We start from the raw sequence: 456883 nt of genomic DNA, 5'->3' as shown, positions 1-456883 counted from the left end.
TCTGCTGACATGCAGACGGCCGTAACGTAAAAAATAAGCCCCGTACCAATCGGTACGGGGCTTTTGCATGCACGAACTTGTGCTTATTTTGCGTATTCAACAGCGCGGGTTTCGCGAATCATATTGATCTTGATCTGACCCGGATATTCCAGCTCATCCTCAATCTTCTTCGCAATCTCACGGGAGAGCAGAATCATCTGAGAATCATTGACCTGCTCCGGATTGACAATGATGCGAATCTCACGGCCTGCCTGAATGGCATACGAGCTGGAGACACCCGGCGTAGTATTTGCGATCTCTTCCAGTTTTTCCAATCTCTTGATGTATGCTTCCAGATTCTCGCGGCGTGCGCCAGGGCGCGCTGCGGAAATGGCGTCTGCGGCCTGTACAAGACAAGCAACCAGCGTTTTCGCTTCGATATCACCGTGATGTGCCTGTACGGCGTGGACGATGTCTGCGTGCTCGTGATAGCGCTTGCAAAGATCTACGCCGATATCGACATGAGAGCCTTCCATCTCGCGGTCAACCGCCTTGCCGATATCATGCAGCAAGCCGGCGCGCTTTGCCTGTGTGGCATTGATGCCCAGCTCTCCGGCGAGAATGCCGGCGATATGAGAAACCTCAATGGAGTGCTGCAGCACATTCTGACCATAGCTTGTGCGGTAACGCATGCGTCCGAGCAGCTTGACCAGCTCTGGATGCAGACCGTGCACGCCGGTTTCGAGAACTGCGCGTTCGCCTTCCTGCTTGATGATCTGATCCACTTCGCGGCGGCTCTTTTCGACCATTTCTTCGATGCGCGCCGGATGGATGCGGCCGTCAATGATGAGCTTCTCCAGCGTCAGACGGGCAACTTCGCGGCGAACAGGGTCGAAACAGGACAGAGTAATCGCCTCCGGCGTATCGTCGATGATGAGATCGACACCGGTCAGGGTCTCCAGTGTGCGGATGTTGCGTCCCTCACGGCCGATGATGCGGCCCTTCATTTCGTCATTCGGCAGCGGAACAACCGATACGGTTGCCTCTGCTACGTGGTCGGCAGCGCAGCGCTGAATGGCGGAGGAGATAACTTCTCTCGCATACTTTTCAGCATCATCCTTGGTCTGCTGCTGAATCTCGCGCAGCTTGATGGCTGCATCGTGCTGTGCCTCCTGCTCGATGGAATCGACAAGATACTGCTTGGCTTCATCGCGGGTTAGACCGGAAATGCTTTCCAGACGCTCCAGCTGCTGCTGCTTGTACTGCTCCGCTTCCTCGCGGCTTTTCTGGACATTTGCCAGACGGCGGGTCAGTTCCTCGTTTTTCTTGTCCGCTGCATCCGTCTTACGATCCAGCGTTTCTTCCTTCTGTGTCAGTCGACGTTCGGTCTTGGACATTTCACCGCGGCGTTCTTTGATTTCTCGCTCGAGATCGGCGCGGTTCTTGTGAATTTCTTCTTTTGCTTCTAATAAAGCTTCGCGTTTCTTTCGCGCAGCGCTTTCTTCCGCCTCGTTTTTGATGCTCTCGGCTTCGCGCTTGGCATCATTCACCGTCTGCTTGGAAATATTGCAGTAGATGAACATGAGCACAACGCCGATGACGAGGCCGACGATGGCTGCGCCAATGATATAACCAATCATTCTTCTGATACACACCTCCGTTTTTTGTGATTTTTTCTAAAAAAAGCTTGATTTTTAAGGATTACCTGTGCGGTTAAACGATAGATCGCGTACGTTTGATACAAAGGCATCATAGACCATTTTAATCTGAAAACCAAGTCTTGTCAACAGGCAGGGAAACAGGAACCGGCGGCAGGAATGGCAGAAAAATACAAAAGGGATAATGGGAGGGAAAAAACGACAGATTCTGCCGATTTTTCGTAAAGTTTGTGTATGGAATTTCCCACTATATTTTTTTGGAAAAGCATAGTATAATACATACAGCATAAGAGGAGGATTACCATGCAGCAAAGGATACACAGACAGCAGGAAGGCAGTCTGATTTACTATACCAGTGATAATATTACAACAAAACATCTGTTTACCACCAAGTTCGGCGGTGTGAGCAAGGGATATCTTGCCTCGCTCAACCTTGGATTTAATCGCGGGGATGAGCGGAGCAATGTTTTGCAAAATTATCAGATTCTTGCGGATCACTTTCGAGTGCCGCGTGCGCGCATGACCATGACCAAACAAATTCACAGCGACATTGTTCGCGTCGTGGATGAGAACACAATGGGCATGGGATTGGGACAGCCGATGAGCTGGAAGGCGGATGCCATCATTACCAACCTGCCGCACGTTCCGCTGTGCGGATACTATGCGGACTGTGTGGTGACGCTGCTGCATGATCCGGTGAGCAAGAGCATCGGTGTCTGTCATTCCGGCTGGCGCGGTACGGCGAGCGGCATTCTCGGCAAAACCGTACAGCGCATGCAGGAGCAGTACGGCGCAAAGCCGGAGAATATAGAAGCGGCCATTGGCCCGTCTATTCGGCAATGCTGCTTTGAAACCGATGCGGATGTGCCGGACGCCATGACGGAAACCATGGGCGAATCCGTCACGCCGTTTATTCAGCCGCGCGGCAAGAAATTTTTCCTCGATTTGCAGGGAATCAACAGAGAACAGCTGGAGCGCTGCGGGGTGCGAAATATCGTAGACAGCGGTATGTGCACCAAGTGTATGCATGATACGTTTTGGTCGCACCGTGCGACGCATGGAAATCGCGGCGTACAGGCGGGCGTCATCATGCTGGAGGGATAAGAAATAGATATGAAAACCAGACAAAAAATCACTGCTTGGCTGGCGGGAGCCTGCCTGATGGGCGCGCTGCTTACCGGCTGCGCAGGCACAGACGCGCAGCAGGATGCGGGTAGCGGAACCGTGAACACAGGCTCCGGAGAACCGGTGGCACAGGCGGATAAAAATGTACAGGCTGTAGCCTCGTTTTCGCTGGCATATAACGAGAACGATGGACTGGATCCGCTGGCGTGTACGTCCGAGGAAAATAAGCTGCTCAGTCAGCTGTGCTTTGAACGGTTGTTCTTGTTAAATGAGAACTTTGAACCACAGATGGAACTGTGCGCGAGCGTGCAGCGAAACAGTGCCAAATCATATACCTTGACCATTCGCGATGGGGTGAAGTTCCACTCCGGTGAGCAGCTCAAGCCGTCCGATGTTGTGTATTCCCTCAACAATGCGCGTCTGCGCGATGACTCGACCTATCAGGAACAGCTGTCGTGCATTTCGTCCGTGAAATACTCCGGCAGCGAGATTTATATTCGCTTAAAGACGGCAAAGTCGGAAAAGGCGCTGGAAGCACTGCTCGATGTGCCGATTTTCTGCAAGGGCTCAGAGGACGATGAGATTCCGGACGGTTCCGGTCCGTATAAAATTACAAAATCCGATGACGGCGGCATACATGCCGTTCCGTTTGAACAGTGGAGCGGCGGTGTGATTCAGTTCTGTGACAGCATCACGCTGCAGCCAATTGCCAACAGTGCAGGTGCAGTCAATCTGCTGGGTACCGGTCAGCTCTCTATGCTGGTGCAGCGGGATGCGGAGGAAACGGCGGCATCCGGTGCCAAGTACACCAAGACGGTAGGCACAAGCCGCATGCATTATCTCGGCATCAATTGCAATGATACGCCGCTGGACAACAAAAATGTCCGCACGGCGCTGTCCATGCTGATGGATCGAGACACCATTGCACAGACCTGCTTTGCGGGGCGGGCAGATGCGGCGGCGCTGCCAGCGAAAAAGATTCCGGACGGCGTAAAGGCACCCTCCTTCAATCAGGAGGCAGCAGTCAAGCTGCTCAAAAAAGCGGGCATCTATGACAGAGACAACGACGGATATTTGGAAATCCGCGGCGGCAGCGATTTCAAGCTGCAGATTATCTATAATAAGCAGTACGGCACCAAGGGCGCTGTGCTGGAGCAGTACGCAAAGACACTCAATGAAATGGGCATTCAAACCAAGGTCATCCCGTTGGAATTTGAGGAATGTCAGTCCCGCCTGTCGCGCGGCAGATATCAGATGTATTATGGAGAATATGAGATGACGACGGATCTCGATTTGTCCTCGATTATTTCCCGAAATGGTGACCGCAATTTTGGCGATTACCGCAGCACAACGATGACAAGCGCGCTCAGTGACCTCAACAATGCAACGGAAGATGAGTATGACACGGCGTATCAGACATATCTGACGTGCTTTGCACAGGAAACACCGATTATTCCCATTGTGTTTGAGCGCCGGCTTATTTCTGCGGTTGAGGATTTCCCAAAGGGCTTTGACCCGTGGCCGGATCAGATTTTCCACGGTCTGGGCAGCTGGTCGGCAACGTCATAAAGGAGAGACATATGCAGGTATTCTTGTTTCATGTGCCGCTCAAGACAGAAAAACAGGTGGCGCAGCTTTTGCGGCCGTATGGCATCTCTGTGCGCACAATTTCCCGCGAACAGTATACCGTGCCGCTTGGCGTGCTGCTCGGTCTGCGCAAAGCAGGGCGCATGCTGCCATCGCTGGGATTGGAATTTGCAGAGCCGATGCTGCTCATGCACGGCTTGCCGGATGACATGGTAGATGCTGTGCTGGCACAGCTGAAAGCGGCGAAAATTTCCATTGATTTAAAGGCGATTACCACGCCGACAAATTTGGAATGGAACGCCATGCAGATGTATGCGGAACTGCGGCGAGAGCGGAAAAAATTTTTTGCCAATCGAAAATAAGCAAAATGCCAGCGGAATACCCGCTGGCATTTGTTTGCATAAAACAACTAGAAAAGTTTGTAAAATCTGTAAAAACGATGTGAGTTACCATCTTATAACCTGAAAAAATCCTCTTGACGTTTGCTGCATACCCTGCTATAATCACAAGCAATACAAACGGAGCATACAATACAACAACTGAGCAGGTACGGCGAAAACGCCGCAGCCGGGTCGTTATGACAGTGGACACATTCCGCGGGACAGAAAGCAACTGTTCCGCGTTTTTTATATCAAAGGGGGCTTTTCTATGAAGCGAGAACAACAAATACAAACAGCAGAGCAAACGGCTATGCGCGTGTCTGCGGTGAGCATTGTCGGAAATATAATCCTGTCGCTGTTTAAGCTGATGGCAGGTATCTTGGCGCATTCCGGCGCCATGATTAGTGATGCGGTGCATTCCGCATCCGATGTATTCAGCAGCATTGTCGTGATTATCGGCGTCAAGCTGTCGGCAAAGGCGTCGGACAAAGAACATCCATATGGACATGAACGCATGGAATGTGTTGCCGCTGTTATTCTGGCGGGCATTTTGCTTGCGACCGGTCTCGGCATCGGCTTGGAAGCGGTCAAAAATATTGTGTCCCGCGATTATCAATCGCTGGCGGTTCCGGGTATTTTGGCAGAGATTGCAGCCATTGTTTCGATTGTATCCAAAGAGGCGATGTATCAGTACACGCGCTGGAATGCAAAGAAGATTGATTCTTCGGCACTGATGGCGGATGCATGGCATCATCGTTCGGATGCGCTGTCCTCTGTCGGCGCCCTGCTCGGCATCTTTGGTGCACGCATGGGCTATCCGGTGCTGGATCCGGTTGCCAGCCTGATCATTTGTGTGTTTATCGCAAAGGCAGCCACGCAGATTTTTCTGGATGCCACCAATAAGATGGTGGATCATGCCTGCGAGCCGGAATTGGAACAGAAAATGCGCGCCTGCATTGAGCAGCAGCCGGGCGTGCTGCGTTTGGATGTGCTGCGCACGCGCGAATTTGGCAATAAAATCTATGTCGATGTGGAAATTGCCGCCGATGCGCAGGAAACGCTGGAAAAGGCACACGAAACAGCACAAATCGTGCACAATGCCATTGAAACAAACTTCCCGAAGGTCAAGCACATTATGGTGCATGTCAATCCGATGAAGGAATGAGAAAAGCCAAAAGAACCAGTCATGCGACTGGTTCTTTTCAGTTAAAGCTCCCTTCTCCGTGCTGCTCAAATAGGCGCACAATGCGCTGGCGCAGCAGGGGAGCGGTTTTCAATTGCGGGTCGCGTGCCATGAGCGCATCGGCTGCCTGCTGCGCCTGCTCCAACAGGCGCGCATCACCAGCCAAATCCGCCAGCTTCAGCGGCGGTAGGCCGTGCTGCCGCGTGCCGAAGAAATCGCCTGCGCCGCGCATTTCAAGATCTTTTTGTGCAATGGCAAAGCCGTCGCCGGTATGCACCAGCGTGCGCAGTCGCTCCCGTGCATCGGCACCCTTGTCCGCGCCGTAAAAGATACAAAATGACTGTCTGCTTCCGCGTCCGACGCGTCCGCGCAGCTGATGCAGCTGAGACATGCCGAAGCAATCGGCATTTTCCACGACCATCAGTGTTGCGTTCGGCACGTTGACACCGACTTCAATCACCGTGGTAGAAACCAGAATATCTAGGTTTCCGTCCGCAAAATCGCGCATGATTTGCTCTTTTTCTGCGGTTTTCGTGCGCCCGTGTACTAACCCGATGCGCCGATGCGGCAAAACCGTTTTGAGCCGCTGCGCGGTCTGTTCGGCACTGTGCCGCTGCGTATCCGTCGCTTCGCTGTCCTCGACAAGCGGGCACACAACGTAAGCCTGTCCGCCTGCGGCGCATTGGTTGTCGATAAACCGGTCGATGCGCGGGCGTGTTTGTTCTCCGACGGCATACGTCTTGATTTTTTGTCGTCCCGGCGGGAGCTCATCTATAATAGAAACGTCCAAATCGCCGTAAATCAGCAGTGCCAACGTGCGCGGAATCGGGGTTGCGGACATGACGAGCAGATGAACATTTTCGCCTTTTTCTGTCAAGGCGGCGCGCTGGTTTACACCAAACCGGTGCTGCTCATCGACAACGGCAAGCGCCAAATCACAAAACTGCACGTGTTCACTGAGGACGGCGTGCGTGCCGATAATCACGGATAGTTTGCCGGAAGAAATCTCATCTACAATTTCTCGTTTTTCCTTGGCGCGCATCGCGCTGACCAATAAGCCGCAGGAAATACCCAGCTTGTGCAGAATCGGCTGCAAAGTTTCCATGTGCTGGCGGGCGAGCAGCTCTGTCGGCGCCATCATCACGGCCTGCTTACCGTTTTTTGCAGCCAGATAACACAGGGCAGCAGCTACCATGGTCTTGCCGGAGCCGACGTCGCCCTGTATCAAGCGGCTGAGCGGCTTTCCCTCTGCAATATCCATCGTGCACGCTTCAATGGCTCGCTGCTGTGCACCGGTCAGAGAGAACGGCAGAACACGGTAAAATTCCCGCAGGCTCAAATCGCGCAGATGTGCCCCTTTTTTGTCGGCTCGGCCGGTACGCAAAAACTTCATGCCGCAGGCAAGCAGAAACAATTCTTCAAAAGCCATGCGCTTGCGCGCCTGCTGCGCCTGTTCGAGGGTTTGCGGGCGGTGCATGCTGTGCAGGGCTTGCCCCAGTGGAGGGAACTGCTGCTGCTTTCGAATTGCCTCCGGAAGAAAGTCCGGATAGTTTTCCGGCAAAGCAGCCAAAGCCGCATCTGTGATTTTATAAAAATCCGTTTGATGCAGGCCTGCCGTTAGCGGATACAGCGGTAAAATGCGTCCGGTTTTTTCTTTTGCTTGCACAGGCTCAAATTCCGGCGCAATCATGACGAATTGTCTGCCTTCCGCCTGTACTTTTCCGTAAAATGCATATTCCTTTCCGACTTCCAGTACAGACGCTGCGTATTTGTTATTAAAAAAACGCAGGGATAGCAAGCCGGTCTTGTCATACACGCGGCAGTTTGTGACGTCCATCCCCTTTCGGATATGTGCTGTTTTCGGCTGCGCTCCGACAATCGCATGGACACAGAATTTTTCTCCGTCCAGCAGTTCAAAAATCGGTACAACAGCGGTGCGGTCCTCATATCCGCGCGGATAGCACTGGACGGCATCAGCCAGCGTGTCAATGCCGAGCTTGTGCAGCAGTTCCGCCTTTTTTGGGCCGATGCCTCGCACAAACCGAACGTCATCCGTCAGCTTCATACGTCGTAATCCCGCACGACTTTGACAACCACGCCGAGAATGCGTGCGTCATCACCGGGAATCGGCGCATAGGCTTCATTTTCCGGCATCAGCCAGACGTGACCGTCTTGTTTCTCCAATCGCTTGCACGTCGCTTCCTCTTCGATGAGAGCAACGACAATCTGTCCTTGCTGGGCGTAGGATTGCTTGCGCACGATGATCGTGTCGCCGCTGAGAATGCCCGCGTTTACCATGGAATCGCCGCGAACGTGCAGGGCGAAATACGAACCGGATTTTCCGTGCAAATCAATGTACAGCATCGCTTGCTGTTCCTCGACCGCCAATATCGGCTGTCCGGCGGCCACACGGCCGAGCAGGGGAACAGCCGTCGTTCCGGTCTGGCCGGTTATTTTGACGGTTCGCGTTTTTCCGGCGCACTGCTCCAGATAGCCTAGTTCGCGCAAATGCTTGACGTGCGCATGAACAGAGGAGGGAGAGCGCAGCCCCACAGCTGCCGCAATTTCCCGCACGGCTGGCGGGTATCCTTCGGACGCGGTATATTCTTGAATGAATTGCAGGATCTGTTTCTGTTTTTCAGAAATCGGACGCATAAGCAAATCTTCCCTTCATGTATTTTCTATTTCTATTGTACCGAAGAGCGAGATAAAAAGCAAACGGATGTTTGGTTTTTTGCCATACGCACAAAAGTTTTTGAACGTTCTATTGGAAAGTGATGGATAGTCCGTAATATTGCAGGGACAATTGCAAAATCCTCTTGTCCCGGACGTAAAAATAATATAAAATAAGATTGAGTAATTTTGCAAGAAAACAGGAATCTGCAAAAAAATGGAGACCTTACATTAGATTGGTTAGAGGAGGAATAGTGATGACGATCAAAGCCGATCTCGGATTTATCAACATCGCGCCAGAGGTTCTGGCTGATATAGCTGGTTACGCAGCAATGAGCTGCTTCGGCGTCAAGGGAATGACCATTCGTTCTGTTTCGGACGGTATTGCTCACCTGCTGCGCCGAGAGAACATGTCACGCGGCGTGCGCATCACGGAGGCAGAGGACGGCGGCGTAAACATTGACCTGCATCTTGCTGTGGAACATGGCGTCAACATTGCGACCATCTGCCGTTCGATTATTAGCGAAGTCCGCTACAATGTAGAGAAAATGACTGGCGTTGACGTAAAGAATGTCGATATTTACGTGGACGCAATCCGTGCGGACTAAATAAGGAGGCAAAACGAATTGTCAAAACTGATAGACGGACAGTTGTTCTGTGCCATGGTCATCGAGGGCGCGCTGTCCATTGAAGAGAAAAAAGACGAAGCAAACGAACTGAACGTTTTTCCGGTGCCGGACGGTGATACCGGCACCAATATGTCGCTGACGATGGCATCCGCAAAGAACGAGATGTCCAAGCAGCTGGACAAGGACATTGATTTAGCAACTGCAAGCAAGATGACCGCTTCGGCTCTGCTGCGCGGTGCGCGCGGAAACTCCGGCGTCATTTTGTCCCTGCTGTTCCGCGGCATGTCCAAGCAGCTCAAAACCTGCAAGGAAGCCAATGGTCAGGATTTGGCACTTGCGCTGCAGGAAGGCGTGCAGGCCGCATATAAGGCAGTCATGAAGCCGGCAGAGGGCACGATTTTGACCGTGTCCCGCGTGGCAGCACAGCACGTGGTTGAGCTGTGCCAGTCCAATCCGGATGCAGGCTGCGGAGATGTGCTGCGTGCTGCACTGGAAAAGGGTCACGAAGCACTGGCTGAAACCACGCATCAGAATCCGGTGCTGGAAAAGGCAGGCGTTGTCGATGCCGGCGGCTTTGGTTTTCTGGCAGTACTGGAAGGCATGAGCGACGCATACAACGGCATTCACAAGCAGCGCAAAATCGCAGAGCCGGAGCCGGAAGCAAAGAGCGGCGCGACCTTCAGCGATATTAAGGATGAAGATATTACCTTTACCTACTGCACCGAGTTTATCGCAGAGCGCCGCGACAAGTCGCGCAATGTACAGCGCCTGCGCACGTTCCTCAACAGCATTGGCGATAGTCTGGTTGTCGTGGAAGATGATGACATCATCAAGGTGCATGTGCACACCGACCAGCCGAACGAGGCACTGGAAGCCGGACTGAAATTCGGTCAGCTGCTCACCGTAAAAATCGAGAACATGCGTCAGCAGCATTCCGCAAAGATTGTAGAGGAAGCTGCCGGACTGGAAAGCACCGCGCGGAAGATCGCAGAACCGGAAAAGAAATATGGTTTTGTATCCGTTGCAGCCGGTGACGGTTTGGTCAACGTATTCAAAGATCTCGGCGTAGATGAAATGGTACAGGGCGGTCAGACCATGAACCCGTCCACAGATGATATTCTGCACGCGATTGACGCCGTTCCGGCTGAAATTGTATACGTTCTGCCCAATAATAAAAACATCATCATGGCAGCGGAGCAGGCTGTTCCGCTGTGCGAGAAAAAGACGGTTGTTATCATCCCGACCAAGAACATCCCGCAGGGCATTTCTGCATTGCTGTCGTTTGACGAGGGCGCGGAGATGGACGAGAACCGTGAGGCAATGCTGGATGCAGCTGCCAATGTTCGTTCGGGTCAGATTACTTATGCTGCCCGCAACTCGGATTTTGACGGCAAGAAAATCAAGGAAGGCGAATACCTTGCTCTGGTTGAGTCCAAGCTGTGCGCAAACAGCCGCAAGCTGGATGACGCCGTCAAAAAGATGCTGCGTGAAATGTGCAAAAAGGATACCGCGTTTGTCAACATCATTTACGGTGCGGACATGACCGAGGAGGACGCAGCCCGCGTCGAAAAGATGGTACACCGCGACTCTCCGGAGGCGGAAGTTACCATCATCAACGGCGGTCAGCCGGTATACTATTTTATTGTTTCAGCAGAAGGTTAATTCATGTCTATTTTTGATATTTTTGCAAAGCTGGAGCAGGAGCAGAAAAACAAGCCTGCCGCCCAGCCCATCGACTGGTTGGTTGTCGGTCTCGGCAACCCCGGAAAAAAGTACGAAAACAACCGCCATAACACCGGCTTTCGCGTGATGGATGCGCTTTGCAGCAAGCACAGTGTGCGCTGTGACCGCTCCAAGTTTCATGCGCTGACCGGTGAAGCGGTTCTCGGCGGGCATCGCTGCCTGCTGATGAAGCCGCAGACCTTCATGAATGCATCGGGAGATGCCGTGGCGGAAGCGGCGGATTTTTATAAGATTCCGCCGGAGCATGTCCTCGTCATTTTTGATGATATTTCACTTCCTGTCGGCGCCCTGCGCATTCGTCCGAAAGGCTCTGCCGGCGGACAAAACGGCGTCAAGAGCATCATCGCCATGATGGGCTCGGAGCAGTTCCCGCGCATCAAGGTCGGTGTCGGCGCCAAGCCGCATCCGGATTATGATTTGGCGGATTGGGTGCTGTCCAACGTCACGGAGGAAGAGCTGCCTGCGATGAACGACGCGGTGGAACGCGCTGTACTCGCAGTGTCTGAACTGATTGCAAACGGTGTGCCTGCCGCAACGCAGAAGTACAACGGCAAGCAGAAGCAGCCGGACACGCACAAGTAAACAAACGCAAAGAATCCGTGTGCCCGCGCGCATACGGATTCTTTTTTTGCGCGCAGGTGCATTTCTTAAGAATTCTTAAGTTGTGTGTACATTTATTGACGTCTCTGTGTCTTTCTGCTATAGTGGGAGCATACAAAACTTTCAGTGGCGGTATCGAGAGCGATAAGTTCGGATATTCCCAAAAAAGAAACTGCTCTGCGGCAGTTTCTTTTTTATTTGACAGAATATAACTCCTCCTGTATAATCTTTGTTACAAAACTTATCAGGAGGATATTATGAACGAACACGACATGGTAGAGGACACCGAGCAGGAAGAGGTGTCCGAACTGGATTATCCGCCGGAGGGTGAGCTGTCCAGTCTGATGCTCATGGGATTTCCAAGTGACCGCATTTATATGGTATATGACTGCGGTGAGGTGTATTACTTCCGCTATCTCGGCAACGAGACATTCGGCATTGATACAGAACTGCTTCTCGCGCAGACGCCGGATGCTGACCACATAGAGGTAGCCAAAAAAGACAAGCTGTATCGCAAACAGGACATCTCCAGCTGTCGGCTGTCACGCAAGCTCAGCGCATCGACACAGCTGGAAAACTGTGGTTCCTTCCACTTTACATATGAAGGAAAGGTACAGCGGTTTATTGTGCTGGAAAAGCCAGCGGAACAGCAGGTGATGGACTTCTTGTCCGATGTTTCTGCTGTTTATCCGCCAAAATCCGATAAGGAATTGGCAAAAGAACAGCAGGAATCCCAAAATACAGAACGAGAACAGGCTCTTTCTGCGGAGCAGAACCCAGAAACCCTGCGCAAGTGTAAAATCATCGGCGGTATCTGTACGGTCTTGGGTGCTTTGCTCATGATCGGAACGTTTGTCATCTGCGATCCATATGATGTTTGGGTCGGCGCCTGCTTCGTGTTTGCACTGATTTGTTTTCTTCTCTGCGTGTGCAAGCCGCTGTATTTTACGCCATGGTTTACCACATCGGAAAACAGCGGCTTATCTATGGTGTCTATGCAGATTGCCTTTGGATCTCCGGTCATTGCTTTGTGTTTCCGAGCACTGTTTGACGTCAACTATTTGTCGTATACCAAGCTGATTGTCTTTTCTGCCATTTTCGGCATCATTCTATCAATCATTTTTCTTATCCGTGACCGTACAAAGACCAATAACGTCAGGATTGCGGCTGTAATTTACTGCCTGATTTTTGCGTTTGGCAGTGTTGGCGAGGCGAATTATCTGCTGGATAGCTGTGAGCCTTACGAAAAATACGTGTGCAACGTGACCCATAAGTACGACGAAAGCGAAAATGATTATACCATCACAGTAGATGCTCACGGAAAGGAGCTGGATTTGGCGGTCTCGGAAGAGGACTTCCAGTCTCTGTCCGTTGGCGACCGCATTCCAGTGTACTTCTATTCCGGTGGTCTTGGCATTCCGTTCGTAGATACTATTAAGTATTGAGTATCAGCCTCGGCTCTCCCTTCGGGAGAGCTGGCATTTGCGTAGCAAATGACTGAGAGGGTGAGCAATCTAACAAGTCTGCATCAGGCGAATCTGAGAGAGTTGATAGTGTATACAAGCTCTCTCTGTCGCTGATATTGCCGGGCATTAAAAACAGGCTGCAATAGATGTTCCCTGCGGAAAAGGAACGTCTGCTGCAGCCTTATTATTTTATTGGAAAAGAAAAAGTCCACTGTAATTTCGAAATTACAGTGGACTTATGGTGGAGACGAGGGGAGTCGAACCCCTGTCCGAAGGTACTTCCTCAAGGACTTCTCCGGGCGCAGTCATTTTATTGGAATTCCCGCTGCTGCACGCCAAATGACAGGCTTACAGGGTTGGTAGCTTCATCATGCATGGGCGGGGCAAAGCTTACCCGCCGCACGTTCACCGCTAAATGACGCTCTGTCCCGAGCCGCGATACTCTCAGGCAGAACGGGCACGCCTAATTAGGCTGCCTGTAAAGAATAATTGTTGTCAGTTAAATTTAGACATTTGAGACTTTTAACGCAGATTCTCACTGCGGCCCGCTATCCCAGATTCCACGCCCCCGTCGAAACCGGTACGTCCCCGGATAGTTCGTGCTGAACGAAAAGAGAGGATTATCTGCGCGCCTTCATCGCGCGTTCGATTTCGCGCTTGGCGTCGCGCTGTGCAGCGGCTTCGCGCTTATCGTACAGCTTTTTGCCCTTGCACAAGCCCAGCTCGACCTTGACGCGCGCGTTCTTAAAGTACAAAGACAGCGGAATCAGAGAATATCCCTGCTGCTTGGTCTTGCCGAACAGCGTCATGATTTCCTTTTTGTGCATCAGCAGCTTGCGCTCGCGCAGCGGGTCTTTGTTGAAGATGTTTCCCATCTCATACGGGCTGACGTGCATGCCCTTGACAAAGATTTCGCCGTCGCGGAAGATGCAGTACGAATCCTTCAGGCTTACCGTGCCCTGACGAATCGACTTGACCTCTGTGCCGAACAGCTCAATGCCGCATTCATAAGCCTCCTCAACGAAATAATCGTGTCTGGCTTTTTTGTTGGCAGTTATTTGCTTTGTGCCTTTTTTTTGTACAGCCATGGCTCCGATCATCCTTTCGTTTCAGTATTCTTTATCATATCGTTTTATGTCTGGAAAGTCAAGAATATTTGCTTAAAATATTGAAAAATCTGTCGCAGATTTTTGCAAAATTCGCCGTGATGAAAATATCCGAAGGAAAACGATGCGGAAACTCTTGTGCTTCACTTAGAAACATCTTATAATATTAGTAAACTGCATCCACATGCTGTACAGCATGATACAATTGAAAAAATGGAGGGCGGATAACAATGAAAATATTGGTTTTGGGTTCTATCAATATTGATTATAACTATTATGTTGGACATATTACGACCCCGAAGGAAACACAGGGCGCTTCTCACATGGAAGTGTTCCCGGGCGGCAAGGGATTGAATCAGGCTGTCACGCTGGCTCGCGCCGGTCTGGAGGTACAGCTCGCCGGTCAGATTGGATCGGATGGACAGGAAATGTTGGACAAGCTCAAGGAGCAGCTGTGCATTGATATCTCTCCGGTACGTGTGGTGGAAGGCCGCACCGGTCATGCCATTATTCAGGTAGATGAAATCGGTCAGAATGCCATCATGATTTATGGCGGCGCCAATCGAACCATTGATAAAGCATACATTGATGATGTGCTGGCGCAGTACGGCGAAGGCGATGTGCTCGTTTTGCAGAATGAGATTTCCTGCCTGCAGTACGCTATCGATGCGGCATATGAGAAAAAGATGTTTATCGTTCTCAATCCGTCGCCATGTACACGCGAATTGCTGCGCAGCGATTTGACCAAAATCTCAATGTTCTGCCTCAATGAGATTGAAGGCCGCTCGATGACGAGCTATGTACAGCCGGGAGATATTCTGATTCGGCTTGCAGAGATGTATCCGAATTCGCAGTTTCTGTTTACGCTTGGTTCGCAGGGCGCATTTTACAAGAACGGTACACGCCAGATATATCAGGCTTCACTGAAGGTTCCTGTCGTAGATTCCACAGCTGCCGGCGATGTGTTCGAGGGCTATTTCCTGGCGGCGTATCTGTACGGGAAAGATGCGGAGGTTGCACTGGAATATGCAACGTATGCTTCGGCATTGTCTGTTACCAAGCGCGGCGCGGCATATTTTTCTGCACCGACAATGGACAAGGTAGAGGAATATCTGATGAATCCAAAGCATCGTCCGGACTTCAATCCGGCGCCACTGGTTTTGGAAAATGCATAATGAAATGTGAAAAATTTCAAAAAGTGTCCGTGCAAGGCGGGGAACTGCCTTGCAGGATGCATTTCAGTATGGTATACTGAAGTGTAAAAAGTTTGTGCGGTGCAGACCGCATGTCAATAGGGAGAAAACTGGAAATGAAACATCTGACGGAGCACATGGCCGTGCTCACGAATATCGAAAGAAAGTAAGGGGGAGCGAAACATGGAAACCGCTGACATTTTGGTTGTCGGTACCGGTGCTGCCGGATTGTTTAACGCATTGCAGCTGCCCGAAAAATACAAGGTTCTGGTCATCACCAAGTCTGAGGCTGATCAGGCAGACTCGTTCCTCGCACAGGGCGGCATGTGCATGCTGCTGGATGACGATGATTATGACAGCTATTTCGAAGATACGATGAAGGCTGGTCATTACGAGAACAACAAAGAATCCGTGGACATCATGATTCGTTCTTCGCAGCATATTGCGCAGGAACTGGTTGATTACGGCGTGGACTTTCAGCGCGATGAGAACGGAAATTTCGAATTCACCCGTGAGGGCGCACATTCCGAGAACCGCATTCTGTTCCACGAGGATCTGACCGGACAGGAAATCACCAGCAAGCTGCTGGCTCGCGCAAGAGAACGCAAAAACATTACCATCCGTGAAAATACCACGCTGGTAGATATCATCTGTGATGAGAAGGCAAATGTCTGCAAGGGCGGCATTATCCGAAACGCAGACGGTACACTGGAAGAAGTCCGCACACAGGCGGTTGTTTTGGCAACCGGCGGTATCGGCGGTCTGTTCCAGTTCTCTACAAACTATCGTCATATTACCGGCGATGCTCTGGCGATCGCTATGCGCCATCACATTGAAGTGGAGCATATCAATTATATTCAGATTCATCCGACCACGCTGTATACCACCAAGCCGGGAAGAAGCTTCCTGATTTCCGAGTCTGTGCGCGGTGAGGGTGCATATCTGTACAACAAGGACGGCGAGCGCTTTGTCAATGAGCTGCTGCCGCGTGACGTTGTATCGCAGGCAATCTGCAAGCAGATGGAGAAGGACGGTCGCCCGTATGTAGAGCTGTCTGTCACCCATCTGGATCCGGACTTTGTCCGCAACCGCTTCCCGAACATCTATCGTCAGTGTTTGAAGGAAGGCTACGACATGACCAAGGAGCCGATTCCGGTTACACCTGGCCAGCACTATTTCATGGGCGGCATCAAGGTAAATTCGGACAGCGAGACCTCGATGGACGGCCTGTATGCAGCCGGTGAAACCAGCTGCAACGGCGTACACGGCAGAAACCGTCTGGCAAGCAATTCCTTGCTGGAGAGCTTGGTGTTTGCAGAGCGTGCAGCCAATCACATTGCAGAGACGGTAGAGGCTGGCAAGCCGATGCCGACAGATGAAATTCCATTTGATCCGGCATTTTATGCGGATATCGACGAGAAGAACCGCACAGAGGTTCTGAAAGCTATTAAGAGAAAGGATGAAGCATTCTATGATCAGTGGCTCGACCATGATGCTTAATATGGACCCGGCCATCATCAACGCCCTGCGCGAGGATGTAACCAGCGAGGATGTCAGCACCAACGCCATTATGCGCCAGCCGCAGCTGGGCAAGGCGGAGCTGATTTGCAAGCAGGATGGTATTATTTGCGGTCTGGATGTATTTGCACGTGTATTTGAGATTCTGGAAGAAGAAGCTCATTTTGAAACAACCTATGCTGACGGCGATGAAGTCAAGAAGGGTCAGCTGATTGGTGTCATTTATGCGGACATTCGCACGCTGCTGACCGGTGAGCGCACCGCGCTCAACTTCCTGCAGCGCATGAGCGGTATCGCGACCAACACCAACAAGATGGTGAAGATTCTGGAAGGCAAGCACACCACGCTGCTCGACACCAGAAAGACAACACCGGGTCTGCGTATCTTTGAAAAGTACGCAGTACGCTGCGGCGGCGCAACCAACCACCGCTACAATTTGTCCGATTGTGTCATGATGAAGGACAATCACATTTGCGCAGCAGGTTCGATCACCAAGGCAGTGCAGATGGCACGAGAGTATGTATCGTTTGTCACGCAGATTGAAGTAGAGTGCGAGACGCTGGAACAGGTAACCGAAGCTGCTGCATGCGGCGCAGACGTTATCATGCTGGATAACATGGACAACGAGACCATGCGCAAGGCGGTCAAGATTATTGACGGTCGCGCAAAGACCGAGTGCTCTGGCAACGTTACCGCAGAGCGCCTGCTGGAAATTGCAGATATCGGCGTGGATTTCGTATCCTCCGGTGCGCTGACCTACGCTTCTCCGGCGATGGATATTTCGCTGAAGAACCTGACAGCACTGTAAGCTGAACAAATAGCAGAAAAGAAAAAGAGCCGCGCGAGCGGCTCTTTTTCATTGACTTTCTAACAATCCAATGCTATGATAATAAAAAAGAGGCACACCGATAGACGGCGCGTCCTCTCATCTAGTGTTTATATGAAAATAATCGCCAAATGTGTAGGAAGCATGGCGGTTATTTTCTTTTTCTGATGTATTCGAGCAGTGCTACGATAAATAAACCCAATGTACCAATTGCAGTCATGCACTGGAATAGTCCTTCATAGGTTACATACACAATATCACCCTCCCTTCTTTAAGAGAGGGCAAGAAAAAGAATCTTTAACTTCCTCTCTGAATAAAATCGGAGAGGACGCGAACCGCCTACCGCTTTATGGTGTGCTCATAGAATAGTATACATAGCTTGTCAGAACCAGTCAATATGATATTTGGAGGAATTTCTCTGATGCTGGAAGCGTTGGAACAAACAGAATAAAAGAGCCGCGCGAGCGGCTCTTTTTTATCGAAACTGAAGAATAATCGCAAAGCCGGTGGTGCCGCCGGAGTGCTGATAATCCTGCGTCACGGTCAGCGTTCCCTGTTTTCTGCCGAGCAGAACCCAGAGCGGTGTCCTGCTGTCGTTGCCGATGGCGGCTTTGCAGTCGGAAAGCTCGAATTGCCCGATGACCCTGCATTCGGACAGCGCGTCAAGATACTCCGGTGCGATGGAGGATGTGATATGTACGACGCGGGTATAGTCCGCATTGCTGCACAGATAAATATCAATAATCGTGCCGACGCGGCGGATAATCAGGCGGTATTTGCCGGATTCCAAATCCGTAAAATCAGCGAGAGACACCGGCTCCGCCCACTTGCGGTTGGTGCAGGTGTGGAGAGCGACCGTAACCTGTGCGGCATCTTCCTTCACGCGAAAGTCAAACGATTTGGTGTCATCTGCAAACAGCTTGAGAATCGAGGCGGAGTCCTGTGCGGTGATATTGCTTTTTCCGACGCGGATTTTTGGTGGTCTGCGTGTGTAAAAAACAATGCCAATCAGCACAGCGGCAACGGCAATTATGAGTAAAATATCAATACCGGGCAATTGTGATTGGTTCATAAAATCATCCCCATTTTGCAAGAATAATTTCAGTATAGCATGCATGCGTGAAAAATGCTACTGTTTGGGCGTGCGCGAAAACAACTCACGAAAGCCGAGGATAAGCAGCAAGATGCCAAATCCGCGGCGCAGCCAATGCATGGGGAGCAGACCTGCGAGCAGAGAAGCTGCCGGCGAGGCGAGGCATCCCGCCAGAATACACCACAGCGCAATTTTTTTCTCAATCAAATGGTGACGGATATGAGAAACCAGTGCTGCGGGCGCACAGCACAGAAAATATAATAAATTGATGCCTGCGGCGGTGTACTGTGGCAGCTGCTGCACCATGGTCAGCCATAAAATGAGCAGCGAACCGCCGCCGATGCCAAAACCCGATAAAATACCGGTTGCCGCACCGATGAAAACCGCCGTCATAACAGCAGCACGGCGCGCACGCCGCCCCAGAGAAGCAGCAAAGCAAAGGCTTTGCGCAGCAGCGGCACGGATACGCGGGAAAACAACAGACCGGAAAACATTCCGCCAAGCACGCCGCCGAGCAGATAGGGCGCAGAAAATCGCAGAGGGAGATTTCCGCTGCGCAGATAAATCAAGACACTGACCGCAGACAGCGGAAAAATGACGGCGACAGAGGTGGCAAACGCTTGTTTCTGCTCCATGCCGAGCCAAGCGGTGAACAGAGGAACGAGAAACAGCCCGCCGCCAGCGCCGAAAAAGCCGTTTGCCGCTCCGGCGCATGTGCCGATAATCAGACATTTGGTGCGTTCCTGCATAGGCATCTCCTTTCTGCGGGGATAACAAAAGGCACATCAGCCATGGACTGATGTGCCTGTATTGTTTGCAAAACAATTGCGTTTTATACGCGCTTATACCATCGGGCAGGAGCAGGAGAACATGCGGGTCTTGCCGGTCTCTACATCTCCGGCGCAAACGGAAACTTCCTCAGCCGGCAGGTTGGTTACGATGCAGGAAAAATCTACATAGCCGCCCTGTGCCTTGATGGCAGCAACGTCGCAGGAAAACAGCTCGGTGCCGGTGGTTACCGTCTGACCAGCCTTGACGTGCAGCTGAAAATCATGGTGCTGTGCCTCCATGTCAGCGGTGAGCAGCAGCTCAATGTCATGCTCGCTGTCGAACAGGGTGACAGCATGGTCGGAAACGCGGGTGATAACGCCGTTGCACGGAGCGACAACCGTGTTGTTGTTCGGGAAAATGGCGATGCCTTCGCCGAGGGTGCGGTCGCTCAGGCTGTGGTGAACAGCTTCAATCGGAACGCATTTGCCGGTGGCCGGAGCCATAAAATCAAACGTAGCAGTAGTCATTATGAATCTTCTCCTTTAGAAGAAATGTGAAATATCATTGAGATATGGAATTGTCCTTCCATACACCCCTTTTTTGGTGCACGAATAGTTTCGCACATTTCTTCTGCAGATGCAATAGGCGGTTTTGACAAAGAAAAACGCTTTGGTAGAATTGTCTGTTGTTATCCTGAACAACTTGGTAAAACGTTACAAAATGGCAGTGAAATTATGATTGATATACACAAAATAACAGTGGGAAAATTGTGCAGAAACACAAATCCCCTTCTCCGTTCAGAGAAGGGGAAAATCATTACGGCTGTGCTGTTAAAATAGAGCGCAAACTGTCTCCTGAAAAAGAATCCAGAACAGTTTCCAACTGTTTTGCGCTGTCAGGAAGCGTGATGTCAGAGTTCTTCGACAAAACAGTGATGCCCGCTTTGACTTCGTCAAAAGCAGATACCGCATCCGGCAGCATGTCAATGAGCGCGTCGCGCAGGTCGGTATCCGTCGTAGAAGCATCGCTCAGCATGTCGTTGAGCGTATCCGCCATGGTGTGATAGGATGAAGCCGCTTTTTTGAAGTGCGCCTGCGCATCGGCAAGCTCGTCCGGTGCTTGGACATGAGCGAGCGCGTCGATGGGTGCGGTCGCAGCATCGAGCATAGACTGCAAAATGGTGCGGTTGTCGATGCCGCTTGCCTGCTGCTTGGCAATGTCCTGAAACAAATCGGTTTCTATGCGATACAGCTCGTTCAGGGCGTCGGTCAAATCCTCGGTATATTGCGCAAGCTGCTGCTGACGCTTTACTTCCGCTTGATATGCACGCCACTTGCTGATGCCCGCCATACAGCAGATGCCGATGATGGCGGCGCAGACAAAACACAGGGCAATGCTTACAATCTGTCTTTTTTTCACGGTTACTTGGCTTTGAGCTCGCCGGTAGCCTGTGCAGTCAGATATGCTGTGATAAAGCCGTCAATATCGCCGTCCATGACTGCGTCGATGTTGCTGTTTTCAAATCCGGTGCGGGTGTCCTTGGCCAGCGTGTACGGCATAAAGACATAGGAGCGAATCTGGCTGCCCCATTCGATCTTCTTCTGATCGCCCTTGATGTCGGAGATTTTGTCCAAGTGCTCACGCTCCTTGATTTCCACCAGCTTTGCGCGCAGCATCTTCATACAGTTGTCGCGGTTCTGGAACTGGCTTCGTTCGGTCTGGCAGCTGACAACGATGCCGGTCGGCTTATGCGTCAGACGAACGGCGGACGAGGTCTTGTTGATGTGCTGACCGCCTGCACCGGAGGAACGGAACACCTGCATGTCGATTTCTTCCGGACGGATATCAACTTCCGTGTCATCGTCGATTTCCGGCATAACCTCAACTGCGGAGAACGAGGTGTGGCGGCGGCCGGACGAGTCAAACGGAGAGATGCGAACCAGACGGTGTACGCCGGATTCACTCTTGAGGAAGCCGTATGCGTTTTCGCCTTCGATCAGAATAGAAGCGGACTTCAGGCCGGCGTCATCGCCTTCCAGATAGTCCAGAATCTTATAGCTGAAGCCGTGGCGCTCCGCCCAGCGGGTGTACATGCGATACAGCATGTCGCACCAGTCCTGTGCTTCGGTTCCGCCTGCACCGGCATGGAACGAAAGAATCGCATTGTTTGCATCGTACTCGCCGAGCAGCAGCGTAGCCAGCTTGCGGCGCTCCAGCTCATCGTTCAGCGCGTCAAAGCCCTCGCGCAGCTCGTCGATCATGGAGTCGTCATCCATCTCGATGGCGAGGTCGCACAGCGTCAGCAGATCTTCCTGCTGGCCGCACAGGTTATGATAACCTTCAATCTTGTCCTTGAGCGCCTTGGTGCGCTGCAGGATTTTCTGAGATTTTTCCGTGTCGTCCCAGAAGCCCGGCTCGGAGGCGCGGTTTTCCAGTTCTTCTACCTCTTCCGCAGCGTGCTCGAGGTTGTACGCCTGACCAAGCTCCTCGATGGCAGGCTTGAGATCGTGCAGCTTCTGGCGGTATTCTTCAAATTCAATGAGTGCCAAAGTAAATTCTCCTCACAAATAAAAAATCATATGTTCTTAACTCTATATTATAGTGAAAGCGGGGAGAGAAGTAAAGAATTTTTTGTGTTATGAAACAAAATACGGTTTATTCACAAAAATTTAGTTTTTCTTACAATGGATTTGTGTTATAATGCAAAGTGAATGGCTGAACGAGTGCGCAAGGGCAAACTTTTTCGGTCTGATTTTAGAGAGGAACTTGATTCATGGGGTTTTTAGACAAGATTTTTGGCACACACAGTGACCATGAGCTCAAGCGCATCCGTCCGATTGCGGACAAAGTCGATGCGCTGGAGGAGGAATACAAGAAGCTGACAGACGCGCAGCTGCGCGGAAAGACCGACGAATTCAGAAAGCGCTATCAGGAAGGTGAGACGCTGGATGATCTGCTGCCGGAAGCATTTGCCACCATGCGAGAGGCTGCTTGGCGCGTGCTCGGCATGCGCCATTACCGCGTACAGGTCATCGGCGGCATTGTGCTGCATCAGGGCCGTATTGCGGAAATGAAAACCGGTGAAGGCAAAACGCTCGTGGCAACGCTGCCGGCATATCTGAATGCCATTGCGGGAAAGGGCGTGCACATCGTCACCGTCAACGACTATCTGGCAAAACGAGACAGCGAGTGGATGGGCAAGGTTTACCGCTTCCTCGGCTTGACGGTTGGATTGGTTGTTCATGCCGTTCCGCCGGATCAGCGCAAGCCGATGTACGATGCGGACATTACCTATGGTACAAACAACGAATTTGGTTTTGACTATCTGCGTGATAACATGGCGATTTACAAAAATCGCATGGTACAGCGCGGACATTTCTTCGCCATCGTCGATGAGGTGGACTCCATCCTGATTGATGAGGCGCGCACACCGCTGATTATCTCCGGTCAGGGAGATAAGTCTACCGATATGTATGAGCGCGCAGAGAGCTTTGTCAATCGTCTCAAGTGCTACCGCATCAAGGAGACCGATGACAAGCTGGATTTGGAAGCAGAGGGCGAGCGTCTGCGCTTGGAAGAAGAGGAACGCAAGGAAAATCCGGAAAAGGCAAAGCCAATGACGGACGAGGATCGTCAGATTCTCGAACAGCTGCGCGCAGACTATGTCGTTGATGAAAAGGCAAAGACCGCTGTGCTGACGCCGATGGGTCAGAAAAAGGCGGAGCAGTACTTTGGCGTGGAAAATCTGGCGGATCCGGAAAACTCGACGCTGGCGCATCACATCAATCAGGCGCTGCGTGCGCACGGCATTATGAAGCTGGACGTTGACTATGTCATCCGTGACGGCGAGATTATCATTGTCGATGAAAACACCGGCCGTCTGATGTTCGGCAGACGCTACAACGAGGGTCTGCATCAGGCGATTGAGGCAAAGGAGCATGTCAAGGTACAGCGCGAGAGCAAGACGCTGGCAACGATTACGTTCCAGAACTACTTCCGCATGTACGGCAAGCTGTCGGGTATGACCGGTACGGCACTGACCGAGGAAGATGAGTTCCGCGAGATTTATAAGCTGGACGTCATCGAGATTCCGACCAACAAGCCGATTGCACGAAAAGACAATTCCGATGCCGTATACCGCACCGAAGCGGGCAAATTCCGTGCAGCCATTGCAAAGATTCAGGAGTGCCACGCCAAGGGTCAGCCGATTCTGGTCGGCACGGTATCCATTGAAAAGAGTGAATTGCTGTCCAAGCTGCTCAAGAAGGAGGGCATTGCACACAATGTCCTGAACGCAAAGTTCCATGAACAGGAGGCGGAGATTGTCGCACAGGCGGGTCGTCTGGGTGCAGTTACGATTGCCACCAACATGGCTGGCCGTGGTACGGATATCGTGCTCGGCGGCAATGCGGAAAATATGGCGGTTGCTGCCCTGCGCAAGGCAGGCTTTGACGAACCGGTTATCACGGAAGCTACCGGCTATGCAGAGACCGAGGACGAGGAAATTCTGCGTGCGCGCGAAGAATATCAGCGTCATTTGGCAGAATTTAAGAAGCAGACCGATGAAGAGGGCGAGCGCGTGCGCGCTGCCGGCGGTTTGTATATTCTGGGCACAGAGCGACATGAATCCCGCCGCATTGACAACCAGCTGCGCGGCCGTGCCGGCCGTCAGGGTGACCCAGGTGAATCCAGCTTCTATATTTCCATGGAAGATGATTTGATGCGTCTGTTTGGTTCTGAGCGCGTCATGGGTATGCTGGATAAGATGGGCATGGACGATGACACGCCGATTGACCAGAAAATGCTGTCCGGTGCCATCGAGAGCGCACAGAAGAAGGTTGAGTCGAGAAACTTCCAGATTCGTAAAAACGTTCTGCAGTATGATGACGTGCTCAATACCCAGCGCGAAGTGATTTACAAGCAGCGTCAGGATGTTCTGGACGGCGCCGACCTGAAGGAATCCATTTTGAGCATGATTGACAGCGTCATCGAGACAACCGTGCACGGCGTACTCGGGGAAAAGACGTATCTGGAGCCGAGCGATGTGGAGGACATCCGCAAGCATTTCTTGGGACTGTTCCTGACGCCGGAGGATTTGAAGTTTACCAATGAAGAGCTGGATGATATGGCGCCGGAGGCTCTCATCGAAGAAATTCGCGAGATTGCCCATGCGGTATATCAGGCGAAGGAAGAAGATGTCACGCCGAATATCATGCGTGAGCTGGAGCGCGTCATTCTGCTGCGCAATGTAGATGAAAAGTGGATGGAACACATCGACGCGATGACAGAGCTGAGAAACGGTGTCCGCCTGCGTGCATATGCGCAGCGCGATCCGGTTGTTGAATACAAGCGCGAAGGCTCGGATATGTACGATCAGATGATTGCGCTCATCCGAGAAGATACCGTTCGCATGATGTATACGGCACGCGTCCGCGTACACGGCGAAGAGCCGAAGCGCGAACAGGTTGCCCGCGAGACCGGTGCATCCGGTGCGGAGGGTGAAGAAAGCGTGTCCAACACGCCGCGCAAGGCAATCAAAAAGCCGGGCAGAAATGATCCGTGCCCGTGCGGCAGCGGCAAGAAGTACAAGAAGTGCTGCGGCCGCAATGAGTAAAAATAAAAGGGTAGGCGAAACGCTGCATGAAACAACATAAGAGTTATCTGTTTCTTGTACTGATTGCGGGCGTGTGCGGCGCAGTGCTGCGCGGCATGAGCCTGCTGTATGGCTATGAGGGTGAATCAGGGCTTCCGGTTGCCGGCTATGTGCCGGCAACCGCCCTGCTGGTGCTGACGGTTGGATTTGTTATCGTGTCCGCTGTGCTGTGCCGCACATGGTATGGCGGACAGGAGTATGCCTATGAACAGCTGTTTTCCCATTGCTCCGGTGTCAGCCGCGCGCTGTGCATGCTGTTTGGCATCGGCATGGCAGTGGTATCGGTTTTGGGGCTGGTGTATTTGCCGGCGCAGCTGTTGGAAGAATCGACTATTATGGGCGATCAGCTGATTGCGCCGAGCATGGTCATTGTCTGCGCAACCGGTATCACATGGGCACTTGGATTGCTCACCGGCATCGGCCTGCTGCTGCTCGCAGCGGGAAATAACAAAGCGGTGTCCAAAAAGACCGGCTGCTATACCATTATCCCGATGTTCTGGGGATGCTTGGATCTCATTATGGTGTATCATGACAACAGCGCCAATCCGGTGCTGTCCGATTACACCTATCAGTTGGTTTTGATTGTCGCTGTCATGCTGGCATTCTACAGCATGAGCGGATTCCTGTTTTCCACGGGATGCGCACCGCGGTTTTTTGTTTCCGCAGGTGCCGCTGTTTATCTGGCGCTGACCAACGCGGGCGGTCTGCTGGTGTGGGAGCTGCGTGCCAATTCCGATCTGGGCATTCTGCGCTACTTCGGCGTCTCGACGACATTCCGCGCGGGAATGTACTTGCTCGCCGGTGTGTATCTGCTGGTGCTTTTGGCTCGTGCGCTGCGCATTGCGCCGCTTCCGCCGAAGCAGGAACAGCCGGAGCAGCCGGAACAACCACAAGAAGCATAAAGAAAAAAGGCTGTTTTTCAAACGAAAAAACAGCCTTTTTGTGTGTAAAACATGTTATCTTTCGGGGATTCCCATGTAATTGAGTGCAAATGCCTGTTTGGGCAGCGGCTTGCCGGTTTGTACGGCGTCATAGCAGGATTCCATGAGATGGGCGGCCGGACGCTGCGCACTGTTGAGAATCTGGAAGTAATCCGTGTAGCGGCGCAGATGCGGTGTCGAAGCATCAATCCAAGGCTGGTGGCTGTGGTTGGTGCAATCTGCATCCAGCGGCGTCAGCGGGCGGATTAAGCTGGAGAAATCTCCGGAAATATGGAGACGGTGTTCCAGCCATGACAAAACCGAGTGTCTGCGTCCGGAACGGTCGCGCAGCATGTGCTGTACATGAATCATCGAACGCATCGACGCTTTGACTGCGGAAACCGGCACGCGTGTGCCGTATACGCTCCAAATGGCGCGTGATAAGATGGTTCCGATGATGGTCGCCGTCTTGTTGTCATATGACAGAAGCATATGCGCCGGATAATCCGCCGGATTTCCGCCGTGTGCGGCTGCAATCAGGGCGCGGTCAAGCTCCGCCTCGCACAGATTGTGCTGAGCGGACAGCGACAGCTGCGGATACAGCGGGTCGATGCGGTAATTGGCGATGTACGTCACAAACGGATGGACGGTGCGGTCGAGAATATAGTGACAGCAATAGCCGAGCAGATACGCCGTTGCTTCCGGCGTGCGGCTGCGCGCACATTCGTCGGTCAGCGCCTGAAACATGCGGCCGATGCGCTCCTCGTGCATCCGGTGACCGATGCGGTTGATATTGTTTTCCGCCAGTGGACGGTGAAAAAATAAGATGTCCGGCCCTTGCGCGCCCCAGCGAAAAGCGAGCGGAGCCGCTTGAATGGCTTTGACAAGATAGGGCTGGGCGTCGTGCAGGGCAGAGTCTGCAAATATAAAATGAGAGACAAGCGCAGGCATTGCGATTCCTCCAAAATCAATGGGTATATAAAGAATGTGTAACGGAATTGTAATCTTTGTTCCTGTTTATTATAGAATGCTTTTCACAAAAAGTACACACAGACATATTCCAAAATTCGGCGGAAAATCAGGGGGGAATTCCGTTACACTGACTACACAAGGATGCTTGTCAGAAGATGTAAACAGGTGTATACTATAAAAGTATGTAAAAATAACCGGGGTGACCAAATCATCCCGCAGGATAGATTAAAGGAGCGTAACACATGAAAATTGGTATTGTCGGATTGCCGAACGTGGGAAAAAGCACCCTGTTCAATGCCATCACGAATGCCGGCGCGGAGTCGGCGAATTATCCGTTCTGCACCATCGACCCGAATGTCGGCATGGTAAGCGTGCCGGATGAACGTCTGGATAAGCTGAGCGAAATGTATCAGCCGCCCAAGACCATTCCGGCTGTTGTAGAATTTGTTGACATTGCCGGTCTGGTGCGCGGTGCATCCAAGGGCGAAGGCTTGGGCAACAAGTTCCTGTCTCATATCCGAGAAGTGGATGCCATCGTGCATGTTGTTCGCTGCTTTGACAACCCGAACATCATTCATGTTGAGGGCAGCATTGACCCGCAGCGCGACATTGAGACCATCAATCTGGAGCTGATTATGTCGGATATGGAGCTGCTGGAGCGCCGCATTGAGCGTTCCAAGAAGCTCGCAAAGGGCGACAAAAAGTACAATGCGGAAATCGAAGTGTTCCAGCGCCTGTACGATCATCTGGAGGGCGGCAACACCGCACGCACCTTCTCGGAATTTGAGGAACAAAAGGAACTGATTGACACCGTCGATCTGCTGACCTCCAAGCCGGTTATCTATGCGGCAAACGTGGACGAGAACGGCTTCACCGGCGATGAGACCGAGAATGCGCGTCTGGCAGCGGTTCGCAAGATTGCGGAGGACGAAGGCTCGATGGTACTGCCGATCTGTGCGCAGATGGAACAGGACATTGCCAGCCTGGAGGACGACGAGAAGGAACTGTTCCTGTCCGAGCTGGGTCTGGAGGAATCGGGTCTGGATCGTCTGATTCGCGTCTGCTATGACCTGCTCGGTCTGATGAGCTTCCTGACTGCAGGCCCGAAGGAAGTGCGTGCATGGACCATCAAGAAGGGCACGAAGGCACCGCAGGCTGCCGGTAAAATTCATACCGACTTTGAGCGCGGCTTTATCCGCGCAGAGGTTGTTTCCTTTGATGATTTGATGGCTTGCGGCTCGCTCGTTGCAGCAAAGGAAAAGGGTCTCGTTCGCTCGGAAGGCAAGGAATATGTCATGCGTGACGGCGATATCGTAGAGTTCCGTTTCAACGTATAACGCATAAAGATTCTCGCCGCTATCCAAAAGTAATCAAAACGACATGGAATTGTTTCGGAATTGTAATTGCATTTTGCTGTGCAATGCACTATGATAGGTTCATAGTCCGGCCGTGCGCCGGAAACGGAAATGATTTCGTATGCGGGAAAGATTGATTGAAAAGATAGGCAGGAGGTTATAAAACTGCATGGATGATAAGAAGCAGTCTGGGGCAACTCCAGAACAGAACGGTGTAGGAGAAAGCACCAAGGGTTTTCCCATCGTCAGCAAAGAGGACGCAGACAATGCAGCGGCCTTTGAGATGAAGAAAAAGACAAAGGACGGCAATTGGGAAACGGCAATTCCGGTCAATGTAACCGGCGGCGATGTTGTAGAGCCGGAAACAGCCGCACCGGAGGAGCCGGAAGCTGCAGCAGATGCATCGGACGACAAAACGATGAAGATTGCAGCAGTAAAAATTGATGACGAGGCAGAGCAGCCGAAGGAACCCCCGCGCCGTGCAGCGCAGGAGGAAACCCAGCCGTTCGAGCCGATTGCACAGACCGACGGCGGCTCCGGAAACGGCAAAAAGCCGCGCGCGGAGAGAAAATCCGGCGGCGGCATGGGCAAGCGCATTGCCGCTGTCATCGCGGGTGTTGTTGTCGTTGCAGTCGTTGCGCTGAGCGTATATACCTATACATACGGCAAGATTTTTCCGGGCGTAAAGGTCGCAGACGAATACAAGCTCAGCGGCATGACGCAGGAACAAGCTGCAAGCTATATTTCCAGCGATGTACAGAACGGCGTGCTGGAGCAGAGCATCGAGCTGAGCGGCAAGGATACCGTCAGCGGAGAGGAAAAGACCTACGAGATCAAGCTGTCTGACGTTGCGAAATCCGTTGATGCGCAGACCTCGGCACAGCAGGCATATCAGATGGGCCGTGAGGGCGGATATTTCCAGCGCGTTTCTACCGTACTGGGCTGCCTGTTTGGCGGACGGGATATTTCACTGAACGCTACGCTGAAGGACGGCGCAGTGGAGAAGCAGGTAGATAAAATCGCGGAAGATCTGGCGTATGAACCGACCCAGCCGAGCTGGAAGGTGGACAAGGACGCGAAGAAGCTGATTGTGGACACCGGCAAGCAGGGCAATGAGTTTGACAAGAGCAAGGTGGTCAAGGACATTTCGGCACAGGCGCAAAGCGTAGAGCTTGAGCCGTACACCATTGAAACCTATGAGAAGGATCAGGATAAGCCGGATGCGGCTGCCATTGCCAAGGATGTCAACACAGAGGCAAAGAACGCAACCGTCAACAAGAAAGACGGCAAGACCATTGAAGAAGCGGTTGACGGCGTAAAGGTAGAAGAAAGTGCCATTTCTTCCGCTATCGGCGATGCGAGCCAGCAGAGCTACAGCATTCCGGTTGAACTGACCAAGGCAGAGGTCACCAAGGCAGATCTGGAGCCGTTGCTGTTCCGAGATGTACTGGGCTCGACCACGACGTATTACAACGGCGGTCAGGCAGGCCGTACCACCAACGTTCGTCTGGCGTGCAATTCGATTGACGGAACCATTTTGAATCCGGGCGAAGAATTCTCGTACAACGATATTGTCGGTGAGAGAACCGCATCGAGAGGATACCGCTCCGCGATTATCTTCTCCAACGGCTCGGAGGTAGACGGACTGGGCGGCGGTGTTTGTCAGGTATCGTCGACGGTGTACATGGCTGTGCTGCGCGCCGATCTCAAGGTAACCGAGCGCTACAACCATCAGTTCCAGATTTCGTACACGCCGATTTCGCAGGATGCTGCGGTATATTGGGGCAGCAAGGACTTTAAGTTTGTCAATGATACCCCGTATCCGATTAAGGTCGTTGCAAGCTCCGGCGGAGGTACGCTGACGGTCAAGCTGTATGGCACTAAGACATCGGACAAGACCATTTCTTTCTCCAGCAAGAGCTATACCAGCGGCAAGTATAAGTACGCTTCGCTGTATAAGACCGTGACGGAGAACGGAAAGACCACAACCACAAAGGTAAACAGCAGTGCATATCTGCTGAACAAGAAATAAAGACGACGAAGAAACGCCGCACAGGGAGAATGACATGGGCAGCAAAAAACAGCGTTTGAACAATGTATATGGCAGCAAGGTCGCTGCCAGACAGGATTTGATGCAAATGCTGCTGCCCACACTCGGTGCGGCGTTTCTGTTTTTGGCACCGGCGTTTTTGATTTCTGTCGCGCTGCGCATTGTGTGCTTTGATCCGTCAAGCATGGAGATCCGCGCCGCCCTGACCTATGGGCAGCTTGCCGAGGCGCTGGCGGCGTATGGCGCGGCGCAGCTGTTTATCACGATGCCGCTGTATTACGGCATGACGCAGTTTTGTGCATGGCGGCGCGCGGGCGCGCGGGTGCAGGCGTCCGTGATTTTGCTGTGCTTTACGTCCATACGGCTGTATGTGCGGTCGATTTGGATGGCACTGATTCAGCTGCTGTACGCAGTTTTGTGGTTGATTCCATGCGCGGCAATTTGTCTGGCGGGCGCGGCGCTGTATCAGTATGTCCTGCCCACAACGACGGGTTATTTGATTTTTATGGAGCTTGTCATTGTTGCGAGCATTTGGTATGCGGCGATGCTGCTGCCGTATCAGTGCGGCTATTCTCTGATGGCAGAGCGGCAGAACATGAGCTGCTGGCGTGCTGTGCGCACGGCTGCCAAGAGCTGCCACGGACATCGGTTCGAGTTTTTTTATCTGATGCTCAGCTTTCTGTTCTGGATGATTCTTTCGGTTGTCTTTGGCGGACTGCTGCTCATCGTTGTGTGTCCGTATTTTTTGCTCGCTCTGTATCATTTGTTTGACCGCATTCGCGGCGTGGAAATCCGCGTTTCGCGCAGATCGCAGGAGAACAGCACAGACGATACAACCTAAAGCACGGCAGAGCACGGCTCTGCCGTGTCTTTTTTTGCGTGCGCGGTGAATTTTTTTTCGTAAAACACAGGAAATTTATCAAAATAACTTGATGATACGCCCTGTTTTGGTATATGATAATAAGTAATAGTATGAAGTGAAGGAGCGATTTCGTTGGAGAAAAAACCGTTTTATATAACTACTCCGATTTACTACCCGTCTGATAACCTGCACATCGGTCATTGCTACTGTACCGTGGCAACCGATACCATGGCTCGCTTTAAGCGCCTGAAGGGCTATGATGTCATGTTCCTGACCGGTACGGATGAACACGGTCAGAAGATTGAGGACAAGGCAAAGGAAGCCGGTGTGACGCCGAAGGAATTTGTCGATAAGATTGTAAGCGGCGTCAAGGATCTGTGGAAGCTGATGAACATTTCCAATGACCGCTTTATCCGCACGACCGATCCGTATCATGAAGAAGCCGTACAGAAGATTTTCGAGCGCCTGAAGAATCAGGGCGATATTTACAAGTCTGTATACAAGGGCAAGTACTGCAAGCCGTGTGAGTCGTTCTGGACCGAGACACAGCTGGTAGACGGCAAGTGTCCGGACTGCGGCCGCGAGGTTGTAGACGCAGAGGAAGAAGCATATTTCTTCCGTCTTTCCAAGTATCAGGATCGCATCATCAAGCTGTACGAGGAGCATCCGGATTGGCTGGAGCCGTCCTCTCGTGCGCATGAGATGCTCAACAACTTCATCAAGCCGGGTCTGGCAGATACCTGTGTATCCCGTACCAGCTTTAACTGGGGTGTTCCAGTGCTGTCTGATCCGAAGCACGTCGTATACGTATGGATTGACGCGCTGACCAACTACATCACGGCGCTGGGCTATGAGAACGAACAGTACAACGACTTTGAGAAGTTCTGGCCGGCTGACGTTCATTTCATCGGCAAGGAAATTGTGCGTTTCCACTCGATTCTGTGGCCGGCAATTCTGATGGCGCTGGATCTGCCGCTGCCGAAGAAGATTTACGGCCATGGCTGGCTGCTGCTGGACGGCGGCAAGATGTCCAAGTCCAAGGGCAACGTTGTCGATCCGGTCTTTCTGTGTGAGCGCTACGGCGTAGATACCCTGCGTTACTTCCTGATGCGCGAGTTCCCGTTCGGTTCTGACGGTGCGTTCTCCAATGAGGCACTGATTAACCGCATCAACTCGGATCTGGCGAACGATTTGGGCAATCTGGTTTCCCGTACCGTTTCCATGGTCGAGAAATATTTTGACGGCACGCTGCCGGCTGAGCAGACTGCCGATGCACTGGATGACGAGCTGGTTTCGATGGCTTCCGCGCTGCGTGATAAGTATGACGACATCATGGAGTCTTACGCATTCCAGGACGGTCTGATTGAGATCTTCAAGGTTGTCTCTCGTGCAAACAAGTACATTGATGAGACCGCTCCGTGGGTACTGGCAAAGGATGAGTCAAACAAGCCGCGTCTGGCTCGCGTCATGTACAACCTGCTGGAAACCATCCGCATTTGCGGCATCCTGCTGACCCCGTACATGCCGGATTCTGCCGAGAAGATTCGTGAGCAGATCGGTGCAGATACGGATGTATACAACTGGGAGACCGCCGGCGTATATGGTTCTCTGCCGCAGACGGTTACCGTACACAAGGGTGCTGCTCTGTTCCCGCGCATTGACATGAACAAGGAACTGGCATTCCTGGAAGACCGCATGGCAAAGCAGAAGAAGGCAGCAGAAAAGGCTGCCAAGAAGGCGGAAAAGGCTGCGAAGAAGGACGAGAAAAAGCTGGAAGGCGTTATGATCGGCATTGACGATTTTGCCAAGGTTGAACTCAAGACCGCAAAGATTCTGTCCTGTGAGCCGGTGAAGAAGTCGGACAAGCTGCTGTGCCTGCAGGTTGAGCTGGGTGAGGAAAAGCGCCAGATTGTCTCCGGCATTGCCGAGTATTACAAGCCGGAAGACATGGTCGGCAAGACCGTGATTGTTGTCTCGAACCTCAAGCCGGCAAAGCTGCGCGGCGTAGAGAGTCAGGGCATGATTCTGGCAGCAGATACGCCGGATGGCGTACAGGTTGTCTTTGCAGACGGCATTCCGTCCGGCTGCAAGATCAGATAAACAAAACATTCCTTCGGATGGAAGGATGAAAGGAAGGCTCGATGATTCCGCAACGGGATTTTCGAGCCTTCTGTATCTGCAATTTTTTTCTCTTTTTTTCAACAATCTCTTGACCTTCCACCTTGTGGAAGCTGTATAACTAAGAAAACAGAGAACACAGGGAGGATTTTCGATGAAGATCAAGCAGGTGGAGGAGCTGGTCGGCATCACCCGCAAAAATATCCGGTTCTATGAGGAACAGGGATTGCTGCAGGTGGCGCGGGCGGATAATGGATACCGCGAATATCATATGCAGGACGTCCGCAGGCTGCAGCAGATTCGGCTGCTGCGCAAGCTGTCGGTTCCGCTGGAAGATATTCGGGCATTGTTTGCCGGAACGCTTCGGCTGGATACCTGCCTCTCACGGCAGACCATGCAGTACGAGAGGCAAAAGCGCGACCTTGACCAGATGACGAAATTTTGCGAGATGCTGATGCAGGAAAATGCTTCGCTGGAATCTCTGGATGCGGAGCTCTGTCTGGAACGGATGGAGCGTCTGGAAAAGGAGGGAACCAGTTTTATGGATGTCAACAAAACCGATGTACAAAAGAAGCGCAGAAACGGTGCCGTGCTTGGCGCGGCGTTTATGATCTGCGTGATGCTCGCGGTGATTGCGCTTGTTTTGTGGGCGAACACACAGGAGGAAATCCCAATGCCTGTTTTGGGCATTGGAATTGGGATTCCCGTCGTCATGATCGTTGGCGTGCTGGCTGCCCTGCGCAGCAGACTCAGAGAAATCAAAGGAGGAGAAGAAGATGAAGCTGCTAAGTATTGAGTACATCCCGGGTGCAGAAATCGAGGCACTGGGAATGGTAAAAGGAACCATCGTTCAGACCAAAAATGTCGGAAAAGACTTTATGGCAGGCATGAAAACATTGGTCGGCGGAGAGATTGTCGGCTACACGCAGATGCTGGAAGAGGCACGGCAGATTGCCGTCAAACGCATGGTGGATGAGGCAAAGGCACTGGGTGCGGATGCCATCATCGGCGTGCGGTATGGCTCTTCACAGCTCATGGCAGGTGCTGCGGAAGTGATTGCGTATGGTACGGCGGTGCGTATTCTGAACAAGTAAGAAAGGAAACAGATATGCTGTTTGATACCCATGCACACTATGATGACAGTTGGTTTGATGCGGATCGGGATACGCTGCTCCGGTCCATGCAGGAACACAACGTCGGGTTGATTCTCAATCCGGGCTGTGATGTGGAGACGTCCAAAACGGCGGTGCGGCTGGCGCATACCTATGATTTCATGTATGCGGCGGTCGGCATTCATCCGGAGTACAGCGTCGGCGTCACGGACGCAGACATTGACATTATTCGCACCTTGGCGGCAGAACCGAAGGTCAAGGCGATTGGTGAAATCGGCTTGGATTATTATTGGGAGAAGCGTTCGCCGGAGACCACGCCGCCGCGCGAGCAGCAGAAAATCCTGCTGCGCAAACAGCTGGAGCTGGCGCGGGAGCTGCACATGCCGGTCATCATTCATGACCGAGAGGCGCACGAGGACTGTTTTGATATTGTCAAAGAGTTTTCCGACCTCAAAGGCGTGTATCACTGCTATTCCGGCAGCTTGGAAATGGCGAAGGAAATCGTCAAGCTGGGGTGGAATCTGTCGTTTACCGGCGTCATCACCTACGGCAAGGCAAAAAAAGCCCGCCGCGTCATCGAAGGTCTACCCATGGACCGCATCATGATTGAGACAGACAGCCCGTATCTCACGCCGGAGCCGGAACGGCTTGCGGAAGGCCGCGTTCGCAACAGCTCGCTGTTTGTGCATCGGGTGGCGGAGCAAATCGCCAGCTTTAAGGGCTTGACCGTGCAGGAAGTAGAAGATATAACGACACAAAACGGAAAAGCGTTTTTTGGAATTGCATAACGAACAAACAATGACCGATAAGTGGCACATGCGTGCTGCTTGTCGGTTTTTGTACAGAAAAAGTTGAAAAATACTAGAAAAACATGTGCAAAAATGTCGTTTGTATGGCAGGGAAAACGTTGTATATATTTCAGGGTATTGATTGACAAACGGAGATTGATTTTGTATAATATAAATAAATATAGAAGCGTATGTGAAACGCTGAAAGGAGTAGCTAATATGAAAAAGAGATTGATTAGTCTGCTGTTAGCGGGATGTATGACAGCAATGCTTTCGGTTGCTGCATTTGCAGCGGATACGACGGGGGCTGATGCAAAGGATGACGAAGCTTCCCTGAAGCCGCCTGTATCTGTGGTATTTAAGGATGTACCGGCAGATGCTTGGTACACACCGAGTGTGCAGTACGTATATAACCATGATATTATGATCGGTGTTTCTGCCGACAGATTTGCACCGGAAGTTGGTTTTAACCGCGCAATGGTTGTGCAGACCATGTACAACCGCTCCAGCGACAAGACCTTTAACAAGAATGCTGCACCGGCATTTACCGATGTCACCAACAAGAATCTTTGGTTCTATGATGCAGTCCAGTGGGCAGCACAGAGAGGCGTTATCGCTGGTTACGGCGACGGCACCTTCCGCCCGTATCAGAATGTTACCCGTCAGGAGTTCGCAAAGATCCTGTACTACGCTGCCGGCAGCCCGTCCATTGTAAACGGTGCTGTACTGCCGCATCCGGACTTTAAGGATGTTGGTGCTTGGGCAAAGAACGCAATGATTTGGTGCAATGCACGTAAGATCATTCAGGGCGTTCCGGTGAACGGTGTTCTGTATCTCCAGCCGCAGGGCGTTGCCAACCGTGCACAGGCAGCTCGTATGCTGTCTCAGTATCTGGGAATTACCGGCTGATTGACCACGAAAAAGCAATAAGACAACAAAAAATGCCATCCGGTTTCGGATGGCATTTTCTTTTGCTGTGTTATTGCGCGATAGCGGCAAATGCCTGCTTGAGATCGTCAAGGATGTCGTCGACATGCTCCAGACCAACAGACAGACGCACAAGACCCGGCGTGATGCCGCAGGCAACCAGCTGCTCATCACTGAGCTGGCGATGGGTTGCCGTTGCCGGATGCAGGATGCAGCTGTGAATGTCTGCGACATGAACCTCCAGAGAAATCATCTTCAGGCTGTCGATAAACTTGGCGGCGCGCGCACGGCCGCCCTTGATCGAGAACGAAATGACACCGGCGGTGCCTTCCGGCAGATATTTCCGTGCCAGCGCATGATACTTGTCAGACGGCAGATTCGGATAGTTGATAAATTCTACATCCGGCTGCTGCTCCAAGAACTGCGCAACTTTCAGCGCGTTGCTGCTGTGCTGACGGATGCGAAGCGGCAGCGTCTGTAAGCCGAGGTCGAGCAGGAATGCACCCATCGGCGTCTGGCAGGTGCCCATGTCGCGCATAAGCTGCACGCGCGCCTTGGTGATGTAAGCGGCAGCGCCGAAAGATTCGGTGTAGCGCAGACCGTGATACGACTCGTCCGGTTCGGTCAGTCCCGGGAACTTGCCCGAAGCGCCCCAGTCGAATTTGCCGCTGTCGACAATGACGCCGCCCATCTGTACGGCGTGACCGTCCATGTATTTGGTCGTGGAATGAACAATAATGTCAGCACCAAATTCAAACGGACGGCACAGAATCGGCGTGGCGAATGTGTTGTCTACGATGAGCGGAATGCCGTTGTTGTGAGCCAGAGCGGCAAACTTTTCGATGTCGAGCACATGAAGTGCCGGATTGGCGATGGTTTCGCCGAAAACAGCCTTGGTGTTCGGACGAATTTCCTTCTGTAATTGCTCCAGTGGTGCGTCGCCGTCAACAAACGTGACGTCAACACCAAATTTTTTGAGTGTCACGCCGAGCAGATTGAATGTACCGCCGTAAATGGCAGAAGCTGCAATGATATGGTCGCCTGCCTCCGCAATGTTCATCACAGCGAGCATGGATGCCGCCTGTCCGGAGCTGGTGCACAGCGCGCCGACGCCGCCTTCCAGCGCGGCAATTTTCTTCTCTACGCAGTCCGTGGTCGGATTGCCCAGTCGGGTGTAGAACGCATCGCCTGCGGTCAGGTCGAACAGGGCACCGACATGCTCTGTGGAGTCGAACGTAAATGTCGTAGACTGATAAATTGGCAGGGCACGCGGGCTGCCGTTTTTCGGCTCGTAGCCTGCCTGAATACACATGGTTTCCGGTCTCATTATACAAAACCTACCTTTCTAGTGGGAAAAACTTGAGCGTTTTCAACAAAATATACTAATACCGTACCATATGAGGGAATTGCTGTCAAGCAGTCTGAAAATATAAAAGCCAACGAAGAAATCAAATTCTTCGTTGGCTGATAAGGGTTATGGTATAGTGCCGGTAACAGTTCTGGATACAGTTCCCCCAGATACCTTGCCGGTAGCCTCAATATTTAGATTGAAGTCAGCTCGAATTTTTTTTCCAGAAGAAAAAGTTTTGCCAGTATATTTTATACACGTTAGAGTATATTTGGGAATACCAAATGAATCCTTATAGTTAATATAGATTTTATTAGCTTTTGAATATCCCTTAGATGTTTGGTACTTCCAAGTAATAGAACCGGTTATTTTGGTCAATAGGGTTTTACTACAGTGAGCAGTAATAGAAAAATATAATTGACGCACATAATGAATATTAGTCGTAACATTGACCCTAACAATAGCACGGCTTCCTTGAACTGAATAAGGCGTATTATATTTATCGAGTTCAGGTTTTATTTCATTAAATTCGGATAGGCTTAACGAAATAGGAACCTCGACAGTTTCTGATGCAATTAAATTCTCATTTGATAAAGAATCCAAATTTTCATCAGTGGTTTTGTCCTCTTCAGTTAGAACAATGTTTTGGGGATTCTCGTTGGTATCAACCGCATAAGATTTTGCAGGAAGAAGAGTTATTAGCAACGAACACAGAACGATTAGAGAAAAAATCTTTTTTTTCATTTTAGATTACCACCTCTTGAATTAGTATTAATTTGTTTAGAAATATATTTTAACCTCCATTCTATGTATTTAGAATTTAGACTGATATGGTATTCACTACGTAGTCGTGATTGGATGGACAATAGCATATCAGAATTTGCTTTGCATTGCAGGACGTTTTGAATATCTGAATCGAAATAGTCATCCGGTGCACTGACAAGAGTATTTGATTTCCAAAGTCGTAAATTCCTATTTTCTTCTAATAACTGTCTCCAAGTATCGCATATGTCTCGTTTTCTAGCGTTGGATAATCGTTTTTTATTAGATACTTGAGAGAGAATTTCGTTAGGAGGATAATCACTGTAACTAATGAAATTCGCATTGGATTTTTTGTCGGGTGATGTGATATATATGGGAAGATTGTAGTCTTTCAGATGGAATATCGTTGCGTACAGTCCACATATTTCTAAAGGACAATAACTATATAGAATCGTTAAAGGCGTGCGATAGAAGCTGTTTTTCATGTCAACGGAGTCAGAATATGGAGGAAATTCGAGAAGAGATAGAAAGTTATCAGCTTTGTCTTTTAGATGAAAGATAGAATAATCTGTACTATTACAGCAGATATTTGATATGCCAATGGATATGAATGCGTTCTGAATATTTGGATCGAAAGTTAAGTAATTCATATGGATACCTGATACATGTGTTATACAATTTTGATTGCATGATAGCACAATCGAAGTTAGATTGCAATAATTTAAATATAAAGAAATCTTAAGTAAATATAAAGAAACCTTAAGATTTCATTGATACAAAAAATGAAGAGATACTTGCACTTGCCACACCTGCGCGAAGTTAGTATAATAAAAAGATAAAGGAATTTGGAATAGATGGAGGCAGAACGATGGAAAAACAGAAAATTGCGCGCATCAATGCGCTGGCGAAGAAGGCAAAGGCAGAGGGCTTGACCGACGCGGAAAAGGTCGAGCAGAAGCAGCTGCGCGATGAATATATTGCAGAGTACCGTGCCAATCTCAAGGCACAGTTGGACAACACGACAATTGTAGAACCGGACGGCACCAAGCACCCGCTGCAGCGAAAGCCGTATAACGGTTTGCGGCGTCATTAACACGACCAATTTCTATGTGCCGAAGCAGATTCATAGCATCATGGAGCGGCTGGAACAGGCGGGATTTGCCTGCTATATTGTCGGCGGCGCAGTGCGCGACTGGCTGGCAGGCGGAAAGCCGCATGACTATGATTTGTGCACGGCAGCTACACCGGAACAAACAGAACGGATTTTTTCCGATTTGCATGTCATTGAAACCGGTCTCAAGCATGGAACAGTAACCATTGTCATGGACGGAGAACCGATAGAAATCACGACATTCCGCACGGAAGGCGCGTATTCCGACGGGCGCAGACCGGATTCCGTGGCGTTTGTAACGGATATTACACAGGATTTGGCACGGCGGGATTTTACGGTCAATGCCATGGCGTGGAGTCCGCGGCGCGGACTGTGTGACCCGTTTGGCGGAAAAGAGGATTTGGCACGGAAACACATTCGCTGTGTCGGCGATGCGGAGACGCGGTTTCAAGAGGATGCCCTGCGCATTCTGCGGGCACTTCGATTTGCATCGACCAGAGGATATGAAATAGAGGCGCAAACGGCGCAGGCTCTGCGCGACAACAGACATCGCTTGACACATGTTTCCGCAGAGCGAATCACGGCGGAGCTGCTGCAAATCGTCAGCGGCGCATATGCCGGTGCTGTGTGCATGGAGTTTGCGGAGATTTTTGCGGAAATTTTGCCGGAAATTGCGCCGATGATGGGGTTTCAACAGTGTAATCCGCATCATAAATATGATGTGTGGGAGCATTCTGTCCGCGCGATGGAGAGCATTCGGCCGGAACCGCTGCTGCGGCTGACCATGCTGTTTCACGACTGCGGAAAGCCGGATACATTTACTGTGGATGCACAGGGCATCGGACATTTTTACGGCCATCCGGCGCAATCGTATATCGTGGCAAAGCGGGCAGTGCAGCATTTGCGTCTGCCGACGCAGATGGAACAGCAATTGCTGTATCTGGTGCGGCATCATGACACGCCGCTGGGACAGACCAAGCGCAGTGTGCGGCGCAAGCTGGCGGTGCATGGCGAAGCAACTTTTCGGCAGCTGCTGGCAATCAAAAAAGCAGACTGCATTGGGCAGGGAACAACGCCGCACAATCAGACAGAGCTGCTGGAGACCGAACAGCTGTTGGAAGAAGTGCTGGCAGAGCATGATTGTCTGACGCGACGGGATTTGGCAGTCAATGGCCATGACCTGCAGGCGTGGGGCGTTTCCGGTCGGGAAATCGGTTTTTTCTTGTCCGAAATGCTGAACCGTGTGCTGGACGAACCGGAAAATAACACACGCGAGCGGCTCAGAGAAATCTTTGAAGAACTGCAAGACGGGCAGAATCAGATTGAACTGACGGTCAGCGGCATGAGCGCAGGCTGCTGTGCGCGCGAAGTGCGCCGCCTGATGGAACGCATTCCGGAGGTGCAAAAGACAGAAGTTGTGCTCGACAGCGGACAAATTGTACTATATGGACAAAAAATACCGCTGGAGCAGGTGCGAAACGCCCTGACAGCGGCAGGATTTGAGGTGGTCATATGAGTTTGGATTATAAACAGATTTTTGTCGATCAGTATACACAGCACATCAAGCGCCGCGGTGCAGACCGCCTGCTGGAATGGCTGATTGGCTCGGACTTTTTTACAGCGCCGGCATCTACGCGTTTTCATGCAGCTTATGAGGGCGGTTTGGTGGAACACAGCCTGAACGTCTATAAGGTCTTTATGAAAAAGCATTTCGTAGAAGGCGAGGACGATCCGGAGAGCGTGGCAATTTGTACGCTGCTGCATGACATCTGCAAAGCCGGATTTTATGAGGTTTCGTACCGGAATCGCAAAAACGAGGATGGTCAATGGGAGAAAGTGCCGTATTATACCATCAATGACCGATTTCCCTATGGACACGGCGAAAAGTCCGTGTTTCTCATCGAACGATTTATGCGCCTGAAAAATGACGAGGCGGTTGCCATTCGCTGGCACATGGGCGGCTTTGACGATACGGCAAAGGCGGGCTCGTTTGCCATCGCGCATGCGTATGAACAGTATCCGCTCGCCGTAAAGGTACATTTGTCGGATTTGGAGGCAACGTATCTGTGCGAAAGCCGGAATGAGGAAGAATAATCACGAAAAATTCTCCCGCGTATAGAAAAAGAAATACTGCTGATACACGCCCGCATAGGGGCTGTTGATGAATTGTTTCATGTCGCCGCTGTAATATGCGGCGGCTTTTTTCATCCATGTATCTACGGGGAAGGCGTCCAGCTTGTGCAGACCGAACAGCAAAAAGCAATCCGCGACTTTTCTTCCCACGCCGCGCAGCTGCATGATTTCGCGGCGGGCGGCGTCCGTGTCCATGCGGGACAGGGCGGAAAAATCAACTGTGCCGGAGCAGACGGCCTGTGCGGCGGCGATGAGATACGGCGTGCGGTAGCCTGCGCGCAGAGATGCCAAATCCTCCGGTGTACAGATGGCGAGCTGTTCCGGACTGGGAAACGCATACAGCGTTTGCTGTTCAAAAGAAATCGGTTCGCCCAGCAGCGTGCACAGACGGTTTACAATGCCCGTGATGCGCGGGATGTTGTTGCATTGCGAGAGGATAAAGGTGCATAGAGCTTCCCAAGGCTCCTGCCGCAAAATGCGGATGCCGCGGCCAAAATCGGCAGCGGCAGCGGTAAATGCATCTACAGCAAAGCTGTCGCAGATGGCGGCATAGTCTGTGTCGCAGTCAAAATAATCGCGCCAGAGCTGTGAAAACTGCTGCTCGTCAGAGGAAAGCACCAGCGCGCCGTCTTGATCGGAAACGCGAGCGGGTAAGCCGCGAACGATACCGAGATAGCTGCCGTCCGGTTGTTCCGTCCAGCGAAAGCACTGGCCGCATGTGAATGTTTGGCGGGCGGAAAACCGACTGGAGCCGGTGACAAAGAGTTGGTTGTCTTGTATGGTGATTTGCATGGGAATCCCTCCTGATTTCGATATTTTATCACGAATTCGCAGGCGGAGACAATATCTTAAGAATTTTTTATAGATTTATCCATAGGAGCGGCAAAAAAGATGTGGTATAATAAAACGAATTTTGTAACATGGAGGAGGAAATACACCTTTGGGCGTCAAAAATTATGCAGGACAGTCCGGATGGAAGGTTGTTGAGGAAGAACGCGTCAAGAATCCCAAACAAGCCAAGCGCAGAGCGCGGCGGGCAACCAAGCGCCGCAGACGCAAAAAACGGGGGCTGGCGCAGTTGGTGACGAGATGGTTTGTTGCGGCGGTGCTGCTCGCGGCAGTGTATTGCGTGCTGGTGTTTTCCAATATTCCGTTCATTGAAAAATGGAGAACCATTTATATTGAAACCGCAATGGGAACCATGAATCATCAGTGGCTGGCAACGCGCTTTCTCCCGCAGACCGTCATTGACGATGTTATGAAGGGACGTATGGCAATTGAACTGCAGCAAGAGGAGTATAATTCTGCTTGGGGCGCAGAGGAGACGGCGTTTCCAAGCCATGCTGATGCCGTTGGCTCGTGGAAAACCGTAAAAAAGCATTTTTCGGAACAGTATCCGGAAATTGATCAGGCTTCGCTGAAAAAATATCTGGAAAAACATAAAAACAAAAAGCTGCTGGACAAAGACGGCTGCCTGCTCATTGACCGCGCAGCGTATGATGAGGAAAAAACCGGAATCAAAACCATTTACGGCGATGATGTCTGTGCCATTGACACGCATAACGGCATTGTCATTGTCAGCTTAGACGGTGACGGCTATGCCGGCCGCATGGCGATTGTCAAAAATTCCGAACAGGTGCGGCTTGCAACTGCGCCGAATCTCGGTTCTGCCGGCAGTTATTTGGATCGCATTTGCGAAAGAAATGATGCCGTGCTCGGCATCAATGCCAGCGGATTTTCCGATCCGGAGGGTACAGGCAACGGCGGAGAGGCATTCGGCATGATTCTGTCCAAGGAAAACCTGTATCGAAAGTCCTTGGATACTACCATGAAGGTCATTGGGCTGAACAAAAAGAATCACCTCGAAATATCCAACACGCTGCCGGACGGCGCGCGCGATGCCATGCAGTTTTCTCCGGCACTGGTCGTCAATGGAGAACAGCTGATCAGCGGTTCCTCCGGCTGGGGCTTGCAGCCGCGCTCTGTTATCGGACAGACTAAGGACGGCGAGATGTTGCTGGCGATTGTAGACGGCAGACAGCCGGGCTATTCCGTCGGCATCACGCTTGGCGATTTGGCGGACATTTTGTATCAGTACGGCGCGTATCAGGCGTGCAATTTGGACGGCGGTTCGTCTGCGGTCATGTACTATCGCGGCCGCATCATCACGCATTCCTCCGCGGCAAATTCCGAGCGCGGACGGCATATTCCGGACGGCTGGATTGTCACAGAGCCGAATAGCTAATTATAGAACAAAAGGCTTTTGCGCTCAACGTAGATTTGGACTTTAGACTGTTTGTAAAAGAGAGCATGAAAACAGCCCCGTATTTGATTTTGATGCCAAATACGGAGCTGTTGCTTTATATGGTTTTGATATTGTGTTTAGAACTTGCTGTTTAAATCCGTAAGTAGATACTGGAAGATAGTAAATGACAGAGAAGAAAATAAAAAATAAGATTTGTTCATAGCTTTTTCATAATGACGATTGAGATTTTTATTTACTTACTGTATAATAAATCATAGAATTTTATAAGAAAGAATCTATGATAAATAGTGGAGATAGGACAAAATATGGATCAATATATAAGAGAAGACTTGCTTAATAAATACGAATTTCAAAATTATGGTCATGCTTTGGAGATATTATCTGAAGCGTTTCCGGATGAATGGAATGATATTCAGGATTGTCTTGAAACATTAAAAATCACAACAGATGACCTAATGACTGCAGGAGGTAATGAAACAGCTATACCGAAAAAATTTGACGATGTCCTTTATCCTCGTGGATGGCGTGAAATACGAATAACGGGTGACTTATTGGTTAAGATGTTCCCTCGAGGCAAATCGCGTGGACGTTTTTTAAATCAACCTTTTGAAGAAAAGACTATTGTTGGCTACATAGATGGTCATAATATTGATTTTATAAAAGGTAAGGTTGCGTTTGACTTGGAATGGAACAGCAAAGATCAGACTTTTGATCGTGATTTATTGGCGATGAGAACATATTTTGATTGTGGGTTAATTGAGGTCGGAATAATCATAACTCGAGCCGAAGAACTCAATGATATTTTTTCGGAATTGGGCATAAAATCAAAGTATGGTGCAAGTACTACATGGATAGGAAAGCTTGAATATAGGCTGAAATCACGTAGAAATGGTGGTTGCCCCATATTAGCAGTTGGAATAAAGAAGCCATGTGTAGAAGGGTATGAGTAATTATGAATGATAACTATACTATTGAAGATACGGTAAAAAATTTTCAGGATTTTACCAACGGAAAAAAGTATCAGACAATCTATGCAGATCCGCCGTGGCAATTTGCAAATAGAACAGGAAAGATGGCACCTGAGCATAAGCGGTTGACTCGCTATTCTACAATGAAACTTGAAGATATAAAGAAACTTCCTGTTTCCGATGTGGCTGCCGATAAAAGCCACTTGTATTTATGGGTTCCGAATGCACTTTTACCGGAAGGATTAGAAGTGATGAAAGCATGGGGGTTTAAATACAAAACTAATATTATTTGGGAAAAAGTTAGGAAAGATGGAATGCCAGATGGTAGAGGAGTGGGATTTTATTTTAGAAATGTAACTGAAATTTTGCTTTTTGGCATTAGAGGAACAAACAACCGAACTTTACAGCCGGGACGCTCACAGGTCAACTTACTTCGCTCAATGAAGCGTGAACATAGTCGTAAACCGGATGAATTTGTTTCTTTGATAGAAAGCTGTTCACCTGGTCCATATTTGGAATTGTTTGCGCGGGGTGATAGACCTAACTGGGATATGTGGGGAAATCAGGCAAGTGCCGATTATGAACCAACTTGGGACACCTATTCTAATCACACCGTTAGTGAACAAAATGAAACTTGCGCGGCAAACGAATAACCGTTTGTTAATAATTTAATAGGTTTTTCAGTCGTTAGATGCGTAAACCCACGTCATATGGCACAATCCACCATGCCATATAACGTGGGTTGTTTTTGCATATACTCAATAACTGATTTAAAATCGTCTTTTTTCATTCTTTGCGGAATAATTTTTTCCGTTCTGCTCAATTCGCGCTGCATCGCGGGCAATTCATGGCATGCTGAAAAGGGCAGCTGCTTGAAAATATTTGCTGCCGAGGAGGTGAAAAATACGAAGAATACTGTTATACTGGTATCAGCCGGAAGCATCTCCGGCGCGAAAAGCCGACAGACTGCGCAGAGCGAACTGTATGCGCGGACGCTGGCGCGATTGGGCTGCACGGCGGTGCATGATGCGGGCTATGGGAATGCCGCGCTTCTCGCAGAGCGTATGGATGCACTGGTGTTGTCCGGCGGCGGGGATATTCATCCGCTGTATTATGGAAAGCATTTGACCGGACTGGATACCAGTGTCGATCCGCACAGAGATGAGAGAGAATGGGAACTCATGCGCTGGTTTTGTGCGAAGAAAAAGCCGATTTTGGGCATTTGCCGCGGGATGCAGGTTGTCGATGTGTTTTTTGGCGGCACGCTGTTTCGGCATTTGGGCACGGCGCATGTGCATGACAACACCCTGCACACAATTATCACCGCGGAGAGCGGACGGCTGCGCCCGCTTTTGGGAGAAAAGCTCGCTGTCAACAGCTATCATCATCAGGCGATTCGCACGCTGGGTGCAGGTTTGCATGTGACAGCAGTCAGCGATGCCGACGGCGTCATTGAAGCCATCGAGCACGATACGCTGCCGATTATGGCGGTGCAGTGGCATCCGGAACGCATGATTGACGGATTGTGTCAGGATGCGGCGTGCGATATGCTTCCGCTGTTTGCGGCGTTTCTAGCCCTGCCGGCGAAGAAAGGAACGACATAATTCATGGAACAAATACGTCTCATCAATCTGGAGGACGAAAAACCGACTGTGAAACAGGCGATGGATCGGCTGGAGCTGGAACTTCGACTGGCGAAAAAACAGAATGTCTGTGTTTTGAAAATCATTCACGGGTTTGGCTCGACGGGAAACGGAGGAAAAATCCGCGTGGCACTGCGCCGGGCAATGCCGGAATATCAGAAACGCGGAAAAATCCGGTTCTTCGTTCCCGGAGAAAGACTGACGATATTTGAAGAGGAGACGCGGAAACTGCTGCAGCTGTGTCCGGATTTCCGAAAAGATCACGACATCAATCGGCACAACAACGGTATTACTGTTGTTGTGCTGCGAGACAGGAAAGGATGAAATGTATGCTGAATCGAAACAAGGAACAGAAAACAGATCGCATCGAACATATGCGTGACGGTGACGGACACGTTCTCCGCCGCACACTGATTGCACCGGAAGATTCCTGCGGGAAATTTAAGATGTGCGCGAAAATTACACTGGAGCCGGGATGTTCCATCGGTGAGCACCCGCATCAGCCGGACGCGGAGTTCTGCTATATGCTGGAAGGAGAGCTGACCATTCTGGACAACGGCGAAGAACATACCGTATATCCGGGAGACGCGTGGATCTGCGGGGACGGCGCCGTGCATTACAGCAAGAACACCTCGGATAAGCCGGCTGTGTTCCTTGCTGTGGTGGTAAAATAACAGAAAAAAGACCGATGCGATTCATTGCATCGGTCTTTTGCTGTCTGATTGGCTGTTTACTTTACGATGTAAACGTTTGCGTACTTGACACCGTTCTTTCTCGCGATGGAGTTGTTTGCTACGAAGATGTCGATGCGCTTGCCCTTGATGGCGCCGCCGCGATCCTCTACGGTGTAGGTGCCCCAGCCTTCAATGTAAACCTTGGTGTACATCGGCAGGACGGAAGTGTCAGCTGCGATGGTGTGGTTGACGCGCGGGGTTCTGCCGGAAGCAGTGGTGCTGTCGCCAGCGTAGAAGGTCAGCTTGAAGTTGCCTACCAGCTGCTTGCTGCCGCTGTTGCTCGGCTGGCTGGTAGTCGGCTGGGAAGTAGACGGCTTAGAAGTGGTCAGGTACTTGGAAGATACATAACCGGTCTTGCCGTTTACGGAAATCTTTGCCCAGTTGCCGGAAACGCCGGTCTTGGTAGCAATCTGTCCCTTGCTCATGGAGGTGATTACCTTGTAGCTGGTGCTCGGACCAGAGCGGACATTGACTGCGGAGGTCGCATATACCGTGGTGCTTGCCGTGTTTGTGGTGGTAGAAGTAGATGCCGTGGTGCCGGTGGAAGCGGAACCGGAGGTCAGGTACTTGCTGTGTACGTAACCGGTCTTGCCGCCTGCGGTGACCTTGGTCCAGTTGCCGGACTTGCCGTTGGTGGTAACGGTCTGACCCTTTGCGACAACGGAAACAACGCGGTAGCTGTTGCCTGCGCCTGCACGCATGTTTACGTGCGTGGTAGCGGTAGCGGATGCAGCGAATGCGCCAGCGGTCAGGGATGCGGTAACGAAAATGCCGGTAGCGGCAACAATAAGATTTCTCTTTAATTTCTGAAACATAAGTAACTCCTTTATTACGCGGGGCTGCCGAAGCAGCGTGGGTATCAATTTGTTACGTTCATGTAACCGTTTGTTACGGTTGTGTAACTGAACTGTAACCTATCTTACAGGAAGACGCCGCGTTTGTCAAACAAATCTTGGACATTTTTTAAAATTCAGACATTTTATACAAGAACAAACGGCTGAAATTGGTGAAATTGGCAATAAAAACGGCGAAAATTCGGAAAAATAACAAGGTTACAACGATGACAAACGGTTACAGAAATCCGGAGATGGTTACAAAGCGGCTGGCATCTGGTCGAAAAAATTCAGAGGGTATATGAATCTGAAAACCGGCAAATGGGTGTACATCCAGAAAAAACTGTGCTATACTAATAATAGTTTTTGACGTTTGGCTGTCGTGTGTGGACCACGGCGGTTTCAGGATAAAGTAATAGCAAATACGAAAAATCAAATCTCATTCCGCGCTGCGGGATGCCGAATACAGCGGAACCGGAAGTGCCGGTGCGCTGTTTTGCTGTGCCTGTATCAGAGGCCATGCATCCCGCGTGTGCGTTCATGTAAAGGAAAGTGGTACGCATTTATGAAAGAAAAACTGAAGATTATACCGTTGGGCGGACTCAATGAGATCGGCAAGAACATGACGGTCGTGGAGTACGGACAGGACATTTTTGTCATTGACTGCGGCATGGCGTTTCCGGACAATGATTTGCTGGGCGTCGATCTGGTCATTCCGGATGTCACGTATCTGCGCCGGCACAAGAACAAGGTGCGCGGCATTGTCATCACGCACGGCCACGAGGATCACATCGGTGCACTGCCGTATGTGCTCAAAGAGCTGAATGTTCCGGTCTATTGCACGCGTCTGGTGGCAGGTATCCTGAGTTCCAAGTTTGAGGAGCACCGCATGACCAAGCAGGTCAAGATCAACTGCGTCAAGGCAGGCGATCACATCAAGCTGGGCTGCTTTGACATTGAGCTGATTCATACCAATCATTCGATTGCAGATGCAGTCGCTTTGGCGATTCGCACCCCGCTGGGCACCATCATTCACACCGGTGACTTTAAGATTGATCCGACGCCGGTATCCGGTGAGATGATTGACCTGACCCGCTTTGGTGAGCTGGGCAAGAAGGGCGTGCTGGCGCTGATGAGCGATTCGACCAATGTTGAGCGTCCGGGCTATACACCGAGTGAGATGGAGGTCGGCAAGACGTTTGAGGCACAGTTTAAGGGCTGTGACCAGCGCATTGTTGTTGCGACGTTTGCCTCCAACATTTATCGTGTACAGCAGGTTGTAGACGCCGCACATCACAACGGCAGAAAGGTAGCCATCTGCGGCCGAAGCATGGAGAACATCTCCAATGTGGCAATGGAGCTGGGATACCTCAATGTGCCGAAAAATGTGCTCATTGATATTTCCGAGGTCAATCGCTACCCGAAGAGCAAGGTTGTCGTTGTGTGCACCGGCTCGCAGGGTGAGGCAATGAGTGCCCTGTACCGGATGGCATTTTCCAGCCACAAGCAGGTAGACATTGGCTCGGGAGATAAGGTCATTATTTCCGCGTCTGCGATTCCGGGCAACGAGAAGTCGGTGACCAAGATGATTAACGAGCTGAGCAAAAAGGGCGCGGAAGTCATCTATGATCGCTCCGCGATTATTCACGTTTCCGGTCATGCTTGTCAGGAAGAACTCAAGCTGATGCTGTCGCTGATCAAGCCGAAGTACTTCATTCCGGTGCACGGTGAGTATCGCATGCTGCGCCGTCACGGAGAGCTTGCTGTACAGACCGGTGTGCACCCGCGCCGCGTCATCATCACGGACATTGGACGTCCGGTAGAAATCACCGCGAAATCTGCGCGCCTTGCCAATCCGGTTCCGTCCGGCAAGGTATTGGTTGACGGTCTTGGCATCGGTGATGTCGGCACGGCTGTTCTGCGCGACAGAAAGCATTTGTCCGAAGACGGTCTGCTGGTTGTCGTTGTGACGCTGGACAGCGAGAGCGGCATTGTCATCGCGGGTCCGGACATTGTTTCCCGCGGCTTTATTTACGTCAAGGAAGCAGAAGACCTCATGGAGGAGCTGCGCCGCATTTCTCAGCGTGCGCTGGATCGCTGCTTGGATGATCACGTCCGCGATTGGACGACCATCAAGGCAAATGTCAAAAACGATCTGTCTGAGTTCCTCTACCGCAAGACCAAGAGAAGCCCGATGATCCTTCCGGTCATCATGGAAATTTAACTTTCGCTAGCTTTATCCGAAGAAAAACGATGCGCCGATGCTGTCCGCTGCGGACGGTATCGGCGCTTTTATGTTTGAAAGAAACAGCGGCAGAGGATGCATCATCCTCTGCCGCTTTGGTTGTTATGCCTGAGAATCTTCCTTTTGCGGTGCGTTTCGCAAAAACTCACTGATGTTGAGTCCGGCGATGGCGCCGTCTGCCACAGCCTTGGCAATTTGCAGGACACCGCCGACACAGTCACCGGCTGCGAACAGACCCGGTACATTGGTCTGATAGCTGCGGTCGATCTTGACGTCGCCGTCGTCCATGATGACGCCCATGCGGCGGGCGAAATCCGCCGCGGAAGCGATGCCTTGTGCTAAGAACAGACCCTCTGTCGGATACAGCTGCTTTTCCGTCTGGATGCCGGACAGCATGCCGAAATCATCCGTGCGCAGCTCGGTAATCGGCTCGGTCACAATCGGAATATCCGACGGAATGTTGTGGGTGGTGATGGTTGCGCCGTTTGTAAACAGGCGAAGATGTTCCGTCAGCGGGCGCAGATGGTTGAGCTCTGCGACGGCGTGGTCGCCGCTGCCGACAACGGCGAGCGAACGGCCGCGCATCAGGAAACCGTCACACTGCGCGCAGTGGCTGACGCCGTAACCAATCAGATGATCGGCGTCCAGATTGGAAGAAATACGCTGTTTTCCGGTTGCCAGCAAAATCGTGCGCGCCGTGTAGCTGTTGCCAGAGGATGTGTTTACGATAAAACCGTTGGATTCGCGAATGGATACGACTTCATCGCTGATCACTTCAATGCCAAGACGTTCGACCTGTACCAAACCGCGGCGGAACAATTCGTCACCGCTGACCGGTTCTGCCAGACCGAAATAATTTTCGATGCGATGGCTCTGGCCGAGAGCACCGGAATCGCGCCCGATGACAAGCGGCGTATAGCCTGCGCGTCGAACATACAATGCAGCAGACAGTCCTGCCGGACCCTTTCCGATGATGACACAATCTTTCATTTGAAATAAAACTCCTTACTATGGGGAGACAGATGCTCAGCGCGTCTGTTCCGGAAGCCGGATGCTGATTTCTCCGGCGACCAGTGTGCTGCGCTGGCCGTTCTGCTCAATGATGAGATGACCGTTGGAATCAATGCCAACCGCCGTTGCCGGTTCCCGTTTGTCAAAACGGATGACAGTAATCGGTTGTCCGAGAAAATGAATGAACGAGCGGTAGCGGTTAATCAAAGCATCGGTCTGACCAGCCGCGATGAGATCGCAGCAAGACTCCATGTGATTGAAAAAAGATGCTGCCAGCGCGTTGCGGCGGACGGCGTGCGGGGCGAAGTCCTCCAAACAGCCTGCAATATCTGCGATTTCCGGCGCAAGACCGCCGGCCGGTGTGCGGACATTGAGACCAATGCCGACAATGACATAGGACAGTTGACCAGTTTCCGCCTCGATGGAAGCCTCGGTCAAAATACCGCACAGCTTTTTGCCGTGCATGAGTACGTCATTGACCCATTTGATGTCCGGCGTAAAACCGGCAGTTTCTTGAATTGCCTCGCAGGCGGCGATGGCGGCGCCGACCGTCATCAGATGCATGCGTTCCAGCGGGATGTTGGGGCGCAGCAGCAGACTGATATAGATGCCGCTGCCGGAAGGAGATACAAAGCTCCGTCCCAGTCTGCCGCGGCCGGCGGTCTGGCAGTCTGCGACGACGGCATATCCATGGGGCAGGTCTGCGGCGCGCTGCTTGAGATAATTGTTGGTAGAATCCACCGTGGACAGCACACACAGATGCTGTGCGGCGTACCGAGTTGTCAGATTCATAGAAATGCCAGCTTCAGACAAGGCATCACTCGATTCATCCAAGCAATAGCCTCCGCCGGCTGCTGAGGTGATGGGAAATCCCATCTCGCGCAGAGAGGAAACCGCCTTCCATATTGCTGTGCGGGACACGCCCAATTTCCGTGCCAGTGTGCCGCCGGAGATTTGCTCTCCGCGGTGCTCTTCCAGTGTGCGCAGCACATCATCTCGAACCATCCAATCATCCTTTCGGGTCTTTTTAACCTTTCCTTATTGTAATACAGATATTGACGCAGTACAATAGATTTTACTTGGAAACGAGGAAAATTCACAAATGCAGTCGAAAGAAAGAGGACATAGATACATGGCGAGTACAAACGATATCATCAGCGGCATTGCGCGCACACAGGAAGAACGAATTTTGCTCACGCAGCTCGCGCAGAAGGCGGAGACCTGCCGTGAAAAGTGCTATCTGACGCACACAAAATTTTTGGATATGCACGAGGCGGCGCTGGCAGATCGGCTGCTGCGCGGTCTGGGAGAACGCGGTATTTTCTGGGGCGGATATGAGCAGGCGGAACGCCGCATGGTCTTTTTTCTGCCGGAATGGATGGATGCCGTGCCGACAGAGGGAGAGGACTGCCCGATTGTTGTCATTCGCTGTTTGCGCAGCAAAAATGACGCGCTGACGCATCGGGATTATCTCGGTTCGCTGATGGGCTTGGGACTGCGCCGCGACGGCATCGGAGATATTTTGGTCAGCGAACACGGCGCAGATATTCTTGTGCTCAAAGACATTGCGCCGTATCTGTTCATGCATTACAGCCAAGCGGGACGCAAGCATTTGCAGACGGAAGAAATTCCGCTCACGCAATTGATTGTTCCCGAAGAAAAAGTGACCATGCTGCGCGATACGGTCGCATCTATGCGGCTGGATGCCGTGACGGCATCGCTGTTCCGCATGTCGCGCGCCAAGGCGGCGGACGCCATCCGTGCAGGAAAAGTGTTTGTCAATCAGCAGGAATGTATCCATACAGACAAGGAAATTGCGGTGCATGACCGCATTACGCTGCGCGGCACCGGACGCGGAGAGATTGCGGAAATTTTAGGCGAGAGCAAAAAGGGGCGTGTCGTGCTGTCGCTCAAGCGATTTGGATGATTCTTAAAAATCTGTCATTTCAAATTTTTGTTATTGCAGGAATACGAAAGCCGTGTTATACTAATAGTAACAATTGTGAGGGAGGCAGAAAAATGGGAAGACAGCCAAACACAACGGATGTGCCGGAGCGCAGCGGCTCGGTGCAGGGATTGGAAGAAAATCTCAAAAAAGCAGTGTCGGAGATGCTCGTGTTGTTTTTGCTCAACGAGAGAGAAATGTATATCGGCGAAATTCCGGACGAGCTGGAACGGCGCAGCGATGGAAAGTTTCGCATCGTGTTCCCGTATTCGGTGATTTACCGCATGGTTAAGTTTGAGTACATTGACGAGCTGAAAAAACGCGTGGCACCGGATGGCAGAAAGCGCCAGTATTACGGCATCACGCCAAAAGGCAGAGAGTATCTGGTGCGGCTGACCGACACTTTTGGGCAGTTTATGCAGTGCATCGGACTGATTTTGCAGTCGGAAGGCGCAAAAGAAGCGGAATAACGTTGATACAAAAAAATGATCTGATTACATTTAATTTAGCGCATTATGGTGCTGACGTACAGAGAGGGGAGAATGCCATGAGATTATGGAGAAAAAATCTGCTGATGGTTGGTTTTGTCTTTGTGGCGGCGGCTGTTATCACTGCGGTTGTATTTAGCCAATTTGACATTCTAAACTACACGGCAGAGGGCGTGATTCCGATTGTATTGGAAGTCATTGCGGCTATTTGCTTTGCTGTCTTTGCCATTACTCGACCGTATACGGAAAATTGGTTTCCAAGAACCTTGGCGGCGATTGTAGCGGCGGGCATTCCGGCATTTGTTTGGTATGCGATTTGGTTTGTCGATTGATTGGGGAGAATATGGCAGAAATTTTCACGCAGATCTTGAATGTTGTTGTTCTTGGCTTGATTGTAGTTATTGTTGTGTATGCGGCACGGGCACTGGACAAATACACGAAAAGAAAAAAATAAAAATTTTTGCAGCTGTTTTTTGGTTTATAAGATAACAGGTGGAGAATTTCCCGATTCCAGCGAGTCGGGGAATTTTTTTTGCAATTTTGCAAAACGGTGTTGCACCGTGCGGTGTCAAGCTGTCTTATGGTATAGAAAGACAACAGTGGACAATACATGAAATATAGAAACATAAGGAGTGGTTTCATATGAAAACTGGTTTTAAGTTTGGCATTGCGGCAGTCGTGCTGACCGCTTGCATCGCTGGCAGTACACTGTGGAAAAACGCACATTCCGAGGATGAGGCAATCAAGGAAGCGTTTATCGGCTCACAGAATATCTCTCAGCGGATTGGATATTTTGAGTCGGACAACGGAAAGACCGACCAACTGAGCGAAGAACAGATTCAGAGATATATTGATGATTTTAACGCAGAGATGGACAAATACTATTCTGCGGATAATGTTTGCAGACAGACATATAAGGAAATCAACGAACAGCGTCTGAGAAAAGACGCAAAAGATGTCGTTTATTACAAGGTAGATGGCGGCGTTTTGGATTGTACATGCAGACATATCAAACTAAGTGCGGATGGGACATCTGCCACGATGGATGTTGTATGCGTAAGTTGGGGCAATTGGGTAGAGCAAAATGAATACGGACAGATTGAAGTGACTGCACCAACGGGACAAGACACCATGTCCGTAACCATGGTGAAAGAGGATGGACAGTGGAAATTGCAAGCAATTAACGACATGGTTGCTTGGTTTGGAGGGGATGCGATTTCTGATTTGCAGGATGCGGAGCAGAACGCCAATGCAAACGGGAAATCTATATTTAATGAAGAACAGAAAAAACAGATGCAGGTATTCGAGGAATACGAACAAAAGACGCTGTTCACAGAGTATGACAGCTTTTCTGAGGCACTCCAAGTCGCGGAAAGCATTGATCCGCATGAGATTAACCCGTTCCCGCTGTGGAATGAAAAGGGCGGTTCTTCGTTAGAAAAATATGCAGGAACTGCGAGCTGGGAAGAATAGCATGAGCAGACAAGATAAAGTATTGACGGACAGAAAAATATTTCATGCAGTAGGGTATGTATGCATGGCTGCGGCGGTTGTGCTGGCTGTCCGATTTGCGCAGGGAAATTTTGCATTGAGCCGCACGGCGCAAGGCATGATTCCGATTGCCCTGCAGGAACTGGCGGCGGTGTGCTTGGGGGAATATACGGCAACCAGACCGGATACGGATGCTTGGATTGGACGAACGCTGAAAACCGTGCTTGTCGCCAGTGTTCCGTCTTTGATATGGGCTGTTTTTTGGTTTATAAGATGATAGGAGGATTTCATATGAAAACTGGTTTTAAGTTTGGCATTGCTGCCATTGCATTAACCGCTTGTATCGCTGGCAGCACACTGTGGGCTAACGCAGATTCCGAAGATGAAGCAATCAAGGAAGCGTTTATCGGCTCGCAGAATATGTTCCAGCAAATTGGACATTTCGAGTCGGATAACGGAAAAACCGACCAATTGAGCGATGAGCAGATTCAAGGTTATATTGATCGGTTTAATACGGGAGTAGATTCGTATTATTCATTGGATAATCCGTCTCGAGAAAACTATAAGGAACTGAATGAGCGTGTATTGAGAGAATGTGCAAAGGACGTCGTGGACTGTAAGGTGGATGGTGGCGTTTTATCCTGTACAGCAGAAAATATCAAACTGAATGAAGATAGAACATCTGCTACAATGCACGTGGTATTTGTAGAATGGGGCAATTGGGTAGAGGAAAATGAAGAGGGTCAAATTGAAGTGACGGCACCGACAGGACAAATTTCCGCAGATGTGACAATGGTCAAAGAAGATGGACAGTGGAAGTTGCGGTCGATGGAACAAGCGGATCTTTTCTTTGGATCGGATGCGATTTCTGATTTGCAGGAAGCAGAGCAGAATGCCGATGCAAAAGGACGGGCTGTGGCGTACAGCACAGAACAGCAGGAGCAGATGCAGGCATTCAACGAATACCAACAAAAGACCTATACAGAATATGACAACTTTTCTGAGGCACTCAAAGCCGCGGAAAGCATTGATCCGAATGAGATCAACCCGTTCCCGCTCTGGAATGAGATGGGCGGTTCTTCGCTAGAGGAGTAAACGAGATACTATCTGGGAAAATATAAAATCAATCCCCACTTCTCGCACGAGAGGTGGGGAATTGATTTGATGAGGGAAGAACAAATCATGAACAGACAAGATAAAATATTAACGAACAGAAAAATATTTCATGCAATAGGATATTTGTGCATGGTCGCAGCGGTTGTGCTGGCTGTTCGATTTGCGCAGGGGAATTTTGCACTGAGCCGCACGGCGCAAGGCGTGCTTCCGATTGCCTTGCAGGAACTGGCGGCGGTGTGCTTGGGCGAATATGCGGCAACCAGACCCGACACGGATGCTTGGATTGGAAGAACCCTGAAAACGGTGCTTGCCGCGAGTGTTCCGTCTTTGATATGGGCTGTTTTTTGGTTTATAAGATAACAGGTGGAGAATTTCCTGATTCTGTTGGAGTCAGAAAGACTTTTTTGAAAATTTGTGAAAAATGTGTTGCATTATGTAGTGCTAAACTGTCTTATGGTATAGAAAGACAACAGTGGACAATACATGAAATATAGAAACATAAGGAGGAATTTCATATGAAAATTGGCTTTAAGTTTGGCGTTGCGGCAGTTGCGCTGACCGCTTGCATCGCTGGCAGCACGATGTGGGCAAATGCATATTCCGAGGATGAAGCAATCAAGGAGGCGTTTATCGGCTCGCGGAATACCGCTCTGCAGATTGGATATTTTGAATCGGACAACGGCAAGACCGACCAATTGAGTGAAGAACAAATTCAGGGATATATTGATGATTTCAACGCAAAGATGGACAAATATTACTCTTCGGATAATGTTTGCAGGGAAATGTATAAGGAAATCAATGAACAGTATCTGAGAAAAGATGCAAAGGACACCATTGCATACACTGTAGATGGAGGTGTTGTAGATTGTACCTACAGTAATATTAAAGTGAGTGCGGATGGGACATCTGCCACGATGGATGTTATATTGATAGATTGGGAAAATTTGGTAGAGCAAAATGAAGAGGGCCAAATTGAAGTAACTGCGCCAATAGAACAAGATTCTATGAATGTAACCATGGTGAAAGAAGACGGTCAGTGGAAATTGCAAGCAGTTAACGACATGACAGCATTTTTCGGCACGGACGCGATTTCTGATTTGCAGGAAACAGAGCAGAAAGCCAGTGCGAAAGGACGGGCTGTGGCGTACAGTGCAGAACAGCAGGAGCAAATGCGAGTATTTGACGAGTACGAGCAGAAAACTCTCGGTACAGAATATGACAGCTTTTCTGAGGCACTCCAAGCCGCGGAAAGCATTGATCCGAATGAGATCAACCCGTTCCCGCTGTGGAATGAGATGGGCGGTTCTTCGTTAGAAAAGTAAAGAAACATCATCTGAGAAATATCTCCGCTTTTCTTGTGAGGGCGGAGATATTTTTTTTTGAAAAAGTGTTGCAAATACGCGAGTTTCTTGTCTTAATAATAAAGAGATGAAATATGACGAAAGGAGAAACCAATGATTACATGGATTTGTTCGGCTGTATCAGATCCGGACGATCAAGAATTTCTCATCGAACTGTATGAAGAATTTCATGCGTTGATGTTTTCTGTCGCCAGACGGTATAATAATAACTGGATGAGCTGCGAGGATATTGTGCAGGAGAGTATTTTGCGCATTATGGACAAATTGGATGTTTTGCGCAGCAAAAAACGCTGTGTGCAGGCGGGATATATTGCTATGGTCGTGCGAAATGTCGCCATCAATACCTTGAAGCATGAAGATATCGTCAAAGCTCACGCAAGAGAGGTTGCGGAGGAAGAACTGACCGCGCCGACGATGGATGAAATTTTGATTGCACGAGAAAATGCAGAGCTTCTGATGCAGGTATTACAGCAGATGCCGGAAGCAGAAGCGTTGCTCCTGCGCGGAAAATATATGCTGGGATATTCCGACGAATATCTTGCCAAACAGATTGGCTGTCAGCCCAAGAGCGTGCGCATGAAGCTGACCCGTGCGCGGAGACATGCGCTCCAAGCCATGCAGGAAGCAAAGAAAGGAGAGGAACAGCTTTGACCAGACAGGAGCAATTACAGGAACAGATGGAAGATACCGTCTTTGCTCTGCTGATGAATGAGGTCATGCAGCGCGAAAGTGCACACATTTGGACGGAGTATCAAGCAGAAAAAGAGGCGGGGCATGATCTGTCCGTTCCCGAAGATACCGACCGGCGCATGAGGGCGTTTATTCGCAGGCAGTTCCGCAGAAAACGGCATCGGAACGCACGAAAGACCATCCTGCACGTGATGCAGGTTTCTGCGGCAGTGTTCTGCGTGCTGACCATTGTGTCCGCAACAGCATTTGCGTCCTCTCCAACTTTTCGAGAGAATGTGCTGCATTTGGTGGAAAAAAGCACCAAAACAGGCACTGCGTATTCCTTTTCGGACGGATACAATCAAACCATGCCGTCTGAGTACACGGATACCGTTGTGCAGAGCTTTTCTGTCCGTTGGCTGCCGGATGGCCTGACGTTTCAAAAAGAAGAACGCACACAGAGCACCATTATAGATACCTTTGCCGCGGCGGATGGGCGGTATTTGACGATTCAAAAGGCAACCGGTGCGGCGATGACGGCGTCGATTGACACAGAGGGCGCACAGACTTCTCAGACGAAGATTCATGGAAATACGGCACAGGTGGCGGAAAAAGACGGTATGGTCACGGTGACTTGGACGGATGCCCTGCGCGTGTCGATTTATTGTGTGACGGCGCAGAACATTGACACACAGGATGTACTCAAAACCGCTGAACAGATACAATAAGGAGGCTATATGAGACGAATCATAAAACAAGGCTTGGTTGTTGCATTGGCTCTGGGGACATTGGGCAGTACCGCATGGGCGAGTGACAAGACGAGCCGATGGGAAGATTTTTGCTACGCGATGCAGGCGGATGTGAATGCGGAAACAATCAAACAAGCACCGCCGCCGGATGTCACGCCGTTTCAGGAGGCGCAGCCCATTGCACCCATGACGCAGATATTTTGCGGGATTCGGATTGTTGATTCGGCAATTTATTGCAATGCCATGATTGGCTTGCCGACGGGGTACACCGGCATATTGCGCGTACAGCTGCAAAACAGCAAGGATGGAGAAAACTGGGAGACACAACATACATGGCTTTGTTCTGACAGCACGGTATCGTATGTGGACTGGATAGCGGGACGGGATCTGCAATACCGTGTGCGGGTTGTGGCAGACGTTTCTAACGCCGCGGGAGAGAAGGTCAAACGGATAGAAAAAGTTTCGTCCTGCGTGTGGGGATAAAACGCAGGACGAAACTGCCAATGACAGGAAAATAATTTTTTTCTGCGGACAAAGACCGCCGCTTTCCGCGCAAGATACCATCTATAATAGCAGATACACGGAGGTGGCTGAGGGGATGCGCGTGGTGTATCTGGATGTGCTGTTCGCGTTGAACTTTGCAATGGATTACTGTATCCTGCGATGTGTCTCGGCGTTGAGCGGCAGACCGGCAGCGGTTTGGCGGTTGAGCCTCGCGGCGGGGCTTGGTGCGTTGTATGCCGGCGGGTGCATCGTGATTCCGGTTCTATCCACACTGCCGGTGCGCATGGCGGCGGGGGCTGTCATGGCGGGAACTGCCTTTTCCATTCGGCAGGTACGCTTGCTGGTGCGGCAGACCTTGCTTCTCCTGCTTGTGGCCTTTGTGTTTGGCGGAGCAGTGACGGCACTGGAACAGATGAGCGGAACGCGCCTGATGCAGGGCGGTGTGCTTGTCGCACAGGTGTCACGGCGGGTGTTGTTCGCTTCAGCGCTGCTGGCATATGGCTTGAGCTGTTTTGTTTTTCGCAATCAGGCGAAAAGCAATCGGCCGCGCGGAGAACGCGTTTCCATCTGCTGCGAGGGAAAACAAGCACAGATTTTTTTGTTGGTGGACAGCGGAAACACGCTGTGTGATCCGATGACGGGAAAACCTGTGCTGCTGCTGACACGGGACGCCGCGATTCGGATTTTACCGGAACAGCAGCGGTTTGTGCCGCGAGAACTTAAACAGGACAATGCTGCCGAGCTGGTGCAGCAAGCACAGCGCAGCGGGCTGACGGGATGGCGGCTCGTGTCATTTCACAGCGTTGGTGGCGGGGGATTGCTGCCATGCTTTCATCCGGATGCCGTCAGACGGGCGAACGGCACGGCATATGACTGCATGACGGCGATTTCTGCGGCGGATATCTGCTCCGGAGAATTTGACGGACTCATTGAACCGTGAAAGGAGAAGGGTATGCGAATTTGGGAAAAGCTGCGGGGAATTTTGTGCCGGCTGGGATTGCTTCCGTCGGAAACAGGTATCTTTTACATTGGAAGCTCGATTGTTTTGCCGCCGCCGCTCACGGCACAACAGGAAGCGGAAGCGGTGCGGGGATTTCAGCAGGGAGATCGAGCCTGCCGAGATCGGCTCATCGAACACAATTTGCGGCTCGTTGTGTACATTGCGCGGAAGTTTGAAAATACCGGCATTCACATGGAAGATTTGATTTCCATTGGAACAATTGGGTTAATCAAAGCGATTGAGACATACAATTTGGAGAAAAAGACCAAATTGGCAACCTATGCTTCGCGGTGCATCGAAAATGAGATTTTGATGCACCTGCGCAAGGTTTCCGGACAGAAAACCGAGGTGTCCTTTGATGAACCGCTGAGCACGGACTGGGATGGAAACGAATTGCTGTTGTCGGACATTCTCGGCACAGAACCCGACTGCGTCATTCGGCCGGTAGAAGACGATGTGGATCGGCAGTTGCTGCATCGGGCACTCAACCGCCTGCCGGAGCGCGAGAAAACCATCATCTGTATGCGGTTCGGCCTGACAGATGGAGAAGAACATACGCAAAAAGAGGTGGCGGATCTGCTCGGCATCTCGCAATCGTATATTTCTCGACTGGAAAAGCGCATTATGAAACGGATGAAAAAGGATATGATGCGGTGGGTGTAAAAATACGCCTTGAGCTTTTGCCTTCTCTGTCTAAATATGTTATCATTATAAACAACACAATCGGTGTTGTGTGATGCATGGGCAGGATAGCTGGAACAGATTAAATGCTCTGCTATGTATATGGCAGAGCATTTTTGGTCTATCCGTATGGGAGGGAAGCATATATGACGGAACTTGAAAAAATTAAACGCGCCAAAATGTATATGGATAAGTTGGCGAACGGAATCAATCCCCTTGATGACACCGTGGTGCCGGATGAAGATATTGTCAATCAAGTTCGCCTATCAAGATGCTTCTTTTTTGTATCTGATGTGCTGCGACAAGTGATTGAAAACGGTGGAACGAAGCCGAACACAGTTGGTAAGAACTATCCCAAACTGCCGTTGAAAGTTTCGTTAGAGCAAAGAAATCGGTTTGTTTATTCGGAAATACCGATTACAGCCAGTGAAATTGCAAAGCGAGTGAACGCTCTGGTGAATGAGGAAAATAGGCAAAAGCTCACATACGATGATATTTCTGCGTGGCTTATTGAAATTGGAATGCTGGAATTTACGTCTGCACTGGACGGAGAGCGCACAAGGCGACCGACAGAAAGCGGCATAAAAAATGGAATTTCCATAGAAGAACGAACGGGTAATGCCGGCATCTATCATGTAGTTGTTTACAATACAGCGGCACAACATTTTATGATAGACAATCTGGACGCCATTCTGGCTGTCAAACATGAGCGAGCAGAAATGCGGGGAGCTCCGTGGACAAAGGAACAAGATGATTGTTTGATTGCTCTGTATGAAAAGTCACTGCCAATGAGTGAAATTGCTATGGCACTAAAGCGGAGCATATCAGCTGTGCGGAGCAGATTAAAAAGATTGGGCGCTCTTGACGCACAGTGAAGGCTAGAAATAAAATATTTTATACATATAAAAATCTCCCGCACACCGGAAATCCAGTGTGCGGGAGATTCTGCTTTATCAGAGAAGTTTACTCCTCCATCAGTTGTTCCATTTCGGTAATCAGCTCATCAAACAGCTGCAGGGCATCATGAATCGGTGCAGTCGATGCCATATCAACACCGGCGCCGCGCAGCAGAGAAATCGGGTCGGTTGAGCAGCCGCCGGACAGAAAATGAATATAGTCCTTGACTGCCGGAGCACCTTCTTTGAGAATGCGGCGGGACAGCGCGATAGCGGCAGAGTAACCGGTCGCATACTGATACACATAATAATCGTAGTAGAAATGCGGAATGCGTGCCCATTCCAGATCAATTTCCTTGTCGATGACAATATCATCTCCAAAGTACTGATGATTCAGCTCGTGATACAGGGCATTGAGGGATTCCGCTGTCAGGCTTTCACCGCGCTCGTTGCGGCGGTTGATTTCCAGTTCGAACTCTGCAAACATGGTCTGACGATACAGCGTTGTGCGGAACTGCTCCAAGAAGTAGTTGATGAGATACGCACGGCGCTTTTTGTCCTCGGTTGTCTTGAGTAAGTGCTGCATGAGCAGAGCTTCGTTGCAGGTCGAGGCAACTTCAGCGACAAAGATGCTGTAATTGGAATAGGCAATCGGCTGATGCTTGTTGGACAGATACGAATGAATCGCATGACCCATTTCGTGTGCCAGCGTAAACATGCTGTCCAGTGTGCCCGAATAATTGAGCAGGACATACGGATGCTTGCGCAGACCGGCAGAATATGCGCCGGAGCATTTGCCGACGTTCTCATAAACATCAATCCAGCGATTGTCAAAGCCTTCCTTGAGAATCGCACGATAGTCATCACCCATACAAGCGAGGGCGTCATATACCGTCTGTTTGGCTTCTTCATAAGGAATATTGACATCCACATCGCTGACAATCGGCGTGTACAGATCATACATGTGCAGTTCATCGACACCAAGCAGCTTACGGCGCAAATCGACATAGCGATACATCGGCGCCATGTTTTCGTGTACCGCAGAAATCAGATTGGTGTATACTTCGGTCGGCACATAGTTTCCGTCCAACGATGCCTGCAGCGTAGAATCATACTTGCGGGCATCGGCATAGAACTTTAATTGCTTGACCTGTGCGGAGAGCAGCGCAGCGGCTGTGTTGCGGAACTGACCGTACACGCTGTACAGCGATGCAAACGCAGATTTGCGCAAAACACGGTCAGCGCTGTGCATGAGCGGAATATAAGTGCCGTGCGTGACCGGATGAGAATTGCCGTCCTTGTCGGTTGCTGACGGAAATTTCAAATCGGCATCGGCAAAGACAGAATAGACGCTGTCCGGTGCTTGTGACATCTCTCCGGCGGCAGCGAGCAGCTTTTCCTCGGCATCCGAGAGAATATGTGCGCGCTTGCTGCGGATGCGGGTCAGAGCCAGACGGTAGGTTTCCAATGCCGGTTCTTCTTGATAAAACTGCTCCAGCTTGTCATCTGGAATGGCAAGCAGTTCCGGTGTTTCAAAAGAGCTTGCCGCATCGACAGCGACCATGGCGCTCATTGCCTGCGAAGTCATGCCCTGATACAGAGAATTGGCAGTGTCCTCATCGCTTCTGCGCTGGGCATAGCCGTACAGGGCATCAAATAACACGCTAATGTCATCGCCGAGCTGCAAAAATTCCAATAATTTCTGTGCGCTGTCGCCCAGATGGCCTTTGTAGGCTGCGAGCTGTGCCGGCAGGGCACGGGCTTTTTCCAAATCTGCTTTCCATACATCGTTGTTTGCATAGACATCTTCCAATGCCCAAGTATATTTCGGGTCCGCTTCGCTGCGGACAGGAATTTTCTTTTCCATCGCGTTTTTGCCTCCTGTGAGAAATTTACTTTCAAACAACTTTAGTATAGCATGGTTGCCGGAAATTTAACAGGAAAATATGAGATTATTCATCCTCATCCTCATCCTCATCCTCTTCGCACGCTTCGTCTAAGCGCGCATTGCGTTTGTTGCATATGTGAGCGGTGACAGACAACAAAGCAAAAGTCAGAATAAACGTAAAGAAGGCGGCAATCAGGGCGCATAAGTACATCAGCGCAGGAGAATTGACAAAATAGCCGTTTTTTGTGTAAACGAGCAGCGTAAAGACAAAGATACAGACAGCGCCAATCATGCTCATCAAGGCATTACTTTTCGGGTTGGGCTTGAGACGCCAATCCCACAAGCCGCGGCGAATACAGCAACATTCCATATATATGCTGAGGGCAAGCAGCAGAATCGTGGTGCAGCCGATCAATATACCGGAGGCGTTGGTGAGAATTTCCAACAGCAGCAAGGCTAAAATGCCAAAGTATGCAAGCCAAAAACCACGGTGTTCAATTTGGTACATCTGCTGTCTCTGACGCTCGTCAAGAGCAATCGGGGGGAGTAAACGGATATTTTTTCTTTTCATAGGTTATACCTCCCAAAATAAATCGTCCAAAGTTTTATCCAATGCTTTGCAAATGGCAATGCACAAACGAATGGTTGGATTGTAGTCGCCTTTTTCAATGGCGTTGATTGTCTGGCGGGAGACGCCGACCAGCTCTGCCAGCGCCTGCTGAGACAGATCTTTTCCGGCACGCGCTGCCTTCAGCCGCAGATTTTTCATGGACTGCCCTCCTTCTGTCTTTCTGTACTTGCAGTATATGCTATACACGATAAAATGTCAAGTATATTTTACATGACATGCAAAAGAAAAGCCGTCCTGCGAACAGGACAGCTTTTCGGACATAGCAGAATTTGATTAGAATTCGCACTTCTTTGCGATGTAATCCTTGACCTCCGCGATCGGCAGACGAATCTGCTCCATGGTGTCGCGGTCACGGATGGTTACACAGCCGTCGGTTTCGGTCTCGAAGTCAACGGTGATGCACAGCGGCGTGCCAATCTCATCTTCACGGCGATAGCGCTTGCCGATGGAACCAGCTTCATCGTAATCAATCATGAAGTGCTTGGACAGCTCTTCATATACCGGCATAGCCTGATCATGCAGCTTCTTGGACAGCGGCAGAACAGCAGCCTTGTACGGAGCCAGAGCCGGATGCAGACGCAGAACCACGCGGACATCATCCTTGCCCTTCTTGTCCTGACCGACAACTTCCTCGTCGTATGCGTCGCACAGGAATGCCAGAGCAACACGGTCAGCACCCAGAGACGGCTCGATAACATATGGGATGTACTTCTCGCCGGCTTCCTGATCGAAGTATTCCATAGAAACACCGGAGGTGTTCTGATGCTGGGTCAGGTCGAAGTCGGTACGGTCAGCGATGCCCCACAGCTCGCCCCAGCCAAACGGGAACAGGAACTCAATGTCCGTGGTAGCATTGGAGTAATGAGACAGCTCTTCCTGCTCATGGTCACGCAGACGCATGTTTTCTTCCTTGATGCCGAGGCTGAGCAGGAAGTTCTTGCAGGTGTCCTTCCAGTACTTGAACCATTCCAGATCGGTGCCCGGCTTGCAGAAGAATTCCAGCTCCATCTGCTCAAACTCACGGGTACGGAAGGTGAAGTTGCCCGGGGTAATCTCGTTACGGAAGGACTTGCCAACCTGTGCCACGCCAAACGGAATCTTGCGGCGGGTGGTGCGCTGTACATTCTGGAAGTTTACGAAGATACCCTGTGCGGTCTCCGGACGCAGGTACAGCTCGTTCTTTGCGTTCTCAGTAACACCCTGGAAGGTCTTGAACATCAGGTTGAACTGACGAATATCGGTAAAGTTATGACCACCGCAGTTCGGGCAGGCGATCTGCTTTTCGTCGATGTAATCGCGCATCTGCTGGTTGCTCCAGCCAGCCGGATTTTCGCCGGTAGCGTCCTCGATCAGCTGGTCAGCGCGGTGACGGGTGTGACAGTCCTTGCAGTCCATCAGCGGGTCAGAGAAGCCGCCGACATGGCCGGAAGCAACCCAAGTCATCGGGTTCATCAGGATAGCGGAATCCAGACCGACATTGTACGGGGACTCCTGTACGAACTTCTTTCTCCAAGCGTTCTTGACGTTATTCTTGAATTCGACACCAAGCGGACCGTAATCCCAGGTGTTAGCAAGACCGCCGTAGATCTCGGAGCCGCTGTAAACGAAGCCGCGGCCCTTGCACAGGGCAACGATCTTGTCCATTGTCTTTTCGGTGTTGTTCATAATTTCTACTCCTTATAGGCGCATATGGCTTATGCACACAAAAAATTTAGTCAAAAAATCTTGACTATGCTCTTATTATAGCGTATACTAATTAAATGTCAAGACATTGTATTGACGAGACAACTTGAATATCCGGGTGTAGCGCAGATGGTAGCGCGCCTGCTTTGGGAGCAGGATGCCGCAGGTTCGACTCCTGTCACTCGGACCAAATGACCTCTTGTATGAAATGGCGTGCAAGAGGTTTTCTTTTTACGATAAGTTAGTTGAAGACAATTTGCAAAATGGCGGTAAAATTTCTCCGTGGGGGATTGTTGAGATAAAAAATAACTTTATGGGCAGAAAAATGAAGATATCTTCATTTTTTAAGCAGAATATGCCGATATGGCGCGAGAGAAAGGGCAGACATGTGCGCATATGACTATTGACATTTTCCGTCTGCATTTCTATAATGATAATGTGTTTATAGATGGAATCGCGCGTGTGTTTCAAGAAAAAACGATAAATTTTGTGATTTTGAAATGAAATAGCGCGAAAAAGGGAGACGTGTTGAAAATTCCCGGCATACAGCTATCAAACGGTTGTTTCCGGTTTATTGAATATAAAACACCTATTAAGGAGGTAGACGAATGAAAAAGATCAAGCGTGCCTTATCGCTTGTCCTTGTGTTCTGCATGCTGTGCACCATGACGGTCACGGGCTTTGCGGCGGACACAACGAGCGGAGGGCAGACGGACTTCATGAAGGTCGTCCATCTTGATGCCGGCAGAAAGTATTTCAGCGTTGACAGTATCAAGAAGATCATTGACAACGCTTCTGCAGATGGATATAACTATCTGGAATTGGGCGTGGGCAATGACGGACTGCGCTTCCTGCTGGAGGATATGTCTGTAACAGTAGAAGACGAGACCTATTCCAGCGATGACGTCAAGTCTGGCATTCAGCAAGGCAACAAGAACTATTATGATGCAGGTACCAATGAGCTGACGCAGAACGAGATGGACGAGATTATCTCTTATGCTAAGGATCAGGGCATCTCGATTATTCCGCTCATCAACTCCCCAGGTCATATGGATGCCATCATTGATTGCATGGAGTCTCTGGGCATGAAAGATGTCGCGTATAATCATTCTGCACGCACCATTGATGTCACAAAGACAACTGCGGTTTCCTTTACACAGGCACTCATTCAGAAGTATGTAAAGTATTTTGCCGATAATGGCTGTGAGTACTTTAATATGGGCGCAGATGAGTATGCGAATGACATATACGAGAAGTTTGACGGCATGGGCTTTGGTTACCTGCAGTCTAATGGACAATATGGTAGCTTTGTTACCTATGTAAATCAGATGGCAACCATGATTAAGAACGCAGGCATGACGCCGATGGCATTCAACGATGGTATCTATTATGATAAGGATACATCGAATGGTACATTTAACAAAGATATCTTGGTTTCCTATTGGTCAAAAGGTTGGGGTAGCTATTCTCTGGCAAGTGCATCGTTTTTGGCTGGCAAGGGATTCAAAATTCTGAACACCAATGACGCTTGGTATTATGTACTGGGACGTCAGGCTGGAAACCGCAGTGGATACACCATTGCAACTGCGAAAAATGGTGTGCAGAACACCAAGTATAATGATGTGCCGGGCGACAATGACCCAACACCGGTTGGCTCGATGATTTGTGTTTGGTGCGATACGCCGAGTGCATCGTACAATTCCACGGAAGAAGCGAACATTGCGGATTTGATGAAGACATTTGCCACCAACAATCCGGAGGTATTTGCGTCTTCCAATTCCGACAGCTCCAAGCCGAACAAGGCACCAGCTGCTCCTGTTGATAAGACCATTACTGTTCCGGTTGGCGGAACGGTAACAGAAACCGTAAGCGGCAATTATTCGGACGTAAAGACTGCGGACGAAGGCATTGCAACGGTAGAGGCTAAGTATACAAAGACCGAGGCATCCAGTGTTTCGTATAACGCAAAGGCAAGCGTATCGGAAGCTAACGGATATAAAGATGGATATACAGAAGGCAATCAATCCTATCCGTCAAGTAATCTTATTGATAACGATTCAAGCACATTTTGTTGGTATCCTACCGCACAGTCTGCGGGCGCGTACATGCAGGTTGACCTTGGTACAGCAATCCCGTTTGATGCGGTTCGCTTGACAACTCCTTCGAAGGCAGGAAGCGATGTTTGTACGAACGCTGATGTAAAGGTTTCTGCAGATGGAAGCACTTGGACAACGATTGGCTCTTACACTGGTGTAGCAGGAAAACAGGAAATCTTTACGAACACAGTTGATACTGTGCGTTATATTAAGGTTGAACTGACCCAAAGTGCGAAAAGTTGGTGGAAGTTGGCTGAAATCGAGTGGGGCAATGTCGATGCATCCAACAACTTTACCCGCATGGCATCCAGCGGCACTGTGACGCAGGAAGCATCCGGACAGACCACGCTCACCTTCAACGGTGTAGCGGCTGGCAAAACCACCGCTCAGGTCGGCGATGCAACGTATACTGTAAATGTTGTGGGAGATGCACCGAGCAACGCACCGGATGCAAATCCCATCTATCTGGAATACTGGATTACGAACCGTCAAGTTTATGAGAATAGCAATAACAAAAATTCCTACTACCAAGCAATCACGACAAAAACAAATAATGTAACTACCGAAGCTGGCGTAGATGTTTCTAAACTTGCTCCGACTGAGGGATATGCTCAGGAGACTGGCTGGAACACGAAATTATACTACTGGCAGACCATGCGTCTGGATAGTAATCATAAACAGACTACAGATGAAAAAGTTGATCAAACTGCTAACGGCACAACGCTGACGCATATCCGCTATTGGCACAACGCTTGGCAGTATCAGACCTCGGACGGCACATGGTATTCCTTAGAGAGTGGTGACCAGCTGGTAGCGTATTATCTGCAAAAGACAAATGTTACCAAGGAGATTACTACCTATGCCAAGGACTGGGGCTATTCTACAAGTAAAACAACTGACAATTCATCTGGTGGTAAGGGACAGGTAGCTCTGACGGTTGCCGTTGTTTATCCGGACGGCACAGTTTCTCCGGCAGAGAGTGGCATGTATTCGAAGTCCACGACTATCTTTAACTATTGGGGTGATCGAGACATCGGCATTGTCGCACCGATCAATAACAGTGACTATGATATTTCAAAAATCACGGTGACAGATGGTAAACGTGATGAAAATACAGACCAAAACGTATGGTATAGCAGCGATTCCATCACATGGAATAAGACGACCAATGACGCAGGTTCTAAGTGGTATGATGAAAAAACCGTTTGGGACGAAACCACGAATGCAGGAACAACGCCAATGGTAAACGGTGCAAAAGGAGCAAGCACTGAAAAGGGTATTATATGGTCTGCAAAAAACACGGCAAAGCTGGTTCTGATTTATCTGAAGCCGGTTCAGAAGGAAACCAATCTGAACGTTGTTTATTGGGATGACAGCATTGACGCGCAGATCAATAAGAATGATATTCAGATCGTTATGCCGGGCGAGAATGCTACCTATACAAACGAGCTGAAAAACGGTAACGGACAGGTTATCGGCAATAAGACAGAATGGAACAGCAACGACAAGAACAGTGCGGATTACTTGCCGGATGATGCATACGTTACAAACAGCTCGAATAAACAACAGACCTTTAACAAGGATATTACGCTGCTGCCGAACGTAGATACCAAGTATCAAACCGGTCTGTATGAGTATCAAAAGGCGGATATTTCTAAAGATGGTAAGACACTGACCCTGCATTACGCAGTTGACAACAGCAAGGTTCAAGCGAAATATGTTGTTGACTTTGGCAAGCCGGTCAACGTGCCGATTGGAGATATTCTCACCGGCGATGCTGCTCAAAAGACCATTGATAAAATGACGTTTAAAGCTGAGTATGGCGATGCAACAGTTACACCCGGACAGGATAACTCGATTACCTTTACGCCTACCAGCATTATGAAAATGCCGATTATCGTAACTGCGACGATTACGTTTAAGGATGGTTCTCAGGTTTCTCCGAAGATTGCCTTCATTCCGGCTTCCAACGTCATGTACGAAGAAAGCTTCGTAAAGCTGGGAGACAATTCCGACTGGAAGGCAACCGGCAAGGCTGAAAACGAAACGCAGGCAACCGAGAAACTCGAAACGGAAGGCATCCACGGCTATGATAAATCCTACAAAGCGGATTCCAAGTTCAGCAACGGCTCGGCTTATCGGGCAAAGCTCACACTGAGCAAAAACGATGGCGGAATTGTCACAACACAGGATAAGGCAACATTTACCTTTACCGGAACAGGCTTTGATCTGATTTCTGAGTGCGGTGCGGATACGGGTATGCTTTGGACTGTCATCAAAAACAGCGAAGGCAACACTGTTAAGACCTATCTGGTAGATACCTACTTTACCGGTGATAACGCCGGTGATGACGAAGGAATTATTTCCGGTATAGGTATTCTGGATTATCAGGTTCCGGTTGTACGCTGCACAGATTTAACACGCGATACGTACACGGTTGAAGTTTATGGTTGGTTGACTGATGGTTCGGGTGTTGTAGCAAAGACTGCCGAAGAAACGACCGAAAACGGCGAAGTCAGCGAACAGACCATTGCTGAAGTGCTGGACGATATGAGCGTCAAAAATGTAGATGCTTCCGAAGTAGAAGCAACCTGCATGGATGACAACAGCGTTCTGCTGGGCGGCACCGGCGTAGAAGAGACCGCAGCAAAGAGCAGAAGTGCTCGCGCAACTGCAGCAACAAGTGCAAACGTTTACATTGACGGCGTTCGCGTATACAATACGCTGAGTGAGAACAATGGCGCAAATAAATACACGAAATCCGAACAGAACGTCAAGTACGAATCGGTTTACGACTTCGTAAAGAATAGCGTAGATGTAAGCGGCAATGAAGCTGCAGCTGTATATGTTGAATATGACGGCGGACAGGATATTTGGAATATTGCGGATTACAAGCAGCAGGGACCGGAAAACGAAGTATATCTGATGCCTAATTCGGCGATTGCTTTTGCACTCAACGACTATACGGAAGGCGATACGGTTCAGATTGCAGCAAAGGCTATCAATGGTAATGTGGCTTGTGCAGGCTTAGGAAAAACAGATACACTTTCTACATCGACAGAAATGTATTATAATGTCGATGTAATCACGGATGACAATGGTTCGTATGTGCAGATTTCAAATGATTCAAGCACTGGTATTTTAGCTCTCAGCGAAATCAAGGTTTCCAAGAATATTACGGCAATTGCAGATCCTGAGTTACAGACAACGGTTCTTGATAAATTGAACCATAAGGCAGACTTTGTGCCGGAAACATTGACCGCTTCTGCACCGAAGACATTTACGCAGGATACAGTTGCAACGCTTTCGGTCAAGGCGTCTGCGTCCGATGTTGATAAGGTTTACTATTATCTTGATGATAAGAAAGACGAACCTAATGAATTGACAGCGAACAATAAGAGAGCTGTAAGTCGCGGAAAATCGAAGGTATACACGTACAGAGAACTGATCAATGCAGATGATGAAGCATTGTCACTTGGAGAGCATACGTATTCTGTCTACGCGGTAAGCAAGGACGGAAAGCAGAGCGATCCGGTTGTGGTAACAGTTAGGATTACGAAGTAAGAAAGGAGGAGAAGCATGAAGCAGACATATGAAGCGCCAAAGCTGGAAGTGATTGCGTATTCCCTCCACGAGGCAATTGCGGCAAATTGCAGTGATAAGGTGTATAACCATGCGGATGGAAGTTCGTGCACGCCTACGAAACTTGGAGACATAATTATTTCCTCAGGCGTCAACTTTGCCGAAGATAACAACTGCTCCGTTCCGATGGCAGGTTATTGCTACTTTACGTCCAGCAGTGTGCTGTTCAATTCCTAACTGAATAGTCAATCGCTTAGGAACAAAGAGATGCGCCTGCGTCGCAAGATGCAGGCGCATTTCCAATAGGAGCTGCCATGTATCAAAAAGATTACTGTTTCGCCGGACTGGGCGTCCGAATGCTTTCGGATGTCCCGCCGGCGGAGGACGAAAATACGGTTGCGTTTCGGCAAACGGGAGAAAAAATCAATAGTACCTGCCGGATTGCCTGCGTTCAGCAGCTGCCGCAGGTGCACGGCACACAGCTTATGCAGACCAATGAACTGCGGCTGTTTCGCAGCGGAGACACGCTGTATCAGCAGCTGCTCAGCCCACTGGACGGGCATCCGCTGACTATATCCGTGTATGACGCGGTGAAACAGGGTGAGGTGTCGTTGTATCTGTCGCAGGCAGATATGCCGTATATCGCGCGCTCCGTGCATCTATGGGCGGGAATGGATATCAACCATCAGTTGCTGCTGCATCGCCGTGTCGTCATGCACAGCGCGTCTGTGCGCACGGAACAGGGCGTTATTTTGTTCGCGGCGCCCTCCGGTGTGGGAAAGTCCACGCAGGCAAAGCTGTGGCACGCGCATCGACGGGCAGAAATTCTCAATGGAGATAAAAATGCCGTGGGAATCGAGCAGGGAACGGCAATGGCGTATGGCTTGCCGTTTTGCGGCACGAGCGGTATTTGTCAGCCGTATCAGCTGCCTCTGCGGGCGATTGTACTGCTGGAACAGGCACAGCAAAATGAAACGACACGATTGCAGGGCGTAGAAGCGGTGATTCGCGTTCTGCGCAATTGCATGGGACATCAGGCGGTGCAGGAGGTGGCTGGTATGATGCTGGAACAAATCGCTGCACTGCTGGAAACTGTACCTGTGTATCATCTTGCCTGCACACCGGATATCCGCGCAGTACAAGTTTTGGAAAATGCTTTGGGGGAATAACTAGTATGTCGACATCTTATTCGCGATTTGTGGATTATTTGACGTATAAAGCAATCCAGACCGGCACGCCGCTCTCCGGCACATTTGAGCTGACGGCACGCTGTAATTTGGACTGCAAAATGTGCTATATCCATAAACGAGCCAATGACCCTGCCGCAAAACGGGAGGAACTGACAACAGAGCAGTGGATTGCGCTTGCGAAAGCAGCACAGGAGCAGGGAATGCTGCTGTTGTTGCTGACCGGCGGCGAACCGTTTGTCCGCCGCGATTTCTTTGATATTTACGATGCCTGCACGGCATTGGGGCTGTCGGTTTCTATCAATACGAACGGAACGTGCATCACACCGGAAATCATCAAACGATTGAAGCGAAATGCTCCGGCGCGTATCAACATTACATTATACGGCGCAAGTCCGGAAACATATGAAAAATTATGCGGAGATGCATCGGCATATGAGAGAGCATATCAGGCTGTTTTGGGCTTGCAGAAAACTGGAATTCCTGTGAAATTAAATTACAGCGTAACACCGTACAATCGCGATGACTTGCTGGAGGTTTGCAAATTTGCCGAGGAACAGCACTTGCCGATTCAGCCTGCAACATATATGTTCCCGCCGATACGTGCTTGTGAACATGGCTGTTGTTCCAATGAACGGCTGTCTGCACAACAAGCTGCACAGGCGAGCTTTGCGTATGACTGCTTCCGTTTTTCCAGAGATGTGATGATGAAAAGATGCAAAGAATTGCTCAAAGGCGGCATTGTAGATGACCCGATGACGGAATGTCAGGAATTGCCGACCGAGCGCATTCGCTGCCGCGCAGGCGCGTCCGCTTTCTGGGTAACATATCATGGACAAATGCGTCCGTGCGGCATGATGCAGGTGCCGTCCTTTTCTGTTTCGGAATATGGATTTTCCGGCGCTTGGGAAAAAATTCGTGATGCCAGAGAAAAAATTCTGCTTCCGGCAGCTTGCACAGAATGCGCGATGAAAAATGCGTGTGAATTTTGTCCGGCTACCTGCTATGCGGAAAATCAAAATTTTGAAACTGTGCCGACGTATAATTGTCAAAAGACCATTGCATATTTGCGGCTGGCACAGAAATTTATCAGACAATAAGAAACTAGGGGGAAAATATGAAACTGAAATCAACGATAATTTTACGAAAAATTGCGGGAGAAACAATTCTGATTCCGGTTGGAGAAGATGCGGTTCGAGTAAATGGACTGATCACTGTGAATGAAGTCGGGGCGCTTATTTGCGAACAATTAAAAGAGGAACGAACGGTGGACGCACTTGTAGCGGCTGTGACGGCGCAGTTTGATGTTGACGCACAGACTGCTCGGACGGATATTGCATCGTTTATTCATACATTAGAAGAAAATGATTTATTGGCATAACAGACAGAGGGCACATCATACTTGATGTGCCCTCTGTCTGTTATGAATTCTTTTCTATGCCATCGACAACAATATCAATGGCCTTGGTGACAAAATTTATTTTCTTTTCGCTGAATACCGTGCCGCCGTGTGAGAGGGAAATATCCGCGATTGCCAGTTCATCGTCTTGGGTAGCTTCTGTGCTGCCCATAAGCGTTGTCCATCGGATGGATACATCGGCTTTTGTCAGTACTTGATCGAAATCAACGGTATACTGTGTTTTCTCAAACAATTTGAAGTTGGAATCCGCTTGCACGAGGATGGTATTGTCTTTGTCCTGATACACTTCAACGGTGTAATAGACACGGTCCTCTTTGTCTGCGGTGTCCTGCGGGTTGGGATACACCGTTTGGGAATCAATCAGCTGCATGTTGTCTGTTGACACAAGAGCAGAAGCGACGTCAGACGAGCCGGAAAAACAGCCTGACAGCAACAGCGTCGCCAAGAGTGTGATAAATAGAGAAATGACATGGCTGTGTTTCATGAATTATTCCATCTCCTTCAAATGACCTGCGAATTTCTGCGCGATTTCCGGAATTTCACCGAGTCCCATAAGGACGGTTCGCGTTTCAAAACCAAGTGCTTCGAGCTGACTTTTCCAGCTGTCCGGAGCATCTCCGGACAGGTCGTTGCGGGCGTGATCTCCGGCGACGATGAGAAACGGCATGAGCACAATCCTTTTGATTTTGGCAGCTTGAAGCTGAGGAATGATGCTGTCCAGCTGAGGATAGCCCTCTACGGTGCCGACATAGACGTTGGCATAGCCCTCTGTACGGAATTTGTGCTCCAATTCACAATACGCTGCGTTGGCAAAGTGTTCGGTTCCATGCCCCATGAGAAGCAGTGCTTCGTTTTCTCGGCGCGCAGGAATGTTGTGCATGACGGCGTGGACACAAGCATCGTAATCGGATTCCGACCATAACAGCGGGCGTGCCATATGGACTTGCGGAAATTGTGCGGCGTCAGCGCACAGCTGCTCGTATTCGATGCCGGCGATGACGTGCGTGGTCAGACAATGAATGCTGTCATATCCTTGCGCGATTAAGTGTTCGAACAGCGTATGCGGGTCGGGAATGTCGATGCCGTCGCGTTCGCGCAATTTTTTGCGGATGATCCGCGAGGTGAAGGCGCGATATACCGGCTGTCCGCAGACCTGCTCGGCAGTGCGTTCGATGTTTTCAATCGCTTTCATGGCCTCCGGCACAGAGGTTCCAAAGCTGACGACAACCATTGCTTGCTTCATAAAATAAGTATCCTCCGATTCCTGCAACAATCTATGTTCAGGATAGCGGAGGGAAAATCATTTGTCAAGGACGAAACGGACAGGATTTAGATTTGTTTTCGCATGTGGGCGAGAGCGCTTTTTTCCAAGCGCGATACCTGCGCCTGTGAAATATGGATTTCATCGGCAACTTCCATCTGTGTGCGCCCTTCGAAAAAACGCATGCGCAGAATGTTTTGTTCTCGGCTGGACAGCTGCCGCATGGCTTCTTTGAGCGCGATTTGCTCCAGCCAGTGCTCATCGGTATTTTTGGTGTCACCGACCTGATCCATGACGTAGACCGCATCACCGCCGTTTTCAAATACCGGCTCATATAAAGATACCGGATCGAGAATGGCGTCCAGCGCAAAGACAATATCTTCTCGCGGAATTTGCATGGCGCGGGATAATTCTTCTATCGTGGGTTCGCGCTGGTTGGCGTTGACAAATGCTTCTTTCGCCTGCAGGGCGCGATAGGCGGTGTCTCTCATGGAGCGGGAGACACGAATCGAGCTGTTGTCGCGCAGATAGCGGCGGATTTCACCGATAATCATTGGGACGGCATAGGTGGAAAATCGAACGTTTAGCTCCACATTGAAATTGTCGATGGATTTCATCAGACCGATGCAGCCGACCTGAAACAAATCATCCATGCTTTCTCCGCGTCCGGAAAAGCGCTGGATGACGCGGAGCACCAGACGCAGGTTACAGGAAATCAGCCGTTCGCGGGCGGCTCGGTCACCGCTGACGCTGCGGCGCAGCAGGGCATCGGTTTCCTCGGCGGACAATACCTCCAGCCGTGAGGTGTTGATTCCGCAGATCTCTACTTTATTCGGCATGGCTTCGCCTCCTGGATTTGAGAAATCTTTGTATCCATCAGTATCCCCGCGAAAACAGCAAATCATACCACGAGAAAATGTCATGGAAAAAAACAAAAAATAATTTAAAAAAATTCCTTGACATTTTCGGATTCCTACGGTATACTAAACAAGCACTTGAGAGTGCGGTGTTTGATACGAGAAACACCTAAAAAAGCGTTTTGAATACTCTTTTTGTTGCGACAGCGTGACAGAAAGACGATTCGCCTCTGTAGCTCAGTCGGTAGAGCAGGGGACTGAAAATCCCCGTGTCGGTGGTTCGATTCCGCCCGGAGGCACCACATATGCGGATGTAGCTCATCTGGTAGAGCGCCACCTTGCCAAGGTGGAGGTAGCGAGTTCGAGCCTCGTCATCCGCTCCAAATTTTTTGAGACAGTCGAGAAATCGGCTGTCTTTTTTTGCGTTTTGCTGGTATACTAAAAGCTCAGGATCAATGCATGGGGAGGAGAACGGCATGAAGCTGATGATAGGGCGTGCGGGAACCGGAAAGACCACAGAGATTCTGCGGCGCATTGCCGCACGGGAAACGAGCGGGAAACGACAAATTTTGATTGTACCGGAGCTGGCGTCGCACGAATATGAACGTCTGCTCGCGCAGGCGACAAATAATCGCGGTGCACGCTTTGCGGAAGTGCTGACATTTCGGCGCATTGCAAATCGTGTGTTTTCGGAAGCGGGCGGATTGGCAGAAGTGCAGCTGACACCGGCAGGACGCTTGCTTGTATTATATGAAGCGGTGCGCGCGTCTGCGGATGCGTTGGATGTATACAGCGGTGCGATTCGCAGACCGGATGTTTTGCGTGATTTGCTGCAAATCATAGATGAGATGAAAACCAACGGCATAACACCGGAACAAATGCTGCAGGCTTCGGCGGAAGCGGAAGGACATCTGGCGGAAAAACTGCGCGATCTCGGTCAAATCGGTGCGGTATATGAGACCCTGACACAGGAGGATCTGCCGGATCCGCGCGATCAGATGACAAAAATCGCGCAGAGACTGCCGGATTGTACGATTTTTGACGGAGCAGAGCTGTACTTAGATCGGTTCGATCAGTTTAACAAGCAGGAATTGGAAATTCTTGCGGCGCTGCTGCGGCGTCATGTGCCGATGACAATAGCCCTCACAGGGGATCTCCATCAACCGGAACTGTTTCCGGAAACCATGCATGCAGTATCGCGCCTCAAGCGTCTGGCGGGGGCGCACGGCGAATCGCTGGACATCGAACGCATGGAGCAAATGGTGATGCCGCGTCCGCATGACTTGAAAATAGCGGAGGCATACGGATTGTCTGCCGGTACACAGCAATTTGACAGCGATCAGACCAGTATCCATCTTCACGCTGCCGGCAACTTGTTTTCCGAGTGTGAATTTGCGGCGGCATATATCCGAAAATTGCTGCGTGAAACCGATGCGCGGCGGCGGGATATTGTCGTGACAGCGCGAAATTTTGACGCCTATGCACCGGTGCTGGAATTGGTGTTTGAACGCTATCAAATTCCGATTTTTTTGAGTGAAAAACATGACATTTTGCAAAAGCCAGTGCTGGCGCTTGTCGGTTCGGCACTGCACACGGTCACAAACGGCTGGCGGTATGAGGATATGTTCGCGTATCTCAAAACCGGATTTGCGGGACTGACGGCGGAGGAATGCGATTTGCTGGAAAATTATGTGCTGTTCCGGCGCATCCGCGGCAGCAAGTGGCTGCAGCCGTTTGCGGGACATCCAGACAGCTTTGGCGGCGAATTGGATGATAAAGCGCGGGAAAAGCTCGCAGCACTCAATGTACTGCGCGAAAAAGCAGTGCAGCCGCTGCTGGCATTGCAGCAGGACTTGGAACAGGCGCAGACCGCAGCACAGTATGCACAGGCTTTGTATGCCTTTTTGGAGCGCATCGGCGCACCGGACAGCATTGCTGCGCGTGCGCAGCTGCATGAGGACGCCGGACGGCTGCAAACAGCGGAAGAATATCGCCAGCTGTGGGAGATTCTCATGCAGGCGATGGAGCAGTTTGCCTGGGTACAGGGTGATACAGAGATGGAAACCGATGCGTTTGTCACGATGCTCGGCTTGGTGCTCACAGAATATGATGTCGGAACCATTCCGGTTTCTCTGGATCGTGTGACCTGCGGTTCGATTGACCGCGTGTGCAAGACCGGCATTCCGCATTTGCTGGTGCTCGGCGTCAATGACGGCGTTCTGCCGTCCGCCGGTGAAGGCGGCGGCATCCTGTCTGACAGCGACCGCGCGCAGCTGCTCGGCTTGGAAGTGGAATTGGAGACCAGCGAGGAGCGCATGGAGCAGGAGCAGGCGGCGTTATACCGCGTGCTGGCATCCGCTTCGCAGGATTTGCTGCTGTCGTGGAGCACAGCAGGCGCGGATGGAGAAAAACGACCTTCGTTTTTGGTTGGCGCACTGCGGCAATTGCTCAGCGGTCTGCCGGAGACGAGAGAAAATGAACTGGAGCAGAGCTATCGGCTGGAAGCAGAGCGTCCTCGTTTTGATTTGGCGTGCTGCGGCGCATCGAGAGACAGCTCACCGGCGGCACAGGCGGCGCTCCGTGCGCAGCCGACACCGATTCAGCCGATGGAACAATCTGTGCGCGGTCCGCTGCGCAATCCGGATGTCGTCCATCAGCTGTATGGAAAAAAACTGCGCATGACGGCGTCGCGTGTCGATGCGTTTTATCGCTGCCAGTACGCATATTTTCTGCGCTATGGTTTGCGGGCAAAGGAACGCCGCCGCGCGTCCTTTGATGCACCGGAAACCGGCACGTTTTTGCATTTTGTGCTGGAACATACACTCAAGCAAGTGCGGGAGCAATATCCGGACAGGTTGCCGGAGACAGAGACGGTACACAAGCTGGCGCGGCGCTGGACGACGATTTATGTCGAGACACAGCTCGGCGGATTGGAACAGTATTCGGCGCGATTCCGACATTTGTTCCGCCGGCTGCTGCATATGACCGATAGCGTATTGGATAATTTGCTGGAGGAGATGGCGCGTTCGGACTTTGAGCCGATTGACTTTGAATTGGATTTTTCGTGGCAGGGAGATCTGCCGCCGATTCTCATCAACAGCGCGGGCGAAACGTTGGAACTGAATGGCAAGGTTGACCGCGTGGACGGATATGTGCAGGACGGTACATTATATATTCGCGTGCTCGACTACAAGAGCGGCGCGAAGAAATTCGAGCTGGCTGACCTGTGGTACGGGCTGAATGTCCAGCTGCTGCTGTATTTGTTTGCGATTGAAAAGCAGGGGTTGCAGCGGTATCAAGACAAGCTCGCCCAGCGCATTGACCGCATTGTTCCGGCGGGCGCGCTGTATGTTCCGGCGAAGCAGGTTGTCGTGGACGCCAAGCGCGATGCGGCGGAGGAAGAACTGGACGCCATGCGCAAAAAACAGCTGCGCCGTTCGGGCTTGCTGCTGGATGAGAAGGCGATTCTTGACGCGATGGAACACGATGTCAAAAAGGACGCGGCATTTTTGCCGCTTGGCTACTTGGCATCCGGAGATAAACCAAATAAAAGCAGCTTGTCCAATTTGGCAAGCATAGAAAAGCTGGGCAAGCTGAGCGGGCACATCCGCCGCGTGCTCGGAGAGATGGGACACGAGCTGATGCACGGCAGCATGGATGCCAAACCGGTGCGCCGCGGACCGGCGGAGGACACCTGTGCATGGTGCCCGTATCGCGCGATTTGCCGGTTTGACACACGATTGGGAGACAAGCCGCATACCATCAAAAAGATTCCGGCAGAAGAATTTTGGCAGGGCATTGCAGAAGAAGAGAAGGGAGAGCACAAGCATGGGCGTTTCATGGACCGATGAGCAGAGACAGGCAATTGACAATCGAGGCGGCACGCTGTTGGTATCGGCGGCCGCAGGCTCCGGCAAGACGGCTGTGCTGGTACAGCGCGTGCTCGACCGCGTGACGGACTCCGAAAATCCCTGCGATGTAGATTCCTTTCTCATTGTGACGTTTACCAAGGCGGCGGCGAGCGAGATGCGCGGAAAAATCGCAGATGCCCTCACGGAACTGGCGGCAAAACAGCCGCAGAATTTGCGTCTGCGCCGACAGCTGATGCTCGTGCACCGCGCAAAAATCACAACGGTGCATGCGTTTTGCATGAGTCTGGTCAAGGAGCACTTTCATGAACTGGGACTGCCGCCGGAATTTCGCACGGCGGATGACAGCGAACAGACGGCCATGCAGCAGGAAGTGCTGGAGGAAGTGCTCGAAGCACAGTACGCAGTAGATGGTGCGGGCTTTTCCGCGCTGGTTGAAGCGGTCAGCGGCGGGCGCGATGACAGACAGCTGGCCAATCTTGTGCTGGAGACCTTTCGCAATTTGCAGTCCTCGCCGAAGCCGAAAAAAGAGCTGGAGCAATACCGGCAGAAATTTGTGCAGGAGTTTGACCGCATTGCGAATACCGATTGGGGCATGGCACTGTTACAGGAGGCGGACAGCCGCATACAGTACAGCATTGCCGCATTGGAGGATGCGCTGGATGAGATGAATGGCGCGGATGTCGTGCAGGATAAGTATGAGCCGGTCTTTGTGCACGACAAGCGGCAGGCGGAAAATTTGCTGGCGCTGGTGCGTGACGGCGCATGGGATGCCGCAGTCCAGCTGTGCGCACAGCTTCGCGGCAGCTTCAAGCGCATACCCGCGATTCGAGGCTATGAGGACAAAGATTTTCTTGAGCAGCTCAAGAACCGCCGCAATATCTGGAAGGACATGGTCAAAGAGATGGCGGATAAAGTCCTGTGTGTGACCGAACAAGAGGTGCGCGAGGATATGCACATGATGGCGCCGGCGGTTTGTGCGCTGTGCGATACGGTACAGCTGTTTATGGACGCCTATCAGGCGGAAAAACTGCGGCGCGGTGTGGTGGACTTTAACGATTTGGAACACTTTGCGGTGCAGCTGCTCGTAGATGAGAACGATGCCCCGACACAGCTTGCGCGTGAGATGCATTTTTCCGAAATCATGGTGGATGAGTATCAGGATACCAATGCCGTGCAGGACGCCATTTTCCGCGCGGTCAGCGATGACGAAAAAAATATTTTTATGGTCGGTGACGTCAAACAGAGTATTTATCGGTTCCGGCTTGCCAATCCGGATATTTTCCTGCATAAATACCAGTCCTATCGGGACGCAGAAGCCGTATCCAATGATGCGCCGCGGCGCGTGGTGCTTTCCAAAAATTTCCGTTCCCGCCCTGCGGTGCTGGACAGCGTCAATTATCTGTTTTCTGCCCTGATGAGCGAGGATTTGGGAGATTTGGAATACACGGACAGAGAGGCACTGCATGCGGGCGCGTCATTCCCGCAGGGAACAGACGATTATAAGACGGAGTTTTGTGTGCTGGAAACCAAATCGGAGGATGAAGATGCGCCGGAATCCATTCGGCAGGAGGCGGCGTATTGCGCAAACCGCGTGCGCAGCATGCTGGACGAAGGCTTTCGCGTGACCGACAAACAGACCGGACAGCTGCGCCCGTGCAGAGCGGGAGATTTTGTCGTATTGCTGCGTTCCGCGAAAAATAAAGCGTCCGTCTTTCAGCAGGAACTGATTGCGCGCGGCATTCCGGCGGGCGCGGACGCCGCGGAGGATATGTTCGGCACACCGGAAATTTTGACGCTGGTGTCATGGCTGGAAATTGTGGACAATCCGCGGCAGGATGTTCCGCTGCTGGCGGCACTCAATTCTCCGATTGGCGGATTTACAGAGGAAGATCTGGCGGAAATTCGCCTGTGTGATATGGACAACGAGTATTATTGTGCGCTGGCGACCGCCGCACAGACCATGCCGAAAGCGCAGGCATTTCTCGACCAGCTCGCGGAGCTGCGCGTGCTGGCGTCCGACTTGCCGGTGCATCAGCTGCTGTGGCACATTGTCGATAAGACCGGTGCGATGGGCGTGTTCGGCGCGATGCCGAACGGCAAGGCGCGGCAAAATCATATTACGGCGCTCATCGAATTGGCGGGCAGTTTTGAGCGCGGCGGCAGCCGCGGCCTGTTCGCGTTTGTGCGCTATATCCGAGAGCTGCGGGAAGCGGGCAGCGAAGTTGCCGCGCCGGAGACGGAGAGCACGGGAGATATGGTGCGCATCATGACCATTCATAAATCCAAGGGTCTGGAATTTCCTATTGTGCTGCTCGCCAATTGTGCCAAGCGGTTCAATGAAATGGATTTGCGCAAGCCTGTGCTGCTGCATCCGCGCATGGGCATCAGCATGCGCTGCCGCGACATGCAGCGCGGTCTGCAATATGACGGGCTGGATCGGCTGGCGATGGCGAGTGTGCTGCGCCGGGAAATGGTCAGCGAGGAGCTGCGTGTGCTATATGTTGCGATGACGCGTGCGAAAGAAAAGCTCATCTGCACGGCGGCGCTGCGCGATGCAGGCGGCAAGCTGGAAAAATGGGCAGCTATTTCTGCCCTGCGTCCGATTCCGCCGTATGCGCTGTCCGGTGCCAATCAATATGCACTGTGGATGGCGGTGCCGCTGCTCAGACATCCCGATGCGCTGCCGCTGCGGGAGCAGCTGAGCCGCCTGCCGGAGCTGGACAACGATGCGCCGCGGTGCTTTACGGTTCGCATGGTTGCGTATCAGGGACAGGACGCGCAACAAGCCGAGACGTCAGTTGGACAGTTTGTGGAGCGGGAGCCGCTGCAGGCGCCAGAGCTCAAGTCGTATGCGGCGGACGCGCTGCGTGATTTACCGTCCAAGCTGACCGCTACGGCGATTACCGAATCGTTTCAGGCGCAGGAGGCGAGCGAGCAGACGCCGCCGCCCAAGCAGCAGGCAGAGCTGCGCCGTCCGTTCTTTGAGCGGGAAGCACGCGGCTTGACTCCGTCGGAAATCGGCACGGCGCATCATTTGTTCCTACAGTTCTGCGACTTTGCGCGGTGTGAAACCGCGGAGGGCAGACAACAGGAGCTTGCGCGGCTGCGCGACAAACGCATTCTCAGCGCGCAGCAGGCGGATGCCATAGAGCTCGAACAGATTGCGGCGTTTTTTGCATCGGATTTGTATGCGCGGTTTGGGCAAGCGACCGTCCGTCGGGAGTTTAAGTTTTCTATCTTGGTTCCCGCGCGCGATTATTATCAAGAAGCCGAGGGATTTGACGAGCAATTGCTCATGCAGGGCGTCATTGACTGCCTGTTGGAGACGGAACAGGGCTTGACGGTCATTGACTTCAAGACCGACCGCGTGTCCCGAAATTTTGCCGCACAGCGGGCGGAAAAATACCGCGCCCAGCTGTCCGCCTATAAACGGGCGGCGGAGACCGTGTTCGCCAAGCCGGTCACGGGTTGCGCGCTGTACTTTCTCGGCAGTCGTCAGACAATTTGGCTGGAACTGTGAGAAATCACTTGCATTGTGCGGGAGTCTATGGTATAATCCTTGAGGAAATACGGACGGAACCGTGTTTCAAGCGTGATTTTAATAAAAATACACCGCGAAATAAAAAAAGTGCTTGCATTTGTTAGGTCGTTGTGATATTATGATTTTATGACTGTAAGGCTTTGGCGGAAAGAGGTGAATCAAAAATGAAGGAAGGAATCCATCCGAAGTACGTACCGACAACCATTCGTTGCGCTTGTGGTGCTGTATATGAGACCGCTTCCACTAAGGAGAATATCTCGGTAGAAATCTGCTCCAAGTGCCACCCGTTCTTTACCGGCAAGCAGAAGCTCGTTGATACCGGCGGACGTGTTGACCGCTTCAAGAGAAGATTCAATCTTGACAAGTAATTTTTCAAGAAGTGATTATAAACCCGTCCATTTTGGACGGGTTTTTGCTTTATCTGAAAGGAGGGACAGGCAGTGGAAGACTGGATGCTGGACGATATGGAGACAGAACGCGCCGTGCTTGTTGGCCTGCACGCGTCGGTCTTTAAAGAGGACGAGGACGCGAGCTGGGAGACACTGGACGAGCTGGAAGCTCTGCTGGAGACGGCAGGCGGCGAATGTGTCGGCAAAATGTTGCAGACGAGAAATGCGCCGGACGCACACACCTTTATCGGCGAGGGCAAGCTGCAGGAGCTTGTCACGCTGGCGCGCGACAACGATGCAACACTGATTGTGTTTGACAACGAACTTTCTCCGTCGCAGATGCGCGTATTGGAGGAGGCAACCGGCCGAACGGTGCTGGATCGAAGCGCGTTGATTTTGGATATTTTCGCACAGCGCGCGCGCACCGGCGAGGGCAAGCTGCAGGTCGAGCTGGCGCAGTATCAGTATATCCTGCCGCGCCTGTCCGGTATGGGTAAGAGCATGTCGCGGTTGGGCGGCGGCATCGGCACAAGAGGCCCGGGCGAAACCAAGCTGGAAACCGATCGCCGGCACATCCGGCAGCGCATTGACAAGCTGCGCCGCGACCTCAAGGATGTGCGCCGTGTCCGCGCCGTGCAGCGCAGACAGAGACAAAAGGCGGAACTGCCGCTGGTTGCGATTGTCGGCTATACCAACGCCGGAAAATCGACGCTGCTCAATGCATTAACGGATGCAGGCATTGAGGCAAACAACAGACTGTTTGATACGCTTGACCCGACCACGCGCAAGCTGCGCATTTCCGAGACACAGGAAGTGCTGCTGTCGGATACCGTTGGTTTTATCCGCAAGCTGCCGCATCATCTGGTGTCTGCATTTAAGGCAACGTTGGAAGAACTGGAATATGCGGATTTGCTGCTGCACGTTGTGGATGTGTCGCGCGAGGATTGGCGCGAGCAGGCGGCAACGGTAGAAAAAGTAATTTCTCAGCTCGGTGCGCAGCAAATTCCGCAGCTGCTCGTGTGCAACAAGGCGGATTTGTGCGAAAATCCCGATTTGATTCCGTCCGGAGAGCATGTCGTTGCGATTTCGGCAAAACGCAAACGCGGCTTGGATGAGCTGCTGACAGCGATGGAAAAGGCACTCGGCAAGGGAAAGCACCGTGTCAAGCTGTGCATTCCGTATGCAGACGGCTATCTGCTCGATGTCATTCACAAGGAGGCAGCTGTGTTCTCGACGGATTACGATGCGGACGGCACGGTTGTCGACATCGAATGTGATGATAAGCTGTACGGTCAGCTCAAGGAATACGAGGTGCAGGATGGCTGAGAGCTATCTGGTACCGGCAGGTTACGGCGAAGGTCGGTATGAGGACAGAAAGTCCAAATTCATCGGAGATTTGTACTTTGTGGAGTCGCAGGAACAGGCGATTGAACTCCTCAACGAGGTCAAAGCGAAGTACCGCGATGCGCGGCATCATTGCTATGCGTATATCATCCGTGAGGGAAATTATATGCGCTATTCCGATGACGGCGAGCCGCAGGGCACGGCGGGCATGCCGATGCTGGATGTTCTGCGCAGAGAGAATCTGACCAATGTTCTGTGTGTGGTGACGCGCTATTTCGGCGGTGTTTTGTTGGGAACCGGCGGACTGGTGCGCGCCTACACCAAGAGCACCCAGCTCGCGCTGGAAAATGCGGGCATCAATGAGGTCAATCGCTATGCCGTGGTGCTCATCACCTGCCCGTATTCTCTGTTGGGCACGGTACAGAATCTTTTGCCGGAGCACAACTGCATGGTGGAAGAAACAGATTATGCCGCAGATGTCACACTGACAGCGACGCTGCCGGAGGACGGCACGGCGGCGCTGGAACAAGCGCTGCGCGATGCCACCAGTGCAAATGCAGACATGGAAATCATGGATATGCAGTTCATGGGCAGACGAATCAGATGAGAAACAAAAAATTTGAAAAAACATAAATTTTTTTCAGAAAAAAAGAGGATTTTCATACAGTCACTTGGTATTTATTTATGTACACAATTTGCCGGACGCAGAATGTGTGCATGCAATACATTTTGATGTGGAAAGGCGGCAGTTGATTGGCAATTGATGAACGATTTCTCGATGAACTGAATGCCAGATGCGATATCGTGGATATTGTGTCACGCTATGTCTCTTTGAAAAAGAAAGGCAGCAACTATTTTGGACTGTGCCCGTTTCACAATGAGAAAACGCCGTCGTTTTCTGTTGCACCGGATAAGCAGATTTTCTACTGCTTCGGCTGCGGCAAGGGCGGCGGTCCGATTCGATTTATTATGGACGCAGAAGGACTGGATTTTCCGGACGCCGTTCGGTTTCTTGCCAAGGAATACAACATGGAAGTGCCGGAGACCGGAAGCAGTCCGCAGACGCGGCATGTGCGCGAACGGGCGCTGGAAGCACTGACCGAAGCAGCTCGTTTTTTCTATGCGCAGCTGCATGGACCGCAGGGCGCGCAGGCACTGGCGTATTTCCAGCGGCGCAGATTGAGCAAAAAGACCCTGAATAATTTCGGGCTGGGATATGCGCCGGATTCCTTTCACGCACTGCTCGATGCGATGACGCAAAAGGGTTTTACCAAAGAAGAACTGGAAGCCGCGGGTCTCATCGTGCGCAGCGACCGAGGTACATATTACGACAAATTCAGAAATCGTGTCATGTTTCCGATTATTGATATGCGCGGAGATGTCATCGCGTTTGGCGGCCGCGTCATGGATGACAGCAAACCCAAGTACCTCAATTCGCCGGAAACCATTGTATTTAACAAACGGCGCAATTTGTTTGCGATGAATCGGGCGAAAAAAACAAAAAGTGAGTATTTCTTGCTCGCAGAGGGCTATATGGACGTCATTGCCCTGCATCAGGCAGGCTTTGACAGTGCAGTGGCTTCTCTGGGAACTTCCCTGACGGAAGAACAGGCGCGGCTGCTGTCGCGCCACACCAAAACCGTGATTGTCTGCTACGATGCGGACACCGCCGGTCAGTCGGCGGCACAGCGGGCCATTGACATTTTGAAAAAGACAGGCATTCGCGTCAAAATCTTAAAAATTCCGGGCGCAAAGGATCCGGATGAGTTTATAAAGACCAAAGGCGCCGATGCCTTTCGCAAGCTAATTGAGCGGTCGGACAACGATGTGCGCTATCGCATCGAAGCGGCAAAGGACAAGTATGACTTTACCGAGGATGACCAGCGTATTTTGTTTTTGCGGGAAGCGGCAGGCATCATTGCGCTGCTCGACAGTGAAGTGGAACAGGACGTGTATACGACGTCGACGGCAAAGCTGGCGGGCGTGACGCCAGAGGCGTTTCGGCAGGAGGTCAAACAGGCGAAAATTCGTCTGCGCTCCCAGGCAAAGCGGAAGATGCATCGGGAAGTGCGCGCGCCTGCGCAGGCGGCGCAGCCGAGAGACCGCTCGATACATTTTGACAACGTGCGTTCTGCGCGCGCAGAGGAAGGAATTTTGTCGCTTTTGTTCGCAGATACCTCGCTGATGGAACAAATGCGGCGGGTTGTATCGCCGGATGATTTTTCTTCTCCGGAGCTGGGCAAAATATACGGTCTTTGTTCAGCGCTGTACAACAGCGGCCGCACGATTTCGATTCCTGCTCTGGAAGGAAGACTGGAGCCGCGGGAGATGGATTTGCTGGCGTCGGCGCTGCGTGTGGACATTCCCATTGACCGCAGGCAGCAGGCACTGGAGGATTACACCCAAATTATTCAGGAACAGAAGCTGATGCGCACAGCACAGACCGATGCGGAGCAAGATCCGCTGCTTCAAAAGGCGCAGATGCAGCGCAAGAATAAGGGCTTTGCGGAATGATGCCGCGGTGCCGTTTTCATAATATAAGATCAGAAGCAATACATGATAAATTTATTTGGAGGCTTAAAGAATGACACAGGACATGGATGTAAAAAAGCAGACAGCCATCAAAGAGCTTATCGCTTTGGGCAAGAAGAAGGGCAAGCTCACGCTGAAGGAAATGTCTGATGCGCTGGAGTCCATCGACATGGAGTCGGATGAGCTGGATAGACTATATGAGGAGCTGGAGAAGGCAGGCATTGAGCTGCAGGGCGCTGAGGTTCTGGCCGCTCCGGCAGAGTCCGAAGAAGAATTTTCTGAGGACGCCGTAGAGGAAGTAACCAAGGAAGAACTGGAAGATACCGAGTCTCTCGCAGAAGGCTTCGCGATTGATGATCCGGTGCGCATGTACTTAAAGGAGATCGGTAAGGTCGATCTGCTGACGCCGGACGAAGAAGTTGAGCTGGCGAAGAAGATGCAGGCGGGCATGGAAGCCAAGGAAAAAATCAAGGAGCTGGACGAACGCCAGCGCAACGGCGAGCAGATTGACGAGAAGGAATATCAGGCACTGCGCAAGGCAATTCGCGGCGGCGAAAATGCAAAGAAGCGTCTGTCGGAGGCAAACCTGCGACTGGTTGTTTCCATTGCAAAGCGTTATGTCGGCCGCGGCATGCTGTTCCTTGACCTGATTCAGGAAGGCAATTTGGGTCTGCTCAAGGCAGTAGAAAAGTTTGACTGCACCAAGGGATTTAAGTTCTCGACGTATGCAACCTGGTGGATTCGTCAGGCAATCACCCGCGCCATTGCAGATCAGGCACGTACCATTCGTATTCCGGTGCACATGGTAGAAACCATCAACAAGGTCATTCGTGTATCCCGTCAGCTGCTGCAGGAGCTGGGTCACGACCCGCAGCCGGAGGAAATCGCAGAAGAAATGAACATGCCGGTAGAGCGCGTGCGTGAAATTCTCAAAATCGCACAGGAACCGGTATCTCTGGAAACGCCAATCGGCGAAGAAGAGGACAGCCATCTGGGCGATTTCATTCCGGATGATGACGCACTGGAGCCGGCAGAGGCCGCTTCGTTTACGCTGCTCAAGGAGCAGCTGGTAGAGGTGCTCAAGACGCTGACACCGCGCGAAGAAAAGGTTCTGCGCCTGCGTTTCGGCATTGAGGACGGCCGTACCCGCACGCTGGAGGAAGTGGGCAAGGAATTCAACGTAACCCGTGAGCGTATTCGTCAGATTGAGGCGAAGGCACTGCGCAAGCTGCGTCACCCGAGCCGTTCCAAGAAGCTGAAGGATTTTCTGAACTAAACGGGAGGCGGACACAATGGTTCGGCGCGATAAACAGAATTATTATCTTGATATGGCACAGGTTGCGCTGGAGCGCAGCACCTGTCTGCGCCGCAGCTTTGGCGCTGTCATTGTAAAAAATGACGTGATTATCTCGACAGGCTACAACGGCGCACCGCGCGGACGCGCCAATTGCATTGACCTGAATTACTGCATTCGGCAGCAGCGCAATGTGCCGCGCGGCACGCAGTATGAACTGTGCCGTGCTATTCACGCGGAGGCAAATGCCATCATCGCGGCATCGCGGGAAGAAATGATTGGCTCGACCCTGTATCTCGTTGGACGCGATACGCAGACCGGAGAAATCATGCGCGATGCGGATTCCTGCCCGATGTGCAAGCGGCAGATTATCAATGCCGGCATCAGCCAAGTTGTCATCCGGCGCGACAATGACAATTATGATGTCATTGATGTTGCGGACTGGGTGAAGAACGACGAGCTGCTGGGCGGAAAAATCGGATACTAATACAGGCGAATATCAGAACAGAAGCAGAAAAAACTGCTTCTGTTCTTTTTTTTTGGCTAAAAATGATAAACATAAAATAAAATATAAAGAATAAATTGTGTTGATTGACGGAAAGACGCCGCTCTGATATAATGAAATTTACAGAATGAAACATTTGGCTGAAAGAAGGAGGGAACATTATGAAGTGGTCAAAGAGAGCAGCAGCCGCAATTCTCGCGGGCGCCATGGCAGTATCTATGATGCCGCAGGTTTGGGCGGCGGAGGAAGAAAACAGCCTGCCGGAGCAGGAGACAACGGCACAGCAGCCGGTGCAGGCGGAGGAACAGACTGTACAGCCGGAAACACCGGAAACACCAGAAACACCGGAACAGCCGAAAACACCAGAAACACCGGAACAGCCGAAAACACCGGAACAGCCGGAAACACCGGAACAGCCGGAAACACCGGAGACACCAGAGACACCAGAGACACCGGACAAGCCGCAGCAGGAGCCGGTTGCACTGCGCACGGATCACAGCGCGTTTATGTCCGGCTATCCAAACGGCAAATTTGGCGTCAATGATTCCCTCACTTGGGCGCAGACCAGCGTGGTTTTGTACCAGCTGCTGGCAGATCAGTCGATGGGTGATTTGCCGTGCACCTATACCGATGTGAAGGAGACGGACTGGTTTTATCAGGCTGTCACAACGCTGGCATCGCGCGGCATTTTGACGGATGCGGGCGGCGCATTCCATCCGAATGACACCATCACACGCGGAGACTTTGTCTGCCTGATGGTGCGGCTGGTCGGCGTCGATGAAAACGCGGTCAGCTCGTTCAGCGATGTGGCACAAAGCGACCCGATCTACCCGTCGGTATCGACAGCGGCACAGCGCGGCTGGATCAGCGGATACAGCGACGGTACGTTTCGCCCCAATGCTGCATTGACGCGCGCAGAGTCGGTTGTTGTGTTCGGCCGCGTGCTTGACAGAAAAATGGACACGAAGGTCTTGCAGCAGGCGCAGGATCTGCGTGAGTTTGTCGATGTGCCGGCGAGTCATTGGGCATACGGTGCTGTTTTGGAAGCGTCCATTGACCATGACGGCGCTGCAAATGAAGATGGCACGGAGACATGGAATAGCTACACGCCATCATATCCGATTTCGCTGACGTATTCGGGAAAGACCGTGACACGGAACATCTACCAAGGCACCAAACCTTATCATGTGCCGGAGAAGGATGACGGCGGAAAGGATATAACGCATTGGATGACGCCGAACGGCGTGGTTGCTGACCCGCTTGACCGTCCGGTATCCGCCGCGGCGGCATATGTCGCGTGGTACGCGCCCAAGCTGATGACGGCGCACAACCAGTACATTTCGGGTTATGGAAAGAATCAGTTTGGCCCGCAGGATTCTCTGACGCGCGCACAGGCATGTGCAATTCTGTATGGTTTGCTGACAGACCAATCGTATGGCTCATATCCGTGTGATTTTCCGGATGTTCCGGCAGGCGCGTGGTATGAAAAGGCGGTAAAGACGCTGGCATCGCGCGGATTCGTGGCGACCGGTGAAGCATTTGAACCGAACCAGCCGATGACACGCGCAGAGTTTGTGGAAATGGTTTCGCGCTTGGTTGCATATACCGACAGAGACAGCCAGTTTACCGATGTCGGTGCAGACGACCCGTATTATCATGCCATTGTGACGGCGGCGGCACAGGGCTGGATTGGCGGATTTGGAGACGGAACATTCCGGCCGAATGAGCCGCTGACACGCACGCAGGCCGTGACGGTGTACAACAAGATTTTGGGACGCACCGGAGATAAAACGACCGAACAGCAGATGGATGAGCGCTATACCTTTGGTGATGTGTCCAAGGGCTTCTGGGGATATCAGGCGATTATGGAAGCGGCGACGACGCACACGTACAAGAAAAACGGAGATGCCGAGGCGTGGTCCGAATACACGCACAAGTATACCGAATCGGTTTCGTGGGAGAGCTCGACCAGCGTTGTGGCGGCGTCCAAGATTACCAATAAAATCACGAGCACATACAGCGGAGATTACACGCAAAAATACAATATGGATTATTCTACCGGTCTCAAGGAATCCTATATCAACGGAAAGGGCTATTCCAGCAAAACCAAATATTTGGTTTGGGTGAGCAGACAGAACCAGAAGGTATATGTATTCTCGGGCTCCAAGCAGAATTGGAAGCTCACCAAAACCTTTATTTGCGGAACCGGAAAGGACTCCACACCAACGCCGACGGGCGTGACGTACATCACCTATCGGGAAAAGGGCTGGAATCACGACACGTATTCCTGCAAGCCGGTGGTGCGGTTCTATCCGAATACCGGATACGCCTTCCATTCGCGCCTGTACTATCCGAATTACAACGGACTCAAGGACAAGCGCATTGGTTTCCCGATTTCCGCCGGATGTGTCCGCATGCTGGATACCGATATTACCTATCTGTACAAAAACATTCCAAACAACAGTACGGTGGTCATCTACTGACAACAGAACATTGCAAAATATCAGTAACAACAAAAAAACGCAGTCCGTTATGGACTGCGTTTTTGCTGTATGTACGGAGAAATTAGTCTGCGTAAGAGAGCAAGGTTTCTACATCCTTGCGGCGCGGTGCCTTCGGCTCCTCGTCCGGATAACCGAGGGCAATCAGCGCGGCGATTTCCTGATCCTCCGGAATGTTCAGGTACTTCTCCAGCTCGCGGCGGTGGAAGATACCCATGATGACGGTGCCAAGGCCGTGGTCATGTGCGGACAGGCACAGCGTCTGTGCGGCAATGCCTGCGTCATACATCTGCCAGCCCTCGCCGCGGTCGGTGGTAAACGAACCGTCGCGCTCGTAGCCGGAGCGGTTTTTGATAAAGGTCTGCACGATGAGCATCGGTGCGGTGGAAACCGTCTTTGCGTTGAACGGCGCGTACTCTGCCGCCAGCTTGTCGATGGCTTCTCTGCCCTCTACGACAACGTAGCGGGAAATCTGTGTATTCTTCCAAGACGGCGCATAGGCTGCGTCTGCGATGATTTCTTCGAGAACCTCGTGCGGTACCGGCGTGTCCTTGTAGTGACGGATGCTGCGGCGGCCGCGGATGCATTCTTTTGCGTTCATGGGAAAATCCTCCTTTGATCTCGTTGTGTCATATCCGACTAAATTCAGTATACGACAAAAAGAGAGACCTTGTCAACGCAATTGCGACAGCCTGCGGTACATCACGAGATGTACGACGCTGAGCACCGCGCTGATGATGAGCGAAGCGCCGTGGACGTATAACCAGATGGGATACGCGCTGCCGGTCAGACGCGCGAGCGTGACCTGAAAAAACAGACCGGCGCCGAGAGCAATCAAAAGCAAACCGTGCGTGATAATATCCGGAACGATGTTCGGCGCGCCCTTGGTGAGACCCAAACGGGCGATGCTGCAAAGAACGATTGCCGGAGCGACAAAGGCGAACGCCGACGCATAGCCGAAATACTGCATGAGTTGTGTGAGTGTGTTCATGATACAATGTCCTTTCTGTAAACAAGAGTATCATAAAACAAATCGGGGCAATTGTCAAAACGTGGCGTTATTTTGTCGGCGGCGTTTTGCTCATGTCAACCACGGTGTAGACTTGGGCAGCGGAGCGCGCCTCCGGTGCATGATTTGCGTCGTCCATGTCGGAGACATTTTTGTATTTTTCCACCGTGCCGTCGCAGACCAACTGAACGGTCTGTTCTCCGGTAATCGCAGCGTTCAGTGCAGCTGCGTTAAACTTGTAATTTTCCGGAGAATCGTCCATTTTTCCATATGGCTTGGATACATACTGGAAGGTGGAATTCTCGCCTCGGGTTGTCACGGCGATAAAACCGAAGGCTACCCATGTTTCCGGCAAATCCTCCGGAATCACATAGCAGGTGTACTGCACAAGCTGCTGCGTGGAGCTGTCGTAGTTGTCGCGCAGGGACTGTACGGCATCTTCATCCGTGCCGGCGTCCGTGAGAATCGCTTCTGCGACCTTCGGGCTGACAACCTCCAGCGTGGGATCTTTCAGCTTGAAGTTCTTGGGCTGTCCGCAGCCTGCGAGAAGCACGGCGCAAAACGCCAGACAGATCATCATGGATATACGATTCTTTTTCATAAAAAACACCTCGCTTTGATGCGCTAGAATGCGCTAAAAAATAAAATATTGCAGCATCATCAAAATAAAGGCAATGATAAAGGATGGCAGAAACGGGTCTATGCCTTTGGGGACGAGTTTTTTGCGCAAAATGCGGGAGCTTCCTGTTATAATCAGAGAAAATATCAGTATGCACAATATCTGTTTCCAAGTAAACATAGAAAAACCTCCTTTATGTTACATATATTGTAACAAAATTGGCGCGGGAAGAAAAGACCTTTTTGGGAATCTTTAGAATTGTTAAGAGACAGGCATCCCCAGACACCGGAGTATCTGGGGATAGAGAGATATAGTAGAGATTATTTGTCAAAATCACTGACGGAAAATGTGCATACGGTTTTTCCATCTTCGTCGGTAACGGTGATCTTGTCTCCATCTTCGGTAACGGTATAATTGGTAATTTCTCCGTTATCGGTTTTGAAGGTGATGGCAGTTGGACCCTCTGCCAACTGACTGATTGATGGGACAGAATCCTGGATGGCGGATTTGATTTCTTCTGTAGAAATTTTGTCTCCACAAGCAGTGAGTAGGGTTGCAGAAAGTAGAACACACATTAATACATATGATTTTTTCATATAAAATCCTTTCGCTAATCCTATAGAATAGATAACTGCATATGTTTAAAGTGTAACTGTTGTATATGCGCTAGGTATAGAAATTGCGCCCTGCGCCTGAGATGTTACGGTTACCCAAGACCAACCTACTTTTACTTTTTTTACGCTACTTGGAATAGAGAAAGAGTCGGACATTCCCTGAGCATAACTGGCACCAGTTTTGCTGGAGAAAGAAATAGATGTTCCTTGATATTGGGTATTTCCGGAAGTTGCTTTGCAGATAATATATCCGCCGATACGTGTGATTTTAGATCCGTTTGCGACCCAGTGCATATATTTTTTTCCCTTAGAATCTGTTTTTAAACCAACATGAAAGGAGGAAACAGCGGTAGCCTGTGGAAGAGGTGTGTTTTCTGCAACACGTACGAATACAGGATCGTTGTTTTCGTCCAAATATACTGCTACAGTTATTCCGCCATTTTCCAGATCATCAACAGAAACTTCTGCTTCAGCATAGTGGGAATCTACTACAGGAGTAGTAGGAAAGGAAATATCAGAGTTGGTATCTGAAGAAGATACAGAATCGGATGCAAATGCAACTGTTGAGGCGAGTGTTAAACACGCTAAAATAAAACTTGTGACATTACGAAAAATTCTTTTCATTTTACGCTCCTTTCGATGTAAAGTGTGGGTAGAAATAAATTGCATAAAACAAGTTAAAACGCAGAAATACTAACTAGTATATGTATTTAAGATGGTTTACTTGCTTTCTGTGACTATAGTATTACATATCTTAAAAGAAAAATCAATATATACAATGAATAACAATTTGTATTAAAAATTGTATAATATTAACAAAATTATTTGATGGTACATGTATTTGAATAAACCGTGTTGGATTCAGAAGAATTTCTGTTCCAAACTTTTACAGTGGCGACTGCACGATACGTTCCTTTAGAAGAATTTCTCTTTTGAGAAAGAGTATACGAATTGGAATTTTTACTTCCCGACCATTCTGCGACCTGTGTCCAAGAAGTTCCAGACTTTTTCTGGAGAACCAATTTAATGGAGCATTTGTTCACAGAAGTGTTAGCATTGACCATTCCGTATGCAGTAAGGGTATTGCCAGATACCTTCAACGAACAAGCTGAATAAGATATATACGTGTTGCAAGGAGCAATGGGAGAATCTGCGTCAGAAGTTGTTTCGCTTGCTAGAGCGATTGGTGCTGCGCAGGTCAGCAGGCAGGTGGATAAACAGATGGATGCGAAGATTCGTTTTGCTTTTTGGTTTTTCATAGAAAAACACCTCCTAATTGTTTCTAATCATAGTAACGAATCAGGAGGTGTAAAAGGGACACTTCATATGAAATTTTTAAAAAATTATTTTGAATGGATATTCAGTGCAATTTGCTTTGCATCTTCAGGGGAAAGATGATAAGTAATCAGTGTATAAATAATACTTTCGTGAGTCCAAGAAATAACTGTGGTATGGTCTTTATATGATGAAATAGCTTCTTCTCCATCGATAATAAAATGACTAACGGTAGCATTCTCAGTATCGATGTTATGCGTACCGCCGTTAGAGAACGTTATTAGTTCCTCGTAAAGCGTGAAAGAAGATTCATCTTGTGGATTTTTATAAGCAGTTATTTTCATGAACTCATCTTTCATACACTCATCTTCATTCCGTACCATACCCTCCGGAATGTAGCCGAAGGTGCTTTTCGGAAATTCTGCATCCTCGGCGGCGGTCTCGGAAGAATACGTGATGGACGTGTATTCGCGGAACACCTGAACAATCGTATCAATTACGCCGATGCGGTAGGCGTAGGCGGTGCCGCCGATACACAGGACAACCGCTGCGCAAGCGGCGACATAGCGCAGAATATGTACGACACGATTCATGCGCGGGGAGCGGCGCTGTTCCGCGCGCAGCCGCCGCATTTTGCGCTCAAACCGGCGCGAAAACTTGTGCGGCGGGACTTCCTCCTGCTGCGGCAGCGTGGACAGCCAGAGATCGCGGGCTTCCGCAGCGTGCTGTTCGAGCAGCTCATCTGTCAGCTTCATACGTCCGCCTCCATTTCGTCCAAAAGGGTTTGCAGCTTGGCTTTTGCGCGTTGGATGGTCTTTTTTACGTTGGCTTCTGTCATGCCGAGCAGCTGGGCGATTTCCTTTTCGGAATACCCCGTGTCGTACTTGAGCAGAAGCAGCTCGCGGTATCGGTCGGGCAGGGACGCGATGGCGTGCGCAATGGCAGAGCCTTCGGTCAGCGCGTCGGGTTCCGGCATCGGGTGCGTGTGCGGGATGTCCTCGCACAGCGGAATAAACGGCTTGCGCTTGCGCGAACGGTACAGGTCAATCGCCGTCCTTCTAACTATAGTAACGACGAGCGCCCGCGTTTGGGGACACCGCGGCTGGGAAATTTTGTCCAAAATCCCGATAATCTTCAAAAAAGACTGGTGCACGACGTCCTCGGAATCCTGCGTGTCACCCAAAATCTCGTTGGCAAGGTAAAACATCAAATTGCGGTATGCGTCGTATAAAATCTCGAATTTTTCTCTCTCGGCATCTTCTTCTATCAGCGAAAGATAAATCAGCATGGCATGTCTCCTTCTTTGGTATCAGTATACTACAAATTGGGTGATTTTCCTAGCAAAAGCGCCAAAATACGTGCGGCAGGCGGTTTGTCATATGACGGAAAATATGGTATGCTATACTTCTAGGAAAAAACGGACGGGAGAGAATGCTATGCTTGCGCTGATCGCCGCATTTGCACAAAATAGAATCATCGGACGGGATGGGCGCATCCCTTGGGATATTCCGGAGGAAAAGCATCGGTTTCGGGATCTCACGATGGGTCATGTCATCGTCATGGGCAGACGGACGTATGAGGAAATCGGCGTTCCGCTGCCGGGCAGAGAGACCATCGTGGTTTCCAAGACCAAGAATTTCGATGCGCCGCACTGTGTCACCGTGCCCAGCCTTGGCGCGGCGCTGGAACACGCCGCCGGACGCGATGTGTTTATCTGCGGCGGCGCGCGGCTGTATCAGGAAGCCCTGCCGCTGGCGGATGTCCTGTACCTGACGGAGATTCACAGCGCATATGCGGGCGATACGCAGTTCCCGCAATGGGACGAAAAAGCCTATTCCTGTGTGGAATCGCAGGAGGTACACGGCGCAATTCCGTATACGTTTGTGACCCTGCGCCGCCGTGCCATGCCGTATCAGCAGGCACGGGAGTATATCGCAGGTCTGACCGCGCAAAAGGGCATTATACTGGGTCTGGAGCCTATGAAGCATCTGCTTGCAAGGCTGGGCAATCCGCAAAATCGCTATCCGATTGTGCATCTTGCGGGCACCAACGGCAAAGGCTCTACGCTGACCTGCATCGCATCAATTCTGCGGGCGGCAGGGTATCGCGTCGGTACATATGCTTCTCCGGCTGTGTTTGAGCCGCGTGAGTGCTGGCGCGTAAACGAAACGATGATTTCCGAGACGGATTATGCGCTGTGGATGACAAAGCTCATCGCGTGCTGCGATGACATGCGGAAAAACGGCGAGCCGGTTCCGACCGCATTTGAAATGGAAACCGTGCTCGCGTTCGCGTGGATGGCACAGCAAAACTGCGACATTGCCGTCGTAGAATGCGGCATGGGCGGCAGAGAGGACGCGACCAATATCATTTCGACAACGGCGGTCAGTGTGCTGACATCCATTGGCATGGATCATATGAAATTTTTGGGCGATACCATACAGGATATCGCCCGCGCCAAGGGCGGCATCATCAAGCCGCAGACACCGGCGGTTTTGCAGGGACAAGCGCCGGAAGTGGAACGGGAAATTCGAACCATTTGTCAGCAGCAAAACAGTCCGCTGACCGTTGTACAGGGCGTTTCTGTCACACGGGCAGATGAAAAATCTGTGACATTTGACTATGGAGAAATGCAAGATGTCACGGTGCGGCTGTCCGGCGCCGTACAGGCAAAAAATGCGGCAACGGCCATTGCAGCCGTTCAAAGCCTTGCGCAGTTTCCGGTTACACAGCAGCAAATCCGAGAGGGCTTGCTGCATACCAGCTGGAAAGGCAGAATGGAACAGATTTGTGATACGCCGGTTTTGGTTATCGACGGCGCACACAATCCCAACGCCGCCAAGCAGCTGCGCGAAGAAGCGCTGCGCCGCTGGAAGGCAGGCGGCATTGTGGAAATTGTCGGCGTGCTGGCGGATAAAGACTTCACGGAAGTCGGACGGTTATTGGCGCCGCTGGCAAAGAAAATTTTCACGGTCACACCGAACAATCCGCGCGCGCTGTCCGCACAGGACTTGGCGCAATGCTTCCGGCAGTTTTGTGACGATGTCACACCGGCTGACAGTCCGGCGCAGGCATGGCAACGCGCCAAGCAGGAGCAGCTGCCGGTGCTGGCGTTCGGTTCGCTCTCGTGGCTGCGTGAGCTGCGCGATGCCGTGGAGGAACAGACATGATACACAACATGCAGCGCATACAGGCGATTCTCTCGCACCCGCTGTTTTGCGAGAGCCTGCACAAAATCCAAGAGCTGGAACGGGACCGCATATATTGCAAGCATGGCTTGCCGCATCTGCTGGATGTGGCGCGCATTGCGTCCCTGATGGCAGCTGACCGGCAATTAGATTTGCCGCGCGATGTTATTTATGCGGCGGCGCTGCTGCACGATATTGGGCGCTTGCAGCAGTATCTGACCGGAGAGGATCATGCGGCGGCAGGCATGCGCACGGCGCAGGAGATTTTGCGCGATACGGCGTTTTCTGCATCGGAACAACAGGCTATTTTGCAGGCAGTCAGCAAGCACCGCCGAGGAGATACCGTGCAGCTGCTGGGACGCATTTTGTGTGAAGCGGATGACGCGAGCCGGATGTGCTTTGCCTGTGCGGCGCAGGATACCTGCTATTGGCCGGAACACAGGAAAAATAACACGATTTTGTTATAAAAGAGGGTCAAACATATGATTATTGGAGGAAAGTCGTTTGAAACGACCGGTCACACCTATGTGATGGGCATTTTGAACGTGACACCGGATTCCTTTTCCGACGGCGGAAAATGGGATTCCGTGGATGCGGCACTCAAGCACGCAGAGGATATGATACGGGACGGCGCGGACATTTTGGATATCGGCGGCGAATCGACGCGGCCGGGCTATACGCTGCTGCCGGACGAGAAGGAAATCTCCCGCGTTGTACCGGTGATTGAAGCGGTCAAGAAAAACTTTGATATTCCGGTATCCGTCGATACCTATAAGAGTGCGGTCGCAGAGGCAGCATTGCAGGCGGGCGCCGATCTCGTCAATGATATTTGGGGTTTAAAGTATGATGCCAAGATGGCGGGCGTCATTGCCAAGGCGGGCGTGCCGTGCTGTCTGATGCACAACCGAAAAGAAGCGGTTTATGACGACTATCTGCCGGATGTTTTGGACGATCTGCGTGCGTGTGTCAAACTTGCCAAGCAGGCGGGCATTGCGGACGAACATATCATTCTGGATCCGGGCATTGGTTTCGGCAAAACATTGGAGCACAATCTGATTCTGACCAATCATGTAGAAATTCTGCACGAGCTGGGCTATCCGATTTTGCTCGGCACCTCGCGCAAGTCGATGATTGGACTGACCTTGGATTTGCCAAAGGATCAGCGCGAAGAAGGTACGCTGGCGACAACGGTATTGGGCGTGATGAAGGGATGTATGTTTGTGCGCGTCCACAATGTGCTGGCAAACCGCCGCGCGGTAGATATGACACAGGCAATTTTGCAGTCCGGAGGAAACGGGAATGGATGAAATCCGCATCAAACAGCTGGAGGTATTCGCGCATCACGGCGTCTTTCCGGAGGAAAACCGGCTGGGACAGAAATTTGTCATCAGCGCGGCACTGCGCACCCATCTGCGCACAGCAGGACTGACGGATGATTTGACGCAGTCTATGGACTACGGTGCCGTCTGTGCGGAAATCCAGACATTTTTGACACAGCATACGTTCCAACTGCTGGAAACGGCGGCGGAAAAGCTGTGCGAACATCTGCTGCAAACGCTGCCGCTGCTCGACAGCATTCAATTGGAAATTGAAAAGCCGTGGGCGCCGATTGGTCTGCCGCTCAAGACCGCCGCTGTCTGCATCGAACGCGGCTGGCACATGGCATATATCGCGCTTGGTTCCAACATCGGAGACAGCAAGGGATATCTGGATGGTGCGGTACAGGCGCTGGAGCAGGATGAAACCATGCGCGTGGAACGCGTGTCGGATTACATCGTGACCAAGCCGTATGGCGGCGTGGAACAGGACGATTTTCTCAATGCGGTGCTGTGCGTCAAGACGCTGCGGACGCCGCATGAGCTGCTCGACCGCCTGCACGAAATCGAACAGACGGCGCACCGCACCCGTGAAATTCATTGGGGGCCGCGCACACTGGATTTGGATATTTTGTTCTATGATGAAGAACTGTTCTCGGATGACGTGTTGACAATTCCGCATCCGGAGATTCCCAAGCGGGACTTTGTTCTTCGGCCAATGGCGCAGATTGCGCCGTACTTTGTCCATCCGGTTTATCACAAGACCATAATGCAGCTGTGGGAACAGCTGCAGGCATAAAAAAGGCTGAGAAGCACACGCTTCTCAGCCTTTTTTTGTATCGGTATGGTGTGGACGGTTATTCCGGATCGCGGCCTTCCAGCGCGGCGAGTGCGTATTCCAGTGCCAGCGACAGCTTGGCATAGGTCTGTTCGTCGTGGCTGTTTTCCGAAATCCGGTGCATGAAATCGCGGGTCACTGTGCCGCGCAGACCGTCCTCGTCCTTGTAACGATAGGGATCCTGCATGGCGGCGGATTCATCGAATACCTGCGCGTGCAGAAACGTTTTTCGCAGAGAACGCGACAGCGCTTCCAAATTCGGCTCATACATGCGCGTGCCGGTCAGATGGACAGTTAAGCAGATATGCTCTGTAGGCGTCGGTAGCAGCGGAAAAAGTGCTTCTGCGAGCGCTGTGTCATCGGACAGTCCGGAGATAGACAGCGAGACGTCCTCAAACTGTGCCGTGCCGGACGGATGCAGCGTCAATGCGGCGATGCCCTTGTCAATTTTGCCGGACAGATAGCCCTTGACGCCGGTTTCATTGCTTGCCGTTGCAGAAAAGCAGCCCGGACAGCTCAGTGCAGTTTCACCGATGCGGAACACGCCGCTGAATCGGTGATTGTGACCCAGTGCGATGTAGTCAAAATGGCTGCTGATGACAGCACTCTCGGAAATTGCGTTGTAGCCGCTGTTTCCGCCCAATTCGCCGTGAAGCAGGCAGATGTTCAGCTTAAACGGATCCAGACGCACATCCAGCGGAATGGACGCCTTGTTGTCCTGAAAGGCTGCGCCCCAGATGACGGTGCTGCCGTCTGCCAGCGCAACAGGGGTCAGCGTGCGCGAAGTAAAGACGTGCAGGTTGGACGGCAGCGGCTGTGTCGCATACGGAGAAGCCGCGTGATAATAGTCGTGGTTGCCCGGAGACAGGAAAATCGGGCACGGGCACTTGGATAAAATAGAAAATACCACAGAAGAAATCTGCGGGCGCACCTCCGGCGTGTCAAATAAGTCGCCGGCAATGAGCAGGGCGTCCGCTGCGCTGGAAGCTGCGTGCTCAACCAGTGCTTTGAGTGCAGTCAGCTGTAGGCGGATTGCCTGTGCGGCGCTCTCCGGCGGAAGAAATTCAAATTTTGCGCCGATGTGAAGATCTGCGGCGTGGATAATATTCGGCATGGAAAAACCTCCCAAATTCACAAACCAAACAATAGACTGGTTCTATCTCGTATTATATCAGGTTTCCGCGGCATTGCAAACAAAAACGCAAAACAAAACAGCCATCCGTTTTGGATGGCTGCCTCGTTTTCGCATACGTTTCACAAAATAAAAAGGGGGTAAGAGAAATTCAAAGATACCGGCATATCTTTTGTATGGAGCGAGCGTTTCGTTCCCTCGTTCCATGCTCATAGTATAGCGTATTCGGCAGCGGAAGTTGTGAACAAATAGTAAAACCATTGTTACGATTCTGTGTGTAATTTGCAAAAATTCACAATGGCCGCGTTACAGCCGCTGCTGCTTGCGGATGCGGCGAATATCGCTTCCGATAAAGCGCAGCTGCGTGAACTCGCCCAGAATACGCGATGCAATCGCCTGAGAATAGCGGTTTTCCAGCTCGGCGGGCAGGAGATTGGTGCTTAAGATGGTCGGCTTTCGGCTCATGAGACGTCTGCTGATGAGATCATAGAGGCAGGACGTATGAAAGGAGCTGGGCATCTCGGTTCCCAAATCATCGACAATCAAAAGATCTGCGCTGCGGAATCGCTCGACGGCATGCGCCGCGGCGGCGGGATCGCCGGTGCGGAATTTGACCGCGTTGTATTGATCGAAAATGGAAATGGCGGTGTCGTAGGTCACAGAGAATCCGCGCTCTGTGACCGTGCGGGCGATGCATGAGGACAAAAAGGTTTTGCCAAGACCGGCAGAGCCGTACAGCAGCAGATTTTCGTAGGAGGAACCGAAATGTTCCGCGAAGCTGCGGCAGCGCTGGAGATTCGCCTGCGCCATTTGACGCGGAGAGAGACCGAAGCGGCTGTCCGGCTGCGAGCTGTAGTAGTCCAGCCGGAAGGTCGAGAAGGTTTCTTTGTCAACGGGCAGCAGGGTGGATAAATCCTGTTTTTGAATCTCTGCGGCGCGGCGCTTGACGCAGGCGCACAGCCGGCTGCCGTCGTAGCCGGTGTCGCGGCAGATGGGACAGCTGACGGTCACGGTGAGATAATCTGCCGGATAGCCGTTGTCCAACAATAATTTCCGCTTTTCCGCCTGCAAGGCGAGATTGCGCTGCTTTAACTGCTCGATGGCGGCATCGGTGTTGTTTGATTCAAAGGCGATGCGCATCGCCTTCGCCGCCGTGCCGCGCAGTTCCCGGTCAATTTCTGCTAGACGCGGGATGTCTGCGGACAGCTGATAGCGGCGGCTCTCCGCCTCCGCTTCATAGCGGTCGTGCTGCTGCTCCAGCTGCCGAAGAATGGAAGAAATCAATGCTTTATCATACGCCATGCGGGTCATCCTCCTTTGTCATTGCGTGGAATTCTGCCAGCCATTCACGCTCCCAATCCGCAAGACCGCCGTTCTCGGCTGCCTGCGGCGGTGCAGATGGATTCTGTACCTGTTTGGCGGAAACAGGCTGGCGCAAATCCGGTTCCACAGCGGTAATTTCCGCCGCCGTGTGCAGGCCTTTTTTGTGCCAGCTTTCGAGAATTCCGTTGAGATATTTCCAGCTGAATTTGCCAAGACGGTCGTACATGCGCGTCTTGGCGATGCGGACGGCTTCTGCGTCAAAGCCCTGCCGGATAAACTGCGATAAATAACGGTACTCGTCCGGTGCGGGGTCGCGGCCTGCCATGTCTAAGACGCGAAGCATTTCGTCCATCAAGGGCTTTTCACGCTCGCGCTGCGCGAGAAAAGCGGCGGCGGCATCCGCAGAGAAAATACCCATATCCGCCCAGAGATGCGCCTGTTCATCGATGTCGCGGCGGGAAACGGTTCCCTTGCTGCGGTGCAGATAGGTGAGCAGATCAATGAGAACATCGGCGGGCAGGCCGAGATATTCATATGCGTTCATCAGGGTGCGCGTCTGTGAGTCGGTCAGCGGCCGGCCGAGTACAATCTCTGCGGTTTGGCAGACGGATGCGAAACGGTGATCGTCCTCCCGCTGCGCGCGCATTTCCGAGACCGAATAGCGCGGCGGCACAGCGGAGCGCTCTTGTACAGGCTGTTCGTTGGGCGTGTGGACGAGCCGCAGATTGGTCAGCGTGTGTACGGCGCGGTCGTAGCGGTCGCGCGTCAAATGTAAATCTCGCAGCGCTTCACGCTCGTCAAATGCCTGCCCCTTGCGGACAAGATAGAGATATACCAGCGCACTGTCGCCGTCGCGGCAGGTTAAAAGCGTATCGACAACATCGGCGCGTAAAACACAAAAGTCCCCGCCGGCGGGGATTAGAGATGAAAGAGACATGGGTTCCTCCGGAAAAAAAGTGCCTGCTCCCATTGCACAAATGCGGTGTATTTGTGGAAAAATGTGCAGTTCTGATTCAGTAATTGTCACTGAATGATAATATCTCTATTATATCGTGACAAATGTAATAGTGCAAGGGGAAAGAATTCCGCGAAATTTTGTATATTTTATGATGTTTTTTTTTCAAGAACATAGTATAATAAGATTAAGTATTTTCGTGGGGGTTGTCTGCCCTTTTGACAGCCTCGATTGAAGAAAGGATAGCCTATTCATGTCTTGTGAGAAATTGAATACAATTTTGCTGGGCGGCAGACGGAGCAGGGACGGAAAGTACCCTGTGCAGAGAGAAATTCTGTTTTCCCCGGTCGGACGAATCGTGGCGGACGCATTGCCGGATGCATGCGAGCTGGTCTACGTTCGTCAGGAGAGTGAGACCGAGCTGGAAGGCATTCCGTCCATTGTGTGCCCGGATGACGCAGATTTTACCGAGATGCTGCGCGCCGCTGTGGAAAAGCTCGACGGAGACGTTATGGTTTTGTCCACGCCAATGCCGGACGCAGAGCAGGAGGAGTACGAACGCGTCATTCGCATGCATCGGCAGTCGAAAAACGCCGTCAGCATGCTGACCTGCGGCGCCATGGCGGATACATGGCACTGCGCGGTGTTCCAGATGCACGTGCTCAAGAAAATTTTGGACAGCCATCCGATGTCTCTGACGGAGTCCATCCGCATTGCAGAGAGCATCAGTGCAAAGACGGAGTCCTGCCGCACGGAGGCGCATGTCGCTGTGTACACGGCGTATGATGCGTATTGTGCACAGAAGATTCTTCAGCGCCGCATCAATGCCGAGCTGATGGGCAAGGGCATCAGCATGCTGGATCCGGAATACACCTACGTTTCCCCGTATGCACAGATCGGATACGGCACGACCATTCTGCCGGGCACGATGATTAAGCCGGGCAGCTGGATCGGTTGCGGCTGTACGATTGGCCCGAACACGATTCTCGATTGTGCGTCGATTGGCGATGAAACCAGCGTCAATTCGTCGCAGGTTTACGAGAGCAAGGTCGGCGCCCATGCAACGGTGGGGCCGTTTGCATATATCCGTCCGGGCTGTGAGGTTGGTAACCACACCCGCATCGGTGACTTTGTGGAGCTGAAGAAGGCACATATTGGCGACAACACCAAGGTTTCGCACCTGACCTATATCGGCGATGCCGAAGTCGGTGAGCGCGTAAACTTCGGTTGCGGCACGGTTATCGTCAACTACGACGGATATACCAAGAGCAAGACTGTCATCGGTGATGACTGCTTCATCGGCTGCAACACCAATCTGGTGGCGCCGGTTGAGCTTGGCGACCGCGTATTGACCGCCGCAGGCACAACGGTTACCAAGAACGTGCCGGACGGTGCGATGGCAGTTGCCCGTGCACGGCAGGAAAACAAAGAAGGCTGGAATGACCGCCGCCGTCGCATGCACGGACAGAAAGATTAACGATAAAAATATAGAGCAATAGATACCTGGTTCGATTGAGTTCAGAAGCTGGAACCGAAACGCCACGTGCGTTCGGTAAATTTTTCAGGATGCAGGAGGATAATCCATCATGATATCTCACGGAAAAAACATTAAGATTCTTGCGGGCAATTCGCATCCCGCACTGGCTATGCAGATTGCATCTGCACTGGGACTGCCGCTGGCAAAGTGTACCGTCGGTCACTTCGCAGACGGCGAGGTTTCTGTTTCCATCTCGGAGACGGTTCGCGGTTCGGATGTATTCCTCATCCAGTCTACCTGCAACCCGGTCAATGACAATCTGATGGAACTGCTCGTTATGATTGATGCATGCAAGCGTGCGTCCGCAGGCCGTATTACCGCCGTTATCCCGTATTTCGGCTATGCACGTCAGGACAGAAAGTCCAAGGCTCGTGATCCGATCTCTGCAAAGCTGGTCGCTGACATCATCACTGCCGCTGGCGCAGACCGCGTGCTGACCATGGATCTGCACGCACAGCAGCTGCAGGGCTTCTTTGATATCCCGGTGGACAACCTGATGGGCGCTTCCGTCCTGATTCCGTACATTGCCGGCAAGTTTGGCCGCGGCCGTGATGACGTGATGATTATCTCTCCGGATCTCGGCTCCGTAACCCGCTGCCGCAAGTTCTGCGAGAAGCTGGATTATCGTCTGGCGATTATCGACAAGCGTCGTCCGCGTGCGAACGTATCCGAGGTTATGAACATCATCGGTGATGTAAAGGGCAAGACCTGCATCCTGAGTGATGACCTGATTGACACCGCCGGCACGCTGTGCCACGCAGCTGAGGCGCTGATTAAAATTGGCGGCGCAAAGGAAGTATATGCTTGTGCATCGCACGGCGTTCTGTCCGGTCCGGCTATCCAGCGTCTGGAGGAGAGCCCGATCAAGAAGCTGACCCTGCTCGACACCATTCCGCTGCCGGCAGAAAAGCGCAGCGATAAGATTGAGCTGCTACAGGTTGCTCCGGTATTTACCGAGGCAATCGCACGCATCTACGAGGAATCTTCTGTTTCCCCGCTGTTTGACTAAGTAGGAATTAAAAATGGGCGGCATAGAGAAATTCTGTGCCGCTCTTTTGTTTAGAGGGAGAGAATTATGAAAATACTGACGGTAGGAGATGTGGTATCTCAGCCGGGGCTGCAAACCGTAGAGCATGTGCTGCGCCGCGTCAAAAAACAAGTCGGCGCGGACTTTACGATTGTCAACGGAGAAAATGCCAGCGGTGTCGGCATTACGCCCAAGCAGGCGGATGCGATTTTTGATGCCGGTGCAGACGTTATCACATTGGGCAATCACACGTACCGCAAACAGAACATCGTCACCTATTTGGAGGATAACCGGTATATCATCCGTCCCGCCAATCTTGCGCCGCAGTCCCCCGGTGAGGGCTTTGGCATTTACGAGAGCAGCAGCGGCTGGCGGGTGCTGGTGTTTGAGCTGATTGGACGCTGTGATATGCAGTATGGTCCGGACAACCCGTTTTTGCGCGCAGACCGGATTTTGCGCGAGCAGGAAGGACGCTATGATGTTGCTGTGTGTGAGATACATGCATCTGCGACGTCGGAAAAGCTGGCGATGGGATTTTATCTGGACGGACGCGTTTCCGCTGTCTATGGCACGCATACGCATGTGCCGACGGCGGATGCGCGCGTCAATCCGGAGGGAACCGGCTATATCACGGATCTCGGCATGACCGGCCCAAAATGGTCGGTGCTCGGTGTGCGGAAAGAGCAGTCTATTGCCATGTTCCGCGGCGACCTCACCAGCCGATTTGAACCGGCGGAGGGCGTCTGCGTGCTGCAGGGCGCCGTGTTCGACATTGACGAGAGCACGGGAAAATGCCGCGGCGTGCAGAGAATAGAAGAGGAATATGTGCCGGGAAAATAAGGAGGCTGCGCGGGAGGCAAAAGCTAACCAATTCGTATCAGGGCAAACCGGAGAAAGAATATAACTAGCATCAGCCCTCTCTGTCGCTGCGCGACATCGCTCCCGGAGGGAGAGACAAGTTTGGATTGTGCGTAAGAGCAAAAAGTCTGCACCGGCTTCTTGGCTCTCCCCTTGGGAGAGCTGGCATTTGCAAAGCAAATGACTGAGAGGGGAAGCACGCAAACAAGTCTGCTCAGGGCAAATCTTATGCGTATCTTGTCAATCTGACAAAACTCCCTCAGTCTTTGCCTGCGGCAAATCCAGCTCCCTCAAAGAAGGAGCCCAGCCCTCTCTGTCGCTGCGCGACATCTCTCCCAGAGGGAGAGACGAGTTTGGATTGTGCGTAAGAACAAAAAAGTCTGCACCGGCTTCTTGGCTCTCCCCTTGGGAGAGCTGGCATTTGCAAAGCAAATGACTGAGAGGGGAAGCACGCAAACAAGTCTGTTCAGGGCAAATCTTATGCGTATCTTGTCAATCTGACAAAACTCCCTCAGTCTTTGCCTGCGGCAAATCCAGCTCCCTCAAAGAAGGAGCCCAGCCCTCTCTGTCGCTGCGCGACATCGCTCCCGGAGAGAGAGACGAGTTTGGATTGTGCGTAAGAGCAAAAAAGTCTGCACCGGCTTCTTGGCTCTCCCCTTGGGAGAGCTGGCATTTGCAAAGCAAATGACTGAGAGGGGAAGCACGCAAACAAGTCTGCTCAGGGCAAATCTTATGCGTATCTTGTCAATCTGACAAAACTCCCTCAGTCTTTGCCTGCGGCAAATCCAGCTCCCTCAAAGAAGGAGCCCAGCCCTCTCTATCGCTGCGCGACATCTCTCCCGGAGGGAGAGACGAGTTTGGATTGTGCGACAGGTGTGCGTATCAACAAAAAATCGCTCGTACTTCGTGTGAAGTACGGGCGATTTTTTTATGCGGTTATGTGGATTGCTCCGCCGGAACAGCGGACGGATCGCCGACCTGCTTGGAGCGAACGCCGCCTTTGGTCATCGTGTTGGTCTTGTATGTATCGCAGTCGTAGTAGTCGAACGAATACAGCTGCGCGGCATCTTGAGGCACAAACAGAATCATTTCGATATAATGCTCATCGTCATCGTCGGAATCGTCAGTTCCCCAACAGGTCAAATCGTAATAGGTATATTGACTGAGCGGGTACTTTTCCTGCAAATCCTCCGAAAGATAATCCAAAATATTGTCTTCCGTCAAATGGAGTTGATACAGCGTTGGGGAATCCGTTGTAAAGCTGCCGTCTGCATTTTTCCATGCAACCACACCGTTGTCAATGGTGAGCGAAAGCGAGGCATCGCTGTTTTTCCAGATGCCGTTCAGGATGGACGGCATGTCTACCGCCTGATACGTGTCATCCGTGTGCGAACCGTCGGTTTCCTCAAGTACAGAATCAATCACATTTTCCAGCTCCTCCTGTGTGTTGGATGCAAAATCGAAAGAAAGCGAACCGAGTATGCTGATGACAATAAAAACAATCACAGCAATCAGGCAGCCTATGCCGCAGCCGTTTTTCTTCTTGGGTTCGAGCGGATTGCCGTGGGAATGTTCGCCGCGGGCGGCACGCTGCCAAGCGGACTCTGCATCCGGTTTCTCTTTCTGTTCGCGTTTGGGGATGTCCTGAAACGCATCGGACGAATCTCGATAGGTTTGCTTTCGTTCAGTGGATTTGGCTGTATAGTTCGCTTCCTTGGATTCGCGAGAAATGCCGAAATCAATCGTTTTCTTTTTCTTTGGGGCATTGAGCGGGGCACGTTTGCCGCAAATCGGGCACTGGCGCTCTCCGTCTGTATAATTGACACCGCAATAGGGGCATCGCATAGCCGTTCCCTCCCTTGTCACTTTGTACAATCTATTCTACCATACTTGGGGTGGATTTGTACAGAGAAAACGACAGCCTGACAATCAAAGGAGATGGTCAGGCTGCCGCAAGGATAGAAGGATGTTGGATTACTGTAAATTGAGATGACGCTTGAGAATATAATTGGTGATGAGGAAATTCACAAGCAGGCAAAGTATGGTGACGATGATCCAGCCAATCAGGAACAGATACGCGCCGCCCATGCCGTTGAGGATAGTCTGCATCGGGTCATAGAAGGCCGCGGCATCCAGATGCAGCATATTTGCAAGGTTTCCACCCCAATACAGCAGCAGGGAGGAAATGATATTCCATACAATGGCGAATGCAATATAAGCGCCGATTGCTGCGCCGAGGCGATGCTTGTTGAACAGTCCGCCGATGGACAAGCAGGCGTAAATGTGCATACAGCTGTTGGCGATATACACAATGCCAAGAATGACGAACAGGATGGGGAAAGTAATCGCATGAATGCCGCAGGTCTGCGCGATGTACTGAAATCCCAAGTGGATGGTCTGCCAGAAGCTGGCATCAGCGGTGGAAATTGTTCCGAGCATCAGCGGAATGAGTAAGATGCCGAGCGTGACGATGCACAAAATGCTAGAAACAACCATCCAGATGGTAGAGACAAGGCATTTCGACCAAACAAGCTGTGCCGGTGTCGCCGGAAGCGTAAACATCAGATAGCCTTCGTCTCCGAGCAGATTTTTGTAAAACCGAACAATCATGTAGACGAACGACAAAACGCCGACGGCAAACAGAGACAGGACATAGGCGAGCAAGAGGAGCGCCAGCGGAACTGCCAGACGCTGCAGGTTGTTGGATAAAATCATAAATACGGAGCTGATAACAGCGAGGGCGAGCATGATGCCGTAAGCCGGAAAGAAAACCCGGCGCGTCGCCTTAAATTCATGATACATGAGTTTGCTTAACATGCGAACACCTCCCGAAACAGTGCATCGACGGATTTGCCGTATTCTGCCCGAATGTCATCAACGGTCTTTTGCAGAACCAACTGTCCCTTGTTGAGAAACAGAACTTCGTCGAGAACCTTTTCGATGTCGGAAATTAAGTGGGTAGAAATCAGCACGGTGCTGTTTTCGTTGTAATTGGTCAGAATGGTATTGAGAATGTAATCGCGCGCCGCCGGATCGACGCCGCCAATCGGCTCGTCCAGCAAATACAAATCGGCTTCGCGGCTCATGACAACAACGAGCTGAATCTTTTCTTTTGTGCCCTTGGACATGGTCTTGAGCGTGTCGCGCGGCTGGATGCCGAGATGGGTCAGCATGTCTGCGGCTTTGTTGATGTTAAAATCGGAATAAAAATCTTGAAAGAAGTTGAGCAGATCGTCCGCTGTCATCCAATCGCTGAAATAGGTGCGCTCCGGCAAATAGGAGACAATGGCATGTGTTTCGATGCCTGGCACATTGCCCGCAATGCGAATTTCTCCGGATGACGGCGTGAGCAGTCCGTTTGCCAGCTTCATCAGCGTGGATTTGCCGCTGCCGTTCGGGCCGAGCAGGCCGATGATGCGGCCGCGCTGCAGAGAAAATGTTACGTTGTCTAAAGCGGTCTTTTGACCGTAATTCTTGCACAGTCCGGTGCATTGTAAGATGGGTTCACTCATGAATGTTCCTCCTTTACGGCTTGCTGGATGAGGTTCAGTGTCTGTTCGGACGTGTAGCCCATTTCTTTCATGGACGACAGGAAAATACGAATCTGTTGCATAGCCAGTTCCTTTCGTTTTTGCGTGATGCGGTCGCTCTGATCGGTGACAAAGCGGCCGGCGGTTCGCTGCGAATACAGCAGCCCATCCCGTTCCAGCTCTGCCAAAGCGCGCTGCATGGTATTGGGATTGACGCCGGCTTGTGCCGCCATCTCCCGCACCGAGGGAAGGCGGCTGCCGGCAGCCAGTGTGCCAGAGGCGATTGCCGCCGTGATCGTTTCCATCAGCTGTACGTAGATCGGGCGGTCATCGGATAACTTCCACTGCATAAGATGCCTCCTTTATGAGAATTGAATTATTGTACTAATTCGTTAATACAAATATACAACTACTTCCTGCGTTTGTCAACAGAAAAAGAAAATTTTTTGATTTTTTTTGAAAAAGCGACAAAAAGCCCGCGATTTTGTTCAGTTATCCACAGGCTTGCAAGAAATTGATGTGTACAACAGCGGCACGGATTGTATTATATAGCTCGTGAACTGCAACAAAACCAAAACAAAGGAGGAATGCCTATGGCGCAGAGCACCAGTCGCCGCAGACGAAAAAAGACACACAGCGATCAGGTGCGTGAGATTCTGTGTGAACACTCTCCGGAGGCGGCGCAATGCCTGTGCAGTATGCTGGAGGATGAAACGCTCAGCGGTACGGCGCGCGCAGGTGTTGCAAAAGAAATTCTGGAACGGGCTGTCGGCAAGGGACAATTGCTGACGCCGGAGCAGATGGAAAAGCCGGAGGAAACATTTGAGCTGACGCTGCGGGTGGTGGAATAAATGGAGCTTTCCGTCACACGCAGACAGCTGGAATTTATTCGCTCGACGGCGCGGGAAACGCTGTTTGGCGGCGCGGCGGGCGGAGGAAAAAGCTATGCGCAGCTCATTGACGCGCTGCTCTTTGCCATGAAATATCCGGCATCGCGCCAGCTCATCCTGCGCCGCACGTTTCCGGAGCTGAAGCGCTCACTGATTCAGGTTTCGCTGACACTGTATCCTAAAGAATGGGGAACATATGGCGAGAGCAATCATTTGTGGACGTTTCGCAACAAATCGTTGATTGAATTCGGATTTTGCGACAGCGAAAACGATGTGACAAAATACCAGAGTGCGGAATACGATGTCATTCGATTTGATGAGCTGACGCACTTTACCGAATTTCAGTTTACCTATTTGCTGTCGCGCATTCGCGGCACCAACGGGTACCCCAAGCAGGTCAAGGCGTCGACCAATCCGGGCGGCGTCGGACACAGCTGGGTCAAAAGCCGCTATATTGATGTGCTGACGCCGGGCGAAGAAAAGGACGGAAAGCTGTTTCTCCCCGCAAAGGTTCAGGACAACACGTTTTTGATGCGCAGCGATCCGGAATATGTGGAGCGCCTGCAGCTGCTCGATGCGCGCAGCAAAAAAGCACTGCTGTACGGCAGGTGGGACTTGTTTGAGGGACAGTATTTTGAAGAATTTTCTCCGGACATTCACATTTGCCGTCCGCCGGATATGCCGGACTGGTGGCGGCGGTATCTGGCGATTGATTACGGCTTGGATATGCTTGCGGCGCTGTGGATTGCGCTGGCGCCGGACGGCACGGCTTGGGTGTACCGAGAGGTGTATCAATCCGGATTGATTATTTCCGAAGCGGCTGAGGCAATTTGTCAGGCGGAAACCGGCGAAGAAACCATCTTTCAGCGGCTGGCGCCGCCGGATTTATTCAACCGCAGGCAGGAAACCGGACGGTCTGCGGTGGATATTTTTGCCGAGCATGGCTTGTTTTTTGACAAGGCGATGGGAGAACGGATTCCGGGCTGGTACGCCGTAAAAGAGTATCTGCATCCGTATTTTGACGAGCAGGGCATTCGAACTGCGCGGCTCAAAATCAGTCCGGCGTGCAAAAATCTGATTCGCACGCTGCCGATGCTCGCGGCAGATGCCAAGAACCCCAATGACACAGCCAATACACCGCACGAGCTGACGCATGCGCCGGACGCGCTGCGGTATTTTGCCGGAACCATTCGGCCGGAGGGCACGCCGTGGAATCCGGATGCATACGACAAAGAAGTTGGTGCATTTTTATCCTACCAAAGATGAGGAGGAATCCCGATGGAGTATATTGTTTGCTGCCTGTGCAGTTTGCTGTGCTTTGTGTGCGGCGTATGGGCAGCGCGCGGCGCAAAATTGCCGCGTTGGAAACGAAAAAAGCCGGAAGATGCGGCGGCACGCACAACTGTCGATGACGCGCTGAGCCGCGACATTGCAGCGCTGCTCGCCTATACCGGTCCGGCGGAGAAGGAGAGAACCGATGCTGATTCCTGAGCAGGTTTGGCGGGAGTACCAGCGCGGTGTGGATTATAACAACCGCATCGACTTGTACGACCGCGTAAAAACCAATGAAAATTTCTTTATTGGCAGACAATGGGAGGGTCTCAATGTCACAACGCTCGACCCGCTGATTTTCAATGTGCTGCGCCGCGTGGTAAATCTGTTTATCTCTATGCTGGTGTCCGATGATATTTCTGTGACGGCACAGCCGTTTCAGGCAGTGCCGAACGGAGAACAGATGCAGAAGGTCATTGACCGTTCGGTTGCATCCGTTATCGAACGCGCCGGTGTCAAGAGCAAGAATCGATATATGCTGCGCAATGCCTGTGTGGACGGCGATGGATGCTTCTACATTCGCTTCGATCCGGACAAGGAGAGCGGGCAGGGCGTTGCCGGAGATATTGCGGTGGATCTCATTGAGAACACGGATGTCTTTTTCGGCAATCCCGCTGTGGATGATGTCCAGCGACAGCCGTATATTATTTTGTCTATGCGCCGTTCGGTGGACAGCGTGCGGCAGGAAGCCATGCGGCGCGGCCTGAGCAAGAGTGAGGCGGAGGGCATCCGGCCGGACAGCTTGCTGGAACCGCAGTACGATGCGCAGACGGACGACTGCGACAACATGGTGACGGTGCTGCTGCGCATGCAGCGCACCGAGCATGGCATTTCGTTTTATAAATGCACGCAGAATACGGTTGTCATGGAAGAAACGCTCACACCGTATCGTATGTATCCGCTGGCGTATATGTCCTGGATGAAGGTCAAAAATTGCTATCACGGCGAATCACCGATTACCGAAGCAATCCCCAATCAAATTGCGATTAACAAGCTGTATTCCATGTATGTGCAGTGCATCAAGCACGTGGCGTTTCCCAAGATTATTTACGATGTGACGCGGTTTCCGTCCGGCTATTCCTCGGATGTCGGCAAGGCGATCGGCATGCGCGGCAATCCGAATGAGGCGATTGTCACCGCATTTCAAGCACCGGACATTTCCGAACAGGTGATGACCCTGCTGGAGCAGATGAAGCGGGATACCATGGAGCTGATGGGCGCGTCAGACACGGCGCTCGGCAACGTCAAGCCGGAAAATACATCCGCCATTGTGACGGTGCAGCAGGCGACCATTGCGCCGCTCGAATTGGTAAAGATGGAATTTTATCGTTTCGTCGAGGACTGTGTGCGCATTTTCGTGGATCTCATGCGGGTGCATTACGGGGTTCGCACGGTGTGCCTGACCGATGACGCCGGAGAAGAAACGGCACAGCAGATAGATTTCGGCAAGCTGGATACGCTGTCGCTGGAGCTCAATGTAGAGGTCGGCTCGTCTGCATATTGGTCGGAGACCATGCAGACCGTGACCAACGACAATCTGCTCGCGCAGGGCATCATTACCGATCCGGTACTGTACGTGGAAAACATTCCGGATAATCAGATTCGCGGCAAATCCCGCCTGCTTCGGGCGCTCAAAGAGCAAAAGGACAGTGGACAGCTGCCGGACATTCATCCATCTTCTAAGACAAAACAAGCTGCAGATGCACAGACATCGCAGCAGTGAAAGGAGTTTTTATGCAGATGAACAACACACAGATGCCGCAGGCTGCGAAAAATCAGCAGCCGCAGGACACGGAACAGACCTATGCCGTCACCGTGGACGGTCAGACGCTGGAGCTGACACTGGAGCAGCTCATTGCAGCCGCTGAACAGGGGCTTTCCCGCGCCAACGATGCGGCAAAGCGCAGCCAGAACGGTGGACAGGGCGGACAGTCCAACGTCTATCAGTCGTTTCTCAGCGCGTATCCAGACATCAATGCGCAGGATATCCCGCCGGAAGTGTGGGATGATGCCAATCGCTCCGGTGATTTGCTGGGCGCATATCGGGCGTTTGAAATTCGCAAGTTGCGCGAAGAATTGGAGCAGCTGCGCAAAAATGCGGACAACCGCCGCATGGATGTCGGCTCGGCGCGTTCGGACGGAGAAAACACAATCACAGATCCCATCATTCTCGCACTGATGGGAAAGGGCTAAGGAGGTAACATCATATGGCTGTCAATCTCGCGACAAAATATTCCAGTCAAATTGCAGAGGTATTCACCGCAGGTTCGTTCGTCAAGGGAAAGACCTCGACGACCTTTGACCTCACCGGCGTCAAGACGCTGAAGGTGTACACACCGGTAACCGTACCGGAGGTGGATTACACGCGCGAAGGCATGGCGCGTTACGGCACGGTGACGGAAATGCAGGACATTGTGCAGGAACTCAAGATGACGCAGGACAAGGCGTTTACGCTGACCATTGATAAGGGCAACTATCTGGATCAGAACATGAGCAAGAAGGCCGCCGATATGCTGCGCCTGCAGATCAATGAGCAGTCCACACCGGCGGCGGATAAGTATGCGCTCAAGCGCTTTGCGATGATGGCGGGAACCATTGCCACAACGGAAACCGCGCCGACCAAGGAGACCATTGTGGAGATGATTTCCACCGGTGCGCAGACGCTGGATGACAATCTGGTGCCGGACGGCGACCGCTATCTCTACGTGACGGCGGAGGGATATAAAATGATTCGCCTGTCTCCGGAGTTTACCGGTTTGGAGGGTCTCGGCGTGAAGGCCATCGGCAAGGGCGTCTGCGGAGAGATCGCCGGTCTCAACATTGTCCGCGTGCCGAAAAGCTATATGCCGGCGGGCTGCTACTTTATCATCACGCACAAGAACTCCGTGCTGATGCCGTACAAAATCTCGGACGCCAAGGTGCACAACGATCCGGTCGGTGTATCCGGCGCGCTGATTGAAGGCAGGCACTATTACGATGCCTTTGTGCTCGGCGCAAAGAGCAATGGCGTGTATGCGCTGGTGCAGAAGAGCAGCAAGCTGACCGCGCCGATTCTCGCGTTCAGTTCGCAGACCGTGACGGCGACCAAGCCAAGCGGCGCAGAGGAAATGCGATATACGGTAGACGGCACTGACCCGCGCTATTCGGATAGCGCAAAGGTATACACGGCGGGTGTGGCGATGACTTCCGGCGCCACCTTCCGCGTGGCGGCGTTTGCAGAGGGAAAATTCACCTCGGATGTCGTGGACAGAACGTGTTAATGTAGCGAAATCATGCACAGGCGGGCGCAGCAATGCGCCCGCCGCGCAAAAAAATAGAGAGGAGGCTCGTACTTACATGACAGGCATTGATTTGTTTGAACAGGCGATGATGCTGAGCGGTCTGGAGCTGGAGGATGCAGAAGCCCTCAAGCCGTTTGCACTGGGGTGTATCAATCAGCTGCTGCGCGACCGCGCCTATGAGCAGCAGCGCTTGACGGCGCATGCGGAACAGTGGAGTGCCCTGCGTCCGGCTGCCGCATTGAACGGCTTGGAAGATGAGATTCCGTATGAAGAATGCTTTGTGCAGGAATGCTTTCCGTATGGACTGGCGGCGATGCTCATGGAAGAAGATGACCACAGCAAATGCAATTGGCTGATGGAGGAGTATGAACGCCGAGCGGCGTATTATGCGCCGTGTGTGCAGATGCCGATTTTGGAGACCGACGCATGAGCAGGGCGTATCAATTTTCTGAAGCGGCACAGATGCAGGAGCTGACAATAGAACGATTTGCCGGTGTGGATTTTGCCAATCATCCGACCAAGACCGACGTGTCACGCTCGCCGGATGCCTGCAACATGATTGCCGATGAAACCTATTTTCCGGTCAAACGCACAGGGTATCAGACAAAAGCGCGGTTTGATGGTCAGATTTACGGTCTGCATCGGCTGGGACAAGAGATACTGTGCCATGCGGGAACCAAGCTGTGGTGCCTGAAACCGGACGGCACCACAGCATTGGTATATGATGATATGCACACAGAACGGTCGGTATCCTTTTTGATGAACGGCAGCCTGTGGATGCTGGACGGCAAGACCTATCTTGTCTATGACGGGACGCGCGTGCAGCCGGTCAGCAAGCAGGCGTTTGTTCCGACAACAACCATCGGCAGCCCGCCCGCCGGCGGCGGCACCAGCTTGGAAGCTGTGAATTTATTGACGCCAAAACGCATCAATACCTTTGTCGGAGACGGAAAAAGCACGGAATTTCAGCTGGACTGCAAAAACATTGATGTGGATTCCGCAGCGTGTGCAGACTACCCCATCAAATGGGTGGATGCCTATGCCGGAAAGGTCACATTTGCGCAGGCGCCGCCGGATGCCGGCGGACTCGCCAATGTCGTCATTACGTTTTCCAAGACAGTGAAAGACCAACCGGATATCAATAAATGCCGAATTTGCGGATTGTTCGGAGGACAAAACGACACGCGCGTGTTTGTGTCCGGAAATCCTGATCAGCCCAACTGCGACTGGCAGTCGGGACTATATGACCCAAGCTATTTTCCGGATACCGGATATACGCGCATCGGATCGGATGCCTCTGCGATTATGGGATATGCCCGCCAGTATGACACGCAAATTGTACTCAAAGAGGATGGACAAGATGCCAAGCAGTATCTGCGCACGTTTGCACTGGATGACAACGCAAAGCCTGCCTATTCCTTGCGGCAGGGCGCGGAGGCGGCGGGTGCGGTCAGCCCGCACGCCATTGACGTTTTGAACGGCACGCCGTACTATCTTTCTCCGCAGGGCGTGATGGGCATTTATGGCACCTATGTCACGGAGTACCGAACCATTTCCGGCGTGTCACAGCGCATCAACCCCAAGCTGTGCCGAGAAAATTTGTCGCAGGCGGCCGCCTGTGTATGGGATGGAAAATACTATCTTGCGGTCGGCACGCATTGCTATGTGGCGGACAGCAGACAGATGACAGACGGCATACCGGAATGGTATTATTGGGAAAATATTCCGGCGCAATGCTTTTTGCCGGATGCCGACACCGGCGGATACTTGTGGTTCGGCACGAAGGACGGGCGTGTTTGCCGGTTTTGCCATACCGACGATGCACATGCGTATTCCGATGACGGTGCAGCCATTGCCGCGCACTGGGCAACGCCGCTGCTGTCGCTGGGCGACGGCAGCAGAACAAAAAATGTCGTGTACAGTCAGCCGAAGCTCATGCCATACGGCTGTTCCGGCGCGGAGATTTGGTACCGCACCGACCGCATGACACGGTGTGTGCAGCGCGTGGCATTTTCCCAATTTTGTTTTGCGCAGGTGGATTTTTCGCGGTTTTCCTTTCGGTCAGCGCCGACCGCCGTGCCGGTCGATGTGCGCAGACGTGTGCGGCACGCGTGGCAGTTTCAGCTGCTTGCCAAAAACGAAAAAGAGGAAGAACCGTTCGGTCTGCTGGGACTGACCATTCGATTTGCCGTGCGTCATACGGCGAGAAGCATTTGAGGGAGGTGAAGAATCATGGCATTGGATATTGACGGATTGTATCGCGCGGCAGAGGACGGCAGACGCAGCGCGTTTGAAACCGCACAGGCGGACAGCCAGCGCAGACTGCGGGCAACCTTGAGTCAGATTCAGTCCACATACCGAGACAGCGTGACACAGGCGCAAACCGCTGCGCGCATTTCGGCGCTGGGACAGGAAGAAAAATTGGCGGCGGTGGGTCTGAACAGCGGCGGCGCATACGCTGCACCGACGAGCGGATACACCGAATCTTCACGCATTGCGATGGACAATGCGCTGCGCAGCAATCTCAACACGCTGTCTGCGCGGCGGCTCAAGCAGGAGCAGGAGGCGCGCAGCACAAGCAGTTCGGAGATTGCACAGGCATCGCAGAGCTATTGGAACGGCATTGCAGATCTGCGTACCAACTTGGCGCAGACAAAAATCAATCAGTACAATGCGGACAGAAATTATGAGCTGTCCATGAAAAAATATCAGGCGTCGCAGGCGCAAGCGGCGTATAGTCAGGCGATGCAGCGCTGGCAGACCTACGGATATGTCCTTCCGGCGGATGCGGCGATTTTGGGTGTCAAGGCGGGCACTCAGACCGCAGATAAGGCGTATAAGGACGCACAGCTGGCACTCAGCCGATGGAAAGCACTGCTGCCGTAATGCAGAAAACAGGACAAAAAGCACCCCCGCAGACAAAACTTGTCTGCGGGGGTGTGTGGGTTTCGCAGGAATTATGCGGGCTTTCGTCCCATGACCAGCTTGAGCAGAATCGGGGTAATCAGTGTCGTGACGATAACGACGAGGATGACCGGTCCGAACAGAGAATCCGGAACCAGACCGAACGCCGCGCCCTTCTGGGCAACGATCAGAGCGACTTCACCGCGCGATACCATGCCGATGCCGACGGAGAGCGCTTCGTGATTGCTGAAGTGGAACAGCTTGGCGCTGAGACCACAGCCGATAATTTTGGACAAAATTGCAATCAGGAGCAGCAGAATAGCAAAGACGAGCAGAGACAGCGACAAGCCGCGCAGATCGGTTTTCAGACCGACACTCGCGAAGAATACCGGAGAAAACAGCATGTAGGCGCAAATTTCGATTTTGCGGCTCACGTAAGCGCGCACGCTCGGTAGGTTGCACAGCAGCAGGCCGGCGAAATATGCGCCGGTGATGTCTGCGACACCGAAAAACTGCTCAGAAGCAAACGACAGCAGCAGGCAGAACGCCAGACCGTAAATCGCAACGCGGCGGTGCATTTTTTCGTTGAATGCGTTGTTGAGATGTGAGAAATACTTGTACACAAAGAAGCCGACAACGGCAATAAAAACGAAAAACAGAACGATTTTAATGAGAACCGTGTGAATCTGAATATCCGGATTGGTAAAGCTGGATACGACAGTCAGAGCAATGATGCCGAGAATATCGTCGATGACGGCGGCGCCGAGGATCGCTGTGCCGACGCGTCCTTTGAGCTTGCCCATTTCCTTGAGCGTCTCGACAGTGATGGAAACAGAGGTAGCTGTCAGAATAACGCCGACGAAGATTGCCTTGAGCACTGCCTGCGGATCGCCTTCTCCGCGGAACCAGAACAGATAGAGTCCGGCACCGCATACGAGCGGCAGAACAACACCGGCGAGCGCAATGACGAACGAGGCGAGACCTGTTTTCTTTAGCTCAGCCAGATCGGTTTCCAGACCGGCGGAAAACATCAGCATGATGACACCGAGCTCTGAAATGACGGAAATCGTGTTGTCTACCGACACGATATTGAGGATAGATGGACCGAGGATCAGACCGGCAAGCAAAGCACCGACGACCTGCGGCATGTTGACTTTGCCGGACGCGAGACCCAGAATCTTTGTTGATAGCAGAATGACTGCCAGAACCAGCAGGAATGTATAAGACAAACCAGCCACCTTCTTTCTTTTATGATACATTCTCGGACAAAAATGTCTAAAAAACAGACCGACACCTGTCTTGTTTTTCATCGTTGCCATTATACATGCTTTGCCGGGTAAAATCAAGGCAGAGAATTGCTCAGAAAAAACATCAAAACTAAAAAAATAAACGCAGGCGGGCGGACTACAAACGAGAAAAGATGCGAGAAAGCACAAAAAAGAAAAAAGAAACAGACCTGCCAAAAAAAGACAGGTCTGCAAAAAAGACGGTATTGTTGGATTACAGCGGTTTAGAATTGTCAATCAGCGCGTCGACGTAATCACATTCGTTTTGGATGCAGTGATTAAAGTTTGTCAGCAGCTTGCCGTCTACGTTGTTGTTGAGGAATAGTTCCTCCAGCTTGGCGGTCAGGGTGTTCATCAGACTTGCTGTTTCGATGAACGTGTGGAAGTTGCTGCTGCGCTGTGCCTGACGGAATTTGGCGATGTCCTCCGAGATAAACGCAACGATGGACTCGGCGTCCGCCATTTTGCCGTGTGCCAGTGCGTACGGACGCATGCGCTGCAAGAAATACTTGTTGTTCTTGGTGATGTTAAAGACGTAAGCCACCTCAAATCCGTTTTCCAGCTGGAAGCGCACAATGTGCATGATGCTGTTGATTTCGCGGATGGACGTTGCGCCCAGCTGCCGGAGGCGGAAGTTAATCATATCACCGGAGATGGAATTGGCGTTCATGAAATACACTCCATTCTGCCGCAGGGTGCGGCGGGATACCATCGGGATTTCCGACTCTTAATACCGGATGAGCAGGAAGCCGGTGGAAATAATGATAGAAAGGATCATGAGCGGGAAGCCGACCTTCAAATAGCTCATAAACGTGATCGGGTAGCCGTTCTTGTTGCTGATGCCGGACAAAACAACGTTGGCAGAAGCACCGATCAGAGAACCATTGCCGCCCAAGCATGCGCCGAGCGAGATTGCCCACCACAGCGGGGCGATGTCCGTGCCGCTCTGTCCCATGGTCAGAATCATCGGAATCAGCGTTGCAACGAACGGAATGTTGTCCAAGAAGGCAGAGAAGATGGCGGACAGCCACAGCAGCAGCAGCATGGTGATGAATACATCGCCGTGGGTGACATCCATCAGAGCCTGTGCCAGCATGTTGATGACGCCGGTTTCCTGCATACCGCCGACGACGATAAACAGACCGATGAAGAACACAATGGTAGACCATTCGACGTTGGCAATGATGTCCTCTGCGTCCTGCTTGCCGATAATCAGCATGACAGCAGCGGCGGTCAGCGCAACAACACAGGACTCAATACCCAGCGTGCTGTGCATGACGAAACCGACGACAACCAGAGCGATGAGCACGAGGCTCTTTGCCATCAGCGCATGATCCTTGATGGTCTTGCTTTCGTCCAACTCCATGATGAGCTTGGTCTTTTCTGCGTCTACAACCAGCTGCTTGCCATACATCAGACGGAAGCATACGAGCATGACAACGAGAATCAGAATGACAACCAGACCGGTGTTCTCAATAAAGTCTACGAAGGAGAGACCTGCCGCAGAACCGATCATGATGTTCGGAGGGTCACCGATCAGGGTGGCAGTACCGCCGATGTTGGACGCCATGATCTGGGTCATCAGGAACGGAACTGGATTGATCTCCAAAATCTGCGTGATGGCAATGGTCATCGGGCCGATCAGCAGGACGGTGGTGACGTTGTCCAAGAAGGCGGAAAGAACCGCAGTGATGATGACAAACAGCACCATGATGCGCCAAGGATCACCCTTCGCGATTTTGGCGGATTTGATTGCAATGAATTCAAAGATGCCGGAATTTTTTACCACTGCAACGAACAGCATCATACCGATCAGGACACCGACCGTGTTAAAGTCGATATAGCTGACGGCGGAGTTTACGTCCAAAATGCCGATCAGGAGCAGGAGGACGGCGCCAGCGGTTGCAGCGACTGCACGATGAATCTTTTCGGTCATGATGGCGATGATGACAGCGAGAAAGATGACAACGGCAGCAATTTGTGGTGTAGTCACAAGAAAACCTCCTTATTATTTGCCTTTTGCATTATCTGGAAAATGGAATTTTATTCATTTTCCTTTTGTCAAAACGCATTATACGCGCCTGTTCGCAGAATAGCAACTGCATTATGCAAAAAATGCGTTAAAATTCGCGTTAAAAAGTTGTTCACATTGACGCAGCGCGCACAATTCGCACAAAAAAACAGCGTGATAAAAACAAACAAAAAGTCAGTTTTGCCAAGGAATGGAAAATCCGATTTCTATCATATGTCCTCTTTAGTATAGCATATATTGATGCAGAGTGACACGGGGTAACAGAAAAAATCTGCCCGCGGCGTCTAAAATTGGAACAAACGGGCAAAGCTGAGAAAAGAGACTGTGGAAAGCGAGGGAAGAGCATGAAATTTCAGGGGCCTTTTGACAAGAATGCCAGACGAGCGCTGGCGGCGTCCGTACACCGCGCGGGCATGCTGGGACGGGAGACCGTCGGAACAGAACATCTGCTGCTGGGACTCAGCGCATCTGCGGGCGGAACCGCGTCCAAGCTGCTGGCAGATGCCGGTGCGGGCGGCTGGCGCAGCCTATACTACACCGCGCGGCTGACGGGAAGCCGGTTTCCGATGCGGCGGCCGCGGTGCATCAGCCCCGAACTGCGTTTGGTTTTGCATCAGGCGGCGAGCGCGGCGGGCGGCGGACAGGCGGATGAACGGCACTTGCTGTGTGCGCTGGTTCGCTTTCGCGGGTGCATGGCGCACCGCGTCCTAGAACACATGCGGGCGGATATTCCGGCGCTGGAACGGCAGACTGGCATGTCTCTCACGCAGGAGCTGCACGCCAGACGGGCATCTGCGCGTCCCGCGGCGACGGCAACGTTGGATCGGTATGCGACGGATCTCACGGAGCTGGCGCGGGCAGGACGATTGGACCCTGTCATCGGCAGAGAAAAAGAGCTGTTTCGCCTCATGACCATTTTGCAGCGCCGCACGAAAAATAATCCAGTGCTGCTGGGAGATCCCGGTGTCGGAAAGACTGCCGTGGCGGAGGCACTGGCACAGGCGATTGCAGACGGCAGAGTGCCGGACGAGCTGCGGCATGCGCGGCTGGTTTCCCTGGATATGGCGAGCCTGATTTCCGGCACGAAATATCGCGGAGAATTTGAGGAACGGCTCAAAAACATCGTGCGGGAGCTGAGCGCATCCAAAGATGTCATCGCCTTTATTGATGAGGTGCATACGCTGGTCGGTGCAGGGTCGGCGGAAGGGGCGATTGATGCCTCCAATCTGCTCAAGCCGGCACTGGCGCGTGGAGAAATTCGGCTGATTGGCACGACGACATCGGAGGAATATCACAAGACCATTGAAAAAGATGCGGCGCTGGAACGCCGGTTTCAAAAAATTCGCGTCTCGGAACCGGATGAGCAGGAGACGGAAGCCATTTTGCGCGGCATAGCAGGGAAATACGAGCAGCATCATCGGGTGCGCATTGCACCGGACGCCCTGCGTGCCGCGGTGACCATTTCCGTGCGCACCCATCCGGAGCGGCATTTGCCGGACAAAGCGATTGACTTGCTGGATGAGGCGTGCGCCGCCGTGCATCTGGAGGGCGGCACACAGCTGCGTGCGCAGGACATTGCGCAAATTGCCCGACGGTTTGACGGCTTCCGCGCGGCAGAGGAGGGAGAAGCCGCCGGCAGGCTCATGCAGCTGGAGCAGGAGCTGGGACGAACCGTCATCGGACAGCAGCAGGCCATTGCCAAAATCTGCCGTGCCGTGCGGCGCGGCAGTGCGGGCTTGCGCGATACGGCGCGTCCGGTTGCAGCGCTGCTGCTGACCGGACCGACCGGTGTGGGAAAAACCTCCGTCAGTCTTGCTCTGTCGCGCGCGCTGTTCGGGCGGGAGGGACTGATTCGCATTGATTTGTCAGAGTATCAGCAGGCGCACGATGTTTCGCGGCTCATCGGCGCACCGCCCGGCTACAAAGGATATGGAGAAGGCGGACAGCTGACCGAGAAAATTCGCAGACATCCGCGCTCGGTCGTGCTGTTTGACGAGGTGGAAAAAGCACATCCGGATGTGCTGCGTCTGTTGCTGCGCCTGCTGGAGGACGGCAGATTAACCGATTCCGAGGGCAAAAGTGCGGATTTTCGCCATGCTGTCATTTTGCTGACCTCCAATCTGGGCAGCGGGCAGCAGGGGCGTGCGGTCGGCTTCGGCGCAAAGGACGCAAGACAGCAGCAGGCAGAGGAACAGGCGCGCCGCATGTTACAGCCGGAGCTGGCGGCTCGGCTGGACGATTTGATTGTGTTTTCCGACTTGACGCCGCGCGATTGTGCGGCCATAGCGGCGCAGGAGCTGCACAAACTTGCGCAGCGCTGTGAAGCGCGCGGCACACGGCTCACGTGGTCGGCAGAGGCTGAACGGCGGCTCGGCGTGGTCGATGGCAAGCGCGGCGCGCGGGCTGTCCGCGATGAGGTCGCCAAATGTGTGACGGACCCGCTGGCGGGTCTGCTGCTGACCGGACAGGCAGGGCAGTGCGTTGCCATCCAAATACAGGAAAACCGCGTGCAGCTGCTGGTGTCCGACGGGGAAACTATGCTGTCCGGCGCATAACAGAATACGGCTTTTGTACAAACTGTTGGTTGACAAGCGTTCCGGTGCGTTGTAAAATAAGGACAAATCAAAAAACAAGCAGAGAAGGGAACGCAGGAATCCCGACAACCGCGCACCAGAGAGCGGGCATTATAAGCTGAAAGTGCCCGCAGCGCCTTGGATTCGTGTCACCGTCCCAGAGCTCCGCAGGGGAACCAATTAGTATCCTGCGGCGTCTTATCCGCGTTATCAGATAACCGAGCGGCATTTTTGGCGTTTTGTCATAAGTGCAAGCAGGGTGGAACCGTGGGAACCGTTAGCTCTCACCCCTGACAACATTTTGGGGGCGGGAGTTGTTTTTTTGCCCCAAAGAAAGGATTGGATTGTTATGATTAACATTACCCTGAAAGACGGAACCATCATGCAGGTCGAGAATGGTGCAACCTGTCTGGATGTTGCCAAGCAGATTTCTGCCGGTCTGGCACGCGCCGCACTGGCAGCAGAGGTAGACGGACAGACCGTCGATCTGAAAACACCGCTGGAGAAGGACTGCACGATGAGCGTCCTGACCTTTGATGATGATATGGGCAAGTGGACCCTGCGTCACACCGCTTCGCACGTTCTGGCACAGGCAGTCAAGCACCTGTATCCGGATGTCAAGCTGGCAATCGGACCGGCCATCGACAACGGCTTCTATTACGATATTGATTCCGAACACAATTTCACGCCGGAGGATCTGGAAAAGATCGAGGCGGAGATGAAAAAAATCGTCAAGCAGGGCATTCCGATGATTCGCGAGGAGGTTTCCCGCGAGGATGCGCTCAACCTGTTCCGCGAGAAGAATGAGCCGTATAAGGTAGAGCTGATTGAGGATCTGCCGGAAGGCGAGCTGATTACGCTGTACCATCAGGGCGACTTTACCGACCTGTGCGCAGGCCCGCACTGCACCGATACATCCAAGGTCAAGGCATTCAAGCTGACCTCCTGCACCGGCGCATACTGGCGCGGCGATGAGCACAACAAGATGCTCCAGCGCATTTACGGCACGGCGTTCCCGAAAAAGACTATGCTGGACGAGTATCTGGCAGCAGTAGAAGAAGCAAAGAAGCGCGACCACAACAAGCTGGGTCGTGAGCTGGAATATTTCACCACGGTAGAGACACTGGGCCAGGGTCTGCCGGTTATGCTGCCGAAGGGCGCGCGCGTCATTCAGCTGCTGCAGCGCTGGGTAGAAGATGTCGAGCAGGAGCACGGCTATCTGCTGACCAAGACCCCGCTGATGGCAAAGCGCGAATTCTTCCGCATTTCCGGTCACTGGGATCATTATCTGGACGGCATGTTCATCATCGGCGATCCGTATGATGAAGAAAAGGAGTGTCTGGCTCTGCGCCCGATGACCTGTCCGTTCCAGTATCAGGTATATCTCAACCGCGCGCGTTCCTACCGCGATCTGCCGATGCGCTTGGGCGAGACCTCGACGCTGTTCCGCAACGAGGATTCCGGCGAAATGCACGGCCTGATTCGTGTTCGTCAGTTTACCATTTCTGAGGGTCACAACGTCGTTCGTCCGGATCAGCTGGAGGAAGAATTTAAGGACTGTCTGGATCTGGCACATTATATGCTGGATACCGTGGGTCTGTGGGAGGACTGCTCGTTCCGCTTCTCGCAGTGGGATCCGGCAAACCCGAACAACAAGTATGAGGGCACCGCAGAGCAGTGGGAAGAAGCACAGGCGACCATGGCACAGATTCTGGATGATCTGGGCGTGCCGTATGAAATTGGCATTGATGAAGCTGCTTTCTACGGCCCGAAGCTGGATATTCAGTACCACAACGTACACGGCAAGGAAGATACGCTGGTTACCATCCAGATTGATATGCTGCTGGCACAGCGTTTCGGCATGCATTACACGGATGCGGACGGTCAGAAAAAGCTGCCGTACATCATTCACAGAACCTCTCTGGGCTGCTATGAGCGCACGCTGGCATACCTCATTGAGAAGTATGCAGGCTCTCTGCCGACTTGGATGGCACCGGAGCAGGTGCGCGTTCTGCCGGTAACCGACCGTGCCGCAGATTATGCGGATGAAATTGGCAAGAAGCTGCTCAAGAAGGGCTATCGCGCAACCGTAGACCATCGCTCGGAGAAGCTGGGCTACAAGATTCGCGAGGGCCGCAACGAGCGTATTCCGTATCTGCTGATTGTCGGCGATAAGGACTTGGAGAACAATACGGTATCTCCGCGTCAGCGCGTAGACGGCGATCTGGGTGCAATGAGCTTCGAGGAGTTCGAGGCACAGCTGGCAGAAATCGTTTCTACCAAGGCAAAGAAGTAAAAAAAGATTTTATTCTTCGGGCTGCTCGAGCACGCGGCGCGGACGCGTGTCTGCCTGTATGCGGACTTCATACAGCACGCCTGCCTCCAGCGGTCCGAAGAAAAATCGTCCCTGCGCATCGGTGCAGCTGATGCCGGCAACGGTGTCCGGCTGTACGCCGCCGGACGCATATAAGACGGCAAGCGCATGGGAGACCGGTTTGCCGCTGTCATCCGTGACTGTGCCGAGAAGCACGGGCGGATCCGGCTCGCGCAGCGTCACGGCGGTCTCTACGATTTCCTGCGCAGAGGGACGAACATAAAAAATAGACTGCATAACAGCACCTCCGGTATACCTGATGCTTCAGCGTATGCGGGGCGTGCAAAAAGGTGCACACAGAAAGGAAAGATATTCATATGAAGATGAGCAGCATGCTCGGCGCCCGCTTTAAGGAGACTCCGGCGGATTGCCAGTTAGACAGTCACAAGCTCATGATTCGCGGCGGCTATATGAAGCAGCTGACCACCGGTATTTATTCCCTGTTTATGCCGGCAAAGCGTATCTGCAAGAAGATTGAGAACATCATCCGCGATGAAATGGACAAGATCGACGGACAGGAAGTGATGTTTCCGGTTGTTATGCCGGCATCCCTGTGGCAGGAATCCGGCCGCTATGAATCCATCGGCAGCGAAATGGCTCGTTTCAAGGACAGAAGCGGTCAGCCGGTTGTTCTGGGCATGACGCATGAGGAGGCGGCTGTCCATCTGGCACGCGGTACGGCACAGTCGTATTCGCAGTATCCGTTTATGATCTATCAGATCCAGACCAAGTTCCGCGATGAGCCGCGCGCCCGCGGCGGTCTGATTCGTGTGCGTGAGTTCACGATGAAGGATGCGTATTCGTTCCATACGTCGCAGGAAGATCTGGAAGCATACTATGAAAAGTGCTATCAGGCATATGTCAATATCTACCGCCGTGCCGGTGTGCCGGAAGTTATCGCGGTAAAGTCCGACTCCGGTATGATGGGCGGCAGCGTATCGCATGAATTCATGCTGCTGACCGATTGCGGCGAGGACACCATTGTTCTGTGTGACGAGTGCGGATACAGCTCCAACATGGAAGCTGCGGACTGCATCGTAGACGCACCGGAGACCACAGAAGCTCCGCTGGAAAAGGTGCACACACCGGGCACCAAGACTATTGAGGCGGTCTGTGAATTCCTGCATGCACCGGCCAATGCATCGTGCAAGGCGGTCGTATACCAGAAGAATCTGACCGACGAGTATGTCATTGCATTTATCCGCGGCGATTTGGAGGTCAACGAGACCAAGCTGCGCAACTTCCTCGGCGAGGAAATCCATCCGGCTGAAATTACCGCTGAGAGCGGCATTGTTGCCGGCTTTATCGGTCCGGTTGGTCTGCCGGAGGGCGTTTCTTTCGTCATTGATCAGTCTCTGGCTGCGCTGAACAATTCCGTTTGCGGCGCAAACGAAGAAGATTATCATTATACCGGCTACAACGTCAAGCGCGACACGCCGGATGCACCGATTGCTGATTTTGCAAAGACCTACGAGGGCGCAATCTGTCCGTGCTGCGGCAAGAAGTCCATCCGCATCAGCCGCGGCATTGAGGTCGGCAATATCTTCCAGCTCGGCACCAAGTACACCAAGTCCATGGATATGACTTATATCGGTCAGGACGGCAAGCCGCATAACCCGATTATGGGCTGCTACGGCATCGGTGTCGGCCGTTTGTGTGCATCGGTATGCGAGGCAAAGCACGACGATTACGGCCCGATTTGGCCGATGAGCATTGCTCCGTGGCAGGTGCACATCTGTGCCATCAAGGCGAACGATCCGCAGGTACGCGAGACCGCAGACGCCCTGTACAATAATTTACAGGCAGCTGGTGTAGAGGTACTGTATGATGACCGCAAGGTCAGCGCAGGCAACATGTTCTCGGATGCCGACCTGCTCGGCGTGCCGGTACGCGTGATTGTCAGCCCGAAGACCATGAAGCGCGGCTGTGTTGAGGTATCCAAGCGTGATAAGTCCCTGCGTGAGGACGTTGCGCCGGAAGCTGCACAGGCATACATTGAAAATCTGGTTCAGTCCATGCTGGATGAGCTGAAGTAAAATCGAACAAAAGCAAAACGGCAGGCAGCGGCTATCACTGCCCTGCCGTTTTTTGTTTGCGGAAAGGAGATTGTTTATGCTTTTTCAGGCGATGAAAACAGCGGCTGGTTCCGGCACCATCACGACGGACAGCGCGATGGAAGCGACCAATGATGCAACGAACGATGTCATTCGCAATGTGCAGTCGATTACGTCCATGCTGCACCTGCCGTCTTGGTTCGGGCGACTGCTGTTTATCGTCATTACTATTTTGGTCATGCTGTGGCTGGTTCGCATCGTCAATCATGCGTTTCGGCGCACCAAGGACGCCATGCTGGCGTCGGGAAATACTGACGTCACGCTGTTGTCGTTTGCGCGGTATGTGGTCGTTGTCGGCATTTACTTTATCGGCAGTGTGGTCGTTGTGTCGAGCATTCCGGGCGCCTCGGACTCTCTGACAGCCCTGCTGGCATCCGGAAGCATAGTCGCTGTCGTTGTCGGCTTTGCGGCGCAGGATACGCTGGGCAATGTCGCGGGCGGCGTGATGATTTTGTTTTTCAAGCCGTTTATCATCGGAGACTTTGTGCGGTATGTCGATTCCAACGTGTCCGGCGTGATTGAGGAAATTACGCTGCGGCACACGGCGATTCGCACACCAGAGAACAAACGCATTATCATTCCGAACGGCACGATTAACAGCGCGGTCATCGAGAACGCGAATTACGCTGACAAACGTATTTGTGAATTGTTTAACGTAGGCATTACCTATGAGAGTGACATGGAGAAAGCAATCCAGCTGCTGCGTGACGAAGTGATGCGGCAGCCCCTGCATTTGGACGTCAGAACACCGGAGGAAAAGTTGACGCAGCCGGAAGTGAAGGTTGAAGTTGTTGAACTTGCAGATTCGGCGGTTATTTTGCGCGCATGGCTGTGGGCGGCGGATCAAACGGACGCAACGGCGTTGAAATTTGCACTGAATCGGTCGGTTAAAAACCGATTTGATGCGGAAAACATCGAATTTGCGTATCCACACATCACAATTACAAAGTGACGGAAAAGCCGTCATCCCTGCTTTGGAAAGCTCCGAAGCAGGGATTTTTTGTCAAATTTGATATTTGTATCGCATGTTTGCGATTGCTTGACATGAAAGATCTTGGGTTAAAACGCACAAAAACAAAGAGGGCAAATTGTGTGAATTAAATAACGAAAAAAAGCGCTTCTGGAAAAAGTGCACAAAACAAAGTATAAAAAATTGTATAGTTTGTTGAGAATTAAGATTGCGCGATTGCGAGAAAGTGTGTATGATATAGGCAAGCTAAAGGAAAGACATCCGGAAGCCAAAACAGACAAAGGTCTGAAGAGTAAATTGAAAGCTCAAAAGAAACAAGCGTCATTTTAAAAGACGCGCATGAAATTATGAATTTTTGGAGGTGAGTCAATCATGAAACGTTCGTTCAATCAGATGGCAAACGCTTATGTTAAGGAGCTTCGCAAGAGTAAGATTGACCAAGCCGTCATTCATATGTTTGGTAAGTAAGAGAAAACACATCGCATACGATATACTATGGGAGGAATAAATTATGGGATTTTTTGGTGAACTGACAAGAGCAAGAATGATGGAGCTGTCCGGCGAGAAGATCGCATACGCAGCACGCGCTAAGAAGAACCACTAAGTCAAAAGACGACTGAGATATAAGAAATACGAGGAGGAACGAATCATGGGATTTTTTGGAGAACTGACAAGAGCAAGAATGATGGAACTGTCCGGCGAGAAGATCGCATACGCAGCACGCGCAAAGAAGAACCACTAAGTCGAAAGACGTTACGATATACGGAATATATAAGGAGAAACAAATCATGGGATTTTTTGGTGAACTGACAAGAGCAAGAATGATGGAGCTGTCCGGCGAGAAGATCGCATACGCAGCACGCGCTAAGAAGAACCACTAAGTCAAAAGACGACTGAGATATAAGAAATACGAGGAGGAACGAATCATGGGATTTTTTGGAGAACTGACAAGAGCAAGAATGATGGAACTGTCCGGCGAGAAGATCGCATACGCAGCACGTGCAAAGAAGAACCACTAATTGCGTACAAAACATCCTGCTAAAAACCGAAACCGAAATACAACAATACGAATCAAGGAGGAATGAATCATGGGATTCTTTGGAGAACTGACAAGAGCAAGAATGGTAGCACTGTCCGGCGAGAAGATTGAGTGTGTAGCACGCGCTAAGAAGCGTCACTAAGCACTGACGAGCTATCTATATAAAATATGCAGCATCTCGACAATACCCGACGTACGGGCGGGCTGAGATGCTGCTTTTTTTCGTCAATTTTGGTGAAAACCATGACAGAATATCCGGTTTGTGGTATGATGAAGGCACGTGAATGAGAAGGAGGCGGTGCGTATCAATTGGAATCAATCGGAAACATGGCGTGTTCGCCGCAGTGTGGATATCATTGCATTGACGATTCTCGCAGAAATGGGAATCAATTGCCTGCTGTATCCCATCATGCCGCTGTTTCCGCACGCTGCGCAAGGTTCTTTTTTCTATGAACTGGAGGATATGCTGACGTACCTTCTCATCTTTGTCATTCCGTTCGCTGTCGGCGCAAGGCTGTCCGGTATGTCCTTCCGCGATTTGATGGGAAGGGGGAAGCCGAGCGCAGAGGTGTACGTGATGACGCTGGGATTGACGCTTGGCTGGTCGATTGCTGCTGGCTGGCTGGGAGCCGGCATCGAAGGCATTCTCAATCAGTATGGGCTGACGGAAGCGGCGGATACCTATGTGCTGCCCGACAGCGGCTCCGCGCTGCTCATACAATTTCTTGCCACGGCGATCATTCCGCCGATTGTAGAGGAGCTGTGTTATCGCGGATTCTTTTTGAACACCGCGGTGCGCTCGATGGGCACATGGGGAGCGATTGCGTTCACCGCTGTGTGCTTCTGGCTTGCGCACGACAGCTTGGAGATATTTCCGCTGGCGTGCGGATTCGGCATCATCGGCGGGTACATTCGGCGGAGATACGGCTCGCTGCTGCCGTCTATGGTGGCGCATTTCGCCGTCAATACGGTGTATATCATCGTCAATGCGAGCTATGCGTACAACCATACGGTGGGCGCCGTGGTTTCGATGCCGGTCAGTCTGTTGGAACTGCTGATCGGCGCGGCGGGCGTGATGCTGTTCCTGCGGCGCAAAGAGTGGAAGCCGATTTGGGACGGTACGTTTGGCATCCGCAGTTCGCTGACACCGCAGCGCATGACTTTTGCGGCGCTGACCAGCGTTCCGGCACTGGTGGTGCTGGTGCTGACGATTTATTTTATATCCGGCAATTTGGAGGTGCTGTAAATGCAAACAGAACAGGAAAAGTTTATGAAAGCAGCCCTCAAGCTGGCGCAGAAATCGGCGGAAGAAGGAGAAGTGCCGGTGGGCTGCGTCATTGTATGTGACGGAAAAATTGTCGGGCGCGGCAGAAATCGGCGCGAGACAAAAAAGACCGCCCTTTCTCATGCAGAGATTGAAGCAATTGGCAAAGCGTGTAAAAAATTGGGCGGCTGGCGGCTGCACAAATGCGATTTGTATGTGACGCTGGAGCCGTGCCCGATGTGCGCGGGTGCTATTATCAATGCGCGCATTCGAACGGTGTATTACGGCGCGGACGACAGCAAGGCGGGTTCCTGCGGCAGTCTCATCAACCTGTTTGATGTCGCGTATAATCATAAACCGGAAATCGTCAAAGGTCTGATGAAAGAGCAGTGCTCCGGAATTTTGACGGATTTCTTTCGGGATTTGCGCAAAAAACGCAAGGAACAGCGAAAACTACAGCGTCTGTCGCAGCAGGAAAATCAACAGGAATAACAAAAGAGCTTTCCGGTGCGGAAAGCTCTTTTTCTCACCTCTGCATCAACGCGCCGCAGACAATGGCGGCCGCCAGACAGATGACAGCCAAGATAGAAAACGTCAGCTGGCGGCGGAACTTTTGGTCTGCCTTTTTCTCGGCCTGTGCCGCGTCGATGTCCAGACCCTTGCCCAGCTGCATGGCGCGGCCGTCGCGCTTGGCAGTGGAGTTTTCGTCCAGCTTGTCGGTCTCGGCGGCGAGCTTGTTCCAGTCGTGCGTCAGACGGAAATACAAGCCGATTGCGCCAAAAAGCAAAAAGCCGATTAAGAAAATAATCATGAGTGTTTTCATGCAGATTCCTCCCAAAATTTCATGAGAAAATACAGAAAAGCGGATGGAGAACCTTCCCCATCCGCTTTGGTGCCTGTGTGAAAGACTTATCCCAGCAGGACAAGAATCAGAGAGATAATGACAAAGACAACGCCAAAAATCTTGGTCAGGTTTGCCAAAACCGCCTCAATGCCGGTTGCCTTGTTGGAACCGAAGAAGGTCTCCTGCTGACCGGACAGTGCGCCGGACATGCCGCGGCTCGGTGCCTTCTGCAGAAGAATGGTAACGATGAGAAACAGGCAAGCGATTACCTGAATCACAGACAGGACAGTAACAACCATGAAAATTCAACCTCCGAAATGATTGCAAAAGCGACGGCGGCTGTGCGCACCGCGCCAGATATTTTTAGACAGTAAACTAATCATAGCACATGTCTGATGGATTTTCAAGAAAATTTCGCTTGGGAAGGAAAAATCATCGGTTTGCCACGCGCTGTGTGGTCAGCTTGACGCGGTTGGCGAGCGCGCTGCCGTGCCGGTTAGTATAGCAGACGCCGGTGTTGACATCGACCACGCACAGGCGGTTGCTGCACCAGCCATAGCCGTCCTCCGCCTTTTTTCGCTTTTCTTCGTGCTTATACTTCTTTAGCTGCTTGAGGACGTCTTTGTCCGGTACGCCGTCCGTCAGCACAACCATGCTCAGCATGGAATAGCTGTGGCTGCGTTCGCTCCACGGGACATACCGAGCGGCCATGTCCTCCAGAATGCCGCAGTAATAGGCAAGCTGCGCGGCGTCAAAGGTGTCACACGCATCGAAATAGCAGAACTCGTAAGAAATGGCGGATTTGCCGTTGCGGAACAGCAGCGTAGACGTTTCCTCTATCTGCAAGACCGCATACAACGGAAAAGTTCTGTCCTGATATTCCGCCTGCGGAACCAGATGGAAATGCGGCTGCATGTCCTCTTGAAATGCAGCGAGATATGCTTGTGCTTTGAGGGATGCCGGCATGGAAAACCGCCTCCTTTTTTTATTCTGCCGGATACAAACCGGCTTCTGTCATGCGGCGCAGGGCGTCCACAACGACAGGCTTGTCCTCTTTGTATGTAACGCCGTACCACTGTGCAGAGGTTTGCAGAACCTTTGCGGTGGCCTGTCCGTTCTGAATCAGATGATCGACGGCGAACGGCAGATAGTACTCGCCCTTTGCCGGATTTTTCGGCAGCTCATCCGTCATGAAGGTGCGCAGACCGGTTTCCAGCTCATCGAGGAAGGACGGCGTAAAGCCCCACATGTTCATGGACACCAGCGTGCCCTCTGCGATTTCGCCGGCCTCCGGATCCGAAATCACGCCGTTTGCATCGCGGGAAATGGCGGTGCGCTCTACGATGTCTGCCAGATAGCCGTTTTCATCTGCCTCGCAGATGCCGCGCGATACCGTGCCGTTTTCCGTCAGTGTGTTTTCTACGCGGTAGCCGACCATGCAGTACCGATACTTGTCATCGTCCTGTGCGTCCTTCAGATAGTCATATAAGCACTGGAATGCCTGTGCGCCGTAGAAATCATCGGCATTGATGACGGCAAACGGCTCGCTGACAACACCGCGCACGCAGTAAATGGCGTGGCCGGTGCCGAGCGGCTTGGTGCGGCCTTCCGGCATGGTGCAGCCCTCCGGCAGCTTGTCCGGAGACTGGAATACATAATCTACCTGCATGAGCTTTTCGGCGGCGTTGCCGATGCGCTCGCGGAATGCGTCGAGCAGTTCCTCTTTTATAATAAATACCACGCGGCGGAAGCCAGCCTTCCACGCATCGTAGATGGAATAGTGCATGATGATCTGTCCGTTCGGGCCGACCGGATCGATTTGCTTCAAACCGCCGTAGCGGGAGCCCATGCCGGCAGCCATAACGACAAGAACCGGATTTGCCATGATAAAAATTCCTCCTTTAATTCCTGCTTTGCGCAGGAAGTCTGTATCTATTATACGTTATTTTTTGTATGTTTACAATAGCGGGGGATTGAGAATAAATTCTAAAATTTATCTTAAAATAGCGGCGGGAAGGTTGATTCCGGCGCATGATGCGTGTATCATATTTTCATAAGAAAAAACCCCGTTTGGGAGGAAGTATCTGTGAGTCAAAATAGAAAATACAAATATTATGATGAATATGGACAACCGGTGGATGAATATGGCAGAGCCATCAACCCCAAAACCGGCCGTACATATGAGGAAGAAGCAAACGAGGAGGATTCTCCGCGCAGACCATCCGGTCAGTACCGCAAGCGCGCACATACGTCGAATTGGGAGCCGCAGGAGATAGAGGAACGCCCGCGGGAGCCGAGACAGCATCGCACGCCGCCACGCAAAAAAAAGCGGAAAAAACGCGGCTCTGTGATAAAAAAGATTTTGGTTGTCCTTGTGCTGATTGTCGCGCTTGTCATCGCGGACATTTGCCATCTGTTAACGCTGTATACATATGACGATACCGATGAGAGCAGTCTGGCGGCCAATACGCAGAACGGCATTATGACAATCGCGCTGTTTGGCGTGGATACGCGCGAAAATGATGCGTCAAGCGGCACACGTGCCGATGCCATCATGCTGATGAGTGTCGATCCCAAGCGCAAATCCATCAAGCTGACATCGCTGATGCGTGACAGTCTGGTAGATGTTCCGGGACACGGACAGACCAAGCTGTGCCATGCGTATGGATACGGCGGTCCGCAGATGATGATGCAGACGATTAACGAGGACTTTGACATGAACGTCAAAGAATACATGGTGGTGGATTTCGCGGAAATGGCGTCCATCATTGATGCGGTCGGCGGCGTGACGGTGACCTTGACCGATGATGAGGTCAAGGAAACCAACAAGTACATTGATGAGTACTGCTGGAAAACGCTGGGCATTCCGACACAGCGCATTGAAGGCTCCGGTGAACAAAAGCTCAATGGCATTCAGGCGATGACGTATGGCCGCATTCGAAAGGGCAATACGGGCGGTGACTGGAAGCGCGCAGAGCGTCAGTCGGTCGTGCTCAATCAGGTATTCTCCAAGGCGACGAGCAATCCGATTACTTTGCTGAAGTTCCTCAACGGATTGATGCCGAATGTGACGTCCTCGATGAGCAAAATGGACTTTGTATATATGGGGCTGACAACCATTGTACACGGCATGCCGAAGATGAGCCACATTCGTTTGCCGCTGGACAACGAATGGCAGTACGGCACGACGAGCGGCGGCGCATCCGTCATTCGGTTTAATGACAGTGTGCTGGCATCGCATCTGCACAGCTATATTTATGATGATATAGACCCGACGAAAAACAGCGATTGATAAAAAACGAACGGCAGGCGAAAAGCCTGCCGTTCGTTGCATATGGAAAAACTTATCCAACGGAATCCTCATCCGGTGTAAAGATGAAATCAATCAAGCCGGTGGTGCCGGACGCATTGACCAGCGTGACATTGACGCGCATGCCGAGATGATAATTTTGTCCGGTGTGCTTGCCGAACAGCGTCATTTTGTCCGGGTCGTATTCAAACCAGTCGTTGTGCATCGTGTCCAATCGCACCATGCCTTCCACCAGATTGTCGAGCTGGACGTAAACGCCGAAGCTGGTGATGCCGCTGATAAAGCCGTCAAACGGATGTCCGATAAACTGGGACATGTAATCCGCCATGTACAGCTTTTCAATGTCGCGTTCCGCCTCTGCGGCGGCCTGTTCGCGGACGGTAGACTGGATCGATGCATCTTCGCAAAATTCGGTCAGTTCGCGCGTGCCCTGCTCCCCGTCAAGCATACGGGTGAGCATGCGATGTACAACGAGATCCGGATAACGGCGAATCGGGGAGGTGAAGTGCAGATAGAATTTGGCAGCCAGACCGTAATGGCCGAGGCATTCCGGTGCATAACGGGCGCGTGCGAGCGAGCGCAGCAAAAGCGTAGGCAGTGCCTGCTGCTCGGGATCGTCCGCTGTCTGGTCGAGAACGCGTTGCAGCTGATGCGTGTCGGCGAGATCCTTGTCGCTCAGGCGATAGCCGAACAGGCGCGCCTGCTTGGCAAAGATGCGCAGCTTTTCCGGATCCGGATCTTCGTGCACGCGGTATACTGTTGGCATGCGGTGCCGATACAGTGTCTCGGCAACCGCCTCGTTGGCAATCAGCATAAATTCTTCAATCAAACGTTCGGAATCACCGCGTTCGCGCTTTTCCACGCCGCATGCCTTGCCGTCTCGATCACACAGCACGACGGCTTCCGGAATATTCAGCTCCAGTGCACCGCGCCGCATACGCACTTCGTGCAGCGTCTTGGCAAGCGCGTTCATTTCCTTGAGAACGGGCACCAAATCCGGATGCAGATTGCATTCCTGCCAGTCATCGGTGAGCATTTTGTTTACCTGATTGTAGGTCAGGCGGGCATAGGAACAGATGACGGAGTGATGGAACTCGGCGGAATAGCGCGTGCCGTCCTTTCCCAGCTCGATAAATGCGGAAAACGCAAGACGATTGACGCCCGGATTCAGCGAGCAAATGCCGTTGGACAGCGGGAGCGGCAGCATCGGAACGACCTGATCGGCGTAGTATACCGAGGTGCCGCGGTTGTATGCCTCCTGATCCAGCGGCGAACCCGGCTTGACGTAATACGAAACGTCTGCAATGTGGACGCCGAGCCGATAGTGTCCGTTTGGCAGGGTTTCCAGAGAGACGGCGTCATCGAAATCCTTGGCGGAATCGCCGTCAATGGTAAACAGCATTTTGCTGCGCAAATCCAGTCTGTCCTTCCAATCCTCCTCGCGGACGAACATGGGCAGGGAATTGGTCTCATCCAGCACGGCCTGCGGGAACGGAACGGTGATGCCGTGCTCGTACAAAATGGCATCGGCAGAGGACTGAACGGTCAGACCGGAGCCGAAAATTTTCATAACCGTGCCCTGCGGGAGATATTTCTCATTGCCGCGGAACAGCACCTTGAGTGCAACACGGTCGCCCGGGTGGGCGTCCATCAGATGCTTTTTGCTGACGACGATTTCCGGCAGCTTGCCGCTGTCATCGTGAAATACCGTCATTTTGCCGCGCATGACAATGCGGCCGGTAATCTCATCGCGGGTCTCATTGAGAATGCGGAGCACTTCGCCCTCTTGGCGGCTCTTTGCAGCGGATTTTGTCTGCTTGCCGCGTCTGCGCGGTGGCTGCTCCTGCCGGATGCGGATTAAAACGCGGTCTCCATGCCATGCATGCAGATCTTTGTGTGGCGGAATAAAGATGTCCGGCCCTTCGCCATTTTCCGGACGGACAAAGGCATAGCCGCGTCCGGTGGCGCAAAAGGTACCTGCGGCGCAGCCGAACGCCTCCGGTTTGCCATAGCGATTGCTGCGGGCGCGCATCAGATATCCCTCGTCCACGAGCTGAGCGAGTACGCGGACAATTTCCGTGTGCTTGGCGTGCGTGCCGCTTTTATTCAATGCGCGGATGATGTCATCCGGCGTGCAGATGGTCTGCGTGGATTGCAGAATCAATTCGCGCAGAACTGCCTCTTTTGTTTTTGCTTTCATAAAATAGCCTCCTTTGCTGAGAAGCATTTCAGTATAGTTATTATACCAGATTTCCAGCAAAGAACATACCGTCTATTTGGAAAAAACACGAAAGAAATTCGGGCACACAAAAACGGCTCCGTCAATACGAAGCCGTAACTCTTACGAAATATATTCTTTTTATATAAAAATCATCTTGTGATTCATATGGAACACAGGATCACAGCAGAATGACATATACTCTCTGACTGAAAATCATTTCAAATGGATGAAATAGATTTGATACCTTTCCGCATTGCACGCTTCCAGTGCCTTCTCTCACTTTACATCTGGAAAGAATATCTCATATCAGATTTTTATGTATCCTCCTGCAAAGCTAAAAGTGAATCATATACAATCCATTGATTCTCGGTTCATCTGCATATACGACACTGGGGTCAAAAAGATTTCGGACTGCGGCCCGTGCGTTAACCCGGTTTGTCTGTTGGACAAGTGAAAGGAATCGAAATGGAAATCCGGAAGGGGGATATCCTGCCTTTGCTGTTGCAATACAGGCACCCAACAGGATTGCAATACATGATACAGAATCAAATCCGTCAAAATGAAGAATTGCTCTCATGCGACAATCTGGAGATTTTACGATGAAACAGAAGGTACAAAGAATAAATTGATATTTCTGTATCCTTCCGATGCGCTTCAACGCTCACATGGGATTCTCAAATTGATAGAAGCGTAAGCCTTGCGTGGGTTGCTGTTCTAGAGGGCAATACGCCGGAGGCTGGAGAGAACGAGCACTCAACCAGTCTGCTGCGAGTCCTGCTGCTCCAAGAACTGTTCGTCTGCTACCATGGGACTCACCTCTTTCTGATAGCGTTTTTTTGAACGCTCGGCTGGAAAGGAAGATGTTGCTTTCAGCAGTCTTGCTCACCGAGGATCGTTGCCGGAAACGAGAACGCGTGTGACTAACCCATTGGATTCACTACTTTCTTAAGGAATAGGAAATCGTTTGTATGACCGGAGTAGACATTCCGATCAACCGGAACAGTTTGTTATCTGCCCATTGGAGACACCACTTTCGAAAGGTTTTTTGTCATTTGGAACAAATGATTCATTTGCCCATCGGAAACACCACTTTCTAAAAAAGATGCTAAGAACAAATACTTACCTGCCCATTGGATTCACCACTTTCTCGCGGATGGAAGATTGCGTGACCGATGGAATCGGTCGCTTTCGGCTGTGCGTCAACTACTGGCATCGGCATCACCGCTTTCCATTTGGTTTATAAAGACCAGCCATCAGGATGTCTGATATGTCTTGGCTGTTCTTTATCGTGGTTATATAATAGCACGGGAATGAAGATTTGTCAACATGTTTTGCAACTTTTTTTAATATAAATGGATAAAATCTTGAAAAAGAAAAGAATTTTTGAATTTTTTCAAATAGTATTGATTTTTTGTAACAACCGTGCTATACTATAAGCACTGAGGGCACGAAAATGTGTATACTCGTTGTGATTGATTTGAAAATTATAACAAGTTGTATATAGGAATGACAGGCAGACTTGGCTGTGCGGCGGAGCGAAAACGCTCGGTAGCGGCACGGCCTGTTTTTGTGTCCGCCGCAATATCAGCAAGTTGTGGAAAACAACTCGCGGAATTGGCGTAAATTTGTTTCCTTTTCTTCTCGCATATGCGGCGCATTTGACGTATAATAGAACAGAATACAATCATGGGCAGATGCCCAATGACTTTACGATACAGAGGTTCTTGATTTTATGAATAAAATGAACGTCATGGTAGTGTTCGGCGGCGTGTCCTCCGAGCACCCGATTTCCTGTATTTCGGCAGCATCCATTCTGCGGAATATAGACAAGGAAAAATACACAATTTATCCGGTAGGCATCACCCGCGACGGCGCTTGGCGTCTGATTGAGTCCGAGGACTTTGACAGCATCGAGCACGACACGTGGGAACAGAACGACAAAACGGTTCCGGCGGTTTTGTCTCCGGACAGAAAGACCCACGGTCTCATCGTCATGCGTGAAACCGGCACGGAGATCATTCATGTAGACTGCGTGTTCCCGGTGATGCACGGCATCGGCGGCGAGGACGGCACCATTCAGGGTCTGTTGGAGATGGCGCATATTCCGTATGTCGGCCCGGGTGTTGCGGCATCCGCCTGCTCGATGGACAAGAGCCTGACCAAGGTGGTTGTTGAGCAGGAGGGCGTGCGGCAGGCTGCGTTCTATCTGGCGCGCAGACATGCCTTTGCAAAGGACGCAGAGGCGGAGTGCGCACAGGCAGAGCAGAAGCTGGGCTCGTATCCGGTATTTGTCAAGCCGTGCAGCGAGGGTTCTTCCGTCGGCGTATCCAAGGCGACGGATCGCGCATCGCTCAAGGCAGGCCTTGCTGAGGCATTCAAGTACGATTCGAAGGTACTGGTCGAAGAATTTATCGACGGCCATGAAATCGAGGTTGCCGTGCTCGGCAACGAGGAGCCGACAGCAACCTTTGCCGGCGAAATTGCACCGAGTCAGGAGTTTTACACCTTTGAAGCCAAGTATGTAGACGGCACATCCGGTCTGTATATTCCGGCGCACATCAGCGAAAAGGCCATGCAGACGGTGCGGGAGGACGCTGTGCGCGTGTACCGCGCGCTGGGCTGCAAGGGTCTGTCCCGCGTAGATTTCTTCTGCACCTATGCAGAGGACGAAATCGTGTTCAACGAGATCAACACCATTCCGGGCTTTACAAACATCAGCATGTATCCGAAGCTGCAGGAGCACATGGGTCTTGCCTATGCCGATCTCATTGACAAGCTGATTGGCTTTGCAATGGAGCGGTATGATGGATAACAGAGCGATTGGCGTTTTTGATTCCGGCTTAGGCGGTCTGACGGCGGTTCGTCAGCTGCACCGCGTCATGCCGAACGAAGACATTATTTATTTTGGCGATACCGGCCGCGTGCCGTACGGCTCGCGCGGACGCCAGACCATCATCAATTATACCCGTCAGGACACCGCATTTTTGACCAAGCACGACATCAAGGCAATTGTTGTTGCCTGCGGCACCGTCAGCTCGGTGGCGCTGGATGTGGTCAAGGGAGAAAATACGCTGCCGATGGTCGGTGTTGTCAAGCCGGCATGTCATGCGGCACTCAGGTGCACCAAAAATGACCGCGTGGGCATCATCGGCACGCGCGGCACCATCCAGAGCGGCTCATATGAGGCGCGTCTGCACACACAGCGTCCGGGCATTGAGACCATTGCCCGCGCCTGCCCGCTGTTCGTTCCGCTGGTAGAAAACGGACGCTTTTCTCCGGACGACAAAGTGGTGCAGCTGATTGTAGAGGAATATCTCGCAGACATCAAGGACTTTGGTGTGGACACGCTGATTCTCGGCTGTACCCATTTCCCGCTGCTGCGCGAAGCCATCCACCAATTTATGGGGGACAAGGTGACACTCGTTGATGTCGGCGCAGAGGCGGCGGATTACGTCAAGACGTTTATCGACCGCGCAGAGGATCGCACCGGAAATACAGAGTATTATGTTTCAGACGATATTGACAGTTTCGATGAGCATGCAGAGATGTTCTTGGGAGAACCGGCAGGCGTGCACGCGCAGCTCGTTGACATCACGGCGTATGGAAAGTGAGGCGATGGCATGGGAACCAAAACGGATACATCCATGAAAAAAGACGTCATCATTACCATTGCGAGCAAGCAGAACTTTGAGGGCTGCGAGCCGGATCATATCAATCTGATTACGGCGGGACGGCTGTACCGCCGCAACGGCAAGTACTTTATTTCGTATGAGGAGAGCGAGCTGACGGGCATGGAAGGCACGCGCACGACGCTCAAGCTGGAGGACAGACAGGTGACCATGACGCGCACCGGCACGCATCCGGCACAGATGCTGTTTGCGGAGCACAAGCGGCACGTCGGCCTGTACCAAACCGACGTCGGTTCGCTGGCTGTCTCGACGCACACGTCACAGCTGATTAACGACATCGGCGAGAACGGCGGCAAGTTGTCTATTGACTACACAGTAGAAATTGATTCGAATCTTGCCGGCACGCACCGCTTTGAAATGGCGGTCACACCGGCCGGTAAGATGCAGTAAAAAACGAGCAACGGGCGGAAATTTTGCATTTTCGCCCGTTTCGGGCGCTTTTTAGGCGCCTTGAATAGGATAGAAACCAAACAAGAAAGGCACGATGATATGAATTTAATCGAACAGGCAAAGAAGCAGGCAGCACAGGCTGTCCTGAACGCATATCACGCAGCAGTGCAGGCTGGCGAGCTTCCGGAAGCAGAGGTTCCGGCTGTTGCTGTTGAGATTCCGAAGGACACCAAAAACGGCGACTATGCATCCTCTTTTGCCATGCAGTGCGCGCGTCCGCTGCACATGGCTCCGCGCAAGATCGCAGAGAGCATCACCGCACACATCTCACTGGATGACAGCTACTTTGAAGAAATTTCCATCGCAGGCCCGGGATTTTTGAATTTCCGCCTCGGCAAGAAGTGGTATGCAGATGCCATTGCGCTGGTTGCACAGATGGGCAAGGACTACGGCAAGACCAAGGCTGAGCATCCGGAAAAGATCATGGTAGAGTTCGTTTCCGCCAATCCGACCGGTCCGATGCACATGGGCAACGCCCGCGGCGGCGTACTCGGCGACTGTCTGGCAGAGGTTCTGACTTGGGCGGGCAACGATGTCACCCGTGAGTTCTATATCAACGACGCAGGCAATCAGGTGGATAAGTTCGCGCACTCCGTAGAGGGCCGCTATATTCAGCAGCTCAAGGGAGAGGACGCCATCGAATTTGATGCGAGCTGGTATCAGGGCGCGGACATCAAGGAGCTGGCTGCCGATCTGATTCAGATGCACGGCGACAAGCTGCTGGAGATGTCTGGCGAGGAGCGCCGCAAGGTCATCGTAGAATATGGCCTGCCGACCAACATCGCGCGGATGCAGCGCGATTTGGAGCGATATAAGATTCATTATGACGTATGGTTCCGAGAGAGCGGCCTGCATTCCTCTGGTTATGTCGAAGAGACCGTCAAGATGCTGGCTGACAAGGGCGCAACTTACGAAAAGGAAGGCGCTCTGTGGCTGCGTTCCACCGATTTCGGTTGCGAAAAGGATGACGTGCTGCGCCGTGCAAATGGTTTCTATACCTATTTTGCGGCAGACATCGCATATCATAGAAATAAGTTCGAGAAGCGCGGCTTTGACCGTGTCATCAATATCTGGGGCGCAGACCATCACGGTCATGTACACCGTCTCCAGAGCGCGCTGGATGCGCTGGGTCTGGACGGCAGCCACCGTCTGGAAATCGTGCTCATGCAGCTGGTTCGCATGATGCAGGGCGGCGAAGTGGTTCGTATGTCCAAGCGTACCGGCAAGAGCCTGACGCTGAGCGACCTGCTGGATGAGATTCCGGTAGATGCAGCGCGCTACTTCTTCAACTCCCGTGCCGCAGAGACTCAGATGGAATTTGATCTGGATTTGGCTGTCAAGCAGGACAGTGACAACCCGCTGTACTACTGCCAGTATGCGCATGCGCGTATTTGCAGCCTGCTGCGCAAGATGGAGGAAGAAGGCGTGACAGTGCCGGAACAGGCAGACATGACGGTTCTGAGCGAAGAAGAAGAGCTGGCACTGGTCAAGCAGATCAGCCTGCTGCCGGAGGAAATTATCGGCGCAGCAGCCGACCGCGATCCGTCCCGCCTGAACAAGTACGCAGTTGCCCTGTGTGCGCAGTTCCATCGCTTCTACAATGCGTGCCGCATCAAGGAAGCGGAGGACGAAGTGCGTGACGCACGTTTGGTTCTGTGCCGCGCAGCGCGCCAGACCATCTATAATGTACTGACAATGATTGGTGTAGAAGCACCGGAGCATATGTAAATCGCCTGATACGGGCAGAAGGAGAGAACATGGAACCCGTTCCTTTATGTAGTGGGGAAGTTATCGTAACAGTAGAACATCCGGCACAGATGATGTCTGTGGACTGGAACACCTGCCGCGCCAACGCGATTGTCGTGCCGGATGCGATGAGCATTCCGGCGGTCAAGAGCCACGCGGGCGGCAGACCCGTCGGCATGCTCATCAATGCGGACGGCTGGAATCCGGAGGAGGACATCGGCGCAGAATGGCCGTCGGAACGTCTGATCGGACGATTCAAAAACATCGTCAGCCGCGCGACACACGAAGAAGCCGATTTTATCTATCTGCGCATGCGGCAGAATCTGCATGTCTTGCGCGCCGCTGTGCTGGCGGTGACAGACCAGTGCGGTCTGGGCATTCTGGCAGAGATTCCGGTCGATGAGGACAGGCGCACCGCGGACGATTCCTCGGCACTCGCCGTGATGGGCATTTTGCAGCGCATCGGCGTGGCGGGCATCATTCTCGCCGGAGAACCGGCGGACGTCGACGACGTCATTGAAGAGCTGGCGCCGTATGCGAATATCGCACTCGGCGTGTCTGTTGAGCCGCACGAGCTGGATCAGATGCAGCATCTGGAAAGCGTGGAATTTTATCACACGAGCGAGGAAGATGACATCGAGCGCATTTTGCGCCGCGTGCCGACCTGCGACGGCGCCAATGAGCCGGCGGCAGATGAGGATTATATCCTCGCGCCGGTGGGAGAACACGTGCATTTTGTCGATGCGACCATTGACATTTCCGACCCGATTGATTTGGAAGATCATTTTGGGGAGACGCTGCTGGATCTCGAAGATCAGTGGTCCGGCGCGCTCAAGCTGGAAATCAGCACGTCGTATGATGTGCATTTGCTCGCCGAAAATCAGGTGATGCTCAATCGTCCGGTCTGTCTGGAGGCGGAAGATCCGGAGCTGCTGGAAGAAGCCCTGCGCGTGTTTGACGGTATCGCGCTGTATGATGGAACGTGGGAGCTGGACGAAAATACGTTGGAGTATTTTTGCCGGCATTATGGCATGGTATCTTTGTAAGATATGTGAAAGCGCAGATGGGGGCTTTCCCTGTCTGCGCTTTTTAGAAATCAGGAGGAATCATATGAATAACTGGACAGAAGTGACGATCTGGACATCGACGGCAGGCATCGACGCCGTGACCGGCATGCTGATGGATCTGGGCATAGATGGCTTTGTCATTGAGGATTCGCAGGATTTTGAGGATTTTCTGCATGACACCGAGATATACTGGGACTATGTGGATGAAAAGCTGTCGCAGGAGAAAAAAGACGCGGAGACCAACGTAAAGATTTACGTGGAGGACAGTCCGGCGGGCGCAGAGATGCTCGCGCAGGTCAATGCCGGTCTGGCTGAGCTGCGTGCCCGCGACACGGAGAAGGCATTCGGCCGCTGTGTGACGGAACTGGCTTCTATCCGTCAGGAGGACTGGGAAAACAACTGGAAGCAGTATTTCAAGCCGTTCCGCGTCGGCGAGACCTTCCTCATCAAGCCGTCTTGGGAGCAGTGCGAGCCGGAAGAGGGACGCAGAATTTTGGAGATTGACCCGTCATCCAGCTTTGGCACGGGCACGCACAACACGACACAGCTGTGCATCTGCGAGCTGGAGCGTCTGGTAAAGTCGGGAGACCGCCTGCTGGATATGGGCTGCGGCAGCGGCATTTTGTCCGTGGCGGCGCATATGCTCGGCGCGGAGGATGTGACCGCTGTGGATATTGACCCGAATGCCGTGCGCATTGCGGCGGAAAACGCAGAGAAGAATGGTTTTGCGCTGCATACCGGTGTCGGCGATGTCATTGGCGATGCAGAGCTGTCTGCGCGCATTGGCGGAGACTATGATATTATCGTTGCAAATATCGTGGCGGACGTCATCATGGGCATGCAGGACATTCTCAAGAGCAAGCTCAAGCGCGAAGGCACGCTGATTGTATCCGGTATCATCGCGCCGCGCGCAGATGAGGTACAGGCGTCGCTGCTCGGCGCAGGCTTTGTGCTGGATCGCCGCGATCAGTCCGGCGATTGGGTTGCGATGACGCTGCATCAGGCGTAATATATTCATAGATAAAATCGGGAGGGCAGAGACGATGCGAAAGAAACTCATCAAATGGAGTGTGGTGGTGTGCATGGTCGCTGCCCTTCTGCTGTTTTTGCGCTGGAAGCTGCCGGCAAAGCAGGATGTTTCCCTCGCGGAAACCAGCTTGGCGGCGGCGGATGACCTCGCGGTGTCGTATCGGGATGGGCAAAACAGCCTGATGTTCCGCAGCAAGGACATTTCTGAACAGGAGGTCTATCATCTGCTGCAGGCGGGAGAGCCGTATTTGTCCAATTTGGAGACAGAGACCTATCAAAACGGCGCACTGCGGCTGACATGGAACATTCCGAGCAGGCAGGAGCAGGATGACGGACTCGAAGCCGCACGCAAGCTGGGCGCGCAGGCCGTACAGGGACAGATTACCATTACCGGCAAATTGCAGGCGATACACGATGCCTTGATTCGCGGGTGTGTGTACACGGAAAACGGCGAGCTGCGCACGCAGATGGCGGCGGGAGCCGTGCAGGACAAAAAAGCCGTGTGCGCGGGCTATGCGCGCGCCTTTCAGGCGATGTGCGACGGCGCCGGTCTGGATGTGTATTATGTGGAGGACGATGACATGACGCACGCGTGGAACGCGGTGCGCCTGTACGGGACGACGTATTTTATCGACTGCACCTATGACGATCCGGTGCCGGACGGCGGGGAAAAGGTCTGTCAAAGCTACTTTATGCTGACCGCAGATGAGATGAAGCAGACACACACTTGGAATGCGGAATTGTATGAGGATTATCTGGACAGCCGTTATCCGGAAAATTTTGCGTATATCCAGCGGATGCAGGATTTGCAGCTGGCGGATGCTGGACTGCGCGCCGGTGATTGTGATAAAAATGCATCATCTGGGGAGATCACGCAGCTCAACAAGCTGCTGGACACAACTGTTGCGGACAGCGAAGAAAAAATTTCCCGCGGCGAGCTGTATAAAAAGGGATATCAGGCGCTCAGCGAGGAAGTGGATGGAGAAAAACGCATTGAACGGCTCATTAACAATTACACCGTTCCAATGCTTGTGGCGCGTAAAATGGGCTTTTAGGGCGAAAAAATGCAACTTTTTTGTAGTATAAAAAAGATACAAGAAAAAACATAAAATTTTTTAAAAAAAGTGTTGACATTTGGCGCTCCAGGCTATATAATAAACATCGTCATCTGGCAAGAGCAACGACGAAAGAGAAACAACAAGCCAGAGTACAAAATATAGTATGGCGGTATAGCTTAGTTGGCTAGAGCGTCCGGTTCATACCCGGAAGGTCATTGGTTCAAGTCCAATTACCGCTACCACTATGGCCCGTTGGTCAAGCGGTTAAGACACCGCCCTTTCACGGCGGTAACACGAGTTCGATTCTCGTACGGGTCACCAATGGAAGTTTAGCTCAGCTGGGAGAGCATCTGCCTTACAAGCAGAGGGTCACAGGTTCGAGCCCTGTAACTTCCACCAAGTAAAAAAGCACTCCAGATTTGGAGTGCTTTTTTGTTTTTTCTGAGAAAAAACAAAAGGAGGACGGCATGAAGGAAAGTTCGACAAGAAAGCGGCGGTTTGCGATTGCAGCCGTGCTGGTGCTTGTCCTGTTTGCACTGGGACGGTTTTTGCAGCACCCGCCGTCTGCGATGGATGTTTTGTCCGGTGCAACCAAAAGGACGCAGACCGCGGAGCTTGCGGATGCCTATGCGCTGGGCATGCCGCAGGATATGGAGCGCGGGGAGCAGGAGGCGGTAGCTGCGCTTGCTGCCGGTCAGGAGACACAGGACAGCTTGCCGGATTCGGTGCTGCTCACGGTGTCTGAGCAGGATGAGGCGGCACAGAAATACGCGCGCAAGCTGGCGCGCGCGCTGGAACGCAACGGTACGGATTGCCGCGTACAGACGCAATCGGATGCGATGCTGCGCGCATTTGCCAAAGAGGGAAAATTGCAGCTGTTTTTGATTGCACGCGATCAAATTGGACGCAAGCAGACACAGGCATATACCGTACGGGAACTGACACGGGAAGAAATGGAGGCGGTTCGGTGAGAAAGCTCAATACGATTGTGTCGGTCTTGCTGATAGTCGTGTTTTTGCTGCATGGCGTGCTGAGTAGCTTTATGCTACTGGGCGTGGGCCAGACCGGCGGAAAGATGCTCGCGCATATCGGCATGCTGCTGCTTTTTCTGCATCTGTGCATCGGGGTTCGTCTGACGATTCAGACGGTTCGGACCAAACAGGGCTTCGCGTACAGCAAACAAAACGCGCTGTTCTGGACGCGCAGAGCCAGCGGCTTGGCGATTTTGATTCTTGTTTTCTTTCACATGGGCGCGTTTGGCAGCGTGGAGGACGGACTGTATATTCTGACGCCGTTTACAACCGTGAAGCTGCTCACGCAGCTGCTGCTGATTGCGGCGCTGTTTGTACATATCTTCGTCAATGTGCGTCCGCTGCTGGTTTCTCTGGGCGTCATTACATATAAAGAGCGGCGCGGCGATTTGTTTTTGATGTTATCCATCCTGCTGTTGTTTATGGCGGGATCTGTCGTAGTGTACTATATTAGGTGGCATGTATGAAAAAGACATTGTTGATTGTTGGCGCGGGGCTTGCCGGGCTGTCTGCGGCTTGGACGGCGGCGGAGCAGGGACAGCAGGCGATTTTGGTGTCTGCGCAGCCGTCGGAACGGGCGCAGTCGGTCATGGCGGAGGGCGGCATCAATGCGGCGCTGGACACCAAGGGAGAAGGCGACACGCCGCAGCAGCATGAGGCGGATACCCTGCGCGCTGCGTGCGGTTTGGCAAATCCGCAGGCGGTGCATGGACTGACGCAGGCGGCGCCGTCGCTCGTCCGGCAGCTGGATGCGCTCGGCGTGCAGTTTAACCGCACCGAACAGAATGACATAGACGTGCGCGCGTTTGGCGGACAGAAAAACAAGCGCACGGCATTTGCACAGAGCGATACCGGCAAACAACTGGTTACCGCGATGATTGACGCGGTGCGCCGCTGGGAAGTCAAAAAAAGCGTTGCGCGGCTGGATCACCATGTCTTTGAAACCCTGCTGCTGGATGGAAACACCTGCGGCGGCTGCGTGGTGCGCGATACCTATACCGGCGAACACATGCCGATTCAGGTGGATGCCGTCATCATGGCGTGCGGCGGCATGCACGGATTGTTTGGCGATACGACGGGTTCTCTTGCCAATACCGGCGAGGCGGTCGCGGAGTTGTTTCGATTGGGCGTACCGCTTGCCAACGCCGAGATGATACAGTATCATCCGACGACGGCGAAGCGCGGCGGCAGACGGCTGCTCATCAGTGAGGCGGCGCGCGGCGAGGGCGGCAGATTATACGCGCTGCGCGACGGAAAACCGTGGTATTTTATGGAAGAACGCTATCCGGAGCTGGGCAATCTGATGCCGCGCGATGTGACTGCGCGGGAAATTTGGCGCGTGCGGCAGCAGATGCTGGTTTATTTGGATATGACGCAACTGTCCGGCGAGGTGTTTGCACACAGACTGTCCGGTCTGCGCGAGGATTGCATCACGTATTTGGGATTGGATCCGAAAAAACAGCCGATTCCGGTCGAGCCAGGCATTCATTATTTTATGGGCGGCTTGCGCGTCGATGCACAGCACCGCACGAGCGTGCGCAATTTGTATGCGGCGGGAGAGTGCTGTGCGCAGTATCACGGAGCCAATCGCTTGGGCGGCAATTCACTGCTCGGCGCGATTTACGGCGGAAAAATTGCCGCCCAGACGGCGCTGGCAGAGGCGGACGGCAGTGCGCATACCTGTCAAATCACACAGGCAGGAACACAGACGCCGCTGCAGGAACAGCAGGTTCTGCACCGTGCGCTGCTGGATGGGCTGGGTGTTGTGCGCACGCAGGAGAGCATGGAACGAGCCCTGCACACGGTACAATCGCTGTCCGGCAATCTGGCGCTGCTGGGACAGGCGGTTCTGCGCAGTGCACTTGCACGCAGAGAGAGCCGCGGGGCACAGTTCCGCGCGGATTATCCCGAGACAGAACACAAATACTGTGCGGCGGCGGTGGCGCACTATCAGCAGGGAAATCTTTCTATCACGTGGGGTGATGTGACGATATGACGTATGAAATTCAAATCAGACGGCAGAACAGCGCACAGGACGCGGTGTACTGGCAGACATTTTGCTGTGAGAGCGACGGCAATGCCTCGGTTGCGGATGCCCTGCGCGCGCTGAATGCGCGGACGCCGCTGCTGGATGCAGCAGGGACACCGGCGCAGCCGATTGGCTGGGAATGCAGCTGTCTGGTGCGCAAATGCGGTGCCTGCGCGATGCGCATCAACGGGGTGCCGCGTCTGGCGTGTTCCGTGTTTTTGCGCGACATCAAAAGCGGCAGGCTGCTGCTTGAACCGCTGCGCAAATTCCCGCTTGTGCGCGACTTGATTGTGGATCGGCGCGTGATGTTTGACCGGCTCAAAGAGATGCAGGTGTGGCTGGACGGCGAGGCGGATAAGCATCCGCGCACGCACGCCGCGCGGTATCAGTCGGCGCGGTGCTTGCAGTGCGGCTGCTGCTTGGAGATTTGCCCGAACTTTTGTGCCGAGCAGCCGTTCGGCGGGGCGGCAGCGGCGGTAAATGCGTTTCGTGTGCTGGATCAGGAAACAAATGCGGCGCATAAGCGGGAGCTGATGCAACAGTATCGCGCGAGCTATTATGAGGGCTGCGGCAAGTCGCTGGCGTGTCAGGATATTTGTCCGGCAGGCATTCCGGTAGAGGAGCTGCTGGTGCGCTCGAATGCCGCGGCGGTTTGGAGACGATAACAGCATAGAAAACAGCGGCATGCGTGCCGCTGTTTTTTTGTGCCGGAAAGCGTATTTGTGCCCGCAGCTTCGACGGACTTTTTGGCTGCGCTTGGATATACTGGGAACATGAAACAGGAGGCGCGAATACATATGCTCGAAAAACAGAAACAACAAAAACGAACAGGAAGTATGCAGACCCGAAAGCGCGGCGTGTCCGCGCTGTATGTCATCGGGGCGGCGCTGCTGTCCTGCGCACATATTACAGGTGTCGGCGCGCCGTTTGGCGTGGCATTTGCCGCGGCGGCGTGTCGGGCAGGATATGGATTTGGCGCCGTGCTCGGCACGTTTGCGGGCTATCTGCTGTCTATGCAGGGCGCAGAGGGCGTACCGTATGCGGGCGCGGCGCTCATGACGCTGGCGGCGGCGACGATTTTTTTTGGCACACGCCTTCTGTCGGCGCGGTGGTTCTTTCCGATCATGGCTGCGGTATCCGTCGCGGCAACAGGGGCGGTATTTGCCTTTGCGGACGGTGTGGAGTGGCACAAAGCGCTGTTGTTTGCGTGCCGCGTTGTGCTGGCAGGCGGCACGGCGTATTTTTATGAGGCTGCCTTGGACACCACGCGCGGACGGCCGCAGGTGGTGCGGTTTGGCGGCATGCTGATTTTGACGGCGACGCTGCTCATGGCGGCGTATCCGTTTACCGTGGCAGATCTCGTTTGTCCGGCGCGCATCGCGGGCATTTTTGTGGTGATGGCAATTGGTTATATGGGCGGATTTTCGTACGGCGCCGCCAGCGGCGTCGGCATTGGCGTGGCGATGGACGCGGCGGGCGGTGTCGGGCTGTATTATGCGGGCGTCTATGCAGTCGCCGGTATGGCTGCGGGATTTTTCTCGCGCGGCGGACGCGTGGTGTTTGCGGCGGCGTTTGTCCTGACGCATGCGGCGGTGCATCTGCTGGGCGGTCAGGCGGCGTATTTGTCGGGCATATATGAATGCTTTGTCGCATCCGTGTGCTTTGTCCTGCTGCCGGAGAGCGTGTGGGAGGAATGGAAAGACCGCCTGCTGCCGATGGATCCCAAGCCGACGGATTATGCGGCGCGCGTCAGCCGGTTGGCGAATCACTATGCGTCGGTGGCATCAGACGCCTTTTCAGAGATGTATCAGGCGATGGCAAACAGCGGCAAGGTGCGCAAAGAAGAAAATGACCTCGGCGCGGTGTTTGACCGGACGGCGGATCGGGTGTGCCGCCGCTGCTCGGCACGGGAAAATTGCTGGGAGCGGGACAAGCTGGCGACGCTGCGCACGCTGGATTCCATCTCCGGACCGCTTTTGCGAACCGGACACATCAGCAGCGGCGATTTTCCGGGGCATTTTGCGGCGCAATGCCTGCGATTTTCGGATTTTGTGCTTGCGCTCAATGAGGGCATGGACGCGCTGTTTCAGCGCAGACAGACGCAGAAGAAAAATGAGGCGGGAAGAAAGCTGATTGCACAGCAGTATGCCGGTGTGACTGGGATTCTCAAACAGGTGGGAGAGAGCATGCGCAGTGGCACGGAGATTCTTCCGGCGCAGGAAAAGGAGCTGCGGACATACGCAGAGGCATTTGGCCGCGTGCGGACGGTCGCCGCGTGGAAGGATCGGCGCGGCCGGCTGCATCTGGAGCTGACGGGCGAGTGTGTGCAGCGCATTTTGCGCAGTCAGGAGGGCTTTACGTCCGGTTTGGGCGCGCTCATGCATGTCACGCTGACAAAACCCGAAACGCAGTATGATTCCGGAGGCATGCGGCTGATGTTCCGCGAGCAGGAGCCGTATTATATCACGGTTGGCATCGGGACGCGCACGCGGGAGGGACAGCAGATTTCCGGTGACTGCGTGCGCTATTTTACGACGGAGGAGGGCATGGCATGTGTGATTTTGTCGGACGGCATGGGCTCCGGAGAACAGGCGCGGGAGGAATCCGAGAGCACCGTGCGCATGGCGGAGCGATTTTTGCGCGCGGGAATTTCGGCGGCGGACTGTGTGCGCACCATCGGACCGGCGCTCAAGCTGCGCACGCAGGGAAAGAAGTTTGTGACGCTGGACATCAGCACGATTGATTTGTTTACCGGTGAGGCGGTGTCCGTCAAATGCGGCGCGGCGCCCAGCTTTGTGCGCGCCGCAGACGGCGATGACAGTGTGCGCGTGCGGCGCATTTTGTCCAGCACGCTTCCGGCGGGGCTGGAAGAAGCCGGAGATATGGACGTGACACAGTTCCGGATGGGCAGTCAGGACGCGCTGGTGCTGCTCAGCGACGGCATTGTAGATGCGGACGGCAGCAATGCGGGCTGGGTAGAGGAATTGCTGGCGGACAGCGTGAAGCTGTCTGCGCGGGAGCTGGCGGCGCGCCTTGTGCTCGAAGGCTCTGCGCGCGGCGCACCGGATGACATGAGCGCAGTGGTTGTGTATCTCGGCAAGAGAGCACAGCGGGAGATGCAAGAAGCAGGGGGATGATTCCGCCTGCTTTTTTGCGTGTGTGAATAGAATGTAAAACTGTCGGCGAGCGCTTGCATCTGTCGGAAAAAGAGACTATGATAATTCCAGAAGAGAACGGAAAGGAGTATGCAATGCTGATGCACATTGCGCCGCTGTTGGCGCTGACACCGGAAATCAAACAGGAACTATATCCCATTCTGCTGTTCTTGGGCATGTTTGCCGTTGTGTTCGGACTGGGCGGCACGCTGGTTCGCCGCCTGCCGCGCAAGCCGGGCTCTATGCTGGATGAAATTCTCAGCGAGAAATGGGAGGACGAGCAAGAGGACGAGCGAGAAAACGCAGACGAGCAGCATACACAAGAGAAAGAATAAGATACCGCGAAACCCGCATCGAAAGTGAGGTCAGGGGAACCGTGGATGTCAATATGATTATGGACTGGATCGCCAAATACGGCGCCGTTGTTTTTTTGGTCATTACCTGCCTGGAGGCGATGAACTGCCCCGGCATGCCGGCGGGCGTTGTGCTGCCTGCGGCGGGAATCTATGCCGCGAGCGGAAAGATATCCCTGCTTTTTGTCATTTTTCTGACGGTAATCGGCGGTATGGCGGGAACTGCGGCGATGTATTATATCGGCCGGCTGGGCGGACATTCGCTCATGCACTGGCTCAAGGCGCGCGGTCCGAAAATCAAAAACGGCTGTGAGCGGTGTGAGGAATATTTACAGCACAGAAGCTTTGTGAAAATTTTTATCGGGCGGATGCTGCCGGTGGTGCGGACGCTGCTGCCGCTTCCCGCCGGTGTCTGTGAGGTAGAGCCTGTCTCATTTCTCAGCGCCAGCGCGCTGGGCATTCTGTGCTATAACGCGGCGTTCGTCAGCGCGGGCTATTTTCTGGGACACGCCCTGATATGACTGACAATGAATCCGAGGTCTTCCGGTTTGCGGGAGACCTTTTTGCTTGTCAAATTTGCGAAACAATGCTACACTGATACTAAATATATCTGATAGAACAAATAGCAGGAGAAATTATATGACAGGGTTTTGTATTGGACAGGTGAACATTGACGGACGGTTTATCATGGCGCCGATGGCAGGTGTGACGGATCGGGCGTTTCGGCAGATTTGTCGGGAGTGCGGCGCGGCGGCAACCATCAGTGAGATGATCTCCACACAGGCCCTGCTGTTTCAGGACAAAAAGACGCGGGAGCTGCTGTCGCTGGCACCGGCGGAAAAGCCGGGCTGGGTGCAGATTTTCGGCAGCAATCCGGCGTATATGGCGGACGGTGCCAAAAAAGCACTGGACATTTCCGGTGCGCAGCTGCTTGACATCAATATGGGCTGTCCGGCACCGAAGATTGTCAAGGGCGGTGACGGCAGTGCGCTGATGTGCCAGCCTAAGCTGGCGGAAGAAATTATCCGCGCTGTGGTGCAGGCCGTCGATGTGCCGGTGACCGTCAAATTCCGCAAGGGCTGGGATGCAGACAGCCAGAATTATTTGGATTTCGCCAAGATGGCGGAGGCGGCGGGCGCGGCAGCCATCACGCTGCACGGGCGCACGCGGGCGCAGATGTATGCCGGCAAAGCGGATTGGGATGCCATTGCACAGGTCAAGCGCGCTGTGTCGATTCCGGTCATTGCCAACGGTGATGTGGACAGCGCACAAAAGGCAATGGATATTTTGCAGGCAACCGGCGCGGATGCCGTCATGATTGGCCGCGGCGCGCTGGGCAATCCGTGGCTGTTCGGTCAGTGCAATGCGCTGCTGGCGGGCGAAGACATTCCGCCGCTGCCGCCGCTGCGCGAGCGGCTGGAAACCGCACGCAGACAAATTGTTCTGGCGGCGGAACAAAAGGGAGAACACATTGCCATGTTGCAGGCGCGCAAGCACATCGCGTGGTATCTCAAGGGCGTGCGCGGAACCAAAAAGCTCAAGGCGGGCATTTCCGAGCTGAACTCGTTTGAAGAACTGGATGCCATGCTGACAGAGGCGGCAAAACTGGAGGGGTAAAGCATGTTTGACGAAAATAGTCTGGTAGAACGCGTGCTCAGCGGGGATGAGGATGCGTTCGCTCGGCTGGTTGCTCGGTTGGAACCTCGCGTCTATCAGTATGCGCTGCGCTATTTGGGAGAAGAACAGGAGGCGCGGCAGGCAACCATTGAGACGTTTAATCAGGTGTACCGCAAGCTGCATCGCAACATGGAGCTGCGCCTGTCTATCTGGACGCTGCGCCTTGCGGCGGATGTCTGTGCGGACATTCAAAAGCGCAAGCGCGGCGGCAAAAGCTCCATGGCGGTCTTTCGTCTGCGCGAGATTCCGCACGGAAAGCGCGGGAAAAAACAGGCGGCGATGGATTTGGACGCTGCCATTCAGAGCCAGCTGCTGCGCCTGACCCGTCAGCAGCGCGAGGTGCTGCTGCTGCGCGATTTGATCGGATTGAGCGATGCGGAAACCGGACAGGTGCTCAAGCTGGATGTCAGCGGCGTGCGCCTGCGCATTTCGCGCGCGCGCCGCAATCTGCGCGAACTGCTTGTGCGGCAGGGCGCCCTGCCGCAGCCGGAAAAGCACGGAGAGGGCAAGGACTGCCCGCATTTCCAGGAGCTGTGCAGCCAATATGTGGACGAGTGCATTGAAGATGCAGACAAGGCGGCGCTGCTCGACCACATTCAGGAGTGCTCGCGCTGTGCGGCATATCTCAACGACCTGACGCTGATCGGCAGAGAGCTGCTGCATATGGAAGAAGAACAGGCGCCGGAAGGGCTGCGCGACGAGGTTGTCAAAAGTGCCGTTCGGCAGCAGAGAGAACGAGCAGGTCTGCGCGCGCTGGGTCTGCGCATTCCGATTGTGGCGCTGGCGTGCTTCGCGGCGATTTTTGCCGTACTGGTGTGCTCGGGCGTGCTGGGCGGTCTGTTTGTCAACACGACCAGACAAGAAACCAAGATGCAGAGCAGCGGCGCGCACGATACAAGTGTGCTGTCGGAGGATTTGAGATTGCCGGACGCCGTAACCGACATGAGCTATTCCTATGTGATTGCGGCGGCGGGCAATGCCGGTCTGCCGGAGCTTTCCGCCTCCGCGGAGCTCATCGCGGCGGAGGACGGTATGGAGTACTACCGCGTGGACGGCGGATTGGAAATCATGCAGAAGCTCGCCGAGGGCATGGAATCGGTCGGATATGAACTGGAATCCGTCAGCAATGACCAGCTGGTGATTACGCCGACGGCGTCGCAGGGGCTGTTTATCGTCATTCGGCAGGCGAAAGAGGACGAATAATGGGCGAAAATCCGGCATTTGCCGGATGATTCGGCTCGCTTTGGAAGAAAAGCACAAGCGCCTGCGCAAAAAGCGCAAAAAATCCGTCAAAAAGACGTGGATTTTCGTGGGATATTTTCTTGACTTTGCGGGCAAAATGTTATAACATATAAAAGCACTCGCAAGAAGGCGAGTGAGCGATGATGCTGGAGATTGCTGCTCAGGCAGGTAACTTCAGCGGAGTAAGTCCGACAATCGGGCGGTTGAGACAACTGCGAACTACCACCGGTATGTTCCTGTGTAAGCTCGGGACTGCCAGCGCACGCGCTGACAAGCCGACAGCCGGAACCACTGCGGTGAAATCCAAAGCCGGATTGCATAACTACACGACTGTTTTGCCCGGTTTTTCTTATGCCCAAACGTGATACACACGGAAGGGTTGCAGTTTCTCTCCGAACGCGAGGACACATTTTTATAATGTAGTGTTCGAGGAGGAAAACACACAATGGCTAACGCAGAGAAAATCAGAATCAGACTGAAAGCTTATGACCACTCGCTGATCGATCAGGCATCTGAGAAGATCGTAGAAGCTGCAAAGCGTACCAACGCTAAGGTTTCTGGCCCGATCCCGCTGCCGACCGAGCGCGAAGTCGTTACCATTCTTCGTGCAGTGCACAAGTACAAAGACAGCCGTGAGCAGTTCGAGCGCCGCACCCACAAGAGACTGATCGACATCACCGGCGCAGGCAAGAACACCGTAGAGACTCTCATGACTCTGGACCTGCCGGCTGGCGTAGAGATCGAAATCAAGCTTTAAGGAAACCACTGGACAGCCATCCAATGTGGGCTGATTCAGAAATTCCAACCATCGCCTAAGCCGCACATAGAGCGGCAAGGTCAAGTTGGTGGGCGGAAACCGCGCATCAACCAATAACCTACAAGGAGGAAACAAACATGCAAAAGGCAATCATCGGCAAGAAAATTGGCATGACCCAGATTTTCGATGCTGACGGCAAGGTAATTCCGGTTACCGTAATCGAAGCTGGCCCGTGCTCTGTCACTCAGATCAAGACTGAGGAGAAGGAAGGCTACAACGCAGTACAGCTCGGTTTTGCCGACGTAGCAGAGCGCAAGCTCAACAAGCCGCAGCTCGGCCACCTGAAGAAGGCTGGCGAGGCTGTAAAGAAGTACCTGAAGGAATTCCGCTTTGACGATATGTCTTCCTACAACCTGGGTGACGTACTCAAGGCTGACGTATTCGCCGAGGGCGACAGCGTAGACATCACCGGCATCAGCAAGGGTAAGGGCTACGCAGGCACCATCAAGCGTTTTGGTGCACATCGCTCCCCGATGAGCCACGGTGCTGGCCCGATGCACAGACATCAGGGTTCCATGGGCTCCTGCTCCGATCCGTCCCGTGTATTCAAGGGCAAGATCATGCCGGGCCACATGGGCGCAGAGCAGGTAACCGTACAGAATCTGGACGTTGTTAAGGTAGATCCTGAGATGAATATGATCGCAGTTCGCGGCGCCGTTCCGGGCCCGAAGGGCGGAATCGTATTCCTCAAGAACACCGTTAAGAACGCCTGAGGAAAGGGAAAGGAGGATACATCATGCCTATCGCATCCGTATTTGATATGACCGGCGCTAAGACCGGTGAGATGGAGCTGAACGCTGCAGTATTCGGTATCGAGCCGAACGAAGTAGTGCTTCACGCTGCTGTCAAGAATTATCTCGCAAACCAGAGACAGGGCACTCAGTCCACCCTGACCCGTACCGAGGTTCGCGGCGGCGGCATCAAGCCGTGGCGCCAGAAGGGCACCGGCCGTGCTCGCCAGGGTTCCATCCGCGCTCCGCAGTGGGTTCACGGCGGCGTAGCTCTGGGCCCGAAGCCGAGATCCTACAACTACTCGCTGAACAAGAAGACCAAGCGTCTGGCTCTGCTCTCCGCACTGTCCGCTAAGGCAGCTGCAGGCGAGATCATCGTAGTAGACGGCCTGGACATGGGCGAGATCAAGACCAAGACCTTCGCTGCATTCCTGAAGAATGTAGAGTCCACTGGCAAGAGCCTCGTAGTTACTCCGGAGACTCGCGTCAACGTGGTAAAGTCTGCTGCTAACATCCCGGGCGTACGCACGACCCCGGTAAGCACACTGAACGTATACGACATCCTGAATGCTGACAAGTTCATCATCGACAAGGCAGCAGTTGCAAAGCTTGAGGAGGTGTACGCATAATGAAGTCGGCTTACGATATCATTAAGAAGCCTGTCATCACAGAGCGTTCCATGTCCGGTATCGCTGAAAACAAGTACGTTTTCGAAGTACAGGGCGACGCAAACAAGGTAGAGATCAAGAAGGCAATCGAAGAAATCTTCGGTGTCAAGGTCGCTTCCGTTAACACCATCAAGCTTCCGGGCAAGTGGAAGAGAATGGGCGTTCACACCGGCAAGACCCCGGCTAAGAAGAAGGCAGTCGTAACCCTGACCGCTGACTCCAAGCAGCTGGAGATCTTCGAGGGTATGCTTTAATCCACACGAGGGAATGAAACGTGCCGAAGGGCACACGTTTGAAATCATCTAAAGGAGTTGAAAAACATGCCGATAAAGACCTATACTGCGTCCACCCCGTCTCGACGCAACATGACCGTAGTTGACTACAGCGGTCTTTCCAAGGTCAAGCCGGAAAAGAGCCTTCTGGAAAAGAAGAAGAAGCATTCCGGCCGTAACAGCTATGGCAGAATCACCGTACGTCACCAGGGCGGCGGTAACAAGCAGAAGTACAGAATCATTGACTTCAAGCGCAACAAGATGGACATCAAGGCTACCGTCCTGACCATCGAATACGACCCGAACCGTTCCGCAAACATCGCGCTGGTTCAGTACGAGGATGGCGAGAAGCGCTACATCATCGCACCGCAGGGTCTGTCTGTTGGCGACACTGTCATTTCTTCCACCGGCGCTGACATCAAGCCGGGCAACGCACTGCCGATCGAGAACATTCCGGTTGGTACCGTAATCCACAACATCGAGCTGTACCCGGGCAAGGGCGCTCAGCTGGTTCGTTCCGCTGGCGGCGCAGCTCAGCTGATGGCTAAGGAGAACGGCGTAGCTCAGGTACGTCTGCCGTCTGGCGAGTACCGTTATATCCGCCTGAACTGCATGGCTACCATCGGTGCCGTAGGCAATCAGGATTACAGCAACCAGAAGCTTGGTAAGGCTGGCAAGACCCGTCATCGCGGTGTCCGCCCGACCGTTCGTGGTTCTGTCATGAACCCGTGTGACCATCCGCACGGCGGCGGCGAGGGCAAGAGCCCTGTCGGACGTCCGGGCCCGGTTACCCCGTGGGGCAAGCCGGCTCTGGGTTACAAGACCAGAAAGACGAAGAATCGCACTGACAAGCAGATTGTCAGAAGACGCAACGGTAAGTAAGGGAGGACATGAAATATGGGCAGAAGCATTAAGAAGGGCCCTTTTGTGGCTCCTGAACTCATTAAGAGAGTAATTGCACTCAACGAAGCTGGCGAAAAGAAGGTTCTCAAGACCTGGTCTCGTGCATCGACTATTTTCCCGGAATTCGTTGGTCATACAATTGCTGTTCACGACGGCCGCAAGCACGTTCCGGTATACATCACCGAGGACATGGTTGGTCATAAGCTGGGCGAGTTCGTTCCGACCCGCACCTACAAGGGTCACGCTGGCAGCAAGACCTCCAACAACGGCAAGTAAGGCTGAAGGAGGATCATTATAAAATGGAAGCAAAAGCAATTTTGAGAAATGTTCGCATCGCTCCGCGCAAGGTAAAGGTTGTTTGTGACCTGATCCGCGGCAAGAACGCAGCGGAAGCAAATGCGATCTTACTGAACACTCCCAAGGCTGCATCTGAGCACTTATCCAAGCTCCTGAAGAGCGCTATGGCGAATGCTGAGAACAATCACAACATGGATCCGGAGAAGCTGTACGTAGATCAGGTCTTCGTATGCCCGGGCCCGATCATGAAGCGCATCCGTCCGATGTCTCATGGCCGCGCATTCCGCATCCTGAAGAGAACATCTCACATCACGCTGGTACTCAAAGAGAAGGAATAAGGAGGAGGTAGACTATGGGTCAGAAAGTTAATCCGCACGGTATTCGTGTCGGCGTAATTAAAGATTGGGATTCCCGTTGGTTTGCCAAGGACAATGAGTTTGGCGACCTCCTCGTGGAAGACTACAACATTCGTAAGTATCTGAAGAAGACCCTGTATGCTGCAGGCGTTCCGACCATCGAGATCGAGCGCAGCAACGGCAGAGTAAAGATCTTCATTTCCTGCGCTCGCCCGGGTATCGTTATCGGCAAGGGCGGCGAGGATATCGAGAAGCTCCGCAAGGAGATGGAGAAGATGCTGGGCAAGCCGGTATCTCTCAACATTATCGAGATCAAGAACCCGGACACCAACGCTCAGCTGGTAGCTGAGAACATTGCAAACCAGCTGGAGAAGCGTATCGCTTTCCGCCGTGCAATGAAGCAGTGCATGGGTCGCGCAATGCGCATGGGCGCAAAGGGCATCAAGATCAAGTGCGGCGGCCGTCTGAACGGCGCCGAGATCGCTCGCAGCGAGTCCTATCATGAGGGCACCATCCCGCTGCAGACCCTGCGTGCAGACATTGATTATGGTTTTGCTGAGGCAAACACCACCTACGGTAAGATCGGCGTTAAGGTTTGGATCTACAAGGGCGAAGTCCTGCAGGGCGGCCCGCGTCTGAACCGCAACATTGAGGCTCCGAAGCCGGCATTCGATCGCCGTGACCGCAGAGACCGCCGTGACCGCCGCGATCGCCGTGGTGGCTACCGCCGTCAGAGACAGGACAGACAGGAAGGAGGCAACCGCTAATGCTTCTCCCGAAGAGAGTAAAGTACCGCAGAGTACACAGAGGCCGCATGAAGGGCAAGGCTCTTCGCGGCAATAAGGTATCCCATGGCGAGTTTGGCCTGCAGGCAACTGAGCCGTGCTGGATCACCTCCAACCAGATCGAGGCAGCCCGTGTTGCCATGACCCGTTACACCAAGCGTGGCGGTCAGGTTTGGATTAAGATTTTCCCGGACAAGCCGGTTTCCAAGAAGCCGCTTGGCAGTCGAATGGGTTCCGGTAAGGGCGCTCCGGAGTACTGGGTAGCAGTTGTTAAGCCGGGTCGCGTAATGTTCGAGATCGCAGGCGTTTCCGAGGAAGTAGCTCGTGAGGCACTGCGTCTGGCATCCCATAAGCTGCCGATCAAGACCAAGTTCGTCAAGCGTGAAGAGAAGGCTGGTGAAGAATAATGAAGGCTAAAGAGATCAGAGAGCTGAGTGTTGAAGAGCTGGAAGTTAAGCTCACCGACCTGAAGAAGGACCTCTTCAACCTGCGTCTGCAGAATGCGACCAACCAGCTCGACAACCCGACGAGAATCGCAGAAGTTAAGCGCGATATTGCCAGAGTCAACACTATTCTCCGTGAGCATCAGCTGACGGAAAAGGCGTAAGGGAGGTAACTACAAATGGCTGATAGAACTTTCCGCAAGACAAGAGTCGGCAAGGTCGTTTCTGACAAGATGGACAAGACGATTGTCGTTGCTATCGCGGACAGCGTACAGCATCCGCTTTATAAGAAGATTATCAAGAGAACCTACAAGCTGAAGGCTCATGACGAGAACAACGAGTGCCGCGTAGGCGACACCGTTGAGGTTATGGAGACTCGCCCGCTGTCCAAGGACAAGCGTTGGAGACTTGTAGAGATCATCGAAAAGGCTAAGTAAGGAGGAGCGCACATGATTCAGCAGGAAACATTTCTCCGTGCTGCTGACAACAGCGGTGCCAAGGAACTGAAGTGCATCCGTGTTCTGGGCGGCTCCGCACGTAAGTATGGCAACATCGGTGACATCATCGTATGCTCGGTTCGCAAGTGCACACCGGGCGGCGGCGTAAAGAAGGGCCAGGTCGTTAAGGCCGTTATCGTCCGTTCCCGCAAGGGCCTGCGCCGTGCAGATGGCAGCTACATCCGTTTCGACGAGAATGCAGCAGTCATCATTCGTGAAGACAAAAACCCGCAGGGCACCCGTATCTTTGGGCCTGTGGCAAGAGAGCTGCGTGACAAGGACTTCATGAAGATCCTGTCTCTGGCTCCGGAAGTACTGTAAGGAGGTCGTCCGTTAATGAATACTCTGCATGTAAAGAAGGGCGACACCGCAGTCGTTCTTTCCGGTAAGGAAAAGGGCAAGAGTGGCAAGATCATCTCTGTAAACCCGAAGAAGGGTCAGGTAGTGATCGAGGGCGTTAACATGCTCACCACCCATGTCAAGCCGCGCCGTCAGGGCGAGACCGGCGGTATCGTTAAGCGCGAAGGCGCAATCCGTGCCTGCAAGGTAATGGCTGTTTGCCCGAAGTGCAACAAGAAGACCCGTCCGGCTCACAAGTTCCTGGAGGATGGCTCCAAGGTTCGCGTGTGCAAGCATTGCGGCGAAGCATACTAATTGAGGAGGTTGTAACAAATGCCAGTATTAAAGGATAAATATCAGGCAGAGGTTGCTCCTGCTCTGATGAAGAAGTTTGAGTACAAGAGCGTTATGCAGATCCCGAAGCTCGACAAGATCGTTATCAACGTCGGCTGCGGTGCAGAAGCAAACGGCAACTCCAAGGTACTTGACGCAATCGTTCGTGACATCACCATGATCACCGGTCAGCACGCCGTTGTAACCCGCGCAAAGAAGTCCATCGCAAACTTCCGTCTGCGTGAGGGCATGCCGGTAGGCGTTCGCGTAACGCTGCGCGGCGACCGTATGTGGGAGTTCCTGGATCGTTTCTTCAACATCGCTCTCCCGCGTGTACGTGACTTCCGTGGTATCAACCCGAACTCCTTCGACGGTCGCGGCAACTACGCAATCGGCCTGAAGGAACAGCTGATCTTCCCGGAAATCGAGTACGATCAGATCGATAAGATTCGCGGCATGGACATTGCAATTGTAACCACTGCAAACACCGACGAAGAGGCTCGTGAGCTGCTGTCTGCTCTGGGCGCTCCGTTCGCAAAGTAAGGAGGAGTAGAAAATGGCTAAGAAGTCTATGGTTCTCAAGCAGCAGGCAAAGCCGAAGTTCTCTACTCGTGCTTACAACCGCTGCAAGATTTGCGGTCGTCCGCACGCTTACCTGCGCAACTATGGCATCTGCCGTATTTGCTTCCGTGAGCTGGCTTACAAGGGCCAGATCCCGGGCGTAAAGAAGGCATCCTGGTAATTCATTTTTGTGAAAAACAGCTAACGGAGATCACAGGATCTACCGTTAACTGTTTCTCTATATCATTTCTGTAAACCCGCCCGCGGCTGAATTTATCTGTTTCAGCCCGGAAAAGTGGAGAGAATCACTCTCTAACTTCTGTAAGGAGGACAAAGTAATGCAGATCACAGATCCGATCGCGGATATGCTTACCCGCATCAGAAATGCGGGCACTGCACGCCACGCTACTGTTGATGTCCCGGCTTCCGGCATGAAGAAGGCTATTGCACAGATTCTTCTGGACGAAGGCTATATCAAGGACTTCAAGGTAATCGAGGGCGGTCAGGGCACCATCCACATCACACTGAAGTACAACAACAATGAGAAGGCAATCACCGGCCTGAAGCGCGTTTCCAAGCCGGGCCTGCGTGTATACGCAGGTGCTCAGGAGCTGCCGCAGGTACTGCGCGGCCTGGGTATTGCCATCATTTCCACATCTAAGGGCGTTATGACCGACAAGAAGGCTCGCGAGCTGAATGTCGGCGGCGAAGTCCTTGCATTTGTATGGTAAGGGGAGGTACTGAGAATGTCTAGAATTGGTAGAGCACCGATCACAGTACCGGAAGGCGTTGAGGTAAAGCTCGACGGCAACACCATCACCGTCAAGGGCAAGAACGGCACCCTGACCCGTGAGATCCATCCGGCAATGCATGTTGCTGTAGAAGGCAACACCATCACCGTATCTCGTTCGAATGACGAGAAGCAGAACCGTGCACTGCATGGTCTGTCCCGTTCCCTGATCAACAACATGGTTATTGGTGTAACCGAGGGCTTCCAGAAGGTTCTCGAGGTTAACGGCGTTGGCTACCGTGTATCCAAGTCCGGCAAGACCCTGACCATGAACCTGGGTTATTCCCATCCGGTAACGTTTGATGAGATTGACGGCATCACCATCACTGTTGAGGGTACCAACAAGATCATCATCTCTGGTCCGGATAAGCAGAAGGTCGGCCAGTTTGCAGCTGAAGTTCGTGAGAAGAGACCGCCGGAGCCGTACAAGGGCAAGGGCATCAAGTATGCTGACGAACATATCCGCCGCAAGGAAGGCAAGACCGGCGCAAAGAAGAAGTAAAGGAAGGTGTGCCTAAATGGTTTCAAAGAAAGACTCTAACAAGCAGCGTCTCAGACGCCATAAGAGAGTACGCGGCGCAGTTTCCGGTACTGCTCAGCGTCCGCGTCTCAACGTATTCAGAAGCTCTAAGAACATTTTTGCTCAGGTCATCGATGATGTCCAGGGCGTAACGCTTGCAGCTGCATCCACCACCGAGAAGGACTTCAGCGAGTATGGCGGCAACAAGGAAGCTGCACGCAAGGTCGGCAAGCTGATTGCTGAGCGTGCACTGGCTAAGGGTGTCGAGACTGTCGTATTTGACCGCGGCGGTTACGTATACCATGGCCGTGTCAAGGAACTCGCAGAAGGTGCCCGTGAGGGCGGCCTGAAGTTTTAATCGGAAGGAGGGAAACAAATGGCTGGAAAGTATGAACGCGGCGCCTCTGAGTACGAAGAAAGAGTAGTCGCTTTAAATCGAGTATCTAAGACCGTCAAGGGCGGTCGTGTTATGAAGTTCGCTGCACTGGTTGTCATTGGTGACCAGAAGGGTACCATCGGCGTAGGCCAGGGTAAGGCTGCCGAAGTTCCGGATGCAATCCGCAAGGCAATCGAGGACGCAAAGAAGAACCTGGTAACTATTAGCCTGAAGGGCAGCTCCATCCCGCACGAGACTATCGGCGAGTTCGGCGCTGGCCGTGTCCTCCTGAAGCCGGCTGCTCCTGGTACCGGCGTTATCGCTGGCGGCGCAGTTCGTGCAGTGGTAGAAGTTGCTGGTATCAAGGACATCCGTACCAAGTGCCTGCGCTCCCGCAACCCGCAGAACGTTGTAAACGCAACGATCGAAGGTCTGAAGAGCCTGCGCACCGCAGAGCAGGTTGCTGCAGTTCGCGGCAAGTCTGCTGAAGAACTTTAATAGGAGGGGTAGTTTCAATGGAAAACCTGAAGATTACCCTGGTTAAGAGCTTGTCTGGCAGAAACAAGAAGCACATTGCCACAGCTCATTCCTTGGGTCTTAAGACGATCAACGACGTAACCATTCAGCCCGACAATGCCCAGACCCGTGGCAAGATCGCTCAGATCAGCTACCTGGTCAAGGTCGAGGCTAACGCATAAGGAGGTGTAGAACATGAAGTTACAGGATCTGAAGCCGGCTGAAGGTTCTACTCAGCCTGCATTCCGCAAGGGCCGTGGTGCTGGTTCCGGCAACGGCAAGACCGCAGGCCGCGGCCACAAGGGCCAGTGGGCTCGTTCTGGCGGCGGTGTACGTCCGGGCTTTGAAGGCGGTCAGATGCCGCTGGCTCGTCGTCTGCCGAAGCGCGGTTTCCACAACATTTTCGGTACCGAGAATGCAGTGGTAAATGTATCCGATCTCAACCGTTTCGAGGACGGCGCAGTTGTTACTGCTGCTGATCTGGTAGAAGCTGGTCTGGTAAAGAAGACACTGGACGGTGTCAAGGTACTGGGCAACGGTGAGATCACCAAGAAGCTGACCGTACAGGCAGCTGCTTTCTCTGCTTCCGCAAAGGAGAAAATCGAGGCAGCAGGAGGAAAGGCCGAGGTGGTATAAGGTGTTCGAGACCTTAAAAGCCGCATGGCAAGTTCCGGAGCTGAAGAAAAAGCTGCTGTACACAGCGTTTATCATCCTTCTGTTCCGGTTGGGCTCCTCTATCCCTGTACCGTATATTGACATTGCACAGCTGTCCACATACTTTGATTCGATGTCCGGCACCGCGCTGGGTCTGATGAATGTATTTTCCGGCGGCGGTCTGTCCAGAGCGACGATTTTTGCAATGTCGGTCACCCCGTATATTAACGCCTCCATCATCATCCAGCTGCTCACGGTTGCCATTCCGGCACTCGAGCGCATGGTTCGTGAGGAAGGCGAGGAAGGCCAGAAGAAGATTTCAGCCATCACCCGTTATCTGGGTGTTGCGCTGGGTCTTCTCCAGGGCTACTCCTATTATGTCCTGCTCAGAAGCAACAATCTGATTGCTCAGACAGACTTCTGGCATGGATTCGTCATTGTTCTGACCTTTACCGCAGGTACCGCGCTCATCATGTACATGGGTGAGCAGATCAGCAAGAACGGTGTCGGCAACGGCATCAGCATTCTGCTTTTCGCAGGTATCGTTTCCAGAGGTCCGGCAATGGCATCTACGCTGGTAGAGCTGGTTCGCGACGGCGGCGTAAGCTACTTCGTAGCTGCACTGACTATCATCGTGGCACTCGCTATCGTAGTATTTGTTGTATTCATCTCCGATGCAGAGCGCAGAATCCCGATTCAGTATGCAAAGCGCGTTGTTGGTCGAAAGATGTACGGCGGCCAGTCCACCCATCTGCCGATCAAGGTCAATGCATCCGGCGTTATGCCGATCATCTTTGCAGCTTCTATCATGTCTCTGCCGTCTACGATCAAGATGATGACAAATGTGAAGGCGGGCGGCGTTGCCTCCTTCATCTTCAATCTGTTTGAAACCACCAATCCGTTTTACATCATTGTGTACATCGCACTGATCTTCATGTTCAGCTATTTCTACGCTGCGATTCAGTTCAATCCGATTGAAATTGCGAACAACCTGAAGAAAAACGGCGGCTTCATTCCGGGCTTCCGTCCGGGTCGGCCGACATCGGATTTCATCAGCAAGGCTCTCGGAAAGGTTACCTTCCTCGGTGCCATCTTCCTGAGCATTGTAGCCGGCGTTCCGCTGGTCGTAGGCGCACTCAATTCCAGCCTGAACAATGTGGCACTGGGCGGTACTTCGGTACTCATCGTTGTCGGCGTTGCTCTTGAGACGGTTCGTCAGCTGGAGAGTCAGCTCATGATGAGAAATTATAAGGGATTCCTTGAGTAAAATTTAGTGAAAATTTTGCTTGCAATTTAAGGAATCAGCGGTTATAATAGAGGAGATCGAAACATGAAACTCGTTTTACTCGGCGCACCGGGCGCTGGTAAGGGTACTCTGGCAGCATATCTCATCGAAAAGATGGGTATTCCGTCTGTATCCACCGGCAATATGCTCCGTGAAGCCATCAAGAATCAGACTGAGCTCGGTATGAGCGCAAAGAAGTACATGGATGCCGGCGAACTGGTACCGGATGAAGTCGTTATCGGCCTCATCAAGGATCGCCTTGCACAGGACGACTGCGCAAACGGCTGCATTCTGGACGGATTCCCGCGCAACATTCCGCAGGCTGAGGCTTTGGAAAAGGTCGTACCGATGGACTGTGCACTCTCTCTGGAAATTCCGGACGAGACCATTGTCAACCGCATGAGCGGCAGACGTGTATGCCTGTCTTGCGGCGCTACCTATAATGTCAACAGTGAAGCTATGGCTCCGAAGAAGGAAGGCATCTGCGACAACTGCGGCGACCAGATCGTTATCCGCAAGGACGACGCACCGGAAACCGTGCTTGCTCGTCTGAAGACCTACCATGAACAGACCGAGCCGGTAAAGGGCTTCTATGCGAACCTGGGCAAGCTCAAGAGCATCGAGATCGACAACGATTTCGAAAAGACCAAGAAGCTGGCCTGCGAAGCACTGGAGATTTAAACGAGATGATTAGACTTAAATCCAATAAAGAATTGGAATTAATGCGTCAGGCAGGACGAATCACCGCAGCGGCACGCGCCGCTGCGGCTCGTGCTGTCCGGCCGGGGGTCACCACAGGTGAAATCGATAAGATTGTTCGGAAAACGATAGAAAAAGCCGGGGCAAAACCGTCTTTTCTTGGCTATGGCGGATTTCCGGGCAGTGCCTGTGTTTCGATCAACGATGAAGTAATCCATGGCATCCCCTCGCGTTCCCGTGTCATTCACGAGGGTGATATTGTCAAAGTGGACGTTGGTGCGTACATCAACGGCTTCCATGGCGACTGTGCCTGCACCATCCCGTGCGGAGAGGTGTCGGAAGAGGCAAGAAAGCTCATCGCAGTGACCCGACAGAGTTTCTATGAGGGCATCAAGTTTGCCCGCAAGGGTAATCGTATATCAGACATTTCCAACGCCATCCAGACGTATGTCGAGGCGCAGGGCTTTTCCCTCGTGCGCGATTATGTAGGACACGGCGTAGGCGCGAATCTGCATGAAGATCCGGAGGTTCCGAATTTCGGCCGTCCGGGGCACGGCGTGCGGCTTCAGCCGGGAATGACCTTAGCCATTGAGCCTATGGTAAACGTAGGAACGTATGCAGTAAAGGTACTGCCGGACGGTTGGACCGTCAAGACGGCAGACGGCAAGCTGTCTGCGCACTACGAGAATTCCATCGCAATCACCGAGGGAGATCCGGTCATTCTGACCTTCCCTACCGACGGAGAAAATTGGTGAGCGCGGGGATTCTGCACGCAAACCCCATGATTTGATTTTATCCCGCTGCGGCTGCGGAGAAGCGATGCTGCGCTGCTCCATCAGAGCGGGGGCCTGGCAAAACATGCAGGGCCGTAGACTTTCTGACAATTGGAGGAAATTAAGATGCCAAAAGAGGACTTGATTGAACTGGAAGGTACCGTCATAGAGGCGCTGCCAAACGCTACCTTTAAGGTAGAACTGAACAATCCGGCGAAGCCGGTCATTCAGGCTCACATCTCCGGTAAGCTTAGAATGAATTATATTCGCATCCTGCCCGGCGATAAAGTAACGGTACAGGTCTCTCCGTATGACCTGACCAAGGGCAGAATCACCTGGAGATCCAAGTAATCCAGATTCACACCCCGGAATGAGGCATTACAGGCTGCCATTCCGGTTCGACACAACCTTATGGAGGTTATTTCAATGAAAGTAAGACCGTCTGTAAAACCGATTTGCGAGAAGTGCAAGATCATTCGTCGCAAGGGTCGTGTCATGGTAATCTGCACGAACCCGAAGCACAAGCAGAAGCAGGGCTGATTCCCCACTGAACCACACAGGAGGTGCGTTAATAAATGGCAAGAATTGCCGGTGTAGACCTTCCGAGAGAAAAGCGCGTAGAAATTGGTCTGACCTATGTCTACGGCATCGGACGGAAGCTGTCCAATGAGATTTTGAAGAAGGCGGGTATCAATCCGGATACTCGTGTTAAGGATCTGACTGAAGCAGAAGAAATCAAGCTGCGCGAAGTGATCCATGATTATACTGTAGAAGGCGACCTGCGCCGTGAAGTTGCGCTGAACATCAAGCGCCTGGTAGAAATCGGCTCCTATCGTGGCGTTCGCCACAGAAGAGGCCTGCCGGTTCGCGGTCAGCGTACCAAGACCAACGCTCGTACTCGCAAGGGCCCGAAGAAGACCATTGCGAACAAGAAGAAGTAAGGAGGCGTACTGAAAAATGGCTAAGGCACAGAAGAAGGGCGCCGTTTCTCGTAAGCGCCGCGTAAGCAAGAACATCGAAAAGGGTGCGGCTCATATCCGTTCCTCCTTTAACAATACCATCGTAACCATCAGCGACCTGAACGGCAATGCTATTTCTTGGGCATCCGCAGGTGAGATGGGTTTCCGTGGCTCCCGTAAGTCCACGCCGTTCGCTGCACAGACCGCTGCAGAGACCGCTGCAAAGGCTGCTATGGAGCATGGCCTGAAGACTGTTGAAGTCTACGTAAAGGGCCCGGGTTCCGGCCGTGAGGCTGCTATCCGCGCACTGCAGGCTACCGGCCTGGAAGTAACCATGATCAAGGACGTTACCCCGATCCCGCACAATGGCTGCCGTCCGCCGAAGAGAAGAAGAGTTTAAGGAGGATACAGACTTATGGCAAAGAACACACAGCCGATCCTTAAGCGCTGCAAGACTCTGGGTATTTCTCCGGCAGTTCTGGGCGTTAACAAGGAAACCAATAGAAACCCGAAGCAGTCCAGAAGAAAGCAGTCTGAGTACGCTATGCAGCTGACTGAGAAGCAGAAGGTCAAGTTTATCTATGGCGTTCTGGAGAAGCAGTTCAGAACATACTACAAGAAGGCTGAAAAGATGGAAGGCAAGGCTGGTGAGAACCTGCTGATCCTCCTGGAGACTCGTCTGGATAACGTTGTATACCGTCTTGGCTTTGCTAAGACCCGTCGTGAAGCTCGTCAGCTGACCTCCCACGGTCACTTCACCGTAAACGGCCAGAAGGTTGACATCGCATCCTACCGCGTAAAGCCGGGCGATGTTATCGCTGTTCGTGAGAAGAGCCGTTCCAGCGCGAAGTTCAAGGCTCTGGTTGAAGAGCTGGGCGCTACTGCTACTCCGAAGTGGCTGGAGAAGGAAAAGGACAGCTTTGAAGGCAAGGTAATCGCAATGCCGCAGCGCGATGATATCGACTACGAAGTTGCTGAGCACCTCATCGTCGAGTTGTACTCCAAGTAAGATTTGCCCTCATTTGTTTGTTTTATTATTTCGCCGACTGATAAGGAGGGTATCATTTAAATGATCGAAATTGAAAAGCCCCGTATAGACTGCGAAAACCTTGCAGAAGATGGTTCCTACGGCAAGTTCGTCGTAGAGCCGCTGGAGCGCGGATACGGAACCACCCTCGGAAACTCTCTTCGCCGCATTCTGCTGTCGAGCCTGCCGGGCACGGCTGCAAGCAGCATCAAGATCAATGGTGTGCAGCACGAGTTCTCTACCATTCCTGGTGTAAAGGAAGACGTAACCGAAATCGTGCTCAACGTAAAGGGCATCATTGCGAAGCTGTACTGCGATGGACCGAAGACGGTTTACATCGAGGCAAGTGGGGAAGGCACTGTAACCGCTGGTGACATTCACACCGACGGCGAGGTAGAGATCCTCAATCCGGAGCTGCACATTGCCACTCTGATGAGCGATGCGCATCTGTCCATGGAAATCACCCTGACCAATGGCCGCGGTTACGTTTCCGCAGAGCGCAACAAGCAGTATCAGACTGCAATCGGCGTCATTCCGGTAGACTCGATCTACACGCCTGTCTATAAGGTAAACTACACAGTTGAAAATACTCGTGTCGGCAATATGACCGATTACGACAAACTGACTCTGGAAGTGTGGACTGACCGCACGATCACAGCAAAGGACGCTGTATCGCTGGGCGCGAAGGTCCTGACTGACCATCTGTCCCTGTTTGTTGACCTCTCTGAGGAAATCGGTTCTCATTCCACCGTTGTTGAGAAGGCTGAGACACAGCATGATAAGGTTCTTGAGATGACGATTGAGGAACTGGATCTGTCCGTTCGCTCCTTCAACTGCCTCAAGCGTGCCGGTATCAATACGGTAGAAGACCTCATCAACACTTCCGAAGATGACATGATGAAGGTTCGTAACCTCGGCAAGAAGTCTCTGGAAGAAGTTATTTACAAGTTGGAGGCAATGGGTCTGTCCCTTGCCAAGAACGAAGACTAAACAACCCGAACCATACCGCGGAACCCGGCTTTTGCCGGGGGCTCCGCCAGGATAGATAGACCTGTACCAAAGGAGGTAATTTTCTCATGGCTGGAAACCGTAAACTCGGCAGAACCACTGACCATAGAATGGCAATGCTCAGAGCAATGGTAACCTTCCTGCTGGAAAACGGCAGAATTGAGACCACTGTTGCAAGAGCCAGAGAAGTTCGTCCTCTCGCAGAGAAGATGATCACACTCGGTAAGAAGAACACCCTCGCAACCCGCCGCCAGGCAGCTGCTTTCATCACCAAGAAGGAAGTAGAAGCAAAGGTATTCGGCGAGCTGGCAGAGAAGTACGCTGACCGCAACGGCGGCTACACTCGCATCGTAAAGATCGGCCCGCGCCGCGGCGATGCAGCTGAGATGGCTATTATCGAGCTGGTTTAATTGATCGATAATCAATGAATCCGAAAGGAGATTGTTTCGAGCGCATGCTATCGGAACAATCTCTTTTTTTGCGTTTTGATGTAGCCTGTGATATAATCATACTATTCTAAACACAAATCGAGTAAGGAAGTATTCTATGGCACAAAACAGATACAAAAAGCTGATGGGCAATACCTTGATTTTTGCCATCGGCACATTTTCCTCCAAGGTGCTCGTGTTCCTCATGCTGCCGTACTATACCAACATCCTGTCTACGGGTGAGTATGGTACCGTCGATGCGCTCATCAATGTCGGTCAGCTGATGATTCCGATTGCCTCGGTGGGCATCAACAACGCGGTCATCCGCTTCGGCTTGGAAAAGGGAACCGATAAGAGCAGCGTATTCAGCAGCGGTCTTTATACGATACTAGCGGGATTTGTCTGCCTAGCTGTCGTTTCTCCGATTCTGACGCTGTTTATGGACTTCATGTCCGGCTATACGATTGCGGTTTTGGCGTTTGTTCTTGCATCCAGCCTGCGCACGCTGTGTGTTCAGTTTGCCCTTAGCATGGGCTATAACAAAATGTATGCAGCCAATGGCATCGCCAATACCTTTCTCAATGTCATTCTGAACATTCTTTTGCTGCCGCATTTCCGCATCATGGGTTACTTGCTGGCGAATATCCTTGCCGATGTTGCCACAGGTCTCCTGATGTTTGTTCTGGCAAAGGAGCATCGGTATCTGATCTCCCCAATGAGCCGGAAAATGGATCGTGGTTTGTCCAAGCGGATGCGCAAATACGCGCTGCCGCTGGTTCCGCAGACGGTTTGCCAGTGGATTATCAATATGTCTGACCGATATATGATTATCTTTTTCATCAACACACAGGCCAATGGTCTGTATGCTGCGGCGACAAAAATTCCGAATATTTTGCTTGTTGTTGCCAATCTTTTTGCGGATGCATGGCAGATTTCTGCTGTCAAGGAGAGCGATCCCAAAGAACAGGTGGCCTTTTTCAGTAAAGTGCTCGGTGCCTATTCGTCTATTGCGTTTATCGGAAGCTCCGGCTTGATTATGATTTCTAAAGTCGTCATGACTTTTATGGTTGGCAAGGACTTCTTTATCTCGTGGCGGTATATTCCGGTTTTGACCTTGGGTACAACGTTTGGTCTGCTGGCAACCTTCCTCGCAAGCGTATACATGCTGCGCCTGAAGAGCAGAAATTCTATGGTCACGACAATGATTTGTGCGGTTGTCAACATTGTCCTCAACTGCATCTTGATTCCGGTTCTGGGCAACAATTTTGGCGCATTCTGGGGTGCTATGGGTGCAGGCATTGCGACCTTTATCAGCTATTTTGTTCTGTTCCTCATCCGTGCATTTGACACGCAGAAGTATCTCAAGATTCAGTGGAACATCAAGAAAACGCTCGTCAGCGTTGTCATTTTGTTTGTACAGGCTTTGATTATGACGGCGGAGGTTCCGTTCTGGTTTGTACTGGTACCGGCGCTGTTCGTGCTGCTCGCTGCGATAAACGCGCGGGAAATTCTGCTGTCCGTCAACAAGCTGCTGCGCCGCGGTTGAGCCGGCTGCGAAAGTTTTTCTTGCATTGCATGTGAATTGGTGCTATAATTACCAATAGTGTAAGAATTATGATCCAAGGAGAGTGGGGAAACCCACTCTTTCTTATTGTTATTGTTGCGGAGGGAATCATGACAGCAAGAGAAGTATGCCAGCGCGTCTGGGATATTAGTGCACCATGTGCCGCAGAAATGGGCATCCATCTGTGGGACGTCACCTTCGAAAAGGAAGGCGGTCAGTATATGCTGACCATTACGATTGACCGCGAAGGTCATACCGATATTGATGACTGCGAGAAGCTGTCCCGTTATGTGGACCCGTTTATGGATGAAAAGGAATTTGCATCGCTTCCGCCGTATACGCTGTGTGTCTCTTCGGCAGGCCTGACGCGCCGCCTGAGACGTCCGGAGCATTTTGCATCCTGCATGGGACAGGAGGTAGAGCTGCGCTTCTATCGCCCGATCAACGGCAGCAGAACCGCCGTTGGCATCCTGAAGGATTACGACAGCGAGACCGGCTCAGTCACGCTGGAGGAGGACGGCACCGTCACCGTTTATGAGCCAAAGGATATTGCAGCGGTTCGTCTGTACGTATCCATCTAATTCGAAATGTCTTCTCATTTAGGTATGGCGCTAAGCCATGCCGCACACAATAAGGAGTGAATATCAAACATGAACGCAGAATTTTTTGCAGCACTGGAGCAGCTGGAAAAAGAAAAAGGAATTCCGGTCGATTATATGCTCGATCGCGTATGTCAGGCACTGCTGACCGCGTATAAAAAGGACAACGACGGTCTCAAGTGCGACAACGTATATGTTGAGCCGGATATGGACGAAAAGACCATCCACATGTACGCATCCAAGGAAGTTGTCGACGAGGCAGAGGATCCGCTGACCGAGATTTCTCTGGAAGACGCAAAGAAGATCAGCCCGCGTGTATCGCTGGGTGACTTTGTCCGCGTTGGCATCGAGACCAAGAAGTTCGGCCGCATTGCAGCACAGGCTGCCAAGCAGGTCATCATTCAGGGCATCCGCGAGTCCGAGCGCGGCATGGCTTACAATGAGTACAGCTCCCGCGAGCACGAAATCCTCAACGCAACCGTATTCCGTGTGGATCCGGAAAGCGGCACGATTATTGTTGAGGTTGTCAGCGAGGGCGAAAAGATTGAAACCGCACTGGCCAAGGGCGAGCAGGTACCGGGCGAGGTTCTGACCGAGGGGCAGCGCATCAAGGTCTATGTCGTAGAGGTTCGCAAGGGCATGCACGGCCCGCAGATTCTGCTGTCCCGCACCCATCCGGGTCTGGTCAAGCGTCTGTTTGAGCTGGAAGTACCGGAAATTCATGACGGCGTTGTGGAAATCAAGTCGATTGCCCGCGAGGCAGGCAACCGCACCAAGATTGCCGTTATGACCCATGATGAAAAGGTTGATCCGATCGGTGCTTGTGTCGGCCCGCGCGGCTCTCGTGTAGGCAGCATTGTCAACGAGCTGTCCGGCGAAAAAATCGACATCATCAAGTATTCCGAGAACATGGCAGACTTTGTTTCCGCAGCACTCAGCCCGGCTGACGTCATCAGCGCGGCTATGCTGCCGGACGGCAAGAGCTGCCGCGTCACCGTACCGGACGATCAGCTGTCTCTGGCAATCGGCAAGGAAGGTCAGAACGCACGTCTGGCTGCAAAGCTGACTGGCTGCAAGATTGATATTGGTTCGGAGAGCGCTGCCAAGGAACAGGCAGAGCAGGCTGACGAAGACCTGCTGGTCGAAGAATAAAGGAGGGCTTTTTCGGTGCAGAAAAAGAAAATACCAATGCGTCAATGTGTCGGCTGCCGAGAAATGAAGCCCAAACGGGAGCTGATCCGCGTGGTGCGTTCGCCCGAAGGGGAAATTGCGCTGGACTTCCGCGGCAAAAATCCGGGACGCGGTGCTTATATCTGCCCGGATGCCAAGTGCCTTGCCAAAGCAAGAAAGAAAAATGCGCTGGGAAATGCGTTCGGCTGTCAAATTCCGGACGAGGTATATGACCAGCTGACGGAACAGATGGAGCAGAATATCAATGCATGAGATATTGCGATTGCTCGGCCTGTGCTTCCGCGCGGGAAAGCTGGTCAGTGGTGACGATGCTGTTGCCGATACCGTTTTCGCAGGGGAAGCGCGTCTGCTGCTGCTGGCAGCAGATGCCGGAGCAAATATTACGCGGCGTGCCGAGCGTCACGCCGAACAAAAAAACGTACCGGTCATTCGTCTGACGGATGACGCGCAGGAGCTGGGCTGGGCGCTGGGACGCACGGCAACGTCTATCTGCTGCATTACCGACGCCGGATTTGCGGCGGCGGCAGCACAAAAGGCGGCAAACGCCGATGCACAGTATACGCCGATTGCACAGCAGCTGGCGCAGAAAAAGCAGCGCATCGAGGCGCGCCGCGGTACGAAAAAAACGCACAGCAAGACTGCCGGCAAGCATACTGCCGGCGGCAAGAGAAAGTCAACCTATACGAAACGTGGAGGTGAACGCGCATGAGTATTGAAAATAAATACCGTGTACATGAAGTCGCTAAGGATTTTGGCGTAGATACCAAGGACATCACCGATGTGATGGCAGAATATTTCACCGCGCCGAAGAATCACATGCAGGTTCTGGAGAACGATGAACTGAATCTGATTTTTGATTATATGACCAAGCAGCATCCGGTGGATAACATGGAGGAAGTCCTGAATAAGCAGGCTGCTCAGAGAAAGGCGCCGACGACACAGGTTGTTCGTCAGCAGCCGATGGGCAGAACCCAGAAGCAGGATCGCCGCGATTCCCGCCGTCCGGAGCAGAAGCGCGACGCAAAGCCGGAAGCTAAGAAGCAGGAAGGCAAGAAGCCGGAGCAGCACACTGCCGCTGCAGAGGAAAAGAAGTTCAACAACGACAAGAAGAAGAACCATCGTCAGGCAAAGCCGCATGAGCAGCGCCAGATTCTGCGTCCGCAGGGCTCCGGCGAGGCGGCGACGTCTACCGTTACGACCGAGGAGCACAAGCAGCCGAAGGGCAAGCAGATTCACCGCGTCGATACCCGCGGCGCAGGCAATGTCAATCTGGATCGTTACGACGACCGCATTGACGCGCTGGTTCCGCAGAAGGCTGACCGCATGAAGTCGGGCAAGCAGAAAATCACCCGCAAGGCGGATGCACGCAGACCGTTCTCCAACAAGCGCCGTCAGGAGGAGCAGGAGAAGATGAAGCGCCTGCAGCGTCAGCAGGAGCTCAAGAAGATTCAGCTCAAGGTTATGATTCCGGATGAAATCAATGTCGGCGAGCTGGCTTCCCGTCTGAAGCGCACTGCAGCAGACGTCATCAAGGAGCTGCTCAAGCTGGGCGTTATGGCAAATATTTCTCAGACCATCGACTTTGACACGGCGGCAATCGTTGCAGAGGAAATGGGCGCAAAGGTTGAGAAGGAAGTACACGTTACCATCGAAGAAAAGCTGTTTGATGAGAGCGAGGACAAGGAAGAAAATCTGGAGCCGAGAAGCCCGGTTATCGTTGTCATGGGTCACGTTGACCATGGTAAGACGTCCCTGCTCGACCGCATCCGCAAGACCGATGTTGCAGCAGGCGAGGCCGGCGGCATCACCCAGCACATCGGCGCATACCGCGTCAAGGTAAACGGCCGTCCGATTACCTTCCTGGATACCCCGGGTCATGCGGCATTTACTTCCATGCGTGCGCGCGGCGCAAAGATTACGGATATTGCCATTCTGGTTGTCGCAGCAGATGACGGCATCATGCCGCAGACCATCGAGGCAATCAACCACGCAAAGGCAGCAGAGATTCCGATTATCGTCGCTGTCAATAAGATTGATAAGGAAAACGCAGATCCGGATCGCGTGCTGCAGCAGCTGACCGAGCACGGTCTGGTACCGGAAGAATGGGGCGGCGAAACCATCGTCTGCAAGATTTCCGCAAAGCAGGGCATCGGCATCGAAAACCTGCTTGAAATGGTTCTGCTGACCGCAGATATGCAGGAGCTGAAGGCAAACCCGAACCGTCAGGCAAAGGGCGCTGTCATCGAGGCAAAGCTGGATCGCGGCCGCGGTCCGGTTGCTACCGTCCTCGTGCAGAACGGTACCCTGCATGCCGGTGATACTGTCATCGCGGGCAAGGCAGTCGGCCGTGTTCGTGTCATGACCGACGAGCGCGGACGCAAGCTGGAAAATGCCGGTCCGTCTGTTCCGGTTGAGATTATCGGTCTGGGCGAAGTGCCGGATGCCGGTGACATCTTCTACGCTGTTGACAACGAGCGCATGGCTCGTGAGCTGGTTGAGCAGCGCAAGGAGAAGGAGAAGGAAGAGCGCAACAAGGCCATGCAGAAGGTTACGCTGGAGAATCTGTTTGACACCATCCAGCAGGGCAACATGAAGGAGCTCAACATCATCATCAAGGCTGACGTGATGGGCTCTGTCGAGGCGGTTCGCAGCTCCCTGCTCAAGCTGAGCAACGAGGAAGTGCGCGTCAATGTCATTCATGGTGCTGTTGGTGCCATCAATGAATCCGACGTAATGCTGGCAGCGGCATCCAATGCCATTATTGTCGGCTTTAACGTGCGTCCGGAGCGTGTAGCAGCGGATTCCGCACACGATCAGGATGTAGAAATCCGTCTGTACCGCGTCATTTACGACTGCATCGAGGAGATGGAGCAGGCAATGAAGGGCATGCTCGATCCGAAGTTCAAGGAAGTTGTTGTCGGCCACGCCGAGATTCGTCAGACCTTTAAGGTCTCCGGTATCGGCACGATTGCCGGTGCATACGTACAGGACGGCAAGATTGTCCGTTCCTGCGAGGTTCGCATTGTGCGTGACGGCATCGTCATTCATGAGGGCCACCTGAACTCCCTGAAGCGCTTCAAGGACGATGCGAAGGAAGTTACCGCAGGCTATGAGTGCGGCATGGGCATTGAGAACTACAACGATCTGAAGGAAGGCGACATCATCGAGTCCTTCGTTATGGAGCAGATCAAGCCGTAAGGTGTTCTCGTCCCGTTGACAAAAGAAATTCCCGCGGGTGGGGTGCGTCCGAACGCCACCCACCCGCGGTTTGTTTTTGAATGAGGATTTGATACAAAGGAGGAACGTTTATGTCTCAGAGAAGCGAACGCATCAGCGATGAGTTTCAGAAGGCGCTGTCCGAAGCCATTCGAACCCTGAAAGACCCGCGCGTGCACGAAGCGATGGTTTCTGTGACGCGCTGCGAAGTGACCGGTGATTTGCGCTATGCCAAGGCATATATCAGCGTGTTCGGCGATGAGCAGCAGAAAAAAGACGTCATGCGCGGTCTGAAGTCTGCGGGCGGCTATCTGCGCAGAGAGTGCGCGTCTAAGATTCGCATGCGCTATGCGCCGGAAATTGTGTTCACACTGGATGACTCCATCACGCACGGCGCACACATCAACGATGTGCTGCATGAGCTGGAGCGGGAGGGCAAGCTGTGATTGGCTCGGTATCCCGCACCGCACAGCTGCTCAAGCAGGCAGATCACGTTTTGATTTTGACGCATCGCCGTCCGGACGGTGACACGACGGGCAGCGCCGGTGCGCTGTGTCAGGCACTGCGCAAGCTGGGCAAGACCGCGTATCTTGCGGAAAATCAGGGCGTGACGCGCCGGTACGCGCATCTGGTGGAGCCGTACTATGCGCCGGAGGGCTTTCAGGCGCAGATCATTGTTGCTGTCGATGTGGCGGCACAAGACATGCTGCCGCCGGAAATGCAGCAGTATGCGGACTGTGTGGACGTTGTCATTGACCATCATAAGTTTAACCCGTGTTTTGGTAAGAAAGACAATTTAATCGGCGGAGAATTCGGCGCCTGCGCAGAGATTATCTGGGATTTGCTTGCGGAATTGGGCGTTGCGCTGGATGAGGGCATCGCGCAGAGCCTGTACATCGGCACGGCGACGGACACCGGCTGTTTTAAGTTTACCAATACCACCGTGCACACCCATCAGGTTGCCATTGCCTGCCTGCAGGCGGGCGTGGACTGCGGAGACATCAACACGGTGCTGTTTGACACCAAGTCCCGTTCCCGCTTTGAGATGGAAAAAATTCTGTATGATACCATGCAGTTTCATCACAACGGAAAAATTGCGGCGGTTCTGGTTCGGCTGCAGGACCGTGAGCGCACGGGCGCGGATTGGGATGACTTGGACTCGATTGCCGGTCTGCCGCGCCAGATTGAAGGCGTAGAAGTCGGTCTGACGTTTTCTGAGCTGGAAAACGGTTCGACCAAGGTTTCCATCCGCACGACCAAGCAAGTAGATGCAGCGGCAATCTGCCGAGAGTTTGGCGGCGGCGGACATGTCCGCGCTGCCGGTGCAACGCTGCCGTATCCTGCACAGGAGGCAATGCGGCGGGTACTGGATGTGACAGAAAAGGTGTATCGTGACAAAGAAGCATGAATCGCGCTATAACGGCGTTTTAATCGTTGACAAACCGCAGGATTTTACCTCGTTTGACGTTGTGGCAAAGCTGCGCGGCATCCTGCATGAGCGGCGCATCGGCCACGGCGGCACGCTCGACCCGATGGCGACCGGCGTGCTGCCGGTGTTTGTCGGCGGCGCGACCAAGGCGGCGGATATGGCTGCCGCACAGTCCAAAGAATACATCGCAGCGTTTGCGCTGGGCTGGGCGTCTGACACCCAAGACAGCACGGGAACCGAGACGGCGCGTTCGGATGTTCGCGTGACGGAGCAGCAGCTGCGCGAGGCGGTGGACAATATGCACGGCGAGCAGGAGCAGATTCCGCCGATGTATTCCGCCGTGAAGGTGAACGGACAGCGGCTGTATGACCTCGCGCGCAAGGGCGTGGAGGTCGAGCGCAAGGCACGCCCGATTGCCGTGCACGAAGCGTCCCTGCTGGCGTTTGACGAGCAGACACAGCAGGGACGCATTCGTTTTCTGTGCTCCAAGGGCACGTATGTGCGCACGCTCGTGCATGACCTTGGCGTGACGCTGGGCACGTATGCCGTCATGACCGGCTTGCAGCGCACCAAGAGCGGCTGCTATACGCTGGAGCAAAGCTACAGCTTGGAGCAGATTGAGCAGGCGGCACAGCAGGATGCGATAGAGTCACTGCTGCTGCAGACCGACAGCTTGTTTCAGATGTATCCGGCCGTCAGCATAGACGAATACGGCTATCAGCGGGCGATGCACGGCGCGTTTATCACGCCGGAGCATGTGACAGACATGCCGCAGCAGCAGGGCGCTGTGTGCCGTGTGTATTATCAGGGCGAATTCTGGATGCTCGGCCGCGTGGATGCGCTGGATCGGGGCGGACTCGCGCTGTTTTATGAGAAAAGATTCCGGTAAGCATACAGACCGGAGAGAAGAGGACCAACCATCATGATAGAGAAAGACGCAAAACGCGCCATTGCGCTGGGATATTTTGACGGCGTGCACCGCGGTCATCAGGCGCTCATGGAGCTGGCAGTCAAGCGTGCCAAGGAGAACGGGGCGATTTCGTCCGTGTTCACGTTTGACGCCCATCCGGATACCGTCATCACCGGTCAGCGCGTGCCGCTGATTGTTTCGGAGAGCCGCCGCGGCGAAGAAATCCGCGAGCGCGGCGGGGTAGACGAAGTGATTTTTGCGCATTTCAATGACGAGATGCGCAACATGGAATGGCAGAAGTTCGTGGATGATGTTCTGGTGGGACAGTTTCACGCCTGCTGGATTATCACAGGGGAGAACAATCACTTTGGATACCGCGGACAGGGCAATCCGGAGCGGCTCAAGGCGGAGTGCGAGCGCTTGGGCATCGGCTGTGACATTGTCAAAAATGTTTCCATTGACGGCGTTGTCGTCAGCTCGACGTATATCCGGCAGCAGATTGCGATGAGCAATATGGAGCAGGCAGCCAAGTTTTTGGGACATCCGTATGCCCTGACCGGCGTGGTGCAGCACGGCAGACAGGTCGGCAGAACCATCGGGTACCGCACCGTCAATTTGGAGCTGCCGCCGGAGATGCAGGCGCCGCCGTTCGGCGTGTACGTGTCCCGCGTTGTGGCGAACAAAGAGGCGCACATTGCCGTGACCAACATCGGCGTGCATCCGACGTTCGGCTTGGGTGATAAGGCGTGCGTAGAGCCGCATATTTTGGACTTCGACGGAGATTTGTATGGCAAATTGATCGAAGTCGAGCTGCTGCACTTTCTGCGTCCGGAACAGCAGTTCTCGGACACGGAGCAGCTCAAACGCGCCATTGCGCAGGACATTGCGCAGACAAGAGCGTATTTTGCTCAGGAACACAAGTAAAGCACAGAGATTCTGCGTCAGCTATGACGCGGAATCTCTTTTTTTATACAGCCGGCGCGCGAATGTTGATAATTTGCTTGAAATTTTGCGGTTTGCGCAAAACTTTCTTGAAATGCCGGACAAAATATCATATGATAAATGTACACGGCAGTTTTTGCGCTGCCGATAGAGGAAAAAGGAGATAATCTATGCTTGGCATCGTTTTGGTGGAACCGGAAATTCCACAGAATACAGGAAACATTGCGCGTACTTGCGCGGTGACCGGCTGCACGCTGCATCTGGTCGGACCGCTGGGCTTTTCGATTGATGACAAAAAGCTCAAGCGGGCGGGACTGGATTATTGGCATCTGCTCGATGTGCGCTATTATGATTCGCTGGATGAATTTTGGGAAAAGAACCCGAACGGCACATATTTTTACGCGACCAGCAAGGGACAGCAGCGCCACACGGATGTGACCTATCCGCCGGATGCCTATCTGCTGTTTGGAAAGGAGACCGCAGGCCTGCCGGAGCACCTGCTCGCACAGCATCCGGAGCGCTGCATCCGCATTCCGATGCGGGAGGGCGCGCGCTGCCTCAACCTGTCCAACAGTGTTGCCGTTGTCACCTATGAGGCGCTGCGGCAAAACGACTTCGCGGACCTGTGCAGTGCAGGACCGTTTCCGGAGGTAAGAGATGACGGATAAGAAAACAGAAAAGATTTGCATTTTTACCGATTCTGCATCGGATATCACCCATGAGGAGGCGGAGCGCTGGGACGTCAAGGTGGCGCCGCTGCACGTGACCGTGGATGATCAGACGTATTTGGAATATTACGAAATCAGCCCGCAGGAGTATTGGAAGATGCTGGAGGAGAGCGAGACCTTCCCGCAGACCGCACAGGTCGGCATGGAGTGGTTCTTGAATCTCTACAAGCAGGCGCACGAGGACGGCTGCACGCACTGCATCGGCGTGCTCATCAATGGCTCTGGATCCGGCACCTATCAGGCGGCGTGCATCACGCGCGACATGTTTTACGACGAGTACGGCGAGGCTATGACGATTGAGCTGATTGATTCGCGCTGCTATTCGTATACATACGGCAAGGTCGCCGTGACCGGCGCAAAGATGCGCGAGGAGGGCAAGTCCTTCGCGGAGATCTCTGCGGAGATGAACAGCCTCGTCAAGGGCATGAAGGCGTATGTCGGCATTTATAATTTGCGCATTCTGCGCAAGAGCGGCCGCATCTCCGGCGGCGCGGCCTTTGTCGGCGATGCGCTGGGTCTGCGCCCGATTGCGGTGGTGTTTGACGGCTCCGTCGATGTCATGTGCAAGGTGCGCGGAGACAAGGCGGTTGCCAATAAGCTCGCGGATTTGGCGGCGAAGGACGCCGTGGACAAGGAGCACCAGACCGTGCGCATCATGTACGGCGACGTGCCGGAGGCGCAGATTCAGACGCTGGAGGACAAGCTACGGGAAAAGGGCTTCCGCGACGTCGAACGCAGTCCGCTGGGCATTATGGTCACCTCGAACACCGGTCCGAACGCGCTGGGTGTCATTTTTAGGGGCGCACCGCGGGCGTAAAAGAAAGATTTTGCTGAAAAATTCGTAAAATCACGTACTTTTTGACAAAATCATCTTGAAAAGCACGCGGGAAAACGGTATAATTTTTCAATGGAAACGCAATATTACTTGTGATTTCCCTCTCTATCGAACGTTGTTCCAGTTAAAATAAGGAGTGTTATCATGGACTACAATAAGAAGAATGTCACTGACATCGACGTAACAGGCAAGAAGGTTCTGCTGCGCTGCGATTTTAACGTCCCGATGGCAAAGGACGGAAGCGGTGTAATTACGGACGACAAGCGCATTCGTGCGGCTCTGCCGACCATCCAGTATCTGCTGGAGCATGATGCTGCTGTTATCGCATGCTCCCATATGGGCAAGCCGAAGGGCGAGTGGAAGCCGGAGCTGTCTATGGCACCGGTTGCAAAGCGCCTGAGCGAGCTGCTGGGTAAAGATGTTATTTTGGCAAAGGACATTGTAGGCGAGGATGCAAAGGCAAAGGCTGCTGCTCTGAAGCCGGGTCAGATTCTGCTGCTGGAGAATCTGCGCTATGACAATGGTGAGACCAAGAACGATCCGGCATTTGCAAAGGCACTGGCAGATCTGGCCGGTGCAGACGGCATCTACGTATCCGATGCATTCGGTACGGTACACCGCGCACATGCTTCCACCGCAGGCGTTGCCGCTTATCTGCCGGCAGTTTCCGGTTTCCTGATTCAGAAGGAGCTGGAGGTTATCGGCGGCGCACTGGCAGCTCCGAAGCGTCCGCTGGTTGCTATTCTGGGCGGCTCCAAGGTATCTTCCAAGATCGGCGTCATCAACAACTTGCTGGAAATCGCTGACACCATCATCATCGGCGGCGGCATGGCTTACACCTTCTCCGCAGCACAGGGCGGCAAGATTGGCGACTCCCTGCTTGAGGAGGACTGGAAGGGCTACGCGCTGGAGATGATCGACAAGGCAAAGGCAAAGGGCGTCAAGCTGCTGCTGCCGGTTGACACGGTTATCGCTGACAAGTTCGCAGCAGATGCAAACGCTGACGTTGTAGAAGCTGGCCAGATTCCGGACGGCTGGCAGGGTCTGGACATCGGCCCGAAGACCGTTGAGCTGTACTGCGACGCCGTAAAGGACGCAGGCACTGTTATCTGGAACGGCCCGATGGGCGTGTTCGAGTTCGAGAAGTTTGCAGTAGGCACCAAGGCTGTCGCTGAAGCACTGAGCAAGACCGATGCTATCACCATCATCGGCGGCGGCGACTCCGCAGCAGCTGTACAGCAGCTGGGCTACGCAGACAAGATGACCCATATCTCCACCGGCGGCGGCGCTTCTCTGGAGTTCATGGAAGGTAAGGTTCTGCCGGGCATTGCCTGCCTGCAGGACAAGTAATTTTTTCGTTCAGACCGTTCCCCTGCACGGCGGGGGAACGCTGAAATATATTTAATTAGGATTTTCAGGAAGGGGAAAACCAATATGAATCGCAGATATCGCAAGACTATTATCGCTGGTAACTGGAAGATGAACATGACCCCGAGCCAGGCAAAGGCTCTGATTGAAGAGCTGAAGCCGATGGTAAGCAAGGTCAAGTGGTGTGAGATGGTACTGTGCGTACCGTACGTAGACATCCCGACTGCTGTAAAGGCTGCTAAGGGCTCCAAGATTGCTATCGGTGCAGAGAACATGCACTTTGAGCCGAAGGGCGCTTACACCGGCGAGGTTTCCGCTGATATGCTCAAGGAGTGCGGCGTAAAGTACGTAATCATCGGCCATTCCGAGCGCCGTCAGTACTTCAATGAGACCGACGAGAACGTAAACAAGAAGGTAAAGGTTGCTCTGGAAGCAGGCTTCCGCCCGATCGTTTGCGTTGGCGAGTCTCTGACCGAGCGCGAGCAGGACGTATGGTACGAAGTAATCCGCAAGCAGGTTAAGATCGCTGTTCAGGGCGTATCCGTTGACGACATCAAGAAGGTTGTCATCGCTTACGAGCCGATCTGGGCTATCGGCACCGGCAAGACCGCTACCGCTGACCAGGCAAACGAGGTTTGCTCCGCAATCCGTGACTGCCTGCGCGAGCTGTACGGCGCACGCGCTGCACGTGCAATTACCATCCAGTACGGTGGTTCCATGAACGCAAAGAACGCAGCTGAGCTGCTGAGCAAGCCGGACGTAGACGGCGGCCTCATCGGCGGCGCTTCTCTGAAGGCTCCGGACTTCTTTGCAATCATCGAAGCTGCACAGGATCCGGTTCCGGCAGCAGAATAAGAAAAAAGAACGATGCGAATCGGCGGGCTGCTTCTCGAATTGGTGGTCCGCCGTTCTGCTGTTTTTTGACCAATTGTCACATGCTGCTGTATTTTTGGTGTCCTGTTGGGTAACAGTACGGACGCCGTCCCTTTCCGCGGCAGCGTGAAAACAAAGATTTTGAAATGAGGTTCCACATGAAAAAACCGTTAATTCTGATTATCATGGACGGCTTTGGCCTGCGCGACAGCGACATGGGCAATGCCATCCATGCCGCAAAGCATCCGAATCTGACCCGTCTGTTTAATGAATATCCGACCACTCAGCTGGGGGCATCCGGCATGGATGTCGGCCTGCCGGACGGTCAGATGGGCAACAGTGAGGTTGGCCACACCAACATCGGCGCCGGCCGCGTGGTATATCAGGAGCTGACCCGCATCACCAAGAGCATTCAGGACGGCCCGTTCTTCGACAACGAAGCATTCCTCGGCGCAGTGGAGAACTGCAAGAAGAATGACAGCGCGCTGCACCTGTTCGGCCTGCTCAGCGACGGCGGCGTGCACTCTCACATCGAGCACATCTTTGGCCTGCTGGATCTGGCAAAGAAGAACGGTCTGACCAAGGTGTTTGTACACTGCTTCATGGACGGCCGTGACGTTCCGCCGACCTCCGGCATCGACTTTGTCAAGCAGCTGCAGGCAAAGCTGGACGAAATCGGCATCGGCAAGATTGCGACCATCAACGGCAGATATTATGCCATGGATCGTGACAACCGCTTCGAGCGTCTGGTCAAGGCGTATTCCGCGATGGTATACGGCGAGGGCGCGTATTTTGACGATCCGGTTGCCGCTGTACAGGCGTCTTATGATGCAGAGGTTACCGACGAGTTCATCGTTCCGGTAGTCACCGCAAAGGACGGTCAGATCAAGGCAAACGATTCCATCATCTTTGCAAACTTCCGTCCGGATCGCGCGCGCGAAATCACCCGTACCTTCGTCGATCCGGAATTCACCGGCTTCGAGCGCAAGAACGGCTTTTTCCCGGTATACTTTGTGTGCATGACCCAGTACGATGCAACCATGCCGAATGTACACGTGGCATTCAAGCCGCAGCAGCTCGTCAACACCTTTGGCGAGTATATCGCTGACAACGGCCTGACTCAGCTGCGCATCGCAGAAACCGAGAAGTACGCACACGTTACCTTCTTCTTCAACGGCGGCGTAGAAGCTCCGTACAACAACGAGTCGCGTGACCTGATCGCGTCCCCGAAGGTTGCCACCTATGACATGCAGCCGGAGATGAGCGCATACAAGGTTTGCGACAAGGTTGTTGAGGAAATCAAGAGCGGCAAGTTTGACGTCATCATTCTCAACTACGCAAACTGCGACATGGTAGGTCACACCGGCGTGTTTGACGCAGCGGTTGAGGCTGTTCAGGCAGTGGATACCTGCGTTGGCAAGACCGTAGACGCTATTCTGGAAATGGGCGGCGTGGCTATGATTACCGCTGACCACGGCAATGCAGATCAGATGCTGGAGGACGACGGCGTATCTCCGTTCACCGCACATTCCTGCAATCCGGTTCCGTTCTGCGTTGTCGGCTATCCGGCATGCAAGAAGCTGAATCCGGGCCGTCTGGCAGACATCGCACCGACCATGCTGCAGGTTCTCGGTCTCGAGAAGCCGGCTGAGATGGACGGCGAGTCCCTGATGGAGCTGTAAGTAAAAAATAAAGAAATCGCGGCAGACTGCAAGTTTCTCCTGTGGAAACAGCGGTCTGCCGCTTTTTGTATCGTTACATGTGAATGAGTTCGTTGAGATACTCGTTGGAGTCGAGAAAAATGTCCAGATAATAGTTGAATACCGTGGTATCCTCCGCGCGGCAGATGCCGGTGAGGATGTTTTCCGTCTGCTCCTCGGGGTCAGATGTCAGCCCGATTTGCTTCATGCGGGCGAGATTTTCCTGAGACGGGCTTGGCGTGGTATCAATGCTGCAAATACTGATGAGGGCATCGCGCATTTTCCACAGCAGCTGCTGGCAGCCGCGCAGATAGGCAACCTGCGACTTCTTGAGCGAAATATTCATGCGCTCATCGAGCAGAATGTTGATGGAGCTGTCCAGCTGGTTGATGTGCTTGCGCAAATCGCGCAGGTCGGGGATTCTGCCGAGCAGCACGCGCTCCTTGAGCAGCGGCAGCATGGCTTGCTGGGCACTGAGAATGCCTTTTCTCGTGCGTTCAGCGCCGTTGTACGGGCGAATGAGCATGTTGACGGCAAGAGCAATGACTGTGCCGATAACCGTTTCACGGAAGCGCAGAAGGCCGTAAATGATGGTGCCGGATGCGGGAATGTCTTTGAGACAGCAGCAGAACACGACGCACGCCAAATTGGTGATGGTCGGCTTCATGTGCAGAAAATTGCACACGGAAATCATAATGATGACGCCGATGAAGCAGGTGATTTCAAAATAGCCGGTAAAATTCATGACGAAAATCATCGCGAGCAGCGCACCGACCAGATTGCCGATAATCATATCGCGGGCGGAGCGCAGAGATGTCGTGATGGAGGACTCCATACAGCCCAGCGCGCCGATGGCAAGAAACGGGGGATACGGGCTGTTGATGACGTAGCCTATCGAGACGGCGAGGGCGCAGGCCAAAGCCGTTTTGAATGTACGCATGCCGATGAGAAACGGCATGTGCTTTTGCATGTGCTTCATAACAGCCTCCTTAAAACGCAAATGATAGAAAAATCATATTATTTGTTATTATAGCACGGGTGAAAATAAAATGCCAAGGACTTCACCCAAAATGTGTAGATTCCCCCGGCAGTTGGTGTATTTGCTGTAAAACACAGGGAGATGCACGGAAAAATTGGGGATATTTTCGCACAGAGATTGACAGATGGGATTTCTGTGTGGTACTATATAGCTGATTCAAAATGCGTTTTTGCTCTGCATGGTGCGCGTGCGGTTTCGCGGCTTGCCATACAGACACCCGCGCAGCAACGAGAGGAAGATTTGATTATGTGCGCAAAGAAAAAGAACAGCAGCCTCAAGAAGAAAATTGGTATCGGCGTGGCAGTTGCCGGCGCTGCTGCTGGTGCTGTTGCCGCAGGTGTAGCAGCATATAGACACAGCAAGAGCGAACAGGTTTACCACGAAGCAGAGCTCAAGGCCATGAGCGAGCTGGACGATCTCAATGCGGAAAACGCAGCATGTGAGGGCTGCGAAGAAGCAGAGGAGACCGGCGCAGTATCCGAGGAGCAGATGAGCATGGAAGATGCCGAGCCGGAAGTTCCGGTAGAAGAAGCACCGGAAGCCGATGAGCAGCCGGAGCAAGCGCCGGAAGAAGAAGCAGAAAAGCCGGAGCAGGCGGAACAGCCGCAGGAAGCAGCAGAAGAAGAGGAATAAGTTCCCAAACAGGCGGGCGGTACACGGGTACCGCCCGTTTTTGCGTCTGGAAAAGCGCAGGGAAATATGCTATACTATACCAATACCCCGGAAAGGAGTCTTACACGATGAGATATGAAGGCAGAGTTTTTCGTCCGCCGTCTGAGGCCTACAGCCTGATCGTACAGGTTACGGTGGGCTGCAGCCATAATAAATGCACGTTCTGTGATATGTACAAGGAAAAGCGCTTCCATCTGCGCAAGCTGGAGGATGTTTTGGAGGATTTCAACATCGCCCGCAGACAGTACCGCTATATTGAGCGCGTCTTTCTCGCAGACGGCGATGCGCTGATTCGCAAAACGGAGGATCTCGCTGTGATTCTCAAGCACATTCGGAAAATCATTCCGGAGTGCCGGCGCGTGACCAGCTACGGCTCTCCAAAGAGCATTTTGACCAAGTCGCCGGAGGACTTGGCGCTGCTGCATTCGCTGGGTCTGGAAATGATTTATCTGGGTCTGGAATCCGGCAACGAACAGGTGCTCAAGCACATCAATAAGGGCGTGACGGTGGAGGACATTGTCCGCGCCGGTCAAATGGTCAAGGACGCCGGTATGAAGCTGTCTGTGACGGCAATCAGCGGCTTGGGCGGCACAGAGATGTGGAAAGAGCATGCGATTGACACGGCAAAGGCGTTTTCTCGCATGAAGCCGGACTATATCGGTCTGCTCACGCTGATGTTTGAGGGCGATGTTCCGCTGCGCCGCGAGTGCGAGGAGGGCAAATTCCATCTGCTCACTGCGCCGCAGGTGGCCAAGGAAACGCTGCTGCTGCTGGAGCACATAGACAGTGAGGGCAGCGTGTTCCGCTCCAATCACGCGTCCAATTACCTGACGCTCAAGGGCACGCTCAACCGAGACCGCGAGGCCATGTGCGAGCAGATTCGCACAGCGCTGGAGCGCGGCGGCTACAAAAAAGAATATTTCCGCGCCCTGTGATGAAATAAGAAGAAATCCGAAGCTCCCTGATTCCTGCTGTGGCAACAGACGGAAATCAGGGATTCTTTGTGTCGTGTTTGTGTCTATAACAATTTGTTAACAAAAACTTCTTCAAAATACCTCTTTTTCTTTGGAGGGGAACGTGCTACAATGTACACAACACAAAGAAGGAGTTGATGCCGATGGATTCTGTGTCCCATACCACGGTCGCACATTACCTGCTGGACTATGTGGAAACTACAAATGGTGTTTCGTTTAACCGCAAGGCGTTTATGTTCGGAAATCTGAAGCCGGATCTCAAGGGCGAATACTTGACCAAGCGGCATTATCCGTCGCTGATGTTTGAAGAAGTGATGCAGCGCATCCGCGATTTTATCGCGCACGTGCGACTGAACGCAAGCAACGGCCCGAAGATCAGCGAGGATCTGGGCGTTATCTGTCATTATATTACGGATTTCTTCAGCTTCCCGCACAATGATGATATTTATGGGCATTGCCTGCTCGTGCATTATATCTATGAAAAACAGACCAGCTTGACCATCCGCCGCCGAATCAATGAAGCAAAGTTCAATGGCTGGGCACATAACGCACCGGCGAAGCTTCCGGCAACACCGGATGCCCTGATTGCGTACATTTCCGAGCAGCATCGGAGCTATGTCGCACAGGAAACGCATACCATCAATGATGATATTTCCCATATCTGCTGTGTTTTGACGGCTGTTGTGCTTTCCATCATCGGAATGACCTGCACAGCTATCGAGAGACTGCCGCATATCGGCGAGCAGGAAATGGTGCAGACCGCGTAAAAACAACCGTACCGGAGAGACCATCGCGAGATGGTCTCTTTTTTTGCCTGCGTTGCAAAATGCGCCTGTTTGCGATACAATAAGACCAACGATTTATGATAAGGAGAACGTGCGATGAAGATTGCGGCGGCATATGACAACGGCACGGTCTGTCAGGATTTTGCACAGACCAAGCAGTTTAAGCTGTATACGATAGAGGATGACCACATCAGCCAGATGGAAATCGTGGATGTGGCGGGAGATCCTGCGCAGTGTCTCAAGCAGCACGGCGCGGGGCTGCTCGTGTGCGGCAAGCTGGACATGATGCAGCAGATGGCACTGATACAGGCGGGCATTGCGCCGTTTCCGGGCGCATACGGCGAGGCGGATATGCAGGTCGGTGCGCTGTTCGTGCGCATGCTGGAAAGCGAAAAGCAGGAAAAACAACAGCAGGATGCCTGTCCGACACCGGAGGAAGGCGGCTGCGCCTCATGCGCGCATCGGGATGCGTGCCAAGAATACGGCAAGTAAACGAAAACCGCTCTGTCCATCGAGACAGAGCGGTTTTGCTTTATTTCCATCGCTCCTGTACCGTTTGGAACAGCGTGTCATTGCCGCGCAGATTTTGATAGCTGAACAGGGCGCAGCCGTCGATGTCTTGGATACCGGCGGCGAGATCCAGCTGGCGGCCGATTTCGCCGCAGCCGTCATTTGCCCAGACGTCACCGTACTGGCTGTCGCCGATTTTATAGGCGGCGAGACCGAGCACCAGTTGGACATCCGTGCCGCGGACCTGATGGCTCCACCAGTTGGCGAGCGTCTGGAAATCCGCCGCCGTATCGCCGATCTGCCAGTAAATTTGCGGGCAGATGTAATCAATCCAGCCGTTTTTAATCCACGTCACAGAATCCGCATACGACGAGGAATAGTGCTCAAAGCCGTGTGTGGCACTGCCGGTGAACGCATTGGCGCCCCGATTGCGCCAAATGCCCGACGGGCTGATGCCAAAGCGGCAGCCCGCCTGCATGGCGTTTTGGTGCACCGCGGTGTTTACCGCCTGCACAAGCTGATTGACATTGTCGCGCCGCCAGTCCGCGAGCGGCAAACTGCTGCCGGACGCCTGATAGGTCGCGGCATCGTCAAACTGTGTGGACGGATAAAAATAATCATCGAATTGGATGCCGTCCACGGCGTATTTGCTGACAATTTCCGACACGCCGTTACAGATGAGTTGGCGAACCTCTGCGATGCCGGGGTTGAAATAATAGCCGCCGTCACATGAGACCACCCAGTCCGGATGCTGCTTGGCGGGAGAGGAATCCGGCAGGGCATCAAAATCGCTCTGCGCGTTGGCACCGGCACAGATGCGGTACGGATTGACCCACGCCTCCAGCCGCAGATTGCGGGCATGTGCCTGTTCTACCCAATACGCGAGCGGGTCGAACGAATCGGACGGCGCCGTGCCGCACGTGCCGGTCAAATACCGGCTCCACGGAAAAAGCTGGGAGCGGTACAGCGCATCGCAGGACGGGCGCACCTGAAAATACACGGTGTTGGCGCCGCTCGCCGCGATGCGGTCGAGTGCGGTGCGGCATTCGGCGCGCAGCGTGTCTGCATCAGTGGTCGGCTGCGCGGGATAATCAATGGAATATGCCGTTGCCACCCAGACGCCGCGTGTCTGCGTCTGCATGGACGGGGCGGCAGATGACGGGGAATCCGAAGCGCGTGCGGCATCCTGCGGCGCCGTAGCGGCGAGCGCAGAGCTGCGCAGGGCAGAGAAAAAGGTCAGCGGGGTGACGCCTGCGGAGCAGCACACAATCGCGCAGGTGAGCGCGAGAAAGAGCACGGTCAGCATACACAGCTTTTTCATAAACAGTCCTCCGTTTCTATTGCATTCTATGTTCGGAATGTAAAATTTAGTGTAGCATATTCTACGCATTGGAGCAATGCATTGCTTTCTTTTTGCGCCGGTCTGCGGTATAATAGAGATGAGAAATCATAGGGCAAATCCATAGGAGGAAACAGTATATGCCGGAGTGTCAGCTATCCAGAGAATATGTCGTTGATATTGGACAGACCGATTGCCGCGGACTGGCGCGACCGTCCGCCATCGTTGATTTTATGCAGGATATCGCCACACGTCACGCGGAAATCATGGGAATCGGCGGCGAGGCGCTCAAGCGGCACCACGGATTTTGGGTGCTGTCACGGCTAAAATATCAGCTGGAGCGGCCGCTGCAGCCGTATGAGACCGTTCGGCTGACAACGCTGCCGCGCAAGCTGCGCGGTGCATCGTGGTATCGCGATTTTGTATTTGAGGATGCGGGCGGCGTGATTGGTCATGCCGTCACGGTTTGGGCGATTGTCGATTTGGAATCGCGGCATCTGCTGCTGCCAAAGAAAGTCGGCATCAGCTTTCCGTCACAGGACACCGGCTTTACGGAACAGCTGCGCGCGATTGTGCCGGAGGATATGCAGCCGTGCTTTGCGCGCACGGTGCGCTATAGTGATACCGATGTCAATCGGCATCTCAACAATGTCAAGGCAGTGGATATTCTGTCGGATGCGTTCGGCTTGGAGCCGGACGAAAACCGCTGGGTATCCGGACTGCAGGTCAATTATCTGGCGGAAAACCGCTGCGGAACCGAGTTGACCATTTCACAGGGACATACCAAAAACGGAACGTTTTGCGTGTGCGCCTGCGAGGGAGAGCAGGAGAAAGTGCAGGCTGAGGTGACGTTCTCCGAACGGTAAACGCAAAGGAGGAAGAGCGCATGAAACGCGAAGAGCTTCTCAAAAGGGTATTGGATTGCTGTCGGCCGCGCCGTGTCATCTTGTACGGCGAAAAATTTGTGGTTGACGGCCATGACGTAAAATCAGCAGATTTGTGTATTATTCTGGATCACTGCAATAAGACAGAGCTGCTGCGCAAGCTGTATTTGAAAATCAATATGCCGATTCCGGTACAGTTTTTGCTGTACCAAACCGATGAATGGCTGGAGCTGCTCAGAGACAGCGGCAGCTATGCATCCGCGATTGAGAAGAAGGGAACGGTGCTTTATGGCGAGACGTCGGAAGGGTAACACAGACAGCCAGTATTATTACAAGTGGCTGGAAAAAGCGCTCAGCGACCTGCAAAGTGCCCGCATCCTGCTGACCTGGGGCGGAGATGAAATGGCAGTGGCGTTTCACTGTCAGCAGGCGATTGAAAAGGCACTCAAGGGATACCTGCTGTTCAAGCTGGGCAGACATTTTGACGGGCACAACCTCACCTTCCTCTGCCGGCAGGCGGCGATGGTGGACGACCGGTTTGTCCGCTATCTCGGCGAGAGCGCCGCACTCAACAACTATTACATTGAAACGCGCTATCCGACCGACCTGCCGTTTGAAATCACGGAAGCACAGATTCACAATATTATCATTATGGCAGAAGACCTGTTCGGCGTAATTCGGCAGGAACTGTATGCGTCAGAGGAAGAACCTCACGCCATTCAGCCCCGAACGGAAACAGAGGAAAGTCAAATACAACAAAAAGAACATCGAATTTTGTGCTAAAAATTTGCGGCAGAAATGCAAAATCTTTTGGATTTTTCATTTACAATGGAAAATAAATTTTGTACAATAATGGTAGCACTCAAAACAAAGAGACAAGTTGGATTTTGAGTAGGAGCAGGAGGGTTTTATCCAATGATTATTACCATAACGCTGAATCCGGCGATTGACCGCACCCTGGTGCTGGAAGCACCGGTGGAGCTGAGCGCGGTGAACAGCGTTGTCAAGAGCTATGTAGAAGTTGGCGGCCGCGGCATCAACGTTTCCAGAGCGATCCGCGCCATCGGCGGCGAATGCGTAGCGCTTGGCTTTACGGCGGGAAATAACGGCAGATCTCTGAAAAACGCATTGACTGCGCTCGGAATCACGCACGATTTCACCGACGTGACGGGCGAGACCCGTACCAATACACAGATTGTCCATCCGGGCGGTGAGCACACCGACTTCAACGAACCGGGCACTGCAGTAGAGGAAGAAGATTATCTGCGCTTTATCGAAAAGCTCAAGACCTATCTCGATCCGAATAATCTGTTCGTTCTGTGCGGCCGTATCCCGCCAGGAATGAAGGAAAAGCAGTACCTGAAAATCATCCGCATCATCAAAAAGGCCGGCTGTTCGCTGCTCATCGACAGTGACGGCGATACCATGCGCAGCACGCTGCCATTCAAACCGGACTTCATCAAGCCGAACTCCACCGAGTTGGCAAAGCTGACCGGCAAGCCGCGCACGCATGATCCGGAGGAGGCGTATGAGTACGTCAAGCCGCTGCTGGCAGAGGGAGCGCAGACGATTTGCGCATCGCTGGGACACAACGGCGCGATTTTCGTCAACCACACGGACAAGCCGCTGTACATCATCGCCAATGCAGGCGCGGCGGCACAGAGTGCGGTCGGCTCGGGCGACGCGATGGTGGGCGCTATCGCACACGCGTACAGTCAGGGCATGTCGTATGAGGAGACGGCAAAGTTTGCTGTGGCAATGGGCACGGCGAGTGCAAAGCTTCCGGGCACGCAGATGGCGACCATGAAGGAAGCATATGAGGTATACGAAACACTGAAGGTCTATACCCTGTAACAACAAAACAAACACAGCGCTGCATCGGGTATGGATTGGAAATAGGCATGCTTGGTGCGGCGCTGTCTTGGTTGATACAACAGAAATGAGGTGGCAGATATGAAAAAGATTTTCGCCGGATTGATTTTTATTCTGTTCAATGTCCATGTGACGCTTGGCGGGTACATGATTGGACTGCTTCCGGACTTCGTTGGGTATCTGCTCGTTGCAGCCGGTCTCAAAGAAGTGTGGCAGGAGGAAGGGGTCTTTGAAAATCTCGTTCCGCTGGCGCTGGAGCTTGCCGTATTTACCGGCGTGATTTACCTGATTCGGCTGCTGCCGATGACGCGCCGCGAGGGGCTTTTGGCTGTGCTCGACGTTCTCGCAACGCTTTGCTTCCTCGTCATGGTATATAAAATTGTCGGCGGCGTGAAAGCGCTGGAGAAAAAGCACCTGTGCACGCTGAGCACAAGAAGGCTGATGCCGCTTGCGATTGGCTACGCCGTGTGCAATGCGGGCGCCCTGCTCATTGCCCTGACCGGCAGCGTGCTGGCGGCGGTGGTTGGCATCGTCGGACTGGCGGTGGCGTTTGTCTTTGTCGTTACGTTTTATGACACGACAAACAAGTATCGTTACTTACAGCATATTTGATTCCATCATAGGCATAAATAAAATCCCCGGCGGAAGTTCCGCCGGGGATTCTCGTTTCTATACAAATCTATAACAAAAGTTTCGGATGTCCTATTAGATGTCCTTGCCGTACATCTCCTGCAGGTTGAGCAGGTGCTTGTAGCGCAGAGCAGCCTTGTCCTCAGACTTCGCAAACAGCTCCTTCGCGCGCTCCGGGAAGGAACGGGTCAGAGCGGAGAAGCGAGCCTCGCCCATCAGGAATGCCTGATAGCCGTCTTCCTTCGGCTCCTTGGAGTCGATGATGAACGGGTTCTTGCCTTCAGCCTTCAGGGACGGGTTGAAGCGGAACATGTTCCAGTAGCCGCACTCAACAGCCTTCTTCATCTCGGACTGGCAGTTCTTCATGCCGCCCTTGATGGAGTGCATCTCACACGGAGCGTAGCCGATAACCAGAGACGGTCCCGGATATGCTTCAGCTTCTGCAATAGCCTTCAGGGTCTGCTGCGGGTTAGCACCCATAGCAACCTGAGCAACATAAATGTAGCCGTAGGACATTGCGATCTCAGCCAGAGACTTCTTCTGGATAGCCTTACCAGCAGCAGCGAACTGAGCAACAGCGCCGATGTTGGTAGCCTTGGAAGCCTGTCCGCCGGTGTTGGAGTAAACTTCGGTATCGAATACCATGACGTTGACGTCCTCGCCGGAAGCCAGAACGTGATCCAGACCGCCGAAGCCAATGTCGTAAGCCCAACCGTCGCCGCCGAAGATCCATACGGACTTCTTGGACAGGTAATCCTTCTTAGCAAGGATGTCGGATGCCAGCGTGCAAGCCTCGCAGTCGCAGTTCGGCTCAACGTTGCTCTCCAGGGCAGCGATGTAAGCTTCGGTTGCAGCCTGGTTTGCTACGCCGTCAGCGTAGGTATCCAGCCACTTCTGAGCAGCGTCCTTCAGAGCCTGCTGTGCGTACGGTACAGCGATCAGAGCCTCGGTCTTAGCCTTCAGGTTCTCACGCAGTGCCTTCTGGCCATGATACATGCCCAGACCGTGCTCAGCGTTGTCCTCGAACAGGGAGTTAGCCCATGCCGGACCACGGCCGTCCTTGTTGACGGTGTACGGGGAAGTAGCTGCCGGACCGCCCCAGATAGAGGAACAACCGGTAGCGTTGGAGATGTACATACGATCGCCGCATACCTGGGTAATCAGACGAGCGTAGGAGGTCTCAGCACAGCCAGCACAGGAACCGGAGAACTCAAGCAGCGGCTGCTTGAACTGGGAACCCTTGACGGTCTTGATGTCTTCCATCTCCGGCTTGCGGGAAACCTTGTTTACGGTGTAATCAAATACCTCAGCCTGTGCAGCTTCCTCATGCTGCGGAACCATGGTCAGAGCCTTGGTCGGGCAAACGCCGATGCAGACACCACAGCCCATGCAGTCGAGCGGGGAAACAGACATGGTGAAGGAGTAAACGCCCTTGCCAGCGCCAACCTTGATCGGAGCGGTCTTGATAGCTGCCGGAGCTGCTGCAACCTCTTCTGCGGTCAGAGCGAACGGGCGGATGGTAGCGTGCGGGCAGACATATGCACACTGGTTACACTGAACACACTTCTCAGCGTCCCAGGTCGGTACGGTAACAGCGGTGCCGCGCTTCTCGTAAGCAGCTGCGCCATGCTCGTAGGTACCGTCTACGTAATCGGTAAATGCGGATACCGGCAGGGAGTCGCCGTCCATGCGGTCGATCGGCTCCATCAGGTTGGTAACCATCTTTACGGTCTTTTCGCGGCCTTCCGGAGCTTCTGCCGGAGCTGCGTCAACTGCGTCAGCCCAATCAGCCGGAACGTCGATCTTCTCGTAAGCGGTAGCGCCCAGCTCGATTGCCTTGTGGTTCATGTCAACGATGTCCTGACCCTTCTTCAGGTAAGAATGGGTAGCAGCGTCCTTCATCAGCTGGATTGCGGTCTCTTCCGGCATAACCTTAGCCAGAGAGAAGAATGCAGACTGCAGAATGGTGTTGGTGCGCTTGCCCATGCCAATCTTGATAGCCAGATCAATTGCGTTGATGGTGTACAGCTGAATGTTGTTCTTTGCGATGTAACGCTTTGCCTCAGCCGGCATGTACTCGTTCAGCTCTTCCGGCGTCCACTGGCAGTTAATCAGGAATACGCCGCCCGGCTTTACGTCGTTGACCATCTTGTAGCCCTTGACAACGTAGGACGGGTTGTGGCATGCAACGAAGTCAGCCTTGTTGATATAGTAAGGGGACTTGATCGGCTTAGCACCGAAGCGCAGATGCGATACGGTTACGCCGCCAGTCTTCTTGGAGTCGTACTGGAAGTAAGCCTGTACGTAGTTATCGGTGTTGTCGCCGATAATCTTGATGGAGTTCTTGTTTGCACCAACGGTACCGTCGCCGCCCAGACCCCAGAACTTACATTCGATGGTGCCTTCTGCTGCGGTGTTCGGGGATGCGTGCTCTGCCAGAGACAGGTTGGTGACGTCATCCACGATGCCGAGGGTGAACTGCTTCTTCGGCTCGTCCTTAGCCAGCTCTTCGTATACAGCGAATACGGAAGACGGAGGCGTATCCTTGGAGCCCAGACCGTAACGGCCGCCGCAGGTGAATACAGACTTGCCTGCATTTGCCAGAGCAAATACAACGTCCTGATACAGCGGCTCGCCCTGGGAGCCCGGCTCCTTGGTGCGGTCGAGAACAGCAATCTTCTTTGCGGTCTCCGGAATAGCTTCCAGCAGCTTGTCAGCGCGGAACGGACGGTACAGGCGAACCTTTACCAGACCAACCTTCTCGCCCTGTGCGGTCAGGTAGTCGATAACTTCCTCTGCTACGTCGCAGATGGAGCCCATAGCGATGATAACGCGCTCAGCGTCCGGTGCACCGTAGTAGTTGAACAGCTTGTAATCGGTGCCCAGCTTCTCGTTTACCTTGCCCATGTACTTCTCAACGATTTCCGGAACTGCTTCGTAGTAAACGTTGGAAGCCTCGCGGTGCTGGAAGAAGATGTCGCCGTTTTCGTGGGAACCACGCATAACCGGATGCTCCGGATTCAGTGCGCGGGCACGGAACTCCTCAACAGCCTTCATGTCGCACATATCAGCCAGATCGTCGTAATCCCATACAGCGATCTTCTGGATCTCGTGAGAGGTGCGGAAGCCGTCGAAGAAGTTGATGAACGGAACGCGGCCCTCGATTGCTGCACAGTGTGCAACAGCGGACAGGTCCATAACTTCCTGCGGGTTGGTCTCGCACAGCATAGCGAAACCGGTCTGGCGACATGCCATAACGTCGGAATGGTCGCCAAAGATATTCAGTGCGTGCGAAGCAACGGTACGTGCGGATACGTGGAATACGCACGGCAGCAGCTCGCCTGCAATCTTATACATGTTCGGGATCATCAGCAGAAGACCCTGAGATGCAGTATAGGTAGTGGTCAGAGCACCTGCTGCCAGAGAGCCGTGTACGGTGCCGGAAGCGCCTGCCTCAGACTCCATTTCTACGACCTTGACGGTGGTGCCAAAGATGTTCTTTCTACCGGCAGCTGCCCACTGGTCAACGTTGTCGGCCATCGGGCTGGACGGGGTAATCGGATAAATACCAGCAACTTCGGTAAACGCATAGGATACGTGAGCCGCAGCGGTATTGCCGTCCATGGATTTCATTTTTCTTGCCATGTTTATCGTTCCTCCTATATAATGTAGGTAACCGCGCACGGATACCAAGCCGTATGCGGCAGGTGCTGCCTCGGAGCGATCAGGAGTGGGCTGATACCGGGGAACAGCATCTGTGCGAACAGCGCAGAGGTGCTATTCGTAACCATGCTTATTTTAGCAAAAAAACCGTGCGATGTAAACACAAAACCGAAAGAATTTGAGCAAAAGGCATAAAAAAGCCGAGAGAAGGACAAAAAACCTCATTTATTGTGCTATTCAGGTGAAGTTTTTAACAAATTCCGGAGATTTTTGCACAAAAAAATGAAAGCGCTTACAGTTGCGCGGTGATATTGCCAAGAAATTTTAGCTGCGTTACAATGTAGAAAACGAAAACAGGGGGCGTATGCGCATGATAGCAACTGTATTTTCCGCGGGCATTTACGGCATAGAAGGATATCTTGTGACCGTCGAATGCGGACTGGTCAACGGCCTGCCGTCGTTTGAGCTGGTCGGCCTGCCGGGCGCGGCGGTCAAGGAATCCAAGGAACGCGTCACGACGGCGGCGCGCAGCATCGGAATGGCGCTGCTGCCTGCGCGCAAGACGGTAAATCTGGCGCCGGCGGACATTCGCAAGGAAGGCGCGGTGTATGACCTGCCGATTTTGCTGGGTCTGCTGGCGGCGCAGGGAAACATCGAGCAGCAGCTGCCGGATGACAGCGTATTTATCGGAGAAATCGGCCTGCGCGGCGAGCTGCGCCCCGTCAAGGGCGCGCTCTCAATGGCAATGGCGGTGCAGCAGGCGGGAAAGAGCAAGCTGTTCCTGCCGGAGGGAAATGCAGAGGAAGCGTCCCTGATTGGAAACGATTTGATAATTTACGCAGTGCACCACGTCGAGCAGATTCTCGATCATCTGACGGGAAAGCATCCGCTCGAAGCCTATGTGCCGGAGCATCTGGTGCAGGACACGCCGGATGCTGCGCTGGACTTCTGCGACGTCATGGGACAGGAAAACGTCAAGCGGGCGATGGAGATTGCGGCGGCAGGCGGGCACAATATGCTCATGTCGGGCAGTCCCGGCTCGGGCAAGAGCATGATGGCAAAGCGGATTGGAACCATTTTGCCGCCCATGACGCCGGAAGAAAAAATGGATGTCGTGCGCATCTATTCTATTATCGGCGAGGGCAGCCGCGCGGCGCGGTCACAGATGCGTCCGGTGCGTGCGCCGCATCACACGACGAGCGCGGCGGGCATCGCGGGCGGCGGGAAGGGCATCCCGATGCCCGGCGAATTGAGCTTGGCGCACAACGGCGTGCTGTTTCTCGATGAGCTGCCGGAGTTTCGCGTGGACGCCTTGGAGGTTTTGCGCCAGCCGATAGAAAACGGCACGGTTTCCATTGTGCGCACGGCGGGACGCGTGACGTATCCGGCGAGGTTCATGCTAATTTGTGCGATGAATCCGTGCAAATGCGGCTGGTATGGGCATCCGTCCGGCAGATGCCGGTGCACACCGGCGGAAGTGAAAAAGTACCGGAGAAAAATCTCCGGTCCGCTGCTCGACCGCATAGATATTCAAGTGCATGTGCGTCCGGTGCCGCTCAAGGACTTGTCCGAGCGCAAGCCCGCAGAGAGCTCAGCGGACATTCGCGCGCGGGTCATCGCGGCGCGCGAACGGCAGCAGGCGCGGTACGCAGGTACCAAGACGCGGTGTAACGCGGACATGCAGCCGGCGCAGCTGGCGGAATTTTGCCGTCCGGATGCCGCCGGACAGGCGCTGCTGGATGCCGCGTTCAAAAAGCTCGGCATGACGGCGCGCAGCTATGACCGCATTCTGCGCCTTGCCCGCACGATTGCGGATCTGGCGGGAGAAGAACGCATTTCCGCCGGACACATCGCGGAGGCGATTCAGTACCGCAGCATGGATCGGGACGGTGCGTGATGCCGTGCAGGGAACGGGAAGAAACGAAAAAAAAGCCGCACCCATGACGGGTGCGGCGCGATCTCGACAAATGCCGGCAGTTTTTGCGATCTATCTATATGATAAGCGGAACGGAAAAGCCTTCCTGTTCTGCTGAGGGTACAAAAAAACCACGCCAATCTGCGTGGATTTCAAGATGCTTCTCAAGTATTTGCTTACTTTTCAGAAACACGATGCTCATCACCGTAGATCAGGTCGTCAATATCGGGTCTGTCGGGCTGCGGATCATAACTGCGAATCTTACGAATGGTCTCCATAACTCAAAACTCCTTTCTATTTGTTTATTTTACACATTATACACCGAGAAGTTGCAAATGTAAAGAGTGAAAATGATGAATATTTTGTAAAAAAAGCGAGAAAAGCAGCAACGTGCAAAAAAGATTGCTGTTTTCCTTTGCAACACAAAAGTGCAAAAGAAACCCCGCGCAACCGATGTCACCAGATTAGTAACCTGCACATCTCCTGCAGGTGGGTCTCCTGTCACATACATCTGTGCTTCCAACTTCCGCCGAGGCGGGAGGCCTGCAACTCCGTATGGGAACATCCGGAATCCCGAAAACTAATTGTGGGTTAAAAAAAGGTGACTGTCAAATCGCGCAGGGGCCTTAGCGATTGAATTGTTTACTCCTCGTCGTCCTCCGGCGCGTCGTACAGCGCCTCCAGACGGGACATAAACAGATTGTACAGGCGGAGGCTTTCTTCCTCGTCATCCACCGATGCGAGCAGCTCTTCGCCGTCCTCATCGACAATCTTCAGGATGACAACTTCTGCCTCTTCTTCCAGATTCAGTTCAGCCGGAATGAAAGCCATATAGACGGTGCCGTTGTCCTCCAGCGTGTCGATGTGCTCAAATTCTTTCTCATTGCCTTCCTCGTCGGTCAGGATGACATAGTTGCTCTTGTTTTCTTCACTCATATACATATCCTCCGGCTGCTTCAAGGTTGTTTACCTTGCACCATTATCATAGCCTATTCTCTCGGAAATTTCAACTGTTTTGCCTAAAAAAACGTTGGAAAAATTACCCGAGCGGGAAGGCTCCTCGGTTTGCTCATGGAAGAATACCACAAAAGCGTGCCCGCTGTCAAGCGAAAACTGTCGATTTCGTGAAAAACGCGCCCGATTTCAAATTTACGGGGATTTTTCCTTGACAACGCCGGAGGGAGATGCTATACTAATTGAGCAAAAGAAAGAAGGACACACCGTTCTCACCTTGCGCTTCGGCAGAGAGGTTCAGATGTTCAGCTGTTTCGCGTAAGCAGCTGTGATCGGACGGTGTCTTTCCGTCCGTTTTTTATTTTTCGTTTAACCGTTTGGAGGTGCTTAACAATTAGCAGTATGGAACACCAGATCAATGAAGAGATCCGCGACAAGGAAGTAAGACTGATCGACGCAGAGGGCAATCAGGCCGGCATCGTACCGATTGCGAAGGCACTGGAGGCAGCTGCCGCAAAGAATCTTGACCTCGTGAAGATCGCACCGAACGCTGTTCCGCCGGTATGCCGCGTCATGGACTACGGCAAGTTCCGTTTCGAGCAGGCAAAGCGCGAGAAGGAAGCAAGAAAGAATCAGCATGTCGTGGAGATTAAGGAGATTCGCCTTAGCCCCGGCATTGATGTCAACGACCTCAACGTAAAGGTCAATCATGCAAAGCGTTTCCTGAAGGCTGGAAACAAGGTTAAGGTATCGGTTCGTTTCCGCGGCCGTGAAGTAACCCACTCTTCGATCGGTCTCGATCTGCTGCGCCGTTTCGCGGATGAATGCGCGGAAATCGGCAGTATGGATAAAGCCCCTAAACTGGAAGGCCGTCAGATGATTATGTTTCTCGGCCCGAAGAAGGATGGTCCGAAGAAGGATGCCGGCAAGAAGAGCCGCAAGGGTAAGTCCGGCAAGCCGCAGCAGGCTCCGAAAGCGGATTCGTCTGAATCATAAATGTATCACACTGCGCTCCAGCGGCGCAGTCCCATCAGAGAGGAGAACACACTATGCCTAAGATTAAGACTCACAGCGGCGCGTCCAAGCGCTTTAAGATGACAAAGACCGGCAAGATCAAGCGCGCTCATGTTGGTCGCCGCCACATCCTGAACAAGAAGTCCACCAAGCGTCTGAGACATCTGCGTAAGGAAGGCTTTGCTGATTCCACCAACGTAGCACAGGTAAAGCGCCTGCTGCCGTACAAGTAATCTCAGGATTATCACAAAAACACTTACGATTTGAATTTGGAGGCAATGTTTAAATATGGCAAGAGTTAAGGGCGCAATGATGACGCGCAAGAGAAGAAAGAAGATTCTGAAGCTTTCTAAGGGTTACTTTGGTGCAAAGTCCAAGCTGTTCCGCACTGCAAACGAAGCAGTGATGAAGTCCCTGCGTTACGCATACATCGGCCGTAAGCACAAGAAGAGAGATTTCCGCAGACTGTGGATCACCCGTATCTCCGCTGCTACCCAGGCTAACGGCATGAACTACAGCACTTTCATGAACGGTCTGAAGAAGGCTGGTGTTGACATCAACCGTAAGATGCTGGCAGATCTGGCTGTAAACGACAAGCCGGCTTTCGAGGCTCTGGTTGCTACCGCTAAGGCTGCTCTGTAATTTTTTCAGAATGCACATTCCCTGTTTCCGATACGGAAACGGGGAATTTTTTTGCGTATATCTGTGGCAATTGGATAAAAAATAGTTAGCTTTCGCTCAAAAACTGGAACAGCCTCCATTGACTTTGTTTTTTGCGTGTGATATGCTTTTCTTTGAATTAGTGCAAACTAATCATTTAAGAGGATTTCGACAGCAAAAGGAGGAACAAACATGGAGCTGACCGGTACACACCTGCGGTATCTGCTGCACATGTACGAAATGTCTCAGCGGGAGGGCGAAATGCGGCTGACGGAGATTGCCAAGGCGCTGCATGTGAAAAAAGCATCCGTTGCGCGGATTGTCAGCGTTTTTCGGGAAAAACAGCTTGTGGATCAGCAGCGATATGGGAAACTTCACCTGACAGCGTATGGAAACGAGGTGGCGGCGCGGTATGCCGACCGCGTGTACCATGTGGCGGACTGCCTGATGCAGACGGGGCTGTTTGTGACGCGCCAGCAGGCGACGGATGCGGCGTGCATCTTATTGCCGGAGCTACCGGAGTCCTGTGCCGATGCTGACGCGGTTGCGGTAAGCTAATGAGAACAAGCAAATCAGACGCGTACTGTTTGAGAACATCTCTCGAACAGTACGCGTTTTTCTTCTGTTGATTTCTCTGGGCTAACGCATATGCGGCGGAAATACGCGGAAAAGAGGCGCGGAAGGCGGAAATTTTTTTGGGCGCGTGTTATGTTTGCGTTTAGAAATAAAGTTATCCTAGGCATTTTCTCGCAATTCACCGAGAAAATGCGAAAACAGGAGCGCTCTGTTTGGATAAAGTACATGAAAAATTCGCGAAATAATTTGCACATGTGCAAAAAACTGTCACAAAAAGTTAATGAAACAAAAATTCTGTATTTTTTGAAATAATGGAGGAATATCTGCAATTTACCTTGCAAATATACATATTTATCTGGGGAGTGTCCTGAGAAAAGAACAATATTTCCCAATATGTGTTGTTGACAACTAACCAAAAATTTTCTATAATCGTACTATCGAATTTTGAAGTGAAGATTGTATCAAAAATACAGGTAATACAGTCAAAAATTCAAGAAAAGTTAGTACGTACTGACAAAATCTGATTTGTTTTAGAAAGGGCGTAACATGAACAACAACGCGAAAAAGACGCTGCGTGTCCTGAGTGTGGCTACGGCAGCAACCATGATGGTAGGCGGTGCGGCATTTGCAGTCAATGCAGATGACATTCACGGCCACTGGGCAGAAAAGACCCTGCAGCAGTTCATTGACAACGGCTGGATTCAGGGCGACGAGGGCGGCATTCGTCCGGACAGCACCATCACCCGTGCAGAGATGGCAACCGTCGTTGACGCTGTCGAGGAATACACCGAGGAAGCGGACGTCTCCGGCTACAAGGACGTTGCAAAGACCGACTGGTTCTACAAGCAGGTGGCAAAGATCGTCAAGGCCAATGTCATGGTCGGCGTAGGCGACAACAAGTGGGCGCCGCAGGGCGATGTGACGCGCGAGCAGGCTGCCGTTATCATGTGCAAGCTGAACGATGTCTCGGTTGACACCAAGGCGAATGCGGCAGACATCCGCGCACAGCTGACCAAGCTGGGCTACACAGATGCGAACGCTGTTTCCGATTGGGCTGCACCGTACATTCTGGCAGCGGTTCAGAACGGCTACATGTCCGGTTATCCGGATCACACGCTGCGCTCCGGCAACAACATCACGCGCGCAGAAGCCATCGTGATGCTGGACAAGGCAGGCGCGACAGAGCAGTTCGCTTACGTTACCATGAACGTGCCGTATGATGATTTCTACAAGGCTGAGGGCGTAACCGCTGTTGACGGCGTTGACGCAGTTACTTCTGCAACCATGCGAAAGTCCCGCATGAACACGGCAGACGGACTGACCGCCGGCACGTACTACAAGACGGCAGAGGACGAAAAGTCTGACGCCATTCGCGGCGTTGTTTGCACGGTTCGTGTGGTAAAGTCTGATCTGGCAAAGCTGAACGCTTCTCTGACCGAGCATGATGATTACTACTACACCGCGCTGGATTCCGTTCCGGAAAACTATAAGGAACTGACCGTCAACAAGGACGGCTCCTATAGCTTTGGCAAGACCACGGCTGCTGTGGACACCGAGACACTGAAGGACACCACCGTTACGTTCAAGACGTCCTCCAAGTACGGCGACTATCAGATGAAGTTCTCGACGAATGTTTTGGAAAAGATTGGCCGTGCATACGGCGCAACCGTAACGACCACAGACGGCACGTCTTATGCGATGCGTTCTCTGGAGAACGTGTGGAACGGCAAGAGTCTGGAACTGGCATGGTCTGTCGGCTTTACAACGACTTCACACGGCAACCCGCTGGTATCCGATGACTACGTTTCCATGATGGGCAAGACCATCAAGAGCGTGGCATTCTACACGGTAGACGGCAAGATTTACAGCTTGGATTGCGAGCAGTATGTTCCGGTGAAATTTGCAACCGAGAATTTCGCAGTAGAGAATGCACTGGCTGACAGCGGTTCCACCTCTGTAGAACTGAAGGACTTCCCGAAGGATTATGAGGTGGAGTATCAGGTAACCGACGCACAGGGCAATGCAGCCGAAGGCCTTTCCGTCAAGGACGGCAAGATTTCCTGGAAGGGCACAGCGGCAACCGGCAAGTACACGCTGACGGTTTCGGATAAGTCCGGCAAGTATGCAAGCTACTCCACCACCTTTGAGCTGCAGACCGATGCTGTCGTTGCGGCATATGACGCAGAGAACAGCAAGCTGGTAAAGACCAAGGACGCAACCGACGAGCAGTTTGCAGACTATCTGTCCAACATTTCCAGCGTAACGGTCGGTGACACCACTTACAATGCAACCGGCAAGGGCGCTGCAAAGATTATCAAGGATGACGGCTCCATTGACTTCGATGCGACATACGGCAAGGACAAGACGCCGATCTTCGAAGCAGGCAAGGAGTACAATCTGGAAGTAGCTGCTACCGGCTACAAGAACAACATTTCCTTCAAGGCAACTGCTCCGGAAGCAAAGATTTATGTCAAGATGAACATCCCGTATGCGGATTTCTACGCTGCTGAAATCAACAACGAGGACGCTGTGGACGCTGTAACCTCCGCAACCAACAACAAGTCCATCAAGAACGGCGATGGCGAGCTGGTCGGCGGCACCTACAACGACTACAATGCAGACGCTTGGGCAGCAGGCACCCAGAAGAAAGTGAACATCAAGGGCGTTAGCTATCCGGTAGCCATCACGCCGTCTGAATTGGCACAGCTGACCAAGACCGATGACAAGCAGGCGGATTACTACTACACCGAGCTGGAGTCTGCACCGGCTGCTTACAAGACGGCAACCGTCAAGGACGGCAAGATTTCCTTTGGCGAGGCACAGGGCAAGACCACCAAGCTGGAGGCAAAAACGGAACTGTCCACTTCCACTGCTTGGGGCGACTATCTGCTCGATGTGGATACCGATGCGTTCGGCACGAACAACGTATACGGCGTTGTGATTTCTGCCGAAAAGGACGGCAAGACCACGACCTACGGCATGCGTCAGGAAGAAAACATCTGGAGAAGAACCGAAATCGCTTGGTCCTCCGGCATCAAAAAGACCGAGCCGCACGGCAACGTGCTCAACTATGAGCACTATGTTGGTCTGATGGGCAGCACCATCAAGAGCGTGACCTACTACACGGCTGACGGCGAATATACCATTGACGCGGATCTGTATGTACCGGTCAAGTTCACAACCGACAATTTCAAGGTAGAAAATGCGCTGGCAGACAGCGGTTCCACTTCTGTTGAGATGAAGGACTTCCCGTCCGATTATCAGGCGGAGTACAAGGTAACCGACGCCAAGGGCAATGAGCTGGAAGGCGCTTCCGTCAAGGACGGCAAGATTTCCTGGACCGGCACACCGGCTAATGGCAAGTATACGCTGACGGTTTCGGATAAGTCCGGCAAGTACGCAAGCTGCTCCACCACTTTTGAGCTGCAGATCAGCGCAATGCCGGCTGCATATCAGGCAAGCAATCTGCGCGTAGCAGGCGCTGACGGCGCAAGCGCAGAGGAGCTGAGCGGCTTCCTGTCCAATGTATCTACTGTTACGATTAACGGTAAGAATTATGCAGCATCCGGTCGTGGTTCTGTAGCGGTTATCAACAGCAAGGGCTTTATTGATCTGACAACCTCTCCGTTTACCGGCATGAAGGCAGGCGACATCTACAAGATTTCCGTCAAGGCTACCGGCTATGCAAAGACCCTCGACTTTGAACTGACCGTTCCGGATAAGATTTACGCGTATGCAAATCTGACCTACAACGAGTACTGGGCAAACGAAGGCGTATACGCAGCTGGCAACGATTCCAGCTCCGAAGAAGCGGACGCAAAGGGTGAGCTGGACAAGGGCGGCTTTGATGCGGTATCCCGTGCAACCACCAACCACGGCCTGCATCGCGGCAGCTTCCAGCAGACCGCTGTGATTGAAGCAACAACCGCTGACGGACAGACCGTAAGCATGGGTGTTGACCATTGGTCTGAAGATAACACCAAGTTCTATGATGCAAATGGCACAGAGTATACGGTTGACCGCACGGCTAAGCCGATGAGCATTTCGTATAAGACCCGTCAGGGACGAGAAACTGTTACGGTAACAGCTTCCTTCAAGGACTATAAAATCACCGGCATCAAGTATGTTCCGGTTGCTGTTGACGCCGCAGACTATCAGGACTTCTGCAAGAAGTACACGGTAGTCAAGAACGGCCAGTCGGTACAGGGCGGCTACGGCGAGCAGAACCTGAAGGCATACACCGGCGTTGCCGCTGTGGATGCAGCGACCAACGGTCTCAAGACGGTTTCCAAGTCCGGCGATGCCTATACCTTCAGCGCACGCCAGACGGGCACCGGCTCCGGTCTGCTGGATCAGGAACAGGCAAACGACGGCACCGGCGTTACCACGGAAGTTAAGAAATACAGCGGCAACTACGGCGAGTTCCTGCGCGTTGACCTGAACGGCACATACGGCGCACTGGGCGCTGCTATGCAGACGGTCAAGTGGACATACTACGGCAGCGACAGCACCTACACCACACCGGCTGCAACCTACGGCACCAAATTCGCAGCGGATAACTGGATGCACAAGTCTATGGGCATTCAGCTGGGTCTGACCGATTCTGTTCGCTGCCAGCTGCCGGAAGGCACCGACGGCACCGGCTACTGGGCACTGACCGTTTACGGTCTGGGCACCTCGGATTACACCACCCAGTTCCAGGTAACCGCAGAAAACCTGCCGTCCACTGTAGCAGGCATCACGGACGAGCAGAAAACCGAGCTGACCAACCTGATTGCTACGGCACAGGAGCTGTCCGCGAAGAACCCGTCCAACAAGGCTGCTCTGGATGAGCACATTGCAGAGGCTCAGGCTATGCTGAACAATGCGGATGCAACCCAGCCGGAAGCTGCCGAGCTGATTGCAGACCTGCAGGGTCTCATCAAGACGGCACAGGACGAGCTGGCAGCACAGCCGACGGAAAAGACCGTAGCAAAGACAGTTACCGTAAATCCAGATGCAGACGAAGACTTTAATGCGTACAGCCTGATTGTTGATGTCACCGTCAAGGATGGCAAGGTTCAGTCTGTTGCATTGAACAAGGACTGCACCATCAAGAAGAGCAACAAGCCGTACTCTGAGGATGCGTTCAATGGTATGAACACCAAGCTGGCTGGCAAGTCTGCTGCTGAGATTGACGGTGCAGACATCGTTTCCGGTGCAACCTGCTCTTCCAATGCAATCAAGGAAGCTGCCAAGGCTGCTCTTAGCGAATAAGATTACATCGGAATCTTTTTCATACGTTCCTTTCACAGTCCCTCCGGATATTTGTCCGGAGGGACTGCTTTGTGTCTGTTGAGCAAATATGCTGAAAAACAGCGAAAGCATACACTAATTTTTTACGCGGGAAGCATTGACGGAAGGCGGGGGATATGTTATCCTATCTATAGATTAGTTCATTCTAACAATAAAAACGAAATATAGGAATTATCCGGCGTTTGCCACACGGCAAACGGCTTTTTCCTGCCCACGGCTTCGTTTGACAACCGAGTATCTATGCGGTATACTGAGGTAATTTGGAGCGAGGATAACCAATTTGTGTGGGAGACATCTCCTGCGCAATTTCTTTTTCTGTTCCTATTAGTTTCTACTAACCGTATGAGAAGTTGGGAGTTGTACCATGAAGCTGAAAAAACAGGACATTCTATTGCTGGCGGCACTGCTGGCGGGCGTGCTCCTACTCGGCGCATTTCTGATGCTGACGCGAAAGAGCGGCGCGGAAGTCGTTGTGAAGGTGGCGGGCAAACAGGTGACATCAATGCCTCTGGATAAAGACACGAAATATACCATTCATGGTGTCAATGGCGGCACAAATGAGCTGGTTATTGCGGACAGTCAGGTTTGGCTGGAACAAGCGAGCTGTCCGGACAAGCTGTGTGTGCATCAGGGCAAGATTCAGTACGCCGGACAGAGCATCATCTGCCTGCCGAATAAGGTGAGCGTCACCATTGAGGACGAACAGGACAAAAACGGCGTGGACGCTGTGGCACAGTGAGGGACGAGCGATGAAACAGACAAAACGATTGGCACTGTATGGCATGCTTGCCGCACTGGCATTGGTGCTCAGCTACATCGAAGCGATGGTTCCGGCGTTTTTCGCCGTGCCGGGCATGAAGCTCGGCTTGACCAATTTGGTCGTTCTCGTGGCACTGTACCGCATGGGCGCGAAACAGGCAGTTGTCATTAACTTTGTGCGCATCGGCCTGACGGCAATGCTGTTTGGAACGGTGGTTAGCCTGTGGTATTCTCTGGCGGGCGGACTTTTATCCGGAGCAGTGATGATTGCGCTCAAGAAAACAGGGAAATTTCAGCCGGTGACCGTCAGCGTGGCGGGCGGCGTCATGCACAATGTGGGTCAGATTCTGGTTGCCATGGCAATCATGCAGACCAGCGCCATTGCATGGTATTTGCTGGTGCTGTGGGTTTCCGGCATTGCTGCCGGTGCTGCGGTCGGTCTGCTGGGCAGCTGGATGCTCCGGCGCCTGCCAGAGCTGCGGTAAGATTGCGTTTTTGTTGTGAGAAAGGAATATTATGAGATATAAAGTACGATTGATTCTGGCATCCGCCGTAGTGGCGAGTATGCTGCTGACAGGATGCGGCACGGCATCCGATACAAAACATACAGGCAGTGCATCGGAAACACAGACGACCAACAGCACAACGGCCAGCTCAGCGCAGCCGGTTAGCCAAGAAATCTTTGCGATGGATACCTATATGACGGTTACGGCGTATGGTGACAACGCACAAAAGGGCGTGACCGATGCGGTTGCGGAAATTCAGCGCTTGGACAATCTGCTGTCCATCGGCAAGGAGGACAGCGAAATTTCCAAGCTCAACAAGAGCGGCTCCGCGGCGCTGTCCGATGACACAGCGGTTATGGTCGCAAAGGCGTTGGATTTGTACAAGAGCACGGGCGGCGCGTTTGACATTACGGTTCTGCCGCTCATGGAGCTGTGGGGCTTTACGACACAGGAGTATTACGTCCCGACAGAGGATGAAATTCAGTCCACGTTACAGCGCGTCGGCGCAGATAAGCTGACATGGGACGAAAGCACCAAGACGCTGACGCTGGGAGACAAGCAGGAAATTGACTTGGGCGGCATTGCCAAGGGCTTTACGTCCAGCCGCATCATGGAAATCTTCAAAAAAGACGGCGTGACCTGCGGCATGGTGTCGCTGGGCGGCAACGTGCATCTGCTGGGCACCAAGCAGGACGGCAGTGCGTGGCGCGTAGGCATTCAGGACCCGAACAACACCGATGATATGCTCGGTGTACTGGAAGCAAACGACTGCGCGGTGATTACATCCGGCGCGTATGAGCGCAACTTTGAAAAGGACGGCGTGACCTATCATCACATCATTGATCCGGCAACCGGTAAGCCGTCCAACAGCGGTCTGACCTCGGTTACCATTGTCAGCAAGGACGGCACACTGGCTGACGGTCTGTCCACCTCACTGTTCGTCATGGGCAAGGACAAGGCGATTGCGTACTGGAAACAGCACGCGGACGAGTTTGATACCATTCTGGTGGATAAAGACAGAAATGTATACATCACGGAGGGCATTGCCGGCAATTTCTCGCCGGACAGCGTTTCCGCCAATCAGGTGCATACCATCGAAAAATAATATCCCATTGTAACAACCAATCGTTTCACCACGCAAGGAGGCAAAACATGCGTATCTTTTACAATCAATCTGTGGATGCCATTGCCCGCCGACTGATACCGGGCATTGCTGTCGCGGCGCTGGCGGCATGGGGCGTTGCCTCCGGCGGCGCGGTGCTGGAAGACATTCCGGAGCTGACATCCAAGGCACAGGCGGCCAATCTTGGCTCCGGTTCTGCCGGTGCGGCGGCGGATGCCGGCTCTTGGCAGGACGGCACGTGGACGGGCACGGCACAGGGCTACGGCGGTGACGTCACCGTCAGCGTGACCATTGCGAACAAGAAAATCACCGCGATTGAAGTGGTGTCCGCCTCGGCAGAGACACCGTCCTTCTTCTCGCGCGCAAAGGCAATTATTCCAAAGATTATTGAGGCGCAGAATCCGGATGTCGATGTGGTGTCCGGTGCGACCTATTCCTCCAACGGCATCATCAATGCCGTGAAAAACGCGCTGACCAAAGCGTCCGGCGGCACAGTGACCGAGACATCCAATGGCGGTGCGGCGAGCAATGCGGCGGGAAGCACCTCCTCCGATGCGTTTCAGGACGGCACGTACAAGGACGGCACGTATACCGGTTCGGCGGCAGGATTCCGCGGCAATATCACGGTCAGCGTGACGATTTCCGGCGGCAAGATTGCGAGCATCAATGTCGTTTCCGCACCGGGCAACGATGAGCCGTATCTGAGCAAGGCGAAAACGCTCATCGCCAAGGTTCTTGCCAAGCAGAGCCCGAACGGTGTGGACACGGTGTCCGGCGCAACCTATTCGTCCAACGGCATTTTGAATGCCATCAAGAACGCGCTGACCAAGGCGGCGGGCGGCACGGTGTCCGAGACGCCGAGCAGCGGCGGAACAACCGGCGGCGACACTTCTCCGAGCAAGCTGGATAAGGACACGTATACGGGCACGTACAAAGACGGCACGTACACCGGCACCGGAAAGGGATATAAGGGCACCGTGACGGCGAAAGTCACCATTTCCGGCGGAAAAATCAAAACCATTGACGTTTCCGGCAGCGATGACGCGGCATATTTTGGCAAGGCGAAAAACGGCATTGTCAATAAAATTATTTCCGGTCAGACCACCAATGTGGATACGGTATCCGGCGCGACCTACTCGTCCAATGGTATTATCTCTGCGGTGAGAAATGCGCTCAAAAAGGCGCAGACCACCGGCGGCACAACCACCGATGACGAGGACAAGAAGGACGAAAAGACCTACACCGACACCAAGACCGAGTTCTACGGCATCGGATACGGCTATCGCAGCGGCCGCATTGTGCTCAAGGTCACGGCGTCCGGCGGCGCGTTAAAGGGCGTTGACGTCATCGAAAAGAACGATCAGGACGATGACTATTTTAACGATGCCATGGAAATCGTGGAAAAGGTCAAGAACGGCAAAAATATCAACGTGGTGGACACTGTGTCCGGTGCGACGTATTCGTCAAAGGGCATTTTGACCGCACTGACGGAGGCGCTGAACAAGGCGGTGATTGCGGGACAGTACACCCCGCCGAAGGAGACGCCGGATACGCCGGACACACCGGAGCTGACACCGGAAGGAAAGACGTACACGGAAACGGTTGCGGTCAATCCGGATGCAGATAAAGATTTTGAAGCCTATGAGCTGCTTGTCGATGTCACGGTACAGGACGGAAAAGTGACGAGCGTATCGCTCAACGCATCCAATGGATATGGTTCTAACTCCGAGGAACAGGCAACCAATAAAAAGCGTTCGGAGAAAGCGGTAAATATGAATCTGATTGGAAAGTCCACATCAGAAATAGACGGTGCAGATGTAATCAGTAAGGCAACCTGTTCGTCCATTTCCATCAAGCAGGCGGTCAAGCAGGCACTGGCAAAGGCGGAGGGCTGATTTGTTGAAACATCTGGATTTTTGGTCAAGACTGGGCAGTCTTGTGCTGGCGGTCGTGGCGCTGTGTGTCTATCAGGCACATGCGCTGCAATGGCAGGCGGCAGAGGACGAAAATAAACAGCAAATTGCCGAGGCACAGGCAAAAAACGCCGCCGCAGAGGGCGGGGCAGTCAGCTACGCGGACGGCACATACACTGGCAGCGGTGACGGCTTCGGCGGCACAGTGTCCGTGGAGGTCACGGTGTCCGGCGGAAAAATCACCGCGATTGACGTTGTCAATGCGGCGAATGAGGACGCGGCGTATTTGGATAAGGCAAAGGGTATCATCGACAGCATGATTTCTGCCAATTCGCCGGAGGTCGATACCATCAGCGGAGCGACATTCTCCTCGACAGGCATTAAGACGGCGGTACAACAGGCATTGGAGGGCGCAACAGCATGACAAACACGCAAACAGCATCAAAAGCGGCGGCAAAGAAAAAGCCGATGAATCCGATGCAGCGTGTCAAGCTGCGCCGCCGCGTGCGTGCCGTGATTCAGCTGGCGTTTTTTCTGCTCGCACCGTCCGTGTACACCTCGTGCTTTTCCGGCATCAAGGAAATGGCGGCGGCGGTCGGCGCAAAGGACCCGATTTCGTACGGTTCGTTTTTCACGACACTCGTGGTGGTATGTCTGTACACCATCGTCTGCGGCCGGTTTTTCTGCGGCTATGCCTGCGCCTTCGGCGCGTTTGGCGATGCGGTATATGAGCTGTCTCAGTTTATTCAGAAAAAGACAAAAAAGAAGCTGCCGCACATGCCGGACAAGCTGACCGGATACCTGCAAAAGGTCAAGTATCTGGTTTTGCTCGCCATTGTCGTTTTGTGTGCGACAGGTGTGTATGATAAGCTGCCGGGCTGGAGCCCGTGGGATGTATTCTCAATGCTGACTGCGCCGCGCGGCATTCCGGCGGGCTATACGATTGCGATTGTGCTTTTGATTGCCATTGTTGTAGGCATGGCGGTAAAAGAACGCTTTTTCTGTCAGTTCCTGTGCCCGATGGGCGCGATTTTCGCGCTGCTTCCGGTGATTGGACGATATACGCGCAATCGCTCCAACTGCATCAACCGCTGCTCGGCGTGCGCAAAAAATTGTCCGGTCTCGGTAGAGACCGACGAGGGCAATATCCGCATGGGAGAATGTATCTCCTGCGGCAAGTGCAGCGATGTGTGCCCGCGCCGCAACATCAGCTATGCGAATGGCCGCGTGCAGGATGGCAATGCGCCGTTTCCGGTTGCGGTCAAGGCGGTGCTGCTGTTCGCAATTTGTCTGGCACTCGGCTTGATTCGCAGTTTTGGATAACAAAAAAGCTCCCGCGGGGGAGCTTTTTTTGTCGCGTCAATCGCTGTTTTGGGGCGTCTGCGGCGCCAAACAGCGCAGAATGCCGGAGTTTCGGACGAATTGGCTGTCCACAGCCAGATATCCGGTGACATTGGGGCGGAAACCGGAGGCTGTCAGGCGATCCTCGTAGCGCCAGATTGTGGCGAGCGGGATTTGAATTTGCTCGGCGGGATTGTTGTCATCGTATTGGAAGAATACGTTTTCATTGTCCGCGCTGACGAACAGCAGGCGGGTGATGGTCTTGTTCGGGAACTGGCGGGTGAGCTGCGCCGTCACAAGATATTTGACCATCTCGATGGTCACATCATCCAGTTCGGCCTCCAAGATGCGGATGCGCTCCAAAAAGCCCGCCAAGGTGCGTTCCAGACGCAGCTTGTATTGCGGCATGAGCGGTGTGACAGCGGGTTTCTCCATGCTCGGCTGGAAAGAGACGAGGAATTTCTTTTCGTCGTTGCTGTACACGCAGGTGTACGCGGCGTGCATGTGCGTGCCGCAGCGCGGGCAGGTCTGCAAAAACATCGAACCGTTGAGCAGCTTTTCGCGCAGCTCCGGTTGCGTCTGTGCGTTGATGACGTTGTATTGCTCGATGTCAAAGGTGGTGCTGCACTTGGGGCAGGTCATTTGCGTGGTGTTCGGCGTGGACATGAGACAATCCCTCCTGTACAGAAAAAATAAGTTGGTTCTAGTATACCACAAAATATCGTGCGTTGGGTAAAACTGTGGTATAATTGCAGCAAAAATAAAAAAGGAGACAGGACATGAATACCTTGAGCTTGGTACACGCGCATTTGCAGTCGTGGATTCATTCGGGAGATTTCGTCATTGACGCGACGGCGGGCAACGGAAAGGACACGGAATTTTTGTGCGGCTTGGTCGGACGAGAGGGAAAAGTCCTCGCGTTCGACATTCAGGAGCAGGCGGTGGAAAACACCAAAAAGCGGCTGGCGGAACACGGCTGGTCGGAGGTTGGAGAGGTGGTGCTGGACAGCCACGCCAACATGGGCGCGTATGCGCAGGAAAACAGCGTGGACTGCATCGTGTTCAACCTCGGCTGGCTGCCCGGCGGAGACCACACGGTATTTACCCACGCGGACAGCACGATTGCAGCCATCGAAGCGGGGCTCAGGCTGCTGCGCAAAGACGGTGTGATGTGCGTGAGCATTTACTACGGCGGCGCGAGCGGCTATGAGGAGCGGGATGCGCTGCTGGAATACGTCAGGACGATAGATCCGGCACAGTATACGGTTCTCGTCACGCAGTTCGCCAATCGGGCGGGAGACCCGCCGATTCCGGTGTTTATTCACAAGGCAACATGAAAACGGAAAGCAGAGGAGTAAGCCTCTGCTTTTCTTGTTTTATACGGCGAAAATGCGGAGATATTCGGACGATTTGCAAAAGAAAATGAGAAAAATAAAAAATACGCAGAAAAATCAGTATATGTTAACAATGGATAAAACGAAACCTTAGCATACCCTAACGACTGAACAAATGCAACAAAAATGCGAAAGTACCGGAAAAATACCACGTAATTCATTGACAACGGCATAGAAAAAAGATATTATACTAATTGATTAGCGAGAACTAATTAGCTTTCGCATGCGAAAAGTATAAGACTATGCTAAAAAACAGAAACAAAGGAGGAACGGATCATGATGCCATTGACATTTGCAGCAGTTGGCGAGGAAAATACCATTGTGAAAATCGGCGGCAAGCCGGAGGTCAAGAAACATCTGGAAAATCTGGGCTTTGTTGTGGGAGGAACCGTAAAGGTTGTTTCTGCGATGGGCGGAAACCTGATCGTGAACGTAAAGGAAGCGAGAGTCGGTATCAGTCAGGAGATGGCGCAGAAAATCATGATTTGATGCCTTCACGAAAATGAAGGGAAGGAGAACGCAAAGATGACATTAAAAGAAGCAAAAGTTGGCAGCACGTACACCGTGGCAAAGATTACGGGTGCCGGTGCAATCAAGCGCCGCATCATGGACATGGGCATTACCAAGGGCATTGAAGTGTACATCCGCAAGGTTGCTCCGCTCGGCGATCCGGTAGAGATTACCGTTCGCGGCTATGAGCTGTCTCTCCGCAAGGAAGACGCTGAGATGATCGAAGTCAAGTAATCCGAAGGATTGTTTGAAAAAAGAGGTTAATTTTGAAACGCGTGCAAGCGGTCTCACCGGCATGCGTAGAAAGGAAATGAACGATGAGTTTGACAATCGCCTTAGCCGGCAATCCGAACTGCGGTAAAACAACCCTGTTCAACGGTTTGACCGGTTCCAATCAGTTCGTCGGCAACTGGCCGGGCGTAACGGTTGAGAAAAAAGAGGGCAAGCTGAAGCAGCACAGTGATGTCGTCATCACGGACCTTCCGGGCATCTACTCGCTGTCTCCGTACACACTGGAGGAAGTGGTAGCGAGAAATTACCTGCTCGGTGAACGTCCGGATGCCATTCTGAACATCATTGACGGCACCAACTTGGAGCGCAACCTGTACCTGACCACGCAGCTGACCGAGCTGGGCATTCCGGTCGTTGTCGCAGTAAACATGATGGATATTGTCGAGAAGAACGGCGATAAAATCAACATCGAGGAGCTTGGCAGAGAGCTGGGCTGTAAGGTGGTAGAAATCTCCGCGCTCAAGGGCAGAGGCATCATGGAGGCTGCCGAGGCGGCCATTCACGCGGCAAAGAACGAAAAGACCATTCCGCAGCACACGTTCTGCGGTTCGGTAGAGCACGCACTGGCACACATTGAGGAGCTGGTTCTGCACGATATGCCGGAGGAACAGCAGCGCTGGTATGCCATCAAGATTTTCGAGCGCGACAGCAAGGTTCTGGAACAGCTGAACCTGTCCGAGGAGACGCGCGCGCACATCGAGAAGGACATTGAGGCTGCCGAAACCGAGGAGGATGATGACTCCGAGTCCATCATCACCAACGAGCGATACCTGTATATTGCATCCATCATCAAGGGCTGCTATAAAAAGGTATCCGCCGGCAAGCTGACCATTTCCGATAAGATTGATAGAATTGTCACCAACCGTATTCTGGCGCTGCCGATTTTCGCGGTTATCATGTTTATCGTGTACTATGTATCGGTTACCACCGTCGGCACGGTAGCAACGGACTGGGCAAATGACGGCGTGTTCGGCGACGGCTGGCACCTGTTCGGCATCGGTTCCTCTGCGTATTCCGATGTAGCGGACGAATACAACGAGGCACTGACCGTTGCAAACGGCTTTGTCACCTATGAGTCCGAGCAGGGCGTGGACACCTCCGCTGTAGAAGCAGCGATGGATGCGGAGTCTGAGGATTACGATCCGGAAGCTGCAAAGGCTGCTCTGACGCAGTTCGCTGCCACGATTCCGGCAGGCACCGAAGCTACCTATGAGGTAGAGGACGAAGAAACACTGGCAACCGAGGATGAGACCGCTACCGTTGACGATCTGACCGCTGCTATGGCAGTTCTGGATCAGGACGGCTATGAGGCACCGGATCCGGCAAACTACGGCGTTTGGATTCCGGGCATTCCGGTATTTGTAGAAAAGGCTCTGACCAGCATCGGCTGTGCAGACTGGCTGTCCGGTCTGATTCTGGACGGTATCGTTGCCGGTGTCGGCGCGGTTCTCGGCTTTGTGCCGCAGATGCTCGTTTTGTTCATCTTCCTGGCATTTTTGGAGGCCTGCGGCTACATGGCGCGTGTTGCCTTCATCATGGACCGTATTTTCCGCCGCTTTGGTCTGTCCGGCAAGTCCTTCATTCCGATTCTGATCGGTACCGGCTGCGGCGTTCCGGGCATCATGGCTTCTCGTACCATCGAGAACGAAAAAGACCGTCGTATGACGATCATGACCACAACCTTTATTCCGTGCGGCGCAAAGACCCCGTTCATCGCCATGGTTGCAGGCGCCATCTTCGGCGGTGCTGCATGGGTAGCAACCTCTGCTTATTTCCTTGGCATCGCAGCAATCATTTGCTCCGGCGTCATTTTGAAGAAAACCAAGATTTTTGAGGGCGATCCGGCTCCGTTCGTTATGGAGCTGCCGGCATATCATATGCCGACCGTAGGCACCGTGCTGCGCAGTATGTGGGAGCGCGGCTGGTCCTTCATCAAGAAGGCAGGCACCATCATCCTGCTGTCCACCATTCTCGTTTGGTTCCTGTCCTACTTCGGATGGGTAGACGGCAGCTTCGGTATGCTGGCAGAGGATCAGATCGACTGCTCGATTCTGGCTAAGATCGGCAACGCTATCTGCTGGATCTTCGCACCGCTCGGCTTCGGCAACTGGCAGGCAACTGTCGCTTCCATCACCGGCTTGATTGCAAAGGAAAACATCGTAGGCACCATGGGTATCCTGTACTCCAGCGGCGCCGGCACCGTATATCAGAACATGGCAGCTACCTTCTCGCTGGCAAGCGGCTATGCGTTCCTCGCATTCAACCTGCTGTGCGCACCGTGCTTCGCGGCAATGGGCGCAATCCGCCGCGAGATGAACAGCACCAAGTGGTTCCTCGGTGCGATTGGCTACCAGTGCGGTCTGGCATATCTGGTTGGTCTGGTTATCTATCAGATTTCCAGCCTGCTCAGCGGCGGCGGCTTCGGCATCGGCACCGTTGCAGCCATTGTGGTTATCGTGCTGTTCTTCTTCCTGCTGCTCCGCCCGAGCAAGAAGGCTGAGATCAGAAGAAACACATTGGCGGTTGACGCAAGATAAATTTCGTGCGAAAATAATAGATCAAAGGAGGAAGAATCATGACCTGGCTCATAGAAAACATGGGTACAATTATTGTATTGCTTGTACTTGTTATCATTGTAGCAGCTATTGTCCGCAAGCTGTATTCGGACAAGAAAAAAGGCATTCATTCCTGCGGCGGTCACTGCGGAGGAGGCTGCCCGGGGTGCTCATCCTGCGGCGGAAGCTGTTCCTCTTGCTCTGCGCACAAGAAATAAACAGTGCTGACACAGCGCAAAACCAAAGGCGGCATGGGAGAAATCCCGTGCCGCCTTTTTTCGATACTTGTATGAAAATGGTATATTTTGGGGGAAAGACGCGAAAAAACGTCCAGAATCAGACAAGAATGCTGTTTCTGGACGTATCGTACAAAAATATTCGGATAAACCTTGCCATTGTTGGTGAAAAATGATATAATTAAGCCTGCGAGGAGCCGAAAGACGGCGCAACCGAGCCGCGCGCCTTCTCGGCGAGCTGCTGCGCGGTGCGCGGCGGCGTGTGGGCGCGGGTGAGCGTGTCCTCATCGCGGCGGCTGGCCTCCAGACGATAGATGCGGAATCCTTCCTTGGAGAACTTTTCTTCGTATTCCGTCATAATGTTGTCCTGCTCGCTGTTGTGCAGATCCAGACAAATGTTCTGAATCAGCCAGCCGTAGCCGCACATTTCCTCCAGCGTAAACTCAAACAGATGCTGGTTGTCGGTCTTAAAATGCACCTGTCCGTTTTTCGCGAGCACGCAGTCGTACAGTGCCAAAAAGTTGGAATGGGTCAGACGGCGCTTGCGCTGGCGGTTCGGCGGCCAGGGATCGGAGAAATTGAGATAGATGCGGTCGATCTCTCCGTCGGCAAAAATGTCGGTCAGACCGGCGGCGTCAAAGTCCAAAAACTGAAGGTTGGGGAGGCTGAGCTCCATCGCCTTTTCGGTTGCCATAATCAGGGCGCCTTCCTCGCGCTCAATGGCGAGATAATTGATGTCCGGATTCCGGCGGGCGGTCTCGATGATGAAACGGCCCTTGCCGCAGCCGATCTCCAAATGGAGCGGGTTGGTGTTGCCGAACAGCGCGCGCCACTGTCCCTTGTGCTGCTCCGGATCCGAGACCAGCACCGGCGCACAATTTGCCAGACGGGTATCCAGATTCTTTTTCTTTCTCATCCGCATAGGGATACTCTCCTTTTGTTTTTTATAATCGTGTCAAAAATACGGTTTTTCTGTAATGATTATAGCGGAATTATCGTAAAAATGCAATTCATTTGCAAAATAAATAGAGATAGGGTGTTATCATGTTTCAGAGATCTAGTGGTGTAGTTTTGCATATTTCCTCGCTGCCGTCTCCGTATGGTATCGGAACGCTGGGCAAGGATGCATATCAGTTTGTTGATTTCCTGCGCGACGGCGGACAGACCTATTGGCAGGTTTTGCCGCTCGGACAGACCGGCTTCGGCGACAGCCCATATCAGTGCTTTTCCGCAGCCGCAGGCAATCCGTATTTTATTGATTTGGATACCCTCAAGGAGATGGGGCTGCTCAGCGAACAGGATTTGCGCGACGCCGATGTCGGACACAATCCGGATCGCGTAGATTATGAGATGCTGGCACAGACGCGCCTGCCGATTTTGCATCGCGCCTTTGTCCGCGCGCAGGAATCCATGATTCAGATGGGCAAGATGGACGCGTTCCGCCGCGAAAACAAAGACTGGGTGGAAGACTACGCCATGTTCATGACGCTCAAAAAGCACTTTGACCAGAAGGCGCTGTGGGATTGGGATGACGAAGCCATCAAGCACAGAGAGCCGGAGGCGATGCGCAAGTATGCGTTTGATCTCAAGCATGAGATTGATTTCTATGTGTTCATGCAGTATCTGTTCTTTGCGCAGTGGGAGAAGCTGCGCGCCTATGCGAACAAGCAGGGCATTCAGATTATCGGTGACATTCCGATTTATGTCTCGCCGGACAGCTGCGACGTGTGGGCACATCCGGAAATGTTCCAGATAGACGGCGATTTGAAGCCGCACGGCGTTGCCGGTGTGCCGCCGGATTACTATTCCGCAACCGGTCAGCTGTGGGGCAATCCGACCTACAATTGGAAGGTCATCGAGGATGACGGATTCCGGTGGTGGATTTGGCGCGTGCGCCGCAATCTGGCGCTGTTTGATGTCACGCGCATTGACCACTTCCGCGGCTTCCAAGCGTACTGGGAGATTCCGGAGGGCGAGGAGACCGCCATCAACGGCAAGTGGAAGAAGGGCCCGCGCATGAAGCTGTTCAAGGCGATTCGCGAGGCGCTGGGCGAGGTGCCGATTATCGCGGAGGATCTCGGCGATATTGATGACGCGGTGCGCAAGTTCCTCAAAAAGAGTGGCTATCCGGGCATGCGCGTCATGATTTTCGGTATGCGCGCAGACGAGAACAACGACCACATCCCGTTCAACTGGCCGAAAAACTGCGTCGGTTACACCTCGACGCACGACTCCGAGACGGTTGTGGAACAGTTCACGGACAAGTGCAGCGATGCAGACCGCGACGTGATGCGCGAATATCTGCGCGTTTCGGACAGAGAGCCGCTGGGCTGGAGCGCGATTCGCACCGCTTTCGCCGCTCCGTGCGATATTGCCATGACAACCATGCAGGATCTGCTGTCGCTGGGCGCAGATGCGCGCATGAATACTCCGTCTACGCTGGGCGGAAACTGGAGCTGGCGTGTGCGCCGCGATGCCATCAACAAGGATGTATCCGGCTTCCTGCGCCGCGCGACGTATGGCGGCAAGCGTCTGAATCCGCTGGCGCAGAGATAAACGAAAGAAGGACGTAATTTTTGAAACATGCAGTGATTTTTGATCTGGATGGTACATTGCTCAATACGTTGGGCGATTTGCGGGCGGCGACCAATCACGCACTGGAGGTGCGCGGTCTGCCGCCGCACTCGATGGAAGAAATTCGACAGTTTATCGGCAATGGCATTCGCCTGCTCATTTGCCGAGCGATGCCGGAGGGAACGCCGGAGGCGGAGATTGATGCCGTGCTGGACGATTTCAAGGCGTACTATGCGGCGCATATCCACGACCGCACCGTACCGTATGACGGCATTCCGCAGCTGCTGACGGCGCTGAGAAAGCGCGGCATCCAGGTGGCTGTGCTGTCCAATAAGATCGATTCTGCTTCACAGCAGCTGATTGAATATTTCTTTCCGGGAAAAACAGATGTTGTCTTTGGCGAGCATGTCGGTGTGCCGCGCAAGCCGGATCCGACCTCCTGCCGGATGGTGATGCAGCAGCTTGGCGTGCAGCCGGAGCAGGTGCTCTACGTCGGAGACTCCGGAACCGACATGCAGACGGCGAAAAACGCCGGTCTGTATGCGGTGGGCGTGACATGGGGATTCCGCAGCAAAGAGGTGCTATTGAAATATGGCGCGGATGTCCTCGTGCATCGGCCGGAGCAAATCCTACAGATTTTAGATTCCGACGAATAAACAAGGCGCAGCTTCGGAGTGGGGAGCTGCGCCATTTTCCGGCTCAAAAAGTTTTTTAAAAAAACTTTCAAAATATTGTTGACAAAAGGGGAATTCTCGCGTATAATAAACACCGTCGTCAGGGAACAGACGAAAACGAAAAACAAAATATGCGGATGTAGCTCATCTGGTAGAGCGCCACCTTGCCAAGGTGGAGGTAGCGAGTTCGAGCCTCGTCATCCGCTCCAAGTTTTGAGACAGTCGAGAAATCGACTGTCTTTTTTGCTGTGTTTGCAAAAATGGAATAGAAAACCCTCGGAGATTGCGCCTCTGAGGGTTTTCGTTTGTCCTCACGGAGCAAACTTACATCTTTAAATGTGAGCAACACACTCACATGCGTATTGCAACTTTTAATGTCTATCTTATCTACTGTAGACACAACTGGCAACCCGCACTCACATGCGTATTGCAACGCTGCTGTGCGAGGACAACTACTCTCCGGATTGCTTCTGGCAACCCGCACTCACATGCGTATTGCAACAACCTTAGAGTCAATTACCAAAAAAGGTTTGGTGACTGGCAACCCGCACTCACATGCGTATTGCAACACGGCATTGAAACATGCGGTAGAGAGCAACGTGCTGGCAACCCGCACTCACATGCGTATTGCAACGCCTACGTCTTTTATATCGTCCATTAGGACATTCTGGCAACCCGCACTCACATGCGTATTGCAACGTACTGATTCACCTTCCAATACCAAAACAGTGTCGCTGGCAACCCGCACTCACATGCGTATTGCAACTTTTGTTCATATTCTTTAATCCACCATCCTTCCGCTGGCAACCCGCACTCACATGCGTATTGCAACGATGTAGTCATCATAAGAGCGGGAATTGAAACCTACCTGGCAACCCGCACTCACATGCGTATTGCAACGTTATGATATTAGAGAGGGGATTTACCATGACAACTGGCAACCCGCACTCACATGCGTATTGCAACGATGTAGTCATCATAAGAGCGGGAATTGAAACCTACCTGGCAACCCGCACTCACATGCGTATTGCAACGGTCAGTCTTTCAGTGCCGCTTTTATCATCTTGGCCTGGCAACCCGCACTCACATGCGTATTGCAACCTTGCGCCCTACGTTTATCTTACCTACAAAGAGCTGGCAACCCGCACTCACATGCGTATTGCAACATTACCGTCAAGTCCAAAGCGTTCTGCACAATGTCCTGGCAACCCGCACTCACATGCGTATTGCAACTTGATTGGTGCAGGCTTGGCACTCTGGGCTGGACTCCTGGCAACCCGCACTCACATGCGTATTGCAACTTGGACTGGACTCTTGCAACGATGCCAGAGGGTGCTGGCAACCCGCACTCACATGCGTATTGCAACACATAACACTCGTTGAGGTACACGCCATACGTGATGCTGGCAACCCGCACTCACATGCGTATTGCAACCTGCTGATGACTGTGGATGGTATTAAGTCGGTTCTGGCAACCCGCACTCACATGCGTATTGCAACGGCAAAAATGCACAATACTACAACACGCAGAGTTCGTAAATGCAGGGCTTTTCGTACATGGATACCTTCTCTCACTCGGTTTGAAAAAATCAAGGCGAGTGAGCACTGAATATCGTTCCGAAAAGCATTTCTTATTACGTATTTTGTCAGCCAAAATACGTGTATGCATAAGTTAGGACATGCCCTGTCCTTCTGAAGTTTGTGCGAATATTCTATTGTGTTTATGTGTGATTGGCGTTCGCACTTACGCGATGCCAAAACTGCTTAAATGTCTTTCGGGAGTTTGCTGGAGACGATAAATCTCTTGGTCGTGCAATGATTTGAATTGAGAATAGGTTTTGCTGCATCGCTCTCGGTCGGTTGACTGGAGAGATGGCTGGCTGTTCATCAGGAGAAAAGCGGAATATAGATCGCGCTGTATCCGGTCTCCGTTTCCTAATTCAGCCCAACGCTGACGCAGTAACTTTTTTGTATACGTATCTGTGATGTGGTCGTATTGACTCGCACGATACGACCATGTGTTGACTTTATGAAGCTCTGTGCCTGCATAGCTTTTTAACTTGGTTTCCAATATGGTAACTAACATAGCAGGCGCTCTGTTGGCAATGGATTTTCCAAATCGCTTTTTTCGGTTTGCTCTGCCGTTTTTATTATAAGTTGTCTCTTTGGCTCGTGCCTGCAAGCCTTTAAAATTCATCTGCTCGATGTACACCTCTGTGCCGAGAGATAAAATATAATTGGCAAGACAGGTATGTTGATATTTCCGGATGTCAGCGTTTTTGCGCTCTAACTCACGGACTTGACCGCGTAATTTTTGATAGTGCTTGGAATAGTGCCAAGAGAGCTTTACACCGCGCCGAATGGTTTTGTTTTCATTGAAATTATCTGGATTGGTTGCGCGGCGGCTGCGATCCATTTTTTGCTGCAATGCCACCTTGCGCAGGTGGTTTTGGTTGATTTTATCGGCAAGCTCCATCAAACGAACTTCCTGAGAAGAAGCAATTGCAATAGAACTTGGTCCGATGTCAATGCCAACGCGACCAGTTCCCGTCTTTCGCGGTTTGGGAACGGCGTTACCATCCAATGTGAATTGCACGTAGTATTTATATCGCGTTTTTACCCATTTTCGGATGATACGCTCGAACTTGATCTTTTTCTCAAGCATAGCGCATTCATATGGCGTTTTTGGACAAGCTACGCGCAATTCTAATTTCACTTTATTTTTGCATTGTCCGCCATTCCAATGTAACATTCCGTTGCGAAAACGCATGCCATTTCCATCTTTTTTGCAAGCGATGCTACTAAGAGAACCGCGTCGAATAAAATGAATCTTTCTTCCAGTGTTGAACAATACCTTTTCAAAAGAATTCCATACATCGGATGCGGATTTATGCGCGATTTGAGTGGCAATATGCTCAACAAAATGTTTCTGCATATTGGTCATATCATCAATGAATGCAAATTCACTAAAACCGGCGTTCTTTAACAGCTCATTTCTTTTTTTATAAAGAGTTTTTCGATTTTCTTTGGGAGCATTAGAAATTTCTGCCTCTAGCTGCCGGTATTGCTTGGTTCGCTGTATATTTTTCAGCTTACGCAGTTCTAAGGCAATCAGAGAATTTTTTAAATGCTCCATAATTCGAAATCGCTTTTCGATGATGTGCTCCTGCCAAGGCTCTGTTAAGAGCGGTAAAGTCAAGACACAACACGCTTTATCAGATTTTCCTGCCATTCGCACACCTCCTTTTATGTATGAAGTATATCATGCATAAAAGGTGTCTGTCAAACAGTCTATGGGTTTGACACACTCCCGCAAACATGCTACAATATCCGCATAAAACCGTACCGCGCTTATACGGGGAGTGGATTTTTCTAGCATCGTCTATTTTCGCCACACAGTTGTTTTGCAGCTGTGTGGCTTTTTTTTATTGCTTTGGGAGGTGGTTTGTTTGAATCAAACGTTTATGAAAGAGCGGCGCATTTTACCGCTGGTGCTGTCTATGTCGCTGCCGATGGTCATTTCGATGGCGGTCAATTCGCTGTACAATATCGTGGACAGCTTCTTTGTGGCGAAAATCAGCGAGGACGCCATGACGGCGCTGTCGCTGGTGTTTCCGATTCAGAATTTGGTCAATGCTGTGACGATTGGCTTTGCCATTGGCATCAATGCCGTGATTGCGTATTTTCTCGGCGCAAAGCAGGAGCACAAGGCAAATGAAGCGGCGACGCAGGGCATTGTGTGCAATTTTTTGCACGGTATCCTGCTGACTGTCGGCTGTATTGCGGGAATGCCGATGTTTTTGCGCATGTTTACCGAAAATCAGACGGTACTTGATATGGGATTGCGCTACGCGCGGATTGTTCTGCTGTTTTCCGTTGTCATTTCCATGGCGGTGTCCTTCGAAAAGATTTTCCAGTCGGTCGGAAAAATGAAGGTGTCCATGTTCAGCATGATGGTGGGATGTGTCAGCAACATTCTCTTAGATCCGGTTTTGATTTTTGGACTGGGACCCGCGCCTCGACTGGGAATAGAAGGCGCTGCCATTGCCACCGGTCTGGGTCAGATTTTTTCACTGGCGGTTTATCTACTGATTTATATGTTCCGTCCGATGGGGGTTCGGATTCAGCTGCGCGGGTTTGCCATGAATAAAGGGCTGCTGCTGCGGCTGTATTCGATTGGCATTCCGGCGGCGCTCAATATGGCGCTGCCGTCTGTGCTGATTTCTGCGCTCAATGGCATTCTGGCGGCATACGGACAGGTGTATGTGCTGGTTCTCGGCGTATATTATAAGCTGCAGACCTTTTTGTATCTGTCCGCCAACGGCATTATTCAGGGCATTCGCCCGCTGGTCAGCTACAATTACGGCGCAGGGGAATACCGCCGCGTGCGCCGCATCTATACAACCTCTCTGACGCTCATCATGGCGATTATGGCGGTCGGTACGGTGCTGTGCCTGCTGTTCCCGCAAAGCCTGATGGGACTGTTTACGGACAACCGCGAAACGCTTGCGATTGGTGCGGCGGCGCTTCGCATTATCAGCTTGGGCTTTGTCGTCTCTGCCGTCTCCGTCACGGCCTCCGGCACGCTGGAAGGATTGTCGCAGGGCGTGCCGTCGCTGGTCATTTCTCTGTGCCGGTATATCCTTGTCATTATTCCGGCGGCGTTTGTGCTCAGCCGTGTGTGCGGCGCGCGCGGCGTGTGGTATGCGTTTGTCATCAGCGAGATGTTGACCGCTGCTGCGGCAGGGCTGATTTACCGCCGCGTATCGCACAGAACCATGAAAATTTAGACAGAAAAAGACGTTGAGCCGGATGTTCCTGCATCCGGCTCAACTGGGTATTTGCGGTAGAAAGGGTGAATGAAAGAATTAAAAAAAGGGGTGGAAAGTTCAAAATAAAAAGGTAGGTACAAATAATATATAGAGACTGCATGTATCATGCAGATGCTTTTAGTCTGCCCGCTGTGGAGCGATGGACAATGTGAACGGGCAGTGAATACATTGTCTTCTGTGCTTTTGATGATTTTATTTTACCGGAAATTTATGAAGGATTCCACACCGCGGCGTAAAGAAACTATGAAAGACCTGTGAATAAATTGTAACAGAACCGACGGTGTGACGAATATCTGAGAAAAAAATAGCGTTTGTGTTTCCTTGTGCGGAGTGGTACAATAAAAGAATCAGAAAATATCGATCAGTGGAGGTCATTATGGATCAGAAAGAAAGAGCATTACAGGCTCATCGTGATTGGAAGGGCAAGATCGAAGTTATTTCTCGCTGCAAGGTAGAAAATGCGGATGATCTGTCGATTGCATACACGCCGGGCGTTGCACAGCCGTGTCTGGAAATCCAGAAGGATGTAGATTTGAGCTATGTGTATACCCGCCGTCATAATCTGGTGGCAGTTATCACCGACGGTTCTGCTGTGCTTGGTCTGGGCGATATTGGTCCGGAAGCAGGCATGCCGGTTATGGAAGGCAAGTGCGCGCTGTTCAAGGAGTTCGGCGGCGTCGATGCATTCCCGCTTTGCGTCAAGACCAAGGATGTCGATGAATTTGTCAACACCGTGGCACTGATTTCCGGTTCCTTTGGCGGCATCAATTTGGAGGACATTGCGGCACCGCGCTGCTTTGAAATCGAGCGCAAGCTGAAAGAGCGCTGTGACATTCCGGTATTCCATGATGACCAGCACGGCACGGCCATTTGCTGTGCGGCAGCGATGATTAACGCTTGCCGTCTGACCGGCCGCAAGCTGTCCGAAATTAAGATGGTTGTCAACGGCGCCGGTGCTGCCGCGATCGCCGTGACCAAGCTGCTTGTCAGCATGGGGCTGAAAAACGTCATTATGTGCGACAAGTTCGGCGCGCTGTATGAGGGCTGTGAGCAGATGAATGCAGAGCAGGCATACATGGCGACCATTACCAATCCGGAAAACAAGCGCGGCACGCTGGCGGATGTTCTGCCGGGCGCTGATATTTTCTTCGGCATGTCCGCGCCGAATGTCCTGACCAAGGATATGGTTCGCACGATGGCAAAGGACCCGATGGTATTCCCGATGGCGAATCCGACGCCGGAAATCATGCCGGAGGATGCGCTGGAGGCCGGCGCGGCGGTTGTCGGCTGCGGCCGTTCGGACTATCCGAACCAGATTAACAACGTGCTGGCATTCCCGGGCGTGTTCCGCGGTGCACTGGACGTGCGCGCTTCCGATATCAACGAGGAAATGAAGATTGCGGCGGCATATGCGATTGCGAACGTTGTCAGCAATGAAGAGCTCAACGCGCAGTACATCATGCCGAAGGCATTTGACCCGCGCGTGCGCGACGCGGTTGCGGCAGCGGTTGCACAGGCAGCGCGCGACAGCGGCGTGGCAAGAATCTAATAGATTTGCTTGCAAAAGCAGGACGAACAAGAACCCTCGGAGGCGAAAGCTCCGAGGGTTCCTTTCATACGTTTAGACGGTGTTGTTGCATGGAGGTGGTGAGAAAATGCAGTATGAAGAACGATTTTCCAAGAGACTGATACAGCTTCGGATGCAGAAGGGCGTGTCTGCGCGGGAGATGAGTTTGTCTATTGGACAGAACGCCAGCTATATCAATAATATTGAGACTGGAAAAGCATTGCCTTCTATGAACGGCTTTTTCTATATCTGCGAATACTTGAATATTTCTCCGCAAGAATTTTTCAATGAAACCGCGGAAGCGCCCCAAAAAGTGAGAGAATTGGCGGAAAAAGCGAGTGCACTGCCGCAGCAGCAGATTGAGCACCTAGCCGCTTTAGCCAATGATTTGCTTGAAAACCTCAAATAACCAAAACCCCTCGGGCACTCCGAGGGGTTTTCTGCTGCACTTTTCGGTTTACAGAAGCGGGGCGAACAGGGAGACCAGCGAGCCCCAGATGGACTTGATCCAAGGGTACGACCTGATCCAATGGCTGTCGATTTCGCGCGATTTTTTGATGGTGTCCAAAATATCATCGCGGATTTTGTCCACGACAGAGGATTTGTAAAACAGACAGCCGCACTCAAACTGCAAATAGAAGCTGCGGAAATCCATGTTGATGGTTCCGACAACGGCGATGTCGTGATCCGCGACAATCATCTTTTCGTGCAGAAAGCCCGGCGTGTATTCGTAAATCTTGACGCCCGCCTCGACAAGCTGGGGATAAAACGAGCGGGTCACAGCGTAGACGAGCTTTTTGTCCGGAATGCCCGGCGTCAAAATGCGCACATCAATGCCGGATTTGGCGGCGTAGCACAGCGCGGTTGTCATCTCGTTGTCCAAGCTGAGATACGGCGTTGTGATGTATACGCTGCGTGTAGCACTGTTGATGATGTCCAGAAAGACGTTTTCACTGACGTTTTCGTTGTCCAGCGGGGAATCCGCAAACGGCTGCACAAAGCCGTCGCTGGGGAAAATTTTTGTCGGCTGATAGTCGGACAGATTTTTCGTCTCCTGTTTGACGGAGAAATCCCACAGCTGCAAAAACATGGCGGTCAGATTGGCGACGCCGCTGCCGGACAGCTTGACGCCGGTGTCCTTCCAGTGCCCAAATCGGTCTACCTCGTTGATGTATTCGTCAGCGAGGTTGATGCCGCCGGTATAGCCGATGTTTCCGTCAATGACGCAGATTTTTCGGTGGTCACGATAGTTCAAATACGTGGAGATGAGCGGGAACAGGCGGTTGAAGCGAACGACCTGCATGCCCATCGCCCGAAGCTTTTTGTCGTAGTGATGCGGGAGCGTGGAAATACATCCCACATCGTCATACATCAAGAGGATTTCGACGCCCTCCGCGGCCTTTTGCCGCAGAACCTCCAAGATGGAATCCCACATGATGCCGCGCTCGATGATGAAAAACTCGATGAAAATAAAGCGCTTGGCTTTTTTCAAATCCATCAGCATCGAATCGTACAGGTAGTCGCCGAGCGGGAAATATTCCGCAGCGGTGTTTTTCCATGCGGGCATCTCCACAATGTCATAGAGATATTCGCAGGTTCGCCGGTGCTGCGGAATCGTCTTGCACAGCGTGCGCGTGTCTGAGACGCGAAACTGCTCGATGACATCAGTGCGAATCGGCTTGACGCGAACCAGCCGCGCGCGATTGAGCGGCGTATTTCCCATAAATAAATAGAACAGTGCGCCGAACGGGGCGAAGAACAGGATAATGATAATCCATGGGATTTTATATGAGGGATTGTCCGACTTGCGCACGAGCCAGATGAGAACGATGGGACTGACAATCTTGAGGCATTGATACGCGATGACCCAGCGGCCGCGCAGAAACAGCAGGGCGTAGATAATCGCATAGAATTGCAGACACAGCAGCACCGCGGTGATGGTCAGTCGGCTGAACAAAAACCGAAAGACGGACTTTTTGACCTTTCTTCCGGTTTTCAGTGCGAAGTCGTGCGTGGAAAATTCTGGTTTGTTCAAGAAATCCTCCTTTTCCGGTGAAAATCAATCTGTATGTATCATACGCATTTTTTCGAAAAAAGTCAATGAATCGGGCAAATCATACCAAAACTGTATCAAATCTGGAAAAAAGACGGAATTGCAACATAACGGTGAATATCCTGCAAAAAAACTGTTTGGTTAAAGTAAACAGATGGGCACATTCTGGGAGGAAGAAGGAAAATTCTCGCATTATCTACTTAAAAAGCAGTATAAAACAGAAATGCAGGAAATTATTCAATTTGGATTTTTGGAACATAAATACATGCAAACACGGAATAAAACGAGAAATGCTGTTGTTTTTACCCTAAATAAGGAAGGAATACACAAAAATAAGAAGGTCGGGAATGCAAAAAATAGAAATTTAGAAAAAAATTATGAATTTTGCAATTTTTGTGTTTTCAAATTGCCATTCTTGTGGTATGATGATAACCGAAGATGTGATTAAACCATAATGTATGGAGGAAAACAAAAATGGCTATTACGAACACCTATCTGAAGGGTGTCTATGACACTGTAGTAAAGCGTAACCAGAACGAGCCGGAGTTCCAGCAGGCAGTATATGAAGTACTCGAGTCCCTGCAGCCGGTAGCTGAGCGCCGTCCGGACCTCGTTGAGGCTGGCGTGTTTGAGCGCATCGTTGAGCCGGAGCGCGGCATCCAGTTCCGCGTTGCTTGGGTTGACGACAACGGCAAGGTTCAGGTAAACCGCGGCTTCCGCTATCAGTTTAACTCCGCAATCGGACCGTACAAGGGCGGCATCCGTCTGCATCCGTCTGTTTGCGCTTCCATCATCAAGTTCCTGGGCTTTGAGCAGATCTTTAAGAACAGCCTGACCGGCCTGCCGATCGGCGGCGGCAAGGGCGGTTCCGACTTCGATCCGAAGGGCAAGTCCGACGGCGAAGTTATGCGTTTCTGCCAGGCATTCATGACGGAGCTGAGCCGTCACATCGGTGCTGACACCGACGTTCCGGCTGGTGATATCGGTACTGGTGCTCGTGAAATTGGTTATATGTTCGGTCAGTACAAGCGCATCCGCAACGAGTACGTTGGCGTTCTGACCGGTAAGGGTCTGCAGTGGGGCGGCTCCCTGGCTCGTACCGAGGCTACCGGTTACGGCCTGTGCTACCTCGTTGATGCAATGCTGAAGGATCACGGTACTTCCTTCGAGGGCAAGAAGGTTGTTATCTCCGGTTCCGGCAACGTAGCAATCTACGCTACCCAGAAGGCTACCGAGCTGGGCGCAAAGGTTATCGCGCTGTCCGACTCCAACGGCTACGTTGTTGACGAGAACGGCATCAACCTGGACGTTGTCAAGGAAATCAAGGAAGTTCGCCGCGGCCGCATCAAGGAGTACGTAGAAGCAGTTCCGTCTGCAAAGTACTTCGAGGGCAAGGGCATCTGGAATGTTAAGTGCGACATCGCTCTGCCGTGCGCTACCCAGAACGAAATCAACGAAGAGGACGCAAAGGCACTGGTTGCTAACGGCGTACAGGCAGTCGGCGAAGGCGCAAACATGCCGTCTACCCCGGAAGCTATCGCTGTATTCCAGGGCAGCAACATTCTGTTTGCTCCGGCAAAGGCTGCAAATGCAGGCGGCGTAGCTACTTCCGCTCTGGAGATGAGCCAGAACTCTCAGCGTCTGTCTTGGACCTTTGAAGAGGTTGACAGCAAGCTGCATCAGATCATGGTTAACATCTACCACAACATTTCCAGCGCTGCTAAGGAATATGGCTGCGAGGGCAACCTGGTTGCAGGTGCAAACATCGCAGGCTTCCTGAAGGTTGCTGAGGCAATGAAGGCACAGGGTGTTATGTAATTCGGATTTGACTCCGCAAAATAGCTAACTTTATACATGAAAATCCCTCGGTTTCGTGAGAAGCCGAGGGATTTTTTGAACTTATCTTGACGCTGATAAGCGTTCATGATATGCTTTTTAAAGCCGTATGGCTTTTTGAACCGGAAAATCGGATGCAAAAAAACGTTTTTGCGTGAATGGAGGTGCGCCTATGCTGCGCAATACAGGAATCAAACCGCAGGTGCAGGACGAAATTTGTCACCTTGCTGAAAAATATCATCTGGACAGAGTGATTCTGTTTGGTTCTCGTGCACGGGGGGATTATTGGCGAGCCAGCGACATTGATCTGGCGGTTTCCGGCGGCGACATCACGCGCTTTTCTCTGGATTTGGAAGAGGAGACCTCCACGCTGCTGACGTATGATGTTGTCAATTTGGACGAGAAGGTAGCTCCGGAGCTGCTGGCGAGCATTCAAAAGGAAGGGGTTATTTTGTATGAAAAAGTTTGAAAATTATTGCTCGAATCTCGATGTCCTGTCACGCGCCGGACAAGAAGATTTGACGAATGAATTTATTATCGGCGGAATTATTGATAAATTTCATATTCAGTTTGAGCTTGGCTGGAAGGTGCTCAAAGAGCTTTTGAAATATGAGGGCAGACAGGAAGGAAATACCGGCTCACCCAGAGAGGTTCTCAAAGCGGCGTATTCCATTTATGGATTTTTGGATGAAGAAATTTGGCTTGCTATGCTGAAAGACCGCAACAGCATGACGCATATCTATGACGGGGCAGAGGCGCAAAGACTGGTGCATGTGATTTTGAACCGATATATCCCAGAGTTTCTTCGGCTGAGAGACAACCTCCAACAGCAATATCCATCCCTGCTGAACATGCTTTAATGGAAAACAAATCGCCGCGTGCAGGCGCATAAATGTGCAGATTTTGCCGGAAACCATTGCGCCCGCGCGAAATTGCACGTATAATAGAAACAGACGTAAAACAATCAAAATCAGGAGGAACTTATCATGCAGTTTCGCTTTGCACATAATAATTTTAACGTAAAAAATCTGGAGGAGTCGCTCGCGTTTTACGACAAGGCACTGGGCTTGAAGGAGACCGGACGCATCGCGCCGAAAAGCGGAGACTTTATCATTGTATATCTGGGTGACGGCGTGACGCCGCACCGCTTGGAGCTGACTTGGCTCAAGGAGCACCCGCAGGCGTATAACCTCGGAGAAAACGAATTCCATCTCGCGCTGGAGGTTGACGATTTTGAGGCGGCGCACGCCAAGCACAAGGAAATGGGATGCATTTGCTTTGAAAATCCGGCAATGGGCATCTATTTTATCAACGATCCGGACAATTATTGGATTGAGATTGTTCCGGCAAAGTAAATCGGAGGGAAATACATGGGATATGTCATTGTTACGGATTCCGTTTTGGACATCGAAGAACGTTTTCTGCACCAAAACGGGATTTGTACTGTTCCGTTGAGCTTTACGATAGACGGATATGATACCGTGGAGGACGATTTCGGCAAGACGGTTCCGTTTTCCGATTTTTATCGGCAGCTGCGCGACGGAGCTGCCGTTACGACGGCGCAGGCGCCGATTTCCGCGTTTACCAGTGTGTTTGAAGGGATTTTGAAGTCCAAACGCGATGTCGTGTACTTGGGCTTTTCGTCCGCACTGAGCGGAAATTATCAGACCGGCTGTATCGCCAAAAATGAACTGGACGGAAAGTACAGCAATCAAATCTACTGCGTGGATACGCTGGCGGCGGCAGGCGGTCAGACCCTCGTGATTCGGGAGGCCGCCAAACGCAAGGCAAAGGGCTATACCGCCGAGCAGCTGGTCGAGTGGGCGCAGGAATTCCGCAAGCATGTCGTGCATTGGTTCACCGTGGATGACCTGCTGTATCTGCACCGCGGCGGCCGCGTGCCGAAAAGCGCTGCGGTCATGGGAAGTCTGCTCAGCGTCAAGCCGATTTTGTATGTGTCGGATGAGGGCAAGCTGCTCGTGTGGAAAAAGGCGCGCGGCAGAAAACGCGCACTGGAAATGCTGGCAAAACAGATGAACAAGCACATTCGAGAAATCGGAACGTATCCGGTGACCATCAGCCACGGCGATTGTCAGGAGGACGCAGAGTATCTCAAGGAATATATTCTGTCGCATACAGCGGTGGAGCAGGTGGAGATTCACATGCTGGATACCGTCATCGGCGCGCACGCCGGTCCGGGAACCGTTGCGCTGTTCTGCTATGGAGATAAGCGGGGAGAATAAAACCAGATGAACGTATACGATTTTGACCAGACCATCTATCACGGTGACAGCACGGTGGATTTTTATTTATACTGCGTCCGGCACAGACCGCTGATGATATACAGCTGGCCGGGAACGGCGGCAGCATTTGTGCTGTATCAGGCGAAAATTATCAATAAAACGCAGTTTAAGCGGCAGATGTATCAGTTCCTGCGCGCGGTCGGCGACACCGAACAGCTCGTGGAGAAATTCTGGGACAGCCACATCAAAAAAATCAAGTCGTGGTATCGCAACGACACCCAGCGCGCGGACGATGTCATTATTTCCGCGTCGCCGGAATTTCTGCTGCGCCCTGCCTGCAGGCGGCTGGGCATTGCGCATTTGATGGCGTCGCGCGTGGATGCGCACACCGGCGCCTATACCGGCGTCAACTGCTGGGGCGAGGAAAAAGTTCGCCGCTTCCGTGAGAAATTCGGAGACGCACAGATTGAGACCTTTTATTCCGACTCGCTGTCGGATTCGCCGCTCGCGGAAATCGCGCAAAAAGCGTGGATTGTTCGCGGCGACGAGCGCATTGATTGGGATGAATGGGCGCGCAAAAAGAAGAAAAAATAAGCACACACAAACATGCCTTTTGCCGGATGGAGAGGGCATGTTTTGCTATATCCTTGCGCATAACGGGTTGACAACGCACAAAATATCTGGTATTCTACATAGAGGTTAGCAAAGACTAATACCTGCGCTGGCATATGCCGGCGCTTGTTTTTGACGAGCGGTTAGCGATAACTAATGTATACCGTCCGCCGCGCGCGGAGATACTGGACAGGGAGGACATGGCTATGAAACAACAACTGGAGCAGGAGCTGATTGATTGGTGCGCGCCAACGCTTGCCGGCCTCAAGCCCGCCAATTTGTTCCGCTGTCCGGCGTCACCGGCATTGTTTCACTCCATTCGGGAGTGGAACGAGAAGCTCAAGCCGTTTGGGCTGCGCATCCGCGTGATGAAGTGGTGCCGACGCACAAAAAGCTGCCTGATTTATGTGTGCCGCTGGGATTGGATTTGTCGGGAGGTGCAGCGCAAAGACGTCCGCGTGTTTTTGCGGCAGTGCGGCTATGACCTGTCCGGCGGCATGGAGTCGGTTATTTGCCAGCTGGCGCGGAGATTGTGCCTGCAGGCGGATTTCCCGCACGAAATCGGCATTTTTCTCGGCTATCCGCTGCGCGATGTGGTGGGATTTATCTGCAACAAGGGACAGAATTACTCGTGCTGCGGACACTGGAAAAGCTATGGAGATGCCGAACAGGCGCAGCAGACATTTGACGCATACAAAAAATGCACCGCGTGCTATCAGCACCTGTATGAGAAGGGCGTGCCCCTGCTCGAGCTCATCGCGGCGGCATAACCGCATCCATCCTCTGCACGGCGTGCAGAGGATTTGTTTCCGCCCGGCAGCGGAGATAAAAAATCGGTTACAAAACGTTTACAAAACGGATAAAGTGTGATACGATACAGACATTCGGAGAAATGAATATAGATTCATTTCTCCGAATGTCCAAATGAAAGGCAATGGAAAAGGAGAAAAACAAATGGAACAGGTAAAACGGTTCGGCGCCGGAGTGCTGGCGTCTGTTTTGGCGGTGAGCATGCTGCAAACGATGGTATTTGCAGTGGATACCGCGCCGGACAAACAGAAAATCGCGGGCTTTGTACAGGCGGGACAGGAGATTGGAGAGGTATCCTTCACGCTTGGTCAGGAGGAGAGCGAACTGACGGCGCAGATGCCGCAGACCATTTCGGTATCTGCGGAGGACGGCTCGGAGCAGCAGCTGCCGGTCACCTGGATGACACAGGCGGACTACGCGAACAGCGATGATTTCTACTATGCGTTTGTCCCGCAGTGGGATGCCGATACATACGACGTGGCACCGGACGCAGAGGTGCCGTATATTCTGGCACAGCGCACGGACGCAACCGTCATGGAGCAGGACGGCGTTCGCTCCATGAATGTCGAGGCCTCCGGTGCGAATGCAACGGCGATTTTCAAGTTCTTCGTCAATACCATGAACTATTCCTCTGCGGCTGCCTGCGGCGTGCTCGCGAACATCAAGGCAGAATCCAACTTTAATCCGCATTGCTATGGCGACAACGGCACGAGCTACGGCATTTGCCAGTGGCACAATTCCCGTTTTACGGCGCTGAAAAATTGGTGCAGCCAGAACGGCTATGACTACACCACGCTGAACGGTCAGCTGTATTACCTGAAAAAGGAGCTTTCCGCCAACACGAATACCTACCTGTACAACGGCAAGACCATCAACAACAAGATGCTGACGTACACGGCATCTGCGGACAACGCATACAACGCAGGCTATTACTGGTGCTGTTACTATGAAGTGCCGGCGAACAAGGAGAGCGTGGCAAAGGCGCGCGGCAATGTGGCAAAGAACACGTACTGGCCGGAATTTGGCACGGGTGCGAGCAGCTCCACCTCCGTCAGCTCGATTTTCTCGGATGTCAGCAGCTCGGCATGGTACAAGGATTCCGTGCAGTTTGTCTATGATCACAAGCTGATGACCGGCACCAAGAAAAACACGTTTGCGCCGAACAGCGCACTGACGCGCGCGATGATTGCACAGATTCTGTACGCAAACGCAGGCAGCCCGTCGGTCTCCGGCACGGTTCCGTTTAAGGATGTCTCCTCCTCCGCGTGGTATTACAACGCGGTGCGCTGGGCATACAAAACCAAGCTCATGTCCGGCATGAGCAGCACCAAATTTGCACCGAATGACAATCTGACCCATGAGCAGCTGGCGGTTGTCCTGCACAATCATGCGGGCAAGCCGAGCGGCGGAAGCATGCCGAATTATTCCGACGCGAAGAATGTCAGCTCTTGGGCGAAGAACGCCGTGAAGTGGGCAAACGGCAAGGGTCTGCTCGGCTACGTCTCCCTCGAGGGCGCAAAGAGCTACGGCCCGCAGAAGGCAGCCCTGCGCAGCGAAACCGCATACAACATGTATAAATACCTTGGCTGACAGCCGATTCTGTGGTATAATATAAGTTGATGTGAATGCTACCGTGAAAAGGGAGGGATTTGTATGAATATTTGGCATGATATGCATCCGGATCTGATCCGAAAGGAAGAGTATACCGTTTTCACGGCGAACAGCATGGGTTCCACCGCTGTGCTTGCCTTTGACGGCAGCACGGGGCTGCTGCAGCTGGAGCACCTGAGCGATCCGTATGTCGCGGCGCCGAACAACACCGGCTATCTGCCGCGCACCTATACAGAAAATGGTATGCCGGTTGAAACCGTGATTTTGTGCTCGCGCCCGCTGCCGCCGATGACGCTGGTGCGCTGCCGTCCGGTCGGACTGATTACCCTGCATTTGGACGGGGGAGAACAGCGAAAGATGCTGCTGTCCGCCGCCTGTGCGGATGCGTTTTGGAGCGCCTGCCTGACCGTGGAGGAAATTCCGACGGCAGACCGCAAGGCTTTGGTGCGCTATCTGCGCTATGACCAGCAGGTTGTCGGCAAACCGGCGACTTCCGTCACCTTTGACAATCTGGACGCGGCGGAAGCGTATATGGAGAACTGCCAGCAGCAGTATTTGATGCGCTATTGCGGCGCGGTGACAATTCAAGACAACGACTGATACAAAGACCGGAGAGAGACAATCTCTCCGGTTTTTTTGTGTCAGCTGTCAAAGTCCTCCAGAAAGGACGTCAGATCCTGCTCGGAGTACAGCGGGAATCCGCGCTGCATGAGGGCTTGGTCGTATTCACGCAGGGAGGACAGGCGGATATCGGTTACGATGGCGGCGGTGTCGGAGCCATACGGATACACGGCGAGCACGCCGTTTTTTTGTGCACGAACCAGATACAGCGGCTGGTCGCTTTGTTGCTGTGATGAAATAGCACTTGACGTGTCTGGAGTGGGTGCTTTGACGATCTGCCACAGCAGCAGCCCGAACAGGACGGCACAGCTTACAGACAGCACGGCGATGATTCGTTTCATGAGAGCGTTCCCCCTATTTCTTCTCCTGAAAAACAGAAGAATTCACCAAAAATCTTGTTCCGTTTCTCACAGTTTTTCCGAAAATTTAAGGAATATACTGGCAAAATCGAACTTTGGGTAGATTTCTAGGTAAATTGTGGTATAATATGAACAACTATGTTTTGAATGGTCGAGAGCAGCAGCACAGGAGGAGTAAACTTGGCAAACAAACGCAGGAAAAAACGCAAGGCTGGCAAAGTCGGCTTTGTACTACTGACGTTGTTTTTAATCGGCATGACAACAGCGGCAATGTGCCTTGGCGCATTTGTCCTGTATTTAAATTTTGTCATCAAACCGGAAGCGGATCTGGACATCAACGGTCTGTCGATGAAATTTAACAGCGTTATTTATTACAACGATGACGATGGGCAGCAGCAGACCCTGCAAAAGCTCGCCAGTCAGGAAAATCGCGAATGGGTCGGCAAGGATGACATTCCGGAGTATCTTTCCAAGGCATTCGTGTCCATTGAGGATCAGCGGTTTTATGAGCACAAGGGTGTGGACTGGAAGCGAACCTTCGGTGCCGCCGTGCACTGGATTTTGCCGGGCGGCAACAGCTACGGCGGTTCGACCATCACCCAGCAGCTGGTGAAAAACATGACCGAGGACAATGATTACTCCGTCAAGCGCAAGGTCACGGAGATTATGCGCGCGCTGACGCTGGAAAAAAAGGTCGACGACAAGGAGACGATTCTTGAGCTGTATATGAACATCATTTACTTCGGCAAGAACGCATACGGCGTACAGACGGCGTCCAAGACCTATTTCAACAAGCCGGTAGACCAGCTGGATCTCGCGGAGTGTGCTCTGATTGCGGGTCTGACGCAGAATCCGGCGGCATACAATCCGTTTAAGTATCCGGACGCCGCCAAGGAGCGGCAGAAGGCCGTGCTGTATAAGATGTACGAGCAGGGCTATATTTCCAAGAGCGAATACGACCAAGCCGTTAACGAGCAGCTGCAGTATCACGAAAATACGGAGGCACAGCAGCAGAAAAAGGCGTACTCGTACTTTACCGACATGGTTATTACGGACGTTGTCAACGATTTGCAGAGCCAGCTCGGCTACTCCGAGACCTATGCGCGGTCTCTCGTGACGAGCGGCGGACTGTCCATCTATGCGACTGTGGATAAGGACGTACAGGACACGATGGAAAGCGTATTTGAAAACAGCAGCAACTTCCCGAGCATTTCTGAGGATGGCGTCAAGCCGCAGGCGGCGATGATGGTTGTCGACCCGAAAACCGGACATATTCTCGGCGTTGTGGGCGGCCGCGGTGAAAAGACCGAGAGTCTGGTGCTCAACCGCGCAACGCAGTCCAAGCGTTCGCCGGGTTCCTCGCTCAAGCCGCTGGCGACCTATGCGCCGGCGCTGGATCAGGGACTGATTACCCCGTATTCCGTGCTGACGGATATGCCGGTGTTCAACAACAACGGCAAGGCGTGGCCGCGCAACGAAAACCGCACCTACGCCGGTCAGACGACAATTATGCAGGCGGTTGCGGATTCCACCAACACCATTGCGGTCAGTGTCATGGATAAGCTGACGCCGCAGTCCGCGTATAATTTCCTGACACAGAAGCTGGGCTTCACCTCGCTGAGCAAGAGCGATATTGACTATGCGCCGATGGCGCTGGGCGGCTTGACCGACGGCGTAACCGTGCGCGAAATGGCACAGGGCTATACGGCTCTGGCAAATTATGGAGAGTATTCCAGCGCCGTCAGCTACACCAAGGTCGTGGACGCAAACGGCGAGACGATTCTGTCCAATGAGGACAATCAGCCGACACAGATTTTCGAGCATCCGGAGTTCACCCCGTACTATGTCAACGATTTGCTGACCAATGTTGTGGAAAACGGCACCGGCAAGCTCGCCGCCATTGACGGCATGGATGTCGCAGGCAAGACCGGTACGACAACCGACAACAAGGACCGCTGGTTTGCGGGTTACACGCCATACTATGTCGGCGTGTGCTGGTTTGGTTACGATGAGGGCTATGGCCTGCCGACGCTCAAGCCGAATCCGGCGCTGGCGCTCTGGTCGGACGTCATGGACGAGCTGCACGAGGACAAGGAAAACAAACGCTTTGACGAGCCGAATGAAGATGACTTTGTCGAGGCAGAATATTGTCTGGACAGCGGCATGGCGCCGAGCAAGGCGTGCTATTCCGATGTGCGCGGCAGCCGTGTGGCAACCGGCAAGTTCTATAAGGACGATGTGCCGGAGGAAGAATGCACGATGCACAAGTGGCGCACGAACAGCCAGTCGCTGCTGGATTTGACGCGCAAATTCCCGATTGGCGTCACGGTGACCGATGAGTATTACTGCTTCAGCGGAAGCAACGACCCGATCGGTGAGGGTCAGCGCGTATCCAGCCCGAATGGACATTACAGCTTCCGGAGAACCGGTTCGACCAACAACCGCACGGACAGCTCCAATTCGAGCAGGCGGCGCAGGCGCACCACCACCGGTGACACGACAACACGCACGGACACCGGCACGGATACGGATACCGACACCGACACAGGCACCGACACCGGAACAACGACGGATCCGACCGAAACGACCGAGCATGTCCGCAGACAAATCCAAGAGTGGTGGGAAAATCAAGCCGGATAAAAAGATTCGCGCAATCACGCAATAAATACATTGCATTGACAACGAGAATATAGTATAATAATTTTGCATTGGGAAAACGATGTTCCGCATGGCTGCGCTAGCCGGGACGGTAGCGGTGTCCTGTACCTGCAATCCGCTATAGCAGGGGTGAATGCCTCCTATGCGGGCTGTGCGCGTATTGTTTGACCTGTGCTGAAGGATGATGAAGATTCGGTCCTTCGCAACAGTGGACTGTGAACCATGTCAGGCGGGGAACCGAGCAGCATTAAGCAGAACCCATTGTGTGCCGCAGGAATGCCGAGTCCGAGTCCAACAGTACAGGTACCAGATATGGCACGCAGTTCAACGGGAGGGCGCGGTCATGCGGAGCATCGTTCCATGCAAGATGCAAGGAATGTAAACGGGCAATTTCGATTGCCCGTTTTTCCAACTTTGGGAGGGAAATGCATGTATCAGGCATTGTACCGCAAATGGCGGCCGACGAAATTTGCCGATGTGGTCGGACAGCGGCACATCACAGATACGCTTCGCGCGCAGCTGGAAAGCGGACGCCTGTCCCATGCCTATCTGTTCACCGGCACGCGCGGCACCGGCAAGACGACCTGTGCGAAAATTCTGGCGCGCGCGGTCAACTGCACCAACTTGCAGGCGGGTGACCCGTGCGGCACCTGTCCGGCGTGCCGCGGCATCATGGACGGCAGCATTCTGGACGTTGTCGAGATTGACGCAGCGTCCAACAACGGCGTAGACAACATCCGCGACATTCGCGACGAAGTGCGGTATGCACCGGCGTCCGTCAAAAAGCGCGTGTACATCATCGACGAGGTACATATGCTGTCGCAGGGCGCGTTCAATGCGCTGCTCAAGACGCTGGAAGAGCCGCCGGAGCATGTGCTGTTTATTCTGGCAACAACGGAAATCAATAAAGTACCGGCAACGATTCTCTCGCGCTGTCAGCGGTTTGACTTCCGCCGCATTGCGCCGCATGACATTGCGGTGCGGCTCAAGGAAATCGCGGAGGAAGAAGCGATTCCGCTGACCGACAGCGGCGCGCGCATGATTGCGCGGCTGGCGGACGGCGCGATGCGCGATGCGCTGTCCATTCTCGACCGCGCGGCAGCAGGCAGCGGCGAGCCGATTGACGAGGAACGCGTGGCTGCCGGTGTCGGCATTCTGGCGGGCGATACCGCCGTCGATTTGATGCGGCATATTCTGGCGGGCGATTTGACCGCCGCGATGCAGCAGCTCGGAGAGAGCTACACCGCAGGCAGAGAGCTGGGCGCTGTGCTCGACCAGTTGCTCGGACTCATTCGGGATATGCTGCTGGTCAAGACGAGCAGGCAGGATGTTTCCGCTCTGCTGTCTCCGGCGTATTCGTACCAGACCGTACAGCAGCTGTGCGGGCAGATACCGGCTTCGCGCCTGCTCGCGTACACAAAAATTTTGCAGGAATCGCTGCTGCGCATTCCGCACGCGGCAAACCGCCGCATTGAAGCGGAGCTGTGTGTGGTTCGGCTGTGTGAGCTGACGGCAGACGATTATGACACGCTGAGCGGCCGCGTGGATGCGCTGGAAGAAAAGCTGGCGCATGGCATCGTGGCAGCGGCACCGGCGGCTCGGCAGCAGGCGGAACCGGAGGACGGATTCCCGTCCGATGCAGATGCGCCGCCGCCCGCAGAGGACGAGCTGCCGCCGATGGCACAGCAAAAGCCGTCTGCACCGCCCAAAAAGCTGGAGAGCAGCCCGCAGTGGAATGACATCACGATGGCAACAAAGAGCTTGCTGCCGATGAGCAAATTCGCCCAGCTGACGATGGCGAAGGGTGTCATTTCCGGAAAAGAATTGTATGTGCTGTGTGATGACCCGTTTACCTGCGACTTGTGCAATGAAACCATCGTCAAGCAGGCACTGGCAAAGGCGGCGCAGCAGGTAACCGGAAAAAATTTGCGCATCAAAGTATTGGAAGAAAGCAGCATCGGCACGCTTTCCACGAAAGCGAACCCTGTGGATGAGGTCATTCGCAGAGCCGGTGAACTGAATATAAATGTTGAGATCAACGATTGAAACAGGAGGAACAACAATGGCTAGAAAGTTTAACGGATATGGCAGAGGCGGCGCCGGCATGGGCGGCGGCATGAACATGAGCGCGATGATTAAAAAGGCGCAGAAGATGCAGGAAGAAATGGTCAAGGCACAGGAGGAGCTGGGCAACAAGGAATACACCGCGACCGCAGGCGGCGGCGCAGTGACCGCTGTTGTCAAGGGCTCCAACAATCTGGTCAGCCTCAAGCTGGATCCGGAAGCAGTGGATCCGGATGATGTAGAAATGCTGCAGGATCTCATCGTCACTGCGGTCAATCAGGCACTTAAGCAGGCAGACGAGGAGAGCGCAGCCATCATGAAGCAGGCAACCGGCGGCGGTATGCCGGGACTGTTTTAATTGTCCATGAATTATTTTGCACCATCTGTCGAAACGCTGATTGATGAGTTTTCCAAGCTCCCCGGCATCGGGCGCAAGACGGCGCAGCGGTTGGCGTTTCACATTTTAAATCTGCCCAAAGAGGACGCGGACAAGCTCGCGCAGGCGATTACCGCCGCGAAAAACACAATTCATCTGTGTCCTGTGTGTCAGAACCTGACGGATGAAGAGCTGTGCCCGATTTGCGCGGATCCGGCACGGGATCACAAGACGATTTGCGTCGTGGCAGACCCGAAGGACGTGCTGGCGTTTGAAAAGACGCGCGAATATCAGGGGCTGTATCATGTGCTGCACGGCACGATTTCTCCGCTCAACCATGTCGGACCGGATGATTTGAGCATTCGGGAGCTGCTGCATCGCGTGGCAGAGGAGGACATCGAAGAAGTGATTCTGGCGACCAATCCGGACACGGAGGGCGAAGCGACGGCGATGTATTTGGCACGGCTGCTCAAGCCGTTTCACATTCGCGTCAGCCGCCTTGCATACGGCATTCCGGTTGGCGGACAGCTGGAGTATATCGACGAAGTGACGCTGATGCGCGCACTGGACGGCAGACACAATATCGAGTAAACCAAAAAGCGGACTTCTCGGGAAGTCCGCTTTTTTTGTGCAAGAATTTGGCGTGATAAGGCATAGCCGAACACGTGCATCCCGTGGTATAATCCAGATATCACTGGTAAAGAAACGGGAGGAAAATTTATGGGAAAACCATCTGTCATGCGGGAGATGCCGAGGGCACACCGCTATTTGATGCAGGACATTTTTCTGGCGTATCTGGCGATGGGTATTTATCTGACGCTGATCGGCTCGGCACTGCCGTCCATCAAAGCGGAATACCACATCAGCTATCAGGTCGGCGGCTGGATGATGTCCGCGCAGCAAATCGGGTATCTGGCGATGGGCATTGGGGTCAGTCTGGCGGCAAGACGCTTGGGCGCCAAGTGCACGTATCTGTTTTTTGGCGCGCTGGCGTTTGTCGGTCTGGCAATCATGATGGTGTCCGGCAATCCGGTGCTGTTAATTTTTGCCATGCTGCTGACCGGCATTTGCAAGGGCAGCACCGCGAACATCGGCAATCAAATCACCAGCATGGTGTCCAACAATGACAGCAGCCTGCTCAATCTGGCACAGGCGTTTTTTGCCGTTGGCGCCTGCGCGGCACCGCTCATCATGATGGTGTGCGGCACGTCTTGGCGCATGGCGTTCGGCATCACGATTGCGATCGGCATCATCTCGCTGCTGCACGGCGTGCGCACGCAGATTGGACCGGATGCGTTTTGCGTGCAGGAACCGACAGGAAAAATCGACTGGGGATTTTTGAAGCAGGGCATTTTTTGGATTTGCAGTGTGCTGCTGCTGTGCTATCTCGCATTTGAAGCGTCGGTTATCGGCTGGCTCGTGACCTTTTTCATCGACTCCGGTGCAGCGGATGCGCAGACCGCGCAGCTGCTTGCCACGGCGCTGTGGGGCGCGCTGCTCATCGGGCGGTTCGCCAGCGCATGGTTCGCCACACGCTTTTCGCCGCAGCACATGATTTGCGTCATGACAATCGGAACCGCCGTCTGCTTTTCCGTCATGATGTGCAGCCACTCGCTGGTTCCGATGGCGATTGGCACGTTCGGCATCGGTCTGTTCATCGCGGGCATGTACGGCACAACGCTGGGCGGCAGTGACAACCTGATTGGGCGGTATCCGATGTGCATGGGCATGTTTATCGTCATTCCCGGCGTCGGCGCCGCTGTCACGCAAAGCGTCATCGGCGTCATTGCCGATCAAATCGGCATCCGCGGCGGCATGTACGTGCTGTATGTGCTCATCGCGCTCATGCTGCTTTCGACCGTGCTGTTTGTCGCGCACGGCAGGAAAAAATCATAAACAAAAAGGTACGCAGCTCATCGCTGCGTACCTTTTTTCATGAATGATATGGAAAAGAGAAGGCTTACTCAATCATAATCTTCTTGGATTCCGGCAGAACCTGCTGTGCTTTCGGCAGCGTCAGCTCCAGAACACCGTCCTTGTAGGAAGCGGTGATGGCGTTTTCATCAATGCCGGAGACATCAAAGCTGCGGCGGAACGAGCCGTAACGGCGTTCGCGGCGGATGTATTCGCCCTTGTCGTTTTTCTCGTCCTCGTTCTCGGTGTGCTGGGCAGTAATGGTCAGAATACCATCCTTGACATCCAGCTGAATGTCTTCCTTGTTAAAGCCCGGCAGCTCAGCTTCTAAGATGTACTTGTCATCTACTGCGCGAATGTCGGTGCGGAAGTCCGGCAGATCAACATTGCTGTTGCCGAAGAAGTTCTTTTCAAAGTTGTCAAATGCGTCAAACCAATTGTGGTTGTTGTAATCAAACGGTACCATGCCAAACATAATCAATCGTCCTTTCGATAGTCAAATCAGAGAGTTTTTTATTTGTAAACAATTGGCACTCTCGATAGCTGAGTGCTAACAATGGGTGAAATCCTGCTGCATCTTAGCTGCCTTCTTTCTTGCGGAGCCTTCCTCTTTGGTGCTCCTCTCTTGAACTGACTATAGTATAGGCCGCAGTTATGAAAAAAGATGGCATGATTTGTGAATAAATTGTAAACAATTAGCACTCTGGTGACGAGAGTGCTAAAACACGCCTTACATCTGATTTCGTTCCCCACACAGCGCTTCCAGATACTTTTTCCGGTACTGAATCGGCGTCGTGCCGACAATGCGCGTGAACAGCGAGTTAAAATAGTTGGTGTTGTCGTAGCCCACCATCGTTGCGATGCGGGTGGCGGAATGATCGGTGGAGATGAGCAGGGTCTGCGCCAAGCCGATGCGGCGGCGAATGGCGTATTGAATCGGCGAATAGCCGGTGGCGTCCTTGAAGGTGTGCGCCAGATACGGTACGCTGCATCCGAGCGCGGCGGCGATGTCCTCCAGCTTAAGCGGCTCGGTGTAGTGGGCGTCAATATAGTCCTTGATGCGGCGGGTGAGCAGGGAAGCGGAGCTGCGCACAACGCTGTCCTGCTGGGTGACGGGCATTTGCGCCGCCAGCATGAGCAGAGAGATGCCGAGCGTCTGGGCGGTCAGCTGCTGCGGCGGCGTGCCGTCGTTGAGCGCGAGAATTTGCTCCGCGAGATTGCGCAGAAACGGAAACTGCACCTGCGAGGCGCGGACATGCGGGCTGCTGGACGGAATGCAGTGATTGACGGGCAGCCCGCGAAACTGCACGTTGGAAAAGCCGAAGCAGTACGTGCCGATTTCCACGTCGGTGTTGGACACGACCTCGTGCAGCTCGCCGCAGTTGTAATAAATGAAATCGCCCTCCTGAATCATATAGGAGAAGTCGTTGACGTTGTAGGTGCCGAAGCCGCGGTAGCACAGCAGCAGCTCGCACATGGAGTCGTGCCCGTGCATCGGGCGGTCATGCTTGGCCTTGCCGTAGTCCTGCCGGTTGGCATTGACGAGCACCGGAAGAACGCCGCTTTCGAACACACGGTCGGAAAAGGTCTGGATGTCTTTCATGGTCATACTCCTTCCAAACGAAACAAAACAACAAGATAGTGTAGTGTACAAAAAAATTGCAGCAATTTTGTGCAAAATATCAGGTGAAATTGTCGGTCAAGATACAAGATAATGAAGGTATTTTTTCCAACATTTCGTATAATAGAATCATAACACAGGAACGACAAACCGTCAAAACAAGCTGGTGATACACAAGCTGGCAACAAGATTGTGAGGTTTTCACCAGACCGCGTGAGTATAGAAAAGGAGATTGTACCTATGAGCATGAACATTTGCGGCGCTCCGAGCTGCTGGGGCGTAGACGATCCGAAAAACCCGTATCTGCCGCCTTGGACCCGTGTGCTGTCCGAAGCAAGTCAGGCAGGCTATCGTGCCATCGAGCTTGGCCCTTGGGGCTACATCCCGAACGATGTTGACCTCGTGGCAGAGGAGCTGAACAAGAACGGTCTGGGCATCGTGGTCGGCACCATCTTCCATGATCTGGTAACGCCGGAAAACCAGCCGAGCGTGCTCAAGGCTGTCGATGACATCTGCAAGCTCATCACCGATCCGAAGATGCCGAAGCTGCCGGTACACGAGGGTCAGAAGTGGCCGACGCCGTATCTGACGGTTATGGACTGGGGGCATGACGAGCGCGACTTCAACGCAGGTCATTCCGACCGCGCACCGCGCATGGATGACGAGCAGTGGGCTGCTTTCGTCAAGAACGTGCGCGCTGTCTGCGACAGAGCAAACAGCTGGGGCGTGCGTCCGGTCATTCATCCGCACGCAGGCACCTACATCGAGTTCTCCGATGAAATCGAGCGCATCATGCAGGACATTCCGTATGATGTCTGCGGTCTGTGCTTGGATACCGGCCATCTGTACTACTCCGGCATGGATCCGGTGACCTACCTGAAGAAGTATCAGGACAAGCTGGACTACGTGCACTTCAAGGACGTTGACCAGAAGGTATATGAGGAAGTTTTGGGCGAGCACATCCGCTTCTTTGACGGCTGCGGCAAGGGCGCGATGTGCCCGATCGGCACCGGCGCGCTGGACTATCCGGCAATCAAGCAGGCACTGGAGGACATCGGCTACAGCGGCTACATCACCATCGAGCAGGAGCGCGATCCGCGTAATTCCGACACCTCTCTGCGCGACGTCAAGCGCAGCGTAGACTATCTGAAGTCTGTCGGCTATCACATCTGATTTTTTTGAGAGTTTTCACAGAGAGTTTATAGAAGAAGTTTTTTAGGAGGAAATGACTATGATTAACGGTTCTAAGGTTCTGGATCATCCGATTCGCTGGGCTATGGTTGGCGGCGGCAAGGGCAGCCAGATCGGCTACATTCATCGCTCCGCAGCACTGCGCGACAACAACTTCCAGCTGGTAGCAGGTGCATTCGACATCAATCCGGAGCGCGGCATGGCATTTGCCGCTGAGCTGGGCATTGATCCGGACCGCTGCTATCCGGACTACAAGACCATGTTCGAGAAGGAAGCACAGCGCGAGGACGGCATTGAGGCTGTTTCCATCGCTACTCCGAACAGCGTGCACTATGAAGTGTGCAAGGCTGCTCTGGAAGCCGGCATCCATGTTGTATGCGAGAAGCCGCTGTGCTTCAGCACCGAGGAAGGCGAGGAGCTGGTTGCTCTGGCAAAGAAGAAGAATCTGGTTGTCGGCGTCACCTACGGCTACTCCGGCCATCAGATGATTCAGCAGGCTCGCCAGATGATTAAGAACGGCGATCTGGGCGACATCCGCGTGATCAACATGTCATTTGCGTTCGGCGGCTACAACTACAAAATTGAGGAGACCAATGCGGCTGCAAAGTGGCGCTTTGACCCGAAGAAGGCAGGCCCGTCCTTTGCCATGGCAGACGTTGGCACCCATTGCCTGTACATCATCGAGGCAATGATTCCGGATATGAAGATTGACAAGGTTCTGTGCTCCAAGGATGCTTTCGTAGAAGGCCGTGAGCTGGAGGACAACGCATTCACCCTGATGCGTCTGAACGGTTCCGAGCATGTACAGGAGGGCGCAAAGGTTTACTGCTGGTCCTCTTCCATCAACTGCGGCGCACGCCACGGTCATGTCATCCGTGTTGTTGGTTCCAAGGCTTCCATCGAGTGGGATGATGAGCGTCCGAACCAGATGACTTATGAAATCGAGGGCGAGCCGGTACGCCGTCTGGAGCGTGGCGCAGGCTACCTGTACGAGGAAGCTCGTGTAGAAGACCGTATTGGCGGCGGCCATGCAGAGGGTCTGTTCGAGGCATGGGCAAACCTGTATCGTCGTTTTGCTCTGGCTATCGAGGGCATGAGCAAGGGCGAAGAAGAGTACGGCGACTTCTGGTATCCGGACGTTGAAGCTGGTCTGGCTGGCGTCAAGTGGATTGAGAAGTGCGTAGAGTCCGCAAACAACGGCGAAGTTTGGGTTAAGTACTAAGCAATTACCATCTGTTCCATGATTTTGATATAGCAGGTGTCAGACACCTGCGGAGAGAGTTAGAAAAAGCCCGCGCAGTTTGTTTTTCCCCCTTCTGCGCGGGCGGGAGGAATCCAGAAAACTCCTGCCGGAATCGCGCCGGCAGGGGTCTTTCTGTTGTCTGCGGTTCACACCTGTATCAAATATTTTCGCGCTGCGTCTTGACAATCCAGCACGCGTGTGGTATTTTAAATACGATATTTGAAAACCGTTGATCGAGACAAGTACGCTTCGTGAAGTACGCACAGAGAACTGTAGATGGTGGGATTACAGTGGTATGGATGATGCCGAATGGACTCGTGAGGGCAGCCTGAACGCCGTGTCGGCAAGTAGGCGCTGACGGAATCCCGCCGTTATCGTGGAACGCACATGTTGGTGTGTGAAAAAGTGGCCGATTTGTTATATATCGACAATATGGGTGGCACCGCAGAAGCTGACAGCTTTTGTCCCAGAGATTTCGCAGAGATGCGAAACGTGGGATAAAGGCTTTTTTTGTTGCAAATTTTTACTTGTTGGGAGCGTTTGACTTATGAAATTGGAAAATTATGAAGTACATCTGCCGAGTTACTCCATCGGCAATACCATTTATGACAAAATTGGACCGGTGTGTGAATCGTACGGCAAGACCGTTTTGGTCATCGGCGGCAGACAGGCGCTGGATGCGGCGCTGGATAAAATTCGCGCGGCGGTAGAGCAGACCGAGCTGGAGATTATCGGCGTCGAGCTGTTCGGCCAGGACTGCACCTATGCGAACGTTGAGCGCCTGCGCGCCATGCCGATTTATCACGAAGCGGATATGGTCTTTGGCGTCGGCGGCGGCAAGGCGCTGGACACGGTCAAGTGCCTGTGTATCACGGATGACAAGCCGGTGTTTACGTTCCCGACCATTGCGTCCAACTGCTCCGCCTGCACCGCCGTATCCATCATGTACAACGAGGACGGTACTTTTTTGAAGCCGAATTTCTTTGTTCGTCCCGCGATGCACGCGTTTATTGACACAGAAATCATTGCCAAAGCGCCGTGCCGCTATATGTGGGCGGGCATGGGCGATACCTACGCCAAGTTCTATGAAGCGACAATTTCCTCGCGCGACGAGCGCTTGGAGCATTTCACGGCGGTCGGCGTTGCCATCTCGCATATGTGCCGCGATCCGCTGCTCGCATACGGCGCAAAGGGCTTTGCAGACCATCAGAAGGGCATTTCCTCCTATGAAGTCGAGCAGATTATTCTGGCAATCATCGTCACAACCGGCGTCGCTTCGATTTTCTTAACCAAGGACTTCACACCGGATTACAACAGCGGACTGGCACATGCCATTTTCTATGCGCTGACCAGCTATCCGATTATCGAGGAAAAGCATCTGCACGGCGAGGTTGTCGGCTTCGGTGTTCTGCTCGCGCTGCTTGTCGATGGACAGGACGAGGAGTTTGAAAAGGTCTATCAGCTCAACAAGGCGGTCAAGCTGCCGGTTTCGCTGGAAGAAATCGAAATTTCCGAACAGCAGTGGGAGGAGAGCACAAACCGCATTCCGCACATGTCGGATGTGGCGCATTATCCGTATGCCATCACCAAGCAGATGCTTACGGACGCCATGCGCAAATTAAAGGAAAGAGCAGGACGCGAGAATCATGAATAAGCAAGCAAAAACAAGCTCTATGATTTTGGGCATTGCCTTTGTGTGGTTTACCACACATTTCGGCGGCGGCTTTGCCTCCGGCGCGCAGATTTATACTTATTATGTCAAATACGGCATCTGGTGCCTGCTTATGCCGGTGCTGGCAATGCTGTACAACGCCGTATTTTTCGTCTATTGCCTGCGCTTTGCCCGCAAGCATGAGGTATATGACTATCGCTCATACAACAATGCGTTTTACGGTAGGTTTGCCCCGATTTTTTCCAATTTGTTTGAGGTATTATATCTGTGCGTCATGTGTGTCGCACCCGCCGTTGCGTTTGCAACCGGCGGCGCCACATTGAGCACGCTGACCGGCCTGCCGTATCTGCTGTGCACGCTGCTGATCGGTGCGTTTATTTTCATCGTGGCGATTTTCGGCACGGATCTTGTGCGCAAGGTTGCTTCGGTGCTGTCTGTCTGCATCATTGCCGGTCTGCTGGTCGTGTACATTCCGAACATTATCGCAGGCTCCGGTGCCATTGCGCAGACCGTGCACGCGATGACCGCACAGCCTGCGCCGTTTGGCAAGGCGCTGTATGCAGCATTTCTGTACGGCACTTTCCAGCTCGCTAATGTCGCGGTGTTTGTTCAGCACGCCAAGTCGTTTGAAAAGCCGAATGATGCCGTCAAGAGCATGGGCATCGGCTGGATTATCAATGCGCTGCTCATGGTCATGGTGGTTCTGGGTCTGCTGTCCGTCTGCTCCAATCCGGACATTGTGAACCAGAGCGTGCCGACGCTGTTCATGGTACAAAACGGCGTGGGAAACAACGTCCTGACGCCGCTGATTTCCATTCTGATTATTCTCGGTGCGGTATCCACCGCGGTTAACATGGTCGCCGCCATGGTCAAGCGCATTTGCAGCGGCTTGGAGAAATCCCGCCCGCAGCAGATGCAGGGCAGGAAGATTACCTCCCGCCAGATTGCCGTGGCGCTGATTTGCTGCGCGGTCGATTTTGGCATCGCGCAGTTTGGCTTGCTGACGCTGATTCAAAAGGCGTACAGCGCGCTGGCATATTTGGCGATTCCGGTCATCCTGATTCCGTATATCGTGCATATGATTGCGACACGGTTTGACACCAAGCAGGTAAAATAACAAGCGTTCTCTCTTGTCATGTATCAAAAGCTGTGCTATAATAAACCAAGCTAAAGTGATGCTATGGACATGAGTTCATGCAAAAGCGAACCCCCCAGAGGCGGCCACCTCTGGGGGGTTCTTTTTTGAGGGATGTGTCGGGCTTACTTTCTATCCATCCGCTTGCAGATATAATAGCTAATTACATTTGCCGCGATAGAAAGACAAAGTGATACTATGTATGACATGAATCCACCTCCTTCCATGCGGAGGAAGCCGACGAAATTATTGTATCATACTTCTAAAATCGTGTCGAGATAGAAAGATATATCAATCCTTCTCATTACTTTACAAAGATTTTTCATTTGTGTACCAGAACATTGTACATGCAGCCGTTAGACTGGGAGATACTATTAAGGAACGAGGTCATAGTTGTATGCATGAGATGGTATATGCCAACAGAGAGCTGTCTTGGCTGAAGTTTAACGAGCGTGTGTTAGAGGAAGCGGCGAGAAAAGATGTGCCGCTGGCAGAACGTCTGTCGTTTCTATCGATTTATCAGAGCAACTTAGACGAGTTTTTCCGCGTGCGCGTCGGCACTCACGTCGACCAGATGCATTCAGATCAGGAAATTCGGGATAATAAAACCAATATGACGTCCGCAGAGCAGATTCAGTGCATTTTTTGCGGCAGTACATCGCCTGAACACCCGAAAAGATGAAATTTTCACTGAGCTCATGATGGAGCTGGAGGACGCCGGCGTGCGCGTTGTGGACTTCCATACCATTGACGAGGAGGAGAGCCGGCATCTGGAGGGCTTCTTTGACCGCGAAGTTGCACCGCTGCTGTCCCCGATTGTCGTGGACAAGCGCCAGCCGTTCCCGTTCCTGCGCAATCAGGAAATCTATGCGGCGGCCGTGCTCAAAAAGCCGAACAAGAAAAAGGAGCGTGTGGGCATTGTCGCGTGCTCCAGCAGTGCGCTGCCGCGCCTGGTGCAGGTGTCCGAGCGCCCCAAGACCTATATGCTCAGCGAGGAGCTGATTCTGCATTTTATCAGCAAGATCTTTTCGAATTATGAAATCAAGGCGAAGTCCCTGCTGCGCGTGTCGAGAAATGCCGACATTGACGCGGATGCGCTGTACGATGAAGATTTGGACTACCGCGAGTTTATGAGCGGGCTAATGAAAAAGCGCCGCCGTCTGGCACCGATTCGTCTGGAAATGAGCCGCGATTTGGACAAACGCATTGTCAAGCTGCTGTGCAAGCATCTGGAAACCGAGGAATACGCCGTATTCAAAAACAATACGCCGCTGGATCTGTCGTATCTGTTCATGCTGCAAAACACCCTGCGCGGCAACAGCGCACTGTTCTATCCGCATCGCTCGCCGCGTCAGCCTGCAAGCATACAGCGGCAGATTCCGGTGCTGGATCAGGTGCGCGAGAGCGACAAGCTGCTCTCGTATCCGTATGAGAGCATCAAACCGTTTTTGACCATGCTGCATGAGGCGGCGACAGACCCGAAGGTTGTCTCCATCAAGATGACGCTGTACCGCGTGGCAAAGGACAGTCAGGTGGTCGAGGCGCTGTGCGAGGCGGCGGAGAACGGCAAGGATGTGCTGGTTCTCGTCGAGCTGAAAGCGCGCTTTGACGAGGAAAACAACATCGAATGGTCGCGCAGACTGGAAGAAGCGGGCTGTACCGTTATTTACGGTCTCAACGGCTATAAGGTGCACTCCAAGCTGTGCCTGATTACGCGCATGGGAGAGAGCGGACAGCCGGAGTATTACACCCAAATCGGCACGGGCAATTACAACGAAAAAACCGCCCGCCTGTACACGGACTATTCCGTGCTGACGCACGATCAGGAAATCGGACGTAACGCCGCACAGGTATTTCAGGCGCTGGCGATGGGCGAGACGCTCAAAAAGAGCGGCCCGCTGCTCGTTGCGCCGCACTGCCTGCAAAACCGCGTGCTGGAGATGATTGACGAACAGATTGCCCTTGCCAAGCGCGGCGAGGAGGCGTATATCGGCGTCAAAATCAACTCGCTGACCGACAAGAAAATCATCGATGCGCTCATGGCGGCATCGCAGGCGGGCGTCAAGATTGAGATGGTTGTGCGCGGCATCTGCTGCCTGATTCCGGGCGTGCCGGGCAAGACCGAGAACATCCGCATCGTCAGCATTGTCGGCAGATTTTTGGAGCACTCGCGCATTTATATCTTCGGCACGGGAAAACAGCGCAAGATTTACATTGCGTCCGCGGACTTTATGACGCGCAACACCCTGCGCCGCGTGGAGGTTGCCGCACCGATTCGCGACGAGGCTTTGCAGGAGGAAATTCTGTCCGCATTTGATGTGATGCTGCGCGATAATTGTCAGGCGTGGAATCTCTGCTCGGACGGTGTCTATCGCAGAAACCGCAACGATCAGCCCAAGCTCAACGCACAGGAGACCTTCTTCCAGCAGGCCTATGACCGCGAACAGAAGGCAGCTGCGAAAAAGTGAAGCTGGAATCCCCGCTCGCCGGAATTGCCGGCGGACGGGGATTTTTGTCTTGCATACAAAAATCTTAACATATCTTACATAGCAGACAATGATTTTACGAAAGAAATCGGGATTTACGAATATTTTACCGCTTGACTGGTGCGAAGTTTACACGCAATGCGTAGAATAGAGCCTGTTGAAAGAAAACAATCTATGACACGAATGAAAGGACTTCGATTATGAAAGCAATGAACAAAATCAAGCGTTTCGGCGCAATGTCCCTGGCAGGTATGCTGCTGATGGGCGCACTGGCAGGCTGCGGCAATTCCACCGCAAACGACAGCAAGACCGACTCCGACAGCTCCGCAGCAGGCAGCACCGCAAGCGGCACCATTGATGTGGTATCCCGTGAGGACGGCTCCGGCACCCGCGGCGCATTCATCGAGCTGTTTGGCATCGAGACCAAGGACGCAAGCGGCAACAAGACCGACAACACCACCTCGGATGCTATCATTGCAAACCAGACCGAAGTTATGATGCAGAATGTACAGGGCGATGAGAACGCCATCGGTTATGCATCTCTCGGCTCGATGAGCGACTCCGTCAAGGCAGTCAAGATTGACGGCGCAGAGGCAACCACCGAAAACGTGCTCAACGGCTCGTACAAGATTTCCCGTCCGTTCAACGTTGCAACTAAGAGCGACCTGAGCGCAGCAGCACAGGATTTCCTCAACTACATCCTGTCCGCAGACGGTCAGAAGATCATCTCCGACAACGGCTACATTCCGGTAGATGACAAGGCACAGGCATATCAGGCAGGCAGTGCTTCCGGCGATGTCACGGTTGCCGGTTCTTCCTCTGTCACTCCGGTTATGGAAAAGCTGAAGGAAGCATATGAGGGCGTCAACAAAAACGTCAAGGTAACCGTACAGGAGTCCGACTCTACCACCGGCATGACCAGCGCAAGCGAGGGCACCTGCGACATCGGCATGGCATCCCGCGACCTGACCGATGAGGAGAAGCAGAACCTGACCCCGACGGAAATCGCTCTGGACGGCATTGCAGTCATCGTCAATCCGAGCAACGGCATTGAGAATCTGACCTCGGATCAGGTAAAGGGCATCTTTACCGGCGAGATCACCGACTGGGCTGACGTACAGTAAACAAACAAGCAGCACAAAACACAGCAGCCTTCCGTCCGTCAAACGACGGGAGGTTGCTTGCTGTAAAACCGATGAATTCAAACAAAGAGGGTTTCATTTGTATGGTAAAACGACAAAAAATCATGGAGCGCGGCATGTCGTGGCTGTTCGCCCTGTGCGCATGCATGTCCATTGTCGCCGTCGCGCTGATCTGTGTATTCCTGTTTGCCAACGGCATTCCGGCAATCAAGGAAATCGGTGCGGTGCAATTCCTGTTCGGCACGGACTGGTCCCCGAAAAACCAGCCGGCAAGCTACGGCATTCTGCCGATGATTATCGGCAGCTTGTGCGTCACCGCGGGCGCGGTTGTCATCGGTCTGCCGATTGGCCTGCTCACTGCCATTTATCTGTCTCGCTTCTGCCCGGAAAAGCTGCATAAGGCGCTGGAGCCGCTGGTGCAGCTGATGGCAGGCATCCCGTCTATTATTTACGGCTTTTTTGGTCTGGTCGTCATGGTTCCGCTCGCGCGCAACCTGCACGGCTGCACCGGCGTCAGCATGCTGACCGCCGCTGTGCTGCTCGGCATCATGATTCTGCCGACCATCATCAATCTGAGTGAATCCGCACTCAACGCGGTTCCAAACAGCTACTATGAGGGCGCACTGGCGCTCGGCTCCACGCATGAGCACGCGACGTTCTTCGCAGTGCTTCCGGCGGCAAAATCCGGCATTCTGGCGGCTGCTGTGCTCGGCATCGGCAGAGCCATCGGTGAGACCATGGCGATTATCATGGTGGCGGGCAATCAGGCGCGCATCCCGACCAGCATTCTGCGCGGCGTGCGCACGATGACCGCAAACATCGTATTGGAAATGGGCTACGCAACCGGTCTGCATCGGCAGGCATTGATTGCAACCGGCGTGGTGCTGTTCATCTTTATTCTGATTATCAATATTTCGTTCGCAATCATCAAAAAGAGAGGTGAGAAAATATGACCGGAAGCAGAGCCTTGGAAATGCCGCGGCAGCGCACGAGCCGCAGAGATTCTTCTCCCGAGCCGACACAGAAGGTGCAGTCGCTGATTTTGCGCCTGCTCGTGTACGGCGCAGCCATCTTCACGTTCGCGGTGCTCGCGTTCCTGATTGGCTATATTCTCATCAAGGGCATCCCGTATCTGACGCCGGATCTGTTCTCGTGGACGTATAATTCTACCAACTGCTCGATGCTGCCGTCCATCATCACGACTGTGGAGATGACGCTGCTGTCGCTGCTCATCGCCATTCCGATCAGCGTGTTCACCGCAGTCTATCTGGTAGAGTACGCAAAGAAGGGCAACAAGCTGGTGGGACTCATGCGCCTGACCGCGGAGACCCTGTCCGGCATCCCGTCCATTGTGTACGGCCTGTTCGGTATGCTGTTCTTTGTCACCCAGCTGCACTGGAAGCTGTCGCTGCTGTCCGGCGCGATGACGCTGTCCATCATGGTGCTGCCGCTCATCATGCGAAGCACGGAGGAAGCGCTGCTCGCTGTGCCGGATATGTACCGCGAGGCGAGCTTCGGACTGGGCGCGGGCAGACTGCGCACGGTGTTCCGCATTGTGCTGCCGTCCGCGATGCCGGGCATTCTGGCAGGCATCATTCTGGCAGTCGGCCGCATCGTCGGCGAGACCGCCGCACTGATTTACACCGCAGGCACCGCGACGGATATGGCAACCGGACTGTTTTCCTCCGGCCGCACGCTGGCGGTTCACATGTACTGCCTGTCCAGTGAGGGTCTGCACACGGATCAGGCGTATGCAACGGCTGTTGTGCTGCTGCTGATTGTTTTGGCAATGAACACCATCTCCGCGCTCATCGCACGGAAGCTGACGAAAAAGTAAGAGGAACTATCATTTATGAGTATGCATATGAAATATAAAATTCAGGACTTGAATCTGCACTACGGACAGTTCCACGCCCTCAAGGACATCAATCTGGAGCTGCCGGAAAAGGAAATCACCGCGTTTATCGGCCCGTCCGGCTGCGGCAAATCCACCCTGCTCAAGACACTCAACCGCATGAATGACTTGGTTGAAGGCTGCAAGATTGACGGTACGGTTTTGCTGGACGGCGAGGACATTTTTGGCAATATGGACGTCAATATGCTGCGCCGCCGCGTTGGCATGGTGTTCCAGAAGCCGAATCCGTTCCCGATGAGCATTTATGACAACATCGCGTTCGGCCCGCGCACCCACGGCATTCACAAAAAGGCGGTGCTGGATGAAATCGTCGAAAAGAGCCTGCGCAGCGCGGCAATCTGGGACGAGGTCAAGGACAGACTGGACAAGAGCGCACTGGGCATGTCCGGCGGACAGCAGCAGAGACTGTGCATTGCGCGCGCGCTCGCCATCGAGCCGGAAGTGCTGCTGATGGACGAGCCGACATCGGCGCTGGACCCGATTTCCACGATGAAGGTGGAGGATCTGGTGCAGGATCTCAAGCAGGATTACACCATTGTCATGGTCACGCATAACATGCAGCAGGCAACCCGTGTTTCGGACAAGACGGCATTTTTCCTGCTGGGCGAAGTGGTGGAGTTTAACGAGACCTCTGAGCTGTTCTCGATGCCGAAGGATCAGCGCACCGAGAACTATATCACCGGCAGATTCGGTTAATGGGAGGACAACTATGCGAACCAAATATGACAAGCAGTTGACGGCTCTGCACGATGAGCTGATTGCAATGGGTGCCCTGTGCGAGGCGGCAATTCAGTACGCCGTACAAGCACTGCGCACGCGCGACACCGAACTGGCAAAGCGCACCATGCAGGGAGACAAGGAAATAGACCAGAAGGAACGAATCATTGAGAGCGCCTGCCTCAAGCTGCTGCTGGAGCAGCAGCCGGTAGCGCGCGATCTGCGCGAAGTGTCCGCCGCCCTCAAGATGGTCACGGATCTGGAGCGCATCGGCGATCTCGCGGAGGACATTGCGGATGTCTCGCTGTTTTTGTGCGAGAGACCGGATTATACCGCGCCGGAGCAGATTGATTTCATGGTGGAGGCTGCGACCAAGATGGTGCACGACTCCATCGACGCCTTTGTCGCAAACGATCTGGCAAAGGCACACAGCGTGATGGAATACGACGATGTCGTAGACCGTCTGTTCAATGAGGTGCGCACGGTGCTGGTCAAGCGCATTCACGCATCCATGGAGGATGCCGAGCAGGCCATGGACATCATGATGGTTGCCAAGTATCTGGAGCGCATCGGAGATCATGCGGTCAATATCTCGGAGTGGGTGGAATTCTCTATCACCGGTACCTATAAAAATTCCCGCGTGCTGTGAGGCGGGACGCATGAAGATTTATGTGGTAGACAGCGACGAGGGCACGCGCAGCATGCTGCTGTCGCGCATGCACGCCATTTTGCGGCGTTGGATATAAAATCAGCTGAACGAAAGACTCGGAGCAAATTCCGGGTCTTTTTGTCTATTTTACGTTTATTTTACGTGCAGATTGTTTTGTATTTTACATACACTCCGTATACTTGACGATGATGAAACGAAAGGTCTGTATATCATAGGAGGAAATTATGAATGAGATTATGACGACGGTCTTTGGATTGGCCGGAGGTCTCGCGCTGTTCCTGTTCGGCATGAACAGCTATCTTCGGTGCGAACATCGGCACGACCATCACCGCGCTGCTGGCATCCATTGGCCAGTCCAAGGCTGCCAAGCGCACCGTGATTTCGCACAGCATTTTCAACATCACCGGCGCCATTGTCTTTGCCTGTCTGATTCGCCCGTTTGCGGCATTTATCACGTATATCTCTCCGAGCGGCAACGAGGTGGACGTCATTGCCCGCCAGATTGCCAACGCGCACAATCCGCTGGAAAATCTTTCGATGCAGCAGCTGAACGCGATGTATGACGGGCAGTACAAGCAGTGGACGGATTTGAGCAAATAAACAGCAATGAAACACAAATTTCTTTGCATAACGTAAAAAATATGATATACTGAATACAAGCTGGAAATTTTATCGTTTCCCAACATACCGTTCCGGCAGCAAATACTGTTTGAAGATACAGAGGGGGATTGCACGTGCGGTGCGATGCCCCTTTTTCGCCGGAAAGAAAGGACGAACATATGGATCGTTTGAGACAAAAGAATGGATTTATCTGTGATATGGACGGTGTCATCTATCATGGCAACCGGATTCTGCCCGGCGTGCGGGAATTTGTCGATTGGCTGCAAAAGGAGAACAAGCATTTTCTGTTCCTGACCAATTCCAACCACTCGACACCGCGCGAGCTGCAGCAGAAGCTGGCGCGCATGGGACTGGATGTCGACGAGTCGCATTTTTATACCAGTGCGCTGGCAACGGCGAGCTTTTTGAAGTTGCAGGCACCGGGATGCAGCGCGTATGCTGTCGGTGACCATGGCTTACAGAATGCGCTGTTTGCCGCAGGCATCACGATTAACGATGTTGATCCGGACTATGTAGTCATCGGTGAGTCGCAGTCGTTCAGCTATGACAACATCGTCAATGCGGTGCGCCTCGTCAACAAGGGCGCGAAGCTCATCGGCACCAACTCAGACTTGACCGGCCCGACCGAAAACGGTATTGTGCCGGGCTGCCGCGCGCTGATTTCCCCGATTGAGATGGCGACCGGCAAAAAGGCGTACTTTGTCGGCAAGCCGAATCCGCTCATGATGCGCACAGGTCTGCGCCTGCTCGGCGTGCACTCGGAGGACGCCGTCATGATCGGTGACCGCATGGATACCGACATTGTCGCAGGCATCGAGTCGGGTCTGGATACCGTATTGGTGCTGTCCGGCGTCACAAGCCGCGAGGACATTGCCAACTATCCGTACAGCCCGCGTCTGGTGCTCAACGGCGTCGGAGATATTCCGGCATTCGCAGAAGCAGAATAAATAATACTAGCAGAGACAGAAAAAAATCCCACTGGACAAACCAGTGGGATTTTTTGCTTATCTTACCGAAATATTTCGTCTGAGCACGGCAAAGGTGCCGTTTTCATCGTGAAATTCGCTGTACGGTTCAAAATCGTTGTGCCGGTAGAAGTTGACCGCGTGCGGCTTGTGCTGCGCTGGTGTTGCCTCCAGAACCCGCTTGCCCAAGCGGCGATACAGACACACCGCATGCGTGATGAGCTGCGGGCCGAAGCCGAAGCCGCGGAATTTTTCCAAAATGCACGTGCCGCCCATCTTGCCGACCGGAGATTGCGCCGGATAGGCTTGGGTGTTCATGCAGATGAGACCGCCGATTTCCTTGTCCACCATGCCGAACGCAACCGCCTCCGGATGGATTTCCTGAAATCCGCGCAGACGCGCCTCGATTTGCGCGTCGGTCAGCGGAACCTTGCGGTAGGAATCGGTTTCATGGAACATGGACAGGCACAGCTGCTTGTCTGTCGGGTTGTCCCAGTCGACGGCGCGGAACCACATCTGCGGGGATGCCGGAACGTCCTTGTCATCGCTCCATTTGAGCGAAGCAAAAGTGGAAAGCTGCTGCGGCAGGTGAGAATTGTCATTGCGGTACGGTACGTCAATGCTGCCGTCCTCGTGGAAAATCATCTTGGCAACACAGGTGTTGTCGCCCCAGCCGACCTGCATCATGTCCTCGGCGCGCAGACCCAGCGCGAGCGTCAAAATGCCGCGGATGGCAGAGCCGTGGCACACAAGCGCAATGGTATTTCCGGCTTGTTCCTGCGCAATGCTGCGCATTTCCGCCAGCGCGCGCGCACCGGCTTCCATAATCGTCTCGCCGTGCGGCGGACGGCAGTCCCACGGATGCGTGCACCAAGTATCATATAATTCCGGATAATCAATCGGGAGCTTTGCCCACGCTTCATCTTCCCAGTCGCCCATGTAAATTTCGCGCAGGGCGGGGCGCTCGATGACGGTCAGCTTGTGCGGGCGGGCGATTGCCATGGCGGTGAATCGCGCGCGCCACAAATCACTGGAATACACCGCGTCCAAATAGGTATCGGCAAAGCGCTTGCCGACAACTTCCGCCTGCTCCAAGCCGCGGCGGGTGAGCATACTGTCATAGTGGCCGTGGCAGCGGCGGCCTAAATTGCCCTCCGCTTCCGCGTGCCGAACGAGATAGATGGTTGTGCTCATAGACGCACGGCTCCTGTCAGCTCAGTGACCGACTTGACGCCGTGGCTGTCGCAGAATTCGTCCAGCTCATGCAGCGCCTTAATCGGCGCCATCGGGTCAGCAAAGCAAGCCGTGCCGATGGCAACGGCGTTTGCGCCCGCCAGCATCATCTCGACAATGTCGCGGCCGGTACGAATGCCGCCCATGCCGATAATCGGCACATCGACAGCCTGACGCACCTGATATACCATGCGGACAGCGACAGGGAACACGGCTGGACCCGACAGACCGCCCATGATATTGGACAGAATCGGACGGCGGGATTCCACATCAATGCGCATGCCGAGCAGCGTGTTAATCAAAGACAGCGCATCGGCACCGGCGGAAACAGCGGCGCGGGCGATTTCTGCGATGTCTGTGACGTTCGGGGTCAGCTTGACAATCAGCGGCTTCTTTGCCACTGCCTTGGCAGCGGAAACCACTTCCTCGACCATTTTCGGCTGGGTGCCGAAGGTCAGACCGCCGCACTTGACGTTCGGGCAGGAAATGTTCATCTCAATCAGATCAATGTCTGCATCCGAGATTTTTTCCACGATGCCCACGTATTCTTCAACGCTGTGACCGGAGACATTGGCGATAATTTTGGTGTCGAACTGACGCAGATACGGGATTTCCTCCTGAATAAAGCGGTCAACGCCCGGATTTTGCAGGCCGACGCAGTTGAGAATGCCCATCGGAGTCTCCGCGATGCGCGGAGCCGGATTGCCGAGCTGTTCCTCCGGCGTCAAACCCTTGGCGCCGACGCCGCCCAGCTCACCGAGATCGTAAAAATTGGCATATTCATGACCGAAACCGAACGTGCCGGAAGCAGTCGTCACAGGGTTTTTGAGCTCAACCCCACAAAAATTTACACGAAGATCTGCCATTACCACTGCACCTCCTTGGAATCAAATACCGGACCATCCTTGCAGACGTGACCGTAGCGTGTGCTGCCGTCCTTGTTTTTGAGTGAGCAGACGCACACGAGACATGCACCGATGCCGCAGCCCATGCGCTCCTCCATAGATACCTGACACGGAATGCCCTTGGCCTCCGCGATGTCAGCCAGTGCGTGCAGCATTGGCTTCGGACCGCAGGCGCAGACGGATGTGAACTCGTCCAGATGCTCCTTCAAAACATCCGATACAAAGCCGTGAATGCCGTAAGAGCCGTCATCGGTTGCCGTGTATACCGTGCCAACCGCCTGAAAATCATCCTCCAGAATTACCGCATCCTTGTTGCGGAAACCGAGAATGGCAGTCGGCTGTGCGCCGGCGGCGCGTGCAGCCTGCATGGTTTGCAGCATAGGCGGAACACCGATGCCACCGCCGATAAATACCGGACGGTCACCGAGGCGGGTCAGGTCAAAGCCGTTGCCGACCGGTCCGAGAATATCCAGCGTGTCACCGACCTTACGCTGAGACAGCCACTTGGTACCCTCTCCCTTGACAACAAAGACGATTTTCAGCGTCTCGTCATGTGCCTGACAAATCGAAATCGGGCGGCGCAGCAAATTGGCATCACCGCAGGTGATGTGAACAAACTGGCCGGGCTTTGCCAGAGCGACAATTTTCGGCGCGTGAATGGTGAGCGCGAAGATGTTGCGGCTCAGTGTCTGATTGTCCCGAACGGTGCAGATTTCCTGTATGGACATGGAACAAACCTCCTGTAATTTTTTGTAGAACGATTGTTTGTGTGAATTTTGCCTTCATGGAGAGATAGCCTGATGCGTGCCAGATAACCGGCTGCTCCCTCAGTCTTGCCGCAAGGCGGCAATCCAGCTCCCTCAAGGAGGGAGCCAGCCCTCTCTGTCGCTGCGCGACATCTCTCCCAAAGGGAGAGACAAGTTTGGGGTGCGCGGAAAACCAAAGCCTTCCTCCCTGAGGAAGGTGGCACGGCGCAAGCCGTGACGGAAGGAGCAGCACGCTGACAGGTTCGCGCAAGAGATAGCCTGATGCGTCAGGCGTGCAGCTCGCTCCGGCTTCTCGGCTCTCCCTTTGGGAGAGCTGGCATTTGCGAAGCAAATGACTGAGAGGGCAGCACGCGAACCAATTCGCATCAGGGCAAACCGGAGAAAGAATATAACTAATACAAGCCCTCTCTGTCGCTGCGCGACATCTCTCCCGGAGGGAGAGACAGGTTTGGACTGCGCGTAAGAGCAAAACCCAGCCCTCTCTGTCGCTGCGCGACATCTCTCCCAAAGGGAGAGACAAGTTTGGGCTGCGCGTAAGACCAAAAGAAACACTCTTATGCTTTATTTTACATGATTTTTCCGCGAAAGAAAACCCCTGACGGATGAAAATCCGACAGGGGATATATTTCTCAGCAAAATGTTTTGGCGATGATGGTTGCGACCTGCTCGCGGGTGCTGTTTGTGTGCGGGGAGAGCAGAACCTTGTGTCCGCTCGGTATGCCGGAGATGACGCCGTTGGCAATCGCCCAGTTCATCGCGGGCCGTGCCCAGTCAGAAACCTGCTTGGCATCCGCATAATGCTTCTTGTGCAGGAGATCGGAAACCGCCGGGCTGCCGGAATACCGGTACAGCATGACAATCAGCTGTTCGCGGCTGATTGGGTCATTGGGGCGGAATTCATTGGGCAGAACACCCGAGGTGATGCGCGTTTGATATGCCCAAGTGACTGCCTGCTGATACCATGCGCCGGAGGCAACGTCATGGAACGGCGTCCGACCGGAAACCGCCGGTTTGCCCGCCAGCGCATACAAAACCTGTACGCTCTCTGCACGGGTCAAGGTTTTGGTAGGCTGGAAGGTGTCGCCGCTTGTGCCGCGCATATAATTGGCGCTGTACACCTGCTCGATGTACGGCGTAGACCATTTGGACGCGGAAACATCGGTAAAGATGCGCGATACCGACTGATCGACATAGTCCTCAAATTGTGCCATCGTGGTGGAGCGGTGCATGCGATAGCGCGGAATCGTGTAAAAATCATCGGAAATCTTCCAGCGGTTGCCGCCTGCACAGATGCCGAAATGATAATACCGCGCCGTGAGCGACAGCGTGGTTTTCGTGTATCCGCCCTCCGGATATGTGAGGGCAATCGGGCTTTTGCCGGTCAGCTCACGGAGCTGCCGCTGGGATTCCTTCATCTCATATTCCTGCTGCGAAGCATTGAGCTTGGTCATGTTGGCATGTGTGAGCGAATGGCTCTGAATCGAGACCACACCGCTGTCGGACAGTTCCTTGATTTGCTCGCGCGTCATATTGTGCTGTCTGTCCAGATTGTTCGGAACGACGAAAAATGTTGCTTTCATGCCAAATTCCTTGAGCATGGGATAAACCGTCGTGTAATTGTCTGCATAGCCGTCGTCAAACGTCAGCAAAACCGGCTTGGGATACCGCTCCAAGTGGTCTAAATCCTCAAACGTGATGGTCTGATAGCCGTGATCCTTTAAATATTGCAGCTGCTGACGAAACACAGACGGAGAAGTAAACATCTCACGGCTGCCCCAAATGTCATCAGAAATCAAATGATACATGAGCACCGGCACGGAGCGCTTGCGCTGAATGTCGGATTTTTGCAGCCCGACGCTGTACTGTGCGGCGTCGGATACAGAAATCTGTGCGTCATTTTGTGCAGCTGCGTAAGCCTGTTCGTTCAAGGCGAGCGCAGAGGCGGAAACCAGCACGCTGGTACACAGCAGCGCGGATGCCGCGCGCAAAATTTTTCGATTATCCATATGCATACCTCTTATTTTCCCAAAAACTGTGTTGCAGTTACATAATACAAACTCAGTGTACCATGAAACGTCTGTCATAACAATGGAAAAAACATTAAGAAATATTAAGATTTTCAAAAGCGGTGCGGGACGGCTGCGAAAATGCTGGTAAAATGGAAAACTCTCCCGTCCTGAACCAAAACAAGACGGGAGAGTTGCCTGTGTTTAGTTGTTGCGGTTTCCGAACAGGCGAAGCAGGTACAGGAACAGATTGATGAAGTCCAAGTACAGCTGCAGGGCGGAGATGATGGACGCCTTTTGCAGCAGCTCCGGATTGCCGGAATAGTACGCGTAGTTTCTGCGAATCATCTGCGTGTCATATGCGGTAAAGCCCAAGAAAATGACGATGCCGACCAGACACATGCCGGTGTTCATGCCCGGAATAAACAGGGACAGAAGCATCATGACGATGAGCGCCACGAGGCCGAACGTCAGAACCGGACGGATGCGGGTCAGATCTGCCTTGGTCACATATCCGTAAACCGCCATGACGCCGAAGTACAGCGAGGTCATCGCAAAAACGAGAATCAGTGACTGCATGCTGTACACTGCCAAAATCGTGCTGAACGTCACGGCGTTGAGCAGCGCATAGACAAAGAACAGCAGGCGAGCCGTTGCGACCGGAATTTTGTGAATGCGTGCGGAGAGATAAATTACCACACCCAGTTCCACCAGCGCCAGCACAAACGGCAGCAGACCGTTCATGGCCGTGCACAGCGGGATATAAAATCCGGTGAAATAGATTGCCGCCGCAGCGACAAAGGTTGTCAGAAGTCCAAGGAACATCCAGCCATAGGTTTTGGCTGTGTAGGAGGCGATGGAGTCGCGGCTTTCGCCGAACGACGAATAGTCATAGCCCTGATTCATATGGACCCTCCTTTCCATAATTGTCTGTATTGGATGTGATGTATATTATACTGCATTTGGAGAGAAATGTACAGAAAGTTCGTGAAACAATTCTGTATACATTTTGTGAACAAAGGTTTACAATAAAGGACAGGATTTGTGCGTATCCGAATAAAAAATCAACGGGTGTGACAGAAGGTGAGTGCTACACAATGAAAAATGCAACAATGGATGCCAAGCGCATGGTGAACCGGTACGGCTCTCTGCGAACCATGCTAGTTGTCGAGGGACTGCTGGTCGGCGTATTTGCCGGTTTGGTCACATCGCTGTACCGCTATCTGCTCGACCGCGCGGATGACATCCGCAACGCGGCGATTGGCTTTTGCAGCGGCAGCCCGCTGCGCATGCTGGGCTGGTTCGGCGCGCTGGCTGTGATGGCTGTGGTGGTGACGCTGCTGCTCAAATGGGAGCCGATGATTTCAGGCTCAGGCATTCCGCAGGTGGAAGCGGAGCTGATGGGATATATTCGCCCGTGCTGGTGGCGTGTGGTTTTGGGCAAGATTGCGGCGGGCTTTGTGTGTATTCTGGGCGGTCTGTCGCTGGGCAGAGAAGGCCCGTCGGTACAGCTCGGCGGCATGGCAGGCAAGGGCATCTCACGCGGACTCAAGCGGTTTCGGCTGGAGGAGCATTTTCTCATTACTTGCGGCGCGTCTGCCGGACTTTCCGCGGCGTTCAATGCGCCGCTCGCCGGTGTCATGTTTGCGCTGGAAGAAATTCATAAAAATTTCTCCGCGATGGTGCTGCTGTCGTGTATGGCGGCGTCGCTTGCGGCGGATTATATTTCCAGCGGTTTATTTGGCATGGAGCCGGTATTTACGTTTCAGTTTGCCGGTATGATTCCGCTGCGCGGCTATGCGTACATTTTGATTTTGGGTGTGCTGTGCGGCGTGCTCGGCGCGGTGCACAATGCGGGTATGCTCGGTGCACAGACGCTGTATAAAAAGCTGGGCTTTTTGCCGCAGGTGTGCCGGATTTTTATTCCGTTTTTCATTGCCGGTGTGCTCGGCTTTATTATGCCGGAGCTGCTCGGCGGCGGTCATCATATGGTGTCCATGCTGTATGTCGAAAATCCGCAGTTTGGGCTGCTCGTCACGATTGTCGTCGTAAAATTCCTGTTTTCCGCCGCCAGCTTTGGCTCGTCTGCACCGGGCGGCACACTGGTGCCGCTGCTCGTGCTCGGCGCCTTTATCGGCGGCGCCTACGGCAGTGCGGTTGTGGATTGGTTCGGCTTTGACCGCGATTTTGCGACCAATCTTGTGATTATTGCGATGGCGGCATTTTTTTCGGCGATTGTCCGCGCACCGGTGACCGGCATTGTCTTGATTTCCGAGCTGACCGGCAGTTTTTCGCATTTGCTGTCGCTGTCCACGGCGGCGCTCGTCGCGTATGTTGTCGCAGAAGCGCTGCGCAGCAAGCCGTTTTTTGAGCACTTGACCGAGCGATTCTTAGAAGGTCAAAAGGGAAAAGACATTGTCAAGGGAACAGGAAACAAGAAATCCATCATTACTTCTGTCATTGAAGAGGGAAGTGAAGCGGATCACTGCATGATTCAGGATTTGGGCTTGCCGTCCTCGTGCCTTGTCGTGTCCGTCACGCGCGGCGCAGAGGAGCTGATTCCGCGCGGCAAATTAAAGCTGAAAGCGGGCGACACGCTGGCGACTATGGTCAGCGAACGCGATTTGGCGGCGATGGAATCCGTGCTCAAGCACAAAGTGACATTTGAGGAGACGTAACGCATGTATGTAACGCATTCATTTGGGGCGTGGTTTGATGACCAGTCGCGTGTGCTGATTTTGGGAACCATGCCGTCACCCAAGTCGCGCGAGGCAGGGTTTTACTATGCGCATCCGCAAAACCGGTTTTGGCGCGTGCTGCCGATGCTGTACGGGGAATCGCCGCTTGTTGGGGACATTCCCAAGCAAAAAGAATTTCTCACGCGGCATCACATTGCGCTGTGGGATGTGCTGGACAGCTGTGAGATCGAAGGCGCATCCGATGCGTCCATTCGAAATCCGGTTCCCAATCGCATGCGCGAGATTCTCGACCGCGCACCGATTGAAGCAATTTTCTGCACGGGACAAAAGGCGGGAACGCTGTTTAAGCGCTATTGTCAAAAGGACTGTGCGATACAGGCGCGCGTACTGCCGTCCACATCACCGGCAAATTGCGCCGTCAAGCTGGAGCAGCTATTGGAGCGCTACGCCGTTATTCGACAAATCACAGACAGGAGAAAACAAACAGAACTATGATTCATACAATTCTTTGGGCGATTTATTTTATTTTGTATCTGATTATTGTCTCCCCGATGCGTGCGTATTATGCCCATCAGATAAAAAAAGGCAATCGGGAAAAGGTACAGGCGGGTGTTGACCGCATGGTACACAACTGGGCGCACCGTCTGCTGTGGATGGCAGGTGCCAAAGTCATTGTAGACGGAAAAGAAAACATCCCGCAGGGAACGGCGGTATTTGTGTCCAATCACCAGAGCGATTTTGACATTCCGGTGGTTTTGGCGTGTGTCGGTCAGCCGCGCGCGCTGATGGCGAAGGTTTCGCTGGCAAAAATTCCGGGTCTGCGTTCCTGGATGGATTTGTTACAGTGTGTCTATGTCGACCGTGAGGACGAAAAGCAGGCAGTGCGCGCCCTGATGGATGCGACGCGCTTGGTCAAGAGCGGCGTTTCGATGACGATTTTTCCGGAGGGCACGCGCAGCAAGGGCGGACCGGTCAAGGAATTTAAGGGCGGTGCGTTCCGCGCGGCAACCAGTGCAAAGGTACCTGTCGTACCGGTGACGATTGACGGCTCATTCCATCTGCTCGAGGAACGCTATCGCATTCATTCCGGCACGGTACACGTCACGATTCACAAGCCGATAGAAACCGCAGGCATGAGCCGGCAGGAGGTGCGTGAGCTGCCGGAGCGCGTGCGCGAGGAAATTTTATCTGTGATGGATGACGCATACCGCGGAGCATAACACAAAGAAATCTGCTTGCCGGAGCGATTCGGCAGGCAGTTTTTTGTTTTTTTGAAAAAAGTGTTGACAAACACAAAACACTGTGGTAATATAAACAAGTCGCTGAGAGATGCGGCGGATAAAGAAAGACGCGGCACGCTGGTGTAGCTCAGTTGGTAGAGCAGCTGATTTGTAATCAGCAGGTCGGGGGTTCAAGTCCGTCCACCAGCTCCACGATTTCTGCAAGTGAATATGGGAGGTTTCCCGAGTGGCCAAAGGGGGCAGACTGTAAATCTGTTGTCAACGACTTCGGTGGTTCGAATCCACCACCTCCCACCAAAGAAGAGAGTACAAATCTGTACTCTCTTTTGTTTTGTGCGGAAAACAAAAAAGCCCGTATCAGGGCAAATTTGAAAAGCCATGCCAGCTGATTCCAGCCCTCTCTGTCGCTGCGCGACATCTCTCCCAGAGGGAGAGACAAGTTTGGATTGTGCGTAAGGGCAAGAAATTTGCACCGGCTTCTCGGCTCTCCCCTTGGGAGAGCTGGCATTTGCGAAGCAAATGACTGAGAGGGCAGCACGCAGACAAGTTCGTGTCAGGGCAAATTTGAAAAGCCATGCCAGCTGATTCCAGCCCTCTCTGTCGCTGCGCGACATCTCTCCCAGAGGGAGAGACAAGTTTGGTTTGTGCGTAAGGCAAAAAATTCGCACCGGCTTCTCGGCTCTCCCCTTGGGAGAGCTGGCATTTGCGAAGCAAATGACTGAGAGGGCAAACACGCAAACAGTCCGCATCCAAGTTTCCCTGATTCGTCAAATCTGGCAACTGCACCAAAAAAGGGCAGCCCTTACGGACTGCCCTTTCCCCAGAATATGTTTATATTACTTGGCGCCGGCATGATCTGTGTCGGATGCCATCCCAAACTGTTCTGTTCGCTCCCGTTTGCGCAGATTGCTCATGGTCTGCGGCGTGATATTGAGAAACGAGGCGATGTGCTTTTTCTTGACCTGATCCATCAGTCCCGGATAGGTGCGTTTCATCCAGCGGTATCGCGTTGCCGCGCAGTATCGTGACAGCGCGATTTTGTGCTCTCGATGCCGATTGAGATTGAGACTCAGGCATTGCAGATACATTTGCGTGATTTCAGGATATAGCGACATAAGCTCCTGAATTTTGCTGATTGGAAGCGCAGCAATCTCACACGGAACCAGTGTTTCCTCTGTGATGAGCGAGGGTGCGCTGTTCGTGGGGACATCATTGGCGATGATATCTCCGGATTCATAAACAAAGCAATCCGTGATTTCCTTGCCGTTTTCACTGTAATAAAAGCCGCGCACAATGCCGCTGAGCAAAAAATAAATATTAGCCGCTGTTTCTCCTTCAACAATAAGCTTTACATCCTTGTCAAGATGCTGAAAAGTTATGCTGTCTGCCAGAGCACACAACATGCGTGTATCTGTGAGCTGATATCGCTGTTGGAGCAATTTTTTGAATTTTTCCATGTGTGTATCCCCCATAGAATATATGACCCGCGAACGCCTGCGCGGGTATATATGCTTAGTATACTCGCTTCTGGGAAAAATTTCATTCATCTATATTCATTTTTTGATATTTTTTTGTCAAAGAAATCAGCTGCATGACACCGCAGTTTTACTTTGTCAGCTGCCTATGTTATAATGCACTTAAGTACAGAAACAGGAAAGGAAACCGTCGTTATGGTTCAAATTGGAAATGATTGGGATGCGCTGCTCGCAGATGAGTTTGAAAAAGATTACTATTTGCAGCTGCGTGATTTTCTCAAGCAGGAGTATCAATCTCAGCACATTTATCCGCCTATGAAAGATATCTTTCATGCGTTGAAGTACACTGCATATTCTCAAGTCAAAGTTGTGATTTTGGGACAAGACCCGTATCACGGATTTGGTCAGGCACACGGCATGTGTTTTTCTGTTCATGCCGGTGTTCCGATGCCGCCGTCCCTGCAAAATATTTTTAAAGAGCTGCACGATGATATTGGCATGTTTCCGCCCGCTTCCGGCTGTCTGGTGCCGTGGGCGAGAGAAGGCGTGCTGCTGCTCAACACGGTGCTGACGGTACGGGAAGGCCAGCCCAATTCTCACAAGGGCAAGGGCTGGGAAACACTGACAGATCATATTATTTCTCTGCTCGGTGAGCGCGAACAGCCCATGGTCTTTTTGCTGTGGGGCTCCAATGCCCGCAAGAAAAAAGAGCTGATTCACAAGCCGCAGCATTTGATTTTGGAATGTGCGCATCCATCGCCGCTGTCTGCTTATCGCGGGTTCTTTGGCTGCGGACATTTTTCACAGGCAAATCAATTTTTGTATGACCACGGCATGACGCCGATTGATTGGAATGTGGTCAACACCAAACCGGAGGATGACGTATGAAAACAATGCTGGAATCTCTGCTTGTCATCGTCTTTTTGAACGGTGTGATCCCGCTGCTGTATCAGTGGCAGCTGGTACAGCGGTCGAGCAATCCAAAAGTGCGGGAAATGTATGCTTCGCTGTCGGTTTGGCACAAGCTGACCTTTGGCGCAGTTCGTGATAAGCTGCCTGCGTTTCGCGGGCTGTTTGTGCTCATGCGCATCAGCACGCTGATAGGCGCCGTGTGCGCAGCGACCCTGTTCGTGCTGTGTTTCGCCGCGCCTGCGGGTGTTTTCCTGCTGTATACGCGCAAGCTGTGCCTGCTGTGCGCCGTGACCGCCGCCGTCGTCCATGTGGTGTATCTGGCACTGCGCGCGAAATATCGGAATTGAGGGAGCCGGTGCGAATTTGTTTGCTCTTCCGCACAATCCAACTTGTCTCTCCCTTTGGGAGAGATGTCGCGCAGCGACAGAGAGGGCTGGCTCCCTCTTTGAGGGAGCTGGATTGCCGCCACGCGGCAAGACTGAGGGAGCAGCCGGTTATCTGGCACGCACAAAGCCTGAGGGAGTTTTATCAGATTGACAAAAAAAGAACCTTTCGCGTTTTTGCGAAAGGTTCTTTTTGCTTGTCGGAATTAGTCCTCGAAATCCAGCTCGTCGGCAAAGCGCTCCTTGAAGATTGCATAGACGCCTTCGAGAATTTCTTCGTCATCGACAACGACATAGTTTTCCATCTCGTCATCGTCCGCCTCTACGGCAAGAATGACAACCTCGCAGTCCTCCTCGTCTACCGGCAGCAGTACGACGTATTCTGCATTTTCATACGTAATTGAGTCAATGAGTTGGTATTCGACTTCCTCGCCGTTTTCGTTTGTCAGGGTGATGATGCCTTCCTGTTCTTCCATAGCCACTTGTCTCGCTCCTTCCGCACAATACATGAAAAAATCCTTGTTTCTCTTATTATACTCATAGGGCACGTAGGTTGCAAGAGCCAAAGCAGATTTTTCCAGCGCCCTGCACTTTTTAAATCATTTGTAAATTTTTGTTTTTCTGGCGCTTCTTTCGTCGAGAATATGCTATGATAAAACTATACATGCAGGAAGGGAGGCAGACGGTATGGATATTCGATTTACCCAGAATATTTATCCGAGTGCTGCCGGCGGAGATGCCAAAATATCATACTATGTGTTGTTCCCTGTCGGTGCGGAGCTGCGCGGCATTGTGCAAATCAGCCACGGCATGTGCGAATACTTCACGCGCTATACGGCATTTGCAAAATATCTCTGCTCTCTCGGATATATTGTTTGCGGCAATGACCATTTGGGTCATGGATCTTCGGTTCCGCCGTCCGGTACGCTGGGCTTTTTTGGCCATCACCACGGCTGGAGCGTCTTGATTGATGATGTGGCAAAGCTGACGGATAAGATGAAAAAACGGTGGCCGGAGCTGCCGTATTTCCTGCTCGGGCATTCGATGGGCTCGATGGTTGCACGGCTGTATCTGACCCGCTACGGGCAAAAGATTGACGGCTGTATTTTGAGCGGTTCTCCAGCAGCGCACACCGTCACGCCGCTCGCCATTCAAATCGCCAATTCCGCCATCCGCACACATGGCCCGCTGTACCGCAGCTGTATGATTAACAATCTGGTGTTTGGCAGATACAACGCCCGCATTCCCAACTGTCAGTCTCCGTTTGACTGGCTAACGCGCGACCGCGCGGTGGTCTCGCTGTATCAGTCGGATGCCAAGTGCAATTTTATCTTTACGGCGGCAGGCTTCCGCGATTTGTTCTATCTGGAGCAAAACTGCAACCGCATGCAGAGCATCAAAAAAACGCCGGTCAATATGCCGCTGCTGTTTGTGTCCGGCGATGCGGACCCGGCTGGAAATTACGGCTTGGGCGTGCGGAAAATTGCCGCGGCATACCGCGCGGCGGGATGTCAGGATCTCGATGTGATTTTCTATAAGGGCAGCCGCCATGAGCTGCTCAACGAGCTGAACAAAGAACAGGTATACGGCGATATTAGCCGCTGGCTGGAAAAGCAGCTGCGCCGCCTGCCAAAAGGATAATCCTAAATATGATGATAAGCCTCTCTTTTTCGGAGAGGCTTTTTTATATTTGTAACCGAATTGTAGTTGCTTTTTGCGGCGGGGCGGTCTATACTGTGTGTACTAACAAGAATAGTACACATGGAAAGGAGGCGCGTCATGATACATTTGGATTTTCACGATCCGCGTCCGATGTACGAGCAGGTTGTCGAACAATTTGAAATGCTCATTGCGCGCGGCGCGCTGGCGGCGGACGAAAAGATTCCCAGCGTGCGGCAGCTGTCCGTACAGCTTTCGCTCAATCCGAACACCGTGCAAAAGGCATACAGCGAGCTGCTCAGCCGCGGAGAGATTTATTCCGTGCGCGGAAAGGGAAATTTTGTGTCCGGTGACCAAACCGGCATCCGGAACAAGAAGCTGGAGCAAATTCGAGGGGAGATGCTGGCGCTTCTCAGACAGGCGAAGGAGTTCGGCGCGAGCACAGAGCAGCTGCATGCGCTGCTGACATCGCTGATGGAGGTGGAACAACTATGATTCAGGCACAGGGCGTGACCAAACGATTCGGCGCCAATTTGGCGCTCGATCATGTCACTGCGGAAATAAAAACCGGTTCGATTTATGGACTCATCGGCTCGAACGGTGCGGGAAAATCGACATTTTTGCGCATTTTGGCGGGCATTTTGCAGCCGGATGCGGGCAGCGTACAGATTGACGGCGCGGGCGTGTATGAAAACACTGCGGTCAAGCAGAAATGCTTTATGATTTCCGACGAGCAGTATTTTTTCTCCGGTGCGACACCGCGCGATATGAAAGATTATTACAAAACCATGTATCCGCACTTTGATGAAAACCGCTACCGCAGTCTGATGAGCAATTTCGGGCTGGACGAGAAGCGCAAGCTGCGCACGTTTTCCAAGGGCATGAAAAAACAGGTGTCTGTCATCTGCGCGGCGGCGTCCGGCGCAGACTATCTGTTCTGTGATGAGACATTTGACGGCTTGGACCCCGTGGCGCGGCAGGCGGTCAAGGCGATTTTTGCCGGAGATGTGGCGGAGTTCAGCGCCACTCCCGTGATTGCTTCGCACAATTTGCGCGAATTGGAGGATTTTTGCGACTGCATCGGTCTGCTGCACCGCGGCGGCATCCTGTTTTCCCGCGATTTGGACGACATGAAGCTGAACATTCAAAAGGTACAGTTTATTCCGGATTTGACACCGGAGCAGCGGATACTGGAGGGCTTGGAGGTTCTGAGCAGACAAAACAGCGGCCGGATGATTACCGCGACCATTCGCGGCGGCAGACAGGAGACCGAGGCGGTCATTCGGCGCGGAGAACCCGTCTATTATGAGATGCTTCCGCTGTCGCTGGAAGAAATCTTTTTGGCAGAAACGGAGGTACAGGGCTATGACGCGAAACAACTCATCCTGTAAGCTGCGCACCTTGGTGTTCAATTGCAGCGTGCGGCAGGCGCCGCTGTATGCGGTTGCCTTTTTGGCGATGCTGCTTTTCCAGCCGGTGTATACGCTGCTCAACATTCGCTCGCGCACGCGGTTCAGCGATATGAGCAATCCGGATGTGTACAGCAGTGTGTGCAAGGATTTGCGCGATTCGCTGCTGGTCAATGTACCGGCGGCGGTGCTGCTGCTGATTTTGGCGCTTGTCGCGGGCATCAGCGCATTTCGGTATCTGCACGTGAAAAATCAGACGGATTTCTTTCATGCGCTGCCGATTCGGCGTGGACAGCTGTTTGCATCCCGTGCGCTGACGGGGATTCTGGCGGTGCTCCCGTCATATCTGATTGGCGTGCTGCTGTCGTGCGCAGTCATTGCGGCGCACGGCTACGGAGAAATTCTCAACGCACCGGAGATTGTGAGCAGCATTGCTGTGCATGCCGTGGGCTTTTTGCTCGTGTATGCGGTCGCTGTGCTGTCCGCGATTGTGTGCGGCAATACACTGGTGTCGCTGCTCGTGTGCGGCTGGTTCCAGTTTGGCATTTTGCTGGGCTGGGTGGCGCTGGATTCGCTGCTGTATGTGCTGATGCCGGCGCGAACAAACAGCGCGGTGGTTTCGCTGTGGTCGAGTCCGCTGATTGATGTCTTTCAGCTGCTGCGCCCGCTCGGGGAAGATGCCATTTCCTATGAAATCGTCGGCAAGCAGGCGGCAGACTGCATGGTTGCAGTCCTTGTGATCTTTGCATTGGCATATTTCCTCAACCGTATCCGTGCGAGCGAAAGCACCGGCATGTCGCTGGCATTTCCGGCGATGCAGCTGCCGTTGAAGTTCTATATGATGTCGGTTGTCGGCGCATATGTCGGTTTGTTCTTTGAAGATATGACGGGCAGCTGGGGCATGCTGTTTGTCGGCATGGCGTGCGGTGCGTTTGTGACGGCGTGCGTCACGGAAATCGTCTATGATATGGATTTCCACAGCCTGTTCTGTCACTGGAAAAGCACGGTGGTGTATGCAGTGGCGGCGGCTGTCGTGCTCGGCGTTTTGGCGCTGGACGTCATGGGCTGGAACAGCAGGCTGCCGAATCGCGCAGACATTGTATCCGCGCAGCTGGTTTCTGATTATACGCCGTGGGAGTGCACGAACAATACTTGGAATCAAGATTGGGATTACGCCAATTTCAGCCATGATATGATACAGAGCTTGAATGTCAGCTCCAACACGTACCGCGCCACATATGTGAGCGACAGCGAGCCGAGCGGCCTGCTGGACATCACGGAGGTGCAGAAGCTGCGCGAATCCGGCAACATTGACCGCGTGTATGCGTCCGCACAGCTCGGCGCACAGGCGATGCGGCACGAGCGCGGCAAGGTTTCGGAAAAGCTCAGCGCTTGTGACGAGTACGGAGACAGCGTATATGCGACCTATCTGGTTCGGTTCCGGCTGGCAAACGGCAAGACCTTTGAGAGGCAGTACATCATGCCGGCAGACACGCAGGAGCTGGCGGACAACGCGGATGCCGTGCGCTATTCGAAAGAATACCTGTCCGCAGGCACACCGGAGGCCGTGGCGCACAGCAAACAGGACGTGGCTAAAATTATAGATGTGTACGGCTGTGAGGCATCGTACAGCGCGAGCAAACGCATAGACAATCAGCAGGCAATCCGCGCGATACTGGACACGCTGCAAAAGGAGTCGCTGCAAAGAGACAAGGCATATATCGACAGCCATGCACCGGTCTATTATCTGTACGTGCGGGGCAGGCAGGATATGGAATTGAACGGCGATGAGTATTTGCCGACCAGTGACGGCGACGGTGATGACATGATTATGATTCCGATTTACGACTATGAGACGCAGACCATTGCGATACTCAGCAAGTATGTCGATGCCATGCCGAAAGCCCTGCGGGCGGACAATATTGCAAAAATTCAAGTGATAACCAATACGGCGGATGATGAACCGCAGACGTATACAGACTACACGCAGGCGGCAGATATTGCCAAGCTGCTTCCGGCGCTGATTCCGAGCGGGTTTGCAGACTGCATGGATCAGGCAGTATATCATCAGGCAATCAAAAATTGTCTGTCCGCAACGGTCTATACCAAGGACGGACAGGAAATTTTGTGTGAATGCTATGCGGACAGAACAGGAGGATTAGTACAATGACATTTACGATTGGCGGCGCAGACGGCCCGACCGCAGTTATGGTGACCTCGAACACGAATTTGCTGTGGACGGATTTCATACCGGTGTTTCTGATTCTGGCGGGCGGCGTCGCACTGCTTGTGCTTCTCCGTTTGCTGTATCAGAGATATCGAAATCGGTGACAAGCCATCACAAAACAGCACCTGCGGCATTTCGCGGGTGCTGTTCGACGTTTCGACGGAAATTTACGGAAAAATTCCTGTTTTTGCCGGAAAAATCAAAGAAAAAACAGCAAAATTTTTTGTCAAGACTTTACAAATAGTTATAAAGTCAGTATACTATAAATACTAGCTGTATCAAATTTTTGATGCGGCGGCTGAAACTAGAGATGGAGCAAGCATACATGGCAAGTGACTTTTCCCGTACGTTGGCGCTGCTGCGCCGTGAAAAGAGAATAAGCCAGCGCACTGCCGCAGGAGATTTACAGGTCTCGCAGGCGCTGCTCAGCCATTACGAAAATGGGCTTCGGGAACCGGGGCTCAGCTTTGTTGTGCGTGCAGCGGATTACTACGGCGTGTCGTGTGATTATCTGCTGGGACGCAGCCTGTCTCGTGAGGGCGGCATTGCTGCCAATCCGGCACCGACCAGCGCAGAAGAAGTGGAAGTGGATGCGGAGCTGGCATGTAAACAAAAGCTGATTACCGATTCGGCACAGATTTTGCTGGATGCGGCGGCAAAATCCGGTTCGCGTCAGCTGCTGCATGAGCTGACAATGTATTTGTCTGCGGTGGAATACAAGCTGTTCCGCTATCTGTATGCGGCGGATGAAGCCAATCCGGAGCAAGCATTCCGCACCAAAGAGGCGCGGTTTGATGCGCTGTGCGATGCGCGCATGAAGCTGACCGAGCTGCGCATTCAATGTGCGGCGCAGGGCGGCGGTGCATTGGGTCTGGCAGAGGAGGAAGCCAAGCTGCCGAGCCTGTCGCTGGCGAATCTGCCGACGGCATATCCGGGACGCGCGGAATCTCTGCTGCAAGTTTTGCAGAGTGTCTCGGATTCCATTGAGGAATTTGACGGGACGACAAAAAAGAAAAAATAATTTGTAAAAATCTGTTGACAAATACACGATACTGTGGTATTATAAACAAGTCGCTGAGAGATGCGGCGGATGAATGAGACGCGGTACGCTGGTGTAGCTCAGTTGGTAGAGCAGCTGATTTGTAATCAGCAGGTCGGGGGTTCAAGTCCGTCCACCAGCTCCACGATTTCTGCAAGTGAATATGGGAGGTTTCCCGAGTGGCCAAAGGGGGCAGACTGTAAATCTGTTGTCAACGACTTCGGTGGTTCGAATCCACCACCTCCCACCAAAGAAGAGAGTACAAATCTGTGCTCTCTTTTGTTTTGTGCGGAAAACAAAAAAACCCGTATCAGGGCAAATCTGAAAAGCCATGTCAGCTGATTCCAGCCCTCTCTGTCGCTGCGCGACATCTCTCCCAGAGGGAGAGACAAGTTTGGACTGCGCGTAAGGGCAAGAAATTCGCACCGGTTTCTCGGCTCTCCCCTTGGGAGAGCTGGCATTTGCGAAGCAAATGACTGAGAGGGCAGTACGCTAGCAGGTCTGCACCAAAGCAAATCTGAAAAGCTATGTCAGCTGATTCCAGCCCTCTCTGTCGCTGTGCGACATCTCTCCCAGAGGGAGAGACAAGTTTGGACTGCGCGGAAGGGCAAGAAATTCGCACCGACTTCTCGGCTCTCCCCTCGGGAGAGCTGGCATTTGCGAAGCAAATGACTGAGAGGGCAAAAAACTAGCAGGTCTGCACCAAAGCAAATTTGAAAAGCCATGTCAGCTGATACAAGCCCTCTCTGTCGCTGCGCGACATCTCTCCCAGAGGGAGAGACAAGTTTGGATTGTGCGTAAGGGCAAGAAATTCGCACCGGCTTCTCGGCTCTCCCTTCGGGAGAGCTGGCATTTGCGAAGCAAATGACTGAGAGGGCAAAAAACTAGCAGGTCTGCACCAAAGCAAATTTGAAAAGCCATGTCAGCTGGTATCAGCCCTCTCTGTCGCTGCGCGACATCTCTCCCAGAGGGAGAGACAAGTTTGGATTGTGCGTAAGGGCAAGAAATTCGCACCGATTTCTAGGAGGAATGTTAGATGGAACAACGATTACTGACGGCGCTTCTGGGCACAGTCTGCATTTTGCTTGTGATTCCGGCGGTTGGCTGTTTGATTCACCTGATTCGCACGGCGATTCTTCGCGTGATTGGGCAGGCGGTAGGCGGGGAGACCGCGTGGTTTATCGCCAACCGCGCGACATTTTTGGGCGTCGTGCATCATGAATGCGCACATGCACTGGTGGCGGTTCTCACCGGCGGAAAAGTAGAGCAAATGCAGCTGTTTCACCCGCAGGGCGATCAATTGGGCTGTGTGATTTGGCGTCCGCGCCGCCTGTATCCCGGCGCCTGCGCCATACAGTATACACTGGTCTCGATTGCGCCGGTCGTGTTTGGCTGCTGCAATGTCTACTTGCTGTGGAACAATATCTTTCCGCTGTGCACACGCGTGTGGCAGATGCTTTTGCTCGGCTATGTGATGCTTTCGATTTTTATCCAGTCGACCATGAGCCGGCAGGATGTGCGCGTCGCGGCAAAGGGCTTGCCGGTGTGCGCCGTGATAATCTTCGCCGTTCTGCTGGTCACCGGCGCGGACGTGTGCGCATGGCTGCTGCACACCGACTGGCAGGGCGTGCTGGAGCATGTGCTGGGGACGGCTTGACAAGCAAGACAGAAAATGATAGGATAAAGATACAAAAAAGGCACACCGATAGACGGCGCGCCTTCACTCGTATGTGACTAGAAAATAGCCGCCAAGAATTAGGACGCTTGGGCGGTTATTTTCTTTTGCTTAAATAGGTAAGCAGAGCCAGAAGAAACATGCCAGAAGCCGCAAATGCGGAAATCATCTGAAATAAATCTGAAAATGTTACATACATAGCATCGCCCTCCCTTCTACAAAAGAGAGGGGTAAGAAAATTGTTCGCTCCCTCTCAAAAATAGAGAAGATGCGCCGCCTATCCGTTTATGGTGTACCTGTCAACAAGAATACTATACTTTTCGACAAAAATCAATATTTCCACACAAAAAAGGCTTTCCGAAAATTCTCGGAAAGCCTTTTAACGTTTCAGTTATGGATGATTTTCCACGGAAACAGCCAAATAATTAGCCGTTCAGTGCAGCGTTTACGTCTACTGCGACAGCAACGGAAGCGCCAACCATCGGGTTGTTGCCCATGCCCAGGAAGCCCATCATCTCTACGTGAGCCGGTACGGAGGAAGAACCTGCGAACTGTGCGTCGGAGTGCATACGACCCATGGTGTCGGTCATGCCGTAGGAAGCCGGACCTGCTGCCATGTTGTCCGGATGCAGGGTACGGCCTGTGCCGCCGCCGGATGCAACGGAGAAGTACTTCTTGCCCATCTGGATGCATTCCTTCTTGTAGGTGCCAGCAACCGGATGCTGGAAACGAGTCGGGTTGGTGGAGTTGCCGGTGATGGAAACGTCAACGCTCTCGTGATGCATGATGGCAACGCCCTCGCGCACGTCGTCTGCGCCGAAGCAGCGAACCTTGGAGCGCTCGCCGTCAGAGTAAGAGATTTCCTTGACGATGTTCAGCTCGCCGGTGTAGTAATCAAACTTGGTCTGTACGTAGGTAAAGCCGTTGATGCGGGAGATGATCTGTGCAGCGTCCTTGCCCAGACCGTTCAGGATAACGCGCAGCGGCTCCTTGCGTGCCTTGTTCGCGGAGCGAGCCAGACCGATAGCGCCCTCAGCAGCAGCGAAGGACTCGTGGCCAGCCAGGAATGCGAAGCACTTGGTCTCCTCGCGCAGCAGCATAGCTGCCAGATTGCCGTGACCCAGACCTACCTTGCGGTCATCAGCAACAGAGCCCGGGATGCAGAATGCCTGCAGGCCGATGCCGATTGCCTCAGCAGCCTCCGGTGCGGACTTTACGCCCTTCTTGATTGCGATTGCAGCGCCTACGGTGTAAGCCCAGCAAGCGTTCTCAAATGCGATCGGCTGTACGGAACGAACGGTTGCAGCCGGATCAATGCCCTTTTCCTTGCAGATTTCAGCACATTCCTCTACGCTGGAAATGCCGTACTCAGCGAGGACGCCATTGATCTTGTCAATTCTTCTTTCGTAACTTTCAAACAAAGCCATGATACACTGTCCTCCTTACTCTGCACGCGGGTCGATGAACTTCACACCTTCAGCAAAGCGGCCGTAGGTGCTGGTGTTCTTAGCCATAGCCTCCGCCGGCTCAACGCCCTTGCGGATCTGCTCCATCATCTTGCCCAGATGAATGAACTCATAGCCGATGACCAGATTGTCCTTGTCCAGAGCCAGACGGGTAACATAGCCCTCTGCCATCTCCAGATAGCGGGTGCCCTTAGCCTTGGTGCCGTACATGGTGCCTACCTGGCTTCTCAGACCCTTGCCCAGATCTTCCAGACCTGCGCCGATCGGCAGACCGTTTTCGGAGAATGCGGTCTGGGTGCGGCCGTATACGATCTGAAGGAACAGCTCGCGCATTGCCACGTTGATGGCATCACATACCAGGTCGGTGTTCAGAGCTTCCAGCAGGGTCTTGCCCGGCAGGATCTCGGATGCCATAGCTGCGGAATGGGTCATACCGGAACATCCGATGGTCTCAACGAGAGCTTCCTCGATGATGCCTTCCTTGACGTTCAGGGTCAGCTTACAGGCGCCCTGCTCCGGAGCACACCAGCCGACACCGTGGGTCAGACCGCTGATGTCCTTGATTTCCATTGCCTGCGTCCACTTGCCCTCCTGCGGGATCGGAGCCGGACCATGGTATGCGCCCTTAGCGACCGGACACATGTTTTCCACTTCTGCGGAATAAAGCATAATTTTTATCCTTTCCTGAAACAGATTATTTTCTTCCCGAATTGGAAGAAAACGCTTCAATTGAACCAAAACCTTTCCTTTTCTGAGAAAAAAAGCCGATAACCCGCACGAACCAAGTCATCAGCCGACGCAGCCGTTCTGCTCGTTCCGAAGGCCGCAGAAAAATTTCGTTTCATCTGTCAATAAGTTTACCATGCACCAAAAAATTTGTCAACTATTCGGAACGTTGTTCCTGTACTTTTTCCGCGTTTCAGGCAGAAAAAACAGGGATTTGACGGAGTTTCCGGCACAAACTCGCCCAAACCTTCCACAGCATCTTACCATCAGTTTACTATTTTTTTGCATGCGGCGGCAAGAAAAAAGCGATTCCTGTCTTTGCCAAAGACGGGAACCGCTGTGTGTTATTGCGTTTTGCTTACAAGCTGCCGCGCGACGGATTCCGGCGCCAGCACATCCGTGATGAGTCCCGCGCGCAGTACGCTTTGCAGCGCCTGGATGCGCGTGTCCGCCGTGCAGATGCCGATGATGCGGCGGCACCGCTTCAGCATGTCCAGCGGAATGCGCATGATGGTGTACGGCAGGGAAACCATTTTTCCCGCGGTATCCATGCCGTAGCCCGCGGCATAGCCGACGGCGTTTGCCTGTCCGCAGTAGCCGGTGCGCTGCACAATCGAGTCGTCGTGAATTTCCACCACTGCCAAATCCAGCTTTTTCCACTGGCTGAGCACGGCCTGATACTGCGCGGTCTCGCGGAATATGTTCGCGTCCGCCTCGCTGGAGGTGTACGCAGGGGCGTGCAGAAAGACCGGCTGCGCGCCGCACGCCTCCGCGAACATGCGGACGTGTTCATCCGGATGGTACTGGCGCGACAGCACGTTGCTGTTGCCGAGCAGCGGACAGATGGTCTGGATGGAGAGGGGCGGCACCTGTATGCTCTCCAGCCGCTTCGCCGCGAGACCGATGACCGTGCCCCAGCCGACACCGACCACGGCGGGATTTTGTTCGTATATGTACGTCAGCAGACGCTGCGCCATCGCGTAATGGGTGACGTCGTCGGATTCCTCGTCCGGCACGACAATGCTGCTGTGCAGGCCGTAGGTTTGGCACAGATGCTCTGTCAGAATCTCCGGTGTGGAGGTGAGCGAGCGCACGCGGATTTCTACAATGCCAATGCTTCGCGCTTCGTTGAGCATGCGGCTGACCAGCGGGCGGGAGACGCGCAGCATGTCCGCGATTTCTCCCTGCGTCTTGTTTTCCTCATAATAAAGGTGGGCAACTCTGGCAAGCCGTTCTAATTTCTCTTTCCGGTATTTCATCTTTGCTCCCGTCATCATAAAGAATCAAAAAAATTGCTTGGCTGCCGCGCGGACGGCGCGGCAGATACACTCTATACTATCTTTAGTATACCATTAAAGTTTTCCACTGACAATATCTAACTGCACAAGAACACGGAAAAAAACTGCCATTTTTTAGGAGGCGCGTTTTGGGCTCTTGTGCGCTTGACACGGGGCGGAATGTATGGTATCGTACCATGCATATAAGGGAGTAGTCGGCGCACTGCGTAACCAAGTCAACATACTGAAGCGCGGGCTTCTGGCTTTGTTTTAAATGACGAGACTTATCTGTTTTTGACGCAGATAGGGGCTCGTCTTTTTGTATGCCCTTTTTTCGCGACAAAAACCCGTAATTTTTTATTTTTTCCAGCAAAAGGAGCGCTGCACATGAGTTTTTTGGATTTGTTTGTCATCGCCGTGGGTCTGTCCATGGACGCCTTCGCCGTGTCTGTCTGTAAGGGGCTGTCCGTGCGGCAGCTAAAATTTTCGCACGCCTGTACCGCCGGTGTGTACTTCGGCGGCTTTCAGTTTCTGATGCCGCTGCTCGGCTATGCGCTCGGCGTCCGGTTCCAGCAGTACATCACGAGCATTGACCACTGGATTGCCTTTGTGCTGCTCGCCCTCATCGGCGCGAACATGATCAAGGAATCGCGCGGGGAGGCGGAGCAGCTCAACGATTCGTTCTCGTTTTGGACGATGCTCCCGCTCGCCGTTGCGACGAGCATCGACGCGCTGGCGGTCGGCATCACGTTTGCCTTTTTGCAGGTTTCCATCTTGCCCGCCGTGACGGTCATCGGATGTACGACGTTTGTGCTGTCCGCGGTCGGCATCAAAATCGGGCATGTGTTCGGCACGCGTTATCAATCGCGCGCGGAGCTTGCCGGCGGCATCGTGCTGATTGCCCTCGGATGTAAGATTTTGCTCGAACATCTCGGAATTCTGGGATAAGGAAAACATTTACAGTCTCGTTACAGTTTGGTCATGCACTGGTCGTTGACGCCTGCGGGCGGGGATAGTATACTAACTATACTGAAAAACCTACAGCATGTGACAAAAAACACAGGATTGGAAGGATAGATATGGCTGAGAATAAATCGGAATGGGGCACCCAGCTGATCGCGGCGGCGCCCAAGCGGGCGGACCCGTCTCTGGACCCGTTCAAGCAAATGATGTCGTATTACCGCTGTGCGGCGATGGAGGTCGAGACCAAGTTCCGGGTGCTCGACGTGCAAATGTCGCTCAACCGCGAAAACAACCCGATTGAGTCCATCAAGACGCGGCTGAAAAGTCCGGAGAGCATCTTTGAAAAGCTCAAGCGGCGCGATTTGCCGATGACGCTGAGCGCCATCGAGGAAAACCTCAATGACATCGCCGGTGTGCGCGTCATCTGCTCGTTTCCGGAGGACATTTACCTGCTCGCGGATGCGCTGCTGCGGCAGGATGACATCACGCTGATTGAGCGGAAGGACTACATCCAGAACCCGAAGCCGAACGGATACCGTAGCCTGCACCTCATTGTGGAGGTGCCGATTTTCCTGCGCAACGAAACCAAAAGGATGCGCGTGGAAGTCCAGCTGCGCACGATTGCGATGGACTTTTGGGCGAGTCTGGAGCACAAGCTGCGCTACAAAAAGGGCTTGGAGGACAGCGAGGACTATCAGGAGATTTCCCGCCAGCTCAAAAACTGCGCGGAAATCAGCGCCATGCTCGACCGGTTGATGGAGAACATCCGCGGGCAAATCGAGGGCGGGCGCGAGCTGTAAACGCGAAAAAAAATACTCCCTGTGCCGGTGGCATAGGGAGTATTTGCTGTTTTGGTGCGGATAACAGGACTTGAACCTGCACGGGAAACCCGCTAGAACCTAAATCTAGTGCGTCTGCCAATTCCGCCATATCCGCATAGCGTACTTATCGTAGCACACGCCGCTCCGTGTTGTCAAGAAAAACCTGCCCGCGGGTATGGCGGAAAGAGGAAATTTGTCGGGGCAGGTGTGTTCAAATACCGGAAAATATGCTACAATAACAGTACTTGTGAGTACACGAACGATGGGCGGAATCAGGCGCCCGCGAGATAAAGGAAACAGAATGATGAAACGACTCAAAAACGCAATTGCGCTGCTGCTGTGCACGGTGCTTCTCAGCGGCTGCCAGATCATCTCCGCCGGAGATGACCTGCTGCAGACGCCCAAGCCGTCGCAGGAGTACACGCTGCTGCAAAATCAGCTGGAACAAATCATGGGCACCACGATGACCTATTCCGCGCCGCAGAGCGGCTCGTACCGCAACGCCGTGACCTTTGCCGACATTGACGGCGAGGACGGCAAGGAGGCCATCGCCTTCCTGCGCGACGAGTCCGGCGGCAAAATCTACGTCTATGCGTTTACCAAGGACGGCGATTCGTATCAGGAGCTGGGAAGCGTAGAAGGCCCCGGCACGGCAATCGGCGCGATGGACTTTATCCGCATCAAGGACGGAGACCAGCGGCTGTTCACGCTGACGTGGACGCTGGCGAGCGGCGTCGGCAAGGGTTTGACCGTGTACAGCATTCAGGACGGCAAGCTCCAGGAGCTGCTCGACACGACGTGCACCGACTACACCATCGCCGATCTGGATCAGGACGGCACGGAGGAGCTGTTCACGCTGTCGTATGAGGGCGCGGGACGCAAGATTGCACAGGTGTATTCGTATGCCGACAAGCAGATGAGCCTGCTGTCACAGGCGTATGCGTCGCAGGACGCCCAGACCGTCGCCAACCTGCAGGCGGGACAGCTGAGTCCGGACGGCACGCAGGCGGTCTTTGTCGACAACAAAATCGAAAATGACAACGGCATGCAGACGGATATTTACGTGCTCGACCAAAAGAACACCACGCTGCGCAATTTGTCGCAGAACTCCGGCACATCGACGTACCGCGCCACCACGCTGTATTTCTGCGAGGACATCAACGGCGACGCCGCGATTGAGGTGCCGCAGCCATCGCCGGATGCGCCGGACGCGGTGCATGTGACCGACAACGTGCTCGGCGAGGCGAGCAGCTCGGACATCAACAGCCTGATGGACTGGTATCAGTTTGACAGCAGCGGACAGGCGCAGCTGGCGCTGACCACCTATAAAAGCCCGACAGAGGGCTGGATGTTCAAGCTCCCGTCGGCATGGCGCGGGAACGTAACCATCAGCACAAACAGCGGAACCGGCGTCAACCAGACCGTATTCACGCCGAAGGGGAAAACCGCGCCGCTGCTGACCATTTATGTCTTTACCGGCGACGGGCGGGAGAACAAGGCGAAGCAGCAGGGTCTGATTGACCTCGGCTCGACGTCGGATATCAGCTACGCTGCCAAGCTGGGCAGCGCGGACAGCGAGCTGGCGCTGTCCAAAAAACAGTTGGAAGATGCATTCGGCGTGATTATGAGCGAATGGTCATAACACGCACGGATTGGTGAGGAAAAAGGAGAATCAAACGACTATGATGACGCGAAAAGTTTTGGTGCTGGAGGATGAAGAAAATATCCGCGCCTTTGTGGTAATCAATCTCAAGCGCGCAGGCTACGAGGTCGTGCAGGCGGGCAGCGGCGAGGAAGCACTGGAAAAATATCAGGAAAACACCGATGTCGCGGTGTGTATTTTGGATGTCATGCTGCCGGGCATTGACGGCTATGAGGTGTGCCGCACGCTGCGCAGCGAGGGGTACGAGGGCGGCATCATCATGCTGACCGCCCGCACGCAGGAATCCGACAAGGTCACCGGTCTGATGACCGGCGCGGATGACTATGTGACCAAGCCGTTTTCGGTCTTGGAGCTGACCGCCCGCGTCGATGCGCTGGTGCGCCGTCTGGGTCTGCACTCGTTTACCGCGGAGACCATCCAGAGCGGCGAATTTTGTCTGGACATGCGCGCCAGAGAGCTGAAAAAGAACGGCAAGCGCGTGGATTTGACGCAGGTGGAATTTTCACTTATGAAAACCTTCTTGGAAAACCGCGGCAGAGCGATGGACAGAGAAGAGCTGCTCGGCGCGGTCTGGGGCAAGCACTATTCCGGCGAGCTCAAGATTGTCGACGTCAACATTCGCCGTCTGCGCATCAAGGTAGAGGACGATCCGGCATCTCCGCGCCACATCACGACCGTGCGCGGCTTTGGCTACATGTGGAAGGATTAAGGCTCTATGGATAAAAAAGTAACTGCGGATACCAGAGAGCTGCCTGATATTTCGCAGGAATTTAAGGCAAAAAAAGACGGGGACGGCGGTCCGCGCGAGATACGCGTGCAGCACGCGCACGGCGGCCTGAAGGGGCGCTGGACGATGAACTCCATGACCATCATCATGGCGGCGCTTGCGATTGTGACCATCTTCGTGACGACGCTTTCCGCCAGCTATTACTATAATAACATCCGGCAGAATCTGTACACGCGCGTCACGCAGTCCGCGAGCTTTATCAACCGGTTTCTCAACTCCAGCTACGACCAGTTTTTGTCTGCGAGCGAGTCGTTCGTGGCGAATATGGAGGACAAGGACAAGCTGGAAATTCAGATTATCTCCAGCGCGGGAAATATTCTGTCGTCCTCGTCCTCGTTTACAACCATCGGCTCGGCACCGGGCACCAAGGACACCGCGCAGTGTCTGGAGCAAAACGCGACCATCGTGTGGATGGGCAGGGACAGCGTGTCCGGCGAGCGCGTCATCTCGGCGTCTGCGCCGCTGGTTGACACCAACAACAATCTGATTGGCTGCGTGCGCTGCATCTCCTCGATGGCACTGGTGCAGCGGCAGATTATCGTCATTGTGCTGGCGTGTCTGCTGCTCGGCGCGTTTTTTGCGCTGGCTGTCGAGCTGTCCAACCGGTACTTTATCAAGTCGATTGTCGAGCCGGTCATGAAAATCAATATCATCGCCAAGGAAATCGCGGCGGGCCGTTACGGCATGCGCCTGCACAAGGTGTATGACGATGAAATCGGCGATTTGTGCGACACCATCAATCATATGTCCGAGGAAATCGGCAAGGCGGAGCGCATGAAAAATGACTTTATCTCGTCGGTTTCGCACGAGCTGCGCACGCCGCTCACCGCCATCGGCGGCTGGAGCGACACGCTGATTGCGGGCGGCGCGACGGATCCGGAGGAGGTCATCATGGGTCTCGGCATCATCCAGAAGGAGAGCCGCCGCCTGACCCAGATGGTCGAGGAACTGCTCGACTTTACGCGTCTGGAATCCGGCCGCATGAAGCTGAATATGGAGCTGTTTGACGTCGGTGCAGAGCTGTACGAAGCGGTGTACATGTACGAAAACATGCTGGAAAAAGAAAACATTCAGCTGGAATACGACATTCCGGATCAGATGTGTCCGGTCAACGGCGACCGCCACCGCATGAAGCAGGTGTTCCTCAACATCATCGACAACGCGGCGAAGTACGGCAAGAGCGGCGGACGCATCCGCATCACGCTGTCGCGTGACAGCTACACCGTGATGATTGAGGTGCGCGACTGGGGCGTCGGCATCAAGGAGGACGAGCTGCCGTTCGTCAAGGAGAAGTTCTACAAGGGCAGCTCCAAGCAGCGCGGCAGCGGCATCGGCCTTGCCGTCACGGATGAGATTGTCCGTATGCACGGCGGCACGCTGAACGTTGCCAGCATTTACGGCGAGGGCACGACGGTGACGATTACGCTGCCGCTCGCCAACACCGAAACGCGCCCTGCGCAGCTGGAACCCGAGGCGCAGGAGCAGGAAGAGAAGGAGTCTTAGTTGAGCAAAGCATCACAACGGGTTGTGCACAAAACAACCATCGGCGGCCAGTCGATTTTAGAGGGCATCATGATGAAGGGACCGCGCAAGACGTGCACGGTCGTGCGCAAGCCGGACGGCGGACTTGCCATAGAGGAAAAGCCCTATACGCCGCTCAAGGAAACGCATAAAATTGCCGGTGTGCCGGTCATCCGCGGCTTTGTCCTCATGGTGCAGTCGCTGATTGAGGGCTTTCAGGCGATTGATTATTCGTCTAAAATTCTGCTGGAGGACGAGGAGGACGAGCAGCCGTCCAAGCTGGAGCAGTGGTTCAAAGACCGCTTCGGTGACGGGCTGGTGGAATCCGTGCTGTATTTCCTGTCCATTCTCATCGGCGTGGGTCTCGCAGTCGGGCTGTTTATCCTGCTTCCGGCGCTCGTGACCGGCTTTCTGCCGGACAGCACGGCGCACTGGGGCAGAAATCTGCTGGAGGGCGTGCTGCGCATTGTCATTTTTATCGCGTATATGGCGCTCATGAGCCTGATTCCCGACATGAAGCGGACATTTCGCTATCACGGCGCGGAGCACAAGACGATTTACTGCTATGAAAAGCAGCTGGAACTCACGGTGGAAAACGTCCGCGTCCAGCCGCGCGAGCATCCGCGCTGCGGCACGAGCTTTTTGTTCGTGATTATGATTATCAGCATTTTGGTGTTCTCCGTCGTGACGGCGGAGAGCAGAATCATGCAGCTGGTGCTGCGCCTTGTGCTGCTGCCGGTTGTCATCGGTCTGAGCTATGAGGTCAACCGGTTTGCGGGCAGACATGACGGCGTGCTGTCGAGCATTTTGCGCTGGCCGGGCATGATGCTGCAGCACATCACGGTTTTGGAACCGGATGACAGCATGATTGAAGTGGCAATCGAGGCACTGGAGCGCGTCATTCCGGACGACAAGCAGGAGGACGCATGGTGAGTATTTGGGATGCGTATGTGTCCCTGCGGCAGGCGCTGACCGACATCGGCGTGGAGGAAGCCGAGCTGGAGGCGCGCGAGCTGGTCGCGTTCGCCCTGCACGGGCAGGCGAAGCACGCGCGCGCTTGGCGGGAGCTGCCGCTGGACGCGGAGACGAGAGAACAGCTGCACGTGCTGTTCGAACGCAGAAAGCAGGACGAGCCGCTCGCGTATATTCTGGGCGAGTGGGATTTTTACGGCAATCGGTTTGTCGTGACTCCGGATGTGCTCATTCCGCGCGGCGACACCGAATGGCTGTGTGATGCGGCGGTACAGGCGGCAAAGCGGCAAAAGCAGCCCAAAATCTTGGATTTGTGCTGCGGCAGCGGCTGTATCGGTCTGTCTGTCGCGCTCGCCGTGCCGCAGGCACAGGTGACGCTGGTGGACTGCTCGGAGCAGGCACTCGCCGTCGCGCGGCGAAACGCCGCGCTGCACGGCTTATCTCAGCCGCGCGTGACAATCACCGCGGGAGATGCCTTGCGTCCGAACAGCATTCATGATATATTTACTATCATCGTTTCCAATCCGCCGTACATCACGGCGCAGGAAATGACCGCGCTCGACCGCAGCGTGGATGCGTATGAACCGCATCTGGCGCTGTACGGCGGCGCGGACGGACTGGATTTCTATCGCGCGATGGCGCAGCGTCCGGCATTTTCGCTGGCGTCCGGCGGTCTGCTGTTTGCGGAATGCGGCTGGAAGCAGGGTGAACAGGCGGCGCAGCTGTTCCGGCAGGCGGGATGGAAAAACGTCCATCTGCGCGAGGATCTCGCAGGCATCCCGCGGATTATCTGCGCGGAAAAATTTTAACGACAGCAGGAGGCAAATCATGGCGAAGAAAAAAGCATTGCCTACCGTTACGGTAGCAACCGATAAAAAGAAGGCGCTGGATCAGGCGCTGGCACAGATTGAAAAGCAGCACGGCAAAAACGCCGTCATGTTCCTCGGTCAGGAGGTCGAGCAGGAGGACAAGGACGTCATCTCGACCGGCTCCATCGGTCTGGACATGGCACTGGGCATCGGCGGCCTGCCGCGCGGCAGAATCATCGAGATTTACGGACCGGAATCGTCCGGTAAAACCACCCTCGCCCTGCACGCGATTGCATCGGCACAGGCGGACGGCGGCATTGCGGCGTTTATCGACGCCGAACACGCGCTGGATCCGTCGTATGCGGCGGCGCTCGGCGTTGATGTGGACAGCCTGCTGGTATCGCAGCCGGACAGCGGCGATCAGGGCTTGGAAATCGCCGAGCAGCTGGTGCGCTCGGGCGCGCTGGATATCATCGTCATTGACTCGGTAGCGGCACTGGTTCCGCGCGCGGAAATTGAGGGCGAGATGGGCGATTCGTTCGTCGGCCTGCACGCCCGTCTGATGAGTCAGGCGCTGCGCAAGCTGGCGGGCGTCATCGCCAAGTCCAAGTGCGTGGCAATCTTCATCAACCAGCTGCGCGAAAAGGTCGGCGTCATGTACGGCAATCCGGAGGTAACCACCGGCGGCCGCGCGCTCAAGTTCTATTCGTCCGTGCGCATTGATGTGCGCCGCGTTGAGTATCTCAAGGACGGAGACCGCGCGATTGGCAGCCACACGCGGGCGAAAATTGTCAAGAACAAGATGGCGCCGCCGTTCCGCGAGGCGTATTTTGACATCATGTACGGCGAGGGCATCTCGCGCACCGGCGAGCTGCTGGACTTGGGCGTGGATTATGAGCTGATTAAAAAGGGCGGCGCGTGGTTCACCATCAATGAGGAGCGCTTCCAGGGCAGAGACAACGCCAAAAAGTATCTGGCAGAGCATCCGGAGGTTGCAGACGCGCTGGAGGCACAGATTCGCGAGGCGATTCAGGAAAACCGCGAAAAAGCCAAGCAGGAGCGGCAGGCACATGCGGCACAGCGCCGCACCGCCAAGCCGAGCGCCGGCGAGGACGAGCAGCAGACACCGGAGGAAGCACCGCAGAGACGGTCTGCCGCGGTTTCCATTGACGCGGATGACTTCGGCGACGATGATATTTAAGTATGCCGGCGATGTGTGACGAACAACAGTATCGGGATGCAGAGGTCGCGGCGGCTGGGATGCTCAGCCGCCGCCCGTTGTCTGCGGCGATGCTGGAAAAAAAACTATTGGACAAGGGCTTCGCGCCGGAGGCCGCAGACTATGCGGTGCAGCGCATGCGCCTGCTGCGCGCGATTGACGACGAGGCGTATGCCGAAATGCTCATTCGCTCGTATCGAAACAAGGGCTACGGCGCGCTGCGCATCCGGCAGGAGCTGTATCAGCGCGGCGTGCCCAAGGACACGGCGGCGCAGCAGCTCCGGCACATGGAGCCGAATTGGGGAAAAATGCACGCGCTGCTGGAAAAAAAGCTGCGCGGCGATGTCTCGGACAGAAAAGAGCGCGAAAAGGCGATGGCGGCATTGCAGCGCCGCGGATTTACGTTTTCCGAAATCAAAATCGCCATGGACAACTACCGCGCCGAATTGCAACAACAGCAGGAGGAAGAAGAATTTTATGTCGATTAAATTGGGTATGATCTCGCTGGGCTGTGCGAAAAATCTCGTGGACGGCGAGCACATGCTGGCACAGCTGGCGGATGCCGGTGTGACCATCGTGGATGATGTGGCGGAGGCGGATGTCGCCGTTGTCAACACCTGCGGCTTTATCGAGTCCGCCAAGCAGGAGGCCATCAATACGATTTTGGAGACGGCACAGCTCAAGCAGACCGGTTCGCTGAAAGCTCTGATTGTGACCGGATGTCTGGTGCAGCGCTATCCGAAGGAAATTGTCGAGGAGCTGCCGGAAATTGACGCCGTGCTCGGCACAGGCAGCTATACCAACATTGTCGATGCCGTGCGCGCCGTCATGCAGGCGCCGGGTACGGTATATCAGAACTTTGGTCAAATCAACGAGGCGGAGATGGAGGGCGGCCGCATTTTGCTGACGCCGGGCTATTCCGCGTACCTGAAAATCGCGGAGGGCTGTGACAATCACTGTGCGTACTGCGTGATTCCGTCGCTGCGCGGCAAGTTCCGCTCCCGCGCGATGGAGGACGTGCTCAAGGAGGCACAGGCGCTGGCAGATGCCGGTGTGCGCGAGCTGATTATTGTCGCACAGGACATCACGCGCTACGGCATGGACTTGTATCACGAACACAAGCTGTCCGAGCTGCTGCATGAGCTATGTAAGATGGATTTCACTTGGGTGCGCCTGCACTATCTGTATCCGGATGAAATCACGGATGATATGATTGAGACGATTGCACAGGAGCCGAAAATTGTCAAGTATCTGGACATTCCGATTCAGCACGTCAACAACCGCATTCTGCGCGCCATGCACAGACGCGGCGATGCACAGTTTTTGCGTGAGCTGTTTCACAAGCTGCGCCGCGAAATTCCGGGGCTTGTGCTGCGCACCAGCCTGATTGTCGGCCTGCCGGGTGAAACCGACGAGGAATTTGAGGAGCTGTGCGACTTCCTGCGCGAGATGCAGATTGAACGCGCAGGCGTGTTCTGCTATTCGCCGGAGGAGGGCAGCGAGGCTGCCGAGATGCCGGATCAGATTGATGAGGAGCTGAAAAACGAGCGCCGCATGATTATTGAAGAATTGCAGTCGGATGTGCTCGACCAGTTCGCCGCGCGCATGCAGGGACAGCTGCTCGACGTGCTGTGCGAGGGCTGGGACGGGGAGACCGGTCTGTACTACGGCAGAAGCTATGCCGATTCGCAGGACATTGATGCCCGTGTGCTGTTTGACAGCACGTTCTCCGTTGAGGAGGGCGACTTTGTGCCGGTGCGCATCACCGGTGCGCAGGGCGCAGACCTCACCGGCAGCACGGAGCGCGCACAATAACGGTTGACACGTTCGGACAGAGACCGTATAATAATTTTTGCGGACACTTTCCGCAAATTGAAATAAGGATGGGACAAGTTATGACACTTGCGAATAAGATTACGTTGGCGCGCATTGCGCTGATTCCGTTTTTCGTCATCTTTGCGACGATTGGCGGAATGACCTGTGATGTCATCGCGCTGGTGCTGTTCTGCGTGTGCAGCTTTACCGACTTTCTTGACGGCTATGTGGCACGCAAATATCATCAGGTGACGGATTTTGGCAAATTTGTCGATCCGCTCGCGGACAAGCTGCTCATTTGTGCGGCAATGGTCATTTTCATTGACCGCGGTCTGATGGCAGGCTGGATGGTATTTATCATTCTCGCCCGTGAATTTATCATCACCTCGCTGCGCACGATTGCCGCGATGAAGGGCACCGCAATGGCTGCCGCATGGTCGGGCAAGGTAAAGACCTGCGTACAGATTGCAGGCGTGATTCTCATTTTCCTGTGCACCATTGTCACGGGCGCACAGAGCCTGCACGATGCGTTTCTCATTTCGCTGTGCGGCTGGGTTATGATGGCAATTACGCTGTATTCCGGCTATGATTACCTGCACCGCAACTGGAATCTGGTTGCGGAGGGTGCAACCAAACCAAAAAATTAAAGGGGAAGGATGCTATTATGAAACTGTATAACTCGATGACGCGCAAAAAGGAAGAGTTTGTCCCGCTGGAGCCGGGCAAGGTCAAGATGTACTCCTGCGGCCCGACTGTGTACAACTATTTCCACATCGGCAACGCGCGCCCGTTCATTATTTTTGATACGCTGCGCCGCTATTTTGAGTACCGCGGCTATGACGTCAAGTTCGTGCAGAACTTTACGGATATTGACGACAAAGTTATCAAGAAGGCAAATGAGGAAGGCGTGACCTATGACGTCATCGCTGACCGCTACATCAAGGAATACTTTGTCGATGCCAAGGGTCTGGGCATTCATCCGGCTACCGTGCATCCGCGCGCAACCGAGACCATGGACGCGATTATTGACATCGTCAAGACGCTGATTGACAACGGTCATGCCTATGTCGCAGCAAACGGCGACGTGTATTTCCGCACCAAGAGCTTTCCGGAATATGGCAAGCTGTCGCATCAGCCGCTGGACGAGCTGCAGGCAGGTGCCCGCATCAGTGTCGGCGAGCAGAAGGAAGACCCGATGGACTTTGCCATCTGGAAGGCAGCCAAGCCGGGCGAGCCGAGCTGGGATACGCCATGGGGCAGCAAGGGCCGTCCAGGCTGGCATATCGAGTGCTCCGCAATGGTCAACAAGTATCTGGGCAAGACCATTGACATTCACTCCGGCGGCAAGGATCTGATTTTCCCGCATCATGAAAATGAGATTGCACAGTCTGAGTGCGCAAACGGCTGCACATTTGCCAATTATTGGCTGCACAACGGCTTCCTGACCATCGACAACGAGAAGATGTCCAAGTCCAAGGGCAATTTCTTTATGGTGCGCGATGCCGCCAAGGTATACGGCTATGAGACCATCCGCATGTTCATGCTGTCCGGTCACTACCGCAGCCCGATCAACTACTCCGAGGAGTCGCTGATTATGGCAAAGAACGCGCTGACTCGTCTGTACACCGCAGCGGAGAACCTCCAGTTCCTGCTTGACCATCAGACCGGCGACACGATGACCGCTGACGAGCAGGCAAAGGTACAGCATTTGCAGCAGTACCGCCAGAAGTTCATGGACGCGATGGACGACGACCTGAACACCGCAGATGCACTGGCTGCGATTTTCGAGCTGGTTCGCGAAATCAACACCGAGGTCAAGGATCCGGCTTGCACCCACGCCTTTGTACAGGCTTGTTTCGATCTGATGATGGAGCTGTGCGGCGTGCTCGGTCTGGTTGACCATCTGGAAAAGAAGGACATTGACAGCGAGGTAGAGGAGCTGATTGCACAGCGCGCCGCTGCCAAGAAGGCAAAGAACTTCGCAGAGGCCGACCGCATCCGCGATTACCTGCTCAACGAGAAGGGCATTGTCATCAAGGATACCCGTCAGGGCACCCAGTGGAGCTACAAAGAGGATTAAATCGGAATAAAACAACAGCCGCTCTGGAGACAGAGCGGCTGTTGACTTTTTTTGTAAAAATGACAGAATGATAACGAAAATAACAGAACAATGACAGTTCTTAAGAAGATATAAAAATATATCAAAATCTCTTGCATTTGTCACCCGATGGTGCTATGATTCTAGGCAAAGAAAACAGACAGATTTGTTTAGAAGGAGCGATTGATATGGATAGAAATATAAAGAAAAGAGTGCTGGCACTTGGCGCATCCGCCTGCCTGCTGTGCTCCGGCGGAGCATTCGCCGCAGAACCGGCACAGAATCCGAATACAGCTGCACCGGCGGCGGTTGCCGGTGCACAGAGCCAAAATGTGGCGGCTTCCAAGACCGTATATGTCAAAACCGACCTCAATGTGCATGAACAGCCGGATGCTTCGTCCAAGGTGCTGGGCACGCTGAAAAAGGATACCGCTGTCGTTGTCACCGAGGAAAAGTATGGCTGGTACACCATCACATTTAACGGACAGACCGGTTACATCAGCGCAAAATATACGACAGAAACCGACCCGTCGACACCGACACCGACCCCGACACCGGAAACCAAGACCGTGTACACCACGGAGAATTTGAAGGTTCGCGCACAGCCGAACACCAGTGCAGAGGTACTTGGCACGCTCAAAAAGGGCACCAAGGTAGAAACCTACGGTCTGAAAGACGGCTGGTATGAAATCAAGTACGAGGGCAAGACCGGTTACATCAGCGCAAAGTATACGACAGAAACCGACCCGTCGACACCGACACCGACCCCGACACCGGAAACCAAGACCGTGTACACCACGGAGAATTTGAAGGTTCGCGCACAGCCGAACAACAGTGCAAAGGTACTTGGCACGCTCAAAAAGGGCACCAAGGTAGAGACGTATGGTCTGAAAGACGGCTGGTATGAAATCAAGTATGAGGGCAAAACCGGCTACATCAGCGCAAAATATACGACAGAAACCGACCCGTCTACACCGCAGCCGTCTCCGTCACCGGTACTGACTGTGTACACCAAGGAAGATCTGCGCGTTCGTGCAAAGCCGGACAACACCTCGACCGTACTGGGTGTGCTCAAAAAGGGCACAGCAGTAAAAACACTGGATGAGATCAACGGCTGGTATCTTATCAAGTACAACAATCAGGACGGCTATATCAGCAAGGCATATACCACAACGGAAAAGCCAAGCACAACCGTCAAATTCACGGATGTTTCCGAGAATGATTGGTTCTATGAGCCGGTTATGTGGGCAGTATCCAACAATATTACTGCCGGTGTCAGCGAAACCAAGTTTGCACCGAATCAGACCTGTACCCGTGCACAGGCAGTGATGTTCCTGTGGAATCAGGCAGGCAAGCCGGTTGTTTCGAGAAAGAATAGCTTCAAGGATGTCAAGAGCTCGGATTGGTATTACAATGCTGTTCAGTGGGCAGTATCCAAGGGCATTACCAACGGTACATCCAAGACGACATTCAGCCCGAGCAAGACATGCAACCGTGCAGAAATCGTTACGTTCCTGTGGAATCAGGCAGGCAAGCCGTCTGTATCCGCCAGCAATCCGTTCAAGGATGTCAAGAGCTCGGATTGGTATTATAAGGCTGTTCAGTGGGCAGTCAAGAAGGGCGTGACCAGCGGCACATCCAAGACGACATTCAGCCCGACCAAGGCATGCACTCGTGCACAGATTGTGACCTTTATGTATCACAATCTGTAAACAGGCACAAAAAAATTGCAGATTTCGCCAAAACAGCTCCCCGAAAAGGGAGCTGTTTTTTTGCTTTCTGCTATCATATTACGTTCCAAAATACGAGAAATGCATATAGTCCTTTTTGCTGTTCCACGTACCGCCCCAGCCAAAGCCGTATTTGGCAAAGATGCGAACCACTTCGCCGTTTGCCGGAATGGAATACGCATCCTCTCCCGGCTTCCAATATGAACCGGTCAGCGGTGCGCCGGACTTGGTGCACATATAATTTTCTTCCCAGTTGATGTCAATCGCTGTGCCCAGACAATGCTCAGACGAAGAACCATCGCCGCGCCAATTGTATCCGCCCAGTGTATGAATTGGGAATCGTTCCTTGCCCGCATAGATTTCCGCAAAAATCTGCTGCACCGAGCTTGCCAGCGCTTCATGTACCTGTAAATACTTGGTGCGCGTGACCTTGTTGCCGTTGCTGTCAAAATCCCAGACCTGTACGGCAATTTCTACCTGATGCTTCTTTGCTTCTGAAGCACTTGCATATTTGTGATAGCTGGCACCTGCGCCGAAAATACGCATCACTTTATCGCTGTAGCTCTCACCGGCATACGTCATACCTGCCGGAATTGTGGATGAAATGACAGTTTCATCGGTCTGTGTCCCTGTCGTGTCCTCAGATGCAAAACCCTGTGCCGGAACGGTATACGTATATGTCCGTGTCTCCGGCATGAGCAGAGAGGTTTCCGGCTGTGCAGCATCCGCCGTGACTGTCAGCTGTGCCGTGCTCTGTGCAGAGGCGAGCAGCTTGCCCTCACAGTCAAAGCCGTCTACCGACCAATACCAAATGCCCGGCTGATTTTGAATTTCCTCCGGCAAGGCATATTCCTGTGCGCCGCTGCCTGTCGAAGCGGTCTGCTCGACATATACCGGCTTTTGTGAAAAGTCATTATTTTGATAAAAATACAGCAAATAATAATCCGCACCGCTGCCTGTCCAGCTCACTGCCTGTGTGCCGGAATGCATAGCAATCGTGCTGACATCTCCTGTCGTGCTGTTTGCGCCGCGTCCGGTATGTACTGCTGCCGCCGCGCGATACGTCAAAATAGATGCCTGTTCTGCCGAAATCGGTTCGCCAATGCCGAGCAGATTGTCACCAATGCCGCCTGTCAAGCCCTGCCGCACAAAATAAGCTGTGCCTTCCCGTGCCCAGTCCGGCACATACGCGCCGTCTGTATACGAATACAGTGCTTCTGCAATCTCATTTTCTGATAACTCTGTACCGCTGTCCGCTGTTCGCACCGCCTGATACAGCATGGCTAGCAGCTGCTGACGATTGGCAAGCTCCCGCGGCGCAAAGGTACCGGTTTCCTCCTGCGTCAAATTGAGCAGCCATGCCTCTTGTACATCGGCACTGTTTGTGTCGGTAAATGGGCACACACTGCGCTTTGCACTGTCACGGCTCATCAAATCGGTATACGCAGTGTCTGTCAGTGAGGCATACAGCCGCACTGACAGAGAACACATCTGTTCTTTGGTGATAGACGCAGCTGCCTGCTGTCCGTTCATGCTGTCCGGCAAGAGAGCAGCCCGATCCGCTGCGGAAATCACGGTTTTGGCGGTTTCCGATGTTTGTTTCAGGTCAACCGCTTGTGCCTGCGGTGCACCCATCAGGCACACACTCAGTGCCACGGCAGCCGCACAGCCCAACCATGGATAATTCATAGAGCTGATACCACTCCTTCTGTAACATAAGTTTCCTCTAACTTAGTATAGCACATTTGGTTTGTCAAAGGGCAGCGAATCACAAAAAATACACAATTTTTTTACTCCTCAGCGGCACAAGAAATTCTGCATGATACCGGTGCTGTCCCGCAGAGTTTTTTTGCATTGTATGTATTCCTTGATTATGGTATACTAGTTACATTGATTCTGTACAATTTGTACAAAAAAGACAGGAGCTGTTTTGGTATGAAAAAAATCAGCACACGAAACGCCATCTTGGCAGGCATTTTCGGATGGGTTTCCTTTCTGCTGGCAGACAGTATTTGCTTCACCTTGCTGATAATGAAGGTTTCCTGGCAGCCGGCGGCGGTTGTCTCTGCGGTCATCGGTGCCATGGCGGCGCGCTGGATTTCTTATAGCTTTGCACGCAGCAAAGCGGTCGGCTTTTGCATTGCATTTGTTGCGCTCACTGCCGCCGTGCAGTATTTCATGGGCTACAGCGGCATGACGCTTTCCGCGCTCATCGCGGCAGTGTTCCTCACCGTGTTCTGGCTCGTCGGACTGACGGCAAGGCAGCCGGAGGCATGAAGCAGTATAAGCCCTCTCTGTCGCTGCGCGGAAACCCAAAGCCTTCCTCCCTGAGGAAGGTGGCACGGCGCAAGCCGTGACGGAAGGAGCAACACGCGGGCAGGTCTGCGCAAGAGTTTGCCTGATGCGGCATGTGTGCAGTCCGCACTGGCTTCTCGGCTCTCCCTTTGGGAGAGCTGGCATTTGCGCCAGCAAATGACTGAGAGGGCAGCACGCAGACAAGTTCGTGTCAGAGAAAATTTGAAAAGCCATGTCAGCTGATTCCTGCCATCTCTGTCGCTGCGCGACATCTCTCCCAAGGGGAGAGACAAGTTTGGGCTGCGCGGAAACCCAAAGCCTTCCTCCCTGAGGAAGGTGGCACGGCGCAAGCCGTGACGGAAGGAGCAACACGCGGGCAGGTCTGCGCAAGAGTTCACCTGATGCGGCATGTGTGCAGTCCGCACCGGCTTCTCGGCTCTCCCTTTGGGAGAGTTGGCATTTGCGAAGCAAATGACTGAGAGGGCAAAAAGCTGGCAAATTCGAATCAGGGCAAATTTGAAAAGGTGCGTTAGCTGGTATCAGCCCTCTCTGTCGCTGCGCGACATCTCTCCCAGAGGGAGAGACAAGTTTGGATTGTGCGTAAGGCAAAAGCCCGCTGCGCACAACAAAAAAGAACACATCGCATGATGTGTTCTTTGATGGTATCCTGATATAATAGGGGATTGAAATTACTCTGCAGTATACGGCAGCAGAGCGATGTGACGAGCACGCTTGATAGCCTCGGTCAGCTGACGCTGATGCAGGGCACAGGTACCAGTCATACGGCGCGGCAGGATCTTGCCACGCTCAGACATGTATCTCTTCAGCTTTGCTACGTCCTTATAATCAATAGCCTCAACCTTATCTACACAGAAAGAGCAAACCTTTCTGCGGCGACGGCCGCCGCGATTGGGGCGATATTCTCTTTTTTCTTCAGCCATTGTCATAACCTCCTTGTTCGATAATCAAAACGGAACTTCGCCGTCATCATCGGAAATTTCAGCAAAATCCGAATTGCCTGCCGGCATATCAAAGCTTGGTGCAGGAGCGGACTGCTGCGGAGCAGCATACGGATTCGGATTCTGATATCCGCCGTTCTGCGGGTAGCCACCATTGTTGTTCGGATAGCTTCCGCCGCTCTCACGGGAACGCTTGGACTCGCCAAACTGTACCTCGTCTGCGACAACTTCGATTGATGTGCGGTTGTTGCCGTTCTTGTCTTGCCAGCGTCTGGACTGGATGCTGCCTACTACAACAATCATCTGACCCTTGGTGAACCACTGCGAAACAAATTCTGCGGTGCGTCTCCAAGCGACAATGTCAATAAAATCCGTCTGACGCTCTCCGCCATTGTTGCTGTAATTGCGATCAACAGCGATAGAGAACGTGACAACCGGAATATTGCTCTGTGTGTAGCGAAGCTCCGGATCGCGGGTAAGGCGACCCATAAGAATTGCCTTATTCAGCATATTCTGTCACCAATCCTTAGTCTTTGCAAACGATGATGGAACGCATAACGCCATCGGTGATCTTGTAAACACGATCCAGCTCAGCCGGGAAAGACGGCAGAGACTCGAACTCGATCAGGGTGTAATAGCCCTCACGCAGGTCGTTGATCTCATATGCCATTCTACGCTTGCCCCAGTCATCAACAGATACAACAGTACCGTTGTCAGCGATCAGAGCCTTGAACTTTTCCACGATAGCGGTGATTGCTTCCTCACCAAGATTCGGGTTGACAATGAAAATTGTTTCGTACTTACCATTTACCTTTGCCAATTTAAGCACCTCCTTCTGGCCTTTGGCCCACACCTTTGTGTGAGCAAGGATACTTTACCAGTATAACGCTTTTTGCGGGTTTGTCAAGGGTTGATTCCAAAAAAAACAAAAAATATTTTAAAAATTTATCTTGACGCACGGCTGTATGCTGTGCTAAAATACAATACAGATGCTAATGTGGCTCAGGGGTAGAGCAGCTCACTCGTAATGAGCAGGTCGTCGGTTCAAATCCGACCATTAGCTCCATCTGAAACCGCCTGTTTCGTAAGAAGTGGGCGGTTTTTTGTATTTTCAGAGAAACTATATTTTAGAAACTGTCGGCTTTGTCCCTTATTTGTCCCTTATTGCCTTTAAAAACTGCCGTTTACCGAGCAAAAATCAAGAGCACGCAACACCGAGAATCATTCGGGCTGTGTGCTCTTTTTTCTATGCCTGCTTGGCGTGCAGCATTCGCTCCAATGTGTCCGCTGCTGCCGCGTTTGCGCTTTGAATGGCGTGGCTGTATACCTTGGTTGTTGTGGCAGGTGTGGCATGTCCTAAGCGGTCTGCGACTGTGGTTAGGGGAACACCGCCAGCAATTTGCAGTGTGGCGTTTGTGTGCCGCAAGCTGTGAATGTGAATCGGCGGGAGGTCGGAACGAGCAATGAAGCTGTGGAACCATTTGGTTACACTGTCGGGATTGATGGGTAAGCCGTCCGCCTGCGTGAACAAGCGCGGATGCTCTGCCCATGCCGGATTCCATGCCGTGCCCAGCTTGAGCCGTTGTTCTGCCTGATGCGCTTTGTATATCCGCAATGTGGACAAGACAGAAGCCGATACCGCAACAGCACGTTGAGAACTGGTATTCTTGGTCAAATCCTCAATAATGCCTTGCTTGGGAATGTATTGAGAGGTTCTCCGAATATGAATCAAGGCATGTTCAAAATCAATATCTGACCATTCCAGACCGCACAATTCCGCACGGCGCATTCCGGTGAAAATCAACAGAGAGACCATGACGCGGTGCACTTCGGTTTCCTGCTCCATGAGCTGCAGCAGATGGGCGGTTTGCACCTCATCCAGATAAACCGCTTCTTTTGGCTCTGGCTTAGGAAGCTCTGCTCGTTCTGCCGGATTGCTGACAATGACTTGCCATTTGACGGCTTTCGTCAAGATAGAAGAAATCACGCTGTGATACTTCCGAATGGTTGTCGGGCTGAGAGCTTTTGTACTTTGCGGACAAGTAAATAGCTGATTTACTGGTATATCAAGGGCTTTGCTCAGCCGTTCCGCGCTTTCTTGGGCAATCGCCCGCCCGTTATAGGCTTCTCGCAGCGTGCCGACACCAAGACCGGAACACGCAGCCAAATGCTTTTGTGTGAATCCGGCGGCTTTGGCAAGCTGGCGAATATCTGCACACGGAACAGCTTTACCATCTGCCCGCACGCCTGCCGCTGCCAGCTGCTTATAGAAAGCGGTTAAGTGGGCGGGCTTGAGCTTGTCTATGCGAATGTGACCGATTGCGGCATTGATGCGCGGCATCAGCTGCTTGTATCCATGCAGCGTGCGCGGTCTCAGATTGGTATTGCCGTAGTCGAGAAAAAAACGCTGGGCAAATTCTTCAAATTTGACCGAAGAGGAGAGCACAAGTCCGGTTTGTATTTGCTGTTCAAACAAAACAGCGGCTTTCATGGCTTCTTTGCGGGCTTTGGTGGGTGACATTCCGGCGGGCGGGTTCCATGTTCTGGTGTGAACGATTTGTTTCCCGTCCGCAGTATATCCCTCATATGCCTTTAATAGATACGATTTGCCGCGCTTTCTCACTGTTGGCAAGGCTATTCACCGTCCCTTTTTTGATATTTTGGCACGAATGCCAGTTCTTCTATGCGTTTGAGTGCTTCTGCCTGTCCTTCTTCGTTGAGTTCGTCCAGTGCGTCCAAGATGAGCGAACGAAGCATCGTTTTACTGGTCGTGTGAATGCTTGACGCAAGCTCGTTTATTGGTTCTGCAAACAGCTGCAGATTGATTTTTCGCCCAAGGTTAGAAAACCTAGCTTTCATAACATTCTCTGGTACTGTACCAAGGGTTTCCTTGGTAAATCTTCCGTAAATATCGAGCAGCGTATCAGCTTTTTCACCCTCTGCTTGCTGTGTGAGTTCGTCCATAGTGCGGTTTATTTTGCTGATAACATCCGCTTTCGGGACGCTCTTCCGGTTTACCATGGTTTGAAATGTGTTTGGGTTAATGCCTGCAAGCTCTGCGAATTTCTTATTGTTCAGCCCCGCGGCTTTGATAAATTGCCGCAATAACTGGTATACCTTCTCTGTGTCCATATATTTTTCATCCTTCCTGCTATCCTATTGTTATTAAAACGCAAATTCATGCAAATGTCAATAAGAAACGTGAAAATGAACGAAAAAACGTTGACAATATTTTGCAAGTGAACTATAATTTAAAATATAGAGTTCAAATGAATGAAAAATGAGGTGATGCAAAATGAAAATGAATAAAGAAAAATATACGCTGGCATGTGCTCGTGCCTGCCTGAATACCGCGGATGTTTTGGAGCGTTCCGGCATTTCCAGAAGCACGCTGCATTCTGCTTTGTGCCGGAACAGTGCCAGCCCTGCAACGGTCGGCAAGATTGCCCGTGCGCTGGGCGTGGATGTATTGGACATTCTGGACGATGACGCAAAGGCGGTGGAAGCATGAGCATTCCGAAGCTGAGAACCATTAACGGCGCATATGCCGCTCTCAAAGAGCTTGACCCAAGCACTGCCGTTTCTGCTTCTGCCATCCGGCGGCTGGTCAAATCGGGACAGCTGCCAGCCATTTATAGCGGGAATCGGGTGTATATCAATATGGATGTGCTCACGGACTTTTTGGAGCGTCCAGAAAACTATCCGAAGCCGGAACAGAAGCCGGAAACCGTGCAGGGCATCCGGCGCGTTGCGCTGTGAGCTGGGGAATGGACGGTGAGTTTTCACGGACATTTTCTCAGACATTCGCGCCCGTGTGCCGCTGGAACAGGCGGCGCGGGATTACGGCGTTCGATTCGGGCGCGGCGGCATGGTGCACTGTCCGTTTCATGGCGCAGACCGGCATCCATCCATGAAATTATACCCCAACGGCTTCCAATGCTTCACGTGCGGCGAGCACGGGGATGTAATCGACCTTGTCGCTAAGCTGTTGGGTCTCCCGCCCGTAGACGCAGCCAAAGAGCTGAACAACCGGTACGGCTTGGGCTTGACCATTGGGCGCGCAGCGACCCCACAGGAGCGCAGGAAACAGCGGCAGGCAGCCGAACAGCGGCGCAAGAAGCAAGCCCTCACACAGGCACTGGACGCTTGGGAAACGCGGGCATGGGTGACGCTGAGTTCCTATTACAGAATCTTGTCCAGCTGGCGGGAGCAATACGCCCCGCAAACACCGGACGACCTGACAAAACTTGACCCGCGGTTTTTGGAAGCCGTGCACAAGCAAGACTATATCGGCTGCTGTCTCGACCAATTGAACGGAGACAGGGCACAAAAGACCGCGTTTTTTCAGACACATAGAAATGAGGTGAACGCTATTGAACAACGAATGCAGCGACTTTGACATTACCGAAGCCCTGACAGAAGAGGAACAAGCCGAACTGCTGGCGCAGGCACCGGAACAAGAACCCGTGTGCCCGTATCCAGATTTTACCATGGATAAGAACGGAAAGCCGCGCTTACAGGCTACATATTCCAACTTTGAAGCCCTATGCCGGATGCAGGGCATCCCTGTACAACGAGATATTGTCCGGCGTGTCTATCTGCTTCCGCCGGACATTCAAGAGCGGTTCAGCATGGACGGCGCAGTGGATGCATTCTGTGTGGAGCTGCAAGACCGCTGTACGCGTGAGGGCATCCGAACCAATGACAAACAGGTGCAGAAATGGATAAAAACACTGGCAGACGCACACCGCGTGAACCCAGTCCGGCAGTATCTACAGCAGCAATCCAAACGCCATCATGTCTTGCCGGAACAGCGCGGCGAAACCGTAGTGGATGTATTTTCCTGCCTGCAATTCGGGAATGATGTGACGGAAGCCCAGCGAGAGCAATATTGCCATTTGTTTTCTAAATGGCTGGTGCAGTGCGTGGCTATGGCACATAACGAGCACGGCAGATATGGCGCGGATTTCGTTCTGGTCTTGCAGAGTAAGCAGCAGGGAGCGGGCAAAACCTCGTTCTTCCGGCAGTTATGCAGCCCAAAACAGCTGCAGCCGTATTTTCTGGAAGGGTGCAGCATGGACCCATCAAATAAAGATGACGTATTGCAAAATACATCCTGTTGGATTTGCGAATTGGGCGAGCTGGAAGGAACGACCCGCAAGAAAGACGTTGACCGGCTCAAGGCATTCCTGACCAACAAATCCGACCGTGTCCGCGCACCATACAGTGCAGCAGCATGTGATTATCCGCGCCTGACCTGTTATGCTGGAACGGTCAATGAACCGGACTTTTTGCGAGAAGCGGGACGGCGGTTTGTCGTCCTGCCTATCGTAGACGTTGATCTCTCCCGCCTGAAGCAGTTGGATATAAACCGGCTCTGGGCAGAAGTCTATGACGCTTATCGGGAAAATCCGAATGATTTCCGACTCACACAACAGGAACTGCAAAACGTGATTACAGATTCTGAGCAGTTCCGCAGCGTGTTCACAGAGGAACAGATTGTCCGCGACTTGCTGGACTGGGATTCTGACCCTGATACATGGCAGGAACGCACGCCGTCAGAAATCGCGCTCATGCTGGAAATCAAGAACACATCAGCGATAGGAAAAGCCTTGCGAAACATGGGTTATGAGAAAACTCGCGACTCAAGCATACCGAAACGGTACCGGAGACTGGACGGCTCTTTCCGGTACACTGTCCCTGCACGGCGGGTCATTTTCGATGAGACATATGAAACAAGTGAGGCAAATGAGAAAAAGTGAGGTGGATTTTTTCCCCTCACTTCTCAAATTCGCAATAAAACAGTGCGGAAAAACATAGGATTTGCTTCTAAACGGCGTGAAAACGGAACATGAAACAGGAAGTGAAGGGAAGTGAGGGAAATATACTATAAACGTGAAAGAATAGAGTATATTGTGTGTGATATATATAGTATATAAGTTTACAAAACACACCTCACTCCTCACTCCCTCACTTCTTTATTTTTGAAAGGTGTTGAAAATGGATAAAAACAATGCGTTTCCGGCTCTTAAATTAAGAAAAAGTTCTGAAATTCGCAGCGAGGGGAAAAGTGACGCCCTCACTTCTCAGCAGGAAAAACAGCGATTGCTTGACGGCATGGCAAGCGGGGAGCATCTCATCACGCTGTTGGGCGCGGCGTGTCGGTACATTGGAGAACTGACCGATGACCCGAAGTTTTACAGGGAAGCCAAGCGGTGCGTGCGTTGTCGCGGCATCGCAGAAAATCATATCCCCAGCAAGATAGAACGCTGGGAGCAGCTGCAAGAGGAAATCGAACGGACAAACGGAAACTATCACTTGGAGACAGACAGCACATGCAAGCAGCTGTTTCATACTATGACGATGAGTTTGTGCCGACACGCGGAAGAGCTGGAACGGCAGCTCAGGGCGGAAGGCATGACATGGACGAAAGAAGAGGGCTGGCACGATGGTAACGGCGGAAGAGTTTGAACAGGTCTTGCAGGGCATCAAAGAGCTGGAACGCTTGCGCAAACGCTGGCGGGAGCTGAAAGAACGGTCATTGCTTGGAACTTCCGGCATCTCTTGCGGGCGGACGAAGGGCGGACATAGTGACCGCGTTTTTGACCGTATCGCCGCGCTGGACGAACTGGAACGAGAGGTGAAAGCGCGAGAATGGCAGCTCATCGACCGCATATATCACCCGTTCTATGGCTATTGCTGGGAAGATGAGAGACCGAATGCGCCGCGCGTGTGGGATATTTTGGTTTCCCGCTGCAAAGGGGAATCATGGAATTCTATCGGGAGAGCACAAGGTGTACAGAGCAGCTATTGCAAACGGCTTGTGCAGCAGTACCGCAAACGGCTGTGAACTGAGAGCGAACAACGAGAAACACCCCTGTATCTGGCGGGAGAGCCGGAACAGAGGTGCTTTTCATTTGTGGCTATGCTGGTTGGGCTTGGGCTTTCTTGGCGCGTTCCTTGGCGGTGTATGCGGACGTTTTCGAGATGCCGAACTGCTTACCAATCTGAGACAAGCTCATGCCGGATTCAAACAGCCGCAAGATTTCGCTGTCTTGGTTGCCCTGATTTGGGGCGGGTGCTTCTTCCGGAGTCTCCAAGTCTGGGGAGACTGTCCGCGCTGTCCCCAGCTGGCTTAGTTCTTCCTGCAATTGCTGAATAACGGCATCCGAAGCTGCCAGTGCTTGCCGGTATTCCGCTTCCCGTGCTTCCAGTTGTCGATTCTCTGTGTACAGACTTTGATTCTCAGCATACAGCTTAGAAACTTCTTGGTTCAGCTCGTTCAAGCCGTCCTGCATGTCTTGTGCTTTGTCGTGCAGCTTGTCAAAGCGTTCTTGTACGCCGTCAAGCTGGGATAGCTGCTCTGACAGCTCTTCTACGCCCTTGCAGCCGTGCAGATACCCAAGACAATACACGGGCATATAACTTGACGCTATCAGGCTCTCAGGGACTTCTACGCCCGCCGCCTGCCGAAGCAGAGAACGTGTTTCCCGACAGCCGTATTGTGTCCAAGCGTCCCGCGCTTCAAATTCCCCGTGATAATACAGGTGTTCGAGAATCCGGTCTACTTCCGGCGACTGCTTGACCAGCTCCGCCGCCCGCCAGTCTGCCCAGCAGACACGGCACACAGCAGCAATGCAAACCGCTGTCAGTATCAGGTATACGCGGACACACAGCGCGAGCACGGGCAATTGCACCGCACACAGAATAAGAATCACCATGCAAGCGATACAAGCCCGCAGGCGGGCACTCAGGCGGCGCAGCAGCCGGAACGGATTGCACAGCAGGAACAGAATGCCGATGCCTGCGAGCATATCCGCGCCCAGTCCGGCAGAGATGGGCACGGCAGCCATGCAGCACCCAGCCGCCAGCAGGGCAGCAAACGGAAGTATATTCTTGAGTATGTTCATAGAGGTATCCCCTTCCCTATGGAATGATGGTTAAAAAAGGCTGGTTTTGCCGTTCCAAACCGTTCAAATGCCCGTTCTGACCGCGAAAACGAACGGTTGCGAACGCGCAGCGAACGCCGAGTGAACGCCGAGAAAACGCCCCAGAACGCCCCGCCGGAACGGTAGAAGAACACCCGCCAAGAAGGAACTCCGGCGGGTGCTTGGCGGCTATTCGTTTTTGGTCAGCTCTTTGCGCATATCATCAAGCCATCCCGGCAATTCGTTGTTTCTGTCTGTGGCAAGTCTCAGATAATCCAACACGATTTCTAAGGCGGTCTTGATACGGGTATGGTCTGCTCTGGGGCTTTCCAGTTCTTCCAATGCCGTTTTGGCGGAAAACATGGCGAATTTGATGTACTCGCTTAGCGATGAAGCAATGTCGTTCAAGCCCAGCATGATATACCGTTCTTTGTCGTTCATGCGTTCACCTCATGCCCTTGCTCGTTTTCAAACCGGAAGGAATAGCCGTAATCCTCGAACAGTTCTTCAATGCCTGTTTCGATTCCAAGCAGTTCATCCGGCGTGCTGATGCTGTCCAGCATGAAATTGATGCGCTCTCGTGCTTCCAGCATAGCGGTGTTGGTTTTGGTCTGGCGGGTGTAGTTGTCCCGCTCGTTCTTTGCTGTCATGGTGTACTTCATAAAAAAATCCTCCTGCATAATGTATTGTGTTAAAAAAACCTGTCAAAGTTTTTCTTGCTCTTGTCCCGTCAACTGGTTTGCTGCTTCTGCATGGATTGAAATTCCCTGAGCCAATCTTGTTCCCAAGGCTCAAGCGGCTTCTCTTCCGGCTTGAAGCTGACAGGCTGTTCTTGTGGTGCTGTCTCTCGCAGCTTCTTGAGTCCGGCAGCTATGTAAGATTCCGGCTCTCGCGGATGCTTGTTCTTGGCACTGCGTATCATGGATTCTATCCGCTTCTCTGTTACGCCCGCCTGCAAGGTCTCGTCCATGCTGGTTAACAGCCGCTTGCTTATGCTCTCTGCACCAAAGACTTCACAGAAGATATAGCCAAGATGCTTGGCAGCAGACAGAACAGGGGCTTTTTCTGTATCTGTATCAGCTATATTATCTTCTATCTTATCTGCTATATTATGGGGTGAAATTTTTACACTGGGGTGGTGTAATTTTTTCCCTAGGGGCGGTGTAATTTTTTCCCTAGGGTGGTGTAAATTTTTCTCTAGGGTGGTGTAATTTTTACACCGGTAGTCACAAAATTTCACGCCATTCTCCAAGCGTTCCCGTTTTTCGATGCATCCCTTTTCTACAAGAGACTTAAGAGCTGCCAGTGCGGTTTTCTTTGTGCTCTTTATCCAGTCTGCAAGATACTGTGCTGAACCTGTGTAATATTGCTGTTCTGCTTGGGAAAAGCCGTAAATAATGGCGTATACGGCGAGTTCGTTTCCCTTCAAGCCCAGCCCCGAGACCATCCAGCCCTGCACCACATAGAAGTTTTGCGGATTCACGCGGTTTTCAGCCATTTGTGTTCACCTCTTTTCTGTTGGTGATTACAGTATACAGCGTTTGCTTAATAACGTCAAGTGTTTAGTGTATCATATGCTTAATAAATTTTCTTATTCGCTTGCTATGGTTAAGGCATTGCTGTATAATACGAGATATTAGGAGGTTCTATTAAATGGGAATGGAACAAAGAATAAAAGCCGCTGCCGCCTATGCTGGAATCAGTCAGGCAGAATTAGCCAGAAGAATAGAAATGACACCGTCAAATTTTAATCAAAAACTGAAACGAGAAACATTTACAGAGCCAGAACTTAGAGTTATTGCAGCCGCTCTTGACGCTGAATTTGTGCCGTTTTCGTTTGCTTTTAAAGACGGAACGAAGATTTAACCATCCGGCGGGACGATGCGCCCGCCAGAGATGAAAATATACAGCAGAGACCATAGAAGGGAGCATGTACCATGAGCAACAAGGACAAATGTATGCAGCTGTTAAACGATGTTCCAGAGTACAAATTGGGCTATGTTTTGGCGTATTTGCAGGGACTTTTGGCGGATGAAACAGCAGATGATGCATTCTGTGAGCAGCTATACCATGAATACCTGAACGACACAAACCCAGAAAAGCATGATACAATCCCGCTGCAATCACTGGCGGATGAGTTGGGAATTTCATTACGAGCTATCAGATTGTTATCGAGAAGCGAGCACAAAAGTTCATCCGCAAGCAGCCAAGACCACAACAGGAGCGCTTGTTACGGGCAATCAGCAAACTTCCCGAAGGGGATGTGAAGCAGCTGCAAGGCAATGACGGGTTGTTCCGGCTTCGTGTGGGAACGTATCGCGTTATTTACACCATTGACAATAATCGGCTTGTCATCACGGTTATTGACGCAGGAAATCGCGGACAAGTGTATCAAAACTATTAAAAGCAAAAGGGCAGCCCTCACATGGACTGCTCTTTTTTGTATGGGGGAGTATCCCCCCCGTGCCCCCGTCCGGCGACCCTACGCCATCCAGCGCCGATTTACACACAGAGAAAAAAGGGAGTGCCCCCTCATAAACACAAGATGTTGACAAATGTTGACACGAAAACACCATATACAGGCGGGAGAGCGGGCATAGCGGGCGGAAAAGTTGCGAGTGATACCTGGGTGAACGTTTCGTTCGGTCCTTTGAAGCGTGAAGGAAGCCTGAGAAAAACCACCACCCTAATTCGGGGCAGTGCTTTGGATAACTCTGTTGGCTCTGAGCCGCCAATACTGCCAAAATGGCAGCTTTGCGCGGTCCGGTGAACTCAGTAACGAAATGTTATTCAGCTGTAAGGGCTGTCGTGAAGCGCGACACCCTTATTACAAGTAGATTTTCCGAAGCATCAAAAACTTGCGACAACGGTGTCGGTAGTTTTCAAAGGGCTTCTGCTCATTTTTGAGCGAAAGCTCCGGTTATATTTGAACCGAATGACGAAAAATGACGAAATAAAAAGCTGTATAGAAGCAGCTCTGACACGTTTACAGACTGAAAAAGTTGCAGATGCACAAGAAGCGATAGAGTACGCGGTTTTGTGCTGTGCAGCTTGTCCCTTATTTGTCCCTTAAAGATGTGAAAAGATAAGGGACAAAATAAAACGACATTTAAGATATTTCGTGTTTAGATAGAAAAAACAGAAAGAAATGACATGATATTGCAACAAAAAGAAGATATAAAACGGATAGATAACGACTCGTAATGAGCAGGTCGTCGGTTCAAATCCGACCATTAGCTCCATGTGAAACCGTCTGTTTCGAAAGAAACGGGCGGTTTTTTGTATTTTCAAAACAGCAAACAAACAGAGCACGCAGCCCGAACAATACCTGCGGGACTGCGTGCTCCGGAAAGCCTGTATATTATGAAGCGGTGACTTGCGTCTTTTCCCCGCGCTGCATCACCCAATGGAAAATCAAGCAGAAGCCCAAGGCGAACAGCACGCCGAACACGTTTTGAAAGACGCGCAGACCCATGGCGGCGGGCACACCATATAACTGGGATGCAATCGCAAGGGCACCGAAGGTGTTAAAGACTGCCTGCCAGCCGTATTTTGCGGAGAAACCGACGCCGATGCCGCCAATGACACCGATGTATGCGTAAATCGCAGACGGCAAATAGGTGTACAGAACAAAAAAGCACAGCACACCGGCGATGTTGCCGAGAATGCGTCCGCGCACACGGGCGTGCATGTCATCCATCACCGGCAGAATGGCGGACATGGCGGCAATACCTGCCCACATGGCGCGCGGCAGACCAAACAGCTCGGAAAGAAAAAGTACCAGCGGCACACACAGAATTTGACACAGCTGCCATTTGGAACGCATATGTGTCAGCGTGAATGCCGGTAAAATATCCTGTGCGCGCAGGTCATAGGTCTGATGCCGATGATTTTTATAAAAGACAGCACAAACCAGCAGGGCACCGACTGCCATACCGGCAAGACGAGAGAGATATTCTGTGCCGGAGACATCATAGCCGTACAGCAGCAGATAACTCAGTACCAAGGTAGATTGATTGAACATGCGCGGCTCATGACAGCCGAACAAAATCAAAATCGAAATAGCTGCGGCATGAATAAGCAGACCGACAAATGGATTGGCAAGATTGGCAAGATGCGGAGCGACTGTCATAATACCGAAAAACAAGGCAAGCAGTCCGGCAGATTGCTTGGCATCTATGCGAAGATCTGCATTTTTAAATACCAGCAGATGCAGCAACACAACGACACCGACAATGCTGTTTCCTGCGCCGAAAATCAAACTGTACAGCGTCACAAATACAAAGCAAAAGCCGACGGTGATAGCGATTTTGAGCAGATAAATCAAAATATGCCGCCATTTTTCCTGTGTGGTTTCGCTCTCGCGGATTACCTTCTTGGAACCCGCCTGATTGAGTTGTAATTCCTGATAAAACGTCATAAAAAAAGCTCCCTTCAAAAAAGTCGCAATGAACAGTATACGACGATGCCGCGCCGCTTGCAAGGAAAAAATCGGAAAAACGGGAAAAGTTCAAAGTTTCTTCATACTTTTCTGTTTTTTCATAGCTTGACGGAGAAAAACCGATGTGCTATATTACAGATAGGAAAAAAGGTGTTAAGTATGCCATGTGGAAACACAGAACAAAACCCCTAGCAGCGGCTACTGCTAGGGATTTCTTATTTACCTAAGACTGTCTTTTGCGGCTGCGCCGCATGGGGCAGTCTTTTTTTGTTATCCACAAGCGTGCAAGAAATTGTATCATGCTTATGCGTGTTTGGGATTTCTCGTTTTAGCTTGTACTATTTATATTCTAGCACCAAGCTATGTCAGCTGGCATTAGCCCTCTCTGTCGCTGCGCGACATCTCTCCCAAAGGGAGAGACAAGTTTGGATTGCGCGTAAGGGCGAAAAATTCGCTCCGACTTCTCGGCTCTCCCCTTGGGAGAGCTGGCATTTGCGAAGCAAATGACTGAGAGGGCAGCACGCTAACAGGTTCGTATTAGGACAAATTTGAGAAGCTATGTCAGCTGGCATCAGCCCTCTCTGTCGCTGCGCGACATCCCTCCCAAAGGGAGAGACAAGTTTGGTTTGTGTGGAAGAGCCAATTCTCACTTCTGCATGCGCTTAAAGTCCAGATAGCCCTGCAAAATCAGGGAAGCTGCGACGGCATCCACATTTTTCTTGTGCTTTTTCTGCTTTTTGCCGGAGGCGTGCAAAATCGCATGGGCTTCAATGGTCGTGCGGCGTTCGTCCCAATAGATGACAGGAACACCGGTGCGCGCTTCCAGCTCGGCGCCAAGTGCCTTGCATTTTTCCGCGCGCTCGCCCTGTGTGGCGTTCATATTTTTCGGCAGACCCATGACAATTTCTTCAATTTTTTCTTTTTGAACCAGTGCTGTCAAATCATCCAGCAGCTTTTCGGTATTCCAAGTGGAAATGACCTGCGGGGAGCCTGCCAAAAATCCGGTCGGATCAGAAATCGAGACACCTGTGCGTGCATCGCCGTAATCAATACCCATAATTTTCATATGCCATGTTTTCCTTTCTGTTTTTTTGGTTTGTATCTTGTTCGTATTGTAGCATACCGCGGATTCCGATGCAAATGACATTGCACTTTTGCTGTTTGATTGCTATAATATAGGAAGCAGAAAATTGGAAAAGGGGTTGATGATATGGCACAGTCCAAAAACAACCGCAAAAAAGGACGCAAGAAAAACAACAAATCTCATGCGGCGCAGACGACAAAAAACACAGTTCCGCGCATGCGAAATTGGGATAAAGAGAAAAAAATCCGGTTTGCCTGTCTGGGCATCATGATCGTGGGCTTTGTGCTCGCGCTCATTGACAATCGCATCACAGCGCTCATCGGCTATCCGCTCGCGTTTATCGGCGCGGCGGCGTCCATGGTCAACACCCAGTGGGACACCACCAATCATAAGATTACCAAAATCGTGCTGTGCGTGTTCTGCATGCTGTGCGCGATGCAGTTCGTGCTGCTCATTATGGGAAACGGGTGAGAATGCGCGTAAGAGGAAAAAAATTCGCTCCGCCTTCTCGGCTCTCCCTTTGGGAGAGCTGGCATTTGCGAAGCAAATGACTGAGAGGGCAAGCACGCAAACAGGTCTGGCATTTGCAGAGCCAAATTCTTACTACTAACACAAGGAGATATACACATGGCAGAATCGAAATCCAAGAGAAAAAACGGAAAGAAGCGCGCGCCGCAGCGCAAGGCGCCCCCGAAGGCGCCGACAAAGGCGGAAATTCAGGAGGCAGAGCAGGAAGTTAAGAAAAACAAAAAGATGACGTATCTTGGCCTGATCTCCGTGGCGGTTATGCTGGTCGGCATTCTGGTCGGACAGTTCTGCGGGCAGATCGGCGCGTTTGTCGGCTATCCGATTGCATTTGTCGGCAGCATACTGGGCATCTGGACCTCCCGCAGCCAGCAGAAAGGCCGCACGATGACCATGGTTTGCTACACCATCTTCGCCGTGCTCGTCGCGTACAGCTGGTTCTTCCAGATTGTCAACCGCTAAAGCCGGAAAAAGTCGGCACAGTGCTGTGTTCTCGACAACAACATCTATCAAAATTTGTGGAAAATAAATTGTCAAATCAGCATTGACGAAAGATACCCTGCGTGTTATAATAACAACACCTATGCAGGGTATTTTTTTATGCTCTCTTTTGGGAAAGCAGCCCTGCAAAGGGAGGCAATTATTTAAGGAGGTGCCGTTATGCGCGTTAAGGTAACCCTGGCTTGCACCGATTGCAAGCAGAGAAACTACGACAAGATGAAGAACAAGAAGAACAACCCGGAGCGTCTTGAGATGAAGAAGTACTGCCCGTTCTGCCGGAAGCACACACTCCATCGTGAGACCAAGTAAGGCTGGAGAAAGGATACGGCTTCATGGCTAAAAAAGACCAGAACACTTCTGAAAAGAAGAACTCCGGTAAGGAGAAGAAGCCGGGCTTCTTTTCCAGAATTGGCAAGTGGTTCCATGATCTGAAGAGCGAATGCAAGAAGATCGTGTGGCCGACTCGTAAGCAGACTGCGAACAATACGCTCATCGTTATAGCTACCATTTTGGTCATCGGTGTGTTTATCTGGATTCTGGATGCAATCTTTAATCTTGGAATCACAACGCTGATCTCTGTGGCTGCGTAAGCGGAAAGGTTTGAAAACAAATGTCTGAGACACCAAAATGGTATGTCGTTCATACCTACTCCGGCTACGAGAATAAAGTAGCCTCATCTATTATGAAGGCGGTTGAAAACCGCAAAATGCATGACCTGATTACCGAAGTAACCATTCCGGTCGAGACCGTCCGCGAAGTAAAGGACGGCAAGACCCGCGAGGTGGAGCGCAAGCTGTTCCCGGGTTACGTGCTGGTAAAGATGATCGTGACCGACGAGAGCTGGTATCTCGTGCGCAACACGCGCGGCTGCACCGGCTTCGTGAGCCCGAACTCCAACAAGCCGCAGCCTCTGACTGACGAGGAAGCGCGCAAGTGGGGCGCAGTGTCCCGCGAGGTGGAAGAGGTTCAGATCGGTTACAAGGTCGGCGACTCGGTACGCGTCTGCGGCGGTCCGTTTATCGACTTTGTCGGCGTTGTCGATGAAATCGAAGCAGGACAGAACAGGGTTCGCATTACCATCCCCGTGTTCGGACGTGAGACCCCGGTTGAGCTGGAACTCAATCAGGTCAAAGCCGTTGATGAGGAGTAATTCCTCGTTTTTTGGCAGGTGGGAGAGCGCAGCGATTGCGTAAGCACATTGCCAAGCGACTCGCCATTACCACATTTTTCAAGGAGGTGCTATACAAATGGCACAGAAAGTAGTAGGATTTATTAAGCTTCAGATTCCGGCAGGCAAGGCAACACCGGCTCCTCCGGTAGGTCCGGCACTCGGCCAGCACGGTGTCAACATTATGGCTTTCACCAAGGAATTCAACGAGCGCACCAAGAATGACGCAGGTATGATTATTCCGGTCGTTATCACGGTATACGCTGACCGTTCGTTCTCCTTCATCACCAAGACCCCTCCGGCAGCTGTCCTCATCAAGAAGGCATGCAACATCCAGAGCGGTTCTGCGGTTCCGAACAAGACCAAGGTTGCAACGATCAGCATTGACGACGTCCGCAAGATTGCAGAGACCAAGATGCCTGACCTGAATGCTGCTTCTGTAGAGGCTGCTATGAGCATGATCGCAGGCACCGCCCGTTCCATGGGCATCACTGTCGCTGAGTAATTTCTCGCGACCTGAGTTATTTTAATTTTCATTTGCTGACGGCGGCCCGCGCCGTCTGGTGGGAGGAACAGTCGTTCCGAATTAACCACTAAAGGAGGAAATTTATCGTGCGCAAAGGTAAGAAGTATATTGAGAGCACTAAGATCGTAGATCGCAGCAAGCTCTATGACACTGATGAGGCTTTTGACACTGTCGTAAAGACTGCAAAGGCAAAGTTCGACGAAACCGTCGAAGTTCACGTAAAGCTGGGCGTTGACTCCCGTCATGCTGACCAGCAGGTTCGCGGCGCTATCGTACTGCCGAACGGCACCGGTAAGAATGTTCGCGTACTTGTTTTCGCTAAGGGCGATAAGGCACAGGCAGCTCTCGACGCTGGCGCAGAATTCGTAGGCGCTGAGGATCTGGTTCAGCGCATCCAGAAGGAAAACTTCTTCGACTACGACGTAGTTATCGCTAGCCCGGACATGATGGGTCTGGTAGGCCGTCTGGGTCGTGTACTCGGCCCGAAGGGCTTGATGCCGAACCCGAAGGCTGGCACCGTAACCATGGACGTTGCTAAGGCTGTAAACGAAGCGAAGGCTGGTAAGATCGAGTACCGTCTGGACAAGACCAACATCATCCACTGCCCGATCGGCAAGGCATCCTTCGGTGCTGAGAAGCTGGCAGAGAACTTCAAGACGCTGATGGGCGCTATCCTGAAGGCTCGTCCGGCAGCAGCAAAGGGTCAGTACGTTCGCTCCTGTGTAGTTGCATCTACCATGGGCCCTGGCATCAAGATCAACGCTGCTAAGCTGAGCAACGACTAAGTTTCAAATTTTTCGAAACTTTTTTCAAAAAAGCCCTTGACAGGAATGAAACGGGCTGTTATACTATAATAGCTCGTTCAAAGACAGCAGGAGATGGACATCCATCGTAACCGGCTCTCGCCATCCTGCCGAGGCAAGCATTTGTGAAATTTTCCAAATGATTTTTCATGCCCTTCTGTCTTTGAGCAGAAGGGCATTTTCTATGTCCCAATCACTTTTATGGAGGTGAAACAGACTATGCCAAACGCAAAGGTTCTGGAACAGAAGAAGGCACAGGTTGCTTCTCTGGTTGAAAAGATCAAGAATTCCCCGGCTGGTGTTGTTGTTGATTATAAGGGTATCAACGTAGCTGACGATACCGCTCTCCGTAAGGAGCTGCGTGAGAACGGCGTTGAGTACGCTGTTGTCAAGAACACCATGCTGAAGTTTGCCGCTCAGGAAGTTGGCTTCGACGGTATGTTCGAGCATCTGCATGGCACCACCGCTCTTGCAATTGCATCCGAAGACGTTGTAGCTCCGGCAAAGATCCTCGCTAATTTCGCAAAGGATCACGAAAACTTCAACATCAAGACCGGTTTCCTCGATGGTGCTGTTGTACCGGTATCCAAGATCGAAGAGCTGGCTAAGCTGCCGAGCAAGGAAGTGCTCATCGCACAGACCCTCTACAGCTTCAACTACCCGATTATGCAGCTGGCTATTGCGCTTAATGCAATCGCTGAGAAGGGTGAGGCAGACCAGGAAGCACTGGTTTCCACTCTGGTTGGCGCTGCAGAAGAGGCTCCGGCTGAAGAAGCAGCTGAATAAAATTTGCTGCTGAAAACAGGGAAGAAATTCCCCATCCACACATTTAACTTTTGAAATTATGGAGGTTACTACCATGACTGTCAATGAAATTATTGATGCTGTCAAGGAACTGAAGGTTCTGGAACTGGCTGAGCTGGTTAAGGCTCTGGAAGAAGAGTTCGGCGTATCCGCTACTCCGGTTGCTGTAGCAGGTGCTGCTGCAGGCGCTGGCGAAGCTGCTGCTGCTGAAAAGACTGAGTTCGACGTTGTTCTGACCGCTGCTGGCGACAAGAAGATCAACGTAATCAAGGTTGTACGTGCCGTTACCGGCCTGGGCCTGAAGGAAGCTAAGGCTAAGGTTGACGAGCTGCCGTCTACCCTGAAGGAAGGCGCTTCTAAGGAAGACGCAGAAGAGATCAAGAAGCAGCTGGAAGAGGCTGGCGCTTCTGTAGAGCTGAAGTAAGTTTTTACTTTCTATCTCGAAGATGCAAGACCCGTGGGTTTATCCCGCGGGTCTTTTTTTGCGCGGAGAGAGCAGAAAGCCCTCTCTGTCGCTGCGCGACATCTCTCCCAAAGGGAGAGACAAGTTTGGTTTGCGCGTAAAACCAAAGCCTTCCTCCCTGAGGAAGGTGGCACGGCGTAAGCCGTGACGGAAGGAGTAGCACGCGGGCAGGTCTGCGCAAGAGTCAGCCTGATGCGTCCTGTCCGATTGGAGCATGTGCGTCCGAACGGGCTGTCAGATGCGGCGGCGCCGTGCAGGTTCGCAGTTAACAATATGCAAATATATGGCGCAAGACAGCGCGTGCAGAATTTGGGCAAAACGCGGATTCCGTCGCTATGTGATGTAAAACCTGATGAAAAGCGCACATTTGCCCGCAAATTTGCAAAATAAATCACACAAAAGAAAGATTGTGCCGCCCACCGTTAGCGCGCCGTAATTCTTTTGTGTAAAAACGGTGAAAATATTTGGTATAAGTTTTCGTAAAAAAATGTTCAAAAAAAGCCGAAAAAGAGTAGCGCACGCAAAAACAGCCTGCTATAATGAAGGTAACATAACGAGGTGATGCAAAAATGAAAATCCATAAGTTTTTTGCGGGTTTGACGGTTATTTGTTTTGTTATTACCGTGCTTTCAGGCATCGAAAAGGCTTGAACTTTTTAGGAGGTTGTTATCATGGGAATTATTACTAAGGCTGCAAAGGCATTTAACGAAATTAACTGGGATAAGGTTGGTATTTTTACCGGCGGCGTGCTGTTCGGTACGGCAGGCATCAAAATCCTGAGCAGCAAGGACGCAAAGAAGGTTTACACACAGACCGCCGCTGCCGCTATGCGTGCACAGAGCTGTGTGATGAAAACTGTCACCAAGGTGCGTGAAAACTGCGATGACATCGTAACCGATGCAAAAATCATCAATGAGGAGCGCGCAGCTGCTGACGAGTACATTGAAGATGCTCCGGCAGAGGAAAAGGCAGAAGCTCCGGCTGAAGAGGCATAAGCTAGTATCATACGGAATATTTGTGCAGTGCCTGCCTGCGTGCAGGCACTGTTGCTGTTTCTAAAGGAGGTTTCCCTTTTATTATGAAGGCAAAAATTCTGCATGAATCTGCCGGAAGAATCCGTGTGCGTGTGCAGCAAAAGCATATGACACTGGAACAGGCGGATTTGTTGGAGTATTATTTTAGAAAGCAGGACGGCATCAAGGATGTACAGGTGTTTGACCGCACATGTGATGTCATTGTTCGCTATACCTGTGCGCGCTGCGAAGTGATTGCAGCACTGGGCGCATTTTCCTATGCCAAAGCAAAGGCATTGGATGTCGTGCCGGATCATACCGGCCGTGCACTGAGCCGCGAATATGAGGACAAGATTGCCGCTTCTGTTTTGCGCCGTATTTTGTGCAAAACCGTCGTTCCGGCGCCGATGCGCGCCGCCATTGCCCTGATAAAATCGGTAAAATACATCCGTCACGGCATTTCGTCTCTGGCACAGGGCAAGCTGGAGGTTTCTGTACTCGATGCAACGGCAATTACGGTATCCATGCTGCGCGGTGACTTTGACACTGCTTCGTCTGTCATGTTCCTGCTTGGCATCGGTGAGACGCTGGAGGAATGGACACACAAAAAATCTGTGGATGATTTGGCGCGCACCATGTCGCTGCATGTCGACAAGGTATGGTGCTTGGTGGACGGACAGGAAGTGCTCACACCGGTCAATGAAGTACAGGTCGGCGATGAAATTGTCGTTCGCACCAGCAATATGATTCCGCTGGACGGCAAGGTTGTTTCCGGTGAAATGACCGTCAATCAGGCGTCGATTACCGGCGAATCTCTGCCGGTGCGCAAGGATGCCGGTACCTATGTCTATGCGGGCACGGTTGTCGAAGAAGGCACGTGCGTGGTTCGTGTCGATAAAAATTCCGGCAGCGGACGGTATGACCGCATTGTCAAGATGATTGAGGAATCGGAAAAGCTCAAGTCGATGTCGGAGGACAAGGCTTCTCATCTGGCAGACAAGCTGGTTCCGTACAGTCTGGGCGGCACCGCACTGGTGTATATGCTGACTGGCAATGCAACCCGTGCGCTGTCTGTGCTCATGGTCGATTTCTCGTGTGCACTCAAGCTGGCGATGCCGCTTTCGGTATTGTCCGCTATGCGTGAGAGCAGCACCCATCATATTTCTGTCAAGGGCGGCCGTTTTCTGGAAGCGGTTTCCGCAGCGGATACCATTGTGCTGGACAAGACGGGTACGCTGACGCATGCCTCTCCGAAGGTTGCAAAGATTATCCCGTTCGGCGGAAACAATGAAAATGAAATGCTGCGTCTGGCAGCTTGTCTGGAGGAGCATTATCCGCACTCGATGGCAAAGGCAGTGGTACAGGAAGCAGCCAAGCGCGATTTGAAGCATGAGGAATGCCATTCTGAAATTGAATATGTCGTCGCACATGGCATTTCCAGCATGGTAGACAAGCAGCGCGTACTCATCGGCAGCTATCATTTCATCTTTGAGGATGAGAAATGCACACTGCGCGAGGAGGACAAGGCGCTGTTTGACAGCATTCCGGAGGAATATTCTCCGCTGTATCTGGCAATTTCCGGTGAATTGGCTGCGGTTATCTGTGTAGAAGATCCGCTGCGCGAGGAAGCAGCAGATGTCATTGACCAGCTGCATGCATTGGGCATTCAAAATGTTGTCATGATGACCGGTGACAACAGCAAGACAGCCAACGCTGTTGCCGCGAAGCTGGGCATTGATACATATTATGCAGAGGTTCTGCCGGAGCACAAGGCGGAATTTGTCAAGGCAGAACATGAGGCAGGCCGCACAGTCATCATGGTTGGTGACGGCGTCAACGATTCTCCGGCACTGTCCGAGTCAGACGCAGGCATTGCCATTAGCGACGGCGCAGCCATTGCGCGGGAAATCGCAGATATTACGATTTCTGCGGATGATTTGTATACGCTGGTTACACTGAAGAAAATCAGTGATGCCCTGATGCAGCGCATTGACCGCAATTATCGCTTTATCATCGGCTTTAATCTCGGCTTGATTCTGCTCGGTGTCGCAGGTGTGCTCCAGCCGGCAACGTCCGCCATGCTGCACAATCTGTCCACCCTGGGCATCAGCTTGGACAGCATGACCAATTTGATTTCGGAATAATCGAACCTATAAAAGAGCCCTGCGGCAATTTGCTGCAGGGTTTTTTGTACGTGTTGACAAAAAAATAAGAACATGCTATGATTATCATAAAGAAAAAGAGGTACACCGATAGACGGTGCGCCCTCAGAAATCGTTTATAAGAAAAATAACCGTCTCATGTTAGCGCTTGGGCGGTTATTTTCTTTTGCTTAAATATGTAAGTAATGCCAGAAGAAACATCCCGGATGTCGCAAATGTCGAAATCAGCTGGAGTAAATCTGAAAGTGTTACATACATAGCATCCCCTCCCTTCATCACAGAGAGGGTAAGAAAAATCGCTTCCCTCCCTAAAAGATCGGAGAAGACGCGCCGCCTACCGTGTATGGTGTACCCGACAATAAGTATACAAGAAGATGGTAGAGAATGCAAGACATTTAAAAAATTAATGATAAACGATAAAAATATAATGAAAAAGATGAAATTCTGTGCTATACTGCAAGTACAGAAAGGATGTGAGCGGAATGAGTGAACAGGCGAAGAGATCTGTACAGGCTCGGTGTGAGGATATTGGTTTGGTTACGCGGGCGGCGTTTTGGCTGTACGGTGCGTATGTGCTGGCGCTGCTCGGTGTCGGTATTTGGATGCTGACGCAGGGGGCAGATCAATTTTCTTTGCACGTGACACAGACGCAAAACGGCGCGATTGGACAGGGATTTTTCAGAAATATGCTGGAAATTGACTTTTCCCGCAGCAGCTTGCGTGCGGATGCCGCACAACAGGCCAAGCTGGCGTATTTGATTGGATTTTTTACGGCATGGATTGCCAAAGTGCTGTTTTGCGGCATTTTGTATCAGGTGCGCAGCATTTTCCGCAGCATTGCACAGGAACAGACGCCTTTTGTCCTGAAAAATTGTCAGGCTTTGCGGCGCATAGGCATTTTGATTCCGGTTATTAGCGTCATTCGGCAAATGTGCCCGCTGGTTTTGATGCTGTGCGGCATCGGAGAGGGCGGAACAGGCAGCTTGATTCAGATTGACCAATGGTTGATCGGCGGCGTTGTTCTCAGCTTGTCTTATATCTTTGAATATGGTACGATATTGCAGAAGGAATCGGATGAGACAGTATAAGGAAGTATTGGGACTATGGCAATTATTTTGCGGCTTGACCGCGTGATGGCAGATCGAAAAATGACGCTCAATGAGCTTTCTGCGCGTGTCGGCGTGACCAACGTTAATCTGTCGAAATTAAAGACCGGTAAGGTCAGTGCGGTGCGGTTTTCAACGCTCAATGCGATTTGCCGCGCATTGGATTGTCAGCCCGGCGATATTTTAGAATATCAACCGGACACAGAGTGAGGAACATTCACAAAATCGGTGTACAATAGCAAACAGCATCTGTTGTCTGTGATAAAGGTTTGTAAAGATTTTCGGAAACCTTTGACATTCAATAGGTGCTGTTTTATTATGGTGGATGGAAAAAAATTCATGAAAGGATTGTACAAAATGAAACGTTGGATTCAAAAAATAGCTGTCTATGCATTGGCGGCTACAGCCGCTTGTTTTTGCGTTGCCTGCGCATCGGCGCAGCCGAGCGGCTCGGCTTCCGAGAGCATACAGCAGACCACCAGTCAGGAACTGACGTATGACAAACAAAATCACACACCGATTCAGCAGAGCGGATACACCTTCCAGATTATTGATGTGACCTCCGGAGAAGAGTCTGCGACAATTTTCTTTACTATGTCTCCGGTGGAAAGCAAAAAAGCCGCAGAAGATCTGTATATTACCACCAGCACCGGCGACTGCACCGCCAGCGTGTTGAAATATGACGAGCAGAACAAACAGGCACTGTTTGAATGCAGTGTGGATATGAACGCATCGGAAAAGATGAAGATTTTGGTACAGGGTGACGGCGTGTATGCGACCGTGCCGGTCACGGTATTGGCGGACAAGAGCGTGCAGACGGATACGCCGCTCACCAGCGCCACCGGCAAAAAGGGCACCCTCAATGAAATTCGTCTGAATACCAGCACCATCACGTTCCAGTACACGCTGCCGGGCTATCTGGAAGCACAAAACGAATGGGACGTCGATTGGAAGGAATATGTTCATGGCACACCGGACGTCACGGTGACATTCGCAGACGGCAGCACAAGCAAGCTGGAGCTGCAGGAGCTGCACGGCGATTTGGAACCGGAGGTCATGAAAACGTATACGCATTACTTCGAGCTGGCGGATGCCATCGACTTGGAAAACGCGGAAACGCTGACCGTCAACGGAACCGATTACACCCTGCACGGATAAAACTGTCGCAAGACATATCTTTACAGCGATATAATTATATGTTACAATTATACACAATAGAAGAACGTATCATTGGACGCAGTAATTGGAAGGAGCTGGAAAGATATGAAAAATAGCCGAAAAAACGCCGCGTACCGCCTGATTTTATGCGCTGCTGCCGCAGCAGCTGTGTGCACCGGTGCGAGCTACGCATCCTGCCAGAATGAGACATCCGCGCCCAGCGCGCAGGGCAGCGCCGCTGTGCAGCAAATGAAAGCTGCCAAGCACATGCCTGCCATCCGGATTTTGGATGCCGTGTCCGACGGAACCACGGCAGATGTGCGCATCACTGTGAAGCCGATTGCCAGCGAGCAGGCGGCAGAGGATTTGATGATTACGGCGAGCACCGGCGACTGCGGTATCTGTGTTTTGGCATATGACGAGAACAGCAAACAGGCCGTGCTTGCGTGCAGCGTGGACTGCAAGGGCGCGCAGAACATCAAGCTGTTCGTGCAGGGCGGCGGCGTGTATGAAACCGTGCCGGTCACGGTTCTGACGGATAAGACCGCGCAGACCCAGACGCCGCTCACCAGCGCCTCCGGCAAAAAAGGCACGCTGGACGAAATGCGCGTGAATACCAATCGGATTTCTTTCCGATATACGCTTCCGGATTACTTGGAGCCGTCCGCGCAGTGGGATACCGATTGGAAGGAATATGTGTACGGCACGCCGAAGGTCACCGTCACGTTCGCAGACGGCAGCGAAACGCAGCTCAAGCTCACAGAGCTGTACGGCGAACAGGATGCGCAGAATTTCGACTGCTACACGCATTATTTTACGCTGCGTGACGGCATCCAGCTGAAAAATGCAGTATCCCTGACCGTCAACGGAACACAATATACACTGCGGTAAAACTGTGGTATACTGTACTGTAGAGAGACACACACCCCCGAACAAAAGGAGGAAGGTATGCAGTATAGGATTTTTGGCGATATGATGCCGGCAGTGACCATTCGTTTGTCGCGCGGCGAGAGTATCTATACGCAGTCCGGCGGCATGAGCTGGATGACCGAAGGCGTACAGATGGAGTCCAATCTAAAGGGCGGCTTCGGCAAGGCATTCGGCAGAATGTTTTCCGGTGAATCGCTGTTTATGGCGACGTTTACCGCGACCCGCGATGTCGATGAGGTGACCTTTGCGGCAGCCATGCCGGGCAAGATTTTGAAATTCGACATTCAGCCGAATTATGAAATTATCGCGCAGAAGGGCGCGTTTCTGTGCGCGGAGCACGGCGTGCAGCTGTCCACGTATTTTAACCGCGGCGTCAAGGGCGGTTTGTTTGGCGGAGAAGGCTTTATTCTGCAAAAATACTCCGGTAGCGGCTCGGTGTTCTGTGAGATTGACGGCAGTGTGGAGACCATAGACCTCGCGCCGGGCGAGCTGCTTCGCGTGGATACCGGCAACATTGCCGCGTTTGAGACGTCGGTGCAGTATTCCGCCGAGATGGTCAAGGGATTTAAGAACATTCTGTTCGGCGGAGAGGGCTTGTTCCTGTCCACGCTGCGCGGCCCCGGCCGTGTCTGGCTCCAGACCATGACCAGCTCCGAGCTGGCAAAAAAGATCATTCCGTATTTGCCGACAGGCGGAAGCAACTAAAAGGAAATATGTCGTATCAGCCGGCCGCAAGCATGCTTGCGGCTGGCTTTTTTGCATTTGGAAAAAGCGGGCGGCGCGCGTTGTTGTGCACATTGCTGGCAAAATGTAAACTATCGAGTATTTTCGATGATATTTGTGTTATTTTAGACAATGATATAATAAGTGTTGGTTAAAATGCTTATAACCGGCGCAGCGCAGCGGGAAATTTTCGGAAATATCTGCCCTTGTTTCTCTCACGAACGAACCGTATACTGGAAACATAAAGAAAAGAGCAACACCACCGTGATGGAAATCAGGAGGTTTTCCTATGAATACAATGAAGCATTTTTCCAAGAAGATTTTACAGGCGGACAGCTACGGTCCGGTTTTTATGTATGCAACCCATCGAGAGCTGGCATGTGCGCCGCGCCATATCATCCGCATGACGGAGCCGGTCAATCCGGAGCTGCTGCAGCAGGCAGCACAGCGCGCCTTGGAGCGTTTCCCGCAGATGCGCGTCGGCCTGTCGCGCGATGACGATGCATACCGCTATTATTTCAACCCGCTGCCGCCGGTCGTTCTGCCGTTCTCGGACGTCTCTCCGTATTACATCGGCTCGAAGGACAACAACGGCTATCTGTTCACGCTGGGCTGGAAGGACAAGACCATTTATATGGAGTATCAGCACTCCCTGTGTGACGGACACGGCTTTGACCAGTTCATCCGTGCCGTGCTGTTTGAATACCTGACGCTGTGCGGCAAGCCGGTCTGTAACGACGGCAGCATCCGCACCCACGAGACGGAATTTCAGCTCAGCGAATGTGAGGACGGCTATGCCAAGCTGGATCAGGCAAATCCGTCGGAGGAAGGACATTACACCGTCGAGAAGTCGTTCCATGCGCCGGTTGCTGACAGAGAAGGCAATGAGCGCATGACGGAAATCACATTCCCGTACAGCGAATTGAGAAACTGGACGCATGCACACGGCGCATCACCGATCAGTCTGCTGTACACGGCGATTTCGTTCGCACTGTATCACACCTATTATACCGAGCAGGATGCAGGCACACCGGTTGTCGCAGAGATTCCGATGGATTTGCGTCAGATTGTTCCGTCCGACACCACGCATTTCTTTGTTTCGCTGCTGGATTTGCCGTTTGAATATGACTGGTTTTCTCTGCCGTTTGCGGAGGCATGTCAGAAGGTGCGTGCGATGTTTGACACCCAGCGCGCACCGCGCCACGCCGCATATTGGGGCAAGGCGGGCAGCACCCGTGTATCGGAAGGCCATCACGCCGAGATGAGCATTGACGAGAAGGAAACCATGATGCGCGACATGGCGCGCAATTATGTGTACCGCGACAGCTTTATTCTGACCAACATCGGCAGATTTGACATTCCGGAGAGCATGCAGGCGTATGTTGAAGATTACGGTGCCATTTTGCCGTGCGGATATCAGCCGTTTGGCATTCTCATCAGCTCGTATCAGGGCGTCATGAAAATTTCGCTGGCACAGCGGGAAGATACCGCGGCACTGTCCGATGCAATTTTGGCACAGCTGGCGAACTGCGGCATTCACGCAAACACCAAGGTGTACACCTATCATCCGACCCGCTATGAAGGCGTGCGTCTGATGAAGCGTCCGGCGCGTCTGAAACGCACTGCGCGCAAGAGTATCAAGGCGGAAAAGCTGACGGGCAGACACGTAAAGCGCTCCCGTGTGTACAGCCGCTCGGCAAAGTAAACACAAAGCAAAAGGCTTCTTGTCCGGTTGACGGACAGGAAGCCTTGTTTTTGTTATTCGCTTTTTTTTCGTCTGACGGTTTTGTCCGGCGCCCAGCCCCTGAGCGGATAGCGCTGGATGGCGCCGAAAATGCGCTGCCGCACGCCGGGATTGGTGTGCTCCAGCGAGCGCAGCAGCTGCTTGATTTCCTCGCGCTTGGTGCTGCCGTCCACCGGACAGGGATTGTGCACAATTGGCAGCTCCAGTCGCTTGGCGAGCGAGCGGATGTAGGACTCCGGCGTGTATACCATCGGGCGGATGACCGTCACACCGGCGCGATCCAAATAGGTCACCGGCAAAAAGCAGCTGAATCTGCCCTCGTACAGCAGCGACATGAGCACGGTCTCCACGACATCGTCAAAATGATGGCCGAGCGCGACCTTGTTGCAGCCGTGTGCCTTGGCGGTGCTGTTGAGCGCGCCGCGGCGCATGTTCGCGCACAGCGAGCACGGGTTTTCCTCCTTGCGGATGTCAAACACGACGGTCTTGATGTCGGTCTGCTCCGTGATAAATTCCACACCCAGCTTTTGGCACAGCGCCGCAACCGGCGTGAAATCCATCTCGTCATAGCCCATCTCCAGGGTGATGGCCTTGACCTCAAATTTCTTGGGGTAGAAGCGGCGCAGCCCTGCGAGCGCAGACAGCAGCGCCAGAGAGTCCTTGCCGCCGGACACGCCGACCGCAATGACGTCGCCTTCTTCTATCATATGGTATTGATCCACCGCACGGCGGACATAAGAGAGCATTTTCTGCATGGTTTTCCTCCGAAACGCGCGTTTTTCGCGCCGTAATATTTTTATTATACTGCATGCGCGGACAATTGGACAGAGAAAAATTTTAATTTGAGTTGTGAGTATTCGGGAGAAAACGGGAGAAAACAAGAGAAAACAAGAGATTGCGTTATGGAAAATTAAAATTTTCAAAAAATGTGTTGACTTTGATTTTTGGATGTGGTATAACAATATAGCGCTTGAATGACGGAAAAGTTCGGAATTTGAGCAATACCGAATGGAAATGAAACATTTCAGATAAAAATTATAATCGGAGGTTAGATCATGTCCACTTATATGGCTAAGGCTGAAAACATTGACCGCAAGTGGTATATCGTCGACGCAGCAAACAAGCCGCTGGGTCGTACCGCAGCTACTGTAGCAGCTCTCCTTCGCGGCAAGCATAAGGTAGAGTTCACCCCGCACGTTGATACCGGCGATTTCGTTATCGTTATCAACGCTTCCAAGGCAGTCCTGACCGGCAACAAGCTGACTCAGAAGTACTACCAGAGACATTCTGGCTGGATTGGCGGCCTGAAGGAAACCCAGTACAAGACCCTCATGGCTGAGCGTCCGGAGCTGGCAATTGAGCTGGCAGTGAAGGGTATGCTCCCGAAGAATTCTATCGGCCGCAAGGCTGCAACCCGTCTGAAGGTATACGCAGGCGCGGAGCACAACCACGAAGCACAGCAGCCGATCGTTTGGGCTGGCAAGTAATTCTTACAAGGAGGAAATTAAGTCATGTACACACCTAAGAAAGCATATTTCTACGGCACCGGCAGAAGAAAGTCCTCTGTTGCAAGAGTTCGTCTGATTCCGGGCGGTACTGGTGAAATCACCATCAACAATCGTACCCTCGACAACTACTTCGGTCTGGACACCCTGAAGCTGATCGTTCGTCAGCCGCTGGAAGCTACTAAGACCACTGAGAAGTTTGACATCGTTTGCACTGTAGCTGGCGGCGGCTTTACCGGCCAGGCTGGTGCAATCCGTCACGGCATCTCCCGTGCCCTGCTGCAGGCTAACTCTGACGAGTATCGTCCGATCCTGAAGGCAGCTGGCTTCCTGACCCGTGACCCGAGAATGAAGGAGAGAAAGAAGTACGGCCTGAAGGCTGCACGTCGCGCTCCGCAGTTCTCCAAGAGATAATCTACAGCTTAAAAATGCTAAAAAAGTCCGGAAAATCAAGGTTTTTCGGACTTTTTCTATACCCGAAATTCTGTCTGGACTGTTCGGATTTGATGGAATTTGAACGGAAATTTATGGGTTTATAGTGGTCAAATTACTGGTGGACAATGGGAGCAAATGAAGTCCAATTTTGCCATCGGCGGACGAACACATACTTGACTGATTTACATAGAGCCTTGGCTCATTCTTTGAAAACGAGAATGGGTCGAGGTTCTATTTTTTTCGCCCGAAATCCGGCGAGACAAATTTGAGTAGGAGGTAACAGGTATGACGGATTTCAATCAGAATGTGTATTTCCTGAACATGGTGGATGAGGCCGATCTGCTTGCGTTGATGGATGAATCTGTTTGTGATCGGTGCAGCCGGTGTCGGAGGTTACCTCTATATCAAGATGAAGGGCGTAAAGCCTGCATCCAAGAAAAATCAGCCGTCCCTTTTACATAGCCAAATGGTTTGTGAATGAGCTGTTTTGAGCTATGAAGCTATGGAATCTGTAGGCGATATCTGATAAAATAGAGAATAAGAACAGTGATACAAATCGGGATTTGTGAGGGTAATTATGATAAAGTTTTTGAATGATATCAGGAATGCAGAAAAACCAATATCCAATAATAGAAAAATTATAAATACTATAGCTGTATTGTTCCTTGGAATAGCTTTGGGGACTTTTTCAAAATTTTTGGATTTTCGTCAAGCTGAACTTCCCAGTGTGCTTATGGCAATAGATGAAGCATTAGATGTTCATAATTTCCTTGGATGTTTTGCAATCTGGGTATTGATTGCACTGTGCATTTCTATTTATAGCAATTCTGCAATAAGAGCAAGCATTAATGTTTTTGTATTCTTTATTGGTATGGTTGCAAGTTACTATTTGTATTCAAACTATATTGCAGGATTTTTTCCAAGAAGTTATGCGGTGATTTGGCTTGGATTTACAGCTGTTTCTCCAGTATTGTCTTTTGTCTGCTGGTATGCAAGGGGGAAAAGCAAACTGGCACTTATACTATCAGCGCTGATTTTGGCAGTATTGTTCAATACGTGCTTTGTATATGGATGCTGGTATTTTAATGCAAAATCTGTTTTGGAAGTGATAGTCTTTATTATTGGACTTATTGTTTTGAGGAGAGACAAATTGAGGAGTTCTGCGCTAATGGGAACGATTAGTATAGTTCTTGCAGTTTTACTTGATATGGTTATTCCATTTCATTTTGGATAAACAACTTCCAGTTTGTAGACCTAAAACAGAATACCGTTCCTTACATAGCAGTCATGCGCTTCGGTGCCTGGCTGCTAATTTTTTTGCGAAAGGAGCAGATGCAAATGAAATTAGTTTTGGCTGAAAAGCCTTCGGTTGCACAGAGTATTGCCAAAGTGTTAGGTGCTGCCAAGCGTGAGGATGGCTACTTAGAGGGAAACGGATATGTGGTCAGCTGGTGTGTAGGGCATTTGGTGGAGCTGGCACAGCCGGAAGCCTATGATGAAAAGTTTGCCAAGTGGAGGTATGATGATCTTCCAATTTTGCCGGAACATTGGAAGTATTAGGTATCTGCCAGTACGAAAAAGCAGTTTGGAATCCTGAAAAAGCTCATGCAGGATTTGGAGAATAACGCTGAAGTCTGGTGTGTTATGCTGGAGCTGGTGCAGGAGATCGGAACCAAGCTGCGAACACATAAATGGGATACACATGTTCTGTTTTATCGGCACAGGATTTTTTTCTTTACCGTCATGTGGCTCTTTTTTGACCTTCCGTCGGTCCGGTTCTGTACCGACTGTGCGGAAGGAGAAACGTATGTATTTTGACGCAAAAGAGTTTGGTAAGAGACTTCACGATGTTCGCACTTCCCGTGGCATTACGCAGGAGGAACTGGCGGTTCGCCTAGGACTGGCAAGCAAGCAGCATGTCAGCCACATGGAGAACGGAGAGCGCAGCTGCTCCATTGACTTGCTGATTGAACTGTCCTGCATCCTCCATGTCAGCACGGATTATCTTCTGATGGGCAGCGAGCCAAGCAAAGAGGAAGTCAAAAATGATCTTCTGAGCATTATTTCGGAGCTGTCTACGATTGCGAAGAAAATCTAATCGTGCTCTGCGTTTGGAAATGACAAAATAGAGATACTATACCATTGCAAAAAAGAAGTGAGCACGATATAATATGGATAAGAAGGCAAAAGTCACCGCAATGGTGTGAAAATAGATTTTGGCTGTTTTCATAAGGAGTAGATCGAGAGGCTTTATCCTCAGTGACTGAAAACACAGATGTGTGATGCTTGCAGCAAGCTATTTGTATAAGCCGAAAGGCCGAAGAAATGCGGCTTTTCCTAAATGCATGAGTTAGCCGGGCCTAACTATAAAAGGAGAGACAGCAATGCGAGAACACAAGAATTTCTGGGACAGAAATGCAGGTCTGTATGACTGCTTTATGCGAAAAGACAGGGCAGTATATGAGAAAATGTATGAGCTGATCCGTCCGGTCGTGAAAGACAAAACAGTGCTGGAGGTGGCTACCGGAACGGGACTGATCGCCAAGCACATCGTAAAAGCAGCGGTACACATCGAGGCGACGGATGCCTCTCCAAAAATGATTACAGAGGCCAAACGGGGGAATTACTCTGCGAAGCTGCGTTTTTCCGTGCAGGATATGTTTTCTTTGCCATACGCGAGCAAATCATTCGATGTGGTAATCGTATCAAACGCACTGCACGTTGTGCCTCAGCCAGAAAAATCACTGCGAGAGATCAAACGGGTGCTGAAGGATGACGGTGTGCTGATCGCGCCTACCTTTACGCACGCAGAAAACTCATTTCCCGGCAAGGTCAAAGCCTTTTTCATGAATCTGGCAGGCTTTCCTCTCCACAGCAAGTGGACGAGTGAAGAATACCTAAAATTTCTGCAACAGAATGATTGGACAGTGCGAAAAAGTGTTGTTCTAAAGGCCTCTTTTCCGCTGACCTATACGGAATGTGTGAAATCGGAGGTGTGATATGTCCTTCTTTGAAAACACCCGCAAGCCCGTAGGCTTTAGCGGGAAGATCATGGTTGCTATGATGAACTTTGGGCACAGCGCAATGGCAGCGTGGGGATTGCATTTTTTGCAGCCTGCCCCGGATGCCATGGTGCTGGACTGCGGCTGCGGCGGTGGAGCGAACATCAAAACGCTGCTGAAGCTGTGTCCCAAGGGCAAGGTGCAGGGCATCGACTATTCGGCAGTCAGTGTAGAAAAAACGCGAAAGGTCAATGCAGGTGCCATTGCAGCAGGGCAGTGTACTGTGCAGCAGGCAAGTGTAGCAGAGTTGCCGTTTGAAGCGGAGCAGTTTGATGTAGTGACCGCATTTGAAACGGTCTATTTCTGGCCGGAGCTTGCGCAAAATTTCGGAGAGGTCTATCGGGTGCTGAAGCCCGGCGGGACTTTTTTCATCTGTAACGAAGCAAACGGCGAAACAGCAAAAGACGACAAATGGACGCAAATCATTAACGGTATGACCATCTATACGGATGCTGATCTAAAAGTGTATCTGGAGCAAGCAGGCTTTGGCAGGGTTCAGAGTCACAAAAATAAAAAGGGCTGGCTGTGCGTCACAGCACAGAAATGAGGTGCGATCATGTCGAAAAAAGCAACGGAATTTCAAAGAAAAGCAATGAGCCGGATGTACCGGGGCAAGGAGATCTTTAAGCCTTTGAACACCGGCTGGATCGATGAAAATGTCGCTTGTGTGCGAGAGTGGGTGGCAAATATCTTCTTCTACCGCAAGGGCGATACCACCATTATGATTGATGCCGGATACAACTATGACCGTCTGGCGGAGAAAATGAGCTGGCTTGGTATCGACCCGCATTCCATCCGGCACATCCTCATCACTCATCAGGACACCGATCATGTAGGTGCGGTGGAGGCGGACAGTCCGGGACAGTTTCGGGATGCTGCGCTGTATATTGGCGAGATCGAGAACCGCTATCTGACCGGCGAGGTGCGCCGCAGGGTCATTTACCACCTTTACAAGCTGCCGCAGGTGACGATCAACAATGAAAAAGTGCTGCTGCACGACGATGAGGTCATCGACATCGACGGGATCAGAATCGAGTGCTTTCTCGTTCCCGGTCATACATGGGGGCACATGGTATACCTTGTGGACGGGAAATATCTCTTTACCGGCGATACTATCTGGTTCGGCGCGGACGGCGGCTACAGCTTTATTTCTGCGCTGGCAGAGGATAACAAGCTGGCAGTGAAGTCTCTGGCACTGCTGGAGAAAAAGCTGAAAAAACGCGGACTGCATCCGCTGTTTATTACCGGCCACACCGGCTGGACGGACAACATGGAGTTTGCCTTTGCGCACAAAAATGAGCTGTGCTCGCCTTTCAAAAAAAGAGCCCACGACCTCAATGCGCTTTACGATGCCTATGATGAATCCGATGATACCGAAGAAAAAGCAAAGAGCGGATGCTTGAAGGGCGTGGGAAAATAAAAGGCTGCGAATTTCAGAACGCCCCGGTGCTCGTGGCTTACAACGGCCTTAACCCGGACGAGCCGGGAACGGAATACAACTCCACGCAGAACGAGGCAAGGCAGTCATATCGTTCCGAGAGATCGAGAAAATTGAGGAAAATCTGATCCTGCCGTCCTTCCGCAAACTGAAATTCGTGAACTGTAATAAGCCGTTCTGGAAAAAACTGATGCACATGGCGTTTCTACGGGCAAAAGCGGGCTGTGACAAGTGGCACGATTATGAAATGACGGTGGCTCCTTACGAAAAGAACAAGCCGATCTATTATGAATTTACCGCCTGTCCCGCAGCGGAATTTGCTATCAGAAACGGCCTTACAGAGATCATGCCCGCCCTGTGCAATGTGGATTTTGCAGCGATGGAGCTGCTTCACGCAAGGCTGGTGCGGACGACCACCTGCGCGAATGGCTGTAAGTGCGACTACACCATCTGCGGCGATCAGGACCCATACGGAAGGGAGCATCCCGAATACCGGGACGAAAACGGATACAGGAGGAACAGGAAATGCTCTTACAGGTGATTCTGGAAGGTCTTGGGTTGGGAGTTCTGCTGGTTCTGATCTGCGCTGCGGGCATCTGCAAAGGGGCTGTTGGGATGGTGCATCTTTACAGCCCGGCGGTGCTGGCGGCAATGATGACTATTTTTACTCACTGAGGGAGAAACCTATGAAATACAAAATCGAGAAAAACACCGTGCAGGAGACGTTGATCCTCCCACTGTATTCACGGAAGCTGTGTACGGAGTTGTATCCGAACCTTTACCGGGACGAAACGGCGGTGCGTCTGATCGACCAGATCGACTACGACTTTTCAGAGGCAGAGAAAAATTCCCGCAGCCTGATGCAGCGTTTCGGTGCGCTGGAGGTCGCCATGCGGCAGAATGACCTTGCCTTTGAAGTGCAGGCGTACCTGAAAAACCACCCCTGCGCGGCAGTGGTCAATCTGGGCTGCGGGTTGGATAACACCGGCAAAGCCTGCGACAACGGCAGCTGTAAAATCTACAATCTGGACTTCCCGGATGTGATCGCCTTGCGGCAGCAGCTTCTGCCCGCCGGGGAGCGGGAGCAAAACATCCCCTGCGACCTGAAAGACCCCGCATGGTTTGACAAGATCGATGCCTCCGGCGGGGCAGTGTTCTTTGCCTCCGGGGTGTTCTATTACTTTCTGACGGCACAGGTTCGGGAACTGGTGCAGGGGATGGCGGACGCTTTCCCCTGCGGCGTGCTGGTCTTTGATGCTGCCAACCGTACGGCGGTGAAGATGATCGCCAAAACGTGGTTCAGGACGGCGAAAATCAAGGATGTGGGAGCATATTTCGCGGTTTCGGATGCGAAAAGCGAGCTTTCCCCATGGGACAGCCGTTTGCAAGTATCCAGCAGGGGCTATATGCTGGGCTACAACGATCTGAAAGACCCTTCCGTCAGCGGCTTTTTCCGATTTCTCGCCAAGGTCGGGGACAACGGGATGAAAATGCAGATCGTGAAGATCGGATTTGGAGGCAAGCTATGAAAATTCTGGTATATGGTGCAGGCGTTCTGGGGTGCAATCTGGCAAGAAATCTGCTGCGCGCCGGAAAGGATGTCACTCTGCTTGCGCGGGGAAACTGGGCTGCGGAGATTAAGCAGAACGGCCTGCGGATCAAGGACAAATTTTCGCTCCGCACCTCGGTCAGCCGCATTCCGGTGGTGACTGAACTTGCACCGGATGCAATGTACGATGTGATCTTTGTGGTCCTGCGCTATACACAGCTGGATTCCGTTCTGGACACGCTGCGGGTGAACCGGACGAAGAACATCGTTTTTGTGGGGAACAATGTGCAGGCGAGGGCGCTGGCGGCGGCGCTGCCGGGGAAGAACGTCCTGTTTGCCTTTGCGCTTTCTGCGGGGCATCGGGAGGTTGAACGGGTGGTCTCCATCGACCTGAAAAAGATCACCATCGGACAGCTGCCGGGTGCAATCTCCAATAAACAGCTGATCAGGCGCATCTTCCGCGGCACAAAATATAAGGTCGTTTACGAGCCGAACATGGAGGACTATCTGCTCTGCCATGCCGCGTTTGTGATGCCTGCGGCCTTCGCCTGCTATAAGACAGACGGCGACCTGAAAAAGCTCAGGGGAGATACCGCGTACCTGAACCGTGTGCTGGATGCCAACATCGAGGGATACCGCGCCATCCGAGATGCCGGACACACCATTCTGCCCAAGGCGGATGCAGACTTTGAAGGGGAGAAATACCGCAAGACCTGCCTGCGCTTTTTCAAGCTGATGTGTGCCACCTCGCTGGGCAAGCTCTGCGCCTCCGACCATGCCATGAACGCCATCGACGAAATGAGTGCGCTGAACCGGGATCTTAAGAAATTTTTCGATGAACATGGCGCAGTCTACCCGGTATGGCAGACACTGGAAGCGGAAGTCGGGAGGTATCTGCAATGAAATACGCTGGAATGCCCTTTGGGATGTGGGCGCTGTTTGCCGGTTCCTTTCAAAAGCAGCTGACCGCGGTGCTGGGCTATGATGCAGACACTGCAAAAGCCATCACGAAAAAGGCAAAGCCACAATACCGGCAGATCATCCGCAGGCTGCCGGAGTTTGAAAAGGCCGACCGCTTCAAAATGAATCTGGTCAACTGTGCCATGACTGGCGCGTTCGTTCTTTCCATGCCGCAGCGCCCGGAGGTGGACAGGCTGACGGATTACTATGCAAAAGCCATGATGACAAAGCCCATGCAGTGGTTCTGCCGCAAAAGCGGAAAAAGAGAGTTCACCGCAAAGGATATTGCCGCCATGAAAGCCACCACTGCCCTGAAAGCCGCCGACCGCAACCCCTATTCGTGGAACATGGAGTTTTACGAATACCCGGATGGCAGCGGCTACGAGGGACGCTTTACCAAATATCAGGTTTCTGCTGTTTCTGCATCGGATGTACTGAAACGAAATACAGACTCTTTATGCTGTGCGGTCGAGAATGATGTGTTTGCCTCGCTTCCGCAGGATTCGCTTTTGGACGAGTTGGGAAATGGGGTGGGAAGATGAACAATAATATAAGTGCAAGAACAGGAGGCAATTATATGCTGGACGTAAATATGATAATTGCAAACAACATTCAGGCTGAACTGAAAAAGGAAAACAAAAAGCATGTTGATCTGGCAGAAGAAATTGGAGTCTCCAAACAGACAATGAGCAAAATTATGAATGGTGCAAGAGCAATCAACGTCCTGCAAGAACAACCAAAGTGCGCCTACGAGGCCAACGCGAAATCGGATGTCCCTTGAAAACTGAATACTCATTCTTCAGGTACATTCCTGTTTGGTCGAGTCTTCGACTGCACGCCATGAAGTCCATCGGGGCGATAGCGGTTTCGCAGAAGCAAAAATGTCGGATTGCAACCGGCGGCGGTGCTAAAGCCAGACAGGGACAATTACACAGTTCAAGAGATTATGGCAGTATATCATAACCCGTACCACCAAGGAACGCTGCTAAGACGGTGCAGTATCTGGCAGGCCATGAGAACAGCAAAACGACTATGGACATCTATGCGAAAGTCAAGTATAATAAACCTGAGAAATTAAGCAGCGTTGTAAATGCTGCATTCGGGCTGCGTTAAACTACACCAAAAATTTCGCGATTTCGTGGGTTTACTGAGAGAGGAAAACCCGCATGAATACTGGACTTTTCGGATCAAGGCCAGGTGAGTACGGCCTCAAGGCTGCACGTCGCGCTCCGCAGTTCTCCAAGAGATAATTTCATTATTATTTCTGCACAATTGCAAAAGCAAAACCACCGTTTCCGCAAGGGTTCGGCGGTTTTTTGAACTAGCATAGAACGGAGGGATTGGTATGACGATTACAGAAATTGCGCAGCTCGCGAATGTGTCCAAGGCGTGCGTGTCGCGGTATTTCAATCATGGATATGTCAGCGAGGAGAAAAAGGAAAAAATCCGCAAAGTTGTGGAACAGACCGGATATGTGCCCAACCGCGCTTCTCAGCAGACGATGCCGGGAAAAAGTCCGACCGTTGGTATTGTCATTCCGAAAATCAGTTCCGAGAGTATTTCGCGTATGGTTGCAGGCATTTCACAGGTGCTCAATCGAGCGGGGTATCGGATGCTGCTTGCCAATACGGAAAATAGTGTGGAAAAAGAGCTGAAATATCTGAAATCGTTTCAGCAGGATGAATTGGCTGGTGTGATCTTTAGTGCCACGATTTTGACCGATGAGCATATTCGCTTGCTGCAATCTCTGCAGATGCCGATTGTCATTGTATCACAAGAGGTGGAAGGGTTTTCCTGTGTGTTCCATGACGATTACGGTGCTTCCGTTGCGATGACAGAACGATTGATTCAGGCGGGACATCAGAATATTGGTGCAATTATGGTCACTTCTGAAGATCGCGCCGCCGGAGATTCCCGTATGCATGGCTATTTGGATACGTTGCAGCGAAATCAGATGGAAGTGCAGGAACGCCGTGTGACGTATTCGGAATTTACACTGGAATCCGGCTATGATGCCGCACAAAAGCTGTTGGAACAAGCGCCGGAGATTGACGGCATTGTGTGCGCCACAGATACCATTGCCATCGGTGCTATGCAGTATTTGAAGGGGATTGGCAAGCGTATTCCGGAAGACATCGGGATTACCGGTATCGGACACTCGCGCATGACAGAAATTGTGGAGCCAAATCTCACAACTGCCCATCTGTTTTACAAATCCACCGGCATGGAGGGCGCAGATATGCTGGTCAAGATGATAGAGAGCGGCATTGATATGAAGAAAAAATTAAAAATGGGTTTTGAAGTCATTGAACAGGAAACCTGCTGAGACAGAAAGGCATTCTCTCTGTACAGAGGGATGTCTTTTGTTTTACGCCTATGTGAAACAAAGTTTCACATAGAAGTTTACCAAAATTGCACCAAAAGAACAAAGCAGACCGACAAAATAGGGAGGAAATCGCACAATTCGAAAAGCATTTGGGCAATGTGCACGAAAAAATATGAAATTTTTGTGAAATCAACCGCTTGAAAATCTGATATACTGTGTAACAGAAAGATGAAACATTTCATATGGGTTTCACAGTAGTTTCACAAAGAGATAGGATGAATGGAGGTTCGCTTGATGGATTACAAAAAAGCGGCAGCCGAGACGATACAGTATATCGGCGGCAAAGACAACATTGTGTCCGCGGCACACTGCGCAACACGCTTGCGGCTGGTCATCGCAGACAACAGCAAGGTAAACAAAGAAGCGTTAGAGGACGCAGAGGGCGTGAAGGGTGTTTTTGAGGCATCCGGTCAGCTGCAAATTATCTTTGGCACAGGCGTTGTAAACAAAGTATACGATGAATTCATTGCGATGGCAGGCATCACGGCGGCATCGAAGGAGAAGGTCAAGCAGGCAGCAGCCAGCAAAGCCAATCCGTTTCAGCGGTTTATCAAGACACTGGGTGATATTTTTGTGCCGATTATTCCGGCCATTGTAGCCTCCGGTTTCTTGATGGGCATTATGGAATCGCTGAACTTCCTGATTAACAACGGCTATATCCATATGTCCAATGAAAGCTCGCTGTTCGTGCTGGCCAATATGTTCTCGAACACAGCCTATGTGTTCCTGCCGGTACTGATTGGCTTCTCCGGTGCAAAGGTATTTGGTGGCAATCCGTTCCTCGGCGGCGTCATCGGTATGATTATGGTGCATCCGAATTTACAGAATGCATGGACGATGACGGGCGGCGTGAACGAATACCTAGACGTATTTGGACTATGGAAAGTACCGCTTGTTGGCTATCAGGGACATGTCATTTCGGTTATCATCGCTGTATTTGTTATGGCGAATATTGAAAAGTGGCTGCACAAGCGTGTGCCGGCAATGCTGGATCTGTTTGTCACCCCGCTGGTATCCGTCTTTGTGACCGGTTTTCTGACCATGACCATGATCGGACCGGCATTCAATATTGTGGAGAGCAGCATTATTAACGGCATTCAGACGTTGATTTCTCTGCCGTTTGGCGTTGGTTCTCTGGTTATGGGTGCGCTGTACGCCCCGACGGTTGTCACAGGTATTCATCACATGTATACCATTATCGACCTCGGACAGATTAAGGAATTTGGTTGTACCTACTGGCTGCCGCTGGCATCCTCTGCGAATATCGCACAGGGCGCAGCTGCACTGGCTGTTGCCCTGAAAACCCGCGATCAGAAGCTCAAGGCAATGGCGCTGCCGTCCTCTCTGTCTGCATTTATGGGCATTACAGAACCGGCAATCTTCGGTGTCAATCTGCGATTCTTCCGCCCGTTCGTGTGCGCATGCATCGGCGGCGGCTGCGGCGCGATGTTCGCATCCATTACTTCTCTGGGTGCCACCGGCACCGGCGTGACAGGTATTTTTGGTATCCTGCTGTGCCTCAATGCACCGGTCAAGTACATTCTGATGTTTGCGATCTCCGCAGGCGTAGCGTTTGCACTGTCTTGGATGTTTGGCTATAAAAACGCACCGCAGACGGCAAACGGTGCACCGGAAACAGCACCGGTATTCACAGAACCGAAGGAAGCACAGGGCGAGCTGAATATTCTGTCTCCGATGCAGGGCAAGGCAGTCAGCTTGACAGATACTGGCGATGACACATTTGCCGCAGAGGTTCTTGGCAAGGGCGCGGCAATTGAACCGAGCGAAGGGAAAGTATATGCACCGTTTGATGCCACTGTGGAAACGCTGATGGGTCATGCTGTTGGTTTGACTGGTGAAAATGGCGTAGAAATGCTCATTCACATCGGTATTGATACGGTTCAGCTGAATGGCAAGCATTATACCCCGCACTGCACGGAAGGACAGCACGTCAAGGCTGGCGATTTGCTGATGGAATTTGATATGGCAGCCATTCAGGCAGAAGGCTTTAAAACGATTACGCCGGTCATCGTGACCAATGCCGATGACTATGCGGACGTTTTGACACACATTGGCAAGCAGACAAAAGCAGGAGAAACCCTGCTGACAGTGAAAAAATAATTTCAATCCATGATTTAGGAGGCAATCATATGCAGACAAAGCGAGAGAAACTCAAGCAGAATATTCTCAAGGCAGAGGCAGAAGCGGGTGCACAGAGAGCGAAGGATCCCTATCGTTTCGGTTTTCATTTGATGCCTCCTTCCGGCTGGATGAATGACCCGAATGGTCTGTGTTGGTATCAGGGCGAATATCATGTCTTTTATCAGTACAGCCCGTTGGATGCCCACAGAGGACAGATTTTCTGGGGACATTGGAGCAGCCCGGATCTGCTCTCTTGGACACAGCATCCGGTCTTTTTGTATCCGACCGATGCCTGGGACAAAAACGGTGTGTATTCCGGTTCCGGACTGGCAGAAAAAGACGGTTTGTATCTGTACTACACCGGCAATGTCAAGCATCCCGGCAATTATGATTATATCTATGAGGGACGCGGACACAATGTCGGCTTGGCAGTTACGCGTGATGGCATCACGGCAGACAGCAATCGTTGTATTTTGGAAAATAAGGATTACCCGCAAAATCTCAGCTGTCATGTGCGGGATCCGAAGGTGTGGAAACAGGACGGCGCGTATTACATGGTGCTCGGTGCACGCACCAGACAGGATGTCGGTGAAATTCTCGTATTCACCTCCGAGGATAGACTGCACTGGAAGCACTTGAATACGATTCAGACCCCACAGCCGTTCGGATTTATGTGGGAATGCCCGGATGTGTTCTGTGTCGATGGACAATGGATTGTCATGACCTCTCCACAAGGCATTGCGCACGAGAAGTATCAGTATCAAAATGTGTACTCCTGCGGATACTTCCCGCTGTATGGCGATTTTCGTTCCGAATACACCTTAGGCGATTATCAGGAATTGGATGCCGGTTTTGATTTCTATGCACCGCAGACCTTTGAGGCACCGGATGGCCGCCGGATTTTGCTCGGCTGGATGGGTATGCCGGATGCCGACTATACCAATCCGACGGCAGATTGGAGCGGCTGGCAGCACGGTATGAGTGTGCCGCGTGCGCTGCATTGGAATGGCGAACGACTGACAGCACAGCCGATCGAAGAATTACAGCAGCTGCGGACGGACAGCAAGCGGCAAACGATGCAGGGAACTGCGGCAATCAATACTGGTGCCATGGCTGAACTGCGCATTCGCAATACAGGCGAACATCTGCACATTGCCATTGGAAACAGTGCTGTGATAGAATGGTCACAGGGGTTGCTGTCTCTGACGCTCAGCGAGCAGGCGGGATATGGCAGAACCAAACGATATATCCAGACACAGAAATTGGACACCCTGCATCTTTTGATGGACACCTCCTCGTTAGAGCTGTTTGTCAATGGCGGCGAACAGACCATGACGACGCGCTTTTATCCGCAGGGTGAGGAACAGAAAAACAGAACAATTACCCTGCACGGCGAGGGAGAAGTGCGAAGCGATACCCTTCAGCCGATGACATTTCACTGGGCGCAGGCATAACGGGAGGAAGCAAATATGAAAAAAGTCACAGCGATTGGCGAATTGCTCATTGATTTTGTACCGCAGCAAAAGGGCTGCGCACTCAAAGAAGTCACCCATTTTGAGCGTGTAGCAGGCGGTGCTCCTGCCAATGTCGTCACAGCGGTCAGCCGTCTCGGCGGACGCGGTGCCATGATCTCTCAGGTCGGAGAGGATGCGTTTGGCGAACATATTTGTGATGTGCTGGCCGGCAATGGCGTAGATACCTCTCATGTCTTTCACACAAAAAAAGCGAATACCGGTCTGGCATTTGTCTCTCTGGATGCCGCCGGAAATCGGGAATTTTCCTTTTTCCGCAATCCGAGTGCGGATCTGTTCCTCTCTCCAGAGCAGATTACATCGGATATGCTGGAAGACACCGCCATTGTCCATTTTTGTTCGGTTGATTTGGTAGACTGGCCAGTGAAGAAAGCACACGAAAAGCTCATTCAGCTGGCACAAGAGAAAAACTTACTTGTCAGCTTTGATCCCAATGTACGGCTTCCGCTGTGGGATTCTGCCGAAGCATGTCAGAAAACCATTCGGGAATTTTTGCCGATGGCGGATATCATCAAGCTGTCTGATGATGAAGTAGAATTTGTCACGGGCTGCCGCAGCGAATTGGAAGCAGTGCATCAGCTGATGCAAGGTAAGTGCCGCATGGTCATTCTGACCAAGGGCGCAAACGGCTCCAGCGTATATACACGCACGACTTCTGCCCAAACTCCGGCGCGAAAAGTCGAAAAAGTCGTGGATACGACCGGCGCAGGTGATTCATTTGCCGGTTCCTTCCTGTTTCAGCTTGCGCGGGCTGGCTATGGTGCTGATAATTTGGATACCATCAGCGAACAGGAGTTGATGGAATTTTTGAACTTCTCTGCGGACTACGCCGCTTTGACTATCGGAAAGATGGGCGCGGCAATGGCGAGCATGGAGGAAATGGAGCAAGTGTACGGAAAATAAACCGTTTTCCTTCCTTCTCTGCTTCCTTCTGTTTTTCGCAACAACTGACGGAAATTGACACAGCTTGAAAATTCACACGGTTAAAAGTATATAAAAAGCCTTGAAAGCACGTTTTTCGTGACTTTCAAGGCTTTTTTGTATGGAGCAGGTAACGGGAGTCGAACCCGCTTATGCAGCTTGGGAAGCTGCCGTTCTACCGGTGAACTATACCTGCGTGCTATCTTATGATAGCACAGCGCGCCCGCGAATGCAAGCGAAAATTGGTGTTGATTTAGGACATGCTGTATAGTATAATACATTTATATAGTATCTGCAAAGAAACCAAACGCTATGGGAGGACGGAAAAATGGCAGCACAGAAGGAAGACCGCAGAATCCGCAGAACCAAACGGCTGCTGCGTCAGGCGCTGGCGGAAATCATGAACGAGAAAGAGTTTAAGGACATCACGGTAAAGGAAATCACAGACCGTGCAGACCTCAACCGCGGCACGTTCTATTTCCACTACACCGATACCTATGACCTGCGCAACCAGATTGAAGACGAGCTGGTTGAGGAGCTCAAGGAGGCAATCGCGGAATTTCAGCCGGAGCAGGCGGAGTTTTCGCTGCGCCCGATGCTCAAAAAGGTGTTTGACTACGTGCTGAGCCAGAAGTTTTTGTTCCGCACGTTTTTCCGCAGCAGCTCCAACAGCGGACTGCAAAACAAGGTCATGGCTGTCGTGGAGGAAAACATCGACAACGCGCGCAGCGAGCTGGAGGTCAACGAGAGCGAGCGCAGCAGAAAGTATCACAGCCGCTTTATGTCGAGCGGCGTCATGGGCTGCGTCAATCTCTGGCTGGAAAACAGCAATGAAATGGCAGTGGATATTATCGTCGATGAGCTGGACGAGATGTTTCAGCGCATTCTCAAAGGTGCATAAACAGAGGCGGCAATGGTTTGCCGCCTCTTTGCGTGTGTGCGTCAGTCGACCATGCGGTCTACGGTGTTCGCCGCCTCGTGCGCGGCGCGGCTGACCATGCCGGCTGTGTGGTGCGCGGTGCGGGACACCGAGCGCCCCCAATCCGCCTTGGCAGGGCAGCAGCTGACGGCGACAGCCGCCGCGGCCGCGCCGGCAAGTCCTGCAACGACACCCATGGCAAACAGTTCAGCGTTCATTTGATACGACCACCTTTCCTCGCGATTTGTCGGAAGTTTGCCCGAAAATCCGCGGAAATATGCGGGAAACCGCTGGAAAAACTTGTTTTTGAACAAGTTTTGACACATGAACAAAATTTTATAGAAAAAAAGTACCATCCTGTGCATTCCGACGGGAAGTTTGGTGAAGAATCCGGTTTACAAAAATTTAAAGAAGGTATATAATAAATACCAGATATTTTGCACCTTTAAGCTGCTCCCGTGAGTGCAGCAAGGCGTTCGGATAAAGTTGATTGAGAGCACACGGTAACTATACCCGCACTCGCTCTGTAAATTTTCGGTTTCCCGCCACAGGTGCGAGAAGCCGTTTTTTGTTGTTCGACAGAAGGAAGGGCAGCGATGGAGCAGAAAAAAGCCGAAATTATGGATGAGGGCGCCATGCGGCGCGCGATCAACCGCATTTCCTATGAGGTGATTGAGCGCAATCACGGCGCCACCGATCTGGTGCTCGCCGGCATCCGCACGCGCGGCGTGTATCTGGCGGAGCGCATGGCAGATAAAATTGCAGAGGTGGAGGGAACGCGGCCGCAGGTGGTCTCGCTGGACATCACCGGCTTTCGGGACGACCACCCCGAGGATCCGATTGCTTGTCAGCTGCCGCAAATCGACGATATTTCCCAAAAAACCGTGCTCATTGTCGATGACGTGCTGTCCACCGGACGCACGGTTCGCGCGGCAATGGAGGTGGTGCTGCACATGGGGCGCGCCCAGCGCATTCAGCTGGCGGCGCTCATCGACCGCGGACATCGGGAGCTGCCGATTCGTCCGGATTTTGTCGGCAAAAACCTGCCGACCTCCCGCACCGAGCTGGTACGGGTGTATGTAAAGGAATATGACGGAAAAGACAGCGTGGTCATTGTGACCGGCGCACAATCCGTTGAATGATTAGATACGAACACAGGAGGAAAAAGAGTCATGTCTGTAAATACACTGGTTCGCAAGATCCGTGAGAAAAACAATCCGACCGTTGCCGGTCTGGATGCGCGTCTGGAGTACATTCCGGCGTATATCACCGAGAAGTACACCGCACAGTACGGCAAGACGCTCAAGGCTGCTGCCGCCAGCATGATGGAGTTCAACAAGGGTCTGATTGACGCCCTGCACGACATTGTGCCGGCAATCAAGCCGCAGGCCGCATACTATGAGCTGCTGGGTCCGGATGGCGCGGTTGTTCTGCGCGATACCATCGCGTATGCGCACGAAAAGGGCATGTATGTCATTGCGGACATCAAGCGCAACGACATCGGCGCAACCGCTACCGCCTACGCACAGGCTTATCTGGGAGAGAGCGACGTGTGCGGCGAGAGCCTGCCGGTGTATAACTGCGATTCCTGCACCGTAAACGCCTATCTGGGCACCGACGGCATCACCCCGTTCCTCAATGAGTGCGAAGCACGTGACCGCGGCATCTATGTGCTGGTTAAGACCTCGAACAAGTCCTCTGGTGAGTTCCAGAACAAGCTGATGGGTGACCAGCCGCTGTACGTTCGCATGGCAGAGAAGGTTGCTGAGTGGGGCGAAGGTCTGATGACAGAATGCGGCTATTCGCAGGTCGGTGCCGTTGTCGGCGCAACCTATCCGGAAGAGCAGAAGATCATCCGTCAGATTATCCCGCACAGCTATTTCCTGGTACCGGGCTACGGCGCACAGGGCGCAACCGCCAAGGACATCGCCAATGCATTCAATGACGACGGTCTGGGCGCAATTGTCAATTCTTCCCGCGGCATCATGTGCGCTTGGAAGAAGTGCGATCTGGACTATCAGGAAGCAGCACGCAAGGAAGCCATCCGTATGCGTGATGACATCGTAAGTGCAATCAAGTAAGTCAAAATTTTTTGATATAGATAGTAAAAACAACATCGTTTGAATAGAAGAGGAGTGTTTGGAACTTGAAGAAGGCCTATCTCCTGCTGGCTGACGGCACGCTGTTTGAAGGCGTCAGCGTCGGTGCAGAGGGCGCATCTATTGCGGAAATCGTATTCAATACCGGCATGGCGGGCTATCAGGAAGTCCTGACCGACCCGTCCTATTACGGACAGTCTGTCTGCATGACCTATCCGCTCATCGGCAACTATGGTCTCAACGCAGAGGACTTTGAGTCGCGCAAGTGCTGGGTTTCCGGCTTTATCATGCGCGAAGCATGTGCATATCCGTCCAACTGGCGCTGTGACCGCTCGCTGGACGAGTACCTCAAGAGTGAGGGCATCGTCGGTCTGGCAGGCATTGACACCCGCCGCCTGACCCGCATCCTGAGAAACAGCGGCGTCATGAACGGCATTCTGTACTCTGAGGGCTACGAGCCGACCAAGCAGCAGATTGCCGAGATGAAGGCATATAAGGTGACCAATGCGGTCAAGACGGTTACCATTTCCGAGCCGAAGGTTTACCCGACCACCGCAGAGACCCAGAAGCATCGCGTGGCTCTGCTGGATTTCGGCGTCAAGCGCAACATTCGCCGCGAGCTGTGTGCGCGCGGCTGTGAAGTGACGGTTCTGCCGGCATACACCAAGCCGGAGGACATCCTGAACGGCGGCTATGACGGCATCATGCTGTCCAACGGCCCTGGCGACCCGCAGGAAAACACCGAAATCATCGAGAACCTGAAGGTGCTCATCAAGTCCGGTATGCCGATCTTTGGCATCTGTCTGGGACATCAGCTGCTGGCACTGTCCATCGGTGCACAGACCAAGAAGATGACCTTTGGCCACCGCGGTGTCAACCATCCGGTCAAGGATCTGGCACACGACCGCACCTATATCACCAGCCAGAACCATGGCTACGCTGTGCTGGGCGAGACCGTCAATCCGGACATTGCCCGCGTCAGCCACATCAACATCAACGACAATACCTGTGAAGGCATCGAGCATCTACATGCGCCGATCTTCACCGTTCAGTATCATCCGGAGGTCAAGCCGGGTCCGGAGGACACGGCATATCTGTTCGATCAGTTTATCGCACTCATGGATGAGAAGAAAGGAGGCGCTCAGTAATGCCGCTGCGCAAAGATATTCATAAGGTAATGGTACTGGGCTCCGGCCCGATCGTCATCGGTCAGGCAGCTGAGTTCGACTACGCAGGCACGCAGGCATGCCGTGCGCTGCGCGAAGAAGGTTTGGAGGTTATTCTGGTAAACTCCAATCCGGCTACGATTATGACCGACAAGGCCATGGCGGATAAGGTTTACATCGAGCCGATGACCATTCCGTGTGTAGAAGAAATCATCAAGAAAGAGCGTCCGGACTCCATTCTGCCGACACTGGGCGGTCAGACCGGTCTGAACATCGCCATGGATCTGGTGGCAAGCGGATTCCTCGACGAGTACGGCGTCAAGCTGCTCGGCGCAAACCCGACCACCATTGATAAGGCGGAAGACCGTCAGATGTTTAAGGACACCATGGAGAAAATCCATGAGCCGATTATCGCCTCCAAGGTGGTACACACCGTAGAGGACGCCGTTGCATTTACCGAAGAAATCGGTCTGCCGGTTATCATTCGTCCGGCATACACCCTCGGCGGCACCGGCGGCGGCATCGCGTATACTTGGGACGAACTGCGTGAAATCGCAGCGTCCGGTATCATGTACTCTCGTGTAGATGAAATTCTGGTCGAGAAGTGCATTGCAGGCTGGAAGGAAGTCGAGTACGAAGTAATGCGTGACGGCAAGGGCAATGTCATCACGGTTTGTAACATGGAAAATATTGATCCGGTCGGCGTACACACCGGCGACTCCGTCGTTGTTGCACCGAGCCAGACGCTGTGTGACCACGAGTATCAGATGCTGCGTACTTCTGCGCTCAAGATCATCACCGAGCTGGGCATTGAGGGCGGCTGTAACGTACAGTTCGCTTTGCATCCGGATTCCTTTGAGTATGCCGTTATCGAGGTAAACCCGCGTGTATCGCGTTCCTCCGCACTGGCATCCAAGGCAACCGGCTATCCGATTGCAAAGATTGCGGCAAAGATTGCGGTAGGCTACGGTCTGGACGAGCTGACCAACGCCGTTACCGGCAAGACCGCAGCTTGCTTCGAGCCGACGCTGGACTACTGCGTTGTCAAGTTCCCGCGCTGGCCGTTTGATAAATTCGTATACGCAGATAAGACGCTGGGCACCCAGATGAAGGCGACCGGCGAGGTTATGGCGATTTCCAACAGCTTCGAGGGCGGCATGATGAAGGCTGTCCGCTCCATCGAAATGAAGGTAGATTCGCTGTATATGCCGCTGATTGCCAAGCTGAGCGACGCAGAAATTATCGAAAAGGTAAAGACCTGCGATTTCGAGCGCATCTTCTCCATCTGTGAGGCGTTCCGCCGCGGCATCCTAACCGTGGACGAGGTTCACGACATCACCAAGATTGACGAGTGGTTCCTCAACGGCTTTATGCGCATCATCGACATGGAGCACGCACTGGAGAACGCCGAGGAGCTGACACCGGAGCTGTATCTGGCAGCAAAGAAGTTCGGCTTCACGGATAAGGTCATCGAGCGCCTGCACGGCAAGCCGGTCGGTGAGCTGTCTCGTCTGCCGGTATACAAGACGGTAGATACCTGTGCGGCAGAGTTCGAGGCAGAGACCCCGTACTACTACTCCACCTATGACGAGGAAACCGAGGTCAAGCCGGCCTCCGGCAAGAAGAAGATTATGGTTCTGGGCTCCGGTCCGATTCGTATCGGTCAGGGCATCGAGTTCGACTACTGCTCCGTACATTCCGTATGGGCACTGCAGGAGCTAGGCTGCGAGACCATCATCGTAAATAACAATCCGGAGACCGTATCCACCGACTTTGACACCGCAGACCGTCTGTATTTCGAGCCGCTGACACCGGAGGACATCACCGGCATCGTCAACGCAGAGAAGCCGGACGCTGCCATTGTACAGTTCGGCGGTCAGACCGCCATCAATCTGGCAGAGCACGTAGAATCTCTAGGCGTGCCGATTCTGGGCACACCGGCATGGAGCATTGACGCTGCCGAGGACAGAGAAAAGTTTGACGTCATCCTGAACAAGACCGGCATTCCGCGCGCAAAGGGCGACACGGTATTTACCGAGGAAGAAGCTGTTAAGGTTGCGGATCGTCTGGGCTATCCGGTACTGGTTCGTCCGTCTTATGTATTGGGCGGTCAGGGCATGGAAATCGCCTATAAGGAAGCGGACATCCGCGAGTATATGCGCGTCATCACCCGTACCAAGATTGAAAATCCGGTACTGGTCGACAAGTACCTGATGGGTCGAGAAATCGAAGTTGACGCCATTTGCGACGGCGAGGACATCCTGATTCCGGGCATCATGGAGCATCTGGAGCGCGCAGGCATCCATTCCGGTGACTCGATTTCGGTTTATCCGTCTATCACGATTGAGGACAAGCACAAGCAAACCATCATTGACTACACCAAGAAGCTGGCAAAGGAACTGGCAGTTATCGGTCTGGTTAACATCCAGTTCGTTCTGTACAACGACGAAGTATATGTCATTGAGGTAAACCCGCGTTCTTCTCGTACCATCCCGTATATTTCCAAGATTACCGGCGTACCGATGGTAGATCTGGCTACTCGCTGCATGTTCGGCGAAAAGCTGAAGGACATGGGCTGGGGTACCGGTCTGTATCCGGAAGGCGACCATTACGCTGTAAAGGTTCCGGTATTCTCGTTCCAGAAGCTGCGTGATCTGGATACCCAGCTTGGACCGGAGATGAAGTCCACCGGTGAGGTTCTGGGCGTATCCACCTCGTTCCGTGAAGCACTGCTCAAGGGCATGATGGGCGCAGGCTACCAGATGAAGAAGAAGGGCAAGGTTCTGATTTCTGTCCGTGATGCGGATAAGCAGGAAATCATCAACATTGCCGAGCGCTTTGCGGAGCTGGGCTTTGACCTGTACGCAACCAGCGGCACGGCAAACGTCCTCAACCGCCACATGGTAGCGACCAACTCGGTGCGCAATGTAGACGAGCCGTCCCCGAACATGATTGATCTGATTGAGTCCGGTGACATTGATTATGTCATCGCAACCTCTGTCAAGGGTCGTCATCCAGAGCTTGGCTCGGTTAAGATTCGCCGCTCCACCGTTGAGCACGCAATTCCGTGCCTGACCGCCATTGATACGGCGTCGGCACTGCTGCGCTGCCTGGAAGGCGATACCCGCATCCAGTCCTGCGAGCTGGTTGACATCAACACTGTGCATCTCAAGTAAGATGCTTGCATAGAAAAAAGAGGTCACCGCACGGTGGCCTCTTTTTGTTGCGGGCAACGAGTTGCAAAAGGATATAGTGGATGGTATACTAGCTATATCAATCGGTGAACAGGGGAGAGAACAATGAACGAACTGACGACGATAGACAAGAAAAAGAGCAAAAAATTTTGGGGATATGTTGTTGTCATCGCTTTGGCAGCAGCTGTTATCGTGGGACAACATATCTATTGGAACCGGCAGCTGACCAAGGCGGAGGAGAAGGAGGAGACTTCTTCCAGCGTGGTTGTACAGGACGATGGCACCATAACCGTAAATTCGCAGACCTTGATGAGTGCGATGAAGGGAACGGACAAACTGATTGCGTATGAATATTACTACACGGATGCGGGAACGTATGAGAAGGGAAAGAAGCTGTTCAAGACCAATATTGACATTCCGTTCGCAACGGATAGAGCAATCTTTACATACGGCGGCAGCTTGGGCGTCGGCATTCACGCGGATCAGATTGAGATTGCCACGGACGATGTGAAAAAAACCATTCAGGTAACCGTTCCGCCGTTGGAGATTCTGACGGATACGCCGGATTATGACGCCTTTCAGTATTACGATGTGAAAAATTCTGTGTTTACCAGCTCTAATTTGAAGGATTTCTCGGCATTTCAAAAGGAATTATCCGAGAAGCAAAAGAAAAAGCTGAAAAAGAACAAGGAATTTTGGGAAAAAGCAAAGGAGAGCACCGAGCTGCGCATCGAACATATGCTGAACAAGGTTGCCAATCTGGACGGCTATCAGATTACGTTTGTATGGGAATCGGACAACAAGTAAAGAAAATCCACCGGTTCTGTATAGAATCGGTGGATTTTTTGGTTCAGTCATCGGAAAGTTCAATGTCTCCGTTGTCCGCCTGCACGCGCAGAGAGCCGCCCGTGCCGCTGTGGCAGTAGTCCGTCAGCTCATCGTCCGTGGTCTGCCGAATTTGCGACCGCAGTCCGTCCGGAACGGAAATCTCTCCGTATGCGGTGCTCGCCTGTATGGTCAGCGCCTGCAGGTTCGCCAAGGTGTCGGAAACCGAAACGTCCCCGTAGCTGCTTGTGATGCTGTTTTCACCGGAAAATGCCGTCTCCCGTGCGTCAAAACCGCCGTTGGACAGCTGGACGGCGGCGGTGTCCAGCGTGCACCGCTCCAAATCAATGTCACCGTAATCATTGTTGAGCGTTAACTGGGACAGTCGGCAGTTTTTCAGCGAAATATCTCCGTTTTCACAGCGAATCGAGCCGCGCGCTGCCGAGATGCCGCGCATCGAGATGTCGCCGTAATCATTGTTGAGCGTTAACTGGGACAGCTGGCAGTTGTTCAGCGAAATATCTCCGTTGTCACAGCGAATCGAGCCGCGCGCCGCCGAGATGCCGCGCATCGAGATATCACCATAGGAAGAACGGATGTCTAACTGCTTGAGCTGAGATTTCGGAACGGATAAAATCACGGTTTGTGCGTTATCATCATCTTCCGGAAGCCTGCCGAGCGTGAGAAAATCCGTCAGGAAATCCACGTCAATATGCACCTGCGGCTGCACGGCGTCATTTTCCTTGAGATGCAGCGTGCCGTCCTGCACCGTGTACGTCAGCGGCGCTTCGCCGCCGGTCGCCGCAATGCGATAGGACAGATAACAAGAGTCATCAGCAGACGGTACGATTTTCAAATCCAGATTATCCAGCGCAAGATCCAATGCCTGTACGCCGGATATTTTTTGTTTGTTCAGCACAGCGAGTGAATCGCTGTCGGTTTTGCGGGCATCGCCGCGCAGGGTGTTGATGTCCGCAGCTTGTACATATTGCTTTCCGCCGGTGAGCATACCGGCGGCAGTGAGCACCGCGCCGACCGCACAGCACAAAACACCGGTAATCAATGTTGTTTTCAGCCAAGTTTTCATGAGTTATCGTCTCCTTTTCTGCGAAATCCAACGGGCGAGCTTAGCGAACAACATACAGCACCACTTGCACAGATAGATACCGAGCACAACGGCAAGAATGCTGAGACCGAGAGTGAGCAGGCCGCTTCCGGCAATCATACCGGCACCGGACAGGGAATAGGGAATGGCGAGCAGTCCGCGGATCACCAATTTGCCGCCGACAAGGAAGAAGGCTGCGGCACAGCATCCTACCGCAAATACGATGGCTGCGGCACATATCAAAAGTGCCAATAAGACGAGCAAAACGGCGATCAATAACGGGATGCCGATGGGTGCGGCGCAAATGGCCAGAAATGCAATCCAAAAAATATGAGATTTCTTTTTGGGAGCGGTACCGTCTGCCTGCTCCGTGATTTTTTTGTCCAGCAGATTTTGAATCAGTTCACGAGCTGCCTCCTTGGGTGTGCCCAGCTCATGCATGAGCTGCTGTGATTGTTCTTCGTCTGCTTCTTCAAAATATTCCGTGAAATACTCCATCGCGTCTGCATAGTCCTCAGCTGGCAGCTTTTTCAAGTATTTGCGCAGCTGGTCAAGATATACCTGTTTGGTCATTTGCGAAGCCTCCCTTCAATGATGCCTTCAATGGTGTCCCGATAAGACACCCATTCCTCATGTAACTGTTGGATTTGCTGTTTTCCAAGCGCGGTAATCGAATAATACTTGCGTTTGCGTCCCTGATGCAGCTGGGAATAGGTGGTGAGATAACCGGATTTCTCCAGCTTTTTGAGAATCGGATACAGCGTGGATTCTTTGATGTCTGCGGCGAGCTTGATTGTCTGACTGATTTCGTAGCCATACGAATCCTGCGTCTGCACAATGGTCAGAATCAAATACTCGATCAGCAGAGAGGATACAGGAAAATACATGCCATCAACTCCTTTTCTATAGTATATAAAATCTTTATATATAAATTTTTTATATATTTAGTATAGCACGAAGTTTCTCGATGTCAAGAGGATATATAAAAATTTTATATATAGTTGGAAAAAGCATGAGAATGCGGTATAATAGAACAATACGAACGGAAAGGAGCTGAACAATGAGCCATTCACGAGTAGAGAGCAAAACCGCTGTGAAAAACAGCGTCGGGCGATTGGCGTTCTGTGCGCTGGCGATTTTGCTGGAAGTGGTGTTTATCGCCATGATGTTCACGAAGCTCAATCGCTACGCGCCGTGGATTCAGACGTGTACCTATATTGTCGGTGCGCTGTTGGTTCTCGCCATTTATGCACAGCACAAGACATCCAGTATGAAAACGCCGTGGATTATTCTAATTTTGGTTTTTCCGGTTTTGGGCGTGTTTTTGTATTTTCTGGTCGGTCTCAACGGCGGCACATGGGCGATGCGCAAGCGGTATGAGGACATTGATGCCAAGCTGTATCCGCTGCTGACAGAGGGCGAGACGGGACAGCACACACAAGCCGCCATGCAGGCACTGGAAAAACAGGATGCGCAGCTGGCAAATGTCTCCCAGTATCTGCTGCGCAACAGCAAATATCCGGTGTATCAAAACACACAGTTGCGGTATTTTTGTGCCGAAGAAGGTCTGGAAGCACAGAAACAAGCGCTGCGGCAGGCAAAGCGCTTCATTTTTATGGAGTATCATGCGATTGAGGACGCGGAGGCGTGGCACGGCATCCAAGAGATTTTGGCGGAGCGCGCCAAGGCGGGCGTGGAAATTCGCGTCTTTTACGATGACATGGGCAGCATTGGCTTTATCAATAAGGATTTTGTCAAGCGCATGGAAAAGCTGGGCATTCAGTGCTGTATTTTCAATCCGCTGATGCCGGGCCTCAATCTGTTTTTGAACAACCGCGACCACCGCAAAATCACCGTGATAGACGGAACCATTGGCTTTACCGGCGGCTACAATCTCGCCAACGAGTATTTCAATCTGACGCACCCGTATGGACAGTGGAAGGACACCGGCATTGAGCTGCGCGGCGAAGCCGTGCGCAGTCTGACCGTGACATTTTTGGAAAACTGGCACGCCGTCAAGCGCAAAGAGGAGGAACAGCATGCACAGCCGCACATCGCGGAATATCTGCCGGAATTTGCGCCAAAACCGGAGCTGCACGGCTTTATCCAGCCGTATGCGGACAGCCCGCTGGACGATGAACAGGTGGGAGAAGAAGTATACATCAGCCTGCTCAACAAAGCAACGAAGTATTGCTGGTTTATCACGCCGTATCTGATTTTGACCGACGAGATGATTCACGCCATGGGGCTTGCCGCCAAACGCGGCGTGGATGTCCGCGTCATTACGCCGGGCATTCCGGACAAAAAGATGGTGTATCAGGTGACACGTTCCTATTACAGCAGCCTGACGCGAAACGGCGTGCGGGTGTATGAGTGGACACCGGGATTCTGCCACTGTAAAATGTGCGTGACCGATGATGAGGCGGCGACCTGCGGCACCATCAATCTGGACTACCGCAGTCTGTACCATCATTTTGAAAACGGCTGTCTGTACATCGGCCATCCGGCGGTGCTGGAGACAAAGCGGGATTTTGAGCGGACCTTTTTGCAGTGTCGGGAGGTCACAGAGGAATACACAACCGGACACGGCCGCATGCTGCGCTTGGGACAGATGTTCCTGCGCCTGTTTGCGCCGTTGCTGTAAAAGTCAAAAAAAAGAAAAAGTTCGTTGGATTTCCAACGGACTTTTTTGCTTTCTCTGGGTATACTAAGGACACCATCAAATAGGAGGGACTATCATGAAGCACAACATGTTTTGTTTTCAATGTGAGCAGACAGCGGGCTGTACCGGATGTACGGGAAGAGCCGGCGTCTGCGGCAAGCAGGCAAACACTGCCAATTTACAGGATGCACTGACCGGCGCATTGATTGCGCTGGCGCGCACGATACAGGGCAAGCAAACCGTTTCGGCGAAAATCAGCAAACAGATTATAGATGGTCTGTTTACAACCGTCACCAATGTCAATTTCAACGATGTGACCATTCAGCAGCGCATAGACGCCATTCATCGAGAGCTTCCGGCGGGAACGGCGGATTATGATATGAAAAAGGTGTGGGATGCACAGGAGGACATTCGCAGCTTAAAATCTCTCATTTTGTTCGGCATTCGCGGCATGGCAGCATATGCCTATCATGCGATGATTTTGGGCTATACCGATGCGCAGCTGGATGCATTTTTTGTCAAAGCGCTGTGCGCAGTCGGAGAGGACACATGGGGCATGGATGAGCTGCTGCCGATTGTTTTAGAAGTCGGCGAGAAAAATCTTGCCTGCATGGCACTGCTGGACAAGGCGAATACGGAAACCTACGGCATACCGGAGCCGACCACTGTTCCGCTGACCGTTGAAAAGGGTCCGTTTATCGTTGTCACCGGACACGATTTGTACGACCTCAAATGCTTGCTGGAACAGACCAAGGATAAGGGCGTTGCCGTGTATACGCACGGCGAGATGCTTCCGGCGCACGGCTATCCGGAGCTGAAAAAATATCCGCATTTGAAGGGCAATTTTGGCACGGCATGGCAAAACCAGCAAAAGGAATTTGACAACATTCCGGCGCCGATTTTGTTTACAACAAACTGCCTGATGCCGCCGCGCCCGAGCTATGCAGACCGTGTGTTTACCACGGAAGTGGTCTCGTATCCGGAAATGGTGCACATTGATGAAGCCCGCGATTTCACGCCGGTCATCGAAAAAGCGCTGGAGCTGGGCGGCTATGCAGAAGATCAGCCGTTTACCGGCATCAATGGCGGGCACACCGTGACAACCGGCTTTGGACACGGCGCGATTTTGCGCGCTGCCGATCAGATAGTAGATGCTGTCAAATCCGGTGCAATTCGCCATTTCTTCTTGGTCGGCGGCTGTGACGGTGCGCGTCCGGGCAGAAACTACTACACGGAGTTTGTCAAACAGACGCCGCCGGACACGGTTGTACTGACGCTTGCCTGCGGTAAATACCGGTTTAACGATTTGGATCTCGGCACGATTGGCGGTCTGCCGCGTCTGATGGATGTCGGACAGTGCAACGATGCCTATGGTGCAATTCAGGTTGCGGTCGCGCTGGCAAAGGCATTTGACTGCGGGGTCAATGAACTGCCGCTGTCTATGGTGCTGTCTTGGTATGAGCAAAAGGCAGTGTGCATTCTGCTGACGCTGCTGTATCTTGGCATTCAAAACATTCGCCTTGGCCCCACGCTTCCGGCATTTCTTTCTCCCAACGTCCTGCAATTCTTAGTAGAGCACTATCATATTGCGCCGATCAGCACACCGGAAGAGGACTTGAAGGCAATTTTGGGCGAATAATTTCCCTGTTGCAGCCTCCGCACGCCCGTGCTATACTGGAAAAAACGCACAGGAGAGAGAACCCATGGAAATACAGGAACAGACGCTCGTGCAAATCGGGCAGGAGCAAACCTTGACGGTTCCGGCACATGTGCGCCGCATTGCGGCGGGCGCGTGCGGAGAAAATGATACGCTGGAGCAGCTGACCATTCCGGCGAACCACACGCAGCTGTGCGCAGAGAAGCTGTTCGCCGGCTGCCGCGCGCTCAAGTGCGTGGAAATCTTGGGCGAGGTGGAGGACGAGACGGCAAGCGGTTTTCACAACCGGCGGCGCTGCGGGACTACCTTGGTCTGCGCGAACACGTACAGCTGACTTGGGAGTGCCCGACGGTCTGGTGCTTGGAGGACCGCTGCCAGTTCTGCGGCGGCGCGCTCAAGGGAAGCGTGATGCGCGTGTGCACCTTCTGCGGACGAATCAACTGAATGAAAAAGCTCTCCCGCACCGGATTTTCCGGAACGGGAGAGCGTGACATTCGCCGCGATGCAACCGATAATAAAAAAGTGTGGAAACCAGACGGTTGCCACGAAAAATAGTCTACTTTAAGCGATGAGAGCGGGAACTCTCTATGCGCAGTGAGCTATCTGTTTGCGGCAGACGGCTCACTTTTTTCTGTAATGATTTGATATAATATGTCAAGAAACATCCCCCGCGCACGGTCTGCGCAGGGGATGTTTTATCTTATATATATGTATCACCGATACGAAACGTCCGACAGATAGATGTTCTTCATGTCAATCGGGATGCGGTAGCGCTCCAGAAACAGCTTGACGGTCTCGCGGTCGAGCGGGCACTTCGGCCCGATTGTCACGCTGCGGATGAACGACTGGCACGGGGAGCTGAACGAGATGTCGCGGTATGGCACGAGGTTCTTTTCGCGCAGGCGGTAATTGATGGGCAGCATGCGAAACAGATCCAGCTGCTGTTCGGTCACCTGCTGCACAAGCTGCTCGTCAAACGCGCCCTCGTCGAAGGTGTCGTTCTCATACGGCGGGGCGGGCAGCGGCGGATAGTACACGCAGCGCCACTCCGCTTCCTCGGAAAACGCTCTGGACTTGAAAAACGGCAGCACCGGATACATCATGCGCACCAGCTCGGCGGCAGCCATCTCAATCGAAACGCGCAGCGGCAGCCACTGCATGTGGATGCAGAACATGCGCATGCAAATCGACTCGATGTTTTCGGTGGAGTATTGGACGTTGTGGAACAGCAGCCCGTCCGGCAAATCGCGGGCGCTGCCCTTGAGCCCGAGGTAGCGCTGGGCGCGGCGAAAGGCGCGCTCAAAGGCGGTGCCGGAGGAGACGCCGATGCACACGCCGTATCCGTTGTCTCCGTAGCCGCGCCACTGGCTGAGCAGGTCGCGCTCGGAGGAGAAGCAGGCGGCGAGAATCATCGTGTTGTACCGCTGAAACTGTTGCTCCATACCGGCGAGCAGCGCAGAGGCAAGCTCCGGCTGCTTGCTGCACGGATAGGCGGGGTTGGTCAGGTTGTTTTTGATGTGCTCCAGACACTGCCGGATGGCCCATTTTTTCTCCATGAAGTCGTTGCTCTTTTCAATGTCGGATAGGCGCAGTGTGTGGTTGGTGATGATTTGGAAAAAGGTGTCCACGCTGCAGTAGTGATACACGACATCGGGCAGGGTGGAAGCGGTCAGTAGATTCGGCATAGACAAAAGCCTCCCTTCGCGGGACGAAAACATCCCTCTCCTTTTATTGTACACGCAATTGAAAAAAAAGCCAGCGGACAAGGCAAAAACTGCAAAAATAAACGGGAAAATAGGCGAAGAAAAACGGAAATATGAAAAAATGCGCGAAATTCAAATGTGCACAATGCACGGCGCAAAATAACCTGCCGTTTTATCTATGTTGCCAAATGAAATATGAATGGATTGTGAACAAATTGTAAACAGTGGCAAAAAAGTTTGGAAAAACCTTGACTTCCAAGAATATCTGCGCTAGAATGCTCGTAAATTAAGTGCTGTAACCGAAATGTAATCAAATTGCATTTGAGTTGTAATTTCCATCCGCTGACGCAGCACGCGAGGCGGATACCATATACGCAAACAGTCTACGTACATGGCGAGACGAAAGGAGTCTTATGAGTTTTCTTCATAGAGTAAAAACATTTCATCATACGGTAACCCGCGTACACCTGAAGCGCCGCGCAGTTCCGCTGGCAGCGCTGGTTCTGACCACCAGCATGACCTTTCCGGTTATCGCCGTTGGCATGGATACTTACACCGTAACCGATGGCACCAATACCGACACCGTTGTTCTGCACGAGAGCAATGCAGAGACCGCGCTGCGCCAGTCCTCGTTTGACGCAGGCGAGTACAACATCACGTCTGTTGTAGAGGACGAGAACGGCTACACCGTTTCCGTCAAGGCAAAGTACGATGTCACGGTGGCTGCGGACGGTCAGACCAAGACCATCCACACCGGCGACGCCCGCGTTTCCGACATCCTGCGTCAGGCTGGCGTAGAGGTTGGCGAGAACGACATTGTGGAGCCGGCACAGGACACCATGCTGACCGAGGCGACTACCATCAAGGTCACCCGCGTCACCACCAAGACCATGACCGAGACCAAGGACATCGCGTACTCGACCGAGACCCGTGAGACCAGCGAGCTGGAGAAGGGCAAGAGCCGCGTGGCACAGGAAGGCGTCAACGGCAAGGAAGAGATTACGCTGGAGTACACCTACCATGACGGCGTGCAGGTTTCCATCGTGCAGACCGGTTCCCGCGTTCTGGAGCAGCCGGTCAACAAGATTGTGGAGAACGGCACCAAGGAGCCAGTGGTAACCACATCTTCGACTTCTTCTTCCGGCGCACCGTCTAGCTCCTCCCGCACCATCACCATGGAAGCTACCGCATATTCCGGCGGCGGCACCACGGCGAGCGGCATGGCAGCAGCAGTTGGCCGCGTGGCAGTTGACCCGCGCGTCATCCCGCTGGGCACCCGCCTGTACATCGAGGGCTACGGCTACGCAGTCGCAGCGGATACCGGCGGAGCCATCAAGGGCAACCGCATCGACCTGTACATGAACAGCGAGTCCGCATGCAACAGCTTCGGCCGCCGCAGCGTTACCGTACACGTTCTGGGCTAACCCCCCGACAAACAGAAAACAAGAGTCCCGACCAGATTTCTGGTCGGGACTTTTTGTATTTCTGCGGCGAAATTGTTCCGGTGAATTGGACGCGATTGACAACCTGTACAAACCCGATTGCAAGCAATTCGCAAACAGTGTATAATACAACTGTTTATATCATACCGATGGAATACAGATAAAGGATAAGGTGCTTCATGGATCTTTGTAATATTGACACAATACGCGCCGTGCTGGGACGGCACGGCTTCCGATTTTCCAAATCGCTCGGACAGAACTTTTTGACAGAGGCGTGGGTTCCGGCGCGCATTGCGGAGAGCTGCGGCGTGGACGAGACGAGCTGTGCGCTGGAGGTAGGCCCGGGCATGGGCTGCCTGACCGAGCAGCTGTCCAAGCGGGCGGGTCAGGTGTGCTCGATTGAGCTGGACCGCGCCCTGTTTCCGGTGCTGGAAGAGACGCTGGCGGACTGTCACAACGTGGAAATTGTGCAGGGCGATGTGCTCAAGTGCGATTTGGCGGGCATCTGCCGCGAAAAGTTCGGCGGCAAGCCGGTGTATGCGTGCGCCAATCTGCCGTATTATATCACGACGCCCGCCATCACCGCGATGCTGGAATCCAAGGCGTTTTCTGCGATTACCGTCATGGTGCAGAAGGAGGTTGCACAGCGCATTTGTGCATGCGCGGGCAGCTCGGACTACAGCGCATTTTCCATTTATATCGCCTACTACGCGCAGGCGGAGATTTTGTTCGACGTGCCGCGCGACTGCTTTGTGCCGCAGCCGAAGGTGGACTCTGCAGTTGTCCGCCTGATTCCGCGCAGCGAACCGCCGGTACAGGTGAGCAACGAAAAGCTGCTGTTTACGCTGATTAAGGCGGCATTTGGACAGCGGCGCAAGACGCTCGCCAATGCACTCGGCGGCGTGCTGGGCGCCTCGCTGGGCAAGGCGGGCATTGTGCAGCTCATTACCGACTGCGGCTTTGATGCCCGCATTCGCGGCGAAAAGCTGAGTCTGGAGGACTTTGCGGTGCTGACACAGCTGGCAGACCAGCGCATGCAGCAGGCATGAAACAGTATATTGTAAAAAATCAAAAAAAACTGGCGCTCGGCTACACGACGGGCAGCTGTGCCGCGGGCGCAGCCAAGGCGGCGGCGCAAGCCCTGCTCAGCGGTCAGCCGGTGCGGCAAATGCAGCTCATGACCCCGAAGGGCATCGCGCTGACGCTGGACATCGAGCACATGACGCGCACACCGGAACAGGTGCGCTGCGCGGTGCGCAAGGATGCCGGAGATGATCCGGACATCACGCACGGCATTTTGATTTACGCAGAGGTGCAAAAGATACCGGCGGGCGTTGTGATTGACGGCGGCGAGGGCGTCGGACGGGTCACAAAGTCCGGCTTGGCGCAGCCGGTCGGCACGGCGGCGATCAATCCCGGCCCGCGCGAGCAAATCACGCGCGCGGTGCAGGATATTGCGCACAAATACGGCTATACCGGCGGCTTTTCGGTTATCATTTCGATTCCGGAGGGAAAAGAATTGGGCGCACGGACGTTCAACCCCAAGCTCGGCATTGTCGGCGGGCTGTCCGTGCTGGGCACGAGCGGCATCGTCGAGCCGATGAGCGAACAGGCGCTGATCGACACGATTCACATTGACATGGACAGCCGCTATGCGGACGGGCAGCGCGAGCTGCTGCTGTGCCCCGGCAATTACGGCGAGGATTTCGCCCGCGACACGCTGGGACTGGACATTGCGCGCGGCGTCAAGTGCTCGAATTTCATCGGGGAAGCGCTGGATTACGCGGTGTATCGCGGCTTTTCCAACATTCTGCTGGTCGGACACGCGGGCAAGCTGATTAAGCTCGCGGCGGGCGTCTTTCAGACGCATTCCGCCTATGCGGATGCCAGACAGGAGATTTTTGCCGCCCATGCGGCGCTGTGCGGCGCGTCCGCCGAGACGGTGCGGACGCTGATGGAGGCGGTGACCGTCGATGCCTGTCTGGATATCCTGCGGCGGGCAGGGCTGGACAAGCCGGTGCTGCAGTCCATTTCACAAAAAATCCAATCGCATCTCGTGCACCGCGTGTGCGGCAAGACCGGCAGGCAAATCGGCATCGAGTATGTGATTTTTACCAATCCATACGGCATTTTGATGCAGTCAGACGGCGCGCAGGCGTGCATTGCCGCGCGCAGAGAAAAGGAGAGACAAATATGATTCAGTTTGTGGGAGCAGGTCCCGGCGCGGAGGATTTGATTACCGTGCGCGGCGCAAAGCTGCTGGAGCAGGCGGATGTCGTTGTATATGCGGGCTCGCTGGTCAATCCGGCGCATTTGGCGCGCACCAAGCAGGGCTGTCAGATTTACGACAGCGCATCTATGACGCTGGAGCAGGTCATGGACGTCATGATTCCGGCGGCGCAGGCGGGAAAGCTGGTGGTGCGCCTGCACACGGGTGACCCGTCCATTTACGGCGCGATTCGCGAGCAGATGGATGTGCTGGACGCGCAGGGCATCGCATACGATGTTTGTCCGGGCGTCTCCTCGTTCTGCGGCGCGGCGGCAGCCCTGCACGCGGAATACACGCTGCCTGACGTCAGCCAGACCGTCATTCTCAGCCGCATGGCGGGCAGAACACCGGTGCCGGAGCGCGAATCCATCCGCAAGCTGGCATCGCACGGCAGCACGATGGTGCTGTTTTTGTCCTCCGGCATGCTGGGCAAGCTGGCAGAGGAACTGATTGCGGGCGGCTATGCACCGGAGACACCGGCGGCGATTGTCTACAAGGCAACATGGCCGGATCAGCGCGTGTTCCGCACGACGATTGCGGGACTGGAGCAGACCGCCAAGGACAACGGCATTTCCAAGACCGCTCTGATTACAGTCGGCGGCTTTTTGGGCGATACCTATGAGCGCTCCAAGCTGTATGACCCGAGCTTTGCACACGGCTGCCGCGAGGCGAGCAAGTGAACATCCGCATCATCTCGTTTACCGACCGCGGGCGCAGCGTCAGCCAAACGCTCGCGGCGGCGCTGTCTGCGCACACGGTGCAGCAGTATGCGAAGGCGGACGGCTTTTTGCCGTATGCGTCTGTGCGCACCTTTGCCGAAGAAAGCATGGCGCAGGCGGATGCGGTGGTGTTTGTCGGCGCGGCGGGCATCGCCGTGCGGGCGATTGCACCGTTCGTGCGCAGCAAGGATACCGACCCTGCTGTACTTGTGATAGATGAGAATGGAAACTTTGTCATTTCGCTGCTGTCCGGTCACATCGGCGGCGCGAATGCGTGGACTCGGCGTCTGGCGGACATTGTGCACGCGATTCCGGTCATCACAACGGCGACGGACGGGCGCGGCGTGTTCGCGGCGGACAGCTGGGCGGTGCAGCACGGCTGCGCCGTAAAAGACATTCGGGAGATTCAATATATATCCGGTGCGCTGCTGCGCGGAGAACTGGTAGGACTGCACAGCGATTTTCCAATTGCCGGCGCACTGCCCGACGGGGTGCAGCCGGACACATCACACGACTGCGGCATGCTGATTTCCGTGCGCGAGCCGGAACGGCCTCCGTTTGCGCACACGCTGCACGTGGTGCCGCGCGTGGTGCATGTCGGCGTGGGCTGTAAGAAACAAACCGATCCGTGCGCCCTGCGCACATGGACGGAGGGCGTTTTGCGTGCACTGCGCATTGTGCCGCAGGCAGTCGCCTCGGTCTCCTCGATTGATTTAAAGAGAGAAGAACCGGCGGTGCTTGCGCTGGCGCAGGCGTGGCGCGTTCCCATGCACTTTTACAGTGCGCAGCAGCTGGAGCAGGTGACGGGTGACTTCCCGCGGTCGGACTTTGTGCGCCGCATCACGGGCACAGACAACGTCTGTCAGCGCGCGGCGGCAAAGGCATCGGAAAACGGCAGCTGTCTGCTCGCCAAGACGGCGAAGGATGGCATGACCGTTTCGATTTATGCAAAAGAGTGGAGGGCAGAGTTTTGAGTATCTGCATGGCAGGAATTGACTGGAAAAGCGCCAATATGGACAAGCGCGAGGCATTTTCCTTTACCGGCAGTCAGGTCGAGCACCTGTGCCGAACCATCGCGCAGGCATCCGGCGCGGCGGGCTGCGTGCTGCTGTCCACCTGCAACCGGACAGAGCTGTATTTGAGCGGCGCGGGCGATTTGCAGCCGGATGCGCTGCTGTGTCAGGCGGCGCAGGCGGAGGGCGCGCAGACGCTGTTTACCGTGCGCCGCGGACGCGATGCCGCGCGGCATCTCATGCGGGTTTCGTGCGGTCTGTGCTCGCAGATTTTGGGCGAGGATCAGATTGTCTCGCAGGTCAAGCGCGCGTATGCGATGGCGCATGAGGCACACACCACGGACGCCGTGCTCAGCCAGCTGTTTCGTCTGGCGGCGACGGCGGGCAAAAAGAGCCGCACACAGGTGCGCCTGTCAGCGGCGCCGCTGTCGGTTGCCGGACAGGCGGTTGCGCTCATAGAACAAAAGCTGGGCAGTCTGCGCGGAACACGTGCTCTGGTCATTGGCAATGGCGAGATGGGACGGCTGGCGTCGTCGCTGCTCGCGGCGCGGGGATGTCAGGTGACAGTGACCCTGCGCTCATATCGGCACGGGCAGACCATCGTGCCGGCGGGCTGCCGCACCATTGCATATGACGAACGCATGTCGCTGGTGCCGCAGTGTGATATTTTGCTCAGTGCGACGACCAGCCCGCATTACACCGTGACCAAGAGCGATTTGGAGGGCATGGAGCAGATTCCCTATGTGGTCTGTGATTTGTCCATGCCGCGCGACATTGATCCGGACATTCGCGGGCTGGCCGGCGTCAGTACCTTTTTTGATATGGACAGCATGGGCGGGCGCGATGCGCACGTCAATATAGAGGACAGACAGCAGGTGGAGGACATCATCGCGGAGCAGATGCAGGAGCTGGAGCGGTGGGACAGCTACCGCCGCGCCCTGCCGCGCATGGAAGAGCTGCGGGCGCTGCTCTCCCAGCGCATCGCGGAGGACTACGCCCTCGAACAGCTGACGGCGGGCGAACAGGCGGAAACCGCGGAAAAAATGCAGGCTGCGGCGCGTCTGGCGGCGGACAAAGCCGCGCAGTGGATGCTCGCCGGTATGCAGAACCAGCTGGATGAGCGGGCACTGGAAGCCTGTCGAGAGGCAATTTTGCGCAAAGCACCGCAGCTGCGGGATAGGAGCATGATATGAAACTGTATGTAATTGGAATCGGCCCGGGCGGCGCGGATCAGATGACCCCGCGCGCCCGTCAGGCAATCGAACACAGCGATATAATCGCGGGATACACGACGTATATTGACCTCGTGCGCCCGCTCATCGGGGACAAGGAAATTTTGCAGACACCGATGAAAAAGGAAATCGACCGCTGCAAGCTGGCGCGCGATGCCGCGCTGACCGGCAAGACCGTGTCCATGATTTGCTCCGGTGACGCCGGTGTGTACGGCATGGCGGGGCTCATGTATGAGGTGTGCGAGCAGCATCCGGATATGGACATTGAAGTGATTCCGGGCATCACCGCGGCGTGCGGCGGCGCAGCCGTGCTCGGCGCACCGCTCATTCACGATTTCGCGGTCATCAGCCTGAGCGATTTGCTAACGCCGTGGGAGAAAATTCAAAAGCGGCTGGATTTTGCGGCGCAGGCGGATTTTTGCATCTGTCTGTACAATCCGTCCAGCCATAAGCGCGCGGATTATCTGCAAAAGGCGTGCGATATTCTGCTCAAGAGCAAGTCTACGGAGACGCCGTGCGGCACAGTGCGCAACATCGGTCGTGACGGCGAGTGCGGCGAGATTTATACGCTGGCGCAGCTGCGTGATACCAAGGTTGACATGTTTACCACGGTGTTTATCGGAAACAGCCAGACCCGCGTGATAAACGGGAAACTCGTGACGCCGAGAGGATATGAGAACAAATGAGACGGGTGATTTTTTCCGGCACCAGTGAGGGCAAGATGCTGTGCCGGCAACTGTCGCAGGCGGGTCTGTCGGCAGAGGTCTGTGTCGCGACAGAATACGGAAAAGAGGTCATGCCGGAGCTGCGCGGCATCACGGTGCACACCGGACGCATGACCGCGCCAGAGATGACGGAATTTTTGCGCGGCGCGCAGGTTGTCATTGACGCGACGCACCCGTATGCGGTGGAAGTGAGCAAAAACATCCGCGCGGCGTGTGCACAGGTATCGTGCCGATACATTCGGCTGCTGCGCCCCAAGACGCAGGCGGAGGGCGCCGTACATGTGCCGTCCGCGGCGGCGGCGGCGCGGTATTTGTCTGAGACCGAGGGCGCCGTGCTGCTGACGGTCGGCAGCAAAGAGCTGGCGTGCTTTACGGCGGTGGAAAATTATCAGGAGCGCCTGTGGCCGCGCGTGCTGCCCGCGGCGAAATCACTGGAAATCTGCCAGCAGCTGGGCTTTCCGGCGGCGCATTTGATTTTGATGCAGGGGCCGTTTTCCGAGGAGATGAATGTCGCCCTGATTCATGCCAGTGATGCCAAATGGCTGGTGACCAAGGACACCGGAGAAGCGGGCGGTCTGCCGGCGAAGCTGGCGGCGGCGAAGCGATGCGGCTGCCGCGTGCTGCTCATCGACCGTCCGCAGGAGGACGGCATGACACCGGACGCCGTGCGCGATTTGCTGCTCGGCGAGAAGCCGCCGCGGTTTCCGCTGTTTGTCGATTTGACGGACAAGACCTGTGTTGTCGTGGGCTGCGGAGCAATCGGCGCGCACCGCGCCGAGGTTCTGCTGCGATACGGCGCGCGCGTCATCGTTGTCGCGCCGGAGGGCGAAGCACCGGCGGGCGCGCAGCACATCAGACGGGCGTTTGAGCCGCAGGACATTCGCGGGGCGTTTCTGGTCACTGCCGCGACCGACAATCACGCGCTCAATCATGAGATTTACGAGCTGTGTCAGCGGGAGCATATTTTTATCAGCACGGCGGACGACAGAACCGCCTGCTCGTTTTTCTTTCCCGCCGTGCGCACGGGAAACGGGTTGTCCGTCGGTCTTGTGTCTGACGGCAGCGACCACAAAAAGACCGCGCGCACCGCAAAAAAAATAGAAGCCATACTCAAGGAGGAACAGGAATGAGCCGAATCATTCGCGTGGGCAGTCGGGAATCCAAGCTCGCTGTCATACAAAGTGAACTGGTCATAGAGGCCATACGCGCCTGTGACCCCTCGATACAGATAGAACTGGTCACGATGAAGACCACAGGAGATAAAATTTTAGACCGGACGCTGGACAAGGTGGGCGGAAAGGGTCTGTTTGTCAAGGAGCTGGATCGCGCCCTGCTGGCGGGAGAGGTTGACCTCACTGTACATTCGATGAAGGATTTGCCGGCGCAGCTGCATCCGGATTTGCCGCTGGCGGCGGTATCCGGCCGCGAGACGCCGTATGACGTCTTGGTGCTGCCGGAGGGCTGCACGCAGTGGGATCAGACCAAGCCGGTGGGCTGTGCGTCCGCGCGGCGCACCGTGCAGCTGCATGCGCTGTATCCCCATATCGATATCAAGCCGGTGCGCGGCAACATTCAGACGCGCCTGCGCAAGCTGGACAGCGGCGAATACGGCGCGCTGGTGCTCGCACAGGCGGGGTTGCATCGGCTGGGACTGGATGACCGCATTCACCGCGTGTTCACACCGGAAGAATTGATTCCGTCCGCCTGTCAGGGCGTGCTCGCCGTGCAGACGAGAAAGGGCTTTGACACGGCATGTCTCAAAGGCTTCCACGATGCGGATGCTTGGGACTGCGCCATGGCGGAGCGCGCGTTTATCCGCGCACTGGACGGCGGCTGTTCGTCTCCGGTCGCTGCCTTCGCGCAGCTGACCAACGCGGACACCATGCGCCTGACGGGACTCTATGTGTCAGAGGACAGAAAGTATTCCGCGCGAGAGACCATCACCTGTCCGAGAGAGCAGGCGCAAGCACGTGCCGCACAGCTGGCACAACAGATGAAAGGAAGCAAGCATGGGTAAGGTAACACTGGTCGGTGCAGGGCCGGGAGATCCGGGACTGCTCACCGTCAAGGGCAGACAGGCGATTTTGGACGCCGAAGTGGTGGTCTATGACCGGCTGGTAGGGCCGGAAATTCTCGCGCTGATGCCGGCGAACGCCGAAAAAATAGATGTCGGCAAAAAGAGCAATTGTCATCCGGTGCCGCAGTGGCGCATCAATGAGATTTTGCTGGAAAAGGCACAGGAGGGCAAAAACGTCGTGCGCCTCAAGGGCGGCGACTGCTTTTTGTTCGGCCGCGGCGGCGAAGAACTGGAGCTGCTCGAGCAGCACAACATTCCGTTTGAGGTCGTGCCCGGCGTGACCAGCGCGCTGTCCGTACCGGCATACGCGGGTATTCCGGTGACGCATCGGGATTTCACCTCGTCCGTGCACATCATCACCGGACACGCCAAGCAAAATGGTCAGCTCAATCTGGATTTTGAAGCGCTTGTGCGCCATCGCGGCACGCTGGTGTTTTTGATGAGTGTCAGCAGCACGCCAATGATTTTGTCCGGTCTGATGCAGGCGGGCATGGCGGAGGATATGCCCGCGGCGATGATTGAGCGCGGCACGCTGCCCACACAGCGCAAGCTGGTGGCAACCGTCGGCACGCTGTCCCGCCGTATGCAGGAGGAACACATCACCAGTCCGGCGATTTTGGTTGTCGGCGCGGTGTGTGCGCTGTCGGATTCGTTTGACTGGTTCAGCCGCACGCCGCTGCACGGCATCACGGTTGCCGTCACCCGCCCGAAAAACCGCGCGGGCACGCTGACCGATAAGCTGCGCGCGCTCGGCGCTCACGTGATTTCCTATCCGTGCATTGAGACCAAGACCATCTGGCCGAATATGCCGGTGGTCGAAGCGCTCGCGTCCATTGACCAGTACAGCTGGCTCGTGCTCACCAGCCCGACCGGCGTGGAGACACTGATTCAGCTGCTGGATGCGGCGGATATGGATATGCGCAATCTCGCGCACATGAAGCTCGCGGTTATCGGTTCGGCAACCGCGAAAGCGCTCAAGGCGCACGGTCTGCGCGCGGACTATATACCGGCGATTTACGATTCCGTGCATCTCGCGGAGGGACTGGTGCGTCTGGTCGGAGAGGGAGACCGCGTGCTGCTGCTGCGCGCTGCGCAGGGCTCTGCGGAGCTGCCGATGCAGCTGGGAGAGGCGTGCATCCCGTTTGACGATGTGCCGATTTATGAGACACTGTATTACAATGAAAACAGTGCGGACATGGCACAGGCTCTGTCCGCAGGAGAAATAGATTATGTCACGTTCACCAGTGCGTCCACGGTCAGGGGCTTTGTCAGCAGCCTGCCGGAGGGAACCGATGTTTCCGGTTTCCGCGCGCTGTGCATCGGAGCGATGACCGAACAGGCGGCAAAATCCGCCGGTATGCAAACCATCACAGCAACCAGCGCCACCATTGACGCCATGCTGTCTCGACTTTTGGAGGAACAACAACTATGAATTTAATCAATCGTCCGCGCAGACTGCGCACCAGCCCGACCCTTCGCTCAATGATGCGCGAAACCCGCATGTCTCCGTCCAGCCTAATTTATCCGATTTTTGCGATTGAGGGCGAGAACATCAAAAACCCGATTGCATCGCTGCCGGGTCAGTTCCAGTGGTCTCCCGACCGCATCTGTGAGGCCATCGAGGAGTGCATCCAAGCGGGCGTGGAAAAGGTCATGCTGTTCGGCCTGCCGGCGCACAAGGACGAAATCGGCTCGGGTGCATGGGCAGAAAACGGCATTGTACAGCAGGCAATCCGCGCCATCAAGGCGAAGTATCCGGATTTTTATGTGATTACCGACGTGTGCATGTGTGAGTACACCTCGCACGGCCACTGCGGCATTTTGTGCGACCACTATGTGGACAACGACAAGACGCTGGAGTGTCTGGCAAAGATTGCGCTGTCGCACGCACAGGCGGGCGCGGACATGGTTGCGCCGTCCGACATGATGGACGGCCGTGTCGCTGCGATTCGCAAGATTCTCGATGACAACGGCTTTATCAACATCCCGATTATGGCGTATTCCGCAAAATATGCCTCGGCATTTTACGGCCCGTTCCGCGATGCCGCAGGCTCGGCACCGTCGTTCGGTGACAGAAAGTCGTATCAGATGGACCCGCACAACAGCCGCGAGGCCATGCTGGAGTGCCAGCTGGATGTGCAGGAGGGCGCGGACATCATCATGGTCAAGCCTGCACTTAGCTATCTGGATGTCATTGTCAAGGCAAAGGAACGCTTTGATGTGCCGCTCGCCGCGTATTCGGTCAGCGGCGAATACGCCATGATTAAGGCGGCAGCGGCGGCGGATCTCGTCGACGAGTACCGTATTATGTGTGAGTCTGCGCTGAGCATTTACCGCGCAGGCGCAGAGATTTTGATTACCTACTATGCCAAGGAACTGGCACAGGCGATGAAGAAGGGAGACATTGGCTGATGGATACCTCGGAAAAGCTGTTTGAACAGGCACAAAAGGTGATGCCGGGCGGCGTAAACAGTCCGGTGCGTGCCTACCGCGCGGTCGGCATGACGCCGCGCTTTATCCAGTCCGCAAAGGGCGCCTACATCACGGACGTGGACGGCGTACAGTACATTGATTATGTCGGCTCTTGGGGCCCGATGATTTTGGGACACGCCAACCCGCAGGTGCTGCGTGCGGTTGAGCAGACCATGAAAAACGGTCTGAGCTTTGGCGCGCCGACCGAGCGCGAGACGGATTTGGCGAATCTGGTCGTGTCCATGGTGCCGAATATCGAGATGGTTCGCATGGTCAACTCCGGCACGGAGGCGGTCATGAGCGCGGTGCGTGTCGCACGCGGCGCAACCGGAAAGGATAAAATCATCAAGTTTGAGGGCTGCTATCACGGCCACTCGGATGCCATGCTCGTCAAAGCAGGCTCCGGTGCGCTGACCGGCGGCAGACCGGATTCCGCCGGTGTTCCGGCGGCGGTGGCAGGCGACACGCTGACGGCGACATACAACGATTTGGACAGCGTCGAGCGTCTGCTGCAAGCAAACAAGGGACAGGTGGCGGCAGTGATTGTCGAGCCGGTCGCAGCGAATATGGGCGTTGTGCCGCCGGCACAGGGCTTTTTGGAAGGTCTGCGCGCGCTGTGTGACGAATATCATGCGCTGCTGATTTTTGACGAGGTCATCACGGGCTTCCGTCTGGCGCGCGGCGGTGCACAGGAATATTTTGGCGTCAAGGCGGATCTTGTGACGTTTGGCAAGATTATCGGCGGCGGCATGCCGGTCGGCGCCTTCGCGGGCAGCCGAGAGCTGATGGAGCAGGTCGCACCGACCGGCCCGATTTATCAGGCAGGTACGCTGTCCGGCAATCCGGTGGCAATGGCGGCGGGCATCACCCAGCTGACCTACCTCAACGACCATCCGGAGGTTTATACGAAAATTGAAGCAAACACGACTTGGCTGGCAGACCAGCTGCGCGCGCTGGAGGACAAGTACCACGCGGGCACGACGGTCAACCAAATCGGCTCGCTGCTCAGCGTGTTCTTTACCGAGCAGCCGGTGACCAATTTTGCGGGCGCGAAGTCCAGTGATGTGGCACGATACGCAGAGTACTTCCGCCATATGCTGGCGCAGAAGATTTATTTGGCTCCGGCACAGTTTGAAGCCATGTTTGTCGGCAATGCACACACGCAGGCGGATCTGGATGCGACGGCAGCGGCTGCAGAAAAGACGCTGGCTGCCATGGCAAACGCATGAATACGTATTTCTTGATTGGCGCCGGTATGGGAACTGAAGCCATGCTGACGCAGCAGGCGCGGCAGGCGATACAGCGCGCGGATATTGTGCTGTCCACCGGAAGATTGACGGACGGTCTGACGTCCGTGCGGGCGGACGTGCAGACGCTGGCGTTTTCTCAGCTCGCGCAGCGGGCGCAGGACAGCACGGGAACCGTTGCGATTTTGCTCAGCGGGGACACCGGCTTTTACAGCGCGGCGAAGTCGCTGACGCAAAAGCTGTGCGGCAGCGGCACGGTGGAAATCCTGCCCGGCATCAGCAGCATTCAGCTGTTTTGCGCGCGGTTTCATACCGCGTATGACGATGCCGTCCTGCTCAGCCTGCACGGGCGCTCCGGTGCGCTGCTGGCGCCTGTCAGCTACAACCGGAAGGTCATCATGCTCACGGGCGGCGAAAACAAGGCGCATGTGCTGTGTCAGCGTCTTGCCGATGCGGGGCTGACGCACATCACGGTGTGTATCGCGGAAAATCTCGGCGCAGAGACCGAACGATTGGTTTCCGGCACACCGGAGCAGCTGGCACGCGAGACGTTTGGCGATTTGTGCGTGATGATGACGCAAAACGACCGTCCGACCGACAGCAGCCGCGCCCTGCGCGACAGCGATTTCGTGCGCGGAGAGGTGCCGATGACCAAGCAGGAGGTGCGCTGGCTGGCTGCTAGTCTGCTGTCCGTCAAACCGGATGAGACCGTGTATGACATCGGCGCGGGTACCGGCTCCGTCACGATGGAGCTGGCGCGGCACGCCGTGCGCGGCATGGTCTATGCCGTGGAGTGCAAGCCGGAGGCCGTCGAGCTGCTGCACCGCAACCGTACACACACCGGCTGCTACAACACGCGCATTGTACAGGCGATGGCACCGGACGGCTTGGAACAGCTTCCGATACCGGATTGCGCGTTTATCGGCGGCAGCCGCGGCAATATGGCGGAGATTGTGTGCGCGCTCAAGCGCAAAAATCCCCATGTCCGCGTGCTCATCACGGCGATTGCGCTGGAAAGCCTGCATGAGGCGATAGAGGCACTGGAGCGTAATGGCTTCGCCGTGGAAATCTCCTGCGTCAATGTCTCGCGGGCGAAGAAGGTCGCGCGCTATCACATGATGACGGCGCAAAATCCGGTGTATCTGATCGGAGGCAATCTGTGAGCGCGCGTGCGCCGCGGCTGGTCATCGGCGGCACAGGAAGCGGCTGCGGCAAGACGACAATTACCTGTGCGCTGCTGCAAGCGTTTGTCGAACAGGGACTGGATACGGCGGCATTCAAATGCGGACCGGATTACATCGACCCGATGTTCCACAGCAGGATTATCGGCACGCGATCGCGCAATCTGGACGCGTTTTTGTGTGGGCGGGACACGGTGCCTGCGCTGCTGCAACGCAGCGCGGGGCGCGATATTTCCGTCATCGAAGGCGTCATGGGCTACTATGACGGGCTTGCCGGCACAAGCAGCGAAAATTCAACGGCGGACATCGCGCGGCTCACGCAGTCCCCGACGGTGCTCGTCGTCTCCGCCAAGGGCATGTCGCTGACGCTGGCGGCATTGCTGCGCGGCTTTTTGCAATTTGAACAAAACACCGTCCGCGGCGTGATTTTGAACGGCATTTCGCCGCGCATGACCGATTACTATGCGGGCATTGTCGAGCAAAACACCGGTTTGTCTGTGTTCGGCGCGATGCCGACCGATGCGGCGTGTGCGGTGGAGAGCCGCCATTTGGGACTGGTCACGGCGGGCGAAATCCAAAATCTCAAACAGAAAATGCAGGCGCTCGCGCACCACGCGCGCGACGGCCTGCAGCTGGATGCGCTGCTCGCCCTTGCCCGCACGGCACCGGAGCTGCAAGAGCAGCTGCCGCCGGTGCCGGTCTGCGGGACGGGGCTGCGCATTGGTGTGGCGCGCGACGAGGCATTTTGCTTTGATTACGCGGACAGTCTCGATGTGCTGACGCGCATGGGCGCACAGCTCGTGCCGTTCTCTCCGCTGCACGATGCGCATTTACCGGAGAAGTTGGACGGATTGTATCTGTGCGGCGGCTATCCGGAGCTGTACGCGCAGCAGCTGGGCGCCAACCGCACGATGCTGGCGGATATTCGCGCGGCGATTGCGGACGGCATGCCGACCATTGCCGAGTGCGGCGGCTTTTTGCTGCTGCACAAGACGCTCACCGGCGTGCCGATGGCGGACATCTGCGGCGGCACGGCGCAGATGGGAAGCAGACTGAAGCAGTTCGGCTATATCACGCTGACGGCAAACAGCGATTCGCTGCTGTGCAGACAGGGTGAGACCCTGACTGCACACGAATTTCACTACGCACAGAGCACGCAGCCGGGCGCGGATTTTTCCGCGCAAAAGCCGCTGCGCACGCGCGGCTGGCAGTGCATCCATGCGTCTGACACGCTGCACGCGGGCTATCCGCACATACATTTTGCGGGCAATGTTCCGGCGGCGCAGCGTTTTTTACACAGGTGTCAAACCTATCATCAGGAGGCGAAACGATGACACTGGAACAGGTACTCGAACGCATTCCGCCGCTGGATGCGGAAGCGATGGCGCAGGCGAAGCAGCATTGGGATGCTCTCGCCAAGCCGCTGCACGGACTGGGTGATTTGGAGGACATCCTCATCCGGATTGCGGGCATTTGCCGCACGCCGCGCATAGATCTGCGCAACAAGGCAGTGGTTGTCATGTGCGCAGACAACGGCGTTGTAGCAGAGGGAATTTCTCAGTCGGGACAGGATGTCACCCAGATTATCACAGAAAATTTGGGCAAGGGCACGTCCACCGTGTGCCATATGGCACGCGCCGCCGGTGCGGACGTCATTCCGGTGGATATCGGCGTGGCGAGCGACATTCACGGCAGCGGCGTTGTGCATCGCAAGATTGCCCGCGGCACGCACAATTTTGCCAAACAGCCAGCGATGTCGCGCGACCAAGCCGTGCAGGCGATTGACGTCGGCATTGAGACCGCCCTGCTGTGCAGGCAGCACGGCTATGACGTCGTTGCGACCGGCGAAATGGGCATCGGCAACACGACCTCGACGGCGGCTGTCACCGCGGCGCTGCTGCATGCGCCGGTAGAATTGGTGACCGGACGCGGCTCGGGCCTGACCTCGGAAGGCCTTGTGCGCAAAATTCAGGTGGTCACACGCGCATTGGAGCAATGGCAGCCGAATCAGCACGACCCGATTGACATTCTGAGCAAGGTCGGCGGCTATGATTTGTGCGGCCTGACCGGCCTGTTTTTGGGCGGCGCACTGTGCGGCCTGCCGATGATTATAGACGGCGTGATTGCCTCTGCGGCGGCGCTGTGCGCCGTGCGGTTGTGTCCGACTGTGCGCGACTATCTCATCGCCTCGCATCACACGGCGGAACCGGCGGGCGTGCTGCTCGAGCAGGCACTGGACGTCAAGCCGATAATCGACGCGCACATGGCGCTGGGCGAGGGCACCGGTGCGGTGCTGCTGTTCGGCATGCTGGACGCCGCCGCCTCGCTGTACACCAACGGCAATACGTTCGATGACAGCAACATCGAAGCGTATCAGCCGCTTTCCTGAGCCGATGCTGGTACTGGTAACGGGAGGCGCCGCCAGCGGAAAATCCGAGCTGGCGGAACGCATCGTCTGTGAATTGGCGAAGGGAAAGCCGATGCTGTATGTGGCGGCGATGGAAACAGAAAGCGAAGAAGCGCAAAAGCGCATTGCCCGCCATCGCGCCCTGCGCGCGGGAAAGGGATTTACAACACTGGAGCACGCCAAGCGGTTCGACACGATGACGGTGCCGGACGGCTACGCCGCGGCACTGTTTGAGTGCATGAGCAATGCGCTGGCGAACGAGATGTTTTCGCCGGACGGCGCGGGAGAGCACTGGGAACAAAGCATTGTTTCGGGTATTCGTGCGTTACAGGCATCGTGTGAACACGTGGTTGTCGTCAGCAATGATATTTTCACGGACGGCGTGACGTATGACGAATGGACCATGCGCTATTTGCACGCACTCGGACGCATGAACCAGCTTCTCGCCGCACAGGCGGACTGGGTTGTAGAGAGCGTGTGCGGCATTCCAATTGTACACAAAAAGAGGGAAAACATATGATAGGAGAGTTGTTTGGCGGCCTGCTGGTGGCGTTTGGACTGTATTCCGCGCTGCCGCTGCCCCAAATCGAATGGAAACGCAGCACCATGCGGTATGCGCTGGGCTTTCTGCCGCTCATCGGCGTGCTGGTCGGCGCGTGCGAGTACGGCTGGCTGCTGCTGGCGGGAAAGCTGGCGTTATCTAGTCTGCTGTATGCGGCGGGCGCGGTATTGATTCCGGTTGTGATTACCGGCGGCATTCATCTGGACGGCTTTGTGGACACCTGTGACGCGCTGTGCTCGTATGGAGACAGAGAAAAGCGGCTGGAAATTTTAAAAGATCCCCATGTCGGCGCCTTTGCCATTTTGTGGATCGGCGCGCTGCTCGTCGCGCAGCTCGGTTTGTTTGCGCAGATCTATGAGACACCGGCGAGCGCCAAGCTGCTGCTGTTCGGCTATGCGGGCGCCCGCGCCTTGGGCGGCGGCATGATTGTCACGCAGACCTGCGCCAGAAACTCGGGTCTTGCGCACCTGTTTGCGGACAACGCGGACAAAAAGCGCGTCAGCCGCGTCATGCTCGTGTGGGAGCTGGCGCTGGCGGTGCTGGCGGTTTGTGCGGCGCACGGCATCGGCACGCTGGCAGTTGCCGCGTGCGCCGTGTTTTATGTATTCCACGTGCGCATGTGCCGCAAGAATTTCGGCGGCATCACGGGCGATTTGTGCGGCATGTGCATTACCGTGTGTGAGACGGTGACGCTGCTGTGTGCGGTCATCGGCGGCATTGCTCTGCGGTGAGAAAGGAAACAAGCATGACAATACTCATTATCGGCGGCGCGGCGCAGGGCAAGAGCGCCTTTGCGCGCACGCTGTCGCCGGAACAAGATATCATAGATGATTTGCATGTGCGCGTGCAGCGCGCACTGTGCGACAACACGGCGCTGCCGCAGGCGGCGGAGTTCGCGGGCAAAACCGTCGTGTGCCAGGAAGTCGGCGGCGGTGTCGTCCCGATGGACGCGCAGGAGCGTGAATGGCGCGAGTGCACCGGCAGATTGTGCTGTGACATTGCGGCGCAGGCAGACCGCGTGTATCGCGTGTACTGCGGCATCGCCACGTGTATCAAGGGGGCATCATGACGACAGCAGCGGCCGTATTTTTCGGCTTTTTACTCGACTGCGTGCTCGGTGATCCGGAACGCCTGTGGCATCCGATTATGGGCATCGGCACGATGATTTCGTTTTGGAAAAAGCACTTGCGCGCGTGGTTTCCGGACAGCGCGCGCGGACAGCTTTGGGCGGGCGCGGTGCTGTGGATTGCCGTTGTGATTCCGTCTTGGCTGATTCCGGCGGCAATTTTGTATGCGGCGGGTCTGCTGCATCCAGCGCTGGCATTTGCCATCGAGGTGCTGTTCTGCTGGCAGATTTTCGCGGCAAAGTCGCTCAAGCAGGCGGCGCTGCGCGTCTATCGCGCCCTGCGCAAGGGCGATTTGCAGGAAGCGCGCAAGTATGTCTCGTGGATTGTCGGCCGCGACACCGCGCAGCTGGACGCGGTGCAGGTGACAAAGGCGACGGTGGAGACTGTGGCGGAAAACACCAGTGACGGCGTCATTGCGCCGCTTGTGTTTTTGCTGCTCGGCGGCGCGCCGCTCGGCTTCGCCTACAAAGCGGTCAACACGCTGGACTCGATGGTGGGCTATAAAAACGAGGAATTTTTGTATTTCGGACGATTTTCCGCCAAGATGGACGATGTTTGGAACTTCATTCCGGCGCGGCTGAGCGGTCTGCTGTTCGTGCTGTGCGCAAAACCGGCGGGATTGGACGCCAAGGGCGCGTGGAAATGCTTCCGGCGCGACCGCTTGCAGCACGCCAGCCCGAATTCTGCGCAGACAGAATCTGCGTGCGCCGGTGCCCTCGGCGTGCAGCTCGCGGGCAATGCGTATTATTTTGGAAAGCTATATGAGAAACCGACACTGGGCGATGCCAAGCGCCCGATTGAACCTAAGGACATTGTGCGCACCAATCACCTGATGTACGTGTCATCGGCGGCTGCCGTGTGCGCGCTGTGCGCGGTTCGATGTGTCATTGGCTGGAGACTGGGGTGGTAACATGAAGCACATACACGGCGGCGATATTTACGCCGACAACTGGAACGAGGAGCCGCTGGACTTTTCGGCAAATATCAATCCGCTCGGCATGCCGGACAGCGTGCGCGAGGCGGCGCAGCAGGCGATTGCGGGCTGTCTGCACTATCCGGATCCGTTTTGCCGCGCCCTGCGGCGGGCGATTGCCGCGCGCAATGCCGTCACGCCGCAGCAGGTTTTCTGCGGCAACGGCGCCGCCGATGTGCTGTACCGCCTGATGCTGACGCTTCGCCCGAAGAAAATCCTGTTGCCCGCGCCGACGTTTGCGGAGTATGAAGAGGCAGCACAGCTCGTGGGCAGCGAGATCGTGCGCGTTTCGCTGGGTGAGGATTTGACAATAACACCGGCGTATTGGGACGCGGTGACACAAGATGTCGATTTGGTTGTGCTGTGCAACCCAAACAATCCGACCGGTTTACTCACGCCGAAAGGACTGGTAAAGAAAGGAATGGAACGCTGCGCCGAGGTCGGCGCGCGGCTGCTTGTCGACGAGTGCTTCCATGATTTTCTTTGCGAGCCGGAACGCAGCGTGCTGACAGACCAACTGGCAGACAATCCGCATTTGATTTTGCTGCGGTCCTTTACCAAAATGTACGCGATGCCGGGCATTCGCTTGGGCTACTGCCTGTCATCGGATCGGCAGCTGGTTGACCGATTGTACGAAGCGGGGGCACCGTGGTCGGTGTCCGGCATTGCGCAGGCGTGCGGCATCGCGGCGGCGCAGGACACGGATTTTCCGCGCAAAACACGCGCGTATGTCGCGCTCCAGCGCGCGGCGCTCCAGCGCGGCTTGGAGGATTTAGGGCTGCACGTCATAGACGGGCAGGTGAATTATCTGCTGTTTCGCAATCTGTGCATACCGGATTTGCAGCGGCGGCTGCACGACCGCGGCATTCTCATTCGCTCGTGCGCGAACTATCACGGGCTGGATGACACATGGTTCCGCATCGCGGTGCGCAATGAGACGGAGAATTTTGTGCTGCTGCACACGCTGCGGCAGCTGAAGGAGGAATCGGCATGGCAAAGGTAATCATGGTACAGGGCACGACATCCAATGCGGGCAAGAGCCTGACGGTTGCGGCATTGTGCCGCATTTTCCGACAGGACGGACTCAAGGCGGCGCCATTTAAGTCGCAGAACATGGCGCTTAATTCGTTTATCACAGCGGACGGCGCCGAGATGGGACGCGCGCAGGTCATGCAGGCAGAAGCCGCAGGCATCGCACCGGATGTGCGCATGAATCCGATTTTGCTCAAGCCGACCAGCGACTGCGGCTCCCAGATTATCGTCAACGGCGTAGCGCGCGGCACAATGGCGGCAAAAGACTATTATCCGTATAAAAAACAGCTGATTCCGGATATTTTGCAGGCGTACAACAGTCTGGCGGAGGAATATGATGTCATTGTCATAGAGGGCGCGGGCTCTCCGGCGGAAATCAATCTGCGCGAAAATGACATTGTGAATATGGGCATGGCGGAAATGGTGGACGCGCCGGTGCTGCTCGTCGGAGACATTGACCGCGGCGGCGTGTTCGCCTCGCTGTACGGCACGGTTTCCCTGCTGCAGCCGGAGGAGCAAAAACGCATCAAGGGTCTGATTATCAATAAATTCCGCGGCGACGTCGACATTCTCAAGCCGGGTCTGGACATGATGCAGGACAAGCTGCCGATTCCGTTTGTCGGCGTGATTCCGTACCTGCATGTGGACATTGACGACGAGGACAGCCTGTCCGAGCGCCTGCAGTCCAAGCAGACACCGGCGCTGTTGGATTTGGCGGTCATTCGCCTGCCGCGCATCTCGAATTTTACCGATTTTGCGCCGCTCGAACGCATACCCGGCGTGTCCGTGCGCTATGTCACGCGGGCGGCGGAGCTCAAGCAGCCGGATTTGATTTTGCTGCCGGGCAGCAAAAACACGATGGACGATTTGAAGTGGATGCGGCAGAACGGCTTGGAGGCAGCCATCAAGCAGTATGCCGCGGCAGGCAAGCCGGTGTTCGGCATCTGCGGCGGCTATCAGATGATGGGTCTGACGTTGTCTGACCCCGCGCATGTCGAGGCGGGCGGCGCGATGGACGGCATGGGTCTGCTGCCGGTGCACACGACATTCTGCGCGGACAAAACCACGACGCAGGTGCACGGCGCAATCGGGCATCTCACTGGCATGTTCGCCGCGCTGACCGGCGTACACATCGACGGCTATGAAATTCACATGGGCGAGACGACCTATGAGCCGGAGGCGGATAATTTTTCGGAAATCCAGCGCGGCACGCGTCCGGTTGTGGACGGCGCCCAGTGCGGCAGCTGTTACGGCACCTATGTGCACGGCGTGTTTGACCGCGAGGAGGTCAGCCGCACCTTCGTCACGGCGTTACTGGAGAGCAAGGGATTGTCCGCGCACGATGTACAGACATTCGACGCGGAGACGTATAAGCAGCAGCAGTATGACCTGCTCGCGGATGCCGTGCGCGAAGCGCTGGACATGGATGCCATTTACCGCATTCTCAATCGGGAGGTGTGAGATGGAACAGGGACTTGTTCATATTTACTGCGGCGACGGCAAGGGCAAAACGACCTGTGCGTTTGGGCTTGCCCTGCGCTGCGCGGGCACTGGCGCGCGGGTGCGCATCGCCCAATTTCTCAAGAGCGGTGATAGCGGCGAGGTGACCGCCATGCAGCAATTTGACAACGTGGAGCTGCTGCGCGCCAAGCAGGGAAGCAAGTTTACATTCCAGATGAACGCGGCGGAAAAGGCGCAGGCAGCGCGCGACCACACACAATTGCTGCGGCAGGCGTTTGCGGACACCAAACATCTGCGCATGCTGGTGCTGGATGAAATCATGGCGGCGTGCACGACAGGCATGGTGGATACAGACGAGCTGGTGTCGTTGATACAGGCGCGTCCGCCGGAGCTGGAGGTTGTCCTGACCGGACGCAATCCGCCGCAGGCGTTGCTGGATTTGGCGGATTATATCACAGAGATGAAAAAAATACGGCATCCGTATGACAAGGGCATCACGGCACGCCGCGGAATCGAGAGGTAGGGAGACAAATGGATTTTGAAATTATCAAACCGGCGGACATCGAAAAGCGCAGCTTTGCGATTATCACAGAAGAACTGGGTGACCGCGTATTTCCGGAGGAAATTGGCTTGGTTGTCAAGCGCGTCATTCACACCTCGGCAGATTTTGACTATGCGGACAATCTGGTGTTTTCCGAGGGCGCAGTGCCGCGCGCGCTGGAAGCCATCCGAAACGGCGCCCACATCGTGACGGATACCAATATGGTCAAGGCGGGCATCAACAAAAAGACGCTGGCGAAATTCGGCGGAGAGGTGCACTGCTTTGTCGCAGATGCCGATGTCGCGGAGGAAGCCAAGCAGCGCGGCGTGACGCGCTCCACCGTCTCGATGGAACGCGCCGCCAAGCTGGATGTACCGGTGATTTTTGCCATCGGCAATGCGCCGACCGCGCTCATTGAGCTGGATCGCCTAATGCGGGAGCAGGATTTGAAGCCGGAGCTGATTATCGGCGTGCCGGTCGGCTTTGTCAATGTGGTGGAGTCCAAAGAGCTGATTTTGCAGTCGCAGGCGCCGCATATCGTCGCGCGCGGACGCAAGGGCGGCAGCAACGTCGCGGCGGCCATTGTCAATGCACTGCTGTACCAGCTCGTGCATCGGGAGGGCTTTTGAGCGTTATACGCCGATGAGCAGGAAAATGCCTGCGAGCAGCAGCAAATCGCGGTCAATGCCGCCGGTTTCGTCCTTGAGCAGAACGTACAGGATGAGCAGAACCAGCAGGGTGTCCTGCTCGAACAGGCGGCTCAGACCGCCCTCTTTGCCGAACAGATTGCCCAGAGAGGACAAGATGCTGCCGGATTCCTGCCGCTCGGGCGGCGGACACGGCGGCGCGTCCGCCGGCGGGCAGGCGGTCTGTAAATATTTGTTATACATGCGCTACAACTCCTTTGTGCGGCCGTCCGGCGGAAGAACCTGCCGGACGGCTGTTTTTGTCATACGCGCCAGAGAGAGAATGCGTTCGGCGTGCGCGATTTGCGCGCAGGTGTTTTCCGACAAAAACGGGCGCAGAGCGTGCAGCAGCTGTATGCGCGCCGCGTCCGTCCCGCGCGGCGGCGCGGCGGTCTCCGCGGGCGCGTCTGCATCGCTGCCCAGCAGCTGCGCCGCCATACCGGACAGCTTTTGCATGGCTTCGGGGTCCTGAAGCAGGCTGGATAACAGATCAGCGGGTTCCAAACAAGCTCACCGTCCCATCAGACGGGCGATTTGCTGCGCGAGCTGTGCGCCCTCCGGTGTCTGCATCGTGCGCTGTAGGATTTGCTTGGCGCCTTCCGTGTCGCCTGCCTGCATGTGCTGCATCGCCTGCTCCAGACTGGCGCCGTGCTGCCGGAGCATGCTGCGCGCGGCGCGCTGCTGCTCCGGATTCTGCATGCGCGCCTTCAGGCGGGCGGCCGCGGCGGGGTCGCCGCATTGTTGGGAAATTTGCCGAATCAGCGCGTCCAAGTCGTTGTGCTGCATAGAAATACCTCCTGCGCAATGGGTTTCGATGCAGTATACGCGGCAGAGCACGCAATTGTTCTTTGACTTTCTGAAAAAAATAGTGTATAGTCATGAAAGATACTATCTGGCTACGGGGGAAATGAAGATGAAACTGCTCATATTTTCCGATTCGCATCGCGCCAATATCACGGACATGCTCGCGCTGATTGACGAGGAGAAGCCGGACGCCGTCGCGCATTTGGGCGATTTGGTGTGTGATGTGGAAGACATCCGGTTTGTCTATCCGGAGCTGCCTGTGTACAGCGTGCGCGGCAACAACGACTGGGGCGACGACGAGACGCCGAACAGTCTGGTGGTCTGTGCGGAACGCGTGCGGCTGTTCTTGACACACGGACACTTGTTTGGCGTGCGACGCAACACCAAGCGGCTGACGCAGGAGGCGCAGCAAGCCGGCTGTCAGGTCGCGCTGTACGGACACACGCACCGCGCGGAGGTGCATGAGGAGGACGGCGTTTTGGTGGCGAATCCGGGCAGCATCAGCATGCCGTATACTGCACAGCCGCCGTCGTATCTGCGGCTCACGATTGCAGGAGACCGCGTGCAGCCGGAGCTGATTTATTTGAAAAACACAAAGAAGAAACGGCTCTGGCTTTGAGCACAGCAACCGTTGGGAAAGAGGAATGAAATATGCTATTGGCGATTGACGTAGGCAATACCAATACGGTTTTTGGCATTTATAAAGACGAGGAGCTCATCGGCAGCTTCCGCCTGTCCACGACGGCGGAGCGCACATCGGATGAGCTTGGTATGCAGATTCACATGTACTATTCGTTCTTGGGTCTGCAAACGGCGGACACGGAGGCGGTCATTGTGGCTTCGGTCGTGCCGCCGGTCATGTACACGCTCATCAACGCGATTCGCAAGTACATCGGCGTGCGCCCGATGATTGTCGGCAAAGACGTGGATACCGGTCTGGTAAACCGTTATGACAACCCGCGGGAGGTCGGCATTGACCGTCTGGTCAACGCGGTCTCTGCGATTCAAAAATACGGCGCACCGCTCATCATTATTGACATTGGCACGGCGACGACGTTTGACGTCATCGACGAGACCGGCGCGTACTGCGGCGGCGCCATTTTCCCCGGCATCAAGGTTGCCATGGAAGCGCTGTTCCAGAAGGCCTCCAAGCTGCCGCGCGTGGACATCGTGCGGCCGGAAAAGGCGATCGGCACCAATACCGTCATGAGCATGCAGTCGGGTGCCGTGCGCGGCTATGCGGGCGCAATTCAGGGCATTGTGCATGAGATGAAGGCGGAAATCAACGGCAGCTGCCGCGTCGTGGCGACCGGCGGCATGGGCCGCATGATGGCGGAGTACTGCGACACGATTACCGATGTCGATGCCAATTTGACGCTGACCGGTCTGCGCATGATTTATGAGGCGAACAAGGAAAAGTTTGCGGCGCTCGAGCCGATTGGCCCGCTCGTCGTTTCAGCAGAAGAAGAACTGGACGCGCAGCTGTGAGCGCATAACAAAAGAGGATTGGCGACTGCCAATCCTCTTTTTTGCTGTGCGGATAGGAAAATTATGTCTCGCTGCCGGTTTTGCAGATGTCCTTGAGACAGCAGCGCTCGCAGTACGGCTTGCGCGCCGTGCAAACGTCTCTGCCGTGCAGCACCAGCCGGTGACAGAAATCGCTGGATTTTTCCGGCGGGATGAGCGGGCGCAGTGCCTTTTCCACCTTTGCCGGCTCTTTGATGCCGTCCACCAGACCGATGCGGTTGGCGAGGCGGATGCAATGCGTGTCCGTGACAATCGCGGGCTGGTGATATAAATCGCCGAGAATCAAATTGGCGGTCTTGCGGCCGACGCCGGGGATTTTGAGCAGCTCCTTCATCGTGCCGGGCACTTTGCCGTTATGTACTTCCAGTAGATAGACCGCGGCGGCGTGAATGTCCCGCGCCTTGGAGTTGCCCAGCCCGCACGGGCGGATGATTTGTTCAATCTCTCCCTCCGTGGCGAGGGCGAAGGATTCCAGCGTCGGAAATTTCGCATACAAATCCTTGGTGATGATATTTACGCGCTTGTCCGTGCACTGCGCCGACAGGCGCGTGGCGAACAGCAGCTCATAGTCCTTGGTATATTGCAGCGCACAGATGGCATCAGGATATTTCCGCTCCAACCGCTCGACGGCGGCGCAGGCGCGCTGTTCTGGGGTCAACATGCAATCAGCTCCTTTTGAGGGTTTTTGTGTCAAAAAATATGACTCGCTAAAGTCTCCTGTCATTATAACACAAATAATGCACAAAAAATCAGGTGAATCTTACAAATTTTGATGCAGGAAGCGGAAAAAATGAAATTAGCAAAAAACTGTCTTGCAAAAGAGGGGGAATCCTGCTTTAATTAGAATTAACACAATAAAAAAACAGCTGATTGTTTGTGTAATTCATACTGTAGTGTTATGAACATGGAGGATTTCAGACGATGGCAGAAAAACAGAGAATTGAAGAGAACATTTCTTTTATCACCAGCATGGACCCGGAACTGGGCGAAGCAGTTCGCAAGGAGTACGACCGTCAGTGCCGCAACATTGAGCTGATCGCATCCGAAAACATTGTATCCCCGACCGTCATGGCGGCTATGGGCACCGTTCTGACCAACAAGTACGCAGAAGGTTACCCGGGAAAGCGCTACTATGGCGGCTGCGAATGTGTTGACATTGCAGAGAATCTGGCAATCGAGCGCGTATGCAAGCTGTTCGGCGCAAAGTATGCAAACGTACAGCCGCACTCCGGTGCACAGGCAAACATGGCTGTCTATCAGGCACTGTGCCAGCCGGGCGACACGGTTCTCGGCATGAGCCTGGACAACGGCGGTCATCTGACCCACGGCTCTCCGGCAAACCAGTCGGGTAAGCTGTACAACATGGTCGCTTACGGCGTAGATGACAACGGCTACATTGACTATGAGGACGTTCGCCAGAAGGCAATCGAGAACAAGCCGAAGATGATCATTGCAGGTGCTTCCGCTTACCCGCGTGCCATCCATTTCGACAAGTTTGCAGAGATTGCAAAGGAAGTCGGCGCATATCTGTTCGTTGATATGGCGCATATCGCAGGTCTGGTCGCAGCAGGCGAGCACCAGAACCCGATGGAGTACGCAGATGTCGTAACCACCACCACCCATAAGACTCTGCGCGGTCCGCGCGGCGGCTGCATTCTGACCAACGATGAAGCGCTGGCAAAGAAGCTGAACTCCGCAATCTTCCCGGGCACACAGGGCGGCCCGCTCATGCACATCATCGCTGCAAAGGCTGTTTGCTTCGGCGAAGCACTCAAGCCGGAATTCAAGGAATATCAGGCACAGATCCGCAAGAACGCACAGGCTCTTGCAGAAGGTCTGACCAAGCGCGGCGTCAAGCTGGTTTCCGGCGGCACAGACAACCATCTGATGCTGGTTGATCTGCGCGGCACCGAAATCACCGGCAAGGAGCTGCAGAACCGTCTGGATGCGGTATACATCACCGCAAACAAGAACACCGTACCGAATGAGCCGCTCAGCCCGTTTGTAACCTCCGGCGTTCGTCTGGGCACACCGGCAGTTACCACCCGCGGCTTCAAGGAGCCGGAGATGGACAAGATTGCAGGCTTCATCGCTGACGCAATCTTCGACTTCGACAACAAGGCTGACGCAATCCGCGCCGGTGTCGAGGAAATCTGCAAGCAGTTCCCGCTGTACTAAGCATTACACAACATGAAATTTCAGCCTCTGGCCGACCGTATCCGCCCAACCACACTGGCGGATGTGGTTGGCCAGCCGCATATTCTGGGACAAACCGGTTTGCTGCGCCGGATTGTCGAGAGCGGCAACATTCCAAATATGATTTTTTACGGTCCGTCCGGTGTGGGAAAAACGACGGTTGCCTCGATTATCGCGGCACAGACCGAGCGCAAGCTGTATCGGCTCAATGCGACAACCGCGTCCATCGCGGACATCAAAAAGATTTTTGACGAGCTGGGCACGCTGATGGCGCCGAACGGCGCGCTGATTTATCTGGACGAGATTCAGTATTTTAACAAAAAACAGCAGCAGTCCCTGCTGGAGTTCATCGAGGACGGCCGCATTACGCTCATTGCATCCACGACGGAAAATCCGTATTTTTACGTGTTTCACGCGATTTTGAGCCGTAGCACGGTGTTTGAGTTCAAGCAGATTGAGGCGGCGGACATTCAGCCCGCAGTGCGCCGCGCATTTTCTCTGGCGGATGCTTCGCTGCACGTGCCGGAAGAAGTCTGCGCCTATATTGCGGCGGCGTGCGGCGGCGATGTGAGAAAAGCCATCAATGCCGTGGAGCTGCTTGTGCAGACCGCGGGCGGAGACACCGTGACGATGGAGGACGCACAGCAGGCGGCGCAGCGCTCCAGCGTGCGCTATGACCGCGACGGCGACCAGCATTATGATATTTTATCCGGTCTGCAAAAGTCCATTCGCGGCTCAGACCCCGATGCTGCGGTGCATTATCTGGCGCGCCTGCTGGCGTCCGGAGATTTGATTTCCGCCTGCCGCAGACTCATGGTCATTGCGGCGGAGGATATCGGTCTGGCATATCCGCAGGCGCTGCCGATTGTCAAGGCGTGCGTGGATATGGCAAATCAGCTCGGCCTGCCGGAGGCACGCATCCCGCTGGCGGACGCGGCGATTTTGCTCGCGACATCACCTAAATCCAACAGCGGCATCGCGGCGATTGACGCGGCGATGGCGGACATTCACGCGGGAAAATCCGGTGATGTTCCTGCACATCTCAAAGACAGCCACTATGCCGGCGCGAAAAAGCTGGGACGCGGTCTGACCTATCAGTACCCGCACAGCTACCCCAACCATTGGGTGCGGCAGCAGTATCTGCCGGACGCGATCAAGGACGCGCAGTATTATACCTATGGCGACAACAAGCTGGAGCAAAAAGCAAAGGCGTATTGGGACAGCATTAAAAAATAACAGAACGAAAAACTGGGAAGCTTCGCGCTTCCCAGTTTTTTGTCTGTATTATAGTTTTTCTGCTGTCATGCCGTTTTTGGCGATGCCGGTCAGCCGAACGCGGCACACATCGCCCTGCCTGCCGGTGTCGGGCGGGAGCACAACCGAGAAATGCCAATCGCCGTGTGCGGGCTGCGCCTCGCTTGTGCCGTGCTCCAAGACGACACAGATGGTTTTGCCGATAAATGGCCGCAGAAAATCCTGCGACAGCTGCGCCGCCAATGCGCGCGCGGCAGTGGCGCGCTGGGCGCGAACTTGCGGCGGCACGGAATCCGGCATCGAAGCCGCAGGCGTGCCGCTGCGCTCGGAGTACGGAAAGACATGCATGGACGCAAAGGCGCAGGCTTTGAGAAAATCCATCGTCTGTGCAAATTCCTCCTCGGTCTCACCGGGGAAGCCGGTAATCACATCCGTCGTGATGGAACAAGCGGGAAATGCCGCGCGCAGCCGCTCGACAACGGCAAAAAACTGCGCGGTCGTATAGCGGCGGTGCATGCGGCGCAGCGTCGCATCACAGCCGGATTGCAGCGACAGATGGAAATGCCGCGCGAGATTGGAAAATCCGCGCAGACGGCGGCAAAATTCGTCGGTAATCAGGCGCGGCTCCAGCGAGCCGAGACGAAACCGCACATTCGGTGCAGCTTCGCACAGCTGTTCCATGAGGTCGATGAGTGTCGGCTTGTCCGGCAAATCGCGCCCGTAGCTGGCGATTTCAATGCCGGTCACGACAATTTCCCGCACACCGGACGCGGCGAGCTGCTGCGCCTGCTTGACGGCTTCCGCGAGCGGCAGAGAGCGCACATGGCCGCGCGCATACGGAATGATGCAGTAGGTACAGTAGTTGTCGCAGCCGTCCTGTACCTTGAGCAGGGCGCGGGTGTGACCGGGCAGAATACCGGCGGGCAGCTGCTCGAACGCCTGCCGCTGCCGGTTGTCCGTGACCGTGCAGACGGCTTTGCGGTCGCGCACCGCCTGTTCGCACAAATCCAGCACGGCGGCGCGGTCGGATGTGCCGCAGACGATGTGCACGCCATCCATGGCGGATGCCCGCTCCGGTTCGGTCTGCGCGAAGCAGCCGCACAGCGCGACAATCGCGTTGGGATTCTCTTTTTGCAGTTTATGTAAGACGCGCAGCGTTTTGTGGTCGCCGGACGAGGTGACGGTGCACGTGTTGATGATGCAGACGTCCGCCTGTTTTTCCGCGAGAACGTGCCCGCGCTGTTGGGCGAGCTGGGCGAGCGCCTGCGTCTCAAATTGATTGACCTTGCAGCCAAGCGTTGCAAAGCAAAATTTCATAGATGTTCCTCCGATGACGGCGTACCGTCAAAATGTAAAAATCGTGTGAATTTTTCGTTAAAATTATAGAAACAATTCACAAAGAATATTATAATAAATTTTACAGAGAGTTACAACTGCGGGAGAGGAGAAAAAATGGTAAAACTACAGATTAAGCTCAGTAAACCTGACGACTTGACACTGCTCAACAATGCGGCATCCGCGATGCCGTTTGACATTGATCTCTCGTCGGGCTGGTATGTTGCGGACGCAAAATCGTTGGTAGGACTGTTTGGACTGGAGATTTCTGAGCCGATCGGCGTCAGGCTGTACACGGATCAGAAGCAGGCGCAGCCGTTCCTTGACAAGATCGGCAAAATGATTATTACCCATTGACATCGAATCGGAGAGACCGCCCGCTTGTCGGGCGGTCTTTGTCTTGGTATGCCCCGTTTGGTTTGCGCATACAGTGTGTGGAAACCAGTTTTTTCGGGGGAGGAAGCGGATGAGAAAGCGTATCCTGACCGCCGTGTGCGGCGTGCTGTGTGCGGCGGCGGTCTCGGCGTCCGCCTCGGCGGCGCAGTTGGGAGAGGTGCACGCGAAGAGCGCCATATTGATGACGGACACCGGACAGGTGCTGTTTGAACACAACGCCGATGCCGTGCATCCGCCCGCGTCCGTGACAAAGCTCATGACCATGCTGCTGACCATCGAGGCGGTGGACAGCGGCAGCGCATCACTGGACGATTGGGTGACCGCATCCGCCCATGCCGCGGAGATGGGCGGCTCACAGATTTATCTCAAGGAAGGCGAGCGCATGACGCTGGATGACATGCTCAAGTCGATTGCGGTTGCATCCGCGAATGACGCGGCGGTTGCCGTGGCGGAGCATCTGGGCGGCAGCGAAGCGCATTTTGTCTCGATGATGAACGAGCGCGCCAAACAGCTCGGCTGCAAGCGGACGGAATTTGTCAATCCGAACGGCTTGGACACGGACGGCGAGCAGACCAAAACCACGGCGCGGGATTTGGCATTGATTTCCCAGCAGCTGCTCCGGCATCCCAAGATTTTAACCTATACATCCATCTGGATGGATTCCGTGCGGAACGGCTCGTTCGGGCTTGCCAACACCAACAAAATGCTCAAGCTGTATGACGGCATGGTGGGACTCAAGACCGGATACACGAGCACGGCGGGCTATTGTATTTCCGCGGCGGCGCAGCGCGACGGCATGTGTCTGCTTGCGGTTGTGCTCGGAGAGCCGGATAAGCAGTCGCGCAATCAGGACATCACGGCGATGCTCAATTACGGCTTCGCAGAATACACGGTCGTGCCGATTGCGGACGGCGAGACGCTGCCGGAGGTGGCCGTCGAGCTGGGCACGCGCGGCAGCGTACCCGTCAAGCTCGCGGAGGAGACGCCGCTGTTGCTCAAAAAGACCGAGGCGGGAAGCATTCGGCGCGAGATTGTCTGTGTGCAGCGCACACGGGCGCCGGTGCAGGCGGGCGACAAGCTGGGAGAAATCATCGTGACCGGCAGCGGAGGAGAGCTGGCGCGGCGCGCGCTGGTTGCGGCGGACAGCGCGGACAAAAAACAGGTGCCGGATATCTTTCGCGAGTTGCTTGAATATTTGCTCATGAAAAAAAGTTTGCTTACTGCGCATTTTTTGACCAGTATGTAAAAATTCACAAAGAACTGTTTTTTTTCTTTTGAAAATCCGTTGTGTTTTTTTACAATGTATGATACCATAATAACAACCTCATTGTAGATTAGGAGGAAAACAAAATGGTTAAATTGATTATGGCAGCTGCTGGAAGCGGCAAGACAAAGGACATTATCAATCAGGTAAATGAGTCTGCGGCAAACGAGCCGGGTTCTGTTGTTTGCATCGCAAAGGGCAATCAGCTGAACTTTGACATTTCTCATCAGGCACGCCTGATCGACGTGATGGACTACAGCGTAACCGACTATGCATCCCTGCTGGGCTTCGTAGCTGGTATCCATGCTGGCAACTACGACATCACCAAGATCTACATCGACAGCCTGTACAAGGTTGCTTGCGATGACAAGCAGGCAGATGCAGATAAGTTCCTGCTGGCTCTGGATGAGTTCTCTTCCAAGCACAACGTAGAGTTTACCGTTGCCCTGTCCGGTGACGCAAGCACTGCGAGCGAGACCATGAAGAAGTACCTGTAAGATGGTATGACGATAAAATCCCGTCGGTTTTCCGGCGGGATTTTTTCTATCTGAGCGCCAGTACCGCCTCGCGCAGCTCTGCAAGCGACAGCTGCAGCTGCGCTGCGTCACCGAGCCGCGCGGCGGCCTGTGAGCGAGCGAAGCCCGCGCGAACCGTGTCGAGCCGCTGCCGGTTCATGACGGCGCGCAAATACCGCTCCCTCCGGTCGTACTGCGCTTGGGCAGCCGTGAGATGTGCCTGCGCCCGCGCGGGGCTGGCGCAGCACATCGCCTGTGTCAGCGGCGCAGAAATGCGCGCCGCCGTGCGGGAAACGGCATAGTTGTTGTACAGACAGCCGGTTATCACGAGCGCAAGCAGCACGGCTGCCGTCCAGACGCGCTTCATCGGTGCACCTCCCGCGGCTGCACGAACAGATTGCCGCAATCGTCCAGCGTCAGCAGGAATACATCCTCCGGTGCATGGATACCGCGGGCGCGGCATGTGCGCAGCAGCCACGCCTCATCCTTGCCGAGCTGGCGCAAAACGCCGCGGCGGATTTTGCCCTCGAAGATGAGCACGCGCGCCATGCCGGCATCTTTGGGGTGCTTGCCGAGGTCGGATGGCGTGAGCGGCTGCTTGTCCGCATAGGGCAGGACGCTGAGCTGACCGTTGGTTTCGATGATGCCGCAGCGGACATCTGACACCAGCGCGACGCCCGCCATGCGCAGGCCTTCCAGCACGTCCTCCGGCGACAAGCGCAGCAGGCGCAGCATGTCGGGGTCGAATTTTCCGTCTCGAATGACCATGCACGGATTGCCGCACAGCAGGCGGCGGAAGCGGATGCTTCGGCGGCACAGGCACGACAGCAGCACCTCCACGGCGAGCAGCGTGACGAGCGGGACGATGCCGCCGAGCAGCGGAATGGCGGGATCCTGCAGCGGAACAGAGGCGAGCTCGGAAACCAGTATGGTGACGGCAAATTCCGAGGTGGACAGCTCACCGAGCTGCCGCTTTCCGGTAAAGCGCAGACCGCCGATGAGCGCGGCATATACCAAAAGCGTGCGCATGAATGAAAGAAACAGGAAAACCACCTCCCAACGACTTGTCGTTAGCTTTGCCGGATTTGGGCAAAGTATGCAGGATCTTTGAAAATTTGCATGGAAAACCGGAGAAATGCGAAAAAATAAAAATAATGATTGACTTTTTGAATTTACAAGATATAATTAGAAATACTTAGATATAAAAATGCAAAGACCGGAAAGAGTAACTCTTCCGCAACTTTCAGAGAGCTGCCGTTTGGTGCAAGGCAGCAGGGAAGAAGTGTGAACGTCGTCCGCGAGCAGTTCAGGAGAACGGCGCAGAGCTTAGTAGTCTGAATCGGGTTAGGCCTCCGTTAACGGGCAAAGCATTACGCACACGTTGTGCCGATGTGAAGTGGCTGCCGCGCTTTGGCAGCAATGAGAGTGGTACCGCAGAGCTAGTCTTTGTCTCTTTTTGTAGAGATAAAGGCTTTTTTTGATTTACCATCCGACAATCGGCGCGAAAAAATAGGAAAAAATATCACGATATAGGAGAGATGGCTCATGAAACTCAATGGTTCACAGATTCTGCTTGAGACACTGCTGGAACAGGGTACCGACACCATTTTTGGTTATCCGGGCGGCGCAGCCCTGAACATTTATGATGAACTGTACAAGTATTCCGACCGCATCCGCCATGTTCTGGCGGCACACGAGCAGGGCGCATCGCATGCGGCAGACGGCTATGCCCGCGCCACCGGCAAGGTAGGCGTTGTTCTGGCAACGTCTGGTCCGGGTGCGACCAACCTCGTCACCGGCATCGCAACCGCATTTATGGATTCCATTCCGCTCATTGCCATTACCGCGAATGTCGGCACCAATTTTATCGGCCGAGACAGCTTTCAGGAAATTTACATCGCAGGCGTGACTATGCCGATTACCAAGCACAACTTCGTTGTCCGCAACGTTGAGAAGCTGGCAGACACCGTTCGTCAGGCATATGAAATCGCCATCAGCGGCCGTCCGGGTCCGGTTCTCATTGATATTCCGAAGGACGTCACTGCGGCAGTCTGTGAGTTTGAGCACAAGCCGGCGGTACATAAGCGCCCGAATCCGAAGATTCAGCACGAGCAGATTTCCAAGATGGCAGAGATGGTCAACGCGGCAGAGCGTCCGGTCATCCTGTTCGGCGGCGGCGTGATTTCGTCGGATGCCTGCGAGCTGCTGCTGCGCTTTATGAAGCGCGGAGACATTCCGGCGTGTCATTCGCTGATGGGCATTGGCGCACTGGATAAGGAGGAGCCGCTCAATCTGGGTCTCATCGGCATGCACGGCTGGGTATCCGCCGGCCGCGCCGTAGACAATGCGGATCTGGTTATTGCGCTGGGCACCCGTTTCTCCGACCGCGTGGCAACCAAGATGGGAGATTTCGCATCTGCCGCAAAGGTTGTTCAGGTTGATATTGACGAGTCCGAGGTAAACAAGAACATCGCGGTAGAGCACAGCGTCATCGGCGATGTACACGACGTGCTGGAGGCGATTCTGCCGCTCATCGACCATGCAGACCACACGCCGTGGAAGGAGCAGATTGCTTCTTGGAAGGAGCGCATGGACTATAAGCCGAAGGACAATGATGCCGTTCTGCGCCCGCATCAGCTGATGAAGAAAATTGACGAGCTGATTGGCAAGGATGACATTGTGGCAACCGACGTCGGCCAGCACCAGATGTGGGCTGCACAGTTTACCGGCCGCTCCAAGCCGCGCACGTTCCTGACCTCCGGCGGTCTGGGCACCATGGGCTTCGGCTACGGCGCAGCCATCGGCGCGCAGGTAGGCGAGCCGGACAAGCGCGTGGTTCATGTCACGGGCGACGGCAGCTTCCATATGAACTTACAGGAAATGTGCACGGCGGTCAGCAACAACCTGCCGGTTATCACGGTTGTCGTCAACAACAGTGTACTCGGCATGGTATATCAGTGGCAGACCTCGTTCTATGGCAAGCGCTATTCCAACACCGACCCGCACCGCAAGACCGACTTTGTCAAGCTGGCAGAGGCATTCGGCGCGAAGGGTCTGCGCTGCGACACACTGGCAGGCTTTGAGGCATGCATGAAGGAAGCGCTGGCAACCACAGACGGCCCGGTTCTGATTGATGCACACATTGATAAGACCGAGCGCGTTCTGCCGTTCATTCCGGGCGGCGAGACCGTTCGCAACGTTATCATCGATTGATCGAGGAGGAAGAACCCATGGAAAAGTATATTATTTCGGCCGTCGTACAAAATAACTCCGGTGTACTGGCTCGCGTTTCCAGCCTGTTCGGCCGCCGCGGCTTCAACATTTATTCCCTGACGGTTTCTCCGACTGTGGACGAGAAGTTTTCCCGCATCACCATCGTGACCGTCGGCGATGCATACACGCTGGATCAGATTCTCAAGCAGATGCGCAAGCTGGAGGAATGTGTAGAGGTTGTCCACATCAAGGAGGATGAGGCGTTCTGCCGCGAGCTGGCGCTGATTAAGATTGCAGGTGACGCAAACGTGCAGGAGAGCATCCGCGAGCTGTGCGACGTCTATCAGGCAGACGTTGTCAACGCAGGCGAGCACTCCATCATTGTCCGCATTTCCGGTGTACCGTCCAAGCTGGATACCTTCCTGTCCATCATGCAGAACTTTGATGTTGTGGAGTCCAGCCGCACCGGCATCACAGCCGTGCATTGGGATAAGGACAAGGACTGAGAAATCTGACGTCCTGCCCTTGATTTGTGTCATGTATTCTTTTATAATAAGAAAGTACATGACAAATTTACGCATGTTTTGTAAAGATACAGCGGGGACGGGTCATGCGCCTGTTCCCGCTTTTTTTATCGCGGCGGTGATGCCGCCTTGGAGGTGCTTTTATGGAATTAAGAAGTCATAATATTACAAAGGGCGTTGAGCGCGTGCCGAACCGTTCGCTGCTGCGTGCCTGCGGTCTGACCGAGGAGGAGATGGCGCGTCCGATTATCGGCGTGGTTTCCGCATACAGCGAGATTATTCCGGGTCACATCAATCTGGATAAAATTGCCGCTGCTGTCAAGACCGGCGTCAGCATGGCTGGCGGCACACCGATTCTGGTACCGGCAATCGGCGTCTGTGACGGCATTGCGATGGGTCATATCGGCATGAAGTATTCTCTGCCGTCCCGCGAACTGATTGCCGATTCCGTGGAGACACTGGCACAGGCACATCAGTTTGACGCGCTCGTGCTCATCCCGAACTGTGATAAGATTGTTCCGGGCATGGTCATGGCAGCAGCTCGCCTGAACATCCCGTCCATCGTTGTATCCGGCGGTCCGATGCTGGCAGGCCATGTCAAGGGTGAGAACGTATCCCTGTCCTATACCTTTGAGTCCGTCGGCGCGCGCAAGGCAAACCTCATCAATGATGAAGAGCTGACCGATGTTGAGTGCCATTCCTGCCCGGGCTGCGGTTCTTGCTCCGGCATGTACACCGCAAACTCCATGAACTGCCTGTGCGAGGCAATCGGTATGGCTCTGCCGGGCAACGGCACCATTCCGGCGGTACATTCCGACCGCATTCAGCTGGCAAAGCACGCCGGCATGAAGATTATGGAGCTGCTGGAAAAGGACATCAAGCCGCGCGACATCATCAACGAGAAGTCCATTCACAACGCACTGGAGTGCGAGATGGCGCTGGGCTGCTCCACCAATACCGTTCTGCATCTGCTGGCAATCTCGCATGAGGCAGGCATTCAGCTGGATCTGGAGAAGATGAACCACGTATCCGACACCACGCCGAACCTGTGTCATCTGGCACCGGCCGGCAGAACCTACATTCAGGAGCTGAATGAGGCTGGCGGCATCTATGCGGTTATGAACGAGCTGTCCAAGAAGAACCTGATTGAGCTGGATACCATTACCGCAACCGGCAAGAAGGTCGGCGAGAACATCAAGGGCTGCGTCAACAAGAACCCGAACGTCATCCGTCCGATTGACAACCCGTACATGCAGACCGGCGGCATCGCGATTCTGTGGGGCAACATTGCCAAGGAAGGCTGTGCAGTCAAGCAGAGCGCTGTTGCTCCGGAAATGATGAAGCACACCGGCCCTGCCCGCATCTTTGACGGCGAGGAAGATGCCATTCAGGCTATTTATACCGGCAAGATTGTTCCGGGCGATGTCGTTATCATCCGCTACGAGGGTCCGAAGGGCGGCCCTGGTATGCGTGAGATGCTGAATCCGACCTCTGCACTGGCAGGCATGAAGCTGGACAAGGACGTTGCACTGATTACCGACGGCCGTTTCTCCGGCGCATCCCGCGGCGCTTCCATCGGACATGTTTGTCCGGAAGCTGCACAGGGCGGCGAAATCGGACTGCTGGAAGAGGGCGACATCATCGAGATCGATATCCCGAACCACGCTGTCAACGCAAAGGTTTCCGAGGAGGAATTTGCAAAGCGCCGTGCGGCATTCGTACCGCATGAGCCGAAGGTCAAGACCGGCTGGCTGTCCCGCTATGCACGCCTCGTAAGCTCCGCAAACAAGGGCGCTGTGCTCGAGTAATATAGTAAAATTATGTCAAAACCCCGTTTACGATGTCGTAAACGGGGTTTTTGTCTCGCACAATCGGATGCAGGTCTGCAGCCAGTCGCACATGCTTTTCTCGCGGCTGATGGCGCCCAATAAGACGAGATAATCGCTGAACGCGGCGTCGTCTGCCGGTGGAATCGTATCAAATTTGGATAAATCGCCGTGCAGCCGCTGCAGCCATTGCTCGTGCTGCTGCAGCTGGTCTGTGAGCAGCTGAATTTGCGCCTGCTTGGGCAGGCTGTCCGAGAAAAACAGCCGCAGCTTGAATTCGTCCTTGGGCAGGCGCTTGATTTTGCTCTTGCTTTGCTCCCACTGCAAAAATTCTGTTTTTCCGGCTTCGGTAATGGAATAGACCTTTTTTTCCAGCACCGTGCCGGTGATTTCCGTCTGGAAGGTAATCAGACCATCTTCCGCCAAGGCTTTCAGCTCTGGATAGATTTGGCTGTGCTTGGCGTGCCAGAATTCTGCAAGAGATGTTTGAAATTCCTTGGATAAATCGTAACCGGTCATGGCTTTGCGGTTGAGCAGACCGAGAATTGCGTAGCGTAGTGTTCCCATCGTATCGTTCCTTTCGGTAGAGTACCTGTATTATACCACAGAACATTTGTAAAATAAAACATGTAAATATTGACGTGTTTAAAGACACATATCATATGGAAGCACCATATCCGGGGATGACCGATGAAATTCGTGCGGGTAAATACTTTGACGAGGAATATAAGAGAAAAAACGCTGAACGAAAATAGGGTGTTGTCAAAGAGCGGCAGCACCCTGTTTGTGTTACAAATCCTCGATGGACGGTTCGTCAAATTCCGTGCAGATGTGCCGCGCCGCACAGCACGGCGGCGAATACTGCCAGCGCGAGATGTGCCCGCTTGTGATAAAATACGGCAGCGGGGGCGGCGGCACCGGCGCGGTTCCGATGCGGTCGATGAGGTTGAGCTTGATTTTCATGCGCTCCGGCAAAATGGACTTGATGTAGCAGGAGACCAAGTCTCCGGCGGCAACCGGAAAGCGCAGCTCTGCCAGACCGGATAAATTGGGCGCCAGCTCGATGAACACGCCGTAGTCCTCCACGCTGCGCACAATGCCGCAGACGGTCTCACCGGCGGCGAACTGTGCGGCGTTTTCCGCCCATGTGCCGAGCAGCTCGCGGTGCGTCAGGCTGATGCGTCCGGTGTCTGCATCAATACCGGATAGGACGGCGTACAGCTGCTGGCCGACCTGCACGCGGTCGGATGGGTGGAAAATGCGGCTGACGGATAGATTCTCAATGCCAATCAGAGACACCAAGCCGCATCCGGCATCGACAAACGCGCCGAACGGTTCCAAATGTGTCACACGGACGGGGAGAATGTCTCCGGGGCGTTTGTGCAGGAGCTGCTCAAAGGCGCGCTGCTGGGCGCGCTTGCGCGATACATACGCCACATCGCCGCGTATGCACAGAACCTGAAAGCTCACCGGCTTGCCGACGCGGGACAAAATGGCGATTTCCCGCGTCGTTCCCGTGTCGATGCCGAGGGCGCATTCCTCGCGCGGCATGATGCCGGTCATGCCGTCCAGCGGAAGAATGAGGTTGTGCTGCACATCGCAGCGGGCGGCGGTGGCTTGTAAAATGCTGCCGTCCTGTGCGGCGGCAAGCAGTGCTTCTTTGGACGGTACGTCTGTGTGTAAGCATTCCGGTGCATAGTCTGTCTGCATGAATTCCCTCCGTTCTTAACGTTTTTGCTTTTCCGTAGATTGGTAAGACTATATGCACACAGCGCACAAAATATGGCTGGCAAACGGGAAATTTCCCGCGCTCGACTGGTCAAAAAACAGGGAATATGCTATACTCGATATACATACACAAGGAGGGACGCGGACAATGGATATTCGTCTTGGCGATATTTTGACGATGAAAAAAGGACACCCCTGCGGCAGCAAGGACTGGGAGGTTCTGCGTGTCGGTATGGATTTTCGGCTCAAATGCATGGGCTGCGGGCACATGATTATGATTCCGCGCAGCAAGGCGGAAAAGAATATTCGCCGCATCGTCCATGCGGACGGAACGGAAGGAGAGAAGTGACATGCTCATCCACGGAAAACAAATGCACCTGCAGTGTACTGCCGAGGATATCGGGCGGTATGTCATTCTGCCCGGCGATCCGGGGCGCTGTGCGGTCATTGCGCAGCTTTTGGACGATGCGCAGGAAATCTCATACAATCGAGAATTTCATGTGTATACGGGACATTTGAACGGTGAACGCGTGACGGTGTGCTCGACGGGCATCGGCGGGCCGTCTGCGGCGATTGCGCTGGAAGAATTGGTCGAGTGCGGCGCAGATACATTTATCCGTGTGGGTACCTGCGGCGGCGTGGATGCGGCTGTGTGCGGCGGCGATGTTGTGGTCGCGACAGCGGCGGTTCGGCAAGAGGGCACATCGCGCGAATATCTGCCGCTGGAGTATCCGGCGGCGGCGAGCTATCCGGTCGTGCACGCGCTGGCAAATGCCTGCGAGGCGCTGGGATATCGCACCCATGTCGGCGTGGTTCAGTCCAAGGACAGCTTTTACGGCGAAATTCGTCCGCAGTGTCAGCCGATTGCGGCAGATTTGAAGGAAAAATGGTCGGCATGGACGGCAGCGGGCGTGCTCGCCAGTGAGATGGAGGCGGCGGCGCTGTTCACCGCCGGTGCGGCGCTGCATGTGCGCGTGGGCGCCGTGCTCAATGTGCTGTGGAACGATGACAGCGAACAGCCGGATGTGCCGGAAGGCGCTGCGGCACGCGGCATACAGGCGGCGGTTTCTGCCCTGTGCATGCTGATAGAACAGGACAAGCAAAAAGCATAAAAAAATACCTGTGAGGAACACAAAAATTTTCTCACAGGTATTTTGCTTTGTTTATCGAACCGGAAAATCTGCCGAAAGCGGCTGCGGACGGTCAAACGTCGTTTCGAGAATGCCGAATTGCTGCGTTTTCGCGCCGCTTAGCATCTTTTCCATCATTTCGAGGGAATGCAATGCCATGCGGCCGCTGGCGCGCTCTGGGCGGTTCTCAGCGAGCGCGAGCACCATATCAATCAGACCGATGCCGCGGCTGTTTTCGGAATGGCTGGTCGATGCAAACGGGCGCGTGAGCGGCACGTGCTCCCAGTCCTTCTTGACGTCAAACCAATCGCGCGGCTGGCTGTACCAGCGGTAATTTTCCTCTGTGCGCAGCCAAATGTCACCGCCGAAGATGTTCGGGCCGTCCAGCGGGTCGATATCCGGCAGGCACAGCGTGCCCTTGGTGCCGTAAATTTCGATGCGCGGCAGGTTGGAATCCCACACATCAAACGAGAAAATCGCCGTGCCGATGGCGCCGGAAGCAAACTGCATGAGTCCGGTCGTATACGTGTCCACTTCTACGTCAATCATCTCGCCGCGGTGCGGCTCAGTGGCAATCGGGCGCTGGTCAAACGTGCGCTTGGACATGGCACAGCACGCCTGCACCGGACCGAGTAGCGACAGCAGTGCGGTGACATAGTACGGGCCGATGTCCATGAGCGGGCCTGCGCCCGTGTGATAATAAAATGCCGGATTGGGGTGGAAGGTCTCACAGCCGTGATAGATGACAAATGCCGAGGCGCCGATGATCTCACCGATTTTGCCGGAGTCCAAAATATCGCGGCAGGTTTGCAGCCGTGCGCCCAAAAAGGTATCCGGTGCACAGCCGATGCGCAGATGCTTGGACTGCGCCAAGTCCACCAGCTCTTTGCCCTCGGCATAGGTGAAGGCGAGCGGCTTTTCCGTGTAGACATGCTTGCCGCAGGTCAGCGCCAGCTTGTTGAGCCGATAGTGCGCGTCCGGTGTGGTCAGATTGAGAATCAAATCCACATCCGCCTGTTCAATCAAATCTTCTGCACAGGCGTAGGCGTGCGGGATGCCGAATTCCGCGGCTTTTTTCTGTGCCTTTTCCAAGCTGCGCGAAGCACAGGCGTCAATGGTCACAAAATCGCTGTATTTTTTCAGGTTGTTGAGATAGACGCGGCTGATGTCACCGAGACCGACGACGCCGATGCGCAATTTTTTCATGGGAAATCCCTCCTTGCCGTTGTTACAGTTAGTATAGCAGGCAGGGGATAAGAATACAAGAAAAAAGACGAATGGTTTTTGCCATTCGTCTTTTTGTGTATGTGCGATTTACTTAGAGCCGCTGCCGGAACCGCTGCCTGCCTGACTGAGGATTTTATCCGCGTTGTCAAACACGTACTGATACTGCACAATCTTGTAATCGTGCAGGTCGGAAGCTGCCATGTCCAGCGGGACGTAAATGCCCTTGCTGTTGATGCAGCCGGAAGCGGAGATAACCGGATACTTCTCCATCAGGCTATATACGTATTCCTCGTAGTCGCTCAGCTTTGCACCGGCTACCTTCATGGTGACAGGGCCGAGATAGTTCGCACTGATGCGGCCGATGTTGGCATAATCCGAGGTGTCAATGTCGTAGTTTGCCCAGATAAAGAACGGAACAGTGTGCTGATCCAGCTCGATTTCCGAGGTCGTCTTGGACGAACCGCGGGTCAGGTGATTGTAGAACGAATTTTCGATGTACGGCATGTGGTCGCCGAACAGAACGATAATCGTCGGTTCATCCACCTTGCTGAAGTAGTCCACCAGATTCTTGATCTGCTTATCCGACTCCTGAATCAGAGACAGATACTGCTTGGTGTACGGGTACAGAGAATCAAACTGGAAGTCTACGTTTTCCGGAAAATTGTCATATACCGTGTCATAGCCGCAGTGATTCTGAATCGTGACGTTGAACAGGAACAGCGGATTGTCGGACTGCTTCTTGTTCTGGTTGTACAGGTCGATGACCTTGTTGAACGAGGATTCATCGCTGACATAGCGGCGCAGATACTTGGTCGTTGCATCGTCAAACGAGTCGATGTCCAAGAATTTATCAAAGCCCATCAGCGGATATGCCTTGTTGCGTGCCCAGCCCGAGCCGTAATACGGATGCATGCCAATCGTGTTGTAGCCCTGCTGCTTGAGGACGGATGCCATGGATTCCGTGTTGTTGTGCACGTACTGCAGCATCGGATAGCTGCCGGACTTGAAGAACGCATAGGAATTGCTGGTCAAAAACTCGTATTCCGAGTTGCAGGTGCCGCCGCCGAAGGCAGGGACAACCAGCTGACCCGTGATGGTATTGGGCTGACCGCTCAGCGAGTGCACGAACGGCATGACATCATCGGTGTTCTCCAGACCCAAATCACCGAGAATAGACAAATCCGCAAAGGTCTCGTCCATCACGGCGATGATGTTCGGCTGTACGTTGTTTGCCGATGCGGTCTCGTCCTCCTTGGAGACAGAGGACAAAATCGTAGATGCGTTTTCCTTGGAATAGTCGGTCGGCGCCTCGACAAACAGCGTATCCATGTTGATGGCGAAGTTGAGCGCCATGCCGTTTTTGCGGTTGGCGGTTACCTGACGCCATGCGCTGATGTAGAAGTTGCCGCTGCCGACAGAGGCGAACAGCACAAAGCCGGTCAGCATGACGGCGGACAGACCGAGGCTTCCGGCGCGGGTGCGCAGCTTCTGCTTCGGAAAGCGCAGGAATTTGACGGTGAGCACCCACCAGATCAGGCAGGCGATGGAACAAATGATGATTTCGAGCGGAACCGTCCACTGGAAACCGTTGAGTGCTTCGGCAGCCGTGCCGGCGGCATACAAATCCCAAGGAACAATCGGTTCGTTTCGGATTTGGATGGAATAGTGGTTGCAGATGCCGAAAATCAAAAAGACAAAATTGAGAAATACAATCGTAAAACGGGGGCGTCCGGTGACCGCACGGAACAGAAGGAAAATACCGTAATAAAACAGAATATTTGCCCAGAATGCCAGCTGGTTTGGCCAGAGGCATTTGCTGTCCGAGCCGCCGTACTCAAGAATTTCCACCACGAGGAATGTCGCAAGCGGCGACAACAGGAAGAAAATGTTCGAGAAGTTGGACGCGAGGAACTGCTTACACAAACTTAACTTATTTTTCATTCAAAAAGCGCCTCCATTGGACTTAAAACAGGCTTATTATACCGTTCAGGCAAAAAAAAGTCAAGGGATGCCAAATGTTACGAAAGGCATCCCTTGTGAAATTGTATAATTTCAGAAAAATTTCGTTAGATAAACGTTAAACCCGTCGAAAAGTTCAGGAAAGCAGCTTCTTGATGCGCGCAACTGCCTCAATGGTGTTCTCTCGGTCACCAAAAGCAGTCAGGCGGAAAAAGTTTTTGCCGTTTTCACCAAAGCCTGCGCCCGGTGTGCCGACAACATTGGCATTTTCCAGCAGGTAATCAAAGAATTCCCAGGACTCCATGCCGTTCGGGCACTTGAGCCAGATGTACGGGGAGTTCTTGCCGCCGGTGTACCAGATGCCCAGCTCGTCCATGGCCTCAGCCAGAATGCGGGCATTTTCGCGGTAGTAGTCCAGATGCTCCTGTACCTGCTTGACGCCTTCCTCGGAGAAGATGGCAGCGGCGCCGCGCTGCACAATGTAAGCAACGCCGTTGAACTTGGTGGTCTGGCGGCGCAGCCACATCTTGTTCAGGTTCATGCCCTCGCGCTCCAGCTGTACCGGAACGATGGTGTAGCCGCAGCGGGTGCCGGTGAAGCCTGCGGTCTTGGAGAACGAGCAGAACTCAATCGCGCAATCCTTTGCGCCCTCAATTTCATAGATGGAGCGCGGCACATCCTCGGATACGAAGCACTCGTAAGCGGCATCGTACAGAATGATGGCATCGTTTGCCAGTGCGTAATCTACCCAAGCCTTCAGGCTTGCGCGGTCGTAGGCAGCGCCGGTCGGGTTGTTCGGGGAGCACAGATAAATGATGTCAGCCTTGACGGATGGGTCCGGCAGCGGCAGGAAGCCGTTGGACTCGTTTGCGTTCATGTACGCGATTTTGCGGCCGCCCATAACGTTGGTGTCCACGTATACCGGATATACCGGATCCGGAACCAGAACCGTGTTGTCCTTGTCGAACAGATCCAGAATGTTGCCGACGTCAGACTTGGCGCCGTCGGATACAAAGATCTCGTCCAGCTCCAGCTTGGTGTCGCGCATTGCATAGTATGCCTGAATGGATTCCTTCAGGAAATCATAACCCTGCTCCGGACCGTAGCCGTGGAAGGTCTCCTGCTTGCTCTGCTCGTCAACGGCTGCATGCATGGCGTCAATGGCAACCTGCGGCAGCGGCAGGGTGACATCACCGATGCCCAGACGGATGACCTTCTTGTCCGGATGTGCTGCGGTGTAGTCCGCAACCTTCTTCGCAACCGTGGAGAACAGATAGCTCTGCGCGATGTTGGAAAAATTATGATTCATTTTCATGGGTTTCAAAACTCCTTTTCTTTGATGCTGCAATAAATGCCTTGAACAGCGGGTGAGCGCGGTTCGGGCGGGATTTAAATTCCGGATGGAACTGTACGCCGACATAGAACGGATGATTTGGAATTTCCACGGTCTCGACCAGCTCGCCGGACGGGGAAGTACCCGAGATAATCATGCCGGCATCTTCGATTTCGGCGCGGAATTCGTTGTTAAATTCGTAGCGATGACGATGGCGCTCGGAAATCTGCTCCTGTTTGTACGCCTCTGCCATCTGGGTGTTCGGACGAATGCGGCACGGGTAAGCGCCCAGACGCATCGTACCGCCCTTGGTGGAAACGCCGTACTGGCTCTCCATCAGGTCAATGACGCGGTGACGGCTCTCCGGAGCAAATTCACCGGAGTCTGCATCCTCGTAGCCGAGCACGTTGCGGGCATAGGAAATGACCGCGATCTGCATGCCGAGACAAATGCCGAAATACGGAATGTTGCGGACGCGGCAGTAGTTTGCGGCGCAAATCATGCCCTCGATGCCGCGGTGACCGAAGCCGCCCGGCAAAATGACGCCGTCGCAGTCGGACAGCAGCTTGTCCACCGTCGAATCGTTGATGTCCTCGGAATCCACCCAGTCAATGTTGACTTCCACGCCATTTTCAAAGCCGCCGTGCTGCAGGGCTTCTGCGACGGACAGATAGGCGTCGTGCAGACGGACATATTTGCCGACCAGCGCAATTTTGACAGAGCCCTTGCGGCTGTCAATGCGGTCGATCATCTCATACCACTCGCTCATGTCGCCCTTGCCGCAGCCCAAAGACAGCTCGCGGCAGACGATGTCGCAGAAATGGCTCTGCTCCAGCATCAGCGGAGCCTGATACAAAACCGGCATCGTGCGGTTTTCAATGACGCAGTCGGGCTGGACATTGCAGAACATGGAAATCTTGTGGCGGATGTCGTCGGTGAGCGGCTGGTCAACACGGCAGACAATCATGTCCGGCTGGATGCCCAGACCGCGCAGCTCCTTGACGGAGTGCTGGGTCGGCTTGGACTTCGGCTCATCGGAACCGGAGATAAACGGAACCAGCGTGACATGAATAAACAGGCAGTTGCGGCGGCCTACCTCCGTCGATACCTGACGGATGGCCTCCAGAAACGGCTGCGATTCAATATCGCCGGTCGTGCCGCCGATTTCCGTGATGACAACATCGGCGCTGGTCTTTTTGCCGACAGAATAGATAAACGACTTGATTTCGTCGGTGATGTGCGGGATAACCTGTACGGTTTCGCCCAGATAATCGCCGCGGCGTTCCTTGTTCAGAACGTTCCAGTATACCTTGCCGGTGGTGAGGTTGGAATACTTGTTCAAATCCTCGTCAATGAAGCGTTCGTAGTGACCGAGATCCAGATCGGTTTCCGCGCCGTCCTCCGTGACGTACACCTCGCCGTGCTGGAACGGGCTCATCGTGCCCGGGTCAACGTTGATGTATGGGTCGAGCTTCTGTGCTGCGATCTTGAGACCGCGGGATTTGAGCAGTCGGCCAAGCGAAGCGGCAGTGATGCCCTTGCCAAGGCCGGAAACAACGCCGCCGGTTACAAAGATATACTTTGTCATAATTCAATACTCCCTTCGAATACGGTGGTAGCAGGGCCGGTGAGGAATACGGCCTCATCGGTATAGCGGATGTTCAAATCTCCGCCGATCAGATGAATGGTGATGTCCTCGCCCTTCGGGCAGTATCCATTGAGTACCGAAGCGACAGCTGCCGCACAAGCGCCGGTGCCGCAGGCGAGCGTCTCGCCGCTGCCGCGCTCCCAAACGCGCATCTGCAGGGTGTGGTCGTCGATCACGCGGATAAACTCCGTGTTGATGCGCTCCGGGAACATGTCGTGGTTCTCGAAGGACGGGCCGATTTTCGGCAGATCAAGCGTGCTGACGTCCTGATCCACGAAAACGATGCAGTGTGGGTTGCCCATCGAAACGCAGGTGACTGCGTACTCCGTGCCGTCTACAGTGAGCGGAATGGATACGGCGGTGTCGCCCTCGTATCGAGTCGGGATTTCCGACGGCTTGAGGATGGCCTTGCCCATGTCCACGCGGACAGAGGCAATCTTGCCGTCTTGCTCGGTCATCTTCAAAATTTTGATGCCGCTGAGCGTTTCCAGTGTCATTTCCGGCTTGGAAATCAAGCCGTGCTCGTACATATATTTGCCGATGCAGCGGGTTGCGTTGCCGCACATTTTTCCCTCGCTGCCGTCCGCGTTGAACATGCGCATTTTTGCGTCTGCCACGTCGGATGGACAAATCAGGACGATGCCGTCGCCGCCGATGCCGAAATGGCGATCGGAAAGACGGATAGAGAGGGCTTCCGGATCTGCGACTTGCTGCTCAAAGCAGTTAAAATAGATGTAATCATTGCCGCAGCCGTGCATTTTCGTGAACTTCAACTTCATGCGTGTCATCCTCATCTCAAATCTAATATGGATATTCCGCACGTTTCGTGCGTCGTGTACATTCAGATTTTATTATAACCTGATTATATCCGCATTGCAAGAGTGCATGGAAATAACTTTCAAAAGAAACCAGCGGCCCTGCTGGTAATTTGTCAATCAAATGAACGGATAATTTCATCCGCAATATCGCGCTTGGACTGTCGGAAGTCCATCGCTTTTTTCTCGATGTACGAATGGGCTTCGTCCTCGCTCATGTGCTTTTCCGCGATGAGCAGGCATTTTGCCCGATTGATTACGCGCAGATCCTCCAATCGCTGGCGCAGCTGGCGGTTTTCTTTTTGCAGCGCATAAATGCGGTGGCGGACGGAATTGACCAGATGCAGCGACTGATAAAAGACTGCGCGGGAAATGGGTTTTGTCACGACGACCACGCCGTCCTGCTCCACGCGCTCGGAGACCGTGTCGGCGAGATCTGCCTTGACCAGCATCAGCACGCCGGACAGGGTATTCTGACAGGCGTAGGACGCAAATTCGTGACCGAATTCATCGGTCAAAGGCGCATTGATGATGATGAGATCGACATTGTTTTCGATGAGCCTGCGCCGCGCTTCGCTGCAGGAGGCGGCGGCGAGAATGCGGTCAGGATGCCAGCCGCTGCTGTGAATCAGGTCGATCAGCATGTCTGCGCTTTTTTTGGATGCGGTTACGAGTAAGACATTTTCCATGCAGACACCTCCTTATAGCTGGTATACAATATCATAGCTGGAGGATGTCATCAGTAGGAATAAAAATACAGCGAGTCAATGACGGAGGACTTGTCCTGTGCGTCCGAGTAGCGTCTCCACTCGCTGGTCTTGGCGGAGAGATATGCGTCCAAAATCTTTTCCGGCAGTGCCTCGCGCACAAAGGTGCTGTCCTGCGCGGCGCGGATGGCTTCCATCAGCGTGTTCGGCAGACAGTCGTATTCGCGCACCATGGAAGCCGGCACATCGTACAGATTCAGATTGCACGGGTCGCACAGCTTGAGCTCGCGCCGGATGCCCTCCATGCCTGCGCGGATGAGCAGGGAGAAGGCGAGGTACGGATTGGCACACGGATCCGGAGAGCGCAGCTCCATGCGGTTGTTGACGCCGTGCGCCGCAGGAATGCGGATGAGCTGGGAGCGGTTCTGATGGCTCCATGTGATGTAGCGCGGCGCTTCGTACACGCCGAGGCGCTCATAGGAATTGACGAGCGGATTGAGAAAGGCGGACATCTCATAGCAGCGCGTCAGAATGCCCATCATAAAGCTCTCCGCCACGGGGGAGTGTCCGTCGCCTTCGCCGTGAAAGACGTTTTCGCCGTTCTGGAACAGAGACAGATTGATGTGCAGACCGTTGCCCGGATGATCGCGGTAGATTTTTGGCAGGAATGACGCGTACAGACCGTTTACCGATGCCATGGTCTTGACCACGCCGCGGAACGTAATGAGGTTGTCGGCGGCGGTCACAGCGGAATCATACGCGAAATCAATTTCGTTCTGACCCGGACCGGTCTCGTGGTGCGAGGCCTCCGGACGCAGGTTCATTTCCTCCAGCGTCAGACAAATCTGACGGCGGACGTTTTCGCCCTTGTCCAGCGGCGCGATGTCCATATACGAGGCGTTGTCGTGCGGGGTCTTGGTCGGCAGACCTTCTTCGTCCTGCTTGAGCAGATAAAATTCGCATTCCGTGCCGATTTTGACGGAATAGCCGAGCTTTTTCATGTCAGACTGCGCCTGACGCAGCACCTGACGGGCGTCGCACTCAAACGGCGTGCCGTCCGGATACTTGATGTCGCAGAAAAAACGCACAACGCGCCCTTGTGACGGACGCCACGGCAGCACGGACAGCGTGGACGGCTCCGGAAACAGCAGCAAATCCGAGCGGTTGGCGTTGGCAAAGCCGCGAATGGACGAGGCGTCAATCGAAATGCCTTCGCGGAATGCGCGCGACAACTCGCGCGGCATGATGGAAATATTTTTCTGCGTGCCGAAAATATCGCAGAACGCCAGACGGATGAACTTGACATCGTTCTCCATGACGTACTGCATGACTTCCTGAAATGTATAGGTATTCATGAATCCTCCTGAAATAAAAACGGAAACGGACAGCAGGCAAAAAGCAGACCTGCTGTCCATTTATTATAGCACGAATGCGTCTGCGTGCCTATGCAGACTGTGTGCTGTTTTCGGGGGTTACAGGCAGGTGTAGCCCATCAGGTATTCGTCAACCTCCCGCGCGCATGCACGGCCTTCTGCGATGCCCCAAACAACGAGGGACTGACCGCGATGCATATCACCGGCGGTAAAGACCTTGTCGACATTGGTCTTGTAGCTGCCTTCTGCGGTTTTGACGTTGGTGCGCTGGTTGAGCTCTACGCCGAATGCCTCGGAGACATACGGTTGGCTGCCGAGGAAGCCGGCTGCAATGAGCAGCAGCTCGCACGGCAGGGTCTGCTCCGAACCCTCAACCGGAACCATCATAAAGCGGCCGGTCTTTTCATCCTTTTTGCTCTCCAGAGAGACAATCGTGACAGCACTCAGGTTGCCGTTTTCGTCCTTGTGGAATTCCTTAACCGTGGTCTGATACAGGCGCGGGTCGTGACCGAACAGCGCGATGGCTTCTTCATGGCCATAGTCGGTCTTTTTGACGCGCGGCCACTGCGGCCACGGATTGCTCGGCAGACGCTCCTCCGGCGGCTCCGGCATCATTTCCAGTGCCGTGATGCTCTTGCAGCCGTGACGGATGCAGGTGCCGATGCAGTCATTGCCGGTATCGCCGCCGCCGACAACGATGACGTGCTTACCCTTGGCGGAGATGTTCTTGCCGTCGGTCAGGTTGGAGTCCAGCAGGCTCTTGGTGTTCGCGCGCAGGAAGTCTACGGCGAAATAGATGCCGTTGGCGTCGCGTCCCGGATTGTTCAGGTCGCGCGGATTGGATGCGCCGCAGCACAGAACCACGGCATCATAGCTGTCCAGCAGCTCCTGTGCCGGAATCGTGTTGCCGATGTCGGCGTTGGTGACGAAGGTCACGCCTTCCTGCTTCATCAGGTTGACGCGGCGGTCAATGTACTGCTTTTCCAGCTTCATGTTCGGAATGCCGTACATCATCAGGCCGCCGACGCGGTCAAAGCGCTCATATACCGTGACATTGTGTCCGCGGCGGTTGAGCAGATCAGCGGTCGCCATGCCGGACGGGCCGGAGCCGACGACAGCAATTTTCTTGTCGGTGCGGATTTCCGGAATGCGCGGCTTGATGAGATGGTTCTCATAGCCGTATTCAATCAGCGCCAGTTCGTTTTCCTTGACGGTGACCGGATCTCCGTTTGCGCCACAGGTGCAGGCAGCCATGCACAGACCCGGGCAGACGCGGCCGGTAAATTCCGGGAACGAGGCGGTCTTACACAGACGCGCCAGCGCATGCTCCCAGTTGCCGCGGTAAATCATATCGTTCCACTCCGGAATCAAGTTGTGCAGCGGACAGCCGGAGTACATGCCGGCGAGCTGCACACAGCTCTGGCAGAACGGCACGCCGCAGTTCATGCAGCGTGCGCCCTGCTTTTGCCGATGCTCTCGATCGAGGGGCGGGTGAAATTCGTTAAAGTTCTCAATGCGTACCAGAGGCTCGATTGCCGGGTTTTCCTCACGCGCATAATCTAAAAATCCTGTCGGCTTACCCATGATTCTCGTCCTCCTTTATCCGTTTACCGATGCGTAGAATGCATCAATTTCAGCCTGCTCGTGGCTCAGACCCTTTTCTTCCGACTTGGCGATTGCCTTCAGCATTCTGTTGTAGTCGTTTGGCATGATCTTCTTGAAGAACGGGATGTAGCTCTGGAAGTTGTCGAGGATTTCCTGACCCTTGCGGGAGCCGGTTGCAGCGACATGCTGCTCAATCAGGTTCTTCAATTCCTGAATGTCATGCTTCTCTCTCACGGTGGAGATGGTTACCATGGACTTGTTTGCACGCAGGTACAGATCGCGGTGCATATCCAGCACGTAAGCGATGCCGCCGGACATGCCTGCTGCGAAGTTCTTGCCGGTGGAACCGAGTACAACAACGCGGCCGCCGGTCATGTATTCACAGCCGTGATCGCCAACGCCTTCGACAACAGCGACAGCGCCGGAGTTACGAACACAGAAGCGTTCGCCGGCAACACCGGAGATAAATGCCTTGCCTGCGGTTGCGCCGTAGAAGGCAACGTTGCCGATGATGATGTTGTCCTCTGCGCGGAACTGGCTGCCCTTCGGCGGGTATACGATAATCTTGCCGCCGGACAGACCCTTGCCGATGTAGTCGTTGGAGTCGCCCTCCAGCTCCATCGTCAGGCCCTGCGGGATAAAGGCGCCGAACGACTGGCCGCCGCCGCCGTAGCACTTGATGCGGTAGGTGTCCTCCGGCAGGGAAGAGCCGTGCAGGCGGGTGATTTCACTGCCGAAGATGGTGCCGAGTGCGCGGTCTGTGGAGCTGATTTTCAGCTCGATGGACTGCGGCTTGCCGGACTTCAGGCTCTTGCCCATCTTCTTGAGGAATACAGATTCATCGACGGTCTGTTCCAGATGGAAATCATAGACATGCTTCGGGTCAAAATGACGCTCCGGTGCATCGACATACGGATTATCCAGAATCATGGACAGGTCTACCGTGTCTGCACGGCCGATGCGCATGTTCTTGCGGCGCTCCAGCTTGTCGCTGCGGCCGACCATCTCGTCGATGGTGCGGAAGCCCAGACCAGCCATGATTTCACGCAGCTGGCGGGCGATGAACAGCATGTAGTTCTGTACGTGCTCCGGCTTGCCCTGGAAGCGTGCGCGCAGCTTCGGGTTCTGGGTCGCAATGCCCATCGGGCAGGTGTCCAGATTGCACACACGCATCATCGCGCAGCCCATAGCAATCAGCGGGCCGGTGGCGAAGCCAAATTCCTCTGCGCCGAGCAGGCAGGCGATGGCAACATCGCGGCCGGTCATCAGCTTGGAGTCAGCCTCAATGACAACGCGGGAACGCAGACCGTTCTGAATCAGAGTCTGATGGGTTTCTGCAACGCCCAGCTCCCACGGCAGACCGGCATTGTGAATCGAGCTCTTCGGCGCTGCACCGGAACCGCCGTCATAGCCGGAAATCAGGATGACCTGTGCGCCGCCCTTGGCAACGCCTGCGGCAATCGTGCCGACACCGGCTTCGGATACCAGCTTGACGTTGATGCGCGCCTTTCTGTTGGCGTTCTTCAGGTCGTAAATCAGCTGTGCCAAATCCTCGATGGAGTAAATATCATGATGCGGCGGAGGAGAAATCAGCGCCACGCCCGGCGTGGAGAAACGCGTCTTGGCAACCCACGGGTAAACCTTCTTGCCCGGCAGGTGGCCGCCTTCGCCCGGCTTTGCGCCCTGTGCCATCTTGATCTGGATCTCGTCGCCGCTCATCAGGTACTGCGAGTTGACGCCGAAACGGCCGGATGCAACCTGTACGATGGAGCATGCGCGCTCTGTGCCGTAGCGGTCGGCAGGCTCGCCGCCCTCACCGGTGTTGGAGTGGCCGCCCAGACGGTTCATGGCGATGGCGAGACACTCATGTGCCTCTGCGGACAGACAGCCGTAGGACATAGCTGCGGTCTTGAAGCGCTTGACAATCTCATATTCGCTCTCGACTTCCTCAATCGGAATCGCCGTGCTCTCGTCAAACTTGAAGCTCATCAGGCCGCGCAGTGTGTGCGGGATGGCTGCATCGTCGACGGTCTCTGCATACTGCTGGTAAATGCTGTAGTCGCCGGTGCGAACAGCCTGCTGCAGCAGCGCAATGGTCTTTGGATTGTACAGATGATCCTCACAGCCGATGCCTGCGCGGTACTTGTGCGTGCCGGGGGAGTCGAGCGTGGTGTCAATGGCCAGACCCAGCGGGTCAAACGCATGGTTGTGGCGGAATTCGACAACCTCGCCGATTTCCTCCAGACCGATGCCGCCAACGCGAGAAACGGTGTTGGTGAAGTACTCGTCAATGACCTCCTGCTTGATGCCGATTGCCTCGAAAATCTGTGCGGACTGATAGGACTGGATGGTCGAGATACCCATCTTAGATGCAATCTTGACGATGCCCTTGAGCACAGCCTTGTTGTACGAGTCGATGGCAACCGAAACTTCCTTGTCGAGCAGACGCTTTTCAACCAGCTCTGCGATGCACTCCTGTGCCAGATACGGGTTGACGGCGGATGCACCGTAGCCGAGCAGCGTAGCGAAATGATGTACTTCACGCGGCTCTGCGGTCTCCACGATGACGGAAAGGGAGGTGCTCTTTTTGGTGCGCACCAGATACTGCTGCAGGGCAGAGACAGCGAGCAGGGACGGAATCGCAACATGGTTCTCGTCTACGCCGCGGTCGGACAGAATCAGGATGTTTGCGCCGTTGCGGTATGCGCGGTCTGCGGTCACAAACATGCGGTCAATGGCGCGCTTGAGTGGGGTGTTTTTATAATACAGCATGGAAATCGTCTGAACCTTAAAGCCCGGCTTATCCATGTTTTTGATCTTCATCAGGTCGATGTCGGTCAGAATCGGGTTCTGAATGCGCAGCATGCTGCAATTTTCTGCATTTTCGCTGAGCAGGTTGCCGTCATGGCCGAGATATACGGCGGTATCCGTGACAATTTCCTCGCGGATGGCGTCAATCGGCGGGTTGGTAACCTGTGCGAACAGCTGCTTGAAGTAGCTGAACAGCGGCTGATGCTTCTCGGACAGCACGGCAAGCGGAATGTCGACGCCCATTGCGGCGGTCGGCTCTGCGCCGGTCTGTGCCATCTGCAAAATCGAATCCTTGACCTCCTCGTAGGTGTAGCCGAACGCCTTGTACAGGCGGTCGCGCTCCTCACCGGAATAGCGGCGGATGTGATGGTTCGGAATCGGCAGATCCTTGAGCATGAGCAGGCTCTGATCCAGCCACTCGCCGTACGGCTGACGGGTTGCATACTGCTCCTTCAGCTCGTCATCGTCAATCAGACGGCCGGAAACCGTATCAACCAGCAGCATTTTGCCCGGCTGCAAGCGGGACTTGACGGCAATCTTTTCCGGCTCCAGCTCCAGCACGCCGACCTCAGAGGACAGAATCAGCTGATCATCCGTGGTGACGTAGTAGCGGGACGGACGCAGGCCGTTTCGGTCGAGCACAGCGCCCATGACATCGCCGTCGGTAAAGATAATGGATGCCGGACCGTCCCACGGCTCCATCATGGTTGCGTAGTAGCGGTAGAAGTCCAGCTTCTCGCGCGGCATGTTCTTGTTGTTCGACCACGGCTCCGGAATGCAGATCATCACTGCCATCGGAAGCTCCATGCCGTTCATGACGAGGAACTCCAGCGTGTTGTCCAGACGGGCGGAGTCAGAACCTGCCGGATTGACAACCGGATAGACCTTGTCGAGATCCTCCTCGCTCATGACATCGGATTCCATCGTCTCCTCGCGGGCGAGCATGCGGTCCGCGTTGCCGCGAATCGTGTTGATTTCGCCGTTGTGCAGGATGAAGCGGTTCGGATGTGCGCGCTCCCAGGACGGGTTGGTGTTGGTGGAGAAACGGGAATGTACCATCGCAATGGCGGACTTGTAATCCTCATCCAGCAGGTCGCAGTAGAAGTTGCGCAGCTGGCCGACCAAAAACATGCCCTTATATACAATGGTGCGGCTGGAGAACGAAACGACATAGGTGTTGTCGTTGGACTGCTCAAAGACGCGGCGCGCCACGTACAGCTTGCGGTCAAAATCCAGACCCTTATTTACGTTCTTCGGGCGGGCAACGAAGCCCTGCTCGATGTACGGCATACAGGCGAGTGCCTTGTTGCCCAGAACGTCCGGATTGATGGGCACGGTGCGCCAGCCGAGGAACTCCATGCCCTCTTTTTCGATGATGACCTCGAACATCTTCTTTGCCTGCGAACGCTTGAGCGTATCCTGCGGGAAGAAGAACATCGCGATGCCGTAATCGCGCTCTTCGCCAATCTGGATGCCGGCCTGCGCGGCAGCCTTGGTGAAGAAGTTGTGGGAAATCTGCAGCATGATGCCGACGCCGTCACCGGTCTTGCCCTCGGCGTCCTTGCCGGCGCGGTGCTCCAGCTTCTCTACAATAGACAGCGCATTGTCCACCGTCTGGTGCGTTTTTCTGCCCTTGATATCGACGACTGCGCCGATGCCGCAGGCATCATGCTCATACCGCGGATCGTATAGACCGCGGGCAGGCATTGTAGTTTCAGTTCTGATCTCGTTCATGAAATACAATTCCTCCTCAAAAACCTTCACATGTATCATATATAATGTATAGCGGATGATATTCTCTCGGCGTTTTGCAACTTTATTTGGTTCATCTTTCACGACATCGTGCAAAATAACCGGAAAAAAGCAAAAAAGCGCTCATTCCAAAATAAATACTACACCAAAAGTGGTAAAAGTAGTACTTACTTTGGAATGAACGCCTTTGTTCATGTAACATATTCTATAATAAATGCAGGAATCCGTCAAGCATCCTGCAAAAAAATCTTACCCGCTTTTTCGATTTCATACAACTTGCATAGAAAGGTTACTTAAAAAGAAGAAGGACTGGGCAAAATGTAAAAGTTGCCGTATCGCGCAGAAAAGTTTGAAAAATTAGTTGACACGCGCTAAATCACGGTCTATAATAGACATCGTAAACAGCAACGGCGCTGTGGATGTTATGTCCGCGGCGCCTATTTTTTATACTCAGCAGGAGTAAAAAAGCATACGCTTGAGTAAGTTTGTTTGAGATCTTTTTTTAGATACACTGCATGGAGGTGCGTTGTACAATGATTAATGTCCCGGAAATTTTCGGCGAGAACGTGTTTAACGAAAATGTAATGCGCGAGAAGCTGCCGAAGGAAGTATTTAAGAAGCTCATGAAGACCATCGAATTGGGTGCTTCCCTCGATGTCAGCATTGCAAACGTTGTTGCAAACGCAATGAAGGATTGGGCTGTTGACAAGGGCGCAACCCATTACACCCATTGGTTCCAGCCGATGACCGGTGTGACCGCTGAGAAGCATGACTCCTTTATCAGCCCGACGGCAGGCGGCAACGTCATCATGTCGTTCAGCGGCAAGGAGCTGATTCAGGGCGAGCCGGACGCATCTTCTTTCCCGTCCGGCGGTCTGCGTGCAACGTTTGAGGCGCGCGGCTACACGGCATGGGATCCGAGCTCCTACGCATTTGTCAAGGACGGCACGCTGTACATTCCGACCGCGTTCTGTTCCTACACCGGCGAGGTGCTGGATAAGAAGACCCCGCTGCTGCGTTCCATGGACGCCATCAGCAAGCAGGCATGCCGCATTCTCAAGCTGTTCGGCAAGAATGTAGAGCGCGTCACCACGACGGTAGGTCCGGAGCAGGAGTACTTCCTCGTAGATAAGAAGTATTACGACCAGCGCAAGGATCTGATCTTTACCGGCCGCACCCTGTTCGGCGCAATGAGCCCGAAGGGTCAGGAGATGGATGACCACTACTTCGGCACCATCAAGCCGCGCGTTGCAGCGTTCATGGCTGATTTGGACGAGGAGCTGTGGAAGTACGGCATTCTGGCAAAGACCAAGCACAACGAAGTTGCTCCGGCACAGCACGAGATTGCACCGATCTTCTCTACCACCAACACCGCAACCGACAACAACCAGCTGGTTATGGACGTTGCCAAGAAGGTCGCTCTCCAGCACGGCATGGTTTGCCTGCTGCATGAGAAGCCGTTTGACGGCGTAAACGGCTCCGGCAAGCACAACAACTGGTCGATGTCCACCAATCAGGGCGAGAACCTGCTGAACCCGGGCAATGATCCGAAGGAAAATGCACAGTTCATGCTGATTCTGACCGCAGTTATCTCTGCTGTAGATAAGTATGCAAAGCTGATGCGTATTTCTGTAGCATCCGCAGGCAACGATCATCGTTTGGGTGCAAACGAAGCACCTCCGGCAATCGTTTCCGTATTCCTCGGCGATGAGCTGCAGAGCATTGTCGATGATATCATCGCAGGCACCCACACCGCAGGCACAGGCTCCGCAAAGATTCAGCTGGGCGTTACCACCCTGCCGGTATTCTCCAAGGACAACACCGACCGCAACAGAACCTCTCCGTTTGCCTTCACCGGCAACCGTTTCGAGTTCCGTATGCCGGGTTCCTCTCAGAACATTGCCTGCATCAACATGATGCTGAATACCGCTGTTGCAGATGTATTCAAGAGATATGCTGATGAACTGGAAGGCGCAGAGGACTTTGACGCAGCCCTCAATGCACTGGTTAAGCGCGAGCTGACCGCACATCAGCGCGTCATCTTCAACGGCAACGGCTATGATGACAGCTGGGTAGCAGAGGCTGAGAAGCGCGGCCTGCCGAACCTGAAGAGCACGCCGGAAGCACTGGCTTGCTACGATGAGTTCGTTGATGTCTTTGAGGGAACTGGCGTTCTGAGCGAGACCGAGCTGCTGTCCCGTAAGGAAATCCTGCTGGAGGAGTACGCAAAGCTCATCAAGATCGAGTCCCGCACCATGGTAGACATGGCAAAGAAGGACATTCTGCCGGCAGTTGGCTCTTACACCAAGGAGCTGTCCGAGATCGCCTGCAACAAGAAGCAGCTGGGTCTGGATGCGGCTCTGGAAATCAAGGAGCTGGAGAAGCTGTCTGCACTGGCTTCTGACACCTATGACAAGATCGAGGTGCTGTCCGCTGCCATTGCAGGTGCTGCTGCGGTAGAGGGCGTACAGGAAGCTGCTGACTATCAGCACGACACCGTCATTCCGGCTATGGAGCAGCTGCGCACCGTCGCAGACGAGCTGGAAGTAAACACCGCTGCAAAGTACTGGCCGTTCCCGGCATATGACAAGCTGCTGTTTGGTGTAAACTGCTAATCTCTGTACAATTTCATTATCATCGTACACAAAGACGTGTATGCCAATCCCGAACAGGGGGCGGTGTACACGTCTTTTTTTGTTTCACAACACACATTGGAGGTATAATACGATATGGATACCACGAACATTATGGCGATATTGGCAGACCATGCCTCTGCCATAGACACGTCCTGGACGCTGCTCGGCGCGGCGCTCGTATTCTTTATGCAGGCAGGCTTTGCGATGGTGGAAACCGGCTTCACCCGTTCCAAGAATGCCGGCAACATCATTATGAAAAACCTGATGGACTTTTCGCTCGGCACACCGATTTATTGGCTGATTGGCTTTGGCATCATGTTCGGCGGCACCGGCGCACTCATCGGCGGCTTTGACTTCATGACCAACGGCGGCGAGGGCGGCTTCACCACCCTGATTTTCCAGACCGTGTTCTGTGCAACCGCAGCGACCATCGTTTCCGGTGCCATGGCAGAGCGAACCAAGTTCAGCTCTTACTGCATCTATTCCATGGTCATCAGTGCAGTCATTTATCCAATTTCCGGCCACTGGATTTGGGGCGGCGGCTGGCTGTCTCAGCTCGGCTTCCATGACTTTGCCGGCTCCACCGCTGTACACATGGTCGGCGGCGTAGCTGCTCTGGTCGGCGCTGCATTCCTTGGCCCGCGTATCGGCAAGTATGACAAGAACGGCAAGCCGAAGGCAATTCCGGGTCATTCTCTGACGCTGGGCGCACTGGGTGTATTCATCCTGTGGTTCTGCTGGTTCGGATTCAACGGTGCATCCACTGTTGCCATGACCAACGGCGCATATGAGTCCGCCGCTTCCGTTTACGTTACCACCAACATGGCTGCCGCTGTTGCAACCGTTACGGTTATGTGCATCACTTGGATTCGCTACGGCAAGCCGGATGTATCCATGACACTGAACGGCTCTCTGGCAGGTCTGGTAGCCATCACTGCGGGCTGTGACATGGTCACCCCGCTCGGCGCAGCCATCATCGGCATCTGTGCAGGCTTCGCTGTTGTATTCGGCATTGAATTTGTAGAAAAAGTTCTCAAGATTGACGATCCGGTTGGCGCTGTCGGCGTACACGGCGTAAACGGTGCTCTGGGCACCCTGCTGACCGGCCTGCTCGCAAAGGATCAGGGTCTGTTCTATGGTCACGGCGCACACTTCTTCCTTGTGCAGCTGCTCGGCGTGGTTTGCGTCATCGCTTGGGTTGCTGTCACCATGACCATTGTATTCTTTATCATCAAGCACACCATCGGTCTGCGCGTATCCGAAGAAGAAGAAATTCGCGGTTTGGACGTCATGGAGCACGGTCTGACCTCTGCTTACGCAGACTTCATGCCGATTCCGACCGTCAACGGCTTCTATAAGGAGGCAAAGAACGAGCAGACGGTTCCGGTGGAACAGGCTGTTCCGGCTACAGAAGTTCCGTCTACCGGCGCAGACGGACACAAGCTGTCCAAGGTCGTTGTCATTTGCCGTCAGTCGCGTCTGGAGGTTCTGCGCGATGCGCTGGAAGAAATCGGCGTGGCTGGTCTGACCGTGACCAATGTACTTGGCTGCGGCGTAGAGAAGGGCGCAACCGAGTATTACCGCGGCGTTGCCGTCAGCACGAGCCTGCGTCCAAAGACAAAGGTAGAAATGGTTGTCAGCAAGGTTCCGGTAGAACAGGTTGTCGACACCTGCCGCAAGGTGCTGTACACCGGTCATATCGGCGACGGCAAAATCTTTATCTATGACGTACAGAACGTCATCAAGGTTCGTACCGGTGCAGTCGGCTATGACGCCCTGCAGTACGAAGAATAATTGGCAATCCCTCAATCAATCCTTTATACATGTTCAGAGGAAAGACCCGCGCAGCTGTGCGCGGGTCTTTTCCGCTCTGTATTTGATACAAAATTAGCGTAATTGCGGCGGATTACGCGGCAAACGAACTCATGACGGATCCGGAGAGCATTCAGGCATTTGTCAACAGCAAGCCCAAGGCGGCGCGCTCGTTCTGGCAAAAGCTGCGCAATGCATTTAAGCAGCTGCGCAAGAAGATTGACGGCACATCTGCAGCAGAAAAGAAAATCCTGCGGCGCATGTCTACCGCAGAACGGCTGTGGGCAGACGCTTTTCAGGCGGCATCCGAACGCGCCAACGGCGTGCAGCAGACGAGCAGCAAGCGCGTAAAAACCAAGGCGCGCAAGCCGGAAACAACGAAGAGTTTGACGAAAAAAAGCCGGCAGAACATGAGATATTCGGCAAAGAAAAAGACTGCCGATGGCGGCAGTCTATATGACTATACGAAATCTTTTGCCCAGCAGATTGACGACTGGATTGCCGGAAACTTTCCTGCAAAAGATAACCTGATGATTGGCGGAACGCCGCAGGTATTTCAGGATATTGGTTTTAATGCACTTCCGATGACGATAGATCAAACACATGTTGACTATGCGCTCAACGGAACGAAGAATGTAAACCATACAATTGGCGAGAAAATGCTAAAGCAATTGCCGCAAGCAATTCAACATCCGGTTGCGGTTATCACATCGGCAACACAAACAAATACCAGTGTTGTTGCACTGCTGCCGTTTACGCACAACGGGAACACCGTCATTGCACCGGTTGTCATTGATGGGTATGCAAAGCAGAATAACGTTTTGCTGGACAGCAATGCAGTGACAAGCATCCACGGGAGAAACAACGCTGTCACCAAGTTGCTGGCAAATGCGTTGAACGATTATACCAATGGACAAAACACCTTGTTTTACTGGAATAAAAAACAAGCCATCGCGCTGTTGCAGAAGACAAGGGTCGTAATGCCCAAGGATTCTGCACAAATACACGATGGCTATATAGCTAGTATACGTGATGTCGGTTCTCCTGTCAAGCCGAAATTGAAAAATGTTACGGAATCCGTGCAGTTCAAAAGATGGTTTGGCAACTGGATAGGGAATCCCGAGAAAGCAAGCAAAATTGTGAATGCGGATGGTTCTCCGAAAATTATGTATCACCAAACGGATGCAGACTTCTCGGTGTTCCGCACGGAAAGCACGGGAGCAGGACGCGGTGACGCTATTCTGCCGGACGGTGCATTCTTCAAATCCTCTGATACAGATATTGGGGTGTCCGGTCAAAAGCAGATGCAGGTATATCTCAATGTTCGCAACCCGCTGAGACTGAAGGATCGCGCGTCCGCGCAGGCATATTGGGAAAAGCATGTTGCAGGATATAAAGAACTGATGCAGGAATCGCAGCGAGTGGACGCGCTGTACAAACTGCGGATGGAGCGGGCAGAAGCGGAAGAAGATGCGCGGTATGCAGAACTTTGGCAGCAGTGGAAAAACGGCGAGATTTCAGAGGAACAGTACCAGAGCGGTATTGAAGAAGATGTCAGCGAAAAAATTCTCCAAGAATGGAAACAGGAAGAGCAGCGCATCACGCAGCAGGCAAAACAGCTGCTGAATGATTACATGCACAACAGCAAGTATGACGGAATCATACTCGCCCAAGATGAGGGCAGTTTTGGCAGAAGCACGGATTCTGTTATTGCATTCTCTCCAAATCAGGTAAAATCCGCAACGGATAATGTCGGTACATTTGACAGAGGAAATGCGGATATTCGGTATTCCGTGAAGCCTCGCAGTGCAGAAAGCTATGAATCTGAGATTGAACGACTGAAGAAGCAGCGGGACGAAGCCAAGCGGCAGATAAAACTCTCTAAGTATCAGCAGGTATCCCCTGCCGGTATCAAGCGCATGGCGCAAGACCTGCTTGCGGAATATCGCTCCACAGCGAATGCAGAAGAACTGAGCGACACACTGCAAACACTGTATAACATTCTGCACAGGCGACCGGAATTGATTGATACAAACGGTGCGTATAGCTTTGCGGAATCCGCAGCGGAGTTGATTTTGGACGACTTTATTGGGACAAAGAAAAAGCCACTACGCTGTTACGGAGAGCAAGGGTCGCAATGCCCAAGACGTCCGCACAAGCGCGTAGTGGCTATATAGCTAGTATACGCGACGAGAACTCTCCTGTCAAGGCTCGTTATTCTAGCATGAAATCTCGCAGTGCGCGGAGCTAGGCTGTGTTTTTTAGTCGGTATAAAAATTGCGTGTTTTGGAAAACTAGAGGCAAATAAGCCTTTGGAGGTAATACGCATGAAAAAAAGATGGGGCATGATGGGCGCGTCCGTTTGTTTGCTGGCACTGCTGCTCACCGGCTGCGGCATGTCGAATACAGCGGCGGATCAGAACACAACGACAGAAACAGAGACCCAGACGCGCACCGATACCGGTTCCGGCTCCGGATGGGTAGATGAAAACGGCGATGGCATTATCGGCAACGATGGCACCGGCTATACCGAGGATAGCGGTTCTGTCACAGACGATGTGGAGAGCGCGGCGGATGATTTGGGGCGTGCCGTTGAAAACGGTGCGGAAGATGTCACAGACGGCGTTGTCGGAGACACACAGACGGATCGCACGACGACAGACAAAAATACAACGACAAAGCGATAAGAAAAAAGCGGCAGCTGAGAATTCAGCCGCCGCTTTTGGGTATATAATAAAAATTTTATTCTGCGCCGACCGTGCAGATGTAGCCTGCGCTGTTGATGGCCTTCTGCAGAGCCTGACCTTGCTCCTTGCCGCCGACCTCGCAGACCACGTGAACAATGGCCTCGTTGATGTCGAGGTTTGCATTGACGCGGTCATGCTGGAACATGATGATGTTCGCATTCTGCTCGGCAATGATGCCGGCCAGACGCTCCAGAGAACCCGGTACATCCGGCATGATGACGTTGAACTTCATGTGGCGGTAACGGGTAACCAGTCCCTTCTCAACGATACGGTGGATGAAGCTCACGTCAATGTTGCCGCCGGACAGGACACAAGCGACCTTCTTGCCTGCGAAATCGCGCTTGCCTGCGAGCAGTGCCGCCAGAGAGGAGGCGCCTGCCGGCTCTACGACCTGCTTGGTGCGCTCGAGCAGCATCAGAATGGTAGCAGCGATGTCGTCATCGGATACCGTCACCATGTCGTCGACGAAGGTGTTGATGTGCTCCATGGTCTTGGTGCCCGGGCACTTGACGGCGATGCCGTCCGCAATCGTGTGCACGGCATCGCTGGCAAGGATGCTGTCCTGATGGAAGGAGTTGACGATTGCCGGTGCACCCTCTGCCTGTACGCCGATGACCTCAATGCGCGGGTTGATCTGCTTGACGCAGGCAGCCACACCGGACAGCAGTCCGCCGCCGCCTGCCGGAACCAAAATCATGTCGACAGCCGGCTGGTCGCGCAGGATTTCCATGCCGATGGTGCCCTGACCTGCCATGACGTCCTCGTCATCAAACGGATGAATAAAGGTCGCGCCGGTTTCCTCTACGATTTCCATTGCCTTGGCATAGGCGTCATCGTAGCACGAACCGGACAGCACGACGTTCGCGCCGTAGCCCTTGGTTGCGGATACCTTGGCAATCGGGGTGGAACGCGGCATACAGATGGTAGCCGGAATGCCGATCTGTCTTGCGGCAAACGCAACGCCCTGCGCGTGGTTGCCTGCGGAAGAAGCGATGACAGACTTGAGTCCGCCTGCCTCGTACAGCTTCATGATTTTGTTGTATGCGCCGCGCACCTTGAAGGAGCCGGTTTTCTGCTGGTTTTCGCACTTCAGAAAGACTTCTGCGCCGGTCATGCCGGAGAAGGTTGTCGAAGAGGAGAGCGGGATATTGTGAACGACCGGCTGCAGACGCTGCGCGGCTTCGTCGATGTCTTTGATGGTAATCATTGGTAGTCATTTCCTCCTGTTTGCTTGTTTTTTTCGATTCTGTTTCATTGTATCATTCCTATATGAGGAATTCAAGGGATTTGGTTGTATTTCAAAAACTTCCCTGCTATAATAAAATGAGAATAAAATAATAGGAAATGAGGTTATTCCATGGCACATTACGACTTAAAAACATCGCAGCTGCGCGACTACGTTGGGGTACTCAAGGCAGGCGACACGGTGTCCCTGACGGGAACCGTTTACACCGCACGCGATGCGGCGCATAAAAAGATTCTGGCAGCATTGGAAAACGGGGAGCAGGTACCGTTTGATATTCAGGATTCTGTCGTATACTATGCGGGTCCGACGCCGGCAAAGCCGGGACAGGTCATCGGCTCCTGCGGTCCGACCACTTCCGGCCGTATGGATCCGTTCTCTCCGACGCTCATCGAAAAGGGTCAGGTATGCATGATTGGCAAGGGTGTGCGCAACCAGAAGGTGCACGATGCCATGCAGAAGTACGGCTGTGTCTATATGGTGGCAATCGGCGGCGCGGGCGCTGTCATTGCGGACTCCGTCAAGTCCCTCGAAGTCGTTGCCTATGACGAGCTGGGCTGCGAGTCGGTCAAGCGCCTGACTGTGGAAAACTTTCCGGCAATCGTGTCGATGGACGCGCAGGGCGGCAGCCTGTATGCAACCGGCATTGCACAGTTCCGCACGGCGGACAAAGATTGATAAAATTTTATCGAAATTTTGCGTGAAAACTTGTGGAAATGGACATGATTCGGGCAATATCGCCGCAAGTTGATAAACAATGAATCAAAAAAGTCAAAGTAATTGCTCAATGAAGGAATAAACGGCAAAAAGCATCCGGCGAAAAGGCGCGGGGCATGATTGACAAGTAACTTTTGTTACGATACAATACATCTGTTAAGGATAAGACAAGCTCGCATTTTGGGAAGAGGAGAGGCGTGCATGAGAAGTTTTGAGACAGACGTCCAAAAAATAAAGTATAAGGTACTTCGTGCAGTGGCGGAGCACGCGCTGAACGAAAGAATGGAAGATGTATATTATTCTGTCCCGCTTGAGGTTATTCCGGGCAGAAAGCCGACCATGCGCTGCTGCATTTACAAGGAACGCGCCATTGTTGGCGAGCGCGTGCACACAGCGCTTGGCGGAGACCGCGGCGACAACGTCATTCAGGTCATTGACATCGCCTGTGACGAATGTCCGGTAGACCGGTACACCGTCAGCAACGCCTGCCGAGGCTGTCTGGCGCACCGCTGCATGAAGGCCTGTCCGAAGGGCGCCATCAGCAGAACCAAATCCGGAAAGATGGAAATTGATCCGGAAAAGTGCATCCACTGCGGCCGCTGTGCAAAGGCCTGTCCGTATGAGGCGATTACCGAAAACGTGCGTCCGTGTGAGCGCGCCTGCAAGGTCGGCGCCATCAAGATGAACGACATGCAGAAGGCGGAAATCAACTACGACAAGTGCATCAGCTGCGGCGCCTGTGTGTTCCAGTGTCCGTTCGGCGCAGTGGTGGACAATTCTTCCATTGTCGATGCCATCAAGCTGCTCCAGCAGGCGGATCACCGCGGCTATTACACGGTGGCGATTGTCGCACCGGCGATTGCCTCGCAGTTCAAGGGCGTCAAGCTGGGACAGGTCAAGCAGGCACTGCGCAATCTGGGATTCCATGATGTGGTCGAAGCGGCACTGGGCGCTGATATGGTCGCAAAGAAGGAATCCAAGGAGCTGGCGGAAAAGGGCTTTTTGACCTCCTCGTGCTGTCCGGCATTTGTCAGCTACATCAAGAAGCACATGCCGGAGATGGCGGAGCACATCTCACACAACCTGTCTCCAATGGCAGAGCTTGGCAAATACATCAAGGAAAACAGTGCGTGGCCGGTTAAGACGGTATTTATCGGCCCGTGCACCGCAAAGAAGGAAGAACAGAAGCTGGAGCACGTTCGCCCGTGGGTGGACTGCGTGCTGACGTTTGAGGAGATGGTGGCACTGCTGGATGCGGCGGACTGCGCACCGGAGGAACAGAGCGAGCTGCCGGTCAGCGATGCTTCGTACTTCGGCCGTATCTTTGCGCGCTCGGGCGGCCTGACCGAGGCGGTCGTCGAGAGCATCAAGGAGCAAGAAATCGACTTTGAGCCGAAGGCGGCTGTGTGCAGCGGCATTGAACAGTGCAAGGTTGCACTGCTCAAGGCGAAGATGGGCAAGCTGGCGGAAAACTTTATCGAGGGCATGGCGTGTGAGGGCGGCTGCGTCAACGGCGCGGGTGCAATCAGCCATCTGCCGACGGATCGGCGCTCGGTGGACACGTTTGCAAAGACAAGCTCGAAGGAAGGCGTCAACATGTCGGTTGGCAGCTACGAGACCAAATTCTAATTGCATAGCAACGCATTGCGGCACCAGAGGCAGAATAATGCCTCTGGTGCTTTTTTACTTGTAAAAAATTACAGATTTTGGTATCATGAAAGCGGAACGGTTATTCTGCAGAACGTGCAGATAATAAGGAGGTAAAAAATGAACTGGAAAAAACGAGTGACCAGTCTGGTATTGGCCGTGTGCCTGCTGGCTGGCATGCTGCCGACCATGGCGTTCGCAACCGAAACGCCGCGTGCGGAGAAGAAAACCAGTGTTGCCGGCATGCCGTTTACGGATGTCGAGGCGGGCAGCTGGTACAGTGACGCCGTGCAGTACGTGTACGACAACAAACTCATGAACGGCACAGCGCCGACCAAGTTTGAGCCGTACACCGTCATGTCGCGCGCGATGGTTGTGCGGATTCTGTACAACAAATCCGGCAATCCGGAGGTGACGGGCGATTCGTCCGGCTTTACCGATGTCAATAAGTCGGATTGGTATTTTACTGCGGTCAAATGGGCGTATGAAAACGGCTATGCCTCGGGCGTGGGAAACAATCGCTTCGATCCGAATGCCGATGTGACGCGCGAGCAGTTTGCGCAGTTCCTGTACAACTATGCGGGAAAGCAAACGGTAGAGGGAGATTATCTGTCCAAGTTTCCGGACGGAGACAGTGTTTCGTGGTCTAAAAATTCCATGAACTGGGCGGTGTCCCACAAGCTCATCAACGGCACAAAGGAAAACGACGTCAATTATCTGCGGCCGCAGAACGGCGCGACCCGTGCACAGGCGGCAATTATTCTGCGTTCGTTCTGCCTGATGCAGGAGGGCGAAAGCAACTATGCCATTCTAGATTTGAACGTGAGCGGACAAAAGGCGACGGTGCAGGCAAGTGCATCCGGCGCGTGCACGCTCAACATTCGATTCCTGAATGAGGACACGGACAAAGAGCTCAATATTTCGGCGACTGCTTCCGTTCCGGCGGGAACCGAGATGGGCGAGGTGACAGCAGACATCACCGGCAATATGCTGCCGACGCATTATAAGGCGGTTCTGACGCTGACGGATGCGAACGGAAAGCAGCTGTGCGATTCGTTTACCAGCATGAAGTACACGACGGCGCAGGAAAAATTCGATGCGCAGACCGTGGACGATTTCAAGGACGAGACCGTCATCAATTTTGACGAGGACAAGACCGACAACTTCGGCGTTCTGGACGATACAGTCAAGACGCCGACGGCACAGCAGGATGTCAACGTCATTGAGCAGGATGCAAAGAATACATATACCGTTACCAACGCCGATGCATCGGCGAAGTCGCTCAAGAAGGGCGATGAAGCGCTGTTTTACGATGAAAACGGCGAAGAAGTGCTGGTTTCCGTTGAAAATATTTCGGTTTCCGGCTCGACAGTGACCATCACGCCGAATGAGGACGCCGTTCTTTCGGATTTCTATCAGGTGCTGAAGGTGGATGAGACAGTGGCTGCCAATCCGGCGGACATTGATATGAGCGATGCGGACGAAGGCGTGACGCTGGTGAATGAAAATACCAAGCAGAGCGCGGACGCATCAGGCTCGAAAGCAGACAGCAAGGGCGAGGAATTGGATCTTTCCAAGGCGGTCAAAGTCCAGCTGGAGTACAAAACCAAGCACTTCAAAGTCAACGGCAGTGCATCCATAGAGGAAAGCATTGAGCTTGCGATTACCTATGATGCGAAGCTGTTCGGCGAAGATTATGTGTACTGCAAGGTCATTTCGACCACCACGGGCAAGGTCAATGTAGATGTTCGCGCCAAGGTGGACAATGACGAAGCAGTCAAGAACCAGACGGATAAGGCAGAGGTAAAAATCGGCAGAATTCCGTTCCCGATCGGCGCCGGATTCTCGGTTTCCGTCGCGGTGACATTGCCGATGGAAATCAGTCTGGAGGGCGGCGTGTCCTCTACCGCGACGAGTCAGGTAAAGGCAGGTTTTATTTACGACAGCGACAGCGGCAGACAGAACATTTCTTCAAAGTCCTTCAACGTAGATTACATTCGCGGAGAAGCGAAATTTGAGGTGAAGATTGGCCCGAAAATCGCGCTGAGCGTTGAATTTTTACAGGACGTTATCAAGGCTGAATTGAGCGTGCAGGCGGGCGGCGACTTTACGGCAACGGCGAAAATCGGCTCGGCAGGAACGACAAACAGCGAATCCATTCATGCGTGCACAAGCTGTCTGGACGGTGAAATCTATCTGTTTGTGGAATCCCATGCGAATCTGAAATGGAAAATCACAAAGCACGTGAGCGGAACGATTTTTGACATTACGCTGATGGAGATGCAAAAACCGATTACCGATTTTTATGTCTCGCTGGTCAACGACAAGGATTCTCCGCTGGGCGGAAAGATAAAGATGGGCTTCGGCACCTGCCCGAACAACAAATACCGCACGACGTTCCGCGTCAAGGATATGAGCGGAACCGAAGTAAAGACCGCTTCTGTAGCCGTTGCCAAGGACGGTGCCTCTGTCGGCACGGCGAAAAACGGAGAGAATCTGTATCTCTATAACGGCGATTACACGGCGTCCAGCAAGGTGGACAACAAAAAGCTCGGCAAATCGTTTGAGGTCAAGAATGCGGCATCTACCGTGACACTCAATGCCAAGACAGACGGCGCAGTGGATCCGGACAAGCCCAAGCCGGGCGATACCGTGGAGAGCGGCACCTGCGGCGACGATCTCACGTGGAAGCTGGACAGCAACGGCACGCTGTTCATTGAGGGCACGGGAAAGATGTACGACTATCGCGTAAATGACGCAGGAGATCCGCCATGGTATGATCTGGACGTAAATGCGGTGTATATTGGCGATGGTGTGACGAACATCGGAGAGAGTGCGTTTTACGCATGCAGCATGAAGACGTTGAGAATTCCGGATACTGTGACGAAGATTAGAGAAGGCGCATTTTGGAGCTGCCGTTCGCTGAAAAATATCGATATACCGGAAGGTGTCGTATCCATTGGAGATCAGGCATTCGGCTCTTGCGACAGCGCCGAGCGCGTTACCATTCCGAGCACGTTGAAGGATATCGGATATGATGCCTTTACAGAATGCTATGGTGTGAAGGCATATCAGGTTGCCGCGGGAAATCCGAACTATTGCGCGGCAGGCGGCGCCCTGTTTGACAAGGCGATGACGAAACTGATTCGCTATCCGAATGCAGATGAAGCGACAGAATATGCGGTGCCGAACGGCGTGGTTGAGATAGAAAATGGCGCACTGTGGTACAGCAAGCATCTGGTTCGTTTGTCCATTCCGAGCAGTGTGCAGAGCATGGGCTCGGTAGCAGGCTGCGATTTACTGGAAGAAATTTCCGTCGACCCCAACAATACAGCGTATTGCTCGGTAGACGGCATTCTGTTCACCAAAGGACAGACAGAGCTGATTTGGTACTCGCGGCACAGAAGCGATACCTCGTATGACATTCCGAGCAGTGTAGAAGAAATCGGGCCGCAAGCCTTTGGACACTGCGAAAATCTGAAAACCGTCAACATCCCGAACGGTGTGAAGACGATTAGCACGCAGGCATTTTATGCATGCACAGGTTTGACGAGCATTGCCATTCCGGACAGCGTGACATCGCTTGGTTTTTGGGCATTTGAAGATTGTTCCGGCTTGGAGACCGCAACCATTGGAAGCGGTGTGACCAAACTGGATTCTACATTTTATAAGTGCAGTTCGCTGAAAACAGTGACGATAGCAGACAGCGTGACGGAGATTACCTCTTATACGTTTCACGCAACGAATTTGGATGATGTCTATTTCAAGGGAAGCAAGGAACAGTGGGATGCCATTACCATTGATTACGATGGCCAACCGTGTTTGAAGACGGCAACTATTCATTACAACAGCTGATTGCTTGTAAAACAAAGAGACAAGCGCACATCCCCGCCGGCTTGACCGGCGGGGATTTTGCATACAGACACAAGAAAAAGCGGTATGCTTTTTCCTGCCCGCTGCATAGAATGGGAGAGACTATGCAAAGGGAGGCGTGCCAATATGCCGACTGTTTTTCTCAGCCCGTCAACGCAGGAATATAATGCGTATTATGACGGCGCGGGCAGCGAAGAATATTATATGAATCGGATTGCGGATGCGATGGTGCCGGACTTGGAGGCGTCCGGCATTACGGTTCTGCGCAACAGTACCAGCGACACCGCCGTGACCAGCGCGCAGAAATCCAATGCGGGAAACGCAGAGTTTCATCTGGCGATTCACTCCAATGCCGCACCGGAAAATCTTGCGGGAACACTGCGCGGTACAGATGTCTATTATTATACCGGCAGTGAACTGGGCAGGCGGGCAGCAGATATTTTTGCCAACAATTTCAGCATGATTTCCCCGACGCCGCAGCGCGTACACGTCATCGCAACATCCCGTCTGGCGGAGCTTCGCCGGACGGCGGCGCCTGCGATTCTCATAGAAATCGCATACCATGACAATCCCGACGATGCCAATTGGATTCGCGCGAATATACGCGACATTGCGCGCAATTTGTCGGTGTCCACGGCGGATTATTTCGGTGTGCCGTTTCGTCAGGCGGTGAGTGGGTGAACAGCCGCTGGATGATTGCCCAAGGGCGGACGGTGCTGACGGCGGGCGCAGTGCTTGCCGTCCTGCTGCTGGCGGGCGGCTGGCTGTTTTCTCATCCAATGTCTGTATCCGCAAATCAATCGGTTATTTTGCTGCCTGCGGCGATGTATCACAGCGTGACCGATGCGGGAGATTCTCCGGCACAGTATGTCATTTCGCCGTCTATGCTGGAGAGTGACCTGCAATATCTTCAAGCACACGGGCGGGAGACGGTTACCATCCATGATTTGCTCGCATATGTGCAAGATGGCGCAGCGCTGCCGGAAAAACCGGTGTTGTTGACGTTTGATGACGGGTATTATAACAATTATAAATACGCCTATCCGCTGCTCAAGCAATACGGCATGCGGGCGGTGCTGTCGCCGGTCGCCAGCCTGACCGAACGGTTTTCTCAGACCGATGAGGCGGAACAGGAAGCGTGGTCGTACTGCACCAAGCAGGAACTCAAGGAAATGGCGGATTCCGGTGTGTTTGAGATACAGAATCATTCGTATGATTTTCACGAGTTAAAGCCGCGCAAGGGCTGCCTGCGCATGGCGGGAGAGACTGCGGCGGCATATCGGCAGTGCTTTTTGTCCGACACGCAGCGGGCGCAGGATTTGTTTGTCTCGCTGGGTATAGAGGCGCCGGTGTGCTATACGTATCCATACGGCGCTGTCAATGCGGAAGCGGAAGCACTGACGGCGGTGTGCGGCTTTTCGGTCACGCTGCGCTGTGAAGAAGGCGTGACGGCGCTCACGCGGGATACGGCGTGCCTACAAGGCATTCGGCGCAACAATCGGGACGGCAGATGGAGCAGCGCGCAGTTTTGGGATGCACTGCTCGCACAGACGGAGGGATGAGCATGAAATGCAACTGTCAAAACGGCTGCCGCCTCGCGGAGCTGCGCTGCAAAGAGGTCATCAGCGTCAGCGATGGCAGCCGCCTCGGCTATGTCAGCGATGTGGAAATCGACACGTGCACGGGCAGGGTGGCGGCGCTTGTTGTGCCGGCAAAAAATAATCTGGCGTTTTGGAACCGAAAACAGGACTATGTCATTCCGTGGGAGGCGATTCGCCGCATCGGGGACGATATTATTTTGACCAGCTTTTGCGCCGATGCGCCGGTGCAGGCGCCGTGTGCAAAAGAATTTTGAAAAAACGCGAAAATTTTTCTTGCGTTTGGCACGGCGGTATGTTACAATCATCAAGTATGAAAAATACGCACACATCGCGTAAGCGGCGTGGTGCCCTGTGGCATAGACGCAGGGTCGCTGCCAAATGGAACGATGTGGAGGAAACAACTTTAGGAGGATATTTCAATGTCTGTAATTTCTATGAAGCAGCTGCTGGAAGCTGGCGTACACTTTGGCCATCAGACCAGAAGATGGAACCCGAAAATGGCTCAGTACATTTTCACCGAGAGAAACGGTATCTACATTATCGATCTGCAGAAGACCGTAAAGAAGCTGGAGGAGGCTTACTTCTTCGTTCGTGATACCGCTGCTGCTGGCGAGTCCATTCTGTTCGTTGGTACCAAGAAGCAGGCTCAGGACGCTATCCGCGAGGAAGCTGAGCGCGCTGGCATGTTCTATGTAAACGCAAGATGGCTGGGCGGCATGCTGACCAACTTCACCACCATGCGTACCCGTATCGCTCGTCTGAACCAGCTGAAGAAGATGCAGGAAGACGGCACCTTCGATCTGCTGCCGAAGAAGGAAGTTATCAAGCTGCAGCTGGAGATCGCTAAGCTGGAGAAGTATCTGGGCGGCGTCAAGGACATGAAGAAGCTGCCGGGCGCTATGTTCGTTGTAGATCCGCGCAAGGAAAAGAACGCAATCGCTGAGGCTCGCAAGCTGAAGATTCCGGTAGTTGCTATCGTTGATACCAACTGTGATCCGGACGAAGTTGATTACGTAATCCCGGGCAACGATGACGCAATCCGCGCTATCAAGCTGATCTCTGCTACCATGGCTAACGCTGTACTGGAAGGCAAGCAGGGCGAGCAGCTGGCATCTGAGGAAGCTGAAGAGAAGGCTGCTGAGTAATCTCTGATACAAAGCAAATAGAAAAAGCCCGCCGCGTTGTTTCGGGCGGGCTTTTTTCACAAAAACGGAACGATTATATCTAGGAGGAATTTACACCATGGCATTTTCTGCAAAGGATGTAAAGGCACTGCGCGAGCAGACCAATGTTGGTATGATGGATTGTAAGAAGGCACTGACCGAAGCTGACGGTGACTTCGACAAGGCAATTGAGATCCTGCGTGAGAAGGGTCTGGCAAAGGCTGCTAAGAAGGCTAGCCGCGTTGCTGCTGAGGGCATCGTAAGCATCGAGATCTGCGACAAGTGCGGCGCTGCTGCAATCGTAGAAGTAAACTCTGAGACCGACTTCGTTGCAAAGAACGCTGACTTCCAGAAGTTCGCTTCTGACGTAGCAAAGGTTGTTATCGCTGAGAATCCGGCAGATCTGGACGCTCTGAAGGCTGCTAAGATGGGCGACGTAACCGTTGAAGGCGCTCTGCAGGAGAAGGTTCTGACCATCGGCGAGAATCTGCAGATCCGCCGCTTCGAGCGTTACGACGAGAGCACCGTAAACGTTGGCTACACCCATATGGGCGGCGTTATCGGCGTTCTGGTTGGTCTGGAAGTTTCCGACAACCTGAAGGGCAATCCGGCAGTTGTTGAGCTGGGCAAGGACATCGGCATGCAGGCAGCTGCAATGCGCCCGCTGTTCATGGACAAGTCTGACGTAGATCAGGCTACTCTGGACAAGGAGAAGGAAATCCTGCTCATCCAGGCTACCGAGGAAAACAAGACCGCTGCTAAGCCGAAGCCGCAGCAGATCATCGAGAAGATGGTTATGGGCCGCATCGGCAAGTACTACGAGGAGAACTGCCTCCTGCAGCAGGCTTTCGTAAAGGAGAACAAGGTTTCCGTAGAGAAGCACATCGCTGCTGTTGCTAAGGAACTGGGCGGCTCCATCAAGCTGGTTAAGTACACTCGCTACGAGAAGGGCGAGGGCATCGAGAAGAAGCAGGACGACTTCGCAGCAGAAGTTGCTTCCATGGCAAAGTAATCTCAATACAGCGCAATTTTCAGCCCCTGCTTCGGGCAGGGGCTGTTTTTCCACCAAAGCAATTTACTCAGTTGCGGTTTAATTTACTAAAGTGACCGCAAACGGGAAAGGAGAACTACAATGGCACCACAGAAAGGCAATTTGATGACCTTCCGCGAAGACGTCCGCGTGCTGGACTGCACCATTCGCGACGGAGGACTGTGCAACGACTTCCGCTTTACGGATGATTTCGTTCGAGACTTGTACCAGACCAATCTGGCAACCGGTACGGATTACATGGAGTTTGGATATAAGGCTTCTGTCGATCTGTTCAATCCGGAGGACTTTGGCAAGTGGAAGTTTTGCAGCGATGAGGACATCTATGACATTGTCGGAGACAATGACACCAACATGAAAATCTCTGTTATGGCGGACGTTGGACGCACCGACTACAAGCGCGACATCCGCGAGAGAAGCAACAGTCCGGTGGATTTGGTGCGCGTGGCAACCTACGTCAAGACGATTCCGGCAGCCATTGATATGATTGAGCACTGTGCCAAGATGGGATACGAGACCACCTGCAACGTCATGGCAGTGACGCAGGCGCGCCGCGAGGATCTGCTGGAAGCGCTGGAGCTGCTCGGCAAGTCTCCGATTCACACGGTGTACATTGTAGACAGCTACGGCTCGCTGTATCCGGAGGAAATCCGCGACATTTCGGATATGTATCTGGAAAAGATGGACAAATACGGCAAGCAGGTGGGCATTCACGCGCACAACAACATGCAGCTGGCATTTGCCAATACCATCACCGCCTGCGCAAACGGCGTCAGCATGCTGGACGCGACGATGAACGGCATGGGACGCGGCGCGGGAAACTGCATGATGGAACAGCTCATGACCTTCCTGCGCAACCCGAAATACCAGCTGCCGCCGGTGCTTCGCTTTGTCGAGCAGCACATGGACAAGCTGCGTGCGGAGGGCGTCAAGTGGGGATACGACACGCCGTACCTGCTGACCGGATACATGGACATGCATCCGCGCACGGCAATTGCCTTTACCAAGGACAATCGCCACGACTACGCGACCTACTTTGCCAATCTGGGACACGAATAAAGAAAATACGCATCTGCTGCCGTCGGGTTTGCCTGACGGCAGTTTTTTGTGCTAATTTCCGAAGAACCTGTCAGTTTTACGTCAGGTGTTGTGCAAATAGAAAAATTAAGCTATAATAATAGCAACAGTACGAACGCACAAAGGGAGGAGAAGGCTATGACCTTGAGAAATCTGCGCATTTTTTTGGCGGTTGCGGACTGCGGCAGCATGAGCGAGGCGGCAAAGAAAATGCACATTGCGCAGCCCTCTGTCAGCGGCACAATCAGTGAAATTGAGGAGCAGTATCAGGTGCGCCTGTTCGAACGGCTGGGCAGACGGCTGTATATCACGCCGACCGGCGAGCAGCTGTGTGAATATGCGCGGCATATTTTGTCCGCCTTTGACTCGATGGAACAGCGCCTGCGCAATGCGGATGACACGGATATGCTCCGCATCGGCGCGACGGTCACGGTGGGAACCTGCATTTTGGGAGATGTTCTCAAGCGCTACATTGCGGAAACCGGCCATCCGGCGCCGCGGGTGCTCGTGGACAACACGCAGGTCATCGAACAGCAGCTGCTCAAGAGCGAATTGGATGTCGCCATCGTGGAGGGCAGCATTTCCAGTCCGGATCTCGTCACGCAGTGCATGATGAATGACCCGCTGGCGCTGGTGTGCGCGGCGCATCACAATCCGTTTAGAGAGCGCCGGTGCGTCAGCATGGCGGAATTGCAGCGCATCCCGTTTATTCTGCGCGAGAAGGGCAGCGGCACACGAGAGGTGTTTGAGCGCGCGATGCCGCACATCAACGCCCAGTGGGTGTGCAACAACAGCGAGGCAATTTTGCATGGCGTCGAGCAGGGCTTCGGCATGACGGTGATTTCGCGCCGGCTGGCGGAGCAACGGCTGGCAAGCGGCAGCCTTATCGAGCTGTGCGTGACGGATATGTCACTGGAACGGCAGTTTTCCGTGGTTTGGCATAAAAACAAATACAAAGGCAACAGCTTACAGCAGTTTATAGACATCAGCACACAGTATGGCTTGGAACAGGAACGAACATAAAACAAAATCTCCTTCCCGCGGGAAGGAGATTGTTTTTGCTCAAATGCGCGCCTCAATGGCATCGTTGAGTGTCTGAATGGCTTTGATGCGCCCGAATTTTTTGTCCTGCGATTCCACAATCGTCCACGGCGCGTATTCCGTAGAGGTCAGACGAATCATGTCGTTGACGGCGGTTTCGTATTGATCCCACTTTTCGCGGTTGCGCCAGTCCTCATCCGTGATTTTCCATTGTTTTTCCGGCGTCTCCTGCCGTTCCTTGAAGCGGCGCAGCTGCTCATCCGAATCAATGTGCAGCCAGAATTTGATGAGAATGGCGCCCCATTTTTGCAGCTCGTATTCCAGTTCGTTGATTTCCTGATAGGCGCGCTTCCATTCTTCCTCTGTGCAGAAGCCTTCCAGCCGCTCGACCATGACGCGGCCGTACCATGTGCGGTCAAACACCGTGATGTGTCCGTCCTCCGGAAAATGCTGCCAGAACCGCCACAGATGGTTGTGCGCCTTTTCCGTCGGCGTCGGGGACGCAATCGGCACCACCTCATAGCCGCGCGGATCCAATGCTGCCGTCAGGCGCTTGATGTTGCCGCCCTTTCCGGCTGCGTCCCAGCCCTCGTATGCCACGATGACCGGAATGCGCTTGCGATACACGATGTTGTGCAGCTTGGCGAGCTTTTTTTGCTCCTTGTGCAGCAGGTTTCGATAGACGTCCTCGTCAATGGAGCGGTACAGCGGGACATCCTCCAGCAGCGGCTTTTTGACCAGATGGAAGGTGTGCATCTGGGCGTGATACTCTGACGGGATAATCACCTTTTTCTCGTCCAGCGCGGAGCGAATTGACTGCACGATGACTTGATAGATTTCATTCATCGCGCTGCGGCGCTCCTGCGCGCTGATGACATGCCACGGCGCGAACACCGTGTTGGTTTTTTCCAGCATTTCGTCGTAGACGCGGTAGTATTCCTTGTAGTGCTTGTTGCGGTATTGGTCGCGCTCCGTCACGCGCCAGCGGGTGTTTTTGTCGCGCATGAGTTTTTCCTGCCGGTGCGCCTGCTCCTTGGCGGAGATGTGCAGGAAAAACTTGATGATGAGATAGCCGTCCTGCGACAGCTCCCGCTCAAATGTGTTGATGCTCTCCATGCGGCTGTACGCCTCGTCAACCGAGAGATTGTTTTCCAAACGGGCGCGGGAGACCTCCGGATACCAGCTCTCGTCAAAAATCGCCATTTGTCCGCGCTCCGGCGTGCGCCGCCAGTGCCGCCATAAAAACGGATAGCGCTGTTCCTCCGGCGTGGGGTCCTTGGTGTTGTAGACCTTGAAGAAGCGCGGGTCGAGTGTCTGAATCATGCTGGCAATCATGCTTCCTTTGCCGGAAGAATCCCAGCCCTCAAACAAAACGATGACCGGCAGCTTGCTCTCCTTCATGCGGTGCTGGAGCTGGGCAAGCTCCCCGCGCACCTCGCGCGTTTCCAAACGGTATTCAATATCCGTCATGTGGCGGTTGAAATCGACGTGATTCAGCATAAAGACCCTCCTTTGTCTCTGAATGTAACAATAGATGATTCTTATTATAGCATAGTTTGCGGGGAATTTCACGGAATATTCGGCGCGGGAAAAAATAACAATTGAGAAAACAAGTGGAAATACTTGACAGACGACACTGAAATCTGATAGTATATAAATAGTGAAAATGATTCCTGTTTTTAAGTAAAACGGTGACAGAGGGAGGTGCAACTCGATGAAATATTCCAGACAGAGAGAGCTTGTGCGGGAAGCAGTGGAAAAATCTTCGATTCACCCGACGGCGGATGAGGTGTATCAGGAGGTTCGGAAGCGGGAGCCGACCATCAGCTTGGCGACGGTGTACCGCAATCTCAATCAGCTTTCGGAAAATCATCTGATTCGGCGCGTTGTCGTTCCGGGAGATTCCGACCATTTCGACCACACGCTCAAGGAGCACGAGCACATGATCTGCACCCAGTGCGGATGCGTGGTGGACATTTGGCCGCAGGTGTCGCTGCAGGCGCTGTTTTCCGGCATGGAGGGCGCACACATCACGGGGTACGATTTGACGCTGTACGGCATTTGCGACGACTGCGCACGCAAGCGCGGCGAGGCGGAGCTGCAGGATACAGCGCATGTATAACGAAAAGCAGGTGTTTTTGACACCTGCTTTTTTGTGCTGTGACAAGAATTGTCAGAATTGTGTAAAATCCGTTGCGATATTTGAATGAATTTGGTATAATAAACATATTATCAGCAGCCCAAAGAGAGAGCAAAACGGCAGGCTGAATCAAAAGAATGGGACTTGTAGAAGGAGGAACCAGCATGAAACGAATTGGTATGCTGACAAGCGGCGGCGATTGTCAGGGCTTGAACTCGACCCTGCGTGGTGTTGCAAAAGCGCTGTATGAGGAATACGGCAAGGAAGTAGAAATCTACGGCTTTAAGGATGGATACAAGGGACTCATTCAGGGAGAATACCGCCTCATGTCTTCGAGCGACTTTTCCGGCATTCTGACGATTGGCGGCACCATTCTCGGCACTTCGCGCCAGCCGTTTAAAAATATGCGCGACAAGGACGAAAACGGCGTTGATAAGGTCACAAAGATGATTCAGACCTACAACGACATGAAGCTGGACTGTCTGGTTATTCTCGGCGGCAACGGCACGACAAAGACCGCGAACCTGCTGCGTGAGGAAGGTCTGAACATCATTTCTCTGCCAAAGACCATCGACAACGACCTGTGGGGCACCGAGGTTACGTTTGGCTATCAGACCGCGGTGGACATTGCGACCGACGTGCTGGATAAGGTGCATTCGACGGCGACCTCTCACAGCCGCGTATTTTTGGTAGAAATCATGGGTCATGGTGCCGGCTGGCTGACCCTGAGCGCAGGCATTGCGGGCGGCGCAGATATTATTCTGATTCCGGAAATCCCGTATGATCTGGACGCGGTTGTCTATGAGCTGGAGGAGCGCCGCCGTCACGGCCACGCGTTCAGCATTGTCGCTGTGGCAGAGGGCGCGATTTCCAAGGAAGAAGCAAAGATGTCCAAGAAGGAATTCAAGGCAGCCCGTGCAAAGATGACAGATCCGTCTATCAGCTTCCGTCTGGCTCGTGAGCTGGGTGAGAGATGCTCGCAGGAAATCCGCGTCGTGAATCCGGGACACATTCAGCGCGGCGGCGGTCCGGATGCGTATGACCGCATTCTGACCACGCGTCTGGGTACCGGCGCGGCACGCCTGATTAAGCACAAGCAGTACGGCAACATGGTAGCGATTCGCAACAATGAAATCGTTGCGGTTCCGCTCAGCGAGGTTGCCGGAAAGCTCAAGACGGTGCCGGTAGACAACGATCTGGTACAGGCAGCGCGCGACATCGGCATCAGCTTCGGCGATGAGAGTCCGGAAAAGGACAAGAAGAAGGACAAAGACAAGAAAAAGGATAAAGACAAAAAGGACAAAGATAAGAAGGACGAAAAAGCATAAGCTTTTTTGATGCAGGGGGGCTGTCCAAACGATTGGGCAGCCCCTGTATTCGTCTGAAGGAGGAACGTATGAGAGCAGCACTGATCCAGCTTCGCGTCAGCAGCGGAGAAGTACCGGCACAGCGCTGGATGCGGGTAGAGCGCATGCTGTCCCAGCTGATGGGGCAATGTGTGGACTTGATTTTGCTGCCGGAATTGTGGAGCGTTGGATTTTCCAACTTTGCACAGTATCGGGAAGCGGCGGAGCCGCTGCACGGAACGACTCTGCTGCGGTTGGCGCCGTGGGCGCGCAAGCTAGAGGCGCACATCATGACAGGCAGCTTTGTGGAGCGCTGCGGCAGCCAGTACTATAACACATCGGCGCTGCTGGACAGCCGCGGCATTTTGACGGGGACGTATCGAAAAATACATCTGTTTGGATACGATTCGCAGGAACGGCAGCTGCTGACGGCGGGCAGCCAGACCAGTGAAGTTTTGACATCATATGGCGTTGCGGGTATGGCTACCTGCTATGACCTGCGGTTTCCCGAACAATTTCGCCGCATGGTGTCGCGCAGCGCGGAGATGTTTTTGGTTTGCGCGGCATGGCCGAAAGCGCGCGCAGAGGATTGGGAGCTGCTCTGCCGCGCGCGTGCGTTGGAGAACCAGAGCTTTTTGCTCGCTTGCAACACCTGCGGCACGTGCGGCGGCGTGGAAGGCGGCGGGCACAGCATGATTGTCTCTCCGGAGGGCAAAATTTTGGCGCAGGCGGGCGAAACGGAACAGGTGCTTGTCGCGGACATCGACCTGAGTGAAACGGCAAATTTTCGTGCACGATTTCCTGCATTGCGCGACCGCGTCTGCATGTCTTGAATCTTGCTCGCCGGCCTGCGGAGAAAATGACAGAAATATCGCGCAAAGTGTACCATGTTTACACATATCCTGCAGAAAAAAACGAGATAATTGTGAGAAATGCCGATTCTTTCCGCGTTTTTCGAGTAATTTGGGACGTTTTTCATATTGACATTCTGACGCTGGTTAGATAACATAAAAGCACAGGATTTATACCTAAGATAATTTTTCAGGAAAGAGGTTAAACAAAGATGGCATCTATTGATTTGAGCAAATATGGCATCAGTGGCGCTACCGAGATTGTTTACAATCCGTCTTACGAGCAGCTGTTCGAAGAGGAGACCAAGGAAGGTCTGTCCGGTTACGAAGTTGGCAAGCTGACCGAGCTGGACGCTGTAAACGTTATGACTGGTATTTACACCGGCCGTTCCCCGAAGGACAAGTTCATCGTTATGGACGACAACTCCAAGGACACGGTATGGTGGACTTCTGACGAGTACAAGAACGACAACCATCCGGCATCTCAGGAAGCTTGGAAGGCTGTTAAGGAGATCGCAGTAAAGGAACTGTCCAACAAGAGACTGTTTGTTGTTGATGCATTCTGCGGCGCAAACAAGGATACCCGCATGGCTATCCGCTTCATCGTAGAAGTAGCTTGGCAGGCACACTTTGTTACCAACATGTTCATCAAGCCGACCGCTGAAGAGCTGAAGAACTTTGAGCCGGACTTCGTTGTTTACAACGCTTCTAAGGCTAAGGTTGAGAACTACAAGGAACTGGGTCTGAACTCTGAGACCGCAGTTGTCTTCAACATCACCAGCCGTGAGCAGGTTATCATCAACACCTGGTACGGCGGCGAGATGAAGAAGGGTATGTTCTCCATGATGAACTACTACCTGCCGCTGAAGGGCATCGCTGCTATGCACTGCTCCGCAAATACCGACCTGAACGGTGAGAACACCGCTATCTTCTTCGGTCTGTCCGGTACCGGCAAGACCACCCTGTCCACCGACCCGAAGCGCCTGCTGATCGGCGACGACGAGCACGGCTGGGACGACAACGGCGTGTTCAACTTTGAGGGCGGCTGCTACGCAAAGGTTATCAATCTGGATAAGGAATCCGAGCCGGACATCTACAACGCAATCCGCCGTGACGCTCTGCTCGAGAACGTTACCGTTGCTGAGGACGGCAAGATCGACTTCGCTGACAAGAGCGTAACCGAGAACACCCGTGTATCCTACCCGATTGACCACATTCAGAACATCGTTCGCCCGATTTCTTCTGCACCGGCAGCTAAGAACGTAATCTTCCTGTCCGCAGACGCATTCGGCGTACTGCCGCCGGTTTCCGTACTGACTCCGGAGCAGACCCAGTACTACTTCCTGTCCGGCTTCACCGCTAAGCTGGCTGGCACCGAGCGCGGTATCACCGAGCCGACCCCGACCTTCTCCGCTTGCTTCGGTCAGGCATTCCTGGAACTGCATCCGACCAAGTACGCAGAAGAGCTGGTTAAGAAGATGAAAATGAGCGGCGCAAAGGCTTACCTCGTAAACACCGGCTGGAACGGCTCCGGCAAGCGTATCTCCATCAAGGATACCCGCGGCATCATTGACGCAATCCTGAAGGGCGATATCAAGACCGCTCCGACCAAGACCATTCCGTACTTCAACTTTGAAGTTCCGACCGAACTGCCGGGCGTTGACTCCGGCATTCTGGATCCGCGCGACACCTACGCTGATGCTTCCGAGTGGGATGCAAAGGCTAAGGATCTGGCTGGCAGATTCATCAAGAACTTTGCAAAGTACGAAGGCAACGAAGCTGGCAAGGCTCTGGTTGCAGCAGGCCCGCAGCTGTAATCCGCTGACGAGAACGCTCGTACTGTATAAAAAACACAACAGCGAGATTGCACATCGAAAGATGGGCAGTCTCGCTGCTTTTTTTATTTTGCGCGGCAGACGCCGGTTCCGTCAAAATGCGGAATAAAGCTCTCGCTGATGGCTTCTGCGTCCTGCGTCCAGCCGTCTAAGCCGAGAAACGCCATTTGCTCACACGCCTCGGCATACGCTTCGTCCGTGATGGGCTGCAGCAGCTCCGGATAGTCGGTCAAATCCGTGCACGGTGTAAACTGCCGCATCAGGCTGACAAAGACCTCAGTGCCCCAGCGCTTGGCGATGGTGCGCAGAATGTGCGCTGTGTCTGAACCGAGATTCGGCAGCATCAAGTGGCGGATGATGGTGCCGGAACGCATCAGACCGTCTGCGTCGATGACCGGTTCGGCTGTCTGCCGCACCATTTCGTCGATGGCATCGACGGTGACATCAAAGTAATCCGGCGCGCGGGAATAGCGCTCACTGTAATAGGAGCTGTAATATTTGAAGTCGGGCAGATAAATGTCAATCAGTCCGTCCAACATGCGCAGCGTCTCGACGCGCTCATAGCCGCCGCAGTTGTACACAATCGGGATGGTCAGACCGCGTTTGCGTGCAAGCGGAATCGCCTGCGTGAGCTGCGCGGCATACTGTGTCGGCGTGACCAGATCAATGTTGTGGGCACCGCGCTGCTGCAGAGACAAAAACGTATCTGCCAGACCGGAGATGTCCGTGCAAATGCCGGATGCGTCTGCGTCCAAGCCGGAAATGTCATGGTTTTGACAGTACACGCAGCCGAGCGGACAGTGACAGAAAAAGACCGTGCCTGCCCCGTTGGTGCCGGACAGGCAAGGTTCCTCCCATTGGTGCAGAGAAGCGAGACCGATACGGATGCGCGCATCGGCGCCGCAGAACCCATGTTCGCCGGCTTCGCGGTTGACACCGCACAGCCGCGGGCACAGGGTACAGTGTTCGAGCATGAAAACGCCTCCTTTCTCGTCTATCATAGCATAAAAGACTGGGAAAATACAAGAAAATGCGATATACTGTTGTATAGAGAAAACACGGACAGATGGGAGCGTCACAGGATGGATTTTTCAAAGTTTCCTGAGCTGGCAAAGGCAGCCAGAGGAGAGGTACAGGCAGATTTGATATTTCGCGGCGGAAACGTCATCAATGTGTTTACAGGAGAAATTCTGCGCACATCGGTTGCCGTCAAAGACGGCACCATTGTGGGCATGGGTGACGGATATGTCGGCGCACAGGAAATAGATTTGACGGGAAAATATCTGTGCCCGGGCTTTATTGATGCACATCTGCATTTGGAATCCACTATGGTGACACCGGCGGAACTGGTGGAACGGGCGGTCAAGTGCGGCACGACGACGTATATCGCAGACCCGCATGAGGCGGCAAATGTCAGCGGCGCGGCGGGCATTGATTATATTTTGGATGAGACGGAGGACGTACCGGCCAATGTCTATGTGATGATGCCGTCCTGCGTGCCGGCACTGCCGTTTGAGGACAACGGCTGTACCTTTGACGCGGCAGAAATGAAAAAATACCAGAACAATCCGCGCATTTTGGGCTTGGGCGAAGTCATGGATTATGTCTCTACCGTGAACGCCGATCCCGCGATGACGCAAAAGCTCGCTCTGTTTGACGGCAGACCAAAGGACGGCCATGCGCCGGGGCTGACGGGAAAACAGCTCAATGCCTATGTGCTGGCGGGTATCACGAACGACCATGAGTGCTCCAGCGTAGAGGAAGTACTGGAAAAACGCCGTCTGGGCATGCACATTCACATTCGGGAGGGCAGTGCCGCCCGCAATCTGGAGCCGATTATTGACGGCATTATCATGCACAACATGGATATCAGCGGGTTCTCGTTCTGCACAGATGATAAGCATATCGAAGATATTCACACGGAGGGACATATTGACCATTGCGTGCGCAAGGCGATTGACTGCGGCATTGCGCCGGTCGATGCCATCCGCATGGCAACCATTCACACCGCGCAGCATTACGGTCTGGCGCATCAGCTCGGTGCGATTGCGCCGGGCATGCAGGCGGATTTGATCGTGCTGGATGATTTGGAAACCGTGCAGATTCACACGGTATATCATCGGGGCAAGGATGTCGCGGGATTCCGCGCGCAGCCGAAGCTGCCGCAGGACAGCCCACTGCGGCGAACCATGCACTGTTTGCCGGTTCGGCCGGAGCAGCTGGATCTGCCGGTCGGAGAAAAAAATGACGTCATCCGCGTCATTCCCAACCAGTTGATTACAGGGCATGAACGAGTGCGTCTGCCGCAGAAAAACGGCTTGTTTGTGCCGAATAATTTGTACAGCAAAATTGCCGTTGTGGAGCGGCATCACAACACGGGTAAAGTCGGTGTCGGCGCCGTGATGGATTTTAATATTCAAAATGGCGCCATCGCGTCTACCGTGGCGCATGACAGCCATAATCTGTCCGTCATCGGTGACAACGATGCGGATATGCTGCGCGCCATAGAGCATCTGCGTGAGATTGGCGGCGGCTATACACTGGTTCAAAACGGAAAGATTTTGTATACCGTGCCGCTTCCGATTATGGGTCTGATGAGCGATGCCGGATTCCATGCCGTGCAGTCCGAGCTGTCCGCGATGATAGCAAAGGCGCATGAAATGGGTGTGCCGGACGGCGTCTCGCCGCTTACGCTGCTGTCATTTTTGGCGCTGCCGGTCATTCCGGCTCTGCGCATCACCCCGCGCGGCGTTTTTGATGTGGAAAATATGCAGTTTATTGCTGAATAATAACAAAACCACCGGTTTTACCGGTGGTTTTGTGTTTTATAGAGATAATAACAGATCTTTCAGCTGTGCCGGTGTTTCGACAATATGGGCGGCGCGGTGGGCTTCGGCTTCTTCGCGGCTGCCAAAGCCGTACAGCACATAGGTGCAGTCAATGCCGTGCTTGCGGGAGCCTTCGACATCGAACAGACGGTCACCGATCATTTCTACATCGGATGGGTCCGGATTGCCTGCGCGCTGCAAAGCCAGTTCGACGATTTGTTCCTTGGAATCCATTTTCCCGTCCAATGTGGCGCCGCAGATGGATTCCAGATAAGGCGTCAGTCCGAATTTGTCTGCGATGCGGACGGAAAAGGCTTCCGGCTTGCTCGTGACCATAAAGCAACGCTTGCCCGCGTCATTTAAGGCTTTTAATACGTCCGGAATGCCGTCATAGACGCGGTTTTCAAACAAACCGCCGGTGGAATACCGTGCGCGATAATCGCGGACAGCCTGCTGTGCCTGCTGCTTGTTCATACCGGCAATGTCCATAAAGCTGTCGATGAGCGGAGGACCGATAAAGCGGCGCAAGTTTTCGTCGGACGGATGCGGCCAGTTTTGCAAATCCAGTGCGTGACGCACGCAGTTTAAAATTCCCTCGCCGGAGTCTGTCAGCGTTCCGTCAAGGTCAAAAAAGAAAATATGTTTCATGGAAAGCTCCTGTTTGATGAGAAATTAGAATCACTATGAGTGTATCAGATTTTATCTGTTCCTGCAAGGTCAGCGCTGCGATTCCAAGGCGCGGCGCAGCTTGAGCAGGGCTTTTTTCTCAATGCGCGAGATGTATGAGCGGGAAATGCCGTACCGCTTGGCGGTTTCGCGCTGTGTGAGCGGCGGCTGACCGGTCAGACCGTAGCGGAGGCGGATAATTTCGCGCTCTCGCGGCTCCAATCCCTGCAATGCGCGAAACAGCAGCTGCCCTTGGTCGCTGTTGTCCACCTGCTCCAGTCCGCGGTCTTGGCTGGACAGGACGTCCATCAGGGACAGCGAACTGCCGTCCCCGTCCTGCTCCATCGGCTCGTCAAGCGAGACGTCACCGGCGTATTTTTTGGTTGAACGAAAGTGCATGAGGATTTCATTCTCAATACACCGCGAAATATACGTGGCAAGCCGCACATTTTTGTTCGGATCGAAGGTGGAAACACCTTTGATTAGCCCGATGGTGCCGATGGAAATCAAATCATCGGTATCCGAGGAAGAAGCATAGTATTTTTTGACGATGTGCGCGACAAGCCGCAAATTGTGTTCGATGAGCATGTCGCGCGCTTGGCTGTCGCCGCTGCGCATGGCCGCGATGCAGGCGGCTTCCTGTTCTGCGCTGAGCGGACGCGGAAACGAACCGGAGGGAGAGGAAACGCGCAGAATACAAAAGGCTGCGCCGCACAGAAACGCCGTTGTGAGGGAAATCAGCATACAATCACCTTCCGTTTTGAGGTGGTTCAGCATATGCGAGAAAAAGCTGTCCGGTGTATGGTTCGGCTTTTTCGCTGCAAAAAAATCCGGCCATGACATTTCGCGATTGCACTGACACGTAAATTGTGTTACTGTATAACAAAAGAGCAAAGGAGAGCTTGATATGAAACTGTTAAAAGGCGCATGCATCGAACCGATGTATGCTGAGATTCCGTTTCTCGATCGTTTTCAGGCGGCAAAGGACGATGGCTTCGACTATGTAGAATTCTGGAGCTGGACGGACAAGGATTTGGATGCTGTCAAGGCAGCCGCAGAGAAAGCAGATATTGGTATCAGCGGATTTAACGGCGATGCGGAATATTCTCTGGTTGATCCGACCCACAAGGAAAAGTATCTGGAATTTCTGAAGAAGTCTGTAGCAGCTGCACAGAAGATTGGTGCAAAGAGCGTGACCATTCACTCCAACGCACTGGGCGATGGCGGCATTGTTGTCAACCATTATGATGACCTGTCCGACACAGTAAAGCTGTGCTCCATGTACGATATGCTGCTCGACTGCGCAAAGATTGCGGAGCAGAGCGGCATCCAGATGAATCTGGAAGGTCTGAACATCACCACCGATCATGTCGGCAATTTTTTGAAGAACACGCAGATGGCAGCGGAGATCATTCGCCTGATTGGCTCTCCAAAGCTGCGCATTTTGTACGATGCCTATCATATGCAGCTCAACGAAGGCAAGATTTGCGATACCATTCGTGCGTACATAGATACCATCGGTCACATTCATATTGCCGATGCACCGGGGCGTCATGAGCCAGGCACAGGCGAAATATGCTACAAGAACGTCATGAATGTTCTCAAGGAACTGCACTATACCGGAATTGTCGGCTGTGAGCTGTTCCCTAAGACCGACACCAAGACCGCTGTTCCGGCAATCATGGAAATTTTCTAATCGGTTCGGCACAAGAAATACCAAAGATGACATGTACGATCCTGCGGGATGATACATGTCATCTTTTTTCTTTTGAAACTGGAATTTGTATTTTTTGAATTGATTTTTCAATTTTAATATTTTTGAAACACAGTATACTTGTAAGTACAGTAAAGAGTTTCAACGGAACAAGAGGAGGAGATAGTATGAGCGCTGAAACCGCAACAAGCAATGTTGTTTATCAGGGCAAAATTCCGGCAAGAGTAAAATACTCATTTGCTTTTGGTGCCCTTGGTAAAGACATGATTTATGGCATGATTGCCACGTTTTCCATGATTTATTTTACCGACATTATCAAAGTCGCACCGGCTTTTATCGGTACCATGTTCTTTGTCGCAAAGCTGTGGGACGCCTTCAATGATTTGTTCATGGGCATGATTGTAGACAACACCCGCAGCCGATTTGGTAAGTTCGTTCCTTGGTTGGTCATTGGCACATTGATTAACGCATTCGTATTCGTCATTGTATTTACAGATTTCCATCTGACCGGCGTTGGCCTGTGTGTGTTTGCATCGGTAGCATATGTCCTGTGGGGCATGACCTACACTATTATGGATATTCCGTATTGGTCCATCATTCCGAATCTTACCTCTGATCCGGCAGAACGAGAGTCTGTATCGGTTCTGCCAAGAATCTTTGCTAGTATTGGTCAGTCTCTGATTATCGCAGGCTTCGGCGTGCAGATTATCAAGGGTCTGGGCGGCGATTACACAGGATATCATCGCTTTGCGCTGATTATTGCCGCTGCATTTATTTTCACCATTGGTGTTTGTGTTATCAATCTGCCGAAAAAGCAGACTGCTGGCAAAACAGAAAAAATTCATTTCAAGGACATCTTTTCTATTATCAAGCAGAATGATCAGCTGCGCTGGGCAGTTGCACTGATTCTGTTGTATAATGTAGGTATCCAGCTGATTATGGGTGTTGCAACCTATTACTTCAGCTACGTGTGCAACAACGCAGGCATGCTTTCTGCATTTATGATTAGTGCATCCATTGCAGAAGTTGTCGGCCTGCTGATTTTCCCGAAGGTTACCAAGAATCTGTCTCGTAAGACCGCATTCCTGCTGGCTTGCATTTTTCCGGCAGTTGGCTTGATTTTGCTGTTGCTGGTTGGCATTTTCTGCCCGACGAACATTATTCTGACCGCTATTTCCGGCGTCATCGTAAAGACCGGCACCGGCTTGGAGCTGGGCTGTGCGACGGTATTCCTTGCTGACGTAGTAGACTACGGCGAGTGCAAGATTGGCACACGAAATGAAGGCGTTGTATTCTCGCTGCAGACCTTGATTGTAAAGTTTACCGCAGCATTCACCGCACTGGCCATTGGCTACGCGCTGAAGCTGACCGGTTATGTCCCGAATGAAATCCAGTCTCTGGGCACACAGAATGCCATTCGTCTGCTCATGTGCATCATTCCGGCAGTCAGCATGCTGTTGGCATATGTTGTATACAGAAGAAAGTATAAGCTGAGCGAAGGACTCATGAAGAAAATCACCGCAGCCATTTCCGGCCATCCGGAAGCAATTCAGGATGTTGATTTGAACAATCTGTGAGGAGAAAATTATGATTGCTTTAGAACAGGTAGAATTATCTCTGCATACAGGAAAAGCAGATGAAAGACTCTGCGAAGTATACGGCTGTATGGCGGGCAGTCCGGAGCTGCCAGATTATCGAAACCGGCTGCTGCACGTGCTGACGGGATTCCGCACACAGTTTTGCGGAGCGGAAGAAATCGAGCTGTTCAGCGCACCGGGCAGAACCGAATTGGGCGGCAATCACACAGACCATCAGCACGGCAATGTGCTCGCGGCGAGCGTCAATCTGGACATTGTCGCGTGCGCCGCGCCGAATGACAGCATGATTGTGCGCATTCAGTCGGAGGGCTATCCGCTGGACGAAATTGATCTGACGGATTTGACCCCGCATCCGGAGGAGACCAACAAGACGGCGGCGCTCATTCGCGGCGTTGCCGCTGCGGCGCACAAGCTCGGCCATGAAATCAAGGGCTTTGACGCGTACATGACCAGCAATGTGCTGAGCGGTTCGGGTCTGTCCTCGTCCGCGGCATATGAAACCATGATCGGTGTCATCATCAACCGCTTTTTCTGTGAGAGCAAGCTGACCGCCATTGACATTGCAAAAATCGGACAGTACGCAGAAAATATTTACTTCGGCAAGCCGTGCGGTCTGATGGATCAGATGGCATCGTCGGTCGGCGGCATCGTGGCCATTGATTTTGCCGATCAGAACGAGCCGACCGTGCGCAAAATCATTTATGATTTACAGGCGAGCGAGCATTCGCTGTGCATTGTAGACACCGGCGGAGATCATGCCGAGCTGACTGGCGATTATGCAGCCATTCCGCGCGAAATGAGCGAGGTTGCCGCGGCGTTCGGCAAGACCGTGCTGCGCGAGGTGGACGAAGCGGAGTTTTTGAAATCCATTCCGTCTCTGCGCCGCCAGTGCGGCGACCGCGCGGTTTTGCGCTCGATGCATTTCTTTGCGGAAAATCGCCGCGCTGTTGCGGAAAAAGAGGCACTGGAAAAGGGCAATTTTGAAAAGTTCCGCCAGCTGGTCATTGCGTCCGGCAGATCGTCCGCGATGTACCTGCAAAATGTGTATACCGGCGTCAATCCGGAAAAACAGGACATGTCGGTTGCACTGGCGCTGGCAGAGAGTATTTTGGACGGCCGCGGCGCGGTTCGCGTGCACGGCGGCGGCTTTGCCGGTACAATTCAGGCGTTCGTACCCAATGACATGCTGAGCTATTTCAAGACAACCATGGAATCCGTGCTCGGAAAAGATGCCTGCCACGTTTTGACGATTCGTCCGGCAGGCGGCGTGGTTCTGCTGGCATAAGGAGGAAATAAATATGGCAATTTTGGTACTTGGCGGCGCGGGCTACATCGGCTCGCACACCGTATATGAACTGATAGACGCAGGGCGCGACGTCGTCATTGCGGACAATTTGGAGACCGGACACATCGAAGCGGTGCATCCGAAGGCAAAATTTTATCAGGGTGACATTCGCAATCGTGAATTTGTGGATTCTGTTTTTGAGTCGGAACACATTGACGGCGTCATTCATTTTGCGGCAAATTCCCTCGTCGGCGAATCCATGACCAATCCGCTCAAATATTATGACAACAATTTGTGCGGCACAAAGGTTCTGCTGGAATCCATGGTGGCGCACGGCATCGACAAGATTGTTTTTTCTTCCACGGCTGCGACATACGGCGAGCCGGAGCGCGTGCCGATTTTGGAGACAGACAAGACCGAGCCGACCAACTGTTACGGCGAGACCAAGCTGAGCATGGAAAAGATGTTCAGATGGGTGGGGAAGGCGCATGGCCTGCGGTTTGTATCGCTGCGCTACTTCAACGCCTGCGGCGCCCATGTCTCCGGTAAAATCGGTGAGGCGCACAATCCGGAATCGCATCTGATTCCGCTGATTTTGCAGGTTCCCAACGGACAGCGCGAATACATTTCGATTTTTGGCGATGACTACGACACCAAGGACGGCACATGTATTCGAGATTACATCCATGTGACAGATCTGGCACAAGCACATATTTTGGCGATGGATTATCTGATGAACGGCGGCGAGAGCAACATCTTTAATCTGGGCAACGGCGTCGGCTTTACCGTCAAAGAAGTCATTGACACCGCCCGCAAGGTCACCGGCCA

Annotated in this window: 453 protein-coding genes, 14 tRNA genes, 3 other RNA genes, 2 pseudogenes, 1 CRISPR repeat array, 1 riboswitch and 3 other annotated features (1 of these 477 cut by a window edge); of the genes and pseudogenes, 356 read left to right on the top strand and 116 right to left on the bottom strand. The window is 53.4% G+C overall.

Annotated elements, in window-relative coordinates:
* Positions 1–25, top strand: partial view of an ATP-binding protein gene (locus tag KQI75_RS05665; RefSeq protein ID WP_216469753.1) — the 3' end only. Its footprint begins 2033 nt before the window's first position; the window shows 25 of its 2058 coding nt (coding positions 2034–2058); its start codon lies off the left edge, out of view; its stop codon occupies positions 23–25.
* Between the two features lie 58 nt (positions 26–83).
* Here KQI75_RS05665 and rny read toward each other — a convergent pair whose 3' ends face one another.
* Positions 84–1619, bottom strand: a complete 1536-nt coding sequence (rny, locus tag KQI75_RS05660) for a ribonuclease Y (protein ID WP_216469752.1) — start codon at positions 1617–1619, stop codon at positions 84–86.
* Between the two features lie 321 nt (positions 1620–1940).
* On the opposite strand from rny, the gene pgeF reads away from it, so the two are divergent.
* The 4 genes from pgeF (at position 1941) to KQI75_RS05640 (ending at position 5894) form a co-directional block, all read left to right on the top strand.
* Entirely contained in the window at positions 1941–2741 is an 801-nt protein-coding gene (pgeF, locus tag KQI75_RS05655; RefSeq protein ID WP_216469751.1) for a peptidoglycan editing factor PgeF, read from the top strand.
* A gap of 9 nt (positions 2742–2750) precedes the next feature.
* Positions 2751–4331 carry an ABC transporter substrate-binding protein gene (locus KQI75_RS05650; protein ID WP_216469750.1) on the top strand — a complete coding sequence of 527 codons (1581 nt, stop codon included), beginning with the start codon at positions 2751–2753 and terminating at the stop codon, positions 4329–4331.
* Between the two features lie 11 nt (positions 4332–4342).
* On the top strand, positions 4343–4711 hold the full coding sequence (locus KQI75_RS05645; protein ID WP_216469749.1) for a DUF3783 domain-containing protein: 369 nt from the start codon (positions 4343–4345) through the stop codon (positions 4709–4711).
* Positions 4712–4876: 165 nt separating this feature from the next.
* A riboswitch (NiCo riboswitch) is annotated at positions 4877–4956 on the top strand.
* Positions 4957–4997: 41 nt separating this feature from the next.
* Complete coding sequence (locus tag KQI75_RS05640) at positions 4998–5894, top strand: cation diffusion facilitator family transporter (RefSeq protein WP_216469748.1); 897 nt, start codon at positions 4998–5000, stop codon at positions 5892–5894.
* 37 nt (positions 5895–5931) lie between these two features.
* On the opposite strand, the gene recG is transcribed toward KQI75_RS05640, so the two are convergent.
* The gene (recG, locus tag KQI75_RS05635) at positions 5932–7977 is read right to left on the bottom strand and encodes an ATP-dependent DNA helicase RecG (protein WP_216469747.1); all 2046 of its coding nucleotides are present in this window, start codon (positions 7975–7977) and stop codon (positions 5932–5934) included.
* Positions 7974–8567 carry a transcriptional repressor LexA gene (gene lexA / locus KQI75_RS05630; protein WP_216469746.1) on the bottom strand — a complete coding sequence of 198 codons (594 nt, stop codon included), beginning with the start codon at positions 8565–8567 and terminating at the stop codon, positions 7974–7976. Before lexA ends, recG begins: the two co-directional genes overlap by 4 nt.
* 275 nt (positions 8568–8842) lie before the next feature.
* Here lexA and KQI75_RS05625 point away from each other — a divergent pair, with 275 nt between their 5' ends.
* From KQI75_RS05625 to KQI75_RS05610, 4 genes are all read left to right on the top strand, one after another.
* Positions 8843–9193 (top strand): Asp23/Gls24 family envelope stress response protein, encoded by a 351-nt coding sequence (locus KQI75_RS05625; RefSeq protein WP_216469745.1) that lies wholly within the window; start codon positions 8843–8845, stop codon positions 9191–9193.
* 18 nt (positions 9194–9211) lie between these two features.
* Entirely contained in the window at positions 9212–10876 is a 1665-nt protein-coding gene (locus KQI75_RS05620) for a DAK2 domain-containing protein (RefSeq protein ID WP_330655505.1), read from the top strand.
* Between the two features lie 3 nt (positions 10877–10879).
* Complete coding sequence (gene pth / locus KQI75_RS05615) at positions 10880–11539, top strand: aminoacyl-tRNA hydrolase (protein ID WP_216469744.1); 660 nt, start codon at positions 10880–10882, stop codon at positions 11537–11539.
* 275 nt (positions 11540–11814) lie between these two features.
* Positions 11815–13002: a hypothetical protein gene (locus KQI75_RS05610; RefSeq protein WP_216469743.1), complete on the top strand. Its 1188-nt coding sequence runs from the start codon at positions 11815–11817 to the stop codon at positions 13000–13002.
* 260 nt (positions 13003–13262) lie between these two features.
* Here the strand turns inward: KQI75_RS05610 and ssrA are convergent.
* Together ssrA and smpB are read right to left on the bottom strand one after the other, a co-directional pair.
* Positions 13263–13613, bottom strand: a transfer-messenger RNA (tmRNA) gene (gene ssrA / locus KQI75_RS05605).
* Between the two features lie 30 nt (positions 13614–13643).
* On the bottom strand, positions 13644–14111 hold the full coding sequence (gene smpB, locus KQI75_RS05600; protein WP_216469742.1) for an SsrA-binding protein SmpB: 468 nt from the start codon (positions 14109–14111) through the stop codon (positions 13644–13646).
* 248 nt (positions 14112–14359) lie between these two features.
* Here smpB and KQI75_RS05595 point away from each other — a divergent pair, with 248 nt between their 5' ends.
* The 3 genes from KQI75_RS05595 to nadC all read left to right on the top strand — a co-directional run bounded on the left by KQI75_RS05595 (position 14360) and on the right by nadC (position 17648).
* A complete protein-coding gene (locus KQI75_RS05595; protein WP_216469741.1) occupies positions 14360–15304 on the top strand; it encodes a ribokinase in 945 nt (314 codons plus the stop codon).
* A gap of 201 nt (positions 15305–15505) precedes the next feature.
* Positions 15506–16822, top strand: a complete 1317-nt coding sequence (locus KQI75_RS05590) for an L-aspartate oxidase (protein WP_216469740.1) — start codon at positions 15506–15508, stop codon at positions 16820–16822.
* On the top strand, positions 16782–17648 hold the full coding sequence (gene nadC / locus KQI75_RS05585) for a carboxylating nicotinate-nucleotide diphosphorylase (RefSeq protein ID WP_281416180.1): 867 nt from the start codon (positions 16782–16784) through the stop codon (positions 17646–17648). Before KQI75_RS05590 ends, nadC begins: the two co-directional genes overlap by 41 nt.
* A gap of 493 nt (positions 17649–18141) precedes the next feature.
* Here the strand turns inward: nadC and KQI75_RS05580 are convergent, their stop codons facing one another.
* From KQI75_RS05580 to prfB, 6 genes are all read right to left on the bottom strand, one after another.
* Positions 18142–18738, bottom strand: coding sequence for a hypothetical protein (locus KQI75_RS05580; protein ID WP_216469739.1), 597 nt, complete (start codon positions 18736–18738; stop codon positions 18142–18144).
* Between the two features lie 57 nt (positions 18739–18795).
* The gene (locus KQI75_RS05575; protein ID WP_216469939.1) at positions 18796–19152 is read right to left on the bottom strand and encodes a sulfite exporter TauE/SafE family protein; all 357 of its coding nucleotides are present in this window, start codon (positions 19150–19152) and stop codon (positions 18796–18798) included.
* Positions 19149–19508, bottom strand: a complete 360-nt coding sequence (locus tag KQI75_RS05570) for a sulfite exporter TauE/SafE family protein (protein ID WP_216469738.1) — start codon at positions 19506–19508, stop codon at positions 19149–19151. The genes KQI75_RS05575 and KQI75_RS05570 overlap by 4 nt, the downstream gene beginning before the upstream one ends.
* A gap of 93 nt (positions 19509–19601) precedes the next feature.
* Positions 19602–20057, bottom strand: a complete 456-nt coding sequence (locus tag KQI75_RS05565) for a PTS sugar transporter subunit IIA (protein ID WP_216469737.1) — start codon at positions 20055–20057, stop codon at positions 19602–19604.
* A gap of 289 nt (positions 20058–20346) precedes the next feature.
* Positions 20347–20949 (bottom strand): hypothetical protein, encoded by a 603-nt coding sequence (locus KQI75_RS05560; protein WP_216469736.1) that lies wholly within the window; start codon positions 20947–20949, stop codon positions 20347–20349.
* 2 nt (positions 20950–20951) lie between these two features.
* On the bottom strand, positions 20952–22079 hold the full coding sequence (gene prfB, locus KQI75_RS05555) for a peptide chain release factor 2 (protein WP_216469735.1): 1128 nt from the start codon (positions 22077–22079) through the stop codon (positions 20952–20954).
* Between the two features lie 224 nt (positions 22080–22303).
* On the opposite strand from prfB, the gene secA reads away from it, so the two are divergent.
* Together secA and KQI75_RS05545 are read left to right on the top strand one after the other, a co-directional pair.
* Positions 22304–25144, top strand: a complete 2841-nt coding sequence (secA, locus tag KQI75_RS05550) for a preprotein translocase subunit SecA (RefSeq protein WP_216469734.1) — start codon at positions 22304–22306, stop codon at positions 25142–25144.
* Between the two features lie 26 nt (positions 25145–25170).
* On the top strand, positions 25171–26085 hold the full coding sequence (locus KQI75_RS05545; protein WP_216469733.1) for a hypothetical protein: 915 nt from the start codon (positions 25171–25173) through the stop codon (positions 26083–26085).
* Between the two features lie 54 nt (positions 26086–26139).
* Here the strand turns inward: KQI75_RS05545 and KQI75_RS05540 are convergent, their stop codons facing one another.
* Positions 26140–27054, bottom strand: coding sequence for a zinc dependent phospholipase C family protein (locus KQI75_RS05540; RefSeq protein WP_216469732.1), 915 nt, complete (start codon positions 27052–27054; stop codon positions 26140–26142).
* A gap of 263 nt (positions 27055–27317) precedes the next feature.
* Here KQI75_RS05540 and ychF point away from each other — a divergent pair, with 263 nt between their 5' ends.
* From ychF to KQI75_RS05500, 8 genes are all read left to right on the top strand, one after another.
* Positions 27318–28412, top strand: coding sequence for a redox-regulated ATPase YchF (ychF, locus tag KQI75_RS05535; RefSeq protein WP_216469731.1), 1095 nt, complete (start codon positions 27318–27320; stop codon positions 28410–28412).
* 187 nt (positions 28413–28599) lie between these two features.
* Complete coding sequence (locus tag KQI75_RS05530) at positions 28600–30462, top strand: VanW family protein (protein WP_216469730.1); 1863 nt, start codon at positions 28600–28602, stop codon at positions 30460–30462.
* Between the two features lie 34 nt (positions 30463–30496).
* The gene (locus tag KQI75_RS05525; RefSeq protein WP_216469729.1) at positions 30497–31321 is read left to right on the top strand and encodes a DUF975 family protein; all 825 of its coding nucleotides are present in this window, start codon (positions 30497–30499) and stop codon (positions 31319–31321) included.
* Between the two features lie 153 nt (positions 31322–31474).
* The gene (gene metG / locus KQI75_RS05520; RefSeq protein ID WP_216469728.1) at positions 31475–33442 is read left to right on the top strand and encodes a methionine--tRNA ligase; all 1968 of its coding nucleotides are present in this window, start codon (positions 31475–31477) and stop codon (positions 33440–33442) included.
* A 172-nt stretch (positions 33443–33614) separates the two neighbouring features.
* The gene (locus KQI75_RS05515) at positions 33615–34256 is read left to right on the top strand and encodes a MerR family transcriptional regulator (protein WP_216469727.1); all 642 of its coding nucleotides are present in this window, start codon (positions 33615–33617) and stop codon (positions 34254–34256) included.
* On the top strand, positions 34237–34554 hold the full coding sequence (locus KQI75_RS05510; protein WP_216469726.1) for a YbjQ family protein: 318 nt from the start codon (positions 34237–34239) through the stop codon (positions 34552–34554). The genes KQI75_RS05515 and KQI75_RS05510 overlap by 20 nt, the downstream gene beginning before the upstream one ends.
* A gap of 14 nt (positions 34555–34568) precedes the next feature.
* Complete coding sequence (locus tag KQI75_RS05505; RefSeq protein ID WP_216469725.1) at positions 34569–35360, top strand: TatD family hydrolase; 792 nt, start codon at positions 34569–34571, stop codon at positions 35358–35360.
* Positions 35361–35579: 219 nt separating this feature from the next.
* Positions 35580–36269, top strand: coding sequence for an S-layer homology domain-containing protein (locus tag KQI75_RS05500; RefSeq protein ID WP_216469724.1), 690 nt, complete (start codon positions 35580–35582; stop codon positions 36267–36269).
* Between the two features lie 70 nt (positions 36270–36339).
* Here the strand turns inward: KQI75_RS05500 and KQI75_RS05495 are convergent, their stop codons facing one another.
* From KQI75_RS05495 to KQI75_RS13820, 3 genes are all read right to left on the bottom strand, one after another.
* Positions 36340–37614 (bottom strand): O-acetylhomoserine aminocarboxypropyltransferase/cysteine synthase family protein, encoded by a 1275-nt coding sequence (locus tag KQI75_RS05495; RefSeq protein WP_216469723.1) that lies wholly within the window; start codon positions 37612–37614, stop codon positions 36340–36342.
* 147 nt (positions 37615–37761) lie between these two features.
* On the bottom strand, positions 37762–38379 hold the full coding sequence (locus KQI75_RS05490) for a hypothetical protein (protein WP_216469722.1): 618 nt from the start codon (positions 38377–38379) through the stop codon (positions 37762–37764).
* Positions 38376–38882 carry a DUF3658 domain-containing protein gene (locus KQI75_RS13820; RefSeq protein ID WP_407927187.1) on the bottom strand — a complete coding sequence of 169 codons (507 nt, stop codon included), beginning with the start codon at positions 38880–38882 and terminating at the stop codon, positions 38376–38378. The genes KQI75_RS05490 and KQI75_RS13820 overlap by 4 nt, the downstream gene beginning before the upstream one ends.
* Positions 38883–39265: 383 nt before the next feature.
* On the opposite strand from KQI75_RS13820, the gene KQI75_RS05480 reads away from it, so the two are divergent.
* Genes KQI75_RS05480 through KQI75_RS05470 form a run of 3 tightly spaced genes read left to right on the top strand, consistent with a single transcriptional unit; the run spans position 39266 to position 41602 of the window.
* Complete coding sequence (locus KQI75_RS05480) at positions 39266–39490, top strand: DUF896 domain-containing protein (protein ID WP_216469720.1); 225 nt, start codon at positions 39266–39268, stop codon at positions 39488–39490.
* Positions 39491–39530: 40 nt separating this feature from the next.
* Positions 39531–41024 (top strand): tRNA nucleotidyltransferase, encoded by a 1494-nt coding sequence (locus KQI75_RS05475; RefSeq protein WP_216469719.1) that lies wholly within the window; start codon positions 39531–39533, stop codon positions 41022–41024.
* A gap of 2 nt (positions 41025–41026) precedes the next feature.
* Positions 41027–41602, top strand: a complete 576-nt coding sequence (locus tag KQI75_RS05470) for an HD domain-containing protein (protein WP_216469924.1) — start codon at positions 41027–41029, stop codon at positions 41600–41602.
* Here KQI75_RS05470 and KQI75_RS05465 read toward each other — a convergent pair whose 3' ends face one another.
* Positions 41603–42433 (bottom strand): DNA-3-methyladenine glycosylase family protein, encoded by an 831-nt coding sequence (locus tag KQI75_RS05465; RefSeq protein ID WP_216469718.1) that lies wholly within the window; start codon positions 42431–42433, stop codon positions 41603–41605. It lies immediately after the preceding gene.
* 148 nt (positions 42434–42581) lie between these two features.
* Here KQI75_RS05465 and KQI75_RS05460 point away from each other — a divergent pair, with 148 nt between their 5' ends.
* The 6 genes from KQI75_RS05460 to KQI75_RS05435 all read left to right on the top strand — a co-directional run bounded on the left by KQI75_RS05460 (position 42582) and on the right by KQI75_RS05435 (position 47192).
* A complete protein-coding gene (locus tag KQI75_RS05460) occupies positions 42582–43886 on the top strand; it encodes a phosphodiester glycosidase family protein (RefSeq protein WP_216469717.1) in 1305 nt (434 codons plus the stop codon).
* 326 nt (positions 43887–44212) lie between these two features.
* On the top strand, positions 44213–44857 hold the full coding sequence (locus tag KQI75_RS05455; protein ID WP_216469716.1) for a BglII/BstYI family type II restriction endonuclease: 645 nt from the start codon (positions 44213–44215) through the stop codon (positions 44855–44857).
* Positions 44858–44859: 2 nt separating this feature from the next.
* Complete coding sequence (locus tag KQI75_RS05450) at positions 44860–45528, top strand: MT-A70 family methyltransferase (RefSeq protein WP_216469715.1); 669 nt, start codon at positions 44860–44862, stop codon at positions 45526–45528.
* A 219-nt stretch (positions 45529–45747) separates the two neighbouring features.
* Positions 45748–46479, top strand: a complete 732-nt coding sequence (locus tag KQI75_RS05445; protein WP_216469714.1) for a gamma-glutamyl-gamma-aminobutyrate hydrolase family protein — start codon at positions 45748–45750, stop codon at positions 46477–46479.
* Between the two features lie 3 nt (positions 46480–46482).
* Positions 46483–46842: a hypothetical protein gene (locus tag KQI75_RS05440; RefSeq protein ID WP_216469713.1), complete on the top strand. Its 360-nt coding sequence runs from the start codon at positions 46483–46485 to the stop codon at positions 46840–46842.
* A gap of 5 nt (positions 46843–46847) precedes the next feature.
* Complete coding sequence (locus KQI75_RS05435) at positions 46848–47192, top strand: cupin domain-containing protein (RefSeq protein ID WP_216469712.1); 345 nt, start codon at positions 46848–46850, stop codon at positions 47190–47192.
* 56 nt (positions 47193–47248) lie between these two features.
* On the opposite strand, the gene KQI75_RS05430 is transcribed toward KQI75_RS05435, so the two are convergent.
* Positions 47249–48067, bottom strand: coding sequence for an SH3 domain-containing protein (locus tag KQI75_RS05430; RefSeq protein ID WP_216469711.1), 819 nt, complete (start codon positions 48065–48067; stop codon positions 47249–47251).
* Between the two features lie 583 nt (positions 48068–48650).
* Between KQI75_RS05430 and KQI75_RS05425 the strand changes: the two genes are divergently transcribed.
* Positions 48651–50309 (top strand): ribonuclease J, encoded by a 1659-nt coding sequence (locus KQI75_RS05425; protein WP_216469710.1) that lies wholly within the window; start codon positions 48651–48653, stop codon positions 50307–50309.
* Positions 50310–50432: 123 nt separating this feature from the next.
* Here the strand turns inward: KQI75_RS05425 and KQI75_RS05420 are convergent, their stop codons facing one another.
* Together KQI75_RS05420 and KQI75_RS05415 are read right to left on the bottom strand one after the other, a co-directional pair.
* The gene (locus KQI75_RS05420; RefSeq protein WP_216469709.1) at positions 50433–51320 is read right to left on the bottom strand and encodes an NAD(P)/FAD-dependent oxidoreductase; all 888 of its coding nucleotides are present in this window, start codon (positions 51318–51320) and stop codon (positions 50433–50435) included.
* A 36-nt stretch (positions 51321–51356) separates the two neighbouring features.
* Positions 51357–52346, bottom strand: coding sequence for a biotin--[acetyl-CoA-carboxylase] ligase (locus tag KQI75_RS05415; protein WP_216469708.1), 990 nt, complete (start codon positions 52344–52346; stop codon positions 51357–51359).
* Positions 52347–52473: 127 nt separating this feature from the next.
* Between KQI75_RS05415 and KQI75_RS05410 the strand changes: the two genes are divergently transcribed.
* The 14 genes from KQI75_RS05410 (at position 52474) to KQI75_RS05345 (ending at position 62220) form a co-directional block, all read left to right on the top strand.
* Positions 52474–53268 carry a YlmH family RNA-binding protein gene (locus tag KQI75_RS05410; protein WP_216469707.1) on the top strand — a complete coding sequence of 265 codons (795 nt, stop codon included), beginning with the start codon at positions 52474–52476 and terminating at the stop codon, positions 53266–53268.
* A gap of 92 nt (positions 53269–53360) precedes the next feature.
* The gene (locus KQI75_RS05405; protein WP_216469706.1) at positions 53361–53756 is read left to right on the top strand and encodes a PadR family transcriptional regulator; all 396 of its coding nucleotides are present in this window, start codon (positions 53361–53363) and stop codon (positions 53754–53756) included.
* A gap of 77 nt (positions 53757–53833) precedes the next feature.
* A complete protein-coding gene (locus tag KQI75_RS05400) occupies positions 53834–54106 on the top strand; it encodes a hypothetical protein (protein WP_216469705.1) in 273 nt (90 codons plus the stop codon).
* Positions 54107–54416: 310 nt separating this feature from the next.
* Positions 54417–55247: a hypothetical protein gene (locus KQI75_RS05395; protein ID WP_216469704.1), complete on the top strand. Its 831-nt coding sequence runs from the start codon at positions 54417–54419 to the stop codon at positions 55245–55247.
* 1 nt (position 55248) lies between these two features.
* Positions 55249–55542, top strand: coding sequence for a hypothetical protein (locus KQI75_RS05390; protein ID WP_216469703.1), 294 nt, complete (start codon positions 55249–55251; stop codon positions 55540–55542).
* A gap of 14 nt (positions 55543–55556) precedes the next feature.
* Positions 55557–56360 (top strand): hypothetical protein, encoded by an 804-nt coding sequence (locus tag KQI75_RS05385; protein ID WP_216469702.1) that lies wholly within the window; start codon positions 55557–55559, stop codon positions 56358–56360.
* Positions 56361–56510: 150 nt separating this feature from the next.
* Positions 56511–56741: a hypothetical protein gene (locus KQI75_RS05380; RefSeq protein ID WP_216469701.1), complete on the top strand. Its 231-nt coding sequence runs from the start codon at positions 56511–56513 to the stop codon at positions 56739–56741.
* A 155-nt stretch (positions 56742–56896) separates the two neighbouring features.
* Entirely contained in the window at positions 56897–57703 is an 807-nt protein-coding gene (locus KQI75_RS05375) for a hypothetical protein (protein WP_216469700.1), read from the top strand.
* A 132-nt stretch (positions 57704–57835) separates the two neighbouring features.
* Positions 57836–58393, top strand: coding sequence for an RNA polymerase sigma factor (locus KQI75_RS05370; RefSeq protein ID WP_216469699.1), 558 nt, complete (start codon positions 57836–57838; stop codon positions 58391–58393).
* Positions 58390–59139 carry a DUF4367 domain-containing protein gene (locus KQI75_RS05365; protein WP_216469698.1) on the top strand — a complete coding sequence of 250 codons (750 nt, stop codon included), beginning with the start codon at positions 58390–58392 and terminating at the stop codon, positions 59137–59139. Before KQI75_RS05370 ends, KQI75_RS05365 begins: the two co-directional genes overlap by 4 nt.
* Positions 59140–59148: 9 nt before the next feature.
* The gene (locus KQI75_RS05360; RefSeq protein ID WP_216469697.1) at positions 59149–59643 is read left to right on the top strand and encodes a hypothetical protein; all 495 of its coding nucleotides are present in this window, start codon (positions 59149–59151) and stop codon (positions 59641–59643) included.
* A gap of 115 nt (positions 59644–59758) precedes the next feature.
* On the top strand, positions 59759–60604 hold the full coding sequence (locus tag KQI75_RS05355) for a sigma-E processing peptidase SpoIIGA (RefSeq protein WP_216469696.1): 846 nt from the start codon (positions 59759–59761) through the stop codon (positions 60602–60604).
* A 12-nt stretch (positions 60605–60616) separates the two neighbouring features.
* Positions 60617–61327 (top strand): RNA polymerase sporulation sigma factor SigE, encoded by a 711-nt coding sequence (gene sigE, locus KQI75_RS05350; RefSeq protein ID WP_216469695.1) that lies wholly within the window; start codon positions 60617–60619, stop codon positions 61325–61327.
* Positions 61328–61491: 164 nt separating this feature from the next.
* Positions 61492–62220, top strand: coding sequence for a hypothetical protein (locus tag KQI75_RS05345; protein ID WP_216469694.1), 729 nt, complete (start codon positions 61492–61494; stop codon positions 62218–62220).
* A gap of 88 nt (positions 62221–62308) precedes the next feature.
* Here the strand turns inward: KQI75_RS05345 and pepF are convergent, their stop codons facing one another.
* The 4 genes from pepF to KQI75_RS05325 form a co-directional block, all read right to left on the bottom strand.
* The gene (gene pepF, locus KQI75_RS05340) at positions 62309–64108 is read right to left on the bottom strand and encodes an oligoendopeptidase F (RefSeq protein ID WP_216469693.1); all 1800 of its coding nucleotides are present in this window, start codon (positions 64106–64108) and stop codon (positions 62309–62311) included.
* A gap of 85 nt (positions 64109–64193) precedes the next feature.
* Positions 64194–64700, bottom strand: a complete 507-nt coding sequence (locus KQI75_RS05335) for a DUF6773 family protein (protein ID WP_216469692.1) — start codon at positions 64698–64700, stop codon at positions 64194–64196.
* Between the two features lie 3 nt (positions 64701–64703).
* Entirely contained in the window at positions 64704–64898 is a 195-nt protein-coding gene (locus KQI75_RS05330; RefSeq protein WP_216469691.1) for a helix-turn-helix transcriptional regulator, read from the bottom strand.
* Between the two features lie 135 nt (positions 64899–65033).
* Positions 65034–66425, bottom strand: a complete 1392-nt coding sequence (locus tag KQI75_RS05325; RefSeq protein ID WP_216469690.1) for a glycine--tRNA ligase — start codon at positions 66423–66425, stop codon at positions 65034–65036.
* Between the two features lie 132 nt (positions 66426–66557).
* Here KQI75_RS05325 and KQI75_RS05320 point away from each other — a divergent pair.
* From KQI75_RS05320 to KQI75_RS05295, 6 genes are all read left to right on the top strand, one after another.
* Positions 66558–66633, top strand: a tRNA-Pro gene (locus KQI75_RS05320).
* 418 nt (positions 66634–67051) lie between these two features.
* Complete coding sequence (locus tag KQI75_RS05315; RefSeq protein WP_216469689.1) at positions 67052–72103, top strand: family 20 glycosylhydrolase; 5052 nt, start codon at positions 67052–67054, stop codon at positions 72101–72103.
* A gap of 15 nt (positions 72104–72118) precedes the next feature.
* Positions 72119–72358, top strand: coding sequence for a hypothetical protein (locus KQI75_RS05310; protein ID WP_216469688.1), 240 nt, complete (start codon positions 72119–72121; stop codon positions 72356–72358).
* 77 nt (positions 72359–72435) lie between these two features.
* On the top strand, positions 72436–73290 hold the full coding sequence (locus KQI75_RS05305) for a hypothetical protein (protein WP_216469687.1): 855 nt from the start codon (positions 72436–72438) through the stop codon (positions 73288–73290).
* 5 nt (positions 73291–73295) lie between these two features.
* Positions 73296–74408, top strand: a complete 1113-nt coding sequence (locus KQI75_RS05300; protein ID WP_216469686.1) for a radical SAM protein — start codon at positions 73296–73298, stop codon at positions 74406–74408.
* A 17-nt stretch (positions 74409–74425) separates the two neighbouring features.
* Positions 74426–74689 carry a PqqD family protein gene (locus tag KQI75_RS05295; RefSeq protein ID WP_216469685.1) on the top strand — a complete coding sequence of 88 codons (264 nt, stop codon included), beginning with the start codon at positions 74426–74428 and terminating at the stop codon, positions 74687–74689.
* Positions 74690–74729: 40 nt separating this feature from the next.
* On the opposite strand, the gene KQI75_RS05290 is transcribed toward KQI75_RS05295, so the two are convergent.
* The 3 genes from KQI75_RS05290 to sigG form a co-directional block, all read right to left on the bottom strand.
* On the bottom strand, positions 74730–75212 hold the full coding sequence (locus tag KQI75_RS05290) for a hypothetical protein (RefSeq protein WP_216469684.1): 483 nt from the start codon (positions 75210–75212) through the stop codon (positions 74730–74732).
* A gap of 3 nt (positions 75213–75215) precedes the next feature.
* A complete protein-coding gene (locus tag KQI75_RS05285; RefSeq protein ID WP_216469683.1) occupies positions 75216–75971 on the bottom strand; it encodes a sirohydrochlorin cobaltochelatase in 756 nt (251 codons plus the stop codon).
* 86 nt (positions 75972–76057) lie between these two features.
* The gene (gene sigG, locus KQI75_RS05280) at positions 76058–76828 is read right to left on the bottom strand and encodes an RNA polymerase sporulation sigma factor SigG (RefSeq protein ID WP_216469682.1); all 771 of its coding nucleotides are present in this window, start codon (positions 76826–76828) and stop codon (positions 76058–76060) included.
* Positions 76829–77072: 244 nt separating this feature from the next.
* Here sigG and KQI75_RS05275 point away from each other — a divergent pair.
* The 11 genes from KQI75_RS05275 (at position 77073) to KQI75_RS05225 (ending at position 92806) form a co-directional block, all read left to right on the top strand.
* Positions 77073–77148 (top strand) — tRNA-Phe (locus tag KQI75_RS05275).
* Between the two features lie 5 nt (positions 77149–77153).
* Positions 77154–77229 (top strand) — tRNA-Gly (locus KQI75_RS05270).
* Positions 77230–77322: 93 nt separating this feature from the next.
* Positions 77323–80697, top strand: coding sequence for a PD-(D/E)XK nuclease family protein (locus tag KQI75_RS05265; RefSeq protein ID WP_216469681.1), 3375 nt, complete (start codon positions 77323–77325; stop codon positions 80695–80697).
* Entirely contained in the window at positions 80675–84238 is a 3564-nt protein-coding gene (addA, locus tag KQI75_RS05260; RefSeq protein WP_216469680.1) for a helicase-exonuclease AddAB subunit AddA, read from the top strand. Before KQI75_RS05265 ends, addA begins: the two co-directional genes overlap by 23 nt.
* Before the next feature lie 185 nt (positions 84239–84423).
* Complete coding sequence (gene rpmE, locus KQI75_RS05255) at positions 84424–84627, top strand: 50S ribosomal protein L31 (RefSeq protein WP_216469679.1); 204 nt, start codon at positions 84424–84426, stop codon at positions 84625–84627.
* A gap of 72 nt (positions 84628–84699) precedes the next feature.
* Positions 84700–85974 carry a GTPase HflX gene (gene hflX / locus KQI75_RS05250; protein ID WP_330655502.1) on the top strand — a complete coding sequence of 425 codons (1275 nt, stop codon included), beginning with the start codon at positions 84700–84702 and terminating at the stop codon, positions 85972–85974.
* Positions 85967–86599 carry a YigZ family protein gene (locus KQI75_RS05245; RefSeq protein ID WP_216469678.1) on the top strand — a complete coding sequence of 211 codons (633 nt, stop codon included), beginning with the start codon at positions 85967–85969 and terminating at the stop codon, positions 86597–86599. Before hflX ends, KQI75_RS05245 begins: the two co-directional genes overlap by 8 nt.
* 146 nt (positions 86600–86745) lie before the next feature.
* Positions 86746–88506: a DNA primase gene (gene dnaG / locus KQI75_RS05240; RefSeq protein ID WP_216469677.1), complete on the top strand. Its 1761-nt coding sequence runs from the start codon at positions 86746–86748 to the stop codon at positions 88504–88506.
* Between the two features lie 70 nt (positions 88507–88576).
* Positions 88577–89800 (top strand): RNA polymerase sigma factor RpoD, encoded by a 1224-nt coding sequence (gene rpoD, locus KQI75_RS05235; RefSeq protein ID WP_216469676.1) that lies wholly within the window; start codon positions 88577–88579, stop codon positions 89798–89800.
* A 16-nt stretch (positions 89801–89816) separates the two neighbouring features.
* Positions 89817–90305: a deoxycytidylate deaminase gene (locus tag KQI75_RS05230; protein WP_216469675.1), complete on the top strand. Its 489-nt coding sequence runs from the start codon at positions 89817–89819 to the stop codon at positions 90303–90305.
* Between the two features lie 179 nt (positions 90306–90484).
* Positions 90485–92806 (top strand): S-layer homology domain-containing protein, encoded by a 2322-nt coding sequence (locus KQI75_RS05225; RefSeq protein ID WP_216469674.1) that lies wholly within the window; start codon positions 90485–90487, stop codon positions 92804–92806.
* Positions 92807–92888: 82 nt separating this feature from the next.
* Here the strand turns inward: KQI75_RS05225 and KQI75_RS05220 are convergent, their stop codons facing one another.
* The 8 genes from KQI75_RS05220 to KQI75_RS05185 form a co-directional block, all read right to left on the bottom strand.
* Positions 92889–93425 (bottom strand): nitroreductase family protein, encoded by a 537-nt coding sequence (locus KQI75_RS05220; protein ID WP_216469673.1) that lies wholly within the window; start codon positions 93423–93425, stop codon positions 92889–92891.
* Between the two features lie 72 nt (positions 93426–93497).
* On the bottom strand, positions 93498–93815 hold the full coding sequence (locus KQI75_RS05215) for a hypothetical protein (protein WP_216469672.1): 318 nt from the start codon (positions 93813–93815) through the stop codon (positions 93498–93500).
* 67 nt (positions 93816–93882) lie between these two features.
* The gene (locus KQI75_RS05210; RefSeq protein WP_216469671.1) at positions 93883–94434 is read right to left on the bottom strand and encodes a hypothetical protein; all 552 of its coding nucleotides are present in this window, start codon (positions 94432–94434) and stop codon (positions 93883–93885) included.
* Between the two features lie 338 nt (positions 94435–94772).
* Positions 94773–95048, bottom strand: a complete 276-nt coding sequence (locus KQI75_RS05205) for a hypothetical protein (protein WP_216469670.1) — start codon at positions 95046–95048, stop codon at positions 94773–94775.
* A gap of 45 nt (positions 95049–95093) precedes the next feature.
* Positions 95094–95690 (bottom strand): hypothetical protein, encoded by a 597-nt coding sequence (locus tag KQI75_RS05200; RefSeq protein ID WP_216469669.1) that lies wholly within the window; start codon positions 95688–95690, stop codon positions 95094–95096.
* A gap of 197 nt (positions 95691–95887) precedes the next feature.
* The gene (locus tag KQI75_RS05195) at positions 95888–96325 is read right to left on the bottom strand and encodes a hypothetical protein (RefSeq protein WP_216469668.1); all 438 of its coding nucleotides are present in this window, start codon (positions 96323–96325) and stop codon (positions 95888–95890) included.
* Between the two features lie 84 nt (positions 96326–96409).
* Positions 96410–97096 carry a DUF4367 domain-containing protein gene (locus KQI75_RS05190; protein WP_216469667.1) on the bottom strand — a complete coding sequence of 229 codons (687 nt, stop codon included), beginning with the start codon at positions 97094–97096 and terminating at the stop codon, positions 96410–96412.
* Complete coding sequence (locus KQI75_RS05185; RefSeq protein ID WP_216469666.1) at positions 97093–97629, bottom strand: RNA polymerase sigma factor; 537 nt, start codon at positions 97627–97629, stop codon at positions 97093–97095. Before KQI75_RS05185 ends, KQI75_RS05190 begins: the two co-directional genes overlap by 4 nt.
* A gap of 91 nt (positions 97630–97720) precedes the next feature.
* Between KQI75_RS05185 and KQI75_RS05180 the strand changes: the two genes are divergently transcribed.
* The 4 genes from KQI75_RS05180 to folK are packed head-to-tail and all read left to right on the top strand — an operon-like array spanning position 97721 to position 101644.
* The gene (locus KQI75_RS05180) at positions 97721–99511 is read left to right on the top strand and encodes a dihydrofolate reductase (protein WP_216469665.1); all 1791 of its coding nucleotides are present in this window, start codon (positions 97721–97723) and stop codon (positions 99509–99511) included.
* Positions 99508–99996: an HD domain-containing protein gene (locus tag KQI75_RS05175; protein WP_216469664.1), complete on the top strand. Its 489-nt coding sequence runs from the start codon at positions 99508–99510 to the stop codon at positions 99994–99996. Before KQI75_RS05180 ends, KQI75_RS05175 begins: the two co-directional genes overlap by 4 nt.
* Before the next feature lie 15 nt (positions 99997–100011).
* Positions 100012–100836, top strand: coding sequence for a dihydropteroate synthase (gene folP, locus KQI75_RS05170; protein ID WP_216469663.1), 825 nt, complete (start codon positions 100012–100014; stop codon positions 100834–100836).
* Positions 100829–101644 (top strand): 2-amino-4-hydroxy-6-hydroxymethyldihydropteridine diphosphokinase, encoded by an 816-nt coding sequence (folK, locus tag KQI75_RS05165; RefSeq protein WP_216469662.1) that lies wholly within the window; start codon positions 100829–100831, stop codon positions 101642–101644. The genes folP and folK overlap by 8 nt, the downstream gene beginning before the upstream one ends.
* A 58-nt stretch (positions 101645–101702) precedes the next feature.
* On the opposite strand, the gene KQI75_RS05160 is transcribed toward folK, so the two are convergent.
* The 3 genes from KQI75_RS05160 to KQI75_RS05150 all read right to left on the bottom strand — a co-directional run bounded on the left by KQI75_RS05160 (position 101703) and on the right by KQI75_RS05150 (position 105075).
* The gene (locus KQI75_RS05160; RefSeq protein ID WP_216469661.1) at positions 101703–102797 is read right to left on the bottom strand and encodes a metallophosphoesterase family protein; all 1095 of its coding nucleotides are present in this window, start codon (positions 102795–102797) and stop codon (positions 101703–101705) included.
* A 324-nt stretch (positions 102798–103121) separates the two neighbouring features.
* Positions 103122–104117 carry an ATP-binding protein gene (locus tag KQI75_RS05155; protein ID WP_216469660.1) on the bottom strand — a complete coding sequence of 332 codons (996 nt, stop codon included), beginning with the start codon at positions 104115–104117 and terminating at the stop codon, positions 103122–103124.
* Entirely contained in the window at positions 104107–105075 is a 969-nt protein-coding gene (locus KQI75_RS05150; protein ID WP_216469659.1) for a DnaD domain protein, read from the bottom strand. Before KQI75_RS05150 ends, KQI75_RS05155 begins: the two co-directional genes overlap by 11 nt.
* Before the next feature lie 271 nt (positions 105076–105346).
* On the opposite strand from KQI75_RS05150, the gene KQI75_RS05145 reads away from it, so the two are divergent.
* The 3 genes from KQI75_RS05145 to KQI75_RS05135 all read left to right on the top strand — a co-directional run bounded on the left by KQI75_RS05145 (position 105347) and on the right by KQI75_RS05135 (position 108497).
* Positions 105347–106570, top strand: a complete 1224-nt coding sequence (locus tag KQI75_RS05145; RefSeq protein ID WP_216469658.1) for a DapH/DapD/GlmU-related protein — start codon at positions 105347–105349, stop codon at positions 106568–106570.
* A gap of 109 nt (positions 106571–106679) precedes the next feature.
* Positions 106680–107639 (top strand): ribose-phosphate pyrophosphokinase, encoded by a 960-nt coding sequence (locus tag KQI75_RS05140; RefSeq protein ID WP_216469657.1) that lies wholly within the window; start codon positions 106680–106682, stop codon positions 107637–107639.
* A gap of 66 nt (positions 107640–107705) precedes the next feature.
* A complete protein-coding gene (locus KQI75_RS05135) occupies positions 107706–108497 on the top strand; it encodes a TIGR00282 family metallophosphoesterase (RefSeq protein WP_216469656.1) in 792 nt (263 codons plus the stop codon).
* A gap of 954 nt (positions 108498–109451) precedes the next feature.
* On the opposite strand, the gene KQI75_RS05130 is transcribed toward KQI75_RS05135, so the two are convergent.
* The 4 genes from KQI75_RS05130 to KQI75_RS05115 all read right to left on the bottom strand — a co-directional run bounded on the left by KQI75_RS05130 (position 109452) and on the right by KQI75_RS05115 (position 112395).
* Positions 109452–110360, bottom strand: a complete 909-nt coding sequence (locus tag KQI75_RS05130) for a hypothetical protein (protein WP_216469655.1) — start codon at positions 110358–110360, stop codon at positions 109452–109454.
* A 129-nt stretch (positions 110361–110489) separates the two neighbouring features.
* On the bottom strand, positions 110490–111332 hold the full coding sequence (locus KQI75_RS05125) for a hypothetical protein (protein WP_216469654.1): 843 nt from the start codon (positions 111330–111332) through the stop codon (positions 110490–110492).
* Positions 111326–112027, bottom strand: a complete 702-nt coding sequence (locus KQI75_RS05120; protein WP_216469653.1) for an ABC transporter ATP-binding protein — start codon at positions 112025–112027, stop codon at positions 111326–111328. Before KQI75_RS05120 ends, KQI75_RS05125 begins: the two co-directional genes overlap by 7 nt.
* Positions 112024–112395 (bottom strand): GntR family transcriptional regulator, encoded by a 372-nt coding sequence (locus KQI75_RS05115; RefSeq protein ID WP_216469652.1) that lies wholly within the window; start codon positions 112393–112395, stop codon positions 112024–112026. Before KQI75_RS05115 ends, KQI75_RS05120 begins: the two co-directional genes overlap by 4 nt.
* Positions 112396–112638: 243 nt before the next feature.
* On the opposite strand from KQI75_RS05115, the gene KQI75_RS05110 reads away from it, so the two are divergent.
* From KQI75_RS05110 to KQI75_RS05070, 9 genes are all read left to right on the top strand, one after another.
* Positions 112639–112896, top strand: a complete 258-nt coding sequence (locus KQI75_RS05110) for a hypothetical protein (protein ID WP_216469651.1) — start codon at positions 112639–112641, stop codon at positions 112894–112896.
* Entirely contained in the window at positions 112897–114201 is a 1305-nt protein-coding gene (locus tag KQI75_RS05105; RefSeq protein WP_216469650.1) for a terminase large subunit domain-containing protein, read from the top strand.
* 12 nt (positions 114202–114213) lie between these two features.
* A complete protein-coding gene (locus tag KQI75_RS05100; protein WP_216469649.1) occupies positions 114214–114426 on the top strand; it encodes a hypothetical protein in 213 nt (70 codons plus the stop codon).
* On the top strand, positions 114413–115990 hold the full coding sequence (locus KQI75_RS05095) for a portal protein (protein ID WP_216469648.1): 1578 nt from the start codon (positions 114413–114415) through the stop codon (positions 115988–115990). The genes KQI75_RS05100 and KQI75_RS05095 overlap by 14 nt, the downstream gene beginning before the upstream one ends.
* 17 nt (positions 115991–116007) lie before the next feature.
* The gene (locus tag KQI75_RS05090; protein ID WP_216469647.1) at positions 116008–116460 is read left to right on the top strand and encodes a hypothetical protein; all 453 of its coding nucleotides are present in this window, start codon (positions 116008–116010) and stop codon (positions 116458–116460) included.
* Positions 116461–116474: 14 nt separating this feature from the next.
* Positions 116475–117527 (top strand): FN3 associated domain-containing protein, encoded by a 1053-nt coding sequence (locus tag KQI75_RS05085; protein ID WP_216469646.1) that lies wholly within the window; start codon positions 116475–116477, stop codon positions 117525–117527.
* A gap of 76 nt (positions 117528–117603) precedes the next feature.
* Complete coding sequence (locus KQI75_RS05080) at positions 117604–117978, top strand: hypothetical protein (protein ID WP_216469645.1); 375 nt, start codon at positions 117604–117606, stop codon at positions 117976–117978.
* Positions 117975–119765 carry a hypothetical protein gene (locus KQI75_RS05075; RefSeq protein ID WP_216469644.1) on the top strand — a complete coding sequence of 597 codons (1791 nt, stop codon included), beginning with the start codon at positions 117975–117977 and terminating at the stop codon, positions 119763–119765. The genes KQI75_RS05080 and KQI75_RS05075 overlap by 4 nt, the downstream gene beginning before the upstream one ends.
* Before the next feature lie 15 nt (positions 119766–119780).
* Positions 119781–120434, top strand: a complete 654-nt coding sequence (locus KQI75_RS05070; protein ID WP_216469643.1) for a hypothetical protein — start codon at positions 119781–119783, stop codon at positions 120432–120434.
* 71 nt (positions 120435–120505) lie between these two features.
* Here the strand turns inward: KQI75_RS05070 and KQI75_RS05065 are convergent, their stop codons facing one another.
* From KQI75_RS05065 to KQI75_RS05055, 3 genes are all read right to left on the bottom strand, one after another.
* Positions 120506–121681 (bottom strand): cation:proton antiporter, encoded by a 1176-nt coding sequence (locus KQI75_RS05065; protein ID WP_246566402.1) that lies wholly within the window; start codon positions 121679–121681, stop codon positions 120506–120508.
* Between the two features lie 271 nt (positions 121682–121952).
* A complete protein-coding gene (locus KQI75_RS05060; RefSeq protein ID WP_216469642.1) occupies positions 121953–122408 on the bottom strand; it encodes a hypothetical protein in 456 nt (151 codons plus the stop codon).
* 57 nt (positions 122409–122465) lie between these two features.
* Positions 122466–123731: an ArsB/NhaD family transporter gene (locus KQI75_RS05055; protein WP_216469641.1), complete on the bottom strand. Its 1266-nt coding sequence runs from the start codon at positions 123729–123731 to the stop codon at positions 122466–122468.
* Between the two features lie 383 nt (positions 123732–124114).
* On the opposite strand from KQI75_RS05055, the gene KQI75_RS05050 reads away from it, so the two are divergent.
* Both KQI75_RS05050 and thrS read left to right on the top strand, forming a co-directional pair.
* Positions 124115–126325 (top strand): AAA family ATPase, encoded by a 2211-nt coding sequence (locus KQI75_RS05050; protein WP_216469640.1) that lies wholly within the window; start codon positions 124115–124117, stop codon positions 126323–126325.
* 367 nt (positions 126326–126692) lie between these two features.
* The gene (thrS, locus tag KQI75_RS05045; protein WP_216469639.1) at positions 126693–128639 is read left to right on the top strand and encodes a threonine--tRNA ligase; all 1947 of its coding nucleotides are present in this window, start codon (positions 126693–126695) and stop codon (positions 128637–128639) included.
* Between the two features lie 9 nt (positions 128640–128648).
* On the opposite strand, the gene KQI75_RS05040 is transcribed toward thrS, so the two are convergent.
* Complete coding sequence (locus KQI75_RS05040; protein WP_216469638.1) at positions 128649–128954, bottom strand: carboxypeptidase-like regulatory domain-containing protein; 306 nt, start codon at positions 128952–128954, stop codon at positions 128649–128651.
* Positions 128955–129034: 80 nt separating this feature from the next.
* Here KQI75_RS05040 and KQI75_RS05035 point away from each other — a divergent pair, with 80 nt between their 5' ends.
* The 4 genes from KQI75_RS05035 to tadA all read left to right on the top strand — a co-directional run bounded on the left by KQI75_RS05035 (position 129035) and on the right by tadA (position 134596).
* Positions 129035–130753 (top strand): proline--tRNA ligase, encoded by a 1719-nt coding sequence (locus KQI75_RS05035; RefSeq protein ID WP_216469637.1) that lies wholly within the window; start codon positions 129035–129037, stop codon positions 130751–130753.
* A gap of 76 nt (positions 130754–130829) precedes the next feature.
* Positions 130830–131783, top strand: coding sequence for a mechanosensitive ion channel family protein (locus KQI75_RS05030; protein WP_216469636.1), 954 nt, complete (start codon positions 130830–130832; stop codon positions 131781–131783).
* Between the two features lie 1337 nt (positions 131784–133120).
* The gene (locus tag KQI75_RS05025; protein WP_216469635.1) at positions 133121–134086 is read left to right on the top strand and encodes a CPBP family intramembrane glutamic endopeptidase; all 966 of its coding nucleotides are present in this window, start codon (positions 133121–133123) and stop codon (positions 134084–134086) included.
* Entirely contained in the window at positions 134087–134596 is a 510-nt protein-coding gene (gene tadA, locus KQI75_RS05020; protein WP_216469634.1) for a tRNA adenosine(34) deaminase TadA, read from the top strand. It abuts the gene before it with no gap.
* 34 nt (positions 134597–134630) lie between these two features.
* On the opposite strand, the gene KQI75_RS05015 is transcribed toward tadA, so the two are convergent.
* The 4 genes from KQI75_RS05015 to KQI75_RS05000 form a co-directional block, all read right to left on the bottom strand.
* Complete coding sequence (locus KQI75_RS05015; RefSeq protein WP_216469633.1) at positions 134631–134927, bottom strand: hypothetical protein; 297 nt, start codon at positions 134925–134927, stop codon at positions 134631–134633.
* 86 nt (positions 134928–135013) lie between these two features.
* Positions 135014–135247 carry a preprotein translocase subunit SecG gene (gene secG, locus KQI75_RS05010; protein ID WP_216469632.1) on the bottom strand — a complete coding sequence of 78 codons (234 nt, stop codon included), beginning with the start codon at positions 135245–135247 and terminating at the stop codon, positions 135014–135016.
* Positions 135248–135380: 133 nt separating this feature from the next.
* The gene (locus KQI75_RS05005) at positions 135381–135914 is read right to left on the bottom strand and encodes a hypothetical protein (RefSeq protein ID WP_216469631.1); all 534 of its coding nucleotides are present in this window, start codon (positions 135912–135914) and stop codon (positions 135381–135383) included.
* Between the two features lie 19 nt (positions 135915–135933).
* Positions 135934–136833: a nucleotidyltransferase family protein gene (locus tag KQI75_RS05000; RefSeq protein WP_216469630.1), complete on the bottom strand. Its 900-nt coding sequence runs from the start codon at positions 136831–136833 to the stop codon at positions 135934–135936.
* Between the two features lie 201 nt (positions 136834–137034).
* On the opposite strand from KQI75_RS05000, the gene KQI75_RS13560 reads away from it, so the two are divergent.
* A complete protein-coding gene (locus KQI75_RS13560; protein WP_216469629.1) occupies positions 137035–138240 on the top strand; it encodes an LCP family protein in 1206 nt (401 codons plus the stop codon).
* Positions 138241–138292: 52 nt separating this feature from the next.
* Here the strand turns inward: KQI75_RS13560 and rnr are convergent, their stop codons facing one another.
* Positions 138293–140458, bottom strand: coding sequence for a ribonuclease R (rnr, locus tag KQI75_RS04990; protein ID WP_216469628.1), 2166 nt, complete (start codon positions 140456–140458; stop codon positions 138293–138295).
* A 1753-nt stretch (positions 140459–142211) separates the two neighbouring features.
* Here rnr and KQI75_RS04985 point away from each other — a divergent pair.
* From KQI75_RS04985 to gpmI, 66 genes are all read left to right on the top strand, one after another.
* Positions 142212–143291, top strand: a complete 1080-nt coding sequence (locus KQI75_RS04985) for a D-alanine--D-alanine ligase family protein (protein WP_216469627.1) — start codon at positions 142212–142214, stop codon at positions 143289–143291.
* Positions 143281–144090: a glutamate racemase gene (murI, locus tag KQI75_RS04980; protein WP_330655498.1), complete on the top strand. Its 810-nt coding sequence runs from the start codon at positions 143281–143283 to the stop codon at positions 144088–144090. Before KQI75_RS04985 ends, murI begins: the two co-directional genes overlap by 11 nt.
* A gap of 9 nt (positions 144091–144099) precedes the next feature.
* Positions 144100–144558: a DUF1934 domain-containing protein gene (locus KQI75_RS04975; protein WP_216469626.1), complete on the top strand. Its 459-nt coding sequence runs from the start codon at positions 144100–144102 to the stop codon at positions 144556–144558.
* 99 nt (positions 144559–144657) lie between these two features.
* Positions 144658–146346, top strand: a complete 1689-nt coding sequence (argS, locus tag KQI75_RS04970) for an arginine--tRNA ligase (protein ID WP_216469625.1) — start codon at positions 144658–144660, stop codon at positions 146344–146346.
* A gap of 29 nt (positions 146347–146375) precedes the next feature.
* Complete coding sequence (locus KQI75_RS04965) at positions 146376–147410, top strand: hypothetical protein (protein ID WP_216469624.1); 1035 nt, start codon at positions 146376–146378, stop codon at positions 147408–147410.
* Positions 147411–147474: 64 nt separating this feature from the next.
* Positions 147475–148440, top strand: a complete 966-nt coding sequence (prmA, locus tag KQI75_RS04960; RefSeq protein ID WP_216469623.1) for a 50S ribosomal protein L11 methyltransferase — start codon at positions 147475–147477, stop codon at positions 148438–148440.
* A 34-nt stretch (positions 148441–148474) separates the two neighbouring features.
* Positions 148475–149515, top strand: coding sequence for a transglutaminase domain-containing protein (locus KQI75_RS04955; protein ID WP_216469622.1), 1041 nt, complete (start codon positions 148475–148477; stop codon positions 149513–149515).
* Between the two features lie 168 nt (positions 149516–149683).
* Positions 149684–149760: transfer RNA gene (locus KQI75_RS04950), tRNA-Met, on the top strand.
* Between the two features lie 4 nt (positions 149761–149764).
* A tRNA-Glu gene (locus KQI75_RS04945) sits at positions 149765–149839 on the top strand.
* Positions 149840–149841: 2 nt separating this feature from the next.
* Positions 149842–149917, top strand: a tRNA-Val gene (locus KQI75_RS04940).
* Positions 149918–149985: 68 nt separating this feature from the next.
* A complete protein-coding gene (locus KQI75_RS04935) occupies positions 149986–150489 on the top strand; it encodes a DUF6921 family protein (RefSeq protein ID WP_216469621.1) in 504 nt (167 codons plus the stop codon).
* Entirely contained in the window at positions 150486–151016 is a 531-nt protein-coding gene (locus tag KQI75_RS04930) for a pilus assembly protein PilX (RefSeq protein WP_216469620.1), read from the top strand. Before KQI75_RS04935 ends, KQI75_RS04930 begins: the two co-directional genes overlap by 4 nt.
* The gene (locus tag KQI75_RS04925) at positions 151013–152545 is read left to right on the top strand and encodes an FAD-binding protein (protein ID WP_216469619.1); all 1533 of its coding nucleotides are present in this window, start codon (positions 151013–151015) and stop codon (positions 152543–152545) included. Before KQI75_RS04930 ends, KQI75_RS04925 begins: the two co-directional genes overlap by 4 nt.
* Complete coding sequence (locus tag KQI75_RS04920; RefSeq protein ID WP_216469618.1) at positions 152542–153243, top strand: succinate dehydrogenase/fumarate reductase iron-sulfur subunit; 702 nt, start codon at positions 152542–152544, stop codon at positions 153241–153243. The genes KQI75_RS04925 and KQI75_RS04920 overlap by 4 nt, the downstream gene beginning before the upstream one ends.
* A 132-nt stretch (positions 153244–153375) precedes the next feature.
* Positions 153376–155715: a SpoIIE family protein phosphatase gene (locus tag KQI75_RS04915; protein ID WP_216469617.1), complete on the top strand. Its 2340-nt coding sequence runs from the start codon at positions 153376–153378 to the stop codon at positions 155713–155715.
* 77 nt (positions 155716–155792) lie between these two features.
* Positions 155793–156068, top strand: a complete 276-nt coding sequence (locus tag KQI75_RS04910) for a hypothetical protein (RefSeq protein WP_216469616.1) — start codon at positions 155793–155795, stop codon at positions 156066–156068.
* Between the two features lie 53 nt (positions 156069–156121).
* Complete coding sequence (locus KQI75_RS04905) at positions 156122–156607, top strand: DedA family protein (RefSeq protein ID WP_216469615.1); 486 nt, start codon at positions 156122–156124, stop codon at positions 156605–156607.
* A 118-nt stretch (positions 156608–156725) separates the two neighbouring features.
* The gene (gene dusB, locus KQI75_RS04900) at positions 156726–157703 is read left to right on the top strand and encodes a tRNA dihydrouridine synthase DusB (RefSeq protein ID WP_216469614.1); all 978 of its coding nucleotides are present in this window, start codon (positions 156726–156728) and stop codon (positions 157701–157703) included.
* A gap of 3 nt (positions 157704–157706) precedes the next feature.
* Complete coding sequence (locus KQI75_RS04895) at positions 157707–158966, top strand: sigma factor-like helix-turn-helix DNA-binding protein (RefSeq protein ID WP_216469613.1); 1260 nt, start codon at positions 157707–157709, stop codon at positions 158964–158966.
* A gap of 179 nt (positions 158967–159145) precedes the next feature.
* On the top strand, positions 159146–159370 hold the full coding sequence (locus KQI75_RS04890; protein ID WP_216469612.1) for a hypothetical protein: 225 nt from the start codon (positions 159146–159148) through the stop codon (positions 159368–159370).
* Positions 159371–159450: 80 nt separating this feature from the next.
* Positions 159451–159762, top strand: coding sequence for a 30S ribosomal protein S10 (gene rpsJ / locus KQI75_RS04885; RefSeq protein WP_216469611.1), 312 nt, complete (start codon positions 159451–159453; stop codon positions 159760–159762).
* A 137-nt stretch (positions 159763–159899) separates the two neighbouring features.
* Positions 159900–160535, top strand: coding sequence for a 50S ribosomal protein L3 (gene rplC / locus KQI75_RS04880; protein ID WP_216469610.1), 636 nt, complete (start codon positions 159900–159902; stop codon positions 160533–160535).
* A 23-nt stretch (positions 160536–160558) separates the two neighbouring features.
* A complete protein-coding gene (rplD, locus tag KQI75_RS04875) occupies positions 160559–161182 on the top strand; it encodes a 50S ribosomal protein L4 (protein WP_216469609.1) in 624 nt (207 codons plus the stop codon).
* Positions 161182–161475, top strand: a complete 294-nt coding sequence (rplW, locus tag KQI75_RS04870; protein WP_216469608.1) for a 50S ribosomal protein L23 — start codon at positions 161182–161184, stop codon at positions 161473–161475. Before rplD ends, rplW begins: the two co-directional genes overlap by 1 nt.
* Before the next feature lie 66 nt (positions 161476–161541).
* Positions 161542–162375 (top strand): 50S ribosomal protein L2, encoded by an 834-nt coding sequence (rplB, locus tag KQI75_RS04865; RefSeq protein ID WP_216469607.1) that lies wholly within the window; start codon positions 161542–161544, stop codon positions 162373–162375.
* A gap of 15 nt (positions 162376–162390) precedes the next feature.
* Positions 162391–162672, top strand: coding sequence for a 30S ribosomal protein S19 (gene rpsS / locus KQI75_RS04860; protein ID WP_087022556.1), 282 nt, complete (start codon positions 162391–162393; stop codon positions 162670–162672).
* A gap of 23 nt (positions 162673–162695) precedes the next feature.
* Entirely contained in the window at positions 162696–163031 is a 336-nt protein-coding gene (gene rplV, locus KQI75_RS04855) for a 50S ribosomal protein L22 (RefSeq protein ID WP_216469606.1), read from the top strand.
* Positions 163032–163045: 14 nt separating this feature from the next.
* Positions 163046–163816 carry a 30S ribosomal protein S3 gene (gene rpsC / locus KQI75_RS04850; RefSeq protein WP_216469605.1) on the top strand — a complete coding sequence of 257 codons (771 nt, stop codon included), beginning with the start codon at positions 163046–163048 and terminating at the stop codon, positions 163814–163816.
* Positions 163816–164241, top strand: coding sequence for a 50S ribosomal protein L16 (rplP, locus tag KQI75_RS04845; protein WP_216469604.1), 426 nt, complete (start codon positions 163816–163818; stop codon positions 164239–164241). The genes rpsC and rplP overlap by 1 nt, the downstream gene beginning before the upstream one ends.
* Positions 164241–164441 (top strand): 50S ribosomal protein L29, encoded by a 201-nt coding sequence (gene rpmC / locus KQI75_RS04840; protein WP_216469603.1) that lies wholly within the window; start codon positions 164241–164243, stop codon positions 164439–164441. Before rplP ends, rpmC begins: the two co-directional genes overlap by 1 nt.
* 15 nt (positions 164442–164456) lie before the next feature.
* Positions 164457–164714, top strand: coding sequence for a 30S ribosomal protein S17 (gene rpsQ, locus KQI75_RS04835; protein WP_216469602.1), 258 nt, complete (start codon positions 164457–164459; stop codon positions 164712–164714).
* A 12-nt stretch (positions 164715–164726) separates the two neighbouring features.
* The gene (rplN, locus tag KQI75_RS04830) at positions 164727–165095 is read left to right on the top strand and encodes a 50S ribosomal protein L14 (protein WP_216469601.1); all 369 of its coding nucleotides are present in this window, start codon (positions 164727–164729) and stop codon (positions 165093–165095) included.
* A gap of 15 nt (positions 165096–165110) precedes the next feature.
* The gene (rplX, locus tag KQI75_RS04825; RefSeq protein WP_216469600.1) at positions 165111–165428 is read left to right on the top strand and encodes a 50S ribosomal protein L24; all 318 of its coding nucleotides are present in this window, start codon (positions 165111–165113) and stop codon (positions 165426–165428) included.
* An 18-nt stretch (positions 165429–165446) separates the two neighbouring features.
* Complete coding sequence (rplE, locus tag KQI75_RS04820; protein WP_216469599.1) at positions 165447–165989, top strand: 50S ribosomal protein L5; 543 nt, start codon at positions 165447–165449, stop codon at positions 165987–165989.
* 13 nt (positions 165990–166002) lie between these two features.
* Entirely contained in the window at positions 166003–166188 is a 186-nt protein-coding gene (locus KQI75_RS04815; RefSeq protein WP_216469598.1) for a type Z 30S ribosomal protein S14, read from the top strand.
* A gap of 157 nt (positions 166189–166345) precedes the next feature.
* The gene (gene rpsH / locus KQI75_RS04810; RefSeq protein ID WP_216469597.1) at positions 166346–166738 is read left to right on the top strand and encodes a 30S ribosomal protein S8; all 393 of its coding nucleotides are present in this window, start codon (positions 166346–166348) and stop codon (positions 166736–166738) included.
* 15 nt (positions 166739–166753) lie between these two features.
* Positions 166754–167299 carry a 50S ribosomal protein L6 gene (gene rplF / locus KQI75_RS04805; RefSeq protein ID WP_216469596.1) on the top strand — a complete coding sequence of 182 codons (546 nt, stop codon included), beginning with the start codon at positions 166754–166756 and terminating at the stop codon, positions 167297–167299.
* Between the two features lie 16 nt (positions 167300–167315).
* The gene (gene rplR / locus KQI75_RS04800; RefSeq protein ID WP_216469595.1) at positions 167316–167675 is read left to right on the top strand and encodes a 50S ribosomal protein L18; all 360 of its coding nucleotides are present in this window, start codon (positions 167316–167318) and stop codon (positions 167673–167675) included.
* An 18-nt stretch (positions 167676–167693) separates the two neighbouring features.
* Positions 167694–168191 (top strand): 30S ribosomal protein S5, encoded by a 498-nt coding sequence (gene rpsE / locus KQI75_RS04795; RefSeq protein WP_216469594.1) that lies wholly within the window; start codon positions 167694–167696, stop codon positions 168189–168191.
* A 17-nt stretch (positions 168192–168208) separates the two neighbouring features.
* A complete protein-coding gene (gene rpmD, locus KQI75_RS04790; protein ID WP_216469593.1) occupies positions 168209–168391 on the top strand; it encodes a 50S ribosomal protein L30 in 183 nt (60 codons plus the stop codon).
* A 13-nt stretch (positions 168392–168404) separates the two neighbouring features.
* On the top strand, positions 168405–168845 hold the full coding sequence (gene rplO / locus KQI75_RS04785; protein WP_216469592.1) for a 50S ribosomal protein L15: 441 nt from the start codon (positions 168405–168407) through the stop codon (positions 168843–168845).
* 1 nt (position 168846) lies between these two features.
* Entirely contained in the window at positions 168847–170130 is a 1284-nt protein-coding gene (gene secY, locus KQI75_RS04780) for a preprotein translocase subunit SecY (RefSeq protein ID WP_216469591.1), read from the top strand.
* Positions 170131–170193: 63 nt separating this feature from the next.
* Positions 170194–170829, top strand: coding sequence for an adenylate kinase (locus tag KQI75_RS04775; protein WP_216469590.1), 636 nt, complete (start codon positions 170194–170196; stop codon positions 170827–170829).
* 5 nt (positions 170830–170834) lie between these two features.
* On the top strand, positions 170835–171602 hold the full coding sequence (gene map, locus KQI75_RS04770; protein WP_216469589.1) for a type I methionyl aminopeptidase: 768 nt from the start codon (positions 170835–170837) through the stop codon (positions 171600–171602).
* A gap of 144 nt (positions 171603–171746) precedes the next feature.
* A complete protein-coding gene (gene infA / locus KQI75_RS04765; protein WP_087022496.1) occupies positions 171747–171971 on the top strand; it encodes a translation initiation factor IF-1 in 225 nt (74 codons plus the stop codon).
* A gap of 75 nt (positions 171972–172046) precedes the next feature.
* The gene (gene rpmJ, locus KQI75_RS04760; protein WP_087022493.1) at positions 172047–172160 is read left to right on the top strand and encodes a 50S ribosomal protein L36; all 114 of its coding nucleotides are present in this window, start codon (positions 172047–172049) and stop codon (positions 172158–172160) included.
* A gap of 35 nt (positions 172161–172195) precedes the next feature.
* Positions 172196–172561 carry a 30S ribosomal protein S13 gene (gene rpsM, locus KQI75_RS04755; protein WP_216469588.1) on the top strand — a complete coding sequence of 122 codons (366 nt, stop codon included), beginning with the start codon at positions 172196–172198 and terminating at the stop codon, positions 172559–172561.
* Positions 172562–172577: 16 nt separating this feature from the next.
* A complete protein-coding gene (rpsK, locus tag KQI75_RS04750) occupies positions 172578–172979 on the top strand; it encodes a 30S ribosomal protein S11 (RefSeq protein ID WP_087022487.1) in 402 nt (133 codons plus the stop codon).
* 15 nt (positions 172980–172994) lie between these two features.
* Positions 172995–173588 carry a 30S ribosomal protein S4 gene (rpsD, locus tag KQI75_RS04745; protein WP_216469587.1) on the top strand — a complete coding sequence of 198 codons (594 nt, stop codon included), beginning with the start codon at positions 172995–172997 and terminating at the stop codon, positions 173586–173588.
* A gap of 60 nt (positions 173589–173648) precedes the next feature.
* On the top strand, positions 173649–174596 hold the full coding sequence (locus KQI75_RS04740) for a DNA-directed RNA polymerase subunit alpha (RefSeq protein WP_216469586.1): 948 nt from the start codon (positions 173649–173651) through the stop codon (positions 174594–174596).
* 86 nt (positions 174597–174682) lie between these two features.
* A complete protein-coding gene (rplQ, locus tag KQI75_RS04735; RefSeq protein ID WP_216469585.1) occupies positions 174683–175024 on the top strand; it encodes a 50S ribosomal protein L17 in 342 nt (113 codons plus the stop codon).
* Positions 175025–175160: 136 nt separating this feature from the next.
* A complete protein-coding gene (locus KQI75_RS04730) occupies positions 175161–176588 on the top strand; it encodes a lipopolysaccharide biosynthesis protein (protein ID WP_216469584.1) in 1428 nt (475 codons plus the stop codon).
* 128 nt (positions 176589–176716) lie between these two features.
* Complete coding sequence (locus KQI75_RS04725) at positions 176717–177187, top strand: ribosome maturation factor RimP (protein ID WP_216469583.1); 471 nt, start codon at positions 176717–176719, stop codon at positions 177185–177187.
* Between the two features lie 69 nt (positions 177188–177256).
* Entirely contained in the window at positions 177257–178357 is a 1101-nt protein-coding gene (gene nusA / locus KQI75_RS04720) for a transcription termination factor NusA (protein WP_216469582.1), read from the top strand.
* Positions 178358–178372: 15 nt separating this feature from the next.
* Complete coding sequence (gene rnpM, locus KQI75_RS04715) at positions 178373–178648, top strand: RNase P modulator RnpM (protein ID WP_407927184.1); 276 nt, start codon at positions 178373–178375, stop codon at positions 178646–178648.
* Positions 178641–179105, top strand: coding sequence for a ribosomal L7Ae/L30e/S12e/Gadd45 family protein (locus tag KQI75_RS04710; protein ID WP_216469581.1), 465 nt, complete (start codon positions 178641–178643; stop codon positions 179103–179105). The genes rnpM and KQI75_RS04710 overlap by 8 nt, the downstream gene beginning before the upstream one ends.
* Positions 179102–181594, top strand: a complete 2493-nt coding sequence (infB, locus tag KQI75_RS04705) for a translation initiation factor IF-2 (protein ID WP_216469580.1) — start codon at positions 179102–179104, stop codon at positions 181592–181594. Before KQI75_RS04710 ends, infB begins: the two co-directional genes overlap by 4 nt.
* Before the next feature lie 110 nt (positions 181595–181704).
* On the top strand, positions 181705–182058 hold the full coding sequence (gene rbfA / locus KQI75_RS04700) for a 30S ribosome-binding factor RbfA (RefSeq protein WP_216469579.1): 354 nt from the start codon (positions 181705–181707) through the stop codon (positions 182056–182058).
* The gene (locus KQI75_RS04695; protein ID WP_216469578.1) at positions 182055–183020 is read left to right on the top strand and encodes a DHH family phosphoesterase; all 966 of its coding nucleotides are present in this window, start codon (positions 182055–182057) and stop codon (positions 183018–183020) included. Before rbfA ends, KQI75_RS04695 begins: the two co-directional genes overlap by 4 nt.
* Positions 183004–183930, top strand: coding sequence for a tRNA pseudouridine(55) synthase TruB (gene truB, locus KQI75_RS04690; protein WP_216469577.1), 927 nt, complete (start codon positions 183004–183006; stop codon positions 183928–183930). The genes KQI75_RS04695 and truB overlap by 17 nt, the downstream gene beginning before the upstream one ends.
* Before the next feature lie 33 nt (positions 183931–183963).
* A complete protein-coding gene (locus tag KQI75_RS04685; protein ID WP_216469576.1) occupies positions 183964–184875 on the top strand; it encodes a bifunctional riboflavin kinase/FAD synthetase in 912 nt (303 codons plus the stop codon).
* A 188-nt stretch (positions 184876–185063) separates the two neighbouring features.
* On the top strand, positions 185064–185561 hold the full coding sequence (gene trmL, locus KQI75_RS04680) for a tRNA (uridine(34)/cytosine(34)/5-carboxymethylaminomethyluridine(34)-2'-O)-methyltransferase TrmL (RefSeq protein ID WP_216469575.1): 498 nt from the start codon (positions 185064–185066) through the stop codon (positions 185559–185561).
* On the top strand, positions 185551–186438 hold the full coding sequence (locus KQI75_RS04675) for a DegV family protein (protein WP_216469574.1): 888 nt from the start codon (positions 185551–185553) through the stop codon (positions 186436–186438). The genes trmL and KQI75_RS04675 overlap by 11 nt, the downstream gene beginning before the upstream one ends.
* A 162-nt stretch (positions 186439–186600) precedes the next feature.
* Complete coding sequence (locus tag KQI75_RS04670) at positions 186601–187806, top strand: phosphoglycerate kinase (RefSeq protein ID WP_216469573.1); 1206 nt, start codon at positions 186601–186603, stop codon at positions 187804–187806.
* Positions 187807–187890: 84 nt separating this feature from the next.
* Positions 187891–188679: a triose-phosphate isomerase gene (tpiA, locus tag KQI75_RS04665; RefSeq protein ID WP_216469572.1), complete on the top strand. Its 789-nt coding sequence runs from the start codon at positions 187891–187893 to the stop codon at positions 188677–188679.
* Between the two features lie 176 nt (positions 188680–188855).
* Positions 188856–190379, top strand: coding sequence for a 2,3-bisphosphoglycerate-independent phosphoglycerate mutase (gpmI, locus tag KQI75_RS04660; RefSeq protein ID WP_216469571.1), 1524 nt, complete (start codon positions 188856–188858; stop codon positions 190377–190379).
* Positions 190380–190452: 73 nt separating this feature from the next.
* On the opposite strand, the gene KQI75_RS04655 is transcribed toward gpmI, so the two are convergent.
* A complete protein-coding gene (locus KQI75_RS04655) occupies positions 190453–191376 on the bottom strand; it encodes an FUSC family protein (RefSeq protein ID WP_216469570.1) in 924 nt (307 codons plus the stop codon).
* A gap of 306 nt (positions 191377–191682) precedes the next feature.
* Here KQI75_RS04655 and KQI75_RS04650 point away from each other — a divergent pair, with 306 nt between their 5' ends.
* The 4 genes from KQI75_RS04650 (at position 191683) to KQI75_RS04635 (ending at position 194359) form a co-directional block, all read left to right on the top strand.
* Positions 191683–192069 (top strand): hypothetical protein, encoded by a 387-nt coding sequence (locus KQI75_RS04650; protein ID WP_216469569.1) that lies wholly within the window; start codon positions 191683–191685, stop codon positions 192067–192069.
* 107 nt (positions 192070–192176) lie between these two features.
* The gene (locus tag KQI75_RS04645) at positions 192177–193043 is read left to right on the top strand and encodes a radical SAM protein (RefSeq protein WP_216469568.1); all 867 of its coding nucleotides are present in this window, start codon (positions 192177–192179) and stop codon (positions 193041–193043) included.
* 182 nt (positions 193044–193225) lie between these two features.
* Positions 193226–193849, top strand: a complete 624-nt coding sequence (locus tag KQI75_RS04640; RefSeq protein ID WP_216469567.1) for a zinc dependent phospholipase C family protein — start codon at positions 193226–193228, stop codon at positions 193847–193849.
* Positions 193850–193963: 114 nt separating this feature from the next.
* Complete coding sequence (locus KQI75_RS04635; RefSeq protein ID WP_216469566.1) at positions 193964–194359, top strand: NifB/NifX family molybdenum-iron cluster-binding protein; 396 nt, start codon at positions 193964–193966, stop codon at positions 194357–194359.
* Between the two features lie 40 nt (positions 194360–194399).
* Here the strand turns inward: KQI75_RS04635 and KQI75_RS04630 are convergent, their stop codons facing one another.
* Complete coding sequence (locus tag KQI75_RS04630; RefSeq protein ID WP_216469565.1) at positions 194400–195698, bottom strand: glycoside hydrolase family 10 protein; 1299 nt, start codon at positions 195696–195698, stop codon at positions 194400–194402.
* A 158-nt stretch (positions 195699–195856) separates the two neighbouring features.
* Between KQI75_RS04630 and KQI75_RS04625 the strand changes: the two genes are divergently transcribed.
* From KQI75_RS04625 to KQI75_RS04605, 5 genes are all read left to right on the top strand, one after another.
* Positions 195857–196582, top strand: a complete 726-nt coding sequence (locus KQI75_RS04625) for an acyl-[acyl-carrier-protein] thioesterase (protein WP_216469564.1) — start codon at positions 195857–195859, stop codon at positions 196580–196582.
* Between the two features lie 20 nt (positions 196583–196602).
* Positions 196603–196911: a hypothetical protein gene (locus tag KQI75_RS04620; RefSeq protein ID WP_216469563.1), complete on the top strand. Its 309-nt coding sequence runs from the start codon at positions 196603–196605 to the stop codon at positions 196909–196911.
* The gene (locus tag KQI75_RS04615) at positions 196889–197383 is read left to right on the top strand and encodes a HEPN domain-containing protein (RefSeq protein WP_216469562.1); all 495 of its coding nucleotides are present in this window, start codon (positions 196889–196891) and stop codon (positions 197381–197383) included. The genes KQI75_RS04620 and KQI75_RS04615 overlap by 23 nt, the downstream gene beginning before the upstream one ends.
* Positions 197384–197515: 132 nt before the next feature.
* Entirely contained in the window at positions 197516–198454 is a 939-nt protein-coding gene (locus KQI75_RS04610) for a 1-phosphofructokinase family hexose kinase (protein ID WP_216469561.1), read from the top strand.
* Positions 198455–198553: 99 nt separating this feature from the next.
* Positions 198554–199084: a hypothetical protein gene (locus KQI75_RS04605; protein WP_216469560.1), complete on the top strand. Its 531-nt coding sequence runs from the start codon at positions 198554–198556 to the stop codon at positions 199082–199084.
* A 93-nt stretch (positions 199085–199177) separates the two neighbouring features.
* Here KQI75_RS04605 and nifJ read toward each other — a convergent pair whose 3' ends face one another.
* Positions 199178–202747 (bottom strand): pyruvate:ferredoxin (flavodoxin) oxidoreductase, encoded by a 3570-nt coding sequence (gene nifJ / locus KQI75_RS04600; protein ID WP_216469559.1) that lies wholly within the window; start codon positions 202745–202747, stop codon positions 199178–199180.
* 388 nt (positions 202748–203135) lie between these two features.
* On the opposite strand from nifJ, the gene KQI75_RS04595 reads away from it, so the two are divergent.
* Complete coding sequence (locus KQI75_RS04595; RefSeq protein WP_216469558.1) at positions 203136–204662, top strand: YifB family Mg chelatase-like AAA ATPase; 1527 nt, start codon at positions 203136–203138, stop codon at positions 204660–204662.
* 453 nt (positions 204663–205115) lie between these two features.
* Here the strand turns inward: KQI75_RS04595 and ssrS are convergent.
* Together ssrS and KQI75_RS04585 are read right to left on the bottom strand one after the other, a co-directional pair.
* Positions 205116–205307: non-coding RNA, 6S RNA (gene ssrS / locus KQI75_RS04590), on the bottom strand.
* Between the two features lie 15 nt (positions 205308–205322).
* Positions 205323–205616, bottom strand: a complete 294-nt coding sequence (locus KQI75_RS04585; protein WP_216469557.1) for a DUF1292 domain-containing protein — start codon at positions 205614–205616, stop codon at positions 205323–205325.
* Positions 205617–206036: 420 nt separating this feature from the next.
* On the opposite strand from KQI75_RS04585, the gene infC reads away from it, so the two are divergent.
* The 11 genes from infC (at position 206037) to KQI75_RS04530 (ending at position 218803) form a co-directional block, all read left to right on the top strand.
* Positions 206037–206630: a translation initiation factor IF-3 gene (infC, locus tag KQI75_RS04580; protein WP_216469556.1), complete on the top strand. Its 594-nt coding sequence runs from the start codon at positions 206037–206039 to the stop codon at positions 206628–206630.
* 53 nt (positions 206631–206683) lie between these two features.
* Complete coding sequence (rpmI, locus tag KQI75_RS04575) at positions 206684–206881, top strand: 50S ribosomal protein L35 (RefSeq protein ID WP_216469555.1); 198 nt, start codon at positions 206684–206686, stop codon at positions 206879–206881.
* Between the two features lie 55 nt (positions 206882–206936).
* Positions 206937–207290, top strand: a complete 354-nt coding sequence (gene rplT / locus KQI75_RS04570) for a 50S ribosomal protein L20 (RefSeq protein ID WP_216469554.1) — start codon at positions 206937–206939, stop codon at positions 207288–207290.
* A gap of 210 nt (positions 207291–207500) precedes the next feature.
* Complete coding sequence (locus KQI75_RS04565) at positions 207501–207866, top strand: metal-dependent transcriptional regulator (RefSeq protein WP_216469553.1); 366 nt, start codon at positions 207501–207503, stop codon at positions 207864–207866.
* 564 nt (positions 207867–208430) lie between these two features.
* Positions 208431–213140 (top strand): penicillin-binding Tp47 domain C-containing protein, encoded by a 4710-nt coding sequence (locus KQI75_RS04560; RefSeq protein WP_216469552.1) that lies wholly within the window; start codon positions 208431–208433, stop codon positions 213138–213140.
* A 403-nt stretch (positions 213141–213543) separates the two neighbouring features.
* A complete protein-coding gene (locus tag KQI75_RS04555; protein WP_216469551.1) occupies positions 213544–213918 on the top strand; it encodes a NusG domain II-containing protein in 375 nt (124 codons plus the stop codon).
* A 10-nt stretch (positions 213919–213928) separates the two neighbouring features.
* Positions 213929–214423, top strand: a complete 495-nt coding sequence (locus KQI75_RS04550) for a Gx transporter family protein (RefSeq protein ID WP_216469550.1) — start codon at positions 213929–213931, stop codon at positions 214421–214423.
* Between the two features lie 31 nt (positions 214424–214454).
* Positions 214455–215549, top strand: coding sequence for an FAD:protein FMN transferase (locus KQI75_RS04545; RefSeq protein WP_216469549.1), 1095 nt, complete (start codon positions 214455–214457; stop codon positions 215547–215549).
* Between the two features lie 47 nt (positions 215550–215596).
* Positions 215597–217462 carry an FMN-binding protein gene (locus tag KQI75_RS04540; RefSeq protein WP_216469548.1) on the top strand — a complete coding sequence of 622 codons (1866 nt, stop codon included), beginning with the start codon at positions 215597–215599 and terminating at the stop codon, positions 217460–217462.
* Positions 217463–217466: 4 nt separating this feature from the next.
* On the top strand, positions 217467–217904 hold the full coding sequence (locus KQI75_RS04535) for an FMN-binding protein (RefSeq protein ID WP_246566399.1): 438 nt from the start codon (positions 217467–217469) through the stop codon (positions 217902–217904).
* Positions 217901–218803, top strand: a complete 903-nt coding sequence (locus KQI75_RS04530) for a 4Fe-4S binding protein (RefSeq protein WP_246566397.1) — start codon at positions 217901–217903, stop codon at positions 218801–218803. The genes KQI75_RS04535 and KQI75_RS04530 overlap by 4 nt, the downstream gene beginning before the upstream one ends.
* Before the next feature lie 36 nt (positions 218804–218839).
* Here the strand turns inward: KQI75_RS04530 and KQI75_RS04525 are convergent, their stop codons facing one another.
* Positions 218840–219487: a CpXC domain-containing protein gene (locus KQI75_RS04525; RefSeq protein ID WP_216469546.1), complete on the bottom strand. Its 648-nt coding sequence runs from the start codon at positions 219485–219487 to the stop codon at positions 218840–218842.
* Positions 219488–219600: 113 nt separating this feature from the next.
* On the opposite strand from KQI75_RS04525, the gene KQI75_RS04520 reads away from it, so the two are divergent.
* The 5 genes from KQI75_RS04520 (at position 219601) to KQI75_RS04500 (ending at position 223789) form a co-directional block, all read left to right on the top strand.
* Positions 219601–220158, top strand: coding sequence for a tRNA (mnm(5)s(2)U34)-methyltransferase (locus KQI75_RS04520; RefSeq protein WP_216469545.1), 558 nt, complete (start codon positions 219601–219603; stop codon positions 220156–220158).
* Positions 220159–220491: 333 nt separating this feature from the next.
* The gene (locus tag KQI75_RS04515) at positions 220492–220704 is read left to right on the top strand and encodes a FeoA family protein (protein WP_216469544.1); all 213 of its coding nucleotides are present in this window, start codon (positions 220492–220494) and stop codon (positions 220702–220704) included.
* 36 nt (positions 220705–220740) lie between these two features.
* Positions 220741–220959, top strand: a complete 219-nt coding sequence (locus KQI75_RS04510) for a FeoA family protein (protein ID WP_216469543.1) — start codon at positions 220741–220743, stop codon at positions 220957–220959.
* An 83-nt stretch (positions 220960–221042) separates the two neighbouring features.
* Positions 221043–223553 carry a ferrous iron transporter B gene (gene feoB, locus KQI75_RS04505; protein WP_216469542.1) on the top strand — a complete coding sequence of 837 codons (2511 nt, stop codon included), beginning with the start codon at positions 221043–221045 and terminating at the stop codon, positions 223551–223553.
* 38 nt (positions 223554–223591) lie between these two features.
* The gene (locus KQI75_RS04500) at positions 223592–223789 is read left to right on the top strand and encodes a FeoB-associated Cys-rich membrane protein (protein ID WP_216469541.1); all 198 of its coding nucleotides are present in this window, start codon (positions 223592–223594) and stop codon (positions 223787–223789) included.
* A 199-nt stretch (positions 223790–223988) separates the two neighbouring features.
* Here the strand turns inward: KQI75_RS04500 and trmB are convergent, their stop codons facing one another.
* Positions 223989–224729: a tRNA (guanosine(46)-N7)-methyltransferase TrmB gene (gene trmB, locus KQI75_RS04495; protein WP_216469540.1), complete on the bottom strand. Its 741-nt coding sequence runs from the start codon at positions 224727–224729 to the stop codon at positions 223989–223991.
* Between the two features lie 122 nt (positions 224730–224851).
* Between trmB and malQ the strand changes: the two genes are divergently transcribed.
* The 3 genes from malQ to KQI75_RS04480 all read left to right on the top strand — a co-directional run bounded on the left by malQ (position 224852) and on the right by KQI75_RS04480 (position 227264).
* Positions 224852–226363 carry a 4-alpha-glucanotransferase gene (malQ, locus tag KQI75_RS04490; RefSeq protein WP_216469539.1) on the top strand — a complete coding sequence of 504 codons (1512 nt, stop codon included), beginning with the start codon at positions 224852–224854 and terminating at the stop codon, positions 226361–226363.
* A gap of 20 nt (positions 226364–226383) precedes the next feature.
* Positions 226384–227037, top strand: coding sequence for an HAD family hydrolase (locus KQI75_RS04485; RefSeq protein ID WP_216469538.1), 654 nt, complete (start codon positions 226384–226386; stop codon positions 227035–227037).
* A 151-nt stretch (positions 227038–227188) separates the two neighbouring features.
* Positions 227189–227264 (top strand) — tRNA-Gly (locus KQI75_RS04480).
* Positions 227265–227457: 193 nt separating this feature from the next.
* Positions 227458–228555: a CRISPR direct-repeat array (repeat unit 32 nt; unit sequence CTGGCAACCCGCACTCACATGCGTATTGCAAC).
* Between the two features lie 244 nt (positions 228556–228799).
* Here the strand turns inward: KQI75_RS04480 and KQI75_RS04475 are convergent.
* On the bottom strand, positions 228800–230287 hold the full coding sequence (locus KQI75_RS04475) for a transposase (protein ID WP_216469537.1): 1488 nt from the start codon (positions 230285–230287) through the stop codon (positions 228800–228802).
* 217 nt (positions 230288–230504) lie between these two features.
* Between KQI75_RS04475 and KQI75_RS04470 the strand changes: the two genes are divergently transcribed.
* From KQI75_RS04470 to KQI75_RS04460, 3 genes are all read left to right on the top strand, one after another.
* On the top strand, positions 230505–231845 hold the full coding sequence (locus KQI75_RS04470) for an MATE family efflux transporter (protein ID WP_216469536.1): 1341 nt from the start codon (positions 230505–230507) through the stop codon (positions 231843–231845).
* A 418-nt stretch (positions 231846–232263) separates the two neighbouring features.
* Positions 232264–233436 (top strand): NAD(P)-dependent malic enzyme, encoded by a 1173-nt coding sequence (locus KQI75_RS04465; protein ID WP_216469535.1) that lies wholly within the window; start codon positions 232264–232266, stop codon positions 233434–233436.
* A gap of 106 nt (positions 233437–233542) precedes the next feature.
* Entirely contained in the window at positions 233543–233863 is a 321-nt protein-coding gene (locus tag KQI75_RS04460; protein ID WP_216469534.1) for a helix-turn-helix domain-containing protein, read from the top strand.
* A 48-nt stretch (positions 233864–233911) separates the two neighbouring features.
* On the opposite strand, the gene cls (KQI75_RS04455) is transcribed toward KQI75_RS04460, so the two are convergent.
* The gene (gene cls / locus KQI75_RS04455) at positions 233912–235489 is read right to left on the bottom strand and encodes a cardiolipin synthase (RefSeq protein ID WP_246566395.1); all 1578 of its coding nucleotides are present in this window, start codon (positions 235487–235489) and stop codon (positions 233912–233914) included.
* A gap of 492 nt (positions 235490–235981) precedes the next feature.
* Here cls (KQI75_RS04455) and gdhA point away from each other — a divergent pair, with 492 nt between their 5' ends.
* The 9 genes from gdhA (at position 235982) to KQI75_RS04410 (ending at position 243219) form a co-directional block, all read left to right on the top strand.
* Positions 235982–237325: an NADP-specific glutamate dehydrogenase gene (gdhA, locus tag KQI75_RS04450; RefSeq protein ID WP_216469533.1), complete on the top strand. Its 1344-nt coding sequence runs from the start codon at positions 235982–235984 to the stop codon at positions 237323–237325.
* A gap of 190 nt (positions 237326–237515) precedes the next feature.
* Positions 237516–237812: a nucleotidyltransferase family protein gene (locus KQI75_RS04445; RefSeq protein WP_216469532.1), complete on the top strand. Its 297-nt coding sequence runs from the start codon at positions 237516–237518 to the stop codon at positions 237810–237812.
* Positions 237799–238203: an HI0074 family nucleotidyltransferase substrate-binding subunit gene (locus KQI75_RS04440; protein WP_216469531.1), complete on the top strand. Its 405-nt coding sequence runs from the start codon at positions 237799–237801 to the stop codon at positions 238201–238203. Before KQI75_RS04445 ends, KQI75_RS04440 begins: the two co-directional genes overlap by 14 nt.
* A 126-nt stretch (positions 238204–238329) precedes the next feature.
* A complete protein-coding gene (locus KQI75_RS04435; RefSeq protein WP_216469530.1) occupies positions 238330–238698 on the top strand; it encodes a VOC family protein in 369 nt (122 codons plus the stop codon).
* A gap of 15 nt (positions 238699–238713) precedes the next feature.
* The gene (locus KQI75_RS04430) at positions 238714–239586 is read left to right on the top strand and encodes a DegV family protein (protein WP_216469529.1); all 873 of its coding nucleotides are present in this window, start codon (positions 238714–238716) and stop codon (positions 239584–239586) included.
* Between the two features lie 6 nt (positions 239587–239592).
* Positions 239593–240180, top strand: a complete 588-nt coding sequence (locus KQI75_RS04425; RefSeq protein WP_216469528.1) for an HAD-IB family phosphatase — start codon at positions 239593–239595, stop codon at positions 240178–240180.
* A gap of 224 nt (positions 240181–240404) precedes the next feature.
* Positions 240405–240968 (top strand): DUF3793 family protein, encoded by a 564-nt coding sequence (locus KQI75_RS04420; RefSeq protein ID WP_216469527.1) that lies wholly within the window; start codon positions 240405–240407, stop codon positions 240966–240968.
* 184 nt (positions 240969–241152) lie between these two features.
* Complete coding sequence (locus KQI75_RS04415; RefSeq protein WP_216469526.1) at positions 241153–242598, top strand: phage tail tip lysozyme; 1446 nt, start codon at positions 241153–241155, stop codon at positions 242596–242598.
* Positions 242599–242661: 63 nt separating this feature from the next.
* Positions 242662–243219 (top strand): inorganic diphosphatase, encoded by a 558-nt coding sequence (locus KQI75_RS04410; RefSeq protein WP_216469525.1) that lies wholly within the window; start codon positions 242662–242664, stop codon positions 243217–243219.
* Between the two features lie 41 nt (positions 243220–243260).
* Here KQI75_RS04410 and KQI75_RS04405 read toward each other — a convergent pair whose 3' ends face one another.
* Complete coding sequence (locus KQI75_RS04405) at positions 243261–243581, bottom strand: hypothetical protein (protein WP_216469524.1); 321 nt, start codon at positions 243579–243581, stop codon at positions 243261–243263.
* Positions 243582–243779: 198 nt separating this feature from the next.
* Between KQI75_RS04405 and KQI75_RS04400 the strand changes: the two genes are divergently transcribed.
* The 6 genes from KQI75_RS04400 (at position 243780) to KQI75_RS04375 (ending at position 250593) form a co-directional block, all read left to right on the top strand.
* A complete protein-coding gene (locus KQI75_RS04400) occupies positions 243780–246239 on the top strand; it encodes a transglycosylase domain-containing protein (protein WP_216469523.1) in 2460 nt (819 codons plus the stop codon).
* Between the two features lie 92 nt (positions 246240–246331).
* Positions 246332–246598: signal recognition particle sRNA large type (ffs, locus tag KQI75_RS04395), an RNA gene on the top strand.
* Between the two features lie 88 nt (positions 246599–246686).
* Positions 246687–248303, top strand: coding sequence for a DNA polymerase III subunit gamma/tau (dnaX, locus tag KQI75_RS04390; RefSeq protein ID WP_216469522.1), 1617 nt, complete (start codon positions 246687–246689; stop codon positions 248301–248303).
* 16 nt (positions 248304–248319) lie between these two features.
* The gene (locus KQI75_RS04385; RefSeq protein WP_216469521.1) at positions 248320–248679 is read left to right on the top strand and encodes a YbaB/EbfC family nucleoid-associated protein; all 360 of its coding nucleotides are present in this window, start codon (positions 248320–248322) and stop codon (positions 248677–248679) included.
* 6 nt (positions 248680–248685) lie between these two features.
* Positions 248686–249288 (top strand): recombination mediator RecR, encoded by a 603-nt coding sequence (recR, locus tag KQI75_RS04380; RefSeq protein WP_216469520.1) that lies wholly within the window; start codon positions 248686–248688, stop codon positions 249286–249288.
* A gap of 129 nt (positions 249289–249417) precedes the next feature.
* A complete protein-coding gene (locus KQI75_RS04375) occupies positions 249418–250593 on the top strand; it encodes an MFS transporter (protein WP_216469519.1) in 1176 nt (391 codons plus the stop codon).
* Between the two features lie 64 nt (positions 250594–250657).
* On the opposite strand, the gene KQI75_RS04370 is transcribed toward KQI75_RS04375, so the two are convergent.
* Both KQI75_RS04370 and KQI75_RS04365 read right to left on the bottom strand, forming a co-directional pair.
* Entirely contained in the window at positions 250658–251086 is a 429-nt protein-coding gene (locus tag KQI75_RS04370; RefSeq protein WP_216469518.1) for an Hsp20/alpha crystallin family protein, read from the bottom strand.
* A gap of 255 nt (positions 251087–251341) precedes the next feature.
* Positions 251342–252214: a helix-turn-helix domain-containing protein gene (locus tag KQI75_RS04365; protein WP_216469517.1), complete on the bottom strand. Its 873-nt coding sequence runs from the start codon at positions 252212–252214 to the stop codon at positions 251342–251344.
* Positions 252215–252472: 258 nt separating this feature from the next.
* Between KQI75_RS04365 and KQI75_RS04360 the strand changes: the two genes are divergently transcribed.
* The 11 genes from KQI75_RS04360 to phoU all read left to right on the top strand — a co-directional run bounded on the left by KQI75_RS04360 (position 252473) and on the right by phoU (position 264382).
* Positions 252473–253405 (top strand): sugar phosphate isomerase/epimerase family protein, encoded by a 933-nt coding sequence (locus KQI75_RS04360; protein ID WP_216469516.1) that lies wholly within the window; start codon positions 252473–252475, stop codon positions 253403–253405.
* 58 nt (positions 253406–253463) lie between these two features.
* A complete protein-coding gene (locus KQI75_RS04355) occupies positions 253464–254645 on the top strand; it encodes a Gfo/Idh/MocA family protein (RefSeq protein ID WP_216469515.1) in 1182 nt (393 codons plus the stop codon).
* Positions 254646–254886: 241 nt separating this feature from the next.
* Positions 254887–255138 (top strand) — a binding site (T-box leader).
* 75 nt (positions 255139–255213) lie between these two features.
* Entirely contained in the window at positions 255214–256320 is a 1107-nt protein-coding gene (locus tag KQI75_RS04350; RefSeq protein WP_216469514.1) for an iron-containing alcohol dehydrogenase family protein, read from the top strand.
* A complete protein-coding gene (locus tag KQI75_RS04345) occupies positions 256313–257455 on the top strand; it encodes a YkvI family membrane protein (protein WP_216469513.1) in 1143 nt (380 codons plus the stop codon). The genes KQI75_RS04350 and KQI75_RS04345 overlap by 8 nt, the downstream gene beginning before the upstream one ends.
* Before the next feature lie 415 nt (positions 257456–257870).
* On the top strand, positions 257871–258155 hold the full coding sequence (locus KQI75_RS13815; protein ID WP_407927183.1) for a hypothetical protein: 285 nt from the start codon (positions 257871–257873) through the stop codon (positions 258153–258155).
* Positions 258136–259941: a polyphosphate kinase 1 gene (gene ppk1 / locus KQI75_RS04340; protein ID WP_407927186.1), complete on the top strand. Its 1806-nt coding sequence runs from the start codon at positions 258136–258138 to the stop codon at positions 259939–259941. Before KQI75_RS13815 ends, ppk1 begins: the two co-directional genes overlap by 20 nt.
* Positions 259942–260159: 218 nt before the next feature.
* On the top strand, positions 260160–261083 hold the full coding sequence (locus tag KQI75_RS04335) for a substrate-binding domain-containing protein (RefSeq protein WP_407927182.1): 924 nt from the start codon (positions 260160–260162) through the stop codon (positions 261081–261083).
* A gap of 101 nt (positions 261084–261184) precedes the next feature.
* A complete protein-coding gene (pstC, locus tag KQI75_RS04330) occupies positions 261185–262054 on the top strand; it encodes a phosphate ABC transporter permease subunit PstC (RefSeq protein ID WP_246566392.1) in 870 nt (289 codons plus the stop codon).
* Positions 262055–262074: 20 nt separating this feature from the next.
* Positions 262075–262938, top strand: a complete 864-nt coding sequence (gene pstA / locus KQI75_RS04325) for a phosphate ABC transporter permease PstA (RefSeq protein ID WP_216469915.1) — start codon at positions 262075–262077, stop codon at positions 262936–262938.
* Positions 262939–262965: 27 nt separating this feature from the next.
* Positions 262966–263712, top strand: coding sequence for a phosphate ABC transporter ATP-binding protein PstB (gene pstB, locus KQI75_RS04320; protein ID WP_407927181.1), 747 nt, complete (start codon positions 262966–262968; stop codon positions 263710–263712).
* Between the two features lie 13 nt (positions 263713–263725).
* Complete coding sequence (gene phoU, locus KQI75_RS04315; RefSeq protein ID WP_216469511.1) at positions 263726–264382, top strand: phosphate signaling complex protein PhoU; 657 nt, start codon at positions 263726–263728, stop codon at positions 264380–264382.
* Positions 264383–264612: 230 nt separating this feature from the next.
* Here the strand turns inward: phoU and KQI75_RS13555 are convergent, their stop codons facing one another.
* On the bottom strand, positions 264613–264795 hold the full coding sequence (locus tag KQI75_RS13555; protein ID WP_246566390.1) for a hypothetical protein: 183 nt from the start codon (positions 264793–264795) through the stop codon (positions 264613–264615).
* Here KQI75_RS13555 and KQI75_RS04310 point away from each other — a divergent pair.
* On the top strand, positions 264716–265003 hold the full coding sequence (locus KQI75_RS04310) for a hypothetical protein (RefSeq protein ID WP_330655516.1): 288 nt from the start codon (positions 264716–264718) through the stop codon (positions 265001–265003). The two genes, KQI75_RS13555 and KQI75_RS04310, sit on opposite strands and share 80 nt — an antisense overlap.
* Positions 265004–265182: 179 nt before the next feature.
* Complete coding sequence (locus KQI75_RS04305) at positions 265183–265971, top strand: HAD-IIA family hydrolase (RefSeq protein WP_216469510.1); 789 nt, start codon at positions 265183–265185, stop codon at positions 265969–265971.
* A gap of 57 nt (positions 265972–266028) precedes the next feature.
* On the opposite strand, the gene KQI75_RS04300 is transcribed toward KQI75_RS04305, so the two are convergent.
* The 5 genes from KQI75_RS04300 to KQI75_RS04280 form a co-directional block, all read right to left on the bottom strand.
* Positions 266029–267183, bottom strand: a complete 1155-nt coding sequence (locus KQI75_RS04300) for a GNAT family N-acetyltransferase (RefSeq protein WP_216469509.1) — start codon at positions 267181–267183, stop codon at positions 266029–266031.
* Positions 267180–268088 (bottom strand): dihydroorotate dehydrogenase, encoded by a 909-nt coding sequence (locus tag KQI75_RS04295; RefSeq protein ID WP_216469508.1) that lies wholly within the window; start codon positions 268086–268088, stop codon positions 267180–267182. Before KQI75_RS04295 ends, KQI75_RS04300 begins: the two co-directional genes overlap by 4 nt.
* Entirely contained in the window at positions 268088–268855 is a 768-nt protein-coding gene (locus tag KQI75_RS04290) for a dihydroorotate dehydrogenase electron transfer subunit (RefSeq protein WP_216469507.1), read from the bottom strand. The genes KQI75_RS04295 and KQI75_RS04290 overlap by 1 nt, the downstream gene beginning before the upstream one ends.
* 668 nt (positions 268856–269523) lie before the next feature.
* Entirely contained in the window at positions 269524–270900 is a 1377-nt protein-coding gene (locus tag KQI75_RS04285) for a polysaccharide deacetylase family protein (RefSeq protein WP_216469506.1), read from the bottom strand.
* A 204-nt stretch (positions 270901–271104) separates the two neighbouring features.
* The gene (locus KQI75_RS04280; RefSeq protein ID WP_216469504.1) at positions 271105–271806 is read right to left on the bottom strand and encodes a Bax inhibitor-1/YccA family protein; all 702 of its coding nucleotides are present in this window, start codon (positions 271804–271806) and stop codon (positions 271105–271107) included.
* A 191-nt stretch (positions 271807–271997) separates the two neighbouring features.
* Between KQI75_RS04280 and KQI75_RS04275 the strand changes: the two genes are divergently transcribed.
* The 5 genes from KQI75_RS04275 to KQI75_RS04255 all read left to right on the top strand — a co-directional run bounded on the left by KQI75_RS04275 (position 271998) and on the right by KQI75_RS04255 (position 275137).
* The gene (locus KQI75_RS04275; protein ID WP_216469502.1) at positions 271998–273578 is read left to right on the top strand and encodes a ClC family H(+)/Cl(-) exchange transporter; all 1581 of its coding nucleotides are present in this window, start codon (positions 271998–272000) and stop codon (positions 273576–273578) included.
* Between the two features lie 3 nt (positions 273579–273581).
* Complete coding sequence (locus KQI75_RS04270; RefSeq protein ID WP_216469500.1) at positions 273582–274094, top strand: DNA-deoxyinosine glycosylase; 513 nt, start codon at positions 273582–273584, stop codon at positions 274092–274094.
* Positions 274091–274819, top strand: coding sequence for a lysophospholipid acyltransferase family protein (locus tag KQI75_RS04265; protein WP_216469498.1), 729 nt, complete (start codon positions 274091–274093; stop codon positions 274817–274819). Before KQI75_RS04270 ends, KQI75_RS04265 begins: the two co-directional genes overlap by 4 nt.
* A 137-nt stretch (positions 274820–274956) precedes the next feature.
* A tRNA-Thr gene (locus tag KQI75_RS04260) sits at positions 274957–275032 on the top strand.
* A gap of 20 nt (positions 275033–275052) precedes the next feature.
* Positions 275053–275137 (top strand) — tRNA-Tyr (locus KQI75_RS04255).
* A gap of 539 nt (positions 275138–275676) precedes the next feature.
* Here the strand turns inward: KQI75_RS04255 and KQI75_RS04250 are convergent.
* Positions 275677–276297 (bottom strand): Crp/Fnr family transcriptional regulator, encoded by a 621-nt coding sequence (locus KQI75_RS04250; RefSeq protein ID WP_216469496.1) that lies wholly within the window; start codon positions 276295–276297, stop codon positions 275677–275679.
* 213 nt (positions 276298–276510) lie between these two features.
* Between KQI75_RS04250 and KQI75_RS04245 the strand changes: the two genes are divergently transcribed.
* Positions 276511–277203 (top strand): uracil-DNA glycosylase, encoded by a 693-nt coding sequence (locus tag KQI75_RS04245; protein WP_216469494.1) that lies wholly within the window; start codon positions 276511–276513, stop codon positions 277201–277203.
* Positions 277200–277574, top strand: coding sequence for a hypothetical protein (locus KQI75_RS04240; protein WP_216469492.1), 375 nt, complete (start codon positions 277200–277202; stop codon positions 277572–277574). Before KQI75_RS04245 ends, KQI75_RS04240 begins: the two co-directional genes overlap by 4 nt.
* A 242-nt stretch (positions 277575–277816) precedes the next feature.
* Here KQI75_RS04240 and KQI75_RS04235 read toward each other — a convergent pair whose 3' ends face one another.
* The gene (locus KQI75_RS04235; protein ID WP_216469913.1) at positions 277817–278086 is read right to left on the bottom strand and encodes a DUF1292 domain-containing protein; all 270 of its coding nucleotides are present in this window, start codon (positions 278084–278086) and stop codon (positions 277817–277819) included.
* A gap of 211 nt (positions 278087–278297) precedes the next feature.
* Here KQI75_RS04235 and KQI75_RS04230 point away from each other — a divergent pair, with 211 nt between their 5' ends.
* From KQI75_RS04230 to KQI75_RS04190, 9 genes are all read left to right on the top strand, one after another.
* Entirely contained in the window at positions 278298–279251 is a 954-nt protein-coding gene (locus KQI75_RS04230; protein ID WP_216469490.1) for an alpha/beta fold hydrolase, read from the top strand.
* A 138-nt stretch (positions 279252–279389) separates the two neighbouring features.
* A complete protein-coding gene (locus tag KQI75_RS04225; RefSeq protein ID WP_216469488.1) occupies positions 279390–279764 on the top strand; it encodes a GntR family transcriptional regulator in 375 nt (124 codons plus the stop codon).
* A complete protein-coding gene (locus KQI75_RS04220) occupies positions 279761–280660 on the top strand; it encodes an ABC transporter ATP-binding protein (protein ID WP_216469486.1) in 900 nt (299 codons plus the stop codon). The genes KQI75_RS04225 and KQI75_RS04220 overlap by 4 nt, the downstream gene beginning before the upstream one ends.
* Positions 280635–282848 (top strand): hypothetical protein, encoded by a 2214-nt coding sequence (locus KQI75_RS04215; protein ID WP_216469484.1) that lies wholly within the window; start codon positions 280635–280637, stop codon positions 282846–282848. Before KQI75_RS04220 ends, KQI75_RS04215 begins: the two co-directional genes overlap by 26 nt.
* Entirely contained in the window at positions 282845–283009 is a 165-nt protein-coding gene (locus KQI75_RS04210; RefSeq protein WP_216469483.1) for a hypothetical protein, read from the top strand. The genes KQI75_RS04215 and KQI75_RS04210 overlap by 4 nt, the downstream gene beginning before the upstream one ends.
* Positions 283010–283230: 221 nt before the next feature.
* Positions 283231–283926, top strand: a complete 696-nt coding sequence (locus tag KQI75_RS04205) for a helix-turn-helix domain-containing protein (protein WP_216469482.1) — start codon at positions 283231–283233, stop codon at positions 283924–283926.
* Positions 283927–284013: 87 nt separating this feature from the next.
* Positions 284014–284089 (top strand) — tRNA-Thr (locus tag KQI75_RS04200).
* A 20-nt stretch (positions 284090–284109) separates the two neighbouring features.
* Positions 284110–284194, top strand: a tRNA-Tyr gene (locus KQI75_RS04195).
* A gap of 786 nt (positions 284195–284980) precedes the next feature.
* The gene (locus KQI75_RS04190) at positions 284981–285601 is read left to right on the top strand and encodes a M50 family metallopeptidase (protein WP_216469481.1); all 621 of its coding nucleotides are present in this window, start codon (positions 284981–284983) and stop codon (positions 285599–285601) included.
* 443 nt (positions 285602–286044) lie between these two features.
* On the opposite strand, the gene KQI75_RS04185 is transcribed toward KQI75_RS04190, so the two are convergent.
* From KQI75_RS04185 to KQI75_RS04175, 3 genes are all read right to left on the bottom strand, one after another.
* Positions 286045–287046 (bottom strand): GGGtGRT protein, encoded by a 1002-nt coding sequence (locus KQI75_RS04185; protein ID WP_216469480.1) that lies wholly within the window; start codon positions 287044–287046, stop codon positions 286045–286047.
* 15 nt (positions 287047–287061) lie between these two features.
* A complete protein-coding gene (locus KQI75_RS04180; protein WP_216469479.1) occupies positions 287062–287754 on the bottom strand; it encodes an iron-sulfur cluster assembly scaffold protein in 693 nt (230 codons plus the stop codon).
* Positions 287755–288155: 401 nt separating this feature from the next.
* Positions 288156–289070, bottom strand: coding sequence for a sugar-binding transcriptional regulator (locus KQI75_RS04175; protein ID WP_216469478.1), 915 nt, complete (start codon positions 289068–289070; stop codon positions 288156–288158).
* Between the two features lie 399 nt (positions 289071–289469).
* On the opposite strand from KQI75_RS04175, the gene KQI75_RS04170 reads away from it, so the two are divergent.
* Both KQI75_RS04170 and KQI75_RS04165 read left to right on the top strand, forming a co-directional pair.
* Complete coding sequence (locus KQI75_RS04170; protein WP_216469912.1) at positions 289470–290036, top strand: manganese efflux pump MntP; 567 nt, start codon at positions 289470–289472, stop codon at positions 290034–290036.
* Between the two features lie 131 nt (positions 290037–290167).
* On the top strand, positions 290168–290851 hold the full coding sequence (locus KQI75_RS04165; RefSeq protein WP_216469476.1) for a GTP pyrophosphokinase: 684 nt from the start codon (positions 290168–290170) through the stop codon (positions 290849–290851).
* 52 nt (positions 290852–290903) lie between these two features.
* On the opposite strand, the gene KQI75_RS04160 is transcribed toward KQI75_RS04165, so the two are convergent.
* Positions 290904–290987 (bottom strand) — tRNA-Leu (locus tag KQI75_RS04160).
* 189 nt (positions 290988–291176) lie between these two features.
* On the opposite strand from KQI75_RS04160, the gene KQI75_RS04155 reads away from it, so the two are divergent.
* The 11 genes from KQI75_RS04155 to KQI75_RS04105 all read left to right on the top strand — a co-directional run bounded on the left by KQI75_RS04155 (position 291177) and on the right by KQI75_RS04105 (position 303468).
* Positions 291177–292514: a hypothetical protein gene (locus tag KQI75_RS04155; protein ID WP_216469475.1), complete on the top strand. Its 1338-nt coding sequence runs from the start codon at positions 291177–291179 to the stop codon at positions 292512–292514.
* Positions 292515–292557: 43 nt separating this feature from the next.
* Complete coding sequence (locus KQI75_RS04150; protein WP_216469911.1) at positions 292558–293244, top strand: response regulator transcription factor; 687 nt, start codon at positions 292558–292560, stop codon at positions 293242–293244.
* A gap of 6 nt (positions 293245–293250) precedes the next feature.
* Positions 293251–294825 carry a sensor histidine kinase gene (locus KQI75_RS04145; protein ID WP_216469474.1) on the top strand — a complete coding sequence of 525 codons (1575 nt, stop codon included), beginning with the start codon at positions 293251–293253 and terminating at the stop codon, positions 294823–294825.
* Positions 294826–295776, top strand: a complete 951-nt coding sequence (locus tag KQI75_RS04140) for a DUF1385 domain-containing protein (RefSeq protein WP_246566388.1) — start codon at positions 294826–294828, stop codon at positions 295774–295776.
* Entirely contained in the window at positions 295773–296624 is an 852-nt protein-coding gene (gene prmC / locus KQI75_RS04135; protein WP_216469473.1) for a peptide chain release factor N(5)-glutamine methyltransferase, read from the top strand. The genes KQI75_RS04140 and prmC overlap by 4 nt, the downstream gene beginning before the upstream one ends.
* A 19-nt stretch (positions 296625–296643) precedes the next feature.
* A complete protein-coding gene (gene recA / locus KQI75_RS04130) occupies positions 296644–297825 on the top strand; it encodes a recombinase RecA (protein WP_216469472.1) in 1182 nt (393 codons plus the stop codon).
* Positions 297826–297827: 2 nt separating this feature from the next.
* On the top strand, positions 297828–298331 hold the full coding sequence (locus KQI75_RS04125; protein ID WP_216469471.1) for a regulatory protein RecX: 504 nt from the start codon (positions 297828–297830) through the stop codon (positions 298329–298331).
* Entirely contained in the window at positions 298321–299658 is a 1338-nt protein-coding gene (gene rimO, locus KQI75_RS04120; RefSeq protein WP_216469470.1) for a 30S ribosomal protein S12 methylthiotransferase RimO, read from the top strand. Before KQI75_RS04125 ends, rimO begins: the two co-directional genes overlap by 11 nt.
* An 80-nt stretch (positions 299659–299738) precedes the next feature.
* A complete protein-coding gene (gene pgsA / locus KQI75_RS04115) occupies positions 299739–300305 on the top strand; it encodes a CDP-diacylglycerol--glycerol-3-phosphate 3-phosphatidyltransferase (protein WP_216469469.1) in 567 nt (188 codons plus the stop codon).
* Between the two features lie 17 nt (positions 300306–300322).
* Complete coding sequence (gene cysS / locus KQI75_RS04110; protein ID WP_216469468.1) at positions 300323–301738, top strand: cysteine--tRNA ligase; 1416 nt, start codon at positions 300323–300325, stop codon at positions 301736–301738.
* A 206-nt stretch (positions 301739–301944) separates the two neighbouring features.
* Positions 301945–303468, top strand: coding sequence for an SH3 domain-containing protein (locus tag KQI75_RS04105; protein WP_216469467.1), 1524 nt, complete (start codon positions 301945–301947; stop codon positions 303466–303468).
* A 78-nt stretch (positions 303469–303546) separates the two neighbouring features.
* Here the strand turns inward: KQI75_RS04105 and KQI75_RS04100 are convergent, their stop codons facing one another.
* Positions 303547–305175, bottom strand: a complete 1629-nt coding sequence (locus KQI75_RS04100; protein ID WP_216469466.1) for a M15 family metallopeptidase — start codon at positions 305173–305175, stop codon at positions 303547–303549.
* Between the two features lie 246 nt (positions 305176–305421).
* On the opposite strand from KQI75_RS04100, the gene KQI75_RS04095 reads away from it, so the two are divergent.
* Positions 305422–305763: a hypothetical protein gene (locus tag KQI75_RS04095; protein ID WP_216469465.1), complete on the top strand. Its 342-nt coding sequence runs from the start codon at positions 305422–305424 to the stop codon at positions 305761–305763.
* Positions 305764–306470: 707 nt separating this feature from the next.
* Here the strand turns inward: KQI75_RS04095 and rpsR are convergent.
* The 3 genes from rpsR to rpsF are packed head-to-tail and all read right to left on the bottom strand — an operon-like array spanning position 306471 to position 307560.
* Positions 306471–306722: a 30S ribosomal protein S18 gene (gene rpsR, locus KQI75_RS04090; protein ID WP_087018745.1), complete on the bottom strand. Its 252-nt coding sequence runs from the start codon at positions 306720–306722 to the stop codon at positions 306471–306473.
* A 24-nt stretch (positions 306723–306746) separates the two neighbouring features.
* Complete coding sequence (locus KQI75_RS04085; protein ID WP_216469464.1) at positions 306747–307250, bottom strand: single-stranded DNA-binding protein; 504 nt, start codon at positions 307248–307250, stop codon at positions 306747–306749.
* Positions 307251–307266: 16 nt separating this feature from the next.
* On the bottom strand, positions 307267–307560 hold the full coding sequence (rpsF, locus tag KQI75_RS04080) for a 30S ribosomal protein S6 (protein ID WP_216469463.1): 294 nt from the start codon (positions 307558–307560) through the stop codon (positions 307267–307269).
* A gap of 171 nt (positions 307561–307731) precedes the next feature.
* On the opposite strand from rpsF, the gene KQI75_RS04075 reads away from it, so the two are divergent.
* A tRNA-Thr gene (locus KQI75_RS04075) sits at positions 307732–307806 on the top strand.
* Between the two features lie 180 nt (positions 307807–307986).
* On the opposite strand, the gene KQI75_RS04070 is transcribed toward KQI75_RS04075, so the two are convergent.
* Together KQI75_RS04070 and KQI75_RS04065 are read right to left on the bottom strand one after the other, a co-directional pair.
* Positions 307987–309363 (bottom strand): tyrosine-type recombinase/integrase, encoded by a 1377-nt coding sequence (locus tag KQI75_RS04070; protein ID WP_330655515.1) that lies wholly within the window; start codon positions 309361–309363, stop codon positions 307987–307989.
* Positions 309364–309374: 11 nt separating this feature from the next.
* Positions 309375–309872, bottom strand: coding sequence for a helix-turn-helix domain-containing protein (locus KQI75_RS04065; protein WP_216469461.1), 498 nt, complete (start codon positions 309870–309872; stop codon positions 309375–309377).
* A 163-nt stretch (positions 309873–310035) separates the two neighbouring features.
* On the opposite strand from KQI75_RS04065, the gene KQI75_RS04060 reads away from it, so the two are divergent.
* The 6 genes from KQI75_RS04060 to KQI75_RS04035 all read left to right on the top strand — a co-directional run bounded on the left by KQI75_RS04060 (position 310036) and on the right by KQI75_RS04035 (position 313590).
* Positions 310036–310251: a hypothetical protein gene (locus KQI75_RS04060; protein WP_216469460.1), complete on the top strand. Its 216-nt coding sequence runs from the start codon at positions 310036–310038 to the stop codon at positions 310249–310251.
* Positions 310248–310499 carry a helix-turn-helix domain-containing protein gene (locus tag KQI75_RS04055; protein WP_216469459.1) on the top strand — a complete coding sequence of 84 codons (252 nt, stop codon included), beginning with the start codon at positions 310248–310250 and terminating at the stop codon, positions 310497–310499. The genes KQI75_RS04060 and KQI75_RS04055 overlap by 4 nt, the downstream gene beginning before the upstream one ends.
* A 31-nt stretch (positions 310500–310530) precedes the next feature.
* Positions 310531–311139 carry a CHC2 zinc finger domain-containing protein gene (locus tag KQI75_RS04050; RefSeq protein ID WP_330655514.1) on the top strand — a complete coding sequence of 203 codons (609 nt, stop codon included), beginning with the start codon at positions 310531–310533 and terminating at the stop codon, positions 311137–311139.
* The gene (locus tag KQI75_RS04045) at positions 311114–312502 is read left to right on the top strand and encodes a virulence-associated E family protein (RefSeq protein WP_216469457.1); all 1389 of its coding nucleotides are present in this window, start codon (positions 311114–311116) and stop codon (positions 312500–312502) included. The genes KQI75_RS04050 and KQI75_RS04045 overlap by 26 nt, the downstream gene beginning before the upstream one ends.
* 238 nt (positions 312503–312740) lie before the next feature.
* Complete coding sequence (locus tag KQI75_RS04040; protein ID WP_216469456.1) at positions 312741–313211, top strand: hypothetical protein; 471 nt, start codon at positions 312741–312743, stop codon at positions 313209–313211.
* Positions 313189–313590, top strand: coding sequence for a hypothetical protein (locus tag KQI75_RS04035; RefSeq protein WP_216469455.1), 402 nt, complete (start codon positions 313189–313191; stop codon positions 313588–313590). Before KQI75_RS04040 ends, KQI75_RS04035 begins: the two co-directional genes overlap by 23 nt.
* 73 nt (positions 313591–313663) lie before the next feature.
* On the opposite strand, the gene KQI75_RS04030 is transcribed toward KQI75_RS04035, so the two are convergent.
* The 4 genes from KQI75_RS04030 to KQI75_RS04015 form a co-directional block, all read right to left on the bottom strand.
* A complete protein-coding gene (locus KQI75_RS04030) occupies positions 313664–314650 on the bottom strand; it encodes a hypothetical protein (protein WP_216469454.1) in 987 nt (328 codons plus the stop codon).
* Positions 314651–314857: 207 nt separating this feature from the next.
* Positions 314858–315109 (bottom strand): hypothetical protein, encoded by a 252-nt coding sequence (locus tag KQI75_RS04025; RefSeq protein ID WP_216469453.1) that lies wholly within the window; start codon positions 315107–315109, stop codon positions 314858–314860.
* Positions 315106–315330, bottom strand: a complete 225-nt coding sequence (locus KQI75_RS04020; protein WP_216469452.1) for a hypothetical protein — start codon at positions 315328–315330, stop codon at positions 315106–315108. The genes KQI75_RS04025 and KQI75_RS04020 overlap by 4 nt, the downstream gene beginning before the upstream one ends.
* Positions 315331–315398: 68 nt before the next feature.
* Positions 315399–316166 (bottom strand): helix-turn-helix domain-containing protein, encoded by a 768-nt coding sequence (locus KQI75_RS04015; RefSeq protein WP_216469451.1) that lies wholly within the window; start codon positions 316164–316166, stop codon positions 315399–315401.
* A 155-nt stretch (positions 316167–316321) separates the two neighbouring features.
* Between KQI75_RS04015 and KQI75_RS04010 the strand changes: the two genes are divergently transcribed.
* The 3 genes from KQI75_RS04010 to KQI75_RS04000 all read left to right on the top strand — a co-directional run bounded on the left by KQI75_RS04010 (position 316322) and on the right by KQI75_RS04000 (position 317072).
* A complete protein-coding gene (locus tag KQI75_RS04010) occupies positions 316322–316534 on the top strand; it encodes a helix-turn-helix transcriptional regulator (protein WP_216469450.1) in 213 nt (70 codons plus the stop codon).
* A 71-nt stretch (positions 316535–316605) separates the two neighbouring features.
* Positions 316606–316935 (top strand): hypothetical protein, encoded by a 330-nt coding sequence (locus tag KQI75_RS04005; protein WP_216469449.1) that lies wholly within the window; start codon positions 316606–316608, stop codon positions 316933–316935.
* Positions 316896–317072 carry a type II toxin-antitoxin system RelE family toxin gene (locus KQI75_RS04000; protein WP_330655486.1) on the top strand — a complete coding sequence of 59 codons (177 nt, stop codon included), beginning with the start codon at positions 316896–316898 and terminating at the stop codon, positions 317070–317072. Before KQI75_RS04005 ends, KQI75_RS04000 begins: the two co-directional genes overlap by 40 nt.
* 957 nt (positions 317073–318029) lie before the next feature.
* Here KQI75_RS04000 and KQI75_RS03995 read toward each other — a convergent pair.
* On the bottom strand, positions 318030–319088 hold the full coding sequence (locus KQI75_RS03995; protein WP_216469448.1) for an FUSC family protein: 1059 nt from the start codon (positions 319086–319088) through the stop codon (positions 318030–318032).
* Between the two features lie 667 nt (positions 319089–319755).
* Positions 319756–320175 (bottom strand): Holliday junction resolvase RuvX, encoded by a 420-nt coding sequence (gene ruvX, locus KQI75_RS03990; protein ID WP_216469447.1) that lies wholly within the window; start codon positions 320173–320175, stop codon positions 319756–319758.
* A 144-nt stretch (positions 320176–320319) separates the two neighbouring features.
* Here ruvX and KQI75_RS03985 point away from each other — a divergent pair, with 144 nt between their 5' ends.
* The 17 genes from KQI75_RS03985 (at position 320320) to KQI75_RS03905 (ending at position 333780) form a co-directional block, all read left to right on the top strand.
* Complete coding sequence (locus KQI75_RS03985; RefSeq protein ID WP_216469446.1) at positions 320320–320664, top strand: hypothetical protein; 345 nt, start codon at positions 320320–320322, stop codon at positions 320662–320664.
* 156 nt (positions 320665–320820) lie between these two features.
* Positions 320821–321180, top strand: a complete 360-nt coding sequence (locus tag KQI75_RS03980) for a hypothetical protein (protein ID WP_216469445.1) — start codon at positions 320821–320823, stop codon at positions 321178–321180.
* A gap of 198 nt (positions 321181–321378) precedes the next feature.
* On the top strand, positions 321379–321528 hold the full coding sequence (gene rpmG, locus KQI75_RS03975) for a 50S ribosomal protein L33 (RefSeq protein ID WP_216469444.1): 150 nt from the start codon (positions 321379–321381) through the stop codon (positions 321526–321528).
* Between the two features lie 23 nt (positions 321529–321551).
* Positions 321552–321809 (top strand): preprotein translocase subunit SecE, encoded by a 258-nt coding sequence (gene secE / locus KQI75_RS03970; protein WP_216469443.1) that lies wholly within the window; start codon positions 321552–321554, stop codon positions 321807–321809.
* A 20-nt stretch (positions 321810–321829) separates the two neighbouring features.
* A complete protein-coding gene (gene nusG, locus KQI75_RS03965) occupies positions 321830–322369 on the top strand; it encodes a transcription termination/antitermination protein NusG (RefSeq protein ID WP_216469442.1) in 540 nt (179 codons plus the stop codon).
* 97 nt (positions 322370–322466) lie between these two features.
* A complete protein-coding gene (gene rplK, locus KQI75_RS03960; RefSeq protein WP_216469441.1) occupies positions 322467–322892 on the top strand; it encodes a 50S ribosomal protein L11 in 426 nt (141 codons plus the stop codon).
* A gap of 107 nt (positions 322893–322999) precedes the next feature.
* Positions 323000–323698 carry a 50S ribosomal protein L1 gene (gene rplA / locus KQI75_RS03955; protein ID WP_330655485.1) on the top strand — a complete coding sequence of 233 codons (699 nt, stop codon included), beginning with the start codon at positions 323000–323002 and terminating at the stop codon, positions 323696–323698.
* Positions 323699–323757: 59 nt separating this feature from the next.
* Positions 323758–323908, top strand: a sequence feature (ribosomal protein L10 leader region).
* A gap of 27 nt (positions 323909–323935) precedes the next feature.
* Positions 323936–324502 (top strand): 50S ribosomal protein L10, encoded by a 567-nt coding sequence (rplJ, locus tag KQI75_RS03950; RefSeq protein ID WP_216469440.1) that lies wholly within the window; start codon positions 323936–323938, stop codon positions 324500–324502.
* Positions 324503–324575: 73 nt separating this feature from the next.
* Positions 324576–324944: a 50S ribosomal protein L7/L12 gene (rplL, locus tag KQI75_RS03945; protein ID WP_216469439.1), complete on the top strand. Its 369-nt coding sequence runs from the start codon at positions 324576–324578 to the stop codon at positions 324942–324944.
* A gap of 710 nt (positions 324945–325654) precedes the next feature.
* A complete protein-coding gene (locus tag KQI75_RS03940; RefSeq protein ID WP_216469438.1) occupies positions 325655–325978 on the top strand; it encodes a DUF6110 family protein in 324 nt (107 codons plus the stop codon).
* An 83-nt stretch (positions 325979–326061) separates the two neighbouring features.
* Positions 326062–328140, top strand: coding sequence for a heavy metal translocating P-type ATPase (locus KQI75_RS03935; RefSeq protein WP_216469437.1), 2079 nt, complete (start codon positions 326062–326064; stop codon positions 328138–328140).
* Positions 328141–328640: 500 nt separating this feature from the next.
* Entirely contained in the window at positions 328641–329246 is a 606-nt protein-coding gene (locus tag KQI75_RS03930; RefSeq protein ID WP_216469436.1) for a DUF2975 domain-containing protein, read from the top strand.
* Between the two features lie 15 nt (positions 329247–329261).
* Entirely contained in the window at positions 329262–329474 is a 213-nt protein-coding gene (locus KQI75_RS03925) for a helix-turn-helix domain-containing protein (protein ID WP_216469435.1), read from the top strand.
* A gap of 147 nt (positions 329475–329621) precedes the next feature.
* Complete coding sequence (locus KQI75_RS03920) at positions 329622–330422, top strand: hypothetical protein (protein ID WP_216469434.1); 801 nt, start codon at positions 329622–329624, stop codon at positions 330420–330422.
* 105 nt (positions 330423–330527) lie between these two features.
* A complete protein-coding gene (locus tag KQI75_RS03915) occupies positions 330528–331313 on the top strand; it encodes a hypothetical protein (RefSeq protein ID WP_216469433.1) in 786 nt (261 codons plus the stop codon).
* Between the two features lie 57 nt (positions 331314–331370).
* Positions 331371–332057 (top strand): TIGR00266 family protein, encoded by a 687-nt coding sequence (locus KQI75_RS03910; protein ID WP_216469432.1) that lies wholly within the window; start codon positions 331371–331373, stop codon positions 332055–332057.
* 307 nt (positions 332058–332364) lie between these two features.
* The gene (locus KQI75_RS03905; RefSeq protein WP_216469431.1) at positions 332365–333780 is read left to right on the top strand and encodes a hypothetical protein; all 1416 of its coding nucleotides are present in this window, start codon (positions 332365–332367) and stop codon (positions 333778–333780) included.
* Between the two features lie 53 nt (positions 333781–333833).
* Here the strand turns inward: KQI75_RS03905 and KQI75_RS03900 are convergent, their stop codons facing one another.
* Positions 333834–334574, bottom strand: a complete 741-nt coding sequence (locus tag KQI75_RS03900; RefSeq protein WP_216469430.1) for a tRNA 2-thiocytidine biosynthesis TtcA family protein — start codon at positions 334572–334574, stop codon at positions 333834–333836.
* Between the two features lie 300 nt (positions 334575–334874).
* On the opposite strand from KQI75_RS03900, the gene rplM reads away from it, so the two are divergent.
* The 20 genes and pseudogenes from rplM to KQI75_RS03795 all read left to right on the top strand — a co-directional run bounded on the left by rplM (position 334875) and on the right by KQI75_RS03795 (position 349731).
* On the top strand, positions 334875–335306 hold the full coding sequence (gene rplM, locus KQI75_RS03895; protein WP_216469428.1) for a 50S ribosomal protein L13: 432 nt from the start codon (positions 334875–334877) through the stop codon (positions 335304–335306).
* A gap of 24 nt (positions 335307–335330) precedes the next feature.
* Positions 335331–335738, top strand: coding sequence for a 30S ribosomal protein S9 (gene rpsI, locus KQI75_RS03890; RefSeq protein ID WP_216469427.1), 408 nt, complete (start codon positions 335331–335333; stop codon positions 335736–335738).
* Positions 335739–336044: 306 nt separating this feature from the next.
* The gene (locus tag KQI75_RS03885; protein WP_246566384.1) at positions 336045–336221 is read left to right on the top strand and encodes a CD1107 family mobile element protein; all 177 of its coding nucleotides are present in this window, start codon (positions 336045–336047) and stop codon (positions 336219–336221) included.
* A 115-nt stretch (positions 336222–336336) separates the two neighbouring features.
* The gene (locus tag KQI75_RS03880; protein WP_216469426.1) at positions 336337–336993 is read left to right on the top strand and encodes a hypothetical protein; all 657 of its coding nucleotides are present in this window, start codon (positions 336337–336339) and stop codon (positions 336991–336993) included.
* A 104-nt stretch (positions 336994–337097) separates the two neighbouring features.
* Positions 337098–337316 (top strand): annotated as a pseudogene (locus KQI75_RS03875) (toprim domain-containing protein); the annotation flags it as partial.
* A 250-nt stretch (positions 337317–337566) separates the two neighbouring features.
* Positions 337567–337857, top strand: coding sequence for a helix-turn-helix domain-containing protein (locus tag KQI75_RS03870; RefSeq protein ID WP_216469425.1), 291 nt, complete (start codon positions 337567–337569; stop codon positions 337855–337857).
* Positions 337858–338143: 286 nt separating this feature from the next.
* Complete coding sequence (locus KQI75_RS03865) at positions 338144–338758, top strand: class I SAM-dependent methyltransferase (protein ID WP_216469424.1); 615 nt, start codon at positions 338144–338146, stop codon at positions 338756–338758.
* Position 338759: 1 nt separating this feature from the next.
* Entirely contained in the window at positions 338760–339368 is a 609-nt protein-coding gene (locus KQI75_RS03860; protein WP_216469423.1) for a class I SAM-dependent methyltransferase, read from the top strand.
* Positions 339369–339377: 9 nt separating this feature from the next.
* Positions 339378–340241, top strand: coding sequence for an MBL fold metallo-hydrolase (locus tag KQI75_RS03855; protein ID WP_216469422.1), 864 nt, complete (start codon positions 339378–339380; stop codon positions 340239–340241).
* A gap of 214 nt (positions 340242–340455) precedes the next feature.
* Positions 340456–340800, top strand: a complete 345-nt coding sequence (locus KQI75_RS03850; protein WP_246566381.1) for an L-2-amino-thiazoline-4-carboxylic acid hydrolase — start codon at positions 340456–340458, stop codon at positions 340798–340800.
* Positions 340785–340934: a hypothetical protein gene (locus KQI75_RS03845; RefSeq protein WP_216469938.1), complete on the top strand. Its 150-nt coding sequence runs from the start codon at positions 340785–340787 to the stop codon at positions 340932–340934. The genes KQI75_RS03850 and KQI75_RS03845 overlap by 16 nt, the downstream gene beginning before the upstream one ends.
* Before the next feature lie 11 nt (positions 340935–340945).
* Positions 340946–341788: a class I SAM-dependent methyltransferase gene (locus KQI75_RS03840; RefSeq protein WP_216469421.1), complete on the top strand. Its 843-nt coding sequence runs from the start codon at positions 340946–340948 to the stop codon at positions 341786–341788.
* A complete protein-coding gene (locus KQI75_RS03835; RefSeq protein ID WP_216469420.1) occupies positions 341785–342711 on the top strand; it encodes a ketopantoate reductase family protein in 927 nt (308 codons plus the stop codon). Before KQI75_RS03840 ends, KQI75_RS03835 begins: the two co-directional genes overlap by 4 nt.
* On the top strand, positions 342708–343310 hold the full coding sequence (locus tag KQI75_RS03830) for a hypothetical protein (protein ID WP_246566379.1): 603 nt from the start codon (positions 342708–342710) through the stop codon (positions 343308–343310). The genes KQI75_RS03835 and KQI75_RS03830 overlap by 4 nt, the downstream gene beginning before the upstream one ends.
* 35 nt (positions 343311–343345) lie before the next feature.
* Positions 343346–343549, top strand: coding sequence for a helix-turn-helix domain-containing protein (locus KQI75_RS03820; RefSeq protein ID WP_216469419.1), 204 nt, complete (start codon positions 343346–343348; stop codon positions 343547–343549).
* Positions 343550–343755: 206 nt separating this feature from the next.
* Positions 343756–343881: pseudogene (locus tag KQI75_RS03815) on the top strand (tyrosine-type recombinase/integrase); the annotation flags it as partial.
* A 232-nt stretch (positions 343882–344113) separates the two neighbouring features.
* Positions 344114–345094 carry a LacI family DNA-binding transcriptional regulator gene (locus KQI75_RS03810; protein WP_216469418.1) on the top strand — a complete coding sequence of 327 codons (981 nt, stop codon included), beginning with the start codon at positions 344114–344116 and terminating at the stop codon, positions 345092–345094.
* 294 nt (positions 345095–345388) lie between these two features.
* Positions 345389–347275, top strand: a complete 1887-nt coding sequence (locus tag KQI75_RS03805) for a sucrose-specific PTS transporter subunit IIBC (RefSeq protein ID WP_216469417.1) — start codon at positions 345389–345391, stop codon at positions 347273–347275.
* A gap of 29 nt (positions 347276–347304) precedes the next feature.
* A complete protein-coding gene (locus KQI75_RS03800; protein WP_216469416.1) occupies positions 347305–348750 on the top strand; it encodes a glycoside hydrolase family 32 protein in 1446 nt (481 codons plus the stop codon).
* A 15-nt stretch (positions 348751–348765) separates the two neighbouring features.
* The gene (locus KQI75_RS03795; protein ID WP_216469415.1) at positions 348766–349731 is read left to right on the top strand and encodes a carbohydrate kinase family protein; all 966 of its coding nucleotides are present in this window, start codon (positions 348766–348768) and stop codon (positions 349729–349731) included.
* A gap of 140 nt (positions 349732–349871) precedes the next feature.
* Here the strand turns inward: KQI75_RS03795 and KQI75_RS03790 are convergent.
* Positions 349872–349945, bottom strand: a tRNA-Gly gene (locus KQI75_RS03790).
* Positions 349946–350077: 132 nt separating this feature from the next.
* On the opposite strand from KQI75_RS03790, the gene KQI75_RS03785 reads away from it, so the two are divergent.
* Positions 350078–350650: a TetR/AcrR family transcriptional regulator gene (locus tag KQI75_RS03785; protein WP_216469414.1), complete on the top strand. Its 573-nt coding sequence runs from the start codon at positions 350078–350080 to the stop codon at positions 350648–350650.
* Positions 350651–350691: 41 nt separating this feature from the next.
* Here KQI75_RS03785 and KQI75_RS03780 read toward each other — a convergent pair whose 3' ends face one another.
* Positions 350692–350982 (bottom strand): hypothetical protein, encoded by a 291-nt coding sequence (locus KQI75_RS03780; RefSeq protein WP_216469413.1) that lies wholly within the window; start codon positions 350980–350982, stop codon positions 350692–350694.
* Between the two features lie 282 nt (positions 350983–351264).
* Between KQI75_RS03780 and pyrR the strand changes: the two genes are divergently transcribed.
* The 5 genes from pyrR (at position 351265) to KQI75_RS03755 (ending at position 357934) form a co-directional block, all read left to right on the top strand.
* On the top strand, positions 351265–351810 hold the full coding sequence (pyrR, locus tag KQI75_RS03775) for a bifunctional pyr operon transcriptional regulator/uracil phosphoribosyltransferase PyrR (RefSeq protein WP_216469412.1): 546 nt from the start codon (positions 351265–351267) through the stop codon (positions 351808–351810).
* 30 nt (positions 351811–351840) lie between these two features.
* Positions 351841–352749, top strand: a complete 909-nt coding sequence (pyrF, locus tag KQI75_RS03770; RefSeq protein ID WP_216469411.1) for an orotidine-5'-phosphate decarboxylase — start codon at positions 351841–351843, stop codon at positions 352747–352749.
* Between the two features lie 65 nt (positions 352750–352814).
* Positions 352815–353915: a carbamoyl phosphate synthase small subunit gene (locus tag KQI75_RS03765; protein ID WP_216469410.1), complete on the top strand. Its 1101-nt coding sequence runs from the start codon at positions 352815–352817 to the stop codon at positions 353913–353915.
* Positions 353915–357109, top strand: coding sequence for a carbamoyl-phosphate synthase large subunit (carB, locus tag KQI75_RS03760; RefSeq protein ID WP_216469409.1), 3195 nt, complete (start codon positions 353915–353917; stop codon positions 357107–357109). The genes KQI75_RS03765 and carB overlap by 1 nt, the downstream gene beginning before the upstream one ends.
* A 123-nt stretch (positions 357110–357232) precedes the next feature.
* The gene (locus KQI75_RS03755; protein WP_216469408.1) at positions 357233–357934 is read left to right on the top strand and encodes a DUF4230 domain-containing protein; all 702 of its coding nucleotides are present in this window, start codon (positions 357233–357235) and stop codon (positions 357932–357934) included.
* A gap of 43 nt (positions 357935–357977) precedes the next feature.
* On the opposite strand, the gene KQI75_RS03750 is transcribed toward KQI75_RS03755, so the two are convergent.
* The 3 genes from KQI75_RS03750 to KQI75_RS03740 are packed head-to-tail and all read right to left on the bottom strand — an operon-like array spanning position 357978 to position 359944.
* A complete protein-coding gene (locus KQI75_RS03750; RefSeq protein WP_216469407.1) occupies positions 357978–359039 on the bottom strand; it encodes a DUF4097 family beta strand repeat-containing protein in 1062 nt (353 codons plus the stop codon).
* 3 nt (positions 359040–359042) lie between these two features.
* Complete coding sequence (locus KQI75_RS03745; protein WP_216469406.1) at positions 359043–359630, bottom strand: DUF1700 domain-containing protein; 588 nt, start codon at positions 359628–359630, stop codon at positions 359043–359045.
* The gene (locus KQI75_RS03740; protein WP_216469405.1) at positions 359627–359944 is read right to left on the bottom strand and encodes a PadR family transcriptional regulator; all 318 of its coding nucleotides are present in this window, start codon (positions 359942–359944) and stop codon (positions 359627–359629) included. The genes KQI75_RS03745 and KQI75_RS03740 overlap by 4 nt, the downstream gene beginning before the upstream one ends.
* A 173-nt stretch (positions 359945–360117) precedes the next feature.
* Here KQI75_RS03740 and cls (KQI75_RS03735) point away from each other — a divergent pair, with 173 nt between their 5' ends.
* The 3 genes from cls (KQI75_RS03735) to KQI75_RS03725 all read left to right on the top strand — a co-directional run bounded on the left by cls (KQI75_RS03735) (position 360118) and on the right by KQI75_RS03725 (position 363710).
* Positions 360118–361701: a cardiolipin synthase gene (gene cls, locus KQI75_RS03735; RefSeq protein WP_216469404.1), complete on the top strand. Its 1584-nt coding sequence runs from the start codon at positions 360118–360120 to the stop codon at positions 361699–361701.
* Between the two features lie 94 nt (positions 361702–361795).
* The gene (gene hcp / locus KQI75_RS03730) at positions 361796–363358 is read left to right on the top strand and encodes a hydroxylamine reductase (RefSeq protein ID WP_216469403.1); all 1563 of its coding nucleotides are present in this window, start codon (positions 361796–361798) and stop codon (positions 363356–363358) included.
* A gap of 64 nt (positions 363359–363422) precedes the next feature.
* Positions 363423–363710: a hypothetical protein gene (locus KQI75_RS03725; RefSeq protein ID WP_216469402.1), complete on the top strand. Its 288-nt coding sequence runs from the start codon at positions 363423–363425 to the stop codon at positions 363708–363710.
* A gap of 379 nt (positions 363711–364089) precedes the next feature.
* On the opposite strand, the gene KQI75_RS03720 is transcribed toward KQI75_RS03725, so the two are convergent.
* Positions 364090–365061 carry a DUF2971 domain-containing protein gene (locus tag KQI75_RS03720; protein WP_216469401.1) on the bottom strand — a complete coding sequence of 324 codons (972 nt, stop codon included), beginning with the start codon at positions 365059–365061 and terminating at the stop codon, positions 364090–364092.
* A gap of 431 nt (positions 365062–365492) precedes the next feature.
* On the opposite strand from KQI75_RS03720, the gene KQI75_RS03715 reads away from it, so the two are divergent.
* The 23 genes from KQI75_RS03715 to KQI75_RS03605 all read left to right on the top strand — a co-directional run bounded on the left by KQI75_RS03715 (position 365493) and on the right by KQI75_RS03605 (position 388188).
* Positions 365493–366503 (top strand): 3D domain-containing protein, encoded by a 1011-nt coding sequence (locus KQI75_RS03715; RefSeq protein WP_216469400.1) that lies wholly within the window; start codon positions 365493–365495, stop codon positions 366501–366503.
* A 197-nt stretch (positions 366504–366700) separates the two neighbouring features.
* Complete coding sequence (rsmA, locus tag KQI75_RS03710; protein WP_216469399.1) at positions 366701–367570, top strand: 16S rRNA (adenine(1518)-N(6)/adenine(1519)-N(6))-dimethyltransferase RsmA; 870 nt, start codon at positions 366701–366703, stop codon at positions 367568–367570.
* Positions 367567–368718 (top strand): cobalt-precorrin-5B (C(1))-methyltransferase CbiD, encoded by a 1152-nt coding sequence (cbiD, locus tag KQI75_RS03705; RefSeq protein ID WP_216469398.1) that lies wholly within the window; start codon positions 367567–367569, stop codon positions 368716–368718. Before rsmA ends, cbiD begins: the two co-directional genes overlap by 4 nt.
* A complete protein-coding gene (gene cobM, locus KQI75_RS03700) occupies positions 368715–369470 on the top strand; it encodes a precorrin-4 C(11)-methyltransferase (RefSeq protein WP_216469397.1) in 756 nt (251 codons plus the stop codon). The genes cbiD and cobM overlap by 4 nt, the downstream gene beginning before the upstream one ends.
* Positions 369467–370483: a cobalt-precorrin 5A hydrolase gene (locus KQI75_RS03695; protein WP_216469396.1), complete on the top strand. Its 1017-nt coding sequence runs from the start codon at positions 369467–369469 to the stop codon at positions 370481–370483. The genes cobM and KQI75_RS03695 overlap by 4 nt, the downstream gene beginning before the upstream one ends.
* Entirely contained in the window at positions 370480–371715 is a 1236-nt protein-coding gene (gene hemA / locus KQI75_RS03690; RefSeq protein WP_216469395.1) for a glutamyl-tRNA reductase, read from the top strand. Before KQI75_RS03695 ends, hemA begins: the two co-directional genes overlap by 4 nt.
* The gene (gene cobJ / locus KQI75_RS03685; RefSeq protein WP_216469394.1) at positions 371712–372440 is read left to right on the top strand and encodes a precorrin-3B C(17)-methyltransferase; all 729 of its coding nucleotides are present in this window, start codon (positions 371712–371714) and stop codon (positions 372438–372440) included. The genes hemA and cobJ overlap by 4 nt, the downstream gene beginning before the upstream one ends.
* A complete protein-coding gene (gene cobK / locus KQI75_RS03680) occupies positions 372437–373609 on the top strand; it encodes a precorrin-6A reductase (RefSeq protein WP_216469393.1) in 1173 nt (390 codons plus the stop codon). Before cobJ ends, cobK begins: the two co-directional genes overlap by 4 nt.
* Positions 373606–374496, top strand: a complete 891-nt coding sequence (gene hemC / locus KQI75_RS03675) for a hydroxymethylbilane synthase (RefSeq protein WP_216469392.1) — start codon at positions 373606–373608, stop codon at positions 374494–374496. Before cobK ends, hemC begins: the two co-directional genes overlap by 4 nt.
* Positions 374489–375988, top strand: coding sequence for a uroporphyrinogen-III C-methyltransferase (gene cobA, locus KQI75_RS03670; RefSeq protein ID WP_216469391.1), 1500 nt, complete (start codon positions 374489–374491; stop codon positions 375986–375988). Before hemC ends, cobA begins: the two co-directional genes overlap by 8 nt.
* The gene (gene hemB / locus KQI75_RS03665; RefSeq protein ID WP_216469390.1) at positions 375985–376968 is read left to right on the top strand and encodes a porphobilinogen synthase; all 984 of its coding nucleotides are present in this window, start codon (positions 375985–375987) and stop codon (positions 376966–376968) included. The genes cobA and hemB overlap by 4 nt, the downstream gene beginning before the upstream one ends.
* Positions 376968–378257 carry a glutamate-1-semialdehyde 2,1-aminomutase gene (gene hemL / locus KQI75_RS03660; protein ID WP_216469389.1) on the top strand — a complete coding sequence of 430 codons (1290 nt, stop codon included), beginning with the start codon at positions 376968–376970 and terminating at the stop codon, positions 378255–378257. Before hemB ends, hemL begins: the two co-directional genes overlap by 1 nt.
* Entirely contained in the window at positions 378254–379438 is a 1185-nt protein-coding gene (gene cbiE / locus KQI75_RS03655) for a precorrin-6y C5,15-methyltransferase (decarboxylating) subunit CbiE (protein ID WP_216469388.1), read from the top strand. The genes hemL and cbiE overlap by 4 nt, the downstream gene beginning before the upstream one ends.
* Positions 379435–380790, top strand: a complete 1356-nt coding sequence (locus KQI75_RS03650; protein WP_216469387.1) for a cobyrinate a,c-diamide synthase — start codon at positions 379435–379437, stop codon at positions 380788–380790. The genes cbiE and KQI75_RS03650 overlap by 4 nt, the downstream gene beginning before the upstream one ends.
* Positions 380787–381845, top strand: a complete 1059-nt coding sequence (gene cobT / locus KQI75_RS03645) for a nicotinate-nucleotide--dimethylbenzimidazole phosphoribosyltransferase (protein ID WP_216469386.1) — start codon at positions 380787–380789, stop codon at positions 381843–381845. The genes KQI75_RS03650 and cobT overlap by 4 nt, the downstream gene beginning before the upstream one ends.
* Positions 381808–382383: a bifunctional adenosylcobinamide kinase/adenosylcobinamide-phosphate guanylyltransferase gene (locus tag KQI75_RS03640; RefSeq protein ID WP_216469385.1), complete on the top strand. Its 576-nt coding sequence runs from the start codon at positions 381808–381810 to the stop codon at positions 382381–382383. Before cobT ends, KQI75_RS03640 begins: the two co-directional genes overlap by 38 nt.
* Complete coding sequence (locus KQI75_RS03635; protein ID WP_216469384.1) at positions 382380–383156, top strand: adenosylcobinamide-GDP ribazoletransferase; 777 nt, start codon at positions 382380–382382, stop codon at positions 383154–383156. The genes KQI75_RS03640 and KQI75_RS03635 overlap by 4 nt, the downstream gene beginning before the upstream one ends.
* A gap of 14 nt (positions 383157–383170) precedes the next feature.
* The gene (locus tag KQI75_RS03630; protein ID WP_216469383.1) at positions 383171–383494 is read left to right on the top strand and encodes a bifunctional adenosylcobinamide kinase/adenosylcobinamide-phosphate guanylyltransferase; all 324 of its coding nucleotides are present in this window, start codon (positions 383171–383173) and stop codon (positions 383492–383494) included.
* Positions 383491–384462, top strand: coding sequence for an adenosylcobinamide-phosphate synthase CbiB (cbiB, locus tag KQI75_RS03625; RefSeq protein ID WP_216469382.1), 972 nt, complete (start codon positions 383491–383493; stop codon positions 384460–384462). Before KQI75_RS03630 ends, cbiB begins: the two co-directional genes overlap by 4 nt.
* Position 384463: 1 nt before the next feature.
* Positions 384464–385528 (top strand): threonine-phosphate decarboxylase CobD, encoded by a 1065-nt coding sequence (gene cobD, locus KQI75_RS03620; protein ID WP_216469381.1) that lies wholly within the window; start codon positions 384464–384466, stop codon positions 385526–385528.
* A complete protein-coding gene (locus KQI75_RS03615; protein WP_216469380.1) occupies positions 385516–387018 on the top strand; it encodes a cobyric acid synthase in 1503 nt (500 codons plus the stop codon). The genes cobD and KQI75_RS03615 overlap by 13 nt, the downstream gene beginning before the upstream one ends.
* A gap of 1 nt (position 387019) precedes the next feature.
* Positions 387020–387541 carry a cob(I)yrinic acid a,c-diamide adenosyltransferase gene (locus tag KQI75_RS03610; protein ID WP_216469379.1) on the top strand — a complete coding sequence of 174 codons (522 nt, stop codon included), beginning with the start codon at positions 387020–387022 and terminating at the stop codon, positions 387539–387541.
* A gap of 8 nt (positions 387542–387549) precedes the next feature.
* On the top strand, positions 387550–388188 hold the full coding sequence (locus KQI75_RS03605) for a precorrin-8X methylmutase (protein WP_216469378.1): 639 nt from the start codon (positions 387550–387552) through the stop codon (positions 388186–388188).
* Between the two features lie 3 nt (positions 388189–388191).
* Here the strand turns inward: KQI75_RS03605 and KQI75_RS03600 are convergent, their stop codons facing one another.
* From KQI75_RS03600 to KQI75_RS03590, 3 genes are read right to left on the bottom strand one after another with little or no spacing between them, the layout of a single operon-like run.
* Entirely contained in the window at positions 388192–388449 is a 258-nt protein-coding gene (locus KQI75_RS03600; RefSeq protein ID WP_216469377.1) for a hypothetical protein, read from the bottom strand.
* 3 nt (positions 388450–388452) lie between these two features.
* Positions 388453–388749, bottom strand: coding sequence for a hypothetical protein (locus KQI75_RS03595; RefSeq protein WP_216469376.1), 297 nt, complete (start codon positions 388747–388749; stop codon positions 388453–388455).
* Between the two features lie 6 nt (positions 388750–388755).
* Positions 388756–389031 carry a hypothetical protein gene (locus KQI75_RS03590; protein ID WP_216469375.1) on the bottom strand — a complete coding sequence of 92 codons (276 nt, stop codon included), beginning with the start codon at positions 389029–389031 and terminating at the stop codon, positions 388756–388758.
* A gap of 127 nt (positions 389032–389158) precedes the next feature.
* Here KQI75_RS03590 and KQI75_RS03585 point away from each other — a divergent pair, with 127 nt between their 5' ends.
* A complete protein-coding gene (locus tag KQI75_RS03585) occupies positions 389159–389668 on the top strand; it encodes a metallophosphoesterase family protein (protein WP_216469374.1) in 510 nt (169 codons plus the stop codon).
* A 32-nt stretch (positions 389669–389700) separates the two neighbouring features.
* Positions 389701–390537, top strand: a complete 837-nt coding sequence (locus tag KQI75_RS03580) for a type III pantothenate kinase (protein ID WP_216469373.1) — start codon at positions 389701–389703, stop codon at positions 390535–390537.
* 61 nt (positions 390538–390598) lie between these two features.
* On the opposite strand, the gene KQI75_RS03575 is transcribed toward KQI75_RS03580, so the two are convergent.
* Positions 390599–391234: an endonuclease III domain-containing protein gene (locus tag KQI75_RS03575; RefSeq protein ID WP_216469907.1), complete on the bottom strand. Its 636-nt coding sequence runs from the start codon at positions 391232–391234 to the stop codon at positions 390599–390601.
* Between the two features lie 263 nt (positions 391235–391497).
* Between KQI75_RS03575 and glyA the strand changes: the two genes are divergently transcribed.
* On the top strand, positions 391498–392754 hold the full coding sequence (glyA, locus tag KQI75_RS03570; protein WP_216469372.1) for a serine hydroxymethyltransferase: 1257 nt from the start codon (positions 391498–391500) through the stop codon (positions 392752–392754).
* A 12-nt stretch (positions 392755–392766) separates the two neighbouring features.
* The gene (locus tag KQI75_RS03565) at positions 392767–394008 is read left to right on the top strand and encodes a replication-associated recombination protein A (protein ID WP_216469371.1); all 1242 of its coding nucleotides are present in this window, start codon (positions 392767–392769) and stop codon (positions 394006–394008) included.
* A gap of 48 nt (positions 394009–394056) precedes the next feature.
* Here the strand turns inward: KQI75_RS03565 and mtaB are convergent, their stop codons facing one another.
* On the bottom strand, positions 394057–395343 hold the full coding sequence (gene mtaB, locus KQI75_RS03560; protein WP_216469370.1) for a tRNA (N(6)-L-threonylcarbamoyladenosine(37)-C(2))-methylthiotransferase MtaB: 1287 nt from the start codon (positions 395341–395343) through the stop codon (positions 394057–394059).
* Between the two features lie 135 nt (positions 395344–395478).
* On the opposite strand from mtaB, the gene KQI75_RS03555 reads away from it, so the two are divergent.
* From KQI75_RS03555 to KQI75_RS03545, 3 genes are all read left to right on the top strand, one after another.
* Positions 395479–395718 (top strand): HPr family phosphocarrier protein, encoded by a 240-nt coding sequence (locus KQI75_RS03555; protein WP_216469369.1) that lies wholly within the window; start codon positions 395479–395481, stop codon positions 395716–395718.
* Between the two features lie 109 nt (positions 395719–395827).
* Positions 395828–397003, top strand: coding sequence for a D-alanyl-D-alanine carboxypeptidase family protein (locus tag KQI75_RS03550; protein WP_216469368.1), 1176 nt, complete (start codon positions 395828–395830; stop codon positions 397001–397003).
* Positions 397004–397107: 104 nt separating this feature from the next.
* Positions 397108–397518 (top strand): hypothetical protein, encoded by a 411-nt coding sequence (locus tag KQI75_RS03545; RefSeq protein ID WP_216469367.1) that lies wholly within the window; start codon positions 397108–397110, stop codon positions 397516–397518.
* 46 nt (positions 397519–397564) lie between these two features.
* Here KQI75_RS03545 and KQI75_RS03540 read toward each other — a convergent pair whose 3' ends face one another.
* Both KQI75_RS03540 and KQI75_RS03535 read right to left on the bottom strand, forming a co-directional pair.
* Positions 397565–397903: a DUF4363 family protein gene (locus KQI75_RS03540; protein ID WP_216469366.1), complete on the bottom strand. Its 339-nt coding sequence runs from the start codon at positions 397901–397903 to the stop codon at positions 397565–397567.
* The gene (locus KQI75_RS03535; protein ID WP_216469365.1) at positions 397900–398565 is read right to left on the bottom strand and encodes a DUF421 domain-containing protein; all 666 of its coding nucleotides are present in this window, start codon (positions 398563–398565) and stop codon (positions 397900–397902) included. Before KQI75_RS03535 ends, KQI75_RS03540 begins: the two co-directional genes overlap by 4 nt.
* 174 nt (positions 398566–398739) lie before the next feature.
* Positions 398740–398993 (top strand) — a binding site (T-box leader).
* Positions 398994–399081: 88 nt separating this feature from the next.
* Here KQI75_RS03535 and ilvB point away from each other — a divergent pair.
* The 3 genes from ilvB to ilvD all read left to right on the top strand — a co-directional run bounded on the left by ilvB (position 399082) and on the right by ilvD (position 403081).
* Positions 399082–400749, top strand: coding sequence for a biosynthetic-type acetolactate synthase large subunit (gene ilvB, locus KQI75_RS03530; protein ID WP_216469364.1), 1668 nt, complete (start codon positions 399082–399084; stop codon positions 400747–400749).
* Positions 400750–400766: 17 nt separating this feature from the next.
* Positions 400767–401255: an acetolactate synthase small subunit gene (ilvN, locus tag KQI75_RS03525; protein WP_216469363.1), complete on the top strand. Its 489-nt coding sequence runs from the start codon at positions 400767–400769 to the stop codon at positions 401253–401255.
* 161 nt (positions 401256–401416) lie between these two features.
* Positions 401417–403081: a dihydroxy-acid dehydratase gene (ilvD, locus tag KQI75_RS03520; protein ID WP_216469362.1), complete on the top strand. Its 1665-nt coding sequence runs from the start codon at positions 401417–401419 to the stop codon at positions 403079–403081.
* Positions 403082–403108: 27 nt separating this feature from the next.
* Here ilvD and KQI75_RS03515 read toward each other — a convergent pair whose 3' ends face one another.
* Complete coding sequence (locus KQI75_RS03515; protein ID WP_216469361.1) at positions 403109–403666, bottom strand: PadR family transcriptional regulator; 558 nt, start codon at positions 403664–403666, stop codon at positions 403109–403111.
* A 222-nt stretch (positions 403667–403888) separates the two neighbouring features.
* Positions 403889–404809, bottom strand: coding sequence for a S1 RNA-binding domain-containing protein (locus KQI75_RS03510; protein ID WP_216469360.1), 921 nt, complete (start codon positions 404807–404809; stop codon positions 403889–403891).
* A gap of 166 nt (positions 404810–404975) precedes the next feature.
* On the opposite strand from KQI75_RS03510, the gene KQI75_RS03505 reads away from it, so the two are divergent.
* Entirely contained in the window at positions 404976–405176 is a 201-nt protein-coding gene (locus tag KQI75_RS03505; protein ID WP_216469359.1) for a DUF951 domain-containing protein, read from the top strand.
* 1 nt (position 405177) lies between these two features.
* Positions 405178–405939, top strand: coding sequence for a nucleoside phosphorylase (locus KQI75_RS03500; RefSeq protein ID WP_216469358.1), 762 nt, complete (start codon positions 405178–405180; stop codon positions 405937–405939).
* Positions 405940–405990: 51 nt separating this feature from the next.
* Here KQI75_RS03500 and KQI75_RS03495 read toward each other — a convergent pair whose 3' ends face one another.
* From KQI75_RS03495 to gltB, 9 genes are all read right to left on the bottom strand, one after another.
* On the bottom strand, positions 405991–407163 hold the full coding sequence (locus KQI75_RS03495; protein ID WP_216469357.1) for a Gfo/Idh/MocA family protein: 1173 nt from the start codon (positions 407161–407163) through the stop codon (positions 405991–405993).
* Between the two features lie 108 nt (positions 407164–407271).
* Positions 407272–409125, bottom strand: a complete 1854-nt coding sequence (locus KQI75_RS03490; protein ID WP_216469356.1) for an LTA synthase family protein — start codon at positions 409123–409125, stop codon at positions 407272–407274.
* 154 nt (positions 409126–409279) lie between these two features.
* On the bottom strand, positions 409280–410458 hold the full coding sequence (locus KQI75_RS03485) for an LL-diaminopimelate aminotransferase (RefSeq protein WP_216469355.1): 1179 nt from the start codon (positions 410456–410458) through the stop codon (positions 409280–409282).
* The gene (locus KQI75_RS03480; RefSeq protein WP_216469354.1) at positions 410442–412064 is read right to left on the bottom strand and encodes a CTP synthase; all 1623 of its coding nucleotides are present in this window, start codon (positions 412062–412064) and stop codon (positions 410442–410444) included. The genes KQI75_RS03485 and KQI75_RS03480 overlap by 17 nt, the downstream gene beginning before the upstream one ends.
* Positions 412061–412903: a diaminopimelate epimerase gene (gene dapF / locus KQI75_RS03475; protein ID WP_216469353.1), complete on the bottom strand. Its 843-nt coding sequence runs from the start codon at positions 412901–412903 to the stop codon at positions 412061–412063. The genes KQI75_RS03480 and dapF overlap by 4 nt, the downstream gene beginning before the upstream one ends.
* A gap of 152 nt (positions 412904–413055) precedes the next feature.
* Entirely contained in the window at positions 413056–413628 is a 573-nt protein-coding gene (locus tag KQI75_RS03470) for an ANTAR domain-containing response regulator (protein WP_216469352.1), read from the bottom strand.
* Positions 413629–413678: 50 nt separating this feature from the next.
* The gene (locus KQI75_RS03465) at positions 413679–415001 is read right to left on the bottom strand and encodes a glutamine synthetase family protein (RefSeq protein WP_216469351.1); all 1323 of its coding nucleotides are present in this window, start codon (positions 414999–415001) and stop codon (positions 413679–413681) included.
* 117 nt (positions 415002–415118) lie between these two features.
* Positions 415119–416603: a glutamate synthase subunit beta gene (locus tag KQI75_RS03460; protein WP_216469350.1), complete on the bottom strand. Its 1485-nt coding sequence runs from the start codon at positions 416601–416603 to the stop codon at positions 415119–415121.
* Between the two features lie 15 nt (positions 416604–416618).
* A complete protein-coding gene (gene gltB / locus KQI75_RS03455; RefSeq protein ID WP_216469349.1) occupies positions 416619–421169 on the bottom strand; it encodes a glutamate synthase large subunit in 4551 nt (1516 codons plus the stop codon).
* A gap of 551 nt (positions 421170–421720) precedes the next feature.
* Between gltB and KQI75_RS03450 the strand changes: the two genes are divergently transcribed.
* The 4 genes from KQI75_RS03450 (at position 421721) to KQI75_RS03435 (ending at position 428322) form a co-directional block, all read left to right on the top strand.
* Positions 421721–423802: a glutamine synthetase III family protein gene (locus tag KQI75_RS03450; protein WP_216469348.1), complete on the top strand. Its 2082-nt coding sequence runs from the start codon at positions 421721–421723 to the stop codon at positions 423800–423802.
* Between the two features lie 114 nt (positions 423803–423916).
* Positions 423917–425617, top strand: a complete 1701-nt coding sequence (locus KQI75_RS03445; protein ID WP_246566377.1) for an ammonium transporter — start codon at positions 423917–423919, stop codon at positions 425615–425617.
* Between the two features lie 131 nt (positions 425618–425748).
* Positions 425749–427812: an ADP-ribosyltransferase-containing protein gene (locus KQI75_RS03440; protein ID WP_216469347.1), complete on the top strand. Its 2064-nt coding sequence runs from the start codon at positions 425749–425751 to the stop codon at positions 427810–427812.
* 150 nt (positions 427813–427962) lie between these two features.
* Positions 427963–428322, top strand: coding sequence for a hypothetical protein (locus KQI75_RS03435; protein ID WP_216469346.1), 360 nt, complete (start codon positions 427963–427965; stop codon positions 428320–428322).
* A gap of 55 nt (positions 428323–428377) precedes the next feature.
* Here KQI75_RS03435 and ilvA read toward each other — a convergent pair whose 3' ends face one another.
* On the bottom strand, positions 428378–429589 hold the full coding sequence (gene ilvA / locus KQI75_RS03430; protein WP_216469345.1) for a threonine ammonia-lyase: 1212 nt from the start codon (positions 429587–429589) through the stop codon (positions 428378–428380).
* Between the two features lie 150 nt (positions 429590–429739).
* Between ilvA and KQI75_RS03425 the strand changes: the two genes are divergently transcribed.
* From KQI75_RS03425 to KQI75_RS03380, 10 genes are all read left to right on the top strand, one after another.
* Positions 429740–430303, top strand: a complete 564-nt coding sequence (locus KQI75_RS03425; protein ID WP_216469343.1) for a FumA C-terminus/TtdB family hydratase beta subunit — start codon at positions 429740–429742, stop codon at positions 430301–430303.
* Between the two features lie 240 nt (positions 430304–430543).
* Complete coding sequence (locus KQI75_RS03420) at positions 430544–431971, top strand: 4Fe-4S dicluster domain-containing protein (RefSeq protein ID WP_216469342.1); 1428 nt, start codon at positions 430544–430546, stop codon at positions 431969–431971.
* Between the two features lie 138 nt (positions 431972–432109).
* Positions 432110–435844: a leucine-rich repeat protein gene (locus KQI75_RS03415; RefSeq protein WP_216469341.1), complete on the top strand. Its 3735-nt coding sequence runs from the start codon at positions 432110–432112 to the stop codon at positions 435842–435844.
* 144 nt (positions 435845–435988) lie between these two features.
* Positions 435989–436543, top strand: coding sequence for an N-acetylmuramoyl-L-alanine amidase family protein (locus tag KQI75_RS03410; RefSeq protein ID WP_216469340.1), 555 nt, complete (start codon positions 435989–435991; stop codon positions 436541–436543).
* Complete coding sequence (locus KQI75_RS03405) at positions 436540–437424, top strand: polysaccharide deacetylase family protein (RefSeq protein ID WP_216469339.1); 885 nt, start codon at positions 436540–436542, stop codon at positions 437422–437424. Before KQI75_RS03410 ends, KQI75_RS03405 begins: the two co-directional genes overlap by 4 nt.
* Positions 437425–437426: 2 nt before the next feature.
* Complete coding sequence (locus KQI75_RS03400; protein WP_216469337.1) at positions 437427–437717, top strand: PRC-barrel domain-containing protein; 291 nt, start codon at positions 437427–437429, stop codon at positions 437715–437717.
* A 165-nt stretch (positions 437718–437882) separates the two neighbouring features.
* Entirely contained in the window at positions 437883–438608 is a 726-nt protein-coding gene (gene rpsB, locus KQI75_RS03395) for a 30S ribosomal protein S2 (protein WP_216469336.1), read from the top strand.
* Between the two features lie 97 nt (positions 438609–438705).
* The gene (tsf, locus tag KQI75_RS03390; protein ID WP_216469335.1) at positions 438706–439638 is read left to right on the top strand and encodes a translation elongation factor Ts; all 933 of its coding nucleotides are present in this window, start codon (positions 438706–438708) and stop codon (positions 439636–439638) included.
* A 120-nt stretch (positions 439639–439758) separates the two neighbouring features.
* On the top strand, positions 439759–440733 hold the full coding sequence (locus tag KQI75_RS03385; protein WP_216469333.1) for an aldolase catalytic domain-containing protein: 975 nt from the start codon (positions 439759–439761) through the stop codon (positions 440731–440733).
* A gap of 156 nt (positions 440734–440889) precedes the next feature.
* Positions 440890–441774: a LysR family transcriptional regulator gene (locus KQI75_RS03380; protein WP_216469332.1), complete on the top strand. Its 885-nt coding sequence runs from the start codon at positions 440890–440892 to the stop codon at positions 441772–441774.
* 39 nt (positions 441775–441813) lie between these two features.
* On the opposite strand, the gene pap is transcribed toward KQI75_RS03380, so the two are convergent.
* Complete coding sequence (gene pap / locus KQI75_RS03375) at positions 441814–443292, bottom strand: polyphosphate:AMP phosphotransferase (protein ID WP_216469330.1); 1479 nt, start codon at positions 443290–443292, stop codon at positions 441814–441816.
* 214 nt (positions 443293–443506) lie between these two features.
* Between pap and KQI75_RS03370 the strand changes: the two genes are divergently transcribed.
* The 4 genes from KQI75_RS03370 (at position 443507) to pckA (ending at position 447946) form a co-directional block, all read left to right on the top strand.
* Complete coding sequence (locus KQI75_RS03370) at positions 443507–443914, top strand: Fur family transcriptional regulator (RefSeq protein WP_216469328.1); 408 nt, start codon at positions 443507–443509, stop codon at positions 443912–443914.
* 182 nt (positions 443915–444096) lie between these two features.
* The gene (locus tag KQI75_RS03365) at positions 444097–445260 is read left to right on the top strand and encodes a 6-phosphofructokinase (protein WP_216469327.1); all 1164 of its coding nucleotides are present in this window, start codon (positions 444097–444099) and stop codon (positions 445258–445260) included.
* Positions 445261–445328: 68 nt separating this feature from the next.
* Entirely contained in the window at positions 445329–446111 is a 783-nt protein-coding gene (locus KQI75_RS03360; RefSeq protein WP_216469326.1) for a carbon-nitrogen family hydrolase, read from the top strand.
* Between the two features lie 230 nt (positions 446112–446341).
* Positions 446342–447946, top strand: a complete 1605-nt coding sequence (gene pckA, locus KQI75_RS03355) for a phosphoenolpyruvate carboxykinase (ATP) (protein WP_216469325.1) — start codon at positions 446342–446344, stop codon at positions 447944–447946.
* 83 nt (positions 447947–448029) lie between these two features.
* On the opposite strand, the gene KQI75_RS03350 is transcribed toward pckA, so the two are convergent.
* On the bottom strand, positions 448030–448938 hold the full coding sequence (locus KQI75_RS03350) for a radical SAM protein (RefSeq protein ID WP_216469324.1): 909 nt from the start codon (positions 448936–448938) through the stop codon (positions 448030–448032).
* 108 nt (positions 448939–449046) lie between these two features.
* On the opposite strand from KQI75_RS03350, the gene ade reads away from it, so the two are divergent.
* On the top strand, positions 449047–450753 hold the full coding sequence (ade, locus tag KQI75_RS03345) for an adenine deaminase (RefSeq protein ID WP_216469323.1): 1707 nt from the start codon (positions 449047–449049) through the stop codon (positions 450751–450753).
* A gap of 36 nt (positions 450754–450789) precedes the next feature.
* Here ade and KQI75_RS03340 read toward each other — a convergent pair whose 3' ends face one another.
* Together KQI75_RS03340 and sigK are read right to left on the bottom strand one after the other, a co-directional pair.
* Positions 450790–451440 (bottom strand): HAD hydrolase-like protein, encoded by a 651-nt coding sequence (locus tag KQI75_RS03340; RefSeq protein WP_216469322.1) that lies wholly within the window; start codon positions 451438–451440, stop codon positions 450790–450792.
* A 69-nt stretch (positions 451441–451509) separates the two neighbouring features.
* Entirely contained in the window at positions 451510–452202 is a 693-nt protein-coding gene (gene sigK / locus KQI75_RS03335; protein WP_216469321.1) for an RNA polymerase sporulation sigma factor SigK, read from the bottom strand.
* A gap of 163 nt (positions 452203–452365) precedes the next feature.
* Here sigK and KQI75_RS03330 point away from each other — a divergent pair, with 163 nt between their 5' ends.
* The 4 genes from KQI75_RS03330 to galE form a co-directional block, all read left to right on the top strand.
* A complete protein-coding gene (locus KQI75_RS03330) occupies positions 452366–453154 on the top strand; it encodes a hydroxypyruvate isomerase family protein (protein WP_216469320.1) in 789 nt (262 codons plus the stop codon).
* 185 nt (positions 453155–453339) lie between these two features.
* Positions 453340–454749, top strand: coding sequence for a melibiose:sodium transporter MelB (gene melB, locus KQI75_RS03325; RefSeq protein ID WP_216469319.1), 1410 nt, complete (start codon positions 453340–453342; stop codon positions 454747–454749).
* A 10-nt stretch (positions 454750–454759) separates the two neighbouring features.
* Positions 454760–456055, top strand: coding sequence for a galactokinase (locus KQI75_RS03320; RefSeq protein ID WP_216469318.1), 1296 nt, complete (start codon positions 454760–454762; stop codon positions 456053–456055).
* Between the two features lie 13 nt (positions 456056–456068).
* Positions 456069–456883, top strand: an 815-nt coding sequence (galE, locus tag KQI75_RS03315) for a UDP-glucose 4-epimerase GalE (RefSeq protein WP_216469317.1), incomplete at its 3' end; no start/stop codon positions are given.

The sequence above is a fragment of the Butyricicoccus intestinisimiae genome (genome assembly GCF_018918345.1).
In the GTDB taxonomy this organism is placed as follows: domain Bacteria; phylum Bacillota; class Clostridia; order Oscillospirales; family Butyricicoccaceae; genus Butyricicoccus_A; species Butyricicoccus_A intestinisimiae.
This window is presented reverse-complemented; position numbering and strand designations above follow the sequence as displayed.

What these genes read in the sequence shown, in the direction of transcription:
- rny (WP_216469752.1), bottom strand. Translation starts at nt 1,619, where the DNA reads ATGATTGGTTATATCATTGGCGCAGCCATCGTCGGCCTCGTCATCGGC.
- pgeF (WP_216469751.1), top strand. Translation starts at nt 1,941, where the DNA reads ATGCAGCAAAGGATACACAGACAGCAGGAAGGCAGTCTGATTTACTAT.
- KQI75_RS05650 (WP_216469750.1), top strand. Translation starts at nt 2,751, where the DNA reads ATGAAAACCAGACAAAAAATCACTGCTTGGCTGGCGGGAGCCTGCCTG.
- KQI75_RS05645 (WP_216469749.1), top strand. Translation starts at nt 4,343, where the DNA reads ATGCAGGTATTCTTGTTTCATGTGCCGCTCAAGACAGAAAAACAGGTG.
- KQI75_RS05640 (WP_216469748.1), top strand. Translation starts at nt 4,998, where the DNA reads ATGAAGCGAGAACAACAAATACAAACAGCAGAGCAAACGGCTATGCGC.
- recG (WP_216469747.1), bottom strand. Translation starts at nt 7,977, where the DNA reads ATGAAGCTGACGGATGACGTTCGGTTTGTGCGAGGCATCGGCCCAAAA.
- lexA (WP_216469746.1), bottom strand. Translation starts at nt 8,567, where the DNA reads ATGCGTCCGATTTCTGAAAAACAGAAACAGATCCTGCAATTCATTCAA.
- KQI75_RS05625 (WP_216469745.1), top strand. Translation starts at nt 8,843, where the DNA reads ATGACGATCAAAGCCGATCTCGGATTTATCAACATCGCGCCAGAGGTT.
- pth (WP_216469744.1), top strand. Translation starts at nt 10,880, where the DNA reads ATGTCTATTTTTGATATTTTTGCAAAGCTGGAGCAGGAGCAGAAAAAC.
- KQI75_RS05610 (WP_216469743.1), top strand. Translation starts at nt 11,815, where the DNA reads ATGAACGAACACGACATGGTAGAGGACACCGAGCAGGAAGAGGTGTCC.
- smpB (WP_216469742.1), bottom strand. Translation starts at nt 14,111, where the DNA reads ATGGCTGTACAAAAAAAAGGCACAAAGCAAATAACTGCCAACAAAAAA.
- KQI75_RS05595 (WP_216469741.1), top strand. Translation starts at nt 14,360, where the DNA reads ATGAAAATATTGGTTTTGGGTTCTATCAATATTGATTATAACTATTAT.
- KQI75_RS05590 (WP_216469740.1), top strand. Translation starts at nt 15,506, where the DNA reads ATGGAAACCGCTGACATTTTGGTTGTCGGTACCGGTGCTGCCGGATTG.
- nadC (WP_281416180.1), top strand. Translation starts at nt 16,782, where the DNA reads ATGAAGCATTCTATGATCAGTGGCTCGACCATGATGCTTAATATGGAC.
- KQI75_RS05580 (WP_216469739.1), bottom strand. Translation starts at nt 18,738, where the DNA reads ATGAACCAATCACAATTGCCCGGTATTGATATTTTACTCATAATTGCC.
- KQI75_RS05575 (WP_216469939.1), bottom strand. Translation starts at nt 19,152, where the DNA reads ATGACGGCGGTTTTCATCGGTGCGGCAACCGGTATTTTATCGGGTTTT.
- KQI75_RS05570 (WP_216469738.1), bottom strand. Translation starts at nt 19,508, where the DNA reads ATGCAGGAACGCACCAAATGTCTGATTATCGGCACATGCGCCGGAGCG.
- KQI75_RS05565 (WP_216469737.1), bottom strand. Translation starts at nt 20,057, where the DNA reads ATGACTACTGCTACGTTTGATTTTATGGCTCCGGCCACCGGCAAATGC.
- secA (WP_216469734.1), top strand. Translation starts at nt 22,304, where the DNA reads ATGGGGTTTTTAGACAAGATTTTTGGCACACACAGTGACCATGAGCTC.
- KQI75_RS05545 (WP_216469733.1), top strand. Translation starts at nt 25,171, where the DNA reads ATGAAACAACATAAGAGTTATCTGTTTCTTGTACTGATTGCGGGCGTG.
- KQI75_RS05540 (WP_216469732.1), bottom strand. Translation starts at nt 27,054, where the DNA reads ATGCCTGCGCTTGTCTCTCATTTTATATTTGCAGACTCTGCCCTGCAC.
- ychF (WP_216469731.1), top strand. Translation starts at nt 27,318, where the DNA reads ATGAAAATTGGTATTGTCGGATTGCCGAACGTGGGAAAAAGCACCCTG.
- KQI75_RS05530 (WP_216469730.1), top strand. Translation starts at nt 28,600, where the DNA reads ATGGATGATAAGAAGCAGTCTGGGGCAACTCCAGAACAGAACGGTGTA.
- KQI75_RS05525 (WP_216469729.1), top strand. Translation starts at nt 30,497, where the DNA reads ATGGGCAGCAAAAAACAGCGTTTGAACAATGTATATGGCAGCAAGGTC.
- KQI75_RS05515 (WP_216469727.1), top strand. Translation starts at nt 33,615, where the DNA reads ATGAAGATCAAGCAGGTGGAGGAGCTGGTCGGCATCACCCGCAAAAAT.
- KQI75_RS05510 (WP_216469726.1), top strand. Translation starts at nt 34,237, where the DNA reads ATGAAGCTGCTAAGTATTGAGTACATCCCGGGTGCAGAAATCGAGGCA.
- KQI75_RS05505 (WP_216469725.1), top strand. Translation starts at nt 34,569, where the DNA reads ATGCTGTTTGATACCCATGCACACTATGATGACAGTTGGTTTGATGCG.
- KQI75_RS05500 (WP_216469724.1), top strand. Translation starts at nt 35,580, where the DNA reads ATGAAAAAGAGATTGATTAGTCTGCTGTTAGCGGGATGTATGACAGCA.
- KQI75_RS05495 (WP_216469723.1), bottom strand. Translation starts at nt 37,614, where the DNA reads ATGAGACCGGAAACCATGTGTATTCAGGCAGGCTACGAGCCGAAAAAC.
- KQI75_RS05490 (WP_216469722.1), bottom strand. Translation starts at nt 38,379, where the DNA reads ATGAAAAAAAAGATTTTTTCTCTAATCGTTCTGTGTTCGTTGCTAATA.
- KQI75_RS13820 (WP_407927187.1), bottom strand. Translation starts at nt 38,882, where the DNA reads ATGAAAAACAGCTTCTATCGCACGCCTTTAACGATTCTATATAGTTAT.
- KQI75_RS05480 (WP_216469720.1), top strand. Translation starts at nt 39,266, where the DNA reads ATGGAAAAACAGAAAATTGCGCGCATCAATGCGCTGGCGAAGAAGGCA.
- KQI75_RS05475 (WP_216469719.1), top strand. Translation starts at nt 39,531, where the DNA reads ATGGAGCGGCTGGAACAGGCGGGATTTGCCTGCTATATTGTCGGCGGC.
- KQI75_RS05465 (WP_216469718.1), bottom strand. Translation starts at nt 42,433, where the DNA reads ATGCAAATCACCATACAAGACAACCAACTCTTTGTCACCGGCTCCAGT.
- KQI75_RS05455 (WP_216469716.1), top strand. Translation starts at nt 44,213, where the DNA reads ATGGATCAATATATAAGAGAAGACTTGCTTAATAAATACGAATTTCAA.
- KQI75_RS05450 (WP_216469715.1), top strand. Translation starts at nt 44,860, where the DNA reads ATGAATGATAACTATACTATTGAAGATACGGTAAAAAATTTTCAGGAT.
- KQI75_RS05440 (WP_216469713.1), top strand. Translation starts at nt 46,483, where the DNA reads ATGGAACAAATACGTCTCATCAATCTGGAGGACGAAAAACCGACTGTG.
- KQI75_RS05435 (WP_216469712.1), top strand. Translation starts at nt 46,848, where the DNA reads ATGCTGAATCGAAACAAGGAACAGAAAACAGATCGCATCGAACATATG.
- KQI75_RS05430 (WP_216469711.1), bottom strand. Translation starts at nt 48,067, where the DNA reads ATGTTTCAGAAATTAAAGAGAAATCTTATTGTTGCCGCTACCGGCATT.
- KQI75_RS05425 (WP_216469710.1), top strand. Translation starts at nt 48,651, where the DNA reads ATGAAAGAAAAACTGAAGATTATACCGTTGGGCGGACTCAATGAGATC.
- KQI75_RS05420 (WP_216469709.1), bottom strand. Translation starts at nt 51,320, where the DNA reads ATGAAAGATTGTGTCATCATCGGAAAGGGTCCGGCAGGACTGTCTGCT.
- KQI75_RS05415 (WP_216469708.1), bottom strand. Translation starts at nt 52,346, where the DNA reads ATGGTTCGAGATGATGTGCTGCGCACACTGGAAGAGCACCGCGGAGAG.
- KQI75_RS05410 (WP_216469707.1), top strand. Translation starts at nt 52,474, where the DNA reads ATGGCGAGTACAAACGATATCATCAGCGGCATTGCGCGCACACAGGAA.
- KQI75_RS05405 (WP_216469706.1), top strand. Translation starts at nt 53,361, where the DNA reads ATGGGAAGACAGCCAAACACAACGGATGTGCCGGAGCGCAGCGGCTCG.
- KQI75_RS05400 (WP_216469705.1), top strand. Translation starts at nt 53,834, where the DNA reads ATGAGATTATGGAGAAAAAATCTGCTGATGGTTGGTTTTGTCTTTGTG.
- KQI75_RS05395 (WP_216469704.1), top strand. Translation starts at nt 54,417, where the DNA reads ATGAAAACTGGTTTTAAGTTTGGCATTGCGGCAGTCGTGCTGACCGCT.
- KQI75_RS05390 (WP_216469703.1), top strand. Translation starts at nt 55,249, where the DNA reads ATGAGCAGACAAGATAAAGTATTGACGGACAGAAAAATATTTCATGCA.
- KQI75_RS05385 (WP_216469702.1), top strand. Translation starts at nt 55,557, where the DNA reads ATGAAAACTGGTTTTAAGTTTGGCATTGCTGCCATTGCATTAACCGCT.
- KQI75_RS05380 (WP_216469701.1), top strand. Translation starts at nt 56,511, where the DNA reads ATGGTCGCAGCGGTTGTGCTGGCTGTTCGATTTGCGCAGGGGAATTTT.
- KQI75_RS05375 (WP_216469700.1), top strand. Translation starts at nt 56,897, where the DNA reads ATGAAAATTGGCTTTAAGTTTGGCGTTGCGGCAGTTGCGCTGACCGCT.
- KQI75_RS05370 (WP_216469699.1), top strand. Translation starts at nt 57,836, where the DNA reads ATGATTACATGGATTTGTTCGGCTGTATCAGATCCGGACGATCAAGAA.
- KQI75_RS05360 (WP_216469697.1), top strand. Translation starts at nt 59,149, where the DNA reads ATGAGACGAATCATAAAACAAGGCTTGGTTGTTGCATTGGCTCTGGGG.
- KQI75_RS05355 (WP_216469696.1), top strand. Translation starts at nt 59,759, where the DNA reads ATGCGCGTGGTGTATCTGGATGTGCTGTTCGCGTTGAACTTTGCAATG.
- sigE (WP_216469695.1), top strand. Translation starts at nt 60,617, where the DNA reads ATGCGAATTTGGGAAAAGCTGCGGGGAATTTTGTGCCGGCTGGGATTG.
- KQI75_RS05345 (WP_216469694.1), top strand. Translation starts at nt 61,492, where the DNA reads ATGACGGAACTTGAAAAAATTAAACGCGCCAAAATGTATATGGATAAG.
- pepF (WP_216469693.1), bottom strand. Translation starts at nt 64,108, where the DNA reads ATGGAAAAGAAAATTCCTGTCCGCAGCGAAGCGGACCCGAAATATACT.
- KQI75_RS05335 (WP_216469692.1), bottom strand. Translation starts at nt 64,700, where the DNA reads ATGAAAAGAAAAAATATCCGTTTACTCCCCCCGATTGCTCTTGACGAG.
- KQI75_RS05330 (WP_216469691.1), bottom strand. Translation starts at nt 64,898, where the DNA reads ATGAAAAATCTGCGGCTGAAGGCAGCGCGTGCCGGAAAAGATCTGTCT.
- KQI75_RS05325 (WP_216469690.1), bottom strand. Translation starts at nt 66,425, where the DNA reads ATGAACAACACCGAAAAGACAATGGACAAGATCGTTGCCCTGTGCAAG.
- KQI75_RS05315 (WP_216469689.1), top strand. Translation starts at nt 67,052, where the DNA reads ATGAAAAAGATCAAGCGTGCCTTATCGCTTGTCCTTGTGTTCTGCATG.
- KQI75_RS05310 (WP_216469688.1), top strand. Translation starts at nt 72,119, where the DNA reads ATGAAGCAGACATATGAAGCGCCAAAGCTGGAAGTGATTGCGTATTCC.
- KQI75_RS05305 (WP_216469687.1), top strand. Translation starts at nt 72,436, where the DNA reads ATGTATCAAAAAGATTACTGTTTCGCCGGACTGGGCGTCCGAATGCTT.
- KQI75_RS05300 (WP_216469686.1), top strand. Translation starts at nt 73,296, where the DNA reads ATGTCGACATCTTATTCGCGATTTGTGGATTATTTGACGTATAAAGCA.
- KQI75_RS05295 (WP_216469685.1), top strand. Translation starts at nt 74,426, where the DNA reads ATGAAACTGAAATCAACGATAATTTTACGAAAAATTGCGGGAGAAACA.
- KQI75_RS05290 (WP_216469684.1), bottom strand. Translation starts at nt 75,212, where the DNA reads ATGAAACACAGCCATGTCATTTCTCTATTTATCACACTCTTGGCGACG.
- KQI75_RS05285 (WP_216469683.1), bottom strand. Translation starts at nt 75,971, where the DNA reads ATGAAGCAAGCAATGGTTGTCGTCAGCTTTGGAACCTCTGTGCCGGAG.
- sigG (WP_216469682.1), bottom strand. Translation starts at nt 76,828, where the DNA reads ATGCCGAATAAAGTAGAGATCTGCGGAATCAACACCTCACGGCTGGAG.
- KQI75_RS05265 (WP_216469681.1), top strand. Translation starts at nt 77,323, where the DNA reads ATGAAGCTGATGATAGGGCGTGCGGGAACCGGAAAGACCACAGAGATT.
- addA (WP_216469680.1), top strand. Translation starts at nt 80,675, where the DNA reads ATGGGCGTTTCATGGACCGATGAGCAGAGACAGGCAATTGACAATCGA.
- rpmE (WP_216469679.1), top strand. Translation starts at nt 84,424, where the DNA reads ATGAAGGAAGGAATCCATCCGAAGTACGTACCGACAACCATTCGTTGC.
- KQI75_RS05245 (WP_216469678.1), top strand. Translation starts at nt 85,967, where the DNA reads ATGGCTGAGAGCTATCTGGTACCGGCAGGTTACGGCGAAGGTCGGTAT.
- rpoD (WP_216469676.1), top strand. Translation starts at nt 88,577, where the DNA reads ATGACACAGGACATGGATGTAAAAAAGCAGACAGCCATCAAAGAGCTT.
- KQI75_RS05230 (WP_216469675.1), top strand. Translation starts at nt 89,817, where the DNA reads ATGGTTCGGCGCGATAAACAGAATTATTATCTTGATATGGCACAGGTT.
- KQI75_RS05225 (WP_216469674.1), top strand. Translation starts at nt 90,485, where the DNA reads ATGAAGTGGTCAAAGAGAGCAGCAGCCGCAATTCTCGCGGGCGCCATG.
- KQI75_RS05220 (WP_216469673.1), bottom strand. Translation starts at nt 93,425, where the DNA reads ATGAACGCAAAAGAATGCATCCGCGGCCGCCGCAGCATCCGTCACTAC.
- KQI75_RS05215 (WP_216469672.1), bottom strand. Translation starts at nt 93,815, where the DNA reads ATGAACACACTCACACAACTCATGCAGTATTTCGGCTATGCGTCGGCG.
- KQI75_RS05210 (WP_216469671.1), bottom strand. Translation starts at nt 94,434, where the DNA reads ATGAAAAAGAATCGTATATCCATGATGATCTGTCTGGCGTTTTGCGCC.
- KQI75_RS05205 (WP_216469670.1), bottom strand. Translation starts at nt 95,048, where the DNA reads ATGAAAAAATCATATGTATTAATGTGTGTTCTACTTTCTGCAACCCTA.
- KQI75_RS05200 (WP_216469669.1), bottom strand. Translation starts at nt 95,690, where the DNA reads ATGAAAAGAATTTTTCGTAATGTCACAAGTTTTATTTTAGCGTGTTTA.
- KQI75_RS05195 (WP_216469668.1), bottom strand. Translation starts at nt 96,325, where the DNA reads ATGAAAAACCAAAAAGCAAAACGAATCTTCGCATCCATCTGTTTATCC.
- KQI75_RS05190 (WP_216469667.1), bottom strand. Translation starts at nt 97,096, where the DNA reads ATGAAGCTGACAGATGAGCTGCTCGAACAGCACGCTGCGGAAGCCCGC.
- KQI75_RS05185 (WP_216469666.1), bottom strand. Translation starts at nt 97,629, where the DNA reads ATGCTGATTTATCTTTCGCTGATAGAAGAAGATGCCGAGAGAGAAAAA.
- KQI75_RS05180 (WP_216469665.1), top strand. Translation starts at nt 97,721, where the DNA reads ATGACGGAAAATATGGTATGCTATACTTCTAGGAAAAAACGGACGGGA.
- KQI75_RS05175 (WP_216469664.1), top strand. Translation starts at nt 99,508, where the DNA reads ATGATACACAACATGCAGCGCATACAGGCGATTCTCTCGCACCCGCTG.
- folP (WP_216469663.1), top strand. Translation starts at nt 100,012, where the DNA reads ATGATTATTGGAGGAAAGTCGTTTGAAACGACCGGTCACACCTATGTG.
- folK (WP_216469662.1), top strand. Translation starts at nt 100,829, where the DNA reads ATGGATGAAATCCGCATCAAACAGCTGGAGGTATTCGCGCATCACGGC.
- KQI75_RS05160 (WP_216469661.1), bottom strand. Translation starts at nt 102,797, where the DNA reads ATGCCGAATATTATCCACGCCGCAGATCTTCACATCGGCGCAAAATTT.
- KQI75_RS05155 (WP_216469660.1), bottom strand. Translation starts at nt 104,117, where the DNA reads ATGGCGTATGATAAAGCATTGATTTCTTCCATTCTTCGGCAGCTGGAG.
- KQI75_RS05150 (WP_216469659.1), bottom strand. Translation starts at nt 105,075, where the DNA reads ATGTCTCTTTCATCTCTAATCCCCGCCGGCGGGGACTTTTGTGTTTTA.
- KQI75_RS05145 (WP_216469658.1), top strand. Translation starts at nt 105,347, where the DNA reads ATGTCTTGTGAGAAATTGAATACAATTTTGCTGGGCGGCAGACGGAGC.
- KQI75_RS05140 (WP_216469657.1), top strand. Translation starts at nt 106,680, where the DNA reads ATGATATCTCACGGAAAAAACATTAAGATTCTTGCGGGCAATTCGCAT.
- KQI75_RS05135 (WP_216469656.1), top strand. Translation starts at nt 107,706, where the DNA reads ATGAAAATACTGACGGTAGGAGATGTGGTATCTCAGCCGGGGCTGCAA.
- KQI75_RS05130 (WP_216469655.1), bottom strand. Translation starts at nt 110,360, where the DNA reads ATGCGATGCCCCTATTGCGGTGTCAATTATACAGACGGAGAGCGCCAG.
- KQI75_RS05125 (WP_216469654.1), bottom strand. Translation starts at nt 111,332, where the DNA reads ATGTTAAGCAAACTCATGTATCATGAATTTAAGGCGACGCGCCGGGTT.
- KQI75_RS05120 (WP_216469653.1), bottom strand. Translation starts at nt 112,027, where the DNA reads ATGAGTGAACCCATCTTACAATGCACCGGACTGTGCAAGAATTACGGT.
- KQI75_RS05115 (WP_216469652.1), bottom strand. Translation starts at nt 112,395, where the DNA reads ATGCAGTGGAAGTTATCCGATGACCGCCCGATCTACGTACAGCTGATG.
- KQI75_RS05110 (WP_216469651.1), top strand. Translation starts at nt 112,639, where the DNA reads ATGGCGCAGAGCACCAGTCGCCGCAGACGAAAAAAGACACACAGCGAT.
- KQI75_RS05105 (WP_216469650.1), top strand. Translation starts at nt 112,897, where the DNA reads ATGGAGCTTTCCGTCACACGCAGACAGCTGGAATTTATTCGCTCGACG.
- KQI75_RS05100 (WP_216469649.1), top strand. Translation starts at nt 114,214, where the DNA reads ATGGAGTATATTGTTTGCTGCCTGTGCAGTTTGCTGTGCTTTGTGTGC.
- KQI75_RS05095 (WP_216469648.1), top strand. Translation starts at nt 114,413, where the DNA reads ATGCTGATTCCTGAGCAGGTTTGGCGGGAGTACCAGCGCGGTGTGGAT.
- KQI75_RS05090 (WP_216469647.1), top strand. Translation starts at nt 116,008, where the DNA reads ATGAACAACACACAGATGCCGCAGGCTGCGAAAAATCAGCAGCCGCAG.
- KQI75_RS05085 (WP_216469646.1), top strand. Translation starts at nt 116,475, where the DNA reads ATGGCTGTCAATCTCGCGACAAAATATTCCAGTCAAATTGCAGAGGTA.
- KQI75_RS05080 (WP_216469645.1), top strand. Translation starts at nt 117,604, where the DNA reads ATGACAGGCATTGATTTGTTTGAACAGGCGATGATGCTGAGCGGTCTG.
- KQI75_RS05075 (WP_216469644.1), top strand. Translation starts at nt 117,975, where the DNA reads ATGAGCAGGGCGTATCAATTTTCTGAAGCGGCACAGATGCAGGAGCTG.
- KQI75_RS05070 (WP_216469643.1), top strand. Translation starts at nt 119,781, where the DNA reads ATGGCATTGGATATTGACGGATTGTATCGCGCGGCAGAGGACGGCAGA.
- KQI75_RS05060 (WP_216469642.1), bottom strand. Translation starts at nt 122,408, where the DNA reads ATGAACGCCAATTCCATCTCCGGTGATATGATTAACTTCCGCCTCCGG.
- KQI75_RS05050 (WP_216469640.1), top strand. Translation starts at nt 124,115, where the DNA reads ATGAAATTTCAGGGGCCTTTTGACAAGAATGCCAGACGAGCGCTGGCG.
- thrS (WP_216469639.1), top strand. Translation starts at nt 126,693, where the DNA reads ATGATTAACATTACCCTGAAAGACGGAACCATCATGCAGGTCGAGAAT.
- KQI75_RS05040 (WP_216469638.1), bottom strand. Translation starts at nt 128,954, where the DNA reads ATGCAGTCTATTTTTTATGTTCGTCCCTCTGCGCAGGAAATCGTAGAG.
- KQI75_RS05035 (WP_216469637.1), top strand. Translation starts at nt 129,035, where the DNA reads ATGAAGATGAGCAGCATGCTCGGCGCCCGCTTTAAGGAGACTCCGGCG.
- KQI75_RS05030 (WP_216469636.1), top strand. Translation starts at nt 130,830, where the DNA reads ATGCTTTTTCAGGCGATGAAAACAGCGGCTGGTTCCGGCACCATCACG.
- tadA (WP_216469634.1), top strand. Translation starts at nt 134,087, where the DNA reads ATGCAAACAGAACAGGAAAAGTTTATGAAAGCAGCCCTCAAGCTGGCG.
- KQI75_RS05015 (WP_216469633.1), bottom strand. Translation starts at nt 134,927, where the DNA reads ATGAAAACACTCATGATTATTTTCTTAATCGGCTTTTTGCTTTTTGGC.
- secG (WP_216469632.1), bottom strand. Translation starts at nt 135,247, where the DNA reads ATGGTTGTTACTGTCCTGTCTGTGATTCAGGTAATCGCTTGCCTGTTT.
- KQI75_RS05005 (WP_216469631.1), bottom strand. Translation starts at nt 135,914, where the DNA reads ATGCCGGCATCCCTCAAAGCACAAGCATATCTCGCTGCATTTCAAGAG.
- KQI75_RS05000 (WP_216469630.1), bottom strand. Translation starts at nt 136,833, where the DNA reads ATGGCAAATCCGGTTCTTGTCGTTATGGCTGCCGGCATGGGCTCCCGC.
- rnr (WP_216469628.1), bottom strand. Translation starts at nt 140,458, where the DNA reads ATGAAAGCAAAAACAAAAGAGGCAGTTCTGCGCGAATTGATTCTGCAA.
- KQI75_RS04985 (WP_216469627.1), top strand. Translation starts at nt 142,212, where the DNA reads ATGAATAAAATGAACGTCATGGTAGTGTTCGGCGGCGTGTCCTCCGAG.
- murI (WP_330655498.1), top strand. Translation starts at nt 143,281, where the DNA reads ATGATGGATAACAGAGCGATTGGCGTTTTTGATTCCGGCTTAGGCGGT.
- KQI75_RS04975 (WP_216469626.1), top strand. Translation starts at nt 144,100, where the DNA reads ATGGGAACCAAAACGGATACATCCATGAAAAAAGACGTCATCATTACC.
- argS (WP_216469625.1), top strand. Translation starts at nt 144,658, where the DNA reads ATGAATTTAATCGAACAGGCAAAGAAGCAGGCAGCACAGGCTGTCCTG.
- KQI75_RS04965 (WP_216469624.1), top strand. Translation starts at nt 146,376, where the DNA reads ATGGAACCCGTTCCTTTATGTAGTGGGGAAGTTATCGTAACAGTAGAA.
- prmA (WP_216469623.1), top strand. Translation starts at nt 147,475, where the DNA reads ATGAATAACTGGACAGAAGTGACGATCTGGACATCGACGGCAGGCATC.
- KQI75_RS04955 (WP_216469622.1), top strand. Translation starts at nt 148,475, where the DNA reads ATGCGAAAGAAACTCATCAAATGGAGTGTGGTGGTGTGCATGGTCGCT.
- KQI75_RS04935 (WP_216469621.1), top strand. Translation starts at nt 149,986, where the DNA reads ATGAAGGAAAGTTCGACAAGAAAGCGGCGGTTTGCGATTGCAGCCGTG.
- KQI75_RS04925 (WP_216469619.1), top strand. Translation starts at nt 151,013, where the DNA reads ATGAAAAAGACATTGTTGATTGTTGGCGCGGGGCTTGCCGGGCTGTCT.
- KQI75_RS04920 (WP_216469618.1), top strand. Translation starts at nt 152,542, where the DNA reads ATGACGTATGAAATTCAAATCAGACGGCAGAACAGCGCACAGGACGCG.
- KQI75_RS04915 (WP_216469617.1), top strand. Translation starts at nt 153,376, where the DNA reads ATGCTCGAAAAACAGAAACAACAAAAACGAACAGGAAGTATGCAGACC.
- KQI75_RS04910 (WP_216469616.1), top strand. Translation starts at nt 155,793, where the DNA reads ATGATAATTCCAGAAGAGAACGGAAAGGAGTATGCAATGCTGATGCAC.
- KQI75_RS04905 (WP_216469615.1), top strand. Translation starts at nt 156,122, where the DNA reads ATGATTATGGACTGGATCGCCAAATACGGCGCCGTTGTTTTTTTGGTC.
- dusB (WP_216469614.1), top strand. Translation starts at nt 156,726, where the DNA reads ATGACAGGGTTTTGTATTGGACAGGTGAACATTGACGGACGGTTTATC.
- KQI75_RS04895 (WP_216469613.1), top strand. Translation starts at nt 157,707, where the DNA reads ATGTTTGACGAAAATAGTCTGGTAGAACGCGTGCTCAGCGGGGATGAG.
- KQI75_RS04890 (WP_216469612.1), top strand. Translation starts at nt 159,146, where the DNA reads ATGATGCTGGAGATTGCTGCTCAGGCAGGTAACTTCAGCGGAGTAAGT.
- rpsJ (WP_216469611.1), top strand. Translation starts at nt 159,451, where the DNA reads ATGGCTAACGCAGAGAAAATCAGAATCAGACTGAAAGCTTATGACCAC.
- rplC (WP_216469610.1), top strand. Translation starts at nt 159,900, where the DNA reads ATGCAAAAGGCAATCATCGGCAAGAAAATTGGCATGACCCAGATTTTC.
- rplD (WP_216469609.1), top strand. Translation starts at nt 160,559, where the DNA reads ATGCCTATCGCATCCGTATTTGATATGACCGGCGCTAAGACCGGTGAG.
- rplW (WP_216469608.1), top strand. Translation starts at nt 161,182, where the DNA reads ATGAAGTCGGCTTACGATATCATTAAGAAGCCTGTCATCACAGAGCGT.
- rplB (WP_216469607.1), top strand. Translation starts at nt 161,542, where the DNA reads ATGCCGATAAAGACCTATACTGCGTCCACCCCGTCTCGACGCAACATG.
- rpsS (WP_087022556.1), top strand. Translation starts at nt 162,391, where the DNA reads ATGGGCAGAAGCATTAAGAAGGGCCCTTTTGTGGCTCCTGAACTCATT.
- rplV (WP_216469606.1), top strand. Translation starts at nt 162,696, where the DNA reads ATGGAAGCAAAAGCAATTTTGAGAAATGTTCGCATCGCTCCGCGCAAG.
- rpsC (WP_216469605.1), top strand. Translation starts at nt 163,046, where the DNA reads ATGGGTCAGAAAGTTAATCCGCACGGTATTCGTGTCGGCGTAATTAAA.
- rplP (WP_216469604.1), top strand. Translation starts at nt 163,816, where the DNA reads ATGCTTCTCCCGAAGAGAGTAAAGTACCGCAGAGTACACAGAGGCCGC.
- rpmC (WP_216469603.1), top strand. Translation starts at nt 164,241, where the DNA reads ATGAAGGCTAAAGAGATCAGAGAGCTGAGTGTTGAAGAGCTGGAAGTT.
- rpsQ (WP_216469602.1), top strand. Translation starts at nt 164,457, where the DNA reads ATGGCTGATAGAACTTTCCGCAAGACAAGAGTCGGCAAGGTCGTTTCT.
- rplN (WP_216469601.1), top strand. Translation starts at nt 164,727, where the DNA reads ATGATTCAGCAGGAAACATTTCTCCGTGCTGCTGACAACAGCGGTGCC.
- rplX (WP_216469600.1), top strand. Translation starts at nt 165,111, where the DNA reads ATGAATACTCTGCATGTAAAGAAGGGCGACACCGCAGTCGTTCTTTCC.
- rplE (WP_216469599.1), top strand. Translation starts at nt 165,447, where the DNA reads ATGCCAGTATTAAAGGATAAATATCAGGCAGAGGTTGCTCCTGCTCTG.
- KQI75_RS04815 (WP_216469598.1), top strand. Translation starts at nt 166,003, where the DNA reads ATGGCTAAGAAGTCTATGGTTCTCAAGCAGCAGGCAAAGCCGAAGTTC.
- rpsH (WP_216469597.1), top strand. Translation starts at nt 166,346, where the DNA reads ATGCAGATCACAGATCCGATCGCGGATATGCTTACCCGCATCAGAAAT.
- rplF (WP_216469596.1), top strand. Translation starts at nt 166,754, where the DNA reads ATGTCTAGAATTGGTAGAGCACCGATCACAGTACCGGAAGGCGTTGAG.
- rplR (WP_216469595.1), top strand. Translation starts at nt 167,316, where the DNA reads ATGGTTTCAAAGAAAGACTCTAACAAGCAGCGTCTCAGACGCCATAAG.
- rpsE (WP_216469594.1), top strand. Translation starts at nt 167,694, where the DNA reads ATGGCTGGAAAGTATGAACGCGGCGCCTCTGAGTACGAAGAAAGAGTA.
- rpmD (WP_216469593.1), top strand. Translation starts at nt 168,209, where the DNA reads ATGGAAAACCTGAAGATTACCCTGGTTAAGAGCTTGTCTGGCAGAAAC.
- rplO (WP_216469592.1), top strand. Translation starts at nt 168,405, where the DNA reads ATGAAGTTACAGGATCTGAAGCCGGCTGAAGGTTCTACTCAGCCTGCA.
- KQI75_RS04775 (WP_216469590.1), top strand. Translation starts at nt 170,194, where the DNA reads ATGAAACTCGTTTTACTCGGCGCACCGGGCGCTGGTAAGGGTACTCTG.
- map (WP_216469589.1), top strand. Translation starts at nt 170,835, where the DNA reads ATGATTAGACTTAAATCCAATAAAGAATTGGAATTAATGCGTCAGGCA.
- infA (WP_087022496.1), top strand. Translation starts at nt 171,747, where the DNA reads ATGCCAAAAGAGGACTTGATTGAACTGGAAGGTACCGTCATAGAGGCG.
- rpmJ (WP_087022493.1), top strand. Translation starts at nt 172,047, where the DNA reads ATGAAAGTAAGACCGTCTGTAAAACCGATTTGCGAGAAGTGCAAGATC.
- rpsM (WP_216469588.1), top strand. Translation starts at nt 172,196, where the DNA reads ATGGCAAGAATTGCCGGTGTAGACCTTCCGAGAGAAAAGCGCGTAGAA.
- rpsK (WP_087022487.1), top strand. Translation starts at nt 172,578, where the DNA reads ATGGCTAAGGCACAGAAGAAGGGCGCCGTTTCTCGTAAGCGCCGCGTA.
- rpsD (WP_216469587.1), top strand. Translation starts at nt 172,995, where the DNA reads ATGGCAAAGAACACACAGCCGATCCTTAAGCGCTGCAAGACTCTGGGT.
- KQI75_RS04740 (WP_216469586.1), top strand. Translation starts at nt 173,649, where the DNA reads ATGATCGAAATTGAAAAGCCCCGTATAGACTGCGAAAACCTTGCAGAA.
- rplQ (WP_216469585.1), top strand. Translation starts at nt 174,683, where the DNA reads ATGGCTGGAAACCGTAAACTCGGCAGAACCACTGACCATAGAATGGCA.
- KQI75_RS04730 (WP_216469584.1), top strand. Translation starts at nt 175,161, where the DNA reads ATGGCACAAAACAGATACAAAAAGCTGATGGGCAATACCTTGATTTTT.
- KQI75_RS04725 (WP_216469583.1), top strand. Translation starts at nt 176,717, where the DNA reads ATGACAGCAAGAGAAGTATGCCAGCGCGTCTGGGATATTAGTGCACCA.
- nusA (WP_216469582.1), top strand. Translation starts at nt 177,257, where the DNA reads ATGAACGCAGAATTTTTTGCAGCACTGGAGCAGCTGGAAAAAGAAAAA.
- KQI75_RS04710 (WP_216469581.1), top strand. Translation starts at nt 178,641, where the DNA reads ATGCATGAGATATTGCGATTGCTCGGCCTGTGCTTCCGCGCGGGAAAG.
- infB (WP_216469580.1), top strand. Translation starts at nt 179,102, where the DNA reads ATGAGTATTGAAAATAAATACCGTGTACATGAAGTCGCTAAGGATTTT.
- rbfA (WP_216469579.1), top strand. Translation starts at nt 181,705, where the DNA reads ATGTCTCAGAGAAGCGAACGCATCAGCGATGAGTTTCAGAAGGCGCTG.
- KQI75_RS04685 (WP_216469576.1), top strand. Translation starts at nt 183,964, where the DNA reads ATGATAGAGAAAGACGCAAAACGCGCCATTGCGCTGGGATATTTTGAC.
- trmL (WP_216469575.1), top strand. Translation starts at nt 185,064, where the DNA reads ATGCTTGGCATCGTTTTGGTGGAACCGGAAATTCCACAGAATACAGGA.
- KQI75_RS04675 (WP_216469574.1), top strand. Translation starts at nt 185,551, where the DNA reads ATGACGGATAAGAAAACAGAAAAGATTTGCATTTTTACCGATTCTGCA.
- KQI75_RS04670 (WP_216469573.1), top strand. Translation starts at nt 186,601, where the DNA reads ATGGACTACAATAAGAAGAATGTCACTGACATCGACGTAACAGGCAAG.
- tpiA (WP_216469572.1), top strand. Translation starts at nt 187,891, where the DNA reads ATGAATCGCAGATATCGCAAGACTATTATCGCTGGTAACTGGAAGATG.
- gpmI (WP_216469571.1), top strand. Translation starts at nt 188,856, where the DNA reads ATGAAAAAACCGTTAATTCTGATTATCATGGACGGCTTTGGCCTGCGC.
- KQI75_RS04655 (WP_216469570.1), bottom strand. Translation starts at nt 191,376, where the DNA reads ATGAAGCACATGCAAAAGCACATGCCGTTTCTCATCGGCATGCGTACA.
- KQI75_RS04650 (WP_216469569.1), top strand. Translation starts at nt 191,683, where the DNA reads ATGTGCGCAAAGAAAAAGAACAGCAGCCTCAAGAAGAAAATTGGTATC.
- KQI75_RS04645 (WP_216469568.1), top strand. Translation starts at nt 192,177, where the DNA reads ATGAGATATGAAGGCAGAGTTTTTCGTCCGCCGTCTGAGGCCTACAGC.
- KQI75_RS04640 (WP_216469567.1), top strand. Translation starts at nt 193,226, where the DNA reads ATGGATTCTGTGTCCCATACCACGGTCGCACATTACCTGCTGGACTAT.
- KQI75_RS04635 (WP_216469566.1), top strand. Translation starts at nt 193,964, where the DNA reads ATGAAGATTGCGGCGGCATATGACAACGGCACGGTCTGTCAGGATTTT.
- KQI75_RS04630 (WP_216469565.1), bottom strand. Translation starts at nt 195,698, where the DNA reads ATGAAAAAGCTGTGTATGCTGACCGTGCTCTTTCTCGCGCTCACCTGC.
- KQI75_RS04625 (WP_216469564.1), top strand. Translation starts at nt 195,857, where the DNA reads ATGCCGGAGTGTCAGCTATCCAGAGAATATGTCGTTGATATTGGACAG.
- KQI75_RS04620 (WP_216469563.1), top strand. Translation starts at nt 196,603, where the DNA reads ATGAAACGCGAAGAGCTTCTCAAAAGGGTATTGGATTGCTGTCGGCCG.
- KQI75_RS04615 (WP_216469562.1), top strand. Translation starts at nt 196,889, where the DNA reads ATGGCGAGACGTCGGAAGGGTAACACAGACAGCCAGTATTATTACAAG.
- KQI75_RS04610 (WP_216469561.1), top strand. Translation starts at nt 197,516, where the DNA reads ATGATTATTACCATAACGCTGAATCCGGCGATTGACCGCACCCTGGTG.
- KQI75_RS04605 (WP_216469560.1), top strand. Translation starts at nt 198,554, where the DNA reads ATGAAAAAGATTTTCGCCGGATTGATTTTTATTCTGTTCAATGTCCAT.
- nifJ (WP_216469559.1), bottom strand. Translation starts at nt 202,747, where the DNA reads ATGGCAAGAAAAATGAAATCCATGGACGGCAATACCGCTGCGGCTCAC.
- KQI75_RS04595 (WP_216469558.1), top strand. Translation starts at nt 203,136, where the DNA reads ATGATAGCAACTGTATTTTCCGCGGGCATTTACGGCATAGAAGGATAT.
- KQI75_RS04585 (WP_216469557.1), bottom strand. Translation starts at nt 205,616, where the DNA reads ATGAGTGAAGAAAACAAGAGCAACTATGTCATCCTGACCGACGAGGAA.
- infC (WP_216469556.1), top strand. Translation starts at nt 206,037, where the DNA reads ATGGAACACCAGATCAATGAAGAGATCCGCGACAAGGAAGTAAGACTG.
- rpmI (WP_216469555.1), top strand. Translation starts at nt 206,684, where the DNA reads ATGCCTAAGATTAAGACTCACAGCGGCGCGTCCAAGCGCTTTAAGATG.
- rplT (WP_216469554.1), top strand. Translation starts at nt 206,937, where the DNA reads ATGGCAAGAGTTAAGGGCGCAATGATGACGCGCAAGAGAAGAAAGAAG.
- KQI75_RS04565 (WP_216469553.1), top strand. Translation starts at nt 207,501, where the DNA reads ATGGAGCTGACCGGTACACACCTGCGGTATCTGCTGCACATGTACGAA.
- KQI75_RS04560 (WP_216469552.1), top strand. Translation starts at nt 208,431, where the DNA reads ATGAACAACAACGCGAAAAAGACGCTGCGTGTCCTGAGTGTGGCTACG.
- KQI75_RS04555 (WP_216469551.1), top strand. Translation starts at nt 213,544, where the DNA reads ATGAAGCTGAAAAAACAGGACATTCTATTGCTGGCGGCACTGCTGGCG.
- KQI75_RS04550 (WP_216469550.1), top strand. Translation starts at nt 213,929, where the DNA reads ATGAAACAGACAAAACGATTGGCACTGTATGGCATGCTTGCCGCACTG.
- KQI75_RS04545 (WP_216469549.1), top strand. Translation starts at nt 214,455, where the DNA reads ATGAGATATAAAGTACGATTGATTCTGGCATCCGCCGTAGTGGCGAGT.
- KQI75_RS04540 (WP_216469548.1), top strand. Translation starts at nt 215,597, where the DNA reads ATGCGTATCTTTTACAATCAATCTGTGGATGCCATTGCCCGCCGACTG.
- KQI75_RS04530 (WP_246566397.1), top strand. Translation starts at nt 217,901, where the DNA reads ATGACAAACACGCAAACAGCATCAAAAGCGGCGGCAAAGAAAAAGCCG.
- KQI75_RS04525 (WP_216469546.1), bottom strand. Translation starts at nt 219,487, where the DNA reads ATGTCCACGCCGAACACCACGCAAATGACCTGCCCCAAGTGCAGCACC.
- KQI75_RS04520 (WP_216469545.1), top strand. Translation starts at nt 219,601, where the DNA reads ATGAATACCTTGAGCTTGGTACACGCGCATTTGCAGTCGTGGATTCAT.
- KQI75_RS04515 (WP_216469544.1), top strand. Translation starts at nt 220,492, where the DNA reads ATGATGCCATTGACATTTGCAGCAGTTGGCGAGGAAAATACCATTGTG.
- KQI75_RS04510 (WP_216469543.1), top strand. Translation starts at nt 220,741, where the DNA reads ATGACATTAAAAGAAGCAAAAGTTGGCAGCACGTACACCGTGGCAAAG.
- feoB (WP_216469542.1), top strand. Translation starts at nt 221,043, where the DNA reads ATGAGTTTGACAATCGCCTTAGCCGGCAATCCGAACTGCGGTAAAACA.
- KQI75_RS04500 (WP_216469541.1), top strand. Translation starts at nt 223,592, where the DNA reads ATGACCTGGCTCATAGAAAACATGGGTACAATTATTGTATTGCTTGTA.
- trmB (WP_216469540.1), bottom strand. Translation starts at nt 224,729, where the DNA reads ATGCGGATGAGAAAGAAAAAGAATCTGGATACCCGTCTGGCAAATTGT.
- malQ (WP_216469539.1), top strand. Translation starts at nt 224,852, where the DNA reads ATGTTTCAGAGATCTAGTGGTGTAGTTTTGCATATTTCCTCGCTGCCG.
- KQI75_RS04475 (WP_216469537.1), bottom strand. Translation starts at nt 230,287, where the DNA reads ATGGCAGGAAAATCTGATAAAGCGTGTTGTGTCTTGACTTTACCGCTC.
- KQI75_RS04465 (WP_216469535.1), top strand. Translation starts at nt 232,264, where the DNA reads ATGGATCAGAAAGAAAGAGCATTACAGGCTCATCGTGATTGGAAGGGC.
- KQI75_RS04460 (WP_216469534.1), top strand. Translation starts at nt 233,543, where the DNA reads ATGCAGTATGAAGAACGATTTTCCAAGAGACTGATACAGCTTCGGATG.
- gdhA (WP_216469533.1), top strand. Translation starts at nt 235,982, where the DNA reads ATGGCTATTACGAACACCTATCTGAAGGGTGTCTATGACACTGTAGTA.
- KQI75_RS04445 (WP_216469532.1), top strand. Translation starts at nt 237,516, where the DNA reads ATGCTGCGCAATACAGGAATCAAACCGCAGGTGCAGGACGAAATTTGT.
- KQI75_RS04440 (WP_216469531.1), top strand. Translation starts at nt 237,799, where the DNA reads ATGAAAAAGTTTGAAAATTATTGCTCGAATCTCGATGTCCTGTCACGC.
- KQI75_RS04435 (WP_216469530.1), top strand. Translation starts at nt 238,330, where the DNA reads ATGCAGTTTCGCTTTGCACATAATAATTTTAACGTAAAAAATCTGGAG.
- KQI75_RS04430 (WP_216469529.1), top strand. Translation starts at nt 238,714, where the DNA reads ATGGGATATGTCATTGTTACGGATTCCGTTTTGGACATCGAAGAACGT.
- KQI75_RS04425 (WP_216469528.1), top strand. Translation starts at nt 239,593, where the DNA reads ATGAACGTATACGATTTTGACCAGACCATCTATCACGGTGACAGCACG.
- KQI75_RS04420 (WP_216469527.1), top strand. Translation starts at nt 240,405, where the DNA reads ATGAAACAACAACTGGAGCAGGAGCTGATTGATTGGTGCGCGCCAACG.
- KQI75_RS04415 (WP_216469526.1), top strand. Translation starts at nt 241,153, where the DNA reads ATGGAACAGGTAAAACGGTTCGGCGCCGGAGTGCTGGCGTCTGTTTTG.
- KQI75_RS04410 (WP_216469525.1), top strand. Translation starts at nt 242,662, where the DNA reads ATGAATATTTGGCATGATATGCATCCGGATCTGATCCGAAAGGAAGAG.
- KQI75_RS04405 (WP_216469524.1), bottom strand. Translation starts at nt 243,581, where the DNA reads ATGAAACGAATCATCGCCGTGCTGTCTGTAAGCTGTGCCGTCCTGTTC.
- dnaX (WP_216469522.1), top strand. Translation starts at nt 246,687, where the DNA reads ATGTATCAGGCATTGTACCGCAAATGGCGGCCGACGAAATTTGCCGAT.
- KQI75_RS04385 (WP_216469521.1), top strand. Translation starts at nt 248,320, where the DNA reads ATGGCTAGAAAGTTTAACGGATATGGCAGAGGCGGCGCCGGCATGGGC.
- recR (WP_216469520.1), top strand. Translation starts at nt 248,686, where the DNA reads ATGAATTATTTTGCACCATCTGTCGAAACGCTGATTGATGAGTTTTCC.
- KQI75_RS04375 (WP_216469519.1), top strand. Translation starts at nt 249,418, where the DNA reads ATGGGAAAACCATCTGTCATGCGGGAGATGCCGAGGGCACACCGCTAT.
- KQI75_RS04370 (WP_216469518.1), bottom strand. Translation starts at nt 251,086, where the DNA reads ATGTTTGGCATGGTACCGTTTGATTACAACAACCACAATTGGTTTGAC.
- KQI75_RS04365 (WP_216469517.1), bottom strand. Translation starts at nt 252,214, where the DNA reads ATGAAAGACATCCAGACCTTTTCCGACCGTGTGTTCGAAAGCGGCGTT.
- KQI75_RS04360 (WP_216469516.1), top strand. Translation starts at nt 252,473, where the DNA reads ATGAGCATGAACATTTGCGGCGCTCCGAGCTGCTGGGGCGTAGACGAT.
- KQI75_RS04355 (WP_216469515.1), top strand. Translation starts at nt 253,464, where the DNA reads ATGATTAACGGTTCTAAGGTTCTGGATCATCCGATTCGCTGGGCTATG.
- KQI75_RS04350 (WP_216469514.1), top strand. Translation starts at nt 255,214, where the DNA reads ATGAAATTGGAAAATTATGAAGTACATCTGCCGAGTTACTCCATCGGC.
- KQI75_RS04345 (WP_216469513.1), top strand. Translation starts at nt 256,313, where the DNA reads ATGAATAAGCAAGCAAAAACAAGCTCTATGATTTTGGGCATTGCCTTT.
- KQI75_RS13815 (WP_407927183.1), top strand. Translation starts at nt 257,871, where the DNA reads ATGCATGAGATGGTATATGCCAACAGAGAGCTGTCTTGGCTGAAGTTT.
- KQI75_RS04335 (WP_407927182.1), top strand. Translation starts at nt 260,160, where the DNA reads ATGAAAGCAATGAACAAAATCAAGCGTTTCGGCGCAATGTCCCTGGCA.
- pstC (WP_246566392.1), top strand. Translation starts at nt 261,185, where the DNA reads ATGGTAAAACGACAAAAAATCATGGAGCGCGGCATGTCGTGGCTGTTC.
- pstA (WP_216469915.1), top strand. Translation starts at nt 262,075, where the DNA reads ATGCCGCGGCAGCGCACGAGCCGCAGAGATTCTTCTCCCGAGCCGACA.
- pstB (WP_407927181.1), top strand. Translation starts at nt 262,966, where the DNA reads ATGAAATATAAAATTCAGGACTTGAATCTGCACTACGGACAGTTCCAC.
- phoU (WP_216469511.1), top strand. Translation starts at nt 263,726, where the DNA reads ATGCGAACCAAATATGACAAGCAGTTGACGGCTCTGCACGATGAGCTG.
- KQI75_RS13555 (WP_246566390.1), bottom strand. Translation starts at nt 264,795, where the DNA reads ATGCTGTGCGAAATCACGGTGCGCTTGGCAGCCTTGGACTGGCCAATG.
- KQI75_RS04305 (WP_216469510.1), top strand. Translation starts at nt 265,183, where the DNA reads ATGGATCGTTTGAGACAAAAGAATGGATTTATCTGTGATATGGACGGT.
- KQI75_RS04300 (WP_216469509.1), bottom strand. Translation starts at nt 267,183, where the DNA reads ATGAGCACAACCATCTATCTCGTTCGGCACGCGGAAGCGGAGGGCAAT.
- KQI75_RS04295 (WP_216469508.1), bottom strand. Translation starts at nt 268,088, where the DNA reads ATGGCAGATCTTCGTGTAAATTTTTGTGGGGTTGAGCTCAAAAACCCT.
- KQI75_RS04290 (WP_216469507.1), bottom strand. Translation starts at nt 268,855, where the DNA reads ATGTCCATACAGGAAATCTGCACCGTTCGGGACAATCAGACACTGAGC.
- KQI75_RS04285 (WP_216469506.1), bottom strand. Translation starts at nt 270,900, where the DNA reads ATGGATAATCGAAAAATTTTGCGCGCGGCATCCGCGCTGCTGTGTACC.
- KQI75_RS04280 (WP_216469504.1), bottom strand. Translation starts at nt 271,806, where the DNA reads ATGAATCAGGGCTATGACTATTCGTCGTTCGGCGAAAGCCGCGACTCC.
- KQI75_RS04275 (WP_216469502.1), top strand. Translation starts at nt 271,998, where the DNA reads ATGAAAAATGCAACAATGGATGCCAAGCGCATGGTGAACCGGTACGGC.
- KQI75_RS04270 (WP_216469500.1), top strand. Translation starts at nt 273,582, where the DNA reads ATGTATGTAACGCATTCATTTGGGGCGTGGTTTGATGACCAGTCGCGT.
- KQI75_RS04265 (WP_216469498.1), top strand. Translation starts at nt 274,091, where the DNA reads ATGATTCATACAATTCTTTGGGCGATTTATTTTATTTTGTATCTGATT.
- KQI75_RS04250 (WP_216469496.1), bottom strand. Translation starts at nt 276,297, where the DNA reads ATGGAAAAATTCAAAAAATTGCTCCAACAGCGATATCAGCTCACAGAT.
- KQI75_RS04245 (WP_216469494.1), top strand. Translation starts at nt 276,511, where the DNA reads ATGGTTCAAATTGGAAATGATTGGGATGCGCTGCTCGCAGATGAGTTT.
- KQI75_RS04240 (WP_216469492.1), top strand. Translation starts at nt 277,200, where the DNA reads ATGAAAACAATGCTGGAATCTCTGCTTGTCATCGTCTTTTTGAACGGT.
- KQI75_RS04235 (WP_216469913.1), bottom strand. Translation starts at nt 278,086, where the DNA reads ATGGAAGAACAGGAAGGCATCATCACCCTGACAAACGAAAACGGCGAG.
- KQI75_RS04230 (WP_216469490.1), top strand. Translation starts at nt 278,298, where the DNA reads ATGGATATTCGATTTACCCAGAATATTTATCCGAGTGCTGCCGGCGGA.
- KQI75_RS04225 (WP_216469488.1), top strand. Translation starts at nt 279,390, where the DNA reads ATGATACATTTGGATTTTCACGATCCGCGTCCGATGTACGAGCAGGTT.
- KQI75_RS04220 (WP_216469486.1), top strand. Translation starts at nt 279,761, where the DNA reads ATGATTCAGGCACAGGGCGTGACCAAACGATTCGGCGCCAATTTGGCG.
- KQI75_RS04215 (WP_216469484.1), top strand. Translation starts at nt 280,635, where the DNA reads ATGACGCGAAACAACTCATCCTGTAAGCTGCGCACCTTGGTGTTCAAT.
- KQI75_RS04210 (WP_216469483.1), top strand. Translation starts at nt 282,845, where the DNA reads ATGACATTTACGATTGGCGGCGCAGACGGCCCGACCGCAGTTATGGTG.
- KQI75_RS04205 (WP_216469482.1), top strand. Translation starts at nt 283,231, where the DNA reads ATGGCAAGTGACTTTTCCCGTACGTTGGCGCTGCTGCGCCGTGAAAAG.
- KQI75_RS04190 (WP_216469481.1), top strand. Translation starts at nt 284,981, where the DNA reads ATGGAACAACGATTACTGACGGCGCTTCTGGGCACAGTCTGCATTTTG.
- KQI75_RS04185 (WP_216469480.1), bottom strand. Translation starts at nt 287,046, where the DNA reads ATGGCTTTGTTTGAAAGTTACGAAAGAAGAATTGACAAGATCAATGGC.
- KQI75_RS04180 (WP_216469479.1), bottom strand. Translation starts at nt 287,754, where the DNA reads ATGCTTTATTCCGCAGAAGTGGAAAACATGTGTCCGGTCGCTAAGGGC.
- KQI75_RS04175 (WP_216469478.1), bottom strand. Translation starts at nt 289,070, where the DNA reads ATGAAATACCGGAAAGAGAAATTAGAACGGCTTGCCAGAGTTGCCCAC.
- KQI75_RS04165 (WP_216469476.1), top strand. Translation starts at nt 290,168, where the DNA reads ATGGCTGAGAATAAATCGGAATGGGGCACCCAGCTGATCGCGGCGGCG.
- KQI75_RS04155 (WP_216469475.1), top strand. Translation starts at nt 291,177, where the DNA reads ATGAAACGACTCAAAAACGCAATTGCGCTGCTGCTGTGCACGGTGCTT.
- KQI75_RS04150 (WP_216469911.1), top strand. Translation starts at nt 292,558, where the DNA reads ATGACGCGAAAAGTTTTGGTGCTGGAGGATGAAGAAAATATCCGCGCC.
- KQI75_RS04145 (WP_216469474.1), top strand. Translation starts at nt 293,251, where the DNA reads ATGGATAAAAAAGTAACTGCGGATACCAGAGAGCTGCCTGATATTTCG.
- recA (WP_216469472.1), top strand. Translation starts at nt 296,644, where the DNA reads ATGGCGAAGAAAAAAGCATTGCCTACCGTTACGGTAGCAACCGATAAA.
- KQI75_RS04125 (WP_216469471.1), top strand. Translation starts at nt 297,828, where the DNA reads ATGCCGGCGATGTGTGACGAACAACAGTATCGGGATGCAGAGGTCGCG.
- rimO (WP_216469470.1), top strand. Translation starts at nt 298,321, where the DNA reads ATGTCGATTAAATTGGGTATGATCTCGCTGGGCTGTGCGAAAAATCTC.
- pgsA (WP_216469469.1), top strand. Translation starts at nt 299,739, where the DNA reads ATGACACTTGCGAATAAGATTACGTTGGCGCGCATTGCGCTGATTCCG.
- cysS (WP_216469468.1), top strand. Translation starts at nt 300,323, where the DNA reads ATGAAACTGTATAACTCGATGACGCGCAAAAAGGAAGAGTTTGTCCCG.
- KQI75_RS04105 (WP_216469467.1), top strand. Translation starts at nt 301,945, where the DNA reads ATGGATAGAAATATAAAGAAAAGAGTGCTGGCACTTGGCGCATCCGCC.
- KQI75_RS04100 (WP_216469466.1), bottom strand. Translation starts at nt 305,175, where the DNA reads ATGAATTATCCATGGTTGGGCTGTGCGGCTGCCGTGGCACTGAGTGTG.
- KQI75_RS04095 (WP_216469465.1), top strand. Translation starts at nt 305,422, where the DNA reads ATGAAAAAAATCAGCACACGAAACGCCATCTTGGCAGGCATTTTCGGA.
- rpsR (WP_087018745.1), bottom strand. Translation starts at nt 306,722, where the DNA reads ATGGCTGAAGAAAAAAGAGAATATCGCCCCAATCGCGGCGGCCGTCGC.
- KQI75_RS04085 (WP_216469464.1), bottom strand. Translation starts at nt 307,250, where the DNA reads ATGCTGAATAAGGCAATTCTTATGGGTCGCCTTACCCGCGATCCGGAG.
- KQI75_RS04065 (WP_216469461.1), bottom strand. Translation starts at nt 309,872, where the DNA reads ATGGACACAGAGAAGGTATACCAGTTATTGCGGCAATTTATCAAAGCC.
- KQI75_RS04060 (WP_216469460.1), top strand. Translation starts at nt 310,036, where the DNA reads ATGAAAATGAATAAAGAAAAATATACGCTGGCATGTGCTCGTGCCTGC.
- KQI75_RS04055 (WP_216469459.1), top strand. Translation starts at nt 310,248, where the DNA reads ATGAGCATTCCGAAGCTGAGAACCATTAACGGCGCATATGCCGCTCTC.
- KQI75_RS04040 (WP_216469456.1), top strand. Translation starts at nt 312,741, where the DNA reads ATGGATAAAAACAATGCGTTTCCGGCTCTTAAATTAAGAAAAAGTTCT.
- KQI75_RS04035 (WP_216469455.1), top strand. Translation starts at nt 313,189, where the DNA reads ATGGTAACGGCGGAAGAGTTTGAACAGGTCTTGCAGGGCATCAAAGAG.
- KQI75_RS04030 (WP_216469454.1), bottom strand. Translation starts at nt 314,650, where the DNA reads ATGAACATACTCAAGAATATACTTCCGTTTGCTGCCCTGCTGGCGGCT.
- KQI75_RS04025 (WP_216469453.1), bottom strand. Translation starts at nt 315,109, where the DNA reads ATGAACGACAAAGAACGGTATATCATGCTGGGCTTGAACGACATTGCT.
- KQI75_RS04020 (WP_216469452.1), bottom strand. Translation starts at nt 315,330, where the DNA reads ATGAAGTACACCATGACAGCAAAGAACGAGCGGGACAACTACACCCGC.
- KQI75_RS04015 (WP_216469451.1), bottom strand. Translation starts at nt 316,166, where the DNA reads ATGGCTGAAAACCGCGTGAATCCGCAAAACTTCTATGTGGTGCAGGGC.
- KQI75_RS04010 (WP_216469450.1), top strand. Translation starts at nt 316,322, where the DNA reads ATGGGAATGGAACAAAGAATAAAAGCCGCTGCCGCCTATGCTGGAATC.
- KQI75_RS04005 (WP_216469449.1), top strand. Translation starts at nt 316,606, where the DNA reads ATGAGCAACAAGGACAAATGTATGCAGCTGTTAAACGATGTTCCAGAG.
- KQI75_RS03995 (WP_216469448.1), bottom strand. Translation starts at nt 319,088, where the DNA reads ATGACGTTTTATCAGGAATTACAACTCAATCAGGCGGGTTCCAAGAAG.
- ruvX (WP_216469447.1), bottom strand. Translation starts at nt 320,175, where the DNA reads ATGAAAATTATGGGTATTGATTACGGCGATGCACGCACAGGTGTCTCG.
- KQI75_RS03985 (WP_216469446.1), top strand. Translation starts at nt 320,320, where the DNA reads ATGGCACAGTCCAAAAACAACCGCAAAAAAGGACGCAAGAAAAACAAC.
- KQI75_RS03980 (WP_216469445.1), top strand. Translation starts at nt 320,821, where the DNA reads ATGGCAGAATCGAAATCCAAGAGAAAAAACGGAAAGAAGCGCGCGCCG.
- rpmG (WP_216469444.1), top strand. Translation starts at nt 321,379, where the DNA reads ATGCGCGTTAAGGTAACCCTGGCTTGCACCGATTGCAAGCAGAGAAAC.
- secE (WP_216469443.1), top strand. Translation starts at nt 321,552, where the DNA reads ATGGCTAAAAAAGACCAGAACACTTCTGAAAAGAAGAACTCCGGTAAG.
- nusG (WP_216469442.1), top strand. Translation starts at nt 321,830, where the DNA reads ATGTCTGAGACACCAAAATGGTATGTCGTTCATACCTACTCCGGCTAC.
- rplK (WP_216469441.1), top strand. Translation starts at nt 322,467, where the DNA reads ATGGCACAGAAAGTAGTAGGATTTATTAAGCTTCAGATTCCGGCAGGC.
- rplJ (WP_216469440.1), top strand. Translation starts at nt 323,936, where the DNA reads ATGCCAAACGCAAAGGTTCTGGAACAGAAGAAGGCACAGGTTGCTTCT.
- rplL (WP_216469439.1), top strand. Translation starts at nt 324,576, where the DNA reads ATGACTGTCAATGAAATTATTGATGCTGTCAAGGAACTGAAGGTTCTG.
- KQI75_RS03940 (WP_216469438.1), top strand. Translation starts at nt 325,655, where the DNA reads ATGGGAATTATTACTAAGGCTGCAAAGGCATTTAACGAAATTAACTGG.
- KQI75_RS03935 (WP_216469437.1), top strand. Translation starts at nt 326,062, where the DNA reads ATGAAGGCAAAAATTCTGCATGAATCTGCCGGAAGAATCCGTGTGCGT.
- KQI75_RS03930 (WP_216469436.1), top strand. Translation starts at nt 328,641, where the DNA reads ATGAGTGAACAGGCGAAGAGATCTGTACAGGCTCGGTGTGAGGATATT.
- KQI75_RS03925 (WP_216469435.1), top strand. Translation starts at nt 329,262, where the DNA reads ATGGCAATTATTTTGCGGCTTGACCGCGTGATGGCAGATCGAAAAATG.
- KQI75_RS03920 (WP_216469434.1), top strand. Translation starts at nt 329,622, where the DNA reads ATGAAACGTTGGATTCAAAAAATAGCTGTCTATGCATTGGCGGCTACA.
- KQI75_RS03915 (WP_216469433.1), top strand. Translation starts at nt 330,528, where the DNA reads ATGAAAAATAGCCGAAAAAACGCCGCGTACCGCCTGATTTTATGCGCT.
- KQI75_RS03910 (WP_216469432.1), top strand. Translation starts at nt 331,371, where the DNA reads ATGCAGTATAGGATTTTTGGCGATATGATGCCGGCAGTGACCATTCGT.
- KQI75_RS03905 (WP_216469431.1), top strand. Translation starts at nt 332,365, where the DNA reads ATGAATACAATGAAGCATTTTTCCAAGAAGATTTTACAGGCGGACAGC.
- KQI75_RS03900 (WP_216469430.1), bottom strand. Translation starts at nt 334,574, where the DNA reads ATGCAGAAAATGCTCTCTTATGTCCGCCGTGCGGTGGATCAATACCAT.
- rplM (WP_216469428.1), top strand. Translation starts at nt 334,875, where the DNA reads ATGTCCACTTATATGGCTAAGGCTGAAAACATTGACCGCAAGTGGTAT.
- rpsI (WP_216469427.1), top strand. Translation starts at nt 335,331, where the DNA reads ATGTACACACCTAAGAAAGCATATTTCTACGGCACCGGCAGAAGAAAG.
- KQI75_RS03885 (WP_246566384.1), top strand. Translation starts at nt 336,045, where the DNA reads ATGACGGATTTCAATCAGAATGTGTATTTCCTGAACATGGTGGATGAG.
- KQI75_RS03880 (WP_216469426.1), top strand. Translation starts at nt 336,337, where the DNA reads ATGATAAAGTTTTTGAATGATATCAGGAATGCAGAAAAACCAATATCC.
- KQI75_RS03870 (WP_216469425.1), top strand. Translation starts at nt 337,567, where the DNA reads ATGTATTTTGACGCAAAAGAGTTTGGTAAGAGACTTCACGATGTTCGC.
- KQI75_RS03865 (WP_216469424.1), top strand. Translation starts at nt 338,144, where the DNA reads ATGCGAGAACACAAGAATTTCTGGGACAGAAATGCAGGTCTGTATGAC.
- KQI75_RS03860 (WP_216469423.1), top strand. Translation starts at nt 338,760, where the DNA reads ATGTCCTTCTTTGAAAACACCCGCAAGCCCGTAGGCTTTAGCGGGAAG.
- KQI75_RS03855 (WP_216469422.1), top strand. Translation starts at nt 339,378, where the DNA reads ATGTCGAAAAAAGCAACGGAATTTCAAAGAAAAGCAATGAGCCGGATG.
- KQI75_RS03850 (WP_246566381.1), top strand. Translation starts at nt 340,456, where the DNA reads ATGGCGTTTCTACGGGCAAAAGCGGGCTGTGACAAGTGGCACGATTAT.
- KQI75_RS03845 (WP_216469938.1), top strand. Translation starts at nt 340,785, where the DNA reads ATGCTCTTACAGGTGATTCTGGAAGGTCTTGGGTTGGGAGTTCTGCTG.
- KQI75_RS03840 (WP_216469421.1), top strand. Translation starts at nt 340,946, where the DNA reads ATGAAATACAAAATCGAGAAAAACACCGTGCAGGAGACGTTGATCCTC.
- KQI75_RS03835 (WP_216469420.1), top strand. Translation starts at nt 341,785, where the DNA reads ATGAAAATTCTGGTATATGGTGCAGGCGTTCTGGGGTGCAATCTGGCA.
- KQI75_RS03830 (WP_246566379.1), top strand. Translation starts at nt 342,708, where the DNA reads ATGAAATACGCTGGAATGCCCTTTGGGATGTGGGCGCTGTTTGCCGGT.
- KQI75_RS03820 (WP_216469419.1), top strand. Translation starts at nt 343,346, where the DNA reads ATGCTGGACGTAAATATGATAATTGCAAACAACATTCAGGCTGAACTG.
- KQI75_RS03810 (WP_216469418.1), top strand. Translation starts at nt 344,114, where the DNA reads ATGACGATTACAGAAATTGCGCAGCTCGCGAATGTGTCCAAGGCGTGC.
- KQI75_RS03805 (WP_216469417.1), top strand. Translation starts at nt 345,389, where the DNA reads ATGGATTACAAAAAAGCGGCAGCCGAGACGATACAGTATATCGGCGGC.
- KQI75_RS03800 (WP_216469416.1), top strand. Translation starts at nt 347,305, where the DNA reads ATGCAGACAAAGCGAGAGAAACTCAAGCAGAATATTCTCAAGGCAGAG.
- KQI75_RS03795 (WP_216469415.1), top strand. Translation starts at nt 348,766, where the DNA reads ATGAAAAAAGTCACAGCGATTGGCGAATTGCTCATTGATTTTGTACCG.
- KQI75_RS03785 (WP_216469414.1), top strand. Translation starts at nt 350,078, where the DNA reads ATGGCAGCACAGAAGGAAGACCGCAGAATCCGCAGAACCAAACGGCTG.
- pyrR (WP_216469412.1), top strand. Translation starts at nt 351,265, where the DNA reads ATGGAGCAGAAAAAAGCCGAAATTATGGATGAGGGCGCCATGCGGCGC.
- pyrF (WP_216469411.1), top strand. Translation starts at nt 351,841, where the DNA reads ATGTCTGTAAATACACTGGTTCGCAAGATCCGTGAGAAAAACAATCCG.
- carB (WP_216469409.1), top strand. Translation starts at nt 353,915, where the DNA reads ATGCCGCTGCGCAAAGATATTCATAAGGTAATGGTACTGGGCTCCGGC.
- KQI75_RS03755 (WP_216469408.1), top strand. Translation starts at nt 357,233, where the DNA reads ATGAACGAACTGACGACGATAGACAAGAAAAAGAGCAAAAAATTTTGG.
- KQI75_RS03750 (WP_216469407.1), bottom strand. Translation starts at nt 359,039, where the DNA reads ATGAAAACTTGGCTGAAAACAACATTGATTACCGGTGTTTTGTGCTGT.
- KQI75_RS03745 (WP_216469406.1), bottom strand. Translation starts at nt 359,630, where the DNA reads ATGACCAAACAGGTATATCTTGACCAGCTGCGCAAATACTTGAAAAAG.
- KQI75_RS03740 (WP_216469405.1), bottom strand. Translation starts at nt 359,944, where the DNA reads ATGTATTTTCCTGTATCCTCTCTGCTGATCGAGTATTTGATTCTGACC.
- cls (WP_216469404.1), top strand. Translation starts at nt 360,118, where the DNA reads ATGAGCCATTCACGAGTAGAGAGCAAAACCGCTGTGAAAAACAGCGTC.
- hcp (WP_216469403.1), top strand. Translation starts at nt 361,796, where the DNA reads ATGAAGCACAACATGTTTTGTTTTCAATGTGAGCAGACAGCGGGCTGT.
- KQI75_RS03725 (WP_216469402.1), top strand. Translation starts at nt 363,423, where the DNA reads ATGGAAATACAGGAACAGACGCTCGTGCAAATCGGGCAGGAGCAAACC.
- KQI75_RS03720 (WP_216469401.1), bottom strand. Translation starts at nt 365,061, where the DNA reads ATGCCGAATCTACTGACCGCTTCCACCCTGCCCGATGTCGTGTATCAC.
- KQI75_RS03715 (WP_216469400.1), top strand. Translation starts at nt 365,493, where the DNA reads ATGAGTTTTCTTCATAGAGTAAAAACATTTCATCATACGGTAACCCGC.
- rsmA (WP_216469399.1), top strand. Translation starts at nt 366,701, where the DNA reads ATGGATCTTTGTAATATTGACACAATACGCGCCGTGCTGGGACGGCAC.
- cbiD (WP_216469398.1), top strand. Translation starts at nt 367,567, where the DNA reads ATGAAACAGTATATTGTAAAAAATCAAAAAAAACTGGCGCTCGGCTAC.
- cobM (WP_216469397.1), top strand. Translation starts at nt 368,715, where the DNA reads ATGATTCAGTTTGTGGGAGCAGGTCCCGGCGCGGAGGATTTGATTACC.
- cobJ (WP_216469394.1), top strand. Translation starts at nt 371,712, where the DNA reads ATGAAACTGTATGTAATTGGAATCGGCCCGGGCGGCGCGGATCAGATG.
- cobK (WP_216469393.1), top strand. Translation starts at nt 372,437, where the DNA reads ATGAGACGGGTGATTTTTTCCGGCACCAGTGAGGGCAAGATGCTGTGC.
- hemC (WP_216469392.1), top strand. Translation starts at nt 373,606, where the DNA reads ATGAGCCGAATCATTCGCGTGGGCAGTCGGGAATCCAAGCTCGCTGTC.
- cobA (WP_216469391.1), top strand. Translation starts at nt 374,489, where the DNA reads ATGGGTAAGGTAACACTGGTCGGTGCAGGGCCGGGAGATCCGGGACTG.
- hemB (WP_216469390.1), top strand. Translation starts at nt 375,985, where the DNA reads ATGAATTTAATCAATCGTCCGCGCAGACTGCGCACCAGCCCGACCCTT.
- hemL (WP_216469389.1), top strand. Translation starts at nt 376,968, where the DNA reads ATGGATACCTCGGAAAAGCTGTTTGAACAGGCACAAAAGGTGATGCCG.
- cbiE (WP_216469388.1), top strand. Translation starts at nt 378,254, where the DNA reads ATGAATACGTATTTCTTGATTGGCGCCGGTATGGGAACTGAAGCCATG.
- cobT (WP_216469386.1), top strand. Translation starts at nt 380,787, where the DNA reads ATGACACTGGAACAGGTACTCGAACGCATTCCGCCGCTGGATGCGGAA.
- KQI75_RS03640 (WP_216469385.1), top strand. Translation starts at nt 381,808, where the DNA reads ATGACAGCAACATCGAAGCGTATCAGCCGCTTTCCTGAGCCGATGCTG.
- KQI75_RS03635 (WP_216469384.1), top strand. Translation starts at nt 382,380, where the DNA reads ATGATAGGAGAGTTGTTTGGCGGCCTGCTGGTGGCGTTTGGACTGTAT.
- KQI75_RS03630 (WP_216469383.1), top strand. Translation starts at nt 383,171, where the DNA reads ATGACAATACTCATTATCGGCGGCGCGGCGCAGGGCAAGAGCGCCTTT.
- cbiB (WP_216469382.1), top strand. Translation starts at nt 383,491, where the DNA reads ATGACGACAGCAGCGGCCGTATTTTTCGGCTTTTTACTCGACTGCGTG.
- cobD (WP_216469381.1), top strand. Translation starts at nt 384,464, where the DNA reads ATGAAGCACATACACGGCGGCGATATTTACGCCGACAACTGGAACGAG.
- KQI75_RS03615 (WP_216469380.1), top strand. Translation starts at nt 385,516, where the DNA reads ATGGCAAAGGTAATCATGGTACAGGGCACGACATCCAATGCGGGCAAG.
- KQI75_RS03610 (WP_216469379.1), top strand. Translation starts at nt 387,020, where the DNA reads ATGGAACAGGGACTTGTTCATATTTACTGCGGCGACGGCAAGGGCAAA.
- KQI75_RS03605 (WP_216469378.1), top strand. Translation starts at nt 387,550, where the DNA reads ATGGATTTTGAAATTATCAAACCGGCGGACATCGAAAAGCGCAGCTTT.
- KQI75_RS03600 (WP_216469377.1), bottom strand. Translation starts at nt 388,449, where the DNA reads ATGTATAACAAATATTTACAGACCGCCTGCCCGCCGGCGGACGCGCCG.
- KQI75_RS03590 (WP_216469375.1), bottom strand. Translation starts at nt 389,031, where the DNA reads ATGCAGCACAACGACTTGGACGCGCTGATTCGGCAAATTTCCCAACAA.
- KQI75_RS03585 (WP_216469374.1), top strand. Translation starts at nt 389,159, where the DNA reads ATGAAACTGCTCATATTTTCCGATTCGCATCGCGCCAATATCACGGAC.
- KQI75_RS03580 (WP_216469373.1), top strand. Translation starts at nt 389,701, where the DNA reads ATGCTATTGGCGATTGACGTAGGCAATACCAATACGGTTTTTGGCATT.
- glyA (WP_216469372.1), top strand. Translation starts at nt 391,498, where the DNA reads ATGGCAGAAAAACAGAGAATTGAAGAGAACATTTCTTTTATCACCAGC.
- KQI75_RS03565 (WP_216469371.1), top strand. Translation starts at nt 392,767, where the DNA reads ATGAAATTTCAGCCTCTGGCCGACCGTATCCGCCCAACCACACTGGCG.
- mtaB (WP_216469370.1), bottom strand. Translation starts at nt 395,343, where the DNA reads ATGAAATTTTGCTTTGCAACGCTTGGCTGCAAGGTCAATCAATTTGAG.
- KQI75_RS03555 (WP_216469369.1), top strand. Translation starts at nt 395,479, where the DNA reads ATGGTAAAACTACAGATTAAGCTCAGTAAACCTGACGACTTGACACTG.
- KQI75_RS03550 (WP_216469368.1), top strand. Translation starts at nt 395,828, where the DNA reads ATGAGAAAGCGTATCCTGACCGCCGTGTGCGGCGTGCTGTGTGCGGCG.
- KQI75_RS03545 (WP_216469367.1), top strand. Translation starts at nt 397,108, where the DNA reads ATGGTTAAATTGATTATGGCAGCTGCTGGAAGCGGCAAGACAAAGGAC.
- KQI75_RS03540 (WP_216469366.1), bottom strand. Translation starts at nt 397,903, where the DNA reads ATGAAGCGCGTCTGGACGGCAGCCGTGCTGCTTGCGCTCGTGATAACC.
- KQI75_RS03535 (WP_216469365.1), bottom strand. Translation starts at nt 398,565, where the DNA reads ATGCGCACGCTTTTGGTATATGCCGCGCTCATCGGCGGTCTGCGCTTT.
- ilvB (WP_216469364.1), top strand. Translation starts at nt 399,082, where the DNA reads ATGAAACTCAATGGTTCACAGATTCTGCTTGAGACACTGCTGGAACAG.
- ilvN (WP_216469363.1), top strand. Translation starts at nt 400,767, where the DNA reads ATGGAAAAGTATATTATTTCGGCCGTCGTACAAAATAACTCCGGTGTA.
- ilvD (WP_216469362.1), top strand. Translation starts at nt 401,417, where the DNA reads ATGGAATTAAGAAGTCATAATATTACAAAGGGCGTTGAGCGCGTGCCG.
- KQI75_RS03515 (WP_216469361.1), bottom strand. Translation starts at nt 403,666, where the DNA reads ATGGGAACACTACGCTACGCAATTCTCGGTCTGCTCAACCGCAAAGCC.
- KQI75_RS03510 (WP_216469360.1), bottom strand. Translation starts at nt 404,809, where the DNA reads ATGCAGACAGACTATGCACCGGAATGCTTACACACAGACGTACCGTCC.
- KQI75_RS03505 (WP_216469359.1), top strand. Translation starts at nt 404,976, where the DNA reads ATGGATATTCGTCTTGGCGATATTTTGACGATGAAAAAAGGACACCCC.
- KQI75_RS03500 (WP_216469358.1), top strand. Translation starts at nt 405,178, where the DNA reads ATGCTCATCCACGGAAAACAAATGCACCTGCAGTGTACTGCCGAGGAT.
- KQI75_RS03495 (WP_216469357.1), bottom strand. Translation starts at nt 407,163, where the DNA reads ATGAAAAAATTGCGCATCGGCGTCGTCGGTCTCGGTGACATCAGCCGC.
- KQI75_RS03490 (WP_216469356.1), bottom strand. Translation starts at nt 409,125, where the DNA reads ATGAAAAATAAGTTAAGTTTGTGTAAGCAGTTCCTCGCGTCCAACTTC.
- KQI75_RS03485 (WP_216469355.1), bottom strand. Translation starts at nt 410,458, where the DNA reads ATGAAAATGAATCATAATTTTTCCAACATCGCGCAGAGCTATCTGTTC.
- KQI75_RS03480 (WP_216469354.1), bottom strand. Translation starts at nt 412,064, where the DNA reads ATGACAAAGTATATCTTTGTAACCGGCGGCGTTGTTTCCGGCCTTGGC.
- dapF (WP_216469353.1), bottom strand. Translation starts at nt 412,903, where the DNA reads ATGAAGTTGAAGTTCACGAAAATGCACGGCTGCGGCAATGATTACATC.
- KQI75_RS03470 (WP_216469352.1), bottom strand. Translation starts at nt 413,628, where the DNA reads ATGGAAAATGTCTTACTCGTAACCGCATCCAAAAAAAGCGCAGACATG.
- KQI75_RS03465 (WP_216469351.1), bottom strand. Translation starts at nt 415,001, where the DNA reads ATGAATACCTATACATTTCAGGAAGTCATGCAGTACGTCATGGAGAAC.
- KQI75_RS03460 (WP_216469350.1), bottom strand. Translation starts at nt 416,603, where the DNA reads ATGGGTAAGCCGACAGGATTTTTAGATTATGCGCGTGAGGAAAACCCG.
- gltB (WP_216469349.1), bottom strand. Translation starts at nt 421,169, where the DNA reads ATGAACGAGATCAGAACTGAAACTACAATGCCTGCCCGCGGTCTATAC.
- KQI75_RS03450 (WP_216469348.1), top strand. Translation starts at nt 421,721, where the DNA reads ATGATTAATGTCCCGGAAATTTTCGGCGAGAACGTGTTTAACGAAAAT.
- KQI75_RS03445 (WP_246566377.1), top strand. Translation starts at nt 423,917, where the DNA reads ATGGATACCACGAACATTATGGCGATATTGGCAGACCATGCCTCTGCC.
- KQI75_RS03440 (WP_216469347.1), top strand. Translation starts at nt 425,749, where the DNA reads ATGACGGATCCGGAGAGCATTCAGGCATTTGTCAACAGCAAGCCCAAG.
- KQI75_RS03435 (WP_216469346.1), top strand. Translation starts at nt 427,963, where the DNA reads ATGAAAAAAAGATGGGGCATGATGGGCGCGTCCGTTTGTTTGCTGGCA.
- ilvA (WP_216469345.1), bottom strand. Translation starts at nt 429,589, where the DNA reads ATGATTACCATCAAAGACATCGACGAAGCCGCGCAGCGTCTGCAGCCG.
- KQI75_RS03425 (WP_216469343.1), top strand. Translation starts at nt 429,740, where the DNA reads ATGGCACATTACGACTTAAAAACATCGCAGCTGCGCGACTACGTTGGG.
- KQI75_RS03420 (WP_216469342.1), top strand. Translation starts at nt 430,544, where the DNA reads ATGAGAAGTTTTGAGACAGACGTCCAAAAAATAAAGTATAAGGTACTT.
- KQI75_RS03415 (WP_216469341.1), top strand. Translation starts at nt 432,110, where the DNA reads ATGAACTGGAAAAAACGAGTGACCAGTCTGGTATTGGCCGTGTGCCTG.
- KQI75_RS03410 (WP_216469340.1), top strand. Translation starts at nt 435,989, where the DNA reads ATGCCGACTGTTTTTCTCAGCCCGTCAACGCAGGAATATAATGCGTAT.
- KQI75_RS03400 (WP_216469337.1), top strand. Translation starts at nt 437,427, where the DNA reads ATGAAATGCAACTGTCAAAACGGCTGCCGCCTCGCGGAGCTGCGCTGC.
- rpsB (WP_216469336.1), top strand. Translation starts at nt 437,883, where the DNA reads ATGTCTGTAATTTCTATGAAGCAGCTGCTGGAAGCTGGCGTACACTTT.
- tsf (WP_216469335.1), top strand. Translation starts at nt 438,706, where the DNA reads ATGGCATTTTCTGCAAAGGATGTAAAGGCACTGCGCGAGCAGACCAAT.
- KQI75_RS03385 (WP_216469333.1), top strand. Translation starts at nt 439,759, where the DNA reads ATGGCACCACAGAAAGGCAATTTGATGACCTTCCGCGAAGACGTCCGC.
- KQI75_RS03380 (WP_216469332.1), top strand. Translation starts at nt 440,890, where the DNA reads ATGACCTTGAGAAATCTGCGCATTTTTTTGGCGGTTGCGGACTGCGGC.
- pap (WP_216469330.1), bottom strand. Translation starts at nt 443,292, where the DNA reads ATGCTGAATCACGTCGATTTCAACCGCCACATGACGGATATTGAATAC.
- KQI75_RS03370 (WP_216469328.1), top strand. Translation starts at nt 443,507, where the DNA reads ATGAAATATTCCAGACAGAGAGAGCTTGTGCGGGAAGCAGTGGAAAAA.
- KQI75_RS03365 (WP_216469327.1), top strand. Translation starts at nt 444,097, where the DNA reads ATGAAACGAATTGGTATGCTGACAAGCGGCGGCGATTGTCAGGGCTTG.
- KQI75_RS03360 (WP_216469326.1), top strand. Translation starts at nt 445,329, where the DNA reads ATGAGAGCAGCACTGATCCAGCTTCGCGTCAGCAGCGGAGAAGTACCG.
- pckA (WP_216469325.1), top strand. Translation starts at nt 446,342, where the DNA reads ATGGCATCTATTGATTTGAGCAAATATGGCATCAGTGGCGCTACCGAG.
- KQI75_RS03350 (WP_216469324.1), bottom strand. Translation starts at nt 448,938, where the DNA reads ATGCTCGAACACTGTACCCTGTGCCCGCGGCTGTGCGGTGTCAACCGC.
- ade (WP_216469323.1), top strand. Translation starts at nt 449,047, where the DNA reads ATGGATTTTTCAAAGTTTCCTGAGCTGGCAAAGGCAGCCAGAGGAGAG.
- KQI75_RS03340 (WP_216469322.1), bottom strand. Translation starts at nt 451,440, where the DNA reads ATGAAACATATTTTCTTTTTTGACCTTGACGGAACGCTGACAGACTCC.
- sigK (WP_216469321.1), bottom strand. Translation starts at nt 452,202, where the DNA reads ATGCTGATTTCCCTCACAACGGCGTTTCTGTGCGGCGCAGCCTTTTGT.
- KQI75_RS03330 (WP_216469320.1), top strand. Translation starts at nt 452,366, where the DNA reads ATGAAACTGTTAAAAGGCGCATGCATCGAACCGATGTATGCTGAGATT.
- melB (WP_216469319.1), top strand. Translation starts at nt 453,340, where the DNA reads ATGAGCGCTGAAACCGCAACAAGCAATGTTGTTTATCAGGGCAAAATT.
- KQI75_RS03320 (WP_216469318.1), top strand. Translation starts at nt 454,760, where the DNA reads ATGATTGCTTTAGAACAGGTAGAATTATCTCTGCATACAGGAAAAGCA.